General features: G+C 63.2%; 431 protein-coding genes, 5 tRNA genes, 1 other RNA gene and 7 pseudogenes (2 of these 444 only partly in view). 279 read left to right on the top strand and 165 right to left on the bottom strand.

The annotated features are described in order from the left end of the window. The 23 genes from MLD63_RS08725 to MLD63_RS08615 all read left to right on the top strand — a co-directional run. On the top strand, positions 1-553 hold the 3' end of the coding sequence (locus MLD63_RS08725; protein WP_255329471.1) for a BaiN/RdsA family NAD(P)/FAD-dependent oxidoreductase. It extends 638 nt beyond the left edge of the window; only the last 553 of its 1,191 coding nucleotides appear in the window; its start codon lies beyond the left edge, outside the window; its stop codon occupies positions 551-553. 185 nt (positions 554-738) lie between these two features. Continuing rightward, complete coding sequence (locus MLD63_RS08720) at positions 739-1,299, top strand: histidine phosphatase family protein (protein WP_255329470.1); 561 nt, start codon at positions 739-741, stop codon at positions 1,297-1,299. Between the two features lie 63 nt (positions 1,300-1,362). Further along, positions 1,363-2,283 carry a LysR substrate-binding domain-containing protein gene (locus MLD63_RS08715; protein WP_255329469.1) on the top strand — a complete coding sequence of 307 codons (921 nt, stop codon included), beginning with the start codon at positions 1,363-1,365 and terminating at the stop codon, positions 2,281-2,283. 217 nt (positions 2,284-2,500) lie between these two features. After that, positions 2,501-3,478 (top strand): TRAP transporter substrate-binding protein, encoded by a 978-nt coding sequence (locus MLD63_RS08710; RefSeq protein ID WP_255329468.1) that lies wholly within the window; start codon positions 2,501-2,503, stop codon positions 3,476-3,478. Between the two features lie 5 nt (positions 3,479-3,483). Further along, positions 3,484-4,251 (top strand): maleate cis-trans isomerase family protein, encoded by a 768-nt coding sequence (locus tag MLD63_RS08705; RefSeq protein ID WP_255329467.1) that lies wholly within the window; start codon positions 3,484-3,486, stop codon positions 4,249-4,251. Further along, a complete protein-coding gene (locus tag MLD63_RS08700; protein ID WP_255329466.1) occupies positions 4,244-4,735 on the top strand; it encodes a TRAP transporter small permease in 492 nt (163 codons plus the stop codon). The genes MLD63_RS08705 and MLD63_RS08700 overlap by 8 nt, the downstream gene beginning before the upstream one ends. Then, the gene (locus MLD63_RS08695; protein ID WP_255329465.1) at positions 4,735-6,015 is read left to right on the top strand and encodes a TRAP transporter large permease; all 1,281 of its coding nucleotides are present in this window, start codon (positions 4,735-4,737) and stop codon (positions 6,013-6,015) included. Before MLD63_RS08700 ends, MLD63_RS08695 begins: the two co-directional genes overlap by 1 nt. A 214-nt stretch (positions 6,016-6,229) precedes the next feature. Then, complete coding sequence (locus MLD63_RS08690; protein ID WP_255329464.1) at positions 6,230-7,477, top strand: flavin-containing monooxygenase; 1,248 nt, start codon at positions 6,230-6,232, stop codon at positions 7,475-7,477. A 2-nt stretch (positions 7,478-7,479) separates the two neighbouring features. Further along, the gene (locus MLD63_RS08685; RefSeq protein ID WP_255329463.1) at positions 7,480-7,926 is read left to right on the top strand and encodes a type II 3-dehydroquinate dehydratase; all 447 of its coding nucleotides are present in this window, start codon (positions 7,480-7,482) and stop codon (positions 7,924-7,926) included. Then, positions 7,923-8,858, top strand: a complete 936-nt coding sequence (locus tag MLD63_RS08680; protein ID WP_255329462.1) for a 2-hydroxyacid dehydrogenase — start codon at positions 7,923-7,925, stop codon at positions 8,856-8,858. Before MLD63_RS08685 ends, MLD63_RS08680 begins: the two co-directional genes overlap by 4 nt. Before the next feature lie 232 nt (positions 8,859-9,090). Beyond that, complete coding sequence (locus tag MLD63_RS08675) at positions 9,091-10,122, top strand: ABC transporter substrate-binding protein (protein ID WP_255329461.1); 1,032 nt, start codon at positions 9,091-9,093, stop codon at positions 10,120-10,122. 58 nt (positions 10,123-10,180) lie between these two features. Beyond that, positions 10,181-11,032 (top strand): ABC transporter permease, encoded by an 852-nt coding sequence (locus MLD63_RS08670; protein WP_255329460.1) that lies wholly within the window; start codon positions 10,181-10,183, stop codon positions 11,030-11,032. Further along, positions 11,032-11,841 (top strand): ABC transporter permease, encoded by an 810-nt coding sequence (locus tag MLD63_RS08665; protein ID WP_255329459.1) that lies wholly within the window; start codon positions 11,032-11,034, stop codon positions 11,839-11,841. Before MLD63_RS08670 ends, MLD63_RS08665 begins: the two co-directional genes overlap by 1 nt. Further along, entirely contained in the window at positions 11,831-12,940 is a 1,110-nt protein-coding gene (locus tag MLD63_RS08660; RefSeq protein ID WP_255329458.1) for an ABC transporter ATP-binding protein, read from the top strand. The genes MLD63_RS08665 and MLD63_RS08660 overlap by 11 nt, the downstream gene beginning before the upstream one ends. Continuing rightward, positions 12,940-13,932: an NAD(P)H-quinone oxidoreductase gene (locus tag MLD63_RS08655; RefSeq protein WP_255329457.1), complete on the top strand. Its 993-nt coding sequence runs from the start codon at positions 12,940-12,942 to the stop codon at positions 13,930-13,932. The genes MLD63_RS08660 and MLD63_RS08655 overlap by 1 nt, the downstream gene beginning before the upstream one ends. Beyond that, on the top strand, positions 13,929-14,537 hold the full coding sequence (locus tag MLD63_RS08650; protein WP_255329456.1) for a glutathione S-transferase family protein: 609 nt from the start codon (positions 13,929-13,931) through the stop codon (positions 14,535-14,537). The genes MLD63_RS08655 and MLD63_RS08650 overlap by 4 nt, the downstream gene beginning before the upstream one ends. A 29-nt stretch (positions 14,538-14,566) precedes the next feature. Next, positions 14,567-15,004, top strand: coding sequence for a RidA family protein (locus MLD63_RS08645; RefSeq protein WP_255329455.1), 438 nt, complete (start codon positions 14,567-14,569; stop codon positions 15,002-15,004). Further along, positions 15,001-15,675 carry a DUF1028 domain-containing protein gene (locus MLD63_RS08640; RefSeq protein ID WP_255329454.1) on the top strand — a complete coding sequence of 225 codons (675 nt, stop codon included), beginning with the start codon at positions 15,001-15,003 and terminating at the stop codon, positions 15,673-15,675. Before MLD63_RS08645 ends, MLD63_RS08640 begins: the two co-directional genes overlap by 4 nt. 12 nt (positions 15,676-15,687) lie before the next feature. After that, positions 15,688-16,614: a LysR family transcriptional regulator gene (locus MLD63_RS08635; protein ID WP_255329453.1), complete on the top strand. Its 927-nt coding sequence runs from the start codon at positions 15,688-15,690 to the stop codon at positions 16,612-16,614. A gap of 4 nt (positions 16,615-16,618) precedes the next feature. Beyond that, complete coding sequence (gene argE, locus MLD63_RS08630) at positions 16,619-17,800, top strand: acetylornithine deacetylase (protein ID WP_255329452.1); 1,182 nt, start codon at positions 16,619-16,621, stop codon at positions 17,798-17,800. Positions 17,801-18,133: 333 nt separating this feature from the next. Next, positions 18,134-19,081, top strand: a complete 948-nt coding sequence (locus tag MLD63_RS08625) for a glycosyl hydrolase family 8 (protein ID WP_255329451.1) — start codon at positions 18,134-18,136, stop codon at positions 19,079-19,081. Positions 19,082-19,189: 108 nt separating this feature from the next. Continuing rightward, positions 19,190-19,693: a YciE/YciF ferroxidase family protein gene (locus MLD63_RS08620; protein WP_255329450.1), complete on the top strand. Its 504-nt coding sequence runs from the start codon at positions 19,190-19,192 to the stop codon at positions 19,691-19,693. After that, on the top strand, positions 19,686-20,786 hold the full coding sequence (locus tag MLD63_RS08615; protein ID WP_304363995.1) for an SDR family oxidoreductase: 1,101 nt from the start codon (positions 19,686-19,688) through the stop codon (positions 20,784-20,786). Before MLD63_RS08620 ends, MLD63_RS08615 begins: the two co-directional genes overlap by 8 nt. Before the next feature lie 234 nt (positions 20,787-21,020). Here MLD63_RS08615 and MLD63_RS08610 read toward each other — a convergent pair whose 3' ends face one another. Both MLD63_RS08610 and MLD63_RS08605 read right to left on the bottom strand, forming a co-directional pair. Further along, complete coding sequence (locus MLD63_RS08610; RefSeq protein ID WP_255329448.1) at positions 21,021-23,156, bottom strand: pyrroloquinoline quinone-dependent dehydrogenase; 2,136 nt, start codon at positions 23,154-23,156, stop codon at positions 21,021-21,023. A 7-nt stretch (positions 23,157-23,163) separates the two neighbouring features. Next, positions 23,164-23,520, bottom strand: a complete 357-nt coding sequence (locus tag MLD63_RS08605; RefSeq protein WP_255329447.1) for a glucose dehydrogenase — start codon at positions 23,518-23,520, stop codon at positions 23,164-23,166. Positions 23,521-23,821: 301 nt separating this feature from the next. Between MLD63_RS08605 and MLD63_RS08600 the strand changes: the two genes are divergently transcribed. Genes MLD63_RS08600 through MLD63_RS08575 form a run of 6 tightly spaced genes read left to right on the top strand, consistent with a single transcriptional unit; the run spans position 23,822 to position 29,987 of the window. After that, entirely contained in the window at positions 23,822-24,418 is a 597-nt protein-coding gene (locus MLD63_RS08600; RefSeq protein WP_255329446.1) for an exopolysaccharide biosynthesis protein, read from the top strand. Then, positions 24,415-25,389 carry a cytochrome c oxidase subunit II gene (coxB, locus tag MLD63_RS08595; protein WP_255329445.1) on the top strand — a complete coding sequence of 325 codons (975 nt, stop codon included), beginning with the start codon at positions 24,415-24,417 and terminating at the stop codon, positions 25,387-25,389. Before MLD63_RS08600 ends, coxB begins: the two co-directional genes overlap by 4 nt. Continuing rightward, positions 25,386-27,986: a cytochrome c oxidase subunit I gene (gene ctaD / locus MLD63_RS08590; protein ID WP_255329444.1), complete on the top strand. Its 2,601-nt coding sequence runs from the start codon at positions 25,386-25,388 to the stop codon at positions 27,984-27,986. The genes coxB and ctaD overlap by 4 nt, the downstream gene beginning before the upstream one ends. Next, positions 27,986-28,351 (top strand): hypothetical protein, encoded by a 366-nt coding sequence (locus MLD63_RS08585; RefSeq protein ID WP_255329443.1) that lies wholly within the window; start codon positions 27,986-27,988, stop codon positions 28,349-28,351. Before ctaD ends, MLD63_RS08585 begins: the two co-directional genes overlap by 1 nt. A gap of 23 nt (positions 28,352-28,374) precedes the next feature. Further along, complete coding sequence (locus MLD63_RS08580) at positions 28,375-28,914, top strand: cytochrome c oxidase assembly protein (RefSeq protein WP_369696995.1); 540 nt, start codon at positions 28,375-28,377, stop codon at positions 28,912-28,914. Next, positions 28,911-29,987, top strand: coding sequence for a c-type cytochrome (locus MLD63_RS08575; RefSeq protein ID WP_255329441.1), 1,077 nt, complete (start codon positions 28,911-28,913; stop codon positions 29,985-29,987). Before MLD63_RS08580 ends, MLD63_RS08575 begins: the two co-directional genes overlap by 4 nt. Here the strand turns inward: MLD63_RS08575 and MLD63_RS08570 are convergent. From MLD63_RS08570 to MLD63_RS17970, 8 genes are all read right to left on the bottom strand, one after another. After that, positions 29,977-30,762: an SDR family NAD(P)-dependent oxidoreductase gene (locus tag MLD63_RS08570; RefSeq protein ID WP_255329440.1), complete on the bottom strand. Its 786-nt coding sequence runs from the start codon at positions 30,760-30,762 to the stop codon at positions 29,977-29,979. The genes MLD63_RS08575 and MLD63_RS08570 overlap by 11 nt on opposite strands. After that, positions 30,755-31,537 (bottom strand): SDR family NAD(P)-dependent oxidoreductase, encoded by a 783-nt coding sequence (locus MLD63_RS08565; protein ID WP_255329439.1) that lies wholly within the window; start codon positions 31,535-31,537, stop codon positions 30,755-30,757. Before MLD63_RS08565 ends, MLD63_RS08570 begins: the two co-directional genes overlap by 8 nt. Beyond that, positions 31,534-32,721, bottom strand: a complete 1,188-nt coding sequence (locus tag MLD63_RS08560) for a zinc-dependent alcohol dehydrogenase (RefSeq protein WP_255329438.1) — start codon at positions 32,719-32,721, stop codon at positions 31,534-31,536. The genes MLD63_RS08565 and MLD63_RS08560 overlap by 4 nt, the downstream gene beginning before the upstream one ends. Positions 32,722-32,731: 10 nt before the next feature. Then, complete coding sequence (locus tag MLD63_RS08555) at positions 32,732-33,367, bottom strand: SRPBCC family protein (protein WP_255329437.1); 636 nt, start codon at positions 33,365-33,367, stop codon at positions 32,732-32,734. A gap of 141 nt (positions 33,368-33,508) precedes the next feature. Continuing rightward, positions 33,509-33,880, bottom strand: a complete 372-nt coding sequence (locus MLD63_RS08550) for a response regulator (protein ID WP_255329436.1) — start codon at positions 33,878-33,880, stop codon at positions 33,509-33,511. Next, positions 33,873-37,415 (bottom strand): CheR family methyltransferase, encoded by a 3,543-nt coding sequence (locus tag MLD63_RS08545; protein WP_255329435.1) that lies wholly within the window; start codon positions 37,413-37,415, stop codon positions 33,873-33,875. The genes MLD63_RS08550 and MLD63_RS08545 overlap by 8 nt, the downstream gene beginning before the upstream one ends. Continuing rightward, positions 37,345-37,929, bottom strand: a complete 585-nt coding sequence (locus MLD63_RS08540; RefSeq protein WP_255329434.1) for a chemotaxis protein CheB — start codon at positions 37,927-37,929, stop codon at positions 37,345-37,347. The genes MLD63_RS08545 and MLD63_RS08540 overlap by 71 nt, the downstream gene beginning before the upstream one ends. Further along, positions 37,844-38,161 carry a chemotaxis protein CheB gene (locus MLD63_RS17970; RefSeq protein WP_369696994.1) on the bottom strand — a complete coding sequence of 106 codons (318 nt, stop codon included), beginning with the start codon at positions 38,159-38,161 and terminating at the stop codon, positions 37,844-37,846. The genes MLD63_RS08540 and MLD63_RS17970 overlap by 86 nt, the downstream gene beginning before the upstream one ends. Before the next feature lie 192 nt (positions 38,162-38,353). Between MLD63_RS17970 and MLD63_RS08535 the strand changes: the two genes are divergently transcribed. The 4 genes from MLD63_RS08535 (at position 38,354) to MLD63_RS08520 (ending at position 40,619) form a co-directional block, all read left to right on the top strand. After that, the gene (locus tag MLD63_RS08535) at positions 38,354-39,166 is read left to right on the top strand and encodes a BON domain-containing protein (RefSeq protein ID WP_255329433.1); all 813 of its coding nucleotides are present in this window, start codon (positions 38,354-38,356) and stop codon (positions 39,164-39,166) included. A gap of 55 nt (positions 39,167-39,221) precedes the next feature. After that, positions 39,222-39,722, top strand: coding sequence for a YciE/YciF ferroxidase family protein (locus tag MLD63_RS08530; protein ID WP_255329432.1), 501 nt, complete (start codon positions 39,222-39,224; stop codon positions 39,720-39,722). 165 nt (positions 39,723-39,887) lie between these two features. Further along, positions 39,888-40,052, top strand: a complete 165-nt coding sequence (locus MLD63_RS08525; protein ID WP_255329431.1) for a hypothetical protein — start codon at positions 39,888-39,890, stop codon at positions 40,050-40,052. Between the two features lie 93 nt (positions 40,053-40,145). Further along, positions 40,146-40,619: a sigma-70 family RNA polymerase sigma factor gene (locus MLD63_RS08520; protein ID WP_255329430.1), complete on the top strand. Its 474-nt coding sequence runs from the start codon at positions 40,146-40,148 to the stop codon at positions 40,617-40,619. 54 nt (positions 40,620-40,673) lie between these two features. Here MLD63_RS08520 and MLD63_RS08515 read toward each other — a convergent pair whose 3' ends face one another. Then, complete coding sequence (locus tag MLD63_RS08515) at positions 40,674-41,459, bottom strand: Crp/Fnr family transcriptional regulator (RefSeq protein ID WP_255329429.1); 786 nt, start codon at positions 41,457-41,459, stop codon at positions 40,674-40,676. 575 nt (positions 41,460-42,034) lie between these two features. On the opposite strand from MLD63_RS08515, the gene MLD63_RS08510 reads away from it, so the two are divergent. Then, positions 42,035-42,547 (top strand): DUF421 domain-containing protein, encoded by a 513-nt coding sequence (locus MLD63_RS08510; protein ID WP_255329428.1) that lies wholly within the window; start codon positions 42,035-42,037, stop codon positions 42,545-42,547. Positions 42,548-42,565: 18 nt separating this feature from the next. Here the strand turns inward: MLD63_RS08510 and MLD63_RS08505 are convergent, their stop codons facing one another. Continuing rightward, positions 42,566-42,874 (bottom strand): hypothetical protein, encoded by a 309-nt coding sequence (locus MLD63_RS08505; RefSeq protein WP_255329427.1) that lies wholly within the window; start codon positions 42,872-42,874, stop codon positions 42,566-42,568. Between the two features lie 30 nt (positions 42,875-42,904). Further along, positions 42,905-43,669 carry a meso-2,3-butanediol dehydrogenase gene (gene budC, locus MLD63_RS08500; protein ID WP_255329426.1) on the bottom strand — a complete coding sequence of 255 codons (765 nt, stop codon included), beginning with the start codon at positions 43,667-43,669 and terminating at the stop codon, positions 42,905-42,907. 171 nt (positions 43,670-43,840) lie between these two features. Between budC and MLD63_RS08495 the strand changes: the two genes are divergently transcribed. The 11 genes from MLD63_RS08495 to MLD63_RS08445 all read left to right on the top strand — a co-directional run bounded on the left by MLD63_RS08495 (position 43,841) and on the right by MLD63_RS08445 (position 56,537). Further along, positions 43,841-44,542 carry a hypothetical protein gene (locus MLD63_RS08495; protein WP_255329425.1) on the top strand — a complete coding sequence of 234 codons (702 nt, stop codon included), beginning with the start codon at positions 43,841-43,843 and terminating at the stop codon, positions 44,540-44,542. A 100-nt stretch (positions 44,543-44,642) separates the two neighbouring features. Next, positions 44,643-45,254, top strand: a complete 612-nt coding sequence (locus MLD63_RS08490; protein ID WP_255329424.1) for a response regulator — start codon at positions 44,643-44,645, stop codon at positions 45,252-45,254. 337 nt (positions 45,255-45,591) lie between these two features. Beyond that, positions 45,592-46,080 carry a YciE/YciF ferroxidase family protein gene (locus MLD63_RS08485; RefSeq protein WP_255329423.1) on the top strand — a complete coding sequence of 163 codons (489 nt, stop codon included), beginning with the start codon at positions 45,592-45,594 and terminating at the stop codon, positions 46,078-46,080. Positions 46,081-46,244: 164 nt separating this feature from the next. Continuing rightward, positions 46,245-48,626, top strand: a complete 2,382-nt coding sequence (gene glf / locus MLD63_RS08480) for a UDP-galactopyranose mutase (protein ID WP_255329422.1) — start codon at positions 46,245-46,247, stop codon at positions 48,624-48,626. Between the two features lie 26 nt (positions 48,627-48,652). Beyond that, positions 48,653-50,713: a glycosyltransferase gene (locus MLD63_RS08475; RefSeq protein WP_255329421.1), complete on the top strand. Its 2,061-nt coding sequence runs from the start codon at positions 48,653-48,655 to the stop codon at positions 50,711-50,713. Positions 50,714-50,723: 10 nt separating this feature from the next. Further along, complete coding sequence (locus tag MLD63_RS08470; protein ID WP_255329420.1) at positions 50,724-51,821, top strand: zinc-dependent alcohol dehydrogenase; 1,098 nt, start codon at positions 50,724-50,726, stop codon at positions 51,819-51,821. Then, positions 51,814-54,120: a glycosyltransferase family 4 protein gene (locus tag MLD63_RS08465; protein ID WP_255329419.1), complete on the top strand. Its 2,307-nt coding sequence runs from the start codon at positions 51,814-51,816 to the stop codon at positions 54,118-54,120. The genes MLD63_RS08470 and MLD63_RS08465 overlap by 8 nt, the downstream gene beginning before the upstream one ends. 259 nt (positions 54,121-54,379) lie before the next feature. Then, the gene (locus MLD63_RS08460) at positions 54,380-55,225 is read left to right on the top strand and encodes a manganese catalase family protein (protein ID WP_255329418.1); all 846 of its coding nucleotides are present in this window, start codon (positions 54,380-54,382) and stop codon (positions 55,223-55,225) included. A gap of 110 nt (positions 55,226-55,335) precedes the next feature. Next, on the top strand, positions 55,336-55,623 hold the full coding sequence (locus MLD63_RS08455) for an HIRAN domain-containing protein (RefSeq protein ID WP_255329417.1): 288 nt from the start codon (positions 55,336-55,338) through the stop codon (positions 55,621-55,623). A 55-nt stretch (positions 55,624-55,678) separates the two neighbouring features. Further along, positions 55,679-56,047, top strand: a complete 369-nt coding sequence (locus tag MLD63_RS08450; RefSeq protein ID WP_255329416.1) for an SPW repeat domain-containing protein — start codon at positions 55,679-55,681, stop codon at positions 56,045-56,047. Continuing rightward, positions 56,034-56,537 (top strand): DUF2243 domain-containing protein, encoded by a 504-nt coding sequence (locus MLD63_RS08445; RefSeq protein WP_255329415.1) that lies wholly within the window; start codon positions 56,034-56,036, stop codon positions 56,535-56,537. Before MLD63_RS08450 ends, MLD63_RS08445 begins: the two co-directional genes overlap by 14 nt. A gap of 164 nt (positions 56,538-56,701) precedes the next feature. On the opposite strand, the gene MLD63_RS08440 is transcribed toward MLD63_RS08445, so the two are convergent. Together MLD63_RS08440 and MLD63_RS08435 are read right to left on the bottom strand one after the other, a co-directional pair. After that, positions 56,702-58,054, bottom strand: coding sequence for an NCS1 family transporter (locus tag MLD63_RS08440; RefSeq protein WP_255329414.1), 1,353 nt, complete (start codon positions 58,052-58,054; stop codon positions 56,702-56,704). A 22-nt stretch (positions 58,055-58,076) separates the two neighbouring features. Further along, positions 58,077-58,775 (bottom strand): aspartate/glutamate racemase family protein, encoded by a 699-nt coding sequence (locus tag MLD63_RS08435; protein WP_255329413.1) that lies wholly within the window; start codon positions 58,773-58,775, stop codon positions 58,077-58,079. 142 nt (positions 58,776-58,917) lie between these two features. Here MLD63_RS08435 and MLD63_RS08430 point away from each other — a divergent pair, with 142 nt between their 5' ends. The 15 genes from MLD63_RS08430 (at position 58,918) to MLD63_RS08360 (ending at position 78,896) form a co-directional block, all read left to right on the top strand. Further along, positions 58,918-59,592, top strand: coding sequence for a GntR family transcriptional regulator (locus MLD63_RS08430; RefSeq protein WP_255329412.1), 675 nt, complete (start codon positions 58,918-58,920; stop codon positions 59,590-59,592). A gap of 116 nt (positions 59,593-59,708) precedes the next feature. Next, entirely contained in the window at positions 59,709-61,568 is a 1,860-nt protein-coding gene (locus MLD63_RS08425; protein WP_255329411.1) for a sensor histidine kinase, read from the top strand. Beyond that, entirely contained in the window at positions 61,565-62,917 is a 1,353-nt protein-coding gene (locus MLD63_RS08420; protein ID WP_255329410.1) for a sigma-54-dependent transcriptional regulator, read from the top strand. The genes MLD63_RS08425 and MLD63_RS08420 overlap by 4 nt, the downstream gene beginning before the upstream one ends. Positions 62,918-63,099: 182 nt before the next feature. Next, entirely contained in the window at positions 63,100-64,080 is a 981-nt protein-coding gene (locus MLD63_RS08415) for a TAXI family TRAP transporter solute-binding subunit (protein ID WP_255329409.1), read from the top strand. A 170-nt stretch (positions 64,081-64,250) separates the two neighbouring features. Then, positions 64,251-66,440, top strand: coding sequence for a TRAP transporter permease (locus MLD63_RS08410; RefSeq protein ID WP_255329408.1), 2,190 nt, complete (start codon positions 64,251-64,253; stop codon positions 66,438-66,440). Between the two features lie 75 nt (positions 66,441-66,515). Then, positions 66,516-68,054, top strand: a complete 1,539-nt coding sequence (locus MLD63_RS08405) for an argininosuccinate lyase (protein ID WP_255329407.1) — start codon at positions 66,516-66,518, stop codon at positions 68,052-68,054. Positions 68,055-68,263: 209 nt separating this feature from the next. After that, on the top strand, positions 68,264-69,178 hold the full coding sequence (locus MLD63_RS08400; protein WP_255329406.1) for an aminotransferase class IV: 915 nt from the start codon (positions 68,264-68,266) through the stop codon (positions 69,176-69,178). Between the two features lie 147 nt (positions 69,179-69,325). Beyond that, the gene (locus MLD63_RS08395) at positions 69,326-70,363 is read left to right on the top strand and encodes a LacI family DNA-binding transcriptional regulator (protein ID WP_255329405.1); all 1,038 of its coding nucleotides are present in this window, start codon (positions 69,326-69,328) and stop codon (positions 70,361-70,363) included. 100 nt (positions 70,364-70,463) lie between these two features. Next, positions 70,464-71,783 (top strand): ABC transporter substrate-binding protein, encoded by a 1,320-nt coding sequence (locus MLD63_RS08390; protein ID WP_439957633.1) that lies wholly within the window; start codon positions 70,464-70,466, stop codon positions 71,781-71,783. A gap of 106 nt (positions 71,784-71,889) precedes the next feature. After that, on the top strand, positions 71,890-72,759 hold the full coding sequence (locus MLD63_RS08385) for a carbohydrate ABC transporter permease (protein WP_255329404.1): 870 nt from the start codon (positions 71,890-71,892) through the stop codon (positions 72,757-72,759). Between the two features lie 13 nt (positions 72,760-72,772). Next, on the top strand, positions 72,773-73,597 hold the full coding sequence (locus tag MLD63_RS08380) for a carbohydrate ABC transporter permease (protein WP_255329403.1): 825 nt from the start codon (positions 72,773-72,775) through the stop codon (positions 73,595-73,597). Positions 73,598-73,609: 12 nt separating this feature from the next. Then, a complete protein-coding gene (locus tag MLD63_RS08375; RefSeq protein WP_255329402.1) occupies positions 73,610-74,614 on the top strand; it encodes an ABC transporter ATP-binding protein in 1,005 nt (334 codons plus the stop codon). Between the two features lie 55 nt (positions 74,615-74,669). Next, entirely contained in the window at positions 74,670-76,163 is a 1,494-nt protein-coding gene (locus MLD63_RS08370) for a mannitol dehydrogenase family protein (protein WP_255329401.1), read from the top strand. Positions 76,164-76,169: 6 nt separating this feature from the next. Then, on the top strand, positions 76,170-77,633 hold the full coding sequence (xylB, locus tag MLD63_RS08365; RefSeq protein WP_255329400.1) for a xylulokinase: 1,464 nt from the start codon (positions 76,170-76,172) through the stop codon (positions 77,631-77,633). Positions 77,634-77,735: 102 nt separating this feature from the next. Further along, entirely contained in the window at positions 77,736-78,896 is a 1,161-nt protein-coding gene (locus MLD63_RS08360) for an SAM-dependent methyltransferase (RefSeq protein ID WP_255329399.1), read from the top strand. Between the two features lie 29 nt (positions 78,897-78,925). On the opposite strand, the gene MLD63_RS08355 is transcribed toward MLD63_RS08360, so the two are convergent. After that, positions 78,926-78,999 (bottom strand) — tRNA-Ile (locus MLD63_RS08355). Between the two features lie 87 nt (positions 79,000-79,086). Here MLD63_RS08355 and purM point away from each other — a divergent pair. The 9 genes from purM to MLD63_RS08310 all read left to right on the top strand — a co-directional run bounded on the left by purM (position 79,087) and on the right by MLD63_RS08310 (position 88,582). Then, complete coding sequence (gene purM, locus MLD63_RS08350) at positions 79,087-80,124, top strand: phosphoribosylformylglycinamidine cyclo-ligase (protein WP_255329398.1); 1,038 nt, start codon at positions 79,087-79,089, stop codon at positions 80,122-80,124. After that, positions 80,121-80,714 (top strand): phosphoribosylglycinamide formyltransferase, encoded by a 594-nt coding sequence (gene purN / locus MLD63_RS08345; protein WP_255329397.1) that lies wholly within the window; start codon positions 80,121-80,123, stop codon positions 80,712-80,714. Before purM ends, purN begins: the two co-directional genes overlap by 4 nt. Before the next feature lie 91 nt (positions 80,715-80,805). Further along, the gene (gene frr / locus MLD63_RS08340; RefSeq protein WP_255329396.1) at positions 80,806-81,369 is read left to right on the top strand and encodes a ribosome recycling factor; all 564 of its coding nucleotides are present in this window, start codon (positions 80,806-80,808) and stop codon (positions 81,367-81,369) included. A gap of 4 nt (positions 81,370-81,373) precedes the next feature. After that, a complete protein-coding gene (gene uppS / locus MLD63_RS08335) occupies positions 81,374-82,111 on the top strand; it encodes a polyprenyl diphosphate synthase (RefSeq protein ID WP_255329395.1) in 738 nt (245 codons plus the stop codon). Then, positions 82,108-82,938, top strand: a complete 831-nt coding sequence (locus MLD63_RS08330) for a phosphatidate cytidylyltransferase (protein WP_255329394.1) — start codon at positions 82,108-82,110, stop codon at positions 82,936-82,938. Before uppS ends, MLD63_RS08330 begins: the two co-directional genes overlap by 4 nt. Positions 82,939-82,941: 3 nt before the next feature. Further along, positions 82,942-84,099, top strand: a complete 1,158-nt coding sequence (gene dxr, locus MLD63_RS08325; protein WP_255329393.1) for a 1-deoxy-D-xylulose-5-phosphate reductoisomerase — start codon at positions 82,942-82,944, stop codon at positions 84,097-84,099. Further along, the gene (gene rseP / locus MLD63_RS08320) at positions 84,096-85,427 is read left to right on the top strand and encodes an RIP metalloprotease RseP (protein ID WP_255329392.1); all 1,332 of its coding nucleotides are present in this window, start codon (positions 84,096-84,098) and stop codon (positions 85,425-85,427) included. Before dxr ends, rseP begins: the two co-directional genes overlap by 4 nt. A 111-nt stretch (positions 85,428-85,538) precedes the next feature. Continuing rightward, a complete protein-coding gene (bamA, locus tag MLD63_RS08315) occupies positions 85,539-87,839 on the top strand; it encodes an outer membrane protein assembly factor BamA (RefSeq protein ID WP_255329391.1) in 2,301 nt (766 codons plus the stop codon). Next, positions 87,839-88,582: an OmpH/Skp family outer membrane protein gene (locus MLD63_RS08310; RefSeq protein WP_255329390.1), complete on the top strand. Its 744-nt coding sequence runs from the start codon at positions 87,839-87,841 to the stop codon at positions 88,580-88,582. Before bamA ends, MLD63_RS08310 begins: the two co-directional genes overlap by 1 nt. Here the strand turns inward: MLD63_RS08310 and MLD63_RS08305 are convergent. Together MLD63_RS08305 and MLD63_RS08300 are read right to left on the bottom strand one after the other, a co-directional pair. Next, positions 88,579-89,517: a nucleoside hydrolase gene (locus MLD63_RS08305; protein WP_255329389.1), complete on the bottom strand. Its 939-nt coding sequence runs from the start codon at positions 89,515-89,517 to the stop codon at positions 88,579-88,581. The genes MLD63_RS08310 and MLD63_RS08305 overlap by 4 nt on opposite strands. 95 nt (positions 89,518-89,612) lie before the next feature. Beyond that, entirely contained in the window at positions 89,613-90,611 is a 999-nt protein-coding gene (locus MLD63_RS08300) for a Fe(3+) ABC transporter substrate-binding protein (RefSeq protein ID WP_255329388.1), read from the bottom strand. Positions 90,612-90,742: 131 nt separating this feature from the next. Here MLD63_RS08300 and MLD63_RS08295 point away from each other — a divergent pair, with 131 nt between their 5' ends. Together MLD63_RS08295 and MLD63_RS08290 are read left to right on the top strand one after the other, a co-directional pair. After that, positions 90,743-92,554, top strand: coding sequence for an ABC-F family ATP-binding cassette domain-containing protein (locus MLD63_RS08295; protein WP_255329387.1), 1,812 nt, complete (start codon positions 90,743-90,745; stop codon positions 92,552-92,554). Between the two features lie 375 nt (positions 92,555-92,929). Next, complete coding sequence (locus MLD63_RS08290) at positions 92,930-93,700, top strand: GAF domain-containing protein (protein WP_255329386.1); 771 nt, start codon at positions 92,930-92,932, stop codon at positions 93,698-93,700. On the opposite strand, the gene MLD63_RS08285 is transcribed toward MLD63_RS08290, so the two are convergent. Next, on the bottom strand, positions 93,652-94,452 hold the full coding sequence (locus MLD63_RS08285; RefSeq protein WP_255329385.1) for an RlmE family RNA methyltransferase: 801 nt from the start codon (positions 94,450-94,452) through the stop codon (positions 93,652-93,654). The genes MLD63_RS08290 and MLD63_RS08285 overlap by 49 nt on opposite strands. After that, positions 94,452-95,573: a Ppx/GppA phosphatase family protein gene (locus tag MLD63_RS08280; protein WP_255329384.1), complete on the bottom strand. Its 1,122-nt coding sequence runs from the start codon at positions 95,571-95,573 to the stop codon at positions 94,452-94,454. Before MLD63_RS08280 ends, MLD63_RS08285 begins: the two co-directional genes overlap by 1 nt. 248 nt (positions 95,574-95,821) lie before the next feature. Here MLD63_RS08280 and MLD63_RS08275 point away from each other — a divergent pair, with 248 nt between their 5' ends. The 3 genes from MLD63_RS08275 to MLD63_RS08265 are packed head-to-tail and all read left to right on the top strand — an operon-like array spanning position 95,822 to position 98,002. Continuing rightward, a complete protein-coding gene (locus tag MLD63_RS08275) occupies positions 95,822-96,106 on the top strand; it encodes a virulence factor (RefSeq protein ID WP_255329383.1) in 285 nt (94 codons plus the stop codon). Positions 96,107-96,118: 12 nt separating this feature from the next. Then, complete coding sequence (locus MLD63_RS08270; RefSeq protein ID WP_255329382.1) at positions 96,119-97,003, top strand: methylenetetrahydrofolate reductase; 885 nt, start codon at positions 96,119-96,121, stop codon at positions 97,001-97,003. An 18-nt stretch (positions 97,004-97,021) separates the two neighbouring features. Continuing rightward, positions 97,022-98,002, top strand: a complete 981-nt coding sequence (locus MLD63_RS08265; protein WP_255329381.1) for a methyltetrahydrofolate cobalamin methyltransferase — start codon at positions 97,022-97,024, stop codon at positions 98,000-98,002. A gap of 4 nt (positions 98,003-98,006) precedes the next feature. On the opposite strand, the gene MLD63_RS08260 is transcribed toward MLD63_RS08265, so the two are convergent. Both MLD63_RS08260 and miaA read right to left on the bottom strand, forming a co-directional pair. Then, positions 98,007-98,714, bottom strand: coding sequence for a helix-turn-helix transcriptional regulator (locus tag MLD63_RS08260; protein ID WP_255329380.1), 708 nt, complete (start codon positions 98,712-98,714; stop codon positions 98,007-98,009). Positions 98,715-99,233: 519 nt separating this feature from the next. Beyond that, positions 99,234-100,112: a tRNA (adenosine(37)-N6)-dimethylallyltransferase MiaA gene (gene miaA / locus MLD63_RS08255; protein ID WP_255329379.1), complete on the bottom strand. Its 879-nt coding sequence runs from the start codon at positions 100,110-100,112 to the stop codon at positions 99,234-99,236. A gap of 96 nt (positions 100,113-100,208) precedes the next feature. On the opposite strand from miaA, the gene pyrH reads away from it, so the two are divergent. The 4 genes from pyrH (at position 100,209) to MLD63_RS08235 (ending at position 105,479) form a co-directional block, all read left to right on the top strand. After that, positions 100,209-100,958, top strand: coding sequence for a UMP kinase (pyrH, locus tag MLD63_RS08250; RefSeq protein WP_255329378.1), 750 nt, complete (start codon positions 100,209-100,211; stop codon positions 100,956-100,958). Position 100,959: 1 nt separating this feature from the next. Next, on the top strand, positions 100,960-101,805 hold the full coding sequence (locus tag MLD63_RS08245) for an ion transporter (RefSeq protein ID WP_255329377.1): 846 nt from the start codon (positions 100,960-100,962) through the stop codon (positions 101,803-101,805). Between the two features lie 117 nt (positions 101,806-101,922). Then, the gene (locus tag MLD63_RS08240) at positions 101,923-102,954 is read left to right on the top strand and encodes a cysteine synthase A (RefSeq protein ID WP_255329376.1); all 1,032 of its coding nucleotides are present in this window, start codon (positions 101,923-101,925) and stop codon (positions 102,952-102,954) included. Between the two features lie 5 nt (positions 102,955-102,959). Next, positions 102,960-105,479: a mechanosensitive ion channel domain-containing protein gene (locus MLD63_RS08235; protein WP_255329375.1), complete on the top strand. Its 2,520-nt coding sequence runs from the start codon at positions 102,960-102,962 to the stop codon at positions 105,477-105,479. A gap of 43 nt (positions 105,480-105,522) precedes the next feature. Here MLD63_RS08235 and MLD63_RS08230 read toward each other — a convergent pair whose 3' ends face one another. Next, positions 105,523-106,644: an AI-2E family transporter gene (locus MLD63_RS08230; RefSeq protein ID WP_255329374.1), complete on the bottom strand. Its 1,122-nt coding sequence runs from the start codon at positions 106,642-106,644 to the stop codon at positions 105,523-105,525. 50 nt (positions 106,645-106,694) lie between these two features. Beyond that, the gene (gene gyrA / locus MLD63_RS08225) at positions 106,695-109,439 is read right to left on the bottom strand and encodes a DNA gyrase subunit A (protein WP_439957641.1); all 2,745 of its coding nucleotides are present in this window, start codon (positions 109,437-109,439) and stop codon (positions 106,695-106,697) included. A 160-nt stretch (positions 109,440-109,599) separates the two neighbouring features. Here gyrA and rnpB point away from each other — a divergent pair. Both rnpB and MLD63_RS08215 read left to right on the top strand, forming a co-directional pair. Then, positions 109,600-109,977, top strand: an RNA gene (rnpB, locus tag MLD63_RS08220) — RNase P RNA component class A. A 110-nt stretch (positions 109,978-110,087) separates the two neighbouring features. Continuing rightward, a complete protein-coding gene (locus tag MLD63_RS08215) occupies positions 110,088-110,555 on the top strand; it encodes a PAS domain-containing protein (RefSeq protein WP_255329373.1) in 468 nt (155 codons plus the stop codon). 7 nt (positions 110,556-110,562) lie between these two features. Here MLD63_RS08215 and MLD63_RS08210 read toward each other — a convergent pair whose 3' ends face one another. Next, positions 110,563-110,907, bottom strand: coding sequence for an antibiotic biosynthesis monooxygenase family protein (locus MLD63_RS08210; RefSeq protein WP_255329372.1), 345 nt, complete (start codon positions 110,905-110,907; stop codon positions 110,563-110,565). Between the two features lie 69 nt (positions 110,908-110,976). Here MLD63_RS08210 and MLD63_RS08205 point away from each other — a divergent pair, with 69 nt between their 5' ends. The 6 genes from MLD63_RS08205 to MLD63_RS08180 all read left to right on the top strand — a co-directional run bounded on the left by MLD63_RS08205 (position 110,977) and on the right by MLD63_RS08180 (position 118,553). After that, the gene (locus MLD63_RS08205; protein WP_255329371.1) at positions 110,977-113,007 is read left to right on the top strand and encodes an NADH:flavin oxidoreductase; all 2,031 of its coding nucleotides are present in this window, start codon (positions 110,977-110,979) and stop codon (positions 113,005-113,007) included. A gap of 129 nt (positions 113,008-113,136) precedes the next feature. Further along, the gene (gene rpmG / locus MLD63_RS08200) at positions 113,137-113,304 is read left to right on the top strand and encodes a 50S ribosomal protein L33 (RefSeq protein ID WP_036638206.1); all 168 of its coding nucleotides are present in this window, start codon (positions 113,137-113,139) and stop codon (positions 113,302-113,304) included. Between the two features lie 220 nt (positions 113,305-113,524). Next, positions 113,525-115,240 carry a bifunctional sulfate adenylyltransferase/adenylylsulfate kinase gene (locus tag MLD63_RS08195; RefSeq protein ID WP_255329370.1) on the top strand — a complete coding sequence of 572 codons (1,716 nt, stop codon included), beginning with the start codon at positions 113,525-113,527 and terminating at the stop codon, positions 115,238-115,240. 110 nt (positions 115,241-115,350) lie between these two features. After that, entirely contained in the window at positions 115,351-116,235 is an 885-nt protein-coding gene (locus MLD63_RS08190; protein ID WP_255329369.1) for a glycosyltransferase family 2 protein, read from the top strand. A 21-nt stretch (positions 116,236-116,256) separates the two neighbouring features. Next, a complete protein-coding gene (locus MLD63_RS08185) occupies positions 116,257-117,720 on the top strand; it encodes an MFS transporter (protein ID WP_255329368.1) in 1,464 nt (487 codons plus the stop codon). Further along, positions 117,717-118,553 carry a TolB family protein gene (locus MLD63_RS08180; protein ID WP_255329367.1) on the top strand — a complete coding sequence of 279 codons (837 nt, stop codon included), beginning with the start codon at positions 117,717-117,719 and terminating at the stop codon, positions 118,551-118,553. The genes MLD63_RS08185 and MLD63_RS08180 overlap by 4 nt, the downstream gene beginning before the upstream one ends. Here MLD63_RS08180 and MLD63_RS08175 read toward each other — a convergent pair. Beyond that, positions 118,550-118,777 (bottom strand): DUF1150 family protein, encoded by a 228-nt coding sequence (locus MLD63_RS08175; RefSeq protein ID WP_255329366.1) that lies wholly within the window; start codon positions 118,775-118,777, stop codon positions 118,550-118,552. The two genes, MLD63_RS08180 and MLD63_RS08175, sit on opposite strands and share 4 nt — an antisense overlap. A gap of 13 nt (positions 118,778-118,790) precedes the next feature. Continuing rightward, positions 118,791-119,201 carry an Hsp20 family protein gene (locus MLD63_RS08170; RefSeq protein WP_255329365.1) on the bottom strand — a complete coding sequence of 137 codons (411 nt, stop codon included), beginning with the start codon at positions 119,199-119,201 and terminating at the stop codon, positions 118,791-118,793. A 177-nt stretch (positions 119,202-119,378) separates the two neighbouring features. Here MLD63_RS08170 and MLD63_RS08165 point away from each other — a divergent pair, with 177 nt between their 5' ends. From MLD63_RS08165 to MLD63_RS08150, 4 genes are all read left to right on the top strand, one after another. Continuing rightward, a complete protein-coding gene (locus tag MLD63_RS08165) occupies positions 119,379-119,597 on the top strand; it encodes a YdcH family protein (protein ID WP_255329364.1) in 219 nt (72 codons plus the stop codon). A gap of 73 nt (positions 119,598-119,670) precedes the next feature. Next, complete coding sequence (gene purE, locus MLD63_RS08160) at positions 119,671-120,162, top strand: 5-(carboxyamino)imidazole ribonucleotide mutase (protein WP_255329363.1); 492 nt, start codon at positions 119,671-119,673, stop codon at positions 120,160-120,162. Continuing rightward, positions 120,155-121,192 carry a 5-(carboxyamino)imidazole ribonucleotide synthase gene (locus MLD63_RS08155; RefSeq protein WP_255329362.1) on the top strand — a complete coding sequence of 346 codons (1,038 nt, stop codon included), beginning with the start codon at positions 120,155-120,157 and terminating at the stop codon, positions 121,190-121,192. The genes purE and MLD63_RS08155 overlap by 8 nt, the downstream gene beginning before the upstream one ends. Further along, complete coding sequence (locus MLD63_RS08150; RefSeq protein WP_255329361.1) at positions 121,189-121,635, top strand: NUDIX domain-containing protein; 447 nt, start codon at positions 121,189-121,191, stop codon at positions 121,633-121,635. Before MLD63_RS08155 ends, MLD63_RS08150 begins: the two co-directional genes overlap by 4 nt. A 56-nt stretch (positions 121,636-121,691) precedes the next feature. Here MLD63_RS08150 and MLD63_RS08145 read toward each other — a convergent pair. After that, positions 121,692-121,766: transfer RNA gene (locus tag MLD63_RS08145), tRNA-Thr, on the bottom strand. A gap of 126 nt (positions 121,767-121,892) precedes the next feature. Here MLD63_RS08145 and MLD63_RS08140 point away from each other — a divergent pair. The 7 genes from MLD63_RS08140 to MLD63_RS08110 all read left to right on the top strand — a co-directional run bounded on the left by MLD63_RS08140 (position 121,893) and on the right by MLD63_RS08110 (position 126,651). Continuing rightward, complete coding sequence (locus MLD63_RS08140; protein ID WP_255329360.1) at positions 121,893-122,096, top strand: hypothetical protein; 204 nt, start codon at positions 121,893-121,895, stop codon at positions 122,094-122,096. Then, positions 122,097-123,380, top strand: coding sequence for a UDP-N-acetylglucosamine 1-carboxyvinyltransferase (murA, locus tag MLD63_RS08135; RefSeq protein WP_255329359.1), 1,284 nt, complete (start codon positions 122,097-122,099; stop codon positions 123,378-123,380). It abuts the gene before it with no gap. Next, entirely contained in the window at positions 123,373-123,846 is a 474-nt protein-coding gene (locus MLD63_RS08130) for a DUF2948 family protein (RefSeq protein WP_255329358.1), read from the top strand. Before murA ends, MLD63_RS08130 begins: the two co-directional genes overlap by 8 nt. 2 nt (positions 123,847-123,848) lie before the next feature. Next, entirely contained in the window at positions 123,849-124,334 is a 486-nt protein-coding gene (locus tag MLD63_RS08125) for a GNAT family N-acetyltransferase (protein WP_255329357.1), read from the top strand. 68 nt (positions 124,335-124,402) lie between these two features. After that, the gene (hisD, locus tag MLD63_RS08120) at positions 124,403-125,707 is read left to right on the top strand and encodes a histidinol dehydrogenase (RefSeq protein WP_255329356.1); all 1,305 of its coding nucleotides are present in this window, start codon (positions 124,403-124,405) and stop codon (positions 125,705-125,707) included. Positions 125,708-125,711: 4 nt separating this feature from the next. Next, the gene (locus tag MLD63_RS08115) at positions 125,712-126,188 is read left to right on the top strand and encodes a UPF0262 family protein (protein WP_255329355.1); all 477 of its coding nucleotides are present in this window, start codon (positions 125,712-125,714) and stop codon (positions 126,186-126,188) included. Positions 126,189-126,192: 4 nt separating this feature from the next. After that, entirely contained in the window at positions 126,193-126,651 is a 459-nt protein-coding gene (locus MLD63_RS08110; RefSeq protein WP_255329354.1) for an arsenate-mycothiol transferase ArsC, read from the top strand. 19 nt (positions 126,652-126,670) lie between these two features. Here the strand turns inward: MLD63_RS08110 and lexA are convergent, their stop codons facing one another. The 4 genes from lexA to trpC all read right to left on the bottom strand — a co-directional run bounded on the left by lexA (position 126,671) and on the right by trpC (position 129,940). Then, positions 126,671-127,393, bottom strand: coding sequence for a transcriptional repressor LexA (gene lexA, locus MLD63_RS08105; protein ID WP_255329353.1), 723 nt, complete (start codon positions 127,391-127,393; stop codon positions 126,671-126,673). Between the two features lie 101 nt (positions 127,394-127,494). Further along, positions 127,495-128,682 (bottom strand): molybdopterin molybdotransferase MoeA, encoded by a 1,188-nt coding sequence (locus tag MLD63_RS08100; RefSeq protein ID WP_255329352.1) that lies wholly within the window; start codon positions 128,680-128,682, stop codon positions 127,495-127,497. Next, entirely contained in the window at positions 128,679-129,152 is a 474-nt protein-coding gene (gene moaC, locus MLD63_RS08095; RefSeq protein WP_255329351.1) for a cyclic pyranopterin monophosphate synthase MoaC, read from the bottom strand. The genes MLD63_RS08100 and moaC overlap by 4 nt, the downstream gene beginning before the upstream one ends. Further along, entirely contained in the window at positions 129,149-129,940 is a 792-nt protein-coding gene (gene trpC, locus MLD63_RS08090) for an indole-3-glycerol phosphate synthase TrpC (RefSeq protein WP_255329350.1), read from the bottom strand. Before trpC ends, moaC begins: the two co-directional genes overlap by 4 nt. A gap of 234 nt (positions 129,941-130,174) precedes the next feature. Here trpC and MLD63_RS08085 point away from each other — a divergent pair, with 234 nt between their 5' ends. Further along, on the top strand, positions 130,175-130,801 hold the full coding sequence (locus MLD63_RS08085; RefSeq protein ID WP_255329349.1) for a VPLPA-CTERM sorting domain-containing protein: 627 nt from the start codon (positions 130,175-130,177) through the stop codon (positions 130,799-130,801). A gap of 81 nt (positions 130,802-130,882) precedes the next feature. Here the strand turns inward: MLD63_RS08085 and MLD63_RS08080 are convergent, their stop codons facing one another. From MLD63_RS08080 to MLD63_RS08070, 3 genes are read right to left on the bottom strand one after another with little or no spacing between them, the layout of a single operon-like run. Beyond that, positions 130,883-131,557 (bottom strand): uracil-DNA glycosylase, encoded by a 675-nt coding sequence (locus MLD63_RS08080; RefSeq protein ID WP_255329348.1) that lies wholly within the window; start codon positions 131,555-131,557, stop codon positions 130,883-130,885. Next, positions 131,554-132,576 (bottom strand): anthranilate phosphoribosyltransferase, encoded by a 1,023-nt coding sequence (gene trpD / locus MLD63_RS08075; RefSeq protein WP_255329347.1) that lies wholly within the window; start codon positions 132,574-132,576, stop codon positions 131,554-131,556. The genes MLD63_RS08080 and trpD overlap by 4 nt, the downstream gene beginning before the upstream one ends. Then, the gene (locus MLD63_RS08070) at positions 132,573-133,154 is read right to left on the bottom strand and encodes an anthranilate synthase component II (RefSeq protein WP_255329346.1); all 582 of its coding nucleotides are present in this window, start codon (positions 133,152-133,154) and stop codon (positions 132,573-132,575) included. The genes trpD and MLD63_RS08070 overlap by 4 nt, the downstream gene beginning before the upstream one ends. A gap of 138 nt (positions 133,155-133,292) precedes the next feature. Between MLD63_RS08070 and MLD63_RS08065 the strand changes: the two genes are divergently transcribed. From MLD63_RS08065 to trpE, 4 genes are all read left to right on the top strand, one after another. Next, entirely contained in the window at positions 133,293-134,255 is a 963-nt protein-coding gene (locus MLD63_RS08065) for a hypothetical protein (protein WP_255329345.1), read from the top strand. 1 nt (position 134,256) lies between these two features. Further along, the gene (locus MLD63_RS08060) at positions 134,257-135,444 is read left to right on the top strand and encodes an aminotransferase (RefSeq protein ID WP_255329344.1); all 1,188 of its coding nucleotides are present in this window, start codon (positions 134,257-134,259) and stop codon (positions 135,442-135,444) included. Between the two features lie 77 nt (positions 135,445-135,521). Further along, on the top strand, positions 135,522-137,477 hold the full coding sequence (locus tag MLD63_RS08055) for a peptidylprolyl isomerase (protein ID WP_255329343.1): 1,956 nt from the start codon (positions 135,522-135,524) through the stop codon (positions 137,475-137,477). Continuing rightward, on the top strand, positions 137,477-138,979 hold the full coding sequence (gene trpE, locus MLD63_RS08050; protein WP_255329342.1) for an anthranilate synthase component I: 1,503 nt from the start codon (positions 137,477-137,479) through the stop codon (positions 138,977-138,979). The genes MLD63_RS08055 and trpE overlap by 1 nt, the downstream gene beginning before the upstream one ends. Before the next feature lie 80 nt (positions 138,980-139,059). Here the strand turns inward: trpE and MLD63_RS08045 are convergent, their stop codons facing one another. From MLD63_RS08045 to fabI, 4 genes are all read right to left on the bottom strand, one after another. Next, positions 139,060-139,869 (bottom strand): PRC-barrel domain-containing protein, encoded by an 810-nt coding sequence (locus MLD63_RS08045; RefSeq protein WP_255329341.1) that lies wholly within the window; start codon positions 139,867-139,869, stop codon positions 139,060-139,062. A gap of 241 nt (positions 139,870-140,110) precedes the next feature. Next, positions 140,111-140,614, bottom strand: coding sequence for a xanthine phosphoribosyltransferase (gene gpt / locus MLD63_RS08040; RefSeq protein WP_255329340.1), 504 nt, complete (start codon positions 140,612-140,614; stop codon positions 140,111-140,113). Between the two features lie 39 nt (positions 140,615-140,653). Next, the gene (locus tag MLD63_RS08035; protein ID WP_255329339.1) at positions 140,654-141,256 is read right to left on the bottom strand and encodes a LysE family translocator; all 603 of its coding nucleotides are present in this window, start codon (positions 141,254-141,256) and stop codon (positions 140,654-140,656) included. 9 nt (positions 141,257-141,265) lie between these two features. Beyond that, positions 141,266-142,093, bottom strand: a complete 828-nt coding sequence (fabI, locus tag MLD63_RS08030; RefSeq protein WP_255329338.1) for an enoyl-ACP reductase FabI — start codon at positions 142,091-142,093, stop codon at positions 141,266-141,268. 116 nt (positions 142,094-142,209) lie between these two features. On the opposite strand from fabI, the gene pdxH reads away from it, so the two are divergent. The 4 genes from pdxH to MLD63_RS08010 all read left to right on the top strand — a co-directional run bounded on the left by pdxH (position 142,210) and on the right by MLD63_RS08010 (position 144,238). Continuing rightward, positions 142,210-142,821, top strand: a complete 612-nt coding sequence (pdxH, locus tag MLD63_RS08025) for a pyridoxamine 5'-phosphate oxidase (protein ID WP_255329337.1) — start codon at positions 142,210-142,212, stop codon at positions 142,819-142,821. A 181-nt stretch (positions 142,822-143,002) separates the two neighbouring features. Next, positions 143,003-143,605 (top strand): cold-shock protein, encoded by a 603-nt coding sequence (locus MLD63_RS08020; protein WP_255329336.1) that lies wholly within the window; start codon positions 143,003-143,005, stop codon positions 143,603-143,605. Further along, positions 143,602-144,120 (top strand): DUF192 domain-containing protein, encoded by a 519-nt coding sequence (locus MLD63_RS08015; RefSeq protein ID WP_255329335.1) that lies wholly within the window; start codon positions 143,602-143,604, stop codon positions 144,118-144,120. Before MLD63_RS08020 ends, MLD63_RS08015 begins: the two co-directional genes overlap by 4 nt. 41 nt (positions 144,121-144,161) lie before the next feature. Continuing rightward, a tRNA-Pro gene (locus MLD63_RS08010) sits at positions 144,162-144,238 on the top strand. Positions 144,239-144,275: 37 nt separating this feature from the next. Here MLD63_RS08010 and MLD63_RS08005 read toward each other — a convergent pair. Continuing rightward, positions 144,276-145,205: a hydrogen peroxide-inducible genes activator gene (locus MLD63_RS08005; protein WP_255329334.1), complete on the bottom strand. Its 930-nt coding sequence runs from the start codon at positions 145,203-145,205 to the stop codon at positions 144,276-144,278. A gap of 92 nt (positions 145,206-145,297) precedes the next feature. On the opposite strand from MLD63_RS08005, the gene katG reads away from it, so the two are divergent. From katG to MLD63_RS07975, 6 genes are all read left to right on the top strand, one after another. Beyond that, positions 145,298-147,490: a catalase/peroxidase HPI gene (gene katG, locus MLD63_RS08000; protein ID WP_255329333.1), complete on the top strand. Its 2,193-nt coding sequence runs from the start codon at positions 145,298-145,300 to the stop codon at positions 147,488-147,490. A gap of 226 nt (positions 147,491-147,716) precedes the next feature. Next, a complete protein-coding gene (locus tag MLD63_RS07995; protein ID WP_369696993.1) occupies positions 147,717-148,817 on the top strand; it encodes a tricarboxylate transporter in 1,101 nt (366 codons plus the stop codon). A 115-nt stretch (positions 148,818-148,932) separates the two neighbouring features. Next, positions 148,933-150,945, top strand: coding sequence for a tripartite tricarboxylate transporter permease (locus MLD63_RS07990; protein ID WP_255329332.1), 2,013 nt, complete (start codon positions 148,933-148,935; stop codon positions 150,943-150,945). Between the two features lie 40 nt (positions 150,946-150,985). Next, positions 150,986-152,116, top strand: a complete 1,131-nt coding sequence (locus MLD63_RS07985; RefSeq protein ID WP_255329331.1) for a 4-oxalomesaconate tautomerase — start codon at positions 150,986-150,988, stop codon at positions 152,114-152,116. Beyond that, the gene (locus MLD63_RS07980) at positions 152,113-153,801 is read left to right on the top strand and encodes a thiamine pyrophosphate-binding protein (protein ID WP_255329330.1); all 1,689 of its coding nucleotides are present in this window, start codon (positions 152,113-152,115) and stop codon (positions 153,799-153,801) included. The genes MLD63_RS07985 and MLD63_RS07980 overlap by 4 nt, the downstream gene beginning before the upstream one ends. Next, complete coding sequence (locus MLD63_RS07975; protein WP_255329329.1) at positions 153,798-154,775, top strand: D-2-hydroxyacid dehydrogenase family protein; 978 nt, start codon at positions 153,798-153,800, stop codon at positions 154,773-154,775. The genes MLD63_RS07980 and MLD63_RS07975 overlap by 4 nt, the downstream gene beginning before the upstream one ends. Before the next feature lie 14 nt (positions 154,776-154,789). On the opposite strand, the gene MLD63_RS07970 is transcribed toward MLD63_RS07975, so the two are convergent. Next, a complete protein-coding gene (locus MLD63_RS07970; RefSeq protein WP_255329328.1) occupies positions 154,790-155,680 on the bottom strand; it encodes a LysR family transcriptional regulator in 891 nt (296 codons plus the stop codon). Positions 155,681-155,754: 74 nt separating this feature from the next. Between MLD63_RS07970 and MLD63_RS07965 the strand changes: the two genes are divergently transcribed. From MLD63_RS07965 to MLD63_RS07955, 3 genes are read left to right on the top strand one after another with little or no spacing between them, the layout of a single operon-like run. Beyond that, positions 155,755-156,510, top strand: coding sequence for a sulfite exporter TauE/SafE family protein (locus MLD63_RS07965; RefSeq protein ID WP_255329327.1), 756 nt, complete (start codon positions 155,755-155,757; stop codon positions 156,508-156,510). A gap of 13 nt (positions 156,511-156,523) precedes the next feature. Then, on the top strand, positions 156,524-157,417 hold the full coding sequence (locus MLD63_RS07960) for an NAD(P)-dependent oxidoreductase (RefSeq protein WP_255329326.1): 894 nt from the start codon (positions 156,524-156,526) through the stop codon (positions 157,415-157,417). Further along, positions 157,405-158,460, top strand: coding sequence for an isocitrate/isopropylmalate dehydrogenase family protein (locus tag MLD63_RS07955; RefSeq protein WP_255329325.1), 1,056 nt, complete (start codon positions 157,405-157,407; stop codon positions 158,458-158,460). Before MLD63_RS07960 ends, MLD63_RS07955 begins: the two co-directional genes overlap by 13 nt. Here the strand turns inward: MLD63_RS07955 and MLD63_RS07950 are convergent. Beyond that, positions 158,457-159,524, bottom strand: a complete 1,068-nt coding sequence (locus tag MLD63_RS07950; protein WP_255329324.1) for an AbrB family transcriptional regulator — start codon at positions 159,522-159,524, stop codon at positions 158,457-158,459. The genes MLD63_RS07955 and MLD63_RS07950 overlap by 4 nt on opposite strands. A 74-nt stretch (positions 159,525-159,598) precedes the next feature. Here MLD63_RS07950 and MLD63_RS07945 point away from each other — a divergent pair, with 74 nt between their 5' ends. Genes MLD63_RS07945 through tcuB form a run of 3 tightly spaced genes read left to right on the top strand, consistent with a single transcriptional unit; the run spans position 159,599 to position 162,798 of the window. Next, the gene (locus MLD63_RS07945) at positions 159,599-160,276 is read left to right on the top strand and encodes a GntR family transcriptional regulator (RefSeq protein WP_255329323.1); all 678 of its coding nucleotides are present in this window, start codon (positions 159,599-159,601) and stop codon (positions 160,274-160,276) included. After that, positions 160,269-161,678 carry an FAD-dependent tricarballylate dehydrogenase TcuA gene (gene tcuA, locus MLD63_RS07940; protein WP_255329322.1) on the top strand — a complete coding sequence of 470 codons (1,410 nt, stop codon included), beginning with the start codon at positions 160,269-160,271 and terminating at the stop codon, positions 161,676-161,678. Before MLD63_RS07945 ends, tcuA begins: the two co-directional genes overlap by 8 nt. Then, positions 161,668-162,798, top strand: a complete 1,131-nt coding sequence (gene tcuB, locus MLD63_RS07935; RefSeq protein WP_255329321.1) for a tricarballylate utilization 4Fe-4S protein TcuB — start codon at positions 161,668-161,670, stop codon at positions 162,796-162,798. The genes tcuA and tcuB overlap by 11 nt, the downstream gene beginning before the upstream one ends. Here the strand turns inward: tcuB and MLD63_RS07930 are convergent. The 3 genes from MLD63_RS07930 to MLD63_RS07920 are packed head-to-tail and all read right to left on the bottom strand — an operon-like array spanning position 162,789 to position 165,284. Further along, on the bottom strand, positions 162,789-163,631 hold the full coding sequence (locus tag MLD63_RS07930) for a transglutaminase-like domain-containing protein (protein ID WP_255329320.1): 843 nt from the start codon (positions 163,629-163,631) through the stop codon (positions 162,789-162,791). The genes tcuB and MLD63_RS07930 overlap by 10 nt on opposite strands. Further along, positions 163,631-164,053, bottom strand: coding sequence for an OsmC family protein (locus MLD63_RS07925; RefSeq protein ID WP_304363994.1), 423 nt, complete (start codon positions 164,051-164,053; stop codon positions 163,631-163,633). Before MLD63_RS07925 ends, MLD63_RS07930 begins: the two co-directional genes overlap by 1 nt. Before the next feature lie 55 nt (positions 164,054-164,108). Then, positions 164,109-165,284, bottom strand: a complete 1,176-nt coding sequence (locus tag MLD63_RS07920; RefSeq protein ID WP_255329318.1) for a deoxyguanosinetriphosphate triphosphohydrolase — start codon at positions 165,282-165,284, stop codon at positions 164,109-164,111. A 119-nt stretch (positions 165,285-165,403) separates the two neighbouring features. Between MLD63_RS07920 and MLD63_RS07915 the strand changes: the two genes are divergently transcribed. After that, positions 165,404-165,730 carry a HesB/IscA family protein gene (locus MLD63_RS07915; RefSeq protein ID WP_255329539.1) on the top strand — a complete coding sequence of 109 codons (327 nt, stop codon included), beginning with the start codon at positions 165,404-165,406 and terminating at the stop codon, positions 165,728-165,730. A 3-nt stretch (positions 165,731-165,733) separates the two neighbouring features. Then, positions 165,734-166,519: an exodeoxyribonuclease III gene (xth, locus tag MLD63_RS07910; protein WP_255329317.1), complete on the top strand. Its 786-nt coding sequence runs from the start codon at positions 165,734-165,736 to the stop codon at positions 166,517-166,519. A gap of 21 nt (positions 166,520-166,540) precedes the next feature. Here xth and MLD63_RS07905 read toward each other — a convergent pair whose 3' ends face one another. Continuing rightward, complete coding sequence (locus MLD63_RS07905) at positions 166,541-166,879, bottom strand: hypothetical protein (protein WP_255329316.1); 339 nt, start codon at positions 166,877-166,879, stop codon at positions 166,541-166,543. 25 nt (positions 166,880-166,904) lie between these two features. After that, positions 166,905-168,641, bottom strand: a complete 1,737-nt coding sequence (locus tag MLD63_RS07900; protein WP_255329315.1) for an extracellular solute-binding protein — start codon at positions 168,639-168,641, stop codon at positions 166,905-166,907. A 357-nt stretch (positions 168,642-168,998) separates the two neighbouring features. Between MLD63_RS07900 and MLD63_RS07895 the strand changes: the two genes are divergently transcribed. After that, entirely contained in the window at positions 168,999-169,781 is a 783-nt protein-coding gene (locus tag MLD63_RS07895) for a 3-hydroxybutyrate dehydrogenase (RefSeq protein WP_255329314.1), read from the top strand. A 159-nt stretch (positions 169,782-169,940) separates the two neighbouring features. Here MLD63_RS07895 and MLD63_RS07890 read toward each other — a convergent pair whose 3' ends face one another. From MLD63_RS07890 to rpmF, 3 genes are read right to left on the bottom strand one after another with little or no spacing between them, the layout of a single operon-like run. After that, on the bottom strand, positions 169,941-170,912 hold the full coding sequence (locus MLD63_RS07890; protein ID WP_255329313.1) for a beta-ketoacyl-ACP synthase III: 972 nt from the start codon (positions 170,910-170,912) through the stop codon (positions 169,941-169,943). Further along, positions 170,912-172,039, bottom strand: a complete 1,128-nt coding sequence (gene plsX / locus MLD63_RS07885) for a phosphate acyltransferase PlsX (RefSeq protein ID WP_255329312.1) — start codon at positions 172,037-172,039, stop codon at positions 170,912-170,914. The genes MLD63_RS07890 and plsX overlap by 1 nt, the downstream gene beginning before the upstream one ends. A 20-nt stretch (positions 172,040-172,059) precedes the next feature. Then, the gene (gene rpmF, locus MLD63_RS07880) at positions 172,060-172,266 is read right to left on the bottom strand and encodes a 50S ribosomal protein L32 (RefSeq protein ID WP_255329538.1); all 207 of its coding nucleotides are present in this window, start codon (positions 172,264-172,266) and stop codon (positions 172,060-172,062) included. Between the two features lie 266 nt (positions 172,267-172,532). Between rpmF and MLD63_RS07875 the strand changes: the two genes are divergently transcribed. Beyond that, positions 172,533-173,795, top strand: coding sequence for a cation:proton antiporter (locus MLD63_RS07875; RefSeq protein WP_255329311.1), 1,263 nt, complete (start codon positions 172,533-172,535; stop codon positions 173,793-173,795). A gap of 14 nt (positions 173,796-173,809) precedes the next feature. Here the strand turns inward: MLD63_RS07875 and MLD63_RS07870 are convergent, their stop codons facing one another. After that, positions 173,810-174,352, bottom strand: coding sequence for a YceD family protein (locus MLD63_RS07870; RefSeq protein ID WP_255329310.1), 543 nt, complete (start codon positions 174,350-174,352; stop codon positions 173,810-173,812). A 149-nt stretch (positions 174,353-174,501) separates the two neighbouring features. On the opposite strand from MLD63_RS07870, the gene MLD63_RS07865 reads away from it, so the two are divergent. Together MLD63_RS07865 and MLD63_RS07860 are read left to right on the top strand one after the other, a co-directional pair. Continuing rightward, entirely contained in the window at positions 174,502-174,951 is a 450-nt protein-coding gene (locus tag MLD63_RS07865; RefSeq protein WP_255329309.1) for an outer membrane protein assembly factor BamE, read from the top strand. A gap of 89 nt (positions 174,952-175,040) precedes the next feature. Then, positions 175,041-175,259 carry a hypervirulence associated TUDOR domain-containing protein gene (locus tag MLD63_RS07860; RefSeq protein ID WP_255329308.1) on the top strand — a complete coding sequence of 73 codons (219 nt, stop codon included), beginning with the start codon at positions 175,041-175,043 and terminating at the stop codon, positions 175,257-175,259. Positions 175,260-175,313: 54 nt separating this feature from the next. Here MLD63_RS07860 and ssb read toward each other — a convergent pair whose 3' ends face one another. Then, complete coding sequence (gene ssb, locus MLD63_RS07855) at positions 175,314-175,808, bottom strand: single-stranded DNA-binding protein (RefSeq protein WP_255329307.1); 495 nt, start codon at positions 175,806-175,808, stop codon at positions 175,314-175,316. A gap of 180 nt (positions 175,809-175,988) precedes the next feature. On the opposite strand from ssb, the gene MLD63_RS07850 reads away from it, so the two are divergent. Then, complete coding sequence (locus tag MLD63_RS07850) at positions 175,989-176,612, top strand: lytic transglycosylase domain-containing protein (RefSeq protein ID WP_255329306.1); 624 nt, start codon at positions 175,989-175,991, stop codon at positions 176,610-176,612. Between the two features lie 77 nt (positions 176,613-176,689). On the opposite strand, the gene MLD63_RS07845 is transcribed toward MLD63_RS07850, so the two are convergent. The 3 genes from MLD63_RS07845 to scpA form a co-directional block, all read right to left on the bottom strand. Next, on the bottom strand, positions 176,690-177,979 hold the full coding sequence (locus MLD63_RS07845) for a homoserine dehydrogenase (RefSeq protein ID WP_255329305.1): 1,290 nt from the start codon (positions 177,977-177,979) through the stop codon (positions 176,690-176,692). A gap of 96 nt (positions 177,980-178,075) precedes the next feature. Beyond that, on the bottom strand, positions 178,076-178,648 hold the full coding sequence (locus MLD63_RS07840; RefSeq protein WP_255329304.1) for a hypothetical protein: 573 nt from the start codon (positions 178,646-178,648) through the stop codon (positions 178,076-178,078). 51 nt (positions 178,649-178,699) lie between these two features. Continuing rightward, positions 178,700-180,835 carry a methylmalonyl-CoA mutase gene (gene scpA, locus MLD63_RS07835; protein ID WP_255329303.1) on the bottom strand — a complete coding sequence of 712 codons (2,136 nt, stop codon included), beginning with the start codon at positions 180,833-180,835 and terminating at the stop codon, positions 178,700-178,702. An 84-nt stretch (positions 180,836-180,919) separates the two neighbouring features. On the opposite strand from scpA, the gene MLD63_RS07830 reads away from it, so the two are divergent. Together MLD63_RS07830 and MLD63_RS07825 are read left to right on the top strand one after the other, a co-directional pair. After that, the gene (locus MLD63_RS07830; RefSeq protein WP_439957640.1) at positions 180,920-181,438 is read left to right on the top strand and encodes a DUF4174 domain-containing protein; all 519 of its coding nucleotides are present in this window, start codon (positions 180,920-180,922) and stop codon (positions 181,436-181,438) included. A 138-nt stretch (positions 181,439-181,576) separates the two neighbouring features. Further along, positions 181,577-181,780, top strand: coding sequence for a hypothetical protein (locus MLD63_RS07825; RefSeq protein ID WP_255329301.1), 204 nt, complete (start codon positions 181,577-181,579; stop codon positions 181,778-181,780). On the opposite strand, the gene MLD63_RS07820 is transcribed toward MLD63_RS07825, so the two are convergent. Then, positions 181,746-182,432: a hypothetical protein gene (locus MLD63_RS07820; protein WP_255329300.1), complete on the bottom strand. Its 687-nt coding sequence runs from the start codon at positions 182,430-182,432 to the stop codon at positions 181,746-181,748. The two genes, MLD63_RS07825 and MLD63_RS07820, sit on opposite strands and share 35 nt — an antisense overlap. Before the next feature lie 69 nt (positions 182,433-182,501). On the opposite strand from MLD63_RS07820, the gene MLD63_RS07815 reads away from it, so the two are divergent. Next, positions 182,502-182,924: a DUF4174 domain-containing protein gene (locus tag MLD63_RS07815; RefSeq protein WP_255329299.1), complete on the top strand. Its 423-nt coding sequence runs from the start codon at positions 182,502-182,504 to the stop codon at positions 182,922-182,924. Between the two features lie 7 nt (positions 182,925-182,931). Here the strand turns inward: MLD63_RS07815 and MLD63_RS07810 are convergent, their stop codons facing one another. From MLD63_RS07810 to MLD63_RS07780, 7 genes are all read right to left on the bottom strand, one after another. After that, positions 182,932-183,450: a hypothetical protein gene (locus tag MLD63_RS07810; protein WP_255329298.1), complete on the bottom strand. Its 519-nt coding sequence runs from the start codon at positions 183,448-183,450 to the stop codon at positions 182,932-182,934. Between the two features lie 6 nt (positions 183,451-183,456). Continuing rightward, a complete protein-coding gene (locus tag MLD63_RS07805; RefSeq protein WP_255329297.1) occupies positions 183,457-185,505 on the bottom strand; it encodes an acetyl-CoA carboxylase biotin carboxylase subunit in 2,049 nt (682 codons plus the stop codon). Between the two features lie 117 nt (positions 185,506-185,622). Beyond that, positions 185,623-185,847, bottom strand: coding sequence for a YMGG-like glycine zipper-containing protein (locus MLD63_RS07800; RefSeq protein ID WP_255329296.1), 225 nt, complete (start codon positions 185,845-185,847; stop codon positions 185,623-185,625). Positions 185,848-185,931: 84 nt separating this feature from the next. Beyond that, positions 185,932-186,180, bottom strand: a complete 249-nt coding sequence (locus MLD63_RS07795) for a hypothetical protein (RefSeq protein ID WP_255329295.1) — start codon at positions 186,178-186,180, stop codon at positions 185,932-185,934. A gap of 133 nt (positions 186,181-186,313) precedes the next feature. Next, complete coding sequence (locus MLD63_RS07790; protein ID WP_255329294.1) at positions 186,314-186,715, bottom strand: hypothetical protein; 402 nt, start codon at positions 186,713-186,715, stop codon at positions 186,314-186,316. A gap of 66 nt (positions 186,716-186,781) precedes the next feature. Further along, a complete protein-coding gene (locus MLD63_RS07785; RefSeq protein ID WP_255329293.1) occupies positions 186,782-186,928 on the bottom strand; it encodes a hypothetical protein in 147 nt (48 codons plus the stop codon). Positions 186,929-187,129: 201 nt separating this feature from the next. Next, the gene (locus MLD63_RS07780; RefSeq protein ID WP_255329292.1) at positions 187,130-188,662 is read right to left on the bottom strand and encodes an acyl-CoA carboxylase subunit beta; all 1,533 of its coding nucleotides are present in this window, start codon (positions 188,660-188,662) and stop codon (positions 187,130-187,132) included. A 171-nt stretch (positions 188,663-188,833) separates the two neighbouring features. Here MLD63_RS07780 and alr point away from each other — a divergent pair, with 171 nt between their 5' ends. The 5 genes from alr (at position 188,834) to MLD63_RS07755 (ending at position 194,651) form a co-directional block, all read left to right on the top strand. Then, a complete protein-coding gene (gene alr, locus MLD63_RS07775) occupies positions 188,834-189,850 on the top strand; it encodes an alanine racemase (protein WP_255329291.1) in 1,017 nt (338 codons plus the stop codon). Between the two features lie 117 nt (positions 189,851-189,967). Next, on the top strand, positions 189,968-191,044 hold the full coding sequence (locus MLD63_RS07770) for a PhoH family protein (protein ID WP_255329290.1): 1,077 nt from the start codon (positions 189,968-189,970) through the stop codon (positions 191,042-191,044). A gap of 57 nt (positions 191,045-191,101) precedes the next feature. Then, positions 191,102-191,596: an rRNA maturation RNase YbeY gene (ybeY, locus tag MLD63_RS07765; protein ID WP_439957639.1), complete on the top strand. Its 495-nt coding sequence runs from the start codon at positions 191,102-191,104 to the stop codon at positions 191,594-191,596. A 4-nt stretch (positions 191,597-191,600) separates the two neighbouring features. Then, positions 191,601-192,500, top strand: a complete 900-nt coding sequence (locus tag MLD63_RS07760) for a hemolysin family protein (RefSeq protein ID WP_439957638.1) — start codon at positions 191,601-191,603, stop codon at positions 192,498-192,500. Positions 192,501-192,626: 126 nt separating this feature from the next. Next, positions 192,627-194,651: an ASKHA domain-containing protein gene (locus tag MLD63_RS07755; protein ID WP_255329288.1), complete on the top strand. Its 2,025-nt coding sequence runs from the start codon at positions 192,627-192,629 to the stop codon at positions 194,649-194,651. On the opposite strand, the gene MLD63_RS07750 is transcribed toward MLD63_RS07755, so the two are convergent. From MLD63_RS07750 to mdh, 7 genes are all read right to left on the bottom strand, one after another. After that, positions 194,648-195,127 (bottom strand): lytic transglycosylase domain-containing protein, encoded by a 480-nt coding sequence (locus MLD63_RS07750; RefSeq protein ID WP_255329287.1) that lies wholly within the window; start codon positions 195,125-195,127, stop codon positions 194,648-194,650. The two genes, MLD63_RS07755 and MLD63_RS07750, sit on opposite strands and share 4 nt — an antisense overlap. A gap of 129 nt (positions 195,128-195,256) precedes the next feature. Continuing rightward, positions 195,257-196,645, bottom strand: coding sequence for a dihydrolipoyl dehydrogenase (gene lpdA, locus MLD63_RS07745; RefSeq protein WP_255329286.1), 1,389 nt, complete (start codon positions 196,643-196,645; stop codon positions 195,257-195,259). 50 nt (positions 196,646-196,695) lie between these two features. After that, complete coding sequence (locus MLD63_RS07740) at positions 196,696-197,085, bottom strand: MAPEG family protein (RefSeq protein WP_255329285.1); 390 nt, start codon at positions 197,083-197,085, stop codon at positions 196,696-196,698. After that, complete coding sequence (locus MLD63_RS07735) at positions 197,082-197,336, bottom strand: hypothetical protein (protein WP_255329284.1); 255 nt, start codon at positions 197,334-197,336, stop codon at positions 197,082-197,084. Before MLD63_RS07735 ends, MLD63_RS07740 begins: the two co-directional genes overlap by 4 nt. Positions 197,337-197,934: 598 nt before the next feature. Next, a complete protein-coding gene (gene odhB, locus MLD63_RS07730) occupies positions 197,935-199,554 on the bottom strand; it encodes a 2-oxoglutarate dehydrogenase complex dihydrolipoyllysine-residue succinyltransferase (RefSeq protein ID WP_255329283.1) in 1,620 nt (539 codons plus the stop codon). A 3-nt stretch (positions 199,555-199,557) separates the two neighbouring features. Beyond that, the gene (locus tag MLD63_RS07725) at positions 199,558-202,524 is read right to left on the bottom strand and encodes a 2-oxoglutarate dehydrogenase E1 component (protein ID WP_255329282.1); all 2,967 of its coding nucleotides are present in this window, start codon (positions 202,522-202,524) and stop codon (positions 199,558-199,560) included. Between the two features lie 415 nt (positions 202,525-202,939). After that, complete coding sequence (gene mdh, locus MLD63_RS07720; RefSeq protein ID WP_255329281.1) at positions 202,940-203,902, bottom strand: malate dehydrogenase; 963 nt, start codon at positions 203,900-203,902, stop codon at positions 202,940-202,942. A 148-nt stretch (positions 203,903-204,050) separates the two neighbouring features. Here mdh and MLD63_RS07715 point away from each other — a divergent pair, with 148 nt between their 5' ends. The 18 genes from MLD63_RS07715 (at position 204,051) to MLD63_RS07630 (ending at position 220,725) form a co-directional block, all read left to right on the top strand. Beyond that, entirely contained in the window at positions 204,051-204,791 is a 741-nt protein-coding gene (locus tag MLD63_RS07715; protein ID WP_255329536.1) for a sulfite exporter TauE/SafE family protein, read from the top strand. A gap of 83 nt (positions 204,792-204,874) precedes the next feature. Beyond that, positions 204,875-205,729: an HpcH/HpaI aldolase/citrate lyase family protein gene (locus tag MLD63_RS07710; protein ID WP_255329280.1), complete on the top strand. Its 855-nt coding sequence runs from the start codon at positions 204,875-204,877 to the stop codon at positions 205,727-205,729. 62 nt (positions 205,730-205,791) lie between these two features. Beyond that, complete coding sequence (locus MLD63_RS07705) at positions 205,792-206,340, top strand: NnrU family protein (RefSeq protein ID WP_255329279.1); 549 nt, start codon at positions 205,792-205,794, stop codon at positions 206,338-206,340. Between the two features lies 1 nt (position 206,341). Further along, on the top strand, positions 206,342-206,548 hold the full coding sequence (locus tag MLD63_RS07700) for a DUF1737 domain-containing protein (RefSeq protein ID WP_255329535.1): 207 nt from the start codon (positions 206,342-206,344) through the stop codon (positions 206,546-206,548). Continuing rightward, positions 206,545-207,579 (top strand): MaoC family dehydratase, encoded by a 1,035-nt coding sequence (locus tag MLD63_RS07695; protein WP_255329278.1) that lies wholly within the window; start codon positions 206,545-206,547, stop codon positions 207,577-207,579. Before MLD63_RS07700 ends, MLD63_RS07695 begins: the two co-directional genes overlap by 4 nt. A gap of 145 nt (positions 207,580-207,724) precedes the next feature. After that, a complete protein-coding gene (locus MLD63_RS07690; protein WP_255329277.1) occupies positions 207,725-208,885 on the top strand; it encodes an isovaleryl-CoA dehydrogenase in 1,161 nt (386 codons plus the stop codon). Between the two features lie 7 nt (positions 208,886-208,892). Then, positions 208,893-209,609 carry a flavodoxin family protein gene (locus tag MLD63_RS07685; protein ID WP_304363993.1) on the top strand — a complete coding sequence of 239 codons (717 nt, stop codon included), beginning with the start codon at positions 208,893-208,895 and terminating at the stop codon, positions 209,607-209,609. Then, positions 209,606-210,109 (top strand): lysozyme inhibitor LprI family protein, encoded by a 504-nt coding sequence (locus MLD63_RS07680; RefSeq protein WP_255329276.1) that lies wholly within the window; start codon positions 209,606-209,608, stop codon positions 210,107-210,109. Before MLD63_RS07685 ends, MLD63_RS07680 begins: the two co-directional genes overlap by 4 nt. Beyond that, on the top strand, positions 210,106-211,644 hold the full coding sequence (locus MLD63_RS07675; protein WP_255329275.1) for an AMP-binding protein: 1,539 nt from the start codon (positions 210,106-210,108) through the stop codon (positions 211,642-211,644). Before MLD63_RS07680 ends, MLD63_RS07675 begins: the two co-directional genes overlap by 4 nt. After that, positions 211,641-212,111 (top strand): lysozyme inhibitor LprI family protein, encoded by a 471-nt coding sequence (locus MLD63_RS07670; protein ID WP_255329274.1) that lies wholly within the window; start codon positions 211,641-211,643, stop codon positions 212,109-212,111. Before MLD63_RS07675 ends, MLD63_RS07670 begins: the two co-directional genes overlap by 4 nt. Position 212,112: 1 nt before the next feature. Next, entirely contained in the window at positions 212,113-213,717 is a 1,605-nt protein-coding gene (locus MLD63_RS07665) for a carboxyl transferase domain-containing protein (protein WP_255329273.1), read from the top strand. 8 nt (positions 213,718-213,725) lie between these two features. After that, complete coding sequence (locus MLD63_RS07660) at positions 213,726-214,211, top strand: O-acetyl-ADP-ribose deacetylase (RefSeq protein ID WP_255329272.1); 486 nt, start codon at positions 213,726-213,728, stop codon at positions 214,209-214,211. Next, positions 214,208-215,164: a glycosyltransferase family 2 protein gene (locus MLD63_RS07655; protein WP_255329271.1), complete on the top strand. Its 957-nt coding sequence runs from the start codon at positions 214,208-214,210 to the stop codon at positions 215,162-215,164. Before MLD63_RS07660 ends, MLD63_RS07655 begins: the two co-directional genes overlap by 4 nt. Positions 215,165-215,180: 16 nt before the next feature. After that, on the top strand, positions 215,181-217,115 hold the full coding sequence (locus MLD63_RS07650; RefSeq protein WP_255329270.1) for an acetyl-CoA carboxylase biotin carboxylase subunit: 1,935 nt from the start codon (positions 215,181-215,183) through the stop codon (positions 217,113-217,115). After that, on the top strand, positions 217,112-217,816 hold the full coding sequence (locus MLD63_RS07645; RefSeq protein WP_255329269.1) for a glutathione S-transferase family protein: 705 nt from the start codon (positions 217,112-217,114) through the stop codon (positions 217,814-217,816). The genes MLD63_RS07650 and MLD63_RS07645 overlap by 4 nt, the downstream gene beginning before the upstream one ends. Further along, on the top strand, positions 217,809-218,672 hold the full coding sequence (locus tag MLD63_RS07640; protein WP_255329268.1) for a hydroxymethylglutaryl-CoA lyase: 864 nt from the start codon (positions 217,809-217,811) through the stop codon (positions 218,670-218,672). Before MLD63_RS07645 ends, MLD63_RS07640 begins: the two co-directional genes overlap by 8 nt. Next, positions 218,665-219,447, top strand: a complete 783-nt coding sequence (locus MLD63_RS07635) for a crotonase/enoyl-CoA hydratase family protein (protein WP_255329267.1) — start codon at positions 218,665-218,667, stop codon at positions 219,445-219,447. Before MLD63_RS07640 ends, MLD63_RS07635 begins: the two co-directional genes overlap by 8 nt. A 9-nt stretch (positions 219,448-219,456) precedes the next feature. Beyond that, positions 219,457-220,725: an MFS transporter gene (locus MLD63_RS07630; RefSeq protein WP_255329266.1), complete on the top strand. Its 1,269-nt coding sequence runs from the start codon at positions 219,457-219,459 to the stop codon at positions 220,723-220,725. Here the strand turns inward: MLD63_RS07630 and MLD63_RS07625 are convergent. After that, positions 220,643-221,380 (bottom strand): DUF599 domain-containing protein, encoded by a 738-nt coding sequence (locus tag MLD63_RS07625; RefSeq protein ID WP_255329265.1) that lies wholly within the window; start codon positions 221,378-221,380, stop codon positions 220,643-220,645. The two genes, MLD63_RS07630 and MLD63_RS07625, sit on opposite strands and share 83 nt — an antisense overlap. Before the next feature lie 114 nt (positions 221,381-221,494). On the opposite strand from MLD63_RS07625, the gene MLD63_RS07620 reads away from it, so the two are divergent. The 4 genes from MLD63_RS07620 (at position 221,495) to MLD63_RS07605 (ending at position 225,877) form a co-directional block, all read left to right on the top strand. Further along, entirely contained in the window at positions 221,495-222,940 is a 1,446-nt protein-coding gene (locus MLD63_RS07620; protein ID WP_255329264.1) for an FAD-linked oxidase C-terminal domain-containing protein, read from the top strand. After that, positions 222,930-224,000 carry an FAD-binding protein gene (locus MLD63_RS07615; protein WP_255329263.1) on the top strand — a complete coding sequence of 357 codons (1,071 nt, stop codon included), beginning with the start codon at positions 222,930-222,932 and terminating at the stop codon, positions 223,998-224,000. The genes MLD63_RS07620 and MLD63_RS07615 overlap by 11 nt, the downstream gene beginning before the upstream one ends. Further along, positions 223,997-225,313: a glycolate oxidase subunit GlcF gene (gene glcF, locus MLD63_RS07610; RefSeq protein ID WP_255329262.1), complete on the top strand. Its 1,317-nt coding sequence runs from the start codon at positions 223,997-223,999 to the stop codon at positions 225,311-225,313. The genes MLD63_RS07615 and glcF overlap by 4 nt, the downstream gene beginning before the upstream one ends. A 108-nt stretch (positions 225,314-225,421) precedes the next feature. Continuing rightward, positions 225,422-225,877 carry an Hsp20 family protein gene (locus MLD63_RS07605; protein ID WP_255329261.1) on the top strand — a complete coding sequence of 152 codons (456 nt, stop codon included), beginning with the start codon at positions 225,422-225,424 and terminating at the stop codon, positions 225,875-225,877. 60 nt (positions 225,878-225,937) lie between these two features. Here the strand turns inward: MLD63_RS07605 and recR are convergent, their stop codons facing one another. From recR to MLD63_RS07585, 4 genes are all read right to left on the bottom strand, one after another. After that, positions 225,938-226,537: a recombination mediator RecR gene (recR, locus tag MLD63_RS07600; RefSeq protein ID WP_255329260.1), complete on the bottom strand. Its 600-nt coding sequence runs from the start codon at positions 226,535-226,537 to the stop codon at positions 225,938-225,940. Between the two features lie 7 nt (positions 226,538-226,544). After that, complete coding sequence (locus MLD63_RS07595) at positions 226,545-226,889, bottom strand: YbaB/EbfC family nucleoid-associated protein (RefSeq protein ID WP_255329259.1); 345 nt, start codon at positions 226,887-226,889, stop codon at positions 226,545-226,547. 16 nt (positions 226,890-226,905) lie between these two features. Further along, entirely contained in the window at positions 226,906-228,687 is a 1,782-nt protein-coding gene (locus MLD63_RS07590; protein ID WP_255329258.1) for a DNA polymerase III subunit gamma/tau, read from the bottom strand. A 124-nt stretch (positions 228,688-228,811) separates the two neighbouring features. Further along, positions 228,812-229,597 carry a DUF1194 domain-containing protein gene (locus tag MLD63_RS07585; protein WP_255329257.1) on the bottom strand — a complete coding sequence of 262 codons (786 nt, stop codon included), beginning with the start codon at positions 229,595-229,597 and terminating at the stop codon, positions 228,812-228,814. 486 nt (positions 229,598-230,083) lie between these two features. On the opposite strand from MLD63_RS07585, the gene MLD63_RS07580 reads away from it, so the two are divergent. Genes MLD63_RS07580 through MLD63_RS07570 form a run of 3 tightly spaced genes read left to right on the top strand, consistent with a single transcriptional unit; the run spans position 230,084 to position 233,816 of the window. Next, positions 230,084-230,605 (top strand): 2Fe-2S iron-sulfur cluster-binding protein, encoded by a 522-nt coding sequence (locus tag MLD63_RS07580; protein WP_255329256.1) that lies wholly within the window; start codon positions 230,084-230,086, stop codon positions 230,603-230,605. Beyond that, positions 230,602-231,594 (top strand): FAD binding domain-containing protein, encoded by a 993-nt coding sequence (locus tag MLD63_RS07575; protein ID WP_255329255.1) that lies wholly within the window; start codon positions 230,602-230,604, stop codon positions 231,592-231,594. The genes MLD63_RS07580 and MLD63_RS07575 overlap by 4 nt, the downstream gene beginning before the upstream one ends. Continuing rightward, entirely contained in the window at positions 231,594-233,816 is a 2,223-nt protein-coding gene (locus tag MLD63_RS07570) for a xanthine dehydrogenase family protein molybdopterin-binding subunit (protein WP_255329533.1), read from the top strand. The genes MLD63_RS07575 and MLD63_RS07570 overlap by 1 nt, the downstream gene beginning before the upstream one ends. 17 nt (positions 233,817-233,833) lie before the next feature. Here MLD63_RS07570 and MLD63_RS07565 read toward each other — a convergent pair whose 3' ends face one another. Further along, complete coding sequence (locus MLD63_RS07565; protein WP_255329254.1) at positions 233,834-235,441, bottom strand: gamma-glutamyltransferase family protein; 1,608 nt, start codon at positions 235,439-235,441, stop codon at positions 233,834-233,836. 135 nt (positions 235,442-235,576) lie between these two features. On the opposite strand from MLD63_RS07565, the gene MLD63_RS07560 reads away from it, so the two are divergent. From MLD63_RS07560 to MLD63_RS07540, 5 genes are read left to right on the top strand one after another with little or no spacing between them, the layout of a single operon-like run. After that, a complete protein-coding gene (locus tag MLD63_RS07560) occupies positions 235,577-236,842 on the top strand; it encodes an imelysin family protein (protein WP_255329253.1) in 1,266 nt (421 codons plus the stop codon). Positions 236,843-236,893: 51 nt separating this feature from the next. After that, positions 236,894-238,474 (top strand): di-heme oxidoreductase family protein, encoded by a 1,581-nt coding sequence (locus tag MLD63_RS07555; RefSeq protein WP_255329252.1) that lies wholly within the window; start codon positions 236,894-236,896, stop codon positions 238,472-238,474. After that, positions 238,456-239,439, top strand: a complete 984-nt coding sequence (locus MLD63_RS07550) for an imelysin family protein (protein ID WP_255329251.1) — start codon at positions 238,456-238,458, stop codon at positions 239,437-239,439. Before MLD63_RS07555 ends, MLD63_RS07550 begins: the two co-directional genes overlap by 19 nt. After that, a complete protein-coding gene (locus MLD63_RS07545) occupies positions 239,439-240,506 on the top strand; it encodes a DUF1513 domain-containing protein (protein ID WP_255329250.1) in 1,068 nt (355 codons plus the stop codon). The genes MLD63_RS07550 and MLD63_RS07545 overlap by 1 nt, the downstream gene beginning before the upstream one ends. After that, positions 240,503-241,174 carry an SDR family NAD(P)-dependent oxidoreductase gene (locus tag MLD63_RS07540; protein ID WP_255329249.1) on the top strand — a complete coding sequence of 224 codons (672 nt, stop codon included), beginning with the start codon at positions 240,503-240,505 and terminating at the stop codon, positions 241,172-241,174. The genes MLD63_RS07545 and MLD63_RS07540 overlap by 4 nt, the downstream gene beginning before the upstream one ends. On the opposite strand, the gene MLD63_RS07535 is transcribed toward MLD63_RS07540, so the two are convergent. Together MLD63_RS07535 and MLD63_RS07530 are read right to left on the bottom strand one after the other, a co-directional pair. Next, positions 241,175-241,531, bottom strand: a complete 357-nt coding sequence (locus MLD63_RS07535; protein ID WP_255329248.1) for a rhodanese-like domain-containing protein — start codon at positions 241,529-241,531, stop codon at positions 241,175-241,177. 15 nt (positions 241,532-241,546) lie between these two features. Beyond that, positions 241,547-243,220: a hypothetical protein gene (locus tag MLD63_RS07530; protein WP_255329247.1), complete on the bottom strand. Its 1,674-nt coding sequence runs from the start codon at positions 243,218-243,220 to the stop codon at positions 241,547-241,549. A 186-nt stretch (positions 243,221-243,406) separates the two neighbouring features. On the opposite strand from MLD63_RS07530, the gene MLD63_RS07525 reads away from it, so the two are divergent. The 19 genes from MLD63_RS07525 (at position 243,407) to MLD63_RS07435 (ending at position 263,882) form a co-directional block, all read left to right on the top strand. Next, on the top strand, positions 243,407-244,210 hold the full coding sequence (locus MLD63_RS07525) for an urease accessory protein UreD (protein ID WP_255329246.1): 804 nt from the start codon (positions 243,407-243,409) through the stop codon (positions 244,208-244,210). Between the two features lie 9 nt (positions 244,211-244,219). Further along, on the top strand, positions 244,220-244,522 hold the full coding sequence (locus MLD63_RS07520; protein WP_255329245.1) for an urease subunit gamma: 303 nt from the start codon (positions 244,220-244,222) through the stop codon (positions 244,520-244,522). A 9-nt stretch (positions 244,523-244,531) separates the two neighbouring features. Further along, complete coding sequence (locus MLD63_RS07515) at positions 244,532-245,086, top strand: HupE/UreJ family protein (protein WP_255329244.1); 555 nt, start codon at positions 244,532-244,534, stop codon at positions 245,084-245,086. Next, the gene (locus MLD63_RS07510; RefSeq protein WP_255329243.1) at positions 245,083-245,388 is read left to right on the top strand and encodes an urease subunit beta; all 306 of its coding nucleotides are present in this window, start codon (positions 245,083-245,085) and stop codon (positions 245,386-245,388) included. Before MLD63_RS07515 ends, MLD63_RS07510 begins: the two co-directional genes overlap by 4 nt. Continuing rightward, complete coding sequence (gene ureC / locus MLD63_RS07505; protein ID WP_255329242.1) at positions 245,389-247,092, top strand: urease subunit alpha; 1,704 nt, start codon at positions 245,389-245,391, stop codon at positions 247,090-247,092. Positions 247,093-247,103: 11 nt separating this feature from the next. Further along, positions 247,104-247,571 (top strand): urease accessory protein UreE, encoded by a 468-nt coding sequence (locus tag MLD63_RS07500; protein WP_255329241.1) that lies wholly within the window; start codon positions 247,104-247,106, stop codon positions 247,569-247,571. Further along, positions 247,543-248,202, top strand: coding sequence for an urease accessory protein UreF (locus tag MLD63_RS07495; RefSeq protein ID WP_255329240.1), 660 nt, complete (start codon positions 247,543-247,545; stop codon positions 248,200-248,202). The genes MLD63_RS07500 and MLD63_RS07495 overlap by 29 nt, the downstream gene beginning before the upstream one ends. Further along, on the top strand, positions 248,199-248,828 hold the full coding sequence (ureG, locus tag MLD63_RS07490) for an urease accessory protein UreG (RefSeq protein ID WP_255329239.1): 630 nt from the start codon (positions 248,199-248,201) through the stop codon (positions 248,826-248,828). The genes MLD63_RS07495 and ureG overlap by 4 nt, the downstream gene beginning before the upstream one ends. Before the next feature lie 250 nt (positions 248,829-249,078). Further along, a complete protein-coding gene (gene urtA, locus MLD63_RS07485; RefSeq protein ID WP_255329238.1) occupies positions 249,079-250,362 on the top strand; it encodes an urea ABC transporter substrate-binding protein in 1,284 nt (427 codons plus the stop codon). 62 nt (positions 250,363-250,424) lie between these two features. Continuing rightward, complete coding sequence (gene urtB, locus MLD63_RS07480) at positions 250,425-252,326, top strand: urea ABC transporter permease subunit UrtB (protein WP_255329237.1); 1,902 nt, start codon at positions 250,425-250,427, stop codon at positions 252,324-252,326. A gap of 4 nt (positions 252,327-252,330) precedes the next feature. Then, a complete protein-coding gene (urtC, locus tag MLD63_RS07475; protein WP_255329236.1) occupies positions 252,331-253,554 on the top strand; it encodes an urea ABC transporter permease subunit UrtC in 1,224 nt (407 codons plus the stop codon). After that, positions 253,551-254,291: an urea ABC transporter ATP-binding protein UrtD gene (gene urtD, locus MLD63_RS07470; RefSeq protein WP_255329235.1), complete on the top strand. Its 741-nt coding sequence runs from the start codon at positions 253,551-253,553 to the stop codon at positions 254,289-254,291. The genes urtC and urtD overlap by 4 nt, the downstream gene beginning before the upstream one ends. Before the next feature lie 3 nt (positions 254,292-254,294). Continuing rightward, a complete protein-coding gene (gene urtE / locus MLD63_RS07465; RefSeq protein ID WP_255329234.1) occupies positions 254,295-254,999 on the top strand; it encodes an urea ABC transporter ATP-binding subunit UrtE in 705 nt (234 codons plus the stop codon). A 147-nt stretch (positions 255,000-255,146) separates the two neighbouring features. Continuing rightward, entirely contained in the window at positions 255,147-257,303 is a 2,157-nt protein-coding gene (locus MLD63_RS07460) for a type VI secretion system Vgr family protein (RefSeq protein ID WP_255329233.1), read from the top strand. A gap of 13 nt (positions 257,304-257,316) precedes the next feature. Continuing rightward, complete coding sequence (locus MLD63_RS07455; protein ID WP_255329232.1) at positions 257,317-257,757, top strand: DcrB-related protein; 441 nt, start codon at positions 257,317-257,319, stop codon at positions 257,755-257,757. A gap of 9 nt (positions 257,758-257,766) precedes the next feature. Continuing rightward, a complete protein-coding gene (locus MLD63_RS07450; protein ID WP_255329231.1) occupies positions 257,767-262,068 on the top strand; it encodes an RHS repeat-associated core domain-containing protein in 4,302 nt (1,433 codons plus the stop codon). 9 nt (positions 262,069-262,077) lie between these two features. Beyond that, positions 262,078-262,635, top strand: coding sequence for a DUF6990 domain-containing protein (locus tag MLD63_RS07445; RefSeq protein ID WP_255329230.1), 558 nt, complete (start codon positions 262,078-262,080; stop codon positions 262,633-262,635). A gap of 69 nt (positions 262,636-262,704) precedes the next feature. After that, the gene (locus MLD63_RS07440) at positions 262,705-263,250 is read left to right on the top strand and encodes a sigma-70 family RNA polymerase sigma factor (RefSeq protein ID WP_255329229.1); all 546 of its coding nucleotides are present in this window, start codon (positions 262,705-262,707) and stop codon (positions 263,248-263,250) included. Beyond that, positions 263,247-263,882 (top strand): NrsF family protein, encoded by a 636-nt coding sequence (locus MLD63_RS07435; protein WP_255329228.1) that lies wholly within the window; start codon positions 263,247-263,249, stop codon positions 263,880-263,882. The genes MLD63_RS07440 and MLD63_RS07435 overlap by 4 nt, the downstream gene beginning before the upstream one ends. A gap of 78 nt (positions 263,883-263,960) precedes the next feature. Here the strand turns inward: MLD63_RS07435 and MLD63_RS07430 are convergent, their stop codons facing one another. The 7 genes from MLD63_RS07430 to glpD form a co-directional block, all read right to left on the bottom strand. Continuing rightward, entirely contained in the window at positions 263,961-265,673 is a 1,713-nt protein-coding gene (locus MLD63_RS07430) for an ABC transporter substrate-binding protein (protein WP_255329227.1), read from the bottom strand. Between the two features lie 43 nt (positions 265,674-265,716). Further along, positions 265,717-266,031, bottom strand: coding sequence for a DUF2160 domain-containing protein (locus MLD63_RS07425; RefSeq protein WP_369696998.1), 315 nt, complete (start codon positions 266,029-266,031; stop codon positions 265,717-265,719). A gap of 83 nt (positions 266,032-266,114) precedes the next feature. Next, positions 266,115-266,936: a carbohydrate ABC transporter permease gene (locus MLD63_RS07420; RefSeq protein ID WP_255329225.1), complete on the bottom strand. Its 822-nt coding sequence runs from the start codon at positions 266,934-266,936 to the stop codon at positions 266,115-266,117. After that, the gene (locus MLD63_RS07415) at positions 266,936-267,802 is read right to left on the bottom strand and encodes a carbohydrate ABC transporter permease (RefSeq protein ID WP_255329224.1); all 867 of its coding nucleotides are present in this window, start codon (positions 267,800-267,802) and stop codon (positions 266,936-266,938) included. The genes MLD63_RS07420 and MLD63_RS07415 overlap by 1 nt, the downstream gene beginning before the upstream one ends. Beyond that, the gene (locus MLD63_RS07410) at positions 267,802-268,893 is read right to left on the bottom strand and encodes an ABC transporter ATP-binding protein (protein WP_255329223.1); all 1,092 of its coding nucleotides are present in this window, start codon (positions 268,891-268,893) and stop codon (positions 267,802-267,804) included. The genes MLD63_RS07415 and MLD63_RS07410 overlap by 1 nt, the downstream gene beginning before the upstream one ends. A gap of 3 nt (positions 268,894-268,896) precedes the next feature. Next, complete coding sequence (locus tag MLD63_RS07405; protein ID WP_255329222.1) at positions 268,897-269,964, bottom strand: ABC transporter ATP-binding protein; 1,068 nt, start codon at positions 269,962-269,964, stop codon at positions 268,897-268,899. Further along, positions 269,961-271,511, bottom strand: a complete 1,551-nt coding sequence (gene glpD / locus MLD63_RS07400) for a glycerol-3-phosphate dehydrogenase (RefSeq protein ID WP_255329221.1) — start codon at positions 271,509-271,511, stop codon at positions 269,961-269,963. Before glpD ends, MLD63_RS07405 begins: the two co-directional genes overlap by 4 nt. 144 nt (positions 271,512-271,655) lie before the next feature. On the opposite strand from glpD, the gene MLD63_RS07395 reads away from it, so the two are divergent. Continuing rightward, a complete protein-coding gene (locus MLD63_RS07395; protein WP_255329220.1) occupies positions 271,656-272,429 on the top strand; it encodes a DeoR/GlpR family DNA-binding transcription regulator in 774 nt (257 codons plus the stop codon). Here MLD63_RS07395 and MLD63_RS07390 read toward each other — a convergent pair. The 4 genes from MLD63_RS07390 to MLD63_RS07375 form a co-directional block, all read right to left on the bottom strand. Continuing rightward, positions 272,426-280,861 (bottom strand): glycoside hydrolase family 94 protein, encoded by an 8,436-nt coding sequence (locus tag MLD63_RS07390; protein WP_255329219.1) that lies wholly within the window; start codon positions 280,859-280,861, stop codon positions 272,426-272,428. The two genes, MLD63_RS07395 and MLD63_RS07390, sit on opposite strands and share 4 nt — an antisense overlap. A 247-nt stretch (positions 280,862-281,108) precedes the next feature. Next, a complete protein-coding gene (locus MLD63_RS07385) occupies positions 281,109-282,023 on the bottom strand; it encodes a sugar kinase (protein ID WP_255329218.1) in 915 nt (304 codons plus the stop codon). Continuing rightward, a complete protein-coding gene (gene uxuA / locus MLD63_RS07380; protein WP_255329217.1) occupies positions 282,020-283,228 on the bottom strand; it encodes a mannonate dehydratase in 1,209 nt (402 codons plus the stop codon). Before uxuA ends, MLD63_RS07385 begins: the two co-directional genes overlap by 4 nt. A 27-nt stretch (positions 283,229-283,255) precedes the next feature. After that, on the bottom strand, positions 283,256-283,957 hold the full coding sequence (locus tag MLD63_RS07375; protein WP_255329216.1) for a GntR family transcriptional regulator: 702 nt from the start codon (positions 283,955-283,957) through the stop codon (positions 283,256-283,258). A 93-nt stretch (positions 283,958-284,050) separates the two neighbouring features. Between MLD63_RS07375 and uxaC the strand changes: the two genes are divergently transcribed. The 10 genes from uxaC to MLD63_RS07325 all read left to right on the top strand — a co-directional run bounded on the left by uxaC (position 284,051) and on the right by MLD63_RS07325 (position 294,243). Then, the gene (uxaC, locus tag MLD63_RS07370) at positions 284,051-285,460 is read left to right on the top strand and encodes a glucuronate isomerase (protein WP_255329215.1); all 1,410 of its coding nucleotides are present in this window, start codon (positions 284,051-284,053) and stop codon (positions 285,458-285,460) included. A 23-nt stretch (positions 285,461-285,483) separates the two neighbouring features. After that, positions 285,484-286,470: a TRAP transporter substrate-binding protein gene (locus tag MLD63_RS07365; protein ID WP_439957631.1), complete on the top strand. Its 987-nt coding sequence runs from the start codon at positions 285,484-285,486 to the stop codon at positions 286,468-286,470. 58 nt (positions 286,471-286,528) lie between these two features. Beyond that, a complete protein-coding gene (locus MLD63_RS07360; protein WP_255329214.1) occupies positions 286,529-287,110 on the top strand; it encodes a TRAP transporter small permease in 582 nt (193 codons plus the stop codon). Between the two features lie 7 nt (positions 287,111-287,117). Next, a complete protein-coding gene (locus MLD63_RS07355) occupies positions 287,118-288,398 on the top strand; it encodes a TRAP transporter large permease (protein ID WP_255329213.1) in 1,281 nt (426 codons plus the stop codon). Positions 288,399-288,409: 11 nt separating this feature from the next. After that, on the top strand, positions 288,410-288,691 hold the full coding sequence (locus MLD63_RS07350; protein ID WP_255329212.1) for a cupin domain-containing protein: 282 nt from the start codon (positions 288,410-288,412) through the stop codon (positions 288,689-288,691). A gap of 11 nt (positions 288,692-288,702) precedes the next feature. Continuing rightward, positions 288,703-289,527 carry a 5-dehydro-4-deoxy-D-glucuronate isomerase gene (kduI, locus tag MLD63_RS07345; protein WP_255329211.1) on the top strand — a complete coding sequence of 275 codons (825 nt, stop codon included), beginning with the start codon at positions 288,703-288,705 and terminating at the stop codon, positions 289,525-289,527. Further along, complete coding sequence (kduD, locus tag MLD63_RS07340) at positions 289,524-290,249, top strand: 2-dehydro-3-deoxy-D-gluconate 5-dehydrogenase KduD (RefSeq protein WP_255329210.1); 726 nt, start codon at positions 289,524-289,526, stop codon at positions 290,247-290,249. Before kduI ends, kduD begins: the two co-directional genes overlap by 4 nt. After that, on the top strand, positions 290,227-291,663 hold the full coding sequence (locus tag MLD63_RS07335) for a mannitol dehydrogenase family protein (RefSeq protein WP_255329209.1): 1,437 nt from the start codon (positions 290,227-290,229) through the stop codon (positions 291,661-291,663). Before kduD ends, MLD63_RS07335 begins: the two co-directional genes overlap by 23 nt. Then, positions 291,656-293,134: a UxaA family hydrolase gene (locus MLD63_RS07330; RefSeq protein WP_255329208.1), complete on the top strand. Its 1,479-nt coding sequence runs from the start codon at positions 291,656-291,658 to the stop codon at positions 293,132-293,134. The genes MLD63_RS07335 and MLD63_RS07330 overlap by 8 nt, the downstream gene beginning before the upstream one ends. Before the next feature lie 65 nt (positions 293,135-293,199). Next, positions 293,200-294,243, top strand: a complete 1,044-nt coding sequence (locus MLD63_RS07325) for a LacI family DNA-binding transcriptional regulator (RefSeq protein WP_255329207.1) — start codon at positions 293,200-293,202, stop codon at positions 294,241-294,243. A gap of 12 nt (positions 294,244-294,255) precedes the next feature. Here the strand turns inward: MLD63_RS07325 and MLD63_RS07320 are convergent, their stop codons facing one another. The 9 genes from MLD63_RS07320 to dctP all read right to left on the bottom strand — a co-directional run bounded on the left by MLD63_RS07320 (position 294,256) and on the right by dctP (position 305,861). Next, complete coding sequence (locus MLD63_RS07320) at positions 294,256-295,695, bottom strand: hypothetical protein (RefSeq protein ID WP_255329206.1); 1,440 nt, start codon at positions 295,693-295,695, stop codon at positions 294,256-294,258. Positions 295,696-295,754: 59 nt separating this feature from the next. Next, positions 295,755-297,500, bottom strand: a complete 1,746-nt coding sequence (locus MLD63_RS07315) for a hypothetical protein (protein WP_255329205.1) — start codon at positions 297,498-297,500, stop codon at positions 295,755-295,757. 11 nt (positions 297,501-297,511) lie between these two features. Next, the gene (locus MLD63_RS07310; protein ID WP_255329204.1) at positions 297,512-298,804 is read right to left on the bottom strand and encodes a hypothetical protein; all 1,293 of its coding nucleotides are present in this window, start codon (positions 298,802-298,804) and stop codon (positions 297,512-297,514) included. A gap of 3 nt (positions 298,805-298,807) precedes the next feature. After that, positions 298,808-299,896 (bottom strand): trypsin-like peptidase domain-containing protein, encoded by a 1,089-nt coding sequence (locus MLD63_RS07305; protein ID WP_255329203.1) that lies wholly within the window; start codon positions 299,894-299,896, stop codon positions 298,808-298,810. Between the two features lie 258 nt (positions 299,897-300,154). Then, positions 300,155-301,663 (bottom strand): malonate--CoA ligase, encoded by a 1,509-nt coding sequence (locus tag MLD63_RS07300; protein ID WP_255329202.1) that lies wholly within the window; start codon positions 301,661-301,663, stop codon positions 300,155-300,157. After that, the gene (locus MLD63_RS07295) at positions 301,660-302,982 is read right to left on the bottom strand and encodes a malonyl-CoA decarboxylase (RefSeq protein ID WP_255329201.1); all 1,323 of its coding nucleotides are present in this window, start codon (positions 302,980-302,982) and stop codon (positions 301,660-301,662) included. Before MLD63_RS07295 ends, MLD63_RS07300 begins: the two co-directional genes overlap by 4 nt. Further along, positions 302,979-304,295 (bottom strand): TRAP transporter large permease, encoded by a 1,317-nt coding sequence (locus MLD63_RS07290; protein WP_255329199.1) that lies wholly within the window; start codon positions 304,293-304,295, stop codon positions 302,979-302,981. Before MLD63_RS07290 ends, MLD63_RS07295 begins: the two co-directional genes overlap by 4 nt. Next, positions 304,295-304,843 carry a TRAP transporter small permease gene (locus MLD63_RS07285; RefSeq protein ID WP_255329198.1) on the bottom strand — a complete coding sequence of 183 codons (549 nt, stop codon included), beginning with the start codon at positions 304,841-304,843 and terminating at the stop codon, positions 304,295-304,297. The genes MLD63_RS07290 and MLD63_RS07285 overlap by 1 nt, the downstream gene beginning before the upstream one ends. A gap of 31 nt (positions 304,844-304,874) precedes the next feature. Continuing rightward, a complete protein-coding gene (gene dctP / locus MLD63_RS07280) occupies positions 304,875-305,861 on the bottom strand; it encodes a TRAP transporter substrate-binding protein DctP (protein ID WP_255329197.1) in 987 nt (328 codons plus the stop codon). 125 nt (positions 305,862-305,986) lie between these two features. Here dctP and MLD63_RS07275 point away from each other — a divergent pair, with 125 nt between their 5' ends. Further along, positions 305,987-306,640 carry a GntR family transcriptional regulator gene (locus tag MLD63_RS07275; protein WP_255329196.1) on the top strand — a complete coding sequence of 218 codons (654 nt, stop codon included), beginning with the start codon at positions 305,987-305,989 and terminating at the stop codon, positions 306,638-306,640. A gap of 11 nt (positions 306,641-306,651) precedes the next feature. Here MLD63_RS07275 and MLD63_RS07270 read toward each other — a convergent pair whose 3' ends face one another. From MLD63_RS07270 to MLD63_RS07245, 6 genes are all read right to left on the bottom strand, one after another. Beyond that, a complete protein-coding gene (locus MLD63_RS07270; RefSeq protein WP_255329195.1) occupies positions 306,652-307,038 on the bottom strand; it encodes a DUF1850 domain-containing protein in 387 nt (128 codons plus the stop codon). A gap of 13 nt (positions 307,039-307,051) precedes the next feature. Then, entirely contained in the window at positions 307,052-307,933 is an 882-nt protein-coding gene (locus MLD63_RS07265) for an HTD2 family dehydratase (protein ID WP_255329194.1), read from the bottom strand. After that, complete coding sequence (locus tag MLD63_RS07260) at positions 307,933-309,093, bottom strand: acyl-CoA dehydrogenase family protein (protein ID WP_255329193.1); 1,161 nt, start codon at positions 309,091-309,093, stop codon at positions 307,933-307,935. The genes MLD63_RS07265 and MLD63_RS07260 overlap by 1 nt, the downstream gene beginning before the upstream one ends. A gap of 69 nt (positions 309,094-309,162) precedes the next feature. Continuing rightward, on the bottom strand, positions 309,163-310,080 hold the full coding sequence (locus MLD63_RS07255; RefSeq protein ID WP_255329192.1) for a 2-hydroxyacid dehydrogenase: 918 nt from the start codon (positions 310,078-310,080) through the stop codon (positions 309,163-309,165). Positions 310,081-310,105: 25 nt separating this feature from the next. Further along, entirely contained in the window at positions 310,106-311,596 is a 1,491-nt protein-coding gene (locus MLD63_RS07250) for a PQQ-dependent sugar dehydrogenase (RefSeq protein ID WP_255329191.1), read from the bottom strand. A gap of 5 nt (positions 311,597-311,601) precedes the next feature. Next, a complete protein-coding gene (locus tag MLD63_RS07245; RefSeq protein WP_255329190.1) occupies positions 311,602-312,027 on the bottom strand; it encodes a DUF2231 domain-containing protein in 426 nt (141 codons plus the stop codon). Positions 312,028-312,274: 247 nt separating this feature from the next. On the opposite strand from MLD63_RS07245, the gene MLD63_RS07240 reads away from it, so the two are divergent. From MLD63_RS07240 to MLD63_RS07205, 8 genes are read left to right on the top strand one after another with little or no spacing between them, the layout of a single operon-like run. Further along, positions 312,275-313,258, top strand: coding sequence for an AAA family ATPase (locus MLD63_RS07240; RefSeq protein ID WP_255329189.1), 984 nt, complete (start codon positions 312,275-312,277; stop codon positions 313,256-313,258). Continuing rightward, positions 313,255-314,091, top strand: a complete 837-nt coding sequence (locus MLD63_RS07235; protein ID WP_255329188.1) for a DUF58 domain-containing protein — start codon at positions 313,255-313,257, stop codon at positions 314,089-314,091. The genes MLD63_RS07240 and MLD63_RS07235 overlap by 4 nt, the downstream gene beginning before the upstream one ends. Next, positions 314,088-314,453, top strand: a complete 366-nt coding sequence (locus MLD63_RS07230; protein ID WP_255329187.1) for a hypothetical protein — start codon at positions 314,088-314,090, stop codon at positions 314,451-314,453. Before MLD63_RS07235 ends, MLD63_RS07230 begins: the two co-directional genes overlap by 4 nt. After that, on the top strand, positions 314,450-315,406 hold the full coding sequence (locus MLD63_RS07225; RefSeq protein WP_255329186.1) for a VWA domain-containing protein: 957 nt from the start codon (positions 314,450-314,452) through the stop codon (positions 315,404-315,406). Before MLD63_RS07230 ends, MLD63_RS07225 begins: the two co-directional genes overlap by 4 nt. Further along, a complete protein-coding gene (locus MLD63_RS07220) occupies positions 315,403-316,338 on the top strand; it encodes a vWA domain-containing protein (protein WP_255329185.1) in 936 nt (311 codons plus the stop codon). The genes MLD63_RS07225 and MLD63_RS07220 overlap by 4 nt, the downstream gene beginning before the upstream one ends. Then, positions 316,335-316,988 (top strand): hypothetical protein, encoded by a 654-nt coding sequence (locus tag MLD63_RS07215; protein WP_255329184.1) that lies wholly within the window; start codon positions 316,335-316,337, stop codon positions 316,986-316,988. Before MLD63_RS07220 ends, MLD63_RS07215 begins: the two co-directional genes overlap by 4 nt. Further along, positions 316,982-318,208 (top strand): hypothetical protein, encoded by a 1,227-nt coding sequence (locus MLD63_RS07210; RefSeq protein ID WP_255329183.1) that lies wholly within the window; start codon positions 316,982-316,984, stop codon positions 318,206-318,208. The genes MLD63_RS07215 and MLD63_RS07210 overlap by 7 nt, the downstream gene beginning before the upstream one ends. A 10-nt stretch (positions 318,209-318,218) precedes the next feature. Further along, positions 318,219-319,178, top strand: coding sequence for an ornithine cyclodeaminase family protein (locus tag MLD63_RS07205; protein ID WP_255329182.1), 960 nt, complete (start codon positions 318,219-318,221; stop codon positions 319,176-319,178). Positions 319,179-319,229: 51 nt separating this feature from the next. On the opposite strand, the gene MLD63_RS07200 is transcribed toward MLD63_RS07205, so the two are convergent. Next, complete coding sequence (locus tag MLD63_RS07200) at positions 319,230-320,687, bottom strand: aminotransferase class V-fold PLP-dependent enzyme (RefSeq protein WP_255329181.1); 1,458 nt, start codon at positions 320,685-320,687, stop codon at positions 319,230-319,232. Positions 320,688-320,786: 99 nt separating this feature from the next. Between MLD63_RS07200 and MLD63_RS07195 the strand changes: the two genes are divergently transcribed. The 13 genes from MLD63_RS07195 to MLD63_RS07135 all read left to right on the top strand — a co-directional run bounded on the left by MLD63_RS07195 (position 320,787) and on the right by MLD63_RS07135 (position 334,578). Then, positions 320,787-321,251: an Lrp/AsnC family transcriptional regulator gene (locus MLD63_RS07195; RefSeq protein ID WP_255329180.1), complete on the top strand. Its 465-nt coding sequence runs from the start codon at positions 320,787-320,789 to the stop codon at positions 321,249-321,251. Between the two features lie 79 nt (positions 321,252-321,330). Continuing rightward, positions 321,331-322,323 carry an iron-siderophore ABC transporter substrate-binding protein gene (locus MLD63_RS07190; RefSeq protein ID WP_255329179.1) on the top strand — a complete coding sequence of 331 codons (993 nt, stop codon included), beginning with the start codon at positions 321,331-321,333 and terminating at the stop codon, positions 322,321-322,323. A 17-nt stretch (positions 322,324-322,340) separates the two neighbouring features. Then, positions 322,341-323,354, top strand: coding sequence for a FecCD family ABC transporter permease (locus MLD63_RS07185; protein WP_255329178.1), 1,014 nt, complete (start codon positions 322,341-322,343; stop codon positions 323,352-323,354). An 80-nt stretch (positions 323,355-323,434) separates the two neighbouring features. Beyond that, positions 323,435-324,391: a FecCD family ABC transporter permease gene (locus MLD63_RS07180; protein ID WP_255329177.1), complete on the top strand. Its 957-nt coding sequence runs from the start codon at positions 323,435-323,437 to the stop codon at positions 324,389-324,391. Next, positions 324,388-325,209: an ABC transporter ATP-binding protein gene (locus MLD63_RS07175; RefSeq protein ID WP_255329176.1), complete on the top strand. Its 822-nt coding sequence runs from the start codon at positions 324,388-324,390 to the stop codon at positions 325,207-325,209. Before MLD63_RS07180 ends, MLD63_RS07175 begins: the two co-directional genes overlap by 4 nt. 121 nt (positions 325,210-325,330) lie before the next feature. Further along, the gene (locus MLD63_RS07170) at positions 325,331-327,442 is read left to right on the top strand and encodes a TonB-dependent siderophore receptor (protein WP_255329175.1); all 2,112 of its coding nucleotides are present in this window, start codon (positions 325,331-325,333) and stop codon (positions 327,440-327,442) included. Between the two features lie 356 nt (positions 327,443-327,798). Next, on the top strand, positions 327,799-328,770 hold the full coding sequence (locus tag MLD63_RS07165) for a sulfate ABC transporter substrate-binding protein (protein WP_255329531.1): 972 nt from the start codon (positions 327,799-327,801) through the stop codon (positions 328,768-328,770). Further along, positions 328,770-329,603, top strand: a complete 834-nt coding sequence (gene cysT, locus MLD63_RS07160; RefSeq protein ID WP_255329174.1) for a sulfate ABC transporter permease subunit CysT — start codon at positions 328,770-328,772, stop codon at positions 329,601-329,603. Before MLD63_RS07165 ends, cysT begins: the two co-directional genes overlap by 1 nt. Beyond that, the gene (cysW, locus tag MLD63_RS07155; RefSeq protein WP_255329173.1) at positions 329,596-330,492 is read left to right on the top strand and encodes a sulfate ABC transporter permease subunit CysW; all 897 of its coding nucleotides are present in this window, start codon (positions 329,596-329,598) and stop codon (positions 330,490-330,492) included. The genes cysT and cysW overlap by 8 nt, the downstream gene beginning before the upstream one ends. Positions 330,493-330,508: 16 nt before the next feature. Continuing rightward, positions 330,509-331,228, top strand: coding sequence for a sulfate/molybdate ABC transporter ATP-binding protein (locus MLD63_RS07150; RefSeq protein ID WP_255329172.1), 720 nt, complete (start codon positions 330,509-330,511; stop codon positions 331,226-331,228). 199 nt (positions 331,229-331,427) lie between these two features. Then, entirely contained in the window at positions 331,428-331,733 is a 306-nt protein-coding gene (locus MLD63_RS07145; RefSeq protein WP_255329171.1) for a hypothetical protein, read from the top strand. Continuing rightward, on the top strand, positions 331,730-334,189 hold the full coding sequence (locus tag MLD63_RS07140; RefSeq protein WP_255329170.1) for a hybrid sensor histidine kinase/response regulator: 2,460 nt from the start codon (positions 331,730-331,732) through the stop codon (positions 334,187-334,189). The genes MLD63_RS07145 and MLD63_RS07140 overlap by 4 nt, the downstream gene beginning before the upstream one ends. Then, complete coding sequence (locus MLD63_RS07135) at positions 334,186-334,578, top strand: response regulator (RefSeq protein ID WP_255329169.1); 393 nt, start codon at positions 334,186-334,188, stop codon at positions 334,576-334,578. Before MLD63_RS07140 ends, MLD63_RS07135 begins: the two co-directional genes overlap by 4 nt. A gap of 55 nt (positions 334,579-334,633) precedes the next feature. Here MLD63_RS07135 and MLD63_RS07130 read toward each other — a convergent pair whose 3' ends face one another. Both MLD63_RS07130 and MLD63_RS07125 read right to left on the bottom strand, forming a co-directional pair. After that, a complete protein-coding gene (locus MLD63_RS07130; RefSeq protein WP_255329168.1) occupies positions 334,634-335,434 on the bottom strand; it encodes a MauE/DoxX family redox-associated membrane protein in 801 nt (266 codons plus the stop codon). A gap of 15 nt (positions 335,435-335,449) precedes the next feature. Continuing rightward, positions 335,450-335,953 carry a DUF305 domain-containing protein gene (locus tag MLD63_RS07125; RefSeq protein WP_255329167.1) on the bottom strand — a complete coding sequence of 168 codons (504 nt, stop codon included), beginning with the start codon at positions 335,951-335,953 and terminating at the stop codon, positions 335,450-335,452. Positions 335,954-336,060: 107 nt separating this feature from the next. Here MLD63_RS07125 and MLD63_RS07120 point away from each other — a divergent pair, with 107 nt between their 5' ends. Further along, positions 336,061-336,333: a metal-sensitive transcriptional regulator gene (locus MLD63_RS07120; protein WP_255329166.1), complete on the top strand. Its 273-nt coding sequence runs from the start codon at positions 336,061-336,063 to the stop codon at positions 336,331-336,333. A 44-nt stretch (positions 336,334-336,377) separates the two neighbouring features. Here the strand turns inward: MLD63_RS07120 and MLD63_RS07115 are convergent, their stop codons facing one another. The 5 genes from MLD63_RS07115 to MLD63_RS07095 all read right to left on the bottom strand — a co-directional run bounded on the left by MLD63_RS07115 (position 336,378) and on the right by MLD63_RS07095 (position 340,984). Beyond that, entirely contained in the window at positions 336,378-336,989 is a 612-nt protein-coding gene (locus MLD63_RS07115) for a hypothetical protein (protein WP_255329165.1), read from the bottom strand. 496 nt (positions 336,990-337,485) lie between these two features. Then, entirely contained in the window at positions 337,486-338,844 is a 1,359-nt protein-coding gene (locus tag MLD63_RS07110; RefSeq protein ID WP_255329164.1) for a PRC-barrel domain-containing protein, read from the bottom strand. 225 nt (positions 338,845-339,069) lie between these two features. Next, complete coding sequence (locus MLD63_RS07105; RefSeq protein ID WP_255329163.1) at positions 339,070-339,798, bottom strand: anti-sigma factor; 729 nt, start codon at positions 339,796-339,798, stop codon at positions 339,070-339,072. Beyond that, positions 339,795-340,217, bottom strand: a complete 423-nt coding sequence (locus MLD63_RS07100; RefSeq protein ID WP_255329162.1) for a sigma-70 family RNA polymerase sigma factor — start codon at positions 340,215-340,217, stop codon at positions 339,795-339,797. The genes MLD63_RS07105 and MLD63_RS07100 overlap by 4 nt, the downstream gene beginning before the upstream one ends. A 59-nt stretch (positions 340,218-340,276) precedes the next feature. After that, a complete protein-coding gene (locus tag MLD63_RS07095) occupies positions 340,277-340,984 on the bottom strand; it encodes an IS6 family transposase (protein ID WP_255329161.1) in 708 nt (235 codons plus the stop codon). 196 nt (positions 340,985-341,180) lie between these two features. Here MLD63_RS07095 and MLD63_RS07090 point away from each other — a divergent pair, with 196 nt between their 5' ends. The 4 genes from MLD63_RS07090 to MLD63_RS07075 all read left to right on the top strand — a co-directional run bounded on the left by MLD63_RS07090 (position 341,181) and on the right by MLD63_RS07075 (position 343,527). Further along, a complete protein-coding gene (locus MLD63_RS07090) occupies positions 341,181-341,759 on the top strand; it encodes a DsbE family thiol:disulfide interchange protein (protein WP_236737094.1) in 579 nt (192 codons plus the stop codon). Then, entirely contained in the window at positions 341,756-342,277 is a 522-nt protein-coding gene (locus MLD63_RS07085) for a TlpA family protein disulfide reductase (protein WP_255329160.1), read from the top strand. The genes MLD63_RS07090 and MLD63_RS07085 overlap by 4 nt, the downstream gene beginning before the upstream one ends. Before the next feature lie 115 nt (positions 342,278-342,392). Further along, a complete protein-coding gene (locus MLD63_RS07080) occupies positions 342,393-343,094 on the top strand; it encodes a cytochrome c biogenesis CcdA family protein (protein ID WP_369796074.1) in 702 nt (233 codons plus the stop codon). 4 nt (positions 343,095-343,098) lie between these two features. Beyond that, the gene (locus tag MLD63_RS07075; RefSeq protein ID WP_366281583.1) at positions 343,099-343,527 is read left to right on the top strand and encodes a class I SAM-dependent methyltransferase; all 429 of its coding nucleotides are present in this window, start codon (positions 343,099-343,101) and stop codon (positions 343,525-343,527) included. A 424-nt stretch (positions 343,528-343,951) separates the two neighbouring features. Here the strand turns inward: MLD63_RS07075 and lspA are convergent, their stop codons facing one another. Continuing rightward, positions 343,952-344,452 (bottom strand): signal peptidase II, encoded by a 501-nt coding sequence (lspA, locus tag MLD63_RS07070; protein WP_009807499.1) that lies wholly within the window; start codon positions 344,450-344,452, stop codon positions 343,952-343,954. Beyond that, the gene (locus MLD63_RS07065; RefSeq protein WP_036708216.1) at positions 344,449-345,303 is read right to left on the bottom strand and encodes a cation efflux transmembrane domain-containing protein; all 855 of its coding nucleotides are present in this window, start codon (positions 345,301-345,303) and stop codon (positions 344,449-344,451) included. Before MLD63_RS07065 ends, lspA begins: the two co-directional genes overlap by 4 nt. 56 nt (positions 345,304-345,359) lie before the next feature. Here MLD63_RS07065 and MLD63_RS07060 point away from each other — a divergent pair, with 56 nt between their 5' ends. From MLD63_RS07060 to MLD63_RS07040, 5 genes are all read left to right on the top strand, one after another. After that, complete coding sequence (locus MLD63_RS07060; RefSeq protein ID WP_036708219.1) at positions 345,360-345,704, top strand: ArsR/SmtB family transcription factor; 345 nt, start codon at positions 345,360-345,362, stop codon at positions 345,702-345,704. Beyond that, positions 345,701-345,889, top strand: a complete 189-nt coding sequence (locus tag MLD63_RS07055) for a multicopper oxidase domain-containing protein (RefSeq protein WP_035746442.1) — start codon at positions 345,701-345,703, stop codon at positions 345,887-345,889. Before MLD63_RS07060 ends, MLD63_RS07055 begins: the two co-directional genes overlap by 4 nt. A gap of 292 nt (positions 345,890-346,181) precedes the next feature. Next, entirely contained in the window at positions 346,182-346,814 is a 633-nt protein-coding gene (locus tag MLD63_RS07050; RefSeq protein ID WP_255329530.1) for a tyrosine-type recombinase/integrase, read from the top strand. A gap of 193 nt (positions 346,815-347,007) precedes the next feature. Further along, positions 347,008-347,691 carry a UPF0149 family protein gene (locus tag MLD63_RS07045; RefSeq protein ID WP_255329159.1) on the top strand — a complete coding sequence of 228 codons (684 nt, stop codon included), beginning with the start codon at positions 347,008-347,010 and terminating at the stop codon, positions 347,689-347,691. Between the two features lie 225 nt (positions 347,692-347,916). Then, the gene (locus MLD63_RS07040; protein WP_255329158.1) at positions 347,917-348,264 is read left to right on the top strand and encodes an MliC family protein; all 348 of its coding nucleotides are present in this window, start codon (positions 347,917-347,919) and stop codon (positions 348,262-348,264) included. Between the two features lie 546 nt (positions 348,265-348,810). Here the strand turns inward: MLD63_RS07040 and MLD63_RS07035 are convergent. Continuing rightward, complete coding sequence (locus MLD63_RS07035; protein ID WP_255329157.1) at positions 348,811-350,124, bottom strand: HWE histidine kinase domain-containing protein; 1,314 nt, start codon at positions 350,122-350,124, stop codon at positions 348,811-348,813. Positions 350,125-350,159: 35 nt separating this feature from the next. Here MLD63_RS07035 and MLD63_RS07030 point away from each other — a divergent pair, with 35 nt between their 5' ends. The 3 genes from MLD63_RS07030 to MLD63_RS07020 all read left to right on the top strand — a co-directional run bounded on the left by MLD63_RS07030 (position 350,160) and on the right by MLD63_RS07020 (position 353,176). Further along, entirely contained in the window at positions 350,160-350,348 is a 189-nt protein-coding gene (locus MLD63_RS07030) for an ATP-binding protein (RefSeq protein ID WP_255329156.1), read from the top strand. Between the two features lie 148 nt (positions 350,349-350,496). Beyond that, a complete protein-coding gene (locus MLD63_RS07025) occupies positions 350,497-351,711 on the top strand; it encodes a glycosyltransferase family 87 protein (protein ID WP_255329155.1) in 1,215 nt (404 codons plus the stop codon). A 4-nt stretch (positions 351,712-351,715) separates the two neighbouring features. Beyond that, positions 351,716-353,176, top strand: a complete 1,461-nt coding sequence (locus MLD63_RS07020; protein WP_255329154.1) for a UbiA family prenyltransferase — start codon at positions 351,716-351,718, stop codon at positions 353,174-353,176. Positions 353,177-353,402: 226 nt separating this feature from the next. On the opposite strand, the gene MLD63_RS07015 is transcribed toward MLD63_RS07020, so the two are convergent. The 5 genes from MLD63_RS07015 to MLD63_RS06995 all read right to left on the bottom strand — a co-directional run bounded on the left by MLD63_RS07015 (position 353,403) and on the right by MLD63_RS06995 (position 357,561). Continuing rightward, positions 353,403-353,765 (bottom strand): hypothetical protein, encoded by a 363-nt coding sequence (locus MLD63_RS07015; protein ID WP_255329153.1) that lies wholly within the window; start codon positions 353,763-353,765, stop codon positions 353,403-353,405. A 33-nt stretch (positions 353,766-353,798) separates the two neighbouring features. Then, entirely contained in the window at positions 353,799-353,954 is a 156-nt protein-coding gene (locus MLD63_RS07010) for a hypothetical protein (protein ID WP_255329152.1), read from the bottom strand. A 960-nt stretch (positions 353,955-354,914) separates the two neighbouring features. Next, positions 354,915-355,193: a hypothetical protein gene (locus MLD63_RS07005; RefSeq protein ID WP_255329151.1), complete on the bottom strand. Its 279-nt coding sequence runs from the start codon at positions 355,191-355,193 to the stop codon at positions 354,915-354,917. Positions 355,194-355,477: 284 nt separating this feature from the next. Beyond that, positions 355,478-356,260 carry a DUF5681 domain-containing protein gene (locus MLD63_RS07000; protein WP_255329150.1) on the bottom strand — a complete coding sequence of 261 codons (783 nt, stop codon included), beginning with the start codon at positions 356,258-356,260 and terminating at the stop codon, positions 355,478-355,480. Next, on the bottom strand, positions 356,257-357,561 hold the full coding sequence (locus MLD63_RS06995) for a site-specific DNA-methyltransferase (RefSeq protein ID WP_255329149.1): 1,305 nt from the start codon (positions 357,559-357,561) through the stop codon (positions 356,257-356,259). The genes MLD63_RS07000 and MLD63_RS06995 overlap by 4 nt, the downstream gene beginning before the upstream one ends. Before the next feature lie 153 nt (positions 357,562-357,714). Between MLD63_RS06995 and MLD63_RS06990 the strand changes: the two genes are divergently transcribed. The 4 genes from MLD63_RS06990 (at position 357,715) to MLD63_RS06975 (ending at position 361,318) form a co-directional block, all read left to right on the top strand. Next, positions 357,715-358,053 carry a helix-turn-helix domain-containing protein gene (locus MLD63_RS06990; protein WP_255329148.1) on the top strand — a complete coding sequence of 113 codons (339 nt, stop codon included), beginning with the start codon at positions 357,715-357,717 and terminating at the stop codon, positions 358,051-358,053. After that, entirely contained in the window at positions 358,046-358,855 is an 810-nt protein-coding gene (locus MLD63_RS06985; protein ID WP_255329147.1) for an ImmA/IrrE family metallo-endopeptidase, read from the top strand. Before MLD63_RS06990 ends, MLD63_RS06985 begins: the two co-directional genes overlap by 8 nt. Before the next feature lie 355 nt (positions 358,856-359,210). After that, positions 359,211-359,666: a DUF2924 domain-containing protein gene (locus MLD63_RS06980; protein WP_255329146.1), complete on the top strand. Its 456-nt coding sequence runs from the start codon at positions 359,211-359,213 to the stop codon at positions 359,664-359,666. Next, on the top strand, positions 359,663-361,318 hold the full coding sequence (locus tag MLD63_RS06975; protein WP_255329145.1) for a recombinase family protein: 1,656 nt from the start codon (positions 359,663-359,665) through the stop codon (positions 361,316-361,318). The genes MLD63_RS06980 and MLD63_RS06975 overlap by 4 nt, the downstream gene beginning before the upstream one ends. Positions 361,319-361,752: 434 nt before the next feature. On the opposite strand, the gene MLD63_RS06970 is transcribed toward MLD63_RS06975, so the two are convergent. Both MLD63_RS06970 and MLD63_RS06965 read right to left on the bottom strand, forming a co-directional pair. Further along, positions 361,753-362,460 (bottom strand): IS6 family transposase, encoded by a 708-nt coding sequence (locus MLD63_RS06970; RefSeq protein ID WP_255329144.1) that lies wholly within the window; start codon positions 362,458-362,460, stop codon positions 361,753-361,755. A 67-nt stretch (positions 362,461-362,527) separates the two neighbouring features. Continuing rightward, complete coding sequence (locus MLD63_RS06965) at positions 362,528-366,622, bottom strand: AMP-binding protein (RefSeq protein WP_255329143.1); 4,095 nt, start codon at positions 366,620-366,622, stop codon at positions 362,528-362,530. Positions 366,623-367,268: 646 nt separating this feature from the next. On the opposite strand from MLD63_RS06965, the gene MLD63_RS06960 reads away from it, so the two are divergent. After that, on the top strand, positions 367,269-367,634 hold the full coding sequence (locus MLD63_RS06960; RefSeq protein WP_439957637.1) for an OB-fold nucleic acid binding domain-containing protein: 366 nt from the start codon (positions 367,269-367,271) through the stop codon (positions 367,632-367,634). Positions 367,635-367,830: 196 nt separating this feature from the next. Here MLD63_RS06960 and MLD63_RS06955 read toward each other — a convergent pair whose 3' ends face one another. Continuing rightward, a complete protein-coding gene (locus MLD63_RS06955) occupies positions 367,831-368,718 on the bottom strand; it encodes an exonuclease domain-containing protein (RefSeq protein ID WP_255329141.1) in 888 nt (295 codons plus the stop codon). A 290-nt stretch (positions 368,719-369,008) separates the two neighbouring features. Then, on the bottom strand, positions 369,009-369,353 hold the full coding sequence (locus MLD63_RS06950) for a GNAT family N-acetyltransferase (RefSeq protein WP_255329529.1): 345 nt from the start codon (positions 369,351-369,353) through the stop codon (positions 369,009-369,011). A gap of 576 nt (positions 369,354-369,929) precedes the next feature. Between MLD63_RS06950 and MLD63_RS06945 the strand changes: the two are divergent. Next, positions 369,930-370,616 (top strand): annotated as a pseudogene (locus MLD63_RS06945) (integrase core domain-containing protein); the annotation flags it as partial. Between the two features lie 661 nt (positions 370,617-371,277). Here the strand turns inward: MLD63_RS06945 and MLD63_RS06940 are convergent. The 6 genes from MLD63_RS06940 to MLD63_RS06915 all read right to left on the bottom strand — a co-directional run bounded on the left by MLD63_RS06940 (position 371,278) and on the right by MLD63_RS06915 (position 379,740). Further along, a complete protein-coding gene (locus MLD63_RS06940) occupies positions 371,278-373,152 on the bottom strand; it encodes a coiled-coil domain-containing protein (RefSeq protein ID WP_255329140.1) in 1,875 nt (624 codons plus the stop codon). Beyond that, positions 373,149-373,592, bottom strand: a complete 444-nt coding sequence (locus tag MLD63_RS06935) for a hypothetical protein (protein WP_255329139.1) — start codon at positions 373,590-373,592, stop codon at positions 373,149-373,151. Before MLD63_RS06935 ends, MLD63_RS06940 begins: the two co-directional genes overlap by 4 nt. 241 nt (positions 373,593-373,833) lie before the next feature. After that, positions 373,834-377,070: a glycosyltransferase family 2 protein gene (locus tag MLD63_RS06930; protein ID WP_255329138.1), complete on the bottom strand. Its 3,237-nt coding sequence runs from the start codon at positions 377,068-377,070 to the stop codon at positions 373,834-373,836. Between the two features lie 239 nt (positions 377,071-377,309). Continuing rightward, positions 377,310-378,497, bottom strand: a complete 1,188-nt coding sequence (locus tag MLD63_RS06925; protein WP_255329137.1) for a hypothetical protein — start codon at positions 378,495-378,497, stop codon at positions 377,310-377,312. After that, positions 378,494-378,919 carry a hypothetical protein gene (locus MLD63_RS06920; protein WP_255329136.1) on the bottom strand — a complete coding sequence of 142 codons (426 nt, stop codon included), beginning with the start codon at positions 378,917-378,919 and terminating at the stop codon, positions 378,494-378,496. Before MLD63_RS06920 ends, MLD63_RS06925 begins: the two co-directional genes overlap by 4 nt. A 2-nt stretch (positions 378,920-378,921) precedes the next feature. Then, on the bottom strand, positions 378,922-379,740 hold the full coding sequence (locus MLD63_RS06915; RefSeq protein WP_255329135.1) for an ABC transporter permease: 819 nt from the start codon (positions 379,738-379,740) through the stop codon (positions 378,922-378,924). Positions 379,741-380,130: 390 nt separating this feature from the next. On the opposite strand from MLD63_RS06915, the gene MLD63_RS06910 reads away from it, so the two are divergent. Both MLD63_RS06910 and MLD63_RS06905 read left to right on the top strand, forming a co-directional pair. Next, complete coding sequence (locus tag MLD63_RS06910) at positions 380,131-381,447, top strand: KpsE/RkpR family capsule polysaccharide export protein (protein WP_255329134.1); 1,317 nt, start codon at positions 380,131-380,133, stop codon at positions 381,445-381,447. An 11-nt stretch (positions 381,448-381,458) separates the two neighbouring features. Next, positions 381,459-382,115: an ABC transporter ATP-binding protein gene (locus tag MLD63_RS06905; RefSeq protein WP_255329133.1), complete on the top strand. Its 657-nt coding sequence runs from the start codon at positions 381,459-381,461 to the stop codon at positions 382,113-382,115. A 91-nt stretch (positions 382,116-382,206) separates the two neighbouring features. On the opposite strand, the gene MLD63_RS06900 is transcribed toward MLD63_RS06905, so the two are convergent. The 5 genes from MLD63_RS06900 to MLD63_RS06880 all read right to left on the bottom strand — a co-directional run bounded on the left by MLD63_RS06900 (position 382,207) and on the right by MLD63_RS06880 (position 391,518). Continuing rightward, a complete protein-coding gene (locus MLD63_RS06900) occupies positions 382,207-384,792 on the bottom strand; it encodes a glycosyltransferase (RefSeq protein WP_255329132.1) in 2,586 nt (861 codons plus the stop codon). Between the two features lie 33 nt (positions 384,793-384,825). After that, complete coding sequence (locus MLD63_RS06895) at positions 384,826-386,091, bottom strand: nucleotide sugar dehydrogenase (RefSeq protein WP_255329131.1); 1,266 nt, start codon at positions 386,089-386,091, stop codon at positions 384,826-384,828. Positions 386,092-386,625: 534 nt separating this feature from the next. After that, the gene (locus tag MLD63_RS06890) at positions 386,626-389,736 is read right to left on the bottom strand and encodes a metallophosphoesterase (protein WP_255329130.1); all 3,111 of its coding nucleotides are present in this window, start codon (positions 389,734-389,736) and stop codon (positions 386,626-386,628) included. A gap of 269 nt (positions 389,737-390,005) precedes the next feature. Continuing rightward, a complete protein-coding gene (locus MLD63_RS06885) occupies positions 390,006-390,746 on the bottom strand; it encodes a DUF5681 domain-containing protein (RefSeq protein WP_255329528.1) in 741 nt (246 codons plus the stop codon). 64 nt (positions 390,747-390,810) lie between these two features. Continuing rightward, a complete protein-coding gene (locus MLD63_RS06880; protein WP_255329527.1) occupies positions 390,811-391,518 on the bottom strand; it encodes an IS6 family transposase in 708 nt (235 codons plus the stop codon). Positions 391,519-391,566: 48 nt separating this feature from the next. On the opposite strand from MLD63_RS06880, the gene MLD63_RS06875 reads away from it, so the two are divergent. The 10 genes from MLD63_RS06875 (at position 391,567) to MLD63_RS06825 (ending at position 401,233) form a co-directional block, all read left to right on the top strand. After that, positions 391,567-392,052, top strand: coding sequence for an ATP-dependent metallopeptidase FtsH/Yme1/Tma family protein (locus MLD63_RS06875; RefSeq protein WP_369696997.1), 486 nt, complete (start codon positions 391,567-391,569; stop codon positions 392,050-392,052). A gap of 18 nt (positions 392,053-392,070) precedes the next feature. After that, positions 392,071-394,965, top strand: a complete 2,895-nt coding sequence (locus MLD63_RS06870) for an ATP-dependent Clp protease ATP-binding subunit (protein WP_255329129.1) — start codon at positions 392,071-392,073, stop codon at positions 394,963-394,965. A gap of 77 nt (positions 394,966-395,042) precedes the next feature. Then, positions 395,043-396,185 carry an RNA polymerase sigma factor gene (locus MLD63_RS06865; protein ID WP_255329128.1) on the top strand — a complete coding sequence of 381 codons (1,143 nt, stop codon included), beginning with the start codon at positions 395,043-395,045 and terminating at the stop codon, positions 396,183-396,185. Positions 396,186-396,211: 26 nt separating this feature from the next. Continuing rightward, on the top strand, positions 396,212-396,859 hold the full coding sequence (locus MLD63_RS06860; protein WP_255329127.1) for an HdeD family acid-resistance protein: 648 nt from the start codon (positions 396,212-396,214) through the stop codon (positions 396,857-396,859). A gap of 211 nt (positions 396,860-397,070) precedes the next feature. Next, positions 397,071-397,691 carry a hypothetical protein gene (locus MLD63_RS06855; RefSeq protein WP_255329126.1) on the top strand — a complete coding sequence of 207 codons (621 nt, stop codon included), beginning with the start codon at positions 397,071-397,073 and terminating at the stop codon, positions 397,689-397,691. 1 nt (position 397,692) lies between these two features. Then, positions 397,693-398,253, top strand: a complete 561-nt coding sequence (locus MLD63_RS06850) for an NADH dehydrogenase ubiquinone Fe-S protein 4 (RefSeq protein ID WP_255329125.1) — start codon at positions 397,693-397,695, stop codon at positions 398,251-398,253. A 73-nt stretch (positions 398,254-398,326) separates the two neighbouring features. Next, positions 398,327-398,923, top strand: coding sequence for a rhomboid family intramembrane serine protease (locus MLD63_RS06845; protein ID WP_255329124.1), 597 nt, complete (start codon positions 398,327-398,329; stop codon positions 398,921-398,923). A 183-nt stretch (positions 398,924-399,106) separates the two neighbouring features. Next, positions 399,107-399,796 carry an SDH family Clp fold serine proteinase gene (locus MLD63_RS06835; RefSeq protein WP_255329122.1) on the top strand — a complete coding sequence of 230 codons (690 nt, stop codon included), beginning with the start codon at positions 399,107-399,109 and terminating at the stop codon, positions 399,794-399,796. Next, positions 399,797-400,030 (top strand): thioredoxin family protein, encoded by a 234-nt coding sequence (locus MLD63_RS06830; RefSeq protein WP_255329121.1) that lies wholly within the window; start codon positions 399,797-399,799, stop codon positions 400,028-400,030. 57 nt (positions 400,031-400,087) lie between these two features. Beyond that, entirely contained in the window at positions 400,088-401,233 is a 1,146-nt protein-coding gene (locus tag MLD63_RS06825) for a cation:proton antiporter (protein WP_255329120.1), read from the top strand. 17 nt (positions 401,234-401,250) lie between these two features. On the opposite strand, the pseudogene MLD63_RS06820 reads toward MLD63_RS06825, so the two are convergent. The 6 genes and pseudogenes from MLD63_RS06820 to MLD63_RS06795 form a co-directional block, all read right to left on the bottom strand. Beyond that, positions 401,251-402,078, bottom strand: a pseudogene (locus MLD63_RS06820) (IS481 family transposase); the annotation flags it as partial. A gap of 26 nt (positions 402,079-402,104) precedes the next feature. After that, the gene (locus MLD63_RS06815; RefSeq protein ID WP_255329119.1) at positions 402,105-402,443 is read right to left on the bottom strand and encodes a YnfA family protein; all 339 of its coding nucleotides are present in this window, start codon (positions 402,441-402,443) and stop codon (positions 402,105-402,107) included. Then, positions 402,443-404,038, bottom strand: a complete 1,596-nt coding sequence (gene tnpC / locus MLD63_RS06810; RefSeq protein WP_255329118.1) for an IS66 family transposase — start codon at positions 404,036-404,038, stop codon at positions 402,443-402,445. Before tnpC ends, MLD63_RS06815 begins: the two co-directional genes overlap by 1 nt. Before the next feature lie 222 nt (positions 404,039-404,260). Further along, a pseudogene (gene tnpB, locus MLD63_RS17995) lies at positions 404,261-404,395 on the bottom strand (IS66 family insertion sequence element accessory protein TnpB); the annotation flags it as partial. Positions 404,396-404,445: 50 nt separating this feature from the next. Beyond that, on the bottom strand, positions 404,446-404,814 hold the full coding sequence (gene tnpA / locus MLD63_RS06800; protein WP_255329117.1) for an IS66-like element accessory protein TnpA: 369 nt from the start codon (positions 404,812-404,814) through the stop codon (positions 404,446-404,448). A gap of 99 nt (positions 404,815-404,913) precedes the next feature. Further along, a pseudogene (locus MLD63_RS06795) lies at positions 404,914-405,051 on the bottom strand (IS481 family transposase); the annotation flags it as partial. 66 nt (positions 405,052-405,117) lie between these two features. Between MLD63_RS06795 and MLD63_RS06790 the strand changes: the two are divergent. From MLD63_RS06790 to MLD63_RS06775, 4 genes and pseudogenes are all read left to right on the top strand, one after another. After that, positions 405,118-405,534 (top strand): annotated as a pseudogene (locus MLD63_RS06790) (transposase); the annotation flags it as partial. 66 nt (positions 405,535-405,600) lie between these two features. Beyond that, a pseudogene (locus MLD63_RS06785) lies at positions 405,601-406,357 on the top strand (IS5 family transposase). A gap of 116 nt (positions 406,358-406,473) precedes the next feature. Then, positions 406,474-406,839 carry a DUF983 domain-containing protein gene (locus MLD63_RS06780; RefSeq protein WP_255329116.1) on the top strand — a complete coding sequence of 122 codons (366 nt, stop codon included), beginning with the start codon at positions 406,474-406,476 and terminating at the stop codon, positions 406,837-406,839. Positions 406,840-406,933: 94 nt separating this feature from the next. Continuing rightward, positions 406,934-407,131, top strand: a pseudogene (locus MLD63_RS06775) (transposase); the annotation flags it as partial. Between the two features lie 85 nt (positions 407,132-407,216). Here MLD63_RS06775 and MLD63_RS06770 read toward each other — a convergent pair. Further along, the gene (locus MLD63_RS06770) at positions 407,217-407,519 is read right to left on the bottom strand and encodes a hypothetical protein (RefSeq protein WP_255329115.1); all 303 of its coding nucleotides are present in this window, start codon (positions 407,517-407,519) and stop codon (positions 407,217-407,219) included. 334 nt (positions 407,520-407,853) lie between these two features. On the opposite strand from MLD63_RS06770, the gene MLD63_RS06765 reads away from it, so the two are divergent. The 5 genes from MLD63_RS06765 to MLD63_RS18015 all read left to right on the top strand — a co-directional run bounded on the left by MLD63_RS06765 (position 407,854) and on the right by MLD63_RS18015 (position 409,781). After that, positions 407,854-408,192: a hypothetical protein gene (locus MLD63_RS06765; protein ID WP_255329114.1), complete on the top strand. Its 339-nt coding sequence runs from the start codon at positions 407,854-407,856 to the stop codon at positions 408,190-408,192. A gap of 149 nt (positions 408,193-408,341) precedes the next feature. After that, positions 408,342-408,569 (top strand): transposase, encoded by a 228-nt coding sequence (locus MLD63_RS18030; RefSeq protein WP_507185068.1) that lies wholly within the window; start codon positions 408,342-408,344, stop codon positions 408,567-408,569. Further along, positions 408,566-408,763 carry a hypothetical protein gene (locus MLD63_RS18025; protein ID WP_507185067.1) on the top strand — a complete coding sequence of 66 codons (198 nt, stop codon included), beginning with the start codon at positions 408,566-408,568 and terminating at the stop codon, positions 408,761-408,763. Before MLD63_RS18030 ends, MLD63_RS18025 begins: the two co-directional genes overlap by 4 nt. Next, entirely contained in the window at positions 408,760-409,668 is a 909-nt protein-coding gene (locus MLD63_RS18020) for a DDE-type integrase/transposase/recombinase (RefSeq protein ID WP_507185070.1), read from the top strand. Before MLD63_RS18025 ends, MLD63_RS18020 begins: the two co-directional genes overlap by 4 nt. Next, positions 409,608-409,781: a hypothetical protein gene (locus MLD63_RS18015; RefSeq protein ID WP_507185071.1), complete on the top strand. Its 174-nt coding sequence runs from the start codon at positions 409,608-409,610 to the stop codon at positions 409,779-409,781. Before MLD63_RS18020 ends, MLD63_RS18015 begins: the two co-directional genes overlap by 61 nt. Positions 409,782-410,197: 416 nt before the next feature. Here MLD63_RS18015 and MLD63_RS06755 read toward each other — a convergent pair. Continuing rightward, positions 410,198-411,387, bottom strand: a protein-coding gene (locus MLD63_RS06755) for an IS3 family transposase (protein ID WP_255329113.1) whose coding sequence is annotated in 2 segments (ribosomal slippage) — positions 410,198-411,135 and positions 411,135-411,387 — 1,191 coding nt in all. Because the reading frame shifts where the segments join, the coding sequence is not laid out codon by codon here. Positions 411,388-411,439: 52 nt separating this feature from the next. Between MLD63_RS06755 and MLD63_RS06750 the strand changes: the two genes are divergently transcribed. Then, positions 411,440-411,973, top strand: coding sequence for an OB-fold nucleic acid binding domain-containing protein (locus MLD63_RS06750; RefSeq protein ID WP_255329112.1), 534 nt, complete (start codon positions 411,440-411,442; stop codon positions 411,971-411,973). Between the two features lie 194 nt (positions 411,974-412,167). Here MLD63_RS06750 and MLD63_RS06745 read toward each other — a convergent pair whose 3' ends face one another. The 3 genes from MLD63_RS06745 to MLD63_RS06735 form a co-directional block, all read right to left on the bottom strand. Then, positions 412,168-413,028, bottom strand: a complete 861-nt coding sequence (locus MLD63_RS06745) for an exonuclease domain-containing protein (RefSeq protein ID WP_255329111.1) — start codon at positions 413,026-413,028, stop codon at positions 412,168-412,170. A 303-nt stretch (positions 413,029-413,331) separates the two neighbouring features. Beyond that, positions 413,332-413,535 carry a uracil-DNA glycosylase family protein gene (locus tag MLD63_RS06740; RefSeq protein ID WP_255329110.1) on the bottom strand — a complete coding sequence of 68 codons (204 nt, stop codon included), beginning with the start codon at positions 413,533-413,535 and terminating at the stop codon, positions 413,332-413,334. Positions 413,536-413,583: 48 nt separating this feature from the next. Continuing rightward, a complete protein-coding gene (locus MLD63_RS06735) occupies positions 413,584-414,600 on the bottom strand; it encodes a YeiH family protein (protein WP_255329109.1) in 1,017 nt (338 codons plus the stop codon). Between the two features lie 226 nt (positions 414,601-414,826). Between MLD63_RS06735 and MLD63_RS06730 the strand changes: the two genes are divergently transcribed. From MLD63_RS06730 to sorU, 3 genes are all read left to right on the top strand, one after another. Next, positions 414,827-415,648: a substrate-binding domain-containing protein gene (locus tag MLD63_RS06730; RefSeq protein ID WP_255329108.1), complete on the top strand. Its 822-nt coding sequence runs from the start codon at positions 414,827-414,829 to the stop codon at positions 415,646-415,648. 118 nt (positions 415,649-415,766) lie between these two features. Next, a complete protein-coding gene (gene sorT, locus MLD63_RS06725) occupies positions 415,767-416,948 on the top strand; it encodes a SorT family sulfite dehydrogenase catalytic subunit (RefSeq protein WP_255329107.1) in 1,182 nt (393 codons plus the stop codon). A gap of 21 nt (positions 416,949-416,969) precedes the next feature. Next, entirely contained in the window at positions 416,970-417,308 is a 339-nt protein-coding gene (gene sorU, locus MLD63_RS06720; RefSeq protein ID WP_255329106.1) for a SorU family sulfite dehydrogenase c-type cytochrome subunit, read from the top strand. 10 nt (positions 417,309-417,318) lie between these two features. On the opposite strand, the gene MLD63_RS06715 is transcribed toward sorU, so the two are convergent. Continuing rightward, positions 417,319-418,011 carry an anti-sigma factor family protein gene (locus MLD63_RS06715; RefSeq protein ID WP_255329105.1) on the bottom strand — a complete coding sequence of 231 codons (693 nt, stop codon included), beginning with the start codon at positions 418,009-418,011 and terminating at the stop codon, positions 417,319-417,321. Continuing rightward, positions 418,008-418,505, bottom strand: coding sequence for an RNA polymerase sigma factor (locus MLD63_RS06710; protein WP_255329104.1), 498 nt, complete (start codon positions 418,503-418,505; stop codon positions 418,008-418,010). The genes MLD63_RS06715 and MLD63_RS06710 overlap by 4 nt, the downstream gene beginning before the upstream one ends. Positions 418,506-419,013: 508 nt before the next feature. On the opposite strand from MLD63_RS06710, the gene MLD63_RS06705 reads away from it, so the two are divergent. Both MLD63_RS06705 and MLD63_RS06700 read left to right on the top strand, forming a co-directional pair. Further along, positions 419,014-419,547 carry a hypothetical protein gene (locus tag MLD63_RS06705; RefSeq protein WP_255329103.1) on the top strand — a complete coding sequence of 178 codons (534 nt, stop codon included), beginning with the start codon at positions 419,014-419,016 and terminating at the stop codon, positions 419,545-419,547. A 60-nt stretch (positions 419,548-419,607) separates the two neighbouring features. After that, entirely contained in the window at positions 419,608-420,645 is a 1,038-nt protein-coding gene (locus tag MLD63_RS06700) for an HNH endonuclease (protein WP_255329102.1), read from the top strand. A 95-nt stretch (positions 420,646-420,740) separates the two neighbouring features. On the opposite strand, the gene MLD63_RS06695 is transcribed toward MLD63_RS06700, so the two are convergent. From MLD63_RS06695 to MLD63_RS06680, 4 genes are all read right to left on the bottom strand, one after another. Further along, on the bottom strand, positions 420,741-421,406 hold the full coding sequence (locus MLD63_RS06695; RefSeq protein WP_255329101.1) for a hypothetical protein: 666 nt from the start codon (positions 421,404-421,406) through the stop codon (positions 420,741-420,743). A gap of 35 nt (positions 421,407-421,441) precedes the next feature. Continuing rightward, positions 421,442-423,436, bottom strand: coding sequence for an ATP-binding protein (locus tag MLD63_RS06690; protein ID WP_255329100.1), 1,995 nt, complete (start codon positions 423,434-423,436; stop codon positions 421,442-421,444). 208 nt (positions 423,437-423,644) lie between these two features. After that, a complete protein-coding gene (locus MLD63_RS06685) occupies positions 423,645-424,418 on the bottom strand; it encodes a DUF5681 domain-containing protein (RefSeq protein ID WP_255329099.1) in 774 nt (257 codons plus the stop codon). Continuing rightward, positions 424,415-425,719 (bottom strand): site-specific DNA-methyltransferase, encoded by a 1,305-nt coding sequence (locus tag MLD63_RS06680; protein WP_255329098.1) that lies wholly within the window; start codon positions 425,717-425,719, stop codon positions 424,415-424,417. Before MLD63_RS06680 ends, MLD63_RS06685 begins: the two co-directional genes overlap by 4 nt. A 192-nt stretch (positions 425,720-425,911) precedes the next feature. On the opposite strand from MLD63_RS06680, the gene MLD63_RS06675 reads away from it, so the two are divergent. The 4 genes from MLD63_RS06675 to MLD63_RS06660 all read left to right on the top strand — a co-directional run bounded on the left by MLD63_RS06675 (position 425,912) and on the right by MLD63_RS06660 (position 429,611). Further along, complete coding sequence (locus MLD63_RS06675) at positions 425,912-426,256, top strand: helix-turn-helix domain-containing protein (RefSeq protein ID WP_255329097.1); 345 nt, start codon at positions 425,912-425,914, stop codon at positions 426,254-426,256. Next, entirely contained in the window at positions 426,253-427,125 is an 873-nt protein-coding gene (locus MLD63_RS06670) for an ImmA/IrrE family metallo-endopeptidase (RefSeq protein ID WP_255329096.1), read from the top strand. Before MLD63_RS06675 ends, MLD63_RS06670 begins: the two co-directional genes overlap by 4 nt. A 378-nt stretch (positions 427,126-427,503) precedes the next feature. Continuing rightward, entirely contained in the window at positions 427,504-427,959 is a 456-nt protein-coding gene (locus MLD63_RS06665) for a DUF2924 domain-containing protein (RefSeq protein ID WP_255329095.1), read from the top strand. Further along, positions 427,956-429,611, top strand: a complete 1,656-nt coding sequence (locus MLD63_RS06660; RefSeq protein WP_255329094.1) for a recombinase family protein — start codon at positions 427,956-427,958, stop codon at positions 429,609-429,611. Before MLD63_RS06665 ends, MLD63_RS06660 begins: the two co-directional genes overlap by 4 nt. Positions 429,612-429,989: 378 nt before the next feature. Here the strand turns inward: MLD63_RS06660 and MLD63_RS06655 are convergent. From MLD63_RS06655 to MLD63_RS06640, 4 genes are all read right to left on the bottom strand, one after another. Continuing rightward, positions 429,990-430,064 (bottom strand) — tRNA-Gln (locus MLD63_RS06655). 116 nt (positions 430,065-430,180) lie between these two features. Beyond that, positions 430,181-431,014: a 3-deoxy-8-phosphooctulonate synthase gene (gene kdsA / locus MLD63_RS06650; RefSeq protein WP_255329525.1), complete on the bottom strand. Its 834-nt coding sequence runs from the start codon at positions 431,012-431,014 to the stop codon at positions 430,181-430,183. Beyond that, entirely contained in the window at positions 431,014-432,639 is a 1,626-nt protein-coding gene (locus MLD63_RS06645) for a KpsE/RkpR family capsule polysaccharide export protein (protein ID WP_369696992.1), read from the bottom strand. The genes kdsA and MLD63_RS06645 overlap by 1 nt, the downstream gene beginning before the upstream one ends. Positions 432,640-432,856: 217 nt before the next feature. Beyond that, complete coding sequence (locus MLD63_RS06640) at positions 432,857-433,510, bottom strand: ABC transporter ATP-binding protein (RefSeq protein WP_255329092.1); 654 nt, start codon at positions 433,508-433,510, stop codon at positions 432,857-432,859. Positions 433,511-433,655: 145 nt separating this feature from the next. On the opposite strand from MLD63_RS06640, the gene MLD63_RS06635 reads away from it, so the two are divergent. After that, a complete protein-coding gene (locus MLD63_RS06635) occupies positions 433,656-434,231 on the top strand; it encodes a uracil-DNA glycosylase family protein (protein ID WP_255329091.1) in 576 nt (191 codons plus the stop codon). Positions 434,232-434,240: 9 nt separating this feature from the next. Here the strand turns inward: MLD63_RS06635 and MLD63_RS06630 are convergent, their stop codons facing one another. Next, positions 434,241-435,233 (bottom strand): serine hydrolase domain-containing protein, encoded by a 993-nt coding sequence (locus MLD63_RS06630; RefSeq protein WP_255329090.1) that lies wholly within the window; start codon positions 435,231-435,233, stop codon positions 434,241-434,243. A gap of 131 nt (positions 435,234-435,364) precedes the next feature. Between MLD63_RS06630 and MLD63_RS06625 the strand changes: the two genes are divergently transcribed. The 3 genes from MLD63_RS06625 to MLD63_RS06615 are packed head-to-tail and all read left to right on the top strand — an operon-like array spanning position 435,365 to position 438,368. Next, the gene (locus MLD63_RS06625) at positions 435,365-436,099 is read left to right on the top strand and encodes an SseB family protein (RefSeq protein ID WP_255329089.1); all 735 of its coding nucleotides are present in this window, start codon (positions 435,365-435,367) and stop codon (positions 436,097-436,099) included. Positions 436,100-436,150: 51 nt separating this feature from the next. After that, on the top strand, positions 436,151-436,843 hold the full coding sequence (locus MLD63_RS06620; RefSeq protein ID WP_255329088.1) for a CDP-alcohol phosphatidyltransferase family protein: 693 nt from the start codon (positions 436,151-436,153) through the stop codon (positions 436,841-436,843). A gap of 55 nt (positions 436,844-436,898) precedes the next feature. Then, positions 436,899-438,368, top strand: a complete 1,470-nt coding sequence (locus MLD63_RS06615) for an ABC transporter substrate-binding protein (protein ID WP_255329087.1) — start codon at positions 436,899-436,901, stop codon at positions 438,366-438,368. Positions 438,369-438,430: 62 nt separating this feature from the next. Here the strand turns inward: MLD63_RS06615 and MLD63_RS06610 are convergent, their stop codons facing one another. Together MLD63_RS06610 and MLD63_RS06605 are read right to left on the bottom strand one after the other, a co-directional pair. Further along, on the bottom strand, positions 438,431-439,978 hold the full coding sequence (locus MLD63_RS06610; RefSeq protein ID WP_255329086.1) for an alanine/glycine:cation symporter family protein: 1,548 nt from the start codon (positions 439,976-439,978) through the stop codon (positions 438,431-438,433). A 20-nt stretch (positions 439,979-439,998) separates the two neighbouring features. Next, positions 439,999-440,433: a universal stress protein gene (locus MLD63_RS06605; protein WP_255329085.1), complete on the bottom strand. Its 435-nt coding sequence runs from the start codon at positions 440,431-440,433 to the stop codon at positions 439,999-440,001. 348 nt (positions 440,434-440,781) lie between these two features. Here MLD63_RS06605 and MLD63_RS06600 point away from each other — a divergent pair, with 348 nt between their 5' ends. The 7 genes from MLD63_RS06600 (at position 440,782) to MLD63_RS06570 (ending at position 449,130) form a co-directional block, all read left to right on the top strand. Then, positions 440,782-442,338, top strand: coding sequence for a 2-isopropylmalate synthase (locus MLD63_RS06600; RefSeq protein ID WP_255329084.1), 1,557 nt, complete (start codon positions 440,782-440,784; stop codon positions 442,336-442,338). Between the two features lie 226 nt (positions 442,339-442,564). Next, positions 442,565-443,599: a rod shape-determining protein gene (locus MLD63_RS06595; protein WP_255329083.1), complete on the top strand. Its 1,035-nt coding sequence runs from the start codon at positions 442,565-442,567 to the stop codon at positions 443,597-443,599. Positions 443,600-443,633: 34 nt separating this feature from the next. Beyond that, complete coding sequence (gene mreC / locus MLD63_RS06590; RefSeq protein WP_255329082.1) at positions 443,634-444,596, top strand: rod shape-determining protein MreC; 963 nt, start codon at positions 443,634-443,636, stop codon at positions 444,594-444,596. Continuing rightward, positions 444,589-445,128 (top strand): rod shape-determining protein MreD, encoded by a 540-nt coding sequence (locus MLD63_RS06585; RefSeq protein ID WP_255329081.1) that lies wholly within the window; start codon positions 444,589-444,591, stop codon positions 445,126-445,128. Before mreC ends, MLD63_RS06585 begins: the two co-directional genes overlap by 8 nt. Beyond that, positions 445,125-447,071: a penicillin-binding protein 2 gene (gene mrdA, locus MLD63_RS06580; protein ID WP_255329080.1), complete on the top strand. Its 1,947-nt coding sequence runs from the start codon at positions 445,125-445,127 to the stop codon at positions 447,069-447,071. Before MLD63_RS06585 ends, mrdA begins: the two co-directional genes overlap by 4 nt. Positions 447,072-447,080: 9 nt before the next feature. Then, positions 447,081-448,220: a rod shape-determining protein RodA gene (gene rodA, locus MLD63_RS06575; RefSeq protein ID WP_255329079.1), complete on the top strand. Its 1,140-nt coding sequence runs from the start codon at positions 447,081-447,083 to the stop codon at positions 448,218-448,220. Then, entirely contained in the window at positions 448,201-449,130 is a 930-nt protein-coding gene (locus MLD63_RS06570; RefSeq protein ID WP_255329078.1) for a 2-hydroxyacid dehydrogenase, read from the top strand. Before rodA ends, MLD63_RS06570 begins: the two co-directional genes overlap by 20 nt. Here MLD63_RS06570 and MLD63_RS06565 read toward each other — a convergent pair. The 4 genes from MLD63_RS06565 to folK all read right to left on the bottom strand — a co-directional run bounded on the left by MLD63_RS06565 (position 449,124) and on the right by folK (position 453,044). Further along, positions 449,124-449,807 carry a DUF2062 domain-containing protein gene (locus MLD63_RS06565; RefSeq protein ID WP_255329077.1) on the bottom strand — a complete coding sequence of 228 codons (684 nt, stop codon included), beginning with the start codon at positions 449,805-449,807 and terminating at the stop codon, positions 449,124-449,126. The two genes, MLD63_RS06570 and MLD63_RS06565, sit on opposite strands and share 7 nt — an antisense overlap. A 57-nt stretch (positions 449,808-449,864) precedes the next feature. Continuing rightward, positions 449,865-451,979: a RelA/SpoT family protein gene (locus MLD63_RS06560; protein WP_255329076.1), complete on the bottom strand. Its 2,115-nt coding sequence runs from the start codon at positions 451,977-451,979 to the stop codon at positions 449,865-449,867. Positions 451,980-452,013: 34 nt separating this feature from the next. After that, complete coding sequence (gene rpoZ / locus MLD63_RS06555) at positions 452,014-452,370, bottom strand: DNA-directed RNA polymerase subunit omega (RefSeq protein ID WP_255329075.1); 357 nt, start codon at positions 452,368-452,370, stop codon at positions 452,014-452,016. A gap of 74 nt (positions 452,371-452,444) precedes the next feature. Continuing rightward, positions 452,445-453,044, bottom strand: coding sequence for a 2-amino-4-hydroxy-6-hydroxymethyldihydropteridine diphosphokinase (folK, locus tag MLD63_RS06550; RefSeq protein WP_255329074.1), 600 nt, complete (start codon positions 453,042-453,044; stop codon positions 452,445-452,447). Positions 453,045-453,132: 88 nt separating this feature from the next. Between folK and MLD63_RS06545 the strand changes: the two genes are divergently transcribed. The 3 genes from MLD63_RS06545 (at position 453,133) to MLD63_RS06535 (ending at position 455,030) form a co-directional block, all read left to right on the top strand. After that, entirely contained in the window at positions 453,133-453,684 is a 552-nt protein-coding gene (locus tag MLD63_RS06545; protein ID WP_255329073.1) for a LabA-like NYN domain-containing protein, read from the top strand. A gap of 114 nt (positions 453,685-453,798) precedes the next feature. After that, positions 453,799-453,882: transfer RNA gene (locus MLD63_RS06540), tRNA-Tyr, on the top strand. 131 nt (positions 453,883-454,013) lie between these two features. Beyond that, entirely contained in the window at positions 454,014-455,030 is a 1,017-nt protein-coding gene (locus MLD63_RS06535) for a GT-B fold glycosyltransferase domain-containing protein (protein ID WP_507185069.1), read from the top strand. On the opposite strand, the gene MLD63_RS06530 is transcribed toward MLD63_RS06535, so the two are convergent. After that, complete coding sequence (locus tag MLD63_RS06530; protein WP_255329072.1) at positions 455,027-455,275, bottom strand: DUF3253 domain-containing protein; 249 nt, start codon at positions 455,273-455,275, stop codon at positions 455,027-455,029. The two genes, MLD63_RS06535 and MLD63_RS06530, sit on opposite strands and share 4 nt — an antisense overlap. After that, positions 455,272-455,634, bottom strand: partial view of an isoleucine--tRNA ligase gene (gene ileS / locus MLD63_RS06525; protein WP_255329071.1) — the end only. 2,532 nt of this gene lie beyond the right edge of the window; 363 of the gene's 2,895 nt are visible here — the last part of the coding sequence; its start codon lies off the right edge, out of view; the stop codon is at positions 455,272-455,274. Before ileS ends, MLD63_RS06530 begins: the two co-directional genes overlap by 4 nt.

The raw sequence follows: 455,634 nt of genomic DNA, 5'->3' as shown, positions 1-455,634 counted from the left end.
CGTCGCGCGCGTCGGTGACATGTCATTTCCCGAGGCCGCGCTGTTCACGCACAAAGGACTGTCGGGACCCGCGATCCTTCAGGTGTCCTCCTACTGGTCGCCGGGCGAGCCGGTCTCACTTTGCGTCCTGCCGGACGCGAACGGGGTCCTGCGTGCAGCGCGTCAGGACATGCCGCGCGCCCATCTCAAGGCGGTGCTTTCCCGCCATCTACCCGCCCGCTTGGCTGAAGCGATGTCGAGCCGCATCGGTCTCGGACGTGAAATGGGCAATTGCTCGGATGCCGAACTGAGCGACGCGGCAGAGATGCTCACCGCGCTCACCTTTCGGCCGACGGGTACCGAGGGCTATGCCAAGGCCGAGGTCACTGCAGGCGGCATTTCGACAGCCGTGCTCTCGTCCAAGACGATGGAGGCGCGCGACGTTCCGGGGCTGTATGCCATCGGCGAAGCCGTCGACGTGACCGGATGGCTTGGCGGCTACAATTTCCAGTGGGCCTGGTCCTCGGGCGTTGCCGCTGGACGTGCAGTGGCAGAGAGGGCCAAGGCCGCTTGATCGCCGACTGCGAGAAACATGCGCGCAGGTGGCAGCCTCGCGTAATCGTGGAAACCCTCACGAAGGCCGCGCAAACTGGACAGCGCATCCGGCCGTGGTGAAGCAATGTCCTGATCGGGCCAGGGCTTTTGCAAGCAAGGATGAACCGCGCGATAGGAACGCGGTTCTTTAGATAAGGGTGCAGTGTGAAGATCGCAGATCTGTACGTCCTTCGTCACGGCGAGACGGTCTGGAACGAGCTGGGGCGGTTTCAAGGCCGAAAGGATTCACCGCTGACCGAGAGGGGCCTGACACAAGCGTTGAGGCAGAGAGCCTTGTTGGAATCCCTCAGCGAAAAACCCGAGATCACGTATTCGAGTCCGCAAGGGCGCGCATTGCAGACCGCGCGGATCGCACTGGGGAATGACGCCCTTATCCTTCAGGACGAGCGCCTCTGCGAGATTGATTTCGGCGCATGGGAAGGCTTGTCGCGGCAAGAGGTGCAGCGGCAGGTGGGCGACGGTTTCGCGAGCGGCGAGTGGAATTTCGACAGTCCGGGCGGAGAGGACTTTCATGCCATCGTGGGGCGCGTGACATCCTTTCTGCATGACCTTCGCGAACCTGCCGTGGTCGTCACCCATGGGATGACATCGGTGATCTTGAGAGGCTTGTGCATGGGAATGGGCAAGGCCTCCATGCTTCGGCTCGAGAGGCGGCAAGGCGTGATATACAGGGTGGCAGATGGGGCAGAGACCATCCTTGCCTAGACCGTTGTAAACGAGGCGCTTCGCCGTGGACCAAAGCGTTAACCAGCATCACGGGGATGGCGCGTGACAGATCTGCCAGTCTCACTTCGCACGCTGCGATATATCGTCGAAGTCGCCGATGCCGGCAGCGTTACCGATGCGGCGCGAAGGCTGGGCGTCTCGCAACCGTCGGTCTCGGTGGCTTTGGCTCAGGCCGAGCGTGATCTGGGCGTGCAGATCTTCGTCCGTCAGCATGCGCGTGGCATGAACCTTTCGGTGCCGGGACGGGTGCTGGTCGATCAAGCGCGAGGCCTTCTGCGCGCGGCGAGCGAACTCGCCGATACGGCGCGGTCCCTTGGCGATCCGTTGAGCGGTGAAATCGTTGTCGGCAGCTTTCCGAGGCTGGCGATGCGCTACATGCCCCGGATCATCGCCAGCTTCAGGCAGGCCTTTCCGAATATCACCGTGCGCCTCATCGAAGGCGACCACGCAGAGCTGGTGGCGGGTCTGGAAAATTCCAGCATCGAGATTGCACTTGGCTACGATTTCGCAAGACCAGAGCATCTGAGCGCCGAGGAGCTGGCTTCCCTGCCGCCCATGGCGCTTTTGTCACGCGATCACCCCTTGGCCGGCTCGGAAACGATCAGTCTGTCCGAGTTGGCGTCGGACCCGTTCATCCTGTTGGATCTGCCATTCTCGCGAGACTACTTCCTTGGCCTTTTCTCTTCATGCGGTCTGCAGCCGTCCATCGCGTTCCGCAGTTCATCGCCCGAGCTCGTAAGGGGTCTCGTCGGCAACGGCATGGGCTTTTCGCTGCACAACACGCTGCCGCTTGGCGCGGTCGCCTATGATGGCAGCGAAAGCGTGACGGTCCCGATCAGCGGCGATCCCTTGCCGGTTCGCATCATGCTTCTGCGTTTGGCGACCTCGGATCCGCGCCCTGCGGTTCAGGCTTTTCGAGAATTCATGCACAAGGTTTTTACGGCAGGAAATAGCGCATATTAGGCGCAGACTTTCTTCTGCTTAGATTCGTCAATAAGGCGCCGTGAATAGGGCGATCTTATGCAGGGCATAGGCAACGACTTTCAATAACAGCCATATTTCAGATCTGCCTGCGTAGAAGGCTGAAATTATAGGTCTTTGCCGGGATATTGAGCCAGGCAAGCTATTGTCGAAACTGGTTTTGTTAGCGGATGATATCGGAAACCAACAGGAGGTTTCCATGAACAAGATCATAAAAACTGCAGCATCGCTCACCTTCGTTTTTGCCATGGCCTCGGGTGCGTCGGCGCAGACGCAATTGCGGCTGGCGGTCGAGACGACAAGCGGCGACCCGACCCACGTCATGCTGTCGACCTTCCGTGACGCGCTTCAAGCCAGCGCTGGAGATCAGGTCACGACCACCTTCAACGACGGTGGTTCGCTGGGCGATGAAAACGCGCTGGCAGAAATGGTGCGCGTTGGTGCGGTGGACGTGATCCCGATGGGGTCCGATGGCGTCGCGGCGCTGGACAGTCATTTTTCGGTGTTCGACACGCCCTTCCTGTTCAGCGGCAAGGAGCAAGCCCGCGCGGCATTGGACGGCGAGTTCGGTGACGTGATGGCGGCCTCGCTGCGCGAGAACGCCGATCTCGAAGTGCTGGCCTTCGGCGAGTTGGGCGTTCGCGTCATCAGCAACTCGAAGCGCGCGATCATGACGCCCGCCGATCTGGCGGGCCTGAAACTGCGCACGCCAAGCAGCCCTACCCGGATGATGGCGTTCCAGACGTTGGGCGCAGCGCCGACCAACCTTCCCCTGGGCGAGGTTTACATGGGCCTTCGTCAGGGTGTCATCGACGGACAGGAAAACCCGCTTTCGGTGATCAAGGAATTCTCGCTCCACGAGGCGCAGTCCCACATCTCGCTGACCAATCACATCTACACACCCATCACGCTGGTCATGAACGGCGCGGCTTATGACGCGCTCGACGACGACATGAAGGCCCAGGTTCGCGCGGCTGCCGAAGCGGGTGTGGAAGCCACGCGCCAGCTTTCGGACGACAGCGACGCCGCCCTGGTGGAGGAATTTCGTGCTGCCGGTCTGACGGTGACCGAACCCGATATCGCAGCCTTCCAGAAGGCCGCGGAACCGATCCGCGCCCACATCGCCGACGTCGTGACGCCCGAATTCATGACGCGGGTGGAAGGGATGATCCAGTGAATCAGATGACCAAAGCCTATCCCGACTTCATGCCCGACGGGTCGGGGGATCTGGCACGGATCGGGTTGATCTACATCGCTTCGTCCGTGGTGATGGAAGAAGAGATGTGGGCCATGTCCGCGCCCGGCGTATCGACCCATACGGCGCGGATCAGGTTGCCGAAGGTCACCGTCGAGGGGATCGAGGAGATGATGGCGGCGCCTGAACTGGAAACGGCGGCCCGCCATGCCGCGGCCGCCCCCATCGATGTGCTGTGCTTCGGCGGCACCAGCGCCTCGTTCCTGCACGGCACGGCCTATGACAAGGCCCTCATTGTCAAGATCGAGGGTTGGGTGCCGGGGCCGAAGGTGACGACCGCCTCGACCGCGACGCTGGCGGCGCTTGCACAGGTCGGGGCCGGCAAGGTCGCGTTGGCAACCCCCTATGTGGATACGATCCATGATCGCGCGATCAGGTTTCTGGCCGAGAACGGCCACGAGGTCGTCAAGAGCGGACACCTGGACATCACCGAAGACCACGCGCTTGCCGAAGTCTCGATCGAACAGGTCTACGATCATGTCCTGTCGGTCGATCACCCGGACGCCTCGGCGATCTTCATCTCCTGCACCAATTTCCGCTCGGTCGGTGCCATAGCGGCGCTGGAGCAGCGTCTTGGCAAGCCCGTCATCTCTGCCATTCAGGCGTCGTTCTGGCATTGTCTTCACCTGACGGGCGCGCGTGGTGCCAAGCGGGGCTACGGCAGCCTGTTCAAGGGATACGAGGCCGATGACTGAGGCCGTCATCGCAGATCGACCCTCGGGCAGGGTCCGCCGACACGCGCTCGCTCTCGTCGAAACGGCCGCAGTCGCCTTGCTGGTGGCGCTGGTGGCGCTGGTCCTGGCGAACTCGATCGGCCGCTATCTGTTCGCCCGGCCCCTGCCATGGACCGAAGAGGTCGTCGTCGCGCTGCTAATGTGGCTGGGGGGACTTGGGATCACGATCTCCGGGCTGCGCAACGGCCTCATCTCCTGTGCCATCTGGACAGCGCGACTGTCGGCACCGATCCAGCGAAGGCTGCGCATCGTGCAGAACCTTTTCGGTTTGGCGACCATGGCTGCTTTGGCCTGGTTCGCTTGGCAGTATCTGGGACTTTTCGGCGGTGATCGTTCACCGCTGATCGGGATGCCGAAATCGGTGCCGATCAGCGGCATCATAGGCTGCGCCGCCGGTCTTTCGCTGGCCTTCGTCATCGACCTGATTGCCCCGGAGGATCTGTGATGCTGGGCCTAGCCGCCACTATGCTCGGCGTCCTGTTCGTGCTGGTCCTGCTGGGTCTGCCGATCGTCATCTCTCTGGTCGCAGCGGTGCTGATGTTTCTGACCTTGTCCGGGGGATGGGCGCTATCCCTGCCACAGCAGGTTCTGGCCGGGGTCGGGGATTATCTGCTGATCACCCTGCCGCTGTTCATCCTGGCCGGTGGCTTGATGAATGCCACCGGAATCGCTGACCGCTTGTTCGCATTCGGTGCCGCGCTTGTCGGATGGATGCGGGGAGGGCTGGCCCATGTCAATGTTGCCTCCAGCCTGATGTTCGGGGGCATGATCGGCACGTCGGTCGCCGACCTTGCGGGAACGGGGTCGGTGATGATCCCGAAGATGAAGGCGAGCGGTTATCCGGGGCCTTTCTCGGCGGCGCTGACCGCGACTTCGTCGGGGGTGGGGGTGCTGATCCCACCCAGTTCGCCCATGATCCTCTACTCGGTGGTGACGGGGACCTCGCTTGGCGCGCTGTTTCTGGCGGGGGTGGTTCCCGGGCTGCTGATGGCAGGCGTCATGATGGTGACGATCTCGATCCTGGCGCGGCGGAATGGCTGGCAGCCGATGAACAGCTTCGAATGGTCGCGAGTCCTTCATACGGGCCGCCACGCCATCCTGCCGCTGGGGATGCCGGCAATGATCCTGGGCGGCTTGATCTTCGGCATCTTCACCGCGACCGAGGCCGGAGCCTTCGCGGTCGCTTATGCGCTCGCTTTGTCCACGCTCGTCTATCGGACGCTGACATGGGCCAAACTCAGGCAGGCACTTGTCGATTCCGCGATCCTGACCGGCGAGGTGCTGATGGTCGTCGGCTTCTCGACCGCCCTGGGATGGGCGTTGTCGCAGGCGGGTGTGCCGATGGCCCTGTCCGCAGGGATCGAGGGTTTGTTTCCGACCGATAACGTGACGATACGCATCTTCGCGCTTCTTCTGCTCGCCCTGATTGCGGGCATGGTGCTGGACCCGCTGATCCCCATGATCATGCCGGTCCTTCTGCCGATGCTGATCGGTCTGGATGTGGATTTGATCCATTTCGGCGTCCTGATCGTGATGACCGTCGTGATCGGCCAAGTGACGCCGCCGGTGGCTATCGCACTGCTGGTGGCGGCCAAGATCGGGCGGGATGACGTTTGGCAGGTGACCCGCGCGAACATGCCCTTTCTTTGGGCACTCGTTGTCGCATTGATCATCCTGACCTTGTTTCCCGCACTGTCCCTGACACTGCCGGGACTGATGAACTGACATTCGCTTTGTCCGAAATGAGCCGTTCCGCCCGCATTTGCGGGCGGGCGGGGCAAGCTTGGGAATGGCGCCGATCTTTGGCTGAGGCTCAGCCTGATCCTTGGCTCGGAACTTACTTCTTTAACAAGCAGGCCGGCCCAAGCAGGTCTTGAAGCATGAACACGACGGCACAGGCACCACTGGCCTCACGCCGCACAACAGCAAAGACACGAACATGACAGAAAAGATCGACACCGTTGTCGTCGGAGCTGGGCAAGCCGGCATCGCCATGAGCGAGCATCTTCGGGACATGGGCGTTCCGCATCTGGTGCTGGAGCGCAACCGCATCGCCGAACGGTGGCGGTCCGAACGGTGGGATTCCCTGGTCGCCAACGGGCCAGCCTGGCACGACCGCTTTCCCGGTCTGGAATTCGATGACGTCTCGCCCGAGACATTTCCCCCGAAGGAGAGGATGGCCCGCTATTTCGAGGATTACGCCAGCCTGATCGACGCGCCGATCCGCACGGGGGTCGAGGTGACGTCGGTTCGCCGCGCGCCGGGCAGGCCGGGCTTCATCGTGTCGACCTCACAGGGTGAGATCGAGGCGCTTCGTGTCGTCGCGGCCACCGGACCTTTCCAGGTTCCCTCGTTTCCGCGCATCGTTCCACAGGATGCGGGCATCACGCAGATCCATTCCTCGGACTACAAGAACCCGGACCAGCTTGCGGACGGGGCGGTGCTGGTCGTCGGGGGCGGCGCTTCGGGTTCACAGATCGCCGAAGAATTGCAGCGCGCGGGCCGCAAGGTCTTCCTGTCGATCGGCGAGCACTACCGCCCTCCGCGGTCCTATCGTCAGCGCGATTACGTCTGGTGGCTGGGCGTGCTGGGCAAATGGGACGAAATCACCATTCAAGCGAAGAAGAAGCACGTCGCCTTCGCGGTCAGTGGGTACGACGGCGGCAAGACCGTCGATTTCCGCCGCATGGGCAATGCCGGTGTGACGGTGCTTGGGATGACCCAATCCTACGAGGACGGAGTTCTGCAGATCGCCGACGATCTGGTGGCCAACATCGCCGCCGGGGATGAGGCTTATCTGGACGTGCTGCGCGAAGCCGACGCCTATGTCGAGCGTAACGGTATCGACCTGCCGCCCGAGCCCGAAGCGTGGGAGATGCAACCTGACCCTGATTGCATCGCCAATCCCGTCCGAGAGCTTGATCTTGCGTCGGAGAACATCGGGACGATCATCTGGGCAACCGGCTTCCGCTTCGATTTCAGCTGGCTTCAGGTGAATGCCTTTCACGAGGACGGGACCCCGTTCCACAAACGCGGCATCTCGGCCGAGCAGGGGATCTACTTCCTTGGTCTGCCCGAACTGACCAACCGGGCTTCGTCCTTCATCTACGGCTGCTGGTATGACGCGAAATACATCGCGACCCATATCGGCGTTCAGCGCAATTACGTCGCTTACGAGAAAGGCTGACCATGGCTCAGGTGATGTTTCTGAACGGTCCGAACGCCAACCTCTATGGCCTTGATGCGTCGGGGACCTATGGCACCGACAGTTTCCCGCAGATCGAGGCTGCGTGCATGGCGCGCGCCTCGGAACTGGGACTGTCCTTGGATTTCCGGCAGTCGAACCACGAAGGCGTGCTGATCGACTGGATCCAGGAAGCGCGGCAATCCTGCGATGGACTGCTCATCAACGCGGCGGGTCTGACTTACACGTCGATCCCGATCCTTGACGCGTTGCTGGCCTTCGACGGACCGATCCTCGAATGCCACATGAGCAATATCTGGAAGCGCGAGACGTTCCGGCACCATTCCTTCATCTCGAAGGCAGCGACCGGCGTGATCGCCGGTCTTGGCGTGCGCGGCTATCTCATGGGTCTGGGTGCCATGGCCGAGCTGATCGCAGAGCGGTCGAAATGACCGACACGCTGGTCTTCTACAGCGGCCCCGATCCGTTCGAACCGTGGCGTGACGCCCTCGCGCCCCTTCTGGGCGATGATGTCCGGATCGAGAGGGCCGAGGCCGTCACCGATCCCGCGACGGTGCGCTACGCGCTTGTCTGGATGCCGCCCGAAGGTTTCTTCGACCGGTTCCCCAATCTCGAACTGGTCATCAATCTGGGTGCCGGGGTGGACCGCCTGGTCGCACGCGACGATCTGCCAGACGTGCCTATCACCCGTCTCTCGGACCCGCAGATGGGCCGAATGATGGCGGGTTATGTCATGTTTGCGGTGTTGCGCCACGCGCGCGACATTCCGCATTTCGAGGCGGCGCAGGCGCGGTGCGAATGGGCCTATCGTCATCCGCGAGCCGCGTCCGACGTGACGGTCGCCGTTCTTGGATTGGGCGAACTGGGCGCGATGGCCGCGACCGAAATCGCGCGCCTGGGCTATGACACGCATGGCTGGGCGACGCGTCCCAGGGATCTGCCAGGCGTGACGGTTCATCATGGTGATGAGGCGCTGACGCGGCTTCTTTCCGGTGCGGACATCACGGTGTGCATGTTGCCCCTGACGCCCGCGACCCGGCATCGCCTCGCCACCAAGGAATTTGCGGCGATGAAGCCCGGCGCAGCCTTCGTCAACGTCTCTCGCGGAGAGGTGGTCGATCAGGACGCTTTGGTTGACGCCCTTCGCAGCGGTCATCTTTCGGGCGCCACGCTCGACGTCTTCGACGGCGAACCGCTGGACGCCGCGCATCCGCTCTGGACACTGCCCGGTGTGCTGATCACGCCGCATCTCGCTTCCGTCGCACTGCCTGCAAGTGCGGCGCCGCAGATCGCCGCCAACATTCTCGCCATCCGGTCTGGCGAAGCCGTCGGGCAGCAGGTTTCGCGTCTGCGCGGGTATTAGGCAGCCTGCTGTCTGTGCTTCAGGCACTACCTGAGCGTCTCTGACTGGCAGTGTTAGAAATACAAAAAAATCAGTGCTTTGCCTTAAAGGTTGGCCCAGCCTTCGCAGTGAATAGGGATTTACAGTGAGCTTTCCGTGGGTCCTGTCGCGCATGGTTGGCTTCAGCCGGGCCAGCCGAACAAGGTCCGAACCAAGCGGCCAACAGCGTCGCGTCACAACAGATGGAGTGCCCATGATGATGAAGAAGCTTTTCCTGACATCCGCCGCGATCGGTCTGATTTCGACTGCCGCACAGGCTGAAACCCTGGTCGTCAGCAGCTGGGGTGGAAGCTTTCGCGATCTGATCGACGAAACCATCGCCGCGAAGTTCACGGAGGAAACCGGCGTCGAGGTCGAGTTCATCACCGGCGGCACCATCGATCGGCTGAACCAGGCCAACCTGTCCAAGGACAATCCGGAAAGCGACGTGACGTTCACGACGTCCCATGTCGGCTGGCTCTATCGCAACCAGGGCCTGTTCGAGGAACTGGACATGTCGAAGATCCCGAATGCCGAAAACCTTGTCGAACAGGCGCGCATCAGCCCCTCGCATATCGGCGCGTGGGCCTACGTCTATACGATCGGTTATCTGCCCGACATGCTGCCCGAGGGGATCACGTTCGAAAGCTGGAACGATCTTTGGTCGCCGGAACTGGCCGGCATGATTGCGCTGCCCGATTTCGACCCGTCCCACATCGTCGCGGTCGCCGCGATGCTGGAAGATGTGAAGATCGAGGACTGGCGCGACGCGACGGATAAGCTCTTGGCGCTGCGTCCCAATATTCGCGCGCTTTACACGAACGACGCGAACTCGCAGCAGCTTCTGTCGACCGGCGAAACGCCTGTTCAGGTCATCCTGTCGATGAACGCATATCACATCCAGTCACAGGGGTTGGACGTCGAGTTGGCGATGCCCAGCGAGGGCGCGGTTCTGGGTGTCGACACGATGGGCATCACCGCCGGGACTGACAAGATCGACCTTGCCTATCAATTCCTGAACGCGGCCCTCGATCCCGAGGTTCAGGCGCAGATCGCCGAGATCAAGAAAGGAAGCCCCGTCGTGTCGAACGTCGAGCTTCCTGAAGAACTGGCCTCGCTGCCGGGCATCTTCACTACGCCCGAGGAATGGGCCGAACAGACGCTGGTCATCCCCGACGAATTCCGCGCCGAGACCATAGGCGAATGGCGCCAGTGGTTCTCGGAAAACATGACCGCCTCGAACTGAAGCGCTGCGCCCCGGACACGGGGCGCGCGCACCGCGAAGCAAGGAGCAGACGTCCGCGATGACCAAGCGCCCATTCCTCGGCTGGTTTGCCTCTCCCTCGATCCTGATTGCCTTCGGGATCGCGGCGTCGTTCCTTGCCATCGTGCAATACAGCTTTCGCGCCAATATTCCCGGCGCGCTTGATCCGGGTGGCTTCACGCTCGAGAACTTCACGACGCTCTGGAAGGCGATCTACGGCGACGCGTTTCTGAACACCGTTCTTCTGTGCCTGTGGACGGCGGTCTTCACCCTGCTGATCGGCTATCCGCTGGCCTATGCGATGGTGCGCGCGCGCTCCGTCCGGCTGCGCAGCGCGATCCTGCTGATTTCGCTGACCCCGCTGTTTCTGGGCGAAATCGTCCGAACCTATTCCTGGATGATCGTTCTGGGCAACCGCGGCTTTCTGAATGCGGCGCTGATGCAGATGGGGCTGATCGATCGACCGATCCCGTTCATGTTCACCATGACCGGGGTCGTCATCGCTTTGGTTCATTTCACGCTGCCGATTGTCGTCGTGATGTTGGCCGCGGGTCTGTCGCATATCGACCGAAATCTAGAGCGGGCCGCGACCTCACTGGGTGCGGGTCGGGTAAGGGTGTTTCTGACCGTGACGCTGCCCCTGTCGATCCCCGGGATCGTCGCCGCGACGTCGACCGCGTTTGCGTGGACATTCTCGGCCTTCGCCACGCCTCAGATGATCGGTGGCGGCCAGGTTCAGACGATCTCGACGCTGGTCTATCAGGTCGGTTTCGCCTCTTTCAACTTTCCGCTGGCAGCGTCGCTGTCGCTGACCGGGCTGCTGTTCACCGTGGCCGTGTTGGCCATCTTCAACACCGGGATCCGCCGTCTAGAGCGGATCGGGGGGCACTGATGCGCAAGTCGCTGCTGGATCACCTACTGGACTGGGCAGGGCGGATCGTGCTGATCGCAATCCTCGCCTTCGTCCTGCTGCCCTTCGTGGTCGTCGCCATCGCATCCTTCAACGACGGCGCGATCCTGTCCTTTCCGCCGCGGGAGTGGTCGTGGCGTTGGTACGCCAATGCGTTTCAATATCGCGACTTCGGGGCGGGGCTGACCAACTCGCTGAAGATCGCAGTCTTCGGGGCAACCATCGCGCTGATCGCTGGTGCGGGCTTCGCCTACGTCCTCGACCGCTATGAGTTCCGCTTCAAGAACACGCTGAACGGGATCCTGATGTCGCCGCTGATCATCCCGAACTTCACGATCGGGCTGGGGCTTCTGATCCTGTCGGCTGCGGCGTCGCTGCCGCGAAACCTGTGGCTGGTCGTAGCGACGCATGTGGTCATCGTGATGCCCTTCGTCGTCCGTTCGGTCTATGTATCGCTGCAGAACTTCGAACGTCGCTTCGAACAGGCCGCCGAAAGTCTTGGCGGTTCGCCTTGGCATGTTCTGCGCACGATAACCCTGCCGCTTCTGGCGCCGGGGCTGGCCTCTGGCGGCCTGTTCGCCGCCATCCTGTCCTTCAATGAATTCACTGCGTCGCTTTTCGTGGTGAACCAGAGCACGCAGACCCTGCCGGTCGCCATGTACAACTATGTCCGCGAATACGCTGACCCCACGCTGGCAGCGGTGTCGGTCATCTACGTGCTGGCGGTCGCGGTGATCCTGCTGATCGTCCACAAGTTCTTCCGCCTCGAAAAGGTTCTCAATGTCGAGTGAAACCCGCAATGATGCCGCAGTTCAGATCGACGGCGTCTCGAAATCCTTCTCAGGGACTGTCGCGCTGGAGCCGATCTGGCTCAAGATCAGGCGGGGTGAGTTTCTGACCTTGCTGGGTCCATCGGGCTGCGGGAAGACGACGCTTCTGAACCTGATCGCCGGCTTTCTGGAGGCGGACGAAGGCGAGTTATTCATCGACAGGGAACTTGTCACCCAGGTTCCTCCGCATCAGCGAGAGATCGGGATTGTCTTCCAGAACTACGCCCTCTTTCCCCACATGACGGTCGCGCAGAACGTCGCTTACGGACTGCGCACGCGCCGGGTGTCCAAGGCCGAAACCGCCGAACGCGTGGCCGAGGCGCTGGCGCTGGTCAAGCTTCAGGATTTTGCGGATCGTCGTCCAAGGCAGTTGTCGGGCGGTCAGCAGCAACGTGTCGCGCTGGCCCGAGCGCTGGTGATCCGCCCGCGCGTCCTGTTGCTGGACGAGCCCTTCTCGGCGCTGGACCGAAACTTGCGCACCGCGATGCAGGTTGAGCTGCGCGAGATCCAGACGCGGCTTGGACTGACCACGGTCTTCGTCACCCACGACCAGAACGAAGCTTTGTCGATGTCCGACCGGATCGCGGTGATGTCGCAGGGCCGGGTCCGGCAGATCGGTGCACCTGACGATATCTACGATCGGCCAGCGAACCTGTTCGTCTCGACCTTCGTCGGAGATGCGAACCTGTTCGATGCCACACTGCAAGGCGTGCAAGGAGGCGCAGCCGAACTGATCGTGGGCGGCGCGCCTCTGCCTGTCGAGACATATCAGGAAGACCTGCCCGAACCTGGTCCGGTCACGCTGTTCGTGCGTCCGGAACAATGCAGGCTGACCGGCGCGGAGGAGCAGGGCGCGGTTCCTGCCATCGTCGCACTGTCTGTCTATCAGGGCAGTTACGCTGAATTGCATCTGGACTGCGCTGCGGCGCGGGGCGGCCGCATCATGCTTCGCGTGCCCGCCGCCAAGGCGCTTCCTGCCGGGATTCCCGTAGGGATCGCGCTGCCACGTACGGGTCCGGCCATCTACGCGGTCGAAGATGCGGACAAGGAGGTCGCGTGATGGACATGGAAGCAATCATTGCAGAGCGCCCAGGCGGTCCCGAGGTGCTGTCCGTGGTCAGACGGCCCGTGCCCCGGCCCGGCCAGGGAGAGGTCCTGATCCGGGTCGCGGCGGCCGGTGTGAACCGACCCGACGTCATGCAACGCTCTGGCGCCCTGCCGGCACCAGCGGATGTTTCAGATATCCTTGGGCTGGAAGCTGCGGGCGAGATCGTCGAGGCCGGTGAGGGCGTCGACGCCGGTATGGTCGGAACCAAGGTCATGGCGCTGCTGAAGGCCGGCGGATATGCGGGCTGCGCGCTCGTTCGCGCGGATCATTGCCTGCCGGTGCCACAAGGTTTGTCCATGGCACAGGCTGCCGTCCTGCCCGAGGGCTTGTTCACCATCTGGCACAACCTCTTCGACCGGGGGGGGCTGAAGGCAGGGGAGACAGTCCTGATCCAGGGTGGTGCGAGCGGCATCGGAACGCTCGCCCTGCAGTTGGCGCTGGCTTGGGGCGCGAAGGTTATCGTCACCGCGGGTGGACCCGAAAAGTGCCAGCGGCTGATCGACATGGGTGCCGACGCAATCGACTATCGCAATACCGATCTGGTGGCCGAGGTTCTGGCGTTGACGGACGGACACGGTGTCGACGTGGTGCTAGATATCCTTGGCGGTGACATGGTCGGTCGCCATCTGGAATGCATGGCGACCGGCGGGCGGCATGTCGGATTGTCCTTCATGGCGGGGGGCGATGCGACCGTGAATCTGGGCCTGATCATGCGCAAGGGCCTTTGGCTGACCTCGTCCACGCTTCGACCGAAAAGCGATGCAGAGAAGTCAGCCATCGCAGACGCCGTCTGGACGCATCTGTTGCCGCTGATCGGACCGGGCCGCGTCATGCCCGTCATAGCGCAAAGTCTTCCGCTGGCGCGCGCCGCTCAGGCCCATGCCGATCTGGAGGGCGGAAACAACTTTGGAAAGATCGTGCTGACCGTATCGGAGGAGACATGATGCAGCTTTACTGGGGTTCTGCCTCGCCCTTTGTCCGCAAGGTCATGGCGACGGCGCATGAACTGGGGGTGCAGGACAGCATCCGGCAATTGGACAGCGCTGCGCATCCGGTCCAGCGCGACAAGCGTATCGCCGTCTTCAACCCGCTGGCGAAGGTTCCCGCCGCCATGACCGAGGACGGCACCGTTCTCTACGACAGTCGCGTCATTTGCGAATATCTGGATGCCAAGGCCAGGGGCGGATTGTTCCCGGCATCGGGGCCCTTGCGTTGGACCGCCCTGCGGCGTCAGGCGCTGGCGGATGGTGTTCTGGATGCGGCGCTGCTGATCCGCTACGAGCGGCTGGCCCGACCCGAGCCTCAGCAATGGTCCGTCTGGATCGAGGCGCAATCGGCAAAGATGACCGACGGCCTGGACGCCATGGCTGCCGATGTCCCGACGGCGGACCGCGTCGATATCGGCACGATCTCCTACGGCTGCGCCCTCGGCTGGCTGGACTTCCGCTTTCCCGATCTGAACTGGCGTGACGGGCGCAGTGCGCTGGCCGAGTGGCAGGCCGAATTCGACCAACGTCCTGCCATGGCCGCGACGCGGCCCTCTGCCTGATCCATCTTCATCAACGAAAGACAAGAACCATGGCCCATCATCGCCATCGCAAGTTCAACACCCGCGACACCTATCCCGAACAGAACCTCGACAACGATCTGTGCCAAGCGGTTGTCGCGAAAGGCGGCACGACGATCTTCCTGCGGGGGCAATGTCCGCAGGATCTGGATACCGCCGTCAATCTTCCCAGCAACGATCCGGTCGAGCAGACCCACAAGGTCATGCAGAACATCCGTCAACTGGTCGAGGAATGCGGTGGCAGGATGGAGCATGTCACCAAGCTCGTCGTCTACCTGACCGATGTTCGCCACCGCGAGGCGGTCTATCGCACCATGGGCGAATATATCAAAGGCGTCTTCCCGGTCTGCACCGGCCTGACTGTTGTCGCTCTGGCGCGTCCTGATTGGCTGGTCGAGATAGACGCGACCGCCGTCATCCCCGAGGATGCGGGGCAGGGGGCGGCATGACCTTTTCGATCATCGGGCATTGCCGTGACACCGGAATGTTCGGGGTCGCGATCTCGTCCTCCTCGCCCGCGGTTGCAGCACGCTGTTCGTTCGCCCGTGCGGGTGTCGGGGCGGTGGCCACGCAGAACGTGACCGACCCCCGGCTTGGTCCCCATGCGCTGGACCTGATGGCGAAGGGCGCGGCCCCCGCCGAGGCGCTGGCGATCCTCGAGCGCAGCGGCGCCCACATGGCGTATCGTCAGGTCCTGGCCGTTGGGCGCAGTGGCGAAAGCGCGATCTATTCCGGCACGCAGGTTCTGGGTATGTGGTCCGAAGCGCAGGACCGCGACACCGCCGCGGCCGGCAATCTTCTAGCCGATGCAGGCGTGCCCGAGGTGATGGTGCAGCACTTTGGCGCCTCGGCCGGCCATCTGGGTGCCCGTCTTGTGGGCGCATTGCGCGCGGGGCTGGATGCAGGGGGCGAGGCGGGGCCGGTCCACTCGGCGGGTCTGCTTCTGGTTGATCGCCAAAGCTGGCCCCTGGCGGAACTGCGCATCGACTGGGCGGACGATTGTCCGATCGCGGCGCTGGAACGGGCGTGGGAGGTCTTCCAGCCGCAGATGGATGATTACGTCACCCGCGCGCTTGATCCGCGCGCTGCGCCGTCCTACGGCGTGCCGGGCGACGAATAGCCGGGGAACGCGATGCCGCTCAGGTTCACCTTGCGACAGCTGGAATACTTCATTGCCGTGGGCGAGGCGGGCAGCATCGCGCTGGCCGCCGAAAAGGTGAACGTCACGGCGCCGTCTATGTCCTCCGCGATCGCCCAGCTGGAGGCCGGGTTCGGTGTGCAGCTTTTCACCCGCCGCCATGCGCAAGGCTCGGTCCTGACGCCGGTGGGCGAACAGTTCATCGAGCAGGCGCGGATCGTGTTGGCAAGCGCCGCCAAGCTGAACGATCTTGCCCACATTCATACCGGCAGCGTCCTCGGATCTCTGCGTGTCGGATGCCTGCGCACCTTTGTCCAGTTGATGGTTCCGCAATTGCGCCGCAGCTTCGAGACCCGCTATCCGCATGTCGAGTTCAGTCAGGTCGAGCTGGATCAGGCCCAGATCTTCGACGCACTCGGCGCTTCACGGATCGACATCGCGCTGACCTATGACATGTCGATCCCCAGCGATATCGACTTCCATCCGCTGCGCGACCTGCCACCCTACGCGATTTTCGACATCGACCACCCACTGGCCGACCGGCCTTCGGTCATGCCCGAGGATCTGGTGGCGCATGACATGGTAATGTTAGATATGCCGCACAGCTCGGATTATTTCCTCTCGCTGTTCCGGTCGCTGGGACGGCGTCCGAAGATCGCCGAGCGGACCAACGACATCTCTGTTCAGCGTGGGCTTATCGCGAATGGATACGGCTTCGGCATTGCCAATCTGCGGACCGTTTCTGAATCGTCGATGGACGGCAAACCGCTGAAATTCGTTCCGATGCGGTCAAACGTTCCGCCCTTGCGGCTTGGGATTGCGCTTTCGCGCGCGACCCATGTTTCGCGCACGATCCAGGCGTTCATCGATCATTGCCACGAAATCGCCGACGCGGGCAGTCTGCCCGGAATGAAGAACTGATCCCATGGACGCTCAGGCTCAGATACGACAGATCCTTCAACAGCTGATCGCGTTTCCGACGATCTCGCGACAATCCAATCTTGCGATGCTGGACTATGTCGAAGGTCTGCTGCGGCCCTTGGGTGTTCGCTTGACCCGCTATGTCGACGACAGCGGCACCTGCGCGAACCTGTGGGCCAGCACCGGCCCCGCCGTTCCGGGCGGCGTCGTGATGTCAGGCCATTGCGATGTCGTTCCCGTCGATGGCCAGACATGGAGGACCGAACCCTTTGCGCTGCATGAGCGTGACGGATTCCTCTACGGTCGCGGGACGACCGACATGAAGGGCTTTCTGGCGGTCGCGATCAACGCGATGATGCGTGCGGCTGAACGTCCGCTGAAGCAGCCCCTGCATCTGGCCCTGTCTTACGATGAGGAAATCGGCTGCGTCGGCGTCCGGTCGATGCTGAAGGCGCGGCGGGACCATCCCGAACGCCCCGACCTGTGCCTGATCGGAGAGCCGACCGGGATGCGGATCGCAACCGGCCACAAGGGCAAACGCTCGTTCATTGCACGTTGCCACGGTCGCGAAGGGCATTCGGCCTTGGCGCCGAACGGTTTGAACGCACTTCACCTGGGCGCGGCCCTAATAGACCGCCTGCAGGCGCGACAACAGGAGCTGATGTCGCAGGGTGCCTGCGATCCTGCCTATGACATACCCTATTCGACGATTCATGTCGGCACGATGCGCGGGGGCACGGCGCTGAACATCGTTCCCAAACAATGCGACATGGAACTGGAGCTGCGCAACATCGCGGGCGACGATCCCGACATGATCGAACAGGCGATCCGTGCTGACGCCGAAGCGATCGCAGCCCAGTATCGCGACCGATTTCCCGAGGCAGCGATCGAGCTTCAGGAGATCACCGGCTACCCTGGCCTCGACACCCCCGCCACCAATCCCGCCGTCGCCTTTATGCGTGGGCTGCTGCGGAACGACGAGCCGCCGATCAAGGTCGCCTTCGGCACCGAAGCCGGCCTGTTCCATCAGGCTTTCGATGTCCCGACGCTGGTCTGTGGACCGGGCCACATGGCTCAGGGACACAAGCCGGACGAGTTCGTCGCGTGGGAGCAGCTGATCCGTTGCCACGACATGCTGACCGAACTTACCGAAGCGCTGGTGTCTGGAAAGAAACCAGCATCGTAGAGCCTTCACCGGGTCCGTTCTGAAACGCGCAAGCGCGCTAGTTTCCTGCACACTGATCAAGGTTCGGACGCGCGACGTCGCTGCGTCGCGGTTTGCACGCAAGCCATCCCTGCCGCGTGGAACAAAGGCTGGACGCGTCTGTTTGTCACGCTTGCTTGTCCCCGAGCAAAGCCTCCCATGCCCAATCTCGATCGCCAGACAATGTTGTGCATGGCGCACAACTGATCCCGCTGAGATCGAAGGTCTGACGAACAGAGAAAAGGAAGACAGAAACTCAGGATGCAACCAACATCTGATCAAACCACCCGCCCGTCCGTTCCAGCCGGGAATTCCTTGGACGCAACCACGGGCTTCGAGAGCTGGGCGGCCAAGTATGTGCGTCAGGGCCGTGTCATCGATTGGCAGCAGGAAGGGGTCAGCCACTCCGAAGGGCAGGCATGGGGTCTTCTGCTGGCCCAGGTCGCGGGTGATCGGGATTGTTTCGAAGAAATAGAGTCCTGGACGGCAGCCAATCTCGCGGTAAGGCAGGACCGGCTGATGGGATGGCGGCGCTGGCCCGAAATCGGTGAAGTCGAGTGCCATACCGCTACCGATGGGGATCTCTTCCGGGCGTGGGCTTTACTTCGTGCCGATCGGGATCAGGGCTGGACCGGCCATCTGGACACCGCGATAGCCATTGCGCGTGACATCGCCGATCTTTGCCTTGTGCCTGATCCACGCTTCGGGGATCAGCTGCTAATTTCGCCGGGGACAAAGGCGCGGCGCGGTCCCGAGCGCGTGCTGATGAACCCTTCCTACGTCATGCCGCGCGCCCTGCGGGAGTTGGGCGAAGCGGCTGGGGATCCCCGCCTCACCCGGGCTGCGGATCATGGCGAGGCTGTCCTTTTGGAATTGGTTGAAGCCGCACGAATGTGGGATTGGATCGACGTGACGACCGAGAGTTTCGCAGAGGCGCTCGAACATCGTGCGGGCTGGGGTTTCGACGCCCTTCGTGTGCCGCTTTATCTTGCGTGGTCCGAACGGCGCGATCATCCCGCCGTCTCCGCCGGACTGAGCATGATGGAAGATGACGCGCAATGCGGCCATGTCGTGGTCAGGCGCTCGGGACGCGGCCTTGTCGAAAAGGAAAGCGATCACCCGGGCTTCCTTGCGATCCCCGACGTTGTGCGGTGCCAGCCGCTGTCTGCCGCGTCCGTCAACTCCTCCAGCTACTATGCGGATACCCTGCGGATGCTGGCGGCTGTGGCGCAATACGAGGGAGGATGCGCACTTCCCTCCTGACACGGCGTGTGTCGCGCCACCGCCTCTTTCAGGCGATGACTGAAACAAAGCAGTCCGTCGCCATTTGGACGGACATGTTGATCCCGCAGCGATTATGAGGAGGCTACGATGCCATTATCGTCGAGCGACCCGAAGACATTGTCAGACCTGTTCAATCAGGCAGTTCAGGAAGTCTACGCTGCCGAAACCGTCACCGAAGAAGCGCTGCCGGGCATCATCGACAAGGTGTCGGCCAGTGCGCTCAAGAACGCTTTGTCAAAGCATCTGGAGGAAACACACGGCCATGTCTCTCGACTTGAACGGCTATTCGGCATGATCGGCGAGACGCCGGACTCGGTCAACAACTGCATGATCGACGGTATGGTGAAGGACGCGACGCGGATGTCCCGCCATATCGATGACGCGCGGGTTCGCGACGAAGGGCTTGCAGCTTCCGTGCTGGGCGTCGCGCATTATGAGGTTGCCCGCTACAGAGCGGTCACATCCTGGGCCTCGCGTTTGGGCCATGGGGATTGCGTGCCTCTGTTGGAAGAGACCTTGGCAGAGAAAACCGCGACCTGCGCCACGCTCAGTCAGTTTCTGGGATGCGGAAGCGACCGGAGGGGTGAATGAAATTCTAAGAGCGTCGATGCCGGATCAGAGCAGCCTGTCTGAAGGCATTCATCGACTGCGATCATCTTCGATGGACCTTAGCCCGATATTTCTTTCGTTCGGACGCGAACAAAGTCGTGTGACGCCCGTTGGCAGCCATACTCGCACCCTCTCAACGCCATTTGGCGCAGCAGAGGGCAACCCGATCAAGGAGCACGACATGACCGACCGTCTGAAAATGCAGGATCCGCGAGAGCAGCATCCGAAGCCACCCTTCCCAAAGCAGCCACAGCCATCGCCGGGTCTCGCCCAGCGACTCGAGCCACCGGCCGATCATGGTGAGGACAGCTACCAAGGGTCAGGCAAGCTGAAAGGGCGCAAGGCGCTGATCACCGGTGGAGATTCCGGCATCGGGCGTGCAATCGCGATTGCCTACGCACGCGAGGGTGCGGACGTGGCAATCTCGTACCTGCCAGAGGAACAACCCGATGCGGATGAAGTCATCGCACTGATCGAAGGGGCCGGTTGCAAGGCCATCGCTCTGCCGGGCGACGTGACCGACGAGGAGTATGCTCGCAACCTTCCCCGACGGGCAGCGGACGAGATGGGCGGGCTCGACATCCTTGTGGTGAACGCCGGTCATCAGAAGTCATTTCCGTCTTTCGACAAGCTGACCACCGACGACTTCGACGAGACGATGCGGACAAATCTTTACGCGCTTTTCTGGACAACGCAGGAGGCAGCCGAACTCATGCCTGCGGGAGCGTCCATCATCACGACGGCCTCCGTTCAGGCCTACGAACCGTCGACCGCGATCATGCATTATGCCACTACCAAGGCCGGAATTGTCGCTTTCACGAAGGCGCTCGCCTCGGAGCTGATCGAGAAGGGTATTCGGGTCAACGCTGTCGCGCCCGGCCCGATCTGGTCGCCGCTGAACCCCAGCGGCGGTGCCTCGCAAGATAAGGTCAAGGATTTCGGCGCCGGCAGTACGTTCGGTCGTCCGGGCCAACCCGTGGAACTTGCGCCGGTCTATGTCCTTCTGGCGTCGCAGGAGGGAAGCTACATCACCGGAGAAGTATACGGTGTCACCGGCGGCACCGGGATTGCATGAGGCATCTGATGCCATTCGCGGTGGGCGATCAGATCGTCCGCAGCATGAATTGACCAACTGAATCCGGTCTTTCAGCCCTCCTTATCCCTCAGTGGGTAAGGGGGGCTAAATTATGCAACCTTTCAGCTTTCGCGGGGCCGGGAGGTAATCGCTTCCGCGTCGGGTCGGTGTTTTCGACCCGACGCCTACGGCGTCTCGCTGTATCAAGAGGCGGCAGGCTCGAAGCCTGATGGTTCACTCTGGCAATGCGTAGGCGATCATCCAGTCTCCGACGCCGGTTTCCATGAAATGGTGACCGGTCGCCGCGATCATGACGTATTGCCGGCCGCCGACTTCGTAGGTGATCGGGTTGGCCTGGCCGCCGGCAGGAAGAACATCCTGCCAGATGGTCTCACCGGTCTCAATGTCGATCGCGCGGAACAGGTTGTCCGTGGCGGCGGCGATGAAGACGATGCCGCCTGCGGTCACCACCGAACCGCCGTTGTTCGGCGTGCCGATGTTGAACGGTAGGTAGGACGGAATCCCGAAGGGTCCGTTCCGGCGCGCCGTTCCCAATGGGCGATCCCACACCGTCTCTCCGGTCTCCAGATCGACGGCACGGATGCCTCCGTAGGGTGGACGCACACATGGCATGTCGGTCAGCGCGCTTCGCCAGCCGGCATTCACGTCGATGGCATAAGGGGAGCCTGTCTGCGGATCGCCGGCCCCTTCGGCGTTCTCCCCGGCCTCTGCGCCCGAACGTTGCTGGTGGATCGGCACCAGGCCACGCTCGTCGGCCTCGGCGCGCGGGACAAGACGGTTGTAATTCGGCACGTCGTTGTAGTTTGCGATCAGGAGGCCGTTCACGGGATCGACCGCGACGGACCCCCAGTCCGATCCGCCATTATAGCCGGGATACTGGATCCACGGCCGTTCCGAAGAGGGTGGCGTGAAGAAGCCGTCGTAGTTCGCCCGATGAAACTGGATACGGCACCACAGCTGGTCGATGGGGGTGAACCCCCACGCGTCCTTGGGTTCCAGTGGTTCCTTGCGCAGCGTGTGCCAGGCCGAAGCGGGCTGCGTCGGCGAGATGAAATCCGGCTCGATCTGGCCACGGGGCAGATCGGTCAACTGCTCGACAGGGGTCATCGGCTCGCCGGTACGACGATCGAGGATGTAGATGTCGCCCTGCTTCGAGGGAAGGATGATGGCCGGGGTCCCCTGATAGTCGATCAGCGTCGGCTGGCTGCCGAGATCATAGTCCCAGACGTCGTGCCGCACGGTCTGGAAATGCCAGACTTCGTCACCCGTGGTCGCGTCGAGGGCGACGAGGGATGTCGCGAATTCGTTCTCGGCTTCGCTGCGGTTGGAGCCGTAATAATCGACCGACGAATTGCCCATCGGCAGATAGACATAGCCGAGCTCTTCGTCGATGACGGCGGTCGTCCACATGTTCGGCGTTCCGCGCGTGTAGACCTCGCCTTCGGCCGGACCATTGCGATTGGCCTCGACTGCCGCCAGGTCCCACGCCCATTCCAGCTCGCCGGTGATCGCATCGAAGCCGCGAACAACCCCGGAGGGCGCGTCTTCGGCTTGGCCATCCTTGACCTGCGCACCGCTGACGATGACGCCGCGCACGACGGCGGGCGGCGCGGTGATAGCGTACCAGCCGGGCACTCGCTCGCCGATGTCCTGCCACAGATCGACGGTCCCGTTCTCGCCGAAACCCTCGCAGGGCGTTCCTGTCGCCGCATCGAGCGCGATCAGCTTTGCATCCAGAGTGCCTTCGATGACGCGCGTGGCGCAGACCTCATCCTCTGCCGCACCGGGATCGGTATAGACCGATACACCGCGGCATGACGCGGAATAGGGGATGGCTTCATCGGGAACGCCGGGGTCGAACCGCCAGTTTTCCTCGCCCGTCGCAGCGTCAATCGAGATCAGAATGTTTTTGGCCGAGCACATCAGAAGATCGTCGCCCAGTTTCAGAGGTGTCGTTTCGGGCGCGTACTTGCCCTCTGCCGACGGGCTGGGCATGTCGCCGGTCCTGTATTCGAAGGCGCGCTCCAGCGCGGTCACGTTCGCGGTGGTGATCTGATCCAGCGGAGAATAGCGTGTCGCATCCGCGTCCCCCCCGTAATAGGGCCAATCCGCGCCCACCTCTCGAACCGGCGCGGGCGGTCGCGGTGCGTCATTCGAGGAGGTGCTCTCGGCTCGCTCACTCGCGGGTTCCTGTCCATCCGCGGGTTGACCGCCCGACGATGCGGCGTCAGGTCCGGATGGGACGTCTTCCTGCGAGGGCGAAATTTGCGCCTGCTCCTGCTGAGCAAACGCAAGCGGAACCGACGACATCAGCAGGACGAAGGTGGTCAGCGGGGCAGAAATCTTCATTCTTTTCTCACGCGTCATGGGACTTCAGGAATTGGGCGCTGAGCAGGACGAACAGCAGGATCAGGGTCGGCGCGAGCATTCGCGGTAGCTGCGCCCACCAATCGGCACCGACCTCCCACCACGCCCAGATGAGGGTGCCGAGCCATGTCGCGAGGTACACCCACAGCGCGGTCTCGGAGCCGCGGAACAGAAGAAATCCCGTGATCAGCAGGCCAAGCCCGGCCAGCGCGTAATACCAACTGCCGCCGAGAGCGATCAGCCACACGCCCCCCGCGATCAACGGGACGGCCAACACGATGCAAAAGACAGCAACCGCGAGGATCGGCCACGGGGTTCTTCGGGACGGGGCGGTGGTCTTCGTCATGATCGGCTCCTCTCGGTCATGGTCGGCTGCGAATGGGTGCTGAAACAGGGCGATACGCCATTTGTTCCAGAAGATTTCTCAAGATGGGCTAGGGGCCTCGTTGCTCCACGGCAAAGCGTTCACCCCCGGACCCGCCTTTCCACAGAAGTCGGCGCGCATTCGTCAGCCGACACAAGGCTGGAACAAATTGCAGACTCGTCTGTTCGCAGCCGGCCGACGCAAAGGGGATTTCTCGCCGTCGGCACCAGAAGACAGAAGAAAGGCCGAACCAATCCAACCGGATCACGATGACGGACAGCGCTTGCCTTGCGGCGAGACTGGGGCCGGAGGCGAAAGCCTGCCGGCGATCGTCGATGGTTTGCGACAGACCGCCGAGGGTCGCTCGGAGGTATCGGTTTCAAGGATCATCGAGGCGATCGGTCCACGCAGCCATTTCACGATCATTCTGGTCGTCGCGGCCATCGCCACGACGCCGCTGTCGGGCATTCCCGGGATGTCCGTTATCTGTGGTCTTCTGATTGCCATCGTCGCAGCCGAGCGGATCTTTTCAGGTGGCACTGTCAGACTGCCGCGATGGATCACGCGACGCAGCCTGCCGGCCGACAAGTTCACCAAGACCCTCGACATCATCGATCCTGTCGTCCGCTTTCTTGACCGTCACACGCGACGGCGCGCGGCGTGGCTGATGCATTCGCCATGGAACAGACTGCCGCTGCTGATCTGTCTGGTGTGCGGCCTTACGATGCCTTTCCTGGAGTTGATCCCGTTCACATCTTCCATCGTTGCCGGGGGCGTGACGCTGATCGCGATCGGGATGATCACGCGCGACGGGCTGTTTCTGTTCATGGCCCTGATCCCCTTCGTGGCGTTGATCTTTCTGTTGACGAGGGCGCTGTGAAGATCGGGATCGCCCTTGCGCTGACGGTGGTGCTTGCGTCCTGCGAGGGGCGGCAATCCGTCCTGTCGCCCGCCGGACGCGACGCAGAGGTGCTGGCGAACCTGTTCTGGTGGATGCTGGGAGGCGCGGTGGTGCTGTGGCTGTTCGTGAACGGTCTCATGCTCTATTTCTCGCGCATCCGGCGAAAGCGTCATTCGCTTCGGGTGGCGCAGTGGTTCATCTTCATGTGCGGCGTCGTGCTGCCGACAACGGTTCTTGCGGGACTGCTGATCTTCGCCCTGCGCGAGATGCCCCAGCAGCGTGAGCCCGGGGAGGGGCTGACGCTGCGGGTTACCGGCGAAAGCTGGTGGTGGCGGGTCGAATATTGGCCGGACGGCGCCGACGAGCCGGTGACCACCGCAAACGAGATCCGCCTGCCTGCCGGTTCGCGCAGCGAGATTGAACTGGCGGCGAACGGGGTGATCCACTCGTTCTGGATCCCCGCGCTTGGCGGCAAAACCGACATGATCCCCGGTCGCGTCAATCGCATGTCATTGGAACCGACGGCGCCTGGAACCTACCGGGGTCAATGCGCCGAATTCTGCGGCCTCAGCCACGCGCACATGGCACTGGAAGCGGTCGTGATGGCGCCCGAGGAATTCGAGCGCTGGCTTGGCGCCGAGGCTCGGGATGCGAGGGCACCCGAAGGAGCCGAGGCGAAACGCGGTAAGCAGCTTTTTCTGTCGCAGGGCTGCGGCGGATGTCACACGGTGCGCGGGACGCCGGCGACGGCGCGGGTAGGGCCTGACCTTACCCATCTGGGCGGGCGTAAATCGCTTGCCGCAGGGATGTTGCCAATGGACCGTCAGTCGCTGGTCGGCTGGCTCAGCGCGCCCGAAAGCATCAAGCCCGGGGTCAACATGCCCGGCTACGATCATCTGCCGCCGGCCGATCTGCAGGCGCTGGCCGCCTATCTCGAGGGCCTGACATGACCGACAGCAGCCTTCACGATCCGCCCCGGTCCGCAGCGGAACTGGACGAGCGCCAGCCCCAAGGCCAGTGGCCGCCATCTGAGGAGATGCTGGCCGAACCGGTCCCGTCCGACATACAGGAGGCCAGCAAGGAACGCCTGCGTGCAGCGTGGAAGACGCCGACTGGCATCCGCTACCTGTCGGCGGTCAACAATTCGGTCATCGGCAAATGGTATTCGCTGACGGCCTTCGGTTTCATGCTGGCCGCAGGGGTTCTTGCCCTGCTGATGCGGGTCCAACTTGCCGTCCCCGAGAACGACTTTCTGTCGTCCGACCGCTTCAACCAGTTCTTCACCATGCACGGCTCGGCGATGATGTTCCTCTTCGCCGTCCCGATGTTCGAGGCGATCTCGATCCTGCTATTGCCTGCCATGCTGGGTTCGAGGGACATGCCATTTCCGCGCCTGTCCGCCTATGGTTACTGGTGCTTCCTGATTGGCGGCGTGTTCGTGCTGGGCTCGGTGCTGTTTGACGCGGCGCCCAGCTCGGGCTGGTTCATGTATCCGCCTCTCGCCACGGAGGACGAGGGGGTCGGCTCGGACATCTGGCTTCTGGGACTGTCCTTCATCGAGATCGCCTCGATCGCGGCGGCGGTCGAACTGATCGTCGGCGTGATCAAATGTCGCCCGCCGGGGATGCGCATCAACCTGATGCCGCTTTACGGCTGGTACGTTCTGGTCGTCGGCGGGATGATCCTGTTCGCCTTCCCGCCGCTGATCGCAGGCGATCTCCTGTTCGAGCTAGAGCGCTCGCTGAACTGGCCCTTCTTCGACCCCGAGCGCGGTGGCGATCCGCTGCTGTGGCAGCACCTGTTCTGGATCTTCGGCCACCCCGAGGTCTACATCATCTTCCTGCCGTCGATCGCGATCGCATCGATGGTGGTTCCGACAGCCGCAGGCCGACCGATCGTCGGGTATTCGTGGATCGTGCTGTCGGCCGTGGGAACGGGCTTCATCAGCTTCGGGCTTTGGGTGCATCACATGTTCACCACGGGTCTGCCGGCGATCTCTCTGGGCTTCTTCTCGGCCGCGTCCGAGGCGGTGGTGATCCCGACCGGAGTTCAGATCTTCGCCTTCATCGCTACGCTGATGGTCGGTCGGGTGACCGTGATCCTGCCGACGCTGTGGATCGCGGGTGCGGTCGCGATCTTCACCGCTGGCGGGCTGACGGGCGTGATGGTCGCGCTGGCCCCGTTCGACTGGCAGGTTCACGACACCTATTTCATCGTCGCACACCTGCACTACACGCTGTTCGGCGGCATGGTCTTCCCCATCATCGGCGGCATCTATTATTTCTATCCCTTCATCACCAAGAAAAAGATGTCCGAGCGGCTGGGCCGCTGGTCCTTCTGGGTGACCTTCATCGGCTTCAACGTCTGCTTCCTGCCGATGCACCTGACAGGCCTTTTGGGAATGCCCCGCCGGGTCTGGACCTATCCCGGCGATCTCGGCTGGGACTGGCTCAACATGATCTCGACCGTGGGTTCCTTCGTCATAGCGGCGGGGATCCTGATCTTTGCCTGGGATCTGCTCAGGCCGAAGGGTCGCCAGACGCTGACCGAACGCAATCCTTGGAACGCCGGCACGCTGGAATGGAGCCATGACGTACCGACGGAAGCCTGGGGCGCGCGATCGGTACCCTTCGTGACATCGCGCTATCCGCTATGGGATCAGCCCGAGATCGTCGAGCGCATGGACGCGGGGCGCTTCTATCTTGGCGACGCACCAGAAGGTCGGCGCGAAACGCTGATCACCTCGGCCGTCGATGCGATCCCGCAGCTTGTGGTGCGGGTGACCGGCCCGGCCTGGTGCACGCTTGTCGCGGCGGCGTTTACGGGCGGCGCTTTCATCCTGCCAACCTTCGGTATCTACGGGCCCGCGATCGTCTGCGGCGTTCTTGCCATCGCGACTGTCATCTGGTGGCTATGGACCGCTACGGCAATCATCCCGGACAAGGTCATGAAGGATGTCGGGCTGGGCCTGACCCTGCCGACTTACGTTTCGGGTCCCAAGGCGCCCGGTTGGTGGGCGATCTTCATCACCATGCTGGGGGATGCGACCGCGTTCGCGGGTCTGATATTCGGGGTCTTCTTCTTCTGGACTGCGCGTCCTGATTTTCCGCCTGACGGCGCTGCCCATGCTTCGGCGGCGCTCACGACGACCGCAGGCGTTCTGCTTGCCGGGACATGGCTTTCGACCTGGTTTGCACGCGGTCTACACCGCGCCGGCCACGTGACAATCGCCAGAGCGCTGCTGATCGCGGCACCGATCATGGCATCGGGGGGCGCGGCGTCCCTTATCGGCGCGGTCTGGTTTCCCGGGTTGCAGCCGGCTACCCACGCTTACCCAGCAATGATGTGCGCGCTCGTCGTCTGGAGCGTGGCGCACATCCTTTGCGGCGCCATCATGCAGGGATATTGTCTTGCCCGCAGCCTCGCAGGACGAATGCTGCCGGAGTTCGATGCCGATCTGTGGAACACGACGCTTTATTGGCACTTCCAGGGTGTCAGCGGCATCGTGACATCCTTGATGATCGGACTTGTGCCGAGGGTGATGTGATGGTTTGGCCGAACCGCTACAGCAGCCTCTGGCACATGATCGCGGCCCCCGTCGTCTGGGCGGTTCACTTCTGCGCTGTCTATGGTGGGACCGCGCTGGTCTGCGCACGGATGGACGCCCCGGGACTGGCCCGGATCGGCATCGCGGCGGCTTCGGTGGTGGCCCTGGGACTGATCTGGTGGATCGGTCGGCGTGCATGGCGGCAATGGGATTATGCCAGCCGGGCAAACCGGACCCACGGCGGTCCACGGGCCGAAGATCGGAGAGAATTCCTCGGCCACTCCGCTTGGTTGCTCGCTATCGTCTCGGCCATCGGGGTGATCTTCGTCTCGCTTCCGGCGCTTTTCATCGAAAGCTGCCTGTGATGCGCGCGGCTCGGATAGTCGCCGTGGCTCTGCTTGTGCTGACATGGCTGCCGGACTGGCCTGCAAGGCTCGGTCCGTTTCCGGGTCACATGCTGCGCCACATGGTGCTGGTGGCCGTCGCCGCCCCGCTGATCGTTCTGGGTTGGCCCGCACTGTCTCGCCTGGCGCCCTCGATCATGGTGGCGGTCGTGTTGGAGGCTGTCATCGTCTGGAGCGCGCATCTTCCGCAGCTACACGCCGCGACAAGGCTTGCCCCACATGCCCTGGTGATGGAACAGGCGCTGTTTCTGATCGCCGGGCTGGCGGTTTGGTCGGGCGCATTACACGCCGGATCGGCGCTTGCAGGCGCGGGCGGGCTTTTGCTGACATCGATGCACATGACGATGCTGGGCACGATCCTGATCCTTGCGCCCAGCGATATCTATGCCGCGTTTTGCGGCACGGCACCGGATCTTCACGGGCAACAGATCGGTGGCATCCTGATGCTGGCGATCGGGACGCCGATCTATCTTCTGGCCGGCCTCTGGCTCAGCGGTCGGGCATTGCAAGGGAGCCGGGCATGATCGATCCGCGCCGACTCATTGAGAACCTAGGACTGAAAGGCGTGCGCGACCTGACGATTTTGATCGTCGTGCTGGTGCTGGGATTTGCGGGCGCGGTCGTCGGGGTCGGGCTCTACAACGTGTCGGCCAGGGCGGATCACTTTCCCGGGGTCACCTGGGTTCTGCACACGACCTTTCGTAACTCGGTCAGCTTGCGGGCTGACGAAACGCCCCCTGACGATCTGTCCACACCGGGGATGATCTCACTTGGCGCCGGGCATTACGAACAGGCCTGCGCAGAGTGTCACGCGCGTCCGGGCGGCCAGCAGGACGCGACCGTGGAGGAGATGCTTCCGCGACCGCCGAAACTCTTCTCGACTGAACTGTCGCGGTGGTCCGCATCCGAGCTTCACTGGATCGTGTACAATGGCGTGAAGATGAGCGGGATGCCCGGTTGGCCTGCCGAGCGCACGGACGACGTCTGGCCGATCGTGGCCTTCCTGCGTTCGGCGGGCGAGATGACACCCGAGAATTATGCTGCGGCCACGGGGGGTGAGGAACGCGGTCGCTGCGCGATGTGTCATGGTGCGGAAGGTGTCTCGACCAACCCGCAAATACCTCGGCTCGATATCCTGTCTTCCGAGTATGTCGCACAAAGCCTGCGCGCCTATCGCGAGGGCGGGCGTGACAGCGCGATCATGGCGCAGGCCGCTCGGGCGCTGGACGACCAGACCATCGAGCGCCTAGCCAACAGCTTTGACGCTCTCGGTCCCTCGGGTTCGGATGGGATTGTGGATGCCAAGCAGGTTCTGCGGGGCAGGGCACTTGCGAACGCCGAGGGCGAGGGTCGCACACCGTCATGCAGTGCCTGTCACGGCCCTTGGCAGCATAGGCTGAATGAGGCCTTTCCGTCGCTGTCAGGCCAGCATGCCCCTTATCTGGCGGCACAATTGCGGTTGTGGCGCGACGGGCCGAGGGGCGGTGGGCAGGCAGCGGAGCTGATGCACCATGCGGCCGAGAACCTGACCGACAACGAGATTGCGGCGCTCGCGTCCTACTACGCGTCGCGCGACCCTGCGCCGATCAATCCTTAGTCCTGTCAGGCTCGGCGCCGGCGCGGTGGATCCGCGCCTTCAATGATTCCGGCAGGACGCCGGACAGCATCGTGATGACCTTGCTGGTGAAACCGGGAACGACGCCGCTTTCGCCCGCCATCATTGCGTCATAGCCTGCGCGCGCGACCTCGCCAGGATCATCCTTTTCACGAGCCGTGATCGGGGCATCCTGAAGACGATTCCGATCACGGGTGAAGATCGGCGTTTCGGTCGGCCCAGGCATCAGGCAGGTCAGCGTAACGCCACTGTCCTTCCATTCGTCGTGAAGCGCGTAACAAAGGCTGTCTAGATAGGCTTTCGTCGCGTTGTAGACCGCGGCGAACGGCCCCGGCGCGAAGCCGCCGATTGAAGCGGTGACGAGGATCCGGCCTTGTCCGCGGTGGGCCATCTTGCGGCCCACACGATGCAGCGCCAGCGTGGTCTGTATCGTGTTCAGATCGATGCGGCGGCGGATCTCGGCCCAGTCCTGTTCATGGAAGGCATCCCCCAAGGCGCGCCCAGCATTGGCGAAGAACAGATCGATGTCCCGATCTGCGATCCGGGACCACATTTCTTCGAAGCCCTTTCGCGCGGACAGGTCGATGTTCATGGTCTCCACTGACGCTCCCAGCCGGCGAAGCTTGTCGGCGGCATCCTCGATTTCAGGCTCGTCGGCGCAGATGAGCAAGGCGTGTCCGTCCTCTGCAGCGCGCCGCGCGAGTTCGTAACCGATGCCACTCGATGCACCCGTTATGACAGCAAAGCGTTCATGCATCTTTTTCGTCCTCCGGCTCAGCCATGTCGCGATGCATGCGCGCCAGCATCTCGGCGGGAAGGACGCCCGACAGCGTCGCCTGAACCTTGTTCATGAAGCCCGGCGTGACCCCCGACCGGCCGCGCTTCATCGCCTGCCAGCCGGCATGTGCGACCTCTACCGGATCGGCCTTGTCACCTTGTCCGATTTTGGTGTCTTCCATGTGGGCACGGTGGAAGAATTCGGTCTCGGTCGGGCCCGGCATCAGGCAGGTCACCGTGATGCCGCTGTCCCTCAGCTCGCCTCGGATGCCCCATGACAGCGTGTCGAGATACGCTTTGGTGGCGTTATAGACGGCCTGATAGCTGCCGGGCATCAGTCCCGCGATGGAACCGACAATCAGGATGCGGCCGGACCCGCGCGGAAGCATCACGCGGACCGAGCGATGCAGAAGATCTGTCGTCCCGTTCATGTTGGTGCGCAAGACGCGTTCGATGGCGTCCCAGTTCTGATCCAGAAAGGCATGACCCAGGCCGCGACCAGCATTTGCTGCCAGCACATCGATGGCCCGACCATTAAGCGCACCCCATAACCTGTCCGCGCCTATGGCCGTCGCCAGGTCGGCCTGGACCGTATCGACCGTCTGACCATCCTTCCGCAGGATCTCGGCCGCCCGGACGATTTCAGGCTCGTCGGCCGCGATCAGCAGATCGTAGCCGTCATCGACCGCGCATCGGGCCAGTTCCAGCCCGATGCCAGAGGATGCGCCTGTGACGACAGCCAGACCAGTGCTCATGAAGCGGCCCCGGTCCCGGGCTTCAAGACGACCTTGGTCCATTCATTCTGCTTGTAACGGAAGTTCTCGTAGCCTCGGGCAGCGTCTTCCAGCGGCAGGCGGTGCGAGATCAGGAAGGTCGTATCGATCTCGCCCTCGCCGATCTTATGCAGCAGATCCTTGGTGTATCGCTGGACATGGGTCTGGCCTGTGCGGACCTGCACGCCCTTTTCCATCAGCGCGCCCAGCGGGAACTTGTCGAGGAAGCCGCCGTAGACGCCGGGGATGGAAATTCGTCCTCCCTTGCGGACCGCCATGATCGCTTCACGCAGCGCATGGGCGCTGTCGGCACCGATGCCGACATGCTGCTTGATGTTGTCAAAGATCGTGTCGGGGGCGAAGCCATGCGCCTCCATCCCGACGGCATCGATCACCGCATCAGGTCCGATGCCGCCAGACATGGCCATAAGCGTTTCGAGTACGGGGGTCTGCTTGAAGTCGATGACATCCGCCCCGAGGTCTCGGGCAAGGTTCAGCCGGGTCGGGTATTCGTCGATCGCGATCACCCTTCCTGCGCCCATGGCCAGCGCCGACTGCACGGCGAAAAGACCAACCGGACCGCAGCCCCAGACCGCGACGACATCGCCTTCTTCGATGTCGGCATTTTCAGCTGCCATCCATCCTGTGGGCAGGATGTCGGACAGGAACAGGACCTTGTCATCCTCCAGCCCGTCCGGAATGACCAGCGGTCCCACATCGCTGTAAGGAACCCGCACATATTCCGCCTGACCGCCGGGATATCCGCCCGTCAGGTGGGAATAGCCGAAAAGACCGCCCATCGCGTGACCGTAAAGCGGTTCGCTCAGATCCTGCTTGTCGGCCGGGTTCGAATTGTCGCATGCGGAATATTGCTGTCGCTCGCAAAAGAAGCACTTGCCGCATGAGATCGTGAAGGGAACGACGACGCGCTGTCCCTTTTTCAATGTACTCGCCGGTCCCGTCTCGACCACTTCGCCCATGAACTCATGCCCAAGGACGTCGCCGGAGATGAGACCGGGGATGACCCCATCGTAGAGGTGAAGGTCGGAGCCGCAGATCGCGGTGGACGTCACCTTGATGATCGCGTCGCGGGGGTTCACGATCTCGGGATCGGGGACTGTCTCGACGCGAACGTCGTGTTTGCCTTGCCAGGTGAGTGCGCGCATCGCTTCGTCCTCATTTCTTCCGATTGTGGTTCGTGGCGATCTCTCCGGTCTCGAACAGCATCTTCAGCCGTTTCAGATCCCGGCGGCCCTGGATCGCGGGCTCTTTCTGGAATGCCTTTGCGATCCAGCGCCCGACCTCTCCATAGGGCGGCACGTAGGCGATGACCGCCTCGACTTCCGTCCCGCGACCGGGTGCGGCATCGCGGAAGGTCACCTTGCCATGTGTTTCGATGTCGGACGCTTCGGTCGAGCGCCAGGCAATCTGTTCGTTCTGCTTGTCGTTGACGATTCGCGTCTCAACCCGCACCGGACCCATCGGAGCGGGGATCGACCACGACGTGACGTCGCCCGAAACGGCGACGTCCCTGACATTTTCCATGAAGCTTGGCAGGTTCGAAAAATCACGCCAGAAGGCGTAAAGATCCGACCGCGGCGCGTTGATCAGGACCGACCGCCCGACCACGGCATAGGGATCGCGGCCGTTCCGTCCCAATCGTCCCGGGGCACTATCGGGCGGACGGTGCGCGACACGATTGCGACCCTGCGTCTGGTAGAATGCAAAGGCTGCTGCGCCTGCCAGCGCGGCCACACCCAAGGCTATCAAGCCGTTGCCGGTATTTCTGTTTCGGTGATGGTGATGAGACATCTGGCCCTCATATGAAAACGCCGGCGCGCTAACAGGCCGGGTCGCCAAATGTTCCAGAGCTAATGTGCGGTGACCGTGGATCAGAGGCGACCTGCCTCTGTTGCCCCCCTCAATTCCAACGGGATCGGACTGACCGCCGCTTCAGGAGGCGATTTCAGTTGCGATGAGACCGGCCACGGCGGCCGCATCCACAGGCTTTTCTAGCCGCGTGTGCGATTGGAAGCGGGCAGGGATCGCGACGGCATCGTAGCCCGTCATGAAGACGAGCCTGCAGCGCTTTTCGCAGAGACGATCGGCGACCGGAAAGGCAGTCGTGCCGTCCAAATTGATGTCGAGGATCGCGGCATCCAGTTCTGGATGGTCGTCTATCAGGTTCAACGCCGACTCGACCGACGGGGCGGGTCCGACGACAGTGGCGCCGCGCTCTTCGAGGGCAAGCTGCAGCGCGACCGCGATGAGATATTCATTCTCGACAACGAGGACGCTACGACCGGTCAACGATGGTTCAGTCATGGCTGACATCCTCTTGAACGGTGGACGACGCTCGGATGGCAATCGTGCAGTGAACCCCGTCGGGAAGCAGTTCGTATGTCGTCTTGGCGTTCAACTGATAGGGAAGCGCCTTTTCGATCAGCTCTCGGCCGTGACCGGCCCCGATCTTGCCGGATAGTTCCTTGTCCAGCACCACGCCACGTTCATGCCAGTCGATATGCAGCCACGGCTGCCCCGACGTGCTTGCTTGTTCGACGTGCCAGGAAATCCTGAGCCTTGCATCGGGTTGCGACAACGCACCGTACTTGACGGCATTCGTTGCCAATTCGTGGATCGCCAACGCCAGCGTCTGGACCGAGGACGATCTGAGACGAACCCCGGACGGACCATCGATCTCGACCTCGTTCGCGCTTCCATCCAAGGCTGCGAGTTCGGTCCGGATCAGTTCGTCAAACGTGACCCGGTCCGCATCGTCGAGGCGCGAGAGCAATCCCTGAACGCGCGACAACGCTTCAAGCCGATCGCCGAACCGTTCGCGAAACTCTTCAAGATCTTTACTCGACCGGGCGAACTTGTCGGTCATCGACCGGACGACTGCCAGAAGATTGCGGGTACGGTGCTGCAATTCGGCGACGAGGACCTGCTGTCTTTCCTGCATCTGACGCAGATCATCGACGTCGGTCGACGTGCCCAACCATTCGACGATCTCACCGTTATCGTCGCGGACGGCGGTGGCGCGGGTCTGGAACCAGCGATATCGCCCCTCATGTGCATTGAAGATGCGATAATCGGCGCGAAATGCAGACCGGTCGGAGGCTTCTTGCCATGCTGTTTCGGCAGCGCCTCGATCGTCGGGATGGACCATGTCCAGCCAGCCTTCACCGTGGCTGTCGGCCTCGGCCTGTCCCGTGAAGGCGACCCATTGGGGACTGGCCCATGTCCAATAGCCTTTTCCGACCGCGCGCCAGATCAGTTGGGGGACCCCTTCGATCAGCGCCCTGGTTCGCCCTTCGCTCTGCGCCAGAGCTTCATCGGCTTTGATCCGTTGCGTGACGTCGCGGAAGAGGACGGCGATGTGCTCGGGCAACGGGGCCGCAGTCGCTTCGATCTCGTACCATCGATCCATCACCGCAACGTGGACGGTCATGCTCTGCGGCTCGCCTGTGTCCGCGACGATCCGGTAGCGCTCCATGATCGAGTCCTCGACGCCTGGGACCAACTGACGCATCGTCATGCCGGTGGGATCGTCGCAACCGACCTGGCGCAGAAAGGCCGGGTTCGCCGCGAGATAACGGAAATCGATCGGCTCGCCCGGAAGTCGTTCGCAAATGCAGAAGCCTTCCCGGATCGTGTCGAACAGCGCTCGGTAGCGGTTGTCGCTTTCGCGTCTGGCCGCCTCGGCGCATTTCTGACGAGTGATGTCGCTGGCGGTTCCGAACCATTCCACGATCTCGCCATCTCGGCCCAGCATCGGCACGGCACGCGAATGCGCCCAGCCTGTGCTGCCATCCGCGCGTCGGACGCGATGCTCCATCTCGAACGGCTGCTTCGATTGAATGGCCGTATCGATCTCTGACCGGATGCCGGGCTGATCCTCGACAAGAATGTACCGATCTTCCCAATTCGACAGCGTCGCCGTGACATCCGCAAGAAAACCGCCACCGATAAGTTCGCGCATCTCGGTCCAGTCGGGTGTCATCCGAAAGATCGCGTCGGCTGTCGCGTGAGTCAGGGCACGGAACCGTTCCTCGCTGATCCGCAGCCGCTGATCGGCCTGATGCTGGGCCGTCACGTCGATGAAGATCACCACGACACCTTCGATCCGGTCCTCGACCGTCCGGTAGGGTCGCAGCCGCATCATCAGCCATCGTCCGTCCTCGGACTGGGCTTCGCGCTCGATGGGGGCGAGGTTGCGCAGAACCGCAAGCGCATCATCGGCCAAGCCCCTGTAATCGAGGCGATGGGTGAAATCGGTGATGCTGCGACCCACATCGGGTTCGGTGACGTTGAAAACGTCGGCCACGCGGGGCGTGAACATGCGGATGCGCAGTTTCTGGTCAAGGAACAGCGTGCCGATGTCCGTTGCCGCGACGATGTTTTCCAGATCGCTGTTGGCTGCGCCGATGGATTCGAGCTTGGTCTTAAGCTCGGAATTGACGGTCTTCAGCTCTTCGTTCATCGACTGAAGCTCTTCCTTAAAGGTCTCAAGTTCCTCGGAGGTCGAGCGGTATTCTTCGTTGATGGACTGCAATTCCTCGTTTGCGACACGGAGATCCTGAATCGCGGTCTCGTTCTCGGAGCGAGAGGCAGCCAATCGCGATTCCAGCGCGACAAGGTCTTGTCTCAGCCGATTAACCTCGCCTTGACCCTCGCTGCCCTCGGGCGGCTGATCTGCCTCAAGTGCTGCGCCACCGTCCATGAACAGCACGATCGCATGAGATGGCGGCTGATCCGCGGCCTGAATGACCGGTGCCACATGCATGACCACGCGCCGATGCGAGCCGTCGAGCAGGACCGAAATCGGACTGGTCAGCGTGGGTTGCCCTTGGTCGAGCGCCGCACGAAGGGCGCTGCGCAGGTCGAGGCGAAGTTCGGTTCGAACCAGGTCCGCAAGATCGCTGCTGACCGGACCGGCCGAGGCCAGCAGGAAGCGGGCCGCGTTCTGTGACAAATGCAAGGCCTGTCCGGCCCTGTCGACCAGGATGCTGGGCGGCGACGTTTTTTCAAGCGTATCGATATGAACCGCTCCGATCGAACGATCGCGTTGCTGCCGCTGCTCGCGATAGGGCTGCTCCACCTCGGTCAAACGATGCTCGACCGGCATCCGCGACATGAGTGGGATCTTGCGGCTCGCCTGCGTTCGCGCGCGATAAAGCCTGGCTTCACGGTTGATCGGCGAAAACAGGTCCGGCGTCGCGTCGGTCGTTTCGGCAGATCCCAGGAAAAGCAGACCGCCGGGGGTCAGACCATAGGCGAACAGGGCGCAAACCTCTCGCTGAAGCTGGCGTTCCATGTAGATCATCAGGTTGCGGCAAAAGATGAGATCAAGCCGCATGAAGGGCGGGTCCTTGATCACGCTGTGCGATGCGAACAGCACGATATCGCACACTTCCTTCTTGATGCGGTAGTGAAGGCCCTCTTTCACGAAGTACTGCCTCAGGCGGTCTTCACTGACATCAACCTCGATGGATGCCGGGTAACGTCCCTGCCGCGCGGTCCCAAGGGCGCCCTCGTCAAGATCGGTTGCGAAGATCTGGATGGGAACGAAGTCCTTTCGCCGTGACGCTTCCTCCAGCAGCAGGATCGCAAGGCTATAGGCCTCTTCGCGGGTGGCGCAGCCCGCGACCCAGGCCCGTATGCCTTCGTCGCCGACGTTGTCGAACAGGCTGGAAATACCTTCGCGCGCCAGAATCTCATAGGCTTGAGGATCGCGGAAGAACGACGTCACGGAAATCAGCAGATCACTGAACAGCTCCTGTGCTTCTTCAGGGTTTTCGACCAGATAATCTGCGTAGGCCGAAATGCTCGTGTTTCGTGTGACCTGCATCCGGCGCATGACCCGACGCATCACCGTCGCGCGCTCTTGAAAAATCGTGTCCGGTTCGCGCCCGCAGGAACCCGACGATGCCTTGCAGATGTCGGTCGGCGATGTCGTGGCTGAGCGAACGGACCGCATCCTTGCTTTGAACAACTTCGATCAGACGCTCGACAAGCCGCGGGATCGGGGCGACGAAGTCCGCTACGCCGGTTGCGACCGCGCTGCGGGGCATCATCTGGAATTCGGCGTCCGCCGGGTCCTGGACGAAGACGACGGCACCGGCCTCTTTCATTGCGCGGATGCCCAGGGCGCCGTCTGATCCCGCGCCTGACAGCACGACAGCGATCCCATCGCCACGACCGTTGGCGACCGACCTGAAGAACATGTCGATCGGTGCGCGCTGCCCGCGCGTGTCGGGGAATGGATGCGACGCGATGTTATTGCCTTCAAGGACCAGTTGCTGATCCGGTGCGATGACATAGACCTGATCCGGCTTCAGGATCGGGGTGTCGCTGACCTGGTGGACGGGCATGTCGATTTGCGAGACCGAGGATCTCGCTCAGCGAACTGGGCTGATCGGGCGAGAGGTCGATGATCACGACATACGCGATGCCCAGATCCGTGGGAATACTCTGGAAGAAGCGTCTCAGCGCCGCGACCCCACCCCGAGGCGCCGATCCCGCAAACGGGGATGCTTTGAAATGCGGGGTCCCGATCCTGCGCCATGAAACCGTCCTTGTCGGGGAGAGATTGAGGATCTTCATCCTGCGGATTGCTGGTCCGATCATACCGACATGCGCCGACTTTGCACGCCGGTTCCGCCATGAAGCCGGACGGGGCCGTCGTGACAGCCGTCAGGGACACGGCAAAATAATCGTTAATCTCGCGAACATTTCCTCCGAACGCCTGTTTACGCGCCGCACCTCTTCGGAGGGCAGCCAATTCAGGAGGACCCGATGGCACGCTACGATGAAAACGATCGCAACTGGGACCAACGCATGCAGCAGGATGACCGGCAACGGTCGCGCGGCCAGGGCGGCTACGGCTATGACGACGACCGCGGTGGACGCTCGGGCAATCGATATGACGTCGGATACGGCGATGGAGGCCGCTTCGGCGACGCGTCCGGTCAGGGCGCGAGCGGCGGTTATGACGACGACATGCGCCGCGGCTCGTCCGCCGGTTATGGTCAGGACGATTGGAGCGGCGGTCGCGAGGACCGCTTCGGCATCAGAGGCGACCGTTCCCGCGGTCGCGACGTTTACGGGATGGGATCATCCTACGAGGCGCGCTACGGCAGCGCTGACATCGGCCAGTACGGGGACGGCGGCGACATGCGTCAGGCCGGATCCTACGGCGGCACCCGCGGCGACTACGAAGGCATGTATCGCGGATCGCATCTTTGGCAGGACGATGGTCGGCAAGGAAATGACCGCGTCGGCCGAAATTCCCAGAGTGGGGAGCATCGCGGTCGCGGACCCAAGGGCTATGCGCGGTCGGACGAACGGATCCGCGAGGACGTCTGCGACCACCTGTCAGACGACGGCTCGCTCGATGCCTCCGACATCGAGGTCGAGGTCAGCGATTCAGAGGTGACCCTTTCGGGGCATGTCGAAAGTCGTCGGGACAAGCGTCGCGCCGAAGACTGCGCCGATGCCGTGTCAGGTGTCAGGCATGTCCAGAACAATCTGCGCACGAAGGATTCGCAGGGTGCTGGTTCGACGTCCGGTGACAGCGCGTCCCGGTCCGGCGGCACGGTGTCCAGCTGAACTGAACGGTCCGGCCCATCGTCGGGCCGGACCACCCTCATGAACGGAGACCGACATGGCGATGATGACGAATATCAGCTCGCTCGACGAATTGTATACACACCAGCTTCAGGACATATATTACGCGGAAATGCAGATCCTGAAGTCCCTGCCGAAGATGATCGAGAATGCGCGGAACGATCGACTGAAGTCAGGGCTGGAAAAGCACCTGAGAGAAACGGAGACCCACGTCGAACGGTTGGAAGAGGTCTTCAGCCTGCACGGCGAAAAGGCCAAGGCCGTCGAATGCCCGGCGATCGACGGCATCATCGAGGAAGCCGATCATCTGGCAGGCGAGGTTGAGGAGGGCGATGTACTTGATGCTGCGATCATCGCCTCGGCACAGGCGGTCGAGCATTACGAGATCACGCGTTACGGAACACTCGTGGCCTGGGCGCAAGAGCTTGGGTATGACGACGCGGCCAGCCTGCTGCGTCAGAACCTTGATGATGAGTATGGCGCTGATCAGACGCTGAACGATCTTGCGCAGGAACGGATCAACCGTCGCGCAGGCTGAACGGATCACGCCGCCGACTGACGCTTGTAAACCGGGGCACGGGCGGCCCCGGTCAAAATCCTGTTTGAACATGTCCGCCGCACACACACCATTGTGAAAATAGCATCGCGCCCGACCTTCTTGTTCGAGTTGCAAACGAGGCCGGCTTTTCGCTAAATCAACGCTATGACCGAGAAACATCATTTCGAAAAAGATAACCACGAGATCGGATTGGCCTTGTCTCGAACGATGGACGAGATTCGATCAGAACCCGTCAGCGAGCGGATGAAGGTCTTGGCCAAAACCTTGCAGGCTGCGCTGGACAAAGCATCTCTGAACGGCAAGTCCTAAGCCATTTTGCTTTTGGTTCCCTGATATTTGTTACTGTCTCAACCGTATTAACTGCGGCAAAGGCATGTTTAGTGTGGCTCCAAAGGGGGAGCCATGTCAGACGACATTCTGAGCCATATTCCGTCCCTACGCGCCTATTCGCGGGTATTATGCCGAAATAGGTCTGATGCCGAAGATCTCGTTCAGGAAACGCTGCTTCGGGCGATTGAATATGCACATCAATACAAGCCGGGTACGAATCTTCGCGCCTGGATGTTCAAGATCATGCGCAACCTGTTCTTCACCCAATGCCGAAAATCGGCACGTGAAAGGACAGGAAGCACCGATTGCGCGTCCGAGCGTGTCAGCGTCGGTCCGGGCCAAGAGTGGCACATGATGGCGCTGGAAGTTCGCGGCGTGCTCGACAAGATGCCGGCCCATTACCGCGAGACGATCGTGTTGGTTGGCGCGCTGGGGGTGAGCTATATCGACGCCGCAGAACTGCTGGATTGTGATATCGGCACGATCAAGAGCCGCATGAATCGTGCGCGCAGCATCCTTCGGATGGAGCTGGAACTCGAATTCTAGCAAGGCGCCCCGAACTCAGGACGTGACTGGACGTGCCGGTCAGGTCGGGCACCCTTATCCCGCCGCACAGCCGCGGCGGTTTCGTCCTGGCGGTGGGGCCGCTCCGGTCATCTCTCTCAGCGCCGCGTCGATGTCTTCAGGCAGATAGAGGTAATCCCACTCGAAATGGCCAGCTTTCAGCAGCGCAGCAAAATTCGGAACGTGAACACGCCCCGACACCCAGGTGCAAACATTCTCCTCACGCAACTCGCCCAGCATGCGGTTGGCGTGGACGGATGTGATGCCGCAGGCTTCTGACAGATCGACCTGGCTCAGCGGCATGTCGAACCCGTCCGGCCCGCACAGGCCCCGGGCGAACAGGCGAACCATCATCTCGCTCAGGAAGTTTGCGACCTTCGCGCGTCCCATGAGGCGGCCAAGCCGGAACATGCCGTAACGAATGATCGCGGCATCCATCATCGCGACGCGCCACAGCTTGTCGTAAAGGTCCGGATGGCTGTCGCGAAGATCGGCAATCTTATGATGCTCGGTCGGAAGCACCGTGACGCTGTTGATGGATTCGATGTCATGGTCCAGCCGTCCCAGATAATAGCCGGGAAGATCGATCATATCCCCCGGGATCTGCTGGGACAGGAACTGCCGCCGTCCGAACCGGTCCTTGCGGTAACGTGCCACGAAGCCTTCACTGAGGTAAAGCGACTGATGCGTCGGACGATAGGCCTGGACGATGGGTTTTCGCGGACCGAAGGTCAGTGATCCGGATTGCAGCGCCATCAGATACTGGCTTTCTGCCGGGGTGAATATGTCCGGATAGGCGTCTTTGGGTTCGATCTTGTCCATGGCTGTCTCGGTCTTGCCGTTATCAGAGGCGCTTTAGATGCTCGGCCGAGGCTGGGTCGACTTTACGGTGAGCGATCAGCGTCTTGGCGCTGAAACCGCTCAACCTCGTCGCCGAAGCCTTTCCGACGCAGCGCGAAAACTGACGACCTGCCGAAATGTTCCCGATCAACGGCCTTGCGCTTGGCGGTCGCTTTCGAATTTCACGTGTCACCGCGGGAACATATGGGCGAGCCGGCCGTTCAATGACCCACAACCCTTAAACCATTTTCAACGGCCTGCGGTTGATCGTCGGTTGACCGATGTCGAAACATCTGCAGCGTCTCTGAGACCGCTGGTGGTCCGACTTTCCGCAGTCCGTCATTCTTGCCCGTATCTGTTTCGTCCTGGCTGGGTTTCGGGACGGACGGTGGGTCACGGCGACATGGCGGTTTGCGGCGCATTCGCTCTCCTGGCATGCTTTTCCCTCATGGCATGTCGAATGCGCCATGGCAAAAATCGCCTCGCCGTGACCACGCTGTCATCGCTGAGAGAAAGGTCTCAGCGAGATGGTGAGCCACTCTACTGAAAGGACCTCCATGCAGATCGAGCTTCTGGTGAACGTCGCATTGTCGGCGGCAGCCATGTATATCGCAATCGTCGTGCTCATCCGGCTGTCCGGTAAGCGCTCGACTTCGCAGATGAACAATTTTGACTGGGTCGTCACCGTCTCGATCGGCTCGATCATGTCGTCGGGGGCGCTGTTGAAGGATGTCGGTGTCCTTCAGGCACTGACCGCCATCGCTGTGCTGTTGGGCCTGCAGTGGGTCGTGACGAAAATATCGACACGATCGAACCGATTTTCGGATCTCATTCGCGCCGATCCGGCGATCCTCGTCGAAAATGGCACATTCTGCGAGGACTCGATGCGCCGCGAGCGCGTCACACGGTCCGAGATCCTCAGTGCCGCGCGTCAGGCAGGTTGCCTCGATCTGGACTCGGTCAAGTGGGTGATTTTGGAATCCGATGCGAAGATGAGCGTCATCCGGAAAAGCGATCTTCCGGCAGATGCGTCCAAGCCTGCCGAGGCGCGGCCATGCCTGGACGCGTGAGCGAAATGATCGGCGCGCTTAGAGGATCGCGACGAGGACGACACCGATCGCGGCGATTGCGACAAGACCGATGAAGACGAAGAACTTCCGCGGATCGTCCCGCACCTGATCGTCCAGATCCTCCTTCGGTTCATCAGACGTCTCGGAGACGACTTCCTGCTCCATCGCCCGTTCGACCTGTTCGGGCGAGTTGGGATGGCCGGACGCCTCGTCATCCGTTCCCAGCGGGGCAGAGGCGGGGTCCCGGTGATCGACCTTGTCCGCCGTGCGACCTGAATCAATGGCCTCTCGCAGCGCGCCGGTATTGGGTTTCGTCGGTTCAGCCATGATAGGATCCTCGCCTGTTTCAGGCCTGTTTCAGGCCTGTTTCGGTTGTCCGTTCGACGCCATCAGACCGCCATCGACGGGCAGGATGACACCTGTCACGAACCGCGCGTCCTGTGACGCGAGATAGGCAATGGCGGCGGCGATATCTTCGGGCTCGCCGGGACGGTCCATCGGAATGCGGTCCATGAACTGATCAAGCAGACGGGAATCGTCGAACATGTCCTTGGTCATGCCGGTCCGCGTTAATGTCGGGGCGACGGCGTTGATGCGAACGCCACGCTGACCGTAATCCAGTGCCAGCGCGCGGGTCAGGTTGCTGATCGCGCCTTTGGCCAGATTGTAGACGCTCATCCCCCAGTCACCGCCCAACCCCGACACAGAGGAGGTGTTGACCACCGCGCCGCCCGTCTTGACCAAGTGAGGAAGGGCTGCGCGACAAGCGAAAAAGGTCCCGTCAATGATCGTACCGGTAACCTTGCGATAATCCTCGGTGCTGATTTCGGTGATGTCGCCCTGCACGGCGACCCCGGCGTTGTTCACGAGAACGTCGATCTGCCCGAAACGCTCGATAGACGCGTCGATCAGCGCCTGAACCTCACCCTCAACACTGACATCGGTGACCTGGATCAGGCTGGCGTCGCCATCCAGATTCGATGCGACACGCTGGAGTTCGCTTCGGGTACGCGAGGCCAAAACCACGTTCGCACCCTCCGCTGCCAAAAGTCGCGCCGTCGCCTCGCCGATGCCTGAACTCGCGCCCGTGATGATTGCTGTTTTGCCTGTGAAGCGGCCCATGTCCGGCCTCCTGCATTCATGTTGTCAGCAGGGCTAACCCGCGGAACGATGAAATGATCCTGCGAAACATTTCGAAATGCCGATCCCCGTGAAGAAGACGATTTCCACCTCATGCAGGAACATTTCTCGTTGCGGACCATTCTTCCGGCTGTCTCAAGCGGAGGATGTTTCATGACATCGACGATCAAAATCCTGTCCACGTCGGCGCTTTGCACGTTGCTTGCAGGCACCGCGTTCGCGCAATCGACAGACACGACCGCCGGAGCGAGCGGCGAAAAGAGCCCGGATACCGTGACCTGCGCCGAGATCATCGCGATGGACACGGCGCTTATCCCCGGCGCCCTATATTTCATCACGGGTTACGGTGAAGGACACCAGGCAAGCGGTGCGTCGATGTCCGACGCCGGTGCGGCATCCGCGGGGTCGGAAGCCGAGCAAGGCTCGACAGACGAGATGAATGGATCGTCGAGCGCAGGTGGTAATGCCGTTGCCGAGACGATGGCAAACGGTGTGGAAGGCGATACGACCGCGGCGACGTCTGGCAGTACCGACACCGGCGCCGGTACGGATCAGGCTGAAAGTGACGCTTCGGACGCGCAGAGCGCAGCGCCCGCCGCCGAGATGGCCGACAGCATAGAGCCGCAATCGTCCAGCGAGGCGACTGATGGCGCAATGAGCCAAGACGCCAGCGGTGCGGCCAGCAACACGCAAGCAGAGGTCGTTCGCATTACGGGACTCTACGAGATCCCGATCGAGGAAGTCGTCACGTTCTGCGGAGAAAGCCCCGACATGACAGCGATGGACGCAGTTCGCCAGCATGCCGCCGGCTCATCGGAAACGACCACTGATGAGGCCAGCGGAACCACGAACTGACAGATCGCGGATGTTCAGGAGTAATGAGTCTCGCCGCATACTTGCGCGGCGATCAAGATTGTAACCAGTGGCTGAATTCCGCCGTCTGACATAAGTCAACATGCAGGCGTGGCGCCCCTTCGATATCAAGGTCGGTGTCGAAGGGGCTGCCAACATGCGGATACTGCTAGTAGAAGACGAGTTCATGATCGCCGACAAACTTGTCGGTGAGATCCAAGATTTCGGAGACGACGTCGTCGGTCCGTTCGGGGATGTCGATGATGCGATCCACTATGTCGAATTTGCGGATGCGGCCATCCTGGATATCAAGGTCGGCGATGAAACCACATTCGCGGTCGCCGACGCGTTGAGGAACCGCGACACGCCATTTCTCTTCCTGACCGGTTATGGTCGGAGCCTGCTTCCACCACGGTTCGCGACCAATCCGCTTTTTTTCAAGCCGAGCCACGCGCATCCGCTTCTTGACGATCTTCACGCTCAGTCAAAGGCGATCTGCCCGGTTGAAAGTGCTGAGGACTTGATCGTGGAGCTGCTCGCCCGTGCGCGGATGAGCATGCCTGACAAGGATGCAGCCGAACGGCTGGCCGAGGCGGCCGTGCGCAAGGCGATCAACGAGATTGACAAGGGTCGTTCTCTGACCAGCGTCGGTGAGCTTCTCAGGCGCAAGCTGGAAGAAGAAATCCGGCTCCGCGCTGCGACCTATCTTCAGTAAGCACGGTGTCGCCGATGCGGCGAGCACCTGATCGCTGACCATCGCGGCAGTCATTCCATCCTCGGCCATCACGGAGTGAGCGGATCGCCGCCGAGTTGTTCTGTCTCGCCCCCGATGCGGGCTTTCGCTTGTGACAGTGCCACGAAGTGCCGGGCGCCGTTACCTTGGCAGCGCATGCTGGCTCACGCTCTTTTTCGCCATCAGGAACAAAAGACCGATGACCCCATTTGTGGGGCCGTCGACGTCCGCGCGAGAGCCTAGGGGCAGATTAATCCAAGCCAAAGCGCGACGTCTCCGGGGCGCCTAAGGTGCCTTTCACGAAACAGGAGAACAGATCATGACAACGCTGAAAGATCTCTACATCGAGGAACTGCAGGACCTGTGGTCGGCGAACGACCAGATGTCCGATGTGGTGTCCTCGCTTTCCGCCAAGGCTTCTGATCGCAAGCTCGCCGACCGACTGTCGTCCGCCAAGGACGGCATCGACGCACACAGCGACATGCTTCGGGGCCTGCTGCGCGACGCGGGTGGCGAAGAGAAGAGCGAGCATTGCAAGGGCATGGAAGGTCTGGTCAAGGAAGCGCGCAAGCACGCGCTTGATGGTGATCTCGAAGGTGCCGCGCTCGATGTTCAGATCATCGCCCAGTATCAGCGCATGTGCCATTACGGGATCGCCGGTTTCGGCACGGCGAAGGCTTTTGCCGAGGCTTTGGGTGAGAACGATGCTGCCGACCGTCTGGATGACGCGCTCGACAACATCTACGCGTCCGATGATTTCATGACCGAGCTTGCTGAACGCTCGCGCAATCTCGAAAGCATGGGCTGACGCGATCGTCCCGCGCGCCGTCAGGGTCGGTCACGACGGCTGGCGGCGCATGTCGGTCTGGAAGGGCTGTTTCCAGAGCGAAAACATTGCTTTGGCCCGCCGCGGCTCCTCATCCGCAGAAAACGTGACGACTCATCCGTGCCTGGTGTAATAAGGAACATTTCATGAACAATTCCCGCCCGCTGAATGCAGTGTCAGCGTCGGATGATCCGCAATCTATCATGTCTGCCGAGGGTCTGGTCGCCGGATCGACAGTGATCTGCTTTTCACATCTGCGCTGGGATTTCGTGCTTCAGCGACCTCAACATCTGATGGGCCGTTTCGCGAAAGAGACCCGCGTGCTGTTCTGGGAAGAGGCGATTCCGACCGACCACCATCTGCCCTACCTCGAGTTTCATGCGTTCGATGGCACGTCGGTGCAAGCCGTGCGGCCCCGGGTTCCCGCGCGATGGTCGTCCGCAGAACAGGACCGTGCGCTTTCGGGCCTGCTGGACCAGATGCTGACGCTGACCGGAATTCGGCGCCCGGTTCTGTGGTTCTACACGCCGATGATGTGGCCGGTTGCATCCCATGTCGAAGCCGCGGCCGTCGTTTACGACTGCATGGACGAGCTGTCGGCGTTCCGATTCGCACCGTCTGAATTGCTTGAACGCGAAAGCATGCTTCTTGCTGCCGCCGACGTTGTCTTCACGGGCGGCTGGTCGATCTGGGAAGCCAAGCGGCTGCGCCATGACAATATCCACGCCTTCCCGTCTTCGGTGGACGTCGCGCATTTTGCCGCGGCCAGGCAGGCTGACACCGTTCAACCGACTGAACAGACCGCGATCGCTGGCCCTCGGCTTGGGTATTACGGTGTGATCGACGAACGCCTCGACCTCGACCTTGTCCGCGATCTCGCCGCCGCAAGGCCGGACTGGCAGATCGTAATGGTTGGTCCGGTTGTGAAGATTGCACCGGACGACCTTCCGAAGGCCAGTAACATTCGCTGGGTGGGACAGCGGGACTATGCTGATCTGCCGGCGTGGCTGTCGGGTTGGGACGTGGCGCTGATGCCCTTCGCGATCAATGAGGCTACACGCTTCATCAGCCCGACGAAGACGCCCGAATATCTGGCAGCCGGCAAGCCGGTCGTGTCCGCACCTATCCGCGACGTGGTTCGTCATTATGGCGAGCTCGATGGTGTCCACATCGCCCAAGGGCCTGCCGCCTTCATTCGCGCCTGTGAAGCGGCCTTGGACCAGTCCAGAAATCCCGAAAGCTGGCGGCCACAGGCGGATGCCGCACTCGCCTCGCTCAGCTGGGACACCACGTTTGCGAGGATGCGCGGTCACGTCGCAGAGGCGATAGCACGGCGTAAAACGATCAGACCATCCCCGCCCCGGCTTGGCGCGCCTGGAATCCGACGCGGTGCGCGTCAATACGATGTGACGATCTGCGGTGCAGGATTTGCCGGTGCCGTGCTTGCCGAGCGTCTGGCGCAGTCATCCGGTCGTCGTGTCCTGGTGGTTGATCGCCGCGACCATATCGGCGGGAATGCGTACGATTGTCGCGACGCGGCGGGAATTCTGATCCACCGCTATGGCCCGCACATCTTCCACACCAACAGCGACGAGGTGGTGGCCTATCTGTCGCGCTTCACGACCTGGCGTCCCTATGAACACCGGGTCTTGGCGCAGGTGGGTGAACAGCGTCTTCCGATGCCCATCAACCGCACGACCCTGAACGCGCTCTATGGACGATCGATGGCAAGCGATGACGAAGTCAGCGCATTTCTTGCTGCTCAGGCAGAGCCGGTTGCCGAGGTGCGAACCGCCCGTGACGTGGTGGTGAACGCGGTGGGGCGCACGCTCTACGAAACCTTTTTCGAAGGTTACACCCGCAAGCAATGGGGGCTTGATCCCAGCCAGCTTGACAAGACCGTCACCGCCCGCGTTCCCACCCGCACGAATGACGACGATCGCTATTTCACGGACAGCTTCCAGGCCATGCCGACCGAGGGTTACACGCGCATGTTCGAAAACATGCTGGACCATCCGCGGATCGATCTGGCGCTCGGCGTCGATTTCCACAGCCTGCCGGTGCAGGATCGCGCCCCGCTGACGATCTATACCGGTCCGATCGACACCTATTTCGGCCATCGCTTCGGGCCGCTGCCCTATCGCAGTTTGGAATTCCGGCACGAAACCCTGAACCAGCGCCGTTTCCAGGAGGTCGGCGTCGTCAACTATCCGGCGCCGGATGTTCCGTGGACGCGGGTCACCGAATACAAGCATCTGACGGGCCAGGTCCATCCGCAGACCTCGATCAGCTACGAGATACCGTCTGATACGGGTGATCCCTACTACCCGATCCCGCGGCCTGAAAATCAGGCGCTTTTCAAGCGTTACCAGGCATTGGCTGATGCTGAGCCCGGGGTCATCTTCGCCGGTCGTCTCGGCAGCTACCGTTACTACAATATGGATCAGGTTGTCGGTCAGGCGCTTGCCATCCATCGGCGCATGGTCGCGCAGTTGCCGGCGGCCGAGGTTCTGGCTGGCGCGAAATGACGACGCCTTTGCCGCCAGTGCTACTGGTGACGGACAGCCCCGACCCGTCCGGTGTCGGCCGGCACATGCTCAGCCTAGGGGCATCGGCTGCCGCGCAAGGGGTCGATGTGCGGCTGGCCTTTCCGGATCATCCGGCCGGAATCCGGCTGACGACCGAGGCAACGGCGATGGGCCTTCCGGCGCAAGCGGTCCGGTCCGATAGCTGGGACAATGCGCTTGCCGGGGCGAAGATCGTGCACGTCCATGCTGGCATCGGGTGGGAGGGTCATGGCCTGACCCGCGCCGCTGCGCGCCAGGGTGCCAAGGTCATCCGCACCGAGCATCTGCCGTGGCTGCTGACCGATCCCGCTCAGATCGCCCAATATGCTGATGCGGGGGAGGACGTGGATGCCGTGATCGCCGTGTCACGGGACGCGGCTGCGGGCTGGCGGCGTGCATTGTCCGGCATGAACGGTCCGCGCCTTCCGGTCGCGGCCGTCCCGAACGGCATCGCGCATCACCCGATCGACAGGCGAGATCACGTCGGCGCGACCATCCTTTGCGTCGGTCGCTTCACGACGCAGAAGCGCCACGCGACGCTGCTGACGGCCTTCGCGCGACTGCGTCGGGTCCATCCTGAAGCGATGCTTGAGCTTGCTGGAACAGGCCCGTTGGAGCCCTCGCTTCGGCGACTCGCTCGCAGGCTCGGTGTCAGCGATGCGGTTCGCTTCCTCGGTCCGCGCAGTGACGTGCCTACGCTGATGGCAAACGCGACATTGCTGGTCCTCGCCTCGGACTTCGAAGGTCTGCCGCTCGTCGTGCTGGAAGCGATGGCCGCCGGCCTTCCTGTCGTCGCGACCCGTATTGGCGGCACGACCGAGGCTCTTGGACCCGAGCATCCTTGGCTTGTGCCGCCAAGGAACAGCCGGGCGCTGGCGTCTGCGCTGTCTGACGCCCTGCAAGACCCAGAGCATCGTCGCCGGGTGGCGGCGAGGCAGCAGGAACGACTGGGTCGATATTTTACTGCGGACCGGATGGCCGCGGACACCATCCAAATCTGGCGCGCCGCCTGGCAGCGTCGCAACAACGAGGGACATATGGATCGGGTCAGACTTGGCTTCATCGGCGCGGGCGGCATCGCACAACGCCATTTCGGGGTTCTCGAAACCATGACTGACGTTCGCGTAGTGGCCGTCGCCGATCCTGATCGACGACGGGCGGAAGACGCCGCGCAACGGATGGGTGCGACCGCCTTCGATGACCATGAAACCATGCTGGCCGAGGCCGAGATCGATGCGGTCTACATCTGCGTGCCGCCCTTCGCCCATGGCGCCGCCGAAAGGGCGTGCATCGCGAGGGGCTTGCCGTTCTTCGTCGAAAAGCCGTTGTCGCTGGATCTGCAACTGGCCGAGGAGATCGCGGCCGAAGTCGAAACCGCCGGTCTGATCACGGCAGTCGGCTATCACTGGCGCTATCTGGACACGATGGACGAGGCGCGTCGCCACCTTGAGAACAACCCGGCCCATCTGATCCAGGGCTTCTGGATCGACCAGACGCCACCACCCGAATGGTGGTGGCGCGAAGATCGGTCGGGCGGGCAGATCGTTGAACAGGCGACCCACATCATCGATTCCGCGCGATTTCTCGCCGGCGATGTCATTGAAGCATTCGGGATGGACAGCCGCCGAGATCGTGCGGACTTTCCGGGCCTGGATGTTCCCACTGCAACCGCGGCGACCTTGCGCTTTGCAAGCGGGGCAATCGCCAATCTCGGGGCCACGAGCCTGCTGCGCTGGAACCACCGCATCGGGCTGCATGTCTTCTGCGACGCACTGGCGCTGGAAATCACCGACCATGATCTGATGGTCGATATTGGGCAGGGACGGCCGGTTCAGCATGCGTCGGGCGACCCTGTCTGGCGCGAGGATCGGGATTTCATCGAAGCCGTGATGGGTCGCGAAAATCGCATACGCTGTCCCTATGCCGAGGCGCTGGAAACGCACCGCGTGGCGCTGGCGGTGACGCGTTCGGCCCAGACTGGAAACCTTGTGAAGATGGAGGGGCTGCGGGCTGACCCGCAGCCGATCTTTCGTCAAGCCTCTGCGTAAAGCCCCGATCTTGCCAGACCAGCATCGCACCATCCGTTCGATCGGCTTCAGAGAACCGCTCGAACCCTATTTCTTCAACTACGACGAAGGCCCTGCCGGGGACGATCAGGTGCGCCTGGACCTGCTTTACACCGGGCTGTCGGCGGGGACCGAGCTGACATTCATGAAGGGCACGAACCCCTATCTTCACAGTCGCTGGGACGATGCACGGGGATTGTTCGTTCCGGGTGAAGCGTCGGCGCACTATCCCGTCAATTTCATGGGCTACATGGAGGCCGCGCGGGTCATCGACACGCGCTCGGCAGGGTTCGACACGGGCGACGTGGTCGCCGCGTCGTTCGGTCACAAGACGGGCCACATGGCCGATCCGTCCCACGACCTTCTGCTCAAGTTGCCCGAAGGGATCGACCCAATTCTGGGCATCTTCGTGGCTCAGATGGGTCCGATTGCCGCCAACGGTCTTCTTCATGCCGATGCCGAGGAGTTCGGCGCGGCTGTGCCCTTCCTCGGTGCCGGGGTGGAGGGGCGACCGGTGATCGTCTGGGGTGGCGGCACGGTCGGCCTGTTCTGCGCGCTGTTCGCGCGGATGGGTGGCGCCAGCGATATCATCGTCGTCGATCCGGCACCCTTCCGCCAGCAGATCGCACGCGCCATGGGCTTTCAGGCGATGGGCGAGGAGGATGCGATCGGCCATGCCAAGTCCTGGTCCCACAAGATCGGCGGACGTGGGGCGGAATACGTCTTCCAGACCCGTGCGCGCGCCGACAGCCTTCACCGGTGCCTACAGGCCCTGCGGCCGCAAGGGACGGTAATCGACCTCTCCTTCTATCAACGCGGCATGGACGGGCTGAGGTTGGGGGAGGAATTCCACCACAACGGGCTTTCGATCCGGTGCGCGCAGATCAACCGGATGCCGCGCGTCGTCGCCCACGCCTGGGATCAGCGCCGGCTGGCGCGGGAAACCATCCGCCTTTTGAAGGCCGAAGGCGACCTGATCCGACAGCACATGATCACCCATGTCGTTCCTTTCGACGACGCGCCAGGCTTCCTTCGCCGGCTGGTCGCCGAGCGCCCCGATTTCATGCAGGTGGTCTTCGCCCATGAATGACACGGCAAGCGCACGCGAACGCGAGGAGGCGCGGGCGATCGAGACGCTCGCATCCGGTCACATTCCCGAGCCTCATCCGGACGCGGGCAAGATCCGCATCCTGTGGGTCTTTGCCTGGCTCGTCGTCGGCGGTGAGGAAACCGAAGTCCGTCTGCTCGCACGGACGCTAGACCGCAGCCGCTACCGGATCGAGGTGTTGCCCTGTTTCCGCAAGGAATGGATGCCCGACCAGAGCCATCGTCAACTGCGCGACCTCGGCGTCCATGTCGACACCACCGCCTACACGCTTAGCTTCGAGGACACGGTGGACTATGTTCGCCGCAAATTGTGCAGTGCGGATATCGTGATTTCTTCTCAGAACGTCGCCGACATCTATCCTGCACTGAACGGGATGGCGGTCCGTCCACCACTCATCGAACATGGCGGTCTGGTCAGCGAAGCGGTTGCCGGACCGAAACACCACACCACACGCTATGTTGGCGTCTGCGAGTCGATCCGCGCTGCAGCGGCCGCCCGGATGCCCGGCCGACCGCATCATGCGCTGGAAATCCCGTCGATGGTCGATCTGGATGAGTTCGATCCATCCCGCCGTCGTGCGACGCGTGCCTCGCTCGGCGTGAATGAGGACCAGGTACTGATTGGCTGGGTCGGTCGCCTGGATCGCAAGAAGCGGGTCGAGGTTTTCATCACTGCAGCCCTGATGGTCAGTGCCGACTTCCCACAGGCGCGGTTCATCGTCGTTGGTGGGCCGGATGCGTTCATGCCCGATTACGCGCACGATCTGCGCCGGATGGCCGAACCGTTGGCAGGTTGCATCACTTTTACGGGCGATCGTGCCGATGTCCCCGATTTGTTGATGGCGATGGACGCGATGTGCTGGCTGTCGCGCGGCGAGGGCATGCCCCATGTCATCGCCGAAGCGGGCGCCGCGGGTCTGCCGGTCATCGCGACGCCTGACAACGGCGCGCTGCAGCAGATCCGCGATGAGGAGACGGGTCTTTTCGTTCCGCACGAGGATGCGCCAGCCGTGGCTGCCGCGATGCGGCGTCTCATCGTGGACGCTGCCCTTCGCGCCCGGCTGGGAAATGGCCTCCGAGCCCACGTCGAGCAGACCTATTCCGCCGCAATCGTTGTGCCGCAATGGAAAACCCTGATCTCGGAAGTCTTGGCCGAGCGACAGGCCGCCCCGGCGCCATCGACCTTTGACAGCGTCATCCTGGCAGGCTGGGAAAGTTCGACCCATCGACGGCGCGACGGCCGGCGGCTGGATCTTCTGCAGGCGACGGAACATGACGTCCACGCCGCGCAGGATTATCGCCAACTGGGATCGCTTGACATCCGCGCCTGCCGTGACGGCGTGCGCTGGCATCTGGTCGAGCCGTCCGCTGGCCGCTACGATTTTTCCAGCCTGACACCGATGGTCAAAGCGGCGCGGGACACCGGCGCGCAGATCATCTGGGACCTGCTGCATTATGGTTGGCCCGACGATCTCGACATCTGGTCTTCCGCTTTCGTAACGCGTTTCGCAGCCTTTGCACGTGCGGTCGGTCTTCACGTTCGCGATCTGAGCGATGCGGTCCCGATGTGGTGTCCGGTGAATGAGATCAGCTTCTTTAGCTGGGCCGGCGGCGATGCACGCTATCTGAACCCGTTCGCCAGTGGGCGTGGATTCGAGTTGAAGGTACAGCTTGCCCGCGCCTGGCTTGCCGCCGCCGCGGAACTGCGCGCCATCGATCCGCGCGCGCGGTTTCTGATGGCAGAGCCCCTCATCGCCGTTCACCATTCCGATCGCACCGGCCGCCCTCTCTGGGAGGCTCAGGGCCATCATGATGCGCAGTTTCAGGCCTTCGATCTCGTCGCGGGCAGGATCTGGCCGCAGATTGGCGGTGCCGAGGAATGGCTCGATCTTGTCGGGCTGAACTACTACTTCAACAACCAGTGGATTCACGCCGGCACACCGATCGACGTGGATCACCCGCAATACAGTCCGCTCTCTGACCTGCTTGTACAGGTCGGCGCGCGATACGACCGCCCGTTGTTGCTCGCCGAGACAGGGACCGAGGGCGCTCGGCGTGGTCCGTGGTTCGACTACGTGATGGCCGAAACCAGGCGAGCCAGAGCGCGGGGTGTGCCGGTAGAGGGTGTCTGTCTTTATCCCATCGCCAACCATCCCGGCTGGGACGATGACAGGCTGTGCCCGAACGGTTTGCTCGACGCTACGTCTGTAGCGGGGCGCCGCAAGGTCGATCCCGGACTGGCAGACGCGGTCCGCCGGGGTCTCGCCACGGGCGTCTTTTGAGCGCTTCTGGCGCCGATTACGGAACAGAGACGCCCGACAAGTCAGCAGCAGGCGCCGCGACGAGGATCGGGCGATCCTTTCGGGTCGTCAGTGCACGGTCGATTGTCAGCCAGAACCATCAGCGACGCCGCACTGCCATTCTGGTTCGGCGCCCGACAAAAGACAGGAACATTCTGCCCAAACCCTTGTTCAAGGACCCTCACGCCGGGGCCAGATCCGCGCCGGCGGGGACCAGCATGACCATGAAAGGGCAGGAACCATGTTCTATACGGATTACAAGCTTCAGTTCCCGGTGCGCGTCGAGACACCGGATCCGACCTTCGCCAGGGCGCTTCAGCAGGCGATCGGCGGCATCGAGGGCGAGATCCGCGTTGCGATGCAATACATGTTCCAGGCCTGGGGCATGCGCGGTCCCAGCAAATACCGGGATCTTCTGCTGAACACCGCCGCCGAGGAGCTTGGGCATATCGAGATGCTTGCCACGGCGGTCGCGCTGAATCTCGAAGGCGCGCCGCTTAAACTTCAGGAGGAAGGTGCGCAGGACGCGGCTGTCGGGTCGGTGATGGGCGGGCGCAATTTCCGTCAGTTCCTGTCGGCGGGACTTTCGGCGCTGCCGGTCGATGCCGATGGGGTACCCTTCGACATGAGCCATATCTACGCTTCGGGCAACATCGCCGGCGACATGTACGCCAACATCACCGCCGAGGGCACGGGTCGCACGCTGGCCACGCGGCTGTATCACATGACCGGCGATTCCGGGATGCGCGAGATGCTGGCCTATCTGATCGCACGCGACACGATGCACCAGAACCAGTGGCTCGCCGTGATCGAGGAATTGGAGGCTGAAAGGCCTCAGGCGCCGGTGCCGAACTCGTTCCCGCAGGAAGAGGAAAATCAGGACTTCAGCTACGCCTTCCTCGGTTTCGCCGCTGATGGCGCAGAGCCACCCCGGGGCCGGTGGAGCGATGGCGCCTCGATCGACGGTCGCGGTACGTTCAGCATCCGCCCGATGGAGCCCATGGGTGAAGTGCCCGACCTGGGGCCTGGAAGCCCTGCGACCTTTCCCCAGACCTCGCAGTTGCCTGAAGAGGATCAGAACAAATGATCGCGACACGCAGATCGATGTTGGCTTGGGCCGGCGGCGCTGGCGCCGCCGGTCTGGCCGGGCTTCCAACCGGATCGGCAGCCTCAGGCCTTGGCACCGCGATACCGCTGATGACGACGTATCTTGTGGGGGCGGAACGTTATGCCGCCGCAGGCACCTTGAGCCAGATCGCGGTTGGTCAGTCTCTGCACCTGAGACGTGAGGCGGACAATGACTATGATCCAAGGGCAGTCTCGGTCTGGACGCTTGACGAGCGAAAGCTCGGCTACGTGCCGCGGGCGGACAACAAGTCGCTGGCCAACCTGCTCGATGCTGGCGTGCCACTTGCGGCTGGCGTTGCGGAGGTTCGGCACAGCCTTCGCCCGCATGTCGGTCTGACGATTCAGGTTGCGGTCTGAGTGCACAAGGCTGCCGCGTCTCGACAGCTCAGTTAAGTTTGAAAGGAGCCATCCGATGGCTAAGATTTCCGTTCGCGCACACAGCGTGATCGACTATGTGGTGGGCGTGCTTCTGATCCTCGCCCCGTTTCTGCTTGGGTTTGCAACCGGCGGGGCAGCGCAATGGGTTCCGATGCTGCTCGGCATCTCGATCATCGTCTACAGCCTGCTGACCAGCTATGATTTGTCGGTGGCGAAGGTGATACCGTTCAATCTTCACCTTGCGCTGGATCTGGTGGGCGGGCTTTTCCTGCTGCTCTCACCTTGGCTTTTCGGCTTCGCCGAACTGATCTGGTGGCCGCATGTCATCGTCGGCCTTGCTGAGATCGGTGTGGTTTTCATGACCGATCGTCGAGGCGCCGTCCCTGTCCATGTTCGGTCCTGACAACGAGAGCCTTCGTCAGGAGGCTGCCCGGGCCGAATTCCCTTCTGCCGCAGGGGTCTTCTTCGGTCTGGGACTTGGTGGCTTTTTCGATGGCATCGTCCTGCACCAAATCCTGCAATGGCATCACATGGCGTCGAGCGCTGGCTTCGACGTCAGCACCATAGAAGGGCTGCGGTGGAACACGCTCTTCGACGGCCTGTTTCATGCGACGACCTACGTCTTTGTCATCGTCGGACTGGTGCTTCTCTGGCGTTCGGCCCGTCGGTCGCATCTTCGGTGGTCGAGCGGCCTTCTCGCAGGGATGCTGTCGTTCGGTTTCGGTCTTTTCAATCTCGTCGAAGGGATCGTGAACCATCAGATCCTGGGTCTGCACCACGTGAACGAGACCGTACCAGAGCCTCAGTGGATCTACTGGGATATCGGCTTTCTGCTGCTGGGCGCCGCGCTGTTGGGCGTGGGGTTGTTGCTTTGGCGTCGCAATGGCCAGTGAGGTCGTTGAATGGGCGCCGCTGAGATCAAAGGTTCGATATCCGCTGCGGCGGCGCACCCCGAGTAGCCATGGCCAGAAAGGTGTGGAGACGTCGAACGGCCGCGGTGCTTCGCACGCCGCGGCCGCATGAACTTTAAACTTTCCTTTCACCGAGTGTGCGGACCTCAGTTTTCAAGGAAGCGGCGGGCCGAGGGCAGGTTCTTCATCAGCAGGTAATAGCTGACGCCCGCTGGAAGCAGGCTCGCATACCACGAGATGCCCGAGAAGATCAGGGCGAAGACGATGCCCACCAGCATCGCAATGATCGCCGCCATGTTGACGCCGCGATAGGGTCCCTCGGGATCGTAAAGCATCTCCAGGTTCAGCTCGCGCTTGCGCAGGATGAAGTAGTCGACGACCAGGATCGCGAAGATCGGGCCAAGGAATGCCGAATAGGTTCGGATGAACAGGTTCAGCCCGTCCGCCGATTCATCCTTGACCAGTTCCCACGGAAAGGTCGCGAACGCCAGCAGACCCACGACCACGGCCGAAGTCTTGAAGTTCAGCTTGAAGACATCCATCAGCGCGTAGGCTGGCGGCACAACGTTGTTGAGAATGTTCGTCGTGACCTGCGCGAAAGCGATGAACAGCAGCGTCACGACCAGCAGCAGCTTGTTGTCCACGGCGCTGGAGAAGACCTTGATCGGATCGACCTCGCCCGTCGCGCCTGACACCATCAGTCCGATCAAACCCATGAACAGCGTCGCCGGCAGGATCGAGTTTGCATAGATGACGACCTGCCGGACCGGTCCAACGCTGTGGCGCAGTTCTCGCGAATAGTCGGACACGTTGAGCATCATGGTCGAGTAGATGCCCAGAAACAGCATTGTCGCACCCCAGAAGGGCGCACCCCAGGTGCCTTCCACGTTGACCAGGTTCTCGCTGATCTCGGCACCGTACTTGTTGATGACGCTGAAGAACATGTAGACCAGCGCCCCGATGATGAAGACAGAGCCGATGTTTTCCAGCCACTTGATACCGTGGAAACCCAGCACCGAAAGGCCGATCTGAAGCGCCTGGAAACCGATGAAGAAAACCCAGATGTTGGAATAGCCGAACATCGTTTCCGACACGAGGTTCAGTGCGCCTGCGCCGATCCAGCTTTGAAAGCCGAACCAGACGATGGCCGGAACGGACCGGACCAGTGCCGGAATGCGCGTCCCGGTGAACCCGAAGGCGGACCGCGCCTGAACCATGAACGGAATGCCATATTTGTGGCCAGCCTGACCGTTGATCATCAGCGCAAGACCGATGACCGTGCATCCGATGGCGATGGCCACAAAGGTCTGCAGCAGGTTCAGCGTGCCGACCAGACCCGAGCCGATGGTGAATGTCCCGATCGACACGCAACCGCCGAGCCATGCGAACAGGTAGGACCACGGGTCCATGATCCGGGTCTGCTGGGGCGCCAAGCTTTCTTCGCCCATCGCCTTGTGATCGATCGCGGTGCCCTCCTGCACCGTATCAAGCGTCGTCATCGTCCTCTCCTCCCTGAACGTGCTACTTTGTGTTGGGGAATGAATATCCGTTGATCTTGCTGGTCTTCAGTCCGGCGCCGACAAGCGCCTCGATCATTCGCGTGGCCACGCTGACCCCGTCGATCACCGGGATGCCGGTTTCTTCGCTGAGCCACGCGGTCAGATCGGCCATGCCGGCGCATCCCAGCACGACCGCCTCGCAGTGATCTTCTGCAATCGCGCGACGGATTTCGTCGCGGACCTTGTCACGCGCTTCCGATCCCGGCTCTTCCAGCGCCAGAACCGGGATCGAGGCTGCACGGACGCGTCGACACTGATGCGACAGGCCATAGCCGTGGATCAGATGCTCGATCACCGGCACCGAGCGGGGCAGCGTCGTCACGACCGAGAACGACGTGGCGAGCATCGATGCCGCCTTGACCGCTGCTTCGCAGATGCCAAGCACCGGTCCGCTGGCCAGTTCCCGGCACGCGGCGATGCCGGGATCGTCGAAACAGGCAACCACGATCCCGTCGATGCCGCGTGCCTCCGCCTGACGCACCTCGGCGAGCAGACCGGGCAGGGACATCGCCTCGTCGTAATGTCCTTCGATGCTGGCTGGTGAACCGGCGCCGGTCGCACCGTGGATGTTGGTTCCTTTGCTCGCCACCTTGCGGGCGGCTTCGACGATCTTGTCCGTCATCGATATCGTCGAGTTCGGATTTACGACCAGTATTTCCATGATACCCCTCGATTCGTTGACATTGATTGTTAACAATATATGTTGACAAGTCAACGGTCCGTTGTGACGCTTGTTTGACTTCACGCCAAACCCTACGTTCGGCCCGTTGCAGAACCCCGATCTCAAGGTCCCGACCGCTGCCATGGATGCACAGCCCGAAACCATCATTGTCGGTGCCGTCATCGACGCGATCTCCGAGCAACGGCTACCCGCCGGTGCGAAGCTTGGCGAACAAGCGTTAAGCGTTCTTTTCAATTGCAATCGTGCCAATGTCCGGCGGGCCCTTGCCGCTTTGGAGGCCAAGCATGTCGTTGAACTGCGTCCCAATCGCGGGGCCTTCGTGGCGGCGCCTTCCGCCGACGAAGCGCGCGAGATCTTTCAGGCGCGACGTGCGATCGAGCGCACGATCGCCCGTCAGGCGGTGAAGCGTATCGACGCCGATGGGATCGCCCGCCTCAAGGCCAGCATCGCGGCCGAGAACCTTGCCCGTTCGCGCCGCGACAAACCTGCAGAGCTTCGCAGTTCGCAAAATTTCCACATGCTTCTGGCCGAACTCGCAGGCAACCGAGTCTTGCAGCGGTTTCTGGCAGAGCTGACCATGCGCAGCACGCTGATCCTCGGCATGTATGCGCGAGAAGGGCATTCCTGCGCGCATTGCGATGACCACACCGGCATCGTCGATGCGCTGATCGCCCGCGATGAGGCGCTGGTGCTTGATCTGACTGACCGACATCTCCGCCGCCTCGAGGCCGAACTCGATTTCGAGCGCCCTGTTGCCGTCACTGTCAGCCTGAAGGACCAAATCTTCGGATCGTAAGCGGCCGCTCCGCGCCGAGTGAGCGCACCCTCTGTCGAGGGCGGGGCGGACTTGGCGAGCCCGATCCCCAGCGACTAAAGTGGCTGAAACCTTCCTGATCGAGGGCTTGCGATCTCATGACCATGACGGCGCTGTGCCGCGGCGCGAGTGCGACGGACCTCAAAGTGCCGTTTTTCGTCGGCAGTGTCGCACTTTGCCTGGGCGTCTGCCTGATCGGGATCGGACCGCTGACGAACTATTACCTGTCCGACAGCAAGGCGCGCGGCGAGAACACGATGCGGCTGGTCGTCGCCACGCTGAAGGGCGAGCTGGCGCGGTATGAGCGACTTCCGCAGTTGCTGGCCCAGCAGGAGTTGGTGAAGGATGTTGTCTCAGATGATGAAGACCCGGAGCGGGTCGATGCCGCGAATGCGTATCTCGCATCGATCAACACGCTTCTGGGATCTTCGGACCTTTACGTGATGAACCGTGACGGCCTGACCGTGGCCGCAAGCAACTACAATTCGGCGGTGCCGTTCAATGGCCAGAACTTTTCCTATCGACCCTATTTCTCTGATGCTCTGGCAGGCGGGGAAGGGCGGTTCTACGGTCTTGGCACGACATCTCAGCGGCGCGGCTATTACTTCGCAGCGCCCGTCCGGGACGACGGCGAGATTACCGGAGTGATCGCGCAGAAGATCGATCTCGATCTTCTGGAAGAAAGCTGGCGTGCGGCGGAATACGAGATCACCGTCACCGATCCCGAAGGCATCATCTTTCTGTCGGCGCGGCACGACTGGGCCTATGCATCGCTGTCACCGCTCAGCGCCGAGGCCCTGCAGCGATCCCAAGCGATCAGGCGCTACGCCGAGGTGCCGATCGGTGTGCTGCCGCTAAGCGTGACGGGGCGTTACGACGGTGCGGACCTCGTTACCGTGGACGCGCAGGGTGGTGCGCGGCGGTTTCTGGTTATCGCGCAAGAGATGCCGGATGCCGGTTGGACGGTGCGCGTCTTGGTGGACACCGCATCGGCGCGCGCGCAGGCCTGGACCATGGTCCTGCTGGCGGTCCTGGCAATCGCGCTGCTGACACTGGGTATCGCTGTGCTGATGCAGCGTCGATCGCGTCAGCGCGAACTGGCACGCTATCAACGTGAAACGCAGGCTCAGCTTAAATCGCGTGTCGAACGGCGCACGGCGGAACTGGCCTCGGTCAACGCGCGTCTGCGCGACGAGGTCAGCGAGCGTCGTTCAACCGAAACCGAGCTTCGCAGGACGCAGCGCCGGTTGGTCCAATCGGCGAAACTGGCGGCGATCGGACAGATGTCGGCGGCGCTGAGCCATGAATTCAATCAGCCACTGGGCGCGATGCGGAACTTCGCCGAGAACGCGGAAAGCTATATCGAGCGCGGCAGATCGGACGAGGCGCGTCAGAACATCACGCGGATCCTGTCCCTGACCGACCGGATGACAGAGATCAGCCGCACCCTTCGCAACTTTGCCCGCAAGCCGCGTCAGCAACTCGGTCCGGTCGATCTGTCCGCGTTGATCGCCGAAAGCATCGAGGTCATTTCTTGGCGGCTGAAGGGCAAGGCTGTGCGGATCGACGCGGACGCGGTCCCGTCAGGACTGAAGGTCGTGGCCGAGCCGGTGCGCCTGCAGCAGGTGCTGGTGAACCTGCTGGCCAACGCGCTGGACGCCCTGTCCGAAGCCGATGATGCGACGATTACCCTAACGGGCAATAAGACGGATGATCGGGTCATGCTGAAGATTGAGGATGATGGACCGGGCATTCCCGCCGATCTGCGCGAACGGATCTTCGATCCGTTTTTCTCGACCAAGGGGGTCGGCCATGGTCTGGGCTTGGGTCTGTCCATCTCCTACAACATCATCCGCGATTTCGATGGCGAGCTGCGCTTGCTTGACGCATCGGGCAACGGCGCGACGTTCGAGATCGAATTGAGGGCCGCCACGGGTCGGGAAGGGGATCATCGATGAAGGGCCGCGTTCTGGTCATCGACGACGAGGACGATTTCCGTCTGTCTATGGTCCAGGCACTCGATCTAGCCGGGTTCGAGGTCGAGGATCACGCCGATGCGCAGGCTGCGCTGAGCCTTCTGAACTACGGCTTCAAGGGCATCGTCGTTACGGATATACGCATGCCGAACCTGGACGGGTTGACGCTGATGGACCGCGTTGCAGAGATCGATCCCGAAATTCCGGTGATCCTTGTCACCGGCCATGGCGATGTGCAGCTTGCCGTTCGAGCGATGCGCCAAGGGGCGCACGATTTTCTGGAAAAGCCGTTTCGAACGGGTCAGTTGACCGAGATCGCATCCCGCGCGATGGATTTCCGGCGGCTCCTGCTGGAAAATCGTGTGCTGCGGGCTGCTGCAGGACAGGTCGATGATCTTGAGCACCGGCTTGTGGGACGCACCAATGGGATGATTGACCTGCGGCGGCGGATGCGAACCATCGGTCCGACCGAGGCGGACGTGCTGATTGTCGGTGAAACCGGCGTCGGAAAAGAGGTCGTCGCCCGCGCGCTTCACGACCTGTCGCCCCGCGCGACCAGGCCGTTCATCGCGATCGATTGCGCAGCGCTTCCCACGACGCTCATCGAGTCAGAACTGTTTGGCCACGACGCCGGAGCATTCGCCGGCGCGATGCGCGAACGCTACGGCAAACTGGAACATGCGCAGGGCGGCACGATCCTCCTGGACGAGATCGGCTCGCTGCCCATCGAGGTGCAGGGCAAGTTCCTCCGCGCCGTTGAACAGCGCGTCATCACCCGCCTTGGATCCCATGAGGAACGCCCGCTGGACGTGCGCTTCATCGCCACCTCTCGGCATTCGCTGGAAAACGAGGTCGCCGCGGGGCGCTTTCGCGCCGATCTGCTGTATCGACTGAATGTGGTCACGCTCAACGTGCCGCCGCTATCGGAGCGTCGCGATGACATCCCACTGCTCTTCAGCAAGCTTCTGCAGGAGGCGGCCGGACGTTACCGCTGCGCCGCCCCCGCGATGTCCCAGCGCCAGATCGCCGACATCAATGCCCGCCCATGGCCCGGCAACGTGCGCGAGTTACGGAATGCGGCCGATCGCGTTGCTTTGGGTGTCGCGCTGCAGCCCGGCATAGATGATGGCGATCAGCCCATGCGGCTGGCCGATCAGGTCGCGGGGTTTGAACGCAACGTGATCGCAAGCGCGCTTCTGGCCCATGACGGCAGGCTGAAACCCGTCTACGAATCGTTGGGTCTGTCGCGCAAGTCGCTTTACGAAAAGATGCAGAAATACGGCATCGACAAGACTCAGTACGGTTCTTCCGCCGACGACATCGAGGACTGACGTGTGCCGACGGGGACGCGTCGAGACGGGCAATGTCACCATTTCCACCCAATACTGCAGCGCAGCGAGGATTAATCGAGGTTGATGGCGCTAGCATGACTTGAGACCGGCACTGCTGACTTGCTTCTTCCCCCTGTACCTCGGCGCGACCCGAGGATCAGAGAAATCTTGGGAGGAGAACCATGCAAGCCTATCGCATCGCCCTTATGGCAACCGCCGCGCTGTTGACCATTCAACCGGCTGCTGCTCAGGAAACCGACCGTTCGGACTGGCCCAGCAGCATGACTGTCGGGACCGCCAGCCAGGGCGGCACCTATTTCATCTACGGGACCGGTCTCGCCGCGCTGATCAGCCAGAACCTGGGCGTCAACGCCTCGGCCGAGGTAACCGGGGGACCGGTCCAGAACGCCACCCTGGTCGAGACCGGTGATCACCAGATCGGTCTGCTGACCATGGGCCCGGCGTTCGAGGCATGGTCCGGCAACAGCGAACTGGCGCCCGGCGTCGAGCACAAGAAGCTGCGCGCGCTGTTCCCGATGTACCAGACCCCGTTCGAGGCGGTGGCCCTGCAGTCGTCCGGCATCGATGACGTGACCAAGATGGACGGGATGCGGGTCTCTGTCGGTCCGGCGGGTGGTACCGCCGCCACCTACTGGCCGCGCTTCTTCGAGGCGCTGGGTGTCAGCCCCAATGTCAGCTATTCGGGTGCCAGCGATGCGACGGGTCAGGTGAAGGACGGTCTGATCGACGCGTTCTCATTTGCGGCCGGCGTTCCGATCTCGGCCTTTTCGCAGATCGCGGCTGAAAACCCGGTGAATATCTTCGGGTTTACCGATGAGCAGCGCAACACGATCCTTGAGGCAATGCCCGAAGTCTCGGCCTACGATATCCCGGCCGACATGTATCCCGGGATCGAGGGACACGGGACCGTGGCGATGTGGAACTTCGCGACCGCGTCCGAGGACATGTCCGAAAGTCTGGCCTACGAGATCACCAAGCTGGTCATGGAGAACAACGAGGCCATGGTCCAGATCCACGCAGCCGCCGCCGAGACGCTGCCCGAGAACGCAGACAAGAACACGTTCCTGCCCTATCACCCGGGCGCCGTCCGCTACTTCGACGAGGCGGGGATCGAGATCCCGGCCGAGCTTCGCGGCGAGTAACAAGATCCCGGCCGAGCTTCGCGGCGAGTAACACCACGCGATAAAGGCGTGCGCCCTGCCACGGGCGCCGCCATCCCTTTTCCGACCGTGTCTCGCAGCCCTGAGAGGCTGCCAATGGCCCGATGCATCGATCGATGCAGGCGCCGTTCCATTTCGCATCGGAGCATCCCATGTCGCAATCCCAGCATTCGCAGGCAGTCCGTCCGGACGACGACAATCCGGTCATCGCGCAGGGCGTCGATGATGAACCCCTGATGCCGACGCAGCGCGATCTGAACGGCCGGCTCGGCCTGTTCTTTGCCGGCCTCTGCATTGCCTACACCCTCTTCCACATCATGGTGATGAACCTGTTTCCGATGGAGACATGGGCTTATCGCCTGATCCACATCACCGGCGGCCTCATCATCGGCTTCCTCGGTTACTCTGCGCTGGGCCAGGCCGACGGCGACGGACCATCACAGACCCGCATCACCGAACGCAACGCCGCAGAGAAGGCGCTGCTGGGCGTTGCGCTGGTCGCGACCGGCTATGCCTTTGCGATGATCGCGATCGCCTGGCTGGGCCGGTGGACCGCGATGGCTGCGAACCCGCCATCCTTCGTCTTCGGCAGCTTCGGCATTCCGTTGCTGATCGGGACGATCGCGGCCACCGTGGCAGGCTGGCGCTTCTCGGGACGCGAACGCGGCCGCGTCTACGAAGGCGACTGGCTGCTGGCCATCGCCTCGATCGCGGTTCTGGGCTACATCCTGTTCGTGGTGGGTCCGCTGCGGCTGCGTGCGGGGACTGCAATGGCGCAGCCGGGCGACATGTACGCGGCGATGGCGGGCGTCATCCTGATCCTGGAACTGACGCGCCGACTGACCGGCCTTGTCCTGGTCGTCATCGTCAGCATCTTCATCCTGTATTCCTTCGTCGGGCCCTGGCTGCCCGGGTTCCTGAACCATCGCGGCTACGATCCCGCGCGGTTCTTCACCTATATCTTCACCGATCAGGGCATCCTCGGCGCGCCGATCGCCGTATCCTCGACCTACATCATCCTGTTCATCGTCTTCGCGGCGTTTCTGCAAACGTCGAAGGTCGGCGACTACTTCGTGAATTTCGCCTTCGCCGCTGCCGGACAGGCGCGCGGCGGGCCGGCGAAGGTCGCCGTTTTCGCATCGGGCCTGATGGGCATGATCAACGGCACGTCGGCCGGCAACGTCGTCTCGACCGGCTCACTGACCATACCGCTGATGAAGCGCGTGGGCTATCCCGCACGCTCTGCCGCCGCAATCGAGGCCACCGCCTCGTCCGGCGGGCAGATCCTGCCGCCGATCATGGGGGCGGGGGCGTTCATCATGGCCGAGGTGACGGGCATCCCCTACACCGAGATTGTCGTCGCCGCGATCATTCCGGCGGTGCTCTACTTCATCTCGGTCTATTTCATGGTCGATCTTCAGGCGCTGAAGCTGAACATGAAGGGGCTGCCCCGCGCAGAGCTGCCGAAATTCGCGGTGCTGATCCGGCAGGTCTATCTGTTCCTGCCGATCATCATCCTGATCTACACGCTGTTCGCGGGATATTCGGTCATCCGCGCCGGCACGCTGGCGATGATCTCGGCGGCGGTCGTAAGTTGGCTGACGCCGCACCGGATGGGTGTTCGGCAGGTTCTGCACGCGATGGACATGGGCGCACGGATGTCGATCCAGATGGTCGCCGTCTGCGCTGCGGCCGGCATCATCGTTGGCGTCATCGCCCTGACCGGCGTCGGCGCGCGCTTCTCGACGCTACTGCTCAGCATCGCCGACCAGAGCCAGCTTCTGGCGCTGTTCTTCGCCATGTGCATCTCGATCCTGCTTGGCATGGGTATGCCGACCACGGCTGCTTACGCGGTTGCGGCGGCGGTGGTCGCACCGGGACTGGTTTCGCTGGGGATCCCGGTGTTGGTCGCGCATTTCTTTGTTTTCTATTACGCCGTCATGTCGGCCATCACGCCGCCCGTGGCGCTGGCCGCCTATGCCGGGGCGGGTCTGGCCGGGTCAGATCCGATGAAGACCTCGTTCGAGGCCTTCCGGCTGGGGCTGGCGGCGTTCATCGTGCCGTTCATGTTCTTCTCGTCCCACGAATTGTTGATGCAGGGGGAATGGCTGGACATCGTGCACGTGTTCATCTCGGCAATGCTGGGCATGTTCCTGCTTTCGGCGTCGGTCATCGGCTATTACTTCGGACCGCTCAATATCGTGCTGAGGGCGATCCTGCTGGCCGCCGCGCTTGCGATGGTGGACGGCGGCTGGATGACCGACGCGATCGGTCTGGGCGTCGCGGCGGCGCTCTACGCCTTGCAGCGCGGCCGGCGAAACCCACGCACCACCGTCGCATGACGCCATGCGGCAACGCTTCGGGCCGCGACTGGCGTTGGCCCGAAGCCCATCGCCCACTCTTGAGGAGGAGAGTTCATGACACACCACATCCCGAGTTCACGCGCGTTCCGCAGCGGCGCGACAGGCCTAGTCATGGCAGGCGCGCTGTTCTGCCAAGCGGGAATGGCCGTCGCCCAATCCGAAGAAGCATCAGAGCGTGACGAATTCTTCTGGCTGGGCCAGATCAACAAGGCCAGCATCCTGATCAACAGCGAAGAGGGGCTGCTTGATCCGGAACTGGCGCCGTCGATCGGCAACGCGCTTGTCACGGTTCTGGAAAACGGCGAGGCACCCGATGCGGATCGCCCCGGTACCGTCATCACCTTCGAGCCACTCCTGATCGAAGAAGGGGGTGTCGAAGTTACCCTGATCCACGCTGGCCGTTCCAGTCAGGACATGCATGCGACCTATCGCGCGGCGATGCTGCGCGACGGGATGCTGGACCTGGCCGACCAATTGAACGCGACGACCCAAACGCTGGTCGATCTGGCCGGTCGTCACGTGGACACGATCGTTCCGAACTACACCAACGGCGTTGCTGCCCAGCCCAACAGCTACGCGCATTATCTGTTGGGTCACGCTGCCGGGCTGGACCGCGATGCGCAGCGCATCCGCGAGGCTTATGGCCGCATCGATCGCTCGGCGATGGGCACGACGGTCCTGAACGGGACCAGCTGGCCGCTGAACCGGCAGCGGATGGCGGACTACCTTGGCTTTGCATCGGTCGTGGACAACGCCTATGACGCCTCGCAGATCTCTTCGATGGATGAACCGGTCGAGGTCGGCCAGATCATCACGTCGATCGCGCTGCATACCGGCAATTTCGTCGAAGACGTGATTACGCAATATGCCCAGAGCCGTCCGTGGATCCTGCTGGAAGAGGGTGGTGACAACACCTACGTTTCGTCTGCGATGCCGCAGAAGCGCAATCCGGGCATTCTGAATTCGACCCGCAGCGATGCCTCGCAAGCCATCGCGCTGGCGATGGGACCTGTCTGGCAGACCCACAACATCACGCCGGGAATGAGCGATCCGAAGGGAACCGACGAAAACGCGGCCATGCTGGATGCCGGTGTCAGCACGCTCGAACGTCTTGATCGGGTTCTAAAGGCGCTGCAGATCAATCCCGATCGTGCGCTGGAAGAACTGAACAGCGACTGGACCGCGTCGCAGGAGGTCGCCGACATCCTGATGCGCGATCACGGGCTTCCCTTCCGCGAAGGGCATCACGTCGCGTCCGAGATCGTCAGCCATGCGCGTGCGCAAGGGATCGGTCCGCTGGATTTCCCCTATGCCGAAGCCCAGCAGATCTACGCTGAAACCGTTGCGGGGACGGAGTTTGCGCAGGAATTGCCGATGAGTGAGGCCGAGTTCCGCGCGGCGCTGGACCCGGCAGCGATCGTCGCCAACCGCGCCACGTCCGGTGGCCCGCAGCCGGCCGAGGTCGAGCGCATGCTGACCGAAGCCAGGGATCGGCTGGCCGCGCAGAGCGACTGGATCGCCGAACGGCGCGGTCGCATCGACAGCGCGCTGACGCAGCTCGACAGCGATTTCGACGCGATGCTGTCGAAATGACATCGGAAAAGGCGCCCCGATGCGGGCGCCTTTTCGGACCACTCACCTTCTGCAGGGCTCCTATCGGCGCTGACAAAGTTGCCTGACGCAATGCGGCATGCGGGACAGGACTTGCAACTTCGCGCCGGACGGCATGAAACGGACCTGACTGCAGCGTTCGCGAACGCAATCGCCACAGCGCTGCGACAGTTTCAACGCAAGGTCCGCCCATGACACCGCTGAGCAACGCCTCCTCCCAGAGCTACGTCAAGGATCCTCGCAACGAGGGGGTAGAGATTTACGTCAACGGCGATTTCTTCCCGCGCGAAGCGGCGAAGGTATCCATCTTCGATGCGGGCTTCGTTCTCGGCGACGGCGTCTGGGAAGGAGTGCGGCTGGTCAAGGGTCGTCTTCTCGCCATCGACGATCATATCGACCGCCTCTACGAAGGGGCGAATGCGATCCAGCTGGATATCGGTTACGACAAGGCAGGTCTGATCGATGAAATCTGGAAATGCCTTCGCCACAACGACATGGAAGATGGCGTCCATATCCGGCTGATGATCTCGCGCGGCGTCAAATCGACGCCGAACCAGGACCCGCGCTTCATCACGGGCGGCGCGACGATCGTGATCGTGGCCGAATGGAAGCAGCCCAACCCCGACCTGAAACGCACCGGCTTGAAGCTGATGACCTCGACCATCCGCTGTTCGACACCGGATGTGTTCGACCTGCGCCTGAATTCTCACAGCCGGCTGAACTTCATCCAGGCGCTGATCCAGGCGATCAACATGGGCGCGGACGAGGCCTTGATGCTGGACGACCGCGGCTTCGTCGCGTCCTGCAATTCGACCAACTTCTTCATTTTCCGTGGGGATGAATTGTGGACCTCGGACGGGGCGACGTGTTTCAACGGCATCACACGACGCAAGGCGATCAAGCTTTGGGCCGACGCGGGCTATACCGTCCGTGAAGCGCCGTTCACGCTGGCGCAGGTCTATTCTGCCGATGAGGCTTTCGTCACTGGCACCCTGGGCGGGATCACGCCGGTCGCGATGATTGACGGCCGCGCCGTGGGGCAGGGCAGACCCGGCCCGATGACCGCGCGGATCACCGAACTTTATCAAGCCTATGTCGACGGCTGACAACGTCTGAAGCAGGTGCTTGTTCAAAGCGGAAGTCGTCAGCCTTCTTGACAAGCACGGCTTTGAACCGTCACTTTGTTGACGCGCGTCAAGTTTTGCGGGAGGTCGCCGGTGAGCAGCCCGGGCGAAGCGAGGGACGGGACCAAGATGATCACGCGACCGGCGAAGGTCAGAACGATGGAGGAATTCGCCGCACTCAGCGGGATTTCCCGCCCGACCCTGTCGAAATTCTTCAACGATCCGAGCAGCGTGCGCGCCTCGACGCGCGAACGTGTAGAGGCGGCGTTGGAGCGGTTCGACTACACGCCCAATGTCTACGCGATCAACCAGAACCGTCAGTTGACGCGCAATATCGGCATCGTGGTTCCCTACCTTGCCGACCCGTTCTTTGCCGAGGTCGCCCGCAATCTAGAGCCGCTGTGCGCGCAGGCAGGATTCAACCCGATCCTGCTCAGCTCGCATGGCGATGCGGACCGCGAGATCCAGAATCTAGACAGCCTTCGCGGAATTCGCCCCGCGGGGGTTCTGTTGGGCCCGCTGGGTCGCAGGTCGCGTCGCAGCGATGTCGAGGCGTTTTGCCGTGACATTCCGACGGTGCTGTTCGACTGCGACATCGAGGGCGTCGGCGACGCCTATTACGGGTCGAACAACGCCCAGACGGTGGGCGCCGTTGTTGCGCATCTGTGCCGCACAGGCGAGCCGCCAGCCTTTTTCGAGATGCGTCACGCGCCGAACCCGAACGCCAACAAACGCCACGCCGCGTATGAACGGGCGATGCGAGCGCATGGTCACGAGCCGATGTTCCTGACCGTCGAGGGCGAGGGTTGGGCGTTCGAGGAAATTGGCTTCAATGAAGGTTCGCGGCTGATCGCGGCGCGGGCGCTCCCGACGGATACGGTTCTTTGCAGCAACGATCGGCTGGCTATCGGCTTTCTCGCCGCGGCCTACGATCAGGGGCTTCGGGTCGGCAGTGGACCGGGGCACGCATTGCGGGTCGCGGGCAACGACGATCATCCCTACGCAGGCTACACCTGTCCGGCGCTGACGACCGTTTCGCAAGACTACGACTCGATTGCCGGGTGCAGTCTCGAGCGCTTGCTGTCAATCATCGAGTCCGGCGAGCGGCCACCGGTCCGGGAGACGCGGCATTTCGACGGAACGCTGGTCCTGCGCAAGTCTGCTTGACCGAGTCAGAAATTTACGCGCGTAAAGAAATTCGATTGACGCAGCGTCGGTGCGAGGCTTATGGTCGGCCTCGTCACATCCAAGTTCAGGGAGGAATCGGATGTCTCTCAAGCGCATGATCTGCGCCACGACGGCACTGACGATCTGTGCCGCGGCGGCTCAAGCCCAAGAAACCACGATCACCATCGCCACCGTCAACAATGGCGACATGATCCGCATGCAGAGCATGACCGACGCGTTCACCGAAGCGCATCCCGACATCGCTCTGGAATGGGTCACGTTGGAGGAAAACATCCTTCGCGAGCGGGTCACCACGGACATCGCGACCCAGGGCGGTCAGTATGACGTGCTGACGATCGGCACCTACGAAGTTCCGATCTGGGCCAAGCAGCAATGGCTGGTTCCGCTGGAAGACATGGGCGACGATTATGACGTCGACGATCTTCTGCCCGCTGTCCGCGACGCGCTGTCGGTTGACGGCACGCTTTACGCAGCACCCTTCTACGGTGAATCGGCGATGGTGATGTACCGCACCGATCTGGCCGAGGCGGCTGGCGTGACCATTCCCGACAGCCCGACCTGGACGGACATCAAGGCCGCGGCCGAGGCGATGACCGACAAGGACAACGAAGTCTACGGCATCTGCCTTCGCGGCAAGCCGGGCTGGGGCGAAAACATGGCGTTCCTGACTGCGATGGCCAACAGCTATGGCGCGCGCTGGTTCGACATGGACTGGAACCCGCAGTTCGAAAGCGAAGAGTGGAAAGCCGCGCTCACCGATTACCTTGACCTGATGACGAATTACGGTCCTCCGGGCGCGTCGTCGAACGGCTTCAACGAAAACCTGTCGCTGTTCCAGCAGGGTAAGTGCGGCATGTGGATCGACGCCACCGTCGCGGCGAGCTTCGTGACCGATCCCGAGAACTCGACTGTGGCCGATCAGGTCGGCTTCGCGCAGTTCCCGAACAAGGAAGGTGTCGACAACCACGGTAACTGGCTGTGGGCATGGAGCCTTGCGATCCCCGCTTCGTCGCAGAAGCAGGATGCCGCGAAGGACTTCATCGCCTGGGCGACCTCCAAGGGTTACACCGAACTGGTCGCCGAGAAGGACGGCTGGCGCGCTGCGCCTCCGGGGACCCGCACCTCGCTTTACGAGAATGCGGATTATCAGGCCGAGGCACCCTTCGCCGAAATGACGCTGACCTCGATGCAGGCTGCGAACACCCAGAAGTCCTCGGTTCAGGATATCCCCTATACCGGTGGTCAGTTCGTCGCGATCCCGGAATTCCAGGGTATCGGAACGGCCGTGGGCCAGCAGTTCTCGGCGGCGCTTGCCGGTCAATCCTCGGCAGAGGATGCCCTGGCTGCGGCGCAGTCGAACGTCACGCGCGAAATGACCCGCGCGGGCTACATCAAATAAGCCGACAGCAATCGGCGCCGCCCGGGGCTTGCATCCGGGCGGCGCGCGACCGACGATTTCGGGAGGGACGGGCCGCCGCGCGGCTCGCCGGAGGAGGAGCGAGACGATGGCGACACGCCAGACTGCCGGCCTTGCGCGGCTGATGCGCGCACCTGCGATCATTCTTCTGCTGATCTGGATGATCATCCCGCTGGGAATGACGCTGTACTACTCGTTCCTTAACTACAATCTGCTCAATCCCGGCATGACCAGCTGGGCCGGGTGGTTCAACTATCAGTATTTCTACACAGACCCCGCATTCTGGGAATCGATCTGGAACACGCTGGTTCTTGTGCTTGGCGTGCTGGCGATCACCGTCTGCGGCGGCATCGGGATCGCGATCCTGATCGACAAGCCGATCTTCGGACAGGGCATCGTCCGGATCCTGGTGATCAGCCCCTTCTTCGTCATGCCGCCCGTCGCGGCGCTGATCTGGAAGAACATGATCATGCATCCCAGCTACGGGGTGTTCGCCGACATCGCCAAGTTCTTCGGCATGCAGCCGGTTGACTGGTTCGCGCAATTTCCGCTTTTCTCGATCATCATGATCGTTGCCTGGCAATGGTTGCCCTTCGCAACGCTGATCCTGCTGACTGCGCTGCAATCGCTGGACGGCGAGCAGATGGAGGCGGCCGAGATGGACGGTGCCGGTCCGGTCAGCCGCTTCATCTACCTGACGCTGCCGCACATGGCGCGCGCGATCACCGTGGTGATCCTGATCCAGACGATCTTCCTGCTGGGGATCTACGCCGAGATCCTAGTGACCACCAACGGCGGTCCGGGCTATGCCTCGACCAACCTGACCTTCCTGATCTACCGCGCGGCGCGGCTGAACTTCGACATCGGTGGCGCCGCCGCCGGAGGCATCATCGCGGTCGTGCTGGCCAACATCGTCGCCATCTTCCTGATGCGCGCCGTCGGCAAGAACCTGGACTGAGGGTGAACGACACATGGCACGCGCAGTATCCCGCAACACAAAGATCGGCTGGACCATCGCGGCATGGTTCGTGGCGCTGCTGATCTTCTTCCCGATCCTCTACACGATCATTACCAGCCTGAAGACCGAACAGGAGGCGATTTCCGGTTTTAACCTGATCCCGTCCTTCAGCCTGTCAAGCTATGAGACGGTGCAGAGTCAGAACAATTATTGGCGGCCCTTCACCAACTCGGTCGTGATCTCGGTCGGCTCGACCGTTCTGGCCCTGATCGTTGCGATCCCTGCGGCTTGGGCGATGGCGTTTTCACCCACGAAGCGGACTAAGGACATCCTGATGTGGATGCTATCCACCAAGATGATGCCTGCCGTGGCGGTGTTGGTGCCGATCTATCTGATCTTCCTCAAGACCGGGCTGATGGACACGCGGATTGGCCTCGTGATCATCCTGATGCTGATGAACCTGCCGATCGTCGTCTGGATGCTTTACACCTATTTCCGCGAAATTCCGGGCGAAATCCTGGAAGCCGCGCGGATGGATGGTGCCAGTCTTCGTGACGAGATCCTTTATGTGCTGACGCCGATGGCGATCCCCGGCATCGCCTCGACCCTGCTTCTGAACATCATCCTTGCCTGGAACGAGGCGTTCTGGACCATCCAGCTCACGACAACCAATGCCGCGCCGCTTTCGGCCTTCATCGCCAGCTTCTCCAGCCCGCAGGGGCTGTTCTGGGCCAAGCTGTCGGCAGCTTCCACGATGGCCATCGCGCCGATCCTGATCCTCGGCTGGTTCAGCCAGAAACAACTCGTCCGCGGCTTGACCTTCGGCGCCGTGAAGTAGGGAGGAAAGACCATGGGACGCATCACTCTCAATGGCGTGGCCAAGCGCTTCGGCGAGGTCGAGGTCATCCCGCCGCTGGACCTGGACATCGAGGATGGCGAGTTCGTCGTCTTCGTCGGTCCGTCGGGCTGCGGCAAATCGACGCTGCTGCGCCTGATCGCAGGACTGGAAGATGTCAGCGACGGGCGTATCGCGATCGACGGCAAGGACGCCACCGACGCGGGGCCAGCGCAGCGCGGGCTTGCGATGGTGTTCCAGTCCTACGCGCTTTATCCGCACATGTCGGTCCGCAAGAACATCGCCTTTCCGATGCGGATGGCGAAGGTTCCGCAGGCCGAGCAGGACCGCCGGATCGAGGCCGCGGCCAAGGCGCTGAACCTGACGGACTATCTCGATCGCCGTCCGGGACAGCTTTCGGGGGGACAGCGTCAGCGCGTCGCCATCGGCCGCGCCATCGTGCGCGAGCCTGCCGCGTTCCTGTTCGACGAACCGCTTTCGAACCTTGACGCGGCCTTGCGCGTGGGGATGCGGCTAGAGATCAGCGAACTGCACAAGCGTCTCAACACCACGATGATCTACGTCACCCACGACCAGGTCGAGGCGATGACGATGGCCGACAAGATCGTGGTGCTGCGCGCCGGTCATATCGAGCAGGTCGGCAGCCCGCTGGTGTTGTACCGTGAACCGAGAAACCTGTTTGTCGCAGGCTTCATCGGCAGCCCGAAGATGAACCTGATCGAGGGGCCTGAGGCCGCCAAACACGACGCACACACGATCGGCATCCGTCCCGAACATATCGACGTCACCAGGGAAGGCGGGCTCTGGTCGGGCACCGTTGGCGTTGCCGAGCATCTGGGTTCGGACACCTTCTTCCACGTCCACAACACCGGGCTGGCCGAGACCCTGACCGTTCGCGCGCCGGGCGAGGTCAGCTTCGATCATGGTGACCGTATCGGGCTGACGCCGCGCGCTGAGCATATGCACCGGTTTGGCGCGGATGGTTTGCGGATCGCCTGAGACAGACGCGGCGCCCGTCTAGGCGCCCATGGAACAAAAGATCGGAAGACCCATCATGGACGACACGACCAGCGCAGAGGCGGTCCCGCTTCGCAACGCCACCTTGGATCGACTGCCGGAAGACGTCGAGCGGCCGCGCTATGACCGCGGCGCCCTGACGCCCGGTATTGTCCATATCGGCGTCGGTAACTTTCACCGCGCACATCAGGCCTGGTATCTGCATCGCCTGATGCAGGAGGGCCAGGCGCATGACTGGGCGATCGTCGGCGCTGGTGTCCGCGCGGGCGACGCCGCCATGCGCGAGCGTCTCAAGGCGCAGGATTGCCTGTCGACGCTGATCGAGCTGTCGCCCGAGGGGACCTCGGCCGAGATCTGCGGCTCGATGATCGATTTCCTGCCGGTTCAGGACGACAACGCGGCCCTGATCGCGCAGATGTCCGAACCGGCGATCCGGATCGTGTCGCTGACCGTCACCGAGGGTGGATATTTCTTCAACCCGGCGACGGGCGAGTTCGACCCCAGCCACCCTGACATCCGCCATGACGCCGATCATCCCGACACGCCGCGCACCGCTTTCGGCGCGATCGTCGCGGCTCTGGCGAGAAGGCGGCAGGCCGGGCACGGACCCTTCACCGTGCAGAGCTGCGACAACCTTCGCGGCAACGGGGCTATCGTGCGCGAAACCGTCGTCTCGCTCGCGCGCCTGTCGGATTCCGGTCTGGCAGACTGGATCGACACGAAGGTGAGCTTCCCGAATTCGATGGTCGATTGCATCGTTCCTGCGACCGGACCGGATGAGATCGCAAAGGCGCGCGCCTTGGGAATTGAGGACGCAGCACCCGTCACCCACGAGAATTTTCGCCAATGGGTGATCGAGGACAATTTCTGCGCCGGCCGCCCCGATTGGGACCGCGTTGGCGCGACCTTCACCGATGCCGTCCACGACTATGAGGCGATGAAGATCCGCATCCTCAACGCCGGTCATCAGGTTCTGGCCAATGCGGGTGAATTGCTGTCGGTGCCAACCATCGCCGACTGCATGGGCCACAGGCTGATCTCTCGCTTTTTCGAGAAGGTCGAGCGCGAAGAAATCGTGCCCTACGTCCATGCGGTGCCCGACATGGAGCCCCAGGACTACGCCAAGCTGATCGAGCGGCGCTTTTCGAACCCGGCGATCCGCGACACCACGCGCCGCGTCGCCTTCGACGGATCGTCACGGCATACGGGCTTTGTTCTGCCGATCCTGCGTGACGCGCTTGAGGTCGGCGGTTCGGTGCGGGGGCTTGCACTTGTCGAGGCGCTTTGGGCGCGGATGTGTGCCGGCGTGCGCGAGGACAACAGCCTGATCGAACCGAACGATCCGTTCTGGACCCATCTCCATGGTGTCGCAGAGGCCGCACGCGACAATCCGCAGATCTGGCTGGAGCAGCAGCAGATCTATGGCGAATTGGCAGGCAACCGCGAATTCGCCGAACCCTTCGGGATCTGGCTCCAACTGATCTGGGCCAAGGGGACTGAAGCCGCGCTTGAAGCCTATCTGAAGGACTGATCCGCGATGACGACGCTCGGGATCGATCTCGGCACGTCCGGGCTGCGTGCGCTACTGGTTTCGGATGACGGGACGCCGCTCGGCTCGGTCGAGCGAAGCTTCACCGTTCAACGACCGCATCCGGGTTGGTCCGAGCAGGATCCCAGGCAATGGGTCGATGCCCTTGACGATGCCGTCGCCGAATTGTCCGCCCGATATCCTGCCTTCGCCGACCTGACCGGAATCGGTGTCGCCGGTCACATGCACGGCGCGACCCTGCTTGACGAGGCGGGGTCAGTCCTGAGGCCCTGCATCCTGTGGAACGACACCCGCAGCGCGGTTCAGGCGGCACGGCTGGATGCGACGCCGCATGTCCGCGACCTGTCGGGCAACATGGTTTTCCCCGGCTTCACCGCGCCGAAGCTGGCATGGGTTGCCGAGCACGAACCGGACATTTTCGCGAGCGTCTCGATGGTGTTGCTGCCATCGGGTTACATGAACTTTCACCTGACGGGCGAGGCGGTTGCGGACATGTCCGACAGTGCCGGTACGTCGTGGCTCGACGTGGGCGCGCGCGACTGGTCCGACAGGCTGCTGGACGCAGGTGGAATGAGACGCGACCAGATGCCACGTCTTGTCGAGGGCAGTCAGCAGGCAGGTGTCCTGCGGTCCGAGTTGGCGCGCCGCTGGGGCGTCGGCGAGCATGTGATCGTCGCGGGCGGGGCAGGCGACAACGCGGCCGCTGCCTGCGGGATCGGCGCGCTGCGCGACGGACAGGGATTCGTCTCTCTCGGGACCTCGGGCGTTTTGCTGATGGCGCGCGACGAATACCGCCCCGATGCCGCCAGCGCGGTCCATACTTTCTGCCATGCGGTGCCAGACCGCTGGTACCAGATGGGGGTGATCCTGTCCGCGACAGACAGTCTGAACTGGCTGTCTCGCGTGACCGGGGCGCGGCCTGCAGAGCTGGCTTCAGCTCTGGGCGAGACGCTGCGGGCACCGGGACCGGAACTGTTCGTGCCCTATCTGTCGGGTGAGCGGACACCGCATAACGATGCTGCCGCACGCGGCGTCTTCACGGGCCTGGGGGCGGCGACGGGCCGCGAGGACATGACCCGCGCGGTTCTTGAAGGTGTGTCCTTCGCATTGCGTGACTGTGCCGAGGCATTGGCGGGAACCGGCGCACGGGCCGAGTGGCTCTTCGCGATCGGGGGAGGGGCGCAGTCCCTGTACTGGTTGCGACTGCTTGCAACAGTTCTGGATACGCCTCTGGCGGTTCCGGCCTCGGGAGAATTCGGTGCAGCCCTAGGCGCTGCGCGACTGGCACGGCTGGCTGTCACCGGCGAGGCACCGGATGACGTCATCGTCCCGCCCGAAGCGGGCCAGTTGATCGAGCCCGACAAAGCGCTGAGAGGCGCATTCGACGAAACCTACGCGCGATACCGTGCAACCTATCCGGCGATCCGCGACATCGGTAGCGGTTACGCCTGACGCGGGTCGGGATGCCCAGGAAACAGGCATCGCAACCGGTCGAATGACCCGCCACTTGCGCCGATCGCCCGAGCCGCGTCTAAGTTGGCGTCGGAGGACCGCATGTTCGATCGTCGCCTGACCGAAGATTTCCTGCGCGCATTGGAAGGTGTCCGTCGCGGACGCCTGACCCTGACACTTCCCGACGGTGCATCCCACGTCTTCGAGGGTTCGGAGCCGGGCCCGGTCGCCGAGTTCCAAATCCACGATCTGCGCACAATTCCTGCCATTGCGGCCCGCGCCGATGTCGGAATGACCGAAGCCTATCGCGACGGTTGGTGCGACACGCCTGACCTTGCCCGCCTTCTGGAATTCGCGCTGGTGAACGAAGATGAGCTCGACCGCTATATCTACGGCAGCCGCCTTCAGGTGCTGGCGGTCAGGGCGCTTTATCTTTTCAACCGCAACACGCGCGCCGGATCACGTCGGAACATCTCGGCGCATTATGATCTGGGCAACGAATTCTACGCGCTTTGGCTGGATGAAACGATGACCTATTCCTCCGCGCTTTACGCACAGGGTGACGATCTCGCGGGGGCCCAGCGTCGTAAGTACGACCGGATCATCGACAACCTGTCCGGGCTGTCAGGCCGGATCCTGGAAATCGGCTGCGGCTGGGGCGGCTTTGCGGAAAGGGCCGGGCAGCGTGGGGACTTTAACCTCAAGGGTCTGACCCTCTCGCAGCGTCAGGCTGACTACGCGCGCAGACGGCTGGCGGGGGGCGAGGCCGAGATCGCGTTGCAGGATTACCGCGACGAGCCTGGCCGCTTCGACCACATCGTGTCGATCGAGATGTTCGAGGCGGTGGGCGAACGCTACTGGCCGGTCTATTTCGGCAAGCTGCGCGAGGCGCTGACCGACACCGGCCGCGCGATGGTCCAGACGATCAGCGTCGCCGACCGCTATTTCGCGCGCTACCGCAAAAGCGCGGACATGATCCGCAGCTTCATCTTCCCGGGCGGGATGCTGCCGTCGCCGCAAAGGTTCGAGGACGAGGCACAGCGCGCCGGTCTGCGCGTCGAGGACGTCCATGCCTTTGGTCAGGACTACGCGCGGACGCTGCGCGAATGGCTGGCGCGTTTCGATGCACGCCTGCCCGAAATCCGCGCCATGGGCTTTGACGAGGGGTTCATCCGGGTCTGGCGCTTTTACCTTGCCGCCTGCGAGGCTTCCTTCACGGTCGGTCGCACCGATGTCGCGCAGTATCGGCTTGCGCGTGCATGAGATCGCGGCGGGATCGACCGACATCGCGGTAGGCCCGGAGGGACTTGAACCCCCAACCAAGGCGTTATGAGCGCCCTGCTCTGACCAATTGAGCTACAGGCCCGCCGCGGGCGATGCTGTCGCAAATGCCCGTTTGCGGGTCAAGCGAAACTCGACTAAGCGGGTCGCGCGCGCAGGACAGGGGACGATCATGGCCAAGGGCATCAGCTATCGCGACGCAGGTGTGGATATCGACGCGGGCAATGCCCTCGTCGAGCGGATCAAGCCCGCGGCTGCACGCACGAAGCGGACCGGCGTGATGGATGGCCTCGGTGGTTTCGGCGCGCTGTTCGACCCGCGGGCGGCGGGGTTCACCGACCCGGTTCTGGTCGCCGCGACCGATGGTGTCGGAACCAAGCTGCGCATCGCGATCGACAGCGGCAACCTCGACACGATCGGCATCGACCTTGTCGCGATGTGCGTGAACGATCTGGTCTGCCAGGGCGCGGAGCCGCTGTTCTTCCTCGACTATTTTGCGACCGGCAAACTTTCGGTTGATGAGGGCGCGCGCGTCATCGAAGGCATCGCGGAAGGATGCGCACAGTCCGGCTGCGCCCTGATCGGCGGTGAGACGGCGGAAATGCCGGGGATGTATGCCAAGGGCGACTTCGATTTGGCTGGTTTTGCCGTCGGTGCGATGGAACGCGGCACGGCGCTGCCTGCGGGTGTCGCAGAGGGCGATGTGCTGCTGGGTCTTGCCTCGAACGGCGTGCATTCCAACGGCTACTCGCTGGTCCGGCGGCTTGTCGATGTCGCAGGCCTCGGCTGGTCCGATCCCGCGCCCTTCGCGGACGTCTCCGTCGGCGAGGCCTTGCTGGCACCGACGCGCCTCTATGTTCGTCCTTTGTTGGCGGCGATCCGCGCGGGTGGTGTTCACGCCGCTGCGCATATCACCGGGGGCGGGATCACCGAAAACCTGCCACGCGTGCTGCCCGACGACCTTGGTGCCGATATCGATCTTGGTGCCTGGTCGCTGCCACCGGTCTTCCGCTGGCTGGCCGAAATCGGTGGCACGGATCAGGCAGAGATGCTGAAGACCTTCAACAGCGGCATCGGCATGATCCTTGCCGTTGACCCCGATCGCGCCGAGGCTTTGGCCGATCTGCTGACGGCAGAGGGTGAAACCGTGCATCAAATCGGCACGGTCACGGCGGGGCAGGGGGTCCGCTACACCGGCCACCTTTCGTGAAGCGTGTCGCGATCCTGATCTCGGGCGGCGGATCGAACATGGTCCGGCTGCTCGAAAGCATGACAGGCGATCATCCGGCCCGCCCGGTCCTGGTGGCCTCGAACGATCCGACGGCCGGTGGACTGGCCAAGGCCACGTCCATGGGGGTCGAGACGGTCGCGATCGACCACCGCGCGCATCGCGACCGCGAAAGCTTCGAGAGGGCGTTGCTGAAGGCGCTGGACGCGGCGCAGCCCGACATTATCTGCCTCGCCGGGTTCATGCGAATTCTCACGCCCGACTTCATCGACCGATATGCGGGACGGATCCTCAACATCCATCCTTCGCTGCTACCGCTCTACCCGGGGCTGAACACCCATGCCCGCGCCATCGCCGCGGGTGACGGGTTCGGCGGCGCAACTGTTCATCTGGTGACACCGGAACTGGATGCCGGACCGATCCTGGGCCAGGCGCGTGTGCCCATCCATCCGGGCGATGATCCCGAGACGCTCGCCAAGCGCGTTCTGGCGGTCGAGCATCGCCTATATCCGGCCGTTCTGCGCCGCTTCGCGCAAGGCGATCTGGCACGGCAGGATTTGTCCGACGCTTGAGCGACCGCTTGCGGGCGCGCGATCATCCCCTTTGCCAGCGCGGGGCTTTGCGGTTAGAAGCAGTGAAAACGAAATTCAGAGGCGGGAATACATGGCCGAAGACCTCGACATAGACATCGACGATCTCGAGCGTCGGATGAAGGGCGCGATGGAATCGCTGCGCCACGAATTCGGCAGCCTGCGGACCGGCCGCGCTTCGGCCAGCATGGTCGAGCCGGTGATGGTCGATGCCTATGGCAGCCCGACGCCGATCAACCAGATCGGAACGGTCAACGTGCCGGAACCACGCATGGTCACGATCAACATCTGGGACAAGGCCCTGGTCGGCAAGGCCGAGAAGGCGATCCGCGAATCCGGGCTGGGAATCAACCCGCAGCTGAACGGCACGATCATCATGCTGCCGATCCCCGAACTGAACGAGGAACGCCGCCGCGATCTGTCCAAGGTCGCCGCGCAGTATGCTGAAAACGCCCGCGTCGCCATTCGCAACGTCCGTCGCGATGGGATGGATCAGGTCAAGAAGGCCAAGGGCAACGGCATGCCTGAGGACGATCAGAAATTCTGGGAGACCGAGGTCCAGAACCTGACGGATCGCATGATCGGTGAGATCGACAAGTCGCTCGAGGCCAAGCAGGCCGAAATCATGCAGGTCTAGGATCATGGCGGCGGAAACGGCCCGGGCGCTTCAAGGCGACGGCGGCGCGGATGGCAAGCCGCGCCATGTCGCGATCATCATGGATGGCAACGGCCGTTGGGCCATGAACCGTGGCTGGCCACGGCTAGTCGGCCATCGCCGAGGGGCCGAGCGCGTCAAGCAACTGGTTAGGGCCTGTCCCGACATGGGCGTGAACTGGCTGACGGTTTATGCCTTCTCGACCGAGAACTGGAAGCGCTCGACCGAGGAAGTGCTCGGCCTGATGAAGATTTTCCGCCGCTATATCGAGCGCGAGGCCGATGGCCTTGCGGCCGAAGGGGTTCGGCTGCGCTTCATCGGCGGACGCGAGCGGCTTGATCGCAAGCTGCAGGATCTGATGACTGGGATCGAGGCGCGTACTGCCGGAAACACGCGTCTGAACCTGACGGTCGCGATCAATTACGGTGGTCGCGACGAATTGCTCCGTGCGTCGCGGCGTCTGGCGGACAGGATCGCTGCAGGTCACGTCGTCGAACCGACCGAGGCGGATCTGTCCGCCTGCCTTGATACCGCCGGCCAGCCCGACCCGGACCTCGTGATCCGCACCTCGGGCGAGACGCGGACCTCCAATTTCCTGCCTTGGCAGGCGGCTTATGCGGAATATGAGTTTTCGCAGGTTCTGTGGCCGGACTTCACCCCCGAACATCTGGCGTCGATTCTGGATCGCTTCGGTCTGCGCGAGCGGCGTTTCGGCGGCGCATGAGCGCTGCAAGCGCCAGCACGGGGCGCTGGGCCGACCTGTCGCGCCGCGTCGCCTCGGCAGCGGTGCTGCTGGCGATCGGCGTCATGCTCGCGTTGTCGGTCGGAGTTTCGCTGCGTATCGGCATGTCGGCGATCATCGCGTTGACCTTCTGGGAGCTCGCCCGTCTGACCGGCTGGCGACGCCCGGAGCTTCACGGCGACGTATTCGGACGCTGGCGCCCTGCAACGCTGGCTGGCCTGGGTGGGTTCTGCGTCTTTCTTGCGCTGATGTGGCCCAATCCGTTCTCGGTCGTGGCGTTGCTGATCCCGATCCTTTCGGGTCTGCCGGGTGCCGCGCGCGGCAACCGTGCGGTGTTCGCCATCTTCGGCATCGCGATCCTGCTGGTCGGTTTTGGTCTGACGGGCTTTCGCGAAGCCTTGGGTCTGCCCTTCATCCTTTGGCTGATGGGCATCGTCATTGTCTCTGATATTCTTGGCTATTTCGCTGGCAAGCTGATCGGCGGACCGAAGTTCTGGCCCCGGCTCAGTCCCAAAAAGACGTGGTCCGGCACGGTCGCAGGCTGGATCGGCGCGTCGATGGTGGGCGCGGCGCTGTGGCTGACGGGACATGGCGACCCTACACTGGTCTGGCTGTCCCCGCTGGTCGCGCTGGCCGGGCAATTGGGTGACATCGCCGAAAGCTGGTTGAAGCGTCGCGTGGGCGTCAAGGACAGCTCGAACCTGATCCCCGGCCACGGAGGCTTCATGGATCGCTTCGATGCCGTGTCCGGGGCGACCCTGGCCGTAATGGCCATCGGGTTTATCACCGCGCTGCCCAAGGTGTTCTAGACAGTGCGACGGATTTCCCTGTTCGGTGCGACCGGCTCGGTCGGTGAAAGCTGCTTTGACCTGCTTCAGCGCGCAGGGGGCGCCGACGTGTTCCGAACCGTCGCGCTGAGCGGCGGTGCCAATATTGCGCGTCTGGCGGAAATGGCGCGGACGCTGAAGGCCGAGGTTGCGGTCACCGCCTATGACGAGCGTCTGGATGACCTGCGTGCGGCGCTGGTGGGTTCGGGGGTCGAGGCTGCGGCAGGTGCCACGGCATTGGCAGAGGCGGCGGAGCGGCCTGCCGATTGGACATTGTCGGCGATCGTGGGCGCGGCGGGACTGGCACCGGGTCTCGCGGCACTTGAACGGGGCGGCACGCTTGCGCTTGCCAACAAGGAATCGCTGGTTTGCGCAGGCGAGCTGGTCAAGCAGGCCGCCGCCCGCTCGGGTGCGAAGATCATCCCGGTCGACTCGGAACATTCAGCCATCTTTCAGGCGCTTGGACAGGACAAGCTCGATACCGTCGAGCATGTGACGATCACCGCATCGGGCGGCGCTTTCCGGGACTGGCCGCTGGAGCAGCTTGCCCGTGCGACGGTCGCTCAGGCCTCGACCCATCCGAACTGGGCGATGGGGCAGCGGATCACGATCGATTCCGCCTCGATGTTCAACAAGGCGATGGAGGTGATCGAGGCGCATGTGTTCTTCGATCTCGACTCGCACCGCATCCGTGTGCTGGTGCATCCCGAATCCATCGTTCACGCGATGGTCACCCATCTCGACGGCGGCACGATCGCGCATCTGGGGCCGCCCGACATGCGCCACGCCATCGGTTACGCGCTGAACTGGCCAGACCGGCAGGCCCTGCCGTTGCCGGTCTTGGACCTTGCGCGGATCGGAACGCTGAACTTCCGCGAACCTGATGAAGAACGTTGGCCCGCCCTTCGTCTCGCGCGCGGCGTGATGGCCGCTGGTGGCGCGGCGGGCGCCGTCTTCAACGCCGCCAAGGAGCAGGCGCTTGACGATTTCATCGCGGGGCGTGTCGGATTTACAGATATGGCTGCCTGCGTGGCTGATACGCTTGATGCCTTGTCGGGCGAGGCGGGCTTCACGACACCGCCCCCCGATCTTGAGACCGTTCTGGCCTGGGACCGGGCCGCAAGACGAAAGGCCGCCCGATGAGTGAGCTTCTTCCCCAGTTCGGCGGCACGCTTTGGACGATTGCGGCCTTCATCATCGCGCTTTCCGTGATCGTCACGATCCATGAATTGGGCCATTATCTGGTGGGCCGGTGGTCTGGAATTTACGCCGAGGTGTTTTCGGTCGGCTTCGGACCGCGGTTGTTTGCGCGGCGTGACCGTCGCGGGACGGTCTGGCAGATCGCGGCGCTTCCCTTGGGCGGATATGTCCGCTTTCTGGGCGACGCCAATGCGGCCAGCGCCGGGACTGGTCGTCCCGTCGATCCGGCCCGGGCGCGACAGACGCTCGGCGGCGCGCCGCTTTGGGCGCGGTTCTCGACCCTTTTGGCCGGGCCGTTCTTCAACTTCATCCTCTCGATCCTGATCTTTGGCGGTTTCGCGCTGGTTCAGGGACTTCCCACGGAAACCGTTCGTATCGGCGGCATCACCGACGCGCCCCCGGGCGTGGTCAACGAATTGCAGCCCGGCGATACGGTGCTGGCCGTCGACGGCCGTCCGGTCGAGGACTGGTCATCCTATTACGCACTGGTCGAGGATCTGCCGCCGGCCGCGGGTCACGATTGGCGCGTGCTGCGCGACGGATCGGAGATCACCGTCACCGGCCCGGATCCGATGCCGGCCCGGGTCAGCGGTGTCGCGCCGCGCTCTGCCGCTGCCGATGCCGGGCTGCGCGCGGGCGATGTCATCGTGGCGGTGGACGGCACGCCGCTGACGCGGTTTTCCGAACTGCGCGACCGTGTCGAAGCCGCGGCAGGTGAGCCGCTGTCGCTGGACGTGTGGCGGCCCGGCAGCGGCACGATGGCCTTCACCCTGGTCCCGCGTCAGCAGGATTTTCCCGTCGCCGATGGTGGCTATGAACAGCGCTGGATGATCGGGGTCACCGGTGGGCAAAGCTACATGACGCCGGAAACGCGTCAGGCCGGCCCGTTCGAGGCGCTGTGGCTGGGCGTGACGCAGACCTGGTCGATCATCACCGGTTCCCTGTCTGGGATGTGGGCGATGATTTCGGGGCAGATCGGAACCTGCAACCTGGGTGGCGCGATCAGCATCGCCGAAAGCACCGGCCATGCGGCCAGTGCGGGGGGCGCCGATTTCCTGTGGTGGATCGCGGTCCTGTCCGCCGCGATCGGCTTCCTGAACCTGCTGCCGATCCCCGTGCTCGACGGGGGCCACCTGATGTTCTACGCCTTCGAAGCCGTCACCGGACGTCCGCCGTCGGACCGCGCACTAAATCTGCTGACCTCGATCGGCCTTGCAGCGGTCCTCATGTTGATGATTTTCGGTCTCACGAACGATATTTTGTGTCCCTGAGGCTGCGTTCCGTTTTGACAGTGCCGCTCCGTTAAGGATACAGGTTTTCGGAAAAACAGGCCGCCGAAGCGGCCATCCGAGGCTGGACCAGTCGGAACGGAAGGGGCGGACATGACACGGAAACACGGTAAGCAGGCCACGGCGCTTGCCCTGATACTGGCGCTGGCGACGCCGGCGGGAATGGTCGCGACCCCCGCCTCGGCCTATCAGTTCAGCAATGTTCAGATCGAAGGCGCGCAGCGGATCGAGCCCGAGACGATCCTGTCCTATGCCGACGTCGCGCGCGGGCAGGAGGTTTCGGCGGGCGAGCTGAACGACGCCACGCAACGTCTGTTGGGTTCGGGCCTGTTCGAAACGGTCGAGGTTATCCCGCAAGGATCGACGCTGGTGATCCGGGTTCAGGAATATCCGACGGTCAACATCATCAACTTCGAGGGCAATCGCCGCCTGAATAATGAACGTCTTGCTTCGGTGGTTCAGTCGCAGTCTCGGCGGGTCTATCAACCAAGCCAGGCGCTGGCCGACGCCAACGCGATCGCGCGGCTTTACGCATCCGAAGGGCGGCTGGCCGCGCGGGTCGATCCGCGCATCATTCGCCGCGACGGCAACCGCGTCGATCTGGTCTTCGAGATCCGCGAAGGCGACCTGACAGAGATCGAGCGCATCGGCTTCACGGGCAACCGCGCGTTTTCGGATCGCCGCCTGCGTCAAGTGCTGGAGACCAAGCAGGCTGGGATCCTGCGCCGCTTCATCCGCTCGGACACGTTTCAGCCTGATCGCATCCCACTGGACCAGCAGCTGCTGACCGACTTCTATCGCTCGCGTGGCTATGCCGACTTCCGGGTCCAGGCCATCGCGCCCGAGATCACGCGCGAACGCGATGCGTTCTACGTGACCTTCAACATCCAGGAAGGGCAGCGCTTCCGGTTCGGTAACGTCACCACGGTGTCGCAAATCCCCGGCATCGACGCAGCACAGTTCCAGGCGCAGAACCGCGTTCGGCGGGGCGAGGTCTACAACCCTTCGGTCATCGACAACACCATCCGTCGGATGGAGACGGTCGCGCTTCAGCAGGGCTATGATTTCGTCAGTATCGAGCCGCAGATCACGCGTAACCTCGACAACCGCACGCTCGATCTGACCTTCGTGCTGACACGCGGCCCGCGTATCTTCGTCGAACGCATCGACATCGAGGGCAACACCACGACGCTCGACCGCGTGATCCGACGCCAGTTCCGCACGGTCGAGGGCGACCCTTTCAATCCGCGCGAAATCCGCAACTCGGCCGAACGCATCCGCGCGCTGGGTTATTTCAGCGACGCGCAGGTCGAGACCCGTCAGGGCACCAGCGATCAACAGGTGATCGTCGACGTCAACGTCGAGGAACAGCCCACCGGTTCGCTCAGCTTCGGGGCGTCCTACGGACAAAGTGACGGGGTCGGTTTCAACGCCTCGCTGTCAGAACGGAACTTCCTTGGTCGGGGCCAGGAAGTGTCGCTGGGCTTCTCGACTGTCAGCGGAAGCCAGTCGGCTGAACTTCGGTTCAGCGAGCCCTATTTCCTGGGCCGCGACCTGCGGTTCAATTTCTCGACCTTCTACATCACGACCGACAACGATTTCGCCCGCTACGACACGCGGCGCGTCGGTTTCTCGAGCGGGATCGAGTTTCCCGTGTCGGAAAACGGCCGGCTCGAGCTGCGCTACCGCGCAAGCAAGGACACGATCCTGAACGTCACCGAGGACAGCTCCGAAATCCTTCAGCGCGAAGAAGGCGGGCTCGTCACCTCGTCCTTGGGCTACAGCTATACCTATGACAGCCGCATCACGCGACTTGATCCGCTGACGGCTTATCGCTTCCGCTTCTCGCAGGATGTTGCCGGGATTGGCGGCGACGTCGAGAACGTCAATTCCACGCTGCTTGCCGGCGTCGAGAGCCGCGCTTGGCGTGAAGAGGTCGTGATGCGCGCGGAGGTTGAGGCCGGTGCGCTGTATACCTACGGCGACGAATCCTCGCGGGTGATCGACCGCTACCGTAACGGCTCCAAGATCCGTGGCTTCGAACCCAATGGGATCGGCCCCCGCGATCTGGAAGCCGAGAACCAGGACGCACTCGGCGGTGAATACTTCTGGGCGGTCCGCGCGGAAGCACAGTTCCCGCTGGGACTGCCAGAGGAATACGGGATCACCGGCGGCGTCTTCGCCGATGCCGGCTCGATCTGGAGCCTCGGCGACACGGTCGGCACCAACGGCGTCGAGGTCGACGACAGCATGAACATCCGCGCGGCCGTCGGCGTCTCGGTCTTCTGGACGACACCGATCGGACCACTGCGCTTCAACTTCGCCAAACCCCTCAAGAAAGAGGATTATGACGAAGAACAGGCGTTCGATCTGACGATTTCGACCCAGTTCTGATGCGCGCGGCGGTCAAGGCGCCGCTCGCCGCACTGGCGATCGTCACGCTGGTTTCGGTCGGGGCAGCTTCCGCGCAGGAAAGCGCGCCAAGCCCGGCGGACAGTCTGCTGCCAGATCCGACCTTGCCGGACCCGCCGCTGGACGACGTGCCCGAGGGGCAGGCCCCCGCTGATCCCGCCGCTGGCCTGCCCTCCCAGACGATCGAGGGGGCTGCGGATGACGGCGACATGGTTTCACCCATTCTCAGTGTCGATGCGGATGCGCTTTTCGGCGCTTCGATCTGGGGCAAGCGCGTGCAGACGGAACTGGAGGCACAAGGCAGCACCCTGCAGGCCGAAAACGATCGCCTTGCGCGGCAATTGTCGGACGAAGAAGCGGCGCTCACCGCTGAACGCCCCGATCTGGACCCGGCGGTCTTCCGCCAGCGGGCGGAAGCGTTCGACAGCCGTGCCACCACCATCCGCCGCGAGCGGGCGCAGGCTGTCGCCGATCTGAACGCGAGGGCCGAGGCGGATCGCAACGCCTTCTATCAAGCCGCGCTGCCCCTGATGGGGACGCTGATGCAGGAACGTGGTGCGGTCGCCGTCCTGGACCGCCGAACTGTCTTCGTGTCTGTCGACCAGATCGACATCACCGAAGAATTGATCGCCCGGATCGACGCTGAACTGGGTGATGGTGCGGAAAACTCTCCGCTGAACCTGCCTTCCGAGGCCGCCACGACCGAGCCCCAGCCGGAAAACTAGGGCAGCGTCGCGATCCGGTCGGAGAGCAGCGCAAAAAGCGCGTCGCGATCCACTTCGCGCAGGAACAGCGCATTGGCATCGCGGCCTGTCACTCGCCACCAATCGGCGACGGTCATGCCGCGGGTGAAACGGCCTTCGGTCTCGATCTCCACATTGATCTCGCGCCCCTCGAACAATTCCGGTCGGATCAGCCAGGCGATCGCGCAGGGATCGTGCAAGGGGGCACCGAGGCTGCCGTATTTCTCGCGGTCGTACCGCTCGAAGAAATCCGTCCAGCCCGCGACCGCGGGGCCGCATCTGTTCGGCAGCGATCGCATGGCCTCGACCCATTCGCGCGACGTCAGCGCACGGTGCGTCACGTCGAGCGAGGCGACCGTCAGCGGCACGCCCGAGGCGAAGACGATCGCGGCGGCTTCGGGATCGACGTAGATGTTGAATTCTGCCGCGGGCGTGATGTTGCCGACCTCGAAATAGGCGCCGCCCATAAGGACAACGCGGGCGACGCGCGACACGATGTCGGGTGCGCGCTCGAATGCGGTCGCGATATTGGTCAGCGGACCGATCGGCACCAGCGTGACCGAGCCAGGTTCCTCGCGGCGCAGCGTGTCGATGATGAAATCGACGGCGTGACCGTCAGCAAGCGGCATGGTCGGGTCCGGAAGCGCGATACCGTCCAGACCGGTCTGACCGTGGACATGTTCGGCTGTCACCAGATCGCCGGCCATCGGCCTGTCGCAGCCGGCATGGACAGGCAGGTCGCTGCGCCCGGCCAGCTCGCAGATGCGGCGTGCATTCGCCTCTGTCAGCGACAGGGGCACGTTGCCGGCAACGGCTGTCAGACCCAGAACGTCGAGTTCCGGGCTCGCCAGCGCCAGCAGGATCGCCACGGCGTCGTCCTGTCCTGGATCGGTGTCGATGATGATCTTCTGTGCCATGAAGCCTCCGTCACGAAGCCGGACCCTGACCCGACATGGAAAGGGGCACAAGCCCGAAAGCTCATGCCCCTTTGACTGGATCAGTCAGTCTATCCTCAGCCGTCGAAATCGACCTCTTCGATCAGCGTCAGCGCTTTGGGGCGCAGGCGCGAGATTTCGGTCAGCGGCGTTTCGTCCGACGTGAATTCACCCCAGCTCGCGACCAGTTCGGACCGCTCGACATGGTCCGAGACAGGAAATTCGTAGTTGGTTTCGGCGTAGATCTTCTGCGCTTCATCGCTGACCAGAAATTCCATCAGCTGCAGCGCGGCATCGCGGTTCGGCGCGGACTTGGTCATCGCCACGCCGGAGACGTTCACATGGGTGCCGCCGTCCTCGAAGGTCGGGAAGACGATGCGAACCGAGTCGGCCCATTCCTTCTGCTCGTCGTCCTTCAGCATCTGGCCCATGTAATAGGTGTTCCCCAGGCTGATGTCGCATTCGCCGGCCCAGATCGACTTGACCTGTGCCCGGTCGTTGCCCTCGGGCTTCTTGGCGAGGTTCGCCTTCACGCCTTCCAGCCAGGCCTTGGTCTCCTCGGGGCCGTGATGGGCGAGGAAGGCGGCCGTCAGCGCGACGTTGTAGTCGTTGGTGAAGGGGCGCGTGCAGATCCGGCCCCTCCATTTCGGATCGGCCAGATCCTCGTAGGTCGTGACCTCGCCGTCCGCGACCCGGTCCTTGCTTGCGTACACGATCCGCGCGCGCGTGGTCAGCCCGAACCATTCGTTGTCGGCATCTCGCAGGTTTTCCGGGATGATCTCCAGCGCATCGTCCTCGACCGGCTGCGTTACGCCTGCCTCCTTGACCTCACCCAGCCGGGCAACGTCCACCGTCATGATCAGGTCGGCGGGGCTGCGATCACCCTCGGCTTTCAGGCGCTCGACCATGCCCGTATCGACGAAGGCGGTGTTGACCGCGATCCCCGTCGCCTCGGTGAAGGCATCGGTCAGGGGCTTCAGCAGCTCGGGCTGACGGTGCGAATAAATGTTGACCTCTTGGGCCAGGGCGGGAAGGGCAGAGGTGCCCAGCAGGGCAGCGATCAGGATGGGGCGCATGCGCGACTCCTTTGCTCGGGTTTGTGGCGCCTTGTTGGCAGGACTTGTGCTGGGCGTCAACAAAGTCCGACCGAAAAAATCGGATACGGCGCTCCGTTGACCCCGTCATCCGCGCGCACTACGTCGCGCGCATGGCACGCACACCGCTTTTGCAACTGACCGACATCGCACTGACCTTTGGCGGCAATCCCGTCTTCGAGGACCTGTCGCTGACCATCCAGCCCGGTGACAGGGTGGCGCTGGTCGGAAGGAACGGGTCCGGGAAATCGACTCTGATGAAGGTGATGGCCGGTCTGGTCGAGCCTGATCGCGGCGAGGTCGTCAGCCCCACCGGCACGCGGGTCGGCTATATGGAGCAGGACCCCGATCTGTCTGCCTTTGCGACCCTTGGCGAATTTGCCCGGGCCGGACTGGATGAAGGGCAGGGCTATCTGGTCGAGATGGCTGCCGAAGGCCTGAAGTTCGACGCATCCCGGCCAGTTCAGACGGCATCGGGCGGTGAACGTCGGCGAGCCGCGCTGGCCCGCCTCTTGGCCGAAGCGCCGGACCTGATGCTTCTGGACGAACCGACCAACCATCTCGACATCGAAGCGATCGGTTGGCTTGAGGAACAGCTTGCCGCAACCCGCTCGGCCTTCGTGCTGATCAGCCACGACCGCGCCTTCCTGCGCGCGGCGACCCGCGCGACCCTGTGGATCGACCGCGGCGTGGTTCGACGTCAGGAAAAGGGTTTTGAAGCGTTCGAGGAGTGGCGCGAAACCACCTGGGCCGCCGAGGACGAGGCGCGCCACAAGCTGGACCGAAAGATCAAGGCGGAAGCGCGCTGGGCCGTCGAGGGAATCAGTGCGCGTCGCAAGCGCAATCAGGGGCGGGTGCGCGCGTTGCAGGACCTGCGCGCTGAACGCGCGGCGCAGATCCGGCGGCAAGGCACGGCAGCGATGGCGCTGGAATCCGGTCCGCAATCGGGCAAGCGGGTGATCGAAGCCAAGGGCATCGCCAAGGATTTCGGTGACAGGACGATCCTGAAGCCGTTCGATCTGCGCGTGCAGCGTGGCGACCGGATCGCCTTTGTCGGACCCAATGGCGTCGGAAAGACGACGCTGATCCGCATGCTGACGGGCGAGATCGCGCCCGACGCCGGCAGCGTCACGCAGGGCACAAACCTCGATATCGCGGTCTTCGATCAGGCGCGCGCGGCGCTGGACCCTGACATGAGCCTTTGGGACAGCCTGACCGGAGATCCCGAGATGCGCGTGTCGGGTCGCGCCGACCAGGTCATGGTCCGTGGCCAGCCACGCCATGTCGTGGGCTATCTGAAGGATTTCCTCTTCGACGAAGGACAGGCGCGCGCGCCTGTGCGCAGCCTGTCGGGGGGCGAAAAGGCGCGGCTGCTGCTGGCGCGGATCATGGCGCGGCCGTCGAACCTGCTTGTCCTGGACGAGCCGACCAATGATCTTGACGTCGAGACGCTGGATCTGCTGCAGGACATTCTGGGCGATTATGACGGCACCGTTCTGCTGGTCAGCCACGACCGCGATTTCATCGACCGTGTGGCGGACACCACCGTCGCAATGGAGGGGGACGGGCGCGCCGTGATCTATCCGGGCGGCTGGTCGGATTATCGGTCGCAGCGTCCCCAGACGGCGGTCGCAACGGCCACGCCAGAGCCTGCGTCATCGAAGCCGACGCCGGAGACGGTGACGCCAAAGACGCCGCGCGACGGCCTGAGCTTCACCGAACGTCACCGGTTGGAGGCTTTGCCCGCGATGATCGAGCGGCTGGAGGCCGAGATCGCGAAACTGTCGGATTTCTTGGCCGACCCCGATCTGTTCACGACGGCGCCTGCCAAGTTCAACAAGGCGACCGAAGCGTTAGCCGAACGTCAGGAGAAGCTGTCGCAGGCCGAGGAAGAGTGGCTCGCCCTGGAAGAGCGCGCAAATTAGAAAAGCCTTCATCGCTGCCTGCCTTCCTGGGTGCACGGTTCGTATCGGGATGATCCTGCAATGCATGTTTCGACATGTCTTCTCACGGTCGCGCTTGGAGCGGCGCTGATGGCGATGCCGATGCTCGTATTTCATCGAGCCGATCTTCGCGCGGAACGACGAGAGAGGGCTTGGTTTCACCACAGCCGATGGTCCGTTCTGAGAGGCTTCCCGCCGGAATGATTGCGGCACGGCTGAGGCTCCCGAGATTATCGATTGGCCGTCGGGCGTGGGGAATCGTCGGCGTCCAGCCGGACGTATGGCCGCTGATAAAAGTTCACTCATCCTGCCAACCGAAGGTCCTTGCTGCATCGCTTGCGGCGACGTGACGGTCGGATGAAATCCGCCGACATTCTTGAAAAAACTAGGGATTCTCTTTTTTGTAGGTGTACACTAGCAACGGGAAACCAAGCCGAAGCCCTTGGTCTTGATTCGCGCTGGAACAGGTTCGTTCTCATGCCAGACCGCATAAATTTCATGAAAGACATTGCCGCCGGTGGGACCGATCCCGGGCAGATGATGACGGCGTTGGACCGCCTGATTCAGCAGGTTGTCGGCATGAAGATGTGTACGCTGATCCGCGTCGATGAGGACAATGCATCGGGCATGCGGATCCACTCGACCGAGCCGGTCAAGTTCCCGATCTCGACGCCCAAGGATATGCAAGGCCGCGCCTGGCGGAGCAAGATCGTCGTCAGTCAGGAGCATCTGGTCGCGAACAGCTACGATGAAATCGCCGCTATTTTCGGCGACGCCGAGAAGCTTCGCGAGGTGGGCTGCGAAAGCTGCCTCTGCCTTCCGATCGTGGTGAAGAACAAGCTGCTTGGGACGCTGAACATCCTGCACGAGGAAGGCTACTTCACTCCAGAGCGCGTCGCCGCTGCCGAAAGCCTGACGATGCCCGCCGCGATCATCCTGATGGCGAGTTTCGAACTCGATGGTGTTCCGTCATCGGACAACTCTGCCCAGCAGGAACGCGGAGGGATCGACGGCCATGCCTTCGACGCCATCAATCCATCATCCAAAAGCGCAAGCTCCGCTGACGCGGTCCCGCGCCGTCAGGGTGACGGTGCGTCGTCTGACTCGTCGGACGGTTCTTCTTCCTGACCGTCCCCCGCCGCGCTGCTGCGGCGGCCACGAAATCCGGTTGCGACGACGAATTTCTCGGATGAATCACTGCGGCTCGCCGGCGGCTTGACGTTCGCCACCTTGTCGAAGTTCTGCTTCAGCATGGTCTGCATTTCGGCCTCGGCGCCACCTGCCAGGACCTTGGCGACAAAGGTGCCGCCCGGTTCAAGCACGTCAAACGCCAGTTGCGCGGCCGCTTCGACAAGCGCGACGATGCGCAGGTGATCGGTGCCCTTGTGACCGCTGGATGCAGCAGCCATGTCCGACATCACGACGTCGGCCGGTCCGCCCAGCCAGTCCTTGACCCGATCGTCGGCGCCGTCTTCCAGAAAATCGAGAACGTGGATCTCCGCCCCGGCGATGGGATCGACCTCCTGCAGGTCGACGCCGAGCACGCGCCCCTGCGCCTTGCCGCCTGTTTCGCCAAGTGCGTTGACCCGCGCCACGGCAACCTGACACCAGCCGCCGGGTGCGCAGCCCAGATCGACGACCCGTGCGCCGGGGGTCAGGAAACGGTACTTGTCATCCAGTTCGAGGATCTTGTAGGCGGCGCGTCCCCGATAACCCTCGCGCCGCGCGCGAGCCACGTAGGGATCGTTCAACTGTCGTTCCAGCCACAGCTTGCTGGACAGTTTGCGTCCTTTCGCCGTCTTTACCCGGACCTTCAGGTCGCGCTGGCCGCGCCCGCTGGTCTTGCCCGCGCGGCTGCCGCCTCCGGTCGCTTTGCTCATCAGGCCACTCCGCTCATTCCGTCCGTCGTCAGCACCCCATCGCGCACCATCTGGGCATAGAGCAACCCCTCGCGCAGGCCACGATCGGCGACCGAGAGCCGATTTGTCGGCCAGACACGCATCAGCGTCTGAAGGATCGCCGCCCCTGACATGATCAGCGCATGACGCTCCCGCCCAATCCTGGGGTCATTGCGCCGTCCTTCGGGACCCAGCGTCAGATAGGTGCGGATCACGCGGTCGATCTGGTCGCTGGTCATCGTCAATCCGTCAACCTTGGTCCGGTCGTAGCGACGCAAGCCCAGATGGCTGGCGGCGACCGTCGTCACCGTCCCCGACGTCCCGATGATCTGGAAGCCTTCGTCCGGGGGCTCGTTCGCGTAGGGGGTGAAATCGGCCAGCATCTCCTCGAAATACCAGCTCATCAGCGCGAACCGCCCCTGATCATCCTCCACATCCGCGAACTGGTCGCGCAGTGTGGCAACCCCCAGCGGAACGCTGATCCAGTCGACCACCCGCGCCCCGCCCGGTTGCGGATTGCCGAAGCCGTCGGCCAGGCGGATGATCGCGCGCGGACGCTCGGCCGGTTCCACATCCTCAAGATCGATCCAGACCAGCTCGGTCGAGCCACCACCGATATCGACGATCAGCAATTGCTCGCTGCGCTGACTGACAAGCGGCGCGCAGGAGATGACGGCGAGCCGCGCTTCCTCTTCCGCCTCGATCACTTCCAGCGGCAGGCCGGTCTCGCGACGGATCATGCGCAGGAAATCGCGGCTGTTACGGGCGCGGCGGCAAGCCTCGGTCGCGACCAGCCTCATGCGGCGGACGCCGTGGTTTTCCAGCTTGCGCCGACAGACCTGAAGCGCGTGAACCGTTCGTGTCATCGAATGACGGGACAGCCGGCCCGAGGCTTCAAGCCCCTGACCAAGCTGGACCGGTTTCGAGAAACTGTCCACGACGTGGAACTGATTGCCGCGCGGTCGCGCAATCAGCATCCGACAGGAATTCGTTCCAAGGTCGAGAGCCGCGTAAAGCGGCGCTTCCTCGGTTTTGCGGGCGCCAGATGGCTCGACCGTCGGTTTCGGGAACGCGTCCGCACCCGCGGGACGCCTGGGCGCCATGATACACGCCCTCCGATATGAAGTTGGATTCAACCTAACCTTCGGCCCTTCGCCGTTCAAGGGTTGCGACCTTGCCGCCGTGCGATCAGCGTTGTGCCATGCGTCTGCCCGCGGCGCCGCTGTCATCCACGGATCTTTTCGTCATGACGCAGGCCAAGGTCGCAATTCAACCGCCCTTGTCGTATGCGGACCACGCTGCGCAGGCAGGGATGATTAGACGGCAATCTACGATCAAGGAGCCCGCCACGATGGCTGACATGACGCTGGTTTATTGGCGCGACATTCCCGCCCAGGTTACGCTGGGCAAGGGACGGTCGGCGACCCGCGTCATCCTGCCTGAACGGTTCGAGCAAGCGATCGATCGCGCCGCGATGAAGTCGGGTCTGTCGGGGACAGACGCCTATCTGAACGAATGGCGGCGTGAGACTGTGGCCGGCGAGGATCCGGCGGCGATGGCCGCCAGGATCGAAGCCGAATACGACAGTGACCGCCTTCGCGCGTTGATCGCGAATGACGGCTGGAACCCTGCCTGAAAGGCTGCGAGCATGGCGTTGATGAAATTCCGCTCTCCCCTTCGCGGCGCCTCGCCGCTTCCCGCTTTCCTCGAGGGTGTGTCGATCGAGGTGATGCCGCGCACCGCGGCGGGTGTCGGTGATTTCCGCGACCACCTCGCAGCCGGAACACAGGTCTTTGTCGCGCATATCGACGGGACTGGATCCGCTGACATGCACGCGACGGTCGCGCGCCTGGCCGCCGAGGGGATGCGTCCTGTTCCGCATATCCCGGCCCGCATCGTGCCTGACCGTGCGACGCTGACCGATTGGGTCGCGGCCTACCGCGATGCCGGTGCGACGTCGGCCTTGCTTCTGGGCGGCGGGCTGAATGCGCCCAAAGGAGATTTTGCCGATTCCATGCAGCTTCTGGACACGGGGTTGTTCGGCGATTTCGACCGCCTGTTCATCGCCGGCCACCCCGAAGGCAACCGCGACATCGACCCGTCCGGTGGCGAGGCCGAGGTGATGCGCGCGCTTGCATGGAAACGCGACTTCGCGGCGCGGACCGATGCGTCGATGGAGATCGTCACACAATTCTGCTTCGAGGCGCAGCCGGTTATAGAATGGGCGAACCGCCTGCGGGCGGCCGGTATCGACATGCCCGTCCGGATCGGGACCGCCGGACCCGCAAAGCTGCAAACAATGCTGAAATTCGCGATCATGTGCGGTGTCGGTCCCAGCCTGCGTGTGCTTCAGCGCCGCGCCCGCGACGTGACCAAGCTGCTGGTTCCCTACGAGCCGACGGACTTCCTGACTGCAATCGCCGGCCACGCCGGCGCGACACCCGATTTTGCAATCCGCGCCGCCCATGTCTTCCCGCTGGGCGGGATCACCGCCGCGACCGACTGGCTGGCGCGCAACGGCGCCAACGACTGACCGACCGAAAGGACCTTCATGACCCGCACCACCCTCGAATCCGCCTCGAAGACCGTTGTCATCGGCTTCGACGAGCCGTTCTGCGTCATCGGCGAGCGCATCAACCCGACGGGGCGCAAGAAGTTGTCGGCGGAGCTTGAGGCGGGCGATTTCTCGACCGTGGAAAAAGATGCGCTTGAACAGGTGGCCTGCGGGGCGACGGTTCTGGACGTGAATTCGGGCGCCGTCTTCACCAACATGATGGCCGAGGATCCCCGCTACGCCGACAACAACTTTGTCGAGCCGATGCTGATGCCGGAACTGATCAATCGCATCCAGGCGCTGGTGGACGTGCCGCTCTGCATCGACAGTTCCGTTCCCGGCGCGTTGAAAGCCGGGCTTGAGACCTGCAACGGCCGGCCGCTGCTGAACAGCGTGACGGGCGAGGAAGAGCGGCTGGAACTGGTCCTGCCGCTGGTCAAGCAATACAACGTTCCTGTCGTCGCGATCAGCAACGACGACACCGGGATCAGCGAAGATCCCGAGGTTCGCTTCGCCGTGGCGAAGAAGATCGTCGAGCGTGCCGCCGATTTCGGCATTCCCGCCCATGACATCGTGGTCGATCCGTTGGTCATGCCGGTTGGGGCGATGGCCTCGGCCGGGCAGCAGGTCTTTGCGCTGGTGCGCAAGCTGCGCGACGAGTTGGGTGTGAATACGACCTGCGGGGCCAGCAATATCAGTTTCGGCTTGCCCAATCGCCACGGGATCAACGCAGCCTTCCTGCCGATGGCGATCGGGGCCGGCATGACCAGTGCGATCATGAACCCGGTCCGCTCGGCGGAAATGGAGGCGATCAAGGCCGCCAACTTCCTGATGAACCACGATCCGAACGGTGGCGACTGGATCCGCTTCAGCCGCGTGATCGAGGCGGTCCATCAGGGCACTCCCTTCGTCGAGGCGGCACAGGCCGTGGCGGCAAGCTCTGGCGGGCGGGGCGGAAGACGGCGCAGCCGGGGATAGGCTGTCAGGCGGACGCGGAGGCACTCTTGCCGGTTCCGTCATCGATGCGGAACATCGCCGGCAGGCGTCCGGTTGCCGCGACGAAGGCCCGGTTGAAATGGGCGAGGCTGGTATAGCCCAGATCGCGAGCAATCAGGTCCAGTGGCCTGGTCGAACGCCGCAATGCCCTGACGGCCTGTTCGTGTCGCAGATCATGGATCAGCTGGATCGCGCGTCGCCCGCGCGCAGCAAGACAAGCGCGGTCCAGCGCCGCGCTGGTCGTCCCCAACTCTTCTGCCAGATCCGATACCGTGCGGCCGTGGCCCAGTTCCGCATCGGCAAGCGCGATGAAGCGCTGGACCAGCGTCAGGTCGGTCGGCGTGTTCGGCGCCGCCGCAGGACGCTCGGCCGCAGGTGAAAGCCGTTGAAGGGTGATCGACAGCAGCCCCAATTGGCAGCCTATCGCGGCGCGCGCCTGTCGGTTATCCTCGGCCCCTTCGCGGGCCAGTTGGATCAGCAGGCTCATCAGTCCCGAAGCGTCCGTCCCGATCCCGCCTGCGATCATGCGATCGGGCAGGGCGGGCTCGCAATCGCGGGCCAGATCCGGCGCCAGCAACAGCGCCATCCCCTTTGCACCGGTCAGCGGCATTGAGGCAAAGGCTGTTCCTGCCGGAAGGAAACGCACATCGCCCGTCTGCAGCGGGTAATGCGCGCGCGGCAGATCGACCCGCATCGATCCTTCCGTCACCCAGAGAAGGACGTGGTCGCTCCGCGTGCGCGGTGTTGGTTGCTGATGATTTCGTCCGCCCCAGACAAAACCGTCGAGTGGCAGAAGGCGTAACCCGCTCTGCCGTTGAGCGGGTCGCTGAGCATAGGGGCGCGGCAATTGCGGAAGAACGGCGGCCGGCGGGGTCTGTGTCTGCAGAGCAGGGGGAAGGCTGGCGAAGCGTGGGGCGGAAAAGGGGCGCCCATCAGTGATCCGCGCATCGGCAATCCGTGCAGATTGCAGTCGATCAGCCCTAGACGGTGCCACCGGGGTGGCGTCGGAGGTGCCGTCTTGGTGGATGTTCGACAGGATGGACATGGCACGGCAAAGAAGAAGGCGGTAAGCGGATTATTGCCGACAAAACGTCCGCCACCAACTTAAAGTTGCGCCACCACGCGCCCGAAACGCGAGTTTCGGCGACGATGCAGGCCGTTGCGTTGCATTCTTGCATCGCCTTCGATCAGGCGGGTTTTGGCCGAAGATGGATCATTCGCCAACGGACCAGCGCGTCCAGGTCTTCATCCTGTTTCGAAACCAGCTTCGTTGCGCCTTGGCGTATTGCCGGGTCGCGATGATCGCGGCCTCGACCGCCTCGTCCAGGGTCAGCCTGCCTTCCAGATGTGCCATCAGTTCCGGTGCACCGATCGCGCGCGCCCATTGCGCTCGGGGCGCCCATTGCGGTGCCATGCTTCGCGTCTCGTCCAAGGCGCCGTTGCCGACCATCATGTGAAAACGCCGCGCGATGCGATCGGCCAGCCAATTCCGATCTGAGTCGAGGACAAGGCAGGTCGCATCGGCGGGTGAGATCAGAGGCTCGGGTGTTTCTTTCTGCCACGCGGCAAGCCCGCGCCCGGTCGCCTGCAGAACCTCCCAAGCGCGTTGGACGCGGGCCGGATTGCGCAGATCAATCTGTCCCGCCGTTTCGGGATCAAGCGCCGCGATCATCGCTGCCAGCCCGGCAGGGTGGCTCAACAATGCATCGCCTTCTGCGCGGACGTCTGACGCGACCGGGGGGATCGGTGCCAAACCCTCGGTCAGGGCGGTAAGATAGAGGCCGGTGCCGCCGACCACGATCAGTCGCCGACTTTTCGCTAATGCTGCGACCTCGGCCAGCCAGTCGCCCACCGAATAGGCGCGATCGGGGGATACGTGACCGTACAACGCGTGCGGCACCGCGGCTTCATCCGCAGCGGTGGGGCGTGCGGTCAGCATCCGCCAGCACGACCAGACCTGCAAGGCATCGGCGTTGACGATCATCCCGCCTTGGTCACGAGCGACGTCCATGGCCAGCGACGACTTGCCGCTGGCAGTCGGACCCGCGATCAGAAGGTGTCTGTCGGCAGGAATGGCTGAAAGATCGTGCATCGGTCGCGGGCTGTGTCCACACCCGTTACGGGCGGTTGATCCTGCATCCGTTTTGCGACATTTTGCGCCGCGATGAAACCGCCGGGGGGCCGAGGCATGAGCGATACGACGACAACCAAAGCCCCGATCCTCGCCCCCGTGAATTATTCACGCGTCATGCTGAAGATTTCGGGTGAGGCGTTGATGGGCGATCAGGGCTACGGGTTGCACCCGCCTACGGTCGCGCGCATCGCGTCCGAAGTGAAGCGCGTCCAGGACATGGGCGTTGAGATCTGCATGGTCATCGGCGGCGGAAACATCTTCCGCGGGTTGCAGGGCAGCGCGCAGGGGATGGAGCGGGCGACGGCCGATTACATGGGCATGCTCGCGACGGTGATGAACGCGCTGGCGATGCAGGCGGCGCTGGAAGCCGAAAACATTCATACTCGCGTCATCAGCGCGATCCGCATGGACGAGGTGGCCGAGCCCTACATCCGCCGCCGCGCTGTGCGCCACTTGGAAAAGAAGCGCGTCTGCATCTTCGCCGCAGGGACCGGCAACCCCTATTTCACCACCGACACCGCCGCAACGCTGCGCGCCAACGAGATGAATTGCGAGGCGATCTTCAAAGGGACCAAGGTCGATGGGGTCTATGACCGCGACCCCAAGAAGTTTCCCGACGCCAAGCGCTATGAGGACGTGACTTACGACGAGGTGCTGCAGAAGCATCTGGGCGTGATGGACGCCTCGGCCATCGCCCTTGCCCGCGACAATGATCTGCCGATCATCGTCTTCTCGCTGGACGAGCCGGGCGGGTTCAAGGCGATCCTCGAAGGGCAGGGGACCTACACGCGGGTCCACGGCTGACATGGACTGGCGCAAGCGGCTTTCTGCCGCGCTGGAAGACCCCCGGACGGGCTATTTCATCACGGTGGTCATCCTCTTCAACGCGGTGATCCTGGGGCTGGAGACCTCGCGCGTCACCATGGCGCGCATGGGCGACCTGATCCTGTTCCTTGACGCGCTGTGCCTTGCGGTCTTCACAGTCGAGATCGTCCTGAAGCTTCTCGCCTACCGGATGCGTTTCTTCCGCGACGGCTGGAACATCTTCGACTTTCTTGTCGTCGGCATCGCGCTCTTGCCCATGACGGAAGGCCTGTCGGTCTTGCGGGGGCTGCGTGTCCTGCGACTGCTACGCGTCGTTTCGGTCACGCCGCGCCTGCGCCGGGTGGTCGAGGGCTTTCTCGAGGCGGTGCCCGGCATGGCCTCGGTCTTTTTGCTGATGGGTATCATCTTCTATATCGGGGCGGTCATCGCGACCAAGATCTTCGGCGAAAGCTTTCCGGAATGGTTCGGAACGCTGGGCGCCTCGGCCTATTCGCTGTTTCAGATCATGACGCTGGAAAGCTGGTCGATGGGCATCGTCCGTCCGGTGATGGAGGTCTATCCCTGGGCGTGGATGTTCTTCGTTCCTTTCATTCTGGTCACGACCTTCGCGGTGATGAACCTTGTCGTCGGCCTGATCGTGAACTCGATGCAGGACGCCCACCATTCCGAAGAAAACGAGATGACGACCGCCTATCGCGATCAGGTTCTGGAGCGTCTGGACGCAATCGAGGCACGTCTGGCGGGCCGTCCCGACAGCGATGACGCGAAGCGTCCGGACGCAGATCCGCGTGGATCGGTCGCGGCTGCAGACCGGCAAAGGACCTGAGGCGGCAGCAGGCTGTCGCGCAGCGGTGCCGGCCAGAGCGGGGCGGGGTTGCTCCCCCGGCTTCGGCCCGTGTAGGAAAAGACCATCCGCTGCCAAGCCAAAGTGCAGGTGTAAGCCATGACCATCCACAAGGACCTTGCCGCCGCGATCGGCAACACACCCCTGATCCGCCTGCGGCGGGCCAGCGAGGAGACCGGCTGCGAGATCCTTGGCAAGGCCGAATTCCTCAATCCCGGTCAGTCGGTCAAGGATCGTGCCGCGCTCTACATCATCCTCGACGCGGTCGAGCGGGGTGAGCTGAAGCCGGGCGGAACCATCGTCGAGGGTACGGCGGGCAACACGGGCATCGGTCTGGCGCTGGTCGGTGCGTCGATGGGTTTTCGATCGGTGATCGTCATCCCCGAGACCCAAAGCCAGGAAAAGAAGGACATGCTGCGGCTTGCGGGTGCGACCCTCGTCGAGGTCCCGGCCGCGCCCTACAAGAACCCGAACAACTATGTCCGCTACTCCGGCCGGCTGGCAGAGGAATTGGCGAAGACCGAACCCAAGGGCGCCATCTGGGCAAACCAGTTCGACAATACCGCCAACCGCCGCGCCCATGTCGAGACCACCGGACCCGAGATCTGGAACCAGACCGACGGCCGCGTCGATGGCTTCATCTGTGCGGTAGGCTCGGGCGGGACGTTGGCAGGCGTTGCAGAGGTCTTGCAGCCCAAGGGCGTCAAGATCGGGCTGGCCGATCCTGAAGGTGCCGCACTGCACAGCTTCTACACGACAGGCGAGTTCGAAAGCCCGGGAACATCAATCACCGAGGGGATCGGACAGGGGCGTATCACCGCCAACCTCGAAGGGTTCACGCCCGATTACAGCTATCGCATCCCGGACGAAGAGGCGCTGCCCATCGTCTTCGATCTGCTGAAGCACGAAGGTCTCTGCCTGGGCGGGTCGTCGGGGATCAACGTCGCGGGCGCCATCCGGATGGCGCGCGACATGGGGCCGGGCAACACGATCGTCACGATCCTGTGCGACTACGGCAACCGCTATCAGACCAAGCTATTCAATCCAGATTTCCTGCGCGCGAAGGGCCTTCCAACGCCCGACTGGCTGGAAGCCTCGGCGCCGGATCTGCCGGAAGTCTTCGAAGGCTGATCGACATGAAACAGGTATTCTTCTCCGTCATCCTGACGGTTCTCATCACTATTGGTCACGGCGCAGCCGCGCAGGACGCGGCGTCGAGCATCAATTACGACCGATGGGAGCAATTCGCCGAGCAGGCCGAAAACATTATCGCGGCCGAGGACAGCGAGGCTGCCCGGCTGGAGGATATCAGAAGCCGCGCAGTCCAATGGCGCGAGGAGTTTGACGGCGGGCAAGGCGTCAACGCGACGCGCATCGCCGCTGTCGAGGATCAGATCTCGGCGCTGGGCCCGGCACCGGCCGAGGGTGAAACCGAAGATGCGGGTGTCGCGGCGCGACGCGAGACCTTGAACGAGCAATTGTCGACGCTGACGGCGCCGCGCCTGGCGGCTGTAGAGGCCTACAGCCGCGCCGATGCGATCATCAGCAACATCGACATGCGCCTGGACGAGATTCAGGCGGCACAGGCAACGAAACTTTACCCGTCGCCGCTGATGCCGACCAGTTGGCAGGCCGCGCTGAGCGAGGCGGGTCAGCTGGCCAGCGGCATCGGCGAGGGGACGCGCGCGGCCCTGAACCGCAGCGGCGGCCTGGCCGAACTGGGTGACCGCCTGCCGAAAGTTCTGGGCTACCTTGCACTCGCGATCCTGCTTCTCACCTACGGCCGGCGGTGGATCGACACGATGCCATCGCGGCTGTCGGCACGGTCGTCGAAGCATTCTCGCGCCGTCGTGGCCTTCCTGGTATCGCTGGGACAGATCATCATCCCGATGCTGGGTGTGCTTCTGGCCGTGAGCGCGCTGACGGCGACCGGCTGGTTTCGCGAATGGACGCGGCCGCTGCTGATCGCGCTGCCACCTGCGGGCGTGATCCTGTTCGGCGGCTTCTGGCTTGCCCGCCAGATCTTCCCGGCCCGCGCGATCGCCTACGCCTCGCTCGACATTCCCGATGCCGAGCGGCGGACGGCGCGGAACGCGACCAACTGGCTGGCGGCGATCCTGGCGCTGCAAAGCATCGTCGCGCACGCGATCTTGCCGGCCTCCGTGGTCTATCCGGCCGACAGCGTGTTTCCCCGTGTTCCGTTCGAGATGTCGGATGCGGCGGCGACGGTCTGGCATTTCGTGTTCGTCATCGCATCGGCGGTCTTCCTGTTCCGGCTGGGCAACGTACTGCGTCGAATGATGCGCTGGACCAGCGCCGACGATCTGAAGATGCGCAACCGAGTCATGATGATTGCCGGCGCCATCTCTCGCATCATCGCGGTCTTTGCGGTGATCGCGGGTGCGGTCGGCGTCATCAACCTGGCGATCGGCTTCGTGGTGTCGTGGGCCTTCTCGCTCGCGCTGATCGGCTTCCTGGTCCTGCTGCAGGACTTCATCGCCGACCTTTTCGACATGATGAAGCGCGGCAAGGAAGGGGCACGTGACGGCCTTGCGCCGCTGCTGATCGGGATCGCGCTGGTGATCGTCTCGATCCCCCTGTTCCTGCTGATCTGGGGCGCTTCGGTAGACGATCTCTCGGAAATCTGGACACGCGTCCAGCGCGGCATCACGCTGGGCGGGATCACGCTGTCGCCGGGTGCGGTGCTGACCTTCGTGATCGTGTTCACCCTGGGCTACTTCATCACCCGCGGTCTTCAGGGAACGATGCGCAGTTCGATCCTGCCCAAGACCCGAATCGATGCGGGCGGGCAGAACGCGCTGGTATCAGGGCTCGGCTATGTCGGGATCGTGCTGGCGGCCCTATTCGCGATCACCTCTGCCGGGATCGACCTGTCATCGCTGGCGATCGTCGCCGGTGCGCTGTCTCTCGGCATCGGCTTCGGCCTGCAGAATATCGTCCAGAACTTCGTCTCCGGGATCATCCTGCTGATCGAACGTCCGATCAGCGTCGGGGATTGGGTCGATGCGGGCGGTCAGCAGGGAATCGTCAAACGGATCTCGGTCCGCTCGACGGCGGTCGAGACCTTCGACAAGACCGAGGTCATCGTCCCGAACAGCGATTTGGTCAGCCAGCCGGTCACGAACTGGACGAAATCCAGCCGCAACGGCCGTGTCATCATCCCTGTCGGCGTGGCCTATGGCACCGATACCCGCAAGGTCGAGTCGATACTGCGCGAGATCATTGAGGATCAGCCCACCGTGATGATCGACCCGGCACCCGCGGTCCTGTTCCGTGGGCTGGGCGCCGACAGCCTCGATTTCGAGATCCGCGCGATCCTGTCCGATGTGTCCGGCGGATTGGGCGTCACGTCCGACGTCCTGCACGAGGTGGTTCGCCGCTTCGCCGAAGAAGGGATCGAAATCCCCTATGCGCAACGCGACATCTGGCTGCGCAATCCAGAGGCGCTGTCGAAAGCCGCGCCTTCGACTCCGCAAGGCGGGGGTGACGACAAGGTCGGCAAACCGTCATCCGATCCATCATCGGGCTCTTCGGAAGGCCGGCGTTCAGGCGGGACCAGCGATACCAGGTTGATCTTCGACGGCGACGCCGATGGCGGCGGTCAGGATGGCGGCGACGGGGACGGCGGCCGCTAACGGCGGCGCGCCTCGCCGACTCGCCAATCGATGGGGACTAACTCTATTCCCCTGGCGTCGCCGACTGACACTGCAGGTCTGGCTGGGCGGGCGGCGCCGGGCTCGCTTCGTCTATCCCGTCCTCGGGCAGGCCTTCGCGCGACAGCATCACTGCAACGGGCCTGAGCCACGGGACATGGGCGCAGACGATCATGACTGCGACCATGATCGGCACGGCAAGAAACATTCCCGGCACGCCCCAGACCGCGCCCCAGAAGGCGAGGCTCAGGATGATCCCGAAGCTGGACAGACGTAGCGTCTGGCCCAGAAGCATCGGGTCAAGCACGTTGCCGATCAAGAACTGGGTGACTGTGCAGGCGGCCGCGACAAGCGCCGCCACGGTCAGATCGCCGCTGAGAACGAAGGACAGAAGAAAGGCGATCACCGTCGCCACGATCGAACCGACCGAAGGAATGAAGTTCAGGATGAAGGTCAGCATCGCAATCGGACCGGCAAGGTTCAGTCCGGCAATCTTGAAGATGACCCAGACAATCGCCGCAGTGACCGCGCTGACGCCTGTCTTGACCACCAGGTAGCGGTTCACCCGGTGCATGATCGAGGCGATGATCCTTCGCCACTGCAGCGCGGTGGCCGGATCGCCCGCCAAGCGCTCGACCTTGACGGGAAACCAGATGCGTTCGGCGAACATGAAGCCCACGAACAGGATGATGAGGATACTGCCCGACAGGATGTTTCCGGCCTGCCCGGCAAGAGAGCGGATCCAGCCAGACACATCGATGTTGCGCAAAGCCGTTTCCAGCGAGGCGCCGACATTCGGACCCATCCACTCGATCAGACCGGGCAGCGCTGCCTGTACCTGCTCGGCATAGGCGACGGCGGTCAGCACGACCGCGTTGACCTGCGCCACGATCGTGGTCGAAAGCCACAGAAGTCCAAGCGCGATCCCGATCAGCGCCAGCGCGGTGGCCAGCCGGTTGGGAACGCCTTGCCGCGAAATGGCGCCGATCGCATCGGATGTCAGCGAGAACAGGATGATCGCGACCGCAAGCGAGATCAGGATGAACTGCGCCTGAACCAGCATGAACATGATAAGCGCGAACGCTATGACACCCAGAAAGCCGGTCTGCAGGCGCTCTCGCAGCAGGGCTTCGCGTGATCGGTCCAATCTGCCTTCCTCGTCCCCGCTGATGCCGCATCACACGGCGTTGCTGTGCCTCAGATATCCGACGGATCGTCCGATTCGGGTAGCGCTTCGTCACCCTGTTCCGCGATCCGCGCGACCGACACGACTTCTTCGCCGGCGGCGGTATTGAAGACCCGCACCCCGCCAGCGCTGCGCGAGCGGAAGCTGATTCCATCCACGGGCACCCGGATGGATTGCCCGTTCGAGGTCGCCAGCATGATCTGGTCGCCGGTCTCGACCGGGAAGCTTGCGATCAGCGCGCCACCCCGCATCGCGCGGTCCATCGCCATCACGCCCTGGCCGCCACGTCCGCGGACCGGATAATCGTGGGAGGAACTGATCTTGCCCGAACCGCGCGCCGTGATCGTCAGGATCAGATCCTCGGCAGCCGACATTTCGGCATAGCGATCCTGCGTGATGCTGCCTTCCTCGACGCTGTCCTCGTCCTCGTCAGCCTCGGCACCGTCATCCAGCGCGCCGGCGATTGCGCGGCGCATCTTGAGGTAGGCGGCGCGCTCGGCAGGATCGGCCTCGAAATGGCGGATGACGGACATGCTGACGACGGTGTCTTCCTCGCCCAACCGGATGCCACGCACGCCGGTCGAGTCGCGGCCCTTGAAGACGCGGACCGCGGTCGTCGGAAAGCGGATGGCACGGCCCGAGGCGGTGAACAGCATAACGTCGTCTTCCGTCGTGGCCATGCGCACACCGATCAGACGCGTCGTCTCGTCAGGCAGCTTCATCGCGATCTTGCCGTTCGATTTCACATTGGTGAAATCCGACAGCGCGTTGCGGCGCACGTCCCCCGCCGAGGTTGCGAAGGCGACCTGATAATTGTCCCACTCGGCTTCGGGCGCATCGACAGGCATCAATGCGGCGATGGAAACACCGGGATCGATCGGCAGGATGTTGACGATCGCCTTGCCGCGCGCGGTCCGGCCGCCCAGCGGCAGGCGCCATGTCTTCAACCGGTAGACCATCCCGTCGGTGGTAAAGAACAGAAGCTCGGTATGCGTGTTGGCGACGAAGAGCGTGGTCACCACGTCGTCTTCCTTGGTCGCCATCCCAGACAGACCCTTGCCGCCACGTCGCTGGCTGCGGAAATCGGCCAGAGGTGTGCGCTTGATGTAACCGCCCGAGGTGATCGTGACGACCATGTCCTCGCGCTCGATCAGGTCCTCGTCGTCCATGTCGCCGGACCAGTCGGAAATCTCGGTCCGACGGGGTACGGCGAACTGGTCACGCACTTCGCGAAGCTCGTCCGAGATGATCGCCATGATCCTTTCGCGACTGGCCAGGATCGCCAGATAGTCGCGGATTGCATCGGCGAGGCTTTGCAGTTCGTCCGTGACCTCCTGGACGCCAAGCTGCGTCAGACGCTGCAGCCGCAGATCGAGGATTGCGCGGGCCTGCGTCTCGGACAGGTTGTAGGTGCCATCCTCGTTCACCGGATGCAGCGGATCGTCGATCAGCTTGAGGTATTCCAGAATGTCATGGGCGGGCCAGCGCCGCGCCATCAGCTTTTCACGCGCTTCGGCAGCGTCGGCGCTGGCGCGGATCGTCGCCACGACCTCATCGACATTGCTGACGGTAACGGCAAGGCCGCACAGGATGTGGCTGCGTTCGCGTGCCTTGCGCAATTCGTGCGCGGTGCGGCGGGCCACCACCTCTTCGCGGAAGGTGATGAAGTGGGTCAGGAAGTCGCGCAGCGCCAGCTGCTCGGGTCGTCCACCATTCAACGCAAGCATGTTACAGCCGAAGCTGGTCTGCATCTGGGTGAAGCGGAAAAGCTGGTTCAGCACCACATCGGGCGTGGCATCGCGCTTCAACTCGATGACGACGCGAACGCCCGTCCGATCGGATTCGTCCTGGACGTTGGCGATGCCCTCGACCTTCTTTTCCTTCGCCAGTTCCGCAATGCGTTCCTGAAGCGTCGCCTTGTTCACCTGGTAGGGGATTTCGTCGATGACGATGGCAAAGCGGTCCTTGCGCGGCTCCTCGATATGGGTGCGCGCGCGGATGATGACGCTGCCGCGCCCCTCCAGATAGGCTTTCCTGGCGCCGGACCGACCAAGGATGATGCCGCCGGTCGGAAAATCCGGTCCCGGGATGATTTCCAGCAACCGTTCGGTCGGCAGATCGGGATCGTCGATCAGCGCCAGGGTCGCGTCCACGACCTCGCCCAGATTGTGCGGCGGGATGTTGGTCGCCATCCCGACCGCGATCCCGCCTGCGCCGTTGACCAGCATGTTCGGAAAACGCGCGGGTAGGACGGTTGGCTCGCTGTCCTTGCCGTCGTAATTGTCCTGGAAATCGACCGTGTCCTTGTCGATGTCCATCAGCAGATAGGCCGCGGCCTTATCCATGCGGACTTCGGTGTAGCGCATGGCGGCGGGCGGGTCCCCGTCCATCGAGCCGAAGTTGCCCTGACCGTCGAGCAGAGTCAGCGACATCGAAAAGTCCTGCGCCATCCGCACCAGAGCGTCATAGATCGCGCTGTCGCCGTGCGGGTGGTATTTGCCCATGACGTCGCCCACGGGACGGGCGGATTTGCGATAGGGCTTGTCTTGCGTGTTGCCGCTTTCGTCCATCGCATAGAGGATGCGGCGGTGAACGGGCTTCAATCCGTCGCGCAGATCCGGGATCGCCCGGCTGACGATCACCGACATCGCGTAGTCCAGATAAGACGTGCGCATCTCTTCCGAGATGTCGATCACCGGCCCGTCATGTGGCATCACGCTGCGTTCGGGGCGGCCGTCGTCTCCGCCATCCGGCATGTTCTCCGGCAGGTCGTCGTCTGGGGTATCGGCCACGGGAAGTCCTCAATATCTTGTTGCCGAAGATATATAGCCCACCCGCATCGGGTGCAACGCGAAGCGACCCCGCCACTGCCCTCGGGCTTGACCCGAATCTCGGCTCGGATCATATGGCGGGCGCGCGGAGGGCTGGATGACCGCGGGCGCGGCAACGCGTCCGAGGAAAGTCCGGACTCCATAAGGCAACGGTGCCGGGTAACGCCCGGCGGGGGCGACCCCAGGGAAAGCGCCACAGAGAACAGACCGCCACGGTCCGCCGGGGCAAGGGTGAAACGGTGGGGTAAAGGCCCACCGGGGGGCTGGCAACAGCGCCCGCTTGGCAAGCCCCACCGGGAGCAATGCCGAATAGGGACCACGCGCCGAAAGGCAGGGCGGCCTTGCCCCGGTGGTCCGGGTTGGCAGCTAGAGCCCGTCAGCAATGGCGGGATAAGAGGAATGGTCATCCAGGGACGGGGCGACCCGACCCGGACAGAATCCGGCTTACAGGCCCTCCGCGCGCTAACAACGATCAATCTTGAATGCGTAGATTATGCGTGCCGAGGCTGCTAAGGTATAGATCTGCTTATCGGGCTTTTCGCCTGTCAGGCGCCCCCCATTGGAGGGAAAGCCATGGACGACTTCAGAAACCATGATGGCGGTTCCGCCACCCACTCACTCCCGTTCGACGCGGATGTCATGCCGCGTTCAAGGCGACGCGTCACCATGCATCGCGACACGAACGCAGCCGGACCGGATACTTCGCTGGCGCTTGCCTTGCTGCGCGAAATCTCGGCCAGCGCCTATCTGATGGAGCCTGACGGCCGCATCACCCAGGTCAATCCGTCTGGTCTGGTTCAGTTGGGCGTCGCCAGCCACGGTGATCTTCAAGGTCGATACCTGTGGGATCTGTGGCCGGACGCGTCCAGGGAGGCGCTGGATACCGCGCTTGATGATGTGCGCGATGGCGAAGAGGCTGAGCTGTCCCTACGCTGCCCTGCGCAGGGCGGTGGTCGCGCCGATTGCCGCGTCAGGCTGCTGCCGATCGAGGATGGTGAGGGCAGCGTCAGCAAGATCCTGGCGATCGCACGCCCGGTCTGATCGCAATCTAACCATGCATTTCGCGGCTGTCCGCCGGTGCCTCTGCCCGGTCGGTCATCCCGTAGTCGCGCATGACATGAGCGACCCGCAGCCGGTAATCCGAAAACACCCCGTCGCGTCCCGCGGCCTGCGCTTTGCGGTGCGCAAGCGTTCGGCGCCATTCCATCACCGCGTCCTCATCCGCGAAGAACGACAGTGACAGCATCTTGCCGGGCGTGGTCAGGCTTTCGAACCGCTCGACCGAGATGAAGCCCGGTATCTCGTCCAGGACCGGCCGCAGGGCGGCGGCGATGTCCAGATAGTCGGTTTTCTGCCCCTCGGCCGGCCAGACTTCAAAGATGATGGCGATCATGGCGATGCTCGGGGTTGATTGCGTCGGGGTTCGGTCGCACCACTCCATGATCCGTTTGCGAGGTCAAGCATGGCACAAGATCCGCTGCTGACGCCCTATCAGCTGAAGCACCTGACCCTGCGCAACCGAATCATGACGACCAGCCACGAACCGGCCTATCCCGAGGACGGGATGCCGAAGGACCGCTATCGGCTTTACCACCGCGAACGCGCTCAGGGTGGGGTAGCGCTGACGATGACGGCGGGTTCGGCCTCGGTTTCTCGCGACAGCCCGCCCGCATTCAACAACGTGCTGGCTTGGCGTGACGATGTGGTGGGCTGGATGCGCGCGCTGGCCGACGATTGCCACGAAGCCGGCGCCGCGGTGATGATCCAATTGACCCATCTGGGCCGGCGCACCCGTTGGGACAGGGGCGACTGGCTGCCGGTCGTGGCGGCCGGTCCGGCGATGGAGCCTGCGCACCGCGCCTATCCCAAGGTGATCGAGGATTGGGACATCGATCGTATTGTGCAGGATTACGCCGACGCGGCCGAGCGGATGAAGGATGCCGGCCTCGATGGGGTCGAGTTCGAGTGCTACGGCCATCTGATGGACCAGTTCATCAGCCCGCTGACGAATACGCTGGACGGCGATTACGGCGGCAGCTTCGACAACCGCCTGCGCTTTGCGATGGAGGTCCTGGAAACCGCCCGCAAGCGCGTCGGTCCGGACTTCCTGCTGGGTGTTCGCTATACCGCGGACGAGGCCGAGCCTGGCGGGATCAGCACCGAGGACGGGGTCGAGATGGCGCGGCGATTCAAGTCCTCGGGTCTGGTTGATTTCGTCAATATCATCCGCGGGCGCATCCACACGGATGCCGCGCTGACCGATGTGATCCCGGTGCAGGGGATGCGGTCTGCGCCGCATCTGGATTTTGCGGGCTACATCCGGTCTGAAATCGGTCTGCCCACCTTCCACGCCGCACGCATCCCTGACGTCGCGACCGCCCGGCACGCCATCGCGTCGGGTTTGCTGGACATGGTGGGGATGACAAGGGCCCACATGGCCGATCCTCACATCGTCCGGAAGATCGTGGAGGGTCGCGAGTATGATATTCGTCCCTGTGTCGGCGCGACCTATTGCCTCGACCGGATCTATCAGGGCGGGGCGGCGCTGTGCGTCCACAACGCGGCCACCGGGCGCGAGGAAACGATGCCGCACGCGATCGTTCCGGCAGAGCGTCAACAACGCGTCGTCGTCGTGGGCGCCGGTCCGGCCGGTCTGGAAGCTGCGCGCGTCGCGGCCGAACGCGGTCACCGCGTCACCGTGTTCGAGGCGGCCGACCGTCCCGGTGGGCAGGTCCGATTGTGCGCCCTGTCGAAGCGGCGGTCCGAGATGATCGGCATCATCGACTGGCGCATGGCCCAGTGCGCAGCGCATGACGTCGAGTTTCGCTTCAACACCTACGCCGAGGATGCGGACGTGCTCGCCTGTGAACCCGATATCGTGATTATCGCGACGGGCGGGCTGCCGGACACGGCGGGCCTAGTGCAGGGTGACGATCTGACCGTCACGGCCTGGGACATCCTGTCCGGCGATAGCCGGCCTGGCAGCAATGTGCTGCTGTTTGACGCCGCCGGCGATCACGCGGCATTGCAGGCCGCGCAGGTGCTGGCAGAAGCCGGGGCCACGGTCGAGGTCATGACACCTGACCGCAGCTTCGCGCCCGAGGTGATGGGGATGAACCTTGTCCCCTACATGCGCGCGCTGCAGGACAAGCCCGTAACCTTCACCGTGACCTATCGCCTGCTGGGCGTCGAACGCGACGGTAATACGTTGAAGGCGAGAATCGGGTCCGACTACATGCCAGTGTCGGGTGAGCGGCGCATTGACCAGGTCGTCGTCAACAATGGCACGCAGCCCTTAGATGAGCTTTATCTGTCGTTGAAGCCGCAATCGAGAAACCGCGGTGCTGTCGACTACAACGCGCTGATCGCGGGCAGACCACAGCCCGACATCGGTGGCAATGGCTTCGCGCTTTACCGGATCGGCGATGCGGTCGCGGGGCGCAACATCCACGCCGCGATCTACGACGCATTGCGTCTGATGAAGGACATCTGACAGACGGGAACTTGCACCTGAAAGGCGAGGATTTGCGGTTGACTCCGCGCGTCCGGCCGCTAAAAGGCGGCTTTCCACGAATTTCGCGGCGGCAAGACGCTCTCGCCGCCGCAGCAGGAGCAGAGAACCATGGCGAAGCCGACGACGATCAAGATCCGTCTGAACTCGACGGCCGGGACCGGGCATTTCTACGTCACCAAGAAGAACGCCCGCACCATGACCGAGAAGATGACGGTCAACAAGTACGACCCGGTTGCGCGCAAGCACGTTGAATACAAGGAAGGCAAGATCAAGTAAGATCGCCTTCACGCTCGACACGAACAAACCGCGCTTTTTGCGCGGTTTTTTCATGCCTGACGGAAGGTCGTTCGCGTCGCAGCCCTGCTGTGCACGCATGGCGGCCACTTGGCTGCCGCAGTTGTGTTTTCATCGTCAGGGCGGTAAGCGGTCGCCCGAACCGGGCGTGCGGCCAACCGCGCGCCCCCTCTCGTTTTTCTTGCCACGACTCGAGTACGCGATGACGACGACACCCGCCAACCACGCCCCGATCCCCGAGCTTTACGTCTCGTCCGACGCGGCGGCCGCGCTGAAGCACGAAGCGGGCGCGATGCCTAGCTGGGATTTGACTCAGCGCCAGATCTGCGACCTCGAATTGCTGATGAACGGCGGATTCCACCCGCTGAAGGGCTTTCTGACCGAAGCCGATTACGACAGCGTCGTCAGCGAAATGCGGCTGGCCGACGGCTCGCTGTGGCCGATCCCGGTGACCCTGGACGTCAGCGAGAAGTTCGCGGAAGGCGTGGAACCCGGCACCGACATCGCATTGCGCGATCAGGAAGGTGTCATCCTGGCCATTCTGTCCGTCACTGACAAATGGACGCCGAACAAGGCGCTGGAAGCCGAAAAGGTCTTCGGGGCTGACGATCTGGCGCATCCGGCCGTGAACTACCTCCACAACGTCGCCGGACCGGTGTATCTGGGCGGCAAGGTCAAGGGCCTGCAGGCGCCGACGCATTATGATTTCCGCGGTCGCCGCAATACGCCGAACGAGCTGCGTGCGCAGTTCAAGAAGCTGGGCTGGCGCAAGGTCGTCGTATTCCAGACCCGCAACCCGCTGCACCGCGCGCACCAGGAACTGACCTTCCGCGCCGCGCGCGAGGCGCAGGCGAACCTGATGATCCATCCGGTCGTCGGCATGACCAAGCCGGGCGACGTCGACCATTTCACCCGCGTGCGCTGCTATGAGGCGGTGCTGGACAAATATCCGCAGGCCACGACGACGCTGAGCCTGCTGAACCTGGCAATGCGCATGGCAGGCCCGCGCGAGGCGGTCTGGCACGGCCTGATCCGCAAGAACCACGGTGCGACGCATTTCATCGTCGGCCGCGACCATGCGGGCCCGGGCAAGAATAGCGAAGGGAAGGACTTCTACGGCCCTTACGACGCGCAGCAGCTATTCCAGAAGCACCAAGACGAAATCGGCGTCGAAATGGTGGACTTCAAGCACATGGTCTATGTGCAGGAGAAGGCTCAGTATTTCCCCGTAAACGAGGTCCCCGAGGGGGACACCGTGCTTGACATCTCGGGCACCGAACTGCGCCGCCGCCTGCGCGAGGGGCTGGATATCCCCGAATGGTTCAGCTTTCCCGAGGTCGTCCAGCAATTGCGCCGCACCTCGCCACCGCGCGCGAACCAGGGCTTTACGGTGTTCTTCACCGGCCTTTCGGGATCGGGCAAGTCGACCGTCGCCAACGCGCTGATGGTCAAGCTGATGGAGATGGGCGGCCGTCCCGTGACGCTGCTGGACGGTGATGTGGTCCGCAAGCATCTGTCGAGCGAACTGGGCTTCTCGAAAGAGCATCGCGACATCAACATCAAGCGCATCGGCTATGTCGCGTCCGAGATCACCAAGAACGGCGGCATCGCGATCTGCGCGCCCATCGCGCCCTACACCGCGACGCGTCGCGCCGTGCGCGAAATGATCGAGCAGTACGGCGCCTTCTGCGAAATTCACATTTCGACCCCGGTCGAGGAGTGTGAGCGGCGCGACCGCAAGGGCCTCTACAAGCTGGCGCGCGAGGGCAAGATCAAGGAGTTCACCGGCATCTCAGATCCTTACGAGGAACCGGCGAAGCCCGAGCTTCGCGTCGATACGACCGATATCGATGTGGACAACGCCGCGCATCAGGTCCTGCTCAAGCTTGAAAGCATGGGTCTGATCGGGCTTCAGTGACGATATCGCCGTCGTGAACGATCCGTCTGACGGGCTGAAACGGCCGGTCCCTGCAGGGGCCGGCATCAAACCGCTCAGAACCTGCGGGCGGCGCTTTTGAGGAGGTCGGCTTGACCGGACTGGTGATCTCGCTGACCACGATACCGCCGCGATTGCCGCTGATCGGGCCGACCTTGCGCGATCTGCTGAACCAGAGCGCGCCGGTGGATGAAATCAGGCTGTATCTGCCGCGCAGACATCGGCGTTTCCCACTGGCTGCCGGCATGGTGCCGGAACTTCCCAGCGGCATTCGATTGATCCTGCTTGACGAGGATTTCGGGCCGGCCACGAAAGTCCTTCCCGCCGCCCGTGATCTGGCCGGACAGGACGTCGAGCTGATCTTTTGCGACGACGATCAGGCTTATGATCCCGAATGGGCGGCCCGTTTCGTGCAGGCGCGAAAGCAGCGCCCGAACGATGCGCTGGTTCAGAAAGGTTATCATCTTGAAGATCGTCCCGAAGGCACCAAGTACTATCCCCGCCGAGATGCGGATCAGTTGCCGCGGGCTGGTCGCGTGGAAAAGAATCTTGCCTATCGTCTGCGCCGCGCGCTGAGCCTTGGGCAGTGGCGCTCGGTGCCATTCACCCGCGACGGATACGTGGACATTCTGGAAGGTTATCGCGGCGCGATGATACGCCCCGAATTTCTGCCGCCCGAAGCGTTCGTCATCCCGGAATTGCTGTGGACAGTCGATGACCCCTGGCTGTCCGGCCATCTGCACAGGACCGGCCACGCCCCGTGGCTGGTGACCGGCGGACCTCGCCCTCGGCCAGTCGCCGAGGCTGACACGACAGAAAGTCTGCGCAATCTGGTCCATGAGGGGCACGACCGACGAGCCGCTGACACGCTTGCGATTGAATATTTTCGCCGCCATTACCATCTGTGGCCAGACGCGCGGCCGCCGCAGCATGATACGGCCGCCCTGTCCGTTCCCGCGCTTCCGCATGTGGCCTAGCGCACACCCGAAAGGCAGGTCATGGCAGAAGATCGGGCCGCGTCGGCGTCCGGACGCGACACAAACCCGTGGGTGGCGGCGATGCTGCTGCTGATGGGCAATTTCATGAACCTGATCGACGTCAGCATCGTGAATGTGGCGCTGCCATCGATCCAGACAAACCTCGACGCGTCCGCCAGCCAGATCGAATGGGTGTCCGCTGCTTACGTTCTGGCCTTCGCAGCCGGCCTGCTTCCGTTCGGTCGCTTCGGCGACAAGCTGGGGCGCAAGCGCCTGTTCCTGTGGGGCGTGGGCGTGTTCACCTTGGCCTCGGGTCTTTGCGGTTTCGCCGTCAGCATCGAGATGCTGATCGGCTCGCGCGCGATCCAGGGCATCGGCGGCGCAATGATGGTGCCGCAGGTGCTGGCGATCATGCACACGATCTTTTCGGGTGAGGCACGCGGCAAGGCCTTCGCGCTGACTGGCGTGATTGCGAGCTTGGGCGCTGTCCTGGGCCCATTGATCGGCGGTGGGCTGACCACCGCCGATCTGATGGGGCTCGACTGGCGGCCGATCTTTCTGGTCAACCTGCCGGTCGGCCTGTTCGTGATCCTCGCGGGGATGCGCGTCATTCCCATGCAGAAGCCCGATACGCAGATGACCATCGACTGGCTGGGCGTTGTCCTGTTCGCGGGCGCGATTACCCTGGTCGTGCTGCCGGTGATCGAGGGTGCATTGCTTGGCTGGCCGCTGTGGTGTCTGATCGCACTGGCGGCGTCGGTCCCGATGGGTGCCCTGTTCGTCTGGCGGCAGGTTCAACTGGCACGCGAGGGTCGGACGCAGCTTCTGCCGGTCTCGCTGATGCGGAACGGTGGCTACCTGTCCGGCATCGCGATGGTGATGCTGCATTTCTCGTCGATCCCGGGGATGTTCCTTGTGCTGGCGATTTACGTTCAGACCGGTTTCGGGCTCAGCCCGCTTGAATCGGGTATGGCGACGGCGCCGTTTCCGCTCGGCGTGATGGCGGGGTCGTACATCACCGGGCGGTTCGGCAACCGCAAGCTGCTGATCCGACTTGCGATCGGAACCACGATCCTGCTGGGCGGCATGGCGTTCCTGCGCTGGACGACGGGTCATCCCCCCGAGCCTTTCACACCGTTGAGCCTTGCCCTGCCGCTGGCGACGTGCGGCCTGGGTATGGGGCTCGCGATCTCGCCCCTCTTTCAGATTGTGCTGGAAGCGGTGCCCGGCCGCGACGCTGGCGCAGGATCGGGTGCGATGCAGGCGTTTCAGCAGGTCGGCGCAGCGATCGGAATTGCGGTGGTCTCAAGCCTCTTCTTCGTGCGCCTGCATCAAGGCGGGGTCGAGGATTATCCGGCCGCGATGCAGCACGCCCTGATCTATCAGCTTTGCACCTTCTCGACGATCCTGATCATCGTTGCGCTGCGGGGGCGAATCCAGCGGCGTGAGGCAACGCGTGCGGCGCAGGCAGAGGCCGCGGAGTGACGCAGGCCTGGCGATCTTCGCTTGAGGTCTGGGACATAGAGTCGGGCACGGCGCGTGTGATCCTGCAAACGCCGATGCTGATCGAGGCGCCGAATTGGCACCCGGACGGCTGTTTTCTTGTCAATGGCGACGGCCGCTTATGGCGAGTCGATCCCGGCGAGCCGAACCTGCAAGCGATCGATATCGGCGGCTTGGACCGCTGCAACAACGACCACGGGGTCCTTCCCGACGGACGCATCATCTTGTCCTGCCACGATGGAACGGGATCGGGCATTTACGTGCTGGAGGGTGACGGTCCCCGTGCGCTCGGGCTTGCGCGGCCGAGTTGGTGGCACGGCGCGCGCGGCAAGCGGATCGCCTATGCCTGCGCTCGTGGCGGCGACCGCGTGGTGCGCATCGCGACCAGCGACTGTGACGGGCAGGGGGAGAGGGTACTGACGCCCGGACGTGCACATCACGACGGGCCGGACTTCTCGCCCGACGGACGCCACATCTGGTTCAACTCGGATGAGACCGGCCACGCGCAAATCTGGCGCATGGGCTCAGACGGTGCCGACGCCGCGCCGGTTTTTCGCGATGAGAACGTGAACTGGTTTCCGCACCCGTCACCTTGCGGCAGGCACGTTATCTACCTCGCCTATCCACCGGAAACCTTGGGCCATCCGCGTGATGCGAATGTCGCCTTGTGGCGGATGGACCCCAATGGTGGCAATCGCCGCAAGCTTCTGGATCTGTTCGGCGGTCAGGGCACAATCAACGTGCCCTCGTGGGCGCCGGACGGCAGCGCGTTCGCGTTCATGCGCTATCAGCCGTCCGCCCCCAACAAGGCCTAGTGCACGCTGACCGGTGCAAGGTCGTTTTCGCGTGCGAGGAAGAACGCGAGCTTCCGGTCGCGGACAAGGGCGAGGCGTTCGCCGTCCGTGCCATGGACCGCATAAAGGCTGTCGAGCCCCTCGGCCTGTTCGCGGATCTCCTCGGGCAGCTGATCCAGCTCCACGCGGCGGATGTAGACCGTGTTTCCGGTGTCACCGGTGTCGATTTCGAATTCGGTATTCATGGTTCGATCCCCTTCATTTGCGGCTGATCGGTATAGTCTGGACGACCTGCTGAGGCGTCTTGCGGCGCAGGTCGATATGGAGAAGGCCGTTTTCCAGTTCTGCCGCGGTCACCTCGACCCCGTCGGCCAGCACGAAGCTGCGCTGGAAGGCTCGCGCTGCGATACCACGGTGAAGAAACACGCGCTCGTCGTCGGCTTCCCCCTGACGGCCCCGGATGACGAGTTGGCGGTCTTCCGTTGTAATCGCCAGATCGGCTTCGGCAAATCCGGCGACAGCGAGCGTGATGCGAAACCCGTCCGGCGCGATGTGTTCGATGTTATAGGGTGGATAGCCTTCGGCACCTTTGGCGGCGCGCTCGGCAAGCCGTTCAAGCTGGTCAAACCCCAGAAGATACGGGTGGGAGCCCAGCGACATCTTGGTCATGTCAGCCCTTTCGATCCAAGCGACTGTCGGTCAGGGTCCCGTTCCGGCGACCCTGACGAAGATATGGGTGCGTTAACCACGATTGGCAAGGCGAGGGGGATTTTCGTTAACACTCTGGCGCGCACGGACTATATATCGTGGACGGGCCACGCCGCCCGAAGCCCGCGCAGGTCCCCGATGAACACAACGCATGAACTGAGCCACGAGGAAATCGTCCGCGCGAAGCTGGAAGTGCTGAAGCGCGAGCATCGCGACCTGGATGAGGCCATCGCAGCCTTGGGGGCGACGTCGATGAACTCGGCTCTGACGCTGCAGCGGCTGAAAAAGCAGAAGCTGGCGCTGAAGGATCGCATCGCGCGGCTGGAAGACGAACTGACCCCCGACATCATCGCCTGAGTGCACCCCATCATTGCGGCGGCCGTCGGCTCGGGCTAGGACCGATCCGATCACGCGCATGCAGGAGGTGGCGATGGACGCGCCGGTCCCGGTCGGAATCATCATGGGCAGCCAGTCGGACTGGCCGACGATGCGCGAGGCAGCGGCCATTCTGGACGATCTGGGCGTGGCCTATGAAACCCGGATCGTGAGCGCGCACCGGACCCCGGACCGCTTGTGGGATTATGGCGTCACCGCGGCAGAGCGCGGGCTTCGGGTCATCATCGCGGGCGCGGGCGGGGCGGCGCATCTGCCAGGGATGATGGCGTCCAAGACGCGCGTCCCGGTGATCGGCGTCCCGATCCAGACGAAGGCGCTGTCCGGCGTCGATTCGCTCTATTCTATCGTTCAGATGCCCAAGGGCTACCCGGTCGCGACGATGGCGATCGGTTCGGCGGGTGCGGCCAATGCCGGATTGATGGCGGCAGCGATCCTGGCGCTTGATGACGCGGCGCTTGCGTCGCGGCTGGATCAATGGCGCGCCGACCTCTCGGCCTCGATCCCGGAGGCGCCGCGCGATGTCTGAGATCCGCACGATCGGCATTCTGGGCGGCGGCCAGCTAGGAAGAATGCTGTCGGTCGCTGCAAGCCGTCTGGGCCTGCGTTGCCACATCTATGAACCCGGTGCGTCGCCGGCGGGTGACGTGGCGCATGTGGTCACGAACGCGCCCTACGAAGATCATGCGGCGCTGCGTGCTTTTGCCGAAAGCGTCGATGTCGTCACCTTCGAGTTCGAGAACGTGCCGGCCGAGGCGCTGGACCTGATCGAAAGCATCGTCGAGGTACGGCCCAATCGCCGCGCGCTGACGGTTTCTCAGGATCGGCTGACGGAAAAGACCTTCCTGAACGATCTGGGTTTGAGGACCGCGCCCTTTGCCGACGTTCCTGACGAAGTCGCGCTGGCGGGTGCGATTTCGAAAATCGGCACGCCGTCTATCCTGAAGACCCGGCGGCTCGGATACGACGGCAAGGGACAGGTACGCATCGACTCGCCCGACCGCGCCGAATGGACCGGCGCGCCGTCGGTGCTGGAGGGCTTCGTCGACTTCTCGGCCGAGATCAGCGTCATCGTCGCGCGCGCCGCGGATGGTCAGGTAGCCGCGTTCGATCCCGGTCTGAATGTCCATCAAGGCGGGATCCTGCAGACCACGACAGTTCCTTGCGGTCTGCCCGCGCGCGTCACCACCGACGCCGTGCTGCTGGCGGGAAGGATCGTGCAGGCGCTGGATTACATCGGGGTCATGGGCGTCGAGCTGTTCTTCACCGCCGACGGTCTGATCATTAACGAGATCGCGCCGCGCGTTCACAATTCCGGCCATTGGACACAGGCCGGCTGCACCGTCGACCAGTTTGAACAGCATATCCGTGCCGTCGCGGGTCTGCCCCTGGGCGATGGTAGCCGCTACGCCGAAGTGGTCATGGAAAACCTGATCGGGGACGATCTGGAAAGGGTGCCGGCTTTGCTGCGTGAAACCGGTGTGCAGGTCCATCTCTATGGCAAGGGCGAGGCGCGGCCGGGTCGCAAGATGGGCCACATCAACCGGATCGTCCCATGAAATTGGCGCGCCCGCGCCTGGCTGTGCGGGCCGCTATCGTTCATGAGGATCGGCTGCTGATGGTCAACGCCTATCCGGGCGACAAGTCTGACCTTTGGTGCCTGCCCGGTGGCGGGGTGGAGCCGGGTCAGTCGCTGCCGGAGAACCTGGTTCGCGAAGTTGCCGAAGAGACCGGACTGACCATCACTGTCGGCACGCCGATCCTGGTCAACGAATTCCACGATCCCGACAGCGGTTGGCATCAGGTCGACCTGATTTTTCGCGCGACCCTGGATGGGCATCACGCGATCACGCTGAACGATCCCGAGGGTGTGGTGAACTGCTTCCGCTGGGTTGCGCGGAGCGATCTGGCGGGATTGCGCCACAAACCCGACCGACTGGAAGAGGCAGTATGGCGTTCGTACGGAGCGCTCTATGACCAGCTTGAAAGGATCGTCGACTAAAACACGCTCAGCGCTTACCGGCAAAGGCTGTGGGTTCGCACCATCAAGAAAGGGAATGGTGCTGTGAGAGAGGATTGAACTCTCGACCTCTCCCTTACCAAGGGAGTGCTCTACCACTGAGCTACCACAGCATCGTCTGGCGGCGTTTAGACGAGCCCGCGGAGGCGCGCAAGGGGCCGCGGCGGATTTTGCCGACGCTGCGGGAGGGCCCCTGAACCATGCTGGACCTGACACGGGCACACCGTTAACAGGGTTGCATGACAGGACCGGGACGGGACAGACCTTCGGGCAAGGGTCAGGCGGGCGACCGCGACGCGCGGCTGAAGGCGGCACTGCGCGCCAATCTGATGCGGCGCAAGGATCAGGCGCGCGCCCGCCGGGACGAGACAGATGCGGCGGACACATCCGGGGACACGGATGGCGCCAAGGGCAGTGACGCGGACGCGAAGGACGGCGCATAGATGGACCAGATCATCGTTCACGGAAACGGGGCGCTGAAGGGCGAGATCCCGATCGCGGGCGCCAAGAACGCCTGCCTTGCGCTGATGCCTGCGACGCTGCTGTCGGAAGAGCCGCTGACGCTGACCAACGCGCCGCGCCTGTCGGACATCCGCACCATGACCGAGTTGCTGCAAAGCCTCGGGGCCGAGGTCGTGACGATGCAGGACGGGCAGGTCCTGTCGATGTCCAGCCACGACATCTCGAACCTCACCGCCGATTACGACATCGTGCGCAAGATGCGCGCGTCAAACCTGGTTCTGGGACCGCTGCTGGCGCGGGCCGGACGTGCAATCGTTTCGCTTCCCGGCGGCTGTGCGATCGGCGCGCGTCCGATGGACCTGCACATCCACGGACTGGAACAGCTGGGCGCCGTCATCGACCTGAAGGACGGTTATCTCCATGCCACAGCGCCGCGCGGGCTGAAGGGCGCGCGGATCGCGATGCGCTTCGCCTCGGTCGGTGCGACCGAGAACATCTTGATGGCAGCGACGCTGGCCAAAGGCACGACGGTGCTGGAAAACGCCGCGCGCGAACCCGAGATCGTCGATCTGGTCGCCTGCCTGCGGAAGATGGGCGCACGGATCGAGGGTGAAGGCACCTCGACGATCACCATCGAAGGTGTGGACAGGCTGCATGGCGCCACGCATCCGGTCGTCACCGACCGGATCGAGCTGGGCACCTACATGCTGGCCCCCGCGATCTGTGGTGGTGAAGTCGAATGCTTGGGCGGGCGCATCGACCTGCTGGAAAGCTTCTGTGAAAAGCTGGATCAGGCCGGCGTCTCTGTCGAGCAGACCAATCGCGGTCTCAAGGTCGCTCGCAAGAATGGCCGTATCCGCGCCGTCGATGTCCGCACCGAGCCGTTCCCGGGCTTTCCGACCGACCTGCAGGCCCAGATGATGGCGTTGATGTGCACAGCCGAGGGCACTGCTGTGTTGGAAGAGACGATTTTCGAGAACCGCTTCATGCATGCGCCGGAACTGGTGCGGATGGGTGCACGGATCGAGGTCCAGGGTGGACAGGCGACCGTGACCGGCGTCGAGAAACTGAAGGGTGCGCCGGTGATGGCGACCGATCTTCGGGCCAGTGTCAGCCTGATCCTGGCGGGCATGGCCGCCGAAGGCGAAACCACCGTCAGCCGCGTCTACCATCTTGACCGCGGCTACGAACACGTGGTCCGCAAGCTGCGCGGCATCGGCGCACAGATCGAGCGTGTGCGCGAAGGCGAGGTTGCCCATGTCTGATGCAAGCTTCATGGACGGCGAACCGGGTCCCCTCGCGATCCGGGCAGAGGATGAAGGCGACCTGCGGATCCTCTCTGCCCTTGTGCAGGATTCCGTGTTGCCGGGCGCCGAAATCGCGCACGACACGAAGGCCCGCCACCTGGCCCTGCTGATCAACCGCTTTCGCTGGGAAGATGCGTCAGCTGCTGAACGCGAGGGTCGACCCTATGAAAGGGTCCGGGCATTGCTGGTGATCCGCGACGTCTTGCGTGTTCTGTCGGACGGGATCGCACGCGATGCCGACACGGTCCTGGAACTGCTCGCCATCGGGTGGGAGCCAGCCTCGGACGGGGCAGGGCGCATCCTCCTGGAATTTGCGGGCGATGGTACGATCGCTGTCGATGTCGAGGCGGTGAATTGCGACCTGCGCGACGTGACGCGCCCCTATGTCGCCAATTCCGGCCAGCGACCGCATCATCCGGACTGACGATGATCGTCTGGCGCTTGCAGCCTGAACACGCCGAGGAGTGGCGCAGGATCAGGCTGCAAGCGTCGAAGGACGCACCAGAATCCTTCGAAGAGACGTATGACGACTGGGCGGATCGTCCGTTGGCGGATTTTGCGGCTCGCCTGTCGTCTGCCCGCGTCTTCGCTGCCGGAACGCATCGGGGTCGCGCCCTTGCGATCGCGGGCTGCGTGCCGGGTCTCGATCTGCGCGACGCCTCGCGGGGGTGGGTCGTGTCGGTCTTTACCCGTCCCGAGGCGCGGGGTCGTGGACTGGCGGGCGCAGTCATTCAGACGATCATGTCTGACGCGGCCATGCGCGGAATGACCTCCCTCGGCCTCCATGTCGTCGCATCGAATGCGACGGCGATTGCGCTTTATGAACGGTTGGGATTTCGCGACAGCGGCCAGACGGGCATCGTCAGCAGCCGTGGCCTGCCCGAGATCGAGATGCTGCGCGTCCTGTCCTGACCCGCGACCGCTTGAGAGCCCGTGTCCCACCCGTTAAGAGCGATACGGACGCCCGGAAGCGAGAGAAGATGCCGCATTTCCTGACCACCACCGATGACGATTTCGAGCGACGCTTCATGGCGATCCTGTCCGCCAAGCGCGAAGATCAGGGCGATGTCGGCGACGCGGTGGCGGCGATCATTGCCGATGTCCGCGCGCGTGGCGATGTCGCTCTGGTCGAGCTGACGAGTCGCTTCGACCGGTTGGACCTGACACCCGATACGATGCGCATCACGCCTGACGACATCGCGCGGGAGACGGCGAGCGTGGCCGAGGAAGATCGCGCCGCGCTGTCGATGGCGGTCAAGCGCATCCGCGCCTACCATGCCCGGCAGATGCCCGAGGATCTGAGCTTCACCGATCCCGAGGGGGCCACGCTGGGCTGGCGGTGGACGCCCGTTTCTGCGGCCGGTCTCTATGTGCCTGGGGGACAGGCGAGCTATCCGTCCAGCGTTTTGATGAACGCGATCCCGGCGCGGGTCGCTGGCGTCGAGCGGCTGGTGATCTGTGTGCCGACGCCCGGCGGTGAAACCAACCCGCTCGTTCTTCTTGCGGCCGAGATGGCGGGAGTTGCCGAGATTTACCGGATCGGCGGAGCGCAGGCCATCGCGGCAATGGCTTACGGCACCGCGACGATCGCGCCTGTCGACAAGATCACCGGTCCGGGCAACGCCTATGTCGCGGCGGCCAAGCGGCAGGTGTTCGGCCGTGTAGGAATCGACATGATCGCGGGTCCGTCCGAGGTCCTGATCATCGCGGACGGTCAGCAGGACCCGGACTGGCTTGCGCTGGATCTGCTGGCGCAGGCGGAACACGATGCCGATGCGCAATCGATCCTGATCACGCCGGACGCGGACCTCGCCCGCGCGGTTACCGCGTCGGTCGAGCGGCTGCTGCCCGACCTGCCGCGCGCGGATATCGCGGGGGCAAGCTGGCGCGACCACGGGACGGTCATCGTCGTGCGCGATCTGGACGAAGCTGCCAAGCTGTCCAATCGCATCGCACCCGAACATCTGGAACTGGTCACGGGTGATCCCGACGCGCTGGCCGCGAAATGCCACCATGCGGGCGCGATCTTCCTGGGGCCCTTCACGCCCGAAGCGGTCGGCGATTACGTCAGCGGGCCGAACCATGTCCTGCCGACCGCTCGGTCGGCGCGCTTCTCATCGGGACTGTCGGTGATGGATTTCCTTAAGCGCACGACGATCGCGCGGCTCAGCCCCGGCGCGCTGGCCGAGATCGGGCCGGCGGCGGTGCGACTTGCCGCGTCCGAGGGCTTGCACGCGCACGGGCTCTCGGTTCAGGCTCGGCTGGCACGTTTGAACGAGGGGTAGCGTCGTGAGCCGGCTGAGCAGCATCGAGATCGACGACAGCGCCATCGCACCCGCCACACCCGAGATGGAACAGGAACGGCGCGTTGCCGTCTTCGATCTGCTCGAAGACAACAGCTTCACCGTTCCAGGCCGCGACGGGCAATCGGTGCCCGATGGACCTTATGCGCTGGACCTTGCCATTCGCGAAGGGCGGCTGGTCTTTGACGTGCAGACCGAAGACGCCGAGAAGGTCGCCGAGTTCCACTTGTCGCTTGGACCGTTTCGGCAGGTCGTAAAAGACTATTTCCAGATCTGCGAAAGCTACTTTGACGCGGTGAAGAAACTGCCTCCAGCGCAGATCGAGGCGATCGACATGGCGCGGCGCGGCATTCACAACGAGGGTGCGCGGACGCTGCAGGAACGGCTAGAGGGTAAGGCCGACCTCGACATCGATACGGCGCGCCGCCTGTTCACCCTGATCTGCGCGCTGATCCCGGCCTGAACGGATGGCGGACAGCATTCCAACCTCGGTTCTGTTCTGCTGTGACCACAACGCCATCCGTTCGCCGATGGCGGAAGGGATGATGAAGAAATTCTACGGCCACACCGCCTATGTGCAATCTGCGGGGGTAAAGAACGACCTGGAAATCGACGGTTTCGCCATCGCCGTCTGCCAGGAAATCGGGGTTCCACTGACCAATCATCGGACCCGCAGTTTCGACGAGATGCAGGATTGGGGCGACGATCTGGGCGGGTTCGATCTGATCGTGGCACTGTCGCCAGCCAGCCAGAGGCTGGTCTTGGACATGACGCGGGTGTTCCACCTCGACATCGAGTATTGGCCGATCATGGATCCGACAGGGCTGGCCGACAGCCGCGAGGAAAAGCTCAAGGTCTATCGCGCCACACGCGACCAGATCCGCGATCGCATCCTTGCCAGGTTCGGGCCGCCGATCCAATCCTGATCATCGCCGGCCCTCAGGCCTAATAGCTGCGGATCAGTCCGACCAGACGTCCCTGCACCCGCACGGAATCTTCTGGCAGCACGCGCGTCTCGTAGGCCGGATTTGCAGCCTCCAGCGCGATCATCGAGCCGCGACGGCGATAGCGCTTCAGGGTTGCCTCATGGCCCTCGACCAGAGCGACCACGATGTCGCCGTTTTCAGCCGTGTCCTGCTCGCGGATCACCACGACATCGCCGTCGTTGATGCCCGCATCGATCATCGAGTCGCCCTTCACCTCAAGCGCGTAGTGATGTTCGCGACCCGACAGCATCGTTCCGGGAACAGAGATGTGATGCGAAACCTCTGATATCGCCTCGATCGGGACGCCGGCGGCGATGCGACCCATCAGCGGCAATTCGACGGCAGGGCTGTCCACCACGCTCATCGCGCCGCGTGGTCGAGACACGCGATCGTTCGAGATCACCCGTGGCGAAAACCCGCCGGAAGCGGATCGCACGGGTGCCGGCTCTTGTCCCTTTGCGCCGAGCGCATCGGGAAGGCGGACGATTTCCAAGGCGCGGGCGCGGTGCGGCAGCCTGCGGATGAACCCACGCTCTTCCAGCGCGGTGACGAGACGGTGAATGCCCGATTTTGAGCGGAGGTCCAGCGCATCCTTCATTTCGTCGAACGAGGGCGGCACACCGTCCCGCGCCATCCGCTTCTGAATGAAGTCCAACAGTTCGATCTGTTTACGCGTCAGCATCCGGCAGTCCCCATCGACCCGTGTTCGGGTATTGTTCTATATCGTGCGACGAATCGCGTCAATAACAAGAACAAACGGGGATTAAGAAACGATTAATTGCGCTAATGGCAGGTGTCAGAAAGCGCGATGTAATCAACGATCGAGCCGGCCTGAAGCGCGCCCTGCTGGGCAGGTCGAACCAGCAAGGCATCGGCCCGCGACAACAGCGACAGCCGCGCCGAATCCTGATCTTCGAACGGATCGATCGAGGGCATATCGTCGTGCCGGATCAGCGCGGCGCGGAGATAGTGCTGGCGTGGACCTTCTGGGGGGAGTTCGCGGGCCAAACGGGCGCGCCGGATCATGGTCGGCCGCGGCAGTCCCTGAAGCGCGCCGATCAACGGAAGCATGAACAGGGTCGCGCAGATGATCGCCGAGACAGGATTTCCGGGAAGACCCAGCACGGCGGACTGCCCCAGGCGTCCAGCCATCAGCGGTTTTCCGGGACGCATCGCGATCCGGTAGAACGAACGTTCCATCCCCATCGCCTCGGTGACAGAGCCGACCAGATCGTGATCGCCGACCGAGGCGCCGCCGATCGTCACGATCAGGTCGGCCTGGGACGCAGCAGCAAAGGCAGCCTCAAGGCTCTCACGCGTGTCGCGCGCAATCGGCAGCAGGCTGACCTCTGCGCCGGCCTTTCGTGCCATCGCCGCGACGGCGAGATCGTTTGAGCTGATGATCTGACCTTCGCGCGGAGTGTCGCCCGGGCGAACCAACTCGTCACCAGTCGCAAGTACCGCGACCCGAGGACGGCGTGCGACGGCGATATGCGGGACATTCATCGCGGCCAGCAGACCGACATCGGCCGAACTCAGAAGACGTGGAGCGATTACCCGGTCGCCTTCCGCAAAGTCCCCGCCGCGTAGCCGGATATGGGGCCCGCCCGAGGCATCGGTGATCTTCAGGGTCTCGCCTTCACGAGCAACGTTTTCCTGCATCACGACCCGGTCGTAACCCTGCGGGACCGATGCTCCGGTGAATATCCGGATCGCCGTGCCCTCGGGCGTCTCGCCGTTGAACGGATGGCCTGCCCCGGCCTCGCCGATGACCTTCAGCGGCAATCCGATCTCTGCCTGGCGCAGGGCATAGCCGTCCATTGCAGCGGCATCGAAGGGCGGCTGCGTCATTCTGGAAATCGCATCCTGCATCAGGACGCGTCCAGCCGCCTCATCCAGCCCCACCGTCTCGATCTCGGGTCCAGGGGCAAGGGCCAGGACCCGAGCCAGTGCGTCGTCGACCGTGATCATGGTGCAGCCTCGAAATCGCCCGATTTGCCGCCGCTCTTGCGCAGCAGGCGGATCCCTTCGATCCGCATGCCCTTTTCGGCTGCCTTCAGCATATCGTAGATGGTCAGACAGGCGACACTGACGGCCGTCAGCGCCTCCATCTCGACTCCCGTCTGGCCAGCGGTGCGCACGGTCGCGGTCACGCGGATCCCGGGCAAGTCGGTATCGGGAACGAGGTCCAGCGACACCTTTGTCAGCGGCAGAGGGTGGCACAGCGGGATCAGATCCGCCGTGCGCTTGGCCGCCATTATGCCCGCCAGCCGTGCGACGCCCATCACATCGCCCTTCGCAGCGCCGCCCCGAGCCAGGGACAGCGTCGCGTCGCTCATGACCACGGCGCCTTCTGCCACGGCTTCCCGCGCCGTTGCAGCCTTGTCAGAGACATCGACCATATGCGCCTGCCCGGCGGCGTCAAAATGGGTCAGACTCATGCCGCAACCTCCAGAATTGCCTTTGTTGCCGCAGTCACATCGTCTTGCCGCATCAGGCTTTCTCCGATCAGGAAGCGCCGCGCGCCGATCTGCATCATCGCCGCCAGATCGCTCGCAACGAAAAGTCCGCTTTCGCAGACAACCTGCCGGTCCGCAGGAACAAGGGGCGCAAGTTTTCTCGTGACATCAAGCGACAATTCGAATGTCTTCAAATTTCTGTTGTTGATGCCGATAAGCTGGGATCGCAATTTCAACGCGCGATCAAGTTCAATTTCATCGTGAACCTCGATCAATGCGTCCATGCCCCAGTCGAATGCCGCAGCCTCCAATTCGGCTGCCTGCTGATCCTCGACAGAGGCCATGATGATGAGGATACAGTCTGCGCCCCAGGCCCGTGCTTCGGTCACCTGGTAGGGGTCGTAAAGAAAGTCCTTGCGCAGGACCGGCAAGGCGCAGGCAGCACGCGCGTCCCTCAGAAACTTGGGCGCGCCCTGAAAGCTTGGACCGTCGGTCAGAACCGACAGACAGGCTGCGCCCCCGTTTTCATAGGCTCGCGCCAGAGACGGAGGATCGAACTCTTCGCGAATGAGGCCTTTCGAAGGACTGGCCTTCTTGATCTCCGCGATCAGCGCGGGACCCTCTGCCGCCTTGGTGGTGAGAGAGGCTGCAAAACCCCGTGGCCGTTCGGCGGATCGGGCGGCGGATTCCAGCGCAGAAAGCGGTCTCATCGCCTTCGCGGCTGCGATTTCGTCCAGCTTGTAGGCCTTGATGCGGTCCAGAATGTGCATGCGCCGCTTCTAGCGCGGCCGCGGGCGATCCGAAAGAGGCACGCTGACGAACACGCGATACAACCCCAGCCTGTATAAAACTGGGGAATCACATAATCCAAAGTTGAAAATATATCTTTTTGTTCAATTTCGCAAAAGTTTGATGGCAAGATTCTGCCGACCGGGGTAATTAGGTCGACAGGGCGACGACTCGGCGTTTCCCTGTTTTGCAAAACGAGTGACGGGAGTTTCAGGATGAATGCAAAATCGCTCGCGGTTGCAGCCGGCCTCGCCATGTTGGCGAGTTCTGCTTCCGCCGCACTTGTGACCAACGGCGGCTTTGAAGATGTTTCGGGTCTGGCCGATGGCGGCAAGAACCGTGGAAGCTACGGTGTCTACAATTCGATCCCCGGTTGGACGAAGTCGTCCGGCAGCGGTATCGAACTTCAGGACAACGGCACGCTCGGCACGATCGATGCGAATACCGGCAACTGGTACGTCGAGCTGGACAGCGACGAGAACTCGTCAATGTATCAGGACGTTACGTTCGCCAGCGCTGGCGACTACGTTCTGTCGTTCTTCTACGCACCGCGCACCTCGACCATCGGTGACAACGGGATCACCTACAGCGTCGCTGGCGCCCTCAGCGGCTTCGTGGATGACGTGTTCCCGGCCGGCTGGCGTGAAGTGAAGTCGGTGTTCACCGTGGCCAGCGCGGGCACTCTGCGCCTGACCTTCACGGCTGGCGGTCTCAGCAACAGCCTCGGCGGCTTCATCGACGATGTGTCGATCGCCCCCGTGCCGGTTCCTGCCGCAGGTCTGATGCTGATGGGTGGTCTTGCCGGTCTCGGTGCCTTCGCGCGCCGTCGTCGTCAGGCTTGAGCCGACAGATCGCTTCGGGCCGGTAACGGTTCGAAGGTTTGAATGGCGCTCGCCCCTTCGACAGGGGCGGGCGCATTTGTTTTACTCACGCAGGCTCGCGGATCCACCGATCCAGTCGATGGCCGGGCTACCGTGTTCGGACAGCCACGCATTCACGCGGCTGAAAGGCTTGCTGCCGAAGAACCCGCGCCGAGCCGAGAGGGGCGAGGGATGCGCCGTTGCGACTAAGAGATCCGTAGAGCGTGGAAGCCCGCCCAGAGCCTTCTGAGCCTGCGCGCCCCACAGGATGAACGCCAGCGGGCGATGCGCCTGCGCCGCCGAGACGGCTTGACGTGCCAGCTGGTCCCAGCCCCAGGCCGCATGTGCGCCGGCTGCGCCCGGCGTCACGCTGAGCGAACGGTTGAGCAGAAGAACGCCCTGCGCAGCCCAATGTGAGAGATCGCCACTGTTCGGCGCTGCCCCGAGATCATCCTTCATCTCGCGATAGATGTTCGCCAGCGATCTGGGCAGCGGCGTTCCGCGCGACACCGAAAAGGCCAGGCCGTTTGCGTGTCCGGGGGTCGGGTAGGGGTCCTGACCCAGAATGATCACGCGGACGTCTTCTGGTGGCAAGCCTTCAAGTGCGGCGAACACGCGGTCCGGACCGGGTAGCCAATCGCGTGTCGCGGCGAGCCGGTCGCGGATCGCCGGCCAGTCGTCGTGGAAGAAGGGCAGGTCCTGCCATGGTCCGGGTGGACGCAGACGATCGGCGCTCACGGTTCGGGCGGCCCGGTCACCTCGCACAGCGCGGTCAGCCGATCGCGCGCGGCGCCGCTGTCGATTGATTCTCGGGCGATCGCCACGCCCTCTGGCAGATCGGCGGCTTTCCCGGCGATGACCAGCGCTGCAGCCGCGTTCAGCAGAACCGCATCGCGATAAGCGCCGTCTTGACCATCAAGCAGCGCGCGGAATGCGGCAGCGTTGTGCGACGGCTCGCCGCCGACGATCGCCTCGAACGGATGGATCGGCAGGCCTGCATCCTCGGGCGATATCTCGAACTCCGACACGTCGCTGCCCTTCAGCGCGGCAACCCAGGACGGACCGGCGATGCTGAGTTCATCGGTTCCATCGGATCCATGCACAAGCCATGCCGCTTCCGTGCCCAGATCACGAAGCACTTCTGCCATCGGTCTTATCCAGGCGCGGTCGAACGCGCCGGTCAATTGCCGTTTGACCGAGGCCGGATTGGTCAATGGACCGAGCAGATTGAAGATCGTCCGCGTGCCAAGCTCGGCGCGCGGCGGGCCGACATGGCGCATCGCGGGATGGTGCATCGGTGCCATCATGAAGCAGATGCCCGCGCGGCTCAGGGCCTGCTGCGCGACCTTGGCCCCGCCCATGACGTTGATGCCCATCTGCGTCAAAGCGTCGGCAGCGCCCGATTTCGAACTGAGGTTGCGGTTGCCGTGCTTCGCGACGGGCACACCGGCGCCTGCCACGACGAAAGCGGTCGCTGTCGAGATGTTCAACGTGCCCTTTCCGTCGCCGCCGGTTCCGACGATATCCATCGCGCCCGTCGGGGCCGTCACCCGGTTCATCCGCGCCCGCATCGCGCGCGCTGCGGCCGCGATCTCATCAACCGTCTCGCCCCGCACGCGCAAAGCCATCAGCAGGCCGCCGATCTGGGCCGGTGTTGCGGCACCATCGAACAGGGCGGAAAAAGCCTCTTCGGCCTCGGCGCCGGTCAGCGGGCGGGTCGCGGCCAGACCGATCAGCGGCCGAACGTCGATGCTCATGCTGCCTGTTTCCGCGGGGTGCAGCGGGACAGGAAGCGCTCGATCATCCGGTGCCCGTGTTCCGAGGCGATGGACTCCGGGTGAAACTGCACGCCCTCGATCGGCAGCGTGCGATGAACCAGCCCCATGATCGTGCCGTCGCCCGACCGCGCGGTGACCCGCAGGCAATCCGGGAAGCCTTTGGGCGACACGGTCAGCGAGTGATAGCGCGTCGCATTGAGGGGAGAGGGCAGGTCCTGGAAGACGCCGGTCCCGTCATGCTCGATCCGGTCCACCTTGCCGTGGAGGATACGATCGGCCCGGACGATCCGGCCACCGAACGCCTCACCGATCGCCTGATGACCAAGGCAGACCCCGAAAAGCGGCACCGAAGCCTGCGAAGCCGCGGCAATGAGGTCGAGGCAGATGCCCGCCTGCGCCGGATCGCAAGGACCGGGTGAGATCAGAATGCCGTCGGGCTGTGCCGCCAAGACGTCATCCACGCTGATCGCGTCGTTGCGATGCACCGCGACCTCGGCCCCCGCCTCGCCCAGGTAATGGACGAGATTCCATGTGAAGCTGTCGTAATTGTCGATCATCGTGATCGCCGGCCGATTTGCGCCTGACTGCCCCATGTGCCCCGAACCTTTCGCCCCCATTTGCGACCCGCTATAGATGATCCAATCAAACGGGCGGGGCAAGCCCGGCAGGCGCACGGGCTTTGGCAGCGGGGACGGATGGCAGGCGGTTTCACGGGCGGATTGATCAAGGGCATCGTGCTGGGCGGCGCCGCGCTGGCCGCGCTGTCGCTGATCGCGCCGCAGCCGGAGAACGCGCGAGAGCCGGCCAGAGTTGGCGAAGCAGCGCAGCCGCCAACGACAGAGCGGGACGTTTCGCAAGTCCCGGACGAGGCGCCAGCAGACCGCACCAAGGCTGAACCGATGCCGTCGCCTGCCGATCCGGTTCCTGCGGTGACCACGGGGTCACCTGCAGCTGCGCCGCAACCCATCGAAAGCGGCGATCCAGGGTCCGCCGATACGGAAGGGCAGGACACTGATACTTCGCTGTCTGCCGTTGAAGAAGGCGCGCAGCCGGTCGAGACCGGTCCTTCCGCCAACGTAATCGACCCTTTACCGTCGGCTCCGACGGACGCTGATGCTTCCAATGTGACACAGGGCGAGAATTCACCGGCGGAAATGTCAGCGCGCCCCTCATTTTCGTCAGCCGCAGCGCCGGACATGGCTGACGATACCCCGCCGGGTGATCCGACAGTCGAGGCCCTTCCCGCGGAGCAAATCTCGCCCGCTGTCGAGCCCGGCCCTCAAACTAAACCTTCGACCAATCCTACACCGGCTGCCGCCCTGTCACAGGCGCTGCCGCTGTCCATTCTGGACGCGCCCGACTTCAACTCGCTGTTCGCAATGCAGCCGGAGGCAGACGACGGTCCGGGTGATCGCCCCGACGGCGGTCCGGCCGAGCAACAGGAAGAAACCACGGGCTCCGCCCCCGCCGTCGTCGTCCCGGCGTTCAGCCCGTCCATAAGTGGCGCTCCGCCGGATCTTGAGACGCGGTCCGCGGCTTCGGACGCAACAATCGAACCAATCAATGAAGCTAACTCGCCAAGCGATCCCACTTTGCCGAGTATAGACCTGTCGCTGCCGCCGGACCTGAACCGGCTCAGCGCTCCTGAAAGCCGATAAGATGTCCTCGTTCAATCCTGCCGTCGCCGCCACCTTCAGCCCCCCGGTGATGGAGGCGCGGCGTTGGCTGGCCGACATCACCTTCGCGCCTGACCGCCCGCTGATCAACGTAAGCCAGGCAGCGCCTGTCGACCCGCCGCCCGAACCGCTGCGTCGCGCGATTGCCGAGGCTGCGCTGCATCGCGACGAAGCCCATCTTTATGGTCCCGTCCTCGGCAATGCCGACCTGCGCGAGGCGCTGGCTGAAACCTGGTCGCAAGCCTATGCCGCGCCCGTCGAGCCTGGACAGATCGCGATCACGCAGGGCTGCAATCAAGCCTTCTGTGCCGCGATCGCCACGCTGGCGCAGGCAGGTGACGAGGTGATCCTGCCGGTGCCGTGGTACTTCAACCACAAGATGTGGCTCGACATGGCAGGTGTCCGAACGGTGCCGCTCGCCTGCGACGAGGCCATGTTGCCCGATCTGGAGCGGGCAGCGACGCTGATCGGTCCGCGCACGCGTGCGCTGGTTCTGGTGACGCCGAACAACCCGACCGGCGCAGAATATCCACCCGATCTTGTGCGGCGTGCCTTCGATCTGTGCCAGCGACACGGCATCGCGCTGGTCGTGGACGAGACCTACCGCGACTTTCATAGTGCCGCCCAGCCAGGCGTTACCCCGCCACATAACCTGCTGAGCCTGCAAGGCGCTGGGGACACGCTGATCCAGCTCTACTCCTTTTCCAAGGCTTATCGCCTGACGGGGCATCGCGTCGGTGCCGTTGTCGCCTCGACCCGTCGTATGGTCGAGGTCGAGAAATGGCTCGATACCGTCGCCATCTCGACGGGCCAGCTTGGCCAGATCGGTGCTGTCTACGGGTTGCGCAACCTGTCGGATTGGCTTGCAAGCGAGCGGTTGGAGATTCTTGCCCGACGTCGCGCGGCCGAAGCAGCCTTCGAAGGTCTCGACGGCTGGACGCTGAAGAGCTGTGGCGCCTACTTCGCCTGGGTCGCGCATCCTTTCAAGGACACCTCCGCCGAAATCGCCCCGCGCCTCGTTCGCGAGGCCGGCGTGCTGGCGCTGCCCGGGACGATGTTCATGCCGGACGACGACGAAAACGGTGCCGGGCATTTCCGGTTTGCCTTCGCGAATGTCGATGCCGACGGCATCACCCATCTGGCGGACCGCCTGCGCAGCTTCGCAGGCTGACGGGCGGTCCGCGACCCTTGTGGCCTGCGGTCCCGGGCCCTAAGACGACCCCAACAGAAGTGACGACAGAGACCCCGATGAAAAACCTGCGCACACACGGCAAATCCGCGATCGTCTGGATTCTTCTGGGTCTTCTGATCCTGGGGCTTGGCGGTTTCGGCGTGACGAACTTCGCTGGCGGGTCTGCGGCGGTTGGTTCCGTCGGCGATACCGAGATCACGGCCGACGATTACGCGCGCGGGCTTCGCAGCGATCTTGCAGCCGCCTCGCAGCAGGCAGGTCAGCAGATCACGATGGAACAGGCGCGCGCGGCCGGACTGATGCAGCAGGTCCAGGCGCGGCTTTTCACCGTTGCGACGCTGGAGGAAGAGGCGAACCGCCTGGGTATCTCTGTCGGCGATGCACAGGTGGCCAGCACGATCTCGGGGGCGCCGGCGTTTCAGGGCCCGACCGGACAGTTCGACCGCAATGCCTATGCGAGCCTGCTGCGCCGCGAAGGACTTTCGGAGGGCGAGTTCGAGCACGACGTTCGCATGGATGAAGCACGCCTGATCCTGCAGCGCGCCGTCACAGGAGGCGTCAACGTTCCCGATCCAGTCGTGAACCAGGCGGCCGGCTGGCTGCTGGAGACGCGGGACATCCGCTGGCGCGAGGTCACCGAGGATGAACTGACGACCGAGATCGAACCGCCAAGCGACGAGACGCTGGCCGCTTGGCACCAGGCCAATATCGAGCGTTTCACCGCGCCCGAGATACGCAAGATCACCTATGTCTGGCTGACGCCCGACATGCTGGCAGGCGAGGTCGAGTTGGACGAGGCGGCCCTGCGCGAAGCCTATGAAGCGCGCCGGTCAGAGTTTCAGCAGCCCGAGCGGCGGATGGTCGGTCGACTGGTCTTCCCGTCGGCCGAGGACGCCGAGGCTGCGAAGGCGCGCATCGAATCCGGTGACGCGCCGTTCGAGGCAATCGTGATGGAGCGTGGCCTGACGCTGGACGATGTCGATCTGGGTGAAGTGACCGAGGCGGATCTGGGCGCCGCGGGTGAAGCGGTGTTTGCGCTGGAAGGTCCTGGTGTCGTTGGCCCGATAGACACCGATCTTGGCCCTGCGCTGTTTTCGATGAACGCGATCCTCGACCCGGTCGACGTGAGCTTCGAGGATGCGCAGGAAGAATTGCGGTCCGAAGTCGCGGCGGCGCGTGCGGTTCGGGTCATTGACGACCGCTCGTCCGAATTCGAGGATCTGTTGGCATCGGGCGCATCGCTTGAAGACGTCGCAGAAGAAACCCCGATGGAACTGGGCGAGGTCGACTGGACGCCAGAGACGCGCGGCGAGGGCGGAAGCATCCTGGGTTACGAGACCTTCCGAGAGCAGGCCGCTGCGGTGAGCGAGGATGATTTTGCGCAGCTTTATCAGCTGGATGATGGCGGGATCTTCGCGCTGAGGCTGAATGAAATCGTCCCACCGACGCCTAAGCCATTGGAAGAGGTTCGCACCGAGGTCGAAGCCGATTGGCGCGCCAATGAAGTCCATCGGTTGTTGATGGAAGCAGCCGAGCAGGAAAAGCTGCAGCTTGATGCCGAAACGGTCGCCGCAGGTGCGGAGCCACAACAGCCGGCACCTGCACCCGAAGCTCCCGCAAACGCTGACAACACGGAGACCAGCGATTCAGCGGCGGCAGAGGACAACGAGGCAACTTCGCCTGCCTTCAACGAAGTTCAGAACCTTTCTCGCGATGGCTGGATCGAAGAAGCGACGCCCGATCTGCTGACCGCCGCGTTTGCTCTGGATGAAGTGGGTGAGACCGCGGTCGTCGATGCGACGGACAGGGTTTTCCTGGTCACGCTTGATGCGATCAATGACGCTGATCTGGGATCGGAGCAGGCGACCGAGGTGCTTGATGCGGTGCGCAATCAACAGCAGCAATCCCTGCAATCGGACATCTTCGACTACTACACCCGCGCGGCGCAGACGCGGGCCGGCATCCGCCTGAACCAGAACGTGATAAATTCCGTCAACGCGCAAGTGCAGTGATGGATCTGTCTCCGGCCTTCGACGAATTCGAACGCGGCTGGGCCAAGGGTCGGAATCAGCTGGTCACCATAAGGCTGGCTGCTGACCTGGACACTCCAGTCAGCCTGATGCTGAAGCTGGCCGAGGCGGCGCCCAATTCGTTTATGCTGGAAAGCGTCACGGGCGGCGAGGTGCGTGGACGCTATTCCATCGTCGGGATGAAGCCCGACCTGATCTGGGATTGCCGAGACGGCAAGGCCCGCATCAATCGCCATGCCCGATATTCCGACGAGTTCGAGGCCGATCCGCGCCCCGCGCTGGACAGCCTGCGCGCGCTGATCGCCGAAAGCCGCATCGACATGCCGGAAGAAGTGCCTGCCGTCGCGGCGGGCCTGTTCGGCTATCTGGGCTATGACATGATCCGGCTGGTCGAGCGCCTGCCTGACGTCAACCCGGACCCGCTGGATGTGCCCGACGCGATGATGCTGCGGCCGTCGGTCGTCGCCGTGCTTGACGGGGTGAAGGGCGAGGTCACGCTCTGTGCGCCCGCCTGGTTCGAGCCCGGTATGCCGGCGCGCGGCGCCTATGCGCGCGCTGCAGAGCGCGTGATGGAGGCGCTGCGCAGCCTCGACCGTCAACCGACCGAGCCACGCGCATTGGGCGAAGACGCGACGATTGGCGAGCCGGTCTCAAATTTCGCGAAAACGGATTATCTGACGGCAGTCGAGAAGGCGAAGGAATACATTCGCGCCGGCGACATTTTCCAGGTCGTGCCGTCGCAGCGCTGGCGAATGGAGTTTCCGCTTCCACCTTTCGCCCTTTACCGGTCATTGCGCCGGACGAACCCGTCACCGTTCATGTTCTTCCTGAACCTCGGCGGTTTCCAGATCGTCGGCGCCAGTCCCGAGATACTTGTGCGACTGCGCGATGGCGAGGTCACGATCAGGCCGATCGCCGGAACCCGCCCGCGCGGCGCGAACGAGGCAGAGGACAAGGCTTTGGAAGCCGACCTGCTGGGTGACCAGAAAGAGCGGGCAGAGCATCTTATGCTGCTCGATCTGGGGCGCAACGATGTCGGACGTGTCGCCAAGACCGGGACCGTCAGACCCACTGAAGAGTTCATCATCGAGCGCTACAGCCACGTGATGCACATCGTGTCGAACGTGGTGGGTGAACTGCGTGATGATCAGGATGCGCTGGCTGCGTTGCTGGCGGGTCTGCCCGCAGGTACGGTTTCAGGCGCGCCCAAGGTTCGCGCGATGGAGATCATCGACGAGCTGGAGCCCGAAAAGCGTGGCGTCTACGGTGGTGGGGTAGGCTATTTCGCAGCCAACGGCGAAATGGATATGTGCATCGCGTTGCGCACGGGTGTCCTGAAGGATGGTGCCCTCTACATCCAGGCAGGCGGCGGCGTCGTCTACGACAGCGACCCCGAGGCTGAGTATCAGGAAACGGTGAACAAAAGTCGCGCGCTGCAGCGCGCGGCAGAAGGCGCTGCACGCTTTGTCCGCGGTAACGGCTAGAGAATTATTAGGATCTTTGCAGACGAAAACGGCGGCCCAACCGGACCGCCGTCATCAATCGTAGAGCGTAGGTCAGGTTATCAGTTGCTGGCCGGGGCTTCGGTAGCTTCACCTTCTGCGGGCATCGCAGCGCCATCAGCCGGCGCGTCCGTTTCCATCGCCGGATCGGCCATCGTCGCGTCCGAGGCAGCGGGGTCAGCAGGAGCCATCGCGGGATCTGCCGCCGGATCAGCCGGAGCCATTGCTGGATCGGCTGCCGGGTCCGTCGCCATCGTGCCGTCTGCGGCCGGCGCGCTTTCACGCTCGCGGAAGACATACTCCGGCGCCGCTTCAGCTTCTTCCTGAGTCAACTCGGACGTGATTTCCTGAGCGTCGTAGTTGATGGTCATCTGGTCCCACGGCAGTGCGATCTGCTTTTCGCCGATACCAAGGAAACCACCGACGCCGATAACGGCGGCTTTGATCTGGCCGGATTCGCCGTCAAGAATGATGTCGTTGATGTCGCCGATTGCGTCACCGTCAGGTGAGGTCACCGAGCTGCCGGTGATCCAGTCGAGGCGAAGCTCGTTCATGGCCTGCTCTTGCTCGACCATGTCGCTGTTGGCCATTTCGGCTTCCATAGCGGCCTCGTCGGCATCGCCATCGGTCGCTGCGGCGTCGGTCTCCATCGCGCCGTCCGCGGCAGGTTCCATCGTGGCGTCGGCCGCCGGCTCCATCGCGGCGTCGCCTTCCATGGCTTCACCCTCGGCCGGCATCTCGGTCGTGGTCGCGTCGGCTGCGGGTTCCATTGTCGCGTCGGCGGCGGGCTCTTCGGTGGTCGCGTCCTGAGCGTAGACCGGGCCGAGAGCCACGGGCAGCACAAACGCGGTCGTCAAAAGAAGCTTACGCATGTCGATCCTTCCTCTATTGGAATAGCGCCAGCCGGGTTCTTCAGGTTGGCCAGCCGCTTCGGAGAGACAATGAACTTCGCGGCTCGCAGGTTCCGCGCCGGATCGAAAATTGCGAAATTATAGGTGGGCAGGTCTAACGCGCTGACGTAGCGTCATAAAAGCGCCAGGTCGCTTTTCTGCCGCCTGGCGATCAACGGCGATGGCTCTCGCAACGGGGGCGTTTGTCCAGCCTGTTACGGGCTTAATCCTCGCCACGATAGGGCTGAACGTACTGCAGCGCCATGTCCCATGGAAAGAAGATCCAGGTGTCCTGACTGACCTCCGTAATCCAGCTTTGCACCATCGGTTTGCCCTTGGGTTTGGCATAGACCGTGGCGAAATGCGCCTTGGGATACATCTCGCGGATCAGTTCGAGCGTGCGCCCGGAATCGACCAGGTCATCGACGACGAGAATGCCCTCGCCATCGCCCATCAGCTGATCGTCGGGCCGCTTGAGGACTTCCAGCTGGCCTTGTCCGGCCTCTGTTCCGACCCCCTTGTAGGAGCGGATCGAGATCGTGTCGATCGTCCGGATGTCCAGTTCGCGCGCCACGATCATCGCGGGGACGAGGCCGCCGCGCGTGACTGCCACGACGGCGCGCCAGTCGGTTCCGTCCAGCCGCCAGGCCAGCGCGCGCGCATCGCGATGCAGTTGGTCCCAACTGACGTGAAAGCCCTTCTCATGCGGCAGGCGGTTGTCGATCATCGGGTCCCCCGTTCGTTTTCGGCATTTGCCGTCATGTCATCATTGGTCGAAGATCAGCAGCACGCCCAGCAGCGCAAGCGCCAGGGCTGCCGTCCTGTCGATCCAGAGCTTGGCAGAGAAATAGCGCGCCCGCATAACCGCTGTCGACATCAGAACCGTCACCGTCGTGTACCAGAATAACTCCGTTCCGAGGCACAGCGCGTAGATCCCCGCCTGCAGGCCCGCCGAAAGACGTTCTGGAAACAGCGACAGGATCAGGCCGGCGTAAAACAGCGCGGGCTTCGGGTTCGAAAGATTCAGGGCGATGCCGCCCCAGAAGCTTCGCTGAACCCCGCTTGCCGCATTGGGCACAGGTTTTGCCGAGGCGCGCCACAGGTTGAAGCTGAACCAGAGCAGATAGAGGCCGCCAAAGATCTTCATCCCAGTATAAAGGCCGGGGTGAAGCTGGAAGATCACGGCTAGTCCCAGCAGTGCAACCAGGCACCAGAGCGAAGCGCCGGTTGCAAGCCCGAGTGCATAGGGCAGGGCGCGGTCGCGTCCCTGTGCGAAAGCGGTTTGAATTGCGGCGACGATCGCGGGACCGGGCGACAGAATCGCCAGCGAAAGCGCCGCGACCAAGGCCAAGGCCTGCTCGGCGGACATGTCGGAGAATCAGTCCTTCTTGACCGTCGCGATGTCCGGCGCATCGACCGCCTTCATCCCGACGACGTGGTAACCCGCGTCGACATGATGCGTCTCGCCCGTCACACCGGCGCCAAGGTCCGACAGCAGATACAGGGCCGAATTACCGACATCATCCTGGGTGACGTTGCGTCGCAGCGGCGAATTCAGCTCATTCCACTTCATGATATAGCGGAAATCACCGATGCCGCTCGCGGCGAGCGTCCTGATCGGGCCGGCGCTGATCGCGTTCACGCGGATGCCGTCCTTGCCAAGATCCTCGGCCATATAGCGAACGCTGGCCTCGAGCGCCGCCTTTGCGACACCCATGACGTTGTAATGCGGCATCACCCGTTCGGCGCCGTAATAGGTCAGTGTCAGCAAACTGCCGCCATTCGGCATGATCGCCGCCGCGCGACGGGCGACGGCGGTAAACGAATAGACCGAGATATCCATCGTCTTCTGGAAATTGTCGCGGGTCGTGTCGACATAGCGGCCGCGCAATTGGTCCTTGTCCGAGAAACCGATCGCATGGACCACGAAATCAAGGCTGCCCCACGCGTCGCGCAGCTGGTCGAAGAGCGCATCGATCGACGTGCCGTCGCCCACATCGCAGGGCAGCACCATGTTCGACCCGACCTGAGCTGCCAGCGGATCGACCCGCTTCTTGAGCGCCTCACCCTGATAGCTGAAGGCCAACTCGGCGCCGTGACGCGCAAGCGCCTGCGCAATGCCCCAGGCAATCGACTTGTCGTTGGCCAGCCCCATGATCAGGCCGCGTTTGCCAGCCATCAGGCCGGCCTTGTTTTCAACGGACATGGGACGCGCCTCGCATTTCCAACAGAATTCGACGTGTATAGTGTGCTTATGGCAAGAGTTTGGCCGCATCAAGCGCCGTGCAGGGCGCAGCGTGTCGCAACCACAGGACGAACGAGATGAACGAGACGAGTGACATCTTTGCAGGCAACGATCCATTTGCGATCGTGCGGCGCTGGATGGCCGAGGCAGAAAGGACCGAGCTTAATGATCCTAGCGCGATGGCGCTTGCGACGGTCGATGCCGACGGAATGCCGGATGCGCGGATGGTGTTGCTCAAGGACATCGAGGGGCAGGGCAGTGACGGCTCGTTCGTGTTCTACACCAATTATGAAAGCGCAAAGGCGGGTCAGATCGATGCAGCCGGAAAGGCCGCGTTCGTCATTCACTGGAAGTCCCTGCGTCGTCAGATCCGCGTCCGGGGATCGGTCACGCGCGAGGACGGGCCGATCGCCGATTCCTACTTTCGCAGCCGTGCCTTGCAGAGCCGGATCGGCGCGTGGTCGTCGCGACAAAGCCGACCTCTGGACAGTCGCGAGACGCTCATGGCAGAGGTTGCCCGCCGAGAGAAGGAATTGGGCACGGATCCAGCCCGTCCGCCATTCTGGGGCGGTTATCGAATTAGGCCGCATACGATTGAATTTTGGGCCGACGGCGAATTTCGGCTGCATGATCGCTTCCAATGGGTCCTTTCTGAAGACAAATGGAACAAAAGCAGATTATTTCCTTGACGATCAATTGCCGTACAACCATCTTGAACGGTGAGATTTACGAGTACCGGCGATCCATTTTTTTGTAGATTTACAATCTCGGGTTGTCGGCTGAGGTAGGCCTTGTAACCCCGGTAGTGTTGTGGTGGGACGGAAGCTGGCGCGCGCGCGTCCTTCCCAGGCGTTAGGAGCGCGTTACTGCATGTCGGACGACATAGAAAACAGTCGAATCGCAAGTGGTCTGATCAAGTGGTTTGATCCGGCAAAGGGCTATGGCTTCGTCATCAACAGCGAAGGTGGGCCCGACATCCTGCTGCATGCGAACGTCTTGCGGAATTTTGGGCAGGGCTCGGTTGCTGACCATGCGCGCGTCAAGGTTCGTGTCGTTCCGACCGAGCGTGGCCTGCAGGCCGTCGAGGTGTTGGAAATCCTGCCCCCGGACAGCCACGGTCAGCCGCCGCTTGCGGATCTTGACCAGTCGCTGTTCGAGCATCTTTCGTCGCTGCCGCTGCGTCCGGCGCGGGTGAAGTGGTTCGACAAGCACAAGGGTTTCGGTTTCGCCAACGTCTTCGGTCATGGCGACGATCTGTTCCTGCACATTGAAGTTCTGCGTCATTCGGGGCTCGCTGACCTCGCCCCTGGCGAGGCGATCGCTGTTCGCGTTGTCGAGGGTCCGCGCGGCCTGATGGCTGCGCAGATCGGTGCGTGGGATACGGCTGCGCAGGGTGCGGAATCGCTCAGGTTATCGACCGAAGGTGGTGACGAATTTCGCGAAACCTCGCTGATCGCCGTCATCGCTGAATGAACCCATTCCTGTCCGTGCGTCGTAAGACGCTGTGCCTTGCGCTGACGGCATTCGCCTTGTCGGTCGGCGGCGCTCATGCTGCGACACAGGTTTGCGCGGCTGACAGGGCGATCTTCATGACCCCGGCCGGTCCGCTATCGTTCGAGATTGAGGTCGCTGACGATGTCGCAGAGCGTGCGCAAGGCCTGATGAATCGTGCTCGGCTTCCTGAAAAAACCGGCATGCTGTTCGTCTACCAGACGCCACAGCCTGTTGCCTTCTGGATGCGAAACACCCTGATCCCGCTCGACATGGTCTTCATGGATGCGGAAGGCGTGATCCGCTATATCCATGAAAACGCCATCCCGCAAGACGAGACACCGATTCCGGGCAACGAGGCTGGTGATCCCGATCCAGACCGTCTGATGGTGCTGGAAATCGGGGGCGGCGAAGCGGCGCGCCTTGGGCTGGCCGAAGGGCAGGCGATGGCGCATCCCGCGCTCGATCAGGATCGTGCCGCGTTTCCGTGCGGCTAGGGCTTTCCGGCGTCGCGCGACTAGGCTAGAAGGCACGCGTTCGGGGCGTAGCGCAGCCTGGTAGCGCGACGGTTTTGGGTACCGTAGGTCGGAGGTTCGAATCCTCTCGCCCCGACCACAGAGGCATCCGCCCTCGGCGTCTCAGCATCTGCCCTCTAATCTGTGTTCGTACGCAAGTTGGCACCCATCGATGCGCGGGCATGTGCATCAAGAAGCACTTTCGCGAATTTCCGCAGCGGTTCGGCCATCGGCGTCGTCCGCCGCCAGATCAGACCCAACGTCCTTGATGGGCGGGGGTGTGGCAGCGCCGCAACACTGACATCGGCCGTTCTCGCTTCTTGGGCGACGGCCATCTGCGGAATCAGGGTGACGCCCAACCCCGCACCGACCATCTGCACCAGCGTCGTCAAGGACGAGCCTTCCATCAGCTCGCGCGTAGCCTCGGGGCCGCTCAGATCGCAGAACGCAAGCGCTTGATCGCGGAAGCAGTGACCCTCTTCCAGCAGCAACAGCCGCATCGTGCGCAGACGCTCGGAGGAGGGGGCCGGCTCGGATGCGTCAGTGCGGTGGCGGACAAGCATAAATTCTTCGGCAAACAGCCGTTCCTCATGCAGGCCGGGCTCAGAGATCGGCAATGCAACGATGGCTGCATCCAACCTGCCGTCGCCAAGTTCCGCGATCAGGCGACTCGTGCGCGCCTCGAGCGGTTGAAGCGACAGGTCCGGGAGCTGCGTCACTGCTTCCTTCATGATCGCCGGAAGCAGATAGGGCGCGACTGTCGGAATGATTCCAAGTCGCAGGCGGCCACCCATCGGACCGGTGCTTCCCCGCGCCAGATCGCGCAGATCGTCGACTGCCTGCAGGATGGCCTGAGCGCGCGCTGCGATCTCGCGCCCCAAGGGCGTCAGCCTGATCCGGCGCCCGCCACGCTCGATCAGGGATGCGCCCAATTGTGCCTCGAACTCTCGCATCTGCTGCGAGAGGGCGGGCTGCGAGATGCCGCAATCCGATGCGGCGTCCCCAAAATGTTCGCGCCTTGCAAGTGCTGCGAAATAGCGAAGATGCTTCAATGTCACGCCAATCATCGGGAATACTTATCGCCTCGATAAGAACATCACAATTTAACTTATGCAGGCCGCGTGATACATCGCTGCCAAATTAACAAAGGAGAATTGCGATGGACGATCTGACCCATGTGGGTGGCCAGCCCGGCAGCGCAGGAAAATGCCCCGTTATGCACGGGGCTCTGACCGAGACCGGCGATTCGGTGTCGCGCTGGTGGCCCAAGACGCTGAAGCTCGACATTCTGGCCCAACACGACACGCGGACCGACCCGATGTCGAAAGGTTTCGACTATCGCACCGAAGTGCGCAGCCTCGATTTCGAAGCGGTCAAGGCCGACGTCCACGCGCTGATGACCGACAGCCAGCCGTGGTGGCCGGCTGACTGGGGGCATTACGGCGGCCTGATGATCCGTCTGTCTTGGCACGCTGCCGGTTCGTATCGCGCGGGCGATGGGCGCGGGGGTGGTGCGCACGGCAACCAGCGGTTCGCCCCGCTGAACTCCTGGCCGGACAACGCCAACCTGGACAAGGCCCGGCGGCTTTTGTGGCCGATCAAGAAGAAATACGGCAACAAGCTGTCCTGGGCCGACCTGATCGTGCTTGCCGGCAACGTGGCCTACGATTCGATGGGTTTGAAGACATTCGGCTTCGGCTTCGGACGTGAGGACATCTGGCATCCCGAAACCGACGTCTACTGGGGCGCAGAGCGTGAATGGCTGGCGCCGTCCGATCAGCGCTACGGTGACGTCGATCAACCCGAGACGATGGAAAACCCGCTGTCGGCGGTGCAGATGGGTCTGATCTACGTCAACCCTGAAGGCGTGAATGGCGTCCCAGATCCGCAGAAGACGGCTGATCAGGTGCGCGAGACCTTCGAGCGCATGGGGATGGACGACGAAGAGACCGCGGCGCTGACCGCAGGCGGTCACACCGTCGGCAAGTGCCACGGAAACGGCGACAAGGCATTGCTGGGTGAGGAGCCCGAGGCTGCACCGCTGGACGATCAAGGCTTCGGCTGGATCAACCGCGAGCAGCGCGGCATCGGCCGCGACGCAGTGACGGGCGGTCCCGAGGGTGCCTGGACCAGCAATCCGACCGTCTTCGATGACGGTTATTTCAAGATGTTGCTGGACCATGAATGGGAGATCACGACCAGCCCGGCCGGTGCGAAGCAATGGAAGCCGATCGAGATTGCCGAGGCGGACATGCCGGTCGATGTCGAGGACATGACGACCCCGCGTATGCCGATGATGACCGATGCCGACATGGCGATGAAGGTCGATCCGATCTACCGCAGCTATATGGAAAAGTTCCGCGCCGACCCCGCCTACTTCCGGGACACGTTTGCGCGGGCTTGGTTCAAGCTGCTGCATCGCGATATGGGACCGAAGGTTCGCTACATCGGTCCGGACGTTCCGGCTGAGGATCTGATCTGGCAGGATCCGATCCCCGAAGGACCGACGGGCTACGACGTTGCAGCGCTGAAGGCGGCGATCGCGGGTTCGGGGCTTTCGCTGCAGGACATGGTCGCGACCGCCTGGGACAGTGCGCGGACTTATCGCGGCTCTGACCTGCGGGGCGGAGCCAATGGCGCCCGGATCCGGCTGGCACCGCAGAAGGATTGGGCCGGCAACGAGCCCGCGCGTCTGGCTCGGGTCCTCTCGGTGTTGCAGCCGCTCGCGGATCAGGCCGGTGCTTCGATCGCCGACACGATCGTGATGGCCGGCAATCTGGGGGTGGAGCAGGCGGCCAAGGCCGCGGGCTTCGATCTGGAACTGCCTTTCCACCCGGGACGCGGCGATGCCACGGATGAGCAGACCGACGCGGATTCGTTCAGGTATCTCGAACCGCTGGCCGACGGCTTCCGCAACTGGCTGAAGAAGGACTATGTCGTCACCCCCGAAGAGATGCTTCTGGACCGCAGCCAATTGATGGGTCTGACCGCACCCGAGATGACCGTGCTTGTTGGCGGCCTGCGCGCGATGGGCGCGAACCACGATGGCAGCAAGGATGGGGTCTTCACCGATCGCGAAGGCGCGCTGACGACCGATTTCTTCGTCAACCTGACGGATATGGCGAACCGTTGGGTGCCTGCCGGTGGCAATCACTATCAGATCGTCGATCGTGCAACCGGGCAACAGAAGTGGACTGCGACACGGGTCGATCTGGTCTTTGGCTCAAACTCGATCCTGCGGGCTTATGCCGAGCTTTACGCCCAGGACGACGCGGGCCAGAAGTTCGTCGATGACTTTGCCGCAGCCTGGACCAAGGTGATGGAAGCCGACCGCTTCGACCTGAGAAGCTGAGGCAGTAACTGGCTGCGGCGCGCTATTCGCGCGCCGCAGCCCACGCATCAGAATCGTGAGGCCATGCATAATTTTCATGCATGGATGAGATTACAGCAGTTTTCTCTTGGGGTGTGTCATGTAAGAGTCCTCCCGGGCCAAGAGTGACGCTGCGGATCGGTTTCGGTCGCGCGGCTTATCGGCCCATCCGACTGGCCGCTGAAGGCCGGCACTTCTGGGAGGTAACATGACCAAGACACAACTCGGCCGCATTGCGGCCCCGAAGCTGGCCGCTAGCGCGCTGGCACTTGTAATGGCAACCGGCGGGGCGATGGCGCAGGATCTGTCCGGCAAGACCGTCGAGTTCACAATTCCATTCTCGGAATCGGGCGGCTCGGCCCAGTGGGCGAACTTCTACGCGCCGCTGTTGTCGGGCGCTCTGCCGGGCAATCCCACCACCGTTGTCCGCTATCGTCCGGGCGCTGGTTCGACCGAAGGTGCGAACTGGTTCCAGGGTCAGCAGGATCGCGGCGACGGCACCCAGATCTTTGGAGATTCCGGTTCGACCAAGTTCCCTTACCTGCTGGGCGACCCGCGGGTCCGCTATGAATATCAGGAATGGAAGCCTGTCCTTGCCTCCGCCACCGGCGGTGTCGTCTATCTGCCGCCAGAACTGGGCGAGCGTTTCGACGGCGACATGGACGACCTGAAGGATGAGCCGTATCTGTACGGCAGCCAGGGCGCGACGACGCTTGATCTGGTGCCGCTGCTGGCCTTCCGGATGCTGGGACTGACCGTTGATCCCGTCTTCGGCGTCGAGGGTCGCGGCGACGGTCGCCTGATGTTCGAGCGTGGCGAGGCCAATATCGACTACCAGACCAGCTCGGCCTATCTGGCGAACGTCCAGCCGCTGGTCGATGACGGACTTGCCGTTCCGATCTTCAGCTGGGGTGCATTGGACGATGCCGGTAACATCGTCCGCGATCCGACCTTCCCCGATCTGCCGACGTTCAAGGAAGTTTGCGAGGCGACCGAGGGTTGCGAAACAGAAGGCGTCGCCTGGGATGCCTACAAGGCGTTCTTCGTCGCCGGTTTCGCCAACCAGAAGACGATCTTCCTGCCCTCCTCTGCGTCGCAGGAAATGGTCGATGCCTACACGCAGGCTCTGGACGAGATCATTGCCGCCGACGGTTTCGCGGAAGCATCGAACGAGGTTCTGGGCGTCTACGCGCAGATGACCGGCGATGCCGCGATCGAGGCGACCCGTCAGGCCACCACGATCTCCGACGAAGCCAAGCAGTACGTTCTGGATTGGCTGCAGGAAGATTACGGCATTACGATGGAATGATGACGGTGCGGGGCAGACGGGCGTAGGCCCGGTATCCCGATCCGTCTTGATCCGATGATACCCGGCGCGGGAGCACCGCGCCGGGCTTCGATGACCCAAAGCCGCGGAGTGGATCATGGACATGATCTTGCACGCCTTCTCCCAGATGGGCGAAGCATTCTCACTGATCTTCAGACCACAGCAATTGATGTATCTTTGCGGCGGCGTGCTGCTCGGTCTTTCGATCGGCGTCCTGCCGGGACTGGGCGGCATCGCGGGCCTGGCCCTGGTTCTGCCGTTCCTTTACGGGATGGATCCCGTGGCGGGCCTCGCGCTGATGATCGGGCTGATCGCCGTGATCCCGACATCAGACACGTTCTCGTCCGTGCTTCTGGGCATTCCCGGCTCTTCCGCCAGTCAGGCGACGGTTCTCGACGGCTTTCCGTTGTCGAAACAGGGCCATGCCGCTCGCGCATTGTCGGCTGCCTTCGCGGCATCGCTGTTCGGCGGACTTTTTGGCGCCATCATCCTGACCTGCTTCATCCTTGCGGCACGGCCCCTGATCTTGGCGTTCGGGCTGCCCGAGATGTTGATGATCACGCTGCTGGGCCTGTCTATGGTGGCGATCCTTGCCGGACGCGTTCCGTTGAAGGGCGTGGTCGCGGCCGGACTTGGCATCATGTTCGGCACGATCGGCGCGGCGCCTGCGGGCGGCAGCCTGCGGATGTCGACCTACGACATGCCCTACCTGGTCGATGGCTTTCAGTTGGTCATCGTCGGCCTTGGCATCTACGCCATTCCGGAAATCGTCTCGCTCCTGCGTCAGGATCGTCCGATATCTGAAGGCGGTTCGCTGGGTGACGGCTGGGTTCAAGGCGTTCGCGACTGGTGGGAACACAAGTGGCTGTCGATCCGCTGCGCCACGATCGGCGTGCTGGTCGGCGTCATTCCCGGTCTCGGCGGCTCGGTCGTCGACTGGCTGGCCTACGGTTCGGCGGTGCAGACAGCCAAGGACCGCTCGCAGTTCGGCAAGGGCGATATCCGCGGCGTGATCGCGCCAGAAAGCTCGAACAACGCCAAAGAAGGCGGCGGGCTGGTTCCGACGCTGATCTTCGGCATTCCAGGATCGGGGTCGATGGCGATCTTCCTCGGCGGCCTCGCGCTGCTGAACATGACGCCCGGACCGCAGATGGTTCGCAACGACCTAAACATCACCTACACAATCGTCTGGTCGCTGGCCCTGGCCAACGTCATCGGCGCCGGTCTTTGCATTCTGTTGTCGAAATACATCGCCAAGATGACGACGATCCGCTTCACGATCATCGCGCCTTACCTGTTCATGATCATTGCCTTTGCGGCCTTCCAGTCCCGCCAGTCGGCGTTGGATCTGGCGGCGCTGGTGGGGATCGGCATCCTTGGGATCCTGCTGCGGCGCTTCGACTTCTCGCGGCCGGCCTTCCTGATCGGCTTCGTGCTGTCGACGCAGACCGAGATCTTCGTCAACCAGGCGTTCCAGATCGCGGGCGCGCGGTTCCGCCGCTCGGCCGAGGCCGGGTGGGACTACCTGCTGTCGCCGATCACGATCGGTCTGATCATCCTGACCGTCGTGTCGGTCTTCGTGGGCATCAAGGCATCGAAGAACATCCGCGAAAACATCGACGCACCGACCGCTGGCAAGAAGGCGCCCGCGATCTTCCTTGGCGTTGCGACACTCTACCTCGCGGTCGCGACCTTTGACGCCTGGGGTGTCTCGCGGTTGCAGGACCGGGTGTTCCCGCTGACCATCGGTCTGGTGACGCTGGCGGGCGCGCTGCTATTGCTGCTGCGCATGTCGCGACAGCCGGCGACGGACGATGTCTTCATCGACCTCGAAACCGGTGAAGAAGGGCAGGCACCGCACGGCTTGTGGTCGACCCTTGCCTGGTTCATCGGCTTGGTCATCCTGACCTTCTGTGTCGGCCTGATCCTGGCGCTGACCGTCTTCCTGATCGCCTTCTTCCGCGTCAGGGGCCGGTTTGGCTGGGGATGGACGATCGTCGCCTCGGCGCTCGGCATCGCGTTCATCATGGGCCTTGGTGCCGTGCTGGGACGTGACTTCCCGCCGGGCTATCTGCAGACGCTGGTCGATCTGCCCTGGCCCCTGACCTGAGCCTGCGCATCCGCGCATCCCGACGCTGATTGAGGTTACGATGACCCAGACACCGATCCCCTATCTGTTCCTGCGCGGCGGCACGTCGCGCGGGCCATACTTCCGCCGCGAGGATCTGCCTCAGGACCGTGACGCGTTGTCGCGTATCCTGATCGCGGTGGTGGGGGCGGGTCATCCGCTGAACATCGACGGGATCGGCGGCGGCAATGCCGTCACCACGAAGGTGGCGATGCTGTCGAGGTCCCAGTCGGACGACGCGGATGTGGACTATTTCTTCGCCCAGGTTTCCGTGGACGAGCCGCTGGTCGATTACAAACCGACCTGCGGCAATATTCTGGTCGGCGTCGGTCCCGCCGCGATCGAGATGGGCCTAGTGCCGGTGTCCGGCGATCAGACGCGCGTCCGCATTCGCGCCGTCAACACCGGCGCACTTGTCGAGGCGATCGTCGAGACGCCGGGCGGCCGTGTCCGTTATGATGGCGACGTCGCCATAGCTGGTGTGCCGGGAACGGCGGCACCTGTCGGGCTGAACTTCCTCGATGTCGTCGGTACGTCCTGCGGCGCGCTGCTGCCCACGGGAAACCTGCGCGACACGATCGACGGGATCGACGTCACCTGCATGGATGTCGCGATGCCGATGGCCATCGCGCGGGCCGAGGATTTCGGTCTGACCGGATACGAGTCAGCCGCAGAACTGGACGCGAACCGTGACTTCTTCGCCCGGATGGAAAAGATCCGGATCGAGGCCGGTCGCTTGATGGGGATGGGTGATGTCACCAAGTCGGTCACCCCGAAATTCGGCATCCTCGCACGCCCCCGCAACGGCGGTGCGATCTCGGCTCGCTACTTCATGCCGTGGAACACGCATCCGTCGCTGGCCGTTACCGGCTCACAATGCCTCGCCGCCTGCGCGCTGACGCCCGGCACGGTCGCGGACGGATTGGGCGATCTGCCCGAGGGGACGCCGGCGCTGATGCGGATCGAGCATCCGATGGGCGATATCGAGGTCACGGTGGATCACGAGACGACTGCCGAAGGTGGCTTCCAGCTGCGTTCCGCCGGTCTGGTCCGCACCGCGCGCCTGATCGCGCGCGGTGAGGTCATGGTGCCAGAAGCTGCAATGACGGGCACCGTGGTGCCGGAGGCCGCGCCGGTCGGGCAGGACGCATGAACCGCGCCGTCGGGACCGTGACCGCAGCCGAAAAGACCTACGAAATCCTCGCCCGTGCCGTCCGGCAGGAAGGCGATCGGCCGTGTTTCGCGTTGCTTGGCGATGCGAACATGGCCTGGGCCACTGTTCTGGCGGATCTCGGAACACCGATGATCAATGTCCGGCACGAACATTGCGCGGTGGCGGCGGCCATGGCCTATGCGCGCAAGGCCGGCGACGTTGGGCTTGCGACGGTGACCTGTGGACCGGGGCTGACGCAGATTCTGACCGCGCTACCCGCAGCAGTGCGTGCGAACCTGCCGATGGTCATCTTTGCGGGTGAGGCGCCTTTGGGGTCGGGATGGTACAATCAGGCCATCGATCAGGCGCCCTTCATTCGCGCGGCAGGTGCGGAATACCGCGCGCTGCATGCGCCCTCGCGCATGGCGATTGAGGTTCGGAACGCGTTTCTGGACGCACGCACCGGGCGCCGCCCGATCGTCCTGGGCGTGCCCATGGACCTGCAGACCCAGCCGTGGTCGGGTTCTGCCGAGTTGCCGGCCCCGTCGGCCGAGCTGGTCCCCGATGTCGCGCCGATGCCTCCCGCGACAGCGGATATTTCACGGGCCGCCGAACGCATCGCGAAAGCACGGCGGATCGTCGTCATGGCGGGGATGGGTGCTGTCGAAGCCGGCGCTGGACCAGCCTGCCGTGCGCTGGCCGAACGATGCGATGCGCTGCTGGCGACGACGCTGCCTGCGCGCGGCCTTTTCCACGATGATCCTTTCAGCCTTGGTATTGCTGGCGGTTTCTCGACCGATACAGGCCGGGCGCTTTTGGGCGAAGCTGATCTGGTGATCGCGATTGGCACGATCCTTGCGCGCCACAATGCCGATGGCGGCAAGCTGTTTGGTCAGGCCGATATGCTGCAGATCGACACGGCGCCTTTGACGATCAGCCAGGGTCGAATTGCCGCGCATCATCATGTCCGGGCCGATGCTCGCCTCGGGGCCGAGGCGCTTGCAGAAGCGATTCCCGCTCGCACGTCGGAATGGCGGAGTGAGGCCACTGCCAGACAGATCGCGAAAACGCCGGCTGACGCCACCCCGCGTGAGCCGGAATCCGGACTTCACGACCCTCGGGACGTGATCGCCGCGCTTGATGCGGCCCTTCCCGACGAGTGGCAGATGGTCAATTCCTCGGGGCATTGTTCCTATTATGCTGCCCAGATGCCCAAACGTCCGCAGGAGAAGTTCCTGACCATCCGCGAGTTCGGCGCGATTGGGAACGGTACGTCCTTCGCGATGGGAGTGGCGGCCGCCTGTCCCGACCAGACGATCGTGCTGTTCGACGGCGACGGCAGCCTGATGATGCACGTTCAGGAGCTGGAGACGATCCGTCGCCATGGGCTGAACATCCTGATCTGCGTCATGAATGATGGCGCCTATGGATCCGAGATCCACAAGCTGCGCGCGGACGGGCTGAGTGACGCGGGTGCCGTCTTCGGGCGCGGCGATCTGGCTGCGATTGCACGGGGCTTCGGCGTCGGCGGGGAGCGGGTCAAGGATCTGGCTGCTTTGCCCGCAATGGTGCGGGATTTTGCGGCCCAGGGACGTGGCGCTGCCGCTGTCTGGGACTTTCCGATTTCGGATCGCATCGCTTCGCCGGTAATGCAACGGGCGCATCCGAAGGGGGCTGCGCATTGAAGGTTCACATCCTCGACGATTGGCACGACACGCTGCGGCATTTGCCGAGCTACGCGAAACTGGCCGATCACGACGTGACGATCTGGACCGATCATGTCGAGGATCCGGCTGTCCTCGCCGACAGGCTGGGCGAGGCCGAGGCGGTCGTCCTGTTTCGCGAACGCACCGCGATCACGGACGAGCTTCTTGCCCGGTTGCCAAACCTGCGATTGATCAGCCAGCGTGGCGTGCATCCGCATGTTGATGTCGAGGCCTGTACGCGGCATGGCGTGACGCTGAGTTCCAACAAGACCGCGACCGGCCCTTCCGTCGCCGCCGCCGAACTGACCTTTGCGCTGATCCTGTCCGCCGCGAGGCAATTGCCGCAACAGATGGCCTCATTGAAGGAGGGCAAATGGCAGTTGGCACCGGGCCAGAGCCTGCACGGAAGGCGGATCGGGCTTTACGGGTTCGGACGGCTCGGCCGACAGGTCGCGACATATGCGCGGGCATTCGGCATGAAGATCTGGTGGTGGGGTTCCGAAGGCGGACGTGCGCGGGCCGCGGATCAGGGTGAAGAGGTCGCGCCGTCGCGCGAGGCTTTCTTTACCGAATCCGACGTGATCAGCGTGCATGTCCGAATGGTCCCGGAGACGCGCGGGCTGATCACCGAAGCCGATCTGACGTCGATGAAGCCAAGCGCGATCTTCGTGAACACGTCGCGGGCAGGGTTGATCGCTCCTGGCGCGACGCTTGCTGCCGCCGAGGCAGGCCGGCCGGGCATGATCGCGCTCGATGTCTTCGATCGCGAGCCTCTGACCGATCCCCATGACCCGATCCTGATCCATCCCCGCATCATCGCGACGCCGCATATCGGCTTCGTCACCGAGGATGAGCTGGATCGTCAGTTCGCCGATATCTACAACCAGATCGATGCCTTCGCCGAAGGCACGCCCATCCATGTGGTCAATCCCGAGGCCGCGACAGGGTCATGAAGCGTCGCCCGGACCTAGACGTCGCGCAACCGTTCGCGCACCATTTCCAGAAGGCCGTTCGCGGGGGTCGACAGCGGCATACCGCGGCGCCTGACCGCGCAAATGTCGCGGGTCAGATCGACATCGCTGAAATGCAGCCCCTTCAGCCCCGGCAGACCACGCTGCATCGTCAGCCGTGGCAGCACCGTGGCACCCACGCCCGCCGCCACCATGCTCATCGCGGTCGCCGCGAACTGCACCTCGAACCGCCAGTCGATCTTCTTGCCGTAATCTCCAAGCGCGTCTTCGACCAGTTGACGGTTGCTGCTTTGGGTCCGGATCCGGACCATCGGCATGGACAGAAGATCCTCTCGGGTGACGAAATCCTTCTGCGCCAGCGGATGGGCATCGTTGACCAACAGCACATAGGGTTCGGTGCACAGGTGCTCGACCTCGATGTCCCAGGGTGTGGCCGAGGCGATGGTGATGCCGAACTCGGCCTCGCCGTCATGGACAAGCTGGTTCACGGTCTCGGCGGTCTGGTCCATCAGGCACAGCTTCACCGCCGGGTAATCCTCGGCAAAACGCAGAAGCACGTCTGCCAGATAATAGCTCGACAGCGTCGGCAGGCAGGCGAAGGTCAGCCGCGTGCGCATCTCGTGACCCTGCTTGCGGACCTCACCATAGACGTTCGCCAGCGCCAGAAGCTGCGCGCGAACCTGCGGCAGGATCGACTTGCCGGCCTGCGTCAGCGAGATGTCGCGCGCGTTGCGGATCAGAAGCTGCTGCCCAAGATCCTCCTCCAGTTTGCGGACCCGGTGGCTGAGCGCGGTCTGCGACAGGTCGAGCTTTCGCGCCGCCCGCGAAAAGCTGCCCATGTCGGCAACGGCCACGAAACCTTCAAGCCCCAGGTAATCGACGCGCATGCCCACCCTTTCGTCCGCGAGTTAGATGGTCACCATTGCCGATCTGACGCGGTCGCTTCAAGCGGGCAGCACCGATGCTGAGTGCGTTCATCCCGCCCGGGCTGGATGCGGCCGTCGCGACAGCGCTTCTGGGTACCAGCTTTGCCGCGTCCTTCGTCACGATCGCATTTGGCCTGGGTGGGGGTATCCTTTTGCTCAGCGTCATGGCCAGCCTGATGCCGCCCGCGATGCTGATCCCGGTGCATGGTCTGGTTCAGTCGGGGTCGAACGCGGGGCGCGCGGCCCTGATGATCCGCTTCGTCAACTGGCCGAATGTCGGCGTCTTCACGGTCGGCACGATCATCGGCGCGTCGATCGGCGGGCTGGTCGCGGTGAACCTGCAACCCGCCTTCGTGCAGATCGGGGTCGGCCTGTTCGTGATCTGGTCGGTGCTGTCGAACCCGCCCGCGTGGCTGCGACGGATGCCCGCATTGACGGGTGCGTTCAGCAGCTTTCTGACCATGTTCTTCGGGGCGACCGGGCCCTTCGTGGCGACCTTCGTTCGCTCGCTGGGTCTTGATCGGCATGGTTTCGTCGCGACGCATGCGACGCTGATGACGGTCCAGCACGTGGCAAAATCGGTGGTCTTCGGGCTTGTCGGGATTGCCTTCGGACCGTGGCTCTTGTTCTGCGCGGCGATGATCGGTGCCGGCTTTCTGGGCACCATGGCCGGGCGGCTGGTCCTGAACCGGATCAGCGACCAGCGCTTTCAATGGGCGCTGAATGCAATCCTGATCATGCTGTCGTTGCGGCTGATCTGGCAAGGAATGGGCGCGCTGAGCGGCGCCTGAAAGGGAGACTTCAATGACAAACGCTTCGATCACCTTCATCGGCTGCGGTGAGGCCGCCGGGGCCTTTATCGAAGGCTGGGGCAGCGGCGCGGGAATCCGTGCCTTCGACCGCAAGACCGAAGACGCGGCGACCGCGACTGCCAAGCGCGCCGATTACGACCGGCTTGGCGTAACCGGTGCGGCCGATCGGGCCGAGGCGCTGAAGGACGCGACGGCCGTCTTCTGCACCGTCACCGCCGATCAGGCGCTGACGGCGGCCCGGGAATGCGCGCCTCTGCTTCCGAAAGGTGCGCTCTGGTTCGACATGAATTCCTGCGCGCCCGAAAGCAAGCGCGAGGCGTCACGCGTGATCGAGGCGGCCGGCGGCCGCTACGTCGACGTCGCGGTGATGGCACCGGTCTATCCCAAGCGGCACCAAGTACCGCTGCTGATCGCCGGTCCGCACGCAGAGGCCGGGAAAGACGTGCTGGTCTCGCTCAACATGGCACCGCGCATCGCCGGTGAGAACGTGGGCGACGCCTCGACCATCAAGATGGTTCGGTCCGTCATGATCAAGGGGATGGAGGCGCTGACGGCCGAGTGCGCGCTTGCCGCCGTCCGTGCCGGCGTGGACGAAGCCGTGATCGGCTCGCTGGTGCAAAGCTTTCCGGGCATCGATTGGCCGGAACAGGTCGCCTACAATCTCGAGCGGATGACAGTGCATGGCCAGCGTCGGGCCGCGGAACTGGAAGAGGTGGCCGTCACGCTGGACGATCTGGGCCTGCCGTCGGACATGGCGCGCGCGATCGTGCAATGGCAGCGCCGCCTGGGTCGGACGACGCCCGACCAACCGGTTCCCGACATGGAACAAGGCTATCGGGGCATGGCGCAGGAATTGCTGGAAGGGTCGGACGCATGGCGCAAATGAAACTGCTGGTTCTGCCGGGCGACGGGATCGGCCCCGAGATCGCGGCGGCGACGGAAACCGTGGTCGAGGCGGCGGCAAACCGCTTCGGCATCGATCTGACGCTGACGCGCGGCGAGATCGGCTTCGTCTCGCTCGATCAGCATGGCACGACGATCACCGACGATGTGATCGCGGCTGCCAAGGACGCGGATGGCGTGATCCTGGGACCGGTCTCGCATAACGCGTATCCGCCTGTCGCCGAGGGTGGGCGCAATCCGTCCGGCGTTCTGCGCCGCGAGTTGGAGCTTTACGCGAACATCCGCCCTGCACGGTCGCGCCCCGCCGTCCCTCGCCCGGTCACGGCCGAAATCGACCTGGTCGTCGTGCGCGAGAACCTCGAGGGCTTCTATGCTGACCGCAACATGGCGTCAGGCCCGGGCGAGATCATGGTCGAGCCGGGCGTCGCGATCGCGCTGCGCAAGGTTACAACGAAGGGCAGCCGCCGCATCGCGGAGGCTGCGTTCGATCTGGTCGAAGGGCGGTCGCGCAAGCGTATCGCGGTGGTCCACAAGTCGAACGTGATGCGCTTGTCAGATGGCCTGTTTCTGGAAGAGGTCCGTGCGGTCGCCAAAAATCATCCGGGCATCGACTACGAGGAAATCCTCGTCGATGCAGCCGCCGCCCATCTGGTGCGCGATCCGTCGCGGTTTGACGTGATCGTCACTACCAACATGTTCGGTGACATCCTGTCCGACCTCGCCTCGGAACTGTCGGGCGGATTGGGGCTGGCGGCGTCGTTGAACTTGGGACCCGCCTTCGCCGTCGCGCAGGCACAGCATGGCTCGGCCCCGGACATCGCGGGTCAGGACCGTGCGAACCCGACATCGCTGATCGGCTCTGCCGCGATGCTGCTGCGCCATCTGGATCAACCGCAGGCTGCGGACGCGATCGAGGCTGCGCTGGACGACGCAATGTCGGACGAAGCGACGCGGACGAAGGATCTCGGCGGCAGGCTGGGCACGCGCGATTTCGCCGCCGCCGTGGCAGCGCACGTCGTGGGCTAGGACGGGCGCGATGAATCGGGGGGTGCTGCCGGTGTCGGCTGCATCCCCATCATCCGTGCTGCCAGCGGCGCGCCTAGGATGACTAGCACGATCCGGGTCATGTGGTGGGCCACGACGAAACCGAGATCGGCGCCGGCAACGATCGCCAGCACGGTCATTTCTGCCTGACCGCCCGGCGCATAGGCGAGGAAGCCCTCCAACGGTTGGGCGAGGCCGGTCAGGGTTACGATCTCGGTGAAGGCTGCCGCCAAAACTGCGAGCAGCAGAACAAATCCCAGGCCCTTCAGCACGAAATCCCGCAGATCGCGCAGGGTGACACCAACATAATGCACGCCGATCCCGATGCCGATGAACAGCTGCGCGGCGATGATCGCCTCACGCGGGGGGCGCATGTGGATCAGGCCCGCCAGACTGAGGGCGGCGGTGACGATCAGGGGGCCGATGATGGTGGCTCCAAACAATCCGATCCGCTCACCACCCTTCCAGCCAAGCCAGGCTGCGCCGACCATCAGCAGCAACTCCGTCACCGGGATATCGTCCAACGCACGTCCCAATGGATTTGTCAGGCCGACCCCGTAAAGGCCCGTCAGGATCACCGGTGCCAGCGAAACGATGATCAGAACGCGTGTGGCATGGATCAGCGACAGGGCGCGGACATCCGCCCCGGCCTCTTGTCCGAATACGACCATGTCCTGCAACCCGCCCGGCATCGCCGCGAAATACGCGGTCGGCATGTCAAAGCCCATGCGGCGGAAATAAGGGATGCCCACCAGTCCGATCAGCGCGATGTAGATCGGGATCAGCGCCAGGGACAGCGCCATCTGGGGCAACTGACCGATCAGCGCAGGCGTGATGGAGGCGCCGACCGCAACACCCAGAACCGTCCGCGCGGCAGCAGAAACCTGCCCCATCCCCTGAAGTCGGACGCCCGCCAGGGCCGAAATCAGGCAGGCCGACATCGGCCCGAACAGAAACGGCAGCGGTAGATTCAGCAGAGTGAAAAGCAGTCCGCCATTCAGCGCGATGACGAAGGTTTCCATGCGGCGGCGGGTGAGAAAAGCCATGAATGTCCCGGTTGACGCATCTTGTATCCAAGCGTATACAATCGCGATCCGAAATTCACAAGGCCGATCTCGACGTGACCGATACGGACACCGAAACCTCACAGGGGCAGGGCGCTTATCGTCGCTTGCTGGATGAGATCCGCACCGGTCGGCTCACACCCGGTGCGCGCCTGCGCGAGACCGAACTGGCGGCACGGCTGGGGATCAGCCGCACCCCGGTACGTGAGGCGATCCGCCAACTGGAAGCGGATGGTCTGGTGGTTCATGTCCCGCGTCAGGGCGCCTCGATCCGTCGTCTCGACTACGCCGAGGTGATGGAGCTTTACGAGATGCGCATGGTGCTGGAAGGGACCGCTGCGCGTCTTGCCGCGCGCGCCGCTTCCGATGCCGAGCTGGCCGATCTTCGGATGCTGAACGAAGAGTTGGCCGAGGCCGGTGACACCGCCGCGGCCCATGGTTTGAACCGGCAGTTCCACCGCACGCTGCTTGCCGCTGCACGGAACCGCTTTCTGGTCGGTGCGTCGGAATCACTGGACAGGACGCTGCTCATCCTCGGTCCTTCGACGTTAAGCGAACGAACCCGCGCGCGGGACGCGGTCTCGGAACACAACTCGGTCATGGATGCGCTTGAAGCGCGCGACGGTGCAGCGGCGGAGCAGGCAATGCGCCAGCATCTCGAAGCGGCGCATCGCGCAAGGTTGCGTCATCTGCGCGCCCATGCACCCGACATACAGGAGGACGCTCATGGCTGAGCATCAAACCATCCCCCCCGGCGATTGGGACATCGTCGTCATCGGCGGCGGCAATGCGGCGCTTTGCGCGGCGATCACCGCGGCCGAAACCGGCGCGAAGGTTCTGATCCTGGAGGGCGCGCCCGAAACCTATCGCGGCGGAAACAGTCGACACACCCGGAACTTTCGCTGCATGCATCAGGGTCCGCTATCGGTGCTGACTGATACCTACGGCGAGGATGAGTATTTCGACGACCTGCTTCTGGTGACAGCCGGAAAAACGGATGAGCATCTGGCCCGCATGGCGATCCGCACGTCCGAGGAATGCCTGCCCTGGATGGAGGCGCATGGCGTCCGCTTTCAGCCGTCGCTGTCGGGCACGCTGTCGCTGTCGCGCACCAACGCCTTCTTCCTTGGGGGCGGCAAGGCACTGGTCAATGCTTACTACCAATGCGCCGAGGATCTGGGCATCACGGTCATCTACCGCGCCCAGGTTCGCCATATCGGGATGGACGATGATGGGCAGGCGACCCATGTAGAGGTTTCCGTGGCCGATGGGCCGGTACAAGAGGTCCGGGGTCGCGCCTTCGTGCTCGCCTCGGGCGGGTTCCAGTCCGACATCGACTGGCTGACACGGGCCTGGGGGCCGGCGGCGGCCAACTTCCTGATCCGTGGCACCCCCTACAATCGCGGCGTTGTCTTGCGCGACATGCTGGATCAAGGCTGCGAATCCGTGGGCGATCCTACGCAGTGCCACGCCGTCGCCATCGACGGCCGCGCGCCGAAATACGACGGCGGCATCGTGACCCGACTGGACTGCGTGCCGTTTTCTGTGGTGCTGAACCGCGACGGGCAGCGCTTCTACGACGAGGGGCAGGACGTCTGGCCAAAGCGCTATGCGATCTGGGGCCGTCTGGTCGCGGCGCAGCCCGATCAGGTCGGCTATGCGATCATCGACAGCAAGTCGATCGACCTCTTCATGCCGTCGGTCTTTCCGCCCAACAAGGCCGACACGGTCGAGGAATTGGCCGAACTGATGGGGCTCGACCCGAAGGTGGTCGCCGGAACCATAGCGGAATTCAATGCCGCCTGCCGACCGGGGACGTTCCATCCCACAGAACTCGACGGCCTCGCGACCGATGGCATCGAGCCGCCGAAGACGAACTGGGCGCGGCCCATCGATACGCCGCCCTTCTACGGTTATCAGCTACGCCCCGGCGTGACCTTTACCTATCTGGGGCTGAAGGTATCCGACAAGGCGCGGGTCCAGACCGCGGACGGACCGTTGAAAAACGTCTGGGCGGCAGGGGAAATCATGGCGGGATCGATCCTCGGACAGGGCTATCTGGCTGGCTTCGGGATGACCATCGGCACCGTCTTTGGACGCATCGCAGGACAGGAGGCCGCAGCCCATGTCGCTTGACACCACGTTAGACACGAACACCGAAGACCTGATCGCCGAGGCGCGCCGTCAGGTCGAGATCTGCAATGCCTGCCGCTACTGCGAGGGCTTTTGCTCGGTATTCCCGGCGATGACCCGCCAAAAGGCTTTTGCCGACGGCGACATCACGCAGTTGGCCAATCTCTGCCACAACTGCCGGGGCTGCTATTATTCCTGCCAGTACACACCCCCGCACGAATTCGCACTGAACCTGCCCGCGGCCTTGGCCGAAGTGCGTCAGGACAGTTGGGAGCGTCTTGTCAGACCGCGCAGGCTGGCCCGTCTGTTCCACACGCACGGCGTCGCCTTGGCGCTTGGTCTGGTCGTCGGTTTTGCACTGATGTTCCTCGCCGTCTCTACCATGCCTCCGGAAGATGGCGAGGGCTTTTACGCTTACCTGTCGCATGTCGCGATGGTGGCGATCTTTCTGCCGGCCTTCGTCCTGCCGCTGGTCGTCGCCGGGGTCGCGGTCCGCGATTACTGGCGCGAGATCGGAGCGCCCCGACCCGCGTGGCGCGACTTTACCGTGGCGATGGACCGCGGTGCCCGCCTGAAGAATCTGAGCGGCGGGCAGGGGCAGGGCTGCAATTTCGAGCGTGAGGATCGCTACACCGATGCCCGTCGATGGGCGCACCAGGCAGTGATGTACGGTTTCCTGCTGTGCTTCGCCTCGACCTCTGTCGCGACGCTCATGCACTACCTTCTGGGTATGGAAGCGCCCTACGGGCCGCTGGCGCTGCCGAAACTTCTGGGCGTGCCGGGCGGCATTCTTCTGACCGGGGGCGCATTGTGGCTTGCGGCTCTCAAGTTGCGCGCCGACCCCGATCTGGGCGCAAAACGCGTGTGGGGCGGCGAGATGGCGTTCGTCCTTTTGCTCGCCTTCGTCGCGGCTTCGGGACTGGCCCTTTATTGGGCGGGCGGCACCGCGGCCCTCGGGACGCTGTTGGCCCTGCACCTTGGCTCGGTTTTGGTCCTGTTCCTGCTGATGCCGTTTACGAAGATGATCCATCCGATGATCCGAATGGCGGCCCTGGTTGCCGAAGCATCGCAGGCCCGCAGGAAGGCGGAAGGGATCGGTCGCGAGCCCTTGGCTCAGACGTAATTAGTCTGTTCGATCTTGTTTCCAGCTTCGTCAACTTCATCCGTCCAGACGGTGAAGGCTTCAAGCCGGTGGCCGCCAAAACTCGACAGAAGGGCCACGTCCGCAGCATCGCGGCCGTGGCCAATCACGATCCGTCCGACCCGTGCGGCGTTGTTTCGGGGATCGAAGGTCCACCAGCGTCCGGCCAGATAGACCTGCATCCAGGCGGCAAAGTCCATGGGATCGGCGGGTGGTTTGATGCGGATGTCACCAAGATGGCCATTGATGTAGCGCGCGGGAATGTTCATCGCCCGGCAGAAACTGATCGCCAGATGGGCGAAGTCCCGGCACACACCCTTCTTCTGCTCAAAAGCGCCATGGGCCGTGCGGGTAGAGTCGGCATCCTGATAGTTGAAGGTGATGTGATTGTTGACCCAATCCACAATGCCCTGAACACGCTCCCAGCCCTTAGGGAGAAGATCAAACAGATCCCACGCTGCGGCGGTCAGCAGATCGGTATCGCAATACCGCGACGCCATCAGGTAGATCAGCACATCATCGGGAAGCTCTTCGATCGCCATCTGATGGGCGCCGTGACCGACCGGGTCGGGCAATCCGCTATCGCCGATCGTGGCATCCGACCGCATCGTAAAGCGGCCGGGTGGCGCTGTAAGCCGAATGCAATAGTTGCCGTAGAAATCGAGGTAGGTCGAATAAGGCACGGAAGGATTTGTTGAAAATTCTTCCGCGCCTCGTAGATCGATTTTCCGCTCGGGCCGTACCGACATCTGGTTTACCAGAGGCAGCGGGTTCTCACATTCGATCGTGATCTCGTACCCGTAGCGGATCAACATCAGGCCACCGTCACATCGAGGGTGACGTCGGCGTTCAGAACCTTCGAGACAGGGCAGCCTTTTTCGGCCTTGTGGGCAAGTTCCTCGATCTTGGCCTTGTCACCGTTGCCGCTGACCGTGCTGACCAGATGGGCCCTGGTGATCGTAAACCCGCCGCTGTCCTGATCGAGCGAGATGGTCGACTTGGTCTCGACCTTCGTGTCGGTGATACCCGCTTCGGCCAGCATCATCGACAGCGCCATGCTGAAACACGCCGCGTGGGCCGCCCCGATCAGCTCCTCGGGATTGGTGCCGGGAGCACCTTCGAACCGCTGCTTGAAGCTGTAGGGCTGGTCGGACAACACGCCCGATTCCGTCGATACCGTCCCCTGGCCTTCCTTGAGGTTGCCTTGCCAAACTGCAGAGCCGCTTTTCTCGACCATCATTAATCTCCTGTTGATCGTGATCCTCGGTCAACGCGGGGATGGCGCGCACAGTTCAATCGGGCGTGCCGAAAATCCTATGATATTCGGCGATCGCGAAGCGGTCGGTCATGCCTGCTACATAATCGAGCACGATCCGGGCTCGCGCGGTCTGGTCCGCAGCCTCCGTCGCGGCCGCGCGCCATTGCGGAGGCATCTCGGCTGGCTGGTCAAGGAACAGCGGGAACAGCGCGTCGAGAACCGCCGTGACCCGCGCACGCTCGGCCACCACGCTGGGCGCGCGGTACATGCGATGAAAGAGGAATGTCTTGACCGCCTTGATGTTCTGGTAGAGCGGTTTGGAGAACCGGATGATCGGGCCATCCATATCGCGGATTTCCTGCGCCGATGACGGCTTCAGGCCGGCCAGACGGTTCTGTGCGACTGCGATCACATCCTCGACCATCGTGCCGAACACGCGGCGCAGCGCCTCATGCCGCCGGCGCATTGGATCGAGACCCGGATAGAGATGATCGACGCGGGCAAAGGCAGGTCCGATAACGGGCAATTCGGCAAGATCGTCTTCGGTGAAAAGGCCCGCACGCAGGCCGTCGTGAAGGTCATGGTGGTTGTAGGCCACGTCGTCAGCGACTGCCGCCACCTGCGCTTCGGCGCTGGCATTGGTGTGAAGCTCCAGATCCCACTGGTTGTTCACTTCGGCCAAGGCATAGGGCAGGGCGCCGGTGCCGGGGCCATCCGTCGGGCTTGTTCCGACGACGGGACCGTTATGTTTGGCGATCCCCTCCAGCGTTTCCCATGTGAGGTTCAGGCCGTCGAAATCGGCGTAGTGTCGTTCAAGCTGGGTCACGATCCGCAGCGCCTGTGCGTTGTGGTCGAAACCGCCATAGGGCGCCATCAACGTGGCCAGGGCATCTTCGCCGGTATGGCCGAAGGGCGGATGGCCCAGATCGTGTGACAGGGCGACAGCCTCGGCAAGGTCGGTGTTCAGATCCAGCGCGCCGGCGATCGTGCGCGCGACCTGCGCCACCTCGATCGTGTGGGTCAGGCGGGTCCGGTAATAATCGCCCTCATGTTCCACGAAAACCTGGGTTTTGTGCTTCAGGCGACGGAAGGCGCTGGAATGGATAATCCGGTCGCGGTCGCGTTGCCAGGGGCTGCGAAAGGTGGAAAGCGCCTCCGGGTGCCGGCGGCCCCGACTGTCAGCGGGCTTCGAGGCGTAGGGCGCGGTCATGATGTATCCTTGGGGGTTTCTTGCGGCATCGGCCGGGCGAGCCTATATTCCCCTCACAGGACCGAAAACCGGAACGACCCATGAACGCCCCCCATTCCGCACAGGATTATAACGCCGCGCTGACGCTGCCGCCTCGCGTGACGCCGCGCGCCTTCGCGCGCCTGGCCGAGATCAACGAAGCCAGCGACGACGCGCAACCGCTTCGTGTCGCGGTGGCGGGCGGTGGCTGTTCGGGCTTTCAGTATGACATCCGACTGGATCACGCCGAGGCGGACGATCTGGTGCTGGAAGCCGAGGGTCAGCGCGTCGTGGTCGATCCGGTCTCGCTGCCGTTCCTTGCGGGCGCCGTCATCGACTTCGCCGACGAGCTGATCGGCGCGCGTTTCGTGATCGACAACCCCAATGCATCGTCCAGCTGCGGTTGCGGCACCAGCTTCTCGATTTGATCCTTGAAGATCGCAAGCTTCAACATCAACGGCATCCGCGCGCGCATCGAGGCGCTGAGCGACTGGCTTGCCGCCGCGCAGCCTGACGCTGTCGTGCTTCAGGAAATCAAGACGGTTGACGAAAACTTCCCTCGCGCGCATTTCGAGGATCTGGGCTGGACGGTCGAGACGCACGGCCAAAAGGGCTTCAACGGGGTGGCTATCCTGTCGAAGCTGCCACTTGAGGACGTGATGCGCGGATTGCCGGGCGATGAGACGGACGAGCAGGCGCGCTATATCGAGGCAACGGTGATCGGCGATCGCGCGGTGCGCATCGCGGGCCTTTACCTTCCGAACGGAAACCCGCAGCCGGGTCCAAAATTCGACTACAAGCTTGCGTGGATGAACCGGTTGCAGGCGCGCGCCAAGACGCTACGCGACACGGAGATGCCGGTCGTGATGTTGGGCGATTTCAACGTGATCCCCGAAACGCGCGATGCGGCGCGACCGGAGGTCTGGGTCGACGACGCGTTGTTTCAGCCCGAATCGCGCGCTGCGCTTCGTCGGATCGAACTCGACGGTTGGACCGATGCGATCCGTATCCGCGATCCTCATGGTCAGCGCGGACCGTTCACCTTCTGGGATTTCCAAGGCGGGGCTTGGTCGAAGGACAACGGCATCCGCATCGATCATATGCTTCTAAGCCCGCAAGCCGCAGACCTTCTGTGTGACGCTGGCGTCGACCGCGAGGTTCGCGCCGGCGAGAAGCCCAGCGACCACGTGCCTGTCTGGGTCGACCTCGCCGCCTGATCGACGGCGAGGCCTGTCGCTTCAATCACCATCGTCCGGGTATTCGTCGTCGTCACCGAACCGCGCGTCGTCGGCATATTCATCCTCGCCCTCGGGGACGTATTTCGACGACAGGGCGATCGAATGATTGTCGTGGCCGGGATCCATCACGACGTCAGACGGAATCTCTCCCGCGAGCCATTCGCGGATCTCGTCGCGCACCTCTGAGGGTTCCTGCGCGGTGATGCCGGCGATGTAGGTGACAAAATCCTTCAACTGGCCGTCGATCTCATCGAGTTCGGCGGTCTCTGCTTCCGGCCATTTTTCCTGAATCGCTTCGTAGAAGGCATTCCAGTTCTCTTCGACATGCCGCCATTTCATCCCGATACCTCAGCGCTTGTTCGTCCTACTCCGACCGCCACCAGACTTCGGGCATGAAGCCGGGCCAGTCGCCGTAGAGCGGAACGGTTTCGGGGTAGGTCAGTTCCTTGCGATGCGCGAGACGCGAGACAGGCGAGTAACTGACCGGGATCACGTAACGTCCGGCGGTCAGGATCCGGTCCAATGCGCGCACAGCAGCGGTGAAGGCGTCGGCGTCGGTCGCGTTCAGCATCGCCTCGATCATCGCCTCCGCCGCAGGGCTCGACATGCCCATCCAGTTGCGACTTCCGGGTTCCGTCACGCCTTCGCTGCCCCAGTAGAGCAACTGCTCGTTTCCGGGGCTCAGCGACAGCGCACGCTCGTACCAGGTCATGTCGAACTGGTAGTTGTTGGTCCGCTGAACATATTGCGCAGAATCGAGCTGCGTGACCGTCGGGGTGATCCCAAGCGTCCGCAGTGCCTGCGTGTAGATGTCGACGATCTGCCGCGTCTCGGCCGCCGTTCGCATCGAGGTGCCGGACTGGTTCAGAAGGATCTCGAAAGCGAAGGGCTGGCCCTGCGCGTTTTTCATCTGACCGTCCTGAACGGTCCAGCCGGCCTCTTCGAACAGCTTCATGGCGGTACGGATGCCGCGCCGGTCCAGCGCCTGATCGCCGCCTTCGGGCAGGCTGTAGCCTTCGATCGTGCCTGGAGGCAGGTCCGCGGCGAAGGGTTCAAGCAGTTCGCGAACCGCGTCCTGTGCCTCGCCCGGCTGGAAAGCGAGCGGCGAGTTCGCAAAATAGCTGGTGATGCGCGGCTCTGCCCCACCGTTCAGCGTGTTGTTGATGAACTGGAAGTTGAAGGCCTCGATCATGGCCTGCCGCACGCGCCAATCCGTAAAGATCGGATTGCGGGTGTTCATCACCAGACCCATGATTCCGGAAGGGCGTCCATTCGGTATTTCCGACTTCACCACGTCGCCGCTGGTCGCGGCGGGAAAGTTGAATTCGGTCGCCCATTTCTGCGGCGACAATTCGCGCCAGACATCGACCTCGCCAGCCTTGAACGCCTCGAACATGGCGTTCGAGTCGCCGAAATAGTCGTAGCGGATCGTGTCGAAATTGTTGCGTCCGGCATTCACGGGCAGGTCCTTGCCCCAGTAGTCGGGATCGCGGCGAAAGGTGACCGAGCGGCCGGGATCGACGCGATCGACGACATAGGGCGCTGATCCGATGGGCGGCTCCAGCCCGGAATCAGAAAAGTCCTGTCCGTCCCATTGCGCCTTTTTCAGTATCGGACGCAGTCCCATTAAAAGCGGAAGCTCGCGATCGTTTGCGTTGAAGGTAAAGCGAATGGTTCGCTCGCCTGTCTGCTCCATCGAGGCGACCTTCGACCAGGCGCCGTGGTAGCGGGGATGGCCCTGCGTGCCGAGCGTCTCATAGGACCACATGACGTCTTCCACCGTGACCGGGCTGCCGTCCGAAAACCTGGCTTCAGGGCGCAACGTGAACTCAACCCAGCTACGATCGGGCGACGTCTCGACCGTTTCGGCCAGAAGACCGTAAAGGCTGAAGGGTTCGTCGATAGAGCGTAGCATCAATGTTTCGGCGACCAATCCATTCTCGAACAAGATCGGCCAGACTGGATTGCCCTTCAGCACCCAAGGCTTGAGGGAATCGAATCCCCCCGGCTCTGCCAGACGAATCGCTCCGCCCTTGGGGGCCTCGGGATTGGCGTAAGGAAGGGCGCTAAACCCTTCGGGAAGCGCAGGTTCTCCGTACATCGCTATGCCATGTGACGGTTCGGCAAGGCTTGCGCGCGGCATTGCTGCAACACCGCCCAACACGGCTCCGATCACGAAAACGCCAGCCGCGGTCGCGCGTTTGTTAAGGTTTTTGAAGATTCGCACGATGCCTGCCCCTTCGGATTTTTGTCTTCGTCCGTTTTGTCGCAGAGATTAACCAAGCCCTCACGTCACCGCAAACTTCAACCTTGGACTCAGGCGCGTGGTCGCGTATAAATGACCCACTGCTCGATAGGTTTCTTGCCTGTATGAAACCTGCCTCATGACTTGCGCCCGCCTTGTGCGGGCGCTTTTTTTTGCCCATGCTGCGGCTGCGAAAAAAGCAGGGGGCATAGCATGTTCACGTCTTTCCTGAAGGGCCGCACGGCGGTGGTCACCGGGTCGAATTCCGGCATCGGTCTGGGCGTCGCGCATGAACTGGCGCGGGCTGGCGCGGATCTGGTTCTGAACAGCTTCACCGACGATCCGGCGGACCATGATCTGGCCAAACAGCTTGCGGACGAGCATGGCGTGCAGGTTCGCTATATCCAGGCCGACATGTCGAAGCCCGACCAATGCCGTTCGCTGATCGAGAAGGCGGGGTCTTGCGACATCCTCGTGAACAATGCGGGCATCCAGCACGTCGCCCCGATCGATGAGTTTCCGCCAGAAAAGTGGGATGCGATCATCGCCATTAACATGTCTTCGGCCTTTCACACCACTGCCGTCGCTCTGCCATTGATGCGCAAGGCGGGCTGGGGCCGCGTGGTCAACATCGCCTCGGCTCATGGGTTGACGGCGTCGCCCTACAAGTCCGCCTATGTCGCCGCCAAGCACGGGATCGTGGGGCTGACCAAGGTGACGGCTCTGGAGACGGCGGGGCAGGGCATCACGGCAAACGCGATCTGTCCGGGCTACGTGCTGACGCCGATCGTTGAAAAGCAGATCCCGGACCAGATGAAGACGCACAACATGAGCCGAGAGGACGTGATCGCGAAGGTCATGCTGCAGCGCCAGCCCTCGGGCGACTTCGCCACGGTCGAGCAGATGGGCGGGACGGCGGTGTTCCTGTGCAGCCCCGCCGCCGATCAGATCACCGGCACCACGATCAGCGTGGACGGGGGCTGGACCGCGCTGTGAGCGGTGGCGGGTTCGCGCGCTGGTGGGAGGACTGAACCCGCCGGCGTGCGGCGAAGAACCTGCGGTTCAAGGTCCCTTGTCATGTGATGCGCAAGATGGCCCCGCAAGTCGATGAAGATACGGCATCAGGGCCGAAAGACGGGGACAGGTCGCAAAGTTCTACCAGCGCAGAACGACGCTGCCCCAGCTAAGCCCGCCGCCGATCCCTTCGGTCACGACCAGATCGCCCCGCTTGAAGCGGCCCTGATCGTCGGCCACGGCCAGGGCCAGCGGGATGGATGCGGCCGAGGTGTTGCCGTGATCGGCGACCGTCAGAACAACCTTTTCCATCGGCAGGCCCATCTTCTGCGCCGTAGCCGAGATGATGCGTTCGTTTGCCTGATGGGGTACCAACCAGTCGACATCGTTGCCCGTCAAACCTGCACGGTCCAGCGCGGTATGTGCGGTCTTGGCCAGTTTCTCGACTGCATGGCGGAAGACGAGGTTACCCTGCATCCGCAATTGGCCGGCAGTCCCGGTCGTACCGACGCCGCCGTCGACGTAAAGCAGATCGCGATACTTGCCGTCGCTGTTCAGATCGGTGGCGAGAATGCCGCGATCGGCGTTGGTGCCGTCGCCCTCGATCGCTTCCAGCACGACAGCGCCGGCACCGTCGCCGAAGAGCACGCATGTCCCGCGGTCGGTCCAGTCCATGATCCTTGAAAAGGTCTCTGCGCCGATCACCAGCACACGGCCGGCCTGGCCGGAACGGATCATCCCGTCGGCATTGGCCAGCGCGAAGATGAAGCCCGCGCAGACCGCCTGAACGTCGAACGCGAAGCCGCGCGTCATGCCTAGGCCCGACTGCACCATCGTCGCGACGGAGGGGAAGGTCAGGTCGGGTGTCGACGTGGCGACGATGATCGCGTCGATATTGTCCACGCCGAGACCTGCGCGGTCCAGCGCGTCACGCGCCGCGCGCGTTGCAAGGTCGCTAGTCGTCTGTCCTTCGGCCGCGAAATGGCGCCGCTCGATGCCGGTGCGGCCACGGATCCATTCATCGCTGGTCTCCAGCCGCTCCTCGAACCAGCTGTTCTCGACGACGCGTTCGGGCAGGTAATGCCCGGTGCTGCGAATGGCGGAACGAAGCATCAGGACTGGCCCTGCTGTCCTGCAGGGGTCGCGCCACCATCGCCAGGAACCGGAAGCGCCGCACCCTGCGCCACGCGTGCGGCAAGCCGTTCCTGGAAGCCGGATTGCGCCAGCTGGAAAGCCAGCCGGATCGCGGCAGAAACGCCCGTCGCGTCAGCCGAACCGTGCGATTTCACGACGGTCCCGTTCAGACCCAGGAAGACGCCGCCGTTCACGCGACGGGGATCGATGCGTTTCTGCAATCGCTTCAGCGATGTCATGGCCAACAGGGCCGCAAATTTCGACATGATGGAATTGTTGAATGCCTGTTTCAGGAAGTCGCCGACCAGCTTGGCCGTGCCTTCGCCGGTCTTCAAGGCGATATTTCCGGTAAATCCGTCAGTCACCACGACGTCGACCCGCGCTGACGGCAGATCGCCGCCTTCGACGAAACCGATATAGTCGAAATTTCCGGTCGTGGCGGCCTGACCCATCATTTCGTGCGCTGTGCGCAGTTCGGCCCGGCCCTTGTGTTCTTCGGTTCCGACATTCAGCAGACCGATGCGCGGATGAGGAATATCAAGACCGTTGCGCGCGTAGGACGCGCCCATCATCGCGTACTGGACCAGATCCTGCGCTTCCGCCTTCACGTCGGCACCGACATCCAGCATCACGTTGAAGCCGGACGGATTGCGTGATGGCCACAGACAGGCGATGGCGGGTCGGTTCACGCCCGGCAGCTTGCGCAGGCGGATCATGGAAAGCGCCATCAGCGCGCCCGTATTGCCGCAGGACACGGCGACCGTCGCCTCGCCCTCGCGGACCGATTCGATGGCCGACCACATGCTGGTGCCCTGCGCGTTGCGCACCACCTGGCTGGGCTTGTCGTCCATCCGCACGACACCTTCGGCGTGGCGAATGTCGCAGCGTTCGGCCAGACCGCGCTTGCGGCCGATCAGACGCTTCAATTCGGCCTCCGGGCCGTGAACGATGAAACGGATCGCGGGGTTCTTGTCGGCGCTGTGGGCGATCCCGGAAACGACGGTGGCCGCACCCGAATCACCGCCCATCGCGTCGACCGAAATCACCACGTCGGCCCCCTTTGCGGAGGCACGCGGCTCGGTCGAATTCGCGGGCGCAGTGACCATGGGGCGCGACGTCGGGCCGATCAGGCCGCGTCGTCGTCCAGGTCGATCTCGTGCGACTGAGCGACAACTTCGCGGTCGGCGTAGTGACCGCAGGACGGGCAGACGTGATGCGGGCGCTTCAGCTCACCGCAATTGCTGCACTCGTTGGGATTGCCCGCGACCAGCGCGTCATGCGCACGGCGCATGTTGCGGCGGGACCGGGTCACGCGATTTTGGGGGACGGCCATGATAAAACCTCGGATCTTGTGAGCATGCGGCGTCATTGCGCCGAACGATGAATTCAAAAACGAACCGCGCCAATACGCCATGCGGGGCGTGCCCGCAAGCCCCAGCCTGAAGGCCATGCCTGCCGCTCGCCACCGGCGGTGCTGGACCATCCGGATCGAGGTCACCCTGAGCCGCAGCGTGGGACTGCGCAAGAGTTGCGATACTTTAGTCTCGCGCTCAGGGGGATTGCGTGCAGCCTTGCCACAGGTCATGCGAGAGAATGAACATGAGCTACGAGCTGTTTCTGGTTTTTCTGGGCTTCGGCGTCCTGGCCGCCGCGGTTGTCCCGGCACTGATGCGTCGCCTCGGCATGGACTGGCCTGTTTCGCTGCCAATGAGCTGCCTTTTCGGCGGTATCCTGGTCGGGACGATCGTACCCGGCATGCCGCATCTGGACCCGATCGACCATGCCGTCCTGATAGAGAAAGTCACCGAGTTCGCCGTGATCCTTTCGCTGACCGGCTGCGGGCTGAAGCTCGACCGCCCGATCGACTGGCGTGGTTGGTCCAGCACATCACGCCTGCTGGTCGTCGCGATGCCATTGTCGATCTTCGGGCTGGTTGCGGCAGGTTGGGGCATCCTGGAACTGCCGCTGGCTGCGGCGCTGCTTCTGGGCGCAGTGATGGCGCCGACCGATCCCGTCCTCGCCGCCTCTGTCCAGGTCGGACCGCCTGGCGAAAGCCAGGAGGAGGAGACACGCTTCGCGCTGACATCGGAAGCGGGGCTGAATGACGGACTGGCATTTCCCTTCGTTTATCTCGCCATCGCCGCCGCCGCCGATCGCGAAAGCGAGACGGGCCAGCCCGGCGATGCCGGCAGCTTCGACCGCTCTGTGCTGATCGACTGGCTGGCAGTGGACGTGGTCTGGAAGATCGCGGCGGGCGTGCTGATGGGCTGGCTGATCGGCAAGGTCCTGGCCTGGCTTGTGTTCCGCGCGGCACCGACGAAGACGGTCAAGGACGCCTTCCTTGCACTTGGGATCACGCTTTTCGCCTATGGTGCGGCAGAGCTGGTCCATGGATACGGCTTCATTGCCGTGTTCATCGCCGCGCTGACCTTTCGACGGTTCGAGCATGACCACCGATACCATGCCGACCTGCACCACTTCATCGAACAGACCGAGATGCTGTTCCTGATCCTGGTGATCTTCGTGACGGGCATTGCCATCGCACAGGGCCTGCTGGCCCCGATGGGCCTGCGCGGATTGCTGGTAGCGATGTTGTTCCTGGTTGTGATCCGGCCGGTCGCCGCCTGGATTTCGCTCAACGGCCTGAAGATGGCGCGAGACGAGCGCTTTGCGATCTCGATCCTGGGTGTGCGGGGCGTCGGCTCGATCTATTACCTCGCCTACGGTCTGGCGCATGCGCCGTTTTCGATGGAGGCGGGGCGGGTTCTGTGGGGCATCGTCGCCCTGATCATGGCGATCTCGGTCGTGGCCCACGGGATGCTGTCACCCAAGGTGATGTCGCGGCTGTCGTCCCGACGCTAGCACGGCATTCGGCGCTAACCGTCGTCACGACCCATCAGCTTGCCGAGGCCGGCGAAGGGACGCCTCGTTTCCGCGACTGGTTCGGCATCCGACGATCCAGCGCCCTCACCGGTCGGCGCATAGGTTGCACCGTCTGCGCGGGGATACAGCGGCAGGGCCAGCGCCAACTCTTCGATCAGCACCGCGCCAAGGTCGATATTCTGCCCCAGCGGCTCGACTTCTTCGTCCGGCATCTCGGCCAGCTCGTCCTCTGGGTCGGTGACATGGGGCGAATACACACGGCGAACGGTTTGCTCGATCGCGGTCTCGACCGGCTCCAGGGTGACGACGCAGGGTTGGACAACGCGTGCTGTCAGTTTCGCGTCAAGCGCCCATGCCTCCCCCGAATGAGGCGCGACAGCCCCGGTCAGCTGCACCTGAGGAACGGCGATGATGTCCAGCTCCTCAGCCATCGCGGCGCGCGCGTCTTCGTCCGGCGCAATGTCGAAAGGTGTCTCGCTGCGCGGGTTGAGATGGGCGACACGTAGCCGGTCTGACGGGTTGGATATCGGGGGCATGATCGGACCTGCAGGATGGAAACTTGGTGATGGCGAGGGGGGAGGGTCGCCCAAACCCCGGCCGCCGAGGGATATTCTTGAGCGTGCGGGGCGAGTTTGCTAAGCCAGCCGGGCGGCGTCAACCAGGGGCCGATGAAGGGACAGTGACAATGACAGGCCTCCGGCATGTTCTGATCGCGGCGCTGCTGGTCCTGGCGGGCTGCGTTCCGATCTACCGCAACCACGGCTACGTGCCGCCCGAACTCGACCTGGCTCAGGTCGTGGTCGGTCAGACCAATGTCGGCGAACTGCCCGCGCTGATCGGCGAGCCGTCAGCTCAAGGTCTGCTGACCGGGTCCGGCTGGTATTATGTCGGCTCTCGCTGGCGGCATTACGGCGCCCGCGCTCCGCAGGAGGTCGAGCGCCAGGTCGTGGCGATCAGCCTGAACGAGACCGGCACCGTTACAAACGTCGAACGCTTCGGGTTGGAGCGTGGACGGGTCGTCGTGTTGTCACGCCGGGTCACGGATTCGGGCATCACCGAAGTGTCGTTCATCCGCCAGATCCTGGGCAACATCGGAACCTTTACCGCCGGCGACTTCATTCGCGACGATTCCTGATCAGACCTTCCTGTTGAACCAAGCGACCCTGTGCCGGGTTGTTCGATTGATCCGGGCAACCTCTGCGCCGGAATGAAGGGAGACGCGCAATGTCCGACTACAAGAAGGGCGACAAGGTCGAGTGGAAATGGGGGAACGGCAAGGCGAAGGGCGAGGTCGCCGAGAAGTTCACCGAAAAGGTCACGCGGACGATCAAGGGAAGCGAAATCACCCGCGATGCCAGCAAGGACGATCCCGCCTACATGATCGAACAGGATGACGGCGACAAGGTGCTGAAGTCCGGCTCGGAGCTCAGCAAGGCAAGCTGAAGACTGAGTGGAAAAGGCCGCGCTAACTGCGCGGCCTTTTGATCGTCAGGTGGATCAGAACGGGATTTCGTCGTCGTAATCCGAGCGGCCGCCGCCGCTGTCGCGACCGCCGCCCGATCCGCCACCATATTCGCCGCCGTCGCCGTAGCTGCCGCCGTCGCGCGAGCCGCCGCCACCGCCCATTCCGCCGCCCTCACCGCGGCCATCCAGCATCTGAAGCGTGCCGTTGAAGCCGCGAAGAACGACTTCAGTGGAATACCGATCCTGGCCGGATTGATCCTGCCACTTGCGGGTTTCCAACTGGCCCTCGACATAGACCTTGCTGCCTTTTTTCAGGAACCGCTCGACGACGTTGACCAACCCTTCGGACATGATCGCGACCGAGTGCCACTCGGTCTTTTCGCGCCGTTCGCCGGTATTGCGGTCCTTCCATTGCTCCGATGTTGCGATGCGAAGGTTGGCCACCTTGCCGCCATTCTGGAAGGTGCGGATCTCGGGGTCGCGGCCCAGATTGCCGATCAGAATGACCTTGTTGACGCTGCCTGCCATGTGATGTCCTCGGCTTTCCCGTGTTGTCGCAGCCGGTCTATCCCAGCCCGGCGCCGGCCCGCAAGCGATGATGCTGCGCGGCTTTTCGCAGGCATCGGATCGACGCCGGACAAACTGTGCTGGTCGGCGAGACGTTCTGCTGTATAGTCCTGCCAAAACGACAAGGGCGAGGGGCATGACATGAACATTCGGGACATCCTGAAGGTCGCGGGCTGTGCTGGGCTGATCGGATCGCTGGCATTGCCGGCCGGTGCCGAGACGCTGTTCGCACAGGGATCGGCGAAATCGCGCGCTGCGCAGTTCGAACGGCAGACCCGACTGATGGATTCGCGGCTGGCGCGCCAGTATCAGCAATCGGCGCGACTGCAGCCGGGTCGCAACGGTCAGTCGGCCGTGACGATCGAGCTTTCACCCAATATTCCGGCCTACCGTGGCAACCAGCGCAGCGCGTATCTGCCGCACGCCCGCGCCGCGGCGCGTAAATACGGCATTCCCGAGGATCTGTTCCTGCGCCTGGTCCAGCAGGAATCCGGCTGGAACCCGGGTGCGCGTTCGCACAAGGGCGCGCAGGGACTGGCACAGCTGATGCCGGGCACCGCCGCAAAGATGGGCGTGAACGCCAGCGATCCGGTGCAGAACCTGCATGGCGGCGCGCGGTATTTGCGACTGATGTACAACCAGTTCGGCAATTGGCGTCTGGCCTTGGCCGCCTACAATGCCGGACCGGGTGCGGTGCAGAAATACGGCGGGATCCCGCCCTACCGCGAGACCCGGAACTACGTGAAGATCATTGCGGGAAGCTGATCCGTAGAGCCTGTCAAAGCAGAACGCCCGCACGAAGCGGGCGTTTTTTAATTTTCAGGATCGGTCGCAAGACGCGCTCAGACTTCCTCGATCCGCAGCTCGACCGGATCACCGGTCAGGACGCCGGTGCGGGGTAGGGCAGCGATGGCGTGATCGATCGCTTCGGGCGTGGTCTTGTGGGTCACGACCAGGACCGGAACGCCGTCGCGGCTGGCATGACCGTATTGGCGCATCCGGTCGATGCTGATGCCGCTGTCGCCCAGCACCGCGGCCACCTTGGCCAGCGCGCCAGGTTTGTCCTGCAATTCCATCCGCATGTAGTAGGCGGCCGGGACCGCCGTCCGTGCTGGCTGCGCTGCCGCAAGACTGGCCGCAGGACGCCCGAATGTCGGCAGCCGCGTGCCGCGCGCGATCTCGATCACGTCGGACATGACCGCGCTCGCGGTCGGGCCTTCGCCGGCACCGGCGCCGCGTAGGACGATCTGGCCGGCGCTGTCTCCCTCGATCACCACCATATTGGTGCCGCCGTTCAACTGACCCAGGGGGCTGTCGGCGGGGACGAGGCAGGGTGACATCCGCTGCTCCAGACCGCGCGCCGTCATCTGCGCGACACCCAGCAGCTTGATGCGATAACCCATATCTTCGGCGCGATGGATGTCATCGATGCTGACACGCACGATCCCCTCGATCTCGACCGCATCGAAATTGACGCGGGTGCCGAAGGCGATGGCGGCTAGGATCGCAAGCTTGTGGCCCGCGTCGATTCCGCCGACGTCCAAGGTCGGATCAGCCTCGAGATAGCCCAGTTGCCGCGCTTCCTCGAACACCGTCTCGTAGGGAAGGCCGGCGCTTTCCATCCGCGTCAGGATGTAGTTGCAGGTGCCGTTCATCACGCCCATGACACGGTTGATGCCGTTGCCCGCCAGCGATTCCGTCAATGCCTTGATGACCGGGATGCCGCCTGCGACCGCCGCCTCGAACCGGATCACCCGCCCCTCGGCTTCTGCCAGCTCGGCCAGTTCCTGACCGTGCAGCGCCAACAGCGCCTTGTTCGCCGTGACAACGTCCTTGCCCGCGCGCAGCGCAGCCTCGATGCTGTCCTTCGCGACGCCGGCATCGCCACCGATCAACTCGACGAAAAGATCGACGTCGTCGCGCTGCGCCAGCGAGACCGCATCCGCCTCCCACGCGAACTCCGACAGGTCGGCATCGCGGTTCCGGGTCCGATCGCGTGCCGAGACGGCGGTGATCGTGACGGGCCGCCCGCAGCGCACCGACACGAGGTCAGCGTGTTTCTGGATGATCTTGACCACGCCGATACCGACGGTGCCAAGCCCGGCGATGCCGAGGCGGAGTGGAGCGGACATGAAGACCTCGAAATGCAGGTTCGGCGGGGTGTTAGCGCGGCTTCGACCGCGTTGCAACGCGCGACACTCTGCCGCGCTCTTCATGTGTCCGGGGTTTCACGCGTCGAGCGGAAGGCGGGAGACCCAGTGGCGCCTCTCGCGGTCGAGATGATGGATCGACTGGATCACCGCTGCCAGCAAGCAAAGCGCGAAGATCAGTTCCAAACCTTCTTCCGCCACAAGACCCAGCGACGTGGTCCCGACCGTCTCTTCGATGAACTGCGCCAGAAGCCCGAGACAGCCACCGATCAAAAGCAGGATCAGCCAGCGCGCCCGATGACGCATTGCGGTGACGAAGTCTGCTAGCCCATGACGTGCAAGCGTGTAGGCGGCCCAGATTGCCGCTGCGAGCAGCAGCGCGTTGCCGAGCATGTTCAAGTTAAAGACGTGCATCTGCCAATGAGACAATGTCAGCACTTCGGCCTCGACCCAGGGGAGACCATGCTCGGCCTCGCGCTCGGCCAGCAGGAACAGCCCGAACGGAACATACCAGCAGCGCCGGATGCGTGACCAACGCGAACAGGCGAGGAAGGTCAGCCCCGCCACGATCAGCGCGGCCAGCGCCAATGTCTCGATCGCGCCGCCCTCGCGGATGATACAGTCCGGCAGCGTGAAGCCATCCTGCGACATCTGGTTCTACAGCCCTTCACAATCCGACCCGAACGTCAGGCCGCCGCGCTCTCAATCATTTCTGCTCTGGCGGATCAAGCCGAGGATGTCGGCGGCAGCAGCGGGTATGTTCGTCCCCGGCCCGAAGATCGCCTTTACCCCAGCCTGCCTCAGGAAATCGTAATCCTGTTGCGGGATGACGCCGCCGCAGATCACCAAGATGTCGCCCGCGCCCTGATCCCGCAGCGCCGCGATCAGCTTTGGCGCCAGCGTCTTGTGGCCTGCGGCCTGAGAGCTGATGCCGATCACATGGACATCGTTGTCGATCGCGTCCTGTGCCGCTTCCTCGGGCGTCTGGAACAGCGGTCCCACATCAACGTCGAAACCGATATCCGCAAACGCGGTCGCGATCACCTTGGCACCGCGATCGTGGCCGTCCTGACCCATCTTCACGACCAACATCCGGGGTCGGCGGCCTTCCTCTTCGGCAAAGGCCTCGACGTCCTTCTGGATCTTCGCAAAACCCTCGTCGCCCTCATAGGCCGCGCCATAGACGCCGGCCAGCGTCTTCACCTCGGCCCGGTGCCGGCCGAATTCCTTTTCCATTGCCATGCTGATCTCTCCGACAGTGGCGCGGGCGCGGGCGGCTTCGACCGCCGCGGCCAGCAGGTTGCCACCCTCGCGGGCAGTGCGGCTGAGTTCTTCCAGCGCCTCTTGGCAGGCTTGCTCGTTACGGCTCGCCCGGATCTTTTCCAACCGCGCGATCTGGCTAGCGCGGACCTTGACGTTATCGACGTCGAGGATGTCGATCGGGTCTTCCTTGTCCTTGCGATACTTGTTCACGCCGACAACGACCTCTTCGCCGCGATCGATCATCGCCTGACGCCGGGCGGCCGTTTCCTCGATCCGCAGTTTCGGCATGCCAGATGCGACGGCCTTGGTCATGCCGCCCATCTCTTCGACTTCTTCGATCAGCGCCCAGGCCTTCTCTGCCAACTCTGCGGTCAAGCTCTCGATGTAGTAGCTGCCCGCCAGCGGATCGACGACATGGGTGATGCCGGTCTCCTCCTGCAGGATCAGCTGGGTGTTCCGCGCGATGCGGGCGCTGAAATCGGTGGGCAGCGCGATGGCCTCGTCCAGCGCGTTGGTGTGCAGGGACTGCGTGCCGCCAAGCGCCGCAGACATCGCCTCGTAGGCGGTGCGCACCACGTTGTTGTAGGGGTCCTGTTCTTGCAGGCTGACGCCCGAGGTCTGGCAATGGGTGCGCAGCATCAGGCTGCTGTCCTTCTTGGCCCCGAATTCCGTCATGATCCGGTGCCACAGCAGGCGCGCGGCGCGCAGCTTGGCGATTTCCATGAAGAAGTTCATGCCGATGGCGAAGAAGAACGACAGACGCCCGGCAAACTTGTCCACGTCCATCCCGGCTCCGATCGCGGCACGGACGTATTCACGGCCGTCCGCCAGCGTGTAGGCCAGTTCCTGCACCAGGTTCGCGCCCGCTTCCTGCATGTGGTAGCCGGAAATCGAGATCGAATTGAAGCGCGGCATCTCGGTCGAGGTGAACTCGATGATGTCCGAGATGATCCGCATCGAGGGTTCCGGCGGATAGATATAGGTGTTGCGGACCATGAACTCCTTCAGGATGTCGTTCTGGATCGTGCCCGACAGGAGTGACTTGTCGTGGCCCTGTTCCTCACCCGCGACGATGAAACTGGCCAGGACGGGGATCACCGCGCCGTTCATCGTCATCGACACCGAGACCTGATCCAGAGGAATGCCGTCGAACAAGATCTTCATGTCCTCGACGCTGTCGATGGCGACGCCCGCCTTGCCCACATCACCTTCGACACGCGGATGGTCGCTGTCATAGCCGCGATGGGTCGCAAGGTCGAAAGCGACCGAAACGCCCTGTTGCCCGGCGGCCAGGTTGCGCCGGTAGAAGGCGTTCGATTCCTCGGCCGTCGAAAAGCCCGCGTATTGCCGGATCGTCCAGGGCCGGCCGGCATACATCGTCGCGCGCGGGCCACGGGTGAAGGGCGCGATGCCGGGCAGGCTGCCGATATGGTCGAGCCCTTCGACATCCGCCTCGGTGTAGAGCGGCTTCACCGCGATGCCTTCCAGCGTGTTCCAGGTCAGGCTGTCGGGATCACGGCCCTTCAACTCTTTCTCAGCCAATGCGCGCCAGTCGTTGAGGCCCGGTTTTGTCATGCTGCGTCCTTTCCCCAGACCCCGGCTGCCCTATATTCAGAGCATGGTGAGGTCCTGATGCGATTGAAAATTCTGTTGGCCACAATGTTGCTGGCCGCGATGGGGCCCGGGCGCTCCGAGGCGCCGCCCGACGCGACTGCGCCGCCCCCGGTCATCGAATACGATCTGGACGCCAATCCGGACACGGCGATGTCGCCCGAGGAAGCGGCCGCGCAGGCCGAACCGGTGCCGGTGCCCGAGTTGCAGATCGTCGACGCGCAATCTGCGGACCCAGCTGAGTACCAGTGGGTATCGCGACTTGTTGTCGTCTTCGCTGATACGCCAAACGATCCAGCCTTCGTGGACCAGATGCGGGCCTTGCGGACCCGCCCAGAGCCGTTGATCGAGCGCGACGTGGTCGTGATCCCTGACACCGATCCCGATGCGGCCAGTCCATGGCGCGCGCGCCTGCACCCGCGGGGCTTTTCGCTGGTGCTGATCGACAAGGACGGGCAGGTCAAGCAACGTAAGCCCGCACCATGGGACGTGCGCGAGATCAGTCGTGCCATCGACAAGTTTCCGCTGCGTCGGCAGGAAATCGGTCGCGGCGATCTGGGCGAATAGGACGGTGCCGTCATTGCGCCTCGGCAGGTCGGGACGGGCATGTGTTGCATCCCGGGCAAAATGTTGTGGATTTGCGTGACCGCCCCTATATTCTGTGGAGAAAGCGATGGAGACGTCGCTGCCACAAGGGGCTTCCAGATGGCCGATACCAGCGAAGACCGCCATGTTCCGCAGGCTCGGGCCGCCGCGCGCCGTGCGCCGCGCGACGAAGGCGATACCCGCAACGGCACCGACGCAGCCCGTGGCAATTCAAAGCCGGCGGTCAGTCGCGCCAACGAAATCGTCCGGTCGATTGGTCTGACGCCCATCAGAGGTCGCTCCGGTCCGAGGATCGCATATTGAGCCCGGTCCGCAGTTCCGCCAGTTGATCCGGCAGAGAGGCTGACAGAAACATCCCCATCTCTCTCGCGCGCTCGTCAAGGACGCGTTCGACTTCGCGCCTGCTCCCCTTGAGGCTTGGCCCGCCGCGGACGCTGGCCGTCAGGATCTCCACCGCCTCGAGTCCGGTTTCCTTCGCCTCTTCATTGATGCCCAGATAATCGCGGAACATCTGCGCCGCGCGTTTAGGATAATCCTTTGTGGTGCTGCGGATATCCTGTGCCAGGGCGGCCCTGACCGCGATCAGCCGGTAATAGCGCACGACCGGATCGATCGCCCATTGCGGCAGCATGTGAACCTGCTCGACGATGGCCCGAAAGATCCGGTCGTTCGCATCGTGCGGAAGGATCGGCAGGTAATCCGCGTCGCCCACACGATCCATGTCGAGCATCCTCGGTTCGGGTCCCTGAAGTTCCAGCACTGCGACATGCGCCCTGATCTCGGCTAGCAGGGCCCGCTGGATATCGCCAATGCGCTCCTCTCGAAGCACACGGTCGCGGTGTCGAGACAGCAGATGAGTGATGATCCAGCCCAGGGCAACCACACTGCCCCCGACGATCGCGGTGACAAAGGCGGCGACGATACGATCATTGTCGAAGAGCGCCTGCCAGGTCATCCCGTCACGCTGAGTTGGGAACCCGCCGCGTCGCAGAGGCGTAGGGTTGGCGTCGGATAGGAGTTTGGCATGATGACGATCGGCAGGACCTTCACCCTGGTCGCGGGTTTGGCACCCGTTCTTGCGCCCGCCGGCGCCGCGCGCGGAAGCGAGCCGCTGACGCCGCAGGTTCTGGAGGAGGACAGCCTGCGGCCCCTGCGCTGGCAGGCGCGCCCTGTCGTGGTCCTGGGCGAAGGCGACACGGCACGCGCCCAGATCGAGACGCTGCAAGGCGGCTCGGTAGCATTGAGCGATCGTGATGTCATTCTGTTCGTCGATGGTCCGGGCGCCGCACGCTTTCGCGACGAGGTGGGTGATGGCTTTGCGGTCCTGCTGATCGGCAAGGATGGCGGCGTGAAGATGAGCCGCAAGCAACCGGTCACGGTCGAGGACATCACGGGACTGATCGACACGATGCCGATGCGCCAGCGGGAAGAGGCCGAAGAAGACTGAGCCCCGGTCACGGTCCTCCCTCGCGCGCCAGTTCGGTGAAGGGAAGACCGTGATCGTCGCCGTAATGCAGCCCGCCTTGGTCGACGAACAGCGCAACCGGGATTTCGAACAGGTGGTCCACGTTGTCGGTTTCCGCTGCCTGCGTGGCGCGGTAGCGTTCGATGAGGGCGGCGGCCGATGCGGGAAGATCCCCTGCAAAGTCCACGTCCCCCCCGGTGGAACCGTCGTGCCAGATGCCCCATGCCATGCGACCGTCGCGCCATGCCCTGCAGGCTGAGAAGGCGCTCGATTCCGAGACGTCGCAGGTCAGGATCGGCGCGGTCCGCGAGAGCCGGGCGAAGTCCTCTTCCGACATCATGTCGTCGTCCCAATTGGCCCAGATCAGATAATGGCGATCAAGCGTCGCGCCGGAAAACGGTGCCTCGCTGTATTCATCAAGGTCGCCCGTGTCTTGAAGGCCCGCAGCCTTCAACACCCGATCGGCATTATCGGCGGCGATCAGCAGCAGAGTTACCTCGAACCCCATCGGGATCTACTCGAATTCCATGATGACGTCGTCTACCCGCAGGCTCTGGCCTTCTTCGGCGCGGATTGCTGACACGACGCCCTTACGTTCGGCGCGCAGGATGTTCTCCATCTTCATCGCCTCGACCGTCGCGAGCGCCTGACCTTCCTGGACCTCATCGCCTTCAGCCACGCTGATCTTCACGACCGCCCCGGGCATCGGGCATAGAAGAAGCTTCGATGTGTCGGCAGCCTCCTTGACCGGCATCAACTGCGCGAGTTCGGCGGCACGCGGCGAGCGGACATGAACCGGCAGGTCCGCGCCCCGCAGTCGCAACCGGAATCCGGCGGGGATCTTGTCGACCTTCATCACCCGCGGACGGCCATCAACCTCGAGACGCGCGAGCCTGTTGCCGGGGCGCCAATCGCTTTCGACGCGCAGGCTGCGTCCGTCGACGGTGACATCGGCACCGTCGCGGTCGGCCCGGATGCGGATCGGGATATCACGACCCGCCAGGCTCACGACCCAGTCTTCGCCGACGCGCCGTTCATGGTTGCCCAGCCTTCCGCTGATCCGCGCACGCCGGATTTCAGCGACACGGTGCATGGCGGCGGCGGCGGCCGCTACGCGGTTGACTTCGGTGTCCGGGATCGTCGTGCCTTCGAAGCCGTCGGGATATTCCTCGGCAATGAAGGCGGTCGTCATGTTGCCCGCGACGAATTTCGGGTGGTCCATGACGGCGCTGAGGAACGGCAGGTTGTGTCCGATCCCCTCGACCTCGAATTCATCCAGCGCGACCCGCATCGCTTCGATCGCCTCACCGCGGGTGGGTGCCCAGGTGCAGAGCTTGGCAATCATCGGGTCGTAGAACATGCTGATCTCGCCGCCCTCATAGACGCCGGTGTCATTGCGAACTGCCGTCGGACTATCGACACCATCGCTGTCATTGACCCAGTTTCCGCTCACCTTCAGCGGACCGGCTGCGACCTCCGCAGGGGGACGATAGCGGGTCAGACGCCCGATCGAGGGCAGGAAGCCGCGGTAGGGATCCTCTGCATAAAGCCGACTCTCCATCGCCCAGCCGTTGATGGTCAGATCGCCTTGCTCGAAGGGCAGGGGTTGGCCGTCGGCGACCCGGATCATCTGCTCGACCAGATCGACGCCTGTGATCAGCTCCGTCACCGGGTGTTCGACCTGAAGCCGCGTATTCATTTCAAGGAAGTAAAAGTTGCGATCGCCGTCGACGATGAATTCCACCGTGCCGGCGCTGGTGTAGCCAACGGCTTTCGCCAGCGCGACGGCCTGTTCTCCCATCGCGGTGCGGGTCGCTTCATCGAGGAAAGGCGACGGCGCTTCTTCGATGACCTTCTGGTTGCGGCGCTGGATCGAGCATTCGCGTTCATGCAGGTAGACCGCATTCCCATGCTGATCGGCCAGTACCTGGATCTCGATGTGGCGGGGCTGGGTCACGAATTTCTCGATGAAGATGCGATCATCGCCGAAGCTGTTCGCCGCCTCGTTCTTCGAGGATTGAAAGCCCTCGCGCGCCTCCTGGTCGGTCCAGGCGATGCGCATGCCCTTGCCACCACCACCCGCGCTGGCCTTGATCATCACCGGATAGCCGATCTCGTTCGAAATCGTCACCGCTTCGTCGGCGTCTGCGATCAAGCCCATGTAGCCGGGAACGGTGCTGACGCCCGCTTCCTGCGCGATTTTCTTCGAGGTGATCTTGTCGCCCATTGCCTCGATCGCCTTGGCGGGCGGGCCGATGAAAGCCACACCCGCCGCTTCAAGTGCTTCAGCGAAGGCCTTGTTCTCGCTGAGGAAGCCATAACCCGGATGAACGGCCTCCGCACCGGTCTGGCGGATCGCGTCCATGATTTTATCGATCACGATGTAGGACTGGTTCGCGGGCGGGGGGCCGATATGGACCGCCTCATCCGCCATGCGGACGTGCAGCGCGTTGCGATCGGCGTCGGAATAGACGGCGACGGTCGCGATCCCCATCTTGCGGGCGGTCTTGATGACGCGGCAGGCGATCTCGCCGCGATTGGCGATCAGGATCTTCTTGAACATGCAGTGTTCCCGCTGGGTTCACGAGGCGAAGGACTGGACATGGAAAAGCCGCGTCGGCTCGGGGCCGACGCGGCTTTCATGATCGGATCGGCGCGACGGATCGCGCCGTGTTTCAGATCACTGGCAAAGCCGGACGTCGTCGCAGAGCGCACCGGCAGCGCCGCCGAGCGCTGCGCCGCGCAGGCGGTCGCCGCCGTCTTTGCCGCGGACGGTCTGAACGGTGTAGCCCGCGGCCGCGCCGATGATGGCACGGTCGGTGTCCGTCGGATTGATGTTCTGCGTGCAGCCCGCGACGGTGAGGCCGAGGACGGCGGCAAGAGCCAGTTTGGCAGAGTTGCGCATGTTTTGGGTCCTTGTCGGATCGTGACGGGCGGCGCGGCGCAAGGGCGCGACGCCACTGCCGTCAGGATGGACGGTTGATGTTGATCAGTAGCGGCTCGGGCCAGGGGCGCAGACGCGCGCGTCGTCGCAAAGCGCACCCGCCGCCGCGCCGAGCGCAGCACCCGCAGCGATGTCTTCGTCGAGCGCTTTGGCGACGACGGCGCCCGCAACAGCGCCACCGGCGGCGCGCTGCGTGTCAGCGCTGAGGCCGGTTCCATAGCCGGGCTGGCAGGCCGACAGCGCGCCAGCGACGAGGAGGGCGCCGGAAAGACGGAGGAAAAGTTTATTCTGCATGAGCAAGTGCCTGTATTCAGGGCCCACTTCGAGGCCGATTGTGGATTTCGATACCGCGCGAATATGCCACGCCGGTTGGTGACGTCAAACTGACAAGGGCGTGACGCTTTCAAGATCAGCGTGATATCGCGCATCAATCCTGCGCCTCATCGTCATCGTCAAGATCGTCGTCCCATGCAATTTCCTCGGCGTCCTCCGCGAAGAGTTCGGGATAGGATGCTTCCGCCACGCGAAGGTCCACGCGGAGTTGCTGTTCGTAATCCGTGGGGTTCAGCGGGCCAACGGCTACGACCTCGCGGCCCAGCAGCCATGACAGCCGCCCAGCGTCGAGATTGCCGCGTTCGAACGGCTCATCACCGAAATGTTCGATCAGCGCTCCCAGAAACACCGTGTCTGCCCGACGGTCGACAGCCTTGCGGTCGCGGAATCGTTCGCGCCGGGTCAAAGGGGTCGCACCCTTCTTGTTGGCGCGGCGAATGGTGAACTGAAAGTCTGTGCCGGGAAGACGGCTTGGAAAGCCGCGATGCTTCAGCATGACGCATACTCCGGCCGGATGCGTGCTGGGAGGCGCGGGCAGTCGGGCCGCCCGCGCCGGATCGGCTCAGTTGGCGCCGTACTTGCCCTGGTAGACCGGCTCGGTCGTGACCGGAACGGCCATCGGATCGGTGACCATGACATCGGGCTGCTGGCGCTGGCAGGCGGCAAAAGCCGACACCAAGACGAGGCCGAGGATAATTTTCTTCGACATGAAAGCGTGCTCCTGTGATCGCGGACCAATGGGGTCCGGCTGCTCTCGATTCCACCGGCGTCTTTGCGCGCCGGACGCGAAATCGTAGCCGCGCGCGCCATCGCCGCACAACGATCGCCATCCGAGCGGATCACGTGTGCTGCGCGCTGTGGCGAGGCTGCATCAATCACGGAAACGTGTAGCATCATCCTGACGTCGTTCCTAAAGCGGGATATTGTCGTGTTTTTTCCATGGGTTCGACAATCGCTTGTTGCGAAGCGATGCGAAGGCGCGCGCCACGCGACGTCGTGTCGAGCGGGGCTGGATCACCTCGTCGATGAAACCCTTTTCGGCGGCGACGAACGGATTGGCAAAGCGATCCTCATAATCCTTCGTGCGTCCCGCGATCTTCTCGGCGTCGCCAAGCTCGCTGCGGTAGAGGATCTCGACCGCGCCCTTGGCCCCCATCACCGCGATCTGCGCCGTGGGCCAGGCATAGTTGAAATCACCCCGCAGGTGCTTGGAGGCCATGACGTCATAGGCCCCGCCATAGGCTTTGCGGGTGATGACCGTGACTTTGGGAACCGTCGCCTCGCCATAGGCGAATAGCAATTTCGCGCCGTGCTTGATGACGCCGCCATATTCCTGGCCGGTCCCCGGCAGAAAGCCCGGAACGTCGACGAAGGTCAGGATCGGGATTTCGAACGCATCGCAAAACCGGACGAAGCGCGCAGCCTTGCGGCTGCTGTCGATGTCCAGGCAGCCCGCCAGCACCATCGGTTGGTTGGCGACGACGCCGACCGTCTGGCCCTCGATGCGGACGAAGCCGATCACGATGTTGGCGGCGAAGTCCTTCTGAATCTCGTAGAAGTCGCCTTCGTCGGCGACCTTCACGATCAGCTCTTTCATGTCGTAGGGCTGGTTGGGGTTGTCGGGGATCAGCGTGTCGAGGCTTTCCTCGATCCGCGCCGGATCGTCGAAGAACGGTCGGGTCGGCGCCCGTTCGCGGTTGTTCAGCGGCAGGAAGTCGAACAGGCGCCGGATCTCGTAAAGCGCCTCGACGTCATTCTCGAATGCACCATCCGCGACGGAGGATTTGCGCGTATGGGTCGATGCTCCGCCCAGTTCTTCTGCCGTCACGACCTCGTTCGTGACCGTCTTCACGACGTCCGGGCCGGTCACGAACATGTAGGACGTGTCCCGCACCATGAAGATGAAATCGGTCATCGCCGGCGAATAGACCGCGCCGCCCGCGCAGGGCCCCATGATCACCGAAATCTGCGGGATCACGCCCGACGCCATGATGTTGCGTTGAAACACCTCGGCATAGCCCGCAAGGCTCGCCACGCCTTCCTGGATCCGGGCGCCGCCGCTGTCGTTCAGCCCGATCACCGGCGCGCCGTTCTGCATCGCCATGTCCATGATCTTGCAGATTTTCTGAGCGTGTGTTTCCGACAGCGACCCGCCGAAGACCGTGAAGTCCTGCGAAAAGACATAGACCATGCGACCGTTGATCGTGCCCCAGCCGGTCACGACGCCGTCGCCATAGGGTCGTTCCGCCTCCATCCCGAAATCGGTCAGACGATGGGCGACGAACATGTCGAATTCCTCGAAACTGCCTTCATCCAGCAGCAGCTCGATCCGCTCGCGGGCCGTCAGCTTGCCGCGTGCATGCTGCGCGTCGATCCGACGCTGTCCGCCGCCGAGACGTGCCGCCGCACGACGACGCTCGAGTTCTTCGAGAATGTCCTTCATGACCCCTCCATGCGCATGCTGCCGCAGCAGGCGAAGCGAAGACTAACCAAGGTCGGGCGGTGCGGGAAGCGGAAAGGCGAAAATTTGCAAAGGCTGCCAAGCGCATCGCTGGTGAAATGCAAACCTGCAAATCGCTTGACGACGCGGCACGCTTGATCGCAGGTGCGGCGCATGGGTTTGACCATCGATCTTCAGGCCATCGTGGCCAACTGGCAGGCGCTCGCAGCGCGTGCGCCGGCTGCGCGCGCTGGTGCAGTGGTCAAGGCGGACGCCTATGGGCTGGGCGCGGCCAAGGTCGCCCCGGCTCTTTACGCCGCCGGTGCGCGTGATTTTTATGTCGCGCTGGCATCAGAGGGACGCGTATTGCGTCCGCTGCTGGGAGGCGACGCTCGCATCTTCGTCTTTGGCGGCCACATGCCGGGCGATGATCTGACGGGATTGATCCCGCTGCTAAACTCGCCCGAGCAATTCTTTCGTGACCGAACGCTCAGGCGGGGCGAACCTTTTGGTATCCAACTCGACAGCGGCATGAACCGGCTGGGCATGGAAGCCGCCGAATGGGGCGCGATCCGCGCCGAGGCTCTGGCGGCGGAGCCATCGCTGATCATGTCGCATCTCGCCTGCGCGGATGAGCCGGATCACCCGGCGAATGCTGCCCAGCTTGCTGCGTTCCGCGCGATGACCGATGGCACCGGCGTGCCGCGCGGCTTGTCTGCGACGGGTGGCATCCTGCTGGGTCCCGACTACCATTTCGAGACCGTGCGACCCGGTGTCGGCCTGTATGGCGGGCTGCCCTTCGCAGAGGCGCGACCGGTGGTGACGCTGTCGCTGCCGGTGATCCAGATCCGCGACGTCGCCGCAGGCGAATTCGTCGGCTATGGCGCGACATGGACGACGGACCGGCCTAGGCGCATCGCGACGGTCAATGCGGGCTATGCCGACGGGCTGCATCGTGCCTTGACGGGCAGCGGTGCCTGTCTGTGGTCGGACGGCCACCCGGCACCGATCGTCGGTCGCGTTTCAATGGACCTGATCACGGCAGACGTCACCGATCTGCCGCGTCCTCCGGACGTGCTGGAAGCGCTGAACGCTCAACAGACCGTCGATGACCTCGCCGATCGGGCAGGCACCATCGGTTATGAAATCCTGACATCGCTGGGTGCGCGTTATCCTCGCCGCTACGTCTGAACTGCCTGCGCGCCGGGCTGAAACTTGCGCGTGTGCGGGTTTCATGCCGTCCGGACCTTGTGCGAATCCCTTGCTGCCGCCACTTTGGACGTGTCCCGCCGTCATTCGGAGACTGACTTGGCCCTGAGCCCATCGACCCCCGCGCTGACCAATCCCGGCGAAACTCTGCTGGAATTTCCCGACAATCGTCTGCTGATCGACCTCTGCGGCGCCAATGACCGGCATCTCGCCCGCATCGAGGAGGCGCTCGGCGTCCATATCCTGCGGCGCGGCAATCTGCTGGCCGTGCTTGGCGACACCGCGCCTCAGGCAGAGGCAGCGCAGATCCTGCGATCGCTCTATGCGCGTCTGGAGCAGGGCCGCCAGGTTGAAATGGGCGAGGTCGATGCCGCGCTGCGCATGGGCGCCGACGAGGCGCCCGAGCCGAGTCCCGTCGAACAGCTGGAGATGTTCCAGGCTGGCAACTACGAACTGCGCACCCGCAAGAAATCGGTCGAGCCGCGCACCGACGCGCAGAAGGCGTATGTCCGGTCGCTGTTCGAGAATGAACTGGCCTTCGGTATCGGGCCAGCAGGCACCGGCAAGACCTATCTGGCCGTCGCAGTGGGCGTGACCATGCTGATCGGCGGCCTGGTCGACAAGATCATCCTGTCGCGTCCTGCGGTCGAGGCGGGCGAGCGCTTGGGTTTCCTTCCCGGCGACATGAGGGAGAAGGTCGATCCCTACATGCAGCCGCTTTACGATGCGTTGAATGATTTCCTGCCCAGCAAACAGATGCAGAAGCTGATGGAGGAAAAGCGGATCGAGATTGCGCCCCTTGCCTTCATGCGTGGCCGAACGCTCGCCAGCGCCTTCGTGGTGCTGGATGAGGCGCAGAACGCGACCAGCATGCAGATGAAGATGTTCCTGACTCGTCTCGGTGAAGGCTCGCGGATGGTCATCACCGGTGACCGCACGCAGATCGACCTGCCGCGCGGCATGGCCTCGGGTCTGGTCGATGCGGAAAAGGTGCTGAAGGACGTTAAGGGCATCAGCTTCAATTACTTCACCGCCGCCGATGTGGTGCGCCACCCGCTGGTGGCGCGCATCATCAACGCGTATGACGCCGAGGATGCGGCGGCCCTGGCGTGTGGCGAAGGCCCCGGTGGTCGGGGCGATTACGCGCCGCGCCGGATGCCGCGGGCCGAAGGCTGATCCATGGCCAAGAGCAAGTTCGTCTGGGACGAGGAGGACGCGGCGCAGATGCTGGTCATGCGTCCGCCCGACGTGGTGATCGAGGACGAGCGCTGGTCGGACGCGGGCCTGGAGCGGTTGGCCGAGACTGCGGCTCTGGCGCTTCAGGAATGGCTGCGCGTCTCGGGCGAAATCGTGGTCATGGGCTGCGATGACCGCCGGATCGCCGGCCTCAACGCCGAATTTCGCGACAAGCCCAAGGCGACGAATGTGCTCTCATGGCCCTCGGCCGAACATTCGCCCCGCGAGCCTGGGGCCGTCCCCGACGCGCCGCAGCCCGGCGAGTGGGGCGATATCGCCATCGCCTACGAGACTTGCGTCGCCGAAGCGCGCGCCGCAAACCGTCCGCTTGATCATCATGTCATCCATCTTCTGGTCCATGCCGGGCTGCATCTGGTAGGATACGACCACGAAGACGATCGCGACGCGGAAACAATGCAGCAGGCCGAGCGTTCGATCCTGCAACGACTTTCCATCCCCGACCCATATGAGCCAGACCTTGCCGACGACTGAAACGATGAGCGCCGATCCGAAACCCGAAGATTCCCCCTTACGCGACGCCCCCGCCGACTGGTCTGACGGCGTGGGCGGAGACGGTCGAGACCTTCCCGCATCGCGTGGCTTTCTGGGACGCTTCCTGAACGTCTTCGGCGGCGGCGACGAGGAAGACGAGACAGGCGAAGCCGAGGCTCAGGGTGCAGGCGGAACCCAGCCACCCGGCATGGTCAATCTGCGCAGGATGCGTGTCGACGATGTGGCGATCCCAAAGGCCGACATCATCGCGGCACCGGTCACGGTCACACTGACCGATCTGGTCGAGATGTTCCGCGAGCACGGTTTTTCGCGGATCCCCGTTTTCCGCGGCACGCTCGACACGCCGTTGGGCCTGATCCACCTCAAGGATCTTGCGCTGAAGCACGGGTTTGGCACCGGCGGCAAGTTCACGTTGCGCCCGATGCTGCGGCCACTTTTGTATGTGCCGCCCTCGATGCCTATCGGAGTGCTGCTTCAGCAGATGCAGCAAAAGCGGATCCATATGGCGCTGGTGATCGACGAGTATGGTGGCGTGGACGGTCTGGTCACGATTGAGGACCTGATCGAACAGGTCATCGGCGAGATCGAGGATGAACATGATGAGGCCGAGGGCGGTCTTTGGGTGGCGGAGAAGCCCGGTCAATGGCTGATCCAGGCCAAGGCGCCGCTGAGCGAGGTCGAGGGTGAGACCGGCCTCGCGCTGCGTGCCGAGGATGACGACGACGAGGTCGACACGCTGGGCGGGCTGATTTTCCAGTTGACCGGACGCGTCCCGCTGCGGGGCGAGGTCATCGCCCACGACACCGGCGCAGAGTTCGAGATCGTCGAGGCCGATCCTCGCCGGATCAAGCGCGTGCGGCTCCGCGCGCCGCGCGAGGGCTGAAGGGGCGATCGTCACCTTCCTCCTGCCGCTCTTTCCGACCCGAGGGTATTCGTCAGCGCGCGAAAGGCGGAGTCTTGCGAGCGAATGCGCGCGGCGCTACGCCAACCAAACAGCGCGGGGTTTTCCATGGCCGACGATCCTCTTGTCATCTTCACACCCTCAGGCAAGCGGGGTCGGGTCCCGGTCGGAACGCCGGTTCTTGAAGCTGCGCGAAGGCTGGGGGTCGATCTTGATTCAGTCTGCGGCGGACGGGGCATCTGCTCCAAATGCCAGGTCGCGCCGGGTAAGGGTGCGTTCCCTAAGCATGGCCTCACCGTGGCCGAGGATGCCTTGTCACCGGTCAATGCGGTCGAGGAGCGCTATGACCGTATTCGCGGGCTAAAGCCCGGCCGCCGGCTTGGCTGTCAGGCGCAGGTCCAGTCCGACGTCGTGATTGATGTCCCGCCGGAAAGCCAGTTGCACCGGCAGGTGATCCGAAAATCCGCCGCCGAGCGTGTCATGGCGATGGACCCGGCGGTGCGGCCCTTCTACGTCGAGGTCGTCGAGCCTGACCTTGATGATCCGACCGGCGACTTCCAGCGATTGTCACAGGCGCTTGAAGACCAATGGCAGATCAAGGGGCTGCGCGCTGATCTTGATGTTCTGTCGAGGATCCAGCCGGTGCTGCGCAAGGCGAACTGGAAAGTCACGGCGCTTGTCTGGGGCGATGGGCGACAACCCCCGCAGCTGATCGATCTGAAGCCGGGTCTGCTAGAAACGCCGCTGTACGGTCTGGCGATCGACCTTGGCTCGACCACCATCGCGGGGCATCTGGTGGCGCTGGATGATGGTCGCGTTCTGGCCTCCAGCGGGCTGATGAATCCGCAGATCCGCTTCGGCGAGGATCTTATGAGCCGTGTCAGCTATTCCATGATGAATGCTGGCGGCGCGGCAGAAATGACGCTGGCGGTGCGTGAGGGCCTGGCTCAGTTGGCCTCCGCGCTGGCGGGCGAGGCCGGGATCACCCCGTCCGAGATCGTCGAAGCCGTGATCGTGTGCAACCCGGTCATGCACCACCTGATGCTGGGGATCGACCCGGTTGAGCTGGGGCAGGCACCCTTCGCGCCCGCGACCTCGGACGCGCTGGTCCTGCGCGCGGCTGAGATCGGGCTGGGTATCGCGCCGGCTGCCCGGACTTACGTGCTGCCGATCATCGCGGGCCATGTCGGTGCAGATTGCGCGGCGGTCGTTCTGTCGGAACAGCCCCAAAAGGCCGAGACGCCCGTGCTGATCGTCGATGTCGGCACCAACGCAGAGATCGTGCTGGGTGACAAGACGCGTGTTCTGGCCTGTTCCTCGCCCACCGGACCGGCCTTCGAGGGGGCGCAGATTTCCTCGGGTCAGCGCGCCGCGCCCGGCGCGATCGAGCGGGTGCGGATCGACCCGGACACGAAAGAGCCGCGTTTTCGCATCATCGGCGTCGACCTGTGGTCCGACGAGGATGGCTTTGCCGAGGCAGCGAAGGCCACGGGCATCACCGGGATTTGCGGCTCAGGCATCATCGAGGCGGTGGCAGAGATGCGCATCGCGGGATTGGTCGACCCGTCCGGGTTGATCGGATCGGCTGAACAGACCGGCACGGCGCGCTCTGTTCCCGAAGGACGCACGCATAGCTATGTCTTGCACGACGGCACGGCTGAGGGCGGCCCGCGGATCACCGTCACGCAGGGCGACATCCGCGCCATTCAGCTTGCGAAATCGGCGCTGTTCGCCGGGGCCCGACTGCTGATGGATGAGTTCGGGATCGAGACGTTGGACCGCGTGGTTCTTGCCGGCGCGTTCGGGGCGCATATCTCGCCGTTGCACGCGCTGGTTCTGGGCATGATCCCCGATTGCGCGCCGGATCAGGTCACCAGTGCCGGTAATGCGGCAGGCACCGGTGCGCGGATCGCGCTCTGCTCTCGCGCGGCGCGCGTCGAGATCGAGGATCAGGTTCGTCGGATCACCCGGATCGAGACGGCTATCGCACCGCGGTTCCAGGAACATTTCGTCGCAGCGAACGCCATACCTCACGCGACGGATCCGTTCCCGGAACTATCGCGGGTGGTTACGCTTCCTCAGGTCGGTTTCAACGCCGGCGACGGGGATAGGCCGCGCCGCCGTCGCCGCTAGCCCCGTAGCCCGGTTGCTTCCAGCAGGCCGCGGCGCTTGGCTTCGTAATAGTAACCGCGAGCGTACCAGCCGACCGCCGTGTCGAGATCGCCGTCAGACACCATCCATGCGCCGCGCAGGTATTTCACCCCGTAGCGCAGGTTTGTGTCGGCATCGAGAAGTCCGGCGTCGGGGCCCTGAAAGCCCATCGTCCGCGCGGTTTGCGGCAGGATCTGCATCAGACCGTAATAGGGGCCGTTGCGCGCCTCGGGACGGTGGCGGGATTCGCGGATCACGACTTTCTGGACCAGTTCGACCGGCACGCCATAATGCTTGGACCAGTGTTCGATACTGGCGCGCAGTTCGGGCGTTTCGTTCGCGTGAAGGTCGGCTTGCGAGGCCGTCGATTTGACCAGATAGGCCCGGTCATTCGAACCGCTGCATGCGGTCAGAGCCAATACGCCAGCCAAGGCCAGCATCGTCTTGCGGATTATCATCACTGCCTCGGCGTTTCTTTGTGTCGCTCGTGATGATGAGATTACCGCCTGCCGGTTCGTCGCGAAATGGGCGGGCAAAGCGCGCCCATCGTTGAAAGGCTGGATCGGCGGATTTCCGCGTGCGCGGGTCTAGACGTGGATCGCACCGTCGCCGCAGGCCAGAGCTGCCTCGCGCACGGCCTCCGACGTTGTGGGGTGGGCGTGGCACGTCAAGGCCACATCCTCGGCCGAGGCACCGAATTCCATCGCAACGCAGATTTCGTGGATCATCTCGCCCGCATTCGGACCGACGATATGCGCGCCCAGGATGCGGTCGGTTTCGGCATCGGCGACGATCTTGACGAACCCGTCGCCCATGAACATCGCCTTCGCGCGCGCATTGCCCATGAACGGAAACTTGCCGACCTTGACCTTGCGGCCACTGTCTTTCGCCGCCTGCTCGGTCAGGCCGACATTGGCCACTTCCGGCGATGTGTAGACGACGCCGGGGATCACGTCGTAGTTCACGTGACCGGCCTTGCCAGCGATCACTTCGGCCACCGCCATGCCTTCATCCTCGGCCTTGTGGGCGAGCATCGGGCCAGGGACGCAATCACCGATCGCGTAAAGTCCCTTCACGTTCGTCGCCCAGTGCTTGTCGATCTTGACGAAGCCGCGGTCGGTCATCTCGACGCCCGCCTTGTCGAGCCCCAGGCCCTCGACGAACGGACGGCGACCAGTGGCGACCAGAACGCAATCGGCAGTGATTTCCTGCGCGTCGCCGCCTTTCTTGGGGCTGTAGCGCAACGTGGCGCTGCCGTCTTTTTCCACCGCGCTTTCGACCGCCGCGCCAAGGATGAACTCCAATCCCTGCTTTTGCAGAACCTTCTGGAATTGCTTTTGAACCTCGGCATCCATTCCGGGCAGGATCGTGTCGAGATATTCGATCACGGTGACCTTCGCGCCGAGCCGGGCGTAAACCGAGCCGAGTTCCAGCCCGATCACGCCGGCGCCGATCACGACCATCGTTTTCGGAATCTTCGGAAGCTCCAGCGCGCCGGTCGAATCCACGATCGTCCCGGCGGCATTGTCGACGTCGACGCCTTTCAGCGCCGCGGGGGCAGAACCGGTGGCGATCACGATGTTCTTCGCCTCGTGAACCTCATCGCCGACCTTGACCTTCCCTTCGCCTTCGATGCTCGCCCAGCCCTTCAGCCAGTCGATCTTGTTCTTCTTGAACAGGAATTCGATGCCCTTGGTGTTCGTCTCGACCGTCTCGGCCTTGTAGCCCTGCATCTTGGTCCAATCGACCGAGGGCGCGGCGCCGGTCAGGCCCATCCGGTCGAAATTGTGCTCTGCCTCATGCAGCATGTGGCTTGCGTGGAGCATCGCCTTGGACGGGATGCAGCCGACATTCAGGCATGTTCCGCCAAGGGTCGCGCGCCCTTCGACGCAGGCCACCTTCAGGCCCAACTGGGCGGCGCGGATCGCGCAGACATAGCCGCCGGGTCCGGCGCCGATCACGATAAGGTCGTACATGCGTTATCCTTCCGAGGTCGCGCGCCGGGCGGTCCCGCGCGCAAGAGATGTCAGACCAGCGAGGCGAGGATCATCAGCATCGTCGCGGCGAAACCCACGCCCCAGATGATCGTGCGCCCCGGCACCCAGCCGAGAACGTAGGCCGGGACATAGACGATCCGCGCAAGCAGGTAAATCCATGCGCAGAGCGCCGTGAAACCGCTGGATTGATTGGAGGAAACGATCAGCACGACACCGATGGTAAAGAAGATCAGCCCCTGGAAATGGTTGTCGACCGCGCGGCGCAGGCGGGCGGTGCGCTGGCTGAAATCGGGCTTCGAGTCGCGTGGACCGGCGAGCCATTCCTGACCCACATCCTTACTGGCCGAGACGCCGGCGATGATGATCTGGGCGGTCTGAAGGATCGCGGCGAGGGCGAGGACGGTGAGTTCGGCGGTCATGCGGTTTCCACGAAATGGAAGGCGGTGGCGGTGACGCCGGCCTGGCTGTTGAAGACGCCCGCGGCGCCGTCGAGGTAGTCACGCGCCCGCTTGGGGTTGGCAACGTCGTAGAGCGCCCAGGCGGAGGTTCCGCTTTCGCGCCAGAGCTGCAGAAGGCTCAGCGAGTTGTTCGACCGATCCTCGGCATCCGCGTCGAAGGCCGTCTTGAAGGTGGCGTAGTCCGCGATGGTGTAGTGGGCAAGAAGCTGCATGATATCAGTCCTTTGTCATGGCGTTCCGGCTGATTGTCGCATGGTATGATGCGACATTCGCCGGCTTGACGGAAGATGTGTCGATGGGATGGGTCCACCGTCTTCCCTATCAACCTGAGAGGGGCAGGGTCCGGTTCCATGCCGCCCCGTCCTGTCGGACCAAGCATGAGCCGTTTACCAACCCTAACGGCAACACCAGCGTGCGGTGGGGCGCAACAGCGCAACACCCCGAGTAGCGTTTCGACCAGCATTTGCTGGATCTGGCGCTGTGACATCCGTGCACCACGCGTACACAGGCTGTACACAACCTGTACACAGGCTGCGACCGCGCGGTTCGGGATCCGTTAAGGATTTCCGGCTGCGCCGGAATGCCTCCGGCGGGGATATTTCTGAGAAAGAACGAAGGGTTGGGGCGCTATAGGGTGGCGCGCAGTGTGTTGCGCGGCCCTAGCGGTGTAGGGGCGCCGGCTCGCCTCGGTCCCCACGCCCGGCTGGCAGACCCGCGACCCTCAGTGCGTCCCGGTGCAGGCCTGCCGGTCATGACTGCGCGCGATGACCAACCCAGATTTCTGAAGGTGGTCCACCGCGCGCGTCCTTGTCACAGATCCATCAGCAGCCGCCGCGGATCCTCCAGGGCTTCCTTCACGCGCACAAGGAACGTCACCGCGCCCTTTCCGTCGACGATGCGGTGATCGTAGCTGAGCGCCAGATACATCATCGGGCGGATCACGATCTCTCCTCCGACGACGACCGGGCGTTCCTGGATCTTGTGCATGCCCAGAATTCCCGATTGCGGGGGGTTGAGGATCGGCGAAGACATCAGCGAGCCGTAGACGCCACCGTTCGAGATGGTGAACGTGCCGCCCTGCATGTCGGCCATGGTCAGCTTGCCGTCGCGACCTTTCTTGCCCAGTTCGCCGATTTCTTTCTCGATCTCGGCGAAGCTCTTGCTGTCGGCATCCTTGACGACCGGCACGACCAGGCCTGCGGGGGTGCCGACCGCGACGCCCATGTTGACGTAGTTCTTGTAGACGACGTCGGTACCGTCGATCTCGGCATTCACTTCGGGCACTTCGTGCAGCGCGTGGCAGCAGGCCTTCACGAAGAAGGACATGAAGCCCAGCTTGACGCCGTGCTTCTTTTCGAACGCGTCCTTGAACTCGCTGCGCAGGTCCATGACCGCCGACATGTCGGCTTCGTTATAGGTGGTCAGGATCGCCGCGGCGTTCTGGGCATCCTTCAGGCGGCGGGCGATGGTCTGCCGCAGGCGGGTCATCTTGACCCGTTCCTCGCGGTCGGACTGATCGGCCGATGCCGGCGCGCGCGGGGCTGCGGGCTTGTCGCCCGATTTCGCCTTGGCTTCGGCGGGCTTCGAGGCGGTCTTCGCCACGTCTTCCTTCATCACGCGGCCGTCGCGGCCCGAAGCCTGGACCTGATCGCGGCTGAGATTCTTTTCCGCCATCGCCTTCCTGGCCGAGGGTGCATCCTCGACATCGGCCTTGGCCTTTTCCTGATCCGAGGCGCTGCGCTCGCTGACCGTCTCGGGTCCGGCGCCGGGACTTTCGACGTCATCGGCGTCGTCGCCATTGGTGTCGCCCGGCGCTTCCTGCGCGGCGCTTTTCCCGGCGGTGCCACCTTCGGAGATCACGGCGAGCTTGGCCTTCGCATCGACCGTGGTGCCTTCCTTGGCGATGATTTCGGACAGCACGCCTGCGGCCGGGGCCGGAACCTCGACGGACACCTTGTCGGTTTCCAGTTCGCACAGCATCTCGTCGGCCGCGACCTCGTCGCCGATCTGCTTGAACCAGGTGGCGACGGTGGCTTCCGTCACGGATTCGCCCAGCGAGGGGACCATCACGTCGACGGATTTGCCGCCGCCCTTGCCGCCCGCCTCGGCGGGCTTGGCATCGGCGCGCTTGGCCTCTTCCTTGGGCTTCTGCGGCGCATCCTCGGCGGATGCGGATTTGGAGGTCGCCTCCTTGCCATCCGCGATCTGGGCCAGCAGCGCGTCGGGCGAGACGGTCTCACCCTCGGCTGCGACGATTTCGGACAGCACGCCTGCGGCCGGTGCCGGAACCTCGACCGACACCTTGTCGGTTTCCAGTTCGCACAGCATCTCGTCCGCCTCGACGGCATCGCCGGGCTTCTTGAACCATGTGGCGACCGTGGCTTCGGTGACGCTTTCCCCCAGAGTGGGGACACGGACTTCGATCGTCATGGCTTATTCCTCCAGGCCCAGCGATTCCCTGACCAGCGCTTCCTGCTCGGCCTTGTGGCGAGAGGCAAGGCCGGTCGCGGGCGATGCGGCGGCGTTGCGCCCGACATAGGTCGGGCGTTTCTGGGTCGCATCGACACGGTCGAGCACCCATTCGAGATTGGGTTGCACGAAGGTCCAGGCGCCCTGGTTCTTCGGTTCTTCCTGACACCAGACGATTTCGGCGTCCTTGAAGCGGGTCAGTTCGGTCGTCATGGATCGCGCGGGGAACGGATAGAACTGTTCCAGCCGCAGGATGTAGACATCGTCGATCCCGGCCTCGTCACGCGCCTTGAGCAGGTCGTAATAGACCTTGCCCGAGCAGATCACCACGCGGCGGATCTTGTCGTCTTCCACCAGCTTGGTGTCCGAATTGCCCTTCTGCGCGTCGTCCCACAGCACCCGGTGGAAGGTCGAGCCGGTCTGGAAATCCTCGGCCCGGCTGATCGCCATCGGGTGACGCAGCAGCGATTTCGGCGTCATCATCACCAGCGGTTTGCGGAAGCGGCGGTGAATCTGGCGGCGCAGGATGTGGAAGTAGTTCGCGGGCGTCGTGCAGTTGGCAACGATCCAGTTGTCTTCGGCGCACATCTGCAACCAGCGTTCCAGTCGCGCGGACGAGTGTTCGGGACCCTGACCCTCGTATCCGTGCGGCAGAAGCATCACCAGGCCCGACATGCGCAGCCATTTCTTCTCACCCGAGGAAATGAACTGGTCGAACATGATCTGGGCACCGTTGGCGAAATCGCCGAACTGCGCTTCCCACAAGGTCAGTGCGTTCGGTTCGGCCAGCGAATAGCCGTATTCGAAGCCGAGGACGGCATATTCCGACAGCATCGAGTCGATGACTTCGTAATGCGCCTGGTCCTTGGCGATGTGGTTCAGCGGGAAATACCGCTCTTCGGACTTCTGGTCGATGAAGGCCGAGTGGCGGTGGCTGAACGTGCCGCGCGTGCTGTCCTGACCGGACAGGCGGACCGCGCAGCCCTCGGCCAGCAGGCTGCCGAAGGCCAGCGCCTCGCCCGTGGACCAGTCGAAGCCTTTGCCCGTCGCGAACATGTCGCGCTTGGCTTCCAGCAGGCGGCCGACGGTCTTGTGCATCGTCATGTCCTTGGGCGCGTTCGTCAGCGCGCGCCCGACCTGCTGCAGCATGTCTTCACTGATGCCGGTCTCGCCGGGGACATATTCCTCGCCCTCGCGGGCCATCCCGGACCATTTGCCGTCGAGCCAGTCGGCCTTGTTCGGCTTGTAGTTCTTGCCGACGTCGAATTCCTCGGAGAGATGGGCCTGGAAGGCGTCCTTCATCTCTTCGATCTCGCCCTCGGGGATCAGCCCGTCAGCGATCAGGCGTTCGGTGTAGAGCTGCAGCGTGGTCTTGTGCGACTTGATCTGCGTGTACATCGCCGGGTTGGTGAACATCGGCTCGTCGCCTTCGTTGTGACCGAAGCGACGGTAGCAGATGATGTCGATGACCACGTCCTTGTGGAATTTCTGGCGGAATTCGGTCGCGACCTTGGCGGCGTGGACCACGGCCTCGGGGTCGTCGCCGTTGACGTGGAAGATCGGCGCCTCGACCATCAGCGCGATGTCGGTCGGGTAGGGGGACGACCGGCTGAAGCTGGGCGCGGTGGTGAAGCCGATCTGGTTGTTCACCACGATGTGGATCGTCCCGCCGGTGCGGTAGCCGCGCAGGCCCGAGAGGCCGAAGCACTCCGCGACGACACCCTGGCCCGCGAAGGCCGCGTCGCCGTGCAAGAGGATCGGCAGCACCGCCGAGCGGTTGCCGTGATCGCCAAGCTGGTCGCCCTTGGCCCGGGCCTTGCCGAGGACGACCGGGTTCACGGCTTCCAGGTGGCTGGGGTTCGCGGTCAGCGACAGGTGGACGCTGTTATCGTCGAAGCTGCGGTCCGAGCTGGCGCCGAGGTGGTATTTCACGTCGCCCGAGCCGTCCACGTCTTCCGGCTTGAAGCTGCCGCCCTGGAATTCGTGGAAGATCGCGCGGTAAGGCTTGGACATCACGTTGGCCAGCACCGACAGGCGGCCGCGGTGGGGCATGCCGACGACGATTTCCTTCACGCCAAGCGCGCCGCCGCGCTTGATGATCTGTTCCATCGCCGGGATCAGCGCCTCGCCGCCGTCCAGACCGAAGCGCTTGGTGCCCATGTACTTGACGTGCAGGAACTTCTCGAAGCCCTCGGCCTCGACCAGCTTGTTCAGGATCGCGCGGCGGCCTTCGCGGGTGAAGGCGATTTCCTTGCCGTAGCCTTCGATCCGCTCCTTCAGCCAGGCGGCTTCTTCCGGGTTCGAGATGTGCATGTATTGCAGCGCGAAGGTGCCGCAATAGGTGCGTTTCATGATGTCCACGATCTCGCGAATCGTGGCGACTTCCAGGCCCAGGACGTTGTCGATGAAGATCGGGCGGTCCATGTCGCCCGCCTTGAAGCCGTAGGTTTCCGGGTTCAGCTCACCATGATCCGGCACCGTCCGCAGGCCCAGCGGGTCGAGATCGGCGTGCAGATGGCCGCGGATCCGGTAGGCGCGGATCAGCATCAGCGCGCGGATGCTGTCCAGCACCGCCTGGCGCATCTGCTCGGGCGACAGTTCCTTGCCTTTCTCGGTGGCCTTGCCCACGATCTTCTCGATCGCGACCGTCGCATCGGCCTTGTCGGCCATCGGCCATTCGCCGGTCAGGGCGCAGGTCAGATCGTCGCCCGGGGTGGGCGGCCAGTCGCGGCGCTTCCAGCTGGGGCCGTCGGCCTCGGCCGTGGCGTCGTCCGCATCGTCGCCGAGCGCCGCAAAGTAACGGTCCCATGCCGCGTCCACGGCGGCGGGATCACGCGCCCACTGCCCGTGAAGATGTTCCACATAGGTCGCATTCTGACCCTGCAGGAACGAGGTGTCGTGGAAATCGGCGTTGCTGGACTGGTCGTTCATGGGCTTAAGCCTCGGAGGTTCTGGTCGGTGCCATGCGGTTGCGAACGCCCGCAATGGCGAACGCTTGGTCTGTAGATGGGTGGGTGGGGGTCAGGCTTCCACCGACGCGGACATTCCCGTCCGCACGGCCACGGCGCACGTGGCACTGTGCGCGCGTCGAGATCGAAAAGGGTGATGACGCGGTCATCGCGCGTGCCTGCGAATTGTTCGTCGAGCGGTTCGTATCGTCGTTGTGACACAACAAGACGTATGGATGAACGCGTTTTTTCCGAAAGATAGCGAAAATGCCCGCGGCACCCGGCGTTGTGATCACAGCGCGCGCGGGCGTGATCACGGCCTTTCGCGCGGACCGGGTTGCCCAATGAAAAAGGCCGCCCATTGGGGCGGCCTCAACGTCACGATGCTTGCGCAGCGCTCAGGACAGCGACGAATCGATGCCCTTGCAGGCCTCTACCAGGCCCTTCACGGCGTCGACCGACTTGTCGAACATCGCCTGTTCGTCCTTGGACAGCGAGATCTCGATCACCTTCTCGATCCCGTTCGCGCCGATCACGGTTGGCACGCCGACATAGAGCCCCTTGAGACCGTAGGCGCCGTCCACATAAGCCGCGCAAGGCAGAACACGCTTCTGATCCTTGAGATAGGCTTCCGCCATCTCGATCGCGCTGGATGCCGGAGCATAGAATGCGCTGCCGGTCTTCAGCAGGGCCACGATCTCGGCGCCGCCGTCGCGGGTGCGCTGGACGATCTCGTCGATCTTGTCCTGGCTGGTCCAGCCCATCTTGACCAGATCCGGCAGCGGGATGCCGCCCACGGTGGAATAGCGGGCCAGCGGGACCATCGTGTCGCCGTGGCCGCCCAGCACGAAGGCCGAAACGTCGCGCATCGAGACGCCGAATTCGAGGCTGAGGAAGTGGCGGAAGCGGCCGCTGTCCAGGATGCCGGCCATCCCGACGACCTTGTTCTTGGGCAGGCCCGAGAACGAACGCAGCGCCCAGACCATCGCGTCGAGCGGGTTGGTGATGCAGATAACGAAGGCGTCCGGCGCATGGGCCTTGATGCCCTCGCCCACGGACTTCATCACCTTGAGGTTGATGCCCAGCAGGTCATCGCGGCTCATCCCCGGCTTGCGCGGCACACCGGCGGTCACGATGCAGACGTCGGCGCCGGCGATGTCGGCGTAATCGTTGGTGCCCTTCAGCGTGGCGTCGAAGCCCTCGACCGGGCCGGATTCCGCGATGTCGAGCGACTTGCCCTGCGGGATGCCTTCGGCGATGTCGAAGAGAACGACGTCGCCCAGTTCCTTCAGTGCGACGAGGTGGGCGAGGGTGCCGCCGATCTGACCGGCACCGATCAATGCGATTTTGGGACGGGCCATCAAAGCCTCCGGTTAAGCATGGAAATTCGGTTCTCGCGCGTTGCCTAGACCCTCGCCTGCGGTTCCGCAAGACCCGGGCTTGCGGCGGCGACGGTGCAAGCCCAAGGTGCGCGCGCGAGGGGCAGGCGGGCAGGAGCGGGCGATGGAAATGGAAGCGACGGGCTGGATCGCGGCCGTGATCGCCGCCTGTGCGGTCGGCCTGTCCAAGGGCGGTCTGGCGATGGTCGCGACGCTGGCCGTGCCGGTGCTATCGCTGACCATGTCGCCGGTCCAGGCGGCGGGTCTGCTGCTACCGGTCTATATCGTGTCGGACATGGGCGGGCTTCTGGCGTTCCGGCGGGTCTTCGATCGCTCGGTGCTGGCGCGTGCCTTGCCGGGTGCGGCGGCAGGCGTGGCGCTTGGCTGGGCGACCGCGCATGTCGTGCCGGAATGGGGCGTGACATTGCTGGTGGGCGTGATCGGGCTGGTCTTCGCGGTCAACGCCCTGATCCGCCCCGATCTGGCGAGCGAGCCGCGCCCCGCCGATTACGCACGCGGCAGCCTGTGGGGTGGACTTGCGGGCTACACCAGTTTCGTCAGCCATTCGGGCGCGCCGCCCTGGCAGGTCTATGCCCAGCCCCTGCGGCTGAGCCCGCTGGGTTTCGCGGGCACGACGACCTGGTTTTTTGCCATCGTCAACCTGCTGAAGCTGCCGCCCTACATCGCGCTCGGCCAGATCAGTCTGGCCAGCATGCGGGTCGCGATGCTGCTGATGCCGGCTGCGCTGATTTCCGTCTGGGTCGGGCTTCGCATCGTCCGCATCCTGCCGCAGAAGCTGTTCTACACGCTGATCACGTGGGGATTGCTGGCGATCTCGCTGCGCCTGATCTGGCAGGCGCTGGCCGGCTGATGCCGCGCTGCGGCAGAAAGAGCTTGTCATCACGGTGGCTCGCGGGTCTATTTCGCGCAACATAATTGCGCGAAAGGTTGATCATGATCCGTCCGTTCCGATCCGTCCTGTACATCCCGGCCGCCAATGCGCGGGCGATTGAAAAGGCCCGCACTCTGGCCGCCGACGCGATCATCTTCGATCTGGAAGACGCGGTCGCCCCCGATGCGAAGGCCGACGCGCGCGCGGCGCTGCCCCAAGCGCTGGCGCAGGATTATGGTCGGCGGGCCAAGATCGTGCGGATCAATGGGATGGACAGCGTATGGGGCGAGGATGATGCCCGCGCCTTCGCATCCGGCATGGCCGCGCATGCCGATGCGCTGCTGATCCCCAAGGTCTCGACCGGTGCAGACCTAGACCGGGTCGCGGCGCTGGTCCCCGACGCGCCCCTGTGGGCGATGCTGGAGACGCCGCTTGCGATGCTGAACGCGGCCGAGATCGCGGCCCATCCGCGTCTTGAAGGCATGGTGATGGGCACCAACGATCTGGCCAAGGAGATCGGCAGCCGCCTTCGGCCCGACCGGCTGGCGATGCTGACCGGGATCGGGCTCTGCATTCTGGCCGCGCGGGCGCATGGGCGGCTGATCCTCGACGGGGTCTACAACGCGTTCAAGGATGACGAGGGTCTGCGCGCGGAAAGCGAGCAGAGCCGCGATCTGGGCTTCGACGGCAAGACGCTGATCCACCCCGCCCAGCTTGCCACCGCGAACGAGGTCTTTGCGCCGACCGCGGACGAGATCGACCTGTCGCGCCGCCAGATCGAGGCGTTCGAGATCGCGCAGGCCGAGGGGCGCGGCGTCGCGGTGGTGGACGGGCGGCTGGTCGAGAACCTGCATGTCGACACTGCACGGGCAACGCTGGCCAAGGCCGAGGCGATCGCGGCGATGGCTGCGGAGTGACATTGCGGGCGGGCACGCCAAATGAGAGAGTGCAGGCGTAACATCCAGCGAAGGAAAGCCAGATGCTGATCCTGATCCTTGGCGTGGCGCTGTGGTGGGCGCCGCATCTGTGGAAGCGTATCGCGCCGGACCACCGGGCGCAGTTCGGCGACAAGGGCAAGGGCATCGTGACCGGCCTGCTCGTCGTTTCGGTGCTGTTGATGATCTGGGGCTACCGGGTCGCCGACGGTCCGGTCTGGTGGGGGCCGAACAGCGCGCTGAAAGGCATCAACAACCTGCTGGTGCTGATCGCGTTCTACCTGTTCGCCGCTGCCGGCATGAAGACCGCGGTGACGCGTCATACCCGCCATCCGCAGCTGATCGGCTTCTCGCTCTGGGCGTTCGCGCATCTGCTGGTGAACGGCGATCTGCCGTCCTTCATCCTGTTCGGCGGCCTGCTGATCTGGGCGTTCGCCGAAATGGCGCTGATCAACGCCCAGGCGCCCGCCTGGACCCCGCCGCCGCCCGCGCCCGTGCGCAAGGAGGTGATGGCCGCGGTCGGTGCGCTGATCGTCTTCGGTCTGGTCGCGCTGATCCACACCTGGCTTGGCTACAATCCGTTCGGTGGCTGAGATGACGACGCTGTATCGCACGATCACCGAGGACGACACGTCGCAGTTCTGCCATCGGGTGACCGAGGCGCTGTCGCGGGGCTGGTCGCTATACGGCCAGCCGGTGATGGCCTTCGACGCCGCGCGCGGCGTGATGCGCATGGGGCAGGCCGTGACCAAGGAGATCCACGGCGAGTATCATCCCGAGATGAAGCTTGGGGCGCAATGAGCAAGACCAACGCGGGGCGCTTCTTCGAGGATTACAGCGTCGGGCAGGTCATCCGCCACGCCGTCCCGCGTACCGTGGCCGAGGGCGAGCGTGCGCTTTACCACGCGCTGTATCCCGCCCGGCACGCGCTTTATTCCAGCGATGCCTTCGCCATCGCATGCGGGCTGGACAGCAGCCCGCTGGATGACCTGATCGCCTTTCACACGGTGTTCGGCAAGACGGTGCCCGACATCAGCCTGAACGCGCTGGCGAATCTCGGCTATGCCGAAGGCCGCTGGCTGGCACCTGTCTGGCCGGGCGACACGCTGCGCGCCGTTTCCGAGGTGATCGGGCTGAAGCAGAATTCCAACGGAAAATCGGGCGTGGTCTGGGTGCGGACGAGCGGGCTGAACCAGGTGGACGAGCCGGTGCTGGACTATGTCCGGTGGGTGATGGTCCGAAAGCGCGATGCCGATGCACCGGCGCCAGAGACGGTGAAACCCGATCTGGCCGAGGCGGTCCCGGCCGATGCGCTGGTCGTGCCCGAGGGGTTGGATTTCGGAGCCTACGATTTCGGTCTGGCGGGCGAGCCGCATCGCTGGGGCGATTACCAGATCGGTGAAAAGATCGACCATGTCGATGGCGTGACCATAGAGGAGGCCGAGCACATGCTGGCCACCCGGTTGTGGCAGAACACCGCCAAGGTGCATTTCGACGCCACCAACCGTGACGACGGCAAGCGGCTGATCTATGGCGGTCACATCATCAGCATGGCGCGCGCGCTGTCGTTCAACGGGCTGGCCAACGCGCAGATGATCGTGGCGCTGAACGGCGGAACCCATGCCAATCCCTGCTTCGCGGGCGACACGGTGCGCGCCTGGTCCGAGGTGCTGGACAAGGCCGAAACCGGCGCGCCGGGCGTCGGCGCCATCCGTCTTAGGCTTGTCGCGACCAAGGGCGACAGTGGCGCCTTCCCGCTGAAGGGGCAGGACGGGAGGTATGTGCCCGAGGTGCTGCTAGATCTCGATTACTGGGCGCTAATGCCTCTCTGACACGTCCAACCCGTCCGCTTATCTACGACATCCCCGGTTGACCGGGCGGACCTGCGCGCGCAGGCTTCGCTTGACCGTGCCCGGCGCGATCGGGCATAGGTCGGTTATCCGAACGATCGTTCGATAACTCGGGGAGGGGGCACCGATGTTCACGCAAGGCATGGCATTCGACCTCGGCGAGGACGTGAACGCGCTGCGCGACATGGTCCATCGCTGGGCGCAGGACCGTGTGGCGCCGCTGGCGGCGGAAACCGACCGGAGCAACGATTTTCCCAACGATCTTTGGTCTGAAATGGGCGAATTGGGTCTTCTGGGCATTACCGTGGCCGAGGAATGGGGCGGATCGGGCATGGGCTATCTGGCCCACACGATCGCGGTCGAGGAGATCGCACGGGCAAGCGCCTCGATCAGCCTGTCATACGGCGCGCATTCGAACCTGTGCGTGAACCAGATCAAGCTGAACGGCACCGACGAACAGCGGGCGAAATATCTGCCCGACCTCTGCAGCGGCAAGGCGGTTGGCGCGCTGGCGATGTCGGAAGAAGGCGCGGGCAGCGATGTCGTCGGGATGAAACTACGTGCCGAAAAGCGCAACGATCGTTATGTGCTGAACGGCAACAAATACTGGATCACCAACGCGCCCGACGCCTCGACCCTGGTGGTCTATGCCAAGACCGATCCGGACGCAGGATCTAAAGGCATCACTGCCTTCATCGTGGAACGGGGGATGATGGGCTTTTCGACCTCGCCGCATTTCGACAAGCTGGGGATGCGCGGTTCGAACACCGGAGAGCTGATCTTCGAGAATTGCGAGATCCCCTTCGAGAACGTCCTGGGCGAGGAGGGCCGCGGCGTGCGCGTGCTGATGTCGGGCCTGGATTACGAACGCGTGGTCCTGTCCGGGATCGGCACCGGGATCATGGCCGCGTGTCTCGACGAGGTGATGCCCTATATCCGCGAGCGCAAGCAGTTCGGCCAGCCGATCGGAAGCTTCCAGCTGATGCAGGCCAAGATCGCCGATATGTATGTCGCGCTGAACACGGCGCGCGCCTATCTGTATCAGGTCGCGCGCGCCTGCGACGAGGGCCGGGTGACGCGGCAGGATGCGGCGGGTGCGGTGCTGTATTGCAGCGAGCAGGCGATGGTGCAGGCGCATCAGGCGGTGCAGGCGCTTGGTGGCGCGGGCTTCCTGAACGACAGTGTCGTCTCGCGCCTTTTCCGTGACGCCAAGCTGATGGAAATCGGGGCCGGCACGTCGGAGATCCGGCGGATGCTGATCGGTCGCGAATTAATGGCCCTGACCTGATGGAGGAATGATGCAATTCGATGGCCTGAGAGCGATGTTCATCAACTGCTCGCTGAAGCGATCATCGGGCAACAGCCACACGCAGGTTCTGCTGAATGCGGCAGGTCGGCTGATGGCCGAGCAGGGTGTGACGGTCGAACATCTGCACATGCTGGACCATCAGGTGCCGCCCGGCGTCCAGCCCGACATGCGCAAGGAAGGCTGGGACCACGACGACTGGCCCGAGATCCTGTGGCCGAACATCATGGCCGCCGACATTCTGGTGATCGGCACCCCCCTGTGGCTGGGCGAGGAAAGCAGCACCTGCCGCGTTCTGATCGAACGGCTGTATGCCATGTCGGGAGAGTTGAACGACAAGGGTCAGTCGGTGTTCTACGGCAAGGTCGGCGGCTGCGTGATCACCGGCAACGAGGACGGCATCAAGCATACCGCGATGACGCTGACCTTCGCGCTGAACCATCTGGGCTACACGATCCCGCCGCAGGCCGATTGCGGATGGATCGGCGAGGCGGGGCCGGGACCGAGCTTCGGCGACGAAGCCGATGATGGCAGTCGCGTCGGTTTCGACAACGACTTCACCCGGCGCAACACCACCATCATGTCCTGGAACCTGATGCATCTGGCCAAGATGCTGAAGGGCGGCATCCCAACCGAGGGCAATGACCGCAACGCCTTCAAAGAGGGCGAGACCTTCGGCTTCAAGCTGCCTGGGGACGACGCATGAAACAGGCTGTCGTTGCAGCGCTGGCGATCGCGCTCGCCACGCCGGCGATGGCGCAGGATGCCCCGCAGGCGGATCAGGCCTTCGATACCGACGCCGTGGCGCAGTGTCTGTCCTCGGCCCAGACCGACGGGGCCCGGCTTGATTGCGCCGGGGCTCAGCAGGGCGCGTGTCTGGAGGCCGTGGCGGAAAACCAGCCCGACGCCCATCCCGTGGATCGCGAACTGTCCTGCATCGAGGCTGAGAAGCAATGGTGGGATGCGCGACTGAACGATCGATATACCGAGCTTATGGCGACCGAAGAAGCGCGCGGCGAGGAACGGGCGGCGGCCTTGACGCGGATGGAACAGGGCTGGATCGCCTTTCGCGACGCGCGCTGCGCCTATGACCGGATCACGAACGGGCACGGTACCGGCGGTGCCGTGGCCGAGCCGCTTTGCATCCTGCGCGAGACCGCGCGGCAGACGATCATGCTGATGTCCTATCTGCGGGACCGCACATGAGGCTTCCGCCGCCCGATCAGGATTACGAGGCGCGACGACAGGGCTTCCGCTGGGATTTTCCCGCCCGGCTGAACATGGCGCGGCAATGTCTCGATCATCCGGGCGAGCGGGTGGCGATCATCGAGTATGATGGCACGCCGTGGCCGGTCACTTTCGCGGAACTCTCGTCGATGAGCGCCGCGCTGCAGGCTGCGCTGCATGCCGAGACGGGCGAGCGTGTCGCCGTTCTGCGCACGCAATCGGCCTGGACGGCGGCGGCGCATCTGGCGGTCTGGGCTTCGGGCGCGGTCTCGGTGCCGCTGTTCAAGCTGTTCGGCCGCGACGCGCTGGACCTGCGATTGCGTGATGCGGGTGTCCGCACCGTCATCGCCGATGCCGAGGGCCGCGAGGCGCTGTCGGATTTTCCCGACCTTCGGGTCATCGTGCCCGAGGATGGGCTGCCGGAGGGCGGCGCGCTGACCATCGCCGAGACCGGGCCGGAGGATCCGGCGATCATCATCTACACGTCGGGCACAACCGGCGCGCCCAAGGGGGCACTGCACGGTCATCGTGTGCTGTCGGGGCATCTGCCTGGCGTCTCGATGAGCCACGACGATCTGGGTCGAGACGGCGATTGCCTGTGGACGCCTGCCGACTGGGCGTGGATCGGCGGGCTGTTCGACGTGGCGATGCCGGCGCTGGCGATCGGCGTGCCGGTGGTTGCCGCGCGGATGGCGAAGTTCGACCCGGCGGCGGTATCGGCACTGATCGCGGATTGCGGCGTTCGGAACGTGTTCTTTCCCCCCACGGCGCTGAAGATGCTGAAGGCCGCCGACGTCGAATTGCCGGGGCTGCGGAGCGTCGCATCTGGCGGGGAGACTTTGGGTGCCGAGATGCTGGAATGGGGGCGCGATGCTTTCGGGCTGACGATCAACGAATTCTACGGTCAGACAGAATGCAACATGGTCGCCTCCTCCGCCGCATCGCTGTTCGAGGCACGTCCCGGTGCGATCGGCAAGGCGGTGCCGGGCTTCGAAGTGCAAGTGATCGACGCGCACGGCCAGCCGACCGGGGGCGAGGGCGACATCGCCGTGCGGCACGGTGCGGGCTCGATGATGCTGGAATATTGGAACCGCCCGGATGCGACGGCCGAGAAATTTCGCGGTGACTGGCTGGTGACCGGGGACCGGGGGGTGATCGAGGATGGCTACATCCGCTTCGTTGGCCGTGACGATGACGTCATCACCTCGGCCGGCTACCGGATCGGGCCATCGGAAATCGAGGACAGCCTCTTGAAGCATCCGGCGGTGGCGCAGGCGGGTGTGATCGGCAAGCCGGACGCAGTTAGGACCGAGATCGTCAAGGCTTACATCGTGTTGCGCGATGGAGTTCAGAAGACGGATGAGCTTGTGGCGGAGCTTCAGGCGCATGCAAAACGGTTGTGCGCCGCCCATTCCTATCCCCGAGAGATTGCGTTTCTGGATGCGCTGCCCATGACGGTCACGGGCAAGGTGATGCGGCGCGAATTGCGCAAGATGGCGGAGGCGGAAGAATGAAAGCTTTGGTGTTGCTGATGTCGCTGGCAGCGGCGGGCGTCGCATCTGCGCAGGCGAGTGAACCGTTAGTCGATGCGGCGGCCGTCGAGGCCTGTTTTGCCGACGCGCTGCCTGGGGACGGTTCGCCGGATTGCCTGGGCGATCAGGTCAAGGCCTGTACCGAGGCGAGCCCGGACGGCGAGACGACGATCGGAATGGGCGCCTGCATCCAGGCCGAGACGGCGGTCTGGGACGATCTGTTGAACCGCGAATACACGGCGCGGCGCGATGACTGGTCGGACCGGCCTGAGCTGGTCGAGACGCTGACCAAGGCACAACGGGCCTGGATCGCGTTTCGCGACGCCGATTGCTCGCTGGCCTACGATCGTTGGGACGGCGGCTCGATGCGATCCATCGCTGCGGCGAATTGCCGGATGGTTGCGACCGCGCGACGCGCGCTGGATCTGAAAGACATGGGACCGATGTGAGATGAAGCTGACGACAACGGCGCTGCCTAACTCCGATGCGTTCAAGGCCAACCGGGAGGCGCATCTTGGTCTGATCGAAACCGCGCGTCAGGCGGCCGAGGCCGTGCTGGCAGGCGGTGGCCAGGCCTCGATGAAGCGTCACACCGATCGGGGCAAGATGCCCCCGCGCGAGCGGGTGGCGAACCTGCTCGACCCCGGCTCGCCGTTCCTGGAGGTCGGAGCGACCGCGGCGCACGGGATGTATGACGGCGACGCACCGGGCGCCGGGGTGATCGCGGGCGTGGGCCGGGTCCACGGGCAGGACGTGATGGTCGTCGCCAACGATGCCACCGTGAAGGGCGGCACGTACTATCCGATGACGGTGAAGAAACACCTGCGTGCGCAGGAGATCGCCGAAGAATGTCATCTGCCCTGCATCTATCTGGTCGATTCGGGCGGGGCGAACCTGCCCAATCAGGATGAGGTCTTTCCCGATCGCGACCATTTCGGCCGCATCTTCTTCAATCAGGCCCAGATGAGCGCGAAGGGCATCCCGCAGATCGCTGTCGTGATGGGCTCCTGCACCGCCGGCGGTGCCTACGTGCCGGCCATGTCGGACGTCACCGTGATCGTGCGCGGGCAGGGCACGATCTTTCTGGCCGGGCCGCCGCTGGTGAAGGCCGCGACGGGCGAGGTCGTCAGCGCCGAGGATCTGGGCGGTGGTGACGCGCATACGCGGCTGTCCGGTGTCGCCGATTATCTGGCCGAAGATGACGCCCATGCTTTGGCCATCGCCCGCCGCGCGGTCGGCCATCTGAACCGTCGGATGCCCGAGACGGTGGTCTGGCAATCGCCCGAACCGCCCGCCTATGATCCCGAGGAAATCCTGGGCGTCGTGCCCGCCGATCTGCGCACGCCCTACGACATCCGCGAGGTGATCGCGCGCGTCGTCGACGGCTCGCGCTTCGACGAGTTCAAGGCGCGGTTCGGCGAATCCATCGTCACCGGTTTTGCCCATATCGAGGGCTGCCCGGTCGGCATCGTCGCCAACAATGGTGTCCTGTTTTCCGAATCCGCGCAGAAGGCCGCGCATTTCATCGAGTTGTGCAGCCAGCGCGGCACGCCGCTGATCTTCTTGCAGAACATCACCGGCTTCATGGTCGGCCGCAAATACGAGAACGAGGGCATCGCGCGCCACGGTGCCAAGATGGTGACGGCGGTCGCCACCACCAGCGTGCCGAAGATCACCATGCTGGTCGGCGGCAGTTTCGGCGCGGGCAATTACGGCATGGCGGGGCGCGCCTATTCGCCGCGCTTCCTGTGGACCTGGCCGAACAGCCGGATTTCGGTCATGGGCGGCGAGCAGGCGGCCGGCGTGCTGGCCACCGTTCGGCGCGACGGGATCGAGCGCAAAGGCGGCACCTGGTCGGCTGAGGACGAGGCCGAGTTCAAGCGCCCGACGCTGGAGATGTTCGAACGGCAGAGTCATCCGCTTTATGCCAGTGCCCGGTTGTGGGACGACGGGATCGTCGATCCGCGCAAAACCCGCGACGTGCTGGCGCTGTCCCTGCGGGCGAGTCTGAATGCCCCGATCGAGCCGACGCGCTTCGGCGTCTTCCGGATGTGAGGGCGGCGATGATCCGGGTCTGGAAGGGCGATATCACGCAGCTCGAGGTGGACGCGATCGTGAATGCGGCGAATGAAAGCCTGCTGGGCGGCGGCGGTGTCGATGGCGCGATCCATCGCGCGGCCGGGCCGGGTCTGCTGGAGGAGTGCCGCAAGATCGGTGGATGTCCGACGGGCGAGGCGCGGATGACGGGTGGGTATGACCTTCCGGCACGCCATGTCATCCATACGGTCGGCCCCGTCTGGAAGGGCGGCGATGCGGGCGAGGACGATCTGCTTGCCTCGTGCTACCGCGAAAGCCTGCGACTTGCCCAAGAGGCCGGTCTGCAATCCGTCGCGTTCCCGGCGATTTCGACCGGTATCTACGGCTTTCCCGCCGAACGTGCGGCGCAGATTGCGGTCAAGACGATCCGGCGGCACGGGATAGGCTTGGAAATCACGCTGGTGGCTTTCAACGACGCGCAGGAACGACTGCTGAGCGACGCCGCAAAATGAACGTTGCGGCGATCATCATCGGACGAAACGAGGGCGAGCGTCTGGTGCGCTGCCTCGCCTCGGTCACGGCGGAATGTGCGCCGGTGATCTATGTGGACAGCGGCTCGACCGACGGCAGTGTGGCCGCGGCCGAGGCGGCGGGCGCCAGGGTCGTGGCGCTGGACATGAATCGTCCGTTCACCGCGGCGCGCGCGCGCAATGAAGGCTTCGCGGTCCTGGGTGAGACGGGCGAGTTCGTCCAGTTCATCGATGGCGATTGCGAACTGCAGCAAGGGTGGATCGCAGCCGGGCGGCACGCGCTTGCCGAGCGGCCCAATGCCGCGATCGTGGCGGGTCGGGTGCGAGAGCGCGACACCGCCCGCAGTGTGTATAACCGGCTTGCCGATCTGGAATGGGACACCCCGGTCGGCGAGACCGAGGCCGTGGGCGGCATCTTCATGGTCCGCGCCGAAGCGTTCCGCGCTGTCGGAGGCTTCGATCCCACGCTGATCGCCGGCGAAGAGCCTGAGCTGTGCCAGCGCCTGCGCCGGGCCGGCTGGACGATCTGGCGGATGGACGCCGAGATGACGCTGCACGACGCGGCGATGACGCGCTTTGGCCAGTTCTGGCGGCGCGCCGAGCGAGGCGGCCACGCAGCGGCCGAAGGGGCGTCGATGCATGGACGCGGGCCGGACCGGCTGGGCGTAGGCCAGACGCGGCGGGCGCTGCTCTGGGGTCTCGCGCTGCCGTTGGCCGCCTGTCTCGGGGCCCTGATCCATCCGGCTGCCTGGCTTCTGCTGCTGGCTTATCCCGCGCAAGTCGTGCGGCTGGCGCTGCGTCGCGGCGGGGGCCGAGGGGCGTGGGAATGGGCATGGTTCAACACGCTGGGCAAGTTCGCCGAGGCCAAGGGCGTGCTGCGCTATCACTGGGGACGGCTGACCAGCCGTCGCCGTGGCCTGATCGAATACAAGTGACGCGAGGGGGAAAGCGATGTTCCAGAAGATCCTGATCGCCAATCGCGGCGAGATCGCCTGCCGCGTCATCGATAGCTGCCGCAGGCTGGGGGTCGCGACCGTCGCGGTCTTCTCGGATGCGGACCGTGCCGCGCGGCACGTCGCGATGGCCGATGAGGCCGTCCACATCGGTGGGCCCGCACCGGCCGACAGCTATCTGAAGGGCGACGCCATCATCGCGGCGGCACGCGACACCGGCGCCGAGGCGATCCATCCCGGATATGGCTTCCTGTCCGAAAACCCCGATTTCGTCGAGGCGGTGGAAGCGGCAGGGCTAATCTTCATCGGTCCGTCGGCAAAGGCCATCCGCGCGATGGGGCTGAAGGACGCGGCGAAGGCGCTGATGGAAACGGCCGGCGTTCCGGTGGTGCCGGGCTATCACGGTCAGGATCAGCACCCGGATCATCTGGCGCGCATGGCGGACCAGATCGGCTACCCGGTGCTGATCAAGGCCGTCGCGGGTGGCGGCGGCAAGGGGATGCGGCTGGTCGAGGCGGGCCGCGACTTCGCCGACGCGCTCGATTCGGCCCGGTCAGAGGCGAAGACGGCGTTCGGCAATCCCGACGTGCTGATCGAGAAATACATCCAGCAGCCCCGCCACATCGAGGTCCAGGTCTTCGGCGACGGCACGCGCGCGGTGCATCTGTTCGAACGCGACTGTTCGTTGCAGCGCCGCCATCAGAAGGTGATCGAGGAAGCGCCGGCACCCGGCATGACGCCGGAGGTGCGCAAGGCGATGGGCGCCGCGGCGGTCCGCGCGGCCGAGGCGATCGGATACGCGGGCGCAGGCACGATCGAGTTCATCGTCGATGGCTCTGACGGTCTGCGCGAGGACGGGTTCTGGTTCATGGAGATGAACACCCGTCTTCAGGTCGAGCATCCGGTGACCGAGGCGATCACCGGCGTCGATCTGGTCGAGTGGCAGTTGCGCGTGGCGAGCGGCGAACCGCTGCCTGCGCGGCAGGAGGAGCTATCGATCACCGGTCATGCCTTCGAGGCGCGGCTTTACGCCGAGGATGTGCCGGCGGGTTTCCTGCCCGCAACCGGTCGGCTGGCGCATCTCGCCTTTCCCGATACGGCGAGGATCGAAACCGGGGTGCGGCAGGGCGACACGATCAGCCCATGGTACGATCCGATGATCGCCAAGGTTGTGACACACGGGGCGACGCGGGCGATCGCACTGTCGCGGCTGGAATCCGCGCTGGTCGATACCGAGGTCGCGGGCAGCGTCACCAATCTCGATTTCCTCATCGCGCTGACCCGGCATGCGGAATTCCGGGCGGGCGAGGTCGATACCGGCCTGATCGGCCGCGATCTGGATGCGTTAATCGACGCGGCTGCGCCCGATGCCGGCGCCCGTGCGCTGGCGGTGATCGGGCTAGCGGGGCTAGCCGATCCGTCAGTTCGTGGCGGCATGACCCTGTGGCAGCCCCTGCGTCGGACGATCGCATGGGACGGCGGCGAGGCGCTTCTGGAGGTCGAGGGGCCGGGCGCGGCGCGCGTCACGCTCGATGGAACGCCGCACGAGGTCCGCTGGCAGGGTGATCGGTGGTGGGTCGATGGCGCGCTGCGCCGCAACCGGATCGTTCGCCACGATGCCGGCACCAGCGTCTTTGGTGGGCGCACGGTCACGCTGGCGCCGCTGGACCCGCTGGCGCGGGCCGGCGAGGCTGCGGGCGATGCGCTGACGCTGTCGCCTATGCCGGGTCTGGTGCGGTCGGTCCACGTGAAGGCAGGACAGGCTGTGAAGGCCGGTGACCGGCTGGCTGTGCTAGAAGCGATGAAGATGGAACACGCGCTGACCGCCGCCCGCGATGGCGTTGTGGCCGAGGTGCTGGCGCAGGCCGGCGATCAGGTCGAGGCAGGCGCCCCGCTGATCCGCCTGGAAGAGGATGCGGAGGAGGCAGCATGAGCCACAGCGAACCCCCGGCCCATGGCGGCAGCGACACCGCCGACGGTGACGCGACGGTGCTTTGGCATGTCCCCGGCTCTCGTTCGATGCGGGTGCTTTGGCTGCTTCATGAACTGGACCTGCCGTTCGAACTGAACGTGATGGATATCCGCGCCAAGACCATGCGCGAGGCCGAATACGAGGCGATCCACCCCGTCGGCCGTGCCCCCGCGATGCAGATCGACGGGTCGGTCATCCACGAATCCGGCGCGATCATCGAGTATCTGTGCGAGACGCGCGGACGGCATCTGTGGCGCGCGCCGGGGGCCGAAGGGCGGCTCGGCTGGCTCGACTGGCTCCATTTCGCGGAATCGGTCGGCCAGCACATCGCCAGCCTGACGCAAAGCCACATGATGCTGCGCGATCCCTCGCAGCGTTCGGTCACGGTGATGAAGCTTGAGACCAAGCGCCTGGCGCGGACGCTGCGCCTGGTCGAGGGCACCGTGTCAAAGCACGACTGGCTGATGGCCGATGGCTTTTCCGGCGTCGATTGCGCCGTCGGCTGGTCGGTCTGGACCGCCGCGCGCTTCACGCCGCTGACGCCCGCCCTGCAGGCTTACGTCGATCGCTGCACGGCGCGCCCGGCTTTTCAGAAGGCGTTGCCGACGGAGGATCAGCCGAAGCTGTACGAGCGCGACCTCTACGAGCTTCCCGATGGCTGAGGCGGTCGAAATCTTCGAGATGGGCCCGCGTGACGGGCTGCAGAACGAAAAGCGGCTGATCCCGGCGCCCGACAAGATCGCGCTGGTCGACCTGCTGTCAAAGGCGGGCTTCCGGCGGATCGAGGTCACCAGTTTCGTCAGCCCGAAATGGGTCCCGCAGATGGCGGATGCGCCCGAGGTGATGGCAGGCATCAACCGCGCGCGGGGGGTCAGCTATGCCGCCCTGACGCCGAACATGAAGGGCTATGAGGCCGCGCGTGCGGCGCGCACGGACGAGGTCGCGATCTTCGCCAGCGCGTCCGAAGGGTTCAGCCGCGCGAACCTGAACACCAGCATCGACGACAGCCTCGACCGCTTTCGCCCGGTCGCAGAGGCTGCGGCGCACGACGGCATTCCCGTGCGCGGCTATGTCAGCGTCGTGACCGACTGTCCCTTCGACGGGCCGACGCCGCCGGCAAGCGTCGCCCGCGTCGCTGCCGCGCTGCGCGATCTGGGTTGCTACGAGATCAGCCTGGGTGACACGATCGGCCAGGGCCGTCCCGAAACGATCGACGCGATGCTATCTGCGGTGCTGGACGAACTGCCGGCCTCGCGCCTTGCCGGCCACTACCACGATACCGGCGGACGCGCGCTGTCGAACATCGACGCCAGCCTTGCGCGCGGATTGCGGGTTTTCGATGCGGCGGTCGGCGGCCTGGGCGGGTGCCCCTATGCCCCGGGCGCGAAGGGCAACGTGGCGACCGAAAAGGTCGCTGCGCATCTGGCCGACCACGGATATGAAACCGGGCTTGACGCGGATCTGATCCGAAACGCGGCTTCGTTCGCGCGACAATTGAGGGAAGCCAGTCATGTTTGAAACGATCCGCATCGAAACCGATCCGCGCGGCGTCGCAACCTTGTGGCTGGCGCGACCCGACAAGCACAACGCGTTGTCGGCTGCGATGATCGAAGAGCTGACGCGCGCCGCACGGATGCTTGGAGAGGACGAGCAGGTCCGCGTCGTGATCCTTGCAGGCGAGGGCGTCAGCTTCTGCGCGGGTGGCGATCTGGGCTGGATGCGACAGCAGATCGGTGCCGACGCAGAGACGCGCCGGCAGGGCGCCCGCGCCCTGGCGGGGATGCTGAACGCGCTGAACGTGATGCCCAAGCCGCTGATCGGGCGGGTCCACGGCAACGCCTTCGGTGGCGGCGTCGGCATGATGGCGGTCTGCGACGTGGCCATCGCCTCGACCGAGGCGAAGTTCGGCCTGACCGAGGTCAAGTTGGGCCTGATCCCCGCAACGATCGGCCCTTACGTGCTGGCCCGGATGGGCGAGGATCGCGCGAGACGCGTGTTCTTTTCCGGCCGGATCTTCGATGCGACTGAGGCGGTGACGCTGAACCTGGCCGCGCGCGCGGTGCCCGCGGCGGATCTGGACGCTGCGGTCGAGGCAGAAGTGGCGCCGTTTCTGCTGGGCGCGCCCGGCGCGATCGCGGCGGCCAAGGCACAGTGCCGCGCGCTCGGGCCGCGGATCGACGAGTCGGTTATCGATGAATCGGTCGATCGCCTCGTCTCCGCCTGGGAGGGCGACGAGGCGCCGGAAGGGATTGCGGCCTTCTTCGACAAGCGCAAGCCACGCTGGCAGGCATGATCCGCCTGCATGTCTGATCCGCGCGCGTCCGGTCTTGTGCAGTCCGGGCCGAACGCGGATGTTTGCGCCATCACCGGAATGGACGCCACGATGACACAACAGCAGAACATGCTGCCCGCGATCCTTGCGTTGGCGCTCGGCGCCTTTGCAATTGGCACTTCGGAATTTGCTGCGATGGGCCTCTTGCCCTATTTCGCCGCCGATCTGGGGGTCAGCGATCCGCAGGCGGGCCATGTGATCAGCGCTTACGCCCTGGGTGTGGTCGTCGGTGCGCCGCTGACCTCGCTCTTCGGGGCGGGTCTGCCGCGGCGGCGCTACCTGGCCGCGCTGATCGCCATCTACGGGGTCGTCAACCTCGCGGCGGCAGTCCTGCCGGGTTTAGGCACGCTGGTCGTGACGCGCTTTCTTGCGGGGCTTCCGCATGGCGGTTTCCTTGGTGTCGCGATGCTGTTTGCCGCCGACGCGATGCCGCCCGAACGCCGGGCACGCGGCGCGGCGCAGGTCATGCTGGGGCTGACCGTCGCCAATATCGTCGGTGTCCCGCTGGCCGGCGTTTTGGGGCAGGAGATCGGCTGGCGATGGGGCTTCGCGCTGCCCGGTATCATCGCGGCCGTTTCGGCGGTGCTGATCCTTCGCCTCGCGCCCCGCGCCGCACCGCGCGAACCGGTGCGCCCGTGGGAAGAATTGGGCGCGCTGGCCAATCCGCGCGTCCTTTGGGTGCTGCTGATCGCGGCCATCGGGTTCGGCGGTATCTTTTCGGTCTATGCGTATCTGACAGCCGCGATGCTCGCGACCGCCAGCCCGCCCGCCTGGGCGATCCCGGCGGCGCTGGCGATGTTCGGCGTTGGCGGGACGCTGTCGACTTGGGGATCGGGCCGATTGACGGAGCGGTTTGGCATCAACGCGACCTGCTGGATCTTCTTCGCCGCGATGGCGGCAACGCAGGCCTTCGCCTCGCTGGCCGTCGGAAGCTGGCCTCTGATGGTGTTGACCGCGTTCCTGATCAGCGCCAGTGCCGGGATGCTGATCCCGCTGCAGTCGCGCCTGATGGATGTCGCGGGCCGGGCGCAGAACATGGCGTCGGCGATGATCCATGCGGCCTTCAACGCGGCCAACGCACTTGGCCCCTTCCTCGCCGGGCTGGCGCTGGCGGCGGGCTGGGGCTGGCGCGCGCCAGGCATGGTGGGGATCGGGCTTACGGCTGCTGGGGCGGTGATCCTGGCGCTGTCGAACTGGCGTGATCGGGCAGACGCGGCGCGGGCAGTGACGCCAGCATGACCTTGCGCGAGGTCGAGGCGAATTCGCGTCGCCATGTCACCAGCGAGACCCAGACCGTCCCTGCGACCAGCGCCCATGGTCCGGCCATCCAGCCCAATGAGCCGAGCGCGAAATAGACGCTGCGCAGCCCGGCATTGTAGTTGCGTGCAGCGGTGATGTTCAGCTGTGCGGCCTGATCGGCGCGCGGCATCGCCTCGGGGTCACGGGCATCGTTCGGCACCGCCGCCATCATCACCGCGCAATAGCCGAACAGCCTGTGCGACCAGACAAATTTCAGGAACGCGTTCGACACGAAGAACATCGGCAGCAGCAGCTTGATTTCCCACAGGACGGTGGTGCCGCGCCCGACCTCGAATTCGGAAGCCAGATCGCGCAACTGGTCGGTGTTGCCGATCAGCGCCAGTCCGCCGCCGATGGCGATCATGCAGGCCGAGGCGAAGAAGGCTGTCCCTTCGCGCAGGCTGGCCAGGATGTTGCCGTCGAAGATGCGCGGATCGCGGGTAACGAACTGCCGCATCCATTCGCGCCGGAACCGCGTCATCAGCACGCTGACCGAGGGGCGACCCTGCGGTGGGCTTTCGATGAACCAGCCGATCGTCAGCCATGCCGCGAACAGCATGACAAGCGCGATCAGGTCGAAGACATCTATCGGCATCGGTCCACCCGCTGGGCTTTGATCCGGTTCTAGGACGCGGCCGGGGCAGTTGAAAGCCCAAGGTCGCTGACCTATCGTTCGTTGATCGGCTTACGCCCCGGGAGGAGGTTCGCGATGCAGATGCCCAGGCCCGATCCGCTGATCCTGTCCCGTCGTGCCCAGATCGTCGCGGCGCTGGAACGTGCGGCGCCCGGCGCGGTGATCCACGACCCTGCCGAGACGCGTGTCTACGAATGCGACGCCCTGTCGGCCTATTCGTGCCCGCCGCTGGCGGTGGTGCTGCCGCGCACGACGGAAGAGGTCTCGGCCATCCTGCGGGTCTGTCATGCCGAGGGGGTGCCGGTCGTGCCACGCGGCGCGGGGACCAGCCTCGCCGGTGGCTCTATGCCGACCGAGGATGCGGTTGTCGTGGGCATCGCGCGCTTGAACCGCGTGCTGGAGATCAGCACAGAAGATCGCTTGATCCGCGTCCAGCCCGGTCGCACGAACCTGTCGGTCACGCAGGCGGTGGACGGGCTTGGCTTCTTTTACGCGCCCGATCCGTCCTCGCAGCTTGCATGTGCCATCGGCGGCAATATCGGCATGAATTCAGGCGGCGCACATTGCCTGAAATACGGCGTCACCACGAATAATCTGCTGGGCGTCACGATGGTGATGATGGACGGCACCGTGGTCGAGCTTGGCGGCCCGATGGGCGAGGCGAACGGGCTTGACCTCTTGGGCGTAGTCTGCGGGTCCGAGGGCCAGCTGGGTATCCTGACCGAGGCGACGCTGCGCATTCTGCCAAAGCCCGCCGGCGCGCGCCCGGTGTTGATCGGCTTCGACAGTAGCGAGGTCGCGGGGGCCTGCGTGGCCGACATCATCCGGGCGGGCGTGCTGCCCGTCGCGATCGAATTCATGGACCGTCCCTGCATCCGCGCGACCGAGGAGTTCGCCCATCCCGGCTATCCCGATTGCGAGGCGTTGCTGATCGTGGAGGTCGAGGGTACGCCGCGCGAGATCGACGAGCAACTGGCGCTGATCCGCGACATCGCCGACCGGCATTCTCCGCTGGAGTTTCGCGAAAGCGGCTCGGCCGAGGAATCGGCGCGAATCTGGCTGGGCCGCAAATCGGCCTTCGGCGCGATGGGACAGATGGGCGATTACATGTGTCTCGACGGCACGATCCCGGTCTCGGCCCTGCCGAAGGTTTTGGGAGAAATCGCACGCATGTCGGCGCAAACGGGAATGCCCGTCGCGAATGTCTTTCACGCGGGCGACGGCAACATGCACCCGCTGATCATCTTCGACGCGAACAAGCCCGGCGATCTGGAACGGTGCGAGGCGCTTGGTGCCGATATCCTGCGGCTCTGCGTCGAGGTTGGCGGCTGCCTGACAGGCGAGCACGGCGTGGGTATCGAGAAGCGTGACCTCATGTCGGCGCAATTCGGTCCTGCCGATATGGAGGCGCAGATGCGCGTCAAGGACGCCTTCGATCCGCGCTGGCTGCTGAACCCTGCCAAGGTGTTCCCGCTGGACCTGTCCGAAAGCCGCCGCGAAGGGCGTCCGAATGCGGCCTGAGAGCGAAGCCGACGTCGCGTCAGTGATCCGATCCGCGCGCGAAAGCCTGAGCATCGCGGGCGGCGCGACTCGGCTGCGCCCCGGCGAAGGGCAGGGCGCGCGGCTGGATATGCGCGGCCTGACCGGCGTGGTCCTTTATGAACCCGAGGCGCTGACACTGGTCGTTCGTGCGGGCACCCCCCTGGATGAGGTTGCGACCGTCCTGAAAGCCGAGAACCAGATGCTGGGGTTCGAGCCCGATCACCGGCCCGGTTCGACCATCGGCGGGGTGGTCGCGGCAAATGCCTCGGGTCCGCGGAGGGTGCTGGTCAATGCCTGCCGCGACGCGCTGATCGGCGTTCGCTTCGTGGATGGCGCGGGTGAGGTCATCAAGAACGGCGGCCGGGTGATGAAGAACGTGACCGGATACGATCTGGTCAAGCTGATGGCGGGATCGCGCGGGCGCTTGGGTGCGCTGACCGAAGTGGCGTTCAAGACGACGCCGATCCCTCCGTCGCGCGCGACATTGCGGCTGTCTGGTCTGAACGCGGCGCAGGCGGTCGAGGCGATGACTGTCGCGCTTGGCGGGCCGTTCGATGTCTCGGGTGCGGGAATCCTGCCGACGGGCGAGACGGTACTGCGTCTGGAAGGGCTTGCCGGTTCCGTCGAAGCGCGCGCCGCGACATTGGTTACACGGCTCGCGCGCTTCGGTGACGTCGAGACTGTCGAGGGCGACGCCGATTTCGCCGCATTGCGTGATGCCGGCGCGGCGATGGCGGCGCAGGCGGGCAAAGGTGCCGTGTGGCGGATCGTATTGCGACCCTCGCAGGCCGGTGCGCTGATCGCCACGTTGCCGGGGCGTTTAGCGGTGGATTGGGGTGGCGCATTGATCTGGGCCGAAGCGCCGGATGCCTGGCGCCCGGACCTGCCGACGGGAGCGATTGCCGAGCGGGTCGCGGGTGCCGCACCCCTTCATTTGCCAGCCATGGCGCCCGCGATCGCCGCGCTGAACGATGGCGTCGCGCGCCGTTTCGATCCGCGCGGATTGTTCGGCAGCAGCGCGCGGGGTGTCGCCGCATGAAGACCGAATTCACGCCAGAGCAGTTGAAGAACCCTGATCTGGCAGAGGCGAACGCGATCCTGCGAAGCTGCGTCCATTGCGGCTTTTGCACCGCGACCTGTCCGACCTATCAGGTCCTGGGTGACGAGTTGGAGAGCCCGCGCGGGCGCATCTACCTGATGAAGGAGATGCTCGAAAGCGGCAGGCCTGCGGATGAAAAGACCGTCCTGCATCTCGACCGCTGCCTCGGCTGCCTTGCCTGCGTGACGACCTGCCCTTCGGGGGTCGATTACGGCCACCTGCTGGAACAGGGCCGCAAGCATGTCGAGGCGACCTATCGCCGCCCGTGGCGGGACCGTGCGCTGCGCTGGCTGCTGAAGACGGTGGTGCCGCATCCGGGCCGGTTCCGGCTGGCGATGCTGGGCGCAAGGATTGCGCGTCCGTTTGCGCGCTTCCTTCCCGATCGGCGGCTGCGCGCGATGGTGGCGATGGCACCGCAGACGATCCCGCCGGTCAGCCGAAACGATGACGGCCAGACCTTTCCGGCGATGGGCGAGCGTCGCGCGAGGGTCGCGCTGATGGTCGGCTGCGCGCAGCGGGCGCTGAACACCGACATCAACGATGCCACGATCCGGTTGCTTCGGCGCGCCGGCTGCGAGGTCGTCATCCCCGAAGCCTTCGGCTGCTGCGGTGCGCTGACCTTGCACATGGGCGAGACAGAACCCGCACGCGCGCAGGCCCGCGATACGATCCAGCGCCTTCTTGCGGCGGAAAAGGCCGGACCGCTGGACGCGATAATCATCAACACCTCGGGCTGCGGGACGACGGTCAAGGATTATGGCCACCTGTTCCGGGATGATCCCATCGCGGAAGACGCAGCCCGCGTCTCGGCGTTGACGCGCGATGTGACCGAATTTCTATCGTCGCATGGTCTGCCTGAACTTGCCGGTGGCATCCCGGCCCTGCGGGTCGCCTATCATTCCGCCTGTTCGCTGCAGCATGGTCAGCAGATCAAGGCGACGCCGCGCGATCTGCTGAAGGAAGCCGGATTTACCGTCGCAGAGCCCGTTGATCCGCATCTCTGTTGTGGTTCGGCGGGGACCTACAACCTTTTGCAGCCCGAGATTTCGGCCGCTTTGCGCGATCGCAAGGTGGCAACGATCGAGGCGCTTTCACCCGACGTGATTGCGGCCGGAAATATCGGCTGCATGGTCCAGATCGGTGGTGCGACCGGGGTGCCCGTCGTCCATACCATCGAGCTGCTCGACTGGGCGACGGGGGGTCCCGCCCCGCTGTCACTTGGCCGCTACCGGGGTCTTGACGCGGCGGAATGACAACCCACATCTGATGCAACCGGATGGCCGACAAGGCGCCGGGAAACGCGGCGCTCGCCCGGGATCGGGGGGCGCAAGACAAAGCATCGCTGTGAAAGGATGTGCACCATGCGCAATTTTGACCTGACTCCGCTCTACCGTGCTTCGGTCGGTTTTGACCGGATGGCCGACCTGATGGACCGGACGCTGACGGCGGAAGCCGCCCAGCCAGGCTATCCCCCCTACAATATCGAAAAGACCGGCGACGATGCCTACCGCATCTCGATCGCCGTGGCCGGGTTCTCGGAAGACGATCTGTCCGTCGAGGTTCGTGACGGCGCCGTCATCGTGACCGCCCGCAAGGCCGATGAAGATGAAGGCCGCACCTTCCTGCATCGCGGCATCGCGACCCGCGCGTTCGAACGCAAGTTCACGCTGGCCGATCACGTTCGTGTCGAGGGCGCGAGCCTGACCGACGGGATGCTGCATATCGAGCTGGTGCGCGAAGTGCCCGAAGCGCTGAAGCCGCGCCGCATCACCATCGACCGCAAGGATGGCGAGACGGTGCAAAAGCTCGACGCCTGACGCAGGCCCGAACTGGACGACCGAAGGGCGCGGAGATTTCCGCGCCCTTTTGCTGTGATGCTAAAGCCTGCGCCGCGCCCGCAGCGCCGCGGTGATCGTACCGTCGTCGAGATAGTCGAGTTCACCGCCGATCGGGACACCCTGGGCGAGTCCCGTCACGGTGACCTCTGACCCCTCCAGGGCCTCGGCGATGTAATGCGCGGTCGTCTGGCCCTCCACGGTGGCATTCAATGCCAGGATCACTTCGGCCGCGCCGTCGCGGTGGACGCGGTCGATCAGCGCGGGAATGCCCAGTTCGTCGGGGCCGATTTCATCCAGCGCGGACAACGTCCCGCCCAACACGTGATAGCGGCCCTTGAACACGTGGCCGCGTTCCAGCGCCCACAGATCGGCCACATCCTCGACCACACAGATCTCGCCGGTCGCGCGGGAGGGGTCGGTGCAGATCGCGCATTCGTCGCGGTCGGTGATGTTGCCGCAGACCAGACATTCGCGCGAATGGGTGGCGACGCTGTCCAGCAGCCCCGCGAGTTCGGTCATCTGCCCGGTGCGCTTGCGGATCAGATGCAACACAATCCGGCGGGCAGAGCGTGGGCCAAGTCCCGGAAGCCGGGCCATCAACGCGATCAGTGCCTGGATGTCGTCGCCCGGCCGTTCCATCCGCTGTTCAGAACGGCAGCTTGAAGCCGGGCGGCAGACCGAGACCCTCGGTCATCTTCGACATCTCGGATTGCGACTTGTCCTTTGCCCGACGCTGCGCGTCGTGGATCGCGGCGAGGATCAGGTCCTCGACCACTTCCTTTTCGGAGGCGACGAAAATCGACGGATCGATCTCGAGCGCGGTCAGATCGCCCTTGGCCGTCGCCGTCGCCTTGACCAGTCCCGCGCCGGATTCCCCGGTCACGGTCACGTTGGCCAGATCCTCCTGCATCTTGGCCATCTTTTCCTGCATGTCCTGGGCGGCCTGCATCATCTTGCCCATGTCGCCGAAGCCACCGAAACCTTTCAGCATCGTATCAATCCCTGATTTATTGCTCGTCCTCGAACGGGTCCCATTCCTCGACCTCGGCTACCGGACCCTCGGCCGTCTCGTGTTCGGATGTAGCCTCTGCGTTCTCGGTTTCAACCGGCTCGGGCGCATCCTCGACCGCGATCAGCCTGGCGGCCGGAAAGGTCGCGAACACAGCCTTGACCAGCGGGCTGTCCATCGCCTCGGCCCGGCTTCGCGCCTCGTCGGTGGCGCGTGTTTCGGCGATGGTCGGCTGCCCTCCGGATGAGACGACACTGACGCCCCAGCGATGTCCGCCGGTCCAGCCACGCAGGCGCTCGCCCAGCCGTTGCGCCAGATCGCGCGGGGCATCGCCGCGCGGTTCGAATTCGATCCGGCCGGGACTGTAGCGGACAAGCGCGACGTGGTTTTCGACCTGGGTCAGCAGGACCATGTCGCGCATTCGGGTGATCAGGGCGACCACGGCATCGAAATCGGGGTAGTCGGCGAACGCGTCCGGCGTGACGGCCAACGCGGTTGCCTGTCCCGAACCTTGGTGCGCGACCGGTGCCGGATGCGCTGCAGCGGCGCGCGGGGCAGGGGTCGCGGCTTCGGCGGGCGCTGCCTGTCTGTTGAACTCACCCGCCGCCTGCGCCTGCTGCACCTTGCGGATCAGCGCCTCGGGGTCCGGCAGGTCCGAGACATGGGTCAGCCTGATAACAGCCATTTCGGCGGCCATCATCGCGTTCGGCGCGACAGAGACCTCTTCCAGCGACTTGAGCAGCATCTGCCACATGCGCGTCAGCACCCGCATCGGCACCCGCTCGGCCAGATCCTGTCCGCGCGTGCGCTCATCCGGCGATGTGGTCGGATCGTCCAAAGCGGACGGATTGATCTTGGCGACCGAGACCCAATGCGTCGTCTCGGCCAGATCGCGCAACACCGCCAGCGGGTCGGCGCCGTCGGCATATTGCGCGCCCAGTTCGGACAGCGCACCCGCCGCATCACCGCGCAGGATCATCTCGAAGAGGTCGATGACCCGGCCGCGGTCCGCGAGACCCAGCATGGCACGGACCTGATCGGCGCCGGTCTCATCCGCATCGGACCCGCCATGGCTGATCGCCTGATCCAGCAGGCTGGTTGCGTCGCGGGCCGATCCTTCAGCCGCGCGTGTGATCAGCGCCAGAGCGTCGTCCGTGATCGCCGCGCCTTCGGTATCGGCGATCCGGCGCAGAAGCGCGATCATCACCTCGGGCTCGATCCGGCGCAGGTCGAAACGCTGGCATCGCGACAGGACCGTGACCGGGACCTTGCGGATTTCTGTCGTGGCGAAGATGAACTTCACATGCGGGGGCGGTTCTTCCAGCGTCTTCAGCAGCGCGTTGAACGCGCTGGTCGACAGCATGTGGACTTCGTCGATGATGTAGATCTTGTAGCGCGCGCTGGCCGCCCGGTAATGCACGCTCTCGATGATCTCGCGGATGTCACCGACCCCGGTACGGCTGGCCGCATCCATTTCCAGCACGTCGACATGGCGCCCTTCGCTGATCGCTACGCAATGTTCGCAGACGCCGCAGGGTTCCGTCGTCGGGCCGCCCTGACCGTCGGGGCCGATGCAGTTCATACCCTTGGCGATGATCCGCGCGGTGGTCGTCTTTCCGGTTCCGCGGATGCCGGTCATGATGAACGCCTGCGCGATCCGGTCGGCGGCGAAGGCATTCTTCAGCGTGCGCACCATCGCGTCCTGCCCGACAAGGTCGGCGAAGGTCTCGGGCCGGTATTTCCGGGCCAGAACCTGATAGGCGGGGGCGGTTTCATTCATGCGGGCGCAGTCTTCGGCTGGTGACGCGCCACACTAGGCTGCGGGTGCCGGGGTCGCAAGGGAGGCACCGGATGCAGAAAGGGCGCCGGCTTTCGCCGACGCCCCTGCCGAAACAGATCACGTTTCAGACGGTCGACTTGCGCCGCATCCGGCGGATCGCGCCGATCCCGCCCAGACCGGACAGCAGCAGCAGACCCGCTGCGGGAACCGGCACCGGCGAAGGCGTCGTGCCTTCGATCTCCGCTTTCAGCTTGCGCTCGATCGCGGCACCGAACGTATCGAAGCCGGAGGCCTGAAGAGCGAACGCGTCGGTCCCGCCGATCACGTTCTTTTCGTAATAGTCGAGCAGCGAGGTGCCGCCGATCGCGACGCCGTTGATCCGGGTGATACCCAGATTGAGCGCATAGTCGCGACCTTCCATCGCCGATGTGCTCTGGTTGTTTTCACCATCACCCGACACGTCGATCACCTTGCTGGTGCCGTCGAAAAGGTTGGAGGCGATGCTGTCCGCGCCGAACTTGATCGCGCTGCCAATCGCCGTCTGCCCGTTGGATGTCCGCGCCTTGCTGGCGAGTGTATCGGCGAAATCGCTGATGCTTGAGGCGCTGTCGAGCAGGCTCCACCCGACAACACGCGACTGCGCGTTGGACGAGGACCAATAGACGACCTCGACCGCTATCTTTCCAAGCCGGCCGCCTGCCGTGGAAAGGATCGAATTGACGATCGTGCTGTTCCGGAACGCGTCGATATAACCCTGACGCTGAAGATTGAACTCGTTGTTGTCGACGCTGCCCGATACGTCGATGAGCAAGCTCAGCTCGACGTCGACGTTGGTCGTCGAAGCCTGTGCGCCTGTGGCCAGAACGATTGCGGCGATCGCGCTGGCAAGGGTCTTTCTGATACTGAACATGATGGCAACTCCCTACACATCACTCGTCCCTGCATTACAGGCAGCGCCAGCGACATGCTGTTGCCAAACCATTCGACAGGTGACTCGTTACTAATTGCAACGGCAAAAACGTTGGACGAAATCTCAAAATTTATCAAGCTGGATATAAAGATATGCGTCGCAGCGTTACTATTTCATCTGTAAGTTGAATCGGTGGAGTGACCTTGGCACGGTTTTGAATTGTATCGACAAAACGCAGTCAGAAAATCGGTTCGAACCAGCTCATAATTAGGGCACCTGCACGTCTTGGATTTGTAGCTGGCGACGATATGCGACCATCAGGAAACAGGTCAGGCATCCGTCGAAGGGCATAGCTGTTTCCGCTGCATCAACATTCAGAAAATCGAATTCCAGCCGCTTTCACTGATTTGCCCGAATCCAACCGGCGCAGCGTGGAACAAGGTCGCGTTCGGCGGGTTGAGGAGGGCCAGCAGGAAGGATACCCACGTGGCTCAGCACCAGATCACACTTACCATCAACGGAACCGAGCGCAGCCTTGCGCTTGATGATCCGCGCGTCACCTTGCTTGACGCCCTGCGCCAGCATCTCGACATGACAGGCACCAAGAAGGGCTGTGACCACGGTCAGTGTGGCGCCTGCACGGTGATGGCGAACGGTCGGCGGATCAATTCATGTCTGTCGCTTGCGGTGATGCACGATGGCGACACCATCACGACGGTGGAGGGGTTGGGCGAGCCCGAGAATCTGTCGCCGCTTCAGGCAGCCTTCCTTCATCACGACGGGTTCCAGTGCGGCTACTGCACGCCAGGTCAACTGGTTTCGGCCACCGCGATGATCGAAGAGATCAAGCAGAACTGGCCCAGCGTCGTAAGCGGCGATCTGGAGAAGGTGTCGCTCAGCGATGACGAGATCCGCGAACGGATGTCGGGCAATCTGTGCCGCTGCGCTGCCTATGCAAACATCGTCGATGCGATCCGCGAAGCCGCGAAGGCGGAGGGTGTGGCATGAGAGATTTTGTCTATGATCGCGCCGACAGCGCCGATGCGGCCCAGACGGCAGCGAAAGAGGGGGCACGGGCCATCGCAGGGGGCACCAACCTTCTGGACCTGATGAAGCATGAGGTGGAGACGCCAGACCGGCTGATCGACGTGAACCGCACCGGCCTCGATCAGATAGAGGAAGCGGATGGCGGATTGCGCATCGGCGCGTTGGTCCGCAATGCCGATCTGGCAGCGGAAGAGCGGGTTCGCCGTGATTGGCCGCTGCTGTCGCGCGCGATCCTCGCCGGTGCGAGCCCGCAGATACGCAACCGCGCCACCACTGCAGGCAACCTGATGCAGCGGACCCGCTGCGCCTATTTCTACGACCTCGGTTCGGCCTGCAACAAGCGGAGCCCCGGTTCGGGTTGCGATGCACTCAACGGCGTGAACCGGATGCACGCGATCCTGGGCACATCCGAGCATTGCATCGCCACCTATCCCGGTGACATGGCCGTCGCCTTGGTCGCGCTGGACGCAGAGGTCGAGATCGCTGGCGCGAACGGCAAGCGTACCGTCCCGATCGCGGAGTTTCACAGACTGCCGGGCGATCGCCCTGACCGCGACAATGTCTTGGAGGACGGTGAGATCATCCTGGGCGTGACGCTTCCCAAGCCGACAGGCGGGGCGCAGGTCTATCGGAAGGTTCGCGACCGTCGCAGCTATGCCTTCGCGCTGGTTTCCGCCGCCGTCGACGTGACGGTGGAAGACGGAAAAATCACCCGCGCGGCGCTGACACTGGGCAGCGTCGCGGCAAAGCCGTGGCGCAGCAATGAGGCCGATAAGGTTCTGGTCGGCTCTGAACCGTCGCGCAAAGCCTTCGAGAATGCCGCGGATCGGCTGCTGCAAGGTGCGCAGGGACACGGCGAGAACGACTATAAGATCGGTCTGGCGCGCAGGACTTTGGTTGCTGCGCTGGCCGAGGCGACAGGAATCGACATCGCGGGGGACGCGGCATGATGGACGACATGGATCTGAGCCTGCATCACAAGATGGAGGAAAAGGACGAGCGCAATCAGCTCGACCAGACCGCCCAGGATGTGCTGTCGAAGCCGCTCGATCGCCCCGAAGGTCCGCTGAAGGTGACCGGCCGTGCGACCTATGCCGACGAAGAACATCCTGAAGGCACGGCGCACGGCGTCTTCGTGCGCTCGACCGTCGCTCATGGATGGGTGACTGGCATGAACACCGCGGCCCTTCGCAAGATGCCGGGCGTTCTTGCGGTGGTGCGCGATGCGAAGATGCTGCGCAATCCGGCGCAGGGCACGGCTGGCGAGGCGCCCGTCCAGAACCCGAACGAGATCTTCTATGTCGGCCAGCCGATCGCGCTGGTCGTGGCCGAAACGTTGGAGCAGGCACGCCACGCCGCACTGGCCGCGCGGCCGAAATACGAGGCCAAGGACGGGGAGTTCGAAGTTCCGCTGGAGGACTACGAAACCCCGCCGAAGAAACAATCGTCGGAAGGCGATCTGGATTCAGCCATGGGACAAGCGGCCCATAGCGTCGATTCTATCTATACGACACCTGCCATGGGTCACGCGATGATGGAGCCGCATGCAGCCGTCGCGCAGTGGGACGGCGGCAAGCTGACCATCCGGGCAAGCTGCCAGATGCTGAAATACAATGTCGCGGAACTTGCCGACTCGCTGGGCGTTAAAGCGAAGAATGTCCGGATCCTGTCTCCCTATGTCGGCGGGGGGTTCGGCGGCAAGCTGGGTATCTCGCACGAAGCCGTGGCGGCCGCGCTGGCCGCGCGCAAGCTCAAGCGGCCGGTCTCTGTCGCTCTACATCGTCGGAACGTCTTCGAGGCGACGACCCGCCGGTCAGAGACCCGGCAGCGCCTGCGCCTTTGCTGTGACGATCAGGGGCATCTGACGGGGTTCGGCCATGAAGCATGGGTGTCGTCGCTGCATGGGGAAAGCTTCTCAGAGCCTGTGACGCAGGCTTCGAGCTTTACATATGCCGGCGACAACCGTGTCATCGGTCACCACATCGCGCGGCTGAACATCACCTGCGCCGGCTCGATGCGCGCGCCGGGCGAGGCGGTCGGGGTGCCGATCGTCGAATGCGCGATGGATGAACTGGCCGAAAAGGCCGGTATCGACCCGGTCGATTTTCGGCTGCGCAACATCCCTGAAAAGGACCCGTCGACTGGCAAGCCTTATTCGTCGAACCGACTGGCGGATTGCCTGACGGAAGGCGCCAAGGCTTTTGGCTGGGAGAAGCGGGGCGAGGTCGCACACCAGCGCGAGGGCGAGTGGCTGATCGGTCTTGGCGTCGCGTCGGCCGTGCGCGTCAACATGCTGATGAACTCCGAAGCGACGATCACCCTTGATCCCGACGGGCACGCGGTGGTCGAAACGGACATGACCGACATCGGCACGGGCAGCTACGCAATCCTAACGCAACTGGCCGCAGAGATGCTCGGCCTACCGATGGACCGCGTGAAAACCGTCCTCGGCGACAGCGATCTGCCGCCGTCCAGCGGCTCGGGCGGTTCCTTCGGGGCCGCCTCCGCGGGGTCTTCGGTGATGCTGGCTGCACGTGCACTGCGTGAGAAGATCGCCGAACGTCTGGGCGTCGAGGAGAAAGATGTGACGCTGAAGGACGGCAATGCGATCAGCGGCAACAAGGTGACGCCGTTGACCGAAATCCTGGCAGGCGAGAGGCTGAAGGCCAAGGGCGAGATCGAGCCGGGTGCGACCGGTGACGACGTGCGTCAGGCCACTTGGGGCGCGCAATTCGCCGAAGTCGCTGTCAGCGCGATCACCGGCGAGGTGCGGGTCCGCAGGCTTGATGCGACCTTTGCCTGCGGACGCATCCTGAACCCCAAGACCGCGCGGTCGCAGTGCATCGGCGGGATGGTGTTCGGTCTGGGCTCTGCCCTGACCGAGGAATTGTCCTACGACCTTCGCAACGGGCGGCTGATGACCCGCGATCTGGCGGATTACCATATCCCTAGCAATCTTGACGTCCCGCCGATGAACGTGACCTTCCTCGAGGACCGCGATCCGTACGCGAACCCGATGCAGGCCAAGGGCATCGGCGAACTGGCCTGCTGCGGAACGGCCGGCGCGATCCTGAACGCGATCCACAATGCCACGGGCATCCGTGTCCGCGATTTCCCCGCGACGCCTGACAAGGTGATCGAGGCGATTGAGGCGGCGCAGGGACAGGGCTGAACTGGCGGGCGGCGGGTTTAAAACCCGACCGCCTGTCCATCCTTCCGCGGGTCGGAACCGGCGGCGTAGCCGCCGTCGGGCAAGGGCCGGATCAACTGCGCGCCCCCAAAGCCAAAGGCACTGTCAGGCGGCTCGACCGTGATCTTGTGGCCGCGCGAGGCGAGATCCTCGCGTGTCTTGTTGGGCATCGCGGCTTCGCAGGCCACATCCGAGCCTGACACGAAGCGCCAGCGTGGCGCATCTATCGCGGTTTGAACGTCCTGTCCCCACAGCATCGTGCGCAGCAGCATCTGGACGTGACCCTGCGCCTGCATCGGTCCGCCCATCACGCCCAGGCTCAATGCCGGGCGACCGCCCGCCATCGCGAAGCCGGGGATGATCGTGTGGAAGGGTCGCTTGCGCGGGGCGACGCGGTTGGGATGATCCTCGGCCAGCGTGAAGCCGAACCCCCGGTTCTGCAGACTGATCCCCGTTCCGGGCACGACGACGCCGGATCCAAAGCCTGAATAGTTTGACTGGATGAATGATACCATCATTCCCGACGCATCGGCGGTCGTCAGATAGACGGTGCCGCCCGTCTTGGGTGCGCCAGCCCCGGGCGTCTGCGCATGGTCGGGGTCGATCAAGGCAGAGCGTTGTTTCAGATAATCACCGTCCAGCAGATGCCGGGGCGTCACTCCAGTCATCGCTTCACTGTCGGCAACATGGGCGCGCAGATCGGCAAAGGCGATCTTGATCGCCTCGATCTGCAGATGCAGCGCCTGTGGATCGTCCGCCGACAGATCGCGAATGCCCGTATGGCGCAGCATCCCCAACGCCATCAATGCAGCGATGCCCTGACCGTTGGGCGGAATCTCATGCAGTTCGGCACCGTCGAAATCCGTGCTGATCGTGCCGGTCCAGTCGGCGCGATGCTCGGCCATGTCCTCGACCGTCAGTGCGGCGTCGTGCTGGGCCGCGAAAGCCGCGATCTTCTCGGCCAAGGCACCCTCATAGAAGGCGCGCCCTTTCGTTTCCGCGATCTGGCGCAGCGTTTCGGCCTGATCGGGGTTGCGGAACCGCTCACCCGCGCGGGGTGCCCGCCCGCCCGGCATGAAGCATTCGGCAAAGCCCGGTTGATTTTTCAAGAGCGACGCACCGCGCGCCCAAAGGGCGGCGATGACGGGCGATACCGGGAAGCCTTCCTCTGCGTAACGGATCGCCGGGGCAAGCAAAGTGGGAAGGTCCAGCGTTCCGAAACGCTCGGCCAATTCGACCCACGCGCTGATGGCGCCGGGCACGGTCACGCTTTCCCAACCCCGTTCCGGCATCGCCTTGAGCCCGGCGAAACGATCGGGCGTCCAGGCCGCGGGCGAGCGACCGGACGCGTTCAACCCATGAAGCTGGGTGCCGTCCCACAGGATGCAGAATGCGTCCGAACCAAGGCCGTTGCCCGTCGGCTCGACCACCGTCAGCGCAGCGGCAGTGGCGATGGCTGCGTCGATCGCGTTGCCGCCCTGCGCCAGCATCGACAGACCCGCTTGCGCCGCCAGGGGCTGCGATGTCGCGACGACATTGCCTGCCATCACGGCCGATCGGCGGGAGGCGTAGACGCCCTCATGCGGGTAGTCGGTGTTGCGGTTCATGGTGCCTCCTGATTTTGGTCGGCACCTTAGGCGAGGGGTGCGCAGGGGAAAAGGCCTCGCGGACTGAACGATTGACATCATCCAAGTAAAAGAGTCAGGAGTTGGCGCGACCACGGAATGTGCATCGGAGATTCCATGACCCACAAAGCCGCCAGCCTCACCGCCGCCCTCATGCTGTCGACGACGTTCGTCCTGCCGGCTATGGCGGCGACGCCCGAAGATGTCGTCACGACCTATACGGATATTGCCGAGGCGACCTATTCCGACAGCCTTTCGACCGCCGAGGCGCTTCGCGACGCGGTCGCATCGCTGGTCGAGGCGCCGTCCGAAGAGACGCTGCAGGCGGCGCGGAAGGCATGGACCGCGTCCCGCGCGCCTTACCAGCAATCCGAGGTGTTCCGTTTCGGAAATCCCATCGTTGACGACTGGGAGGGTCGCGTGAACGCCTGGCCGCTGGATGAGGGGCTGATCGACTATGTCGCCGAGGACACGCCCAGTGCAGAGGACAATGATCTGGCGCAGCTGAACGTAATCGCCACCCCCGAACTGACCATCGGGGCCGAGACCGTCGATGCGTCCCAGATCACCCCGGATCTGGTCGAAAGCCTGCACGAAGCCGGCGGGGTCGAGGCCAATGTCGCCTCTGGCTACCATGCCATTGAATTTCTGCTGTGGGGGCAGGACCTGAATGGCACCGAGGCTGGCGCGGGTGAGCGACCGTGGACCGACTACGCCGAGGGCGCGGACTGCACGGGCGGAAATTGCGATCGACGCGCCGCCTATCTTGTCGCGGCAACCGATCTGCTGGTGAGCGACCTGCAGGAGATGGTGGCGAACTGGCAGGACGGCGGCGCCGCGCGCGAAGCACTCGAAGCCGATCCGCAGGCGGCTTTGTCTGCGATGCTGACCGGGATGGGCAGCCTGTCCTATGGCGAGCAGGCAGGCGAGCGCATGAAGCTGGGTTTGATGCTGAACGATCCCGAGGAAGAGCACGATTGCTTTTCCGACCAGACCCATCTGAGCCATTACTATGACGGGCTGGGCATCCAGAACGTCTATCTGGGCCGCTATGCGCGCGTCGATGGCAGCGAGGTGACGGGCCCGTCCCTGTCCGATCTGGTCGCCGCTTCTGATCCGGCCGTCGACGAGGCACTGAAGGCCGATCTCGACGCGACGATGCAGGCCCTGACCGCGCTGCGCGACAAGGCGGAAGGCGGCATGGCCTATGACCAGATGCTAGCGCCCGGCAATGCAGAAGGCGAGGCCGCGATCACCGCGGGCATCGACGGGCTGATCAAGCAGACCGGCAGCATCGAACGCGCCGTCGCCGCCCTCGGCGTCCGCGAGACCGCGTTCGAGGGGTCGGATTCGCTGGACGATCCCGACGCGGTGTTCCAGTAACGCGCATGAATGCTTGGCCCCCAACCGGGGCCGGCAACCCGTCGAGGCGTCATGAGACTTCGCGCCGCCAGCTTGTTTCTTGCGATGCTCGCCGCCCCAACGGTGGCGGCGAAAGATTCCGCGGATGCCGTTCGCGCCGCGCCTGCCGATGGCACGGAACCGGCAGAGGTCACCGACTGGCGGACAGAGCCGCACCTGTCGACCATTCCGCGCACGTCACAGGAAGCCGCTCGCATTTCCCGCGTGACCGCGCCCACCGCGGATTTCACCGTGCCCGAGCGGTTCGAGCAGAAGCCCGCAGGCGCTGCGTCGACGCGCTTCATCGACAGCGCTGACGCTTTCTCGCAGTTTTCGGCCAATCTCGATGTCGCGCGCGAACTGGACTTCAAGGTCGGCAATGGCCTTTTCCGCAAGCTCTGGGTCGGCGCGCCGTCTTCGACCAAGGGAAGCGACGGGCTTGGGCCACTCTATAATGCGCGTGCGTGCCAGAACTGTCACATCAAGGATGGGCGCGGGCATCCGCCTGACGAACGCGGCACGCGCAGCGAAAGCGCGTTTCTGCGGCTGTCGATCCCGGGTGGCGCGGACCAGCCGCTGATCCCGGACTACATCCCGACGCAGCCTGATCCGATCTATGGTGGGCAGTTGCAGGACCTCGCGCTGGCGGGCTACGCGGCCGAGGGACGAATGGAGGTGGCGTGGCACGAGGAGTCGGTTGCTCTGGCGGACGGAACACGCGTCTCGCTGCGTCGCCCCATCTATGCGCTGGCCGATCCCGCCTTTGGCGCGCCTCATCCAGACCTGATGGTTTCACCGCGCGTCGCGTCGCAGATGATCGGGCTGGGACTGCTGGAAGCGATTCCGCTCGCCGACATCCTTACGCTGGCCGACCCCGAGGATGCGGATGGCGACGGGATCTCGGGTCGGCCGAACATCGTCTGGTCCGAGGAATACGACCGACCGATGCTGGGCCGCTTCGGCTGGAAGGCGGGCGCGCCCACGATCCTGCATCAGTCGGCCAGCGCGTTTTCAGGGGATATGGGTCTTTCCAATCCGGTCTTTCGCGATCCGTCGGGCGAATGCACCGAAGCTGAGGCTGCCTGTCGGCAAGCCCCGGCGGGGCAGGAGGAGGGCATTCGCGACGGATTGGAGGTGGACGCAGAAAGCCTCGATCTCGTCGCCTTCTATTCGCGCAACCTCGCCGTGCCGGAGCGCCGCGACGCCGACGACCCGCAGATCCTTGAAGGCAAGCGGATCGCCTACGACATCGGCTGCACTGCGTGTCACAATCCGAAATTCGTGACGCATCGCTTGTCCGATCGGCCCGAGCAGAGCTTCCAGTTGATCTGGCCCCATACCGACATGCTGCTTCACGATATGGGCGAGGGTTTGGCCGATGGCCGGCCGGAATCGCGCGCCACGGGACGTGAGTGGCGGACGGCGCCGCTTTGGGGTATCTCGCTCAATGGGCAGGTGACGGGAACCGAGACGTATCTGCACGATGGCCGTGCGCGTTCGCTGATCGAAGCGATCCTGTGGCATGGTGGTGAAGCACAGGCATCGCGCGACGCGGTGGTCTCATTGCCCAAGCAAGACCGGGAGGCTTTGATCGCATGGCTCGAATCGCTCTGATCGTATCATTGGCGGCAATGCTGGCGGCGTCCGCCCATGCCGATACCGCCGAAGCGGTGAATGACGTGATCCTGCCCGCCTACGATGAGCTGGCAGAGAAAACGACTGCGCTGGCCGACACTGCGGCCGTGGATTGCAGCGCCGACGCGCTTCGCGATCCCTACCAAGCCGCGTGGGACGCCTGGGCTTCGATCGATTATCTCGCCATTGGTCCGATCCAGCAGAATGGTCGCGCCCTGGCGATGAGCTTCTGGCCGGACACCAAAAATTCTGGTCGTCGCGCCCAGCAGGCCCTGGTGGACGCGGCCCCGCCCGCCATCGACGATCCGCAGGCTTTCGCCGATCTGTCCGTCGCCCTGCGCGGCCTGGGTGGTCTGGAGCGGCTGATCTACCCGTCCGGCGTCGAGGGGGATGAGGCGGTGCTGTGTCGTCTGCGCGCCGCGACCGCCGCCGATCTGGCACGGATGGCTGGTGAGATCCGCACCGAATGGGACGATTATGCCAGCATGCTGCTTGACGCGGGTGATGCCGGGAACACGACCTATCTGACCGCGGACGAAGCGCGGCAGGCCTTGTTCACGCAGGTGATGGCGGGTCTTGAACACACCGCCGACACACGGCTGGGCCGACCGCTGGGCACCTTCGACAAGCCGCGTCCGGAACGGGCCGAGGCGATCCCGGCTGGCCGAAGCCTGCGCAATGTGCGCCTGTCGCTGGAAGGGATGCGTGATCTGGCGATGGCGCTTTATCCGGATGCGCCGCTGACGCGGGCGGCGTTCGACCGCGCGATCGGCTTGGCCGACGACCTCGACGACCCGGTACTTGCAGGCGTGGCAGAGCCGGCCGGGCGCCTGAAGGTCGAGATCCTGCAGCAGGCCGTGCGCGCCACCCGCGAAACGATGCAGGCCGAAATCGGCGGTGCCTTGGGCCTGTCGGTAGGGTTCAATTCGAAGGACGGCGACTGATGGCGGATCGGCGGACCTTGCTGAAGGGAATGGCGGCGGTCGCGCTGCTGCCGACGCGGGGCTGGGCCGCGGCGGGCTCGCCCGAATGGGTCGCCGCGGCAAAGCGTCCTGATGGCAGCCACGCGCTTTACGGGATCGCGGCCTCCGGCGAGTTGGTGTTTCAGGTCGCCTTGCCGGGTCGCGGACACGCTGCCGCGGCGCATCCGCACCGTGCGGATGCTGTCGCCTTCGCACGTCGTCCTGGCACGTTCGGCATCGTGCTGGACTGCCGCAGCGGCGACATCATCCGCCGACTGACCCCGCCGGAGGATAGACAATTCAACGGTCATGGCGCGTTTTCGGCCGACGGACGCTGGCTTTACACGTCCGAAGTGGTGGCCGAAGGCTCCGCTGGCCGGGTGGGCCTTTGGGATGTCACCGCCAATTACGCCCGGGCGGGTGAATGGGACAGTCACGGGATTGGTCCGCATGAGCTGCGGCTGCTGCCAAATGGTGGCGTCGTCGTCGCCAATGGTGGGATCGAGACTGATCCCAGCGACCGCACGCCGCTGAACCTCGACCGCATGCGGCCCAACCTTGCGGTGCTTGACGCCGAGGGCGCCCTTGTGTCGACCCGCGCCTTGCCGGACGGATTGTCGCAGAATTCGATCCGCCATCTTGCGTTGTTGCCGAACGGTGTGGCTTTTGCGATGCAATGGCAGGGCGATCCGGCCGATCCGGTGCCGCTGCTGGGGTTGGCCCTTGGCCGCGCGGACCTTGCGACCTGCGCGCTGCCGGACAGCGAGGCGCGTTCCATGCAGGGCTATGCCGGTTCCATCGCCGCGAGCGACGGGATGATCGCGGTGACCTCGCCGCGCGGCGGTGTCGCGGTGATCTTCGATCAGGACGGAACCTACCGGGCCACGTTGCGGCGGGCGGATCTGTGCGGTGCGGCGCCGGCGCGAGACGCGGCCTTCACGCTGACCGATGGCGGCGGTGCGATCTGGGCTGCTGGTCCTGAAGGGCTGCGCCTGCGCGCGCGGCATGATCTGGCGTGGGACAACCATCTCGTGCGGATCGCAGCGTGACAAAGTCCGCGCTGGTCCTGGGTTCAAGCGGCGGGATCGGCAGCGCGCTGGTGCGACGGCTGTCGGACGATGGTTGGAACGTCACCGGCCTGTCGCGCAGTGACGACGGGTTCGACCTGACCGACCCAGCCAGCATCGCGCGTGCCGCCGAGGGGTTGGGCGACCGTCGGTTCGATCTGATCTTCAACGCGACCGGCGCGCTGGTGATCGACGGGGCAGAGCCTGAGAAGACGATCCGTTCGATCGAGGCCGACGCGATGGCGGCGCAATTTGCGCTGAACGCCACCGGTGTCGCGCTGGCACTGCGTTACCTTTCGCCGCTGATGCGTCAGGACGGTCGCGCGATCTTCGCCTCGATCTCGGCCCGCGTCGGTTCTATCGACGACAACCGCTTGGGCGGCTGGATCAGCTATCGCGCGGCGAAGGCGGCGCAGAACCAGATCCTGCGCACGGCGGCTGTCGAACTGACCCGGCGAAACCCGGGCTCCATCGTCGTCGCCTTGCATCCGGGAACGGTCGAGACGCCGCTGAGCGCGAAATACGCCGATCACAACCCGACGATCACACCTGAAAGGTCCGTCGACGCGCTACTGGCCGTCCTTGATCGTCTGACGCCCGAAGACAGCGGCACCTTCTGGGACTGGAAGGGCGAACGCGTCGCGTGGTGATCAGCCCGTGACGCGCTTTGGCGCGCCGGTCGAGAAATCGGTGCCGATATAAGGCAGTCCCGCCTCTTTCCAGGCGGCGAACCCGCCCTTCAGATGCGCGAGCGGGGACAACCCTGCCTGCATCGCGATCTGAGCCATCTTGGCAGAGCGCAGGCCCGAGCCGCAATGCAGGACGATCCGCTTGCCGTCCTGCGTCGGCAGCGCCTCTGGCTTGAAGAAGGCCATCGGCATCAGCAGAGCGCCGTTGATATGTTCATGCGCGTATTCGGCCGGCGTCCGTACATCGATCAATACGATCTTTCCCGCTTCCATCGCGTCGCGGACCTGTTCCGGGCTCCAGTTTTCCAGTTCGCTCATGGCTGTTCCTTCCTTTCAGCGTGCCGGTATCTCGATGAAAACGCCTTGGGCAAGGCGGTGGACACTGCCGGCATGAACCTGCGCCAGTCCGGCGGCACGGACCAGATAGACCGCTCCGGCGTGCGGATCGGTGTCGGTGAAGCTGCCCCGCACAAGATTGCCGCCGTTCATCGCCTGCCATGGGCCGCCCATGTCCGGCGCGCGCAGCACCATCGTGCCCTCAGCATCCTCCGGCTCTGTCCAGGTGAGGGTGACGCCCGCATCCTGGCGCATCGCCGACAGATCGCTGACCGGTGCCATCGGGAACGGACGCAGGGTCGGATCGCCCAGCAGGTTCACCCACGGCGGGCGATCCCAGTCGTAATTTCCCATCGCCGGATAATCCGGCGGCACGCGCCCGGCCGCAGAGATGCCGTTGTTCACCGTGCGCAGATGCGCCTCGCCAATGCTTTCGTTGAGTGCCATCCCATGCAACTGCCAAGCGGGACGTCCACCCCATCCCACAGCCAGAACATCGCCCGGCTGCGCAAGCAGCGCGGTCATCGGGTTGTTGCCGCCGTCGAAGCGATGCTTCCCGCTGCCGAAATTGATGGCGAAGATCGCATGGGACGGGGGCAGGCCAGCGTAGGTGCTGCCATTCCATTCGCCGAAATCGATGCCCATCAGATAAGGCTGGTCGCCGCTGTCGTCGTGGCCCGCGGTGCGGACATTCTCCTTGCCGACGATGTTGTTGAGCGCATTGATCTCGACCCGCAAATTCGGATCGTCGCCATAGGCCAGCCGCCGCTCACCCATCTGTGCGTGACGCCAGCGGTGATTGCGATCCAGATAGGCGGCGAGAAGCGTGGTCTCGTCGCCGAAGGCCGGGTCGAGATTGGCGAAGTCGATCCGTCCGATCTGCATCGGGATCGGTGCCGGCAGCTGGCTTGGCAGAAGTTGCGGCACGCCGTCGGGCGATTGCGTCGTCGGCCAAAGACCGGTCGGGTCGGCATAGTACAGATCGCTCGGTACCGCATGCGGATCGTGTCCGTCGGGGACCTGAAGGCCGGTCAGGACAATCGGCACATGACCCACCAGGATCACGGCTGTGCGTGGACCGTCTGCGGCATCGTATTGATCGGTGATCCATTGGCGCAGATCGGACGCCTGACGCAGGTTCTGCGCCGCATCTTCAGCATCGTGGCGAGGGACGTCGTGCCGCACTACCGCCCAGCCTGCACCCGTCAGGTCCTTTGCGAAGGTCGCCAACGGGTCCTCGATGGCATCGGCGATCGTTTCATCGACGATCAGCAGCGCCATGCCTTCGCGCAGTTGTCCCGGCACGTCGCGGCCGGCGACCCACGATCCCGACCAAATCTTCGGCAGTGCTTCGCGGCCGGGCTGGATCAGTTCGATGCGGTATTCGTAGGCTTGTCCGGGTTCCAGCGTATCGTCGCGCATGCTGAAGCCAGTCAACTCGGACGGCTGGATCGTGCGCCAGCTTTCCGGTCCGGCACTGCCGAAGGGACGACGCATTACCGTTGCCTTCGCGTTGCGCGCGGGCGGCCATGACAGGTCAAGCGCGCGGCCGTCATCGGACAGCGTGCCCTCCAGTGCGAGCGTGTCGGTGGCGGCCGCGGGTGCGGTCAGTCCGACCAGCAGCACAGCGGTGGCGGCAGCAAGGCGAAGTGAGGTGAACGCGGGTCGCATGATGGAAGGATAGGGGTCGTCAGCCTTACGCGGCAAGCGGATTGCGATAGCTGATTGAGACAGAAGAAGATCACTGAAGAGGCAAGTGCCTTTCGCGTTGCTCACTAAACCGGCAGTTCCGGAATTGCGGGCAGCCCCATCTTTCATCCGGCTGAATGTCGTCGGCACCGGCGCTATCGCTTGCCCATGTTCGACGGCGTCCAACATCAGCGCAGCTTCGGCTCGGCCTCGGTCGTCTTCGCGGACGGACGGTTGCAGCATCTGTGGCAGTCCGGTTCGGCCAAGGCGATGCTGCCGCGCACCCATCGCAAGGCGCCCGAGATCGTGTTCTTGAACACGTCTGGCGGTTTGACCGCGGGGGACCGCCTCGATTATGGCGTGACCGTTTGCGCGGGAATGCCTGTGCAGGCGACCACGCAGACCGCAGAGCGCGCTTACCGTGCCGACGGCGAAGCGGCACAGGTTCAGGTCCGGATGACAGTAGGAAAGGGTGCGTCGCTCGACTGGCTGCCGCAGGAAACGATTTTGTTTCAGGGTGCTGCGCTGGAGCGCGTGACCGAGGTCGATCTGGACGACGATGCGCACTTTCTGGGCGTTGAGACGATCGTCCTGGGCCGTGCCGCGATGGGCGAGGTCGTGACGCAGGCCAGCCTTGGTGATCGCCGCATCGTCCGACGTAACGGTCGGCCGCTGCTCGTCGATCCGATGCGACTGGACGCAGGTGCGCTGTCGCGCGGCGCGGACGCGGCGCTGTGGAACGGCGCGCGGGCCGCCTCGGTCCTGCTCCTTGTCGGGAGAGGTGCTGACGCCGCGCTGGCACCCATCCGCGCCGCGCTGGATCAACCCGGCGTCAGTGCGGCTGCTTCGGCCCGCGACGGCCTTCTGGTCGTCCGCGCGATGGCGTCCGATGGCTGGCCGCTGCGACGTCAGATGATCCGCCTGATCGAGATTTTGCGCCCCGGCGCGCTGCCCCGCGTCTGGCAGGGCTAGGAGAGCTTCATGAACCTGACCCCGCGCGAGAAGGACAAGCTGTTGGTCTCGGTCGCCGCAATGGTCGCGCGCAGCCGTCTGGCGCGCGGCGTCAAGCTGAACCACCCCGAGGCGATCGCGCTGATTACCGACTTCGTGGTCGAGGGGGCGCGCGAGGGCCGTAGCGTTGCCGATCTGATGTCCGCTGGCGCAGCGGTCGTGCGGGCTGATCAGTGCATGGACGGCATCCCTTCCATGATCGAGACCGTGCAGGTCGAAGCCACATTTCCTGACGGCACCAAGCTGGTCACCGTCCATCACCCGATCCGCTAGGAGAGTTCGATGCGCAAATCCCTGATCTTGCTTGCCGCGATGACACCGACTGCCGCCTTGGCCCATGCGGGCCACGACGCCGGAAGCTTCGGCGCGGGTTTCGGCCATCCGCTGGGCGGCGCAGACCACGTGCTGGCGATGGTCGCGGTCGGCCTGCTCGCCGCGCAGAGCGGGGGGCGCGCGGTCTGGGCGCTGCCGGTCACCTTTGTTGCATCGATGCTGGTGGGCGGTCTGCTGGGCGCAAACGGCGCGCCGTTTCCTGGGGTCGAGCCTGCGATCCTTGCATCCTGCATCATCCTGGGCGCGATGGTCGCGCTGGCATTGCGATTGCCGCTGGCGGTGATGCTGGTGGGCACCGCCTTTTTCGGCGCTGCGCATGGCTGGGCGCACGGCGCCGAGGGTCCGGCCTCGGGCCTTCTGGTCTATGCCGCAGGTTTCGCCATTGCGACGACCATGCTGCATGGCCTCGGCATCCTCGCCGGTCGCGCGGTTCCCGCCCTTATGCTTCGCGGCGCAGGCGGCTTGGCGATGGTCGCCGGGGCTGCGTTGGCGGTGGCGGGATGATCCCCGGCGAAATCATCCCGGCTGAGGGCGAGATCACGTTGAATGCCGGTCGCGAACCGGTCACGCTGATGGTCGCCAATACGGGCGATCGGCCGGTTCAGGTCGGCAGCCACTACCACTTTGCGGAAGCGAACAGCGGCCTCGATTTCGACCGTGATGCGGCGCGCGGGATGCGCCTGGATATCGCCGCCGGCACCGCGATCCGGTTCGAGCCGGGGCAGAGCCGTGAAGTGCGCCTGATCCCCTTCGCGGGCGACCGCGCGGTCTGGGGCTTCAATCAGGCCGTGATGGGGGCGTTGTAGATGCCGGTCCAGATCTCCCGCGCCGCCTACGCCGACATGTTCGGCCCCACGACCGGAGACCGCGTGCGCCTAGGTGACACCGATCTGGTGATCGAGGTCGAGCGCGACCTGACGATCTACGGCGAAGAGGTGAAGTTCGGCGGCGGCAAGGTCATTCGCGACGGGATGGGTCAATCGCAGATCACCCGCGAGGCCGGGGCGATGGACACCGTCATCACCAATGTGCTGATCCTCGACCATAGCGGGATCATCAAGGCCGATGTCGGCTTGCGCGACGGGCGCATCGCCGCAATCGGCAAGGCAGGCAACCCCGACACCCAGCCCGGCGTCACCATCATCATTGGTCCGGGGACCGAGATCATCGCCGGCGAGGGCAAAATCCTCACAGCCGGCGGCATCGACTGCCACATCCATTTCATCTGTCCCCAGCAGGTCGAGGATGCGCTGCATTCCGGCATAACCACGATGATCGGCGGCGGCACCGGCCCGGCGCATGGCACGCTGGCCACCACCTGCACGCCCGGGCCGTGGCACATCCGGCGGATGCTTGAGGCGGCCGACAGCCTGCCGATGAACATCGGGCTGGCAGGCAAGGGTAACGCGAGCCGCCCCGACGCGCTGGTGGAACAGATCCGCGCCGGCGTCTGTGCGATGAAGCTGCACGAGGATTGGGGAACCACGCCCGCGGCCATCGACTGTTGTCTGTCGGTCGCCGACGACATGGACGTTCAGGTGATGATCCACACCGATACGCTGAACGAATCCGGCTTCGTGGAAAATACGCTGAAGGCCATCGGGGGGCGCACGATTCACGCCTATCACACCGAAGGCGCGGGCGGCGGCCATGCACCCGACATCATGCGCGTGGTCGGCCATCAGAACATCATCCCGTCCTCGACCAACCCGACGCGGCCCTACACCGTCAACACGATCGAGGAACATCTCGACATGCTGATGGTCTGTCACCACCTTGACCGCGCCATCCCCGAAGATGTTGCCTTCGCCGAATCCCGCATCCGGCGTGAAACGATCGCGGCCGAAGATATCCTGCATGATCTGGGCGCGTTCAGCATCATCAGCTCCGACAGTCAGGCGATGGGCCGCGTGGGCGAGGTGATCACGCGGACCTGGCAGACGGCGCACAAGATGAAGGTCCAGCGCGGACGGCTGGACGGCGAGCAGGGCGAGAACGACAACCTGCGCGCGCGGCGCTACGTCGCGAAATACACGATCAACCCCGCGGTGGCGCATGGGATCAGCGCCCATGTCGGCAGCGTCGAGGTCGGGAAGCGCGCGGATCTGGTGCTGTGGTCGCCCGCCTTCTTCGGCGCCAAGCCGGAAATGTCGCTGATCGGTGGACAGATCGTAATGGCCCAGATGGGCGATCCCAACGCTTCGATCCCGACACCGCAGCCGATGTATTCGCGGCCGATGTTCGGCGCGCTTGGCCGTGCGGTGCACTCGGCGGCGGTGCATTTCATCAGCGGCGCGGGCGTCGAGGCCGGTGCGACCGATGGCCTCGGCAAGTCGGCCGTCGCGGTCGAGGGCACGCGCGGCGTGACCAAGGCCGACATGCGCCTGAACGACGCGACGCCGCTGGTCGAGGTCGATCCGGAAACCTACGAGGTCCGCGCCGACGGCCAGATCCTGACCTGCGAACCCGCGCGCGAATTGCCGCTCGCGCAACGGTATTTCCTGTTTTGACGGAGGCTCCGATGTACGTTCTGGCCGATGGCGATCTTCTGGGGACCACGAATGTGGTGCTGAAGCCCGGCCACGGCCGCAAGGTCGTCGGTCGGGTCGTGCTGGACTACGAAGGCCGCTGCCTTCGGCGCAAGCGCCTGACGACGGAAGGCGGCGCGCATTTCATGGTCGATCTGCCCCAGACCGTCAGCCTCGCCCCGGGCGAAGCGTTCGGCCTGGGCGGCGGCGCGGTCATCGAGGTCGTCGAGGCGCATGAACCGGTGCTGCGGATTGCAGGTGATCTGCCGCGTCTCGCCTGGCATATCGGCAACCGCCATTGTCCTTGCGAACTTGGCGGTGACCGGCTGGTGATCCGGGCCGATCCCGTGCTTGAGGCGATGCTGGTCCAGCTTGGCGCCGAGATTACCCGCGCCTTCGCACCGTTCCGGCCCGAAGGGGGCGCCTACGGACATGGACGGACCTTCGGCCATACCCACTGACGCCGCCCGCCTTCTGGCGGTGCAGTGCCTGTCCCCGGCCTTTCCGACCGGTGCCTTTGCCTATGCGCAGGGGCTGGAATGGGCGATGGATCAGGGCACGGTTCACGATGCAGCCTCTCTGCATCAGTGGGTCAGGGACGTCCTCAACTATGGCGCTGGGTGGTCGGACGCGGTAATCCTGTCTTTGGCGTTGCGGATCGATGCGGATCACGCGGCCCTGGACGATCTGGCCCGCGCGCTGTGCCTGACCGCAGAGCGTCTGACCGAGACGATGGAGCAGGGTGTCGCCTTCGCGCGCGCGGCAGGCCCGCTGACCGGCACGCCGACCGAGTCGGCGGCCTTGCCGGTGGCGGTCGGCCGGGCACTTGGCCCGCTGGCGTTGCGGCGGTCCGAGGTGATCGGACTTTATCTGCACGGTCAGGCGCTGGCTCAAATCCAGGCAGCGGTCCGCTTCGTGCCTCTGGGACAGTCCGAGGGGCAGGGCGTCCTCGCTGACCTTTCATCGCTGATCCTGCGCCTCGCGATGCGCGCAGCGGATGCCACCGAGGATGACCTCGGCGGCTGTGCCCTTGGCGCAGAGATCGCGCAGATGCGCCACGAAACCATGACGACAAGGATATTCCGCACATGAGCAACGGTCCCCTTCGCGTCGGCATCGGCGGTCCCGTCGGCGCCGGCAAGACCACCCTGACCGAACATCTGGCCAGGGCCTTGGCGCCGCGTCTGTCGATGGCGGTCATCACCAACGACATCTACACCCGTGAGGATGCCGAGGCGCTGATGCGCGCGCAGGTGCTGCCGATGGATCGGATCCGAGGGGTGGAAACCGGGGGGTGCCCGCATACCGCGATCCGCGAGGATGCCAGCATCAACCTTGCCGCCATAGCCGATCTGAATGCGGCGCATCCGGATCTGGATCTGATCCTGATCGAATCGGGCGGCGACAATCTGGCCGCGACCTTCAGCCCCGAACTGGCGGACCTGACGATCTACGTGATCGACACCGCCGCCGGTCAGGATATTCCCCGCAAGCGCGGTCCGGGTTTGGCCCGCTCGGACCTGCTGGTGGTCAACAAGACCGACCTTGCCCCGCATGTCGGCGTCGACGCGGCGCTGCTGGAATCCGACGCGCGCGACAGCCGCGCCGGACGCCCGGTGGTCATGGCGTCGTTGCGCCACGGCAAGGGCATCGACGAAATCGCTGGCTTTCTGATCGCGGAAGGCGGGCTGATCCTTCGGAGCAAGGCAACTGCCTAATTCAAAAGCATTTCGTCGCGCCGCTGCCTGAAAACGGTCAACCGTCGCACCGATGCTTCGGTCTGTGGCAGCGTGATTGCGAAAGCGCCAGTGCCGCGCAATTGCTGCAGTTGCGAAGGGTCGGAAGCGCCCGCGCGTGCGGCAGGGCCTCGGGCCGGTCGCGCAGGATGCAACGAGGTTGCCGCACAAAAGCGCCCGCCCGGGATGGGCCGGCCGTCGCGACATGCGGCCCCAAGGACAGGGAACGAAGATGGGTTTGAGGGCAATTCTTCTGGGTGCGGCCGCAGTATCGGCCATCGCGGGGGCCGCTGCCGCACAGGACGGTGACACGATCAAGATCGGCGTGTTGCACTCGCTGTCGGGCACGATGGCGATTTCCGAAACCACGCTGAAGGACACCGTCCTGATGATGGTGGAACAGCAGAACGCCAAGGGTGGGTTGCTGGGCAAGCAAATCGAGGCGGTGGTCGTCGATCCGGCCTCGGACTGGCCGCTCTTCGCCGAGAAGGCGCGCGAGCTGATCTCGGTCGAGGGCGTGGACGCGATCTTCGGTTGCTGGACATCCGTCAGCCGCAAGTCGGTGCTGCCGGTGATCGAGGAACTGAACGGCCTGCTGTTCTATCCGGTGCAGTACGAGGGCGAGGAAAGCTCGAAGAACGTGATCTACACCGGCGCGGCGCCGAACCAGCAGGCGATCCCGGCGGTCGACTACATGCGCGACGAACTGGGCGTGGAGAAATGGGCGCTGCTGGGCACCGACTACGTCTATCCGCGCACCACGAATACGATCCTCGAAGCCTATCTGAAGGATAACGGCGTCGCGCAAGAGGACATCTTCATAAACTACACGCCGTTCGGTCATTCCGACTGGTCGAAAATCGTGGCTGATGTCGTCGCCTTGTCCAATGACGGCAAGCAGGTCGGCGTGGTGTCCACCATCAACGGTGACGCCAATGTCGGCTTCTACAAGGAACTGGCCGCCGCGGGCGTCAGCGCCGATCAGATCCCGGTCATGGCCTTCTCGGTCGGTGAAGAGGAATTGTCGGGACTGGATACGACCAACCTTGTCGGCCATCTGGCTGCCTGGAATTACTTCGAAAGCGCCGACAGTCCCGAGAACGCCGAGTTCATCGAGCAGTGGCACGCCTTCACCGGAGACGACAGCCGGGTGACGAACGACCCGATGGAAGCCACGATGATCGGCTTCAACGCCTGGGTGGCCGCGGTCGAGGCGGCGGGTTCGACCGATACCGACGCGGTCCTGGACGCAATCGTCGGCGTGGAGGTGCCGAACCTGACCGGCACCACGGCCGAGGTTCTTCCGAACCACCACCTGACCAAGCCCGTTCTGATCGGCGAGATCCGCGAGGACGGCCAGTTCGACATCGTGAGCCAGACCGACCCGGTGCCGGGCGACGCCTGGACCGATTTCCTGCCCGACAGCGCGGTGCTGGATGCGGACTGGCCGGGCAAGGATTGCGGCATGTTCAACACCGAAACGGACAGCTGCGTCCAGGTGCAGTCGAACTACTGATCACCACGCGGCGGTCCGGGCATGTTCCGGACCGCCGTTTGCAAGACAGCCGGGCGGACCTGATGCGCGCTTTCCTTCTGACCATCCTTCTTCTGATCGCGCAGCCGCTCTGGGCGCAGGATCTGGGCGCCGTACTCGACGCAAATCGCGATCAGATCGCTAAACCTTCGCGCCAGACCATCGGCCCGGTGATCACAGAGATTGCCGCTGCGGGTGAGGGGGCGGATCGTGTGCTTGCCGCCTGGGCCGATCGAAGACTGGGACTGGCAGGCGATCGATTCGTGATCGTCGAAGGGGACAGCGCCACCGATGCCGTCACTGGCGAGTCCGTCACGGGCGATGTGGATGGGCTGCGCCCGAATTCCGGCGTACGTGGACTGATCGCGGCAGCTTTGGTCCAGTTCCAGCTGACCGATCCTGATCCGGTGCGACGCCGGGCCGCGCTGACCGCCATCGCGCGTCAATCTGACGAGAGCCATCTGGCGGCCCTGCGCGAGGCACCGGCGGAAAGCGACCCGATCCTCGCCGCTCGCCGCGATCGGCTGGAGCGTCTGTTGACCATCCAGTACGATACCGACACCGACGCGCGTCTGGCCGCCATCGACAGTTTCGACGGTGATGCGGGAACCGATCTGCAGGCCGTCCTGAACCCCCTTCTGGCCACCACACGCTTCGCCGGGCCCGAGCTGCCGGCCGATGCCAACGTCGCCCGCGCACTGACCCCGGACAGCGAAAACCTGCCGCGCGCCGAGGCCTATCGCCTTCTGGTCGATGCCGGGCTGGCCGAGCCGCGCCCCACGGACGCCGACATCAAGGCCGCGCTGACCGCGAACATCGCGGGCGATGCGGTGGGCGGTGTGCCGGTCGCGGACCTGGGCGACCCCGACCGCCGCGACGATGCCTACACCGCGCTGGCCGAGGCCGGCACGGTCCCGACCGCCGCGACCGCCGACGAAGTCGATTCGGCGCTTGAGGCCAACGCCTTCGCCGATCTCTTTACCGAACCATCGTCCGAGATCACCGATGCCGCCCGCGCCAGCTTGCGCGGGATGCAGACACGCGAAGGGATCATGCAGGCGCTGGATCTGTCGCTGGATGCGCTGTCGCTCGCCTCGATCTATTTCCTTGCCGCGATCGGTCTGGCCATCACCTTCGGCGTGATGCGCGTCATCAACATGGCGCACGGCGAATTCATCATGATGGGCGCCTATACCGGCTACGTCACCCAGACGATGATCGCCGACCGCACGCTGTCGCTGATCGTGGCGCTGCCCCTGGCTTTTGCGATCACCTTCGGCGCGGGTGTGCTGCTGTATCAGCTGGTGATCCGGCATCTGGTGAAACGACCGCTGGAGACGCTGCTGGCGACCTTCGGCGTGTCCATCGCGCTGCAGCAGCTGGCCAAGAATATCTTCGGCACGCAGGCCCGACCGCTGACCGCGCCTGCATGGCTCGAAGGGTCGATCACCTTCGCGGATGGCGTTTCCATCAGCACGATCCGGGTGGCGATCTTCGTGCTGGCGCTGTTGTTTCTTGGGCTGTTCCTGTTCCTGATGAACCGGACCCGGCTGGGTCTGCAGGTCCGCGCGGTGACGCAGAATCCTGGCATGGCCGCCAGCATGGGGATCAACCCAGACCGGATTGCGATGATGACCTTCGGGCTTGGCTCCGGCATCGCCGGGATCGCGGGCGTGGCGATCGGATTGTTCGCCAAGGTCACGTCGGAACTGGGCAGCGATTACATCGTGCAAAGTTTCATGACCGTGGTCGTGGGCGGCGTCGGCAACATCTGGGGCACGCTGGCGGGCGCCGCGCTGATCGGCGGGCTGCAGAAGGGGATCGAGGTGCTGAATCCGTCGAACACGCTGGCGGCGCAGACTTACATGATCCTCTTCATCATCATCTTCATCCAGTTCCGGCCGCGCGGCATCATGCCGCAGCGCGGGCGCATGGCCGAGGCGTAATCGCATGTTCATCCGCAAGGACCCGTCGATCCTCGTCTTCCTCGCTATCCTTGCACTGTTCACCATCGGCGCCACGCTGATGTCAGAAGCGTATGGAAGCGGCGCGCTGCCGACCTCGATGATCAAGGTGCTGGGCAAGACGCTCTGCCTGGCACTCGCCGCGCTGGCGATGGATCTGGTCTGGGGCTACGCCGGCATCCTGTCGCTGGGTCACATGGCGTTCTTCGCGCTTGGCGGCTACATGATCGGCATGTGGCTGATGTATGCCCGAACGGGCGAGATCGTCTCTGCCACGCTGTCTCGCGCAGCCATCCCGCCGACCCCTGCCGAGCTGCAGGACGGCATTGCCAGCCAGATCTTCGGCGTCGTCGGCTCGTCCGATTTGCCGTTGGCCTGGACCTTCGCAGGCAGCCTGCCGATCCAGCTGATCCTGATCGTCGCGGTGCCGGGCTTGCTGGCGCTGGTTTTCGGCTGGCTCGCCTTCCGCAGCCGCGTCAACGGCGTCTATCTGTCGATCCTGACGCAGGCGATGACGCTCGCCTTGGCGCTGTACCTGTTCCAGAACGACAGCGGCTTTCGCGGCAATAACGGGCTGTCGGGCTTGCAGAACATCCCGGGCCTGACCGACGTCCCGCAAGCGGACATCTCGATCTGGTTCCTGTGGGCTTCGGCCGGGGCGCTGGCGCTGGCCTACGTTCTTGCGGCGTGGCTGGTCAGCGGCAAGTTCGGCAGCGTCATCCGGGCCATCCGCGACGACGAAAGCAGGGTAAGGTTCCTTGGCTACTCGGTCGAAGGTTACAAGCTGACGATCTTCACCCTGACCGCGATGCTCTGCGCCATCGCCGGCGCGCTCTATTACCCTCAGGCCGGCATTATCAACCCGGCTGAGCTTGCACCCATCGCCTCGATCTACCTGGCTGTCTGGGTGGCGATCGGGGGCAGGGGGCGGCTTTACGGCGCGGTGATCGGCGCCGTGGTCGTCTCGCTTCTGTCGAGTTGGTTCACCGGCGGTCGCGCACCGGACCTGTCGCTGGGCTTCTACACGATCGACTGGGTGGACTGGTGGCAGGTGCTTCTGGGCCTGTCCTTCGTGCTGGTCACGCTGTTTGCGCCACGCGGCCTGTCCTCTCTGATCGATCTGGCGGCCCGGCTGCGACATCCCTCGCGCCGTGGACGCGATCTTGGTCCCGACGTCGGTGCCCTTCGTGAACGCGAGGCCAAGGCATGACTGCGCTTCTGGAAGTTTCGGGCGTGTCGAAAAGCTTCGACGGCTTCAAGGCCATCAACAACCTGTCCTTCAGCATCGGCGAGGCTGAATTGCGCGCCGTGATCGGCCCGAACGGCGCCGGCAAGACCACCTTCATGGACATCGTGACCGGCAAGACGCGACCCGATGAGGGCGAGGTCCGCTGGGGTGAGAAATCGCAGTCGCTGCTGAAAATGTCAGAAGCGCGGATCGCGCAGGCTGGGATCGGCCGCAAGTTTCAACGCCCGACCGTGTTCGAGGACCAGACCGTCACCGAAAACCTGATCATGGCGCTTAAGGCGCCGCGCGGCCCCTTCGCTGTGATGCGGTGGAAACCGACCCGCGACACTGACGAACGCGTCAGCGATCTGGCCAGGCAGGTTGGCTTGGCCGATCAGCTTGACCGTCGCGCGGGCGAGCTGAGCCACGGTCAGAAGCAGTGGCTGGAAATTGGCATGCTGCTGGCGCAGGAGCCGCGTCTGCTGCTGGTCGATGAACCTGCCGCCGGGATGACGCTGGCCGAGCGCGAGCAGACCACGGCGCTGCTCCGGCGTCTGGCAGAGACCCACGCGGTTGTCGTGGTCGAACACGACATGGAATTCGTCCGTCGCCTGAACTGCAAGGTGACGGTGCTGCATCAGGGTTCGGTTCTGGCCGAGGGGTCGCTGGATCACGTGTCCGCCAATCCCGACGTGATCAAAGTCTATCTGGGGCGCTGAGAGATGATCGAAGCCGAAAACGTCACCCTGCATTACGGCGGATCACAGATCCTGCACGGGGTTTCGCTAAGCGCAACGCCGGGTCACGTGACTTGCGTCCTTGGCAACAACGGCGTCGGAAAGACCTCGCTGATGAACCTGCTTGCCGGGCGCCATCCACGATCAGGCGGCGAGTTGCGGCTGATGGGCGAGCGCCTCGGCCGCGTTTCCGCACAAGAAATGGCGCGGCGCGGCGTGGGATACGTGCCGCAGGGGCGCGCGATCTTTCCGATGCTGACGGTGCGCGAAAACCTGGAGACGGGTTTCGGTTGCCTGCCGCGCGGCGGGCGCAAGGTGCCGGACGAAGTGTATGACAGCTTCCCGGTTCTCGCCGAGATGGCCAACCGCCGCGGCGGCGATCTGTCCGGGGGCCAGCAGCAACAATTGGCGATCGCCCGCGCTTTGGTGATCCGGCCGAAGATCCTGCTGATGGACGAGCCGACCGAGGGAATCCAGCCCAACATCATTTCGCAGATCGGTCGCGTGATCCGCGACCTGCGCGACGGGGGCGAGATCGCGGTCGTGCTGGTCGAGCAGTATTTCGACTTCGCCTGGGATCTGGGTGACAGCTTCGCGCTGATGGAACGCGGTCAGGTCGTGCTGGATGGTCCACGTTCGGACGGGTTGAGGCAGGGACTGCACGGGCGTCTGTCTGCCATGGCGGCCTGACACGGGCGGCCTTGTCATGCGTGCCGCGCGATGGTGGAATATCGCCCAACCGCGACGCTCTTGCTTCCAATCGACCCTTGTTCCTTTATGCTGAAGGCATCGTGGCGGACGGGCTGCAGCCCAGACGGATAATCAAGGGAATGGCCGATGAACGCTCCCCTCCGGCAAACCGACCGACTGGGGCGGCTGACCACCGTCCTGGGACCCGAGGCGCTCGCGCTCTTGCGCTTCGATGGCACCGACCACGTCAACGAAAACTTCGAATATCGGGTCGAGGCGCTTTCGACGTCACGCGATCTGGACTTTGACACGCTGCTGGGCACCCATGCCACGGTCGAGATCGAAGGACGCGAAGGGCCGCAGGCGTTCGACGGGATCGTGACTCAGGCTCGCTGGGCGGGTGTGGGCGAAAATGGTCACCGCTATGACCTCACGCTGCGGCCGTGGTTCTGGCTGGCTGGACGCAGGCGCAACCAGCGCATCTTCCATGACCAGACCGTCGTCCAGATCCTGCAGACGCTTCTGTCCGACTATGCGGGTCTTGGCGAGCCCGCACTGCATGTATCGCTGACACGCGATTATCCGGTTCTGGAATACACCGTGCAGTATCGCGAAAGCGACATGGACTTCGCGCGGCGACAGATGGAACGCGCCGGGATCAGCTTCCACTTCGCCCACAAGCGGGGCAGCCACACGATGGTGCTGACCGACAGCGCGTCGAGCCATGACGAGATCGGTTCGCGTCCGTTCAAAAGCTATGACGGTCATCACCAGGCCGAAGGTGAACATTTCTGGGAATGGGCGCCCGAGCGGAATCTGACCACGGGCGCGGTGCGGCTGACCGATTACAATTTCAAGCAGCCCGACCAGGCGATGGAAGTGGATCGCCAGGGTGACGCCGCCCATGCGGAGGGTCGGCTGGAAAGCTACGACTACCCGGGCGATTACCCGGACGAGGGCGCAGGTCGCGGCATAGCTGGCCTGCGGATCGCCGCAGAGCGTGGCGGCGACAAGCGCAACCGCGCGGTCGGTGATTGCGTCAGCCTGCGCGCGGGGCGGCGCGTCGGACTGTCGGGCGATCCGGTGCCGGGCACGGGCGAGACGTTCCTGTGCCTGTCGGCCAGCCACCATTTCGTGTCCGAGGCTTATGGGTCGGGGGGCGAGGGCAGCGATGGCTACGCCTTCACGGGCGCCTACACGCTGATGCCGGACGATGCACCGCTGATGCCGCCGCGCCGCAGCCCGATCCCCGTCGTTCACGGACCCCAGACCGCGACCGTCGTGGGCGAGGGAGAGATCGACTGCGACGAATACGGCCGCATCCTGGTCCGGTTTCACTGGGATCTCGACGGGGCGATCTCGATGCGCTGCCGGGTCAGCCAGAACTGGGCGGGCGCGGGCTGGGGCGGCATCGTCATCCCGCGCATCGGCATGGAAGTCGTCGTCGAATTTCTGGAAGGCGATCCCGACAAGCCACTGGTCACAGGCTGCGTCTATAACGGTCGCAACGGGCTGCCCTATCCCTTACCCGCGAACAAGACCGTCAGTTCGTTCCGCTCGACCACCCATCAGGGCGGCGGCTTCAACGAATTGCGGTTCGAGGATCAGTCGGGCCGAGAAGAGGTCTTCATGCATGCGCAAAAGGACCACAACACGGTGATCGAGAACGACGAGAGCCACACGATCGGCCACGACCGTTCCAAGTCCGTCGCCAACAACCAGTCCGAAAGCGTCGGCAACGACAAGACCATCGGCGTGGGCAACAACCACACCGAAACGATCGGTGTGGACAAGGTCCTGAGCGTCGGCAGCAACCATACCGAAAGCATTGGCGCGGACATGGCGCTGAGTGTCGCGGCGAACCGCACGACCGACGTGGGCCAGAACCGGACAAGCTCGATCGGCGCGGATGAGACTTTGAGTGTGGGTGGCAATCAAAGCGTGAGCGTGACGGGCAATGCGTCGCTGGGTGTCGGCGGTGACCAGAGCGTCGGCGTCGATCAGAACCGCACGCTGTCGGTCGGCATCGACGACACCAGCAGCATCGGCGGCGCGCAATCGGTCGCCGTGACCGGCGAGCGCAGCGTGTCGGCCGCCGCGCAGTCGCTTTCGGCCGAGAATGATTTCTCGATCGTGTCGCAGAACGGATCGGTCCTGATCCGAGCGGCATCGACGATCGTGCTTGACGCGCCGAACATCGTGCTGAAATCGGACGGCGCCAACTTCATCAGCATCGGCGGCGGCCAGATCGTGGTCGAAGGCGGCCAGACTTATATCAACCCGCGCGAATCTTCGCCCGTCTGACCGCAGGAGCCTCATGCCCGTCTGCCAGACCGCCCAGTTCGACCTGACCATCCCGGAAGGATGGGAGGATCGCAGTATGATCACATGGGTCGCTCCGCCCTCGAAGCGCTACAAGGTGCTGCCCAACGTGCTCGTCTCCAAAAGCCGGATGCTGCCGGCCGAGGATCTGTCAGGTTTCGTGAACCGGCAGCTGAAGGAACTGATGAGCAAGGTTCCGACCTTCGACCTGCTGCGGCGGGGCGACACGCTGCTGAACGGAAACCCGGCAATCGAGCTGTCGTTCACCATGCGCCCGCAAGGTGTGACCCTGATGCAAAAGCAGCTTTTCTTCATGCCGCCCGGCGATCCGCGAACGGTTTACACCGTTGTCGCGACATCGGCCAAGGATGACTGGGCGGTCCTGGACGCCGATTTCAGCCGCATCTTCCAGTCGCTGTCGATGAAGAACGGATAGCCGTCCGCCATGCCCGCCGCTCTCTCTGCCGCCCATGTCGCCCACGAGATCGAGCATTCGAACGCCTTCATGGGATTTCTGATCGGGGCGGCGGTCGGCCTTGCAGTGGGGGCTGCCATCGTCGCCGCAGCCGTCGCGGCCCCGGTCACGGGCGGGGCGAGCCTGCTGATCGTCGCAGCCGTCGGCGGCGCAATCGCGACGACGGGGGGCGCAGCGCTGGTCGGCGCGCAGATCGGCTCGCTCAGCAAAAACCCCAAGGGACCGATCGTCACCGGGACCGGCAACGTGTTTTACGGACCGGGCCGGATTTCGGCCGCGCGCGCGGTGATCGACACGGTCGCCTGCAAGGACCACGGGACCAAGCGCATCGCGCAGGGCAGCGACAGTGTCTTCATCAACACCTATCCAGCCGTCCGTGACAGCGACAAGACCGAATGCGACGGCGACGTGAAGTCGAATTTCGACAACATCTTCATCGGCGCCGAGACCGCGACCTATCTGGAGATCGACAGCGAGATACCCGGCTGGATGCTCAGCGTGGCGGAGTGGATGGTGATCGGCGGCACCGCCGTCGCGCTGCTGGCGGGGGGCGCCTTCGCGTTCATCGCAGGTGGCCTTTGCGGGCTGGCATCCTTCGGGCTGGTCACCGCGCTCAGCTTTGCGGGTTCGATCGTCGGCGGCATCGCCGGTGGTGCGATCGGCGAGGCGCTTGGCGGCGAGAAGGGCGGCATCATCGGCAACCTGATCGGCAGCTTCGCGGGCGGGCTGATCGGCGGGCGGGGCGGCCTGCGCCTGTCCAACCGCTACATCACGGGTCATCCGATCGATGTCGCGACCGGCGAGATGTTCACGTCCGAGGTCGATTTCACCATCACCGGACTGGTGCCCATCGCCTGGGAGCGGTTCTGGATCTCGGGGTCCGAGGCGAATGACGCCCTCGGCTGGCGTTGGCATCATCCGCTGGATGGAGTCGTCGTCGAGGGAAGGGGCGATTACGCCCTTTGGTTGGCCGACCATGGCCGCACGTTGCTGCTGCCGAAGCTGCAGCCGGGCCAGTGCTACTATCACCGCTCGGAACGGGTTCTCGCGATCCGCGATGACCAAGGCTGGACCATCCGTGACAGCGACGATCGCTGGCACGCCATGGTCGCGGATGCGAACGAGAAAAGCCGGTTCCTGCTGAAGGAGATCCGGGACGCCAATGGCAACCGCGTCACGATCCGACGCGACGCGTCCGGTGCTATAGACCACGTCACCGGCAGCGACGGCATCGAGTATCTGTTCCGCAACGATGATGCCGGTCGCATCCGTTCGATTCATCGTCGCGCCGGGCTGACCGAGCAACGGCTCGTGTCCTACGATTACGATCAGGCGGGTGATCTGGTCGCGGTGACGGACGCCGAAGGGGCGACGGCGCGCTACAGCCTGAACGCCCATCACCTGATCGAGCGCGAAACCCATCGAAGCGGCTATTCGTGGCATTTCCGCTGGGATGTTCCCGCCAAAGGATCACGCGCCCGTTGTATCGAGACCTACGGCGACGATGGCAGCTTCACCCGCCGGCTGTCCTATGACCTGGCGGAACGGACCACGACCGAAACGGACGGCGAGGGTCGCGTCACGCAGCATTGGTGGAACGAGGCCGGACTGGTCACGCGGACGCTGACGCCGATGGGGCATGAGTTTTTCACGGACTGGAACGTCTACGCCGAACGGCTTTCGGTCACCGACGCGATGGGCGCGGTGACGCGGATGGGGCACGACGAATTCGGGCGTCAGATTACCCATATCGCCGCCGACGGTTCGGTCACGCTGAACCGCTACGCCAGCGACGAGCCGACCGATCCGCGGTTCTTCGCGTGCGCCAGCGTCACCGATGCCGCTGGGGCAGAGACGCAGTTCACCTATGACCCACGCGGCAACGCAGTCTCGATGACCGACGCGCTCGGCCCTGTTGAGACGCTGATGATCGACGAACGCGGTCTGCCGCTGGTTCGGCGTGACGATCAGGGTGTGATCCAGCGGCTGACCTGGACGGCCGAGGGCCGACTGGCTGCGGAACGAAACTCTGCCGGCGGGCGGACGACCTATTCCTATGACCGCTTCGGGCGCCTGATCGGTGAGAATGTCGAGGGCGAAGCGCCGCGCCGTTATGACTTCGACGCCAGCGATCGACCCATCCGCCTGATCGAAGGCGACGGCAGCACGACGCTGCTGACCTATGACACGGACGGCAATCTGGCGAGCCATACCGATCCGCTGGGGCACCGGACCCGCTGGGAGTTCGCCGGCTTCGGTCTGGTCGCGCGGCGCACAAATGCGGATGGCACCCGATTGCATTTCCGCTACGACAGCGAACTGAACCTGACCGGCATCGCCAACGAATTGGGCGAGGTCTACGCCTTCGACTATGACGACGACCAGCGGCTGGTTGCCGAAACCCAGTTCGACGGGCGGCGGATCGACTATGACCTAGACCCCGCGGGACGGGTGCTTGGGGTCCGCGACGGACGGCGAGAGCATCGGCTGGAGCGTGACGTGATTGGCCGCCTGACCCGCCGCATGTCCAGCGACGGGATATGGGCGCGGTTTTCCCATGACCGGATCGGGCGGCTGATCGCTGCGGACACACCCGAACGCAGCGTGGCCTTTGCCTATGATCTTCGCGGCGGCTTGGTGCGCGAGGTCCAGGACGGGCTGGCGCAGGATCATGTCCTGTCGCCGCGCGGGCAGCGGACGGCGACGATCCTGCCCGACGGGCGCGTGATCCGCTACGACCGCGACGCGGACGATGCGTTGACCGCGATCCGGTTGGACGACCGGCAGGTCGTCACGATCGACCGCGACCGTCTGGGGCGGGAAACGCAACGCCGCGCGGGCGAGGCGGTGATGCAGACCGATTACGATCCGCAGGGACGGATCGCCAGGCAGATGGCGTGGCGGGCAGGCGTGACGGGCCCGGTCTTTGGCCGCCGCTACGATCATGCGCCGGACGGGACGCTTGCGAGTGTGGACGATCTGGCGCGCGGGCAGGCGCGCTATGCCTTCGATGCGCGCGACCGGCTGCGCGAACTGACCGGTCCCGACGGCGACCGCTTTGCCTTCGATCCCGCGGGCCGCCTGCTGGGCGGGACAGAGGCCGCGCGCGGCGCCTCTGTCGTCGGGGGGCGGCTGCTGATGCAGGGCGACCGGCATTATCGTTACGACGATGCCGGCAACCGCATCGAAGAGCGGCGGGGGCAGGGCGGCCGCATCGTCACCCGCTTCGATTACGACGATCTGAACCAGCTAGTCGCGGTGCGAGAGAGCGCCGGTCGACGCGTGCGCGAGACGCGCTTTGCCTATGACGCGCTTGGACGGCGGGTCTGGAAGCACTATCGCGAGCGTTTCTCGGATCTCGATCCGGCCAACGACGCCGAGGCCGTAGCCGACGTCGTGACGCGCGACGAGCGCACGGATTTCCTGTGGTCCGGCGACGTGCTTCTGGCCGAAAGCCGCACCGATCTCAAAGCAGAGGCGCAGATCGCCGCCGATCCCTTGGCGGTGCTGTATCTGCACGAGCCGGGCAGCTTCCGTCCCGCCGCGCAGATCCGCCGACACTCGCGCGAGGCCGAGGGCGAGATCCTCGCCTACTGGCTCGACCGGACGGGCACGCCGCTTGAGATCACCAACGAGAACGGCGAGATCGTCTGGCAGGTCGCGCTGAAGGCCTGGGGCGGGATCGGCCGCGTGCTGGTGGACCGTGCCGAGAACCCGATCCGCTTCCAGGGCCAGTACCACGATATCGAGACCGGCCTGCACTACAACCGCCACCGCCACTACGACCCCGAGGCAGGCTGGTACCTGTCATCCGACCCCCTGGGCATCCGTGGCGGCATGGTCCAGATTGGCTATGTCGGCGACCCGACCGGCTGGATCGACCCGCTGGGGCTTGCCGGCTGTCCCTCCATCACCAGCAAGCGCCAGCATCACAACAACACCGTCGACAGCATCCGCAACAGCATCAACGCGATGCCGAACAGGGTGGCCGTGCCGCGTGAAATGTCGATCCGCGGATCCGGGATTCCGGGTCGAACCCGCCCCGACATCGCCGTGTTTGACAGCAATGGCAGACTGCTGCACTTCGTCGAGGTCAAGACCGGGCAGGCCGGGCTGACACCGCGACAAACGAGCATTTATCCGCAGATCAGAAACGGCAACGCCATCCCGACGGGTAGCGTTGCACGCGACTACGGATTGAAACCGGGGGTCCCGTTGAACCAGCAGGGTTATCCCAATGGCATCCCGGTTTACGAAGTGAGATACCCCTAAGGCTGAGACATGAAGAAAAAAGAATTCATCGCTGAACTTAAATCGCTGGGTTGGACACAGCAGCGGACGGATGGTGAGACGTTCTATCGTTACGCGAAAGACGACCGGCTGATCGACGTTAATCCCACCATCCGGCCGATGGTCGGCAGGACGATGGTTGCGCCGGGCGTGTCGGTGACGACCGAAGCCTTTATCGCCGCGACCGATGCCGTGAGCGGCAAGAACGAGGGCGGGTATCCGCTGGTTGTCCCATGGCCGCCGCAGGATGGCGTCTATGTCACCCAACTCGACGCCGAAGTGGTTGCCGAGATTTCGCAGCAAAGCATCGACTGGGGGATGGCACAGGATCTGGACGCCGCGCTCGCCTCGATGTGCGCCTATGCGACGGATGAACCGGGGAGCCGACCCCTGCTTCACCTCGCGGCGCTTGCCTTGGCGGGTGAGACCGAGAAGCTCGAATCCTATCGCCAGTCCTTCGAGGCGGGCGACCGGCTGGGCTTCGTGCCCTATATCGACATCGGCTATATCGAGCGGGCACTGGCCTTAGCGAAGGAACGCGACGGCTGACAGAATATCCGCGGCGATGTAACGCGGGTGCGTGATGCAGCGTATGGACGTCCGTGACGAAAGGACCCGATGAGCCCCGGGAACGACGAATGGTCGCGTCTGATGCGGGCGGGCCTTGCCGGCGATGCTGCGGCCTATCGCGATCTGCTGCAGGCGATGGCGCCGGTGCTACGCGGGATCGTGCGGGCGCGGGGGCCGGGGCTCGGGGCCGATGAAGGTGAGGATGTGGTGCAGGACATCTTGCTGGCGATCCATCTAAAACGCGGGACCTGGAATCCGGGCCAGCCGCTGCGCCCTTGGGTCTACGCGATCGCGCGGCACAAGCTGGTCGATGCGTTCCGCCGGCGCGGCCGCCGCATCCATCTGCCAGTCGAGGATTTCGCCGAGGTGCTGGAAAACGAGGCGCCGCCCGATCCGTTCGAGGCCAGCGACGCCGCCCGCCTGATCGACCGGTTGGAGCCGCGCGATGCGGCGCTGCTGCGTTGCCTTGCGCTGGAAGGGCAGGGTTCCGAGGTTTGCGGCGCGCGGCTGAACCTGTCGCCCGGCGCGCTGCGAGTGGCGCTGCATCGTGCCTTGAAGCGTCTCGCCGTCATCCGGGTAGAGGATGAGCGATGAAGACGAACCAACTGATCGGACTTCTGGCTCAAGACCGGACCGCGCCCGTGTCACGGGCACCGCGATTTGTCGGCGGCATCGCCGCCGCGCTGGCTGTTTCGGCGGTGGCCGTGCTCGCGGTGCTGGGCGTGCGTACCGATCTGGGTGCGGCCGTGATCGATCCCGCGACAATCATGAAATGGCTTCTGCCGCTGGCTCTGGCCCTTGCCGCCGGGATTGCCAGCCTGACCCTGTCGCGGCCCGACGCCCGTGGCGCGCCGTCCTTGTGGCTGGCTGGGGCAATCGCCGTTCTGGCCGTCGGGACGATCCTCGGCGAATGGATCACCACACCCGCCGACATGCGTTGGACAGAAATGCGCGGCTATTCGATCCCGGGTTGTTTGATCTCGATCATCGCGATCGCGATCCTGCCCTTCGGAGTTGCCATTTACACGTTGCGAGCGGGCGCGAGTGTCAAACCGGGGCTCAGCGGTGCGGCCGCAGGGCTGGCGACAGGATCGGGTGCGGCTGTGGCCTACGCCTTCCACTGCAACGAAGACGCGCCGCTGTTCTACCTGACGTGGTATGGCGCCGCGATCCTGATCGTCACCGCGACCGGCTGGCTCGCCGGCCGGCACTGGCTGCGGTGGTAGCCAAACCGGAACGGGCCCGCCTTCGCAAGCGGACCCGTCCTGATCGGCGCGGCGATAAGCCGCGCCTTTCGTGCAGGATCATTCCTGCCAGCTTTTCACCAGCTCGTCGTAGCTGACGGTCTCCGGCTCGGGCTTCTCGTTGTCGAGCTTCAGCTGCGGCGCGATCGTGCCGTTCGCCTTGGCCTGCTCGTTCCAGTAGGCGAGGTCGTGCTCCTCGTTCATCTTCGGGCCGATGTCACCCTGGACGCCCGCGCGTTCCAAACGCTCCAGCACCTGTTCCTGCTCGGCGCAGAGGCTGTCCATCGCTTCCTGCGCGGTCTTGGCGCCGGACGACGCGTCGCCGATCGCCTGCCACCACAGCTGCGCCAGCTTCGGATAATCCGGCACGTTGGTCCCGGTGGGCGACCAGTTCAGACGGGCGGGCGAGCGATAGAACTCGACCAGACCGCCCAGCTGCGGGGCACGTTCGGTGAAGCTCTCGTGCTGGATGGTCGACTCGCGGATGAAGGTCAGGCCAACATGGCTTTTCTTCACGTCCACGGTCTTCGAGGTGACGAACTGCGCGTAAAGCCATGCGGCCTTGGCGCGATCGTCCGGCGTCGATTTCAGCAGCGTCCACGACCCGGCATCCTGGTAGCCGAGCTTCATGCCCTCTTGCCAGTAGGCGCCGTGCGGCGAGGGCGCCATGCGCCATTTCGGCGTGCCGTCCTCGTTCATCACCGGCAGGCCTTCCTTGACCATGTCGGCGGTGAAGGCGGTGTACCAGAACATCTGCTGGGCGATCTCGCCCTGCGCGGGCACAGGTCCGCTTTCGCTGAAGGTCATGCCCTGGGCTGCGGGCGGGGCGTAGGCCTTGATCCAGTCGAGATATTTCTGGATCGCGTAGACGGAAGCCGGGCCGTTGGTGTCGCCGCCGCGTGCGACGCAGGAACCGACGGGGCGGCTGTTTTCATCCACCCGGATGCCCCATTCGTCGACCGGCACGCCGTTCGGGATGCCCTTGTCGCCGTTTCCGGCCATCGACAGCCACGCATCGGTGAACCGCCAGCCAAGCGAGGGGTCTTTCTTGCCGTAATCCATGTGGCCGAAGACGGTCTTTCCGTCGATCTCGCGCCCGGTGAAGAACTTGGCGATGTCCTCGTAAGCCGACCAGTTGACCGGCACGCCCAGATCATAGCCGTACTCTTCCTTGAACGCGGCCTGGATCTCGGGATCGTTGAACCAGTCGTAGCGGAACCAGTAGAGGTTCGCGAACTGCTGGTCAGGCAGCTGGTAGAGATTGCCGTCCGGCGCGGTGGTGAAGGATTTTCCGATGAAGTCGTCGATATCGAGATTGGGGTTAGTAACGTCGGCGCCCGTATTCGCCATCCAGTCGGTCAGGTTGCGCGCCTGCTGGTAGCGCCAGTGCGTTCCGATCAGGTCGCTGTCGTTGACATAGGCGTCATAGACGTTTTCACCCGACTGCATCTGGGTCTGCAGCTTCTCGACCACATCGCCCTCGCCGATCAGGTCATGGGTGATGTTGATCCCTGTGATGGCCGAGAAGGCGGGCGCCAGGACCTTGGATTCGTATTCGTGCGTGGTGATGGTTTCTGAAACGACGTTGATGTCCATCCCCGCGAAGGGCTGGGCCGCGTCGATAAACCATTGCATTTCGGCTTCCTGTTCCTCGCGCGTCAGGGTCGAATTGTCGATCTCCGCGTCGAGGAAGGCGGTCGCCTCCTCCATCCCCGCCTGGGCGGAGGTGACCATCAGCGCAAGCGCCATGGCCGTCGTCAGGTGCAGTCTCATTCCTCTTCCCTCCCGTTGATGCCGGCCCTCCTGCCGGCGGTTGTCACACCCAGCGGAACACCGCTGCGGCGTAAAGAAGCGCGATGGCCAGCCCGCCCCAAAGCGGCATCCCCATGATGCCGAGCCAGAGAAGGCAGATGAAGGCCGAGCCGAGCAGGCTGATGAACAGCCTGTCGCCGCGCGTGGTGGTGATGCCCAGAACGCCCCTGCGCGGCGTTTCGGGGAAACGGATGGCGAGCCAGGTGAACAGGATCAGCAGGCCCGCGATGATTGTGAAGAAGACGGCGGTGGGCAGCGTCCAGGCCATCCAGCCGCCCGGATTGATGCTGCCGAACCAGTCGTGTGCATCGTCGCGCATCGGCACCAGCGTCGTCAGCCAGACGAGAAAGCCGAGCCACAGGATGCCGACCAGCGCAAAGCCCGCATTGACCGAGCGGCGCATCACACCCTCCCTAGGGCGAAGCCCTTGGCGATGTAGTTGCGCACGAACCAGATCACCAAGGCGCCCGGTATGATCGTCAGCATCCCCGCCGCCGCCAGCACCCCCCAGTCGAGGCCGGATGCCGAGACGGTGCGGGTCATCGTGGCCGCGATCGGCTTGGCGTTGACCGAGGTCAGCGTGCGCGACAGCAGCAGCTCGACCCAAGAGAACATGAAGCAGAAGAAGGCGGCGACGCCGATCCCCGATGCGATCAGCGGCATGAAGATGCGGATGAAGAAGCGCGGGAAGGAATAGCCGTCGACATAGGCGGTCTCGTCGATCTCGCGCGGGACGCCCGACATGAAGCCTTCCAGGATCCAGACTGCCAGCGGCACATTGAACAGGCAGTGCGCCAGCGCCACGGCAATATGCGTGTCGAAGAGCCCGATCGAGGAGTACAGCTGGAAGAACGGCAGCGCGAAGACCGCGGGCGGCGCCATCCGGTTGGTCAGCAGCCAGAAGAACAGATGCTTGTCGCCCATGAAGCGATAGCGGCTGAAGGCATAGGCCGCAGGCAGGGCGACGGTGATCGAGATGACCGTGTTCATGACCACATAGATCAGGCTGTTGACGTAGCCCATGTACCAACTCGGGTCGGTCAGGATCGTGCGGTAATTGTCCAGCGTCGGGTTCTGCGGCCACAAGCTGAAGACGCCCAGGATCTCCTGATTGGTCTTCAGGCTCATCGTCAGCAACCAGTAGATCGGCAGCATCAGGAACAGCAGATACAGCGCCATGACCAGTGCCGAGCCGCGTCCCTTGGATTCAGCGACCGCCGCCATCAGAGCGTCTCCCCTTCCTTGGTCATCGCCGTGTAGAAAACGAAGGACACGAGCAGGATCACCAGGAAGTAGATCAGGCTGAACGCCGCCGCGGGGCCAAGGTCGAACTGCCCGACGGCCATCTTGACCAGGTCGATCGAGAGGAACGTGGTGGCGTTGCCGGGGCCGCCGCCGGTGACCACGAAGGGCTCGGTATAGATCATGAAGCTGTCCATGAAGCGCAGCAGGACCGCGATCAGCAGTACGCCCTGCATCTTCGGCAGCTCGATATAGCGGAAGACCTTCCAGCGGCTGGCCTGGTCGATCCGCGCGGCTTGGTAGTAGGCGTCGGGGATCGATTGCAGCCCGGCGTAACACAGCAGCGCAACAAGGCTGGTCCAATGCCAGACATCCATCACCACGATGGTGATCCAGGCGTCCACCGCGTCGTTGACGTAGTTGTAGTCGATGCCCATCGCCTTCAGAGTATGACCCAGAAGGCCGATATCGACGCGGCCGAAGACCTGCCAGATCGTGCCGACGACGTTCCACGGGATCAGCAGCGGCAGCGCCATGAGGACCAGGCAGAACGACGCCCAGAACCCGCGCTTGGGCATGTTCAGCGCGATGAAGATGCCCAGCGGGATCTCGATCGCGAGGATGATCGCCGAGAACATGATCTGACGACCCAAAGCCGCGCGGACGCGATCAGATGACAGCGTCTCCTCGAACCATTCCAGCCCGGCCCAGAAGAACTGGTTGCCGCCGAACGTGTCCTGGACCGAGTAATTGACAACCGTCATCAGCGGCAGCACGGCCGAGAAGGCGACGAGGATCAGCACCGGTAGGACCAGCAGCCAGGCGCGGTTGTTGACGGGTTTGTCCATCAGGCGGCCCTTTCCGCCGTCGCTGGGTCCACGCGCCACTCATCGGCGTAGACATGGGTATGGGCCGGATCGAGGATCACCCGATCGGCGCGCTCGGGGATCGGCTGACCTTCGGGGACGATGACGTTGAAGGGGGCGCCGGCGACGCGGCCGCGCACGATGCGATGGTGGCCCACATCCTCGACACGCTCCAGTGCGAAGGGCAGGCCGTCATCGCCTGCGCCGAGCCGGACGAATTCCGGCCGGACGCCGATCTGGACATTGCCGGACAGCGCCGGATAGCGGTGCGCTAGCGCAAACAGCATGTCGGCCGCCCGCGCCATCGATCCGTCGACCCGCGCATCCAGCACGTTCATGCCGGGCGAGCCGATGAAGTAGCCGACGAAGGTGTGTTCCGGCGCGTCGAACAGCGCCTGCGGCGTGCCGGACTGGACCACGCGGCCGTCGTACATGACCACGACCTGATCGGCGAAGGTCAAGGCTTCGGTCTGGTCATGGGTGACGTAGATCATCGTGTGGCCGAAGCGTCGGTGCAGGTCCTTCAGCTGCGTGCGCAGTTCCCATTTCATGTGCGGATCGATGACCGTCAGCGGCTCGTCGAAGAGGATCGCGTTGACGTCCTGCCGCACCATGCCGCGGCCGAGGCTGATCTTCTGTTTGGCATCCGCGGTTAGCCCGCGCGCGCGGCGGTCCAGAACTTCGGTCATGCCGATCATCTTCGCGACCTCGTCGATCCGCTGCGCGATCTGCACGGCGGGAAGTCCGCGGTTCTTCAGCGGGAAGGCCAGGTTCTCGCGCACCGACATGGTGTCGTAGACGACCGGAAACTGGAACACTTGCGCGATGTTGCGCTCCATCGTCGGCAGGGCGGTGACGTCGCGGTCGCCGAACAGGATCCGCCCCTGCGACGGCACCAGCAGGCCCGAGATAATGTTCAGCAACGTCGACTTGCCGCAACCGGACGAGCCCAGCAGCGCGTAGGCGCCGCCGTCCTCCCATGTCAGGTTCATCGGCTTCAGCGCCCAGTCGTCGTCGCCCTTGGGGTGGGGCAGGTAGCTGTGCGCGAGGTTTTCAAGCGTGATCTTGACCATCGCTCACGCGGCCTCCGCATAGGGGGCAGGGCGGGCCAGACTGCCATCCGCGCCGAAGAGATAGACATAGGCGGGGTCGAGCCACAGCGTCAGTGGGGTGCCGTGTTCGGGACGATGGACGCCATCGACCAGACCGACCCAGCGATCCTCGCCGTGGCGCAGGTGCAGGAAGGTCTTGGCGCCGGTGATCTCGGTCACGTCGAGCGTGGTCTGCAGCGGGATCGCGCCCGGCGCCTCGCGCAGCGACAGATGGGCGGGGCGGAAGCCCGCGCGGTATTCGCCGTCGGACAACGCCACGGGCCACGACGCACCGTCGAAAGACGCTTGGCCACCCACCACGCGGACGGTCTTGAAGTTCATCGGTGGATCGCTGAACACCCGCGCGGTGGTCGCGTCCAGTGGCGCGCGATAGACCCGCGGCGTCGGACCGAACTGCGTCACCCGGCCTTCCCACAGCGTTGCGGTATTTCCGCCCAGCAGAAGCGCCTCTTCGGGCTCGGTCGTGGCATAGACAAAGATCGCGCCCGATTCCGCGAAGATCCGCGGAATTTCGGCGCGCAACTCCTCGCGCAGCTTGTAGTCGAGGTTCGCCAGCGGCTCGTCCAGCAGCACCAGCCCTGCGCCCTTGACCAACGCGCGGGCCAGCGCGCAGCGCTGCTGCTGTCCGCCCGACAATTCCAGTGGGCGCCGGTCCAGCATCGGGGTCAGGCGCATCATCTCGGCGGTCTCGGCCACGCGACGGGCGATCTCGTCGCGCTTCACCCCCATCAACCGCAGCGGAGAAGCGATGTTGTCGCGCACCGACATCGAGGGGTAGTTGATGAATTGCTGGTAGACCATCGCGACCTTGCGGTCCTGAACGCGCTGGTCGGTCACGTCCGTGCCCTGCCAGACCACGCGCCCCTCGGTCGGGCGATCAAGGCCGGCCATCAATCGCATCAGCGAGGTTTTCCCCGCCAGCGTTGGACCCAGCAGCACGTTCATCGAGCCGGGCTGCAACACCAGATCGGTTGGATGGATGTGAACCCGTCCGCCGACGACCTTGGTGATGCCGCGCAGCTCGAGTGTCATGCGGCAGCTCTCTTCTCGATCATCCATTCGTCCAGCGCGGCGATCTGGTCTGCGTCCATTCGCAGGCCCAGCTTGCTGCGGCGCCATACGACGTCATCGGCGCGCCGGGCGAACTCACGCGCCATCAGCCAGCGCACCTCTGGTTCGGTCAGGGTCGCACCGAAATCGCGGCCGAGGTCCTCGGCGGTCTTGGCATCCCCAAGGATCGCCCGCGCCTCGGTCCCGTAGGCGCGCACCAGACGCCGTGCCCACGCGGAGTCCAGGAACGGATAATCGCGCGTCAGTCCGGCGATCTGCTGATCGACCGCATTGACGGGGAAATTGCCCCCAGGCAACGCGATCCCGGCTGTCCAGGCGCCGCCCGCACGGGGAAAATGCGGCGCCAGTTTTTCCAGCGCATGTTCCGCCAGTTTGCGATATGTGGTGATCTTGCCGCCGAAGACGTTGAGGCAGGGCGCACCCTTCGTATCCAGCGACAGCACGTATTCGCGCGTTGCAGCGGTCGCCGACTTGGCACCGTCGTCATAAAGTGGCCGAACGCCCGAATAGGTCCAGACGATCTGTTCGGGCGTCACCGGCTTGCGAAAATACTCGGACGCGAAGTCGCACAGATACTGCTGTTCCTCGGGTGTGCATTCCGCTTCCAGCGGGCTGCCCTGATGGTCGCGGTCCGTGGTCCCGATCAGGGTGAAGTCACCCTCATAGGGGATCGCGAAGATGATCCGCCCGTCCGCACCCTGGAAGAAATAGGCCTTCTCGTGATCGTAAAGCTTCGGCACCACGATGTGGCTGCCCCGCACGAGCCGTACGGATTCCCGGCTGGGCAGGTGGGCCACGTCATGAATGACCTTGCCGACCCATGGCCCGCCCGCATTGACCAGCGCGCGTGCATGGAAGACGCGGCCGTCCTGCAGCGCGATCCGCCACAGCTTTCCTTCGCGGGCGGCCTCGGTCACGCGGGTGCCAGTGATGATGTCCGCGCCCCGCTCTGCCGCGTCGCGCGCGTTCAGGACGACAAGCCGGGAATCGTCCACCCAGCAATCGCTGTATTCGTAGGCCTTGGTCAGGCGTGGCTGCAGCGGTTTACCTTCTGGCGCGTTCCTGAGGTCGAGCGATGAGGTCGCGGGCAAGATCTTGCGCCCGCCGAGCGTATCGTAAAGCGCCAGCCCCGCACGGATCATCAGGTTAGGACGCTGTCCCTTGCGCCATGGCATGACCCGCGACAGCACGCGGGATACGGGGGTGTCGCTTTCGAAGGTCATCTGCGGGTCGAGCGGCAGCACGAAGCGCATCGGCCAGCTGATATGCGGCATCGCTGTCAGCAAGACCTCGCGTTCGCGCAGCGCCTCGCGCACCAGACGGATTTCCAGATATTCCAGATAGCGCAGCCCGCCGTGGAACAGCTTCGTCGACTTCGAACTGGTCGCCTGCGCCAGATCGCCCATCTCGGCCAGACGCACCGACAGGCCGCGACCGATGGCATCGCGGGCGATCCCGCAGCCGTTGATCCCGCCGCCGATGATGAAGAGGTCGGTCGTCTCGGGCATGGGCCCCCCTTGCTCCATGAGCGCCATCCGATCACAGCGCCGTGTAATCTGTCAAACGAAATTCTTCGTTTTGGTTCGTGGATGTTCGTATTGACAGAAAACGAATGCAACCCGTAGCGTGACGCAAGGTCAAAGGGGGTGCGCATGCCGCTGAACATCCGGCAGTTGGAGATCCTCGAACTTGCCCGCCAATCCGGACATGTCGCGGTCGAGAATCTGGCCGCCCATTTCGACGTGGCCGTGCAGACCATTCGCCGTGATCTGAGCGAGCTTGCCGATCAGGGCGCACTGGACCGCGCCCACGGCGGCGCGGTGATGCCAAGCGGCGTCAGCAATATCGGTTATGATGAGCGTCGTCGGATGAACGAGGACGCGAAAGGAGCCATTGCGCAGGCCTGTGCAGCGGCGATTCCGGACAATTCGTCGATCATCATCAATATCGGGACGACGACCGAAGCGGTCGCACGGGCACTGCTGTCGCATCGAAACCTGACCGTGGTGACGAACAACATGAACGTCGCCAACATTCTGGTGGCCAACGAAAGCTGTCAGGTGATGGTTGCGGGCGGGGCGCTGCGTCGGTCCGATGGCGGGCTTGTCGGTGATCTCACGACGGAATTCATGGCCCAGTTCAAGCCAGATTTCGCGGTGATCGGCGTCTCGGCGCTGGACGCGGACGGCGACCTGCTGGACTTCGATCTGGCCGAGGTGCGCGTCAGCCGCGCCATCGTCGCGCAGGCGCGGCGGGCGTTTCTGGTGACCGACCTCAGCAAGCTGGACCGGTCCGCACCGCTGCGCATCATCTCTCTGTCCGAACTGGACACGGTGTTCGTGGACCGACCCTTGCCGAGCGAACTGGCGCAACGATGTGCGGAATGGGGAACGCGGATCGTCGTCGCCGACCGTCCCGCCCCCTAGACCTCGATCACCGCACCCGGCTGTGCTGCGACACCGTCGACCGACAGGGCAAGGCCGCGATCGCCGCGTGTCACCTCGACCCGCCGCGCATGGCCGTCGATGGTGATCGTTGCGCTGAAGCCCGGCCAGTCGTCTGGCAGGTTCGGCGCCACGACGAAGCCGCCCGGCCGTCGCTCGATCCCCAGGATGCCCTCGACCGCGGCACGGAACATCCAGCCCGCCGAACCGGTGTACCAGGTCCAGCCGCCGCGACCCAGCTTGTCGGGCGCGCCGTATATATCGGCGGCGACGACATACGGTTCGACCCGGTATTGCTCGGCCGAGGCGCGGTCGGCGGCGTGGCTGATCGGGTTTATCGCATCGAAGATGCGGTGCGCCCTGGTCCCGTCGCCCGACTGCGCCAAGGCATAGACCATCCATGCCGCGGCATGCGTGTACTGGCCGCCGTTTTCGCGCACACCGGGCGGATAGGACTTGATGTAGCCGGGTTCCGCTTCGGTGGCCGAGAAGGGCGGCGTGAACAGTCGCAGGATCCCTGCCTTTTCATCGAAAAGCCAGTCGACGGCGGCATCGACAGCACGATGGGCACGATCCTCGCGACCCGCGCCGGAAATCAGCGCCCAGCTTTGCGCGATGGAGTCGATCCGGCATTCGGTGCTGTCCACCGATCCCAATGGCGTCCCGTCGTCGAAATAGCCGCGTCGGTACCAGGCACCGTCCCAGCCTGACTTGTCCAGCGCCCGAGAGACCGATTGACGATGGGCGCGCCAGGCTTCGGCGCGCGTTCCGTCGCCACGCGCCTCGGCAATCGGGGCGAAGCGGTCGATGGTCGCGCACAGGAACCAGCCCAGCCAGACGCTTTCGCCGCGGCCGCCTTCGCCGACACGGTTCATGCCGTCGTTCCAGTCGCCGCCGAGGATCAGAGGCAGGCCGTTCGGCCCGGTGCGTGCCAAGGCCAGATCAAGCGCGCGGGCGCAGTGATCGTAAAGCGGCGCGGACTCCTCGCTCTTTTCGGGCTGGAAGAAGCGATCGTGCTCGCCCTCGTCCAGCCGGGGTCCGTTGATGAAGGGCAGAGTCTCGTCAAGGATCGATGTGTCGCCCGTCGCTTCGACATAATGCGCGGTGATGTGGCCCAGCCAGACGACATCGTCCGTGATCATTGTCCTCACGCCCGCGCCGGTGCGCGGCAGCCACCAGTGCTGGACGTCGCCTTCGGGGAATTGGCGACTGGCGGCATTAAGGATCTGGCGACGGCAGAGATCGGGATCCTGCAGGATCAGCGCCGCGCTGTCCTGCAACTGGTCACGGAAGCCGAACGCACCCGAAGCCTGGTAGAATGCGGTGCGGGCCCGCATCCGGCAACCGAGCGCCTGATAGGGCAGCCATGTGTTGACCAGCAGGTTCAGCTTGGGGTCGGGCGTATCGACCTGAAGCGTGCCCAGAAAATCGTCCCAGGTCGCGCCAGCCGCGGTTAGTGCCAGATCGGTCACGCCGCGCTGATCCAGTTCGGACAGAACCCCGTCGATGGCATCCGCGGGCGCGTCGGCAAGCGTCAGTACGCTTTCGATCGTGTCACCCGCTGCCAGCGGGAGCTGCCAACGGATCGCCGCGCACGGATCGGCGTCCGTTTGCAGTTCGTCCCCCGCATCCGACTCTGGCCAATGCGTCAGGGCGCGGGGGCGCGACAGCGAACCGTTCCGCCCCAGAAACTGCGCGCGTGACGCGCATGCGCCGTCGATCGGCTGATCGCAGGACAGGGCGGTCGTGCGGTCTGCAAAATCCGTCGAATAAGGATTCTTCAGGATCACCGCGCCGGCATCCGCGTCATAGCGTGCGCGCAGCATCGTGGACGTTCGCGCGGGATCGATGCCCTTGACCATCTCGGCGTAGGCGATGCCTTGCAGGGACAGCCGTTCGCGCGTGTGGTTGGTCACGCGCAGGCGGGTCAGGCGGGCGGGCTGGTTTTCCGCCAGCATCATCACTGCCTCGACCTCGACCCAGCCGAAATCGGCCGTGAAGCGCGAATAGCCCATCCCATGTGCAATCTCAAAGACCTGTGACGGATCGTCGCAGAGCGCGGGGAAGGGGGTCGCGACCCGGCCGGTGGCGGGGTCATGGATCAGAATCGCCTCTCCGGGGCGATTGCCCACGGGGTCGTTTGACCAGGGCGTGATCTGGTAGTCGCGCGAATTCTCGGCCCAGGTATAGCTCGCGCCCTCGGCCGAGACGTGGAAACCGAAATCCTCGCGAGCGATGACGTTGATCCACGGATGCGGCGTCGGCCGGTCCGCGCGCAGGCGCATGACATATTCGCGGCCGTTATCGGTGAAGCCGCCATAGCCGTTCCAGAACTGCAGTGGCGTGGGCGCAGGGGGTTGCGCCTGTCGCCGCGCGGGAAGCCTTGGCGGCGTGTCGGCAGCGCGGGGTGGTGTGATGTCCGGCAGGCGATCGATCTGTTCGGCCAGCGTGCCGTTGCGGGTGTGCAGCACGATCCGAGCCGCGGCCAGAAGCGTGTCGTAGCTTTCGGGCGAGATCTGGTCGCGACGGACCGCATGAACGCCCCATTGCGGCATCGGCCCGCCCGCCTGCGCGATGCGAAGATCGCAGAGGTTGCGGATCGCATGCTGCAGATCCTGGATGTAGCTCGCCGCGCGTTCGTTCAGGATGACGATGTCGCAGGGCACCGACCGGACGCGGAGGAATTCGTGCATCTTCAGAGCGCTTGCGACGATCGGAAGATCGGTCTCGTCGTCGATGCGGATCAGGATGATCGGCTGGTCGCCCGAGATCCCCATCGGCCACAGTGACGATTGCGATCCAAGCGCGCCGCGCCGGTCCGGGTCCATCAGCGACAGGTTAAGACGTGGATAGACCAGCAACGCGGCGAAGCGCCGGAACAGGCGCGCCTCTTCCAGCGTGACGCCGACGTGGCGCAACTGAACCTGACTCCACGTCCAGGCAAGACGCAGTTCGTGGTCGAAGACGGTTGGACGTGCGTAATGTGCGGCGGCGTCGTCGCGGGCCTGTTCCGTGTCCGTCATGATGGTCCAGAACACCAGGCTGACCGACTTGCCGGCCGGCAACCGCACGCGGCGGCGGATCGCGAAGATCGGGTCCAGCGTGTGACCCTGTCCACCGCCCAGCGTTGCGCCCGGATCGAACGCCGCCGGATCGGCCAGTGTCCGCCCGCGCCCGATGAAGGCATAGCGGTCCGTTTCGGCCTCGGTCGCCGCTGGCATGGCGCTGTCCGCGCCCGCGACCAGATGCGCCAGATAGCGGGACTGCCCCTTGGGATCGCGGGGACGCCGTTCGGCTACGATCAGGCTGCCGCCGCCCCGGATCTCTGTCTTGACGAACATCTTCGAGAATGCGGGATGCGCGTTGTCCGATGCCGGCTCGTCCAGCACGATCTCGCCATAGGACGTGACCTCGATCGTGCGGTCGCTGCCGGAACGGTTGCGCAGCGTCAGGCGCCGCCCGTCGGCATTGGCTTCGGTCGCGGCGATCACCTCGACCCGGCTTTCGATGGCGTTGGCGGTCTTGAAGAACTCGGCCTTGTGGTCCGAGATGATCGTGCGCGCCTTCTCGTTTTCGCCAGCGCAGGGCGAGGTCGTGGCCGACCACCACTCGCCGCTTTGAACGTCGCGCATCAGAAGGTAGATGCCGCCCCGGTCACAGGTCGGATCGGGATGCCAGCGGTTGACCGCGACCCCGTTCAGGACCGAACGTCCCGACCCGGTGGCCGAGATCGTCGTGGCGAAATGGCCATTCGACAGCAGCGCGACCTCGGTGCGGGCGCGTCCAGGTTCGTCCACGACCGAGATCGATTCCGAAGCCGAGGCATGGCTGATCGTCGCGGCCTCGGTCCGTGAAGGCGCGCGGGTGATCGGCACGATGTCACGGGGCGATTTTTCCTGCAGCAGCAATTCGGCGGCGCGGACCACCGGATCGTCGTGGAAACGGTCGCGGTGGATGCCGTCCAGGACGGTGTTCGCGATGGCCAGAATCGACATGCCGTGGTGATGGGCCATGACGTTGCGCACGACTTCGTGCCGATGCTCACCGCTTTGCCGTGAGGGTGTGAAATCGACTGCGTCGTAGTAGCCCCACGGCCCCAGCGCACCGATATCGGCAAGCCAGGCGAGGTTGCTGACGGCCGCCTTGGGCCGCATCTGCGCCGCAAGGATCGAGGCATAGGGCGCGACGACCGGATCGCCGCCGCCACGCTTCAGCGCCAGGGCGGGCACACCGAATGCATAATACTGGTAGTTCAACTGCCGATCGCGCGCGTTGAAGGCACTTTCCGAAATGCCCCACGGGATCGCCCGGGCGCGGCCATGTTCGATCTGGACCTCGATCGCCATGGCATTGGAATGGTGCAGGATACCGCCCTGACGCTCTCGCATCAGGAGGGGCGGCATCAGATATTCGAACATGCAGCCCGACCAGGACAGCAGCGCACCGCGATTGCCGAACGTGGCGAAGGGGCGGCCAAGCTGGGACCAGTGATCCTTGGGCAGATCGCCCTTGGCGATGGCAAGGAAGGACGTCAGCCGCGCTTCCGATGCCAAGAGGTCGTAGCAGCTTTCGTCCAGTTCGTCCTCGCCTGGGCGATAGCCGATCGACAAAAGCTGCTTGTCGGGTCGCACGAACAGGCTGAAATCCATGCGGAAGGCCAGTGCTCGCGCGCGTTCGGACAGCGTGTGCAGGCGCAGGGTCACGCTGGCCAGCGCGTCGCGTCCCTCGGCCGCAGGTCGCAGAACCTCGTCGCAATTCACCCGCAGGGCGCGCGCCCACCAGAGCAGGTCGGCACTGGCGCGATCATTCTCGGTTGCGTCGAGATCGCCTGCCAGCCGCTCGATGTCGCGGGCCAGAACACCCAGATCGGCGATGCCGACCGGCGCGGTCTGCGGATCGGATTCGACGCTGCGATAGCGTCCGGCAAAGCCCGCCAGCCGCTCTTCCAGCACCTTGCGGACATCGTTCGATCCGCGCCGGCCCGCCGGCAGATCGGCATAGGCACGTTCCAGCAGCGCCAGCGTGTCCGCAAGACCCGTGATCTTGACCTGAACCGCGCTTGCAGTCGCATCGCCCCATCGCCGCAGGCCCGAGGCGAGCGCGATCAAAAGCCCGGCCAGGTTGCCACTGTCCACGGACGAAACGTAGGGCGTGGGCAGGACCGCGAGCGTCCGGGTGTCGTACCAGTTGAAGAAATGTCCGCGATGGCGGGGCATCCGCTCCATCGTTTCCAGCGTCGCCGAAATCCGTCTCAACGCGGTGTCGAAACCGATCCAACCCAGATCGCGCGCCGACATCACGGACATCAGGTAAAGGCCGATATTGGTGGGCGACGTCCGCTCTGCCAGCTTGGGTGCCGGATGATCCTGGAAGTTGTCGGGCGGCAAATGGTTGGTGTCGGGTCCGACGAACTCCTCGAAGAAGCGCCAGGTCTGGCGGCCGATCTGGCGCAACGCCGCATCTTCGGCGGGCGACAGCGACAGCCTGTCCTCTGTCACCAGCGGGCGAGAGATCCGTTCGCCGATCCAGGGCGATGCGATCCACAGGATCGACATGACGCTGGCGACAGGCAGCGCCGACGGGTTGAGCCATGCGGTCGCGGCAAGCGCGAGAAGTCCGATCGCGGGGCTTGCCCAGCCCTTGCTGTAGATCTGCCAGGGCGACGCCGCCGCCTTGCGCGCGGCCTCCCGCGCGGTCGTCCATTCCAGGAGATGTTTGTGGCTGACGAAGCGGCGCCACAGCGCCAGCGCGATCGCGTCGGCCATGTTCGCCGCGCGTTCGGCCACCCCGGTGATCCTCAGCCCCAGTTCCAGCATGTAATTCGCGGCGTCCCGGACCATGCCGCGCAGGTGGTAGCCGACCGCAAGCCCGCGTCGTCTGCGCAGCAGCGCAAGATCGACCTGCAGGATCGCGACCAGAGCCAGAAGGCCGATCAGCGCGATCTGCCACAAGGCTGCGTGCCAGCCGGGCAGGGTCAGCCAACCGGCGATCGACGCCGCGACCCACAGGATCGGCATCAGCGAGCGCCGCAGGTTGTCGAACATCTTGAAGCGTGCCAGCGCGTTCAGGCCGTTCAGGGGATTGACGATGAACGGCAGCAACTGCCAGTCACCGCGCGTCCATCGATGCTGGCGGCTGGCTTCGGTCGCCGCGCGCAAGGGGAAATCCTCGACCACCTCGACATCGGTGACCAGCGCCGCGCGGGCCAGCGAGCCCTCCAGCAAGTCGTGGCTCAAGACCGTGTTTTCAGGAATGCGGCCGGCCATCGCCGCCTCGAACGCGTCGACATCGTAGATGCCCTTGCCGGTGAAACTGCCTTCGGCGAACAGGTCCTGATACAGGTCCGACACGGTGAAGACGTAGGGGTCAAGACCGCGGTTTGTCGAAAAGATGCGCTGGAAGATCGATGCTTCGGGTCCGGTGGTCAGCGAGGGCGTGACGCGCGGCTGCATGATCGCGTGACCCCGGATGACGACGCCATCCTCGCGTGCGACGGGCGTGTTCACGGGGTGGGCCATCTTGCCGACCAGCGCCGTGACCGTCTCGCGGGGCAGTCGGGTGTCGCTGTCCAGTGTGATGACATAGCGCACGCCTTCGGGCGGCGTCGGGCCGGTGTCGATGAACGAGGTGTCGGCGTGGCCGCGCAGCATCTCGTTCAGCTCGGCCAGCTTGCCGCGCTTGCGCTCCCACCCCATCCAAACGCCTTCCGCCTCGTTCCAGACGCGGCGGCGGTGCAGCAGGAAAAAGCGGCGCGTGCCGTTGTGGTCATAGCGATCGGCCAGCGCATCGATCCGCTCGCGTGCGGCGCTGAGAAGACGATCGTCGTCGGGCTCGTGTTCACGCGGTGCATCGCGCCAATCGGTCAGCAGCGCGAAGATCACCTCGCCGCGCGGGTTGGCGAGGTAATGGGACTCGATCATCTCGGCCAGTTCGTCCACCGCGTCGAGGCTCGAGATCATGCCCGGAATGACCACCAGCGTCCGCGCTTCGGGCGGGGGGCCGTCGGCATGGAAATCCATGGCGGGCAGCCGTTGCGGCCTGACCGTGCGCGCCGCAATGAACGAGATCAGGCGCAGCGCGGTTTCCGACGCCGGAATCACGGCAAGGACCAGCAACAGGACCACGGACCAGCCCGGCAGCGACGCGGGCAGAAGCAGGTGAAGGCCCAGGACCAGCAGCGCTGTGATGACGGCCATCGGCACGGCGATGCCCAGCCAGCCGAGGCGGCGGAACCCATCGTCGAACCGTTCGCTGATCGTCGGGCGATACCCGCAGGCCTCTTCGAAGCGATGCTGCTCTGCGCCTACCAGAAGATGTCCGATCACCTTGTGCGGATGGGCGTCTTCCGCCAGTTCCAGCACAAGCTGCGCGACCTGCATTTCGCTCAGCGTCGAACGCCGGGCTATGCGTTCGATCACGGTGCGGTAATCCGACCGGGTAGGCTTGTCGAGGCGACCGAACTCGGTCCCGTCGCTCAGCAGACGGTCGATGCGGCTGACACCTTCGAACCAGCGCAGCCAGTCGATGTCGCCCAGTTTCCGCAAGCTGCGAATGATGTTGCCGGTGGTGACGTTCCCGCTCGATTGGCGGGTGTATTCCGCCTGAACCGCGCGATCGATCGCGTCGGCGCGGCCCAGTTGGCGCTCGACCGCGGCCAGCGCCATCTGCGCGCTGTCGCCGCCGTCTCGCAGCCGGTAGAGCAGTTGAACGGCGACCGTGTCGTGCCGGATCATCGCCGCCTCGCGCGCGACCCGCGCCTCGATATCGGCGCGACCGGTCGCGTCGGCCAGCGAATCCGCGATCCGGTTGCCTTCGAACCGGCGCAGTCGCGCGATCGCTACGCGCTCCGCCAGACGACGCAGGTTCTCTATCAGGATGAAGCGCAGGAAGGTGGGGATTGCCCACAGTTCGGCGATTTCGAGCACGCTTTCAGACTGATACCCCTCAAGGAAAGCGGTCAGTTGGCCGTCCTCGATCTCGGAATTGGTCAGCGCGACGAAATACCAGGCAATGATCAGCGCGCGCGGCATTTCCCGGCCGTCGGCCAGCGGCTGGCGCGGCAGGTTCCGAAGGAAATTGCGGTCGAACCCTTCGCGCAGCTGGCGCAGGTTTTCCTCGACCATGTGGTGGTTGTCGATCAGCCATTCGGCGGCGGGGGTGATCAACTCGCCGGATTCGGCCGCCTCTACCGCGTGAAGGTAAAGCGACTGAAGCGCCAGCCGGTTCTCGTCCAGACGACGCAAGGGATCGTCAGGCGTGGCCCGCAGGTCGGGATGCGACATCCGGGCCAGATCGCGACCGGCTTCAGTCAGATCGCGACCGGTCCAGAAATCGAAGCGGATCGGTTCGGGACCATGGCTGCGAGAGCCGAGCGAGAAGGTGCCGTTGCGCCCGAACATGCGCTGATGAAACATGCCGCTTCTCCTTCAGAACAAGCGGCAAGGTTATCGGCTGGCCGGGCAAGCGCAAGGGCGGCTGACAAGACGACTGCGGACCTAATTTGGAAGCGCGAACGTTGAAAAATGATTACGCTGTCTTGTTTTAGGGCCTAAATTGAATGTGTGGCGCGATTTGTCGGCGTCGCAGCCGGAAGATCGTGAACGCCAGTCACGGGCTTGCTGCCTGCGCTTTAGGCATCTGCAGCCCTGATCGGATCACCCGCTAGTCGGCACCGACCGCTTCGGGGACGAGCGCACCACGCGCGCCGATCACGCGACGGCTCAGCTCATGAGCCCTGCGGATCGCATCGGCGATCGGGGCGCCGTCGATCCTGGCGGCAAGGTAGCCTGCGTTGAAGCTGTCGCCCGCTGCGGTCGTATCGACGGGAATGTCGCGGACCAGCCCGTCGACCGATCCCTCGCCCTCTGACCCACCGTAATGGACCGGCGCACCGCCGGCCTTGACGATCACCTGCTGCGCGCCACAGCGGCGGTATCGCGCGATCGTCGCGGCCGGGCCGGTATCGTCAAAATGCTGTTGTTCATCGTCGAAGCTGGGCAGGATCAGGTCCGAGCCGCCGGCCATCGTCTCGATCCAGTGGCGCATCGTGGCGGCGTCGCTCCACAGCCGGGGACGCAGGTTCGTATCGAATACGATCCGCGTACCTTGCCGGCGCGCGTCGGCCAGGGCCGCGATCAGGCGTTGGCGCCCGTCTTCCGGCAGGATCGCCAGCGTGATCCCCGACAGATAGGCGATGTCGCAATCCGTCAGCGCCCTCTGCAGCGTCGGCGCGTCGTCCGCTAGGCGACGGGCTGCGGAACTGTCGCGCCAGTAGGCGAAACTGCGTTCGCCATCGGTCAGCGTGATCGCGTAAAGCCCGATCTCGCGGTCCGGGTCGCGGCCCACCGTGCTGGCATCGATTCCCTCGGCGTCGAGGAAATCGATCATCTTCTGCGAAAACTCGCCAGAGCCGACGCGGCTGAAATAGCCAATCCGCCATTCAAGCGGCAGCAGGCGCCGCAGGTACCAGGCTGTGTTCAGCGTGTCGCCCGCCACGCCGAGCCGCCACAGACCGCTGTCGCCGGTCTGGGATAATTCGACCATCGCCTCGCCGATGCAGAGGATGCGTCCGCTCATGCCGAGGCTTGCCAGGACAACGCGCGCTCGACCCCGCGAAGTTCGGCTAGCCCCTTCAGCCGCCCGATGGCGGGGTAACCCGGCTGGCCGCCGCGCCCGATATCGTCAAGGATGTCCTGCCCGTGGTCGGGACGCATCGGGATTTGCGCATCCGCGCGACCCGCAGCCTTACGGCGTGCCTCCTCGCGCAGGACGGCGTCGATCAGCGCGACCATGTCGGTCTGTCCCCCCAGATGTTCATCCTCGAAGAACGAGGCGGGCGCGGTGTCGGCATCACGGCGCACATTGCGCAGATGCAGGAAGTGAACCCGGTCGCCCAGTCGTTCCATCATCCCGGGAAGGTCGTTGTCGGGCCGTGCCCCGAGCGAGCCGGAGCATAGCGTGATCCCGTTTGCAGGCAGGTCCACAGCCGCCATCCGCTCAGCATAATCTGCCTCGGACGACATGATCCGGGGCAACCCCAGAAGCGGGAAGGGTGGGTCGTCGGGGTGACAGCACAGGCGGACGCCAAGATCCTGCGCGACCGGTGTCACCATTTCCAGGAAGGCATGGAAGTTCTGGCGCAGCACCGCGTCGGTGACTGGCTTGTAGCTGTCGAGCAGGGCCCGCACGTCGTCGAGGCTGAAACTTTCGGCGGCGCCGGGCAGGCCGAAGACGGTGTTCCGCGCAAGCTCTGCGCGCCGGTCGTCCGTCATCTCGGCAAAGCGCCGGTCAGCCTCGGCGCGCACGCTTTCGGGAAAGTCCTCGGCTGCGCCGGGGCGCGCCAGGATGTGAATGTCAAACGCGGCGAAATCGATGAGGTCAAAGCGCATGCAGCGCGCGCCGTTCGGTCGGCGCCACGCCAGATCGGTCCGGGTCCAGTCCAGCACGGGCATGAAATTGTAGCAGATCACTTCGATCCCCGCAGCGTGCAGGTGCCGCATCGAGGTGATCCAGTTATCCACATGCGCGCGCCAGTCGCCGGTCTGCGTCTTGATCGCCTCGCTGACAGGCAGGCTTTCGACCACGTCCCAGCCCAGACCCGACGGCGCGCCGTCGGCCATCACCGACACCGCCTGCTGACGTTTCCTGATCTCGTCGGGTGACCAGATTGCGCCGGTCGGGATGTGGTGCAGGGCCGTCACAACGCCCTGAACCCCGGCCTGCAGCATGTCGTCGATCGAGACCCGATCTTTCGGACCGAACCAGCGCCAAGTATGTTTCATGAATTCTCCCTCAGGTCGTGCGGCTGGTCAGCGTCCCAGCATCTCGGGCTGCTCGCTGCGAAGCCGGTCCAGCGTATCTTCGATCCGCGCAAGGTGGTCGCCGATCGCTGCGACCGCGGCATCGGGGTCGCGGTCGCGCAGCGCCTGCAGGATCACCCGATGCTCGTTCATCGCGTTGCCGGCGTTGTAGGACAGAGAGGTATAGCGCGCACGGTCCATGTGACCCTTGTTGTCACGCACCAGCGCCCAGACGAAATCGTAACCCGCATAGGTGCAGATGTCGTAATGGAAGCGATCGTCCAGCCGATGGAACAGGCGCCGGTCGTCGGCGGCGATCGCGGCTTCCTGTTGGCGGATCAACGCCTCCAAAGCGTCGTGCTGCACGCTGGTCAGTCGATGAGCGGCCTCGCGCAGGCAGGCGGTCTCCAGCGACAGGCGGATGAAATGTGCTTGCCGGATGGCTTCTTCGGAAATCGGGGTGACAACTGTGGCTCGCTGCGGGCGGATCACGATGAAGCCCAGCTGCGACAGGCGGAAGAACGCGTCGCGAACCGGCTGGCGGGAAACGCCCATCTGCGCGGCCACCTCGGATTCCGAGATCCGCGTGCCGGGCGGCAGGCTCAGGTCGATGACCCGCTCGTAAAGAACGTCATAAATCTGGTCGGTGATGGTCTGCGCACGAACGTCATCAAGCGCGGGAAGGATCGCGGCGGCGGAAGCGTCGGTCATCGCATGTCCATTCCCGAGGTTGACGTTGATTGCGGACTAGCATATTAGACGATCACGCGGATCGCAAGCGTCGATCTCAGGGGGAGCCTGCGCGTGACATTGCTGGACGAGGACAGGCTGTTTCCGACTGATCACGGGCTTCGCGCCCTGGCGCGGCAGCTTTACGATACGGTCAAGGACCTGCCGATCATCAGCCCGCACGGCCATACCGATCCCCGCTGGTATGCCGAAGATCAGGCATTCCCCGATCCCGCGCAGCTTTTCGTCACGCCTGACCATTACGTCTTCCGGATGCTTGCCTCGCAGGGTGTGGCATTGACCGATCTTGGCGTGCCGCGCGTGGATGGCGGGGCGACCGAGACCGACGGGCGCGAGATCTGGCGGTTGTTCGCGAGCCATTACCACCTGTTCCGGGGAACACCGTCGCGGCTTTGGCTGGATCATTCGTTCCAGCATGTGTTCGGGATAGACCGGCGCCTGTCGGCCGAGACGGCAGACTGGTACTACGATCACATCGCCGACTGCCTCGCGCGGCCCGAATTCCGTCCCCGCGCGCTGTTCGAGCGTTTCAACATCGAGGCGATCTCGACCACCGAGCCGGCCACCGACGATTTGCGATGGCACCGGATGATCCGCGACAGCGAATGGAATGGTCGCGTCATCACCGCCTATCGCCCCGATGGCGTGATCGATCCGGAGATGGCGGAGTTTGCCGACAATGTCGCGCTGATGGGCGAACAGACCGGCTTCGACACGTCGACCTGGGCAGGCTATCTCGACGCGCACCGCGCCCGTCGGGCGTTCTTCAAGGAGGTTGGCGGCGCGACATCCACCGATCACGGCCATGCCAGCGCCCGGACCGAGGATCTGCCGCATGACGAAGCCGAGGCGCTGTTCGCGAAGGCGCTCGCCGGCACCTGCTCGGCTGACGAAGCCGATGCGTTCCGCGGCCATATGCTGACCGAAATGGCGCGGATGTCGATCGAGGATGGTCTGGTGATGCAGATCCACCCCGGGTCGCGCCGCAACCATAACGACGCGGTGATGGCCGCGCATGGTCGCGACAAGGGTTACGACATCCCCGGCCGCACGGATTACGTCACCGCCCTGCGTCCGCTTCTGAACGCGGTCGGCATGGACAAGCGGCTGACGCTGATCCTGTTCACGCTGGACGAGACATCCTACGCCCGAGAACTGGCACCGCTGGCGGGTGCCTGGCCATGCCTTCGGCTTGGCCCCGCATGGTGGTTCCACGACAGCGCCGAGGGGATGCGGCGTTTCCGCGAGATGACGACGGAAACGGCGGGTTTCTACAACACCGTCGGCTTCAACGACGACACCCGCGCCTTCTGCTCGATCCCCGCGCGTCACGACGTCGCGCGCCGCGTCGATTGCGCGTATCTCGCCACGCTGGTCGGCACGGGACGCCTGGCCGAGGACGAGGCGCATGAGGTTGCCCACGACCTGACCTACGGCCTGGCGAAACGGGCCTACAAACTGTGACAATCACCAAGGGAGGAAAGACAATGAAACTGACGACGACGACCCTGGCCGGGCTTCTGCTTTCGGCCGCCCTCGTGACCGGCGCCTCGGCGCAGAACTGCGAACTGACGCTGCGCTCGTCCGACACGCATCCGGACGGTTATCCGACCGTCGAGGGCGTGAAGGCCATGGCCGAAGAGGTCAAGGAAAAGACCGATGGCCGCATCTGCATCGAGGTCTTCCCCTCGGCCCAGTTGGGCGAGGAGAAGGACACGATCGAGCAGACCCAGTTCGGCGTGATCGACATGGTCCGCGCGTCCTTCGGCACGTTCAACGACATCGTTCCGGACACGCAGCTCTTCTCGCTGCCCTATCTGTTCCGGTCCGAACAGCACATGCACAAAGTCATGGACGGCCCGATCGGAGACGAACTGGGCGAAGCCTTTGCCGAGAAGGATCTGGTGGCGCTGGCCTATTACGACGGCGGTGCACGCAGCTTCTACAACAGCCAGAAGCCGATCCAGTCGATCGAGGACCTGCAGGGGATGAAGTTCCGCGTCATGCAGAACGATGTCTTCGTGGACATGATGGACGCGCTTGGCGCCAATGCGACCCCGATGCCCTACGGAGAGGTCTATTCGGCGATCCAGACCGGCGTCATCGACGGCGCCGAGAACAACTATCCCAGCTACGACAGTTCGGGACACGCCGAAGTGGCGAAATACTTCACCTTGGACCAGCACCTGATGGTGCCGGAACTGGTCGCGATGTCTAAGATGACCTGGGACAAGCTGTCGCCCGAGGATCAGGAGATCGTGCTCACGGCCGCCCAGAACTCTGCCGTTCTGGAACGCAAGCTGTGGGCCGAACAGGAAGAGGCGTCGCGCGCCAAGGTCGAGGAAGCGGGTGCCGAGATCATCGCCGATATCGACAAGCAGCCCTTCATCGATGCGATGGCCCCGGTCTACGAGAAATATGTGACCACGCCCGAGGCGCAGGACCTGGTCCAGCGCATCCGCGACACCGAATGAACGTCGGGCTGTCCGCGCCCGGTGCGCGGGCGGCCGTTTCTTTCGCAGGATCGACACCATGCGCGACTTGAGCGAACGACTGGCGGTGATCACCGGCCATCTTGCCAGACTGGGCCTGTGGGTCGCGGGGATCGGCCTTGTACTGATGACCGCCTTCGTCTTCGCGCAGGTCTTCTATCGCTACGTGATCGGGTCGAGCCTATTCTGGGCCGAACCGGCCAGCGTGATGCTGATGGGCTGGTTCATCTTCCTCGGCGCGGCCGTCGGCGTGAAGGAGGGGTATCACCTGTCCTTCGACGTCGGTCTGATGGTCATGCCCGAAACGTGGCGGCCATGGTTTCACAGCCTGTCCGATCTGGTGGTGATGGCCTTCGGCTTCGGCATGGCCTTCTACGGCTGGCAACTCGCCGCGAAGGTTGCGGGCGGGATCGTGCCGGGTCTCGGCGTTTCCAGGATCTGGGATTTCGCACCGGTGATCGGGGGCGGCGTCCTGCTGGTCCTGTTCTCGATCGAGCGCATCCTGCGCCGCGCGGCGGGGCTGAAGACGGCGCGCTTCGGCGACATGGACGATGCCGCAGACGGCGAGGTGGATGGCGAGGCGGACGGCGCCCGCGCACGCGACATGCTGGACCGGGGGTAGGACGGCGATGGAATACTGGATACTCTTCGGCAGCTTCGCCGGTCTTTTACTGATCGGCACGCCGGTCGCCTTCTGCCTTGGCGCATCGAGCTTCTTCACCGTGCTCTATCTCGGCCTGCCGCCCGTCGTCGTCTTCCAGCGGCTGAATTCCGGTATCTCGGTGTTTGCGCTGATGGCGATCCCGTTCTTCATCTATTCGGGCGACCTGATGGTGCGCGGCGATATCGCCCGAAGACTGGTGGCGCTGGCCGGATCGCTGGTCGGCCATCTTCGCGGTGGGCTGGGGCAGGTCAACATCATGGCCTCGCTGATGTTCGGCGGCGTGTCCGGCTCGGCCGCGGCCGATGCCTCGGCGGTCGGCGGGCTGATGGTCCCGCAGATGAAGGCCCGCGGCTACGATGTTGATTACGCGGTGAACATCACCGTGGTCAGTTCGATCATCGCGCTGCTGATCCCGCCCAGTCACAACATGATCATCTATTCGATCGCCGCCGGCGGCCGGTTGTCGATCGCCGACCTATTCACGGCTGGCATCCTGCCCGGTCTTCTGCTGGCGCTGATGCTGATGGCTGCGGCCTGGTATGTCGCCCGCAAGAAGGGTTATCCGACCGAGGCGTTTCCGGGCTTTCGCATGATGGGCGCGCTGTTCGTATCGGCGGTGCCCGGCCTGATCCTGATCGCCATCATCTTCGGTGGCGTCCGCTCGGGCCTGTTCACCGCATCGGAATCCTCGAACGTGGCGGTGGTCTACGCACTGCTCGTCACCGCCATCGTCTATCGAAGCCTGCCGTGGTCAGAGTTCGTCGAGGCGACCAAGGGCGCGGTCCGCACGACATCGATGGTGCTTCTCGTCATCGGCTGCGCGGCCTGTTTCGGCTGGCTTCTGGCCTACATGCGGGTGCCCGCGCAGCTGGTCGCGATGCTGGAAAGCATCTCGGACAACCCGCTGGTCATCCTGCTGCTGATGAACGTGATGTTGCTGGTTCTTGGCACCTTCATGGACATGTCGCCGCTGATCGTGATCACCACGCCGATTTTCTTGCCCGTCGCGCAGGCCTTCGGCGTCGATCCGGTTCATTTCGGGGTGATCCTGATCCTGAACCTCGGCATCGGACTTTGCACGCCACCCGTGGGGGCGGTGCTGTTTGTCGGCTGCGCGGTCGGTCGGATCAGCATCTGGCAGGCGATGCGCACGATATGGCCGTTCTACGGCGCTGCCTTCGCGACCCTGATGCTGGTCACCTACATTCCCGCGCTGTCGCTGTGGCTGCCGTCCATCTTCCGCTGAGGAGAATTCCCATGCCCGATCCCGTCCGCACGGTCATCGCCGATCATCCTGACCTGATGGTGGTCCGCTTCGCTTTCCAGAGCGGAGACGAAGGGGCGCTGCACAGCCATCCGCACGTCCAGTCGACCTATGTGCAATCCGGCCGCTACCGCTTTACGGTGGATGGCGAGCCGCGCGAGATCGGGCCGGGCGATGCCTTCGTCATCCCCTCGGGCGCCGAACACGGCTGCCTCTGCCTCGAAGCGGGGGTGCTGATCGACAGCTTCACCCCGCGCCGAGACGATTTTCTTTGAAAGGACCTTCCATGACCCATGTCGAGACCCGTCACGCGATCCATCAGGACCACGCCAAGGGCATGGACACCGATGAACTACGACGCCACTTCCTGGCCGAAGGCCTGTTCACCGAGGGCGAGATCCGGCTGGTCTATACCCACTACGACCGCTTCGTGGTCGGGGGTGCGGTGCCTGCTGGCGGAAGCCTGACCCTCGACCGGATAGAGGAGACCAAGACCGACACCTTCCTGGAACGGCGCGAAATGGGGATCGTTAACATCGGCGACGCCGGCCGGGTCGAAGCCGGCGGCGACGGCTGGGATATGGAGAAGGGCGATGTCCTCTACCTCGGCATGGGCAGCGGCGCGGTGACGTTTTCGGGGCATGGACGGTTCTACATCACCTCGGCCCCTGCACACCGGACCTTCCCGTCGCGCCTGATCACGGTCGGCGAGGCAAAAGAGGTCAAGATGGGCGCGGACGAGACCAGCAACAAGCGCACCATCCGCCAATTCATCCACCCACTGGTCATGGAAAGCTGCCAGCTGGTTCTGGGCTACACGACGCTCGAGGACGGCTCGGTCTGGAACACCATGCCGGCCCATGTCCACGACAGGCGGATGGAAGCGTATCTGTATCACGGCATGGACGAGGAAAGCCGCGTGCTGCATCTGATGGGCGAGCCGACGCAGACCCGTCATATGTTCGTCGCGAACGAGCAGGCGGTGATCTCTCCGCCGTGGTCAATCCATTCCGGCGCGGGGATCGGGGGCTACACGTTCATCTGGGCGATGGCGGGTGACAATGTCGATTACACCGACATGGATTTCTGCCAGCCGAAGGACCTCAAATGAACGCGTTTTCTCTGGACGGACGCACCGCGCTTGTCACCGGTGCGAACACCGGCATCGGCCAGGCTATCGCGGTCGCGCTGGCGGGCGCAGGGGCCGAGGTGATCGCGGCGGGGCGCAGCGATTGTGCAGAGACGGTTGCGATGATGGGCTCCGGTCGCGCGCTGCATCTGGATTTCGCCGATCCGATGGCAGCCCGCGATGTCTTCTCATCCGAGCGGATCGATATTCTCGTGAACAACGCCGGCATCATCCGGCGCGAGGATGCCGTCGATTTCTCGGAAGCCGACTGGGACGACGTCATCGACGTGAACCTGAAGGCGCTGTTCTTCACGTGTCAGGCCTTTGCCAAAGCCGCGCTGCCGCGAGGGGTGGGCAAGATCGTCAACATCGCATCGCTGCTGTCGTTTCAGGGCGGCATCCGCGTGCCGTCCTACACGGCCAGCAAGCATGGCGTCGCGGGGCTGACCAAGCTGATGGCGAATGAATGGGCCGCGCGCGGGCTGAACGTGAACGCCATTGCGCCGGGCTATATCGAGACGAACAACACCGAGGCGCTGCGCGCCGATCCCGACCGCTCGAAGGCCATCCTCGACCGCATCCCGGCTGGTCGCTGGGGCCAGCCCGAGGACATCGCGCAGACCGCCGTATTTCTTGCCGCACCGGCCTCGGACTACATCAACGGTGCTGTGCTGAACGTCGATGGAGGCTGGCTTGCCAGATAGACTTCATCGCGAACCATCCAGCGCGTCCGCCGGTATCGTCCATCTGGGACTCGGCGCGTTTTTCCGTGCGCATGGGGCCGTTTACGTGGCAGAGGCCATGGAAGCCGAGGGCGGCGATTGGGGGATCATCGGCGTCTCGCTGCAATCGCCGGGTACACGGGATCGGCTGAAACCGCAGGGCTGGGCCTACACGGCGGTCGAGCTTGGTCCCGACGGTGAGACGCCACGGATCGTCGAAGTGTTGCGCGACGTCCTTGTCGCGCCAGAGGATGCGAGGGCGGTGCTGGACGCGATGGCCGCGCCGACGACCCATATCGTCAGCCTCACAGTCACCGAGAAAGGCTATTGCCACGAACCGGCCACCGGCCGGCTGAACCGGGATCACCCCGACATCCGGCATGATCTGAGAATCCCGTTGCCGAAATCGGCGCCGGGCTTTCTGGTCCGCGCGCTGCAGGCGCGGCGTGATGCGGGACATCCGCCCTTTACCGTTCTCTGCTGCGACAACCTGCCTGAAAACGGCCGCGTCGTTCGCGGCGTCGTTCTGGACCTCGCGCGGCTGATCGATCCGGCGTTGGCCGACTGGATCGAAAGCGAAGGCGCATTTCCATCGACGATGGTGGACCGCATCGCGCCGGCGACGACCGATGCCGATCTCGACCGGTTGGAGGCAGCGACCGGCATCCGCGACGACGCGGCGGTGATGCACGAGCCGTTCCGGCAATGGGTGATCGAGGACGACTTCTGCGGTCCGCGCCCGGCCTTCGAGAAGGTCGGCGTCGAGATGGTCGCCGATGTGACTCCGTTCGAGCACATGAAGCTGCGTATGCTGAACGGCACACATTCCAGCCTCGCCTATCTGGGCTACCTGGCGGGACACGAAACGATCGCCGAGACCATCGCCGATCCGGTCTTTTCGAATTTCGTGCGCAGGCTGTGGCGGGACGAGATCATTCCCGTCCTGACGCCGCCGCCCGGCGTTGATCTGGCGGGCTATGCCGATGCGCTGCACGACCGATACGCCAATCCCGGCATTCGTCACCGGACATGGCAGATCGCGATGGATGGCAGCCAGAAGCTGCCGCAGCGCATCTTTGGGACGATTGCCGAAGGTCGTGCCGCGGGACGTGACATGTCCGGCCTCACGCTGGCGGTTGCGGGGTGGATTCGCTACGTTTCGGGTCGCGACGAGAAGGGGAAAGCGATCGAGGTCAAGGACCCTCTGGCCGACAAGCTCGCGGCGCAATGGACTGACGATCCTGCCAACACGGTTCGAAACATGCTTGCGCTGAGCGAGGTGTTCCCGGCGGTGCTGCGCGATGATGACGGCTTTGCCCGCGCGCTGACCGAGGCGCTGGCGGGCCTGATCTCGGACGGGGCGCGCGCCAGCGTCGCGCGGCGAGGCGATGCGTGAACCGCTGATCCTGAACGAGTCGGACAATGTCGCGATCCTGACCGAAAAGGGCATCGCGCCGGCTGGTCACAAGATCGCGCGGCAGGCGATCGCGAAGGGCGCGCCGATCCTGAAATTCGGCCAGATCATCGGATTCGCGACGACGGACATCTTGGCGGGCGACCATGTCCACAGCCACAATTGCGCCTTTGGCGAACATGGGTCGGACTATCGTCCCGGTGCCGCGCTGGCCGAGGCTCGGGCGGCGCTGGCCGCGCATCCCCGCGACGGACTGACCTTCCAAGGCTATCACCGCGCAGGCGGGCAGGTCGGCACGCGTAATTTTGTCGCGCTGGTGTCGACCGTGAACTGTTCGGCCACGGTCATCCGGCGCGCGGCTGAAGAACTGCGCATCGAAGGTGCGCTCGAGCCGTTTCCGAATGTCGATGGCGTCGTCGCTTTCGCGCATGGCTCTGGCTGCGGAATGGCCGACAGCGGGCCCGGCTGGCTTGCGCTGCAGCGTGTTCTGACAGGGCATGCAGGTCATCCCAATGTCGGTGCTGCCTTGTTCGTGGGCCTCGGCTGCGAGGTGATGCAGATCGCCCGGATGAAACAGGACCTGGGTGAGGCCGCACACTTCCACGGGCTGACCATCCAGGACAACGGCGGCACGCGGCGGACCATCGACGCGATCAAGGCGCGGGTCCGCGATCTGCTTCCGGCGGTGAACGACGTGACACGCGCGCCGGCCGCCGTCTCGGCCCTGAGGATCGGGCTGCAATGCGGGGGCTCGGACGGGTTTTCCGGGATCACCGCCAATCCCGCGCTTGGGCTGTCCAGCGACATGCTGGCCGCGCAGGGCGCATCGGTCGTGCTGTCCGAGACACCCGAGATCTACGGCGCCGAACGCCTGCTTCTGGACCGCGCCGCCAGCCCAAAGGTGGCCGACAAGCTGCTGGAACGGATCGCATGGTGGCGCGACTATACCGCGAAGAACGGCGCGTCGCTCGACAACAATCCCAGCCCCGGCAACAAGGCGGGCGGGCTGACCACGATCCTTGAAAAATCGCTGGGCGCCGTCGCCAAGGCCGGGCAAGCGCCGCTGGAAGCCGTGCTGGATTATGCCGAGCCGATCACCGCGCCGGGCCTGAACTTCATGGACACGCCCGGCTATGATCCGGTTTCGGCCACGGGTCAGATCGCCGGCGGGGCGCAGTTGATCGTGTTCACCACCGGGCGCGGATCCGCCTTCGGCTCCAAACCCGCCCCGACGCTGAAGCTGGCCACGAACAACGCGCTGTTCCGCGCGATGCCCGACGACATGGACTTGAATTGCGGCGATATCCTGTCGGACGGGGTCAGCCTCGCCGACAAGGCGCGCGAGATCGTCGATCTCATCCTGACGACGGCATCCGGCCAGCCTAGCCGCAGCGAGGCATTGGGGCTGGGTGACAACGAGTTCGTGCCATGGCAGATCGGCGCGGTGGTCTGAACTCCGCTTGTCTGTAAACGATTACAGCCCTACTCTCGCAAGTGCGAGGCCGGGGGAGAGACGCGATGGCGCAGCGGGCCGCCCGTATTCAGGATGTGGCGCGTGCGGCCGGGGTGTCCACGGCGACGGTCAGCCGTGCCCTGTCGAACCCTGACCTTCTGTCGGACAGCACGCGCGAGACGGTGTTCGCCGCGATCCGCGCCACCGGCTATCGGGTCAACCAGGCGGCGCGGAACCTGCGTAAGCAGCGGGCGGGCGCGATCCTGGTTCTGGTGCCCAATCTGGGCAATCCGTTCTTCTCGCAGATCCTGTCGGGTCTGGCCGAAGGCTTCGCGGGCAGCGCCTATTCGGTCCTGATCCTCGACACGGCGAACCTGTCTGGTGCCGGTCATGGACTGGCCGAATATTTCCTCGATGCGCGGATCGACGGGATGATCTCGCTTGACGGAGCGATTTCCAAAGCGGCGTTGCAGCAGCTGACGCGGCACGATCTGTCGGATCGTTTCGTCTGCGCCTGCGAATGGGTCGCGGATGCGCCGCTGCCATCGGTCCGGTCCGACAACGTTGCCGGCGCGGGCATGGCGATCCGCTATCTTCACGGGCTGGGGCACAGGCGCATCGCCCATGTCACCGGTCCCGCCGACAACGTGCTGACGCAGGCGCGGCGCGAGGGCGTTCTGGCCGCGCGGGCCGAGTTGGATCTGCCGTCGCGGCCCGACTGGATCATCCGGGGCGATTTCTCACTGACCTCGGGGCGTGAGGCAGCCGGGCGTATCCTGGCGCTGACGGGCGAGGATCGGCCGAGTGCCGTCTTCTGTGCATCCGATGCGATGGCCTTCGGGCTGATCGCGGCCCTGCAGGCCGCTGGCATCCGTGTGCCGCAGGACATATCGGTGATCGGCTTCGACGACATAGACTTCGCCGAGTTCTACATTCCCGCGCTGACGACGATCCGGCAGGATCGGCCGAGCCTGGGTCGCATCGCGGCCGAGATGTTGCGCGAACGGCTGGATAATGCGGCGGTTTCCAAGACCCCGCCCGATGCAGGCGAGGTCAGGCTGGTCCCGGTCGAACTGGTCGTCAGGGAAAGCTGCGGCGCGCCTGCCTGACGGTCAGACTCCTCAGGGCGCGGGTGCGGCCGCTTTCTGATCGTCTGCAGCGATGCTTTCGCCCCATAGCCGGCAGGTTTCCTCGTAGGCCGGATAGATGCCGCGACGCACGATCACCGCGGCGATCAGCGGCGCGACGAAAGGCGGGCAGCCGACCGCGATCATTGCGGCGGCCAGTGCGCCGGTCAGCGCGGTGTCCGACAGGTTCAGTGCGCCGCGCAGCTTCTCGCGCTCGCCCTTTGTGGCAGGATCATCGCCGCAAAGCAGGGCGTAAAGTTCGCGTTGCTGGCGCGCCAGAACCCGCCCGCCCAGCTTGCGGAAGACATCGCCCACCCCTTCGACGCCGCCCGTCGTCAGTTCCAGCGATAGGGTGTCGGCGGCTCCGGGATCGAGTTCGAGGATCGTCTGCCTGCGGCCAAGCTCGTCCAGCAGCCGATCCTCGGACGTGTCCAGAAGACGTGAGACGGCTTCGGTATCCGCAACATCCAGCGGACGCTCGACAGGTTTCGGAACGATCACGTCCACACTCTCCAGGCCGCCGCCAGCATTTGCAGCAGCTCGGATCTTCTGCGCTGGTCCGGCATAGCCGACGCTGGTTGGATGCAACTCGTCATACCAGTTGCCGGGATCGACGGTCCTTCGCGTGTCGGCGATCCGGACGCGCCCGCCGAACTTCCGGGCCATCACGATCAGGCTGTCGTGGAAACGGTCGATCAGGATGTGCAGGATCGCGCGTTGCAGGCCCGGGTCGTTGATGCCCAGCTTGGCCAGCGGCCGTCCAAGCCAGCGTCCGGAATTGGGCAGCGCGTAATCGTAGCAGTGGCAGACGACCTTGCCCGCGCCCGCGCTCAGCCCCGTTTCGATGATGTCGGCGTAGATGCGCATGGTCGACGACAGCAGCGCGTCGAACGTGTCCTGAACATAGTCTTCGGGGCGAAGCCCTGCCTTGAAGCTTGCGACGTGCCGTTCCAGACTGCCGCCGCCAAGCACGTCGTTGCCGCCGCCTGACAGCAGCAGGTAATCGGGTTTCTCGCTGCGGACCGAGACGCCGATCTCGTCCTGTCGCGCCATGTCGCGAAGCAGATCGCCAGCCGCACTGTTGTCATAGATGGCCCAGCGGTCCGACAGATGGTCGATCACGTCGTCCAGCAGCAGCGGATACTGGAACCAGCTGTCACCTTCGGCCACCACCTTGGGGCCCGACCAGCCCTTGGCGACGCGGGCGCGATAGCGCTGATTGCGACGCCAGCGGGCGACCTTGTTCAGCGAGCCGAGCGCCATCGCCGACTCCAGGCCACCCGCCGCGACACGATCGGGGTTCACGACGACGCTGGGCTGCAAGGCCTGGCTTTCCAGCGGATCGATCATGACATAAGGGCGCAGCGCGCTGTCCGGCACATCGGGGTCCATCAGCATCCGTTCGAACTCGGTTCGCGTGATCTGTTCGGTCATCATCAAGCTTCCCTGTTGGTGGCGCGGCTGCGCCGGCCGGTTCGGATCAGTTCAATCGATCAGGCGCCAAGGTCGAGCCAGACCTCCATCACGCCCTCGTCCGCGGCGAACTTGCTGTCGTAGAGCGGCACCATTGCGACGCTGCCCGTCACGCCGGCATCGACCAGCGCATTGGCGACCTGCTGGGCCAGCGGCGCATCGTCCTGGTGAAAATATCGGATTTCCGACAGTCCGCGGGCCGAGGGCGTCCGCTCGGCCTTGGGCGCAATGAAGCCCTGCGCGGTGATCGTCTCCAGTGTTTGCTGGACGCGCAGGGGAACCGTGTCGCCGTCATATTGCACGAAGACGGTGCTGCAATGTTGACGCGGGACGGTCACGGGCGCCCAGTAACGCTGCTTGCCGTCGCGCTGGAACGGAACGGGCGCCCCGTCGACGCGAATGCGGGCGCCGTTCGGGATCACCCCCTTCACGGGTTGGAGGGCATAGTCGCCGGTCGGCAGTCCCGCACGCATGTTGATAGCACCCGGGATCGCGATGGTGACCATCTGACCCGGTTCGATCCGCCCGACTTCGGCCACGTTCATCACCTGAGACTGATCTGCATTGCCCAGCCACATCGCACCGCTACAAGTCTGACCCAGATCCCACAGGTCCGCGAGACGGGCGAGGGTGGTCGGGCTTGCCGTTTCTGCCGGAGGTTCGGGGCGAACCATGGGCTCGGTGTCAGCTGCGGCCATTTCCAGCGACGGCGACAATCCAGCCCCCTCGATCGTCGCCCAGGCCGGCTCGAACGCCGCGACCAATGCGTCCCACGACGGCGAGCCGCCTTGAGGGATAGGGTCGACAGGCTGCATCTGGTTGCCCGGCGTGGCCGCCGCTTCCTGATAGGCGCTGGCCGAGGCGAGCACGGTTGCCGCGTCGGCGTCGGGAAGCTGGGCGATCTGGCGGATCGTCAGCAGATCGACCGCAGCCTGTCCTTGTTCGCCGACCCGTTCAAGAAGAAGATCGCGCAAAGGCTCGATATTGCGGTCCGAAACGGCCTGCAGCGCAGCGAGCGTCTTGTTGCGCAATTCGGATGCCTGCGCCTCGGCCGTCTGCGCGCGAAGCTCTTCGTTCAACGCGAGCTGACGCTGAAACCGGATCTGCATCAGCCCGACGGTCACGACGGCAGCGAGGATCGAGCATGCGACCAGCGACGTAGCCCAGGCCCGGCGCCGCCGCTTGTCGCCATGCGCGCGACTGGCCCTGACAAAGGCCGCGATGTCGGAATCGTCCGCGGCGAATGCTTCCGCCTCGGCGATGGAATCGCCGCCGAGCAGCATCCCGCCAGAAGGTCGCCCCTCGCTTTCGGCCTGACGCCATTGACGTGCCATCGCGCCCCAGCGGACCAGCTCGAAGGCGCGGTTCTGTTCCGCTTCGGGATCGTCGATCGGCGTCGTTCTGGCATCGCCCTTGCGACTTGCCTTGCGATGGTGCTTCGGGCTGGGCGGTGCAGGCGTGGCATCCGGTGCGGGCTCGGGGTCCGGCGGGACGTCGCGCTGACGACTCGCGTCGAAGGCCGCCAGCACCGGTGTGTCGATCTGCGTTCCCGTCTCGACCAGGATGCCGCTTGCCAGCCGGTACATCAGCTCGCTCAGCGCGTCGCGGCCCGGACCCTCGGGCACCTCGCCGCCGGCCGCGATCACGTCCTGCAACAGCGCGCGGTGCGCGTCCAGCGCCGCAGGGTCGGCGCCTAGCGGGGGCAGCGCGCGCTCACGATCGATCAGCGTCTGGATCTCGGGGGGCAGCTTGCGTCCGCTTTGCATCGCCATCCCCTTCAGATCGCGATCGGCAGCCAGCCGACCACGTCGTCTAGGGTCGCGCCCAGCGAGAGGAAACGGTCGAAATCCGCCTTGAGCTGCCGATCGACTTCGTGAAAACGCCGACGAACGACTGGGGCGAGATGGGCCACGGCCGCCTGAATACGCGCCGAACCGTCAGGACCTTCGCTGGCCTCAAACGCCTCCAGCGCGCCCAGAAGTTCTGCCGTCAGCGCAGGCTGCCCATCCGCGACGGCGTTCAACTTGCGAAGCATGAAGTGGACGCTCTGCGCGTGGGGCAGCAGTTCGACGAACCAACCCTGCTGCTCACGGCGCAGGATGTCCTCCATCGCGTAAAGACGGAAATCGACATCCTGCCAGACCGAATGGGCGAGGATGCGCCGCAGCAGGTTGTTGTGAAGCGAGACCGCGATCACCCGGTCGTAGTTGAAATCGATGTCCGCCCCGCGTTCCATCAGCATGATCAGCGCGCGTAATGGCCAATTCGACACGGCGGTGAACAGCAGCCGATCCAGCCGTGTCATCTCTGTCCGGAACAGCAGGCGTAGGCAGTGCATCGCAAAGGTGTCGCTGCCCGGATCGTTCTTCTGCAGCAGGTCATGGGCCTGATCCAGCACGCGGCGGCAGTCGACAAGGCATTTCTGCCCTCCGGCATTCAGCGCGTCGAGCGGGCCTGCGATGGCCTCGCGCGTCTGGCGGACCATCAGGTCGAGCAGGGATTGGGGTTGCGCGCCGTCGCCTTGCGGCATTTCGGCCATGACTTGCAGGCTGTGCAGGGCGTCGTGCAGGCGCTTGAGCTGCACCATTTGCTGGATGCCTTCATGCATCTGCCGCAGAGTCATCCGGTTTTCGCAAGCGTGGCGCATCAGCGCATCGACCTTCGGCGGCGTGCCGCTGGGCAAGGGCTTGGGCAGGGCGCAGAGACGGGCGGCGAAATCGTCGAAGGCCAGGACGAAAGCACCGATCTCGGCCCTGAGGTTCGATTGCGGGCGCAGGAGATCGGGGATGTCCAGCGCGAGCTTCGACGGTTTCGTCGTCGCTTCGCGTTCCTGCCAGCGCAGGGCGATCAGCCGCAGCAGCATCGAGGTGACGAGGATCTCGCCGCCCTTGTTGTCCGCCGCTTCGAGACATTGCCGGAACACAGCCTGGGGGGCGAGGTCGAAATTCACCTCTTCGGGCTCGACGGGGCCGGGATGGGTGTCGACGGCAAGGCGAAGCTGATGCACGTCGCAGCCGGGCAGCACGTATTCCGAGCCCGCCTGCCGGTTGACGATGAAATGCTCGCCCATCGCCTAGGCCTCAGCGATCGCGCCGGGAACGCGCGCATTCAGGCTGTCGAGCACCAGGCCGATCGGAATCCCTTGATTGTATTGCGGATCGGTCAGGGTCGGATCGCCCAAATGATGCAGGGCGACCAGGTCGAGATCCCAGTTGAAGCAGGGCGATCCGGACGAGCCACCTTCGGTGTTGGTGCGATAGCGTAGACGCCGGTTCTGATGCACGAACCCTTCCACCGCGCTGTCGTCGAGCGCAAATTTCATCGTCGCGGCCTGGGGATGCTGCACGATCACGATCGGATCGTCCTTCGCGACGGGCGGGGGCTGGCGCAGCGTGATCCAACCGCGATCCCCAGTCGGCTTGTCCAGTGACAGCAGCGCGTAATCCAGATCGTCCGGGCCGGGTTCGGCATCGGCTTGGCCTGCGATCTCGCTGGGCGCACAGGGTCGTTCGTCCAGCACCTCTCGCACCGCCATGACCTCGCCCGGCTCGTCCCCGTCGGCGCCCTTGTGATAGTCGAAGCGCACCGCCATCCGGTCGGCGCCGCCAAGGCTGCGGATCTGGTCGACGACGTGCCAGTTCGTCAAAACGCGTCCGTCGCCGACAAGAAAGCCGGTTCCGACGCCTGTCTGATCGAATTCGATGCGGCAGACCTGGCGCATCAGTTTGCCCATGCGGTCGTACCAGGCCCGGATATCGAGTTGTTTCAATTTGGGCCGGATCAACCGCTGCAATCCAGGTGCCGTCGGTGGTGGTGCGTCTTGCTGCGGCGTGCCCCCGGATTGCAGCTCGAAGACGGGGCTGGGGACAGCGCCAGTCTGCGCGACATTGGGGTAAAGCTCTGCGAGAACCTGGCGCAGATCGGCCTTGAACGGACGCTCGCGCCAGACGACCTGCACCAGGCGTTCGGTCGTACCGTCCTGTTCCAGAGCCTCGATCAGTCGATCGAGCGTTTTGCGCAACGGAAGGCCGGGGCCGACATATTCGACAAAAAGTCGGTCGCCGGTCGCCTGCCAGACGAATTGTTCCAGATCGTGCAGGTCAACTGCCTGCGAAAGGCTCTTGGACAAACGAACAGCATCGTCCGGCGACAAATCACTCATGAGACGTCCAAGACCCTGAAATCGGATTGGATTTACAAAAATGGTTGCATGTCGCGATTCGAGTCAACCGTCTCGTGTGAATAAGACAATGATTTATTAGTAACGCTGTCTCTAAAAAAAATAACAGAGGATGAGATAAAAATAATATCCCTGTAAATCAGGCGCTAACAGAAAAGGTGAACAGCGCCGAAAAATAGGACGACTCCAGACCTCAAGAGGATCTGCAGCTTCGCAGGCTACGGCTCGACGTCGATGGGTTCAGCTGGTGAACAGGTCCGCGTAGTCGGCGCGCAAGGCGGCCTTCTGGACCTTGCCCATCGCGTTGCGCGGCAATTCATCCAGCACGATGACGCGTTTGGGCTGCTTGAATTTTGCCAACCGGTCGGAGAGGCCCGCAACGATCGCGTCGGGATCAGGCTCGGTCTCTCTTCCGCGTGCCACGACGGCCACCACGCCTTCGCCGAAATCGGGATGCGGGACGCCGATGACGGCGCTTTCCAGAACGCCTGGCATCTCGTCGATCAGCAACTCGACCTCTTTCGGATAGATGTTGAACCCGCCCGAGATGATCAGATCCTTGCCCCGTCCGACGATCACGACATACCCGTCGGGATCGACCATCCCGAGATCGCCGGTCTTGAACCAACCGTCCGTGCCAAGCTCCTCGGCGGTCTTTTCAGGCATCCGCCAGTAGCCCATGAAGACGTTATCACCGCGCACTTCGATCTGGCCGATCTCGCCTTGCGCGACCTCAGTCCCGTCTTCGGCGGTGATGCGCAGATCTACGCCCGGCAGCGGAAAGCCCACCGTGCCGGCACGGCGCTCGCCATCGTAGGGGTTGGAGGTGTTCATGTTCGTCTCGGTCATGCCGTAGCGTTCCAGGATGCGGTGACCGATGCGGTCCTCGAAGGCACGGTGAGTCTCTGCTAGCAAGGGCGCGCTGCCAGACGTGAAAAGCCGTATATTTGCGACCAGATCGCGGGTGAAGTCGGGATGATCCAGAAGGCGGGTGTAGAAGGTCGGCACCCCCATCATCGCGGTCGCTTGCGGCAGAAGGCGGATCACGGTGTCCGCGTCGAACTTGGGCAGCCAGATCATCCGCCCGCCCGTCCGCATCACCACGTTCGAGGCGACGAAGAGGCCATGCGTATGAAAGATGGGCAGCGCGTGCAGCAGCACGTCGTCTTCGGTGAAGTGCCAAGCCTCCGCCAGCGTGTCCGCGTTCGAGGCGAGGTTATGGTGGCTCAGCATCGCGCCTTTCGAGCGTCCGGTCGTCCCTGACGTGTACAGGATCGCCGCCAGATCCTCGTCTGCCCGCGCGACCGGATCGTGCTGCTCGGACTGGTTGGTGGCGCGTTCGGTCAGGCTGCCAGTGCCGTCGGTCGCCAGCGTCAGAAGGGGTGCGCCCGCAGACATGAAATCATCGCGACGTTCCGCTCGGGCGGGATCGCAGACAACGAACGCTGGTTCGGCATCCTTGATGAAATAGGCGATCTCGGCCGGGGTGTAGGCGGTGTTCAACGGTAGAAAGACGGCGCCCGCCCGGATCGTGGCGAGAAACAGCGCGAGCGCCTCGGGCGACTTCTCGACCTGAACGGCGACCCGATCGCCCGGCGCGACACCTTCGGCCACCAGTAGGTTTGCGAGCCTCGCCGACATCCGGTCGATGTCGCCGTAGGTCAGCGTGGCGCCATCTGGCAGGATCAGGAAATCGCGGTCCGAGCCACGGTGATCGCCCATCAATGCGTCGAAAAGGCTGTTCGTCATGTCTTGCTGTCCGTCTTGCCGGCCTTTGCGGGCAGTTCCGCCTCGGCCTCTGTCTTGCGCGCCAGATCCTGCAGGCGCTTGGGCGCGGCGATCACGCCGGTCTCGGTAAAGGCATCGTGCTGTGCCTCGATCCGGCGGCGGTCGTAGAGGTAGTTGACCATCATTCCCAGGCTTTGCTTCGTGCCGCGGTCTGACGTGTCGGCGCCCGCGATGACGCGATGCGCCTCTGCGCCGTTGCCCAGATGGAAGCGGGCCACGGGATCGCGGGGGCGGCCCTTGCTGTCCTTGGCTAGCAGCAGATACCGCGATGTCTGCGCGACCAGCGAGACGGGCTGGGGATCGGCCAGAAGCGCCGCGATCGCGACTTCGCCGGCCGCTGCCCGCTCGTCCAGCCAGGCACGCAGGCCGGGGATCGGTGAGAGCGTGACGAAGGTCGTGAGATCGGGCAGCTCGCGCGACAGTTCCGCGACGACGTTCTTGATCAGCAGATTACCGAAACTGATCCCGGCCAGTCCGGCCTGGCAATTCGAGATCGAATAGAAGACGGCGGTGTCGGCATCCTCTGCCGCGATCGGCGCGCGGTGTTCGTCGATCAGCGCCTGCACCGATCCGGGCAGATCGTCCGTCAATGCCACCTCGACGAAGATCAGCGGCTCGTCGGGCATCGCGGGATGCATGAACGCATAGCAGCGTCGATCCACCGGCAGCACGCGGCGCTGGAGGTCGCGGAAATCGCGTATTTCGTGGACAGCCTCGTATTCGATCAGCTTTTCCAGCAGGAAGGCAGGGCTGTGCCAGTCGATCCGCACCAGTTGCAGAAAGCCACGATTGAACCAGGATCGCAGCAGGTGGCGGAAATCGGCATCGACGCGGGCGAAGGCCTTGTCGCGCCCGGTCAGGCGCAGCAGGTCGGCGCGCATCGACACCAGCCGGGCGGTGCCGCCCGGTGCGGTGTTCAGCCGGCGCAGAAGCTCTTGCCGCGGCGGCTCTGCCATACGCGACAGGCTTTCCAGATCGCCCGGACCGCCATTGTCCAGCCACCGACGCGCAGCCTTGGCCAGCGCGCCGTGATCCGGGTCGAAATGGTCCCGCAGCCCCGCGAAGAAGGCTCGCTTGGCATCATCGTCCAGTGCCCCATAGCCCGCGAGGATCTCTGCCGCGACGGCCCCGACGCGGGTCTCGGAATGCAGGCCGGGCAGGGCGCGCGCGGCCTCGATCAGCGCCTCGGGCGCGGTCGAGGGTGCAGGCTTACCGCGACGCCAGCCCGAACCGACGACGAGGCTGCTGAGCCGATCGACGATCTGTGCGGTCAGCGTCACAGCGCAGGCCCCATGATCAGGTTCGGCAAGAACAGCGCGATCTGCGGAAACAGCGCCAGCAGCACCATGCCCAGGATCATCATCCCCACGAAGGGCAGCGAGCCCATCAGGATCTCTCGCAGGGTGATCTGCGGCGCGATCCCGTTAATGACGTAGAGGTTCAGGCCCACCGGTGGCGTGATCAGCCCGATCTCCATGTTGATCGTCAGCATGACCGCGAACCAGTACGGATCGAAACCCGCGGAATCGAGGATCGGCATCAGGATCGGCGCCGACATCAGGATGATCGCGACCGGCGGAAGGAAGAAGCCCGCAACCAGCAGGAACAGCTGGATGATGATGAGCAGGATCCAGCGATTGACCTCGAGCCCGGCAATCCCGCCTGCCACGGTCTGGGTGATGTAAAGCGATGACAACGCGAAGGCGAACAGTTCCGCCGCGCCGATGATCAGCATGATCATCACCGCCTCGCGGATCGTGTCGCGGAAGATCGCGACCATCGGTCCCGCGCGCCACATCCGGTAGATGATCGCGACCAGCAGGATGCAGATCAGCGCGCCCGTGCCCGCGGCCTCGGACGGCGTGGCGACGCCGCCGTAAAGGACGAACAGGATCGCCGCGACGATCAGCAGGAAGGGCAGGACGCGAGGCAGGTTTTCCAGCCGCTCGGCCAGCGAGTAGCGTCGGGTGACGTCGCCAAGCGCGATGCCCTTGCGCCAGCAATCGAACAAGGCCCAGGCCATGAACAGGACGACCAGCATCAGGCCTGGCACGAGACCGGCGAGGAACAGCCGCCCGATCGATGTTTCGGTGGAGATGCCGTAGACGATCATCGTGACGGAAGGCGGGATCAGGATGCCCAGCGTCCCGCCGGCCGCGATGGACCCTGCCGCAAGCGAATTCGGGTAACCGCGGCTGGTCATCTCGGGGATGCCCATCTTGCCGATCGCGGCGCAGGTGGCGGGGCTGCTGCCCGACAGCGCCGCGAACAACCCGCAGGCGCCGATATTCGACATCACCATCCCGCCCGGCACGCGGTAGAGCCAGCGGTCCAGCGCTTCGTAAAGGTCCTTGCCTGCCGGGCTCGACGCCACGGCCGCGCCCATCAGGATGAACATGGGGACCGAGACCATGCCGAAATTGGCGAGCCCGGCAAAGAACGTCTCGGACATGCCACCGATGGCACCGAAGCCTTCGGACAGGACCAACGCCGCTACGGCGACGAAGCCCAGTGCAAATGCGATAGGCGTGCCTGCGCCCAGAAGGACCAGCATCGTCACGAGGACGGCGATCCCTGCCATGGATGGCGACATCAGCGACCTCCTTCAGGCATATCGCCCGTGACCGTACCGGCCGAGACCGGACCTTCGACCTCAAGCTCGCCGCCGGTCAGCGCGATCAGCGTCTGCAGGATCAGTTGCAGCGCCATCAGCGCCATTGCGAAGGGAACGGGCCAGAACGGGATCCATAGGGGCAGGGCCCAGATCGTGTCCGTGGTCCAGCCGCGCGAGGCGGCGTGGTAAAGAAACTCGAACCCAGACCAGGCCAGCGCCCCGACAAAGGCCAGCGAGGCGAGGCCCGAGATCAGCGCGAAGACGCGTCGCAGTCCGGGACCTGCGGCCTCGACGAGCAGATCGACTCCGACATGGCCCTTCAGCGCAAGGACATAGGGGCTGCCCAGCATCATCGCGGCGGTCGTCGCATAGATTACAAATTCGGTCTGCCAGACGGTCGATGCGCCGAGGATGTAGCGCGAAAAGACCATCTGCGTGACGACCAGCGTCGCAGCGGCAAGCAGCATCATGGCAAGAACGCCGCTGAGCTTGGCCAGGCTGTTCAGGATTCGCAGGATGCCGCTCATCGCGGCCCCCGTCCTATTTTGAGGGTGCGGCTCATTCGACCGCCAGCGCCTGATCGATCAGTTCCTTGCCGCCATCGACCTCATCGGCGAAGACCTTGTACGAGGTGTCCTGAGCGATCGCGAGCCAGGCATCGAAATTCTCGGGCGTCATTTCGGCCACTTCGACACCGGCCTGTTCGAACGTCTCGATCATCTTGGTGTCCAGACCCGCTGCCTGTTCGGCGAACCAGTCTTCGGCCCGCTGACCCGCATCCATCAGCGCCTGTTGCTGCTCCGGCGTCAGACGCTCGAACTTCTGCTTCGAGATCAGGACCGGTTCGTACATGAACCACAGCGCGTTTTCGCCCGGAGCGGTTAGGCATTCGGCCTGCTCGAACAACCGGTAGCTGACCATCGAGCCCGACGAGGTGTTGGCCGCATCCAGAACCCCGGTCTGCATGCCGGTGTAGATTTCCGACGACGGCATCGAAGAAATCGACGCCCCGGCACCGACCAGCATCTGCTCGAAGGCAGGCCCGGCCGCGCGCGTCACCTGCCCCGAGATCGTCTCGGGCGAGGTGATGCAGTTCTGCTTGCTGACGAAGCCGCCGGCGAGCCAGGCGTCCGACAGGACCAGCGCGCCGTTCTCCTCGATCAGCCCGTGGATGGTTTCCATGAAGGGCGAATCGTTCAGACGCGCGGCGCGTTCATGGTTCTTCACCAGCCCCGGCATCAGCGTGACGCTGAACTGCGGCACCCGACCCGCGGCATAGTCCAGCGGGAATGACGTCATGTCCAGCTGGCCCGAGGTCAGCGCGCTCCACTGTTCGCGCGCCTTGTAAAGCGACTCGCCCGGATAGACGCGGATCTCAAGATCTACGCCTGCATCGGCGACGTCCTTCGCGATCATCTGCACCATTTCGTCGCGTGCATCACCCTTTCCACCCGGGAACTGGTGGCTGGCCTTTAGCACCTCGGCCCCCGCGGTTGCGGGCAGCGCCACGCTCAGTGCCAACAGGGCACACCATGTCGATTTCATCGTTGTCTCCTCCTCTATTGTCCTCTCGACGCCCGCGCAAAGGCAGGTGCCATCCTCCGCCGCGGATTGTCGCTCGACTTCCGTGTATACACAAGCAATAATTATGCACACACGAGGAGGTGGCGATGGCCAGCGCGGCCGATGAGATCAGCGAGCAGCTTGAGACAGAGATTGTCGAGGGTGTCCTGCCGCCCGGTACGCGGCTTGAAGAGCCGGCGCTGGCAGAGCGGTTCGGCGTCTCGCGGACGCCGGTCCGCGAAGCGCTGCAGCGTCTGTCGGCATCCGGTCTGGTCGAGCTGAAACCAAGACGTGGCACACAGGTCTTGAACCCGTCCATCGGGCGCGTGATCGAGATGTTTGAAGTGATGGCCGAACTGGAGGGCGCGTGCGCGCGTCTCTGCGCGCGTCGCGCAGACGCAGCCCTGATCGAGACCTTACGCGGCTGGCTGACCGAATGTGAAGCCTCTGCCGGACGGGGCGACTTTTCGGCCTATTATGGCGCCAACCGGGCATTCCACATCGCGATCTATCACGGTTCGCGCAATGCGTACCTGGCCCAGCAGGCTGAGGCTTTGCACTTGCGGCTGACGCCCTACCGTCGCCAGCAGTTGCGGGCGCCGCGACGGCTGGATCATTCGCTGGCCGAACACGCCGCGATCGTCAACGCGATTGCAGCGGGTGACGCCGTTGCAGCCGAGGCTGCGCAACGCGCGCATATCCTGATTCAGGGCGAACGTTTCACCGACTTCCTGGCACAGTTCGGCTCTGCTCAGTCCTAGTCGGACTTGCGTCACTCGGGCGAAGCCTCGCAATCCTCATCGGGCCAGATACGCAGCCCGTTTGCCTGCGCCTCGGTCCCGATCTCCTGGCAGCCTTCGCTTGCGCAAAGTGTCCAACCGCCATCGGTCATGCCAGACGCAGCCAGAAAAAGCTCTGGCACGCGCAGCGGCGGATCGACGGTGTAAGTCCAGCCGTCCGAGCCTTTGACCGCGTTGTCCGGAATGGTCATGCCTGCGCCGGAACCCTGGACCGTCGCGTCGATCAGGTGCAACTGCCCGTCCTCGACCTGCCAGCGCTCGACCCATTGCGTGTGCTCGACCGAATGGCTCCACCCCAGCGTAAAGGCCGAAGTTGCCACCGACAGGATCGTCACCCCCGTATCCACGCAGACCATCATCGTGACGCTGCGGCTACCATGTTGCGCGGGCGTCCATTGCGACCGGTCCATCCGCGTAGGAGGTCCAAAGCTTCAGCCCGTCGTCATCCTCGCTGGCGTTCAGCGTGTAGTCCGCGATGTCGAAGAGCGGCGACAGCGAGCGGAAATCGAACCGCTTCGGATGCATCCCCCGAACTGTCGTGGCGAACTGGACAAGCTGCGTGGCCTGAAGCGGACCGTGGACGATCAGTCCCGGATAACCTTCGGTCCCGCGCGTGTAAGGGTTGTCGTAATGGATCCGGTGACCGTTGAAGGTCAGGGCTGAATAGCGAAACAGCCGCGCGGCCGATGGCTCGATATCGACGCGATACGTGCCATGCGGTGCGGCTTCGCCTGAGGGCTGCGGTGTGCCCGCCTTCGAGTTCGCAGCGCGATAGACGATGTCATGACGCTCCTCGATCGCCAGGCGGCCATCGCTTTCGATGCGATGATCGACGGTGACGAAGCAGAGATCCCCCAAGCGGCCGCGCTTTGCCGTCACATCGCGTACGGTCGAGTGCCGGGTCACGGTCTCGCCGATCCTGATCGTGCCGTGGAAGGTGAAGGCACCGCCGGCCCACATGCGGCGGGGCAGGGGCACGGGCGGCAGGAAGCCGCCGCGGACGGGATGCCCGTCTGGGCCAAGCGCCGACGTCGGTGCTGTCGGTGGCGCGAGACACAGGTGGATCATGGAGGGCGCATCCTCGCCCGCGCGGGCATCGCCCGGCAGATCGAACGTCGCGCGAAAGCGGCTGACCAGCGCCTCTGTCACCATCTCGGACACCGTCTCTTCGCGACCGACCCACTCGCGCAGGTGTTCGATATCGAGTGGCGCGGTACCTTCGCTGGCCGGCTCATCAGGCGACGGTTGCCGCATCAGAAGCTCCTCGGCATGCCGAGCACATGTTCGGCCACATAGCTCAGGATCAGGTTGGTCGAGATCGGGGCGACCTGATACAGACGCGTCTCTCTGAACTTGCGCTCGATGTCGTACTCATTGGCGAAGCCGAAGCCGCCGTGGGTCTGCAGGCAGGCGTTTGCGGCCTCCCAGCTGGCCTTGGCGGCAAGGTATTTCGCCATATTGGCCTGCGCCCCGCAATCCTGCCCGGAATCGTAGCGCTGGGCCGCGTCGAACCTCATCAGGCTGGCCGCCTCGATCTCGATGAAGGCTTCGGCGATTGGGAACTGCACGCCCTGGTTCTGGCCGATCGGACGGCCAAAGACCACGCGCTCGTTCGCATAAGCAGCGGCGCGGTCTGTCAACCAGTAGCCGTCCCCGATGCATTCAGCCGCGATCAGCGTGCGTTCGGCGTTCAGCCCGGTCAGGATGTACTTGAACCCCTTGCCCTCCTCGCCGATCAGGTTTTCCTCCGGGATCTCAAGATTGTCGAAGAACAGCTCGTTGGTCTCGTGATTGACCATGTTGGCGATGGGCTTCACCTCCATCCCGTTGCCGATCGCTTCCTTGATATCGACAAGGAAGATCGACATGCCCTCGGACTTCTTCTTGACCTCGGCCAGGGGCGTGGTGCGGGCCAGAAGGATCATCAGATCGGAATGCTGGACCCGGCTGATCCAGACCTTCTGCCCGTTGATGACCCAGCGATCGCCCTTTTTGACGGCGGTGGTTTTCAATTGCGTGGTGTCGGTCCCGGTCGTCGGCTCGGTCACGCCCATCGACTGCAACCGCAATTCGCCGGAGGCGAGCTTGGGCAGGATGCGTCGCCGCTGTTCGTCCGAGCCGTGCCGGACGAGCGTGTTCATGTTGTACATCTGGCCGTGACATGCGCCGGAATTACCACCGGCGCGGTTGATTTCCTCCATGATGACGCTGGCCTCGGTCAGGCCAAGGCCCGAGCCGCCATATTCCTCAGGGATCAGTGCCGCCATCCAGCCGGCTTTTGTCAGCGCATCGACGAATTCATCGGGATAGCCGCGCTCGGCGTCGATCTTGCGGTGATACTCGTCAGGGAACTCGGCACAGAGCGCGCGTACCGCGTCGCGGATATCCTGAAACTGGTCGCTGGTCTGTCGCATGGCATTCTCCCCCGTCCCGCGCACACTTTGCCCGCTGAAGCAGGTGACAGCAAACAGATGCGTCTGGGTTCAGCCTGTGTAGGGCGTCGGTAAAGGCTTTCCGGCGACGAATGCGGCGATGTTGTCCAGCACAAGCTGCGCCATGGCGCGCCGCGCATCGCCGGTTGCCGAGGCGATGTGCGGCGTCAGGACGCAGTTGGGTGCGTCGAGCAGGGCTTGCGGGACATGAGGTTCATCATCGAACACATATAAGCCCGCACCGGCGATGGTTCCATCGGACAACGCTGTCGCCAGCGCGTCGCCATCGACAACCGGCCCCCGCGCGACATTGACCAGAAAGCCGTCGGAGCCGAGTTCCCGCAGCACCTGCGCATCGACCAGATGACGCGTATCCGCGCCCCCCGCCGCAGTAACGAACAGGACGTCGCAATCGCGAGCCAGTGTCGCAGCGTCGGGGCGGTAGGAATCGACGGCGTCCGGCTTCTCGCTTCGCGCTGAATACAGGACCTCCATCCCCATTCCGCGCAGCAGATCCGCGAGCCGCCGTCCGATCCTACCGTAGCCAAGGATGCCGGCGCGACGGTTGAGGATGGATCGACCCAATGTGAAACTGTCGCCCTGCGCCCAGTGCCCCAACCGAATGAACCGGTCCCCGTCGGCGACACGCCTCGCGCAGGACAGCGCAAGGCCCAGTGCCAGTTCCGCAACCGCGAGCGACAGGACGTCGGGCGTCGTCGTCACCGCAATGCGGTGCCTTCGTGCTTCGACCAGATCGACCGCATCGACGCCGACGCCGTTGACCGCGATCAGCCGCAAGCGCGGCAGTTGAGCCATCTGATCGGACGACAGACCCAGATTACCGGCGGTCAGCGCGATCTCTGCCTCGCCGGCGGCCTCTATATCGCGAACGACCTCGTACCGCGCTTCCAAGTCCCGTTCGATCTCTGCGGGCAGGCGAGCGAGGGCGAAGACCAGCGGGCGGGCCATCAACTTGCCCCTGACCGATGGGCGCTCATTGCGATTGCTCCGCGTTGTCAGCAGACGGTTCGGAATTCGTCGGCGCCCCATCGGTTGTGCCATTGACAGATGGCTGTGTCGGCTGGTCGGTGGCCCCAGCAGACGCCAGACGCTGACCATCCGTTCCGACAGGCGCATCCGTCACCGAGCCGTCGCTTGCCGCGACGCGCCACACCGTGTTGCCGGCGTCGTCCGCGACCAGCAGCGCGCCCGTCCCGTCGATGCCGACGCCAACTGGCCGGCCATGCGCCTGATCACCCTCGACGAAGCCGGTCAGGATGTCGGTCGGCATCCCGCTTGGCTCGCCATTCTCGAACGGGACGTAGATCACCTTATAGCCATTGAAATGATCGCGGTTCCAGCTTCCGTGCTCGCCGATGAAGGCGCCGCTTGCATAGGCCTCAGGCATCGCCGATCCGTTCGAGAAGGTCAGACCCAGTGCCGCGACGTGGCTGGACAGCGCGTAATCCGGCGCGATCGCCGCTTGGACCATATCGGGCCTTTCCGGCTTGACGCGGCGATCGACATGGTCGCCGTAATAGCTCCAGGGCCAGCCGTAATGCGCACCCTCCTGCACGGATGTCATATAGTCGGGAACAAGGTTCGGCCCCAGTTCGTCGCGCTCGTTCACGACCGTCCACAAGACGCCTGTGTCGGGGTTGAAGGTCAATCCATTGGGATTGCGCAGACCGCCGGCGAAGACGCGCGAGGCGCCGGTCTGCCGATCGATCTGCCAGATGGCCGCGCGTCCCTTCTCAGCCTCTATCCCATTTTCGACGATGTTCGAGTTCGACCCGACCGAGGCGTAAAGCATCGACCCATCAGGGCTGAGCGCGAGATCCTTGGTCCAGTGGTGATCGATCGGCCCGCCGGGGAGCGGCGTCAGCATGGTCGGTTCCGCGGTGATCTCCGTCTGGCCCAACTGGTAAGGATAGGACACCACGCCGTCGGTCGTGGCGACGTAGAGCGTATCGTCGATCCATGCCACGCCGAAGGGCGAAGCGAGCCCTGTCAGAAGATCGGAGCGCTGATCGACCGTCCCGTCGCGATCCTCGTCATGCAGAAGAGTGATCAGGTTGCTTTCTTTTTGCGGTCCATCGCCGCCGCCATGCGCGATCGCCATGATCCAGCCACGGATGAAGTCCTTGGGTCGCGATTTCGGTTCCCCCTCGGGCCCGCGCGACTGAACGACCAGCACATCCCCGTTAGGCAGCGTGTGGACCGTTCGCGGGTTGACGAGATCGGTCGCGTAGGCGGTGACCGTCAATCCCTCTGCGGCCTGAGGGGTCTGACCGTCCTGCCAGCCGATCACCTCTGCCACCTTCATGTCGGGCCACAGGCTGTGAAACTGCGGTTCTGGCAGGACAGGGTCTGGCCCTATCTGACTGCTCAGGTCGAAATCCTGCGCGCTGGCGGAAACGACGCTCAGCGCCGTCATCACGGTCGTGCCGAAAGCGGCGGCGGTAAGGTTTCTGTTGCGGAACATGTCGATCACCTCGGGGTGCGGTTCGTGGTCAGGATGGCGCCCGCGCCCCCTGCCAGCATGAGACAGAATGTCAGGGCGGAGAGCGCGAGCCCCCAGGGCATCACCCCCGTCCAGCCGTCGCCGGCATGGATCAGGCTGTTCAGAAGACCCAGCAACAGCACGCCCAGCCACAGGAAGGATGGCCACCAGCGTGCCGGTGCATCATTGACGAACAGCCCGACGATCCAAAAGGCAGCGCCGACGCCCCCGATCAGCAGACCCGCGAAAAGCAGCCACGACGAGAAGTTGGTCCACATCAGGTTTGCCGTGGCCCAGTAGGCAAGATCGGTCAGCAGGGCGAGAAAGAAGCACGTCCCGATCATCGCGGCCAGCGTGTTCAGCGTCAGGTCGTAGGGCGTGGGGGGGAGGGTGTAAGCGGGTGCGGTTCGCATCGGATTGGCCTTTTGTGACGGGATGGCCGACGCCGCGGCGCGGTGTCCGCCCATTCACCAAACCCCGCAGGTGGAACCTCGTTCCACCGACTCCACCGTGACGCGCGAAAAAGATCGGGTGCGAGTAAACCGCCCGTCGCCAAGTTCGGCGATCACCCTGGCGGAATCTTCGGCTCAGCGGTTCGGATGGGTTTCATTTGTCCTGCGCCCCGTGGTTCAGTGGGACTGGGAAACAGGGAGGGCCGGCATGGAGGATGTGGCAACCGCGTCGGCGATCGGCGGGGCAGGGCCCGCCAAAGCGCTTGCGGCGCGGATGAACGCCGGTCTCGTCGGGCATGGCAATCTGGTCGAACGGCTGATGATCGCACTGCTGACCGGGGGCCATGTCCTGATCGAGGGTGCGCCGGGTCTGGCCAAGACCCGATCGGTCCGGCGCCTGTCCGAAGGACTGGAATGCAGCTTCGCGCGCATCCAGTGTACGCCGGACCTGATGCCGTCCGACGTGACCGGAACACAGATCTACCGCCAGGACGGCGGCCGGATGGACTTTCTTCCGGGACCGATCTTCCACAATCTCGTGCTGGTCGACGAAATTAACCGCGCGCCGCCCAAGGTTCAGTCTGCGCTGCTGGAAGCGATGGGCGAGGGTCAGGTCACGACCGGGGGCGAGACCCGCGCGCTGCCCGATCCGTTCATGGTCATCGCGACCCAGAACCCGCTGGAGCAGGAGGGAACATATCCCCTGCCGGAGGCGCAACTGGACCGGTTCCTGATGCATGTGATGTTGGACCTTCCCGGCGATGAGGATGAGCTTGCGATCCTCGATCTCGTCGAAACCGAACTGCGCACCCATGGCGGTCACGACAGCTTCGTTTTGGATCGCGCCGCGCTGGCCGGGATGAAGGAAGAGGTCTTGCAGGTTCACCTGTCGCGGGCGCTGCGACAGTATATCGTGGCGCTGGTCATGGCGACGCGCCGTCCGGTCGAGGGGCTGGACGTGACTGGACGCATCCGTCACGCCGTCAGTCCGCGGGGCACCTTGTCGCTTGCGTCCAGCGCCCGCGCGCGGGCTTGGCTTCACGGGCGTGATTATGCGATCCCCGAGGATGTGGCGGCCCTGGCGCCGGACGTCTTGTGCCACCGCATGGCGCCGACATGGCGCGCACAGGCAGGCGGCGAGACATCACGGTCGATCTTTGCCGAGGTGCTTGCCGGCGTGGCGCCGCTGTGAAGGGGACCGGCGCCGAAGTCTCTCTGCATCGCCTGATCAGCCTGCGCGACCACGTTGCGGCCCGGGCCTTGCCCGGCCATGCCAGCAACCCTTCGGGCGGCCTCTCCGGCCCGCGCCGAGGTCAGGGCGGCGATCTGTTCGACCTTCGCCCTTGGCAGGACGGCGACGATCCGCGCGGCATCGATGCTGCCGCGACGGCGCGGACGGGGCGGCCGCAGATGCGTCGTCGTCACGAAGAGATCGAGCGCAGCGTGCTGCTTGTGGCAGATTTCCGACGCCCGATGCTGTGGGGCACGCGCGGGCGGTTCCGGTCGGTCGCCGCCGCGGACGCACTGGCGCTGGAAGGCTGGCGGTCTGTCATGGCAGGCGCGCGTGTGGGGGCGATCGTCTTCGGCGATGGCGAACCGCTGATGCTGCCGCCGCGGCTTCGCGAACCGGCCATGCTGCAGATCGCGGCAATGCTGGTTAGCAGCCACGCCTCTGCACTTTCGGCCAACCATCCGGACCACGACAGCCTGTCGATGATGCTCGACTCGCTCACCGCGCGCGTCGCGCCCGGCTCCGCCGTGCTGCTGGCGACCGGGCTTGACGATCCGGGTGCCGGATTCGGCGCTGCGGCAGCGACATTGATGCGAAAATCCTCGCTTGAGCTTTTGCTGGTTCAGGATTCCGTCGAGACGGCGCCGCCGTCCGGCAGCTTTATGGCCCGGACGGGCCTTCGGATCGAACGCGGCACATTTGGCGCGACGCGCTCGGCTAAAGTGCTAGACGATCATGCGATCCCTTACCGGATTGTGCGCGCAGAGGCGTCGATCGACGATCTCGCCGCATGAGCACCGAGGAGCTGGTCAATCAGTTATCAGGTATCCGCATACCCGAAAGCTTCGCACGGTTCGGGTTGCAGGACGCGCTTGCGGCCGTTGCACTGGGCCTGATCCTGGGCTCGATTGTTCTCGCGATCCTGCGGGTGGCGACGATCCGCCGGACGCGCCCGATCGACCGGGCACGCACAGCGATCGCTGCGCTGTCGCGCCAAGAGCGTCAGGCCCGCATCGCGGGTCTTGCCGCGTTGCTGCGCGCACACGGCGAAAAGATGAGCGGGCTTGACGCAGCGCTTTACGATCCGGCAGCGACCATCGATATCGGCGCGCTGGAAGCTGCGGTGATCGACGCCGCCCGCCGGGCACGCGCGTGAGCTTTGCCGCACCCTGGGCTCTGCTTCTGCTTCCGCTGCCGATCCTGCTGTTGCGCATCCTGCCGCGCCGGATGCAGGCGGGATCGGCGCTGACGCTGCCGCCCGCGATTGCCGAGAGCTTTGCATCATCGGACGCGGCACCGGTCCGTCGGCATGTCAGGCTTGTCCTGCTGTCGCTTGCATGGGTGATGCTTGTCGGCGCGCTTAGCGGACCGCGCGACGAACGCGTGCTGGACGTGATCCCTGCGTCTGGACGTGACATCGTGCTCGCGCTTGATCTGTCGGGTTCGATGGAGCGCGAGGACTTCACGCTGGACGGTCGGCAGGTCTCGCGCCTCGCGGCGGTGCAGGATGTCGGATCGCGCTTTGTCCGGGGCCGGATCGGCGATCGCGTAGGGCTGGTCGTCTTCGGGGACCGTGCCTATGTCGCGGCATCGTTGAGCCACGATGCTGCCGCGGTGGCGCAGGCGGTCGAGACGACGCGGATCGGTGTGTCGGGCAAGGCCACCGCGATTGCCGACGGGCTCGGCCTGTCGATCCGGCACCTGCGCGAGCGGCACGCGAAGAGCCGGGTGATCGTGCTGCTGTCGGATGGGCAGGATACCACGGGTGCGGTCGATCCGGTCGACGCCGCGATGGTGGCCCGCGATCTGGGGATCAGGATCTACACGATCGCGCTTGGCCCCGCCGATCTGCAGGCCGACCCAGGATCGCGCGACGCGGTGGACAGCGAGACCCTTCGCCGGATCGCCGAAGCGGCGGAAGGTCAGACGTTCCGTGTGCGCACGACCGAGGATCTGCAGGCTGTGACCGACGCCATCGACAGGTTGGAGCCGAGCCTCGCCGACGCACCTCCGATCCGCGCATGGCGGGAATACTGGCCATGGCTGGCGGCGGCGGGAACGGCGCTCCTGGCGCTCTCGCTGGCCCTGCGTGCTCGGGAGGCGGCATGATCGCTTTGGCCGACGTCACCTTCCTTCGCCCGCTTTGGCTGCTTGCCGCACCACTGTCGCTGCTCGCGGGCTGGCTGGTCGCCACGCGGTTGGGCGGTGACGGGCGCTGGCGCAGAATCATGGATGCCGACCTGATGGTCGCGATGCGCAGGCTTGGCCACCTGACAGAGGCGCGGGACGATCGAGAGCCGTGGCTGATCGCCATCGCGGCGGCGATTGCGGCATTCGCCCTGTCCGGCCCCGCGATCCGCGATCCGGATGCGCCGGTGCTGCGGAACCTTGATGCCGTGATGATCCTGATGGACCTGTCCCCGTCGCTGACCGAGGGCGCCGGTCTTGATGACGCGCAGGCCGCGGTTTCGCGTCTGATCGATATTCAAGGCACGCGGCCGATAGCGCTTGCCGTCTATGCGGCAGAAAGCTTCCTCGTCAGTGTCCCGACAGAGGACCCGGCCGCGCTGCAGACGGTCGTCGCGGTGATGGACCCTGCGACGATGCCTGTCGGCGGCAGCCGACCTGACCGAGCCCTGGATCTCGCGCGGCAGACGCTGGACGACGCAGGGGCGACGCAGCCCGATATCGTTCTCGTGTCCGACGGCGGGGGTATCGGTCCCAACGCGCTGGACCGCGCCCGGCAGATGGCGGCGGCCGGTATGCGCATCTCGGCGGTTTTCGTGGCCCAGGACCGCCCGCCATACGGCGCAACACCCGCGAACCGCGAGCCGCTGGTCGCGTTGACGGATGCGGGCGGCGGCATGACGGTCAGCGCGATCGACCTTGCTGGCTTGGAAGCGATCATGACCGACCGCCGCGGCGATGCCGCTGCCGATCCTGCCGTCCGAAACCTTCGCTATCGCGATCTTGGACGCTGGCTTCTGATCCTCGCGCTGGTTCCGCTTGCCTTCACCTTCAGACGGAGAGTGGAAGCATGAACCGTCTTGCACTTTTGCTGCTGTCCGCCGTCTTGGCCTGCGCGGTCGCCGCCGGACCTGAGGCCTGGGCCAAGATCGTCTGGCGCGCGGGGTTCCCGAACCTTGCGCTGCCGCTGCTGTCCGATCCGGGCGCGCGCGCCGCTGCGCTGTATGATGCCGGACGTTATGCCGAGGCAGATGCCGCATTCGCCGCCATCGGGCGCTCGGCGACGTTCAACCGCGGGCTCACGCTGGCCGCGACAGGGAACTACGCGCTGTCCGTCGCCTATTTTGACGCCGTGCTGTTCGCCGACCGATACGATACCGACGCGCACCGAAACCGCGAGATCGTTCTTGGGCTGGTCGAGCCTGTGATTGGCGAGGCGATGGGTCATGGGCGGATCGAGACCATCCTGTCCGAGGCAGGGATAGGCGTCGCCAGCTTCGATCCCGAAAACCCGGCTCAGCCGATCGAGGCGAAGCAGCGCAATCCGCAGGAAGCCAATCTCAAACGCTCTGTCACGGGCGAGCGGAACGCCGCGGCGGATACGGGTTGGCTCGACTCGCTTGCCGATGAGCCGGGTGCGTATCTGAAGGCGAGGTTGGCTGCCGAGATGGAGCGTCGGCGCGAGACAGGCGAAGCCCATCGCGAGGAGCCGGACCGATGGTGAGGCTGCTGGTCCTGTTGTTTCTCATGGCGGGCCCCGTGGCCGCGCAGGATCGCGACACGCTGGATCTGCAACTCGTGCTCGATCCGCGAGAGCCGCCCTTGGAAGGAGAGATGGTTCTTGGCACCTTGCGCGGCATTTACCGGGAGACGATCACGAACGAGGACCTGAAGCTTCGTGACATGACCGATTTCGCGTGGAGCAGGCTTGGCCAGGACGATTGGAGCGATCAGCGTATCGAAGGTCGTGCCGCCCGCGTGTTCGAGCGCCGCATCGCCTTTTTTCCCCAGCGGCCCGGGATGTTGGAAATTCTGCCGATCGCGCATGAACTTGAAATCCTCGACGATGCAGGCCGGCGGGAAAGGGTGATCGTCCGATCCGCTCCGGTCCCGATCGAGGTGGAGGCCAAGCCGGCAGGTGCTGATGCGGGTTGGCTTCCCGTGCGCGCGCTTGAACTTTCCGAAACGTGGAGCGCGGATCCGGCACAACTGGAAGACGGTCAAAGCGTGGTCCGCCGCGTTGTCCTTCGCGCGCTTGGCGCCACGCCCGAGATGATGCCCGAACAACCCCAGTTGCGCCAACCGTGGCTGATCGCCTTCACACCGCCCTTCGAGCGCGACTTTCAGGTGACCGCGCAAGGTCCGGTGACGACGCTGGTCTGGACGTGGCAGTTGCGCCCCATCACTGGTGAGCCGGGCGTCATTCCCGCGGTGACGATTCCTTATTTCGACACCGGCACCCGTCAGCCGGCCTCCGCGACGATCCCTGCAGCGCAGATCGGCTATGCGAGCTTTTCGGACAACGCGGCCACGGGATGGCGCAAAGATCCGGGCGTCGGACGGGCACATCTTGCGCTTGTCGCGCTGACCACGCTGCTGGTCACCATCGCGGGTCTGCAGGGCCGGGCGTGGGCCGCGTCGGCGTGGGCGCGATCCGGCGATTGGCTTCGCCGCCGCAGGCAGCTGCGCCATCTGTCCGTGCTGGCCGGGCGCGGTGACGTGCGCGGCTTCAGGTCGCTGGCTAAGTCCATGCTTGGTTCGGAGAGCCTGCGAGGCGAGATGCTGGCGTCGGTCGATGAGGTTCTTTTCGGCCGTGACCGTGGTACAGAATCCGTCGACCTTCGGCAGGTCTATCGCGATATATGCCGCCACCTGAACGATCGAGGTTCAGCCGGCGGTTCTCAAGATACCAACACCCCGCTAAGACCAAGGGCGTCGCCTTGAGGAGCCGATCATGAACGCCACCTTGCCTTATCTGCGAGCCGAGGATGTCGAGGCCGATCTGTCATGGACGGCGATGGTCGATGCGATTGCGGCGGGGCATCGCAGGCCACCGGCCCGGATCGGCGATCTGTTCCTGACCCGAGGGGATGACACCATGCTGAATCGGGCGGCTTGGATCGACGGGATCGGGATCGGGTTGAAGACGGTCAGCGTCATCGGTGACAACGCGACGCGCGGGCTGCCGACCGTTCAGGGTGTGATGGTGGTCTTTGACGACGTGACAGGGACGCCTAAGGCGCTGCTGGACAGTGCTCTCATAACCTACTGGAAGACGGCCGCCGATTCCGGGCTGGGCGCCCGTCATCTGGCGCGTCCCGACAGTCGACACTTGGTGATCTTGGGCGCGGGCCCGGTCGCCGGTTCGCTGGCACGGGTCTATTCCGCACTGTTCCCGAGGCTTGAAACGATCGGCATCTGGAACCGCACGCCTGCCAATGCAGAGGTTCTAGCCGATAAGCTGAACGCCGAGGGTTTGCACACCCACGCCGTCAGCGACGCAGCCGAGGCCGTGGGGCAGGCGGACATCGTGGCTTGCGCCACCATGGCTCGCGAACCGGTTCTTCGCGGCGACTGGGTCCGGCCCGGTACACATGTCGATCTGGTCGGCGCGTTCAGGCCTGACATGCGCGAGGCCGACGACGCGCTTTTGCGGCGCGCTCGCATCTTCGTCGACAGCCGCGAGACGACACTGGACCATATCGGAGAGCTGAAAATCCCCCTGTCTGCGGGCGTGATCACCCGAGAAAGCATCCTCGGCGACTTCCACGATCTGGAGGCCGGTCGGTCCGGTCGATCGGACGACGAAGAGATCACGATGTTCAAGAACGGCGGCGGCGCGCATCTGGACCTGATGATCGCCGAGGCAATCATCGACATCTGGCGGAAGAAAACCGGGACAGATCAGCCCTAAGCGAAAGCAAAAAGGCTGACGGACTCTCCGGCAGCCGCCGACGTCGGGCGGCTACGTTACAGGTTCGTCCTGCGTCTTGGAAACAGCCGCGAACCGCGCAGTCTTCGGATCGACGCGATAGTGCCCTTCGTATTCGGTGGCACGCCGGGCGAGGTCGTCGACGGCGTCGATGATGTGGTCGACCTTCTCATCGCTCATCAGGGCTGACAGGTTCAGCCTGACCCAACCAGGTTTGGCGGTTTCCTCACCCTGCGCCAACTTTTCGACAATCCTGTCGGACCCCTCACGATCGAGCCCGAGCAGCCTGTGGCCGTAGGGACCGGCGCAGGCGCATCCGCCGCGTGCCTGAATTCCGGTCAGGTCACTGAGAAGCCGGGTGAAGAACTGATGATGGACCAGCCCGCCCCGCCCGTCGCGGATCTGGAACGAAAAGATCGGCAGCGCAGGCGCATCCATGTTGCCGAGCAGCATGATGCGGTCGTTGCGCGACCAGACGGCCAGCGCCCGTGCCCGCAATTCGGCCTGCCGCGCGTCGAGCCAGTCCTGTCCCAGGGCGTCCTTGACGATCATCGCCAGCGCGACGCGAATATCGCCGATCACATTGGGCGTGCCGCCTTCCTCGCGCGCGGACAAGGCTGCGGCATAGTCGTGACCCCAGGGCGAGACGAAGCTGACCGTGCCGCCGCCGGGCAGGGTCGGTGTCTTGCGACGGGTGATATCGTCGCGGATGATCGCGACCCCGCTCGCCCCCGGCCCGCCGGGAAACTTGTGCGCCGAGAAGACGATCGCGTCCTTCTGCGCATCGGTGCCGGGGCGCATGTCCATCGCCGAATAGGGCCCGGCGCAGCCGTAATCCCAGATCGACAGGGCACCGTGCTGTCGCAGGACTCGAGTAACGGCATCGGTGTCGGTCAGAATTCCCGTCACGTTTGAGGCAGCCGAGAACGCCCCGATGACCCGGGCGTCCCCGGCCTCTGCCAATCTGCGACGCAGGTCGTTCAGATCGACGCCGCCGGCTGCAGCCTCGGCGATCTCGATCACCGCGGCGCCGGTCTCGCGCCAGGGAAGAATGTTCGAGTGATGTTCGTAGGGACCGATCAGAACGACCACAGGCTCGCCACGGCGAAGACTCCCCGCGAGATCCAGCAATCCGACGATCCGGTTGATGCCGCTGGTTGATCCCGAGCCGGTAAACACGACGCTGGTGCCCGCGCCCGCGTTCACCAGTCGACCGATCAGGGCGCGCGCGTCCTCGCGCAGCCGGGTCATGAACTCGCCGCAATAGGACGCTTGCGTGTGGGTATTGGCGTAGAAGGGCAGGATGTCGCGGCGAACGAAATCCTCGATCTGATCGAGACAGCGCCCCGAGGCGACGTAATCGGCATAGATGAGCGGGCGACGTCCGAACGGTCCATCGATCTTTGCGCCTTCGCCGATCAGCCCGGCGCGCAGATCCGCAGCGAGGTCGTCACTGATGAGATAAGGTCGAAATTCGTCAAGCAGCGGCATGGTTCAGTCTCCTTGCGAACGAAACTGACACAGGCACGCTCCAAAGACTTCACATCATTTGTCGTTGTTCACAGTAAAAACCGTTCATATGATCGATGAATGGCAGTTGTTCTCGATCAGATCGATTATCGAATCCTGCATGAGTTGCAGACTGACTCGTCCCAGTCTCAGCGCGAATTGGCCGAGCGCGTCGGGCTGTCACAGAACGCCTGCTGGCGTCGCCTGAAGGCGCTCGAGGCGGCGGGGGTCATCCTGAAACGGACCGTGGTGATCGATCGCGAGACGCTCGGCGGCGGTTTCGTGGTGTTTTCGCTGATCAAGACCCGGCATCACACGGCCGATTGGCTCGCCCGATTCCGCAGGCATGTCTCCGCCATCCCCGAGGTCATCGATTTCTTCCGGATCGGGGGCGAATACGATTATCTGATGAAGATCGTGGTGCGCGATATGGCCGGCTACGACGATGTCTACAAGCGCCTCATCGCGGACATCGAGCTCGACACGGTCACATCCTATTTCGCGATGGAAGCCATCGAGGAACAGCGGCCGATCCCGCTTCGCTGAGGCGACTTCCGAGGTCATGCCTTGACACGGCATCGTCCACGTGGAATGCCGACAAAAATTATCAACCATTGAGATGGGCATGAAGCTTTTCGTCAAGCAGGCCATGTTCTGCGTGCTGCTCCCCTTTTGGCCCAGTACCGCGACCGCGCAGGAAGCCGATGCCGTCTTTCCGATCACAATCGAGCATGCGTTCGGAGAAACGATCATCAAGGAAAGGCCGGTCCGCGTCGCAACGGTCAGTTGGGCCAACCACGAAGTGCCGTTGGCGCTCGGCGTCGTGCCGGTCGGCTTTGCCGCGGCGAATTTCGGTGATGACGACGGTGACGGCCTTCTGCCTTGGGTGGACGCCAGGCTGGATGAGTTGCAGGCCGAACCGCCGACGCTGTTCGACGAAGGCGACGGCATCGACTTCGAAGCGGTTGCGGCAACCGAACCCGACGTCATCCTCGCCGCGCATTCCGGGCTCAGTCGATCCGACTACGACACGCTCAGCATGATTGCGCCGGTCGTCGCCTATCCAGACGCGCCCTGGACGACCGATTGGCGCAGCATGATCCGGCTTAACGCTGCCGGGATGGGGATGGAGGCAGAGGGGCAGGCGTTGATCGAGCGGCTCGATGGTGAGATCACCGCGACCGCCGCGCGCTATCCAGAGCTTCGCGGAAAGACGGCGATGTTCATCACCCATCTGGACGCGACCGACCTCAGCGTCGTGCGTTTTTACTCGGCCAACGACACGCGAGTCCAATTCTTCGAGGATCTGGGACTGTCGATGCCCAGTAGCGTGCGCGAGGCGACACGACCGGGTCAGTATTCTGGCGAGGTCAGCGCCGAACTGGTCGACCGTTTCGACGATGTCGATATCTTCGTGTCCTATGGCACGCAGGATCTGTTGAACGGGCTGACATCCGATCCATTGCTGGCGCGAATGCCGGCGATCGCGAACGGGGCGCTTGTGATGCTGGGGAACGACCCTGTGGGGACCGGTGCCAGTCCCACCCCGCTGTCGATATCGTGGGTGCTGGACGACTATGTCGCGATGCTGGCGAAAGCCGCGCGCGCAGCGGAATGATCGCGGCCGCTCGGACCATGACGATCCGCCGCGCGTCGCGCGAGGGTCGCAATGTCGTCGCTGTGCTGTTGCTCGCCCTCATCGTCCTCGCCCTGTCGGTGCTGTCGCTTTCGGTCGGAACGCGTGACGTCGGCTGGGCCGACGTGCTCGCAGGGCTGGCTGGTGGGGTCGATACCATCGGGCAGGCGGCGGTCGCGGTGCGCATGCCGCGCACGTTGCTGGCGATGGTCGCCGGCGCATCACTTGGTCTGTCAGGCGCAATCATGCAGGGCGTCACCCGCAACCCGCTGGCCGATCCCGGCATTCTGGGCATCAACAACGGCGCGGCGCTTGCCGTCGTTCTGGGAATTGCGTGGTTCCAGATGAGCTCGGCCGCCAGTTACGTCTGGGTCGCGATCCTGGGCGCCGGACTGACCGCGATGTTCGTCTACGCGATCGGCTCTGTCGGTCGAGGCGGGGCAACGCCGCTCAAGCTGGCGCTGGCGGGCGCGGCGACATCCGTCGCCTTTTCATCGCTGACAATCGCCGTGGTTCTGCCGCGAAACGACATCGCCGGTGGCGTGCGCTCGTGGCAGGTCGGCGGCGTCGGCGGGGCAACGTTTGACCGGATCGAACTGGTTTTGCCGATCATGATCGCGGGACTGGCGCTCGCGCTGCTGTCTGCACGGAAGCTGAACCTGCTCGCGCTTGGCGACGATGTCGCGGCAGGACTGGGCGAGCGTGTCGCCGTTGGGCGCGGCTTGGCCTCGCTTGCGGCGATCATGCTCTGCGGAGCGGCGACTGCGATCTGCGGCCCGATCGGCTTCGTCGGACTTGTCGTGCCGCATGCGTGCCGACTGGTCTTCGGGGTCGATCACCGGTGGCTGTTGCCCTGTTCGGCGTTGGCCGGGGCCGCGTTGCTGCTGCTTTCGGACGTGATGGGGCGGATCATGGCCCGCCCGAGCGAGCTGGACGTCGGCGTCGTCACCGCATTCATCGGTGCGCCCGTCTTCGTCTGGATCGTCCGCCGCCAAAGGGTTCGCGACCTGTGAGCGGATCTGTCGACACGTTATCGATCCTGAGAGCGGGGCGACAACGGCGCGCACAAAAGCTGGGTGCGGTGACGGCTTTCATGATTGGGCTGCTCGGCGCGCTGTTCGTGTTGACGCTCGCTTTGGGCCAGTCCTTCACGCCGCTAGCCGACGTTGGCCGCGTCCTGCTGGGGCAAGAGGTGCCCGGCGCAAGCTTCACCGTCGGCCAGCTTCGGTTGCCGCGTGCCGTCATCTGCATCCTCGCCGGGCTCTCGTTCGGGCTGGGGGGCGTCGTCTTTCAGATCATGCTGCGCAATCCGCTTGCCAGCCCCGATATCGTCGGCGTCAGCGCGGGCTCGAGCGCCGCCGCGGTCTTCGGCATCGTCTTCCTGTCCATGGACGGCGCGTCGGTGTCCTTATTCGCGATCGTTGCGGGACTTGCCGTGGCGATGCTGATCTATGTCCTGTCCTTCAATGACGGCATCACGGGGTCGCGGCTGATCCTGATCGGAATCGGAATATCCGCGATGATCAACAGCTTCATCGCCTATGCACTGACCCGTGCACCGGCCTGGGATCTGCAAGAGGCGATGCGCTGGCTGACGGGCAGCGTGAACGGTGCCCGTCTTTCGCAGGCGGGACCACTTCTGGCGTCGCTTCTGGTCTTCGGTGGCCTGCTGGTCATGCTCAGACGCGATCTGGAGACTTTGCGCATGGGCGACGACATGGCGGCTGCCCTGGGCGTTCAGGTGGGACGGACCCGCCTTCTGGTCATCATCGGCGCGGTGGGCCTGATCGCGGTCGCGACCGCCACCACCGGACCGATCGCCTTCGTCGCGTTCCTTTCCGGCCCGATCGCCGCCCGGATCGTGGGATCGAACGGGTCCATCGTGGTGCCGGCCGCACTGGTGGGCGCAGCGCTCGTGCTGCTGGGTGACTATGCCGGTCAGTTCCTGCTGCCCGGCCGGTATCCGGTCGGTGTGGTGACGGGCGCGCTTGGCGCGCCGTTCCTGATCTACCTGATCGTGCGCGCGAACCGGACGGGGAGCAGCCTGTGACAGCAGAGCGACGATTTCAGGCAGGCGCGATCGCGGCCGGTTATGGCGGCCGCACGATCCTTGACGGGCTGGATCTGACGATCCTGACGGGTCGTGTCACCGCGATCGTGGGTGCGAATGCCTGCGGCAAGTCGACGCTGTTGCGGGTGCTGTCCCGGTTGTTGGCGCCTGTGCGGGGCAGGGTGACGCTGGACGGCAAGTCCATCCACGACCTTCCTACCCGCACGCTTGCGCGGATCATGGGGCTGTTGCCGCAATCTCCGATCGCGCCCGAAGGGATCACCGTCGCCGATCTGGTCAGCCGTGGGCGACACCCGCATCAGGGCCTGCTGTCTCGTTGGAGTGGTGCGGACGATGAAGCCGTGGCCCACGCGCTGGAGATCACCCGCACGGCAGACCTGGCAGATCGCGCCGTCGACGAATTGTCGGGCGGTCAGCGCCAGCGGGTCTGGATCGCCATGACGCTGGCCCAACAGACGGAGTTGCTGCTGCTGGACGAGCCGACGACGTTCCTCGATGTCGCTCACCAGATCGAATTGCTGGACTTGCTGTGCGATCTGAATGAACAGCGTGGCACGACCATCGTCATGGTCCTTCACGACCTCAACCTCGCGGCGCGTTATGCAGATCATCTGGTCGCGATGGCCGACGGCGGGATACATGCCGAAGGGACGCCGGAAATCGTGCTGACTGAAGATGTCATCCAGCGCGTCTTCGGTTTGTCGAGCAGGATCATCACCGATCCGATGTCGGGGCGCCCGATGATGTTGCCGATCGGCCGGCGGACAACGATCGGCGTTGTCGACGAGAATTGGTGATTTAAACTGTCGCCTATTGGCAACGACCTGTGGCTGCGGTCTTGCAGCCCGCTGCAGTGAAGTTGACACACACGCGCCCGTGGGCGACTTGAATCCCGACAGAATCTGTAGGGAACTCAACATGACCGCTCTTCGCTCTCGCCTTCGCATCGGTACGGTGCTGACCTGCTGCACCGCGTTGACCGCGCTTCCCACCACGATCCATGCTCAGGACGCCGCCACCGATGGTGATGGGCGGATTTCTCCGGTCATCCGTCTGCCTGCGATCACCATCGAGGCCACGGGCGCCGACGACGACGCGAACACGATCGTTGCCCATGAGTTCCAGGTCGGCGGCAAGGTGGCGACCAACATCCTCGATACGCCGGCTTCAGTTTCGGTCATCACGCAAAAGGAAATCCAGCGCCGGGACGCAAGGACGCTGGAGGACGCGCTGGAATACACCGCAGGGACGATCACTGATCAGTACGGCACCGACGATCGGAACGATTACTATTCGATCAGGGGTTTCCAGGCCTCGACCTATCGTGACGGTCTGACGCTGGGCTCGATGCGCGGTATCCGCGAAGAACCGCTGGCTTATGAGCGGATCGAGGTGATACGCGGCGCCAACTCGACCTTGTTCGGTGTTGCCGACCCGGGCGGCTCGATCAACTTCGTCACCAAGCGGCCGCGCGCAGAGCGCATCGCCGAAGCTTTCGGGACCGTCGGCTCAGACGACCGAAAGGAGTTCGGCTTCGATATCGGCGACGCGCTGACGCCGGACGCGACGTGGGCCTATCGCCTGACGGGCAAGCTGCAGGATGCCGACCGGGAATACGACTTCTCGCGCGATGACGAGACCTTCCTGATGGGCGGTCTGACATGGCAACCAAGCGAGGCGACCTCGATCAGCCTGATCGTGGACTATCTGGACCGTGACGCGACGCCGAACAGTGGGGGCTATCCGCGCTTTGGCGATTATGACCGCGACCTGTTTCTGGGCGAGCCGGATTTCAACTATCTCAACGTCGAAAGATCGACCGCCAACCTTATTGCGGAACATGATTTCGGCGACGGTCTGACCCTGCGATCGAACCTTCGCTACAGCGACACCGCCGACGACTATGGCTATGTCTATATCAGCGGCGACGACGGCACGTTCCCGGTGCCGCGTGGCTACATCGCGCAGGAGGGAGAGGCCGAAGAGGTCGCCGGCGACGTCATCCTCCAATATGACCGCAGCTTTGCGGCCTTCGACAGCAGCACGCTTGTCGGTCTGGAGTTTCGCGACGTGTCGTCCGCCCAATCCAGCTTTTTCGCGGCGGGTAGCCCCATCGACCCGCGCGATCCAAGCTACAGCGGCGCGCCTGTCAGCCTGTCGCAATATCAGGATCTCGACAGGGACAGCACGACGAAGGCCATCTTCGTGCAGCAGAACATGTCCTTCAGCGACAAGGTCATCGCGACGATCGGCGCTCGTCATGATCGGCTGGATATCACAGAGAACGATGGCCTCACCGGGACGACATCGTCTGACGATTTTGCGGAAACCTCTGTCCGCGGCGCCCTGACCTACAAGATTACACCGGAGATTTCGGCTTACCTGAGCTACGCCGAGTCGGTGGCCCCGCCCTCGCTCGGTGTCGAGCCCGAACGTGGCGAGCAATACGAGATCGGCGTGAAGTATGAGCCGGTTGGAACGAACGCGCTGTTCAGTGCGGCGCTTTACGATCTGAGCAAGACGAACATCAGCGTGGCCGATCCCGACACGCTGGAGCGGTCGCTGGTGGGCGAGATCAGGGTTCGCGGCCTCGATCTGGAGACGAAGGCGGAACTGAACGACAGGATCGACATGATCGCCGCCTATTCCTACGCCGACTCAGAGGTTCTGAATTCTGCCCCCGTGTTCGGGGTCGATGTCATCGGTAACGAAGTCGGGGTCGTGCCGAACCACATCGCGTCACTGTGGCTGGACTACACGCATCCCGGCGCTGGTCAGCGTGGGGACATGACGTTCGGGATTGGCGCGCGGTACACGGGTGCCTACTACTTCACCACGCAGAACCAGAATGGTCGAAGCGAGGCGACGACCCTGCTCGACGCGGCCTACAGCTACGCGATCACGCCCGAGACGGAGCTTGCGATCAACGTGAACAACCTCCTGGACGAAAAGCACGTCGTCGGGCGGGGAACGGCCGATTACTACAATCCGGGACGGACGATCGCCGCAACCCTGCGCCATCGCTGGTAGGGCCGGTCATGCGGTAGCGAAGCCGTCTCGACCACTGTCAGTTCAGCCGTCGCGTTTGCTTTGGAGCAGTCGCGACGGCTTTCTGCATTCACTCACCTCCCTCGTCGCGCGAGACGAGTCTGGGCGCATGCCGCCGTCAAAGGCATGATTCCAAGCAGACGCGTCCAAATCGGCAGCCTCTATCACGATAAAATCTATCGTTATTTTTATCTTGATTAACACGACTTCATCTGTCGTTATTTCGGTGTCTAAGTCGATGACGCGAAATCTTGGAGAGCACCATGTCCGACAATCGCTTTGCAGACCTCACTCTGCCGACACGAGCAGCCCGGTCTTTCTCGGTGGCCGCCCTGGCCATGGCCGGCTTGCTGACACTCGCTCACGATGCGAGCGCTCAAAGCCTCCTGAATGTCAGCTACGATCCGACGCGCGAGCTTTATCGCGAGGTGAACGAAGCCTTTGCCGCGAAATGGCAGGCAGACGGTCACGACGCGCCCGATATCGAGACCAGCCATGGCGGATCAGGGTCGCAGGCTCGTGCCGTCATCGACGGTCTTGATGCGCAGGTCGTCACGCTGGCGCTGGCATCCGATATCGACAAGATTGCGGAAACCGGCAAGCTGCCAGAGGACTGGCAATCGAAGCTGCCCCATAATTCCAGCCCCTACACATCGACGATCGTGTTCCTCGTCCGCGAGGGGAACCCCAAGGGTCTGAACGATTGGGGCGATCTGCTGAAAGACGGGGTCGAGGTGATCACGCCCAATCCCAAGACGTCCGGCGGTGCGCGCTGGAACTACCTAGCTGCCTGGGCCTGGGCTGAAAGGAACGGCCAGGATCCGCAGGATTTCGTTGGCCAGCTTTACAGGCATGTTCCGGTGCTCGACACCGGCGCGCGCGGCGCCACCACGACCTTTGCGCAACGTGGGATCGGAGACGTTCTGCTGGCTTGGGAGAACGAGGCTTATCTGGCGCTGGAGGAAATCGGCGAGGATCAGTTCGACATCGTCGTTCCCTCGGTCAGTGTTCTGGCCGAACCGCCCGTGGCACTGGTGGAAGGCAACATTGCCGATGAGGACCAGCGCGAACTGGCGACGGCCTATGTGGACTTTCTTTATTCGCCCGAAGGTCAGGCGCTCGCCTACAAGCATTTCTACAGGGCCTGGGACGACAGCGCCGCCGATCCCGAGGATGTCGCCCGCTTCCCGGACCTGGAACTCGTTGGCATCGATCACTTCGGTGGCTGGAAGAAGGCGCAGCCCGAACACTTCGGCGACGGCGGCATCTTCGACCAGATCTACACGAACGCTGACACGGCCTCTAAGTGATGCGCCCCCTCGTTCAGCGGACGGCGATGCCCGGTCTCGGCCTTTCGGCCGGGATCACACTGACCATGCTGTCCATCGTCGTCCTTTTGCCGATCGGCGCGCTGTTGATGCAGGGCGCCCAATTCGGCCTCGCCAACATTTGGGACACGGTTCACCGCGAGCGGGTCTGGGCGGCACTGTTTCTGTCGTTCCGCATGGCGCTGTTCGCAGCGCTGTTCAATCTGGTCTTCGGTGTCCTGCTGGCCTGGGTTTTGGTCCGCTACCGCTTTCCGGGACGCCGGATCATCGATGCGGCGGTCGATCTGCCTTTTGCCTTGCCGACCGCCGTGGCCGGAATCGCCCTGACAGCGCTTTACGCCCCAAATGGCGTATTCGGTTCGCTCGCACAGCAGATCGGCTGGAAGATCGCCTATACGCAGTGGGGGATTTTCCTGGCCCTTGTTTTCGTCGGACTGCCTTTCGTGACGCGCACAGTCCAGCCGGTGATCGAAGAGATCGATCCCGAGGTCGAGGAAGCCAGCGCGACCCTGGGTGCATCGCGCAGCCACACGCTTCGGCATGTGATCTTGCCGATGCTGACCCCGGCCGCGTTGACGGGCTTCGCCCTAGCGCTCGCGCGCGCGGTTGGCGAATACGGCTCGGTCATCTTCATCGCGGGAAACATTCCGCTGCGGACCGAGATCGCGCCCCTGCTGATCGTCATTCAGCTTGAAGAGTTCAACTATGATGCTGCCGGGGCTATCGGTATCGCGATGCTGCTGATGTCGTTCGCGATGCTTCTGGTCATCAACCTCATCCAGATATTCAGTCGCAAAAGGATCGGTCATGTCTGACGCGTCCTTGCATCGGCCCGGAGCAGCCCGCTCGGCTCGGCCAGCATCCTACCGCAAGCCCACCGAAGAAACGCCCGCCGCTCGAACGGCCTTGATCCTGCTTACCGTCAGTGGCCTCGCAATCCTGGTCTTCGCACCATTGATCGTGGTGTTTACAGAGGCGCTTGCAGATGGCTGGGCGGCGGCCATCGAAAGCCTCGGCAATCGCGACGCGCAATCGGCGATCAGGCTGACGCTGACGATCACGGCCATCGCCATGCCCCTGAACGCCGTGTTCGGGATCGCGGCCGCCTGGCTGATCACCAAATTCGACTTTCGCGGCAAGGCGTTTCTGATCACGCTGATCGACCTGCCATTCTCGGTCAGTCCTGTTGTCGCGGGCCTGTGCATCGTGCTGCTGTTCGGGGCCAATTCGCTGATCGGCGGCTGGCTGGTTGCACATGACCTGCCGATCGTCTTTGCCATCCCCGGCATTGTGCTTGCCACTGTCTTCGTGACGTTCCCCTTCGTCGCGCGCGAACTGATCCCCGTCATGACCGAACAGGGCAGGGCCGAGGAAGAGGCGGCCCTGACACTCGGCGCCTCGGGCTGGCGGGTGTTTCATACCGTGACGCTGCCGAACATCCGCTGGGCGCTGCTGTACGGCACGCTTCTCTGCACCGCCCGCGCAATGGGTGAATTCGGTGCCGTCGCCGTCGTCTCAGGCAAGATCCGCGGCCAGACCGCGACCATGCCGATCACGATCGAGATGCTCTACAACGAATACCTCTCGGTCGCGGCCTTTTCGATGGCGGCGCTGCTGACCGGCTTCGCCCTTCTGACCTTGCTGCTGAAGACCGCGCTTGAACTGCGCCACGCCGATGCGCTGGCCGCGAACCACAGGCATTGATCGAGGAAACCTGGCCATGGACATCCATATCGACGAAATCTCCAAGGAATTTGGCGTCTCACGAGCCCTTCACCCGGTGACGCTGTCGATCCCGTCGGGGACGCTGGTCGCGCTTCTGGGACCGTCAGGTTCGGGCAAGACGACATTGCTCCGCATCCTTGGAGGTTTGGAGTTTCCGACATCGGGGCGCGTTCTTTTCGATGGACGGGACGCGACCGGCCTCAGCGTGCAGGAACGTCGCGCGGGCTTTGTTTTCCAAAGCTATGCGCTGTTTCGGCACATGACCGTCTTCGACAACATCGCTTACGGTCTTGCTGCGCGACCCCGCGCCATTCGGCCAAACAGAACCGAGATTGCGCGAAGGGTGACGAAGCTGCTGGACCTGATCCAACTTCCCGACATTGGCGGTCGTTATCCAACGCAGCTTTCCGGCGGACAACGCCAGCGGGTCGCGCTGGCCCGCGCGCTTGCCATCGAGCCGCGGATGCTGCTGCTGGACGAACCGTTCGGCGCGCTGGACGCCAAGGTCCGAAAAGAGCTGCGGCAGGGCTTGCGCGACATTCACGACGAAACCGGGCTTACCACCGTTTTCGTCACCCACGATCAGGACGAAGCGATGGAGCTTGCAGATCTGGTCGTCGTCATGTCGATGGGTCGGATCGAACAGATCGGCCGACCCCTGGACATCCGCGAACGCCCTGCGACCGCCTTCGTGCGCAACTTCGTCAGCGCCTGACGGTCCGTGCGAACATTGGCTGTCGTCCAATAACGTTAAAACTTGAAGGGGATTCCCGCAGAGCGTTAACGCCTGTTTTCGATCATGTCCCTAAGACTGACCCTTCCATGATGCAGGGGTCGGAAGCGTGATAAGGCACACCGGGGCGAAGAATGATGGGCCCAGACGGCGGGCGAGTTCGTTCAATCCGCTTTTCAGCATGCTTCCGGCGATCCTGCTGCTGGTCATAGGTATCGGGTCCCTGGTCATCGCCACGGTGGCGCGCGCGGATGCGAGGGGGCGCTATCTGGTGGTCATGCGTGACAGCGTCGATGCCGCGACGGTGATGGATGCGGTCTATCAACACGGGGGCGGCGTGACCGGATTCACGTGGTTCAGCCGCGGCCTTTACGCGGTTTCGGACGCGCCCGATTTCGCCATGTCGATGCGCGCGTCAGGGGCTTGGATGGTCTGGGCGCTGCCGAACATTCCCGGATGTTTCGGAACGGTCGAGGTGCGGTCATGAGCCCACAGATTCTGCAGCTGCGCGAGGGGTTCGGCCGGCTGCTGTGCTGGCTGATCTGGGCCCACGTTCCCCTTCTGGCCTTCGCAGGCTGGACGACCACCGGGGCGGCCCTTCCCGCTGCCCTTGCGGGAACGCTTCTTGCGATGATCTATCACGCGAGCTGGCTGCTTTACGGACACGCGGCTGTGACGCGCAACCTGTCCGCGATCATCATGATGTGCCTGCCCGCGATCCTGCTGATGCTTTTCGCGCGCAAGCCGTGGCAGATGGACATGCACATGTATTTTTTCGCGATGATGGCGCTGAGCATCGGCTGGTTCGACCGCGCGACCATCGTGCTGTCTGCAATCGCGACATCGCTACATCACCTGATCCTGCTCTATGTCCTGCCACTCGCGGTCTTTCCCGGAGAAGGCAATCTGGCCCGCGTCCTGCTGCACGCAGCGATCGTGGCGTTTCAGGCAGCCGTCCTGATCTGGGTCAGCGGCAAGGTCCTGCAGGCGTTCGAGCGCATCCATCGAATGAGCGAAGAGATCGTCGCGACCAGCGTCGCTTTGAAGGAGCGGACGCTTGAGGCCGAGGAATCGACGCGCGTGAAAAGCATCTTTCTCGCCAATGTCAGTCATGAAATCCGCACGCCGATCAACGCAATCCTCGGCTTCAGCCATATCCTGCAGCGCGCGCCGCTGACGCCTGAACAGATGAACCAGGTTCGCAAGATTCATGGCGCGGGCTCGACACTGCTTCGGTTGATCAACGACCTTCTGGACTTTTCGAAGAACGAGGCGGGCAAGCTGATCCTTGAGCGGCGCGAGTTCGACCTTGTCGAAGCGATCGACAACCAGATCGCGCTCGTCCGCGATTCCGCTGAAGAGCGTGGACTGGGTATCGAGGTCAACTATCTGACCAATGTCCCGGATCGGCTCTCAGGCGATCAGATGCGTTTCGATCAGGTTTTGCTGAACCTTCTCAGCAACGCCGTGAAGTTCGGGCGCACCGGGACGATCGTCGTCACCGTGCGCTGCGATGAATGGACCGACGACACGGTATCGGTCCAGATCGCCGTTCGCGACAACGGCATCGGGATGAGCGCCGAAGAACAGTCGCGGCTTTTCACCGCCTTCAGTCAGGCCGACAGTTCCACGACGCGGCAATACGGCGGTACCGGTCTTGGTCTCGCCATAAGCCGACAGATCGTCGAACAGATGGGCGGCTGGATCAGGGTCGAAAGCATTGCCGATCTTGGCAGCGTCTTCACCTTCATGATCCCTTTTGAGCGGGTTGACACGGGTGCCTCTGCCCCGATGCGGGATAAGGCAGCCATGCCTGGTCGCCCAGCATCGAAGAATGAGATCGTGCATGTGATCGATCCGCGCTTCCGTGATCTTTGCGTGCTTCTGGTCGACGACAACGAGATCAATCGCGAGATCGGCGTCGGTCTTCTCGGCAATGCGGGATTGTTGGTCGAATGTGCCGCGAACGGTCGTGTGGCCTGCGACATGGTGGGACATTCCGGCCAGCGTTACGCGGCGATCCTGATGGACGTGCAGATGCCGGAAATGGACGGAATCGATGCCACGACTGAAATCCGAAAGGTCTGGAGTGCCGATCAGTTGCCCATCATCGCGCTGACGGCTCACACGTTCGACGAAGAGCGTCGCAGATGCCTCGCAGCAGGAATGAACGATCACATAGCCAAACCGATCGATCCGAAACTGCTGATCGCGCGTCTGAACCACTGGTTTCAGCGCGGCGCCCGCAAGACAATCCCGCAGCCGATGAGCCACAATGTCGTGCCTTTGGCTGGCGACGATGCCTTCGTCACATTGCCGGCCGATCTTGCACCCTTCGACTTGGGGCTGGCGCTGGACAGGACCAACGGCAATCCGGCCTTGCTGCGTCGCCTGATCGCCAGTTTCGCCCAAACCTATGCCAGCGCTCCGTCAGATTTGTCCCGGCTGATCAGTGCGGGTGAACTGGCGGAGGCATCTCGACTTGCCCACAGCCTGAAGGGTGTCGCCGCGACGTTGACCCTGTCGAGTGTGGCGGACGTTGCCGCGTTGCTGGAGAGGGCTGCCACTTCGGACGAAACCGGTGAGACAGACAATTTGATCGCCGCGCTGGCGGAAGCTCTCGATCCTGCCCTCGCGGCAGCTCAGACCCTGGAACCTACGGTTCGCACGATCAATACTTCCCAAGGCGCGGGTGGCGTCCGTGGCGAGCAGGACGCGGTCGACCTGGCACGCGATGCGCTGGTGCGCGTGCTTCGACGTCGCAGCCTGACCGCCGAGCAGGCTTTCGACGCCTACGCGCACGCTTTGGGTCTCGACGCGCAGGCACGCCAGGACCATCCCGCCCTTCAGGCCATTGCGTCGCGTGATTTCGACTTGGCCTTGGAAGCGCTGAACCTCAGCCATCCAGGCACCTTCCCGAAACGTAGGGACAAGTCGGCATGACGACGAAGCCGGTTGTCCTGATCGTCGACGATTCCAGTTTCAACCTGCAGCTTCTGGGCGCATTCCTAGGCTCCGACTACGACGTCTGCGTCGCCACGACGGGCGAGGAGGCGATTGAAATCGCGCCTGATGTCGAACCGGATATCGTGATCCTCGACGTCGTGCTTCCGGGCATCGATGGCCATGACGTGTGCACGTCGCTGCGCAACATGCCGCAGTTTCGCGATCTTCCGATCATCTTCTCGAGCGGCAATGGTGATGCTGAGACAATAGCAAGGGGCCGTGCTGTTGGTGGAACCGACTTTCTTGGAAAACCCGTCAACGCCGCTGCCTTGCGCAAGATGGTTGCAGCGCACACCGCTGAAGGCCGACGCCCATGTTCCGCATGAACGGAAAGCTGCCAGCAGTGTCGGAGACCAGGGGCCAATCAGGGCCTCAAACCGTTCAAGTCAGCAGCAACCACAACATCATGATCGACATTCCCATCATCGCAAGGTTTTCCGACAGGCTGACGAAGCCCAACGGGACCTTCGATCCGCCCCCCACGCAGGCGCATTTCAACTCGCGCTTGTCGATATAGACCGCCTTGAAGACACTCCAGGCACCGATCGTCGAAACGACCAAGGCCGCGGGTGCGGCCAATGATGTCAGCAGCATCCCCGTCATCAGGACGCCCGCGCCGGTCTCGACCCACGGATAGACATAGGCGTAGGGCACCCAACGCCTGGCAAGGACGTCATAGTTGAGAAACATCGTGGTGAAACTGTCGATGTCGCGAAGCTTCTGCATTCCGAGAAGGATCATGGAAATCGAGATGAACCAACCGAGCGTCTGCCACGTGATTGCCCCAAGGAAGCCGATGGACAGGGACAGCGCCGTCGCAGCCGCCACCGCGAAGAGATAGATCACCGGCTTGTAGGTGGTCGCATCGGGATCCCAGTTCGTGAGCCGCTGCCGCAGGTCCGTGTAGCCGCCGACGCGTTCGCCCTCGATCCAGGCCTGAGGCGTCGCCTTCACGCCGTACATTGCCTTGAAGGCATCGACCTCTGCACGGGTGCGGAAAACCCGATCGTCGACATCATAGCCCTTCGACCTCAAAAGCCAGCTCGCCTTCTGACCCGAGGGGCAGAGATGATCGGGCAGGGCCATGCGGTACAGCACGGCCGTCTTTCCCGAGGCGACCGATGCAGGATCGGTCGTGACGTCGGCGACGTCACGTGTATCGGCGAGGATATCCTTGGGCATGTGTTCCTCCGGTCTTCAGTATTTCTTGTCGCGGGGCGTGCCGGCGGGGGCATCGCCACTGCTCTGTATCTCGGCGATGTATTGCTGCATCTCTGCGATCTCGGCCTCTTGCGCGGCGATGATCGCATCGGCCAGCGCGCGTGCGCGAGGATCGGAAAGGTTCGCGCGCTCCGATGTCATGATGGCGATGGAATGGTGCGGGATCATCGCCTTCATCCACGCCACGTCGCCAACCGTGTCCTGAGACCGGACGAGGTAGAGCGACCCCGCGAAAGCGAGAGCGGCGCCGGTGAAGATCGCAAGGTTCAGTGTTCGATTGCCATACATCCCCAGCATGAACGCGAGCATGATGACGGCCATCGCGGCACCCATGTAAAGCGCCATCCACATCCGGGTCTGCGAAAAATAGACGTGATCGAGTGCGTAGGTGTTCAGATACATCAAGCCGAACATCACGATTGTCGAGGCGAAGATCATGGCGGCGAAACGAAGATAGTGTTTGTCACTCTGCTGTTTCATTTCCATAAGTCCAACATATACCCCCTCTAGGTATGCGCAAGGGTCTACGCTCTTGGTGGGATCAGACGGGTCTCGACATCGTCGCCCCGCTTCCCCTTATTGATACCATGCACGAGAACCGGGACGCAGCATTGAGACGCCTGAAGCGACTGGAAGGCCAGGTTCGCGGAATCGCCCGCATGGTCGAAGAAGATCGGTACTGCGTGGATGTGCTGACCCAGATCGCGGCAGTCCGCGCAGCGCTGAAGGCTGTCGAAAAGCTGGTGATCGATGATCACGCTGCGCATTGCATTGAGGATGCTCTGGCCTCGGGCGACCGTGCCGACCAGCGGGCGAAGTTCACCGAACTGCTGGATCTGCTGGATAAAGCTCGCGGCTAGGTGAATTTCCGGCTGGTCGGTGGAAGAATAGGCGTCCGCCGCGCCTAAAGGTTCTTTTCCATCTCGCGCTCGATGCTGCGTCTGGCCCAGCGGTTCCGGATCTGGCGCGCATAAAGGCCTTTCGGGCGCAGAACCGTGTCACCGTCTTGCGTCATGACCGCAAAGCCGCGCTTCGCGGCAACGACACTGGATGTTGCGGCCGTGACCGCTACCACGGTCAGTTCCAGCTCTTCGATATTCATCGCGTCCGCCGGTCGGTCGGTGTGTGGATCGGCACGGTGAAGCAGGGTGTAGATTTCCCCGATGTCAGTCGAGTCCCCCGTTTTCAGGGGAGTCTGAAGGGTGTGTGTATCCGACGGATCGTCCTCGATCGGTGGTCCGTCCCTGCGCTCCGCGATCGAGACGGTCCGGACACGCCGATCACCACTGATGCGCAACAGGATGTCGAGGACATAGATCGGCTCGAGCCCCAGGTTGCTGATCAGGATTCGCCCGCCGAGATCGCGCTTGCCGCCCAGTGTTATCAAGATTTCGGACCGACGCTGACGCCGCATCCCCTCGATCAGAATATGCAGATAAACGACCCAGACAAGCGCCGTAACCACGCCGACAATGACCTGAAGGACGTCGGTATGTTCTCCGACCCAGTTCCACATAAATGGCTTTCCTCGAATTCTTTCGCGTCAAATGAAGCAAGCGCGTCCGCAACCTTGACGCGCTGAAGACCCTGAAAATGAATGCCGCAAACGCGTGCGATGAAGCTGACGCGCGAACCTGCGGGATTGCGCGCAGCGCAAGAATTCGGATGTGGGAAGGATCGAAAGGCTGATCAAGGTGATCCGGACCCTTCGATCGGGCGTCGCCCGCCGGCGGCTAGCCGCCTCAGCAACCCTGAAAAGTCAGAAACGCACCGGGCGGTAACTTGGAACTCGACAACAATAACCCACCGCCCGGCCCGTGTCTTATCGCGTTGATTGATCCGTCAGTCAGCGTGTCTTTTTGTACATATTGCACGGAAGAGAACCGTACAGGTTGACCATCGACACGACGGAGGCCGCAATACTCAACGCTAGTGGCGAACTGTGATACGCAGGAGGTCTGCGGTGCCGACATCGTTATATCGTGCCACACGCGCCCTCCTGCATCAGCACATCAACGCGCTATGCTGACTGTCTGATCCTGCGAGATCTCGAGGTCGCTGTCATACTCGAAGTTGTCCGCCGCATTGATCTCTTCTTCCGTCATTTGGGACAGGACCAGTTGATCGTCACGCAGCGATACCCTTGCCAGCGGAACGGGTACCTGCTTTTCGCCGATGCCCAGAAAACCGCCGTCTGCCGCGACGAGATATGTCTGACCGTCGAGCTCGATAAAGGCGTCGGGCTCGCCAAGCTCTTCGCCTCCAGAGGTGACGACATCCATCGTCATCAGGTCACGAACGCTGATCGCCTCACCCTGCGTCCCTTGTGCGGCGCCTGCTCCGTCGCGATCGGCAGAGGCCTGCTGCTGCGCGCCCTCGCTGGGCTGCTGGTCGGCCCGTGACTGACGACGCTGCTCACGCTCTTCGGGTGTCTCGACCGTGATGACGGGCTCACCAGAGTTGCTGACTTCGACGGTCGGCTGCTCGGCCATCCTGACCGAGATCCGGGGTTCCGCACCTTCATAGGACAGCGAAGGTTCGCCAGCCTGATAGCGCAACTGCGGCTGACCCTCCGCCTCGACGATTTCGATCTGAGGCTCGGCGTCTGCCGTCGCGACATCGCCTTCGACGGATTGCGCGTCACCAGGCGACTGTTCCCGGTTGTCTGCAGTCGTCTGCCTGTCGCCGGTCGGGTCGGCGTCGTCTTGCAGGTCGATATCGACGTTCAACTGCGGTTCGGCCTGGCGGACAGAAACCACGGGCTCGCCCTGCGAGACCTCGATCTGAGGGTCGGAATGGCTCACCCGAACATCGGGATCGGCCTGCAGGACGAACAGTTCGGGCGCGGGAATGTCGACGCGGACCACGATTTCCGGGATCTCGACCTCGATCTGCGGTTGCGCCTGACGCAGTTCGATCTGCGCCGGTTCCTGCGTGATATCGACCTGCGGCTGCTCTTTCGTGACCCGAACATTCGGCGCCGGAACTTCGACATCAACGTTCGGATCGGGCACCGTGACCCGCGCGTCGCCTTCGATCTCGACCTGCTCCGAAAGATCGACCTCTTCGCTCAGCGTCTGACTTTCGGACTGAGACGCCCTATCCGTGGTCCCAGATTGAAGCTGCTCGGCGATCGCCGTGCATTCGGACTGCTCATCATCATTGATCGCCGCCACGATCCGCTGCCTGTTCGGCTCGTCGAACGGTTGCTCGCGCGTCTCAACAAGTTCGGCAAGCGACCGGCACTGCTGCGATGTCCCTTCCAGAGCGTCTTCGTTGATGCGAATTTCCTGCGCCATCGGGGCTGCAGGCAACAGCGCGCCGAGCGCGGTCGTCATCAGCGCGATCTTGGCGTCTCTCTTCAGCTGCATTCTGCTGTCTCCTTTTGCGATTTCGAAGGCCGCTAACCAAGCGAAGGCTGTTTTGTTCCAGCCACTGATCTTCGAAGATCGCGTGACCCCAGAGACAGGCCTGTCAGGATTGGCGCCCTGAACGGTTGGCAAAGTCGCAAAGCCACAAAGGTCTCAGCATCGGGCAATGAAGCGTAAGGCGCGCCATGAGCCCCGCAGGCCAACCGACGTGGTCGCCGTAATACCTCAGGTCACGGGGGCTTTGGCCAGCCCCTTGCCGAGGATCGGTCCCGTGGGAAGATTTGTCGGTGATCCGCCGGCAGGCTCGAAGGTGATCTCGTAAAGCTGCGACGGATGCGGCTCGGGCAGTCCCTCGACGCTCAGGATGCCCGACAGGCCGGTGGAGAGCAGGCCGAGTGAGACGGGCGGTCCGTCATCTTCCGGCTTGGTCCAGACCTGCATCACTTCCCCGGCTGGCACATCCGGCCGCTCGAGCAGGGTGACGCGTGTGGTGTTGTCAGGTCCGCTTTCCACGAGTGCGATGGCTTCGCCACTGTCATCCAGCAGCACCGCGACGACCAGGGGGTCCACGGTCGAGAATAGTGTCCAGCCCAGTACAAAGGCCAAAAGAAGACTGGCGGCAATCCCGCCCATCGCGGCGCTTCGCCAGCGGCTCAAGCGTGCGCGCACTGCTTCAAGGTCAATAACATCGCCTCCCGACGAGTCAGATGCAGGCGCCTGAGACTTGTCCTCGGACTTGCTCAATCGAGGCTCAAGGCGCTCCCAGAAATGTTCAGGCAGCGGCAGGTCGTCGGCCGTTTCATCCAGCGGGGCGAAGCGGTCGCGGGCCCTCGCAAGCCGCATGGCGATGTCAGGGTCGCGCGCCGCCAGATCTTCCAGGCGTGCGGTCTCGGCGTCCGAGGCGAGGCCCAGCACCACCTCGTCGATCAGCAGATCAAGAGAACGGTCCGTCACGACAGACACTCCCTCAGCTTGAGCAAGCCGCGTCTTATACGAGCCTTCACCGTGCCAAGCGGTGCTGCCAATCGGCCGGCGATCTCCCCGTGGCTGTGACCGAGGACGTAGGACGACAGGATCGCCCGACGCGTTCCATCATCTAGCCCTTCAAGACAGCCGCGGAGGTCGGTGGACGTCGGAAGGCGGTCAAAAGCCTCATTGACGGCGGCGCTCTCGGACGCGCGGTCGATTGCCTGCGGTTCGGTCGGCACTTCCCGATCCTCGCTTCGCAACATGGTCAGACAGCGATTGCGCAAGATGGTGTAGATCCAGCCCTTCGCGCTGCCCCGGCTGCCGTCAAATTGGTGCGCGCGACGCCAGACAAGAACCAGGGCCTCCTGCACGGCATCCTCGGCAATGTCGATGCGGCCCAGCATACGGCGTGTGCTGTCAGTTTAATGCGAACTCGTCTCACTGATCGAGGCGCAGCGCAGCCTCAGGCTGCAGCCAACTGACGCCACTCATCGAGAGCGGCGGCGCGGTTCACCTTGAAGTGCTGGCGTTTCGAGAGGCTGCGGTCGTGGTTGAAGTGGTTAAAGACGGAGGCGTGGACGGCGACAAATTTCTGTAATGATCGCATGCGTCGGAACCGCAGCATGGCACGCTCCCGCCTTCGGAAGGGTAGGTGCGAGTTCTCGGCGCGGTTATTGAGGTGGCGCGCGGTCTGCTGCAGATCCGAGCCGCCCATCTCGCGCAAGGCTGCGCCGTAGGACCGGAGGCGGTCGGTCACGATCGCTTCCGGTCGGCCATAGCGTTTCATCAGCTTCTTCAGGAATTTCAACGCTGCGCGCCGGTCGCGCGTCTTGCTGACGAATGCCTCCAGCACCTCGCCCTCGTGATCGACAGCGCGCCACAAGTAGTGCTGCCTGCCGCGGACCTTTACGAAGACCTCGTCCAGGTGCCAGCGCCACTGCCGGCCAGCGCGTAGGCGGGATGCGCGCTTGCGCCGGATGTCGGCCGCGAAGACTGGGCCAAAGCGCATCCACCATTGCCGTACGGTTTCGTGACAGACGTCGATGCCGCGCTCGTGGAGCAGATCCTCGACATTTCGCAGGCTGAGTGGGAAGCGGACATAGAGCATGACCGCCAGGCGAATAACCTCGGGCGAGGTCTTGAAGTAGCGGAAGGGAGATAGGCTGGGCATGCGGGGTAGGGTAAGGGAGCTCGCTCAGCGCGGGCAAGGGTATTTAGCTGACAGAGCCATCTAGACAGTAAGTATGGCTCGGGTCTGCGAAGCCGCGGCCAAGCCTCCCCCATCGTTCGGCATTGTGATCGGCGACGGTTTGCTTCATATCAGCGGTTGCTGATACCTTATTCCTTCCAAGCATTGATGGCAGGCTATGAGTTCGAAGGATAACCAAGAACAGCGGCGCCGGAGCGGACGGCCGCTCATGATTTTGCCTATTCTTCTGTTTGGGTTGCTGGGCGTAGTCTTCTACTGGGGCCTCTGGAACAACGACGACCGGTTGCCCTCGACGCTGATCGGAAGACCAATCCCGGAATTCGCGCTCCCGCCCATCGAAGGGCGGCAGGACGGCCTAGCCTCGGCGAACCTGCTAGACCAGGTTTCTCTCGTCAACGTCTGGGCGTCGTGGTGCGTCCCCTGCCGCACGGAGAACCCGCTTCTCGTCGATCTTGCCGAAGCGGGCACCGTTCCGATCTACGGTATCAACTACAAGGACAATGCCGAGGAGGCGCTGGGTTTCCTCGAAGAGCTCGGCGATCCCTTCACCCGCATCGGCGCGGACCGATCAGGCCGCGTTGCGATAGACTGGGGCGTCTATGGAGTGCCGGAAACATACATAATCGACGCCGAGGGGCGCATTGCATACAAGCATGTCGGCCCCTTTGATCAGGCCTCGCTTGAGGAGGACATTCTGCCGGTCGTGCGCCGGTTGCAGGCTGAGAGCGACCCGTGAGGCGACGTGACGTCCTTGCCGGAGTCTTGGCGCTTGCGGCAAGCCCTGCCTCCGCCCGACCACCGATCCCTAATCACGGGACTCCGCGTGATCTCCTGTCGTCGCCTTTCGTGGATGGAGATGGACGGAATCTGACGCTGGCGGACTTCGAGGGACGTGTCGTGCTTCTGAACATTTGGGCGACCTGGTGCCCGCCTTGTCGCGAGGAGATGCCGACGCTCGACGCGCTGCAAGCGCGCCTCGGCGGATCGGATTTTCATGTTCTGCCGCTGTCGATCGATCGGGCCGGTCTCGAACCTGTGCGCCGCTTCTACCGAGAGACCGGCATTCGCAACCTCGATCTCTATATCGCGGGGGATACGCGCGCGATGCTGGCCTTGGCCGTGGTGGGCCTGCCGACAACGATTCTGATCGACCGCATTGGGCGCGAGCGCGGGCGCCTCGCAGGCCCGGCCGAATGGAACAGCCCCGAAGCCGTTGCGCAGATAAGCGCTCTTATTGACGAACGTAAGCAATAGGACATGGAAAAGCACGACGACCGCGCCAGCCGTTCCGCTCCGTGCGCACACGTGGTGGCGGTCTACCGATCAGTTTGGAGATGTGGATTTGATTGAACTTTCCGCTCTTGGACTAATGGCGGCATTGCTGGCCGGTGCCGTTTCCTTTCTGTCGCCCTGCGTGCTGCCGCTCGTGCCCGGCTACGTATCCTACGTTGCCGGACGTACGGTCACCGGCAGTGCAGCGCCTTCGAAGGGGCGGGCCGTCTGGCTCAGCTTCTGTTTCGTCCTTGGCTTCTCCACGATATTTATCGCGCTTGGGGCCTCTGCCACCGCGCTCGGTCAGGCGCTGCTGCAGTGGCGCTACGAACTCAACCTCGTCGGCGGCGCGATCGTGATCCTGTTCGGTCTGTTCATGATCGGGGCAGCGCGCCTGTCGGCCATGGAGCGCGACCTGCGTTTTCATCTCGACCTGCCGGGCGGGCAACCGGTCGCCTCCTACGTGCTCGGACTCGCCTTCGGTTTCGGCTGGACACCGTGCATCGGGCCGATCCTCGGCGCCATCCTAACCGCCAGCGCGACAAGCGCGACGATTGGCGAGGGCGTCGCATTGCTTGCCTTCTACTCGGCCGGCCTTGGGATCCCGTTTCTGGTCGTCGCGGGGTTCACCGACAGTATTGCCGGCAGGCTGCGCGGCATCGGTCGTTGGGGTCGCCGCCTGCATCAGGCTGCGGGCGGCGTCATGATCCTGATGGGTTTGGCGATGATGACCGGGCGGTTGAGCGCACTGGCCTACTGGCTGCTGGACACCTTCCCTGTCCTTGCGCGGATCGGGTGAACAGATGCGACTGTACGAGAAACATATCCTCCCTCGGCTGACGCATCTGGCGATGGGCCAGGATCAACTTCTTCCCTACCGGCGCCGCGCCGCCTCCGGGCTGCATGGACGTGTGCTGGAGATCGGGATCGGCTCGGGCCTGAACCTTGCGCTCTACCCCGAGGCCGTGCGTCAGATCATCGGTGTTGACCCGTCGCCCGAACTCCTCTCTCGGGCCGCGCAAACCTCCCATGGCCTGATGCCCGCGGCCGAGATGATCGAGGGCGTGGCCGAAGCATTGCCGCTGGAGGATCGCAGCGCGCCAGACGCGCACCCCAGTGCTTCCAGCCGACCGCCCCGGCGTCTTGGAAGAGCGCCGTCATCTGCGCCGTCCGCGTCTCGACCTCCGCTTCGGGAAGCGGCACGCCCGACCAGGCGCAGGCAGCTCTGGTGAGGATTTCGCGCACTTCGTCGTAGAGAACGACCTTCTCCGCCGCTTGCCAGTCCCGTGCGTAGCGGTCCAACAGGTCCCGCGTCGTGTTTTCGAGAGCTTCGATCCGCTCCGACGCCATGAGTGACATAAACATCCGCTTCCGATGACGGTGGGCCTCGCCATCGAGCCCCTGGATGCCCTTTTCGCCGAGCAGGGTTCTCTGGATACGCTTCGGCATCGAGCCTGCGCGCACGAGCCCATCCTCGGAATAGAAGACCTCCGCAGCTGCGGCACCAGTCATGCAGATCGTCTTTTGAAAGAGGATGCGGGTCTCGAACAGGTCGCCCTCAAGATCGCGGCATGTGTCCGGAATGAACTCATATGGGTTGCGCAGCAGGGCAAGCGTGCTGTCGATGCCCTTTGCGGATGGAATGCTGGACATCGATTATTTCCCCGTAACGTTTTCTTCTCGGTGGTTACGTTCGGGCTTGTTCTGCGCCGAGCGGAAGCTGTCCCAGAACAGCAGGGCCGCACCGCAGAAAATCGCCACATCCGCAAGATTGAAGGACGGCCAGTGGTATGTTCCGTAATGGAAATCCAGAAAATCCGGGACGGCCTGATAACGCAGCCGGTCGAGGACATTGCCGAGCGCGCCGCCGATGATCAGACCGAGAGCGGCAGCCGTCAGCCTGTCCGGCGCGCGCCACAACCAGATCAGCAGCCATGCCACGATCACGCCAGCAAGCGCGATGAGACCCCACCAAGGCACGATCCCGCCCAGCATACCGAAGCTGACTCCATCGTTCAGAACCCGCACGAGATTGAGAAAGGGTAGAACCTCGACGCCGCGCTCAAGCGCCGGTGTGTTCAGCGCAAGCGCCTTGGTACCCTGATCGAGGCCGAACGCCGCGATCGCGCAGAGCCCGCCCAGAACGCGGCTGTTCATGCCGCTGCCTTCAGATCGGCCCGCGCATCGCGGATGATTGCCCAAGACGAGTGCAGGAACAGTCCGGCGATGCCGAAGGCGACGATGAGGTCCGGCCAGGCGCTGCCCAGCCACGCCACGAGACCGGCGGCAACGACAACCGCCGCATTGCCGATGGCGTCGTTGCGCGAGAATAGCCAGACGGCCCGCATGTTCGCGTCGCCCTTGCGGAACCGCAGCAGCGGCAGAACGGAGATGACGTTGACGACAAGGGCGATCATGCCAAGCAGGCCCATTAGACCTGCATCCGGCGTCGTCCGTTCGAAGACTCGCACGATGGTCGTGCCGAGGACGCCAAGGCCGAGCAGGCCGAGGAAGATGCCTTGGATCAAGGCCGACCGTGCCCGCCAGGCGAGGCTCCAGCCGATGGCCAGCAGGCCAAGGAAGGTGATCGCGCCGTCGCCGATGAAATCGAGCGCATCGGCCTTCACGGCCTGCGATCCGGAAATGAAACCGCCGATCATTTCGAGGACCCCGTATCCCACGTTCAGGATCACGACGATCCAGAGGGCACGGCGGTAGGCCGGGTCCTGATGGGCGGGATTCGGCGGAATGTCTTCATCGCCCTCGATCCGGTCGAAGCCATAGCCTGTCACCGCGACTGCCTTTTCGATGTCCGGCAGGCGCACTTCGGGTGCAGTCAGTGTCATGATGTGCGTCGCGGCCGACACTTTCACATCGCCGGGCGCGACCCCGGCTGCCTGTGCCGCCCGCTCGATCTGCGCGGCATCCTTGGCGCAATCCATACCGGAAACCCGGTAACGGACGGGCGGGACATCTGCCGTCGATCCGGCATTTTCGGTGTTGGCCATGGTCGCGCTATTCCTGCTAGGATGAATCGAAGAACGACGTATCAGCGAGGAGTGATATGGCCCAAATCGTCGATGACCGCAAGAGCGCGACCATCGAGCGACGGGCGAAGCTGTTCCGCGGCTTCGCGGACCCGAGCCGCCTGGCCATCCTCGGTGCACTTTGCAACGAGCCATTGGCCGTTCACGAGATCGTCGAGCGGACCGAACTATCGCAACCCAACGTCTCCAACCATCTGAGGTGCCTGCTGGACTGCGGGCTTGTCGCCAGCGACCGCGAAGGGCGCTTCATCCGTTACCGTATCAGCAACCCGCGCATCACGGTCCTTCTGAACGATGTGGACGCACTTCTCGACGTGGTCGCAAAGGGTGTTGAGGCGTGTGACAATTATCGTGAGGCGTGAGTCAGAACGGACGGCCGGTCGACTCGGCGCAGATCGGTTGGAAAGATGTTGTCCGTGTGCAGGGTCCGACCGGAATCCTGCTGAGGTTCGACAAGCTGGCTTCGGAAGAGACACCATTCATGTATCACTGCCACATCCTCGAACACGAGGATGCGGGCATGATGGGGCAGTTTACGGTCACATAACAGGACCCCACCCGCTCGACACCGGGCGTCGTCAAGAGCTTACGTCTTCTTGCGGCGTTCTATCAGGTGCCGGTGTCGCCTTGTTGAAACGCATTACGGAGTATGTCTAGACCCGAACGGAGAACACCTCGCTAAGCTGCGGGTCCGCCGAAGCGGCCGTCCAGTCGCTCGGCAGCATTCGTCAAAAAGGGCTCGAAGCCGACCTCGGATGCGACGCAGAATGTTGTGGTATGCTACCTTCGTCAACGTCGGGTTGTCGATGTGGGTGGGCGTGGTGGATGGAGGACCCATCATGGAAACACGAAACTTACCCGCCATCCGCGCGTTACGTCCTGCCTGGAACAAAGGCCGGATCGTCGGCCAAAAAAGACCACTGAAGCCCAAACATGTCTGGGCAATCAGGGTGCGGCTGGAGCTGGCCGAGAATCATCGTGATCTGGCGCTGTTCAATCTTGCCATTGATAGCAAGCTAGGTGGATGCGATTTGGTGAGAATGAAGGTGGCCGATGTCATGGCATCAGGCCAAATCAAGGAACGCGCGTCGGTTCTGCAGAGCAAGACGCAGAAGCCTGTGCGTTTCGAAATCTCCGAAGGTACCCGTTCATCGCTGGCAAGATGGATGCGGGAGCCGTTGATGGTCGGGTCAGAATACCTCTGGCCCGGACGTTTTCATGAACGGCTTCACATTTCGACCCGTCAATATGCACGCATTGTGCGTGACTGGGTGACGTCCATCGGTCTGGAGGCCAGCGCCTACGGAACGCATTCGATGAGGCGAACGAAGGTGACCCAGATCTACAAGAAAACGAGCAACCTTCGGGCAGTCCAGCTGCTGTTGGGCCATAGCAAAATGGACAGCACCGTCAGATACCTTGGCGTTGAACTAGAAGATGCGCTTATGATCTCTGAATCCATCGAGATCTAAGGCATGGGCCGTCATCACTGACGGCACTTTGCAGACGTTGGCGCGACGATCTGATGCTACGTCGCGGCTTCACCACTGCGGACATTCGGGGTGCCTGCAGCAATCTTCCTGTCGAGCTTGAAGCAGGCTTCGCGCGGATTGCGGGTTGGCGTCGCGCAGAGTAAAAAATTCCGAGCAACACCGAGAGGTATTTATGGACCAGTCCGATCAGGAACTCGAGCGTCTCAGCGCCCTGTTGCATGCGCTGCCCATCGAGAACATGCCCATGACGCTCAGTGAACTTGATGGCTACGTAGTCGGTGTTCTTGCCTGCCCGGATATGATCCCGCCCTCGGAATGGATGTCCCATGTCTGGGGAGAGACAGGTGAGGCAAATTTTCCCGATCAGAAAACCGCCGAAGCCACGGTCGGTGCGGTCATGGCTCACTACAACTCGGTTGCGGAGGCGATGACCCGCTCACCTTGGATCGAACCCATCTACGAGATTGACCCCAACAGTGATGAGGTGATGTGGGAGCCTTGGATCGATGGCTTCACTCGCGCTATGGGGCTAAGACCGGATGCTTGGGATCGACTGCTCGCTCAGGCCGACGAAGAGACGCGGACGACGATGATCTTCTTGATGGCGCTTCAGGAAATATACACTGGCCACAGCAAGTTCACGGATGAGGAGATCGACGAAATCGACCTTGAAGCACCCAATCTGATTCCGAACTGCGTTGCGACGATACTCTATCAGTCTCGTCCCGAGCTTTCCCGCATGGAGCCCGCAAATCGTTCCGAGATGCCGTTCAACGCCGGTCCCCGGCCCGGGCGGAACGACCCATGCTCCTGTGGGGCGGGCCGCAAATACAAGCAATGTTGCGGTCGGAACTGACCGATCGCCCAAGTCTCTCACGGCCCTGACCTGCCGTTCAGTCCCTTGCCGATCGCCGCGGTGCAGCTTCACTAGACCGGCCATTCGTCCATCGCGCAGCATCATCGGAGGATGAAGGTCGGCAGCGCGGACTTTTCTGCCGTTCGTAGGAGCCATACAGTCGGAGTAGGATCGTGGACAACGGCTGTTACTAAGGCCGTCTCTGACAAACAGGAAGGATATTTTATGCGCTTTGTGTCAAGTATTGCGATAACTGTCGCATTAGCTTCGGCCGCGCCGGCGGACGTCTCGTTTTCGCTCGGCTTTGATACCGAAGACATGGCGATACGCACGATAGAATACGAATGCGACGAAGGGCAACCGTTCGTCGTGCACTATTTCACTTCAGAATCCGACGTGCTGGCACTGGTGCCAGTGGATGAAGATCATCGTGTATTCGTCAACGTGGTCTCCGCCTCAGGCGCCCGTTACGTGTCTGGGCGGTACGAATGGTGGACAAAGGGTGAGAATGTCACGCTGACCGATACGATCAAGGAAGAGTCCCTGCTGCAATGCACCTCAAACAATGAGTGAAACTAGGAGACAAAGTGGCGCGGCGGGCATCAATAACTGGCTTGGTCCCGGCGTACTCATCAACGCCAGGACGGTCATTACGTACAATGTCCGGGTTTCAATTAGCATCAGTTGGCGCCCTTCCGTTCCCCCTCACTCTTACACTCAACGAAATTTTTCACAATTTGAACCGCCCCGGCTTGCCCGGAGGGGCGTTTCGTTCAGCGCGGAAAGCTGAAATTGGGCTCGAGGCGGTCATGCGGCGGCGCGGCGTGCTGGACGCCCAGGCGAGTGGGTCCGCCCGGCAGAGACGGCCCAAAGCCGATCTCCGACCGGAGCTCCAACGCTGCGGCGCGGCTTCACCAAACCCGACGTTCCTGCATCTCGCAGCATTTTCGCCGCCCGGACGACCGCAATGCAGGACAAAGCTACCGTTCACAAATCGATGCGTGGACAATGTGATTGCAGCAGGTTTCTGACCGTCCCCATTTGATCAGCAGACGAGAAAGCTGACATTTGGCTGGCGACCTGAAGACGAATGTGAAGAGCAGCCCGCTTGCAGGACAGTTAGAGTCGGCTGATCACCTCGACGATCTTTCGGAACGTCACAGGCTTTTGCAGCCGCACGACGTCTACCAACTCGGTAGGGATTACCTCTGAACTGTATCCCGTGAGGAAAATGAACGGCACACCCCGGTCCCTCAGAGCATGAGCGATGTCGAAGCGTGCGCCACCCCCGCCAAGATTCAGGTCCAAGATGGCGTGGGTGGGGGTTGAACTCTTCAACAACTCGAATGTGGCCTCCTCGCTCGAGCACGGGCCCAGCAGGTCTGCCCCAGCCCCGCGCAGGGCCGCGGCCGTGTCCCCGGCCATGTAATAGTCGTCCTCGACCACCAGGACTCGCAGGCCGGTTAGATCAGGTGCGTCGGTCATGTCGAAGGTTCCTCCGAACAGCCTAGTCGGCACGGGTGCTTCGGTCTCCAGGATGCTCTCGCCGTCCTCCAAGGGAAACTCCAGATGGCAATGGGCGCCGCCGGGTCCGATGACCAGCTTGCCGGCGCCCCCCAACTCGTAGGGCATGCGGCCTTCAATCAGGTCGCTGCCGAAGCCGCGGCGGATCGGCGGCGCGCGTCGAGGCATATCTTCCTCCGTCCAGTCGAGCGCCAGCCATGTGCGATCCTCTTTTTCGAAGGGAGCCCACGACGCGCGAAGCCGGCCCATGGGCGTAGAAAAGGCGCCGTGTTTCAGGGCATTGGCCGCAAGCTCATGGAAAGCCAGGGTCAGAACCTCCACCGCCTTGGGCGAGAGACGGATGTCGGGGCCGTCGAGTTCGAACTGGTCGCCTCCATGCGCCTGGGCGCTGACCTCGCTTGCGAAGATGTCGCGTAGCAAGCCGCCCGTATTCGCCTCGCGGGTCAGCAGAACCTGCACCCCGGTCAAGGCAAGCAGCCAGCCTTCCAGCAGCGAGCGATAGTCCTCGACGTCCACAGCGCCATCGGCGGTTCGCAACGCCAATGATTGAATCATCGCCAGGATATTGCGCACGCGGTGCTGCAACTCGGCCAGCAACACCCCCTGGTGCTCCACGGCGAGATTGGCTTCGATAACGTGCTCGGCGATGCCGCCGATGCGCTCGACAGCACCGTCATGGCCTAGGAGCGGGAAATCGGTATTGTGGATCCAGCGGAAGGCCTGGTCGCTGTGGCGTTGGATGCGGAACTCATGAACGGCAGGCTCACCGTGAAGCGCCCGCTCCATGTGCTTCAGTGCGACATCGCGATCTTCCGGCACGATGAGCGCGGCCCACCGCTGCATGTCGCCAAGAAAGGCTTCCGGCTCGATGCCATAAATCGTGGAGACTGCCGGACTGACATATTCCATGGCCAGCGTGTCGGCGTTTCTGATCCAAAGACCGGATGCCGCATCGACATGAAAAACCTGACGAACCCGCGGAAGTCCGTGTTGAAATCGCTGATAACGGCATCGGTCTCGATGCGGACCGCTACGAGGCATTTCAGGCCATCGATACCGATTTTAAGCGCACCCGCGGCGGTAAAGGGGTTGGTCGTCTGTTCTGGCTTGATGCCACTAGCACTCAGGGCTAAAGATTCGTTTGCCTCGCGATTTCATTGCTGCTCAAAAGCGCAATCGTCCGAGTGTAGGGTGAACTGGGGCAAGACCAGCATCTCAGATTTTGGCTCTTGAGACCTAATCAGCTAAAAGATAGAACATACCTTTTGCATTGGATTTTTCATGAGTTTCCGTGGTGCTATTTCAAGTAAAACAGGGATCTATATCCTGTCGGCCGCTTTTCTGATTCTCGGCGCACTTGCTCTGGCGATGTTCGGCTTTGGCGGCGTCGGGCGTGGCGACGGCAACTTCGCTAGCGATATGCTCTACCTGTTCGTCGCCGGCGAGATGTGGGAGGCCGGCAGCTCTCCCTATGTGTTCGACATGTTCCGCGAGGACATGAAGTCGATCGTGAACATCGATTCGGTCAGTTATGCCTATCCGCCCAATTCGGCCCTTCTGGCGCTTGCTCTGTCGTCGGGATCGGTGGGCATGGCCAAGATCCTGATCGGGGTGATGAACCTGATCGCGATCGGCGTGTTGTGCGCCTTCGTCGCCGCAGGTGCGGCACAGACCCGCGACGTCCATCCCGGACGGTTGCGCGTAATGGCGGTGATCACCGCCGCCGTGGTGATCGGCAATCCTTTCACCGCGCATGTGGTCTGGTTGGGGCAGACGACTCTGATCTCGGCCGCGTTCCTCTATGCGGCCTGGCTGGTCGCGGACCGTCGGATGGATGTCTTGGCGGGGGTGCTTCTGGGCTTGGCTGCATTCAAGCCGCAACTGGCCTTCGTCGTAGGGCTCTGGTTCCTTCTGGACCGGCGCTGGCTCTTGCTGGTGGTGGCGGGTGCAGCGACACTGCTGATGTCGGCCTGGCCGCTGGTGACGACGGGGCTGGACGGATCCTGGCTGGATTGGCCGCGGGCACTGTCGGACTATCAGGGTGGGACTTTCAACCTGATCAGCTTCAAGCATGTGTTCGGGCTGCGCAGCCTGTTGGCTTCGGCAGGGATAATGGTGCCGTCGATGATGCCGCTGGCGATCCTGGGGGTGATCGCGCTCTTTTGGGTGCGGCACCAATACGAGCAGATATGGTTGATCAACGCCATCCTGATCCTGTCCTTCCTGTTGCTTTATGCGCATGATTACGACCTTGCGCCGGTCGCCGTCCTGACCTTTCCGCTGCTGATCGCGTCGCGCGGAAGGTCGGGCCTTCTGCTGCTGATCTGCGTGATGGCCTGCATCATTTTCTTCCCGCAGCGCTTATGGGAAAAGCTGGATCTGAGTCAGATGGCGCGGTCCCGCGAGATCGCGCTTATGGGCATCCTGGCAACCTATCTGGTCGTCGGCCGGACCGTGCGGCGCCCGACCGCTCGACCTGCCCGCGCGATGAGCTGAGCTGATGCAGGATCTTGCAGGATCGGTGGCGCCAAACGCCGCGACCCAGGTGCCGCTAATCGTCGATCTGGACGGAACGCTGTGCCGCACTGACACGCTGCACGAGGGGATTTTTGGGCTGATCGCGCGGCGACCCGGCCTGATCCTGGCGCTGCCGCTGTGGCTGCGGGGCGGCAAGGCCGCCTTCAAGGCAAGGATCGCTGACCAGCATGTACTGGACCCCGCGCGGCTGCCCTATGACGACAGCATCCTGGAAATAGTCACCCAAGCGCGGGCCGAAGGGGTCCGGACGGCCCTAATCTCGGCTTCGGACCACAGGCAGGTGCAGGCAGTGGCCGATCATTTGGGCTGCTTCGACCAGGCCGTGGGAACAGGTGCGCCGGGACAGACTATCAATCTTGGTGGTCAAGGAAAGGCGGATTTCCTGGTTGCGGAATATGGACGCGGTGGGTTCGACTATCTCGGCGACAGCAGCGTCGACATCCCTGTATGGAAGGCGGCGCGGCAGGCGCATGGGGTCCGCGTGACCGCTGCCACCCGTAAGGCTGCCGAGGCCGAGGGGATCACGCTGCAGGCAGCAGGCAAGGATAGGGGGCCGACTTGGCGTTCGTTGATCCGCGCCTGCCGGCCGCATCAATGGGTCAAGAACATTCTGATCCTGCTGCCGGTTCTGGCATCGCAGCAGCTGTCTGGTCTGCCCGCCGCCCTGTTGGCGATGCTGTGCTTTTCGCTGGCGGCATCGGCGATTTACATCTTCAACGACCTGGTGGACCTGCCTTCGGACAGGTTGCATCCCCGCAAACGCAACCGCCCCTTTGCATCGGGGATTGTCAGCGCGCGACAAGGCCTGCTGATGGCGGCCGGGCTGCTGATTCTGTCGATCGGGCTGGCGCTGTTTCTGCCATCGTCGTTCCTGGCTGTCCTGCTCATCTATCTGGCGGCGACGTCGGCCTATTCCTTCTGGCTCAAGCGCAAGATGATGATCGATGTCATCGCCTTGGCGACATTGTACACGCTGCGCATCGTGGCGGGCAGCATGGCCACCAGCATCACCCTGTCGCCCTGGCTGCTGGTGTTTTCAATGTTCCTGTTCTTTTCATTGGCTACGATCAAGCGTCAGGCCGAACTGGAAGATATGGTCAGCCGTGGCGTAGCCACCACCTTGGGGCGAAACATGCTGCCGGGCGACCTGCCGATCCTGCAGGCGATGTCGGTTGGGGCGGCTCAGGCAGCCGTGCTGGTCTTTGCGCTCTATTCCCAAGACCCGAAGGTCCAGTCGCATTTCTCCCAGCCTGACCTCCTTCTGATAATCTGCCCGTTGTTGTTCCTGTGGCTAGGCCGGATGCAGCTTCTCACGCGGCGCGGATACATGACGGACGATCCGATCGTGTTCACGTTTCGCGATCGGATGGGGTTGATCTGCGGCGGCCTGACATTGATCATCTTCGCCCTTGCCGCGGCATAGCCATCAGGTCGATGGGAACAGAATATCAGTCCTTGGGACGTGCCGGTTGATCTCAGCCAGAGAGACCGGCCCACGTATTCGGTGCTATCTTCGGCAGCGGGGCGGCTGACGGGGCAGCGTGGATGTGATCGTGGGCGATGCCTGCTTCGTCCCCATTGCCGGACGCTCGGCATGCGGTCACGGTCATCACCCGGCCGGATGAAAGCCAATCCGGCCGCCCTACCGCTCAGGTGGAGGTCGCCATACTGGTCACAATCAGCCCCAGCACGATCAGGGTCAGCCCTGCAATATGTACCCCGTTCACCGTTTCCTGCAGAAAAAGGCTGTCGATAATGGTCAAGGTAACCATCGCGATGGCGGTGATCGCCGTATAGGTCAGGCTCAGCGAATAGCTGCGTATTGCTGTGACGAAGGCTGTCAGCAAAAGCCCCCCGCTGATCACCGCAAGCCAAATCCATCCCGAACTCAGAATCGACAGGACCAGTGCCCTGGGGCCGCTCGTATCTAGCTCTTGACCACCCTTCTTGAGGAAAAGATTCAGAGCGACATTCGACCCTGCCGCAATGAAGATCAAAACCCAATGGTTCATGTTTTCTAACCTCGAAATGATTCTGGTTTTTCCTTAACACTCCTTTGGCTGAAGTGCATTTTCAGGAAACTCATCAAGCACGGCTTGCGCTTGGTCCAGAAGCGCGAGCGACTTGGCTTGCGGGCTGTAACCGACGATGTAGCCGCGTGCTCTGCCAGTTTTACGGTTGGCTGTAAAATCATCCTCCATGTCCCGGCACCCGCCAGCGCCTCACGATATTCCGGCGTTCCTAGGACCTCCTTCAGCGCGGCAGCGAGTTGCGGAAGCTGCTCGGCTCTGACCGCTAGTCTCGACTTGCCCGGCAGCATCGCGCTATCGTCGCCTTGATACTAAATCCGCAGGTTCAACAGCTTGTAGCCTTTGAACTCGACTAGGCCCACGCGGATCACCTCGCGCTTGTTCTTTCGGAGCTCAACCTCAGTCATCCCATAACCCTCATGCTGATTCCCGGTTGTTGATTTGCAGCGCCAAGCCTGATCGCTTGAGGTCGCTGTGTTCCGGGTTTTCCCCAAAGGTGACGGGATTCCGTCACCTTACTTAGTAGATTACCCCCCCCTTCCTCCCTGTCCTTTCTGAGAGGCTCCCAGCTACCACCACCATCACCACCTGGTCGGAACAATAAATAGGCCGGAAATTATAAAAAACCTGCAGACGGAGAATTTTTTCGCGTTACGTGATACGGAGTTCATGGCGTGCCCCACTCATATAGCGCTGGCCCGTGATGGCTGGTGTCAGCGAACCACTCGATCAGGTCACCGGTTTCGACCAGTGCTTGGCGAGCCTTCCGGAAACGAGCGAGTGACATCCCGCCGCCGGGCAAGTCGTTCATCATGGGATTAGGAACCGTGAAAAGCCGGTCACGAAAGCTGACCCGCCGAAGGCGACAATAAAGGAACCGTGCGTCCGGACCTTTGGCAGCGATCCTTTCTTGAGCGTCGAAGAGTCTTGCAGTGATCTGCCGTTGCCGACGAACAGATAGCCCTCAGCTTGGCGCTGCTCCGACCAGTCTCAGACACTGGCACAGGTCCGAGCGATTTCGTCGTCTGTGAAGGCATGGCCGACCCGGCGGTCAAGATACTCGTTGGCCCACTCCCGGCAGACCTCGATCAACTCGGTCATCGTGTCGCAGCCTGCGAACTGCGTCCGCGCTTATGCCAATAGCCCCGCGCCTCGCGCGCCCTGCTGAGTCCTCGGCGTTGGCGCCTGTTCCCGGTTCGCAGTCATCAGAGTCCCGGCGTCATCGAGGAAGCGGACTAGGTCTTTGATAGCCGGTAGCCGATCCAGATCGGTCAGCGTCCCGCGGATAAGCTCATAGCCCTGCTTGCGACGTGATGGCGGTGCCAGCACCTGATCCGCACCCAGAATGTCGATCAGCCCCAGCGGAACCTCCCGAATGTGTCGGCCCTCGCCTGCGTAACTAAACCACATCTGCAGATTACCGGATCCGGTGCGGATTATGATCGGCTATGTCGGCGTGACACGGCCTCGAAAGGAACTGGCGATCGTTTATCAGGGCGGAAAACGCTCGCCGTGGATCATTGAACTCTACAGCGCAATCAGCAGGGCCGATCGGAATAGCATGATTAGGATTTTCTGAGTTCGCCATTGCGCATCGCGTCGTCGCCCGGGCGAGTCGCGAATGGCCGCTATTGCGGATTGCTGCGGACGCTACGCTGCACATGCATCAGGCAGCTCCCCGCCCAAACTCGCCATCAACCACTCTCCCTGCCTTCGCGTTCGGCTTCCTCTTCCTCCTGCTCCCGCGCCAGGGCCGCGTTCTTCATGTCAGGCGGCAGGACCTTGTCCAGGATCGCCTGTGTCTTGCGCAGGACGGTGATCGTGTTGCGTAGCTCATCGAGCTTGGCGCCGCGTCGGCTTTTCAGCCAGCCCTCCATCATCGGAATGTCGGTCTGGTACTCGACCCAGATCTCGGCCCAGCGTTCGTAGAGCGCCTTCTCTTCCTTCGTGGCCGGCCCCGCGATGCGCGCGGTGCCGGTCGTCATGTCGAGAAGCACGTGATCTGGGTGAGGAATCGGATCGGGCAGATCGGTGATCCCGTGGCGCTTACGGCGGGCCAGTTCGTGTTCCCATTCATCCTTGTAGCCCACCGCGCTGGCGAACCACTCCTTGTTGAGCATGAAGTTCGCGCTCTCGACCTCGCCCACCAGCTGAGCAAAGAGCCGCTGCGAGAAGTGCTTGCCCTTCACCGCGTTGTGGGCGATGGCCCGCATCACCGCCTTGGCCATCGGCACCGTCAGGCTGCGATCGCCCTCGCGGATCTCGATGCCGCGATAGGCTTCGTCGAGGATGATCCCCTTCAGGCGCTCCTCGTGCAGGGCAGGGCGGTTGTTCTTCGACCCTTTCGGGCGACCGCGCGGATTGCCGGACTGGCCTTTCCTGAAGCGGGTGGCCTCCGGCGGCTTGGCGTAACCGACCTCGTAGCCGGTCTCGCGCGGCGGCAGGGCGCCCAGGGTCTTGCGACGATCCTTGCTCATTCTGCCGCCTCGATCTGCTGTTCCGCCTCGGGCGGCTGCCATCCGCAGGCGAGCTGGACCGCCTCGTCGTGGGTCAGCGTCTCCCACCGCGCGAGATGACAGTCACAATATTCCGGATCGATCTCGCAGACCCTCGCGCGGCGGCCGGTCTTTTCGGCCGCGATCAGGGTCGAGCCGGATCCGCCGAAGAGATCGAGGACGATCTCGCCGCGTCCGGAGCAATCGCGGATCGCATCGGCGATCATCTGCACCGGCTTGACGGTCGGATGCATCGCGAGCTCCTCCATCCGACCGGCGCCGCGGCTGTTCACGCCGCGGTATTGCCAGACGTTGGTCCGGTAGCGGCCGTTCTGGCCCAGCTCGAAGCTGTTCACATGCGGGGCGTCGCCCTTCTTGAAAGCGAAGATCAACTCGTGGCGCGAGCGGTAGAACGTGCCCATCCCACCATTGTCCTTCACCCAGACGATCAGGTTCTTCAGCGCGTCGTAGACCGCTTCGCCGGCCTCCATCAGTTCGCGCATGTGGCGCCAGTCCATGCACACGAAGTGGATCGAGCCGTCGAGTGCATGATCGGCGTGGTTCTGCAGCGCCCGGGTCAGGAAGGCGGTGAACTCGGGCTGGCTCATCTCGCCCGAGGCCATGGCGAACTCGCGATGCGTGATGCTGCCCGAGCCGCAGACATGGCCGTCGATCGGAACGTTGTAAGGCGGATCGGTGAAGACCATCCGCGCGCTCTCGCCTCCCATGAGGTGCCGGACGGTTTCGGGATCGAGACTGTCGCCGCAGATCAGCCGATGGGAGCCAAGCTGCCAGAGGTCACCCGGCCTGACCCGGGCCGGGACCTTGTCCGGCACCGCGTCATCGGCGGGATCGCCATCCTCCTCCGGTGCCAGCCCGTCGATCAGCCGATCCACCTCGGCAACCTCGAAGCCGATCACCCCGATGTCGAAGTCGAGATCGCTGGCCAGCAGACCCTCGAGCTCCTCGGCCAGGATCGTATCGTCCCAGCCGGCGTTCAGCGCCAGCTTGTTATCGGCGATGACATAGGCCCGGCGCTGCTCGGGCGTCATGTGTTCAAGGCGGATGCAGGGGACCGTCGCCATCCCCAGGCTGATCGCCGCCGTGACACGTCCGTGGCCCGCGAGGATCCGGTTCTCGGCGTCGATGAGGATGGGGTTGGTGAAGCCGAAGGTCTTGATGCTGTCAGCGATCTGGCGGATCTGCTTTTTCGAGTGGGTGCGTGCGTTGCGCGCCCAGGGCGTCAAGCCACCCGGGTGGAGATGTTCGATTTGAATAGGCATGGCAGCTCTGTCCCGTATTCGTTGCAATCTGCGGCAGTCGTAACTTCCGTCGTTTGTAAGATAAGTCTTACGCTGGACGTTCTCAAGACCTGCTGGTACGGTCCCGTCAGATCCGTCTGACTGGCGGTCAAACGAACGGTCTGGGAGAGCGGGATGGAGATCGGGGAGAGGTTGTTCGCGTTGCGCAGGCAGGCTGGCGAGTCGCTTCAGCAGGTCGCTGACGGCGTCGGTGTCTCCAAGGCGCATATCTGGGAACTGGAGAAGGGGCGGTCCAACAATCCGTCCTTTGATCTCGTGCGCAAGATCGCGGCGCATTTTGGCGTGACGACGGACGCGCTCGCAGGCGAGCAGGGCCTGCCCGGTCCTGAGGAGCAACGCATCGGGCGTCTTCACCGGGATCTGAGAGATCTGGAGGACGAGGATCTCAAGCTGGTTGAGGATATGATCGTCTCGCTGCAGGCACGAACGGCGCGTCTCCGCGCGAATGGCTAGGACGCCGTCGCTCCGGATCGACCTCGCCGACATCGCCGATCCTGCGCAATTGGCAGAGGCCGTGCTTGCCCTGTCTGATGCCACGCCAGGCGCCGCCACCCCGATCAACGCGATTGCCCTCGCTCTTGATATCCTTGAGGTGAAGCGCGCGCCGCTCAGGCGCACCGAAGGTATCCTGCTGACCGACAAAGTCCGGACGGTCGGGTCGATCCTTGCCAACGATTGCCATGGCCACGAGGGCCGAATCCGGTTCACGATCGCCCATGAGCTCGGACACTTCCTGCTCGAGCACCACGGGCTGGAAACCACCGAAGGCTTCGCCTGCACGGCCGGCGACATGGCCCTTGATCGTGGAGGCGACCGTCACGCGCTGCAGGAGAGGGAGGCCAATCGTTTCGCAATCGAGGTGCTCGCGCCCCGTAAGCGGCTGTCTCCGGTGCTTGAAGAGGATCCAGATCTGAGAGTCGCGCACAGGCTCGCGCAGGATCTGGTCGTCAGCCGCGAAGCCTTGCTTCGAAGGATGGTCGATCTCCATTCCGAGCCCCTGGCGGTCATCTTCGCGCACAACGGCAGGATCCGCTTCGCTCCGCGCCATCCGGCCTTCCCCTGGCTCCACGGGGTGAAGGGTTCGCCGCTGCCGCTCATGGATGACGCAGAAGACGTTGCCGGTGTATCGTCTGGGTCCGGTTGGATCGAGGCTCCTCCGGGACGCTGGTGCGATCGGCACCCGGGGGGTATTTTTCAGCAGGTTCATACCGGCCGGGATGGCTACACGACTGTGCTTCTGTGGCACAGGACCTGATCTGAGGATCGGCGGACCGTCACAGCAGTATGCCGTTCATCGAGGTCGCGGAACCGGACGGGACTATAAAACTCGTCCACATTTGCAAACCGCCCGGTCGCCCCCCTTATCGCTTTGATTGATCGGTCAGTCAGCGTGTCTTTTTGTACATATTGTAGGGCCGCAAGGCTCTTATGAGGCCCGGGAATGTTGGTGTCCGGCGCCTCTCGCCGATCGGTCTATCCCGCGTCATCATCGTAGCTTCTCACTGGACTTCGTGGCCGCAACGAGCGTCACTGAGACGAGCCCGAACCGTCCGGGCTCGTCTCGGTAGCAGCGCCCGGATGCTCCGGCCCGCTGAACACCGGGAGGCGAGATGGCCGGACGAACACCAGGATCCGGATCAGGCGCGACGACGATCGATGATGTTGCGCAGGCCTCGCGGGACGAGTTGCGGCGAATCTGGACCGCGCTTTTCGACCGCCCGGTGCCACCCTCGATCAGCCAACCGCTCCTGCGCCGCATCCTCACCTTCGAGATCCAGCTGCGTGCCGCCGGCGGCTGGCCTTCGGGTGTCGAGCGTGAGATCCGGCGCTCGGCGCGGCCCGAGCGTCCTAGACACCGCTCACCCTCTCCCGGCGGCCGCCTGCTGCGCGACTGGAACGGCATCACCCATGTCGTCGAGATCGTGGCCGACGGCTATCTCTGGAACGACCGGTGCTGGCGCTCGCTCTCGGCCATCGCCCGCGAGATCACCGGCGCGCATTGGTCCGGGCCACGCTTCTTCGGGCTGGACGGTGCAGAGTCGAAAGAGAAGAGGGCAGCACGATGAGCGCGACTCCGATCCGCTGTGCGATCTATACCCGCAAGTCGAGCGAGGAGGGGCTCGAGCAGGGCTTCAACACCCTCGACGCACAGCACGAGGCCTGCGCCGCCTATATCGCCAGCCAGCGCCATGAGGGCTGGCGCCCGGTCCGCGAACGCTACGATGATGGCGGCTTCTCGGGCGGCAACACCGCCCGGCCCGCGCTGCAGCGCCTCCTGGCCGAGGTCGATGCCGGGCGCATCGGCATGATCGTCGTCTACAAGATCGACCGGCTGACCCGCTCGCTGGCAGACTTTGCCAAGCTGGTCGAGCGCCTGGAGGCGAAGGGCTGCTCCTTCGTCTCGGTGACCCAGGCCTTCAACACCTCGACCTCGATGGGCAGGCTGACGCTGAACGTGCTGCTGAGCTTCGCGCAGTTCGAGCGGGAGGTCGCGGGCGAACGGATCCGCGACAAGATCGCCGCCTCGAAGAAGCGCGGTCTCTGGATGGGGGGCACCCTGCCGCTCGGCTACGACCGCCATCCCGATCCGCACGAACAGGTGCTGGTGGTCAACGAAGCGGAGGCAGGCCGTGTCCGACGGCTCTTCGATCTCTACGAAGAACTGGGCTGCCTCTCTGCGCTGACCGCCCGGGTCACCGAGTTGGATCTGCGATCGAAGTCGCGCCCGGCACGAGACGGGCGCGAGATCGGCAACCGGTTGCTGGGCCGGGGACAACTGCACTACCTGCTCACCAACCCGGTCTATCGCGGGCGGACCCGGCACGGTGACCGCGAACACGAGGGTCAGCACCCCGCGATCATCGACGAGTTGCAGTGGTCACGGGTGCAGGAGAGGCTGATCGCGACCTCGGCCCGCAAGCGGGGGCAGGCGGCACTGCCGGACAGTGCGGTCCTGGCCGGCAAGCTGGTCGATGAGACCGGAGATCGGCTGACCCCGACCCATACACGGAAGGGACAGCGGCGCTACCGCTACTATGTCTCGCATCGGATGATCGCGGGAACCGCGGATCCGACCGGCTGGCGCCTGCCGGCGGCGGCACTCGAGCAGGCACTCGCGCGGGGTGTCGCCGACCATCTGAGCACGCTTGCCGAGAGCCATATGCTGCTGGCACGACCAGATCTCGACCAGCATGCCGACCTGGTCGAGAGATTGCGAGCGCTGGCGCGTGCCGCACGGTCTGATGCACATTTGCTCGGCGTGATCAGCGCGGGTCAGGTCGGCCGGGACAGGATCCAGCTGACCCTTGATCGCAATGCATTGGCCGCTCTGCTCGGACTGAGCCCTGACGACCTCGCGGATGCTGCCCTCGCGTTCCCGGTGCGGATGTCACTCACGCGTCGCGGCATTGGCCGGCGGCTTGTCATCGGAGAGCGCCCGGCCGAGCCGGATCGCGCGCTGATCGAGCATCTGCGGCGCGCGCATCGCTGGCTCGAGGCGTTGAAGGCAGGTGTCGATATCGCCAGCCTCGCCAAGGCCGAAGCGGTCTCGGAAGGCTGCCTGCGCGTGCATTTGCAGCTAGCCTTCCTCGCGCCGGCGATCCAGCGTGCGATCCTGAGTGGCACGCAGCCCGAGGGGCTCACGCTGCATCGCCTGACCAGGCCCGAAATGCCCTCCGACTGGCAGGCCCAGTACCAGCGCACCGGCCTCCAGCCCTGATTGCACAGGGCGGAGCACGGTCCCTGTTTTCCGCAGATATCTTCGCTGTTCCTGTGAATTCTTTCCCTGTTAGCTGGGAATTGTTTCCCTGTTCCTTGATGCAGGGAATGAGGGTGCAACGCATTGATGTTGCGTTGGATTCAGGGATCAAGTCGATCCCAGGCGTCAATCTGGCGCATAGTTTCCCTGTAGATTCCCTGTAAACAGGATCCGGCCGCGAAACCGCACGACCGAAATCGGCGCCTGAGACCAGGCTGCCGAAATCAGGGAATGGGGCGATGTCGATGCGTCTCAGTCGCGCGCAGGCGATTTCAACGCGCGGAAATCGCGGCAGAAAATACGCGTCGTCCGTGAGAGACTGGAATTTCAGGAATGACTGGCTGTGCTGTCAGTTTAATGCGAACTCGTCTCAGTGATCGAGGCGCGGCGCAGCCTCAGGCTGCAGCCAACTGACGCCACTCGTCGAGAGCGGCGGTGCGGTTCAACTTGAAGTGCTCGCGTTTCGAGAGGCTGCGGTCGTGATTGAAGTGGTTGGAGACGGACGCGTGGACGGCGACGAACTTCTGCAGGCTTCGCATGCGGCGGAACCGCAGCATCGCCCGCTCTCGCCTTCGAAACGGTAGGTGAGAGTTCTCGGCGCGATTGTTCAGATGCCGCGCGGTCTGCTGGAGCTCAGGGGCGCCAATTTCACGGAGCGCCGCGCCATAAGAGCGGAGCCTGTCCGTCACAATGCTCTCTGGACGCCCGTAGCGTCTCATCAGCTTCTTCAGGAACTTCAGCGCTGCCTGGCGGTCGCGTGTCTTACTGACGAATGCCTCCAGGACTTCACCTTCGTAGTCCACCGCGCGCCACAGATAGTGCTGTTTTCCGCGGATCTTGACGAAGACCTCGTCCAGGTGCCAGCGCCATTGCCGACCGGCGCGTAGTCGTGAGGCGCGCTTTCGGCGGATGTCAGCCGCGAAAACGGGGCCGAAACGCATCCACCACTGTCGGATCGTCTCGTGACAGATGTCGATACCGCGCTCGTGGAGCAGTTCCTCTACATTCCGGAGGCTGAGCGGGAAGCGGACATAGAGCATGACCGCTAGGCGGATCACCTCGGGAGAGGTCTTGAAGTAGCGGAAAGGCGAGCGATGAGACATGCCAGGCAGGGTAGGGGGCGTCAATGCGGTAGGGCAAGGATGGTTTAGCTAACAGAGCCAGGATGATTTAGCTGACAGTGCCCCTCCGCCGTACAAGGCCTCGGGTGATACCGAACGCCTTCTCCCAGACGACATGGATCGCCACTCCTCCCATAATTGCGAGTGCGAAACCTAACGCGCTGGGGTCGATCGAAGGAGGCAGCAGATCAGCGATGACTGATTTAAACTGGAAGTGTGTGAGGTAAATAAAAAGTGAACCGGCAGCGACCCGCGTCACTGCGATCGCCAGGATCGTTGGCATCGGTAGCCGCGAGACCGTCAGGATAATAACAAATGCGGCGGTGGTCAGAGGGCGAGGGGTCCCGTGGACGAACGTGTCGAGACCAAGGACACCGGCGACAAGGAGCGTGGCGATCAGTTGCTGGCGTCCGGTTGTGGCCTGGGCGAGGCACCAGCCGAGAACTACGAGCCAGAGTTTCTCGTGCACCACCCGGTCAAAAAGAGAGCTCGTGTCCCAAATAGCCCCTAGCGCGTAGCGAAGTGCGACGCTGGCCACCACTGCAAGACAGGCGCATTCGAAGGGTTTGCTGCGGATCGCGCGCCGGCTGGGCGGGAAGGCTAGCACGGCGGCCAGCACGAGCAGACATTGGACCAAGACGTCGACGAACCAAAAGCTGAAGCCCGAGACGACGTGCGGCCCGAGCATGTTTCCGAGAAGCAGAAGGGTCAGGGGCTCGGGCGTCGTGAAGACCGTTTGCAGAAGGAGTGAGTAGAGGATCGTAGGCAAGGCGATGAGGGAGACGAGGCTGATGATCGGCCCGACCCCGTCCCGTCGCAGGATGGCTGGCATCTGGAATCGGCCAAAGCTGTGCCCGGCGATGAAGAAGAGCGCGGAGGTTGCGCCGCCGAACGCGATCAGGCCGAAATGCCCCGCCACGACTGCGGCGATCGAGATGGCGCGCATCAGTACCGGGGTCTCGACCATGCGAAAGTGGCGGGGCCAACCCATGCCTAGCGGCCCAACCCTGTTGACCTTGGACACCTCGCCGAGTTCGGCGAGTGCGTGCAGCGGCCTTGTCTCCCAGTTCTTGGGCAGCGCGCCGAGGTGTGCCTCCAGGGCAAGGGAGACGGAAAGGTAGCTGAGCGAATCCACGTCCAGGTCGTGCACGCGGGCCGCGGGTGACACGGTCTGTCGCCCCAAGACCTGAGCCACCATGGCCGCCAGTTCCTGGGCTCTCTCGGAATAGCCGTGGGCGTCGTCGGGCCGGTCGGTCGGCTCCGCTTCGACTTGCATATCCGGGCCGGGGAGGGCGGCGCGATCAATCTTTCCGTTGGGTGTGATCGGGAGACGGTCAATTAGAAGGACCGCGCGGGGAACCATGGCCGCGGGAAGGTTGCGGCGACAACTTTCTAGGAGCTCGGCACCGGTTGGCAACGCCCGATCCGGTTCAGCCGTTGAGGGCACCACGTAGGCCACGAGCTCAGTATCGCCGGTCGCGCCGGGCCTGGCGATCGTTATCGCTTGTGAAATCTCGGTATGGCTCTCCAGATGACGCGAAATCTCGGCGGGTTCGACCCGGAAACCCCGGATCTTCACTTGGTCATCCGCTCTTCCGAGCAAGAAGATTTCGCCGGAAGGTATGCGCAGCCCCAGATCGCCGGTACGATGCCGTCGGGGTAGGCCAGTTCCGAGCGATATCGAGGGCAACCTGCCGTCAGCAGCATTATAATAGCCTAAGGCTAGATCGTCGCCCTCGACGACGATCTCTGCCGGCTCGCCGGGGGCGGCAGGCTGACCATCGCGCTCCAGCACCAATCTACGAGATCCCGCGCTCGTCCCGATTGGGCAGACATCCCAATCGCACGAGGGCGACCCCTGATCAGTTGCCTCGCTGCCCAGCTGCGTTCCGGAGAGATCATAGAGGCTTGCGGCTTGCGGTGTCTCGGTGGCGCCGTAGAGGTTAGACACAGCCGCAATCGGTGCGAGGGCGCGGATCGTAGAAACGACGTCAGTCCCAAGCATGTCACCACCGAATGTCACGTGACGGAGGGAAGGTAGCGTCCGCCCCCCCGCGCCAAACCCGATCACCCGGGCCATTTGCGGCGTCAGGTTCAGCAGTGTCGGTCGGGCTGCAGCGAGCCAATCGAAGAGTTCATAGGGATTGCGACGCGTCTCCTCGGACGGCACATGCAGCGTGGCGCCGGAAGTGAGAGGCAGCAGCAGGTCGCGCAGCATGGGATCGTGCCCTAGTCCGCCGAGGAGGGCGAACCGATCGTCGTGCGTGATCGTCCGCTCTTCGCGGGTCCGGTTGAGAAAGCGATGAAGTCCCCGTCCGTCCGCGACGACGCACTTGGGGCGACCAGTGGTTCCGGAGGTAAAAAGGGCATAGCGTGCCGCACGCGGTAGCGGTGTGATGGGTGCCGAGGTTCCGGCCTCGACTAGGCTAACGCGACCCGAGGCGAGCTCGATCCTGGAGCAGGGTGCGGGGCTCGCACGCCCCGGCCCATCGGAGTCTTCGATCGGGCGAAGCCTCAGCGTCGGGCGCAGGGCGTCGTCCATCGCCGTTCGCCGATTAGCGGGATAGTCAGGGTCGTAGACAGCGAAGACCATGCCGACACGGTCGGCGGCGAGAATAGCGGTCGCGATAGCGGGTCCGCGGGGCAGTTCGATAGCAAGGGCTTGCCCCGACTGGGCACCGTGCACAACCAGTTCCTTTGCCAGTGCGTCAACGTCGCGCATCAGAGCGCCGTAGCTCAGTTCTCCATCAGTCGCGACGATCGCGCACCGATCGGGTGCGTCTCGGGCAATTTGTGCGACGTGATCGCTCAGCGATTGGTCCGGCTCGGCCTCGGGAGCGCAAGTTGTGATATCTAGGCGTGCCCCAGGCAGCTCGATCTCGCGCAACGCTTGCGGATTCGTCAACACTTCGCCTTCGAGAAGTGCGGCGACGTGATCGAGTACCACCTCTGCACGCCAGCCGTGCAAACGCGTCGCGGGGTATGAAAGGCTGAGCCTGAGCCCCTCTTCCGTTCTTAGTGCGTGCAAGTTCAGGTCGAAGTCGGATTGCCAACCCACACGCCGATCTCCGGGAAGGCGTACTCCCTCGATTTCGAGAGCTTCAACGCGCGGATACCAATTGATACCATACCGGGGGTGAACGCCCGTTTCGCGGATTATCTCGTGGTAGGGCATTGCTTCATGCTGCAGTGCCGATCGGACGGCATGGCGCACAGCACGGGCATGATCCGCAAACGAGGCGTTGGGATCGGGGTGAATAAGTGTTGGCAACGCATTTGAGAAAACACCGACCTCGAATTGACGCTCAGGATGAGCCCGTCGGCCCGCACTCTGGAAAGTGGCACAGGCGGCGGACCGTCCGGTCTGCCGGGAGAGGACGAGCAGGTAGGCCGCGAACGTCGCTTCGAACGTGGTCACTCCGGCCGTCCGGGCCGCGGCGCTCAACCTCTTCAGGCTGGCCGGATCGAGCAACCGACAAAGCTCGTTCCGCGTGCCCGTCTCGTTCTCGGGGGCGGGGCGGCGGGGCCAGAGCCCCCCGGCGTCATCGGCCTTCGCTAGCGCCTGCCGCCAGTAAGTAAGATCCGAGGCAGTCGCAGGATCGGCACGAATGTGGCTGGTGTCGCCCGTTGCGGTCGAAAGCGCGCGGCTCGCGCCGTTCTGGCGGCGCGTGTTGTAGGCGGCGGAGATCCGGTCAACGATGAGACCAAGGCTCACGGCATCGGCGACCGCGTGGTGAAGCGCCAGCGTCAGAAGGTGCCCTCCGGTACTCAAGTATGCGATGTGAAGCTTGCAAGGTGCTTCTTTAAGCGGACCGGGTCCGCCGTGCACGAAGAGAGTCGCATCGGCGACGGCCTGCGCCTCATCTTGGGCGGAAATTTGGCGAAAGAAGAGCGCTCGAGCCCCGACGGGGCGCCATGTGAACCGCCCCGACCCCTGATGCTCGAACGCGGCGTCGAGCCCCCCAGTGTTTGCGACTATCAGTTCTATCGATCGACGGAGGCAGGAAACGGAAACGTCCGCGGGGAGTTGGAAAGTAAGAGGAAGATAATAACTTTGTTGACCACCTAGTGAGGCAAGAAGATAGCGCTCTTGGTTGGGAGAACACGGAACACTGCTCGAACTAGAAAAAATATTACCCAGCAATAAAATTAACCCGATGATAAATCGTAACTTTTATTTAATGGTAAAGGACAGCTATCACAAGTGCAGCTGTGAATAAGTGGGCGAGCAATGCTGCGGCGGACCTAACCAAATTAGCGATTCGAGCGATGCACAATGATGCAATGTGTCCATCTCCTGACAATTGACTGCTCGCGAGAGCCCATCGAGATAGGAAAACCTCGTGTCTCACGATCGATGGCATAATGAAGGGAGCATAGTCTTTTTGACATCGTCCGCCCTATCTTTCTCAACTTCACTCTTAGGTTGGTATTGATGCGTAAGTAACCCCAAAACTGTGCTGTCAGTCTATTGCAAGCTCTCTTCGGTGATCGAGGCGCGGCCTAGCCTCAGGCTGCAGCCAACAGGCGCCACTCGTCGAGAGCGGCGGCTCGGTTCATCTTGAAGTGCTAGCATTTCGAGAGGCTGCGGTCGCCGTTGAAGTGGTTGGAGACGGACGCGTGGACAGCGACGAACGTCTGCAGGCTTCGCATGCGCCGTAACCTGAGTATGGCCCGCTCCCGACCGCATCTTGACCTGCGCCAAGGTCAACACCGCCCGCAACCGCCGCTGGCATGAAGTCGCCGGACTGGTCCTCGTCCGCCAGCGGCCAGGCTCGGCCAAGGGGGTGATGTTCATCACGCTCGAGGACGAGACCGGCATCGCCAATCTTGTCGTCTGGCCCAAGGTCTTTGAGGCTCACCGCCGCATCATCCTCGGCGCTAGCATGATCGCCGTGCGCGGCCCGGTCAAGCGCGAGGGCGAGGTCGTCCATCTCGTCACCCACCAGATCACCGACCTCTCCCGCGATCTTGCCGGCATCGGCGAGCAGGACGCCGACTTCCCGCTGCCGCACGGACGCGGCGACGAGTTCCACCGCGGCCCGAACGGCCCCGACCCGCGCGATGCCGCGCCAAAGGGGTTGCGCACGCGGGACATGTATATCCGCGACCGGCATCTGGATAGCATCAGGGTGAAGACGCGGGATTTTCGGTGAAGCCGTCAATGACGGTGTGCTGCTCGGAATGGTCGCTGCCGATGACGCGAGGGCAGGGTGCTTACGTCCAGCCTTCCAGCACCCCATGTATTGAAAGCGAGATTTCCGAATTACGGTCCAAGTCCGAACTGCGGGTGAAGCCTCATCTCGCCCAATTCTGCAAACGTCCGTTGCAGCTAACGGTCGAACCGGCAGATCAGGAAACCGCGACCAGTTTTTTGAAATCGGTCTCGCGGATGATGCGCAGCCGCTGGCCTGCCTCAATCAATTGCTCAGCCTTCCTGTGCTTCGACGACTTGTCGTGACCGGCGAGCCTCGCCACGTCCATATCGCCGACAATCAGCATGGTCGTTTTTGCAGTGACGTTGTTCGCTACTTCGCAGCCTACGGACGCTGCAAGGTCAGCCGCCTCGCGGCGCGGTATTTCGAGGGCACCCGTAAACACGGCCACCTCACCGGCAAATGCTCCATTAGGGTTGCCATCGCGCTTAATCGCTTTGGACGCGCTCGATGACGGGTCGATGGGTTGAAGAACCCTCTTCTGCAGCGCCTGAAGATCGAGGCCGCTCTTTTCCATCGCGGCGAGAATGATCCATCCTGCCGCCTTGGCGTCTTCAAGTGCGTTGTGGTGGTTGAAGGTGTGTCCGATCATCTTGCAGACCTTTGCAAGACCGTAGCCTGACTTCGCACATTCCGCCCATGTCCTTCGGGCAACGCGCGCAGAGTCGAGCCAGGTGCAAGACGGGGCCGCGATTGCCCAGCGAGCCGCTGCCTGATGCATCGCAACTCGGTCGAAATGCGTGTGGGTCACAACAACTTGCGATTCGAGGAATTGCTCGATTTCAGAGGCGACATCGCCGAAAGTCGGTGCGCCATAAACATCGATACTCTTGATACTGTGTATCGACGTGTTGACGGGGTCGAAGAAGTCTTGCGGGTCGATGAGTGAATACCATTCAGCTGCGAGCGCGCCATTCTCAAAAGCGGCAACACCGATCGAGCAGATTGATGCCATATTGGCATTTGCGGTTTCCACGTCGACAGCAACGAATCTCATGACAGCACCGATCGCTTGAGAAGTCATCGCTCAGACTAGCGAGACGGGTATGATCTGCCAACGCTAGCAGCCGAGCCGCCAAATTTGTAGCTATGGAGATCGGTCGAGTGAACCTTCACACCATAATAATGCGTCTGATCAAACGTCGGATGCAGCCCGGTATCGACGCAAGCCCAATCACCTAGCACTAAAGCGTACAGGCCTTAGCTACCGTTCGCCGGTCGGTCGGTTGTCGCGCCTTCAACGAATTGGACGGCAACGCATCGCGCACCATTTCTACCGCCCAGACGACCACAATGCGGACGAAGCTGCCGCTGCTAGACAAGCCTCTTCTCAAAGTAGACGCGGTTGAAGCCGTCTTCGGCGTGACGAGCTACTTCGGCATAACCAAGTCTTGGGTAGATCAACAGGTTCTCGGTCATCTTCTCGTTTGTGTAGAGATGAACGGCTGCAAGGCCCCTTTCTTGTGCTGCCTGTTCACAAAATTGGACAAGCTGCTTTCCGACGCCACGCCCAGCTGCCCTGGGATGGACCGCAATATTCTCCAGAAGCACATGCTCTTTCTCGGCATAGAAAACGATGAATCCTTGGAATTGGTCTTGGTCATCCGCCGCAATGAAGACATCTCCGGCCGCGATCTGGCTGGCGAAGTCAGCGACCATAGGCGCGGGCTTTCGCCCTATCAGCTGCACATCGCGCATACGCCTGTTCAGCGCAGTCGCTGATTTCCGCTTCATCATGAGCCACGGCCTGCCGGATCATCTCGCCCTCCTGAGCTACAGAGGACGCCGATACTCTGCTATGAGGACATCCTAAGCAATGACCGCAAAGGGCCCCAAACGGACTTAAGACAGTGCAGCGCCAACGACTTCCGAGTTGTCAGTCTAGCCGTCGTTCTCGGCCCATAGCGGACGGTCAGGTGTGCAGTTATGCCGCAGCGCGGCTGTCCCAGACCGGTCCTTCATACATGCTCGAGCTCGATAGACTTCAGAGGACCGAGCTCTACTTGTATAAGCGTCAAACCAACCTCGAGCGTCATACCAACCCTCAGCTGTGAAGGAGACTGATGACCACCGACAATCTGGCCTGGCATTGAGAGTGCTGTGACCCCCGATTTTTCGTCCATCTGCTGATAGAGTTCGGCCCAATAAGAGGAAGATGAAAAGATCGAATTTCAGCGAAGAGCAGATCATCGCGACTCTGCGGGAGCAGGAAGCGGGCGCGAAGACTGCTGACGCAAGCGAACCGAGCGCATCTATCGCGAGGAGAGATTGTCGGTGAGGCGCAGGCGGGGACGCAAAAAGGCCACCGGCACGCGGGTACCGATCCTCGTGGTAGCGGTGCTGAACGCCCGCTGGGCGGTGGATTTCGTGCATGACCAGCCCATGTCCGGGCGGCGCCTGCGCATCCTGAACGTGATCGACGACGTCACCAAGGAATGCCTGGCGGCCGTCGTCGATACCTCCATCAGCGGGCGCAGAGTGGCTCGGGAGCTGTCTGGCCTCATTGCCACCCGCGGCTCGCCCGGCATGATCGTCAGCGACCACGGCACCGAGTTCACTTCGAACGCCATACTCGAATGGATGCAGAAGACTGGCGTGCCCTGGCACTTCATTGCGCCGGGAAAGCCGATGCAGGACGGGATCTGCGAAGCTTTCAATGGCAGAATGCGTGACGAACTCCTCAACGAAACCCTGTTCGTCAGCCTCGATCACGCTCGCGATGCGACCGCCTGTTGGGTAATCGATTACAACTCGTGCCGGCCACATTCAGCGCTCGGCTACAGGCCACCGGCGGCCTATGCCGCCAAGCTCACCGCAATGGACGATCCGCTGCGCGCAACTGAAACGCTGCGCGGATCGCCCATTGCTCCACCGGTGCACCCGCGCCAATCTGACCGCCGGGCTCCGGCTTCGGGTGGATGAAGATTGGGGGTCACAGCAATGCACGGAAAGGAACGTTGCATTTACACCATCTTCACTGAACGCCTTTGGCGATCCTTGGAGAATGAATGCGTCTAGCTACACGCTTGGGAAACCGGATTCTAGGCCAAGGATCGTATCGGGCTACTGGATTACCATCTACTTATCACCGTCGCCGACTGACTGCCTACTGCGGACAACCGACCGTCGTGGTCGACTTCAATACTGTCGAAACCGATTAGCAGGTGGAGGCAATAGCTGAAGTATCTCCGAAAACTGTCCAAGGATCGGGACGGAGCTCAGTCTGTGAGCCCGCTCCGAAAGGCAGTGCCCGACGCAATGCTTCGTCCCGCGTCCCGGCTCTATATAAGACCGAGCAATCTAATTTTGGCATTGTGCGTTAATCAACTCGATGCCACTCGCGGACGCCTAAGACTTCGGCCGCTTGCCCGGTCTGAACCTTTGTGGAAGCTCATCACGCTGCGAACGCAGCCATGCACCTCATCGAACGCAGGTGTTGGATCACAACACAGCGCGGCCGTCTACCCATATCCGGGGATTCGCCGCCGTTCGGGGCGTCATTATTTTTGCGATGCTTTCAACATTTGAGACAACCTGTGCATGGCCGTGGTTAGCTGCAGCATGATCCGCCTTAACCGTGGCTCTAGCGCCACTTCAACCAAGAATTGACCGAGCGAAGTGGCGCGGTCAAGCGCCAAGACAGGCTCGATTGGAGCGCGATACGGCGGGTGTTTTCAGTTCGAAGCTTCTTCTTCACCTGATCGAGCTTTGCATTGAGTATGCTTGCCTTTTCGACATGCCGCTTCACCACGAGCTTAAGCGTATCGACTTCCGCCCCTAACGAAACGATTTCCTCACGATCGACATCAATCTGCGTCTTCATGCGCAATGAAGCAGCGGCACATGTGTCGGCCTCGAGTCTCGCCTCCTCAGCAATTTCAGTTAATCTAATACGTTGAATCGAATTGAGCGTGATTTCCGCGCGAGCGTCCTCAAGTTGTGTTTGCAGTTTCCGCAGAAAAACGGCTCGGCCATTAACAGCCTCAGCAGCGCGAACAATTTGTTCGGACAGAACAGCTATTTCAGCTTCCTGTTTCCTTGTCTTGACTCTCAGGTCTTCCGTAGCCCCTTCAAGATTAGCGTTTTTTGCAGCGTAATCTTCTATTTGGGCGTTTGCAATATCGACCTCGTTTTGAAGAAGTTGTCTCTTAGACTGGCATTCATCTGCGGCCTTCTGAACTTCTGCCGCTTGATCAGCAAGAGCGATCCGCGCCGCGGCTTGCTCTACAGCCTCGCACCTGGCTTCCTCGGCAATTTGTGTCACTATTAGGCATTGCGCTGACTTGCGCCCGATCTCAGCCCGAGCGTCCTCAATCTCTCTCTGCAGGCTCCCAATTCGCTGGTCGTAGATAGCTTTTGACTGCTCCGTAGCTATCCTGATGTTGGAAAGCTCCACTTCCTGCGTTTCGATATGGGCTCTTGCTTCGGCAATAATTTTCCGGAGGCGAAGCAGTTCGGCTTCGCGTCCATCGTCGAGCTTCCTAGCTTGTGCCGCTTGGTCGAGCAGCCTTCTCCTCGCATCAGCGTGCTCTTGGGCCTTGGAGCTAGCTTCTTCGGTTAGCGTCGCAACGTGCGCTAGTAAGTCGTTTGTTTGTGACCGGCGATCATGGAGCTCGCTACCAAGTTGAGCACACCTACGACTCTGGCTGGCATAAGCTTTTTCGAGTTCACTTAAGCGCTTTTCAGCATCTTGGCGCGCTGTATCGGTATCACTAAGCAGAGTCTTATTTTTTGCGAGCAGTTTGATAGATGCATCACGTGAGGCAATTGCCTCAATCCCATGCCCCAGCCGGCGCAAAAGCGTTTGACCGGGGCGCGAAAGCATAGGTGCATCAAGGACGCTCCGGTTGCGCTGAAAAAGATCAATTCCCGAGCCCACGTCGATATATGTTGTTTGCCAGCTTCGCAATGCCCTGTGCAAAGCTCCTCCTTTATTCTGGTCGTCATCCGATCTTATCACCGCAAGAACGCCATCATCTGCGACGCTCGTCATCCACGCCGTGAGATCTAACTCCGAGAGAACTGCAGCTTTTACAGCATCGATGACCAACAAGTCTACGCAGCCCGGCTCAAGACGATTACGAAAGAATCCTTCGTCGCTGTAAGGGAGAATTGTAGTAGTGTCGCGGTAGAGTTGATCCAAATGTACTTTCAGAACCAACACCGACTTAGGTCCGTCCGATTCGCCTGCGACGCCGATCGCTTCTCCGTCAGAATCTAGCTTGTTCATGGCTTGCGCTACGGCAGCGAAAGCCTGCCCTTCGCCCAAACCCAGCACCACCGCTTTGTTGGGGCGCACCACACTTACAAGCCAGAAAATTGCTGGCGTAAGACAAAGGTTTGCTCCTTCAGTCATGAATCTAGGCTGCCATAAAATGGCACGGTTCTGCGCTGCCGTAATGTCGTCAGCTATTTTCTCATCAGCAACAAAAGAAAGCTCCCGGCTGTCTTGGCTCATCTATTATTGTCCATGTCTTTGTATCTCTGAAGTACAGCTTCGAGGGCGGGCTTATCGTAATGGGTAGGGCGCTCTGAATATGTGACTTGTCCTAATGCTTCAATCATCGGGCGCAGATCACCAAGAGTGATTAGCCCTGGAGCGATATCAAACATCGCCATTCGCCCGGCGATTTCCACAGGTTGGATGAAATCCTCAACGACGTGATAGGGCTTCCGGTCAACGTAGTCGTCGAATAGCACGCGCACTGGTCGCCGCACCATCGCAAGCGCGGCGAGCATGCACGCAGCACGGAATCGCCCATCGATGAGTATGACATCGGGGTGTTGCATGAAGGGTAATGACCAAACATCCAGCACGTAGCCCGAAAAACGAGGCCATGCCGCAGGGTTAGTTGGTCTGCCCCACTTCCCCGTCGGACCAATATCCGCGTAGATCACAGACACTATGCCAGGAAGGCTTTCGTCATCGTCGATCCGACTCTGGAGCCGCAAAGCCCAGCTCCGATCCGTCTCTATTGAAAACACCCTCTTGCAAGGCAACGAAGCAGCATAAACGGTCGAGCCACCGGTCCCGTACTCCAAAATTACATTGGCTGAAGCGTAAGCTGAGCGCAGCGCAGAATTTTCCGCTGCGGGGAAGTCGAAGGGTGGCCACACTTCCTCGTCAGGTTCAGTAGCATCAGTCGGCACCTGCGGAACCCAAGCTGTCTACATGTTCTAAAGGAAAGCTTACAAGCCTCATCGGAGTGAAACCTACGGTCCTCTTCCACTGCCAAAGGCCAGGGCCTCCGTTCCCGATACCGCCATACATAATGAATTTCACCCCATCATAGATAGGGTCGCCGCTGTCCATCGCCTCTTCAACAATGTGAAAATGAGCGTGGTACATAACGCCTTCTGCTAAGTGTTCATCGTGGCCCATAAGTTGCGAATACAGCATTATATCGCCCATGCGGCGAACGGAAATATAGCTTAGAAGCTGTTGTCCTACTTCCACTGATCCTTGCTTATGGCTTGGTAAGGGCTTGAAAACTCCAAAGCACTGCAGCCAATCGGTTGCGACCTCAGGCTCGACGGGTGCGATGTATTGAGTTGGTGCGCCGCCCATTTCCCCGATAGTTCTGAGATAATTGCCTCGCATCTGACCGCCCGACCTTTCCTTGGACGAATGATGAATCGTATGCATATCCGGAATATAAAGCCTTGGGTTGAAGCGGCTAACTGTGTGACCCTCGCGCTGCGATCTGCGTTTCATCCGAACCCGATTATATCGTTTGTTGATCCGCTTCTCCCAGTTGGCGTAATCACCACGTGAAATCTTGATAACGACTGGGGTCCAGCGCGGCGGCGCGGCGTTGGGTGACGTGATTATGTAGTTTTCCAAGGTCTTCTGTGCGGCCGAAGGCACAACTATCTGGCGAATCGGATATGGTTCGTTTGCAGGGTTGTCATGGGCGAAGGGAACTTTTTCGGTGGTGATGGCGCTCAATTCTGACTGCGTGGACGGTGACGCGTTATCCGCATTTTCAGCAGGCTTTGCGGCCGAGCCAAGATGACACTTAGACGGAGTTGCTGAATGGACGGACGATTTAGTGAAGTGATCAATCATACCCGCCTTAAGCGCGCTCTTCACCATACGGAGGTAGGTCGAGCCTTGGAAGTGTAGCGTGTTCCCTGGTCCGCACGAATCCATGTCGGCAGTCTGAAGATCGTGTCGTGGAATGACGCCGCCAAACCATGACCCGTCCAGGCGCTCCATCAAAGCTTCTCCGAAGCGATAGTACTCGCGCCTACTTTCCATCTTGGGATAATAATCAATTTGCTGATTGAGGATTAGCGTTGGCACCTCGGGGTTCTTGATCCGAAGATTCTGCACCAGCTGCTTTGCATCGGTGACCGATTGTTCGAGAGAGCGCCGGCCAATATTAGTGTGAGTCTCCCGAAAACGGACAGGATCACGTAAAAACTTTGGGTGAATCCACAGCGTCCAGCCCTCGTCGTTAGACCGCCATAATTCGAAATTCAGGTCGGCCCATGTGTCGATAATTATTAGATCGGCATCTTGGGCTTCAAGAATCTCGCGATCGGCTTGTCCCTGATAATGCCGCTGGAGAACATTCGGCATGTTAGAGATCTCTGAAATTCTCCTAAGTTCATCATGCGTCACACTCACCCCATCCATTGCCTCGTTCACCATGATAAATGGAGATTTCTGGGCTTGGATGAACGTGACTCCATCAGGAAAAAGGTGTTTGTTCAAATGAACAGTCCGAAAGCTTGTGCAGTCGCCACGTGCGAGAATACGAAAGGGTTTACCATCCGCGCGTCGAAAATGGAAATTTTCAAAATTGAGGTCCGCAACCCGAGAAGTGTTGGCAACGTCCGCATCGAAAGCCTGCGGCTTTGTCGGTGAAACGGGACCATTCTCGTAAGCCGGCGTGGGCGCTGTGACACCTGGCCCCCGGACCGCTACATGGTTCGCGGGCGTGACAGGGTCTTCGAGATTATCGAGCGAAGTGTTTTCTTTTGCTGAAGTTGATCGCGCCGTAGCGATATTATCTAAATTGGTTTGGACATCCGCCAGCGGAACTCGCATTTCCTTAGGCGTATCGTGGCGGAGCTCTTGTTGGGGAAACGGCAGATAGGCCAGTGTGGGAGCCATCCCTGGCACGTAGAGGTCTTTCCAGCAGCTTTTGTAAGCAAAGCGCGACGGCGCCATTCCGACATTTGCGACACCAGAGGTTTCGCTGTTGGTCAAACTTGACGCGTGATTCAGGCAGAACATGCCGACTTCGGGTAGAAAAGCAAATTCTTCCCCGAGGAACGCTTCTGCTCGAGCAATCATTTCACTGTCGCCGCCATAGCGCACGCTATCCCAGAAGCCCAATCTTGAACGGAGCGTGTCCCGCTCAAACAAGCAGGAGATTGACGCTCGCCGGGCCACGCCGTCCAAGCAAAACTTGGTGATTCCATTCAGGTGCGTCGCCTGCCCATCTTCACGGGTGCGAAGCATATAAGTCACACTAGCTTTCAAGCCGCGCTTCAGCGCTGTTCTGACGTGACGCTCGATGCGCGTCGGCAGAGCCCAATCGTCAGCATCATGGCCGGTGATCCAGTCTCCTGTCGCCATCGTCAGAGCAATATTCTTGGAGACGTAGGGGCCGACATTAACCTCGTTGCGGAGTGCGCGAACCCGGCTGTCCCGTTTGGCAATTCTCTGGATCACGTCCCATGTATCGTCATCCGACCGGTCATCCACGATCAGCAGTTCCAGATTGCGCCAAGACTGTTGAAGGATCGATTGAGCAGCATGTTCGATCGTGCGCGAGGCATTCCAGGCTGGCATGATGACGCTGACGCGGGACCCGCCTTTGACAGGATCGGGCTTAGGTGCGGAAAGCCGCATAAAGCGGGATTCCGGGCCAGGTTTCAAATGGACGGGCGCAACGTCAAAGTGGGCCAGGTAGGCATTCACGTGGTGCAGCCAAGCCTCATCATCGTCCGCGCGGACCGCTGCATTGGCTCGTAGGATTTCTACCGTATAGGCCAGATCATCGGGCAGATACTGAACCGCCAGCGCGATTGCGCGATTTTGGTCACCCATCAGTGCGACCGCCGAAGCGCCGTCAATAATTTTTTCACGACGAGGCTCCGGTATGCTGCCGTTCTTTTGCGTCTCTCTCGCAATCCAAGCGATCGGTTCCTGACTTGGCTTCAGCCGAAACGCTCGCCGCACGAACTCTGTCGAAAACTCGGGCCCCGGATCGCGGCCGAGCCGATGTCCGTAGATCAGGTAGTGCAGCGCCGGATCCATCTTCAGCGCATCAACCTCTGGGTTTTGCTGACGATACCACTCCGGATCAAAATGCTCGCTGGATACGAGGGCTTCGATTTGCTGGCAGGTTGGTGTGATCATCGAGGCCTCAGATCATTTAGCTTAATGGATGACGAATGCGTAACTCGCATCCTGGAGGATAACAATCAATTTGCATGCCTAACGTGACGCGCTGCTCGCAGGCTCATCGCCAATAACTTGGATTTGGCGTTACTGGTTGCAGCCGGAAAATCGGGTCGCCATCGCTTCAATGCCTGGAAAGCCCGCCGCTGCCAGTGTTTGTCAGGACCTCTTCGCACCCTGCCGTTGCGGTGCTGGTCTCAAAGGGTGGCGACCATTTCGGAGAGACGCCGCTCGCTATACGCTAGCAAGGTGCTATAGCGACCGTTGGTAAATGGCCACATAGTCGAATTGACGTCTTTGCGATGACCGACAAGAAACGGCAAAGGAACGACAACGTCGAAGTTCGACGAGGCCGCAAGGTATCGATCGATTGTCACCGGCCCATGCTCACCGCTCGGATGCCGACGCCAATGCGCAATCCGTTCTAGCGCCCGCGGGCCAAAAAGGTTCATGACCAGCCCGACACCCTTGTTGAGATGAACAAAGTTCATTCCGTCCTTGCAAACGACACGGCGGATGCGAAAGCTGTCGTCAATGTCGGTCACCAACCCTGCAAGCATGTCGGCGCCACTGTCCACGAAATAGCGTTCGGCGGTTGCGATGCGGTGTTCGAACGACACCGTCGGTACCATGTCGTCCTGCGCGATCAGTGCGTGGGTCCGACCGGCAGACATCAGCGCGCGTGCAATCTGGCGATAGCTGTAAGCCGCACCCATCCAGGACGGGTGGTATCGCAAACCATTCACCATCGTCATGCCAAGCTGGTCCGTGTCAGAGAACCCTGTCGCGCGCGTGGGATGTTCGGGAAGTGTCAGGCAGAGTCGAGGAACTCGTCGGTTCAGCGCGGGTCGGATCGCATCGCTCATGTCGATGCTACCCGGGTCGCGGCGTCCGGTCAGCACGTCGATCCGCCGCAGCGAGGGCTCGTCCAGCGGCAATGATACCGCCATCACCTGCTGTCGTGCCGCGGAGAGGCGGGCGATACGGCCAGGGTCGTCGGATATGACAAGGCCAGCGCCCTTTACATTGCGTGGTATTGGCCCCGAGCCCATCAGCACGACGACATCCGAAGCTGTGGCCGGCCCTTGAGGCACACCAAGATGAATTGTTGAGGGATGGGCGCCAGTTGACCCCGAGACCGCGGCGCCAAAGCGATCACGAAACAAGCTGCTCAGATCGTGGCTGCCCTGATGCACCACAACCACTGCGCCCGCCCGAAGCCGAGGCGGAGGCTTCATCCCCGGCTTCAGCAGGAAGCTGTAGCGCAATCTGCCAATCAGACCTGCGATGCCCTCGCGCGCGTAGATATGTCGAATCCGGCGCAACAATCCCGGCCGCCGCGTAGTCTCGGTCGGCGAGTCATCGCCGTGATAGTCGCCCGTCATTGCCGCCGCCGCCAGACATATCTTGACAGTTTCGTCTTGACTGGCGGTGGCAAGCGGCGGGCCATGTTCAAGGCGCCCGACTTCATTCTGAGGCGCAGGTCAGTTAGGCGATCTGCTATCGATCGCGCTCCATCCCGGATCACTGCGGCCAACCAGCGATCCTCCGTCAGTCTAACAAGCCGAACGAGTTCTTCGCGGGAGGCAGCTAGTTCAAGTTCGAGCCGCTCAGCGCGGTCCGAGAACACGTCTTCGGCCCGTGACATGAGCCGGTCTTGCAGCGCGCGAGCTTCGGCTGCATCAAGCCCGTGACGGGCCGCTTCGGCCAGACCCTCAGCCTCGCTCTTGATCATCTTCAGAGCGACCACCGCGAGGAGCTGCGGTCTATGGGGGTCGCCATCGGGCTCTTCATGCTGGCTCGACATGGTCACCACTCGTTGACTATTTCGCGGTGGTAGCGTGTAACGAGCGCAAGTCCTATGACTGAAAGCACGGCGGCGAGCCCGAACACATACGCGACGGAAACGTAATCGCCCGAATATGAATGGTAAAAGCCCTTCCGCATCTGCCCGATGACGTGAACGAGTGGATTGAACCAGAGCCACTTGTCGTAGGGATGCGGAACGTTGTCGTAGATGAAGAAAACGCATGAAATGATAAACAGTGGGCGGTTCAAAACGGACCAGATCGTCATCCATTCGGGGAAGGCCGAGAACAGGAAGGCGTTGATCGTCCCGATGCCAAAGGCCAGCGAAATGCACATCGCGATAGCAACAGCGATCGTCGCGATGTCCGGATCGGTTCTCGTTTCTTGGGATAACAGAATGAAAGAAAAGATCAGATAGGTGACGACAATCTCGGTCAAGATCGTGACCATCGCTCGTGACAACAGCGCATCCGTTACCGTCACGGCAGGATACGCCAGCAGCGAGCGTGAACTGCTAATGGCGCCGCCCATTTTGTTCGTCAGTTTGCCATAGAGGCTAAACGGCACATACCCCGTTGCGTAGAAGATGACGAAGTTCGTGCCGATCGGCGGGTTCCGCATGACGATCGAAAAGACCAGCGTCATCAGCGCGATCCCAGCAATCGGATCAATGATCGCCCAGAAATAGCCACCGGTCGCACGTCCGTGACTCGTCGACATTTCACGCAACATCATCGCGACGGTTGTGCGGAGACCGGAGACACGCGGACGCACACACTGATCGTGACGATCAAGCCCCAGTCCGCGATCGGCTCTCATTGCTGTCGTCACCGCTCCTCACAACGCGGGTTTAACCGCTTCTGGCGCTATCGGCAATCAATTACGTTGTCCCGCGTCCACGCACACATAGGGGGGCGCTGCACCTCCGGCAGTCGCCAATCGACAATCTCCGGCTCGGCAGATCCTGCCGTAACTGGCACCGCACCGTCCTTGCATAGTCTTGAAAGTGCATACGCGGGCCGGGCGTCTAGAGTGCTTTCACTTGGCTGGCGTTGAACACCGCCCCGTGCGACAGAGAAGTACCCCGATCGAGCGATCCGAATCAATGCACTTTCTGACACCTCATTCCGACCACCCCGATACCGTTGACGCGTCATTGATCGCTGCCGAAGCTGGCATCATGGTGGACGGATTCCAGATACAACGATCATGACCTCGCGCGATCATCCTGTCGGTGAAACCGCCGAAGCCCCGGTCACTCCGCAGCCACATCGGGCCAAAAAGCCTGTCAAGACGGACAGTCGAACGGCGGCTGAGCTCAAAGCCGAAAAGTCTGCGGCCGCTAAGGCTCGCAAACAGCAGGCGCGCGATGCCGAAGAGGCAGAAGGGATCGCCGACGCGCAGGCCCAGCTTTCGCACTTGCGTGTCGTCCGCAAATCGCGCCGCCATCTCGTCATCCTGCTCAGCTTCTTGCTGGTGGGTGTCCTACCCATAATCGCTACCGCGTGGTATCTTTATGGACGCGCCGCCGATCAGTATGCTTCCTACGTCGGCTTCTTGGTGCGAACACAAGGTTCCACGACTCCTATCGGCGCGCTAGGTGGGCTGGCAGAGCTGGCTGGCAAATCCTCGACCGAAGAAACCGACATTCTCTACAAGTTCATCCAAAGCGGTGCGCTGGTAAACGAAGTAGATAAAAAACTAGATCTTCAATCGATTTGGACCCCGCCAACGGACGATCCTGTCTTCGGATACAGCGGTAATGGTAGCCCGGAATCGCTGCTGTCTCACTGGAACCGGCAGGTGCATATCTACTATGATCAGGGAATGCTCGACCTGCGCGTGTTGAGCTTTCGCCCGGAGGATTCACGCGCCATCGCAGAGGCAATACTCGAGCAGAGCCAGCTCATGCTGAACAGGATCAACGCCGTCGCTCGCGACGACTCGCTTTCCTACGCACAGGAAGATCTTGATCGCGCGGTCGAGCGGTTAAAATCCTCACGGCAGGCCGTCAGTTCTTTCCGTCAGGATAATCGCGTGATCGATCCGCTGGCGAATGTCACGGGGCAGGAAGGCATTCTCACCTCACTGCAGGCGCAACTCGCTGACGCTATTGTGCAGCTCGGAATGGTCCGAGCCAATGCACGCTCTGACGATCCTCGAATTACCCAGGCCGAACTGCGTGTTGATGTCATTAGCAACGAAATCGAGCAGCAGCGCAAAAACATTGCCTCGTCCCGCGAAGACGATCAGGATCTGTCGCGCATCGTTAGCGACTACGAGGCGATCGAGGTTGACCGTCAATTCGCGGAAGCAGCCTACACCGCCGCACTTGCTGCATATGAAGAGGCCCGGGCTGAGGCGGACCGTAACTCGCTGTATCTTGCGTCATACGTGACCCCCGTCGAGGCAACGGTGCCGGAATATCCCCGGCGCTTGCGATTACTGGCCATGTTTTCAGGCTTCATCCTCAGCGTCTGGCTGGTGGGTGTTCTCATCTATTATGGCAGCCGCGACCGGCGCTAAGGGCACTGAAGATGATCCGTCTGGTCAATCTCACCAAAGTGTTCAAATCTCGGCAGGGGGAAAAGTACGTCGCGAAGAAGATCGATGCGATCTTTCCCACCGGGTCGTCTGTCGCATTGTTGGGACGGAACGGCGCGGGAAAATCCACGTTGCTGCATATGATCGCGGGTAACATCCTGCCGACTTCTGGTCAAATCCTGTCCGACGGCACCATATCGTGGCCAGTGGGCTACGCCGGTTCCTTTCACAAAGAACTGACTGGTGAGCAGAATGTCCGCTTCATCGCCCGGATCTATGGCATGGATACCGAAGCGATGTGTGATTTTGTCTCCCATTTCGCCGATGTCGGCCCCCATTTCAGACAACCTTTCAGGACCTATTCATCGGGTATGCGAGCCCGACTGGCGTTTGGGACATCCATGGCAATTCCATTTGGCACGTACCTTATCGATGAGGTGACAGCGGTCGGTGACACCAAATTTAAGCGAAAGAGCAAGTTTCTATTGAAAGCGAGGCTGCGAGGAGCGTCCGCGATCTTCGTGTCGCATTCCAGCAGCACTCTGAGGGATTTCTGCGACGCTGGGGCGGTGCTGGAAAATGGCAAGCTGACATTCTATCCTGACCTTGAGGAAGCGATTGCGCATCACGAAGAGAGCATGGCTGAGTGAGCCTTGGCGGTGAAGCACCTTGATGATGGCAGGAGACGGGCAGGACTCCCTCGTCCGGTGCGACCGTTCGGTGCACGCCCAGATCCACGCATCAACTCGCGTCGCCGTCTGCCGCTTCGCTCTCGGCGGTGCGGATGATCATTTCGCGCCAAACCAGAGATTTGGGAAGTAGCTGTCTTTCGGCATCGTGTGTCACCGACTCGAAAAGGCCAGTTTCGGCGAACCGTCTTACGATCGCATCGGAAGAAAAACGCGCGATCGCAACCTGTTGCACGTCGCGCAAAAACGCTTGCCGGGCGTCGTCGTCGCGCGCCATCGCCGCGATCATGGTATGGACGGCGGCAGGTGAGGAATAAAACGCCAGCGGGCCAAAATTTCGTTCCAGCGTATTGGACACAATGCAGGGCACACCGGCCATCATGGCTTCGCCAATTGTTCGGCCGAATCCTTCGACGAGCGTGCTGCGTGGGAAATAGACGAACACATCTAGACCGGCGAGATATTCCTTTGGCTCGATCTCACCGAACTCGTGGACGGTCCAGTTTGCCGGAAGGCCGCGCAGACGCTTGCGCGCGACCTCGGCTCCGCCAAGGATCGACACCCTGACACCGGGTTGGTCGGAATAGATCTGCGCCAGCGCGGCGGCATCTTCATGCCACTTTTCGTCCCCATCGCGTCCATGTCTTCCGATTGAGATCGGGGCTACCATGCGTGGCTTGACGTCAAGCTTGTAGTCATCGGGGTTCAGGGTCGGAGTCCAGTCCAGTCCTGACAGCGGCAGTGGGACGCCGCTGGCCCGGGAATGGTCCTCGATCTCGGTTCGCAGCGCGGTACTGATAGGACAGATCTGTAGATGATCGACTGGTAGCTGTCGCACGATCCGGCTAAAGTCGTCGATGTTATAGACGAGACTTCCGGTCGCGCGCAGGCGCGAATTGTTCACGACAACGAATGCGTGTTCCGCCGACAGTCTTTTGACGATGCGCTGAAACATGGTGGACACCACCACTCGAGGATGCCGAACGATCAGGCAGCGTGCAGTCAGCCTGCGTATGCGCGACCATTCCACAGTAATGTCCTCATGAGAGCGATATCTTTCGGAGGTAGAGCGAATGACGGGTAGGTCCACCGGGCAGTGGATGAGCGCACAGCGCAAACCTCGCTGACGAAACACCCGCAATTCGTCTAGGGTGGACGACGCATTGCCGCCAGGGAACCTCAAATTGGTTACAATTGCCACGTCTACATCGATATCGCGCGTAAGCCGCATTCCGCTGGATATGTGATCCTGCACGGCGGCGACGACGCGATCTATCTGAGTAACCAACTCGTCCGGCACACCAAACCTTCGCTGGGCTGGAAAATCAAGTCGAGCGGTTTCGGGGTTAAGTGTTCGATGGTATGCAGCAAAAGCACTGCGATACGCTTCCAGCGACGGATTTTCGTCACCGTCTACGGCGTCATCTAAAACCGACGGACGCTCCGCTGTATGACGCAGTAGCAGGGGTATCCTCAGCACTGGCAGTTCATCCGTCAGATGCCGCAGCCGTGCGATCAATTCCTCGTCTCCGCCCTGAGCGACACTATCCCAAAAGCCTAGGGATTGGTGAAAAGCTGACGCCTGTATCATGGGAATTCCCCGCCGCCTAAGTGAGAGCGCTTTTTCTGACGTATCGTATAACTCTTCAGGGTTCCAAAACCGCCCCTGTGTATCCACGTCAAGCGGCATTAACATGCACGCAACATCGCCGCCGTCGCGCATAAACTTAACCTGATGCGCGATCCGTTCGGGGTGTGCCCAGTCCTGGGCGTTATGCACCGTGATATATGAGCCGCACGTTTGGGTGACCGCGATATTGCGCGATGCAGAGGGCCCGATCGCAGTCGAATTGCGCCACAAGCGCATACGAGAATCAGTTGCCGCAAGCGCGGCAAAACGCTTTACCGTGTCGTCGGTGGACGCATCATCCACGACCAGCAATTCTAGATTAGCCCAGCTTTGATTAAGGATCGACCTACCGGCCGCTAAGGCTGCGTCTGCCTCGTTCCGGCAGGTGAGGATGACGCTGACTAAAGGTCCAGCCCCGACCAGTTGGACAGGCTGGGCAGGCACTAGGCAGTACGTCAGCGGCACTCGCCCGACTTCGTCGATCAACGTAATTGGTGAAAGACCATGTCCATCTAGCCACATATTCACCCGTGTGCACCACGCTTCACGGGTGCTTGGAGACGTCAGTACGCCAGTGGCGGCGGACGAAGCGTCAAGATCGGGCGACACCATCGCATTGGCAGCGAACATGTGAGCTACCGATGCCATTTCTCCGCTCAGATAGCGCTGTGACAATCGAGCGGCTAAAGCGGGCCGGCCCCGCTCGGCCAGTCGGGACGCCGCCGGGAATACTCTTTCCGGTCGGAGTGAATAGCGGCCTGTTGCAAGCGCCTCCATCGGCTCGCGTCTCTTGGGCAGAGCAAAGACGTCGCGCAGGAATTCACTTGAGATATCCGGCCGCGGATCGCGGCCGATCCTGTAGCCGTAACGCCGATAATGTGTCGCCGGCTCCAGGCCACTTGCCGCAACATCTGGATAGCGTTGCAGATACCACGTCGTATCGACCAGAGCGTGGTCTAATCTAAATGCATGCTCGGGCATTGCGGCGCGTGGATCGTCTAATTCCATGAGATGGTCCAGGCCACTGCCGTTGCGCACAGTCTACAGGCGCAGATCGCTTTGATCGCGCGGAAGCGCGGATTTGATGTCGAACAAAAGGCCGCCTGGTCTTAGCCAACCACGTAACCCGCCCTCGTCCTCACACAAGAATTCCGCGTGCGGGACGGCAAGAACAACGACGTCGTAGGTGCCGAGTTCTGGTTCGCTCAGCACGAGGCCGTATTCGTGCTGCAATTCGATGGGGTCGGCGATGGGGTCGGTCGTAACCACAGACATGCCCCATCCCTCCATTGCCTTCACGAGTTCGACAACCTTTGTGTTTCGGATATCCGGGCAATTTTCCTTAAATGTTGCGCCCATGACTAACACGCGCGCATCGCGGATCGGTATGGAATTTTCGGTCATCGCCCGGACCAGGCGCAGGACCGCCTCACGTGACATGCCACTATTTATCTGCCGCGCGGTGCGAATGATGTCCGGAACGAATCCGGCGCGAGCCGCGCGGTGTAGCAGATAATAAGGGTCGACACCGATACAGTGCCCGCCTACCAAGCCGGGTTGCAACCGCATGAAGTTCCACTTGGTTGAAGCCGCGTTGATGACCTCATTAGTGTCGATCCCTAGACGCGACAAGACCATAGATAATTCATTTATCAGAGCGATATTCACGTCGCGCTGAGTGTTTTCGACCACTTTCGACGCCTCGGCGACTTTGATCGAGGTGGCCTTGTATGTTCCTGCCTGGATGATGGACGAATACAGCTCATCCACAAAGCGAGCGGTTTCTGGCGTCGAACCTGATGTGACCTTAACTATCCTCGTCAGCGGTCGTTCATGGTCGCCAGGATTGATCCGTTCCGGGCTGTAGCCTGCAAAAAAGTCGCGGTTGTAAATCAGCCCCGAAGCTTGTTCGACTAAGGGAATACAATCTTCTTCGGTCGCACCGGGATAGACAGTAGATTCATAGATGACTACGTCACCCTTGGTGATCACGTTGCCGACCGTCTGCGAAGCGCTAAAAAGAGGTGTCAGATCGGGGCGCATATCCGAGTCTACCGGCGTTGGCACAGCAACGATATAGACATTGCAATCTCGCAAATGTTCGGGGTCAGTCGTAAACGTCAACTGTTGGCTGTCTTCCAGAGAGGCCACCTCACCCGTGCGGTCGATTCCCTCGCGCAATTCCTCAATTCGCGTTTCGTTCACGTCGAAGCCGAGCGTGGGATATTTCTTTCCAAATTCTGCAGCTAGGGGAAGTCCAACATAACCTAATCCAATAACGGCGATTCGGGTCTCGTGCAGTATCATGTCTAGTCTCCGTTATGTCGGGTGTTGCGACCAATCTAAGTTGTCAGGAAGTTCGCTTATGTTATTTTTGTACGAAGGCCACGCGAGGCCCCGATGTTTCTACGCTGTTCGACTTGGACGTAACAGTCAATTCTTGCGCGATCCAAGAGCTGCACTTTGACTGTCGCCGACGACGCTCCTAGTCGAGATGAGCACGAGTGCGACGCGGCGTTGACAGCGGGATCTCGCTACTCCGCGGACGCTTCTCGGTCTCGGCGCGCGACGCCTCAGTCTTATGCGGAGCCTCTTCGCGTACCGTAACAGCCTTCTGCCGGCTACCGCGACTGCTTTCCGCCCCTGGCGCGCGCTACTTCGCTGCTGCGGCGAAAGTCCGCCTCCTGCCTAAAGTTGCGTTAGTGCGCACACGGCCCATAGCGGACCCTCACTCAACGTCGAACGCTGCGTTGCAGCGTCGCAAGACCTGTCATTTGCTGAGGGCGGTCGGTTTCAATCGTGTCTGAGTGTGCGTACTCTTTACTCGACTAGGCTACACCTTCAACGAACCTCCTTGTGCAGGCTACTTGCTTTCTCTTTCATGTCTCGAAGCAGCCGCGCCTTTTTCAGCTTGTCGAAATTGATGCTGCCGACAGCACTGCCAATCCGAGACAACTGCTCAACTACCGCTTCGATATGCTCTCTCTGGGCCTTGTTCCGTCCTGAAGCTAGATATCTCCCTCGTAGCGTCCGTAGAGACGCAGTTGCAAGGTTGATGTCCTTCTCATTTCTTAGACTGCTGAGATACGCTTCCCGATTCTCACCGCTAGGAAGGCCGAGAAGCGCATCACGAGCGAAGAGAGCACTCATTGGTTGCAACTCAGGCAACACTTTACGAAGTGCGGTTGCAAGTTGAGGATTTTTTAGCGCTTCAGCAAGAACTCGCGACATACTATTTGGTGCATTGTACTTGAAATCACGCGCAGATCGATCCGAATCGATCAATGCAGTGGTATTAATAATCCTAATGCCTGCTATCATAATAACTGGATTGGAAATAATTTCGTCTCTATAGGCACAAAGGAAGCCCACCCAAGTCTCCGCAGACTCAAATAGTTTCGATAGATGCTTGAGCTTGTCAGCTGCAGGAACTTGAAGAGCGTTCTTTAGAAGGGCAGCATAGAGCCTGAGTGCGACTAGCAGTTTTGCCTCTGCTTCCATCACAGCAATTCTTTTTGTAACGCCACGACGCCGAACTATCTCCGATAGTTGGGAATTATCGAACCTATCCGCCTGTTCATGAGTTGCACCCGCCCGACCCAAGGTGTCAGCGGCGTCCTCAAATGCCTCTGTTTGGCTCGAGATGCCATCCTGTTCAATGCAGGTTGTTTGCCACTCCGCGCCAAGATCAACGCCCGCGTCTGAGTAGTTTTCACTTAGGATAGCTTGTAAGCTATCAAGCGCAGTATGGATCGAGCCAAGAACGCCTCGTGTCTCCGTGCCCTCTAGGTCGCCATAGAAAGCCACTTCCTTGTGATACTTGAAAAGCGATTCTCCTGTGGTCAGTTCTTCTGAGAACTTCGGATCAGCTTTCATTTGGCGAGCCACAAAAAATGAGAAAAGGTAGTCTCCCCTGAATGTCACCTGGCCCCTAAAAATGGTCAAAATTCCCTTTTCAATGAACTCATCAAGAAGTTGATTGGGAAGATCGATTAGATAAGCCTTTTGGTAGTCGTCGCATAGTTCGCCCCAAGCTTTCTCAGCTATGCCTTGGACATCTTCTTCAAGCATTCGCCGAGCAGCGAAACTCAGAAGATCAATCTTGTCACTTGAAGCAAAAGTTCCTTCGCGCACATCCTCAAGGTCAAACCTACCCAATAGACACTCGACGTATCGTTCGAGAAGGCGCGCCTTGTTAATCGGCTTAAACTCTGGATCTTGATTAAGCGTTTCAACTACAACTGCTACGCTGCTCGCGTATACTGGCTCGTCCATCTGCCTAAAGGATTCGACCACTTGTGAGACGACAGAATCAACAGGATAGCCGCTGTGTTCCGAGGAGCGAAGAGACACCATCTCGCGAATGTCTGTTACATCCATCTGTGAAAATTCGTAGATTTCATCTGACTCCGAATTTAGATTTGGAATGGCGCTACCAACTGTCGGTGCCCCACGCTGCTCCGTAGCGAGGAAATATATGAAGCGAACCTTGGAAAAAAACTTACCAGCAACTTCGCGAAATAGGTTGAACTGCTCGACATTTGCTAAAGAAAGGCCATCCACTACAACGCAGACGCCACCCAAGTTCACCAATGCCTCGACTTCAGCATGGCTGTAGCTCACAAGGCATGTGCGACCTATCTCTCTGAGGATCGAAGCCTTGTTTATCTTTTGCTCTTTAGCATCGAAGAATGCGGGTATTTTCCTGATACTATTGAAGTCATCAGCAATCTCTTTGAAGGTTAAGAAAGCCGCGGTGGTTAAGCCTGAATCTAGCGGCCCAATGTAGTACTGATCTCGAAAAGATGACTTGGCCAACTGTGTCACGGGCAGAGCTGGCTCCAGCCAAGTATCGTCCTGATCCACCGACACCTTCCGTGCCTTGGGGCTTACGAAATTAGAGGTAATCTTGGACTTTGCACGAATATTTGCCCTGTACCACGCAGTATAGTCAAAGGCTTCCGACTCGCTAAATTTCAGTATAAGTGTCTCGCCCGAAGGCTTAACACTATAGAAGATTTCATCTTCTTCTCTTGGCCTTAGTATTCCCTTAGGGGCGAAATCCTCTCCGGGGATAAATTTGCGGCGGGTCTCAGAATAGGCTCGGTACTCTACTTCGAACTTCTTGTGCTCCAAATTTGCTTGGATAACGGTGTACCCATTGCTGCCCTTCGACCATCCTGAACGTAGAGGTGGAGATTGCATAAAGATGCATCCGGCACCAATCTGTGCCAGATTTGTCAAGTCCGTCGCATGGACGTGGCCATAAAGAACTAGATCAAATCGGTTCATAAGTAGTTTTGATACTGCGTCTCGCGTTGTTTCCTCAAGCCAATCGAGGGGATGGTGCAAGAGAGCAATCTTCGTAGTTTCAGAAGGCAGCTTTTCCGACAGCTTATCCAGAACATAGGGTTCTAGCCTTAGTTTTCCCCTGTCGGTTTCCCCAACAGGTCTCTCGCGCGATAGCCAAGTCGAATTCATTCCGACAAACGATAAGCCCCCACGCGTCCGAGAATAGCCGTAGTAGGTATGATGGTCATATGGCCCGAGAACTTCTTCAATCGTTCTGTAGTGCTCAAGAGGGTCCCCTACCTTATGAAAATTAGGTTGGACCATCTCGCTGGACTTTTGAAAAAGGTAAGAGCTAGTCCGATCGTTCAAATGTCTTTCAATGAATTCATGGTTCACAACTGAGCGTTGAACGTCGTGGTTTCCGGGAGTGACCAAGACTTCATGACCCATTTCTGAAAGCGGCGCGATAAGTATGTCGAAAAGAACATCGTAGTCGTCTTTCCGATCACCGGCCTGCACTAGGTCGCCAGTGAAAGCCGTGAAGACCCCTCCTTCAGCTTCAAGCCTCTGCAGGTCCGTTTTCAGATACTCAATACGCTTCCTATTTTCAGCGTCGTTTTTGAAATGGAGATCACTTAGGTGAACGATCTTCGCGTGCATTTCTTACCTATCTTTATTCGAGGACCTGTCTACTTTTTACTTTAAACAGGCAAACTCTATGTCGCAATGCAGGTGAAGTGGCAAGGACGGGCCAAACAAGACCTGTTATCCATCCGCTCAAGGCGCCAGATTGTCTGCTTGGCCCCGGAGCGAGTTCTCCTAGAGGTGCGAACCTGGCGACTGACTAATGCCTCCGTGCCAGTGTCCGCACTTGCTATAATAACCACTTGCTTTTTGCACTCGCAGCGAATGTCGGCTTTCCGCCCAAACTATCCATCGCCGCGCTCCTCCTCATCCTCCCGTCGCGCTCTTGCCAGTGCCGCATTCTTCATGTCCGGCGGCAGCACCTTGTCGAGGATCGCCTCGGTCTTGCGCAGGATGGCGATGGTCTTGCTCAGTTCGTTCCGCGCGTCGCCGCGTCGGTGCTTCAGCCAGTCCTCCATCATCGGGATATCGGTCTGGTACTCGACCCAAGTCTCGGCCCAGCGTTCATACCGCGCCTTCTCCTCCCGCGTGGCTGGACCCGCAATGCGTGCGGTACCGGTCGTCATGTCGAGCAGCACATGGTCGGGGTGGGGGATCGGATCGGGCAGATCGGTGATGCCGTGGCGCGTGCGGCGCGCCAGCTCATGCTCCCACTCGTCCTTGTAATTCACCGCGCTCGCGAACCATTCTTTGTTGAGCATGAAGTTTGCAGTCTCGACCTCGCCGACCAGCTGGGCGAAGAGCCGCTGCGAGAAGTGCTTTCCCTTGACCGCGTTGTGGGCGATGGCCCGCATCACCGCCTTGGCCATCGGAACGGTCAGGCTGCGATCTCCCTCGCGAATTTCGATTCCGCGATAGGCTTCGTCGAGGATGATCCCCTTCAGCCGCTCTTCGTGCAAGGCAGGGCGCCTGTTTTTCGAGCCCTTCGGGCGACCTCGCGGATTTCCGGACTGGCCTTTCTGAAAGCGGTTGGCTTCCGGTGGCTTGGCGTAGCCGACCTCGTAGCCGGTCTCGCGCGGGGGCAGGGCGCCCAGGGTGTGCTGTCAGTTTAATGCGAACTCGTCTCAGTGAATGCAGCGCAGCGCAGCCTCAGGCTGCAGCCAGCTGACGCCATTCATCGAGAGCGGCGGTACGGTTCATCTTGAAGTGCTGGCGTTTCGAGAGGCTGCGGTCGTGGTTGAAGTGGTTCGAGACGGACGCGTGGACGGCGACAAACTTCTGCAGACTTCGCATGCGCCGGAACCGAAGCATCGCTCGCTCCCGCCTTCGGAACGGGAGATGTGAGTTCTCGGCTCGGTTGTTCAGATGTCTCGCTGTTCGCTGCAACTCCGGCGCGCCTAGCTGGCGCAAAGCCGCGCCGTACGAACGGAGCCGATCTGTGACAATGCTCTCCGGCCGACCGTAGCGTTTCATCAACTTTTTTAGGAACTTCAACGCTGCCTGGCGGTCGCGTGTCTTACTGACGAAGGCCTCGAGCACCTCGCCCTCGTGGTCGACGGCACGCCATAAATAGTGCTGCTTGCCGCGGATCTTGACGAAGACCTCGTCCAGGTGCCAACGCCATTGCCGTCCGGCGCGGAGGCGGGACGCGCGCTTCCGCCGGATGTCGGCTGCAAAGACGGGACCGAAGCGCATCCACCATTGCCTAACTGTTTCGTGACAGATGTCGATGCCGCGCTCGTGCAGCAGATCCTCGACGTTCCGGAGGCTGAGCGGGAAGCGGACATAGAGCATGACCGCCAAGCGGATAATTTCGGGGGAAGTCTTGAAGTAGCGGAAGGGCGAGCGATGGGGCATGCCGGGCAGGGTAGGGGGCGTCAGTCCGGTGGGGCAAGAGCGGTTTAGCTGACAGACCCGGAGAACAAGATCGCAGTCCTGCTTGGCGCGCGCGCAGCAGAGAAGATCAGCTACAATCATGTCTCGACCGGGGCGGCCGACGATCTGGTCAAGGCCACCGATATCGCCCGCGCCATGGTCGCGCGGTACGGGATGGGCGAAGACCTCGGGCATGTCAGATACGACACCGATCGGCCCGGCTTTCTCGGCACCGGCGACCAGTCGTCGTGGCTGAACCGCCGCTATAGCGACGCTACGGCCGAACGAATGGACCTAAAGGTGCGCGACATCGTGGATGGCGTGTTCAAGCGCACCCTCACCCTTCTTGAAACCAATCTGGATCTTCTCGAGCAATCGGCGCAAGATCTCCTGCAACGAGAGACACTGGACGAGCCCGATCTTGTGGCAATTGGGTCCAAGGTGAAAGAACGGAAGCGGTCGCTGCGTGACACTGTCACTGGCGCAGATGATCGGCGAACAACCCTGACTGGATAATGAAAACGGAGAAGACGAATGGCAAACGGAGCTTGCGATATTTGCGGTCGCCCGGCGACGGCGCGCGTGCGCGCCTCGGTGAACGGCAGGGTTCAGATCATGGAGCTGTGCGATCAGCACTACAGCGAAATAGCGCGCCGGTCGGGTCGCAGCGCCTCGCCGCTGGAGTCCCTGTTCGGGCGGCGTTCCCTTCTTGACGAATTCTTCGGCGAGAGCGGTTTCGGCAGCCTCTTTGGTGACAGTCCGCTGCGAGGCGGCACGCTCGGCTCTGTGGGTGATGGCGATAACGCTGTCGTCGACGCCACTGTCGGCGAGGGCGCGCCGCGGCGTGGATCGCGGCGCGGCGGCGGACGCACCATCGCCGACCGGCTGAGCGAACAGGGCAACAAGCTGCTGCAGGATGCAGCACAGAAGGCCGGGGAATTCGGGCGCAGCGAGGTCGATACCGAACATCTGCTTCTGGCATTGACCTCGTCTGACGTCGTCAAGACGATCCTGGAACAGTTCAAGGTCGATGTGGACGATCTGCGGCGCCAGATCGAGAAGGAAGCGAAGCGTGGAGACGCCAAGACAGAAGGCGAAATCGGTGTCAGCCCGCGTCTCAAGGACGCGCTGAACCGGGCCTTCATCGCCTCGAACGAGCTTGGCCATTCGTATGTCGGGCCGGAACATCTGCTGATCGGGCTCGCCGAAGAGGGCGAAGGCCTCGCGGCGGCGATGCTGCGCAAGCTAGGGTTGACGCCGCAGGCGCTGCGTCAGCAGGTGACGAAGGTGGTCGGCAAGGGTGTCGAGGAAGGCCGCGTCGAGACTCCGTCGAACACCCCCGATCTCGACCAGTTCAGCCGCGATCTCACCAAGACCGCGCGCGAGGGCAAGCTCGACCCTGTGATCGGTCGCGCCCGCGAGATCGAAACGACGATCGAGGTCCTCGCGCGGCGCAAGAAGAACAACCCCGTGCTGATCGGCGAGCCCGGCGTCGGCAAAACCGCCATCATCGAGGGCCTCGCCCAGCGGATCGTGGCCGGCGAAGTGCCCGAGGCCCTGCGCGACAAGCGGCTGGTTGAACTGAACATCAACTCGATGGTCGCAGGGTCCAAGTATCGCGGCGAGTTCGAGGAGCGAGTCCAGAAGATCCTCAAGGAGATCACCGAGGAAAAGGACAGCCTCATTCTCTTCATCGACGAGATCCACACCATCGTCGGCGCCGGCCAGGGCGGCGGCGAAGGCGGTCTGGACATTGCCAACACCTTCAAGCCGGCGCTGGCGCGGGGCGAGCTGAACCTGATCGGTGCGACGACGCTCAACGAGTATCAGAAATATATCGAGAGGGACGCGGCACTCGAACGCCGATTCCAGCCCGTCTATGTGGACGAGCCCACGGTCGCACAGACGATCATGATTCTGCGCGGGCTGCGCGACACGCTCGAAAGCCACCACAAGGTGACGATCACCGACGAGGCGATCATCGCCGCCGCGGAGCTTTCGGATCGCTATATCACCGGTCGCTTCATGCCCGACAAGGCGATCGACCTGATCGACCAGGCCGCGGCGCGGGTGAAGATCTCGGCCACTGCGCGGCCCGTGGACGTCCAGGAGTTGGAGGCCGAAGCCGCGCAGATCAAGCGCGAACAGGACTATGCCGCCGCGCGCAAGCAATTCGACCGGGCGGCTGAGCTGAAAAAGGAACTGGAGGCCAGGCAGACGGAGCTCGACGAGCTGCTGGATGTCTGGAAACGCGACCAGGCTTCGGCGACCGCCGAGGTGCGCGCCGATCACGTCGCCCAGATCGTCTCGAAGATAACCGGGGTTCCGGTCACCGAACTGACCACCGAGGAGAAGGACAAGCTCCTCAAGCTCGAAGACAAGCTGCACGAGCGCGTCATCGGCCAGGAAGAAGCGATCCACGCCGTGGCCGATGCGGTGCGTCTCGCGCGCGCGGGTCTGCGCGAAGGCTCCGGTCCGACTGCGACCTTCCTCTTTCTCGGGCCGACCGGCGTCGGCAAGACGGAACTGGCCAAGACGCTGGCCGAGGTGATCTTCGGTGATCAGGATGCGCTTCTCAGGATCGACATGTCGGAATATGGCGAGCGTCACGCGGTGGCACGGTTGGTCGGCGCGCCTCCGGGCTATGTCGGCTATGACGAGGGGGGGCAGCTGACCGAAAAGGTCCGCCGCCGGCCCTATTCGGTGGTGCTGCTCGACGAGATCGAGAAGGCGCATCCAGATGTCTACAACATCCTGCTTCAGGTGTTCGACGACGGCCGCCTGACAGATGGCAAGGGCCGCGTGGTGGACTTCACTAACACCATCATCATCGCCACCTCGAACCTCGGTTCGGACATCATCCAGCGCAACCTCACGAAACGCGGCAGCAGTGAGTTCGACGAGGCCAAGCAGAAATCCGAACTGATGGAGGTGTTGCGCGGTCATTTCCGGCCAGAGTTCATCAACCGGATCGACGAGATCATCGTCTTTCATTCGCTGAATCAGTCGGAGATCCGCCAGATCGTCGAGTTGCAGCTCAACCGGGTGAAGCAGACCGCCCTTACCCAGGGCGTCGAACTCGAATTCGACGTAAGCGTCGTGGATCACTTCGGCGCGGTCGGCTTCCGTCCCGAATTCGGTGCCCGCGAGCTGCGCCGGCTGATCCGGTCGGAGCTGGAGACCGAGTTGGCCCGCGAACTGCTCTCGGGGCGGATCGAGGATGGCGACAAGGTCCGCGTCGCCTGGTCGGAAGACGAACAGAGGGTCGTGTTCGAAAAGATCGTAAAGGACACCGGTGACGACAGCCCGGACGATCAGGCCAAGGCCGGGATCGAGGAGCCCAGCGAAGTTGCCGAAAACAAGACGGACGTTCCGAAGCCCAGCGGTGGGGATGAGGTGCAGTCCAAGGACGACAAGTCCGCCGAGTGACAGCGCAAAAGACTGGCCCGGCGCGATATCGGTCGCGCCGGGCCATCTCTTCGGAGAGTTATAGGAAGGTCCAAGGCATGAACGTCATTAGATCATTCCGCAATCTCGACCGGCACGGCCAACAGCGCGCGCCTGAGGTCATCGAGGAGGAGGTGCGGCAACTTGAACCGCACCTTGCGCGCTTTCGCGAGGATCTGGTCCGGCTCGAAGTCGTTGCCTCGCAGACGAGGGGCAAGAAGCGCATCAAAGTCAGCCTGCGCCTGCAACTGCCGTCGGGCGTGATCGCGGCGCGGGAAGAGGGATTCGAGATCGAGCCTGTCCTGCGCAAGGCCTTTGCCGACCTGCGCCACCAGGTCGATCGGCATGTGGCGCGCCTCAAGCACGAGCCTGAATACAAGCGTCCCGCCCGCCGGCGCCGGATCGGCGCCCCGCTGCCGCCCGCGCGGGATGCGGCGGAAGCGGACCGGCGCCAGCTCTTCTTTGACCTGATCGAGGATCATCTCGATACGGTCTACGATACCGTCAGGCGCGAGTTGACCTATCTCGAGTGTAGCGGGTCTGTGCCGGCCGGCTACCTGAGCGTTCGAGATATCGTCGATGCGACGATTCTCAAGGGGCTGGCCCGCTTCGAGGATCGGCCTTCGGAGTTTTCCGTCGGCGACTGGCTGAAACGGCTGGCTTTTGAGACCATCGAGGAAGAATCCCGCGCCGCCCGCCGCGCCGTGCCTGAGGATGCCGCCTCCATCGAGGCGGAACCCGAGGCCCCGGCGGAGGATCCGACCGAGGCGGATCAGGCGATGTTCGAGTTCTACCAGCCCGACGAAGTGCTGATGCTGGAGGACCTCATCGCCGACGACGGCGGCACAGACCCCGAGACCGAAGTGGATCGTCATAAGATCGCCATGGCACTGCACCGGGCTATCGCAGATCTTGCTCCGGTCGAGCGCCGCATCCTGTATCGGATGTACCTGGGAGACGCCACGATCGCGGAGACGGCAGACCTTTTCGGCCTGACCGAGACAGAGGTCGCCGAGATCGCAGAAAATGCGGGCGCGACACTACGCGCGAGGCTTGCCGAAGCCGGGTTGGTCAGAGATCCATCAGGCCGCGCGCCCATCGAGCGGGAAATCGCTCACACGCAGCGTCTGCCTCAGCCGATCGAGGATCGCCGCCGCTTGGCCGCCGCCCTAACCGGCGAGGAGGCCGGCTCCGACACCTGACATGGAACTGAATAGGAGATCGACCAATGACCACAGCCTCTGAAAACCCGACCGACAAGATGCAGGACATGCTGTGCAGCCTGTCCCGGAATTGGTGGGCATTCGTGATACGCGGCGTGCTCGCATTGATCATCGCAGTGCTAGCCTTCGTCATGCCTGCGGAATCGCTTCTGGCGCTCACGCTGGTCTTCGGCGCGTTCGCCTTTGCCGACGGCGTGTTCGGCCTCGTCGCCGCGATACGTAACATCCGCAAGGGCGAACACTGGGGCTGGCTGATGTTCAGCGGCATTCTGGGCATCGCCACGGGCGTCGTCGTGGTTGTCTCGCCTTTTGTCGCGACGCTTGTGCTTGCGACATTCCTCTGGGCCAGCATCGCATTCTGGTCCGTGTTCTCGGGTGCCCTCGAGATCGCGGCAGCGATCCGCCTGCGAAAGGAAATCAACGGCGAAATCTGGCTGATCCTGAGCGGCCTTCTCTCGGTCGTTCTCGGTGTCGTCGTGACCTGGATGCTGCTGACGCGCCCGGTCGAAAGCTTCCTCGCGCTCGGCTGGCTGATCGGCTTCTACGCCGCGGTCTTCGGGGTGATGATGATCCTCCTCGGGCTACGGCTTCGCAAGGCGGATCTTCCGGACGGTGCGGCCTTCGATGACGCTCCCCCATCGGCAAAGGCGTGAGGTGCCCTGTGGTGGATGACGGGCGATTTGCCGGCGAGGAGCAAGATTTCACCCGATGGGACGAAACGATCTTCGACCGTTGCCTGAGCACCGGCTTCAATCCGTTCGGCAGCGGTCCGACGCCAATCTTCCTGCGGCACCGGGACGCAGAGGCGCCGGACACCGATGCAAAGCCGTGCATGCCACCTGACACCGAAAATGCGAGGTGCTGATGTCGAACCGCCTGCCTGACTTGGCATTTGCTGCTGCGGCCGCTGCCTTGGGCATCGGCATCGTTTTCGTTTTTCGTTCTATGTATCTTGCCGAACACATACTGCCTTTCGCGCAGGAGATGACGCTCATCTTCCTCGGCGCTGTCGTGACGATCATTCTGACCGCGGCGCTTCTCAATCGCCAGACCGATCTCGAGCTTCGCAAGGAAGGAAGGGTCATCATCCTCCAGCAGCAGTGCGACATTTACATGGCCTGTATCGAGAAGGTCGCAGAGATCGTGGAAACCGCAAGGCACGATGCGAAGCTGATCGATGAACTGCGTGTTCTCAGCCACAAGCTGGCTGTGGTCGCGAGTGCAGGGGTCGTGTCCAGCTTCGAGCAGGTACTGGAGAGCTTGCAGTCCGGTTTTGCTGACGGCACGCTCTCGGACGGGGACGGAGAGGGCGTGATGAATGCCGTCGCCGATCTCACGATAGCGATGCGGTCGGACGTCCTGCACGCTGCTGCCTTTCCTTCGCAGAACACCGAACGCGCCGTTCGCCTGAATTCGAGGCGAATGGAAAAACTCGACGATCTCGAACGTCACCTTCTCGTATCCACCGACACCCGGGAGAACTGATATGCGCGGCCATAATCGCCCACCATTCCCGCCGAAAATTCCCGGAACCGATCTGCCATCCTGGGACGTGCCGACGGCAATCATCTACCGTCCTGCCCGTTCCGCGATGACATCGGCGCCTCGGCCCAACTACTGGGTCCTCGAGTTCGAGCCGTCCCGGCCGCCGCAGATCGAGCCGCTGATGGGATACACGTCCAGCGGCGATCCCTATCGTCCGATTCGGCTGAAGTTTCCGGATCGCGACAGCGCGGTGGACTTCGCAGAGCGGCGGGACTGGCATTATGTCGTGCGCGAGGACGCTGGGGGAGCCCGGATGGCGAACCCTTGGGCGGGTGAGACGCGCTACCGGCTGCACAGTGGCGTCGATGCCCCGGGAGCCTTCCGGGTCCCGTTCCGCCCCGATCGCCGCCTCTCAAGAGGCGTCCAGCATGAGAGCACGGCCGACCCGTCTACCAGCGACAGGGAGAGTTTCGATCCGGTCCTCGAAGCCTCGCTCGAATCCTTCCCCGCCTCTGATCCTCCGGCGTGGACGGGTGTGACAATTGCAAGAAAGACGACGTGATGACGGCCAGCTGCATGCGCTCGGGGACATGAGATGTTTCCATAGGCCGATACCGTTGCTCGCAGACACCCCCGTGGCAGTCTGGTCAGTCGTCGGGATCAGCCTTCTCGCTTTCCTCTACCAGAGCGGCCTGCCGCCGCGTGCGCTCAACCGGTTCCTGTTCGAGTTCGCGCTGGTTCCCTCGCGCTTCTTCGGGGAACTAAGCCTCGTCGCCCCGTCCGACTGGACCCCGTTCCTGACCAACATCTTCCTGCACGGGGGCGGGCTGCATCTCATCTTGAACATGTGGACGCTCTGGATCTTCGGCCCCGCCGTCGAAGATCGGCTCGGACCGGGTCGATTCACGCTGTTCTATCTGTTCTGTGGTGTGGCGGCCGGACTGGCTCACGCGCTGGCGAATTCCCACTCAGTCGTTCCCGCGCTTGGCGCATCGGGGGCGATCGCGGGCGTGATCGGTTGCTACGCGCGCATGTTTCCGGCGGCTCGGCGGGTGGTGATCGTGCCGTGTCTGTTCATTCCCCTCTTCTTCGAGGTGCGCGCGGTCATTCTCGTGATGATCTTGTTTTTCATGCAGGTCATTCCTGCCTTTTGTCGCTCGGCAGCGATCAGGCCACCGGCGGGATCGCTTGGTGGGCGCATATCGGCGGGTTTCTCGCCGGTTGGCTCGTAACGCCACTCCTGCGAAGGCGCGTCGACGCCTATCGCCACTATTATCGCGACGAGGGCATCTATGGCTTTCTGCCGGATGGTCGAAGGGAAGGAGGACAAGGTCCATGGACATAATGCAGCTGTTTTTGGCTGTTCATTCATTTCGGCGCTGCAGCCGGTTCTGCAGCGCAGATATCTTGAGGCGATGCGCACTCGCAAGATCGCCAACATCGAGAAGAAGCGCGGTAGTCGCGTCATTCTGCTGATCCATCGGCAGGAGACCATGAACCTGCTGGGTTTCCCCCTGATGCGCTACATCGACGTCAATGACTCGGAGGAAGTGCTGCGCGCGATCCAGATGACCGACGACGAAGTGCCGTTCGACCTCGTGCTGCACACACCGGGCGGCCTTGTGCTGGCGGCAACACAGATTGCCCGCGCCATTCAGGGACACAATGGCAAGTTCACAGTGTTCGTGCCACATTACGCTATGTCCGGTAGCACGCTGATCGCACTCGCTGCCGACAAGATCGTGATGTGCGAACACTCCGCGCTGGGACCCGTCGATCCGCAACTTGGCCAGTTGCCTGCTGCCTCGCTCATCAAAGTCGTCGAGAAACCCATCGCCGATATCGACGACCAGACCCTGATCATGGCCGATATCGGTCGCAAGGCCATTGCGCTGATCGAGGCATTCGCGAAACGTCTGCTGTCCTATCCCATCTCTGCCGATGAGGCCCGCGACATGGACCTGCCCGTTGGAACGGACATGCCCAAGGAACTACTGGAGCTGATGACGCTCTATCCGCAGCCGGTTCGTCGCCAGGGCGGTTGCGTGGAATACCTGCCCGAGCCGCGGCAGCGAGAGGCGCGCCGCGCAATGTCCATGCGCTGAATGCTTGCATCAGCCGGCCGCCATGACCGGCTCGTCAACGAAAGAATACAGGATGCCCAACCAAATTTCCGCCTCGGTAAGCTCGATACGGAAGCCGAACAGAAGATCGCCGGCCGCCATGGGATCCACGGCATTCCCACCATGATCCTGTTCAGTAGCGGGAAGGAAATTGCGAGAACGAGCGGTGCGATGCCTACCGCGCAGATAGCGCAGTGGGCGCGCTCGCACGTCTAGAGTTTACAGGTATTGGCCTTCCCTGCGCCATGCCATCAGGAGAAGAAGGAGAAGAACATGCATGGCGCGACCGGATTTTTTGAAAGTGCGGCCTTGTTGGTCTTTGCCGCGTTCGTGCTCGTGACGATATGTTCGCGGATCGGCGTGCCCAGCATCGTCGGTTACATTCTTGCCGGCATAGTCATCGGACCTGCCGGCCTCGGCCTGATCGCTGAGAGCGCTGCCCTGAGCAGCATTGGCGAGATCGGAGTGGTACTCCTGCTGTTCGCTCTTGGCCTGGAATTCTCGTTCGAGAAGCTCGTAACGCTCAGGAAGCATGTCTTCGGTCTTGGAGCCGCGCAGGTTGCAGTCACGACGATAACGGTATCGTTGGTAGCGAGTCTGATCTTCGATCTCGCGCCCGTCCCCGCAATCCTCACCGGCGGGGCCGTGGCCATGTCATCCACGGCCATGTGCCTCAAGGTGTTCGCAAGCGCGAACGCTCTGGGATCGGCTCAAAGGCGTCTGGCCATTGCAGTGCTTCTGTTTCAAGACTTGGCAGCTGTCGCATTCCTGCTTCTGCACGATTCGATGAGCGGAGCCGCCGAGGGACATGGCGTGATAACGGTCATCGCCAGTTCTACGGCATTGGTTGCAGCTCTGTTCATTGCGCGTGGCCCCCTGCAGGTGCTTGCCCGTTGGGTCGCGTTGCGTGGCGATCCGGAACTCGCCCAACTCCTCGCGCTCACCATTGCGCTCGGGTCTGCGATCGTCGCGACCTCCGCCGGTCTTTCTCCGGCACTCGCCGCATTCGCGGCCGGCATGATTATCGGCGAGGGTGACGCGCGCCATGCCGTCGAGAACGAGATCCGGCCCTTTCGCGATTTGTTTGTCGGGATTTTCTTTGTCGGCATCGGAACGCAATTGCCACTCTGGATCATTCCATCTGTATGGCCTGTGGTGCTGATCTGGCTCGCGATCATATTTGCGGGCAAGACGCTGATAGTTTTGGTCGTCGCCCGCCTATTCGGCGAGTCGCTTCAGACCTCATGGCGCACTGGGATCATCCTGGCCCACGGAGGAGAATTCAGCCTGATGCTGCTGTCGGTTTCCTCGACCTCAAGCGTTGTTACAGAGGAATTCGCTGGTCCTCTACTCCTCGCGATTGGCATGAGCATGCTGGCCGGGAGTGTCATGGTCAGATGGGCGGGGCTAAAGGTTTAGTAGATGCCGCGTAGCCCTTAGCTGTTCAGTCCCGACATCTGGTGGATCGGGTTCAAGATGAATCTGTCCGGCTCTGAAGTCCAGATCTTGCAGATGTACTCGTAGGGGGTGAGCCCGTTGAGGGTCTTGAGCCGGCGTGCGAAGTTGTAGGCGGCCATAAAGTCGCTGAGATGCGTGCGCAGCTGATCGTGGCTGTCATAGTGGAAGCGCTTAACGGTGGCGTCCTTGATCGTGCGGTTCATGCGCTCGACCTGTCCGTTGGTCCAGGGATGGTTGAGTTTGGTCAGCCGGTGCTCAATCCCGTTTGCCTCGCAGATCATGTCGAAGCGCATCGGCCGAGAGTAGATGGTATTCCGATTCCGGGGCTGCTCTGCGAACTGGATTCCGTTGTCGGTGAGAATGGTATGGACTTGGTAGGGCACGGCTTCGAGCAGGTGCTGAAGGAATTCCCAGGCTGTTTTTCTGTCGGCCTTTTCGACGAGTTGGGTCACGGCGAACTTGCTCGTCCGGTCGATGCCAACGAACAAATATAATTTGCCTTCAGCGGTTTGCACCTTGGCGATATCGATATGGAAGAACCCTATGGGGTAGCGTTTGAACTTCGACCGCTTCGGCTTGTCGCCTTCCATATCAGGCAAGCGCGAGATGCCATGTCGCTGCAGACAGCGATGCAGCGCAGATCGCGTCAGGTGGGGGATCGAAGGCTGCAGAGCGTAAAGGCAATCGTCCAGTGGCAGCAGTTTATGGCGCCGGAATGCAACGACCATCGCCTCCTCAGCCTCGGTCAGCACGGTGGATCGAGGCTCAGAAGGCCCCGTCTTAATATCCTCGACCGTCGCGCGCTTAGTAACCGCCCGATAGAGACCGCAGGTTACTTCTGAAGCATCGGGGCGACCAAGATGATCGCCATGCCGGTCAGACAAAGGACTGCGCCGATGATATCCCATCGGGTCGGGATTTGCCCCTCTACGGCCCAAAGCCAGGCGATTGATGCTGCGATGTATATGCCGCCGTAGGCTGCATATGCGCGACCGGCAAACTCGACCTCAACCCGCGTCAGCAAGTATGCGAACAGGGCGAGGGAGATGGCTCCCGGGATAAGCCAGAGGGCAGAGCGGTCAAGTCGCAGCCAGGCCCAGAACGCGAAGCATCCCGCGATCTCGGCGAGAGCAGCCAGCGCATACATGCCGATAGAGACGAAGACGCTCATCATGGGCGAGCTGTGCTCCACTGCCACGGCAGCAGTTGGTCGAGCCGGTTGATTTTGTGATCATGGATGCGGTCGAGGATGTCGGCGAGCCAGGCCTGCGGATCGAGCCCGTTCATCTTGGCGGTTTCGATGAGCGTCATAGCCCGGGCCAGCGTTTTGCCGCCGCTATCGGAGCCCGCGAAGAGCCAGTTCTTCCGTCCGATGCCGATCGGGCGCATGGCGCGCTCGGCCGGGTTGTTGTCGATGCCGACGCGGCCATCTTCGAGGAAGAGCTCGAAGGATGACCAGCGGCTGAGGCCGTAGCGGATGGCCTTGGCGAGATCACTCTTGCCCGGAATGCGCAGCAGCTGGGCCTCGGCCCAGGTCTTGAAGGCAACCACCATGGGGCGAGAGTGCTGCTGGCGCGCGGCCTGTCGCAGTTCGGCGGACTGACCGGCGATCTCGCGCTCGATATCGTAGATCTTGCCGATCCGGTCGAGGGCCTCCCGCGCGATCTCGGACTTCGTGGTTTCCCAAACATCGTGGAAGTCGCGCCGCAGGTGAGCCCAGCATGCTGCTTCTCGGAACTGGCTGCTGCCATCCGGACGCGCTGCGTAGAGCGGGTTGAAGCCGGCATAGGCATCCGCCTGGAGGATGCCGCCGCTGTCTCGCAGATGGAGCTGAGGATGCTCCCCCTTCCGATCCGGGGAGAAGCGGTAGACAACACCGGGCGGCGCGGTGCCATTCCAAGGGCGCTGGTCAGAGACATAGGCCCAGATCCGCCCTTGCTTGACCCCTTTGCCCAGACCGCGGTCGCGGCGTGACCGGTCCAGCACGCGGATCGGGGTGTCATCTGCATGCAGCACCGGCGCGGCCATCATCTCGGCCTCGATCCGCTCGATGACGGGGGCGAGCACCTTCATGGCGCGCCCGCACCAATCCAGAAGCGTGCTGTCAGGGATGTCGGCGCCCATGCGCGCGTAGATCTCGTGCTGACGATACAATGGAAGATGGTCGTCGAACTTCGAGACGAGGATTTGAGCCAGCAGCCCCGGTCCGGCCATGCTGCCGGGGATCGGACGGCTCGGGGCCGCAGGCTGCACCATCTTCTCACACCGGCGGCAGGACTTCTTCACCCGCGCGATCTGAATGATCCTCATCTGCGCCGCGACCAGGTCGAGAACTTCGCTGACGTCCTCGCCCACCACTCGCAGGTCACCCCCACAATCGGGGCAACAGGAGCCAGGGTCGAGCTCCCGGCGTTCGCGGGGCGTTGCGTCCGACACGCGCGGACGTCGGCGGGGCTTCGCCTCGGTAGCAGGAGCATCGGCCGCGGCTGGCTCATCGTCTTCGACCGGCCCGTCGCGCTGTTCGGCGGCTGCGACCAGCAGATCCTCCAGCGCCAGCTCCAGCTGGGCGATCTCGCGCTCGATCTCTTCCGAAGATTTGCCGAAGGCCTGTTTCTGCAACTTGGCGATCCGCAGGCGCAAGGCCTGAACCAGTTGCTCGTGGGCCTGGAGCATGGCCGACATGCGCGCATTCTCTGCCTGAAGCGCAGCGATCATCGCCTTCAGGACCGCGGGGTCGTCAGAGAGAATGTCGGCATCATCGGACATGGTGACTGATACCATGCGCAGGACGAGACGGCCAATAAAACAAGGAGATTCAGAGGGATAATCTATCCGACCCGCGCGGGTGGTGCGCCCCAGTCCGGTCGTCGCCAGTCGATCCCTTCCCAGAGCATCGCCAGCTGCGCCGAGGTCAGCCGCGCGACCCCGGCTTCGGTGTTCGGCCAAGGGAAAGCGCCCGCGCTCGAGGACCTTGTAGTAGAGGCAGAAGTCCTGGCCATCCCAGTAAAGCAGCTTCAGACGATCCCCCTTGCGCCCCCGGAAGGCAAAAACCGCACCGCTGGTTGGCTTCTGGCGCAACACGTCCTGAGCCAGGGCCGAAAGGCCGGCAATTCCCTTCCGCATGTCCGTTGCGCCGCATGCCAGGTAGACGCGAACGCCGGTGCCGGGACCGATCATGCCGCTTCCACCGCACGGATCAGCCGCGTCAGAGCATCGCCATCCATGCTGCTGTCAAACCGAAGGCAACGACCATTGGAAAGCCGCAGTTCCACAAGGACCGGCCGAGAGGGTGCGGGGGAGTGAGCGGGCTCGGACTGCAGCCCGAAATCGACCGGCAGAAAGACCGCGCCCCGATCCGGCGACCAAAGCCCCTTCTTCTTCAGGTCACGACGCCAGCCATAGACCTGCGACCGCGTGAGCTCGTGCCGTTGGGCAACTTGCGTGACCGAGGCCCCGCCAACACCCACCTTAAGCAAGATCTCGAGCTTCTCGTCATCACTCCACCGTCGGCGTCGCTCAACGCCCAGAACTTTGCCAAACATGGCATCTCCCGTTAAGATACGTGCATAACTACGTCTTTATGCACGTGTCTTAGCTCGAGCTGCCTTCGGCAGGCAGGCGGCTTCAATCGGGCGGTTACCGCGCTTACGCCACTTCGCAACGGTCTTGGGATTGATGCCCAACTCACGGCTCAACTGCGCGAGCGAAGCTTGCGATCGCTGTATTGCTGCTCGGACAGCGTGCGTGGTCGTGGCGCTGCCATGACGAATTTGTCCCATAGGGGCTCCGTTGCACAAATCGCGTGAGGGATTCATCTCGCGAATCCAGGGTGGTAGCTGGGATGCATGAGCAGACCCATACCCCCGACCTATAAGACCAAGAACTGGCCAGCCTACAATGAAGCACTCAAGCGCCGGGGCTCGCTAACGAACTGGACGGTGCCCGACTTCAGCACGCTATCTCGCCGCCAGAAGACCTTGGCCGTGAACATCCCCTATCGCGGCTCCAAGGGGCCACTGCGCCTGCTGATCGACAGCACCGGGATCAAGGTCGAAGGTGAAGGCGAGTGGCACGCACGCAATCATGGCGGCCCGAAACGGCGCGTCTGGCGCAAGCTCCACCTTCGGATCGATGAAGAAACGTTGGAGATCCGGGCCGTCGAAGTCACCGGGAGCCACATCGGTGATGCGCCCATCCTACCCCACCTTCTCGACCAAATCCCGCAGGACCAGGAAATCGCTAGCGTTACGGCTGATGGCGCCTAGGGTCAGGATGCATTGATTTGGGTCGCGCAGCACGATTCACGGCTCGGCAATCGGAGCGGTGACATGAGCGATCTCGTCTGGCTGACGGACGCGCAGATGGCCCGCCTGGCGCCTTTCCTTCCCAAGTTCCACGGCAAGCCTCGGGTTGATGACAGACGCGTGCTGAGTGGGATTATCTTCATCAATCGCAATGGCTTGCGGTGGCGCGATGCGCCTGCCGCCTATGGCCCTCACAAAACGCTCTACAGCCGCTGGAAGCGTTGGAGCGAAAAGGGCATCTTCGCGCGGATGATGGCCGGGCTGGCGGCGGAGCACGGTGAGAAGACGGCCGTGATGATCGACGCGACATACCTCAAGGCCCACCGAACGGCGACCAGCATGGTCGCCAAAAAAGGGGGCGCGGTCGTCTGATTGGTCGAACCAAGGGCGGCATGAACACCAAGCTGCACGCCATCTGCGACAGTCAGGGGCGACCGATCGACCTGTTCGTCACCGCCGGACAGGTCAGCGATTACATCGGCGCACGGGCGCTGCTCAGTGGCCTGCCAAACGTCAAATGGCTGCTCGGGATCGTGGCTATGACGCTGACTGGTTCAGAGAAGCTTTGCAGGACAAGGGGATACGCGCCTGCATCCCGGGTCGGAAACAACGTAAGACGCCGGTCAAATACGACAAGCGCCGTTACAAACGGCGGAACCGCATTGAGATCATGTTCGGCAGACTGAAGGATTGGAGGCGGGTCGCCACCCGCTATGATCGATGCCCCAAGGTGTTCCTATCAGCCATCGCCCTCGCTGCAGTCGTCATTTATTGGTTATGAATCCTGACCCTAGGCTCGGCTGTGCCTTTTTAGCTAGTTGCCTCGGCCTAGGATAGCGTGCAATCAGCGCTAAAGATGCCAAGAATTTGAACACTAAGCCTGACGCGAGCATTGCGATGGAAGATAAGCGCGACAAGAAGATGGCATTGCTGCGCGGGCTTACCAATCGTTGTCCCAACTGCGGCGAAGGCAAAATTCTGAAAGGCTATCTCGATGTCATCCCCGAGTGCAGCTCGTGCGGTGTGGAGTTCAAACGATACCCTGCGGCAGACGGGCCTGCATTCTTTACGATGACGATCATGCTTCTCCTGCTCATCCCCATTCTCGGCTACACTTGGGGTGCCTTCCGTCCAGACCCAGTCACATTGCTTGTCATACTCGGCGTAACGAACGGAGCACTCACCCTGATTCTGCTACGCTTTGTCAAAAGCGCCTTCATTGGCTATCTATGGGCCCATGACGAACAGGATAGAGGTGCGTGAAATTGTGCGCCAATGAGGACGTGGCAGCTTAGGCTCCAGACCCATTGATTTCAGGCGTTTGGCATGATTCAGGCTCTGCAAGGAGACCTGATCGATGAGCAATCTTTATTGGCTGACCGACGCCCAGATGGAGCGCCTGAAACCGTTCTTTCCGAAGAGCCATGGTAAACCCCGCGTCGATGATCGTCGCGTCCTTAGCGGCATAATCTTCATCAATCGCAATGGGTTGCGCTGGTGTGACGCACCGAAGGAATACGGCGCGCGGGACATGCAGGGGCGGCTGATGATTTGGATGAGGATGTATGCTGCCGAGGCGGAAAAGCCTCAGTTCTGATCACCGACCGTTACGAACTCCAAGGCCCCCACGAGGGGGCCTTTTATGTTGGATCGATGCGAAGGTCTTCAAGAAGGGTGAGGAGCTGGAGGGCCTCATTCCCGGTCCTGAAACCGGTCACCTGCCGGGTGATGGCGGCGGGCTGGCTGACGCGCAGATACATGTGATCGTCATCGCCCACCCGGCAGAGCAGCGCCGCGTGGGTTATCCCGGGCTGGGCGGTTATCGTGATCTCTATCGGGACGCCGGCGGCGGTTTTGTGCGTCATTCGTATGATCGGGGTGCGGGTCAGGTCTTCGACGATTGAGCGGATCAGGCGACCGCCGGACGCGCGGCTCAGGCGCACGAATGCTTCCTGCTGGAGGCGGTGGACGGCGCGGCGGCGGCGGCGCTCTTCGATCTCGCCGAGGTGGGTCGGGAGGGTCGCGACCAGGGCGGCGAGTTTGCGGCCGGTGTCAGCCCTCTCGCTTTAAGAAAGGGGGCGATTGGCGCGTCCAGGTCGTCGCTCAAGATGGACTGTTGCGCGGCGATGTTGGCGAGGGTGTCGGATAGGGTCGCGGGTTTGCGCGGGCGGCCGGTGTATGTCATGCGTGTCGGATCCTCCGCGTTTTTGACGCAGGATAGATTGACCGGGATTCCGGCGCCGGGGTGTTATGTGCGGAGTTTTTCAGGAGATTGAGATGAAGGCATTTTCGGGCATCGCGGCGGTTCTCGCGGCGGCTATGTGGACGGGCGTCGCAGAGGCTAAGCCGGCATCGTGCAATCTCACGATCGCCGACCGCGAGATTTTCGACGGCACCTGCGATTTTGATGGTGACGCGGACGGCAGCTTCAGGCTCACTTATGCTGGGGATTTTTATTTCGTCTACGTCAGCGTCATGGAGCCGGGGGTCGCGAAGGGTTTCTGGAACGGCTATGAGAAGAATTCCCATGCTCACGATGATCTCGGGACCCTGCAGCGGGAAGATCGTGACCGGGCGTGCTGGTCGAACGGGTATGCGCGCGTCTGCGCGCGGTGATCATTCCGCGGAGTAGACAATCTGTCGGCGGGCCCATGGAGGAGCGACGGACATACCTTCATTGTGTCCCCCGTCAGCGGCTATGGCACAGATTTGAGGTTGTGATTTAAGGAGGATTTGGGCTTCGTCGTAGTGACGAAGGAACGAAGATGAAGCCCAAATCCTCCGATTCAAAATCGCCGACCAAGCCCCCTGCAGAGCGGGTGGTCAAGGACATCCGGCGTCAGACCCGCCGCCACTTCTCGGCCGAAGACAAGATCCGCATCGTGCTTGAAGGTCTTCGCGGTGACGACAGTATCGCCGAGTTGTGCCGTAAAGAGGGCATTGCGCAGAGTCTGTACTACAGCCGGTCCAAGGAGTCATGGAGTGAGGCGTGAGCCGCCAGTGGTTCAAGGCCACGCTGAACGGCAAACGCCGCCTGGCCGGGGACACCGCCCGTGCGGCGACCTCCGGTGACGTGCAGGACTTGCGCCGCGAAGCCCGTGCGCTGAAGGAGTGCGTGGCGGACCTGACGCTGGAAAACCGCTTGCTTAAAAAAAGCATGATCGCGGATGGGGGCGACGACGAATGAGGTATCCCGCATCCGAGAAGCTGGAGATCATCCGTATCGTCGAGCAGTCGCACCTGCCGGCCAGGCGGACGCTGGACCCGCTCGGCATTGCCCGCCGGACCTTCTACCGCTGGCATGACCGCTACCGGGAAGGTGGGCCGGAAGCGCTGGAGGATCGCCCTTCGGCGCCGAACCGGGTGTGGAACCGCATTGGCGAGGACATCCAGGACCAGATCGTCGAGATGGCGTTGGAGGCGACCGACCTCAGCCCACGCGAACTGGCCGTGCGCTTCACCGACGAGAAACACTACTTCGTGTCGGAAGGTGAGGCAGAGAAGAGAACGATCCTGTGGATCGTTTTCCTGCCGAACGCCTACCGGTTGCTCAAGGCCCATGACCTGATCACCAGCCCAGCCTATACGGTAATCAAGGCGGCCGATCAGTTCCACACCAAGACCACGCGGCCGAACGAGATGTGGCAGACCGACTTCACCTGCTTCAAGATCATCGGGTGGGGCTGGATGTACCTCTCGACGGTGCTTGACGACTTCTCGCGCGACATCATCGCCTGGAAGCTATGCACCGACATGCGGGCCGAGGACGTGACCGACACGCTGGACCGCGCGCTCGCCGCCTCGGGCTGCGACAGCGCCACCGTTCTGCACAAACCCAGGCTGCTATCGGACAATGGCCCCAGCGACATCGCGGGCGAGCTGGCCGAATACATCGAAGCCAACAAGATGAGCCATGTGCGCGGCGCGCCGTGCCACCCGCAGACCCAGGGCAAGATCGAGCGCTTGCACCAGACCCTGAAGAACCGCATCCTGTTGGAGAACTACTTCCTGCCGGCGACCTCGAAGCCCAGATCGAGGCCTTCGTCGAGCACTACAACAACCAGCGTTACCACGAGAGCCTGGCCAACGTGACGCCTGCCGATGTCTACTTCGGCAGGGCACAGGCCATCATCAAACAGAGCGAAAGGATCAAACGAAAAACCATCGAATATCGGCGCTTGCAGCACCGCAAGCTCGCAGCCTAACATCAAATCCCAGACGAGGCCCGCTCTCCGCTAGTCTACGCCCCAATCTGCGCCAAATCTTCTGACGACGTGCACAACCAATTCGCCAGGCACCTGCAGGCGAAAACGCTATCAGCCCGGCGGACTTCTCCGCCGGGCATGAGTAGAAACCCATCCCTGAGGATGGGCGCTCATCGCGGCAGTCGACCAAATCGGGATTTTCGTTTTCGGCCCGTTAATGCCGTTCACCGGGTTGGCCAATGCTGCGCTGCAACGTTCCTAGACCGGTCATTGGTGACACGGTGTAGCGTGGTCCGGCAAGCCAACCTCAGCAATGCAGAACGTTTCTGCCGGTCCCTGCAGGTGCTGCCCGCAGTGGGTCGACCGGCGGCGATGCGGTGTAAGCGGAACAGCTGCATTGACCTGCCACTGAACTTTCATCCAGCTGCGACCGGAGCCGGTTGCTGATTTACGCCCTTCGGCGTGGGTTGAGCAATCGCCCGGCGCGCGGAACTCTCATCGCGTGCAGCGGGTCGGGCGATTGCGGTGGTCAGGTGCAGGGCGAAGCCTGCCGGTGTCTGGTAGCCGAGAGCTGAATGGGGCCGCTCGGTGTTGTAGTCGGTGACCCATTGGGCGATCAGAGCACGGGCATGGGAGAGATTGCGGAACAGCGTCTCGTTCAAGAACTCGTCCCGCATCCTGCCGTTGAAGCTTTCCACGAAACCGTTCTGCATCGGCTTTCCGGGTGCGATATAGTGCCATTCGACCCTGTGCTCGGCGCACCACTTCAGGATTGCATTCGAGGTCAGTTCGGTGCCGTTATCCGACACAATCATGCAGGGCTTGCCACGGGGTTCGATCAGCGCGGTCAGTTCACGGGCCACGCGGCGGCCCGAGATGGACGTGTCGGGGATCGCCGCCAAACACTCGCGCGTGACGTCGTCCACAATGTTCAGCACCCGAAAGCGCCGCCCACAGGCGAACTGGTCATGGACGAAATCCAGCGACCAACGGGCATTTGGCCGCGCCTCCATCAGGATCGGGGCCCTTGTGCCGAGGGCCTTGCGGCGCGCTTTGCGTTTACGCACGGTTAATCCTTCCTCACGGTAGAGACGGTAGATGCGGTTGATTCCCGACGCCTCGCCCTCGCGCCTGAGCAGCACGAAGAGCCGCCTGTAACCGAACCTGCGCCGTTCATTGGCCAGATCTCGCAACCGCCCCCGCAGCGCCGTGTCCGGCGCGCGCTGCGACTGGTAGCGCACCATCTTGCGGTCCGCCCCGGCAATCTGACACGCCCGCCGTTCCGACAGCCCGAGATGGGCCTTCAGATGCGCGACAGCCTCGCGCTTCACGGCGGGCGTTACCATTTTTTTTGGAGAAGCTCGCGCATCGCAGCCATGTCGAGCATCTGCTCGGCCAGCAGCTTCTTCAGCTTGGCATTCTCGTCCTCCAGTGCCTTCAGCCGCTTGGCCTCCGACACTGTCATCCCCGAATACTTCGCCTTCCAAGCATAGAACGTCCCTTCCGACATCCCATGCCTGCGGCACAGATCAGCGCACTTCGCGCCCGCCTCATGCTCCTGCAAGATGCCAATGATCTGCTCTTCCGTCAGTCGTGCCTTCTTCATCGTCCGTCCTCTCCATGGGCCGGACTCTAATCGCAGATGGAGGAAAAATCCCGTGGCAGGTCAGAGCCTGCGCCGCCATCCCGTGGCTTTCCTGCGCGAGGGGCTTGCCCGCCGCCGGATCGTCACCTGCGCCGAGATCAACACCGCGCGCAACCGCCGCTGGCACGAGGTCGCGGGGCTGGTTCTCGTCCGCCAGCGTCCCGGTTCGGCCAAGGGCGTGATGTTCATCACGCTCGAGGACGAGACCGGCATCGCCAACCTGGTGGTCTGGCCCAAGGTCTTCGAGGCCCATCGCCGCATCATCCTCGGCGCCAGCATGATCGCCGTGCGCGGCCCGGTCCAGCGCGAGGGCGAGGTCGTCCATCTCGTCACCCACCAGATCACCGACCTCTCCCGCGATCTCGCCGGCATCGGCGAGCAGGACGCCGACTTCCCGCTGCCCCACGGACGCGGCGACGAGTTCCACCGCGGCCCGAACGGCCCCGACCCACGCGATCCCACGCCGAAGGGCCTGCGAACGCGGGACATGTATATCCGCGACCTGCATCTGGACAGCATCAGGGTGAAGACGCGGGACTTTCGGTGAAGTCGTCAATGAAGTCGTGCTGCTCGGAGTCATCCCTGCCGATGGCGAAGGCAGGCTGCTTATATCCAGCCTTTCAGCATCCCATGTAGTGAAAGCGAGATGTCCTAGTTACGGTCCAATATCTGAACTGCGATGAGGCTTTATCTCGCCCAATTCTGCAAACGTCCGTTGTAGCTAACGGTCGAACCGCCAGATCAGGAAACCGCGACCAATTCTTTGAAATCACTCTCGCGGATGATGCGCAACCGCTGGCCTGCCTCAATCAGTTGCTCAGCTTTCCTGTGCTTTGACGACTTGTCGTGACCGGCGAGCCGCGTCACGTCCATATCGCCGACAACCAGCATGGTCGTCTTTTTCGTAACGTTGTCCGAGACTGCGCAGCCTATCGACGCCGCAAGGTCAGCCGCCTCGCGGCGCGGTATTTCGAGGGCACCCGTAAACACGGCCACCTCACCGGCAAATGCTCCATTAGGGTTGCCATCGCGCTTAATCGCTTTGGACGCGCTCGATGACGGGTCGATGGGTTGAAGAACCCGCCTCTGCAGCGCCTGAAGATCGAGGCCGCTCTTTTCCATCGCGGCGAGAATGATGCATCCTGCCGCCTTGGCGTCTTCAAGTGCGTTGTGGTGGTCGAAGTCGTGTCCGATCATCTTGCAGACCTTTGCAAGACCGTAGCCTGACTTCGCACATTCCGCCCATGTCCTTCTGGCAACGCGCGCTGAGTCGAGCCAGGTGCAAGACGGGGCCGAGATTGCCCAGCGGCCCGCTGCCTGATGCATCGCAACTCGATCGAAATGCGTGTGGGTCACAACAACTTGCGACCCCAAGAGGTGCTCGAGTTCACCAGCTACATCGCTAAATGTCGGTGCACCTTGAACCTCGACACTTGTGATACCGTGTATTGACGTGTTGACGGGATCGAAGAAGTCTTTCGGGTCGATGAGTGAATACCATTCAGCTGCGAGAGCGCCGTTCTCAAAAGCGGCAACACCGATCGAGCAGATTGATGCCATGTCGGCATTTGCGGTTTCCACGTCGACTGCGACAAATCTCATGACAGAACCGATCGCTAAAGGGCTCATCGCACAGATTAGCGAGATGGGTATGATCTGCCAATGCCAGCAGCCGAGCCGCAAATTTGAAGCTATAGAGATCGATCGAGTGAACCTTCAAACCAATATGTACCGTCTCATCCGACGTCGGACGCAGCCCGGTATCGACGCAAGCCCAAACACCAAAGACCTGGTACCGCAGCGTGCAGCCCCAAGCCGATGCTCCCACCAACCGATCTTTGAGCCGCTAACGGCCCGCAGCGGACGGTCGAGCCTCGGCGGTGCTGCGCGGCGGCATTCCCCAAGCTAGCGCAGATTGCGCTGCGCCGGCGCAGGGTTGTCACACGACACGAACCGGGGCGCGTCACCGATCCGCGCGGGCCGCTCCAGAAGGATCAGGCACCGCGCCGCCGCGCCGCCATCGTGCGGATCGAACCATGGCACGTCGCGACCCTGTGGGCGCAGGCCCTCCGCGTAGCAGTTGAGCGCGGTCATATGGGGGGCGTCCAAGCCCCGCAAGCCGCCGCGCCCGGGCAGTCCCGCTCGAAAGCTCCTCGCTCATCCGCCGGGCGCGAGGAAGAGGACGAGGCCGAGCCCAAGCGCGACGATGAAGAGCCACGACGCCGCCCCGAGGATTGCGGGCCGCGCGCCCTCGGCGGCGAGCTTGCGGATATCGGTCTCGAGCCCCATCGCCGCGAGCGCCATGGCCAGGAGGAACTGGGTCAGCCCCCTGTGCCAGGGCTCTGCTGCCGCCGGCACGATCCCCGATGAGGCAACACCCACCATCGCAATGAAGCCGAAGACGAACCACGGGATCGTGGCTCCGCTGCCGGAGGCCCCCTCGCTGCGCTGCCGGGCCAGAAGGCTGAGCGCAAGCACCAGAGGCGCCAGCATCATCACGCGCGTGAGCTTGGCGATCGTTCCCGTATGCCCGGCTGCGTCGCCCTGCTGGAAGGCTGCCGCGACGACCTGCGCCACCTCGTGGATGACCGCGCCGCTCCACAGTCCGTAGGCGTCGGGGCCAAGATGGAGGAGCGTCGCCTCGACCACCGGGATCAACACCATCGACAGCGAGCCGAACACCGTTACACAGGCCACCGCATAGGCCACATCCTCGTCTGAGGCGCGCGTGACCGTATTGGTGGCGATCACGGCGGAGGCCCCGCAGACGGCGGTGCCCGCGGCGATCAGCTCGGTGAGACCGGCGCCGACCCCGAGCCGCCGCCCGAGCCACTTGGTAAAGACGAACGTCGCGACCAGCGTCGCCGCGATGATGCCTACGCCGCGCAAGCCGACCTCGATGACTTGGCCGGTGGTGAGCTGCAGGCCGAGCAGCACGATCCCCGCCTTGAGGATCACCTTCAGCGAAAGGGTGACGCCTGGCTTCGCCGCGCCCCGCGTGCCGATCGTGTTGTGCAGCGCCATGCCGAGTAAGATAGACAGGATCAGCGGCGAGAGCGCATCCACCCCAGGGACGAGGCGCAGCCCGAAAGCGACGGCGGCGATCAAGGCGGTGAGGGCGAGGCCGGGCCAGATCGAGCTGTTCTGCCCCGCAGCGGCGGTGGTGTCTGTCATTGGAGGCCTTCGTCCGGTTGCCGATATCTTGGGCGCGTCCCCCGTCGAGGACACGTAGCCGAATGACGTGCGATCCGGGCAAGGTATTCCCGCGGCTTTCTGGATTCTGTTCGCGCCTTTGATGACGCGACTGTGAAACTCTGTCCGGGAATAGGCCGCGCCTGCGGGCCGTTAGCCTCTTTGACTATGCTAAATCGCCGTCGAAATTCATTTCAAGGGAGGTTCCATGATCCGTCTTACCATGCTTACCGTTACCACGGCGCTCGCTGTTCTGCCGGCGACCGCAGATGTCTTCTCCGACCGTGTCGGCGAAACGGACCTTGCCGATCCGAGTATCACGCACGCGCCTGAGGACGGCATCGTCAAGCTCTACGGCGCCGGCGGGCCGCACACCGCGTTCCAGAAGGTCGCCGATGTCTGGCAGCAGCAGACCGGCAACAAGGTCGAGATCGTCGCCGGACCGGAGGCAGAGTGGAGCGCGGACGCGCAGGCCGATGCCGACATCCTGTGGGGCACGTCCGAGCAGTCGATGACCGCATTTCTGCTGACCTATCCGGCCTTCGATCATGCAGCGGTCGAGCCGATCTACATCCGTCCAGCCGTGATTGCTGTGAAGGCGGGCAACCCGAAGGGCATCCAGGGCTTCGACGACCTTCTGGCCGAGGACATCGCGATTGTCGTGACCGAGGGCGCTGGCGTCTACAACACGTCCGGCACGGGTGCGTGGGAGGATGTGGCCGGACGCCTCGGCTCGCTCGAGGATATTGTGGCGCTCCGCCAGAACATCGTGGCTTATGCGCTCGGCTCCGGTGCCGGCTTCCAGCAGTTTCGGGACCGGGACGCGGATGCCTGGATCACCTGGCCGAACTGGCCGCTGACCCACCCCGACGTGCTGGAGCTGGTCGAGATCGAGAAAGACCGGCAGATCTGGCGCGACGTCAACGTGGTGATCTCGCCCGATGCCGATCCGGCGGCGCAGGATTTCCTCGACTTTCTCGTGACCGCAGAGGCGCAGGAATTGATGGCTACAGAAGGCTGGAGGCGATAGCGGCCCGGCCAAGTGAGCACCTCGCGACGAAAACCCGCCGTCGGGAGGGAATAAACGATGCAGGTCATCCGTCCATCCCCCAAGCGCAATTACGCTTTGAACCTTGAGGGAGGATGCGATGACCAATCTTTTTCCGGTAAGACGCCGCCAGTTTCTGCTCGGCTCTGCGGGCTTGGCCGGCGCCACAATGACCGGCTTGCCCGCGCTGGCGCAGGACAGCGGCCAACTGCCCGCCTATGTTGCGTGGAAGAACGCGGACGATATGATCGTCCATACCGAAGAGACGCTGGAGACCGTGCGTGCCGCGCAGGGTGACGCGCTCGTCACGCCATCGACCGATCTTTACATCCGGAATAACCTTCCCGCGCCGTCAGACGAGATCGTCGCCGATCCCGATGCGTGGGAGCTGTCGATCGAGGGCGTCGCCCAGCCGTCCACGGTGACGCTGGCCGATCTGAAGCTGCTGGGATCAGAGACGGTGGTCGCTGTGCTGCAATGCTCTGGCAACGGCCGAGCGTTCTTCGATCACGAGGCCAGCGGATCGCCCTGGGCTACTGGTGCTGCCGGCAACGTGATCTGGACGGGCGTTCCGGTCCGTGACGTCGTTGAAGCAATGGGCGGCATCGCCGATGGCATGGCGTTCCTGACCGGCACGGGCGGCGAGGAAATTCCCGAAGGTCTGCCGCCGGAAACCATTCAGGTCGAACGTTCCGTTCCGCTCGACGCGATGGAACACGCGATCCTCGCTTGGCACATGAACGGCGAGCCGGTCCCGCTGGCCCATGGCGGCCCGCTGCGTCTGATCGTTCCGGGCTATTACGGCGTCAACAACGTCAAGTATCTCAAGCGTCTCGCCTTCACCGCCGAGGAAAGTCCCGCAAAGATCCAGCAGACCGGCTACCGCGTCCGGCCCGTCGGCGTCGCGGGCGACCCCTCGCAGCCGTCGATGTGGGAGATGAGCGTCAAGTCCTGGATCACCGGACCGCTGGAAGGCGCCTCGGCAGGACGGGTGCGGATCGCGGGTCTGGCGATGGGTGGAACCAGCGCGGCAACTGGGGTCGAGGTTTCGACCGATGGCGGCGAGACCTGGCAGGCGGCGGAATTCCTTGGTCCGGACTTGGGCGCCTTTGCCTGGCGGCCCTTCGTTCTGATCGCCGATCTCGAGGCGGGCATCCATACGCTCGCAAGCCGCGCCACCAATGCCAATGGCGATACACAGCCGGAAGATTTCGAACCGAACGAGCGCGGATACGCGCACAACGGCTGGCGTGGCCACGCCGTCGAAGTGACGGTGGGCTAAGCGCAGATGATGGAAGTTCAGATGATGACGTTGCCTCGCGTTTTTGCGGTGCTTTCTGTGTTGTTCGCCGCGCCGTTGGCTGCGGAAGAGGTCGACCCGGCGGTCGACCACGAGGCCGGCCGAGCGATCTTTTCCGAGACCGCGGAGCCCCAATGCGCCCTTTGCCATGTGCTTGCCGACGCCGAAGCCGAGGGTGAGGTTGGGCCCAACCTCGACGAGCTTCAGCCCGATCTGGATCAGATTCTCAAGGCGGTCACGAGCGGCGTGGGGGTCATGCCCGCTTTCTCGGAAACGCTGACCGAAGAGCAGATCGAGACGGTGTCGGCCTATGTCGCAGAGGTCGCCGGCGGCGGGCACTGATCCGCGTTAATCAGGCGCATGTGCGTGTCTTTAGCACCTGCCGCGCGAAAGCCATGCGATCCGGCCTGTCCTTGGCCGGATCCTTCACGGCCTTAAGATAGGCCTCGATCGCCGCAAGACGATCGGCGTCCATGCCGGCGGCCTTGACAGCATACAGCTGCCCGTGGACCGCCCAGACGTCAGGCGCATTGATGTCCTCAGCCGCGGCGTCCGTAACACTCAGTAGCGTCAACCGGCAGGCGTTGCGTCCCGCGTAATGCCCGGCAGCACCGCCCTTGACCTCGCGCACCGCGACCAGTGTTAGCCCGACCGGCGACAGGTCGGGAAGCAGGCCGCCCTGAGCGAAGTCGGCCTTGGTCGGTGATTGCGTCGCGCTTGGAAAGCGCTGCTCGAGAAAGGTTGCATGAATCGAGCCGAGATCGGTCGGGGCGGCATCGGGAATCGCGAAGAACGTCGCGATCGCCAGTGCGGCCGCAAGCGCCCCGCTCCAGGCGGCGGGGCGGATCCAGGCGGGCCTCACAGCGCGCGCGACAGGATAGATCCGCCTCAAGCTGTCGGACTGGGCGCGCAATTCGACCGCGGCGGCGGCGAGTTCAGGTTCGCAGGCCATGCGCCTGGCGAAAGCACGGCGTTCCGTCTCGGGCAGTTCGCCGTCAAGATAGGCGCTCAGCCTTTCCCAGTCTTGGTCGCTCGGATCGATCACGTTATGCTCCGCTGGTCGCTATCGGTTCCGGCGACTCGCTCGCGCAGCGCGCATCGGGCACGGCTGACCCGGCTCATCACGGTTCCGCGCGGCACGTCGATCACCTTAGCCGCCTCATCGTATTTCAGGCCCAGAATGTCGATCAGCGTCAGGATTTCCTGCATCTCGCTCGATAGCGTCTCGAAAGCCTCGCGGACGCTGATGTCTCGTTCGTGCTCGGGATGGCCCGAGAGTTCACTGGAAAGACGTGTCTCACGCGAAAGGTATTCCCGGCGCACACGCCGTTTACGCAATTCATCGGTATGGAGGTTGCGGATCGTGCGAAACATCCATGGCTTCAGTTCGACGAGTGAGCGAGGCGGCGCCTCGGCGCGCAGCGCCCGGGCCACCGCATCCTGCACGAGGTCGTCCCCATCCTCGCGCCGATCGCTGATCGAATAGGCATAGGCGCGCAGCTCTGGCAGAAGCCGCTCGATATGCCGCCGAACGCTCATATGCACCGATCACACCACATCGATCCAAGCATGTGCATTTTGCGGTCGACGTCCATCCGGTTTCGCGCGTGGGGGTAGAGCCTTCATTGTAACGCTCTCTTCGGAGCGTCCATGATTGTCGTGTGCGATTTCGGCTGACTAACCTATCGACGGCGGCAGCGCAGATAGTTGAAATGTCATTCCCCGGTTCGAGTGCGTCGTCTCTTTCTGCCTTGGCTAACCTTCGTGTCGACGTCGGCCAATAGTGCTTTCGGCCGAGACTCGCATTTTTCTGCCTCGGCTCAGCGCTGGCGCGATCGGCCCTTACCGGGCATCGGGGCACTGCTCACATGCTACATCGCAGCCTGATTAAGCGGCCACTCGTGCATCGCGCAGCATTTTTCAATCGGAACCTGCGGCCTACCGCATCGCATAAGGGGATGTTCCAAGTAGCGGAGAATTCGTTTGCTGGATGACTGCAATGGAGCCAGGGTGTCGGAGGTGATTTTCCGGAGCAGGTGACGATGACATGGATGGCTTTCCCAAGACCGTGCGCGCAGCCGACGTGCCTTACACTGTCATACTTCGGAGTGGAGCAGAACTATTCGACGACGAGGCGGCAGAAGTAGCTGACCTTATTCACTCATGCGGAGCAGTCAAAGGGACCGTGGAGCAAATCGAAAGTCGTGTCAGAAGAGCACATCTTCTCATCATCGCGCGTTGGGCCAAAGAAATTTCAGGCGTGGCGGCGCTAAAATCCCCGGACACCACCTACAGAAAAAGGCTCAAAGAAGGTGTGGGAGTAGATGTAACAGAAAGCGAGTATCCAACGGAGCTTGGCTATGTGGCTGTATCGAAAGCTAATCGAGGACGTCGCCTCTCATCCGTTCTGATGGAAGAGCTGATGTCTCTACCCATTGGTCGCGATGGCGTTTTTGCCACCACAAAACGAGAAGGGTATCGGAAGGCAGCGCTGCCTGATCTCGGCTTCAAGTGCCGAGGATCCTATCTGAACGATGAAAGAGAGACAGTGTATTTACTGACCAAGGCGCCTAACATTTAACACGGCCCCGACGTCTGCACCGCTTTGTCACGCTGCCTCGGCCCATAACGGCCTTTCCCAATGGCAGCAGCGCCGCATCGCGGCGGCGTTGAACTCGACATTCGGGCATGTCGCAAAATTTCGCTCCTCGCGAACAATGATGCCATCATTCACCAAGTGCCATATGGCATCCGAAAAATATGGCGTATCCAGATGTATAACCCTCGTGATGACACAGGCGCCGAGCTCGACGCGAAGTTTTCAGTCGAGCCTCTCAAAGATGGTTTCGATCTCGTTATCGGGTCTCGGGGTGGATCCACTGGGGGGCGCCCGCCCCGAAATACTGACTACGCGTCTGCTCTGCTGTTGCACCTACGCCGAATGGCACAGGTCGGCATGGTGCTGGACGATCTTCAAATCGCCAGCTCCGAGGCGATGCGGCTGCCAGAGAACATGCGTAAGATTCAACCCTTAGGCTACTCTCTTCCGCTCCAGCTAGCGGCGGTGTTAGACTTCGACGCACTCCGGCTGGCTATTGGACGGGCGGCTGGCGAGCATGAGACAAAGTCGAAAAAGGGAGGCAATCGGACAAAGAGGCTAAAATTACGGATAATCTGGCCCAATGCGTCAAGTATGTCAGTGGGTGCCATAGCCAAAATGTTAGCCGATCCTGATGCTTCCGAAGTTCCGACGGCAGATCCCAAAGAGTTGTCCGAGCGAGTCGGGCGCGCCCGTAAGCGAATGCGTTTGAAGGGATTGAATCGCCCAAAAGGCCAAGAAAAGGTCGGACGAACTTCCGCTAAGTCTGACCGATATATCCGCGATCCGGAAGTTATAGCTTGGGTCCTGGAGGAGGCCGGCGGTATTTGCGAGAACTGCGGCTCTCCCGCACCGTTCAAGCGTATTGACGGCGAAGCGTTCTTAGAGGTGCATCACGTCAGACCGCTTGGAGAAGGTGGCCCGGACGTGATCGAAAACGCGGCCGCCTGCTGCCCAAATTGTCACCGGCGGCTACATCATGATCCATCAAGAGATAGCCTCCGCAGAAAGCTGATTACATCCATCAATCGTCTTAAGGACTATCCGAAAATAAATAGCTTCAGACCGTTTACTTTCTGATACGCGAACATCGGCCCATATCTGTCACTCAACCATAGCCTGGTATGCTGCATTCGCGGCCTGCATTGCCGACGTTCATCGAACCTTCGAAACTATCAATTGTTAGGTGGTAAATCTAATTTCAGCTCTGTGCACGCCCATATCCTGTAGTCTTGTGAACAGTCCTGTAAATATATATTCGAATCAATCTCGGTCAGCATGGTGTCTGTTGGCACCGTAAATCTGATCTGATGCGCGAGAAGGCATCCGATCACATAGTCATCAAATTGATCCTCATGAAATTTGCACGCAGCGATCCCAAAGTGCTTGCTCAGCAAGGGATCAATGTTTGAATAGATGAAGTCAAGACAGGCGTATTGAACATCGCAATCTCGGTCATCGACAAAGTGCTGGATTTGGTTTCGGAGCGCTGCAATGCGCCGATAGCTCTCTATGTTCGGAACCTTGATGCCGGAGGTCGCCCATAACACGCTCGGCAGTCTTGAGAAATCATGTGTTCGGCCATTTTTTAGCAGCCAATCCAAGTCAATTTCGTCGTCAGTGGTTTTTTCGCCAATGTTCTTGAACAAGAGTAGAGGATGTTCTTTGGCAATAAGTGCCTTAAGAACGAGCTCTCCAGTGTGGGCGGCGGCTAAAGGCGCAAGCGATTGTCGGTGCTCCATTCCCGGATCGAAATATACAGCGTCTGTGTTTGCCCGCTTCAACGCGTCTGTTGCGAGCCCTAAAATTCTCGTTGAGATGCCTTTCAAACTTTCATGCATTGTATCGGCTGTCGATGCGAGCGCGTTTACTGAGGTCAATCATCAAGCAAAACTTTGCTGAAGGCTTGGTTTCGCTTCTTGGCCATCGAAACCAGGGTGTCGTAGCCAAACGCCTGAATAAAGATTTCACCGTTGTCGAAATACTGCGTCCATATCTTCGGATCGTGGGGATTTTGGAAATTGTGCCGTTTTAAGACTCTGATCAAACTCGGAGTCAGATCAGCGATAATAAAGGCACTGCGGCGTGCAACTCGCCCAAACGACATGTGGGCACCATCCGTTCGAGTAATGCCGCCAGCAGAAATCGCTTTTTCCAGTGTGTCGATGACCTGCGTCACCGGATCAAATTTGGCTGGTCCAAAGCTGTAGTCGTCTCGGCTCGGCTTCTTAAACTCAACGATAGTCAAAGTGGTGCCATCTTCGTCACCTAAAACCATCGTGTCATCATAAAACAAAAGGTCCGTGACCTTGTCGCCCTTTTCGCGCCCCCTACCGTGCATTGTACGATCACTCGACACATACGGCAAAAAAGCAAGAGCGTCGTCGATTAGCCAAAGATTATGCTGAAAATACTCAACATCTACATTGTCACTGAACCGGCGAAATATCAGAGAATGAACCTCATCCTCAGAGCCGCGCTTCTTCGAGTCATCAAATTTTCGAGCCGCATCGAGTAGCTCAATAATGCTCTTGCGATGCATGACATATTCGGCAAGTGCTTCTTTCTTGCCGGCATCAATGCGGCTCGCCAAATCCTTGATTTTTTCAGCGTATGAAGCTGGATCATTTGCAGCCTCAGTGATCTGCTTGAGCAAATCTCCTGTATTTCGATACCGAGACAACGCGAGGTCTTGAACGAACTCTTCTGGTCCCCAGTGATTCGGCTTCTTGGCGACATACTCCGAAAGCGATTGCCCCTTCAAGCCCAAGCGCAAGATCGGATTCTCGTGCAAAGCGACATTGAGTTTCCGAACCTGCCCGGTTTTAATCTTTTCGATCTGCTGCTTTTCTCGGTCCTGAATCTTGTCACAGACAGCGCCGACGATTTCTTCAACCGCTTTGGGCGGCAGATCCAAGCTGGTGCGTGAGTCGTTCAGGCGGGTTTCAAAGGCATCGCCTCGCACAACCGCAACGATGATAAATTTGCTGTCGTCCTCGTCTACAAAATGCGTTGCACCCAGCTTGTTTGAAAGGTCGCGGGGGTGTCCAACGATCCGATCTGCCGCGGCAAACAGAAGGCAATGGCTCTTGAACTGTCTCGTTTTGGGTATCTTGGTCAGCGTATAGTTTAGGGTGCAAGTTGCGCTATCGATAGGAGTGTCGATCTGGCCCGCAGCGTGTTCAACGAAGACCGCTTTGAAGTAGCTGGTGATATTTTCTGGTTCTTCATCGTCGAATTGCAGAAGAATTTCCGGCAACCCGCGATACAAGAAATATGGCAGAAAGTGTGATCCGATTTGTTCCTTTACATCCTGCTTCGACAAACAGCCAATAAGATCGAACCAATGCCTTAATGGTTCATCCAACTCGACACGCATGCCGCAGCCGGGAAAGTCAGGTTCACCGTCATGGAAAATGATTTCCTCATCTTGCGAAATGTCAAAGCGGAAAGTCTTTGTCGTCGCGGTTGTAGTCGTTTCAAACCTGCTGGAGTAGTGAATACGCGAAAACACCTTGAACGCTATGAAGCGACCAAATCCGCGTCCGCGCTTGCTAAGCTTGTATCCGCTAAAAGGTGTCTGAAAGGACCTATAGTTTTCGTCATTCAGACCAACGCCATTGTCGGTGACGCTAATCATCACCTTGTCAGGGTCATTTAGGTTTTCGAATCTAACGAGGATCTTTCCCTCGCGAGATGCTTGGTCGTCGAAACGTTGTTCGATTCCGTCCATCGAATTTGAAAGCGCCTCGAACACGGGCAGCAGGAAACCTTGCACGTTTATCGATAGGTTGGTGCGTTCAAGAACAGCCGGCATGTCCGGCTTGATCAAAGCATCGGTATCGTGCCCGTGAGCTCTTTCACCATCCATATTGTTATCCTTGCACACCACTACGGCGGGACCACCGTCGTACTCCATGTGTTGATAGCAGGGAGGACTTGCGTCCGCATCCTTAAACCTGGGACGATGTCTGCTTTGCCGCAGTCAAGCAGATGCACTGCAAGTACAGCGAAAGCCCGCAATCTGCCCTTCCGTGACCTTCGTCACCGTCGCTACGAATGTCCGCTCTCCGCCCAAACTATCCAACGCCGCGCTCATCCTCATCCTCCCGTTGCGCTTTCGCCAGTGCCACATCCTTCATGTCCGGCGGCAGCACTTTGTCGAGGATCGCCTCGGTCTTGCGCAGGATGGCGATGGTCTTGCTTAGTTCGTTCCGCGTGTCGCCGCGTCGGTGCTTCAGCCAGTCCTCCATAATCGGGATGTCGGTCTGGTACTCGACCCAGATATCAGCCCAGCGTTCGTACTGCGCCTTCTCTTCCCTCGTGGCCGGACCCGCGATGCGGGCGGTGCCGGTGGTCATGTCGAGGAGCACATGGTCGGGGTGGGGGATGGGATCGGGAAGGTCAGTGATGCCGTGGAGTTTGCGGCGGGCCAGCTCGTGATCCCACTCGTCCTTGTAGCCCACCGCGCTGGCAAACCATTCCTTGTTGAGCATGAAGTTCGCGGTCTCGACCTCGCCCACCAGCTGGGCGAAGAGCCGCTGGGAGAAGTGCTTTCCCTTGACCGCGTTGTGGGCGATCGCCCGCATGACGGCCTTGGCCATCGGCACGGTCAGGCTGCGATCGCCCTCGCGGATCTCGATGCCGCGGTAGGCTTCGTCGAGGATGATCCCCTTCAGTCGCTCCTCGTGCAGGGCTGGGCGGCGGTTTTTCGCGCCCTTCGGGCGACCGCGCGGATTTCCGGACTGGCCTTTCTGGAAGCGGGTCGCCTCAGGTGGCTTCGCGTAGCCGACCTCGTAGCCGGTCTCGCGCGGGGGCAGGGCGCCCAGGGTCTTGCGACGATCCGCGCTCATTCTGCCGCCTCGATCTGATGCGCCACCTGGGGCGGCTGCCAGCCGCAGGCGAGCTGGACTGCCTCGTCGTGGGTCAGCGTCTCCCACCGCGAGACGATCCGGTCGCAGTAGAGCGGATCGATCTCGCAGAGCCTGGCCCGGCGCCCGGTCTTCTCGGCCGCGATCAGGGTCGAGCCGGATCCGCCGAAGAGATCCAGCACGATCTCGCCGCGTCCGGAGCAATCGCGGATCGCGTCGGCGATCATCTGCACCGGCTTGACGGTCGGATGCATCGCCAGCTCCTCCATCCGACCCGCGCCGCGGCTGTTCACGCCGCGGTACTGCCAGACATTGGTCCGGTAACGGCCGTTCTGACCCAGCTCGAAGCTGTTTACATGCGGGGCGTCGCCCTTCTTGAAGGCGAAGATCAACTCGTGGCGCGAGCGGTAGAATGTGCCCATCCCGCCATTGTCCTTCACCCAGACGATCAGGTTCTTCAGCGCGTCGTAGACCGCCTCGCCGGCCTCCGTCAGCTCCCGCATGTGGCGCCAGTCCATGCAGACGAAATGGATCGAGCCGTCGAGTGAATGATCGGCGTGGTTCTGCAGCGCGCGGGTCAGGAAGACGATGAACTCATCCGGGCTCATCTCGCCCGAAGCCATGGCGAACTCGCGATGGGTGATGCTGCCAGAGCCACAGACATGGCCGTCGATCGGGACGTTGTAAGGCGGATCTGTGAAGACCATGCGCGCGCTCTCGCCAGCCATGAGGTGCTGGACGGTCTCGGGATCGAGGCTATCGCCGCAAATCAGCCGATGGGAGCCAAGCTGCCAGAGATCACCCGGCCCGAACCGGGCAGGGGCCTCGTCCGGCACTACGTCATCGGCGGGATCGCCGTCCTCCACTGGTGCCAGCCCGTCGATCAGCCGGTCCACCTCGGCAACCTCGAAGCCGATCACGCCGATGTCGAAGTCAAGATCGCTGGCCAGCAGACCCTCGAGCTCCTCGGCGAGGATCGTGTCATCCCAGCCGGCATTCAACGCGTGCTTGTTGTCTGCGATGACATAGGCCCGACGCTGCTCGGACGTCATGTGCTCAAGCCTGATGCAGGGCACGGTTGGCAGGCCGAGGCTCATCGCCGCGGAGACACGCCCGTGACCGGCGAGGATCGTGTTCTCGGCATCAATCAGGATCGGGTTGGTGAAGCCGAAAACTTTGATGCTGTCGGCGATTTGGCGAATCTGCTTTTTCGAGTGGGTACGTGCGTTGCGCGCCCAGGGCCTCAAGGTGCCCGGGGGGAGATGTTCGATCTGGTTCGGCATGATAGGTGAAGCCTCCGGTGTGGATTTTATCGACGATGGTTTGCGGTTCATGGTCGTCCTCTCTTGACGGTCTTACGCCGATTGCGTAACGATGATGACGTTATCGTAGGGTGCGTGGGTAAAATAAAAAGGCAGAATGCCCGATTCTTGCAGTCGACGGTTGTGATATAGATGATACGACGGAAACGTAGGATGTCAAGCGCGTCAGCTGATGACGGCGTGGCCTTCGGTGCTCGCCTGCTCGCCGCCCGTGAGGCGCGGCAATGGAACCAGTCTGAGTTAGCACGCCGGTCGGGACTTCAACCGGCGGCGATCGGGCATTTCGAACACGGGCGTCGCAAGCCGTCTTTCGCTAATATTCGCGCCCTGGCCCGCGCGCTGGATGTCTCGGCCGATTTTCTGCTCGGGACCACGCCCGGTCTCGAAGGCGCGACGACGGCGTTCCGCAACGAGGAGCATCTGTCGGGTGAGGATCGCGAGCGGATCCAGATGATGATCGACGCCTTTACGCAGCAGCGGCAACAAGGACCTCGGTGACGGCACCGCGCAAGGACTGGGCGAGGTGTGAAGGCGAACGGATCGCGCGGCGGTTCGGCTGGACGACGCTGCCGGTCGATCCCTTTGCGATCGCGCGGTCGGAAGACATCACGGTCTCACCGCTTCCGGAGGCCGACAAAGGTGTCAGCGGTGTCTTCCATATTCGAGGCCATGACGCGTTCATCTTCTACCGCGAAACACCCCGTCAGCCCGGACGAGAGCGTTTCTCGGTCGCCCACGAGCTGGGGCATTTCTTCCTCGAAGGGCACCCGGCAATGATCGCCGACCAGGGCGGGCGTCACGAGTCGAGGGCGGGCTCCTTCCTTCAAAGGCAGCCGATCGAGGTCGAGGCCGATCACTTCGCCGCCGGGCTGCTGATGCCGACGGCGCCGCTGCGGACGTTTCTGGCCGATGCGCCGGTCGGCCTCGAGGCCATCAAGCGTCTGCGGCAAAAGGCGAAGGTCTCGATCAGCGCCGCCGCCATCACCTATGCGCAGCAGGCGGATCATCCGGTGGCGATCATCGTCAGCAAGGGGCAGCGCATTCAGTATGCGTTTCAGTCGCCCGGTCTGCGGGCCTTGGGACGGTTGATACATCCAAGGAAGGACGATCCGCTCCCCGCCGGCGCCACGTCACACTTCAATAGCGATCCTTCGAATGTCGCCGTGGCGCGTCAGGTATGCGGGGCGACGACGGCGCAGATCTGGTTCGACGGCGGTGGCGCCCTGCCGCTTGATGAGGAGGTCCTGGGTCTCGGCACATCGGGCGCGACCCTGACCGTGCTCAGCAGCGAGGATCTGCCACGGGGTGACCCGGACGATAGCGATGACGAGGATGACGATCAGCCTTGGTCGCCGACGTTTCGGTAGGCCGGCTGCACTCGAGACGGTCGTGCCGAATCTGTACGGATGGTCGTCATGGCCGAGGGACCGCAGTTGTCAAAGACCGGGCGGCAACTTCAAACTCGTCAACACAACCACCAGCCGCCCGGTCATCGCCTTATGACTTTGATTGACGCGCCAGTCAGCTTGTCTTTTTGTGCATATTGTCCGGAGGAGTGGGCCCGGCGGAGCAAAGAGCGCGCTGCTCTTCGTGATTCGGCAGCCTCGTCGATCCTGCATCGTCTCGGCGTGTTTCGACTGGACTTCGCACGCGTGTCGAGCGTGACTGAGACCAGCCCGATCAGCCCGGGCTCGTCTCGGTAGCAGCGCCCGGATCCTCCGGCGCCCTGATGACTGAGAGGCGAGATGGCCGGACAATCACGAGCACACGACGCAGCCGAGACGCCGATCCATCAGGTGGCACGCGCCACACGCGACGAGTTGCGGCACATCTGGACCGCGCTCTTTGATCGCCCTGTCCCGCCATCGATCAGCCAACCACTCCTGCGTCGGATCCTCGCCTTCGAGATCCAGCTTCGCCAGTCAGGCGGCTGGCCAGCAGGGCTCGAAAAGCAACTCATGCGCCAGCGAACACCGTCGCGCCCCACGTCCCGATCTCCCGCGGCGGGCGGGCGGTTGCTGCGCGACTGGAACGGCAGCACCCATGTCGTCGAGATCGTGGCTGACGGCTATCTCTGGAACGACCGACACTGGCGCTCGCTCTCGGCCATCGCGCGCGAGATCACCGGCGCGCACTGGTCCGGGCCCAGGTTCTTCGGGCTGAACGGAGCAGAGGCGAAAGGGAAGGGAGCGCAGCGATGAGCGCGAGTCCGATCCGGTGTGCGATCTATACGCGCAAGTCCAGCGAGGAGGGACTCGAGCAGGGCTTCAACACGCTCGATGCGCAGCACGAGGCCTGCGCGGCTTATATCGCCAGCCAGCGCCACGAAGGCTGGCGCCCAGTGCGCGAGCGCTACGACGATGGCGGCTTCTCGGGCGGCAACACCGATCGTCCGGCACTTCAGCGTCTTCTGGCAGAGGTCGATGCGGGCCGGATCGGGATGATCGTGGTGTACAAGATCGACCGGCTGACCCGCTCGCTGGCGGACTTCGCCAAGCTCGTCGAGCGGCTGGAGGCCAAGGGCTGTTCCTTCGTCTCGGTCACCCAGGCCTTCAACACCTCGACCTCGATGGGTCGGCTGACGTTGAACGTGCTCCTCAGCTTTGCGCAGTTCGAGCGCGAGGTCGCGGGTGAGCGGATCCGCGACAAGATCGCCGCCTCGAAGAAGCGTGGCCTGTGGATGGGCGGCACGCTGCCGCTCGGCTATGACCGCCATCCGGATCCCCGCGAACAGGTGCTGGTGGTCAACGAGGAGGAGGCAGGCCGAGTCCAACGGATCTTCGATCTCTACGAGGAGCTGGGCTGCCTCTCGGCGCTGACCGCCAGGGTCACGGAGCTTGATCTGCGATCGAAGTCGCGGCGTGCGCGGGACGGGCGCGAGATCGGTCACCGGCCGCTTGGTCGGGGACAGCTGCACTACTTGCTCACCAACCCGGTCTACCGCGGACGGACCCGGCACGGGGATCGCGAACACGAGGGTCAGCATCCGGCGATCATAGATGCAGACCAGTGGACGCGAGTGCAGGAAAAGCTGATCGCGACCTCGGCGCGCAAGCGAGGGCAGGCGGCGCTGCCGGACAACGCTGCCCTCGCCGGAAAGCTGGTCGATGAGACCGGCGATCGGCTGACACCGACCCATACAAGGAAGGGCCAGCGGCGCTATCGCTACTACGTTTCGCACCGGATGATCGCGGGAGCGACGGATCCGACCGGCTGGCGCCTGCCGGCGGCGGCACTCGAGCAGGCGCTGGCAAAGGGTGTGGCGGACCATCTCGGCATTCTGGCCGAGGCTCACACACTGCTGGTCCGACCAGACCTCGACCAGCACGCGGGTCTGGTCGAGACGCTCAGGGCAACGGGCACCGCATCACGGGCAGCAGCACTGTGGCTCGGCCTCATCACCAAAGGTCAGGTTGGCAAAACCGCGATCCACTTGAACCTGGATCGCGATGCACTCGCGACGCTGATCGGACGGTCGCCCGACGACCTGGCCGATGCTGCGCTGGTGTTCTCGGTCGCGATGTCGCTCACGCGTCGCGGCATTGGTCAGCGGCTGGTCATTGGAGAGCGTGGGGCGGAGCCGGACCACGCACTAATTGACCACTTGGGGCGCGCGCATCGTTGGCTCGCGGCGCTGAAGGCCGGCGCCGATATCACCAGCCTTGCCAAGGCCGACGCCGTCTCGGAAGGCTGCGTCCGCGTCCATCTGCAGCTGGCCTTCCTCGCGCCTGCGATCCAGCGTGCTATCCTGGACGGCACTCAACCCGAGGGGCTTACCCTGCATCGTCTGACACGACCCGAGATGCCGTCCGACTGGCAGGCGCAGTACGAGCGCACCGGCATCCATCCTTGATCGCGCGGCGCTGAGCGTAATCCCTGTTTTGCCGACATTTCTTCCCTGATCGCGCAAATTTATTCCCTGTTAGCCGAGGCTAAATTCCCTGTTATTCGGTTTTGGGAATTGAGGGTGCAACGCATTGAAGTTGCGATATTTTTAGGGGAGGCGATGCACGCACGCGTCGATCTGGCGCATGATTTCCCTGTAGATTCCCTGTAAACACGATCCGGCCGCAAAACCGCACGACGAAATTCGTCGCCTGAGACTGGCGCGCCGAAATCAGGGAACGAGGCGAGTTAGATGCGTCTCAGTTGGGCGCACGCGATTTCAACGCGCGGAAATTGCGCATAGAAATCCGCATAGAGCGTGAGAGACAGGAGTTTCGAAAATGACTGGCTGGGGCGGTAGGATTCGAACCTACGGTACACGGTACCAAAAACCGACGCCTTACCACTTGGCTACGCCCCAACCGTGCGGGGCTGTCTAAAGAAGGGGCTGGGGCCGTGCAAGGGCAAAAATGCCCATGCGGAACGGCGATTTGCGACAACACCGAAAGGCGCTTGTAGCCAAGCGGAGTACGGGTTTCAGACCCGGATCGGGTCTTCCTTGGCAAGCCTGTCGAACCGCATCAACGATGCGACCAGCGTCTCCATCTGCGACAGGGGAATCATGTTCGGCCCATCCGAGGGCGCATTGTCAGGATCCTCGTGCGTCTCGATGAAGACCCCGGCTATTCCCGCCGCAACAGCGGCACGGGCCATCAGCGGTGCGAATTCGCGCTGGCCTCCGCTCGACCCGCCCTGGCCGCCGGGCTGCTGGACCGAATGGGTCGCGTCCATGATCACCGGCCAGCCTGTCTTGGCCATGATCGGCAGCGACCGCATGTCTGCCACCAAGGTGTTGTAACCGAAGCTGACCCCGCGCTCTGTCAGCAGAATGTTCTCGTTTCCAGTCGAGGCGACCTTTTCGGCGACATTCGCCATATCCCAAGGGGCAAGGAACTGGCCCTTCTTGACGTTCACGACCGCGCCGGTCCGCCCGGCCGCAAGCAGAAGGTCGGTCTGACGGCATAGGAAGGCGGGGATCTGGATCACGTCGACGACGGATGCCGCAGCCTCTGCCTGGGCGATGTCATGGACGTCCGTCAGCACCGGACAGCCGAGCCGCGACTTGACCTCGGCCAGGATGTTCAGCCCCTCGTCGATCCCAGGCCCGCGTCGTCCCGACAGCGAGGTTCGGTTGGCCTTGTCGTAGCTGGCCTTGAAGACGAAGCTGGCACCTGCATCCGCGCAGACCTTCGCCATCGTCTCGCCGATCATCAGCGCATGATCGAGGGATTCGAGCTGGCAGGGCCCCGCGATAACAGTCAACGGAAGGTTGTTGGCGCAGTAGAGATTTCCGATCCGGACCTGTTTCATCATGACGACACCTGTTCTCGCAAGATCGATGCCGTCAGCGACATCATCAGGTAGATACCGGAAAAGATCAGGAAGGACACCAGCGTATTCTGCATAGCCTTCGGATAGGTCGGCTCGTCCGGCGGGACCGGAGCGACGGAGAGCGACAGGTAGCGGACCTGCTTGTTCGCCTCGATCCGCGCGGTCTCCATCTGCGTCGCGGCGGCAGCCAGCAATTCTTGTCGTGTCAGCAGATCGCTTTCGGCAATGCGCAACTCGCCCGAGATCGAGGCGAGAGAGGCGCGTGTCTCGTTGCCCTCGGTCAGTTGTCCGCGCGTCTCAACGATCATCTGCTCAAGCTGTGCGATCTCGCCTTCGACGGCCGCGACCCGGCTCTGCTGGGGACGTGGATTGGCCAAAAGCTGCGAAAGCTCCAGGCGTTTGGCGTTCGCTTGCGTCTCCAGTTGCGAGATCTGGGCCATGACCGCGCTGCTTTCGGCGACGGGATCGAGGACACCAAGCTCCTGCTGAAGCTCCTGCACCCGACGCTGCGCCTCCAGCACCTTGGCCTCGGCATCGCTGTACTGCGCTTCCGCGCCTGCCATCTGGTCGGTCCGCAGTCGCGCTGTCAACTGATCGATCTGTCCCTCGGCATAGCCGATCAAGGCGGTCGAGAAGGCCTTGCTCTGCTGGGGATCGGGGGCGATCACTTCCATGTTGATCATGCCTTCGGTCGGGTCGTAGCCGATCTTGACCATCGTCTGATACAGCGAATAGGCGGCTTCGTTCGTGGCATCGGGTGCCAGACGTCGAACCGGGTCGATGGTCGGATCCTGGAAGGTCTGCTTGAAACCCATATCCTCGTCGAGTCGCAACATCGCCTCGCGCGAAGACAGGTAGCTTTGCACCGCCACGGCATCGGTGTTCGTGGAAAGAGGCGAGCCGGACAGCAGCGACCCCATACCGCCCCCACCGCCCGAATCCGCCTGCTGGATCTGGAACTGCGAATTGGTCGCATAAAGCGGCGTCGCGACATTGTAGTAATACCAGCCCATCAGAACCGTCGGCAGCGCCACGAAGAAGGCCAGCCGAAGGATCAGCATCGCCATTCGCTTGCGCCTTCGGGCGGCGATGTCGCGCTGGATACGCAGGATATCCGCGGCGCGGCGTTCTTCGGTCAACTCCTCGCGCGAGGGCAGGGGTCTCTGACCCGGCGGCGGGGCGGGCACCGGCGCATCCTTGAGCGGCTGCGGCAGCGTCTGGCGGGCGATGACCGCGGGTGCGTTCGGTGTGGGTGCTGATTGGGCGCGCGCCCCTTCGGTGGACAGGATCTGGCCGACTGCAGCGCGGTGGCTGGGGTCGATGCCACGCTCACGGAGCCGCAAGACCGCTTCGTGTTCCGATCCGAATTCGATCTGGTTCAGTTTCGCGATTCGTGCGGCAATGCGCAGCTGTCGCGCGGTCAGATTCTCGGCCTTGATCGATGCGAGCTTTGCCGCCAGGCCGTCGTCAGCGGGTGTGGCAGCGGCGGCGGCAGACCCTTGTGTACCAGCGCCCGCCCTCGGCTCGTGCCCTGCCGGAGGTTGCGTGGATGCACCCGGAAATTGCCGGTCTCCGAAGCCGTCATCGGTCGGCTCTGTCCGCATCAAACGTTCTAGACGCGCATCATCATCATCGCGCCTCGACGCCGATGGGCCTGAGCCCTCGCCCACCGGGGCGGTCGGCGATTGACCGAACCGCGGCGGAAGGTCGACGCGCTTTTGAACCTCGATCCTGACTTGCGGCGCGGGTCTGGCTGCAGGCGCCGAAGACTCGTCGGAGGCAAAGGCCGATTCCTCGCGCGAGATATGAAAGCGACGGGCCTTAGGCGGTGTAGTCATAATATTGCTTGGCCTCGTCCAGGGATTCGAACTGATAGAGCCTGCCGTCGCGCATGATCGCCGCAGACCGGCAGAATTTCTCGATCGTCGTCGGCTGGTGCGACACGACGATCACCGTTGCATGTTTGAGCCGGTCGAACAGAACCGTTCCGGCCTTGCGGTTGAATTCCGCATCGGTCGTGACCGGCATCCCCTCGTCGATCAGGTAGATGTCGAACTCCAGCGCCAGCAACAACGACATCGTGAAGCGCGATCGCATCCCTGCGGAATAGGTCCCGATCGGCTGGTCGAAATATTCGCCGATCTCGGTCAGCCAGCGGCAGAACGCCTCGATATAGTCGGGGTCCAGTCCATAGATGCGCGCAATGTAGCGTGCATTTTCGCGCGCGGAGTGGCGCGACACGATGCCGCCCATGAAACCCAGCGGGAACGAGACCCGGCAGGTGCTGCGGATCTCGCCCTCGTCTGGCTTTTCCAGCCCGCACATCATGTTGATTAATGTCGTCTTGCCGGTGCCGTTCGGGGCGAGGATACCAAGCGAATGTCCAAGCTCGACCCGAAAGGACGCGCGGTCCAGGATCACCTTGCGGTGGGACCCTGTCCAGAATGACTTCGAAACGTTGTTGAATTCGAGCATCGCGGCGGCGTCGATCCTGGTCCGTGTTCAACGCGGGGTTGTCCCAGTGTCCGGATACATCCTGCCGGATTCAGGGGGTTCACCGCAATGGCGGCGATGTTGGCACGAAAGATGCTGAGAAATCGTTACCGGAATGGTTTTATCGATGGATGATCTTCCCCAACGGATCAAGGCCTGCAGGTTGTGCGCCGAACGTTTCGCGCTGACGGCAACCGCCCACCGTCCGCGCCCGGTTGCCTGGTTTCAGCCCGGCGCGCGGATCATGGTCGTCGGGCAGGCGCCCGGCATGCAGGTTCATCAGAAGGGCCGCCCCTTCGCTGACCGATCAGGCGTTCGGCTGCGCGACTGGATGGGTGTGGATGAAGCGACATTCTACGACCGCGAACGGATCGCCGTCGTGCCGATGGCGTTCTGCTTTCCAGGCTACGATGCCAAGGGCTCCGACCTGCCGCCGCCCAAGATCTGCGCCGCGACCTGGCGTGATGAGGTGATGGCCGCGCTCGACCCGCATGTGACGCTGTTGATCGGTGGCTATGCGCAGGCGTGGCATCTTGGAACGCGGAACGTGACGGATACCGTCTCGCGCTGGCGGGACTACGGGCCTGACGTTTTCCCGCTGCCGCATCCAAGCTGGCGCAACACCGGCTGGTTACGCCGCAACCCGTGGTTCGAGACGGACCTTCTCCCGGTCCTGCGAAAGCGGGTGCAGGAGGCGCTGTAGACGATTGCGTCACAGCGCTTTGGTGATCGCGTCCGCCAGTCGGTGCAGTTCGTTGCGGTAACCGGTCCGGGCCGAGGGTTGGTCGGGGTCCGAGGTGATCGCGATGGCCGCTGCCGCTCGGCCTCGATGCTGGGGCAGAACATAGATCATCTGGCCGCCATAACCCCAGCCGTAATTGACCGGACGGCCGCCGAAGCGGCCCAGGAACCAGCCGTAGCCATAGCTTTGTCCGCTGAAGATCGAGGCGGTGCGCGGCCGCCAGCTTTGCGCAATCCAGTCGCGCGGCACGACACCGGCACCACCCGCTGCGTAGGTCGCGCCGAAGGCCAGCAGCGACCGCGTGCTCATCGCCATCTGGTTGCCGCCAAGATAGATCCCCTGCGGATCCCGTTCCCATCCCGTGATGCGGAAATTCGGGATGCCGCCCAGCCAGTCGCGCGCCAGATCCAGCGTCGAACGGCCGGTCGTCCGCGTCAGCAAGGCCGACACAAGATGCGACGAGGCGGTCGAATACTGCATGCTCCCGCCGGGATCCTGCGTGAAAGGCGCGGCGAGCGCTGCGCGCACCCAGTTGCGGCTGCTGACCCAGGCGCCGTAGTTCGCACCCGACTGCCGTTCCAGCCCCGCCTGCATCGACAACAGGTTGCCCAGCGTGATCTGCGCCAGCCGGGGATCGGGATTGGCCGGTAGATCGTCGCGCAGGATCGGTGCAATCGGTTGGTCCGGTCCCTGCAGGTGCCCGCGCTCGATCGCGATCCCGGCCAAAGCAGAGATGATCGATTTCGAAGCCGACTTGATGTTGGTCGGCTGGTCGGGTGTCCAGCGGCCATAGCCCTGCGCCGCGATTTCGGCCCCGTCCCGCCAGATCGCGATGGCGCGCAGCTGGTCGAGGCTTGCGGCCGATTGAAGGGTCTGGGGCAGGGCGGCTGCGCCTGCACGCGCACCGATCACGATCGGGGCGGCAAGGGCGGTCGCGACGAGGTGGCGGCGGGTGATGGGCATGTGAGCGTCATAGCCTGCGGATGTCCCCGTCGGAAGTCACGCCTGCGTGGGCCGAAATCGAGGCATCCTGCTTGCCCGAGCAGCTTGCCCCTGCGCGTCCAAGCGCATAGCCAGCATAGTATGGAGAATGCATGACCGCCCTCGACGATCTTTGCCGCGTTCCGTTTCATGATGCCGATGCGCCGTTGCGCGCGCGTGTCTTGTCACGGCTTGCGGACAGCGAGCTGACCGTCGCGCTGGACGGTGAGGCGGACGACGACCGCGCTGCGTTCCGCATGTTCGACCTGCCCGGCGGGCCGGTGGCGCTGGCCTTTGACCGCGACGAACGGCTTGCAGCGATTTTCGGTCATCCGTCGGCCTATGTCGCGATGCCGGGCCGCGTCCTCGCGCGCCTTCTAGCGCAAGAGGCGGCTGGCCTGCTGGTCAATCCCGGACACCCGTCCGAGATGCTTCTTGACGCGGCGACCCTGGCCTGGCTTGGGCGCGCACTGGAGGATGCCCCGGAAGAAGCCGAGGCGCGGACGCGGTTCTCTCCGCCCGATCCGGCGGTGGTAGCAATCCTTGCCGAGCCCCTGGCCGAACGGCTTTCGGACCTGCGCGGCACGGTCACTGGGGCGGCGCTGGTCGCCGCGAAAGGCGCCGATACCGCTGGCCATCTGCTGATCATCGCAGGTGCCGCGCCGGAACGTCAGGCGCATCTGGCCAAGGCGCTGGCCGAAACGCTCGCCTTCCTCCCGTCCGTTCCGGATGGGGTCGACGTGGCCTTTTCCGACACTGCCGTGCCGGACTTTGCCGTGCGCTTCGACCTTCAGCCGCCGCCCAAGCCGGACCGACCGCGACCGGACCGTCCACCTAATCTTCGCTAGCGAAGACGCTCGCCGGTTGCACGCCTGTCCCCGACCTGCGAGAACCCACGGATGCGTGAACGGTACAATGCCCTCTCCGTCCATCTGCTGACCGCCAGCGGTGCCGTCTTCTCGATGCTCGCCATGCTGGCGGCGGTCGAGGAGCGCTGGCCGCTGATGTTCACATGGCTCGTCGTCGCGTTGGTGGTGGACGGGATCGACGGTCCGCTCGCGCGACGCTACGACGTCAAGCGCAACTGGCCCATCCATGATGGGGAGTTGATGGACCTGATCATCGACTATCTCACCTACGTCTTCATCCCGGCTTTCGCGCTGTTCGAATCCGGTTTGCTGGACGGCTGGACGGGCTGGGTTGCGATCATCGTGATCGTTTACGGTTCTGTGATCTACTTTGCCGATACGCGCATGAAGACCAAGGACAATTCGTTCGCAGGGTTTCCCGCCTGCTGGAACATGGTGGTGCTGGTCCTGTTCGCGATGAAGCCGCATTGGTCGATCACGCTTCTGATCGTCGTGGCGCTTGGTTTGGCCATGTTCACCAACATCAAGTTCATTCACCCGGTGCGAACCGAGCGTTGGCGCATGATTTCGCTGCCGGTCTTCGCGGCCTGGGTGATCTTTGCAGTCTGGGCGATCCTGGTCGATTTCCATCCTCAAAGCTGGGCGCATTGGGGTTTGGTCCTCAGCTCGCTCTGGCTGACTCTGGCCGGAGCGGTGCAGCAACTGGTCCCCGAAAAGGCTTGATCCACCGGTCGGCATGACGGAACACTCGCCGCAATCGGATAGGCGAGGGGATCCCATGTACAAGACACTCACTTCGACCGTCTGCGCGCTGGCGCTGACGACAGGCGCGGCCTTGGCGCAGGACAGCATCACCGTCGGCATGGTGCTGGAGCCGCCGAACCTCGACCCGACAGGCGGTGCCGCTGCGGCCACTGACGAGGTCGTCTACGCCAACGTCTTCGAAGGCCTGACCCGCGTCGGTCCCGATGGCAGTATCGGCCCGGCGCTCGCGACAAGCTGGGATGTCGAGGAAGACGGCAAGGTCTATGTCTTTCATCTTGCCGAAGGCGTGACCTTCCATGACGGCGCCGAATTCAACGCTGACGACGTGGTCTTCACCCTTGACCGCGCGCGGGCCGAGGATTCGACCAACGCTCAGAAGGTGCTGTTCGAAGGGATCGAAAGCGTCGAGGCGGTCGATCCGGCGACGGTTCGCGTCACGCTGGATGCGCCTGACGGCAACTTCCCGTTCAAGATGTCCTGGGGGGACGCGGTGATGGTCGACGAGGCCTCGGCCGCCGATCTCGCGACCAATCCGATCGGGACCGGTCCGTTCAAGTTCGACGAGTGGCGCCAGGGCGACAGCATCGTGCTGTCCGCCTATGACGGCTACTGGGGAGAGAAGCCCGCGCTGACCAGCGCGACCTTCCGCTTCATCAGCGACCCGACGGCGGCCTTCTCGGCGATGATGGCGGGCGATGTCGACGCCTTCCCGAACTATCCCGCGCCCGAGACACTGACCCAGCTGGAGGCCGATCCGCGCTTCAAGGTCATCGTGGGCACGACCGAAGGCGAAACGATCCTGGCGATGAACAACACCGAGCCGCCGCTGGACAACATCAAGATGCGGCAGGCGATCGCCCATGCGATCAATCGGCAGGAGATCATCGACGGCGCGATGTTCGGTTACGGCACGCCGATCGGCAGCCATTTCGCGCCCCACAATCCCGATTACATCGATCTGACCGAACAATCCGCCTACGACCCCGAGGCGTCGCAGGCATTGCTCGCCGAAATCGGTGGCGACGCACCCACCCTGCGCCTTGCGCTTCCGCCCCCCACCTATGCGCGGCGCGGTGGAGAGATCATTGCGGCGCAGCTTCGCGCGGTGGGGATCGAGACAGAAATCACCAACATGGAATGGGCCCAGTGGCTGGAGACCGTGTTCAAGGGCGGTGATTTCGACCTGACCGTGATCAGCCACACCGAGCCGTTGGACATCGATATTTACGCACGCGACGATTACTACTTCCACTACGCCAAGCCGGATTTCGTCGCGCTGATGGATCAGCTGACCGAAACCATAGATCCCGCGCAGCGGTCCGAGTTGCTGAAGCAGGCGCAACAGATGATCGCAGACGATTTCGTCAACGTGTTCCTGTTCCAACTGGCCAAGACTGGGGTCGCGAACGCCAAGATCGAAGGCTTGTGGGAGAATTCGCCCAACCAGTCGAACGATCTGACCAAGGTTCGCTGGACCGAGTGAGCATTTATCGAGGACGATAAAAAGGGGGCGGTCGAAACCGCCCCTTTTGAGTTCTGATCAGGTTACCTGAACTTCTTGATCTCTCCGGATTTCAGCCGCGCGAGATAGCTTTGCATCTCGCGTTTGACGATCGGCATCAGGCAGTACAGCGCGATGATGTTGACCACCGCCATCGCAAAGATCATCGCGTCGGAGAAATCGATCACCGGGCCGAGGCTTGCGGCCGCGCCGATCCAGGTGAACAGGCAGAAGATCACCTTGAAGACGATTTCCTTGGTCTGGCCCTCGCCAAAGAGGAATGTCCAGGCCTTCAGGCCGTAATAGCTCCACGACAGCATCGTCGAGAAGGCGAACAGGATCACCGCGACGGCGAGGATGTAGCGGAACCAGCCGAAGGTTTCGCTGAACGCAGCCGAGGTCAGCGCAACGCCACTGTTGCCGCTGAGCGTCTCGATCGCGGTGCCGGCCTCGTTCAGGACGAACATGCCGGTCTCGGGATCGGTGACCAGCTGGCCGGTGATGATGATGACCAGCGCGGTCATGGTGCAGATCACAACCGTGTCGATGAACGGCTCCAGCAGCGAGACGAAGCCTTCGGTGATCGGTTCGTTCGTTTTCACCGCCGAGTGCGCGATGGCGGCCGACCCGACGCCAGCCTCGTTCGAGAACGCTGCCCGGCGGAAGCCCTGGATCAGCGCACCGGTCGCGCCGCCGACCGCGCCATCCCAGGTGAAGGCGCCACGGAAGATCTGGCCGAAGGCGGTCCCGATCTGATCGTAATTGACCAGGATGATGATCAGCGCCGTCGTGACGTAGAGGATCCCCATGAAGGGCACGACGCGTTCGGTCACCCGCGCGATGGATTTGATCCCGCCCACGATCACGATGAAGACGATGACCGCGAAGACAAGCCCGGTGATCCAGCCGGGATAATCGCCCAGCACGTTGGCAAGCTGCGCATGGGCCTGGTTGGACTGGAACATGTTCCCGCCGCCCAGCGAGCCGAGGATGCAGAAGATCGCGAAGATGACGGCGAGAATCTTGCCGCCGCCCAGGCCACGCTCGGCAAAGCCCTTGGTCATGTAATACATCGGTCCGCCGGACACGTGGCCGTCTTCGTATTCGTTGCGGTATTTGACGCCCAGTGTGCATTCAGTGAATTTCGAGGCCATGCCGAGCAGACCGGCGAGGATCATCCAGAAGGTCGCCCCCGGTCCGCCGATGCCGACCGCCACCGCCACGCCTGCGATGTTGCCCAGACCCACCGTGCCCGACAACGCCGTGGCGAGCGCTTGGAAGTGGCTGACCTCGCCCGCGTCGTTGGGATCGGAATAATCGCCGCGAACCAGGGCCAACGCGTGACCGAATGCGCGGAACTGGATGAGGCCGAAATAAACGGTGAAGATCGTGGCCGCGATCACCAGCCAGCCGACGATCCATGGAAAACTGGTGCCCGGGAAGCTGGAGAAGATGAAATTGACGAACCAGCCGGTTGAATTGGCGAAGACGGTGTTCACCGCTTCGTCGATGCCCTGCGCGCCGGCCTGCGTTGCGCAGGCGAGGCCGAGGGGAAGCGCGGCTGCAGCCGCTTTCGGAAATCGAATGTTCATCTGTCCCTCTCTCAATGGCATCACGGAACGATGGTGACCGGCACCGGCGCGATCTGGGCGAGCGTGCCCGCGACCGACCCGAAGAGGCGCGAGGACAGGCCGGTCTGGCCGTTCCTTCCGATCATCACCAGCGAGACGTCTTCGGTTTCGGCAAGCTTGCAGAGCGTTTCCGCGACGTGGCCGTATTTCACGAGGCTGGTCAGTTCGACCCCGCTCTGCGCGTGCTGCTCGATCGCGGGCTTCATCAGGCGGACCTCGGCCCGTGCGAGTTCCTCCTGACGCCGCGTATGGCGCTGTTCCAATTCTTCGGGGGTCAGGAAGGAGTAGGGTGACCATTCCAGCACGTGGGCGACAAGAACGCCTTCGCCGCGCGCCTTGGCGCGGTCCACCGCAAAGTCGAGCGCGCGCCTCGACGCAGCGCTTTCATCGTAGCCGACAAGGATCTTGCGAGACATGATTTTCCTTCCGCTATCGTTGTGGTTGCTTTTTGATGATGGCCGGGAGGGGGGGTTCTGGCCAGAATTTTATGACGACTTCGTGAAATCCGTCGCGCAATCGGCGGGTTGCCCGCCAAAACGCGACAAATTTCACCCTTTTCAATGCTGTTTGCTGACGCCATAGTGCGCGCCATGACGCGGATCAGACACATATCGCACGGCCGGGGCACGCAATCGCGCGCCGTTCTGCCCGTGAACCTCCGCGGTCTTCTGCTGCTTACGCTGCGCTGAGCGGGTCCCGCCGGGCCACCGCTCTTGTCAGCGCAGCGCCCGGCCAGACCCTCCGGAACGCCAAGGAAGCAGACCATGACCGACAAGAACCGAGTTCGCATTTTCGACACCACGCTGCGCGACGGCGAGCAATCGCCAGGCGCAACCATGTCCCATGCTGAAAAGCTGGAAATCGCCCAGATGCTGGACGAAATGGGTGTGGACATCATCGAGGCGGGATTCCCGATCGCCTCGGAAGGCGACTTCGCGGCCGTCAGCGAGATCGCGAAGCAGGCGCAGAACAGCGTGATCTGCGGACTTGCCCGCGCGCAGCTGCCTGATATCGACCGCTGCTGGGAGGCGGTGAAACACGCGAAACGTCCCCGCATCCACACCTTCATCGGCACCTCGCCGCTGCACCGCGCGATCCCCAATCTCGACATGGACCAGATGGCCGAACGGATCGAGCAGACCGTGACCCATGCCCGCAACCTCTGCGACAACGTGCAATGGTCGCCGATGGATGCGACGCGTACAGAGCACGATTATCTGTGTCGGGTGGTCGAGATCGCGATCAAGGCCGGTGCCACGACGATCAACATCCCGGACACGGTTGGCTACACCGCGCCACGCGAAAGCGCCGCGCTGATCCAAATGCTGCTTGAACGGGTGCCGGGCGCGGACGAGATCATTTTCGCGACCCATTGCCACAACGACTTGGGAATGGCGACAGCCAACAGCCTTGCTGCGGTTGAAGCCGGTGCACGCCAGATCGAATGCACGATCAACGGTCTGGGCGAACGCGCCGGCAACACGGCGCTGGAAGAGGTGGTGATGGCGATGCGCGTGCGTCACGACATCATGCCCTTCGACACCGGCATCGACACGACCAAGATCATGAACCTTTCACGCCGCGTGGCGCAGGTCTCGGGTTTTGCGGTGCAATTCAACAAGGCCATCGTCGGCAAGAACGCCTTCCTGCATGAAAGCGGCATCCATCAGGACGGCGTGCTGAAGAATGTCGAGACGTTCGAGATCATGCGCCCTGCCGATATCGGTCTGAACGAGACCAACATCGCGATGGGCAAGCATTCCGGCCGCGCGGCCCTGCGCGCCAAGCTGAAGGATCTGGGCTACGAGGTCGGTGACAATCAGCTCAAGGACATCTTCGTTCGCTTCAAGTCGCTCGCCGACCGCAAGAAGGAAGTCTACGACGAAGACATCATGGCGCTGGTTCAGGATACGACCGCGAACACCGGCGACGATCACCTTCAGGTCAAGCATCTCAAGGTCGTCTGCGGCAGCGACGGTCAGACTGCGGACCTCACGATGATCGTCGATGGAGAGGAAAAGTCTGTCCACGCGACCGGCGACGGTCCCGTCGATGCGTGTTTCAATGCGGTGAAACAGATCTTTCCGCACAGCGCGCGCCTGCAGCTTTATCAGGTCCATGCCGTGACCGAGGGTACAGACGCGCAAGCGACCGTCAGCGTCCGGATGGAAGAGGACGGGCGCATCGTGAACGGTCAGGCGGCAGACACGGACACGATCCTTGCCAGCGTCAAGGCTTATGTCGGCGCGCTGAACCATCTGATCGTGCGCCGCACGCAGGAAGGCCGCGACGGCAAGGCGATCACGATGTATTCGCACTGATCAGGGCGCAAAGCGTTCAGGCGGCCGGATGCTGAGCGTCCGGCCGTAGTGTTTCCCACAAATGCAGCAGCGCGCGGGCGACCGCCGGCTTGCCTTGATCGGGCCTTTAACGGCTTCGTCAACACCCCTATAAGGTGCCACGCCTCCGCTCTGGCTCGATTCCGGCGCGAGAGACAGCGCAGCGAAGCAGTCATGCCGGGCCAACCGGCGCGAAAGGACATCAGGCATGGTTTTCGGCGGGCTCTTTTCGACCGATATCGCAATCGATCTTGGGACGGCGAACACGCTCGTCTACGTCAAGGGCAAGGGTATTATCCTGAACGAGCCCTCGGTCGTGGCCTACCACGTCAAGGACGGCAAGAAGCAGGTCTTGGCGGTGGGTGAAGATGCCAAGCTGATGCTGGGCCGGACCCCGGGCTCGATCGAGGCGATCCGACCGATGCGCGAAGGCGTCATTGCCGATTTCGACAGCGCCGAGCAGATGATCAAGCATTTCATTAAGAAGGTGTTCAAACGCACCACCTTCTCGAAGCCGAAGATCATCGTCTGCGTGCCGCACGGCGCGACCCCGGTCGAAAAGCGCGCCATCCGTCAGTCGGTCCTGTCGGCCGGCGCCCGCAAGGCAGGCCTGATCGCGGAACCGATCGCGGCCGCCATCGGCGCAGGCATGCCGATCACGGAACCGACCGGCAGTATGGTCGTCGATATCGGCGGCGGGACGACCGAGGTCGCAGTCCTGTCGCTGGGCGACGTGGTCTACGCCAGGTCCGTTCGCATCGGCGGCGACCGGATGGACGAAGCGATCATCAACTACCTGCGCCGCAATCATAATCTGCTGATCGGTGAATCGACGGCCGAACGGGTGAAGACCTCCATCGGCACGGCGCGGATGCCCGATGACGGCCGTGGTGCCACGCTGATGGTGCGCGGACGGGATCTGCTGAACGGCATCCCCAAGGAGCTGGAAATCAGCCAGTCGATGGTCGCCGAAGCGCTGGCTGAACCGGTCCAAGCGATTTGCGAGGCGGTGATGGTCGCGCTGGAAGCGACGCCGCCGGATCTTGCCGCCGACATTGTCGACCGTGGCGTGATGCTGACGGGCGGCGGCGCGATGCTGGGCGAGATGGATTTGGCGCTGCGCGAGCAGACGGGTTTGTCGATCAGCCTCGCCGATCAACCGATGAGCTGTGTCGCGCTTGGGACCGGCAAGGCGCTGGAATATGAAAAGCAGCTGCGCCACGTCATCGATTTCGAAAGCTGAGGGCGACCGAAGGCAGGCTTGAGGGCGCGGTACCATGGCGCGCAGGGGACCCGATTACACGACACCGGTAAGGCGCGTCCTGATCGCGCTTCTGACGCTTGTCCTGATCGGGCTGTTCCTGTTCTGGCGCATCGACAGCCCGCGCGCCGAGCGTGCCCGCACAGCCTTGATCGACCGGTTTGTCCCCAGTTTCGAATGGGCCCTGGTTCCGGTCACGAAAGCCAGCCAAATGATCGCAGGCTTTCAGTCCTATGCCCGGATCTACGAACAGAACCAGGAATTGCGGCGCGAACTGCAGAAGATGTCGGCCTGGAAAGAGGCTGCGGTCCAGCTTGAACAGGAAAACGCCAAGCTGTTGGCGCAGAACAATGTCCGCATCGATCCTGCGCTGACCTCGGTCTCGGGTGTGGTGCTGACCGACTCAGGCTCGGCCTTCCGTCAATCCGTGCTGCTGAACGTCGGTCGCCGCGACGGCATCGTGGATGGCTGGGCGACGATGGACGGGCTGGGACTTGTCGGGCGCATTTCGGGCGTCGGCGAAAGGACCAGCCGCGTGGTGCTGATGACCGACCCGACAAGCCGGATCCCGGTGTCGGTCCAGCCCTCGGGCCAGCACGCGTTGCTGACCGGTGACAACACCGCGCTGCCCGTGCTTGATTTCATCGAGACGCCGGACGATGTGCGGCCTGGCGACCGTGTGGTGACTTCGGGCGATGGCGGGGTGTTTCCAGGCGGGCTTCTGGTCGGACAGGCGGTGCAAAGCAGCGACGGCCGTATGCGGCTTCGCATGGCTGCGGATTACGGCCGACTGGAGTTTCTTCGTGTGTTGCGCTCTCACCCGGCCGAGACCCTGGCCGAGCAGGGGACCCTGATCCCGCCATCGGACGGGGCGCCGATCGGCAATGATGAACCGCAGGGTCCGCCCATCCCGCCGACCATTGCGGGTGGCGCCATCCCCGACCCCAGCGATCCTCCGGAGGGCGTCGCGGGTGACTGAACTGATCGCGCGTCGCATATGGATCGGCACGTTCGTCTTCGCAGGCCTGTTCTTCATGCTGCTTTTCATGCGGCTTCTGCCCCTGACGACCGGCTTCGTCGGTTGGCCGGGACCGGACCTGGGTCTGTGCCTGACCTTCGCCTGGCTCGTCCGTCGTCCCGATCACATCCCCGCTTTGCTGATCGCGGGCTTGTTCCTGATCGAGGACATCGCGCTTTATCGGCCGATCGGACTTTGGGCGGCAATTGTCCTTCTGGGAAGCGAGGCGGTCCGGGCGCGTGAGAGCCGTTGGCGCGAAGCACCATTTCTGGTTGAATGGCTACGAGTCTCGGTGCTGTTCGGCCTGATGATGCTGGGATATCGGTTCGTCGCCGCGATCATGCTGTTGCCGCTTGCGGCGCTTGGGCAGGTGATCCTGCAGTATCTGGCAACGATCCTGGCCTACCCGCTGGTCGTGCTGGGTGCGCGCTGGTTGGTCGGTCTATCGCGTCCCGCACCGGGACAGGCAGGTTTGGGAAGGTTCGGCGGATGAGGAAATCCCCGCGCGAGATATTGGAAAGCGCCCGGCTGGTTGGACGGCGCGGCTTGCTTCTGGGCGGAATCCAATTTGCGGTGGCTGCGACGCTGGCGCTGCGCATGCGGTCGATGCAGCTCGACCATGCCGACGAATACCGACTGCTCAGCGATGGCAATTCCATCAAGATCCGGCTTCTTCCGCCGGCACGTGGGCTGATCCACGACCGTGACGGAACAGTGATCGCCGGCAACGAGCAGAATTATCGTGTCACCCTGACCCGCGAAGAGGCCGGAGGCGATGTCGAGCCGGTCCTGCGTCGCCTGTCGCGGTTGATCCCGCTGGACGAAGCACGGATCGACGAATTGCTGGCGGAGTTCGAGAAGCGCAGCGCGATCACGCCGATCAGCATCGCCGACCGGCTGACCTGGGAGCAGTTCAGCGCAATCGCGGTCAACGCGCCGGCCTTGAACGGTGTGACCCCGGAATCGGGCTTGTCCCGGATCTATCCGCGTCGCGCCGATCTGGCGCATGTGATGGGGTATGTCGGCCCGGTCTCTGACTACGATCTGTCGAAGATCGAGGATCCTGATCCGGTCCTGATGCTGCCGGAATTCCAGCTAGGCAAGATCGGCGTCGAGGCCAAGCTGGAGGAGGCCCTGCGCGGCAAGGCCGGCGCAAGGCGTGTCGAGGTCAACAGCGCCGGTCGCGAGATGCGCGAACTGGGCCGCCAGGAAGGCGTTCAGGGCGCGACCGTTCAGCTTTCACTGGACGCGCGGCTTCAGAACTACGCCGCCCAGCGGCTCGGCAGCGAAAGCGGTGCGGCCGTCGTGATGGATGTCGCGACGGGAGAGCTGCACGCGATCTGCTCGTCGCCGTCGTTCGATCCGAACCTGTTCGTTCGCGGAATTTCCAGCGCCGATTACAAGGCGTTGACCGAACACGACCACCGGCCACTGGCCGACAAGACGGTGCAGGGCGTCTATCCGCCGGGCTCGACCTTCAAGATGGTGACGATGCTCGCGGGTCTCGACAGCGGTGTCATCAATGCCGGCTGGGGCGCCTATTGTCCCGGCTATACCGAGGTCGGCGGCCGCCGCTTCCACTGCTGGTCGCGGGGCGGCCATGGCCATGTCGGGCTGGTCGCGAGCCTCGAAAAAAGCTGCGACGTATTTTATTACGAGCTGGCGCAGAAGGTCGGCATCGACCGGATCGCCGCGATGGCGCGCAGGCTCGGGATTGGCGTGCGCCACGATTTGCCGATGTCCGCCGTCGCCGAGGGCATCGCGCCCGACAAGGCGTGGAAGCGCGCCCGGTACGATCAGGAATGGCAGGTGGGTGACAGCCTCAACGCGTCGATCGGGCAGGGCTACGTCCTGGCTTCGCCCCTGCAGCTTGCGGTCATGACCGCGCGCGTGGCCACGGGTCGCATGGTCGAACCCAAGCTGGTCCGCGCCATCGATGGCGTGCCGCAACTGGCCGGGGAGTTTCCCGATCTCGGGATCGACCCCGCGCATCTGCGGATCGCGCGCTTGGGCATGGATGCGGTGATGAACTCGAAAAGCGGGACGGCGGGACGCTCGCGCATCATCGCTGAAGAATGGCGCATGGCCGGCAAGACCGGCACCAGCCAGGTCCGCAACATCACCGCGGCCGAACGCGCCCGCGGGGTCATCCGCAACGAACAGCTGCCTTGGAACCGGCGCGACCACGCGCTTTTCGTCTGCTACGCGCCCTACGAGGCGCCGCGATACGCGGTGTCAGTCGTGGTCGAACATGGCGGTGGCGGTTCGGCCGTCGCCGCACCGATCGCGCGCGACATCCTGCTGTTCGCGCTTGCCGACGGACTGCCGCCCCTTGATGCCGTTCCGGGCGATCAACAGCAGGCGATGCAGGCCCGGCACGAAGCGATGCACCTGTTCGAGCCAGAGCCGCAATCACCCGCCCGCGGTCGCGCCTGAGGCGAGCCGATGTCCTATCTCGACTACAAGGTCGCCCACACGCCGACCGGCATCCGCAAGATCCTGTACCTCAACTGGCCGCTGGTTTTCCTGCTGATCGCGGTGGCCTGCACCGGCTTCCTGATGCTGTACTCGGTCGCGGGTGGCGATCTGGACACATGGGCTCGCCCGCAGATGGAGCGTTTCGTCGTCGGCCTGATCGCGATGATCGGTCTTGCCTTCGTCCCGATCTGGTTCTGGCGCGGCGTGTCGGTCTTTGCCTATGTTGCCTGCCTGACCCTGCTCGTCGCGGTCGAGTTCTTCGGCGATGTCGGCATGGGCGCGCAAAGATGGCTCGATCTGGGTCCGATCCGGCTGCAGCCGTCCGAGTTGATGAAGATCGCGCTGATCCTTCTGCTTGCCGGCTATTACGACTGGCTGGACCTGCGCCGGACGTCGCGGCCGCTGTGGGTGTTGATCCCGGTGATCATTATCCTGACCCCGACCTTTCTGGTGTTGACGCAGCCCGATCTTGGCACCGCGGTCATGCTCGTGGCCGGGGGCGGCATCGTCATGTTCGCGGCGGGTGTCAGCCTGTGGTATTTCGGCGCCGTGATCGGGATGGTCGTTGGCCTCGTCGCGACGGTTCTGGAAAGTCGTGGCAAGCCCTGGCAGCTGCTTCATGATTATCAGTTTCGCCGGATCGACACGTTTCTCGATCCGTCCAGCGATCCGCTTGGCGCGGGCTACAACATCACGCAAGCGCAGATCGCGCTTGGTTCCGGTGGTTGGTCGGGCAGGGGCTTCATGCAAGGCACGCAGTCGCGCCTGAACTTCCTGCCGGAAAAGCACACCGACTTCATCTTCACGACGCTGGCCGAAGAGTTCGGCTTCATCGGCGCGATCTCTCTGCTCTCGCTCTACACGCTGATCGTCGCCTTCTGCCTTTACTCGGCGCTGACCAACCGCGATCGCTTCGCGAGCCTTCTGACGATCGGGGTGGCCAGCACGTTCTTTCTTTATTTCGCGGTCAACATGGGGATGGTCATGGGTCTGATGCCGGTTGTGGGGGTCCCGCTGCCAATGGTCAGCTACGGGGGAACGCAGCTGATGATCCTGCTGATGGCCTTCGGCATGGTTCAGTCTGCGCATGTCCACAGGCCGCGCTGAGATGCGGGTCCTGTTCGCCGCCCCCGATCATCTGTGGGACGATTGGTCCAGCGCGATGGGGCAGGTCGCGCCCGAGGTCACGCTGGTCCGCGAGGGCGCCCCTGACAGCATCGACGCGATCCTGTTCGCGCCCGGCGGCGAGATCGAGGATCTTTCGCCCTACGTCAACGCGCGTCTGGTCCAGAGCATGTGGGCAGGGGTAGAGCGCATCGTCACCAACCCGACCCTGACCCAACCGCTGGCGCGGATGGTCGATCCCAGTCTGACGCAGAGCATGGCGGAATATTGCACCGGCTGGACCATGCGGGCGCATCTGGGAATGGACATCTATCGGCAGGATGGCACCTGGCGAAACGGGACGGTCCCGCCGCTCGCGTCGGACCGGCCGGTCACGATCCTCGGCCTGGGAGAGCTTGGCCGGGCTGTCGGACGGATGCTGTCGGGGATCGGCTTTTCGGTTCGTGGCGTCAGTCGGGCAGGGCGCGACGCGCCCGGCGTCGAAGGCATCGCGCTGGACAGACTGCACGATGCCCTGGCTTCGGCGCAGGTCCTGATCTCGCTGCTGCCTGACACGGAAGGAACGCGTAATCTGCTGAACGCACGCGCGCTCTCGTTGCTGCCGCGTGGCGCGTGGATCATCAACCCGGGGCGGGGAACGGTGATCGACCATGAAGCCCTGATTGCAGCGCTGGATGACGGCCATATCGGCCATGCCGTGCTGGACGTGTTTCGGACCGAGCCGCTGCCCGAGGATCATCCCTTCTGGTCACACCCGAAAGTCACGGTCACGCCGCATATCGCGGCCGAGACGCGGGCTGAAACGGCGGCTGTCATCGTGGCGGAAAATCTGCGGCGGGCCATGGCGGGGGAGCCGATCCACAACCTTGTCGATCGGCAGCGCGGCTATTGATCGTCTGACCCACGGTGTGTTCTCGGCGGCGGAGGAGCAGGCGTTTCCGCCGACGTAACGGGCAAGTTGCGCAACCGCTCGATCCGCTTCGCCATCCGTCGTGCGCGCTGTGCATGATAGGCGCGGATCACCGGGACGGTCAGATAGTGGGCAAGCATGCCCGCGGCGACGCCAAGGATCGTCCCGCCTATCGCATAGGGCAGCATCGTATGCCGGGCGAAGTCGCTCAGATGACCCCAATGCGCCTCTGCCGGTCCGAAGATCGCCTGGACATTGTGCCACAACTCGCCAAAGGCGCGCTCGAATTCACGAAAGATCTGACCGGGGCGGATGGCACCGTCGATCCCCAGCAACCAGTGGCCGAGCGTCAGCGAGCCGACGGCGATGAAGGGAATCGTTACCGGGTTGCCCACGAAGGTCGCCAGAAGCGCGGCAAGGATGTTGCCGCGGATCAGCCATGCGACGGCTGCGCCGCCTAGGAAATGAAATCCGAAGATCGGGGTGAAAGACACGAAGACACCGGCCGCAACCCCGCGTCCGATCCGGTGCGGTTGGTCGGGCAGGCGACTGACGCGGTGCCAGACATAGGCGCCCGCCCGCCGCCAGCCGCCGCGCGGATAGATCAGTTCGGTCGCGATCTGACCGTAGGATCTGGGCTTTCGCCTCTTGAAGACCATGTCTGTCCCGATCTGCCTCGCATCAGGAACGCGCGGGTCGGCGCGGGGTTTCGGCTGTCAGGGTTTCAGGTCGGGATCCCGGATGCGGAACACCTGCGCAACGTCGCTTTCAGCCTCCAACGCAGTCTGAAGCGTGTGCAGATGCTCGCGATCGCGCAGCGCGACCTCGATCCGAAGCCGATAGAAGTCCGGCTTGCGGTCCAGAAATTCCAGATCGAGGATGTTCGCGCCCTGCACGCCGATCAGCGTGCAGATCCGACCCAAGACGCCCGCGTCGTGACGGATCGTCAGGTTCAGGTTCAGCGAATAGGCCGCGGGATGGCGACCCTCGCGCCACTGCAGGTCGATCCAGCGATCGGGGCTGTCTTCGAAATCGGCAAGCGCGGGGCAGTCGATCGCATGGATGACCACGCCTTTGCCGCGATAGGTGATGCCAACAATCCGCTCGCCCGGCAGCGGGCTGCAGCACGGTGCGCGGGTGAACGACGTGTCGGCCTCCAGCCCGGCGATGGGGCGGCGATTGTCGACTTCATCCTGATGGTTGGCGAGTTCGGGGTATAGCAGCGCCAGCACTTCCTGCGCCGACAGTTCGGCGCTGCCGATGCGCGCCAGCAATTCATCGCTGTCAGCCAGCCGCATCTGCTTTGCTGCGGTGCGCAGCGCCTTGTCGGTCACGCGCCGCCCGACATGCTCGAAAGCCACCCGCGCCAGTTCCGCGCCAAGCTTGATGAAGCGACCGCGATCTTCCTCTCGCAAGCTGCGCCGGATCGCCGCCTTGGCGCGGCCGGTCACCACGATGTCGAGCCAGGTCGCCTGTGGCCTCTGTCCCGTCGCCGCGATGATCTCGACCGATTGACCGTTCTTCAGCCTTGTCCACAGCGGCACCCGGATCCCGTCCACCTTGGCGCCGACGCACGAATTGCCTAGCCGGGTGTGGATCGCGTAGGCGAAGTCGATCGGCGTGCCGCCGCGCGGAAGCTGGATCACATCGCCCTTGGGAGTAAAGCAGAAGACCTGGTCGGAATACATCTCGAGCTTCACATGCTCGAGGAATTCGTCGTGGTCTTCCTCGCCGAAGCGGTCGGTCAGGCTGTCGATCCATTCCGCCGGATCGACCGCGAACGGGTTCACCGTGCGAACGCCGTCGCGATAGGCCCAATGCGCAGCGACCCCGGCTTCGGCGACCTCGTGCATCTGACGCGTGCGGATCTGGACCTCGACCCGTTTGCCGTCACGGCCCGAGACTGTCGTGTGGATGGAACGATAGCCGTTCGACTTCGGCTGGCTGATATAATCCTTGAACCGCCCCGGCACCGCGCGCCAGCGCTGATGAACCGCCCCGAGCGCCCGGTAGCAATCGATGTCCGACCGGGTGATGATGCGGAAACCGTAGATGTCCGACAGCCGCGAGAATGCCAGCTGCTTTTCCTGCATCTTTCGCCAGACCGAGAAGGGCTTCTTCGCCCGGCCGAACACGTCAGCCTCGATATCCTGCTTTTCCAGCTCATGGCGTATGTCGCTGGTGATCTGGCTGATGACGTCGCCCGATTCCTTCTGCAGGCTGACGAAGCGGCGGATGATGGAATTGCGCGCTTCGGGGTTCAGGACCTTGAAGGCCAGATCCTCCAGTTCCTCGCGCATCCACTGCATACCCATGCGCCCGGCCAGCGGGGCATAGATGTCCATCGTCTCGCGCGCCTTCTGACCCTGCTTGTCCGGACGCATCGACTTGATCGTGCGCATGTTGTGCAGACGGTCGGCCAGCTTCACCAGGATCACGCGAAGATCGCGCGACATCGCCATGAAAAGCTTGCGGAAGTTTTCGGCCTGCTTGGATTGGGCGCCGGACAGCTGTAGATTGGTCAGCTTGGTGACGCCATCGACCAGATCGGCAATCTCGCGCCCGAACAGCTCCGACACCTCGGCCCAGGTGGAGCGCGTATCCTCGATCGTGTCGTGAAGCAGCGCGGTGACGATGGTGGCGTCGTCGAGCCGCATTTCGGTCAGGATTGCCGCGACCGCGACGGGATGCGAGAAATAGGGCTCGCCCGAGTGACGAAACTGCCCCTCATGCATCCGCATCCCGTACTCATAGGCGTCGCGGATCAGGTCGGCGTTGCTGCGCGGGTTGTAATTCCTGACAAGCGCAATCAGGTCCTGGACGTCGATCATGTGAAAGCGATGATCCCCCGTCCGGTCCTGCGCGTCAGTCCCGCTGATTGGCTTCCAGCATCATGCGCAGCATGCGCTCTTCCGATTCGTCGTCGACGGGTTTCGGACGGTCGACTTCAGCGCCCAGAAGAAGCGCCATCGCGTCCTCTTCCGGCTCGTCGACCTCGATCTGGGTCTGCGACGCTTCGATCATCCGCTCGCGCAGCTCGTCCACGGGCTGGGTCTCATCGGCGATCTCGCGCAGTGCGACGACCGGGTTCTTGTCCTTGTCACGATCGACGGTGATCGCGCTGCCCGCGGTGATCTCGCGCGCCCGGTGCGAGGCCAGCATGACCAGATCAAAGCGGTTCGGGACCTTGTCGACGCAATCTTCGACTGTAACGCGGGCCATGTCTCACCTCGGGCTTGGAATAGAATCGGGTCGGAAGTGCGGAATGGGGGTTGTGATGCCCAAGGCTTCGGATGTCAAGGCCGGTCAACTGCCGCCACCCTGCGCATTCCCAGCAAGGCGTCCTTGGGTAAGGCTGTCAACATCTGGGCGACCGTCAGACCTGTCCGCGGATGGCTCCAATCAGGGGCGATCTCGGCAAGAGGTGCCAGAACGAAGCCACGGTCTTGCAGCCTGGGATGTGGCAGGATCAGCGTCTGCGGCGCGGCCTGGGCCTGACGCGCGGGCGGCAGGGCGCGCCAGTGATCGTGCGTCGCTTCGTCGGGCAGGACGGCGTCTCCGATGGCGATCAGGTCCAGATCCAGCGGCCGAGACTGCCAGCGCGCGGCGTCCTTGGGCCGCAAGCGACCAAGCGCAGCCTCGATCCGATGCAGACAGTCCAGTAGGGCCTCTGGCGGCAACGACGTGCCGACTAGGGCGGCCGCGTTGCAGTAATCCGGGCCTGACCCGGCGGGGTGCGCCGGTGTCGTCCAGAAGCTGCTGACAGCGTGGATTGATAAATGGTCCTCGGCATGCAACATCCGCAGCGCGACCCGAAGGGTGACGTCAGGATGGCCCGCCTGTTCGGACGGCAGGTTCGATCCTAGAGCGATGAGCGCGTGTTGCGGCCCGTTCACGTCATCCAACCCTTCCGGCTGCCCGAATGCCAGCGCGCCTCACGCGACCCATTCGGAGAGGCAACGCATCTTACTGAAGGTTCAAGAAATGTTTTACAAGGACGACAGGCTGGCGCTGTTTATCGACGGGTCGAACTTGTACGCCGCCACCAAGGCGCTTGGTTTCGATATCGACTACCGTCTGCTTCGGCAGGAATTCGAACGGCGCGGCAAGCTGCTTCGCGCCTATTACTATACTGCGCTGTTGGAAAACGACGACTACTCGCCCCTTCGGCCGCTTGTGGATTGGCTGCAATACAATGGGTACTCGCTGGTGACGAAGCCCGCGAAAGAGTTCACGGATCCGATGGGTCGCCGCAAGATCAAGGGCAACATGGATATCGAACTTTGCGTCGATGCGATGGAGTTGGCCGACCGCATGGATCATGCGGTGCTGTTTTCCGGCGACGGCGATTTCCGGCCTCTGGTCGAGGCGCTGCAACGCCGTGGGGTCAAGGTTTCGGTGGTCTCCACGGTGAAAAGCCAGCCGCCGATGATCTCGGACGACCTGCGCCGTCAGGCTGACAATTTCATCGAATTGGACGCCCTGCGAGAGGTGATCGGGCGTCCGCCGCGGGACCATCAGCCGGTCGCGACGTGAAGTCGATCGAACTGGTATCACCTCGTCGACAAGGGCTCACCGTCCGGCCGGGAAAGTCGCTTGACGGCCCTCGGCCCGGCGGCTAATCAGCCCCCCACGCTGGATGCGTCCGGCGGGCGACGAGCTGCAAGGTGCGGCAGCGGACTGTAACTCCGCCGGGGAGACCCATGCCTGGTTCGATTCCAGGGTCGCCCACCACTTTCCCCGAATTCGGTATTTCGACAGTCCGCTTTGACGGGCCTGCCGCGATTGACCCCGCCGACGATTTCGGGCTGACTCCGCCTGGTCGGTGACCGAACCCGACAAGACTGCGCTGAAAGGTCGCCCCCATCGCACCTGTCGCCATCACTGACGCTGTTGCCAAGCCGTTCAACATCCTCGCCGTCGCGCAATCGGGACGGCTGGAGCATCAGGCCATCATCCTGACGGCAAGCCTGCGACAGCAGGCACCGCATTGGCGCGGACGCCTGATCCTTGCCGAGCCGTTGCCCGACGGCGCATGGGCCGGGCAGGATACGCGCATATCCGGTCCGGTGCGCGATCTGCTGTCCGAACTCGGTGCCGAGATTCAACCCTTCACCGCGCGTCATTTCGGCGGGAACTATCCCTACGGCAACAAGATCGAGGCGCTGTCGCTTTTGCCGGCGGGCGAGCCGTTCCTTTTTCTAGACACCGACACGCTGATCCTCGGGCCCTTGGAAAGGCTGGCAGGATCTCTGGACCGTCCGTCCGCCTCCATGCGACGCGAGGGGACTTGGCCCGAGCCGCCGCTCTACGGTCCGGGCCGTTCTGAAATCTGGGCGTCGCTCTATGAGCGCTTCGGTCTCGATTTCGACAGTTCGCTGGATCGCCGCTATTCCGAGGATGACTGGCGACGATATCTCTATTTCAATGCGGGTTGGTTTGCCGGACCGGACCCTGCGGTATTCGGCGCCCGCTTTCTCGACTGGGCCTTGGCGGTTCGCCGGGAACCCGGCGACGCGCTGGCGTGTCAAAGCCTGGATCCATGGCTTGATCAGGTCGTGCTGCCGCTGGTCATCCATTCGCTTGGCGGCGGCAGGCCCGGCATGGACCTTGCCGGCCTCGACGGAGATCTGACCTGCCATTACCGGAACCTGCCCCTGCTCTATGCGCGCGAGAGCGATGCAGCGATCGAGGTTCTGGAGAATGCGGTCGCCCCGAACAGGATCAAGAAGGTCCTGCGCGACTGGCAGCCTGCAAAACGTCTGATTTACCAGGGCAAGGGGCGTGACAAAGTGCGCCCGCTTTTTCCCGATCGTGAGGCATCGACGCCCGAAAAGCCGATCCGCAAACGTCTGCGCGCGGAAGGCTGGTGGATGCCCTAGGCGGCGGGCAACCCCAGCCGTATCGGTCCCTTTGCCGTCCGTGCATCGACCGGCTCGCCGCCCTGCGTGACGGTGATCTCGCCCTGATCACACAATTCTGCCGCGGCTGCGCGCACGTCGTCCATCAACGGGCGCCAATCCTTGGCCAGCGCCCGCGCAATTTCGCTGGGGCAGCAGGTCGTGCCGGCTCGCAACGCTGCGACCCGGTCGAGGATCGCCTGCCGCAGCGTCGCGCTGTCGGTCACGCGTCTGAAAGCGCCTTGTCGCACCGGGCGCAGACGCCCGGATGCGAATGAGTGCCGACGTCAGGCAGGATTTTCCAGCAGCGCTGGCACTTTTCGCCCTCGGCCTCCTCGAAGACCACGCCGATCCCAGGGGCATCCGCCATCCGAAACGCCTCGGACGGGGCCGGATCGCCTGTCAGAACGATGTCCGAGACGATGCACAGATCGGCGAAATCGACGCTGCGCAGTGCAGCCAGTGTGTCGGCATCCTCGGCGTGGACGACGGGCGCGGCTTCAAGGCTGGCGCCGATGGTCTTGTCTGTCCGCTTCACCTCAAGTGCGGCAGTCACCACGCGACGGGCGCGACGGATGCGATCCCA

Origin of the sequence: Paracoccus albicereus (assembly GCF_024359525.1) — a bacterium.
In the GTDB taxonomy this organism is placed as follows: domain Bacteria; phylum Pseudomonadota; class Alphaproteobacteria; order Rhodobacterales; family Rhodobacteraceae; genus Paracoccus; species Paracoccus albicereus.
The sequence above is the reverse complement of the archived record's forward strand: the minus strand, read 5'-3'. Positions and strand labels throughout refer to the sequence as shown.

Excerpts from the sequence above, each read along its gene's own strand:
- MLD63_RS08710 (WP_255329468.1), top strand. The coding sequence starts at position 2,501 with ATGAACAAGATCATAAAAACTGCAGCATCGCTCACCTTCGTTTTTGCC.
- MLD63_RS08705 (WP_255329467.1), top strand. The coding sequence starts at position 3,484 with ATGACCAAAGCCTATCCCGACTTCATGCCCGACGGGTCGGGGGATCTG.
- MLD63_RS08700 (WP_255329466.1), top strand. The coding sequence starts at position 4,244 with ATGACTGAGGCCGTCATCGCAGATCGACCCTCGGGCAGGGTCCGCCGA.
- MLD63_RS08695 (WP_255329465.1), top strand. The coding sequence starts at position 4,735 with ATGCTGGGCCTAGCCGCCACTATGCTCGGCGTCCTGTTCGTGCTGGTC.
- MLD63_RS08690 (WP_255329464.1), top strand. The coding sequence starts at position 6,230 with ATGACAGAAAAGATCGACACCGTTGTCGTCGGAGCTGGGCAAGCCGGC.
- MLD63_RS08685 (WP_255329463.1), top strand. The coding sequence starts at position 7,480 with ATGGCTCAGGTGATGTTTCTGAACGGTCCGAACGCCAACCTCTATGGC.
- MLD63_RS08680 (WP_255329462.1), top strand. The coding sequence starts at position 7,923 with ATGACCGACACGCTGGTCTTCTACAGCGGCCCCGATCCGTTCGAACCG.
- MLD63_RS08675 (WP_255329461.1), top strand. The coding sequence starts at position 9,091 with ATGATGATGAAGAAGCTTTTCCTGACATCCGCCGCGATCGGTCTGATT.
- MLD63_RS08670 (WP_255329460.1), top strand. The coding sequence starts at position 10,181 with ATGACCAAGCGCCCATTCCTCGGCTGGTTTGCCTCTCCCTCGATCCTG.
- MLD63_RS08665 (WP_255329459.1), top strand. The coding sequence starts at position 11,032 with ATGCGCAAGTCGCTGCTGGATCACCTACTGGACTGGGCAGGGCGGATC.
- MLD63_RS08660 (WP_255329458.1), top strand. The coding sequence starts at position 11,831 with ATGTCGAGTGAAACCCGCAATGATGCCGCAGTTCAGATCGACGGCGTC.
- MLD63_RS08655 (WP_255329457.1), top strand. The coding sequence starts at position 12,940 with ATGGACATGGAAGCAATCATTGCAGAGCGCCCAGGCGGTCCCGAGGTG.
- MLD63_RS08650 (WP_255329456.1), top strand. The coding sequence starts at position 13,929 with ATGATGCAGCTTTACTGGGGTTCTGCCTCGCCCTTTGTCCGCAAGGTC.
- MLD63_RS08645 (WP_255329455.1), top strand. The coding sequence starts at position 14,567 with ATGGCCCATCATCGCCATCGCAAGTTCAACACCCGCGACACCTATCCC.
- MLD63_RS08640 (WP_255329454.1), top strand. The coding sequence starts at position 15,001 with ATGACCTTTTCGATCATCGGGCATTGCCGTGACACCGGAATGTTCGGG.
- MLD63_RS08635 (WP_255329453.1), top strand. The coding sequence starts at position 15,688 with ATGCCGCTCAGGTTCACCTTGCGACAGCTGGAATACTTCATTGCCGTG.
- argE (WP_255329452.1), top strand. The coding sequence starts at position 16,619 with ATGGACGCTCAGGCTCAGATACGACAGATCCTTCAACAGCTGATCGCG.
- MLD63_RS08620 (WP_255329450.1), top strand. The coding sequence starts at position 19,190 with ATGCCATTATCGTCGAGCGACCCGAAGACATTGTCAGACCTGTTCAAT.
- MLD63_RS08610 (WP_255329448.1), bottom strand. The coding sequence starts at position 23,156 with ATGAAGATTTCTGCCCCGCTGACCACCTTCGTCCTGCTGATGTCGTCG.
- MLD63_RS08605 (WP_255329447.1), bottom strand. The coding sequence starts at position 23,520 with ATGACGAAGACCACCGCCCCGTCCCGAAGAACCCCGTGGCCGATCCTC.
- ctaD (WP_255329444.1), top strand. The coding sequence starts at position 25,386 with ATGACCGACAGCAGCCTTCACGATCCGCCCCGGTCCGCAGCGGAACTG.
- MLD63_RS08585 (WP_255329443.1), top strand. The coding sequence starts at position 27,986 with ATGGTTTGGCCGAACCGCTACAGCAGCCTCTGGCACATGATCGCGGCC.
- MLD63_RS08575 (WP_255329441.1), top strand. The coding sequence starts at position 28,911 with ATGATCGATCCGCGCCGACTCATTGAGAACCTAGGACTGAAAGGCGTG.
- MLD63_RS08570 (WP_255329440.1), bottom strand. The coding sequence starts at position 30,762 with ATGCATGAACGCTTTGCTGTCATAACGGGTGCATCGAGTGGCATCGGT.
- MLD63_RS08565 (WP_255329439.1), bottom strand. The coding sequence starts at position 31,537 with ATGAGCACTGGTCTGGCTGTCGTCACAGGCGCATCCTCTGGCATCGGG.
- MLD63_RS08560 (WP_255329438.1), bottom strand. The coding sequence starts at position 32,721 with ATGCGCGCACTCACCTGGCAAGGCAAACACGACGTTCGCGTCGAGACA.
- MLD63_RS08555 (WP_255329437.1), bottom strand. The coding sequence starts at position 33,367 with ATGTCTCATCACCATCACCGAAACAGAAATACCGGCAACGGCTTGATA.
- MLD63_RS08550 (WP_255329436.1), bottom strand. The coding sequence starts at position 33,880 with ATGACTGAACCATCGTTGACCGGTCGTAGCGTCCTCGTTGTCGAGAAT.
- MLD63_RS08545 (WP_255329435.1), bottom strand. The coding sequence starts at position 37,415 with ATGCGCCGGATGCAGGTCACACGAAACACGAGCATTTCGGCCTACGCA.
- MLD63_RS08540 (WP_255329434.1), bottom strand. The coding sequence starts at position 37,929 with ATGCCCGTCCACCAGGTCAGCGACACCCCGATCCTGAAGCCGGATCAG.
- MLD63_RS17970 (WP_369696994.1), bottom strand. The coding sequence starts at position 38,161 with ATGAAGATCCTCAATCTCTCCCCGACAAGGACGGTTTCATGGCGCAGG.
- MLD63_RS08535 (WP_255329433.1), top strand. The coding sequence starts at position 38,354 with ATGGCACGCTACGATGAAAACGATCGCAACTGGGACCAACGCATGCAG.
- MLD63_RS08530 (WP_255329432.1), top strand. The coding sequence starts at position 39,222 with ATGGCGATGATGACGAATATCAGCTCGCTCGACGAATTGTATACACAC.
- MLD63_RS08525 (WP_255329431.1), top strand. The coding sequence starts at position 39,888 with ATGACCGAGAAACATCATTTCGAAAAAGATAACCACGAGATCGGATTG.
- MLD63_RS08520 (WP_255329430.1), top strand. The coding sequence starts at position 40,146 with ATGTCAGACGACATTCTGAGCCATATTCCGTCCCTACGCGCCTATTCG.
- MLD63_RS08515 (WP_255329429.1), bottom strand. The coding sequence starts at position 41,459 with ATGGACAAGATCGAACCCAAAGACGCCTATCCGGACATATTCACCCCG.
- MLD63_RS08510 (WP_255329428.1), top strand. The coding sequence starts at position 42,035 with ATGCAGATCGAGCTTCTGGTGAACGTCGCATTGTCGGCGGCAGCCATG.
- MLD63_RS08505 (WP_255329427.1), bottom strand. The coding sequence starts at position 42,874 with ATGGCTGAACCGACGAAACCCAATACCGGCGCGCTGCGAGAGGCCATT.
- budC (WP_255329426.1), bottom strand. The coding sequence starts at position 43,669 with ATGGGCCGCTTCACAGGCAAAACAGCAATCATCACGGGCGCGAGTTCA.
- MLD63_RS08495 (WP_255329425.1), top strand. The coding sequence starts at position 43,841 with ATGACATCGACGATCAAAATCCTGTCCACGTCGGCGCTTTGCACGTTG.
- MLD63_RS08490 (WP_255329424.1), top strand. The coding sequence starts at position 44,643 with ATGCAGGCGTGGCGCCCCTTCGATATCAAGGTCGGTGTCGAAGGGGCT.
- MLD63_RS08485 (WP_255329423.1), top strand. The coding sequence starts at position 45,592 with ATGACAACGCTGAAAGATCTCTACATCGAGGAACTGCAGGACCTGTGG.
- glf (WP_255329422.1), top strand. The coding sequence starts at position 46,245 with ATGAACAATTCCCGCCCGCTGAATGCAGTGTCAGCGTCGGATGATCCG.
- MLD63_RS08465 (WP_255329419.1), top strand. The coding sequence starts at position 51,814 with ATGAATGACACGGCAAGCGCACGCGAACGCGAGGAGGCGCGGGCGATC.
- MLD63_RS08460 (WP_255329418.1), top strand. The coding sequence starts at position 54,380 with ATGTTCTATACGGATTACAAGCTTCAGTTCCCGGTGCGCGTCGAGACA.
- MLD63_RS08455 (WP_255329417.1), top strand. The coding sequence starts at position 55,336 with ATGACGACGTATCTTGTGGGGGCGGAACGTTATGCCGCCGCAGGCACC.
- MLD63_RS08450 (WP_255329416.1), top strand. The coding sequence starts at position 55,679 with ATGGCTAAGATTTCCGTTCGCGCACACAGCGTGATCGACTATGTGGTG.
- MLD63_RS08445 (WP_255329415.1), top strand. The coding sequence starts at position 56,034 with ATGTTCGGTCCTGACAACGAGAGCCTTCGTCAGGAGGCTGCCCGGGCC.
- MLD63_RS08440 (WP_255329414.1), bottom strand. The coding sequence starts at position 58,054 with ATGACGACGCTTGATACGGTGCAGGAGGGCACCGCGATCGATCACAAG.
- MLD63_RS08435 (WP_255329413.1), bottom strand. The coding sequence starts at position 58,775 with ATGGAAATACTGGTCGTAAATCCGAACTCGACGATATCGATGACGGAC.
- MLD63_RS08430 (WP_255329412.1), top strand. The coding sequence starts at position 58,918 with ATGGATGCACAGCCCGAAACCATCATTGTCGGTGCCGTCATCGACGCG.
- MLD63_RS08425 (WP_255329411.1), top strand. The coding sequence starts at position 59,709 with ATGACCATGACGGCGCTGTGCCGCGGCGCGAGTGCGACGGACCTCAAA.
- MLD63_RS08420 (WP_255329410.1), top strand. The coding sequence starts at position 61,565 with ATGAAGGGCCGCGTTCTGGTCATCGACGACGAGGACGATTTCCGTCTG.
- MLD63_RS08415 (WP_255329409.1), top strand. The coding sequence starts at position 63,100 with ATGCAAGCCTATCGCATCGCCCTTATGGCAACCGCCGCGCTGTTGACC.
- MLD63_RS08410 (WP_255329408.1), top strand. The coding sequence starts at position 64,251 with ATGTCGCAATCCCAGCATTCGCAGGCAGTCCGTCCGGACGACGACAAT.
- MLD63_RS08405 (WP_255329407.1), top strand. The coding sequence starts at position 66,516 with ATGACACACCACATCCCGAGTTCACGCGCGTTCCGCAGCGGCGCGACA.
- MLD63_RS08400 (WP_255329406.1), top strand. The coding sequence starts at position 68,264 with ATGACACCGCTGAGCAACGCCTCCTCCCAGAGCTACGTCAAGGATCCT.
- MLD63_RS08395 (WP_255329405.1), top strand. The coding sequence starts at position 69,326 with ATGATCACGCGACCGGCGAAGGTCAGAACGATGGAGGAATTCGCCGCA.
- MLD63_RS08390 (WP_439957633.1), top strand. The coding sequence starts at position 70,464 with ATGTCTCTCAAGCGCATGATCTGCGCCACGACGGCACTGACGATCTGT.
- MLD63_RS08385 (WP_255329404.1), top strand. The coding sequence starts at position 71,890 with ATGGCGACACGCCAGACTGCCGGCCTTGCGCGGCTGATGCGCGCACCT.
- MLD63_RS08380 (WP_255329403.1), top strand. The coding sequence starts at position 72,773 with ATGGCACGCGCAGTATCCCGCAACACAAAGATCGGCTGGACCATCGCG.
- MLD63_RS08375 (WP_255329402.1), top strand. The coding sequence starts at position 73,610 with ATGGGACGCATCACTCTCAATGGCGTGGCCAAGCGCTTCGGCGAGGTC.
- MLD63_RS08370 (WP_255329401.1), top strand. The coding sequence starts at position 74,670 with ATGGACGACACGACCAGCGCAGAGGCGGTCCCGCTTCGCAACGCCACC.
- xylB (WP_255329400.1), top strand. The coding sequence starts at position 76,170 with ATGACGACGCTCGGGATCGATCTCGGCACGTCCGGGCTGCGTGCGCTA.
- MLD63_RS08360 (WP_255329399.1), top strand. The coding sequence starts at position 77,736 with ATGTTCGATCGTCGCCTGACCGAAGATTTCCTGCGCGCATTGGAAGGT.
- purM (WP_255329398.1), top strand. The coding sequence starts at position 79,087 with ATGGCCAAGGGCATCAGCTATCGCGACGCAGGTGTGGATATCGACGCG.
- frr (WP_255329396.1), top strand. The coding sequence starts at position 80,806 with ATGGCCGAAGACCTCGACATAGACATCGACGATCTCGAGCGTCGGATG.
- uppS (WP_255329395.1), top strand. The coding sequence starts at position 81,374 with ATGGCGGCGGAAACGGCCCGGGCGCTTCAAGGCGACGGCGGCGCGGAT.
- MLD63_RS08330 (WP_255329394.1), top strand. The coding sequence starts at position 82,108 with ATGAGCGCTGCAAGCGCCAGCACGGGGCGCTGGGCCGACCTGTCGCGC.
- rseP (WP_255329392.1), top strand. The coding sequence starts at position 84,096 with ATGAGTGAGCTTCTTCCCCAGTTCGGCGGCACGCTTTGGACGATTGCG.
- bamA (WP_255329391.1), top strand. The coding sequence starts at position 85,539 with ATGACACGGAAACACGGTAAGCAGGCCACGGCGCTTGCCCTGATACTG.
- MLD63_RS08310 (WP_255329390.1), top strand. The coding sequence starts at position 87,839 with ATGCGCGCGGCGGTCAAGGCGCCGCTCGCCGCACTGGCGATCGTCACG.
- MLD63_RS08305 (WP_255329389.1), bottom strand. The coding sequence starts at position 89,517 with ATGGCACAGAAGATCATCATCGACACCGATCCAGGACAGGACGACGCC.
- MLD63_RS08300 (WP_255329388.1), bottom strand. The coding sequence starts at position 90,611 with ATGCGCCCCATCCTGATCGCTGCCCTGCTGGGCACCTCTGCCCTTCCC.
- MLD63_RS08295 (WP_255329387.1), top strand. The coding sequence starts at position 90,743 with ATGGCACGCACACCGCTTTTGCAACTGACCGACATCGCACTGACCTTT.
- MLD63_RS08290 (WP_255329386.1), top strand. The coding sequence starts at position 92,930 with ATGAAATCCGCCGACATTCTTGAAAAAACTAGGGATTCTCTTTTTTGT.
- MLD63_RS08285 (WP_255329385.1), bottom strand. The coding sequence starts at position 94,452 with ATGAGCAAAGCGACCGGAGGCGGCAGCCGCGCGGGCAAGACCAGCGGG.
- MLD63_RS08280 (WP_255329384.1), bottom strand. The coding sequence starts at position 95,573 with ATGGCGCCCAGGCGTCCCGCGGGTGCGGACGCGTTCCCGAAACCGACG.
- MLD63_RS08275 (WP_255329383.1), top strand. The coding sequence starts at position 95,822 with ATGGCTGACATGACGCTGGTTTATTGGCGCGACATTCCCGCCCAGGTT.
- MLD63_RS08270 (WP_255329382.1), top strand. The coding sequence starts at position 96,119 with ATGGCGTTGATGAAATTCCGCTCTCCCCTTCGCGGCGCCTCGCCGCTT.
- MLD63_RS08265 (WP_255329381.1), top strand. The coding sequence starts at position 97,022 with ATGACCCGCACCACCCTCGAATCCGCCTCGAAGACCGTTGTCATCGGC.
- MLD63_RS08260 (WP_255329380.1), bottom strand. The coding sequence starts at position 98,714 with ATGCGGGTCGATCTGCCGCGCGCGCATTACCCGCTGCAGACGGGCGAT.
- miaA (WP_255329379.1), bottom strand. The coding sequence starts at position 100,112 with ATGCACGATCTTTCAGCCATTCCTGCCGACAGACACCTTCTGATCGCG.
- pyrH (WP_255329378.1), top strand. The coding sequence starts at position 100,209 with ATGAGCGATACGACGACAACCAAAGCCCCGATCCTCGCCCCCGTGAAT.
- MLD63_RS08245 (WP_255329377.1), top strand. The coding sequence starts at position 100,960 with ATGGACTGGCGCAAGCGGCTTTCTGCCGCGCTGGAAGACCCCCGGACG.
- MLD63_RS08240 (WP_255329376.1), top strand. The coding sequence starts at position 101,923 with ATGACCATCCACAAGGACCTTGCCGCCGCGATCGGCAACACACCCCTG.
- MLD63_RS08235 (WP_255329375.1), top strand. The coding sequence starts at position 102,960 with ATGAAACAGGTATTCTTCTCCGTCATCCTGACGGTTCTCATCACTATT.
- gyrA (WP_439957641.1), bottom strand. The coding sequence starts at position 109,439 with ATGCCGGATGGCGGAGACGACGGCCGCCCCGAACGCAGCGTGATGCCA.
- MLD63_RS08215 (WP_255329373.1), top strand. The coding sequence starts at position 110,088 with ATGGACGACTTCAGAAACCATGATGGCGGTTCCGCCACCCACTCACTC.
- MLD63_RS08210 (WP_255329372.1), bottom strand. The coding sequence starts at position 110,907 with ATGATCGCCATCATCTTTGAAGTCTGGCCGGCCGAGGGGCAGAAAACC.
- MLD63_RS08205 (WP_255329371.1), top strand. The coding sequence starts at position 110,977 with ATGGCACAAGATCCGCTGCTGACGCCCTATCAGCTGAAGCACCTGACC.
- rpmG (WP_036638206.1), top strand. The coding sequence starts at position 113,137 with ATGGCGAAGCCGACGACGATCAAGATCCGTCTGAACTCGACGGCCGGG.
- MLD63_RS08195 (WP_255329370.1), top strand. The coding sequence starts at position 113,525 with ATGACGACGACACCCGCCAACCACGCCCCGATCCCCGAGCTTTACGTC.
- MLD63_RS08185 (WP_255329368.1), top strand. The coding sequence starts at position 116,257 with ATGGCAGAAGATCGGGCCGCGTCGGCGTCCGGACGCGACACAAACCCG.
- MLD63_RS08175 (WP_255329366.1), bottom strand. The coding sequence starts at position 118,777 with ATGAATACCGAATTCGAAATCGACACCGGTGACACCGGAAACACGGTC.
- MLD63_RS08170 (WP_255329365.1), bottom strand. The coding sequence starts at position 119,201 with ATGACCAAGATGTCGCTGGGCTCCCACCCGTATCTTCTGGGGTTTGAC.
- MLD63_RS08165 (WP_255329364.1), top strand. The coding sequence starts at position 119,379 with ATGAACACAACGCATGAACTGAGCCACGAGGAAATCGTCCGCGCGAAG.
- purE (WP_255329363.1), top strand. The coding sequence starts at position 119,671 with ATGGACGCGCCGGTCCCGGTCGGAATCATCATGGGCAGCCAGTCGGAC.
- MLD63_RS08155 (WP_255329362.1), top strand. The coding sequence starts at position 120,155 with ATGTCTGAGATCCGCACGATCGGCATTCTGGGCGGCGGCCAGCTAGGA.
- MLD63_RS08150 (WP_255329361.1), top strand. The coding sequence starts at position 121,189 with ATGAAATTGGCGCGCCCGCGCCTGGCTGTGCGGGCCGCTATCGTTCAT.
- MLD63_RS08140 (WP_255329360.1), top strand. The coding sequence starts at position 121,893 with ATGACAGGACCGGGACGGGACAGACCTTCGGGCAAGGGTCAGGCGGGC.
- murA (WP_255329359.1), top strand. The coding sequence starts at position 122,097 with ATGGACCAGATCATCGTTCACGGAAACGGGGCGCTGAAGGGCGAGATC.
- MLD63_RS08130 (WP_255329358.1), top strand. The coding sequence starts at position 123,373 with ATGTCTGATGCAAGCTTCATGGACGGCGAACCGGGTCCCCTCGCGATC.
- MLD63_RS08125 (WP_255329357.1), top strand. The coding sequence starts at position 123,849 with ATGATCGTCTGGCGCTTGCAGCCTGAACACGCCGAGGAGTGGCGCAGG.
- hisD (WP_255329356.1), top strand. The coding sequence starts at position 124,403 with ATGCCGCATTTCCTGACCACCACCGATGACGATTTCGAGCGACGCTTC.
- MLD63_RS08110 (WP_255329354.1), top strand. The coding sequence starts at position 126,193 with ATGGCGGACAGCATTCCAACCTCGGTTCTGTTCTGCTGTGACCACAAC.
- lexA (WP_255329353.1), bottom strand. The coding sequence starts at position 127,393 with ATGCTGACGCGTAAACAGATCGAACTGTTGGACTTCATTCAGAAGCGG.
- MLD63_RS08100 (WP_255329352.1), bottom strand. The coding sequence starts at position 128,682 with ATGATCACGGTCGACGACGCACTGGCTCGGGTCCTGGCCCTTGCCCCT.
- moaC (WP_255329351.1), bottom strand. The coding sequence starts at position 129,152 with ATGAGTCTGACCCATTTTGACGCCGCCGGGCAGGCGCATATGGTCGAT.
- trpC (WP_255329350.1), bottom strand. The coding sequence starts at position 129,940 with ATGCACATTCTGGACCGCATCAAGGCCTACAAGCTGGACGAAATCGCA.
- MLD63_RS08085 (WP_255329349.1), top strand. The coding sequence starts at position 130,175 with ATGAATGCAAAATCGCTCGCGGTTGCAGCCGGCCTCGCCATGTTGGCG.
- trpD (WP_255329347.1), bottom strand. The coding sequence starts at position 132,576 with ATGAGCATCGACGTTCGGCCGCTGATCGGTCTGGCCGCGACCCGCCCG.
- MLD63_RS08070 (WP_255329346.1), bottom strand. The coding sequence starts at position 133,154 with ATGATCGACAATTACGACAGCTTCACATGGAATCTCGTCCATTACCTG.
- MLD63_RS08065 (WP_255329345.1), top strand. The coding sequence starts at position 133,293 with ATGGCAGGCGGTTTCACGGGCGGATTGATCAAGGGCATCGTGCTGGGC.
- MLD63_RS08060 (WP_255329344.1), top strand. The coding sequence starts at position 134,257 with ATGTCCTCGTTCAATCCTGCCGTCGCCGCCACCTTCAGCCCCCCGGTG.
- MLD63_RS08055 (WP_255329343.1), top strand. The coding sequence starts at position 135,522 with ATGAAAAACCTGCGCACACACGGCAAATCCGCGATCGTCTGGATTCTT.
- trpE (WP_255329342.1), top strand. The coding sequence starts at position 137,477 with ATGGATCTGTCTCCGGCCTTCGACGAATTCGAACGCGGCTGGGCCAAG.
- MLD63_RS08045 (WP_255329341.1), bottom strand. The coding sequence starts at position 139,869 with ATGCGTAAGCTTCTTTTGACGACCGCGTTTGTGCTGCCCGTGGCTCTC.
- gpt (WP_255329340.1), bottom strand. The coding sequence starts at position 140,614 with ATGATCGACAACCGCCTGCCGCATGAGAAGGGCTTTCACGTCAGTTGG.
- MLD63_RS08035 (WP_255329339.1), bottom strand. The coding sequence starts at position 141,256 with ATGTCCGCCGAGCAGGCCTTGGCCTTGGTCGCGGCGCTTTCGCTGGCG.
- fabI (WP_255329338.1), bottom strand. The coding sequence starts at position 142,093 with ATGTCCGTTGAAAACAAGGCCGGCCTGATGGCTGGCAAACGCGGCCTG.
- pdxH (WP_255329337.1), top strand. The coding sequence starts at position 142,210 with ATGAACGAGACGAGTGACATCTTTGCAGGCAACGATCCATTTGCGATC.
- MLD63_RS08020 (WP_255329336.1), top strand. The coding sequence starts at position 143,003 with ATGTCGGACGACATAGAAAACAGTCGAATCGCAAGTGGTCTGATCAAG.
- MLD63_RS08015 (WP_255329335.1), top strand. The coding sequence starts at position 143,602 with ATGAACCCATTCCTGTCCGTGCGTCGTAAGACGCTGTGCCTTGCGCTG.
- MLD63_RS08005 (WP_255329334.1), bottom strand. The coding sequence starts at position 145,205 with ATGATTGGCGTGACATTGAAGCATCTTCGCTATTTCGCAGCACTTGCA.
- katG (WP_255329333.1), top strand. The coding sequence starts at position 145,298 with ATGGACGATCTGACCCATGTGGGTGGCCAGCCCGGCAGCGCAGGAAAA.
- MLD63_RS07995 (WP_369696993.1), top strand. The coding sequence starts at position 147,717 with ATGACCAAGACACAACTCGGCCGCATTGCGGCCCCGAAGCTGGCCGCT.
- MLD63_RS07990 (WP_255329332.1), top strand. The coding sequence starts at position 148,933 with ATGGACATGATCTTGCACGCCTTCTCCCAGATGGGCGAAGCATTCTCA.
- MLD63_RS07985 (WP_255329331.1), top strand. The coding sequence starts at position 150,986 with ATGACCCAGACACCGATCCCCTATCTGTTCCTGCGCGGCGGCACGTCG.
- MLD63_RS07980 (WP_255329330.1), top strand. The coding sequence starts at position 152,113 with ATGAACCGCGCCGTCGGGACCGTGACCGCAGCCGAAAAGACCTACGAA.
- MLD63_RS07970 (WP_255329328.1), bottom strand. The coding sequence starts at position 155,680 with ATGCGCGTCGATTACCTGGGGCTTGAAGGTTTCGTGGCCGTTGCCGAC.
- MLD63_RS07965 (WP_255329327.1), top strand. The coding sequence starts at position 155,755 with ATGCTGAGTGCGTTCATCCCGCCCGGGCTGGATGCGGCCGTCGCGACA.
- MLD63_RS07960 (WP_255329326.1), top strand. The coding sequence starts at position 156,524 with ATGACAAACGCTTCGATCACCTTCATCGGCTGCGGTGAGGCCGCCGGG.
- MLD63_RS07955 (WP_255329325.1), top strand. The coding sequence starts at position 157,405 with ATGGCGCAAATGAAACTGCTGGTTCTGCCGGGCGACGGGATCGGCCCC.
- MLD63_RS07950 (WP_255329324.1), bottom strand. The coding sequence starts at position 159,524 with ATGGCTTTTCTCACCCGCCGCCGCATGGAAACCTTCGTCATCGCGCTG.
- tcuA (WP_255329322.1), top strand. The coding sequence starts at position 160,269 with ATGGCTGAGCATCAAACCATCCCCCCCGGCGATTGGGACATCGTCGTC.
- tcuB (WP_255329321.1), top strand. The coding sequence starts at position 161,668 with ATGTCGCTTGACACCACGTTAGACACGAACACCGAAGACCTGATCGCC.
- MLD63_RS07930 (WP_255329320.1), bottom strand. The coding sequence starts at position 163,631 with ATGTTGATCCGCTACGGGTACGAGATCACGATCGAATGTGAGAACCCG.
- MLD63_RS07925 (WP_304363994.1), bottom strand. The coding sequence starts at position 164,053 with ATGGTCGAGAAAAGCGGCTCTGCAGTTTGGCAAGGCAACCTCAAGGAA.
- MLD63_RS07920 (WP_255329318.1), bottom strand. The coding sequence starts at position 165,284 with ATGACCGCGCCCTACGCCTCGAAGCCCGCTGACAGTCGGGGCCGCCGG.
- MLD63_RS07905 (WP_255329316.1), bottom strand. The coding sequence starts at position 166,879 with ATGAAATGGCGGCATGTCGAAGAGAACTGGAATGCCTTCTACGAAGCG.
- MLD63_RS07900 (WP_255329315.1), bottom strand. The coding sequence starts at position 168,641 with ATGTACGGAGAACCTGCGCTTCCCGAAGGGTTTAGCGCCCTTCCTTAC.
- MLD63_RS07895 (WP_255329314.1), top strand. The coding sequence starts at position 168,999 with ATGTTCACGTCTTTCCTGAAGGGCCGCACGGCGGTGGTCACCGGGTCG.
- MLD63_RS07890 (WP_255329313.1), bottom strand. The coding sequence starts at position 170,912 with ATGCTTCGTTCCGCCATTCGCAGCACCGGGCATTACCTGCCCGAACGC.
- plsX (WP_255329312.1), bottom strand. The coding sequence starts at position 172,039 with ATGGTCACTGCGCCCGCGAATTCGACCGAGCCGCGTGCCTCCGCAAAG.
- rpmF (WP_255329538.1), bottom strand. The coding sequence starts at position 172,266 with ATGGCCGTCCCCCAAAATCGCGTGACCCGGTCCCGCCGCAACATGCGC.
- MLD63_RS07875 (WP_255329311.1), top strand. The coding sequence starts at position 172,533 with ATGAGCTACGAGCTGTTTCTGGTTTTTCTGGGCTTCGGCGTCCTGGCC.
- MLD63_RS07870 (WP_255329310.1), bottom strand. The coding sequence starts at position 174,352 with ATGCCCCCGATATCCAACCCGTCAGACCGGCTACGTGTCGCCCATCTC.
- MLD63_RS07865 (WP_255329309.1), top strand. The coding sequence starts at position 174,502 with ATGACAGGCCTCCGGCATGTTCTGATCGCGGCGCTGCTGGTCCTGGCG.
- MLD63_RS07860 (WP_255329308.1), top strand. The coding sequence starts at position 175,041 with ATGTCCGACTACAAGAAGGGCGACAAGGTCGAGTGGAAATGGGGGAAC.
- ssb (WP_255329307.1), bottom strand. The coding sequence starts at position 175,808 with ATGGCAGGCAGCGTCAACAAGGTCATTCTGATCGGCAATCTGGGCCGC.
- MLD63_RS07850 (WP_255329306.1), top strand. The coding sequence starts at position 175,989 with ATGAACATTCGGGACATCCTGAAGGTCGCGGGCTGTGCTGGGCTGATC.
- MLD63_RS07845 (WP_255329305.1), bottom strand. The coding sequence starts at position 177,979 with ATGTCCGCTCCACTCCGCCTCGGCATCGCCGGGCTTGGCACCGTCGGT.
- MLD63_RS07840 (WP_255329304.1), bottom strand. The coding sequence starts at position 178,648 with ATGTCGCAGGATGGCTTCACGCTGCCGGACTGTATCATCCGCGAGGGC.
- scpA (WP_255329303.1), bottom strand. The coding sequence starts at position 180,835 with ATGACAAAACCGGGCCTCAACGACTGGCGCGCATTGGCTGAGAAAGAG.
- MLD63_RS07830 (WP_439957640.1), top strand. The coding sequence starts at position 180,920 with ATGTTGCTGGCCGCGATGGGGCCCGGGCGCTCCGAGGCGCCGCCCGAC.
- MLD63_RS07825 (WP_255329301.1), top strand. The coding sequence starts at position 181,577 with ATGGCCGATACCAGCGAAGACCGCCATGTTCCGCAGGCTCGGGCCGCC.
- MLD63_RS07820 (WP_255329300.1), bottom strand. The coding sequence starts at position 182,432 with ATGACCTGGCAGGCGCTCTTCGACAATGATCGTATCGTCGCCGCCTTT.
- MLD63_RS07815 (WP_255329299.1), top strand. The coding sequence starts at position 182,502 with ATGATGACGATCGGCAGGACCTTCACCCTGGTCGCGGGTTTGGCACCC.
- MLD63_RS07810 (WP_255329298.1), bottom strand. The coding sequence starts at position 183,450 with ATGGGGTTCGAGGTAACTCTGCTGCTGATCGCCGCCGATAATGCCGAT.
- MLD63_RS07805 (WP_255329297.1), bottom strand. The coding sequence starts at position 185,505 with ATGTTCAAGAAGATCCTGATCGCCAATCGCGGCGAGATCGCCTGCCGC.
- MLD63_RS07800 (WP_255329296.1), bottom strand. The coding sequence starts at position 185,847 with ATGCGCAACTCTGCCAAACTGGCTCTTGCCGCCGTCCTCGGCCTCACC.
- MLD63_RS07795 (WP_255329295.1), bottom strand. The coding sequence starts at position 186,180 with ATGCAGAATAAACTTTTCCTCCGTCTTTCCGGCGCCCTCCTCGTCGCT.
- MLD63_RS07790 (WP_255329294.1), bottom strand. The coding sequence starts at position 186,715 with ATGCTGAAGCATCGCGGCTTTCCAAGCCGTCTTCCCGGCACAGACTTT.
- MLD63_RS07785 (WP_255329293.1), bottom strand. The coding sequence starts at position 186,928 with ATGTCGAAGAAAATTATCCTCGGCCTCGTCTTGGTGTCGGCTTTTGCC.
- MLD63_RS07780 (WP_255329292.1), bottom strand. The coding sequence starts at position 188,662 with ATGAAGGACATTCTCGAAGAACTCGAGCGTCGTCGTGCGGCGGCACGT.
- alr (WP_255329291.1), top strand. The coding sequence starts at position 188,834 with ATGGGTTTGACCATCGATCTTCAGGCCATCGTGGCCAACTGGCAGGCG.
- ybeY (WP_439957639.1), top strand. The coding sequence starts at position 191,102 with ATGCGTCCGCCCGACGTGGTGATCGAGGACGAGCGCTGGTCGGACGCG.
- MLD63_RS07760 (WP_439957638.1), top strand. The coding sequence starts at position 191,601 with ATGAGCGCCGATCCGAAACCCGAAGATTCCCCCTTACGCGACGCCCCC.
- MLD63_RS07755 (WP_255329288.1), top strand. The coding sequence starts at position 192,627 with ATGGCCGACGATCCTCTTGTCATCTTCACACCCTCAGGCAAGCGGGGT.
- MLD63_RS07750 (WP_255329287.1), bottom strand. The coding sequence starts at position 195,127 with ATGATAATCCGCAAGACGATGCTGGCCTTGGCTGGCGTATTGGCTCTG.
- lpdA (WP_255329286.1), bottom strand. The coding sequence starts at position 196,645 with ATGTACGACCTTATCGTGATCGGCGCCGGACCCGGCGGCTATGTCTGC.
- MLD63_RS07740 (WP_255329285.1), bottom strand. The coding sequence starts at position 197,085 with ATGACCGCCGAACTCACCGTCCTCGCCCTCGCCGCGATCCTTCAGACC.
- MLD63_RS07735 (WP_255329284.1), bottom strand. The coding sequence starts at position 197,336 with ATGCAGCTTCTTGCCCACTACACCATCGCGGACTACGCCACCTTCAAG.
- odhB (WP_255329283.1), bottom strand. The coding sequence starts at position 199,554 with ATGACGATCGAAGTCCGTGTCCCCACTCTGGGGGAAAGCGTCACCGAA.
- MLD63_RS07725 (WP_255329282.1), bottom strand. The coding sequence starts at position 202,524 with ATGAACGACCAGTCCAGCAACGCCGATTTCCACGACACCTCGTTCCTG.
- mdh (WP_255329281.1), bottom strand. The coding sequence starts at position 203,902 with ATGGCCCGTCCCAAAATCGCATTGATCGGTGCCGGTCAGATCGGCGGC.
- MLD63_RS07715 (WP_255329536.1), top strand. The coding sequence starts at position 204,051 with ATGGAAGCGACGGGCTGGATCGCGGCCGTGATCGCCGCCTGTGCGGTC.
- MLD63_RS07710 (WP_255329280.1), top strand. The coding sequence starts at position 204,875 with ATGATCCGTCCGTTCCGATCCGTCCTGTACATCCCGGCCGCCAATGCG.
- MLD63_RS07705 (WP_255329279.1), top strand. The coding sequence starts at position 205,792 with ATGCTGATCCTGATCCTTGGCGTGGCGCTGTGGTGGGCGCCGCATCTG.
- MLD63_RS07700 (WP_255329535.1), top strand. The coding sequence starts at position 206,342 with ATGACGACGCTGTATCGCACGATCACCGAGGACGACACGTCGCAGTTC.
- MLD63_RS07695 (WP_255329278.1), top strand. The coding sequence starts at position 206,545 with ATGAGCAAGACCAACGCGGGGCGCTTCTTCGAGGATTACAGCGTCGGG.
- MLD63_RS07690 (WP_255329277.1), top strand. The coding sequence starts at position 207,725 with ATGTTCACGCAAGGCATGGCATTCGACCTCGGCGAGGACGTGAACGCG.
- MLD63_RS07685 (WP_304363993.1), top strand. The coding sequence starts at position 208,893 with ATGATGCAATTCGATGGCCTGAGAGCGATGTTCATCAACTGCTCGCTG.
- MLD63_RS07680 (WP_255329276.1), top strand. The coding sequence starts at position 209,606 with ATGAAACAGGCTGTCGTTGCAGCGCTGGCGATCGCGCTCGCCACGCCG.
- MLD63_RS07675 (WP_255329275.1), top strand. The coding sequence starts at position 210,106 with ATGAGGCTTCCGCCGCCCGATCAGGATTACGAGGCGCGACGACAGGGC.
- MLD63_RS07670 (WP_255329274.1), top strand. The coding sequence starts at position 211,641 with ATGAAAGCTTTGGTGTTGCTGATGTCGCTGGCAGCGGCGGGCGTCGCA.
- MLD63_RS07665 (WP_255329273.1), top strand. The coding sequence starts at position 212,113 with ATGAAGCTGACGACAACGGCGCTGCCTAACTCCGATGCGTTCAAGGCC.
- MLD63_RS07660 (WP_255329272.1), top strand. The coding sequence starts at position 213,726 with ATGATCCGGGTCTGGAAGGGCGATATCACGCAGCTCGAGGTGGACGCG.
- MLD63_RS07655 (WP_255329271.1), top strand. The coding sequence starts at position 214,208 with ATGAACGTTGCGGCGATCATCATCGGACGAAACGAGGGCGAGCGTCTG.
- MLD63_RS07650 (WP_255329270.1), top strand. The coding sequence starts at position 215,181 with ATGTTCCAGAAGATCCTGATCGCCAATCGCGGCGAGATCGCCTGCCGC.
- MLD63_RS07645 (WP_255329269.1), top strand. The coding sequence starts at position 217,112 with ATGAGCCACAGCGAACCCCCGGCCCATGGCGGCAGCGACACCGCCGAC.
- MLD63_RS07640 (WP_255329268.1), top strand. The coding sequence starts at position 217,809 with ATGGCTGAGGCGGTCGAAATCTTCGAGATGGGCCCGCGTGACGGGCTG.
- MLD63_RS07635 (WP_255329267.1), top strand. The coding sequence starts at position 218,665 with ATGTTTGAAACGATCCGCATCGAAACCGATCCGCGCGGCGTCGCAACC.
- MLD63_RS07630 (WP_255329266.1), top strand. The coding sequence starts at position 219,457 with ATGTCTGATCCGCGCGCGTCCGGTCTTGTGCAGTCCGGGCCGAACGCG.
- MLD63_RS07625 (WP_255329265.1), bottom strand. The coding sequence starts at position 221,380 with ATGCCGATAGATGTCTTCGACCTGATCGCGCTTGTCATGCTGTTCGCG.
- MLD63_RS07620 (WP_255329264.1), top strand. The coding sequence starts at position 221,495 with ATGCAGATGCCCAGGCCCGATCCGCTGATCCTGTCCCGTCGTGCCCAG.
- MLD63_RS07615 (WP_255329263.1), top strand. The coding sequence starts at position 222,930 with ATGCGGCCTGAGAGCGAAGCCGACGTCGCGTCAGTGATCCGATCCGCG.
- glcF (WP_255329262.1), top strand. The coding sequence starts at position 223,997 with ATGAAGACCGAATTCACGCCAGAGCAGTTGAAGAACCCTGATCTGGCA.
- MLD63_RS07605 (WP_255329261.1), top strand. The coding sequence starts at position 225,422 with ATGCGCAATTTTGACCTGACTCCGCTCTACCGTGCTTCGGTCGGTTTT.
- recR (WP_255329260.1), bottom strand. The coding sequence starts at position 226,537 with ATGGAACGGCCGGGCGACGACATCCAGGCACTGATCGCGTTGATGGCC.
- MLD63_RS07595 (WP_255329259.1), bottom strand. The coding sequence starts at position 226,889 with ATGCTGAAAGGTTTCGGTGGCTTCGGCGACATGGGCAAGATGATGCAG.
- MLD63_RS07590 (WP_255329258.1), bottom strand. The coding sequence starts at position 228,687 with ATGAATGAAACCGCCCCCGCCTATCAGGTTCTGGCCCGGAAATACCGG.
- MLD63_RS07585 (WP_255329257.1), bottom strand. The coding sequence starts at position 229,597 with ATGTTCAGTATCAGAAAGACCCTTGCCAGCGCGATCGCCGCAATCGTT.
- MLD63_RS07575 (WP_255329255.1), top strand. The coding sequence starts at position 230,602 with ATGAGAGATTTTGTCTATGATCGCGCCGACAGCGCCGATGCGGCCCAG.
- MLD63_RS07570 (WP_255329533.1), top strand. The coding sequence starts at position 231,594 with ATGGACGACATGGATCTGAGCCTGCATCACAAGATGGAGGAAAAGGAC.
- MLD63_RS07565 (WP_255329254.1), bottom strand. The coding sequence starts at position 235,441 with ATGAACCGCAACACCGACTACCCGCATGAGGGCGTCTACGCCTCCCGC.
- MLD63_RS07560 (WP_255329253.1), top strand. The coding sequence starts at position 235,577 with ATGACCCACAAAGCCGCCAGCCTCACCGCCGCCCTCATGCTGTCGACG.
- MLD63_RS07555 (WP_255329252.1), top strand. The coding sequence starts at position 236,894 with ATGAGACTTCGCGCCGCCAGCTTGTTTCTTGCGATGCTCGCCGCCCCA.
- MLD63_RS07550 (WP_255329251.1), top strand. The coding sequence starts at position 238,456 with ATGGCTCGAATCGCTCTGATCGTATCATTGGCGGCAATGCTGGCGGCG.
- MLD63_RS07545 (WP_255329250.1), top strand. The coding sequence starts at position 239,439 with ATGGCGGATCGGCGGACCTTGCTGAAGGGAATGGCGGCGGTCGCGCTG.
- MLD63_RS07535 (WP_255329248.1), bottom strand. The coding sequence starts at position 241,531 with ATGAGCGAACTGGAAAACTGGAGCCCGGAACAGGTCCGCGACGCGATG.
- MLD63_RS07530 (WP_255329247.1), bottom strand. The coding sequence starts at position 243,220 with ATGCGACCCGCGTTCACCTCACTTCGCCTTGCTGCCGCCACCGCTGTG.
- MLD63_RS07525 (WP_255329246.1), top strand. The coding sequence starts at position 243,407 with ATGTTCGACGGCGTCCAACATCAGCGCAGCTTCGGCTCGGCCTCGGTC.
- MLD63_RS07520 (WP_255329245.1), top strand. The coding sequence starts at position 244,220 with ATGAACCTGACCCCGCGCGAGAAGGACAAGCTGTTGGTCTCGGTCGCC.
- MLD63_RS07515 (WP_255329244.1), top strand. The coding sequence starts at position 244,532 with ATGCGCAAATCCCTGATCTTGCTTGCCGCGATGACACCGACTGCCGCC.
- MLD63_RS07510 (WP_255329243.1), top strand. The coding sequence starts at position 245,083 with ATGATCCCCGGCGAAATCATCCCGGCTGAGGGCGAGATCACGTTGAAT.
- ureC (WP_255329242.1), top strand. The coding sequence starts at position 245,389 with ATGCCGGTCCAGATCTCCCGCGCCGCCTACGCCGACATGTTCGGCCCC.
- MLD63_RS07500 (WP_255329241.1), top strand. The coding sequence starts at position 247,104 with ATGTACGTTCTGGCCGATGGCGATCTTCTGGGGACCACGAATGTGGTG.
- MLD63_RS07495 (WP_255329240.1), top strand. The coding sequence starts at position 247,543 with ATGGACGGACCTTCGGCCATACCCACTGACGCCGCCCGCCTTCTGGCG.
- ureG (WP_255329239.1), top strand. The coding sequence starts at position 248,199 with ATGAGCAACGGTCCCCTTCGCGTCGGCATCGGCGGTCCCGTCGGCGCC.
- urtA (WP_255329238.1), top strand. The coding sequence starts at position 249,079 with ATGGGTTTGAGGGCAATTCTTCTGGGTGCGGCCGCAGTATCGGCCATC.
- urtB (WP_255329237.1), top strand. The coding sequence starts at position 250,425 with ATGCGCGCTTTCCTTCTGACCATCCTTCTTCTGATCGCGCAGCCGCTC.
- urtC (WP_255329236.1), top strand. The coding sequence starts at position 252,331 with ATGTTCATCCGCAAGGACCCGTCGATCCTCGTCTTCCTCGCTATCCTT.
- urtD (WP_255329235.1), top strand. The coding sequence starts at position 253,551 with ATGACTGCGCTTCTGGAAGTTTCGGGCGTGTCGAAAAGCTTCGACGGC.
- urtE (WP_255329234.1), top strand. The coding sequence starts at position 254,295 with ATGATCGAAGCCGAAAACGTCACCCTGCATTACGGCGGATCACAGATC.
- MLD63_RS07460 (WP_255329233.1), top strand. The coding sequence starts at position 255,147 with ATGAACGCTCCCCTCCGGCAAACCGACCGACTGGGGCGGCTGACCACC.
- MLD63_RS07455 (WP_255329232.1), top strand. The coding sequence starts at position 257,317 with ATGCCCGTCTGCCAGACCGCCCAGTTCGACCTGACCATCCCGGAAGGA.
- MLD63_RS07450 (WP_255329231.1), top strand. The coding sequence starts at position 257,767 with ATGCCCGCCGCTCTCTCTGCCGCCCATGTCGCCCACGAGATCGAGCAT.
- MLD63_RS07445 (WP_255329230.1), top strand. The coding sequence starts at position 262,078 with ATGAAGAAAAAAGAATTCATCGCTGAACTTAAATCGCTGGGTTGGACA.
- MLD63_RS07440 (WP_255329229.1), top strand. The coding sequence starts at position 262,705 with ATGAGCCCCGGGAACGACGAATGGTCGCGTCTGATGCGGGCGGGCCTT.
- MLD63_RS07435 (WP_255329228.1), top strand. The coding sequence starts at position 263,247 with ATGAAGACGAACCAACTGATCGGACTTCTGGCTCAAGACCGGACCGCG.
- MLD63_RS07430 (WP_255329227.1), bottom strand. The coding sequence starts at position 265,673 with ATGAGACTGCACCTGACGACGGCCATGGCGCTTGCGCTGATGGTCACC.
- MLD63_RS07425 (WP_369696998.1), bottom strand. The coding sequence starts at position 266,031 with ATGCGCGACGATGCACACGACTGGTTCGGCAGCATCAATCCGGGCGGC.
- MLD63_RS07420 (WP_255329225.1), bottom strand. The coding sequence starts at position 266,936 with ATGGCGGCGGTCGCTGAATCCAAGGGACGCGGCTCGGCACTGGTCATG.
- MLD63_RS07415 (WP_255329224.1), bottom strand. The coding sequence starts at position 267,802 with ATGGACAAACCCGTCAACAACCGCGCCTGGCTGCTGGTCCTACCGGTG.
- MLD63_RS07410 (WP_255329223.1), bottom strand. The coding sequence starts at position 268,893 with ATGGTCAAGATCACGCTTGAAAACCTCGCGCACAGCTACCTGCCCCAC.
- MLD63_RS07405 (WP_255329222.1), bottom strand. The coding sequence starts at position 269,964 with ATGACACTCGAGCTGCGCGGCATCACCAAGGTCGTCGGCGGACGGGTT.
- glpD (WP_255329221.1), bottom strand. The coding sequence starts at position 271,511 with ATGCCCGAGACGACCGACCTCTTCATCATCGGCGGCGGGATCAACGGC.
- MLD63_RS07395 (WP_255329220.1), top strand. The coding sequence starts at position 271,656 with ATGCCGCTGAACATCCGGCAGTTGGAGATCCTCGAACTTGCCCGCCAA.
- MLD63_RS07390 (WP_255329219.1), bottom strand. The coding sequence starts at position 280,861 with ATGTTTCATCAGCGCATGTTCGGGCGCAACGGCACCTTCTCGCTCGGC.
- MLD63_RS07385 (WP_255329218.1), bottom strand. The coding sequence starts at position 282,023 with ATGAGCGGACGCATCCTCTGCATCGGCGAGGCGATGGTCGAATTATCC.
- uxuA (WP_255329217.1), bottom strand. The coding sequence starts at position 283,228 with ATGAAACATACTTGGCGCTGGTTCGGTCCGAAAGATCGGGTCTCGATC.
- MLD63_RS07375 (WP_255329216.1), bottom strand. The coding sequence starts at position 283,957 with ATGACCGACGCTTCCGCCGCCGCGATCCTTCCCGCGCTTGATGACGTT.
- MLD63_RS07365 (WP_439957631.1), top strand. The coding sequence starts at position 285,484 with ATGAAACTGACGACGACGACCCTGGCCGGGCTTCTGCTTTCGGCCGCC.
- MLD63_RS07360 (WP_255329214.1), top strand. The coding sequence starts at position 286,529 with ATGCGCGACTTGAGCGAACGACTGGCGGTGATCACCGGCCATCTTGCC.
- MLD63_RS07355 (WP_255329213.1), top strand. The coding sequence starts at position 287,118 with ATGGAATACTGGATACTCTTCGGCAGCTTCGCCGGTCTTTTACTGATC.
- MLD63_RS07350 (WP_255329212.1), top strand. The coding sequence starts at position 288,410 with ATGCCCGATCCCGTCCGCACGGTCATCGCCGATCATCCTGACCTGATG.
- kduI (WP_255329211.1), top strand. The coding sequence starts at position 288,703 with ATGACCCATGTCGAGACCCGTCACGCGATCCATCAGGACCACGCCAAG.
- kduD (WP_255329210.1), top strand. The coding sequence starts at position 289,524 with ATGAACGCGTTTTCTCTGGACGGACGCACCGCGCTTGTCACCGGTGCG.
- MLD63_RS07335 (WP_255329209.1), top strand. The coding sequence starts at position 290,227 with ATGGAGGCTGGCTTGCCAGATAGACTTCATCGCGAACCATCCAGCGCG.
- MLD63_RS07330 (WP_255329208.1), top strand. The coding sequence starts at position 291,656 with ATGCGTGAACCGCTGATCCTGAACGAGTCGGACAATGTCGCGATCCTG.
- MLD63_RS07325 (WP_255329207.1), top strand. The coding sequence starts at position 293,200 with ATGGCGCAGCGGGCCGCCCGTATTCAGGATGTGGCGCGTGCGGCCGGG.
- MLD63_RS07320 (WP_255329206.1), bottom strand. The coding sequence starts at position 295,695 with ATGACCGAACAGATCACGCGAACCGAGTTCGAACGGATGCTGATGGAC.
- MLD63_RS07315 (WP_255329205.1), bottom strand. The coding sequence starts at position 297,500 with ATGCAAAGCGGACGCAAGCTGCCCCCCGAGATCCAGACGCTGATCGAT.
- MLD63_RS07310 (WP_255329204.1), bottom strand. The coding sequence starts at position 298,804 with ATGGGCGAGCATTTCATCGTCAACCGGCAGGCGGGCTCGGAATACGTG.
- MLD63_RS07305 (WP_255329203.1), bottom strand. The coding sequence starts at position 299,896 with ATGAGTGATTTGTCGCCGGACGATGCTGTTCGTTTGTCCAAGAGCCTT.
- MLD63_RS07300 (WP_255329202.1), bottom strand. The coding sequence starts at position 301,663 with ATGACGAACAGCCTTTTCGACGCATTGATGGGCGATCACCGTGGCTCG.
- MLD63_RS07290 (WP_255329199.1), bottom strand. The coding sequence starts at position 304,295 with ATGTCGCCATCCATGGCAGGGATCGCCGTCCTCGTGACGATGCTGGTC.
- MLD63_RS07285 (WP_255329198.1), bottom strand. The coding sequence starts at position 304,843 with ATGAGCGGCATCCTGCGAATCCTGAACAGCCTGGCCAAGCTCAGCGGC.
- dctP (WP_255329197.1), bottom strand. The coding sequence starts at position 305,861 with ATGAAATCGACATGGTGTGCCCTGTTGGCACTGAGCGTGGCGCTGCCC.
- MLD63_RS07275 (WP_255329196.1), top strand. The coding sequence starts at position 305,987 with ATGGCCAGCGCGGCCGATGAGATCAGCGAGCAGCTTGAGACAGAGATT.
- MLD63_RS07270 (WP_255329195.1), bottom strand. The coding sequence starts at position 307,038 with ATGATGGTCTGCGTGGATACGGGGGTGACGATCCTGTCGGTGGCAACT.
- MLD63_RS07265 (WP_255329194.1), bottom strand. The coding sequence starts at position 307,933 with ATGCGGCAACCGTCGCCTGATGAGCCGGCCAGCGAAGGTACCGCGCCA.
- MLD63_RS07260 (WP_255329193.1), bottom strand. The coding sequence starts at position 309,093 with ATGCGACAGACCAGCGACCAGTTTCAGGATATCCGCGACGCGGTACGC.
- MLD63_RS07255 (WP_255329192.1), bottom strand. The coding sequence starts at position 310,080 with ATGGCCCGCCCGCTGGTCTTCGCCCTCGCTCGCCTGCCCGCAGAGATC.
- MLD63_RS07250 (WP_255329191.1), bottom strand. The coding sequence starts at position 311,596 with ATGTTCCGCAACAGAAACCTTACCGCCGCCGCTTTCGGCACGACCGTG.
- MLD63_RS07245 (WP_255329190.1), bottom strand. The coding sequence starts at position 312,027 with ATGCGAACCGCACCCGCTTACACCCTCCCCCCCACGCCCTACGACCTG.
- MLD63_RS07240 (WP_255329189.1), top strand. The coding sequence starts at position 312,275 with ATGGAGGATGTGGCAACCGCGTCGGCGATCGGCGGGGCAGGGCCCGCC.
- MLD63_RS07230 (WP_255329187.1), top strand. The coding sequence starts at position 314,088 with ATGAGCACCGAGGAGCTGGTCAATCAGTTATCAGGTATCCGCATACCC.
- MLD63_RS07220 (WP_255329185.1), top strand. The coding sequence starts at position 315,403 with ATGATCGCTTTGGCCGACGTCACCTTCCTTCGCCCGCTTTGGCTGCTT.
- MLD63_RS07215 (WP_255329184.1), top strand. The coding sequence starts at position 316,335 with ATGAACCGTCTTGCACTTTTGCTGCTGTCCGCCGTCTTGGCCTGCGCG.
- MLD63_RS07210 (WP_255329183.1), top strand. The coding sequence starts at position 316,982 with ATGGTGAGGCTGCTGGTCCTGTTGTTTCTCATGGCGGGCCCCGTGGCC.
- MLD63_RS07205 (WP_255329182.1), top strand. The coding sequence starts at position 318,219 with ATGAACGCCACCTTGCCTTATCTGCGAGCCGAGGATGTCGAGGCCGAT.
- MLD63_RS07200 (WP_255329181.1), bottom strand. The coding sequence starts at position 320,687 with ATGCCGCTGCTTGACGAATTTCGACCTTATCTCATCAGTGACGACCTC.
- MLD63_RS07195 (WP_255329180.1), top strand. The coding sequence starts at position 320,787 with ATGGCAGTTGTTCTCGATCAGATCGATTATCGAATCCTGCATGAGTTG.
- MLD63_RS07190 (WP_255329179.1), top strand. The coding sequence starts at position 321,331 with ATGAAGCTTTTCGTCAAGCAGGCCATGTTCTGCGTGCTGCTCCCCTTT.
- MLD63_RS07185 (WP_255329178.1), top strand. The coding sequence starts at position 322,341 with ATGACGATCCGCCGCGCGTCGCGCGAGGGTCGCAATGTCGTCGCTGTG.
- MLD63_RS07180 (WP_255329177.1), top strand. The coding sequence starts at position 323,435 with ATGATTGGGCTGCTCGGCGCGCTGTTCGTGTTGACGCTCGCTTTGGGC.
- MLD63_RS07170 (WP_255329175.1), top strand. The coding sequence starts at position 325,331 with ATGACCGCTCTTCGCTCTCGCCTTCGCATCGGTACGGTGCTGACCTGC.
- MLD63_RS07165 (WP_255329531.1), top strand. The coding sequence starts at position 327,799 with ATGGCCGGCTTGCTGACACTCGCTCACGATGCGAGCGCTCAAAGCCTC.
- cysT (WP_255329174.1), top strand. The coding sequence starts at position 328,770 with ATGCGCCCCCTCGTTCAGCGGACGGCGATGCCCGGTCTCGGCCTTTCG.
- cysW (WP_255329173.1), top strand. The coding sequence starts at position 329,596 with ATGTCTGACGCGTCCTTGCATCGGCCCGGAGCAGCCCGCTCGGCTCGG.
- MLD63_RS07150 (WP_255329172.1), top strand. The coding sequence starts at position 330,509 with ATGGACATCCATATCGACGAAATCTCCAAGGAATTTGGCGTCTCACGA.
- MLD63_RS07145 (WP_255329171.1), top strand. The coding sequence starts at position 331,428 with ATGCTTCCGGCGATCCTGCTGCTGGTCATAGGTATCGGGTCCCTGGTC.
- MLD63_RS07140 (WP_255329170.1), top strand. The coding sequence starts at position 331,730 with ATGAGCCCACAGATTCTGCAGCTGCGCGAGGGGTTCGGCCGGCTGCTG.
- MLD63_RS07135 (WP_255329169.1), top strand. The coding sequence starts at position 334,186 with ATGACGACGAAGCCGGTTGTCCTGATCGTCGACGATTCCAGTTTCAAC.
- MLD63_RS07130 (WP_255329168.1), bottom strand. The coding sequence starts at position 335,434 with ATGCCCAAGGATATCCTCGCCGATACACGTGACGTCGCCGACGTCACG.
- MLD63_RS07125 (WP_255329167.1), bottom strand. The coding sequence starts at position 335,953 with ATGAAACAGCAGAGTGACAAACACTATCTTCGTTTCGCCGCCATGATC.
- MLD63_RS07120 (WP_255329166.1), top strand. The coding sequence starts at position 336,061 with ATGCACGAGAACCGGGACGCAGCATTGAGACGCCTGAAGCGACTGGAA.
- MLD63_RS07115 (WP_255329165.1), bottom strand. The coding sequence starts at position 336,989 with ATGTGGAACTGGGTCGGAGAACATACCGACGTCCTTCAGGTCATTGTC.
- MLD63_RS07110 (WP_255329164.1), bottom strand. The coding sequence starts at position 338,844 with ATGCAGCTGAAGAGAGACGCCAAGATCGCGCTGATGACGACCGCGCTC.
- MLD63_RS07100 (WP_255329162.1), bottom strand. The coding sequence starts at position 340,217 with ATGCTGGGCCGCATCGACATTGCCGAGGATGCCGTGCAGGAGGCCCTG.
- MLD63_RS07095 (WP_255329161.1), bottom strand. The coding sequence starts at position 340,984 with ATGCCCAGCCTATCTCCCTTCCGCTACTTCAAGACCTCGCCCGAGGTT.
- MLD63_RS07090 (WP_236737094.1), top strand. The coding sequence starts at position 341,181 with ATGAGTTCGAAGGATAACCAAGAACAGCGGCGCCGGAGCGGACGGCCG.
- MLD63_RS07080 (WP_369796074.1), top strand. The coding sequence starts at position 342,393 with ATGGCGGCATTGCTGGCCGGTGCCGTTTCCTTTCTGTCGCCCTGCGTG.
- MLD63_RS07075 (WP_366281583.1), top strand. The coding sequence starts at position 343,099 with ATGCGACTGTACGAGAAACATATCCTCCCTCGGCTGACGCATCTGGCG.
- lspA (WP_009807499.1), bottom strand. The coding sequence starts at position 344,452 with ATGAACAGCCGCGTTCTGGGCGGGCTCTGCGCGATCGCGGCGTTCGGC.
- MLD63_RS07065 (WP_036708216.1), bottom strand. The coding sequence starts at position 345,303 with ATGGCCAACACCGAAAATGCCGGATCGACGGCAGATGTCCCGCCCGTC.
- MLD63_RS07060 (WP_036708219.1), top strand. The coding sequence starts at position 345,360 with ATGGCCCAAATCGTCGATGACCGCAAGAGCGCGACCATCGAGCGACGG.
- MLD63_RS07050 (WP_255329530.1), top strand. The coding sequence starts at position 346,182 with ATGGAAACACGAAACTTACCCGCCATCCGCGCGTTACGTCCTGCCTGG.
- MLD63_RS07045 (WP_255329159.1), top strand. The coding sequence starts at position 347,008 with ATGGACCAGTCCGATCAGGAACTCGAGCGTCTCAGCGCCCTGTTGCAT.
- MLD63_RS07040 (WP_255329158.1), top strand. The coding sequence starts at position 347,917 with ATGCGCTTTGTGTCAAGTATTGCGATAACTGTCGCATTAGCTTCGGCC.
- MLD63_RS07035 (WP_255329157.1), bottom strand. The coding sequence starts at position 350,124 with ATGGAATATGTCAGTCCGGCAGTCTCCACGATTTATGGCATCGAGCCG.
- MLD63_RS07030 (WP_255329156.1), top strand. The coding sequence starts at position 350,160 with ATGCCGCATCGACATGAAAAACCTGACGAACCCGCGGAAGTCCGTGTT.
- MLD63_RS07025 (WP_255329155.1), top strand. The coding sequence starts at position 350,497 with ATGAGTTTCCGTGGTGCTATTTCAAGTAAAACAGGGATCTATATCCTG.
- MLD63_RS07020 (WP_255329154.1), top strand. The coding sequence starts at position 351,716 with ATGCAGGATCTTGCAGGATCGGTGGCGCCAAACGCCGCGACCCAGGTG.
- MLD63_RS07015 (WP_255329153.1), bottom strand. The coding sequence starts at position 353,765 with ATGAACCATTGGGTTTTGATCTTCATTGCGGCAGGGTCGAATGTCGCT.
- MLD63_RS07010 (WP_255329152.1), bottom strand. The coding sequence starts at position 353,954 with ATGGAGGATGATTTTACAGCCAACCGTAAAACTGGCAGAGCACGCGGC.
- MLD63_RS07005 (WP_255329151.1), bottom strand. The coding sequence starts at position 355,193 with ATGTGGTTTAGTTACGCAGGCGAGGGCCGACACATTCGGGAGGTTCCG.
- MLD63_RS07000 (WP_255329150.1), bottom strand. The coding sequence starts at position 356,260 with ATGAGCAAGGATCGTCGCAAGACCCTGGGCGCCCTGCCGCCGCGCGAG.
- MLD63_RS06995 (WP_255329149.1), bottom strand. The coding sequence starts at position 357,561 with ATGCCTATTCAAATCGAACATCTCCACCCGGGTGGCTTGACGCCCTGG.
- MLD63_RS06990 (WP_255329148.1), top strand. The coding sequence starts at position 357,715 with ATGGAGATCGGGGAGAGGTTGTTCGCGTTGCGCAGGCAGGCTGGCGAG.
- MLD63_RS06985 (WP_255329147.1), top strand. The coding sequence starts at position 358,046 with ATGGCTAGGACGCCGTCGCTCCGGATCGACCTCGCCGACATCGCCGAT.
- MLD63_RS06980 (WP_255329146.1), top strand. The coding sequence starts at position 359,211 with ATGGCCGGACGAACACCAGGATCCGGATCAGGCGCGACGACGATCGAT.
- MLD63_RS06975 (WP_255329145.1), top strand. The coding sequence starts at position 359,663 with ATGAGCGCGACTCCGATCCGCTGTGCGATCTATACCCGCAAGTCGAGC.
- MLD63_RS06970 (WP_255329144.1), bottom strand. The coding sequence starts at position 362,460 with ATGTCTCATCGCTCGCCTTTCCGCTACTTCAAGACCTCTCCCGAGGTG.
- MLD63_RS06960 (WP_439957637.1), top strand. The coding sequence starts at position 367,269 with ATGTTCATCACGCTCGAGGACGAGACCGGCATCGCCAATCTTGTCGTC.
- MLD63_RS06955 (WP_255329141.1), bottom strand. The coding sequence starts at position 368,718 with ATGACTTCTCAAGCGATCGGTGCTGTCATGAGATTCGTTGCTGTCGAC.
- MLD63_RS06950 (WP_255329529.1), bottom strand. The coding sequence starts at position 369,353 with ATGGTCGCTGACTTCGCCAGCCAGATCGCGGCCGGAGATGTCTTCATT.
- MLD63_RS06940 (WP_255329140.1), bottom strand. The coding sequence starts at position 373,152 with ATGAGCCAAGACAGCCGGGAGCTTTCTTTTGTTGCTGATGAGAAAATA.
- MLD63_RS06930 (WP_255329138.1), bottom strand. The coding sequence starts at position 377,070 with ATGATCACACCAACCTGCCAGCAAATCGAAGCCCTCGTATCCAGCGAG.
- MLD63_RS06925 (WP_255329137.1), bottom strand. The coding sequence starts at position 378,497 with ATGACGGGCGACTATCACGGCGATGACTCGCCGACCGAGACTACGCGG.
- MLD63_RS06920 (WP_255329136.1), bottom strand. The coding sequence starts at position 378,919 with ATGTCGAGCCAGCATGAAGAGCCCGATGGCGACCCCCATAGACCGCAG.
- MLD63_RS06915 (WP_255329135.1), bottom strand. The coding sequence starts at position 379,740 with ATGAGAGCCGATCGCGGACTGGGGCTTGATCGTCACGATCAGTGTGTG.
- MLD63_RS06910 (WP_255329134.1), top strand. The coding sequence starts at position 380,131 with ATGACCTCGCGCGATCATCCTGTCGGTGAAACCGCCGAAGCCCCGGTC.
- MLD63_RS06905 (WP_255329133.1), top strand. The coding sequence starts at position 381,459 with ATGATCCGTCTGGTCAATCTCACCAAAGTGTTCAAATCTCGGCAGGGG.
- MLD63_RS06900 (WP_255329132.1), bottom strand. The coding sequence starts at position 384,792 with ATGGAATTAGACGATCCACGCGCCGCAATGCCCGAGCATGCATTTAGA.
- MLD63_RS06895 (WP_255329131.1), bottom strand. The coding sequence starts at position 386,091 with ATGATACTGCACGAGACCCGAATCGCCGTTATTGGATTAGGTTATGTT.
- MLD63_RS06890 (WP_255329130.1), bottom strand. The coding sequence starts at position 389,736 with ATGCACGCGAAGATCGTTCACCTAAGTGATCTCCATTTCAAAAACGAC.
- MLD63_RS06880 (WP_255329527.1), bottom strand. The coding sequence starts at position 391,518 with ATGCCCCATCGCTCGCCCTTCCGCTACTTCAAGACTTCCCCCGAAATT.
- MLD63_RS06870 (WP_255329129.1), top strand. The coding sequence starts at position 392,071 with ATGGCAAACGGAGCTTGCGATATTTGCGGTCGCCCGGCGACGGCGCGC.
- MLD63_RS06865 (WP_255329128.1), top strand. The coding sequence starts at position 395,043 with ATGAACGTCATTAGATCATTCCGCAATCTCGACCGGCACGGCCAACAG.
- MLD63_RS06860 (WP_255329127.1), top strand. The coding sequence starts at position 396,212 with ATGACCACAGCCTCTGAAAACCCGACCGACAAGATGCAGGACATGCTG.
- MLD63_RS06855 (WP_255329126.1), top strand. The coding sequence starts at position 397,071 with ATGTCGAACCGCCTGCCTGACTTGGCATTTGCTGCTGCGGCCGCTGCC.
- MLD63_RS06850 (WP_255329125.1), top strand. The coding sequence starts at position 397,693 with ATGCGCGGCCATAATCGCCCACCATTCCCGCCGAAAATTCCCGGAACC.
- MLD63_RS06835 (WP_255329122.1), top strand. The coding sequence starts at position 399,107 with ATGCGCACTCGCAAGATCGCCAACATCGAGAAGAAGCGCGGTAGTCGC.
- MLD63_RS06830 (WP_255329121.1), top strand. The coding sequence starts at position 399,797 with ATGCTTGCATCAGCCGGCCGCCATGACCGGCTCGTCAACGAAAGAATA.
- MLD63_RS06825 (WP_255329120.1), top strand. The coding sequence starts at position 400,088 with ATGCATGGCGCGACCGGATTTTTTGAAAGTGCGGCCTTGTTGGTCTTT.
- MLD63_RS06815 (WP_255329119.1), bottom strand. The coding sequence starts at position 402,443 with ATGAGCGTCTTCGTCTCTATCGGCATGTATGCGCTGGCTGCTCTCGCC.
- tnpC (WP_255329118.1), bottom strand. The coding sequence starts at position 404,038 with ATGTCCGATGATGCCGACATTCTCTCTGACGACCCCGCGGTCCTGAAG.
- tnpA (WP_255329117.1), bottom strand. The coding sequence starts at position 404,814 with ATGTTTGGCAAAGTTCTGGGCGTTGAGCGACGCCGACGGTGGAGTGAT.
- MLD63_RS06780 (WP_255329116.1), top strand. The coding sequence starts at position 406,474 with ATGGAAGATAAGCGCGACAAGAAGATGGCATTGCTGCGCGGGCTTACC.
- MLD63_RS06765 (WP_255329114.1), top strand. The coding sequence starts at position 407,854 with ATGAAGGCATTTTCGGGCATCGCGGCGGTTCTCGCGGCGGCTATGTGG.
- MLD63_RS18030 (WP_507185068.1), top strand. The coding sequence starts at position 408,342 with ATGAAGCCCAAATCCTCCGATTCAAAATCGCCGACCAAGCCCCCTGCA.
- MLD63_RS18020 (WP_507185070.1), top strand. The coding sequence starts at position 408,760 with ATGAGGTATCCCGCATCCGAGAAGCTGGAGATCATCCGTATCGTCGAG.
- MLD63_RS06745 (WP_255329111.1), bottom strand. The coding sequence starts at position 413,028 with ATGAGATTTGTCGCAGTCGACGTGGAAACCGCAAATGCCGACATGGCA.
- MLD63_RS06735 (WP_255329109.1), bottom strand. The coding sequence starts at position 414,600 with ATGACAGACACCACCGCCGCTGCGGGGCAGAACAGCTCGATCTGGCCC.
- MLD63_RS06730 (WP_255329108.1), top strand. The coding sequence starts at position 414,827 with ATGATCCGTCTTACCATGCTTACCGTTACCACGGCGCTCGCTGTTCTG.
- sorT (WP_255329107.1), top strand. The coding sequence starts at position 415,767 with ATGACCAATCTTTTTCCGGTAAGACGCCGCCAGTTTCTGCTCGGCTCT.
- sorU (WP_255329106.1), top strand. The coding sequence starts at position 416,970 with ATGATGACGTTGCCTCGCGTTTTTGCGGTGCTTTCTGTGTTGTTCGCC.
- MLD63_RS06710 (WP_255329104.1), bottom strand. The coding sequence starts at position 418,505 with ATGAGCGTTCGGCGGCATATCGAGCGGCTTCTGCCAGAGCTGCGCGCC.
- MLD63_RS06705 (WP_255329103.1), top strand. The coding sequence starts at position 419,014 with ATGGATGGCTTTCCCAAGACCGTGCGCGCAGCCGACGTGCCTTACACT.
- MLD63_RS06700 (WP_255329102.1), top strand. The coding sequence starts at position 419,608 with ATGGCAGCAGCGCCGCATCGCGGCGGCGTTGAACTCGACATTCGGGCA.
- MLD63_RS06695 (WP_255329101.1), bottom strand. The coding sequence starts at position 421,406 with ATGCATGAAAGTTTGAAAGGCATCTCAACGAGAATTTTAGGGCTCGCA.
- MLD63_RS06690 (WP_255329100.1), bottom strand. The coding sequence starts at position 423,436 with ATGGATGGTGAAAGAGCTCACGGGCACGATACCGATGCTTTGATCAAG.
- MLD63_RS06685 (WP_255329099.1), bottom strand. The coding sequence starts at position 424,418 with ATGAGCGCGGATCGTCGCAAGACCCTGGGCGCCCTGCCCCCGCGCGAG.
- MLD63_RS06680 (WP_255329098.1), bottom strand. The coding sequence starts at position 425,719 with ATGCCGAACCAGATCGAACATCTCCCCCCGGGCACCTTGAGGCCCTGG.
- MLD63_RS06675 (WP_255329097.1), top strand. The coding sequence starts at position 425,912 with ATGTCAAGCGCGTCAGCTGATGACGGCGTGGCCTTCGGTGCTCGCCTG.
- MLD63_RS06665 (WP_255329095.1), top strand. The coding sequence starts at position 427,504 with ATGGCCGGACAATCACGAGCACACGACGCAGCCGAGACGCCGATCCAT.
- MLD63_RS06660 (WP_255329094.1), top strand. The coding sequence starts at position 427,956 with ATGAGCGCGAGTCCGATCCGGTGTGCGATCTATACGCGCAAGTCCAGC.
- kdsA (WP_255329525.1), bottom strand. The coding sequence starts at position 431,014 with ATGAAACAGGTCCGGATCGGAAATCTCTACTGCGCCAACAACCTTCCG.
- MLD63_RS06645 (WP_369696992.1), bottom strand. The coding sequence starts at position 432,639 with ATGCGGACAGAGCCGACCGATGACGGCTTCGGAGACCGGCAATTTCCG.
- MLD63_RS06640 (WP_255329092.1), bottom strand. The coding sequence starts at position 433,510 with ATGCTCGAATTCAACAACGTTTCGAAGTCATTCTGGACAGGGTCCCAC.
- MLD63_RS06635 (WP_255329091.1), top strand. The coding sequence starts at position 433,656 with ATGGATGATCTTCCCCAACGGATCAAGGCCTGCAGGTTGTGCGCCGAA.
- MLD63_RS06630 (WP_255329090.1), bottom strand. The coding sequence starts at position 435,233 with ATGCCCATCACCCGCCGCCACCTCGTCGCGACCGCCCTTGCCGCCCCG.
- MLD63_RS06625 (WP_255329089.1), top strand. The coding sequence starts at position 435,365 with ATGACCGCCCTCGACGATCTTTGCCGCGTTCCGTTTCATGATGCCGAT.
- MLD63_RS06620 (WP_255329088.1), top strand. The coding sequence starts at position 436,151 with ATGCGTGAACGGTACAATGCCCTCTCCGTCCATCTGCTGACCGCCAGC.
- MLD63_RS06615 (WP_255329087.1), top strand. The coding sequence starts at position 436,899 with ATGTACAAGACACTCACTTCGACCGTCTGCGCGCTGGCGCTGACGACA.
- MLD63_RS06610 (WP_255329086.1), bottom strand. The coding sequence starts at position 439,978 with ATGAACATTCGATTTCCGAAAGCGGCTGCAGCCGCGCTTCCCCTCGGC.
- MLD63_RS06605 (WP_255329085.1), bottom strand. The coding sequence starts at position 440,433 with ATGTCTCGCAAGATCCTTGTCGGCTACGATGAAAGCGCTGCGTCGAGG.
- MLD63_RS06600 (WP_255329084.1), top strand. The coding sequence starts at position 440,782 with ATGACCGACAAGAACCGAGTTCGCATTTTCGACACCACGCTGCGCGAC.
- MLD63_RS06595 (WP_255329083.1), top strand. The coding sequence starts at position 442,565 with ATGGTTTTCGGCGGGCTCTTTTCGACCGATATCGCAATCGATCTTGGG.
- mreC (WP_255329082.1), top strand. The coding sequence starts at position 443,634 with ATGGCGCGCAGGGGACCCGATTACACGACACCGGTAAGGCGCGTCCTG.
- mrdA (WP_255329080.1), top strand. The coding sequence starts at position 445,125 with ATGAGGAAATCCCCGCGCGAGATATTGGAAAGCGCCCGGCTGGTTGGA.
- rodA (WP_255329079.1), top strand. The coding sequence starts at position 447,081 with ATGTCCTATCTCGACTACAAGGTCGCCCACACGCCGACCGGCATCCGC.
- MLD63_RS06570 (WP_255329078.1), top strand. The coding sequence starts at position 448,201 with ATGTCCACAGGCCGCGCTGAGATGCGGGTCCTGTTCGCCGCCCCCGAT.
- MLD63_RS06565 (WP_255329077.1), bottom strand. The coding sequence starts at position 449,807 with ATGGTCTTCAAGAGGCGAAAGCCCAGATCCTACGGTCAGATCGCGACC.
- MLD63_RS06560 (WP_255329076.1), bottom strand. The coding sequence starts at position 451,979 with ATGATCGACGTCCAGGACCTGATTGCGCTTGTCAGGAATTACAACCCG.
- rpoZ (WP_255329075.1), bottom strand. The coding sequence starts at position 452,370 with ATGGCCCGCGTTACAGTCGAAGATTGCGTCGACAAGGTCCCGAACCGC.
- MLD63_RS06545 (WP_255329073.1), top strand. The coding sequence starts at position 453,133 with ATGTTTTACAAGGACGACAGGCTGGCGCTGTTTATCGACGGGTCGAAC.